Origin of the sequence: Variovorax sp. PAMC28562 (genome assembly GCF_014303735.1) — a bacterium.
Classification (GTDB): Bacteria; Pseudomonadota; Gammaproteobacteria; order Burkholderiales; family Burkholderiaceae_C; genus Variovorax.
On the sequence record NZ_CP060296.1, the window covers coordinates 791,628 to 1,251,319 of the forward strand.

The 459,692-nt window shown below is 64.2% G+C and carries 415 protein-coding genes and 5 pseudogenes (2 of these 420 cut by a window edge); 175 read left to right on the forward strand and 245 right to left on the reverse strand.

Translation table 11 applies throughout. The features are described 5' to 3' along the window. Window positions 1-753, forward strand: the 3' portion of a protein-coding gene (locus H7F36_RS03850; protein WP_187053431.1) for a polysaccharide deacetylase family protein. Its footprint begins 180 nt before the window's first position; only the last 753 of its 933 coding nucleotides appear in the window; the start codon falls outside the window, past its left edge; its stop codon occupies window positions 751-753. Here the strand turns inward: H7F36_RS03850 and H7F36_RS03855 are convergent. The 7 genes from H7F36_RS03855 to leuS all read right to left on the reverse strand — a co-directional run bounded on the left by H7F36_RS03855 (window position 732) and on the right by leuS (window position 11,938). After that, entirely contained in the window at window positions 732-2,678 is a 1,947-nt protein-coding gene (locus H7F36_RS03855) for a trypsin-like peptidase domain-containing protein (protein WP_187053432.1), read from the reverse strand. The two genes, H7F36_RS03850 and H7F36_RS03855, sit on opposite strands and share 22 nt — an antisense overlap. Before the next feature lie 191 nt (window positions 2,679-2,869). After that, window positions 2,870-4,741, reverse strand: a complete 1,872-nt coding sequence (locus H7F36_RS03860; RefSeq protein ID WP_187053433.1) for a potassium transporter Kup — start codon at window positions 4,739-4,741, stop codon at window positions 2,870-2,872. Between the two features lie 79 nt (window positions 4,742-4,820). After that, a complete protein-coding gene (gene gshA, locus H7F36_RS03865) occupies window positions 4,821-6,116 on the reverse strand; it encodes a glutamate--cysteine ligase (RefSeq protein WP_187053434.1) in 1,296 nt (431 codons plus the stop codon). 145 nt (window positions 6,117-6,261) lie between these two features. Next, window positions 6,262-7,554, reverse strand: coding sequence for a glutamate-5-semialdehyde dehydrogenase (locus H7F36_RS03870; RefSeq protein WP_187053435.1), 1,293 nt, complete (start codon window positions 7,552-7,554; stop codon window positions 6,262-6,264). 118 nt (window positions 7,555-7,672) lie between these two features. After that, window positions 7,673-8,722 (reverse strand): DNA polymerase III subunit delta, encoded by a 1,050-nt coding sequence (gene holA / locus H7F36_RS03875; RefSeq protein WP_187053436.1) that lies wholly within the window; start codon window positions 8,720-8,722, stop codon window positions 7,673-7,675. 27 nt (window positions 8,723-8,749) lie between these two features. Continuing rightward, on the reverse strand, window positions 8,750-9,289 hold the full coding sequence (gene lptE, locus H7F36_RS03880) for an LPS assembly lipoprotein LptE (protein ID WP_187053437.1): 540 nt from the start codon (window positions 9,287-9,289) through the stop codon (window positions 8,750-8,752). A gap of 18 nt (window positions 9,290-9,307) precedes the next feature. After that, on the reverse strand, window positions 9,308-11,938 hold the full coding sequence (gene leuS, locus H7F36_RS03885; RefSeq protein ID WP_187053438.1) for a leucine--tRNA ligase: 2,631 nt from the start codon (window positions 11,936-11,938) through the stop codon (window positions 9,308-9,310). Window positions 11,939-12,116: 178 nt separating this feature from the next. Here leuS and glgB point away from each other — a divergent pair, with 178 nt between their 5' ends. From glgB to H7F36_RS03910, 5 genes are all read left to right on the forward strand, one after another. Continuing rightward, window positions 12,117-14,291, forward strand: coding sequence for a 1,4-alpha-glucan branching protein GlgB (gene glgB / locus H7F36_RS03890; RefSeq protein ID WP_187053439.1), 2,175 nt, complete (start codon window positions 12,117-12,119; stop codon window positions 14,289-14,291). A 28-nt stretch (window positions 14,292-14,319) separates the two neighbouring features. Further along, window positions 14,320-16,374: a glycogen debranching protein GlgX gene (glgX, locus tag H7F36_RS03895; protein WP_187053440.1), complete on the forward strand. Its 2,055-nt coding sequence runs from the start codon at window positions 14,320-14,322 to the stop codon at window positions 16,372-16,374. A 98-nt stretch (window positions 16,375-16,472) separates the two neighbouring features. Next, window positions 16,473-17,765 carry a glucose-1-phosphate adenylyltransferase gene (gene glgC, locus H7F36_RS03900; protein ID WP_187053441.1) on the forward strand — a complete coding sequence of 431 codons (1,293 nt, stop codon included), beginning with the start codon at window positions 16,473-16,475 and terminating at the stop codon, window positions 17,763-17,765. A 6-nt stretch (window positions 17,766-17,771) separates the two neighbouring features. Beyond that, entirely contained in the window at window positions 17,772-19,232 is a 1,461-nt protein-coding gene (gene glgA, locus H7F36_RS03905; RefSeq protein WP_187053442.1) for a glycogen synthase GlgA, read from the forward strand. A gap of 38 nt (window positions 19,233-19,270) precedes the next feature. Then, window positions 19,271-21,781: a glycogen/starch/alpha-glucan phosphorylase gene (locus tag H7F36_RS03910; protein ID WP_187053443.1), complete on the forward strand. Its 2,511-nt coding sequence runs from the start codon at window positions 19,271-19,273 to the stop codon at window positions 21,779-21,781. 49 nt (window positions 21,782-21,830) lie between these two features. Here H7F36_RS03910 and H7F36_RS03915 read toward each other — a convergent pair whose 3' ends face one another. From H7F36_RS03915 to H7F36_RS03930, 4 genes are read right to left on the reverse strand one after another with little or no spacing between them, the layout of a single operon-like run. Beyond that, complete coding sequence (locus H7F36_RS03915; protein WP_187053444.1) at window positions 21,831-22,277, reverse strand: ExbD/TolR family protein; 447 nt, start codon at window positions 22,275-22,277, stop codon at window positions 21,831-21,833. 16 nt (window positions 22,278-22,293) lie between these two features. Further along, window positions 22,294-23,004 carry a MotA/TolQ/ExbB proton channel family protein gene (locus H7F36_RS03920; protein WP_187053445.1) on the reverse strand — a complete coding sequence of 237 codons (711 nt, stop codon included), beginning with the start codon at window positions 23,002-23,004 and terminating at the stop codon, window positions 22,294-22,296. A 10-nt stretch (window positions 23,005-23,014) separates the two neighbouring features. After that, on the reverse strand, window positions 23,015-23,815 hold the full coding sequence (dapB, locus tag H7F36_RS03925; protein WP_187053446.1) for a 4-hydroxy-tetrahydrodipicolinate reductase: 801 nt from the start codon (window positions 23,813-23,815) through the stop codon (window positions 23,015-23,017). Window position 23,816: 1 nt separating this feature from the next. After that, window positions 23,817-24,371 carry an outer membrane protein assembly factor BamE gene (locus H7F36_RS03930; RefSeq protein ID WP_187053447.1) on the reverse strand — a complete coding sequence of 185 codons (555 nt, stop codon included), beginning with the start codon at window positions 24,369-24,371 and terminating at the stop codon, window positions 23,817-23,819. A gap of 87 nt (window positions 24,372-24,458) precedes the next feature. On the opposite strand from H7F36_RS03930, the gene fur reads away from it, so the two are divergent. Beyond that, window positions 24,459-24,878 (forward strand): ferric iron uptake transcriptional regulator, encoded by a 420-nt coding sequence (gene fur, locus H7F36_RS03935; protein ID WP_187053448.1) that lies wholly within the window; start codon window positions 24,459-24,461, stop codon window positions 24,876-24,878. On the opposite strand, the gene hprK is transcribed toward fur, so the two are convergent. From hprK to H7F36_RS03955, 4 genes are all read right to left on the reverse strand, one after another. Further along, a complete protein-coding gene (gene hprK, locus H7F36_RS03940) occupies window positions 24,875-25,831 on the reverse strand; it encodes an HPr(Ser) kinase/phosphatase (protein WP_187053449.1) in 957 nt (318 codons plus the stop codon). The genes fur and hprK overlap by 4 nt on opposite strands. Window positions 25,832-25,859: 28 nt before the next feature. Continuing rightward, a complete protein-coding gene (locus tag H7F36_RS03945) occupies window positions 25,860-26,327 on the reverse strand; it encodes a PTS sugar transporter subunit IIA (protein ID WP_187053450.1) in 468 nt (155 codons plus the stop codon). 102 nt (window positions 26,328-26,429) lie between these two features. After that, window positions 26,430-26,759, reverse strand: a complete 330-nt coding sequence (gene hpf, locus H7F36_RS03950) for a ribosome hibernation-promoting factor, HPF/YfiA family (RefSeq protein ID WP_187053451.1) — start codon at window positions 26,757-26,759, stop codon at window positions 26,430-26,432. A 331-nt stretch (window positions 26,760-27,090) separates the two neighbouring features. Further along, window positions 27,091-29,238, reverse strand: coding sequence for an ATP-dependent helicase (locus tag H7F36_RS03955; RefSeq protein ID WP_187053452.1), 2,148 nt, complete (start codon window positions 29,236-29,238; stop codon window positions 27,091-27,093). 213 nt (window positions 29,239-29,451) lie between these two features. Here H7F36_RS03955 and corA point away from each other — a divergent pair, with 213 nt between their 5' ends. After that, complete coding sequence (corA, locus tag H7F36_RS03960) at window positions 29,452-30,444, forward strand: magnesium/cobalt transporter CorA (protein WP_187053453.1); 993 nt, start codon at window positions 29,452-29,454, stop codon at window positions 30,442-30,444. A 115-nt stretch (window positions 30,445-30,559) separates the two neighbouring features. On the opposite strand, the gene H7F36_RS03965 is transcribed toward corA, so the two are convergent. From H7F36_RS03965 to H7F36_RS04010, 10 genes are all read right to left on the reverse strand, one after another. After that, a complete protein-coding gene (locus H7F36_RS03965) occupies window positions 30,560-31,303 on the reverse strand; it encodes a 5'-methylthioadenosine/adenosylhomocysteine nucleosidase (protein WP_187053454.1) in 744 nt (247 codons plus the stop codon). 46 nt (window positions 31,304-31,349) lie between these two features. Beyond that, window positions 31,350-32,948 carry an ABC transporter substrate-binding protein gene (locus H7F36_RS03970; protein ID WP_187053455.1) on the reverse strand — a complete coding sequence of 533 codons (1,599 nt, stop codon included), beginning with the start codon at window positions 32,946-32,948 and terminating at the stop codon, window positions 31,350-31,352. A gap of 66 nt (window positions 32,949-33,014) precedes the next feature. Continuing rightward, window positions 33,015-34,067, reverse strand: coding sequence for a dipeptide ABC transporter ATP-binding protein (locus H7F36_RS03975; protein ID WP_222620431.1), 1,053 nt, complete (start codon window positions 34,065-34,067; stop codon window positions 33,015-33,017). Beyond that, a complete protein-coding gene (locus H7F36_RS03980) occupies window positions 34,064-35,083 on the reverse strand; it encodes an ABC transporter ATP-binding protein (RefSeq protein WP_187053456.1) in 1,020 nt (339 codons plus the stop codon). The genes H7F36_RS03975 and H7F36_RS03980 overlap by 4 nt, the downstream gene beginning before the upstream one ends. Continuing rightward, window positions 35,080-35,985: an ABC transporter permease subunit gene (locus tag H7F36_RS03985; RefSeq protein ID WP_187053457.1), complete on the reverse strand. Its 906-nt coding sequence runs from the start codon at window positions 35,983-35,985 to the stop codon at window positions 35,080-35,082. Before H7F36_RS03985 ends, H7F36_RS03980 begins: the two co-directional genes overlap by 4 nt. 1 nt (window position 35,986) lies before the next feature. Then, window positions 35,987-36,997 carry an ABC transporter permease subunit gene (locus tag H7F36_RS03990; RefSeq protein WP_187053458.1) on the reverse strand — a complete coding sequence of 337 codons (1,011 nt, stop codon included), beginning with the start codon at window positions 36,995-36,997 and terminating at the stop codon, window positions 35,987-35,989. Window positions 36,998-37,066: 69 nt separating this feature from the next. Further along, window positions 37,067-38,761 (reverse strand): long-chain-fatty-acid--CoA ligase, encoded by a 1,695-nt coding sequence (locus H7F36_RS03995; RefSeq protein WP_187053459.1) that lies wholly within the window; start codon window positions 38,759-38,761, stop codon window positions 37,067-37,069. A 57-nt stretch (window positions 38,762-38,818) separates the two neighbouring features. Next, window positions 38,819-40,318, reverse strand: coding sequence for an NAD(P)(+) transhydrogenase (Re/Si-specific) subunit beta (locus H7F36_RS04000; protein WP_187053460.1), 1,500 nt, complete (start codon window positions 40,316-40,318; stop codon window positions 38,819-38,821). Next, complete coding sequence (locus H7F36_RS04005; protein ID WP_187053461.1) at window positions 40,315-40,638, reverse strand: NAD(P) transhydrogenase subunit alpha; 324 nt, start codon at window positions 40,636-40,638, stop codon at window positions 40,315-40,317. The genes H7F36_RS04000 and H7F36_RS04005 overlap by 4 nt, the downstream gene beginning before the upstream one ends. A 12-nt stretch (window positions 40,639-40,650) precedes the next feature. Then, the gene (locus H7F36_RS04010) at window positions 40,651-41,793 is read right to left on the reverse strand and encodes a Re/Si-specific NAD(P)(+) transhydrogenase subunit alpha (protein ID WP_187053462.1); all 1,143 of its coding nucleotides are present in this window, start codon (window positions 41,791-41,793) and stop codon (window positions 40,651-40,653) included. A 405-nt stretch (window positions 41,794-42,198) separates the two neighbouring features. Between H7F36_RS04010 and H7F36_RS04015 the strand changes: the two genes are divergently transcribed. The 6 genes from H7F36_RS04015 (at window position 42,199) to mnmA (ending at window position 50,624) form a co-directional block, all read left to right on the forward strand. Then, the gene (locus H7F36_RS04015; RefSeq protein WP_187053463.1) at window positions 42,199-42,927 is read left to right on the forward strand and encodes a response regulator transcription factor; all 729 of its coding nucleotides are present in this window, start codon (window positions 42,199-42,201) and stop codon (window positions 42,925-42,927) included. Further along, the gene (locus H7F36_RS04020) at window positions 42,924-44,678 is read left to right on the forward strand and encodes a FecR domain-containing protein (protein ID WP_187053464.1); all 1,755 of its coding nucleotides are present in this window, start codon (window positions 42,924-42,926) and stop codon (window positions 44,676-44,678) included. Before H7F36_RS04015 ends, H7F36_RS04020 begins: the two co-directional genes overlap by 4 nt. Before the next feature lie 21 nt (window positions 44,679-44,699). Continuing rightward, window positions 44,700-47,132 carry a CHASE2 domain-containing protein gene (locus H7F36_RS04025; RefSeq protein WP_187053465.1) on the forward strand — a complete coding sequence of 811 codons (2,433 nt, stop codon included), beginning with the start codon at window positions 44,700-44,702 and terminating at the stop codon, window positions 47,130-47,132. A 10-nt stretch (window positions 47,133-47,142) separates the two neighbouring features. Beyond that, the gene (locus H7F36_RS04030; protein ID WP_187054790.1) at window positions 47,143-47,631 is read left to right on the forward strand and encodes an NUDIX hydrolase; all 489 of its coding nucleotides are present in this window, start codon (window positions 47,143-47,145) and stop codon (window positions 47,629-47,631) included. Between the two features lie 112 nt (window positions 47,632-47,743). Then, a complete protein-coding gene (locus tag H7F36_RS04035) occupies window positions 47,744-49,465 on the forward strand; it encodes a long-chain-fatty-acid--CoA ligase (RefSeq protein WP_187053466.1) in 1,722 nt (573 codons plus the stop codon). A gap of 55 nt (window positions 49,466-49,520) precedes the next feature. Further along, a complete protein-coding gene (gene mnmA, locus H7F36_RS04040) occupies window positions 49,521-50,624 on the forward strand; it encodes a tRNA 2-thiouridine(34) synthase MnmA (RefSeq protein ID WP_187053467.1) in 1,104 nt (367 codons plus the stop codon). 17 nt (window positions 50,625-50,641) lie between these two features. Here the strand turns inward: mnmA and H7F36_RS04045 are convergent, their stop codons facing one another. Continuing rightward, complete coding sequence (locus H7F36_RS04045) at window positions 50,642-51,646, reverse strand: LLM class flavin-dependent oxidoreductase (protein ID WP_187053468.1); 1,005 nt, start codon at window positions 51,644-51,646, stop codon at window positions 50,642-50,644. A gap of 238 nt (window positions 51,647-51,884) precedes the next feature. Here H7F36_RS04045 and H7F36_RS04050 point away from each other — a divergent pair, with 238 nt between their 5' ends. Beyond that, a complete protein-coding gene (locus tag H7F36_RS04050; protein ID WP_261802490.1) occupies window positions 51,885-52,277 on the forward strand; it encodes a BLUF domain-containing protein in 393 nt (130 codons plus the stop codon). 33 nt (window positions 52,278-52,310) lie between these two features. Here H7F36_RS04050 and ssb read toward each other — a convergent pair whose 3' ends face one another. Continuing rightward, complete coding sequence (ssb, locus tag H7F36_RS04055; protein WP_187053469.1) at window positions 52,311-52,832, reverse strand: single-stranded DNA-binding protein; 522 nt, start codon at window positions 52,830-52,832, stop codon at window positions 52,311-52,313. Between the two features lie 138 nt (window positions 52,833-52,970). On the opposite strand from ssb, the gene uvrA reads away from it, so the two are divergent. The 10 genes and pseudogenes from uvrA to H7F36_RS04105 all read left to right on the forward strand — a co-directional run bounded on the left by uvrA (window position 52,971) and on the right by H7F36_RS04105 (window position 64,402). Beyond that, window positions 52,971-56,039, forward strand: a complete 3,069-nt coding sequence (uvrA, locus tag H7F36_RS04060; protein ID WP_187053470.1) for an excinuclease ABC subunit UvrA — start codon at window positions 52,971-52,973, stop codon at window positions 56,037-56,039. A gap of 144 nt (window positions 56,040-56,183) precedes the next feature. Continuing rightward, a pseudogene (locus tag H7F36_RS22125) lies at window positions 56,184-56,321 on the forward strand (taurine ABC transporter permease); the annotation flags it as partial. Between the two features lie 139 nt (window positions 56,322-56,460). Next, window positions 56,461-58,038, forward strand: coding sequence for an ABC transporter substrate-binding protein (locus H7F36_RS04070; RefSeq protein ID WP_187053472.1), 1,578 nt, complete (start codon window positions 56,461-56,463; stop codon window positions 58,036-58,038). 13 nt (window positions 58,039-58,051) lie between these two features. Next, complete coding sequence (locus H7F36_RS04075; protein ID WP_187053473.1) at window positions 58,052-59,041, forward strand: ABC transporter permease; 990 nt, start codon at window positions 58,052-58,054, stop codon at window positions 59,039-59,041. Next, window positions 59,038-59,955, forward strand: coding sequence for an ABC transporter permease (locus H7F36_RS04080; protein ID WP_261802491.1), 918 nt, complete (start codon window positions 59,038-59,040; stop codon window positions 59,953-59,955). Before H7F36_RS04075 ends, H7F36_RS04080 begins: the two co-directional genes overlap by 4 nt. Beyond that, complete coding sequence (locus H7F36_RS04085) at window positions 59,952-60,953, forward strand: ABC transporter ATP-binding protein (protein WP_187053474.1); 1,002 nt, start codon at window positions 59,952-59,954, stop codon at window positions 60,951-60,953. The genes H7F36_RS04080 and H7F36_RS04085 overlap by 4 nt, the downstream gene beginning before the upstream one ends. Then, window positions 60,950-61,960: an ABC transporter ATP-binding protein gene (locus H7F36_RS04090; RefSeq protein ID WP_187053475.1), complete on the forward strand. Its 1,011-nt coding sequence runs from the start codon at window positions 60,950-60,952 to the stop codon at window positions 61,958-61,960. The genes H7F36_RS04085 and H7F36_RS04090 overlap by 4 nt, the downstream gene beginning before the upstream one ends. Then, window positions 61,957-62,394: a nuclear transport factor 2 family protein gene (locus H7F36_RS04095; protein ID WP_187053476.1), complete on the forward strand. Its 438-nt coding sequence runs from the start codon at window positions 61,957-61,959 to the stop codon at window positions 62,392-62,394. The genes H7F36_RS04090 and H7F36_RS04095 overlap by 4 nt, the downstream gene beginning before the upstream one ends. Beyond that, a complete protein-coding gene (locus H7F36_RS04100) occupies window positions 62,391-63,470 on the forward strand; it encodes a LacI family DNA-binding transcriptional regulator (RefSeq protein WP_187053477.1) in 1,080 nt (359 codons plus the stop codon). Before H7F36_RS04095 ends, H7F36_RS04100 begins: the two co-directional genes overlap by 4 nt. Further along, window positions 63,467-64,402, forward strand: a complete 936-nt coding sequence (locus H7F36_RS04105) for an alpha/beta hydrolase (protein ID WP_187053478.1) — start codon at window positions 63,467-63,469, stop codon at window positions 64,400-64,402. Before H7F36_RS04100 ends, H7F36_RS04105 begins: the two co-directional genes overlap by 4 nt. Here H7F36_RS04105 and H7F36_RS04110 read toward each other — a convergent pair. After that, a complete protein-coding gene (locus H7F36_RS04110; RefSeq protein WP_261802492.1) occupies window positions 64,308-65,957 on the reverse strand; it encodes a PLP-dependent aminotransferase family protein in 1,650 nt (549 codons plus the stop codon). The genes H7F36_RS04105 and H7F36_RS04110 overlap by 95 nt on opposite strands. A 219-nt stretch (window positions 65,958-66,176) precedes the next feature. On the opposite strand from H7F36_RS04110, the gene H7F36_RS04115 reads away from it, so the two are divergent. The 16 genes from H7F36_RS04115 (at window position 66,177) to H7F36_RS04190 (ending at window position 82,453) form a co-directional block, all read left to right on the forward strand. After that, on the forward strand, window positions 66,177-66,545 hold the full coding sequence (locus H7F36_RS04115) for a nuclear transport factor 2 family protein (RefSeq protein ID WP_187054794.1): 369 nt from the start codon (window positions 66,177-66,179) through the stop codon (window positions 66,543-66,545). Continuing rightward, window positions 66,542-67,942 (forward strand): NAD(P)/FAD-dependent oxidoreductase, encoded by a 1,401-nt coding sequence (locus tag H7F36_RS04120; protein ID WP_187053479.1) that lies wholly within the window; start codon window positions 66,542-66,544, stop codon window positions 67,940-67,942. Before H7F36_RS04115 ends, H7F36_RS04120 begins: the two co-directional genes overlap by 4 nt. Window positions 67,943-68,055: 113 nt before the next feature. Beyond that, complete coding sequence (locus H7F36_RS04125) at window positions 68,056-69,648, forward strand: ABC transporter substrate-binding protein (protein WP_187053480.1); 1,593 nt, start codon at window positions 68,056-68,058, stop codon at window positions 69,646-69,648. Between the two features lie 27 nt (window positions 69,649-69,675). Continuing rightward, the gene (locus tag H7F36_RS04130) at window positions 69,676-70,653 is read left to right on the forward strand and encodes an ABC transporter permease (RefSeq protein ID WP_187053481.1); all 978 of its coding nucleotides are present in this window, start codon (window positions 69,676-69,678) and stop codon (window positions 70,651-70,653) included. A gap of 13 nt (window positions 70,654-70,666) precedes the next feature. Further along, window positions 70,667-71,551, forward strand: coding sequence for an ABC transporter permease (locus tag H7F36_RS04135; protein ID WP_187053482.1), 885 nt, complete (start codon window positions 70,667-70,669; stop codon window positions 71,549-71,551). Window position 71,552: 1 nt separating this feature from the next. After that, entirely contained in the window at window positions 71,553-72,596 is a 1,044-nt protein-coding gene (locus H7F36_RS04140) for an ABC transporter ATP-binding protein (RefSeq protein ID WP_187053483.1), read from the forward strand. Then, complete coding sequence (locus tag H7F36_RS04145; RefSeq protein WP_187053484.1) at window positions 72,593-73,684, forward strand: ABC transporter ATP-binding protein; 1,092 nt, start codon at window positions 72,593-72,595, stop codon at window positions 73,682-73,684. Before H7F36_RS04140 ends, H7F36_RS04145 begins: the two co-directional genes overlap by 4 nt. Before the next feature lie 34 nt (window positions 73,685-73,718). Next, complete coding sequence (locus H7F36_RS04150) at window positions 73,719-75,395, forward strand: amidohydrolase (RefSeq protein ID WP_187053485.1); 1,677 nt, start codon at window positions 73,719-73,721, stop codon at window positions 75,393-75,395. After that, window positions 75,392-76,411 (forward strand): CobW family GTP-binding protein, encoded by a 1,020-nt coding sequence (locus H7F36_RS04155; RefSeq protein WP_187053486.1) that lies wholly within the window; start codon window positions 75,392-75,394, stop codon window positions 76,409-76,411. Before H7F36_RS04150 ends, H7F36_RS04155 begins: the two co-directional genes overlap by 4 nt. A gap of 29 nt (window positions 76,412-76,440) precedes the next feature. Beyond that, on the forward strand, window positions 76,441-77,355 hold the full coding sequence (locus tag H7F36_RS04160) for an EamA family transporter (protein ID WP_187053487.1): 915 nt from the start codon (window positions 76,441-76,443) through the stop codon (window positions 77,353-77,355). Between the two features lie 143 nt (window positions 77,356-77,498). Then, window positions 77,499-78,419, forward strand: a complete 921-nt coding sequence (locus H7F36_RS04165; RefSeq protein ID WP_187053488.1) for a branched-chain amino acid ABC transporter permease — start codon at window positions 77,499-77,501, stop codon at window positions 78,417-78,419. Further along, window positions 78,416-79,405: a branched-chain amino acid ABC transporter permease gene (locus H7F36_RS04170; RefSeq protein ID WP_187053489.1), complete on the forward strand. Its 990-nt coding sequence runs from the start codon at window positions 78,416-78,418 to the stop codon at window positions 79,403-79,405. Before H7F36_RS04165 ends, H7F36_RS04170 begins: the two co-directional genes overlap by 4 nt. After that, complete coding sequence (locus H7F36_RS04175; RefSeq protein WP_187053490.1) at window positions 79,402-80,157, forward strand: ABC transporter ATP-binding protein; 756 nt, start codon at window positions 79,402-79,404, stop codon at window positions 80,155-80,157. Before H7F36_RS04170 ends, H7F36_RS04175 begins: the two co-directional genes overlap by 4 nt. After that, entirely contained in the window at window positions 80,154-80,900 is a 747-nt protein-coding gene (locus H7F36_RS04180) for an ABC transporter ATP-binding protein (RefSeq protein WP_187053491.1), read from the forward strand. Before H7F36_RS04175 ends, H7F36_RS04180 begins: the two co-directional genes overlap by 4 nt. 10 nt (window positions 80,901-80,910) lie before the next feature. Beyond that, entirely contained in the window at window positions 80,911-81,561 is a 651-nt protein-coding gene (locus H7F36_RS04185; protein WP_187053492.1) for an aspartate/glutamate racemase family protein, read from the forward strand. Window positions 81,562-81,622: 61 nt separating this feature from the next. Beyond that, window positions 81,623-82,453 (forward strand): YoaK family protein, encoded by an 831-nt coding sequence (locus H7F36_RS04190; protein WP_187053493.1) that lies wholly within the window; start codon window positions 81,623-81,625, stop codon window positions 82,451-82,453. Window positions 82,454-82,547: 94 nt separating this feature from the next. Here the strand turns inward: H7F36_RS04190 and tesB are convergent, their stop codons facing one another. Together tesB and H7F36_RS04200 are read right to left on the reverse strand one after the other, a co-directional pair. Further along, on the reverse strand, window positions 82,548-83,486 hold the full coding sequence (gene tesB, locus H7F36_RS04195) for an acyl-CoA thioesterase II (RefSeq protein ID WP_187053494.1): 939 nt from the start codon (window positions 83,484-83,486) through the stop codon (window positions 82,548-82,550). A gap of 39 nt (window positions 83,487-83,525) precedes the next feature. Then, on the reverse strand, window positions 83,526-84,890 hold the full coding sequence (locus tag H7F36_RS04200) for a cytochrome-c peroxidase (protein WP_410003066.1): 1,365 nt from the start codon (window positions 84,888-84,890) through the stop codon (window positions 83,526-83,528). A gap of 276 nt (window positions 84,891-85,166) precedes the next feature. On the opposite strand from H7F36_RS04200, the gene acpA reads away from it, so the two are divergent. The 3 genes from acpA to H7F36_RS04215 are packed head-to-tail and all read left to right on the forward strand — an operon-like array spanning window position 85,167 to window position 89,001. Next, complete coding sequence (gene acpA / locus H7F36_RS04205; protein WP_261802604.1) at window positions 85,167-87,323, forward strand: acid phosphatase; 2,157 nt, start codon at window positions 85,167-85,169, stop codon at window positions 87,321-87,323. An 11-nt stretch (window positions 87,324-87,334) separates the two neighbouring features. Further along, a complete protein-coding gene (locus H7F36_RS04210) occupies window positions 87,335-88,777 on the forward strand; it encodes a glycerophosphodiester phosphodiesterase family protein (protein ID WP_187053496.1) in 1,443 nt (480 codons plus the stop codon). Between the two features lie 23 nt (window positions 88,778-88,800). Next, window positions 88,801-89,001 (forward strand): hypothetical protein, encoded by a 201-nt coding sequence (locus tag H7F36_RS04215; protein WP_187053497.1) that lies wholly within the window; start codon window positions 88,801-88,803, stop codon window positions 88,999-89,001. Window positions 89,002-89,096: 95 nt separating this feature from the next. Here the strand turns inward: H7F36_RS04215 and H7F36_RS04220 are convergent, their stop codons facing one another. After that, on the reverse strand, window positions 89,097-91,307 hold the full coding sequence (locus H7F36_RS04220; RefSeq protein WP_187053498.1) for a phosphocholine-specific phospholipase C: 2,211 nt from the start codon (window positions 91,305-91,307) through the stop codon (window positions 89,097-89,099). 67 nt (window positions 91,308-91,374) lie between these two features. After that, entirely contained in the window at window positions 91,375-91,599 is a 225-nt protein-coding gene (locus H7F36_RS04225; protein ID WP_187053499.1) for a hypothetical protein, read from the reverse strand. A 199-nt stretch (window positions 91,600-91,798) separates the two neighbouring features. Here H7F36_RS04225 and H7F36_RS04230 point away from each other — a divergent pair, with 199 nt between their 5' ends. Continuing rightward, the gene (locus H7F36_RS04230) at window positions 91,799-93,592 is read left to right on the forward strand and encodes an EAL domain-containing protein (RefSeq protein WP_187053500.1); all 1,794 of its coding nucleotides are present in this window, start codon (window positions 91,799-91,801) and stop codon (window positions 93,590-93,592) included. A 25-nt stretch (window positions 93,593-93,617) separates the two neighbouring features. Here the strand turns inward: H7F36_RS04230 and phnE are convergent, their stop codons facing one another. The 10 genes from phnE to phnG form a co-directional block, all read right to left on the reverse strand. Next, complete coding sequence (gene phnE / locus H7F36_RS04235) at window positions 93,618-94,424, reverse strand: phosphonate ABC transporter, permease protein PhnE (RefSeq protein ID WP_187053501.1); 807 nt, start codon at window positions 94,422-94,424, stop codon at window positions 93,618-93,620. A gap of 24 nt (window positions 94,425-94,448) precedes the next feature. Further along, window positions 94,449-95,393, reverse strand: coding sequence for a phosphonate ABC transporter substrate-binding protein (gene phnD, locus H7F36_RS04240; RefSeq protein WP_187053502.1), 945 nt, complete (start codon window positions 95,391-95,393; stop codon window positions 94,449-94,451). Between the two features lie 57 nt (window positions 95,394-95,450). Next, window positions 95,451-96,356, reverse strand: a complete 906-nt coding sequence (phnC, locus tag H7F36_RS04245; RefSeq protein WP_187053503.1) for a phosphonate ABC transporter ATP-binding protein — start codon at window positions 96,354-96,356, stop codon at window positions 95,451-95,453. 92 nt (window positions 96,357-96,448) lie between these two features. Further along, a complete protein-coding gene (locus H7F36_RS04250) occupies window positions 96,449-97,603 on the reverse strand; it encodes an alpha-D-ribose 1-methylphosphonate 5-triphosphate diphosphatase (RefSeq protein ID WP_187053504.1) in 1,155 nt (384 codons plus the stop codon). Further along, window positions 97,600-98,316 carry a phosphonate C-P lyase system protein PhnL gene (gene phnL / locus H7F36_RS04255; RefSeq protein WP_187053505.1) on the reverse strand — a complete coding sequence of 239 codons (717 nt, stop codon included), beginning with the start codon at window positions 98,314-98,316 and terminating at the stop codon, window positions 97,600-97,602. Before phnL ends, H7F36_RS04250 begins: the two co-directional genes overlap by 4 nt. Beyond that, window positions 98,313-99,110: a phosphonate C-P lyase system protein PhnK gene (gene phnK, locus H7F36_RS04260; RefSeq protein WP_187053506.1), complete on the reverse strand. Its 798-nt coding sequence runs from the start codon at window positions 99,108-99,110 to the stop codon at window positions 98,313-98,315. Before phnK ends, phnL begins: the two co-directional genes overlap by 4 nt. Further along, window positions 99,107-100,060: an alpha-D-ribose 1-methylphosphonate 5-phosphate C-P-lyase PhnJ gene (locus H7F36_RS04265; protein ID WP_187053507.1), complete on the reverse strand. Its 954-nt coding sequence runs from the start codon at window positions 100,058-100,060 to the stop codon at window positions 99,107-99,109. Before H7F36_RS04265 ends, phnK begins: the two co-directional genes overlap by 4 nt. Continuing rightward, the gene (locus H7F36_RS04270; protein ID WP_187053508.1) at window positions 100,057-101,172 is read right to left on the reverse strand and encodes a carbon-phosphorus lyase complex subunit PhnI; all 1,116 of its coding nucleotides are present in this window, start codon (window positions 101,170-101,172) and stop codon (window positions 100,057-100,059) included. Before H7F36_RS04270 ends, H7F36_RS04265 begins: the two co-directional genes overlap by 4 nt. A gap of 2 nt (window positions 101,173-101,174) precedes the next feature. Next, window positions 101,175-101,813: a phosphonate C-P lyase system protein PhnH gene (phnH, locus tag H7F36_RS04275; RefSeq protein WP_187053509.1), complete on the reverse strand. Its 639-nt coding sequence runs from the start codon at window positions 101,811-101,813 to the stop codon at window positions 101,175-101,177. After that, window positions 101,810-102,322, reverse strand: coding sequence for a phosphonate C-P lyase system protein PhnG (gene phnG / locus H7F36_RS04280; protein WP_187053510.1), 513 nt, complete (start codon window positions 102,320-102,322; stop codon window positions 101,810-101,812). The genes phnH and phnG overlap by 4 nt, the downstream gene beginning before the upstream one ends. 77 nt (window positions 102,323-102,399) lie before the next feature. On the opposite strand from phnG, the gene phnF reads away from it, so the two are divergent. The 3 genes from phnF to phnN are packed head-to-tail and all read left to right on the forward strand — an operon-like array spanning window position 102,400 to window position 104,427. Beyond that, window positions 102,400-103,167, forward strand: a complete 768-nt coding sequence (gene phnF, locus H7F36_RS04285; protein WP_187053511.1) for a phosphonate metabolism transcriptional regulator PhnF — start codon at window positions 102,400-102,402, stop codon at window positions 103,165-103,167. Further along, complete coding sequence (locus tag H7F36_RS04290) at window positions 103,160-103,888, forward strand: DUF1045 domain-containing protein (protein ID WP_187053512.1); 729 nt, start codon at window positions 103,160-103,162, stop codon at window positions 103,886-103,888. The genes phnF and H7F36_RS04290 overlap by 8 nt, the downstream gene beginning before the upstream one ends. Continuing rightward, window positions 103,885-104,427: a phosphonate metabolism protein/1,5-bisphosphokinase (PRPP-forming) PhnN gene (phnN, locus tag H7F36_RS04295; RefSeq protein WP_187053513.1), complete on the forward strand. Its 543-nt coding sequence runs from the start codon at window positions 103,885-103,887 to the stop codon at window positions 104,425-104,427. The genes H7F36_RS04290 and phnN overlap by 4 nt, the downstream gene beginning before the upstream one ends. A gap of 36 nt (window positions 104,428-104,463) precedes the next feature. Here phnN and H7F36_RS04300 read toward each other — a convergent pair whose 3' ends face one another. From H7F36_RS04300 to H7F36_RS04310, 3 genes are read right to left on the reverse strand one after another with little or no spacing between them, the layout of a single operon-like run. Next, window positions 104,464-105,615, reverse strand: coding sequence for an ABC transporter substrate-binding protein (locus H7F36_RS04300; RefSeq protein ID WP_187053514.1), 1,152 nt, complete (start codon window positions 105,613-105,615; stop codon window positions 104,464-104,466). 55 nt (window positions 105,616-105,670) lie between these two features. Continuing rightward, window positions 105,671-105,856, reverse strand: a complete 186-nt coding sequence (locus H7F36_RS04305; RefSeq protein WP_187053515.1) for a hypothetical protein — start codon at window positions 105,854-105,856, stop codon at window positions 105,671-105,673. A gap of 60 nt (window positions 105,857-105,916) precedes the next feature. Then, the gene (locus tag H7F36_RS04310; RefSeq protein WP_261802493.1) at window positions 105,917-106,417 is read right to left on the reverse strand and encodes a low molecular weight phosphatase family protein; all 501 of its coding nucleotides are present in this window, start codon (window positions 106,415-106,417) and stop codon (window positions 105,917-105,919) included. A gap of 199 nt (window positions 106,418-106,616) precedes the next feature. Between H7F36_RS04310 and H7F36_RS04315 the strand changes: the two genes are divergently transcribed. Then, window positions 106,617-106,838 (forward strand): hypothetical protein, encoded by a 222-nt coding sequence (locus tag H7F36_RS04315; RefSeq protein ID WP_187053516.1) that lies wholly within the window; start codon window positions 106,617-106,619, stop codon window positions 106,836-106,838. A gap of 153 nt (window positions 106,839-106,991) precedes the next feature. Here the strand turns inward: H7F36_RS04315 and H7F36_RS04320 are convergent, their stop codons facing one another. Both H7F36_RS04320 and H7F36_RS04325 read right to left on the reverse strand, forming a co-directional pair. Next, a complete protein-coding gene (locus tag H7F36_RS04320; protein ID WP_187053517.1) occupies window positions 106,992-108,011 on the reverse strand; it encodes a DUF3616 domain-containing protein in 1,020 nt (339 codons plus the stop codon). 67 nt (window positions 108,012-108,078) lie between these two features. Beyond that, window positions 108,079-108,714, reverse strand: coding sequence for a hypothetical protein (locus H7F36_RS04325; protein WP_187053518.1), 636 nt, complete (start codon window positions 108,712-108,714; stop codon window positions 108,079-108,081). 25 nt (window positions 108,715-108,739) lie between these two features. Here H7F36_RS04325 and H7F36_RS22130 point away from each other — a divergent pair, with 25 nt between their 5' ends. The 3 genes from H7F36_RS22130 to H7F36_RS04340 all read left to right on the forward strand — a co-directional run bounded on the left by H7F36_RS22130 (window position 108,740) and on the right by H7F36_RS04340 (window position 110,317). Beyond that, a complete protein-coding gene (locus H7F36_RS22130) occupies window positions 108,740-108,952 on the forward strand; it encodes a hypothetical protein (RefSeq protein WP_187053519.1) in 213 nt (70 codons plus the stop codon). 118 nt (window positions 108,953-109,070) lie between these two features. Next, complete coding sequence (locus H7F36_RS04335) at window positions 109,071-109,520, forward strand: hypothetical protein (RefSeq protein ID WP_187053520.1); 450 nt, start codon at window positions 109,071-109,073, stop codon at window positions 109,518-109,520. A 38-nt stretch (window positions 109,521-109,558) separates the two neighbouring features. Next, window positions 109,559-110,317: a hypothetical protein gene (locus H7F36_RS04340; RefSeq protein ID WP_261802494.1), complete on the forward strand. Its 759-nt coding sequence runs from the start codon at window positions 109,559-109,561 to the stop codon at window positions 110,315-110,317. 36 nt (window positions 110,318-110,353) lie between these two features. On the opposite strand, the gene H7F36_RS04345 is transcribed toward H7F36_RS04340, so the two are convergent. Then, window positions 110,354-111,712, reverse strand: a complete 1,359-nt coding sequence (locus H7F36_RS04345; RefSeq protein WP_187053521.1) for an FAD-dependent oxidoreductase — start codon at window positions 111,710-111,712, stop codon at window positions 110,354-110,356. A gap of 7 nt (window positions 111,713-111,719) precedes the next feature. After that, window positions 111,720-112,724 carry a Bug family tripartite tricarboxylate transporter substrate binding protein gene (locus H7F36_RS04350; protein ID WP_187053522.1) on the reverse strand — a complete coding sequence of 335 codons (1,005 nt, stop codon included), beginning with the start codon at window positions 112,722-112,724 and terminating at the stop codon, window positions 111,720-111,722. Window positions 112,725-112,828: 104 nt separating this feature from the next. On the opposite strand from H7F36_RS04350, the gene H7F36_RS04355 reads away from it, so the two are divergent. The 4 genes from H7F36_RS04355 to H7F36_RS04370 are packed head-to-tail and all read left to right on the forward strand — an operon-like array spanning window position 112,829 to window position 115,363. Then, entirely contained in the window at window positions 112,829-113,281 is a 453-nt protein-coding gene (locus H7F36_RS04355; RefSeq protein ID WP_187053523.1) for an acyl-CoA thioesterase, read from the forward strand. Between the two features lie 47 nt (window positions 113,282-113,328). Continuing rightward, window positions 113,329-114,630: a DUF6402 family protein gene (locus H7F36_RS04360; RefSeq protein WP_187053524.1), complete on the forward strand. Its 1,302-nt coding sequence runs from the start codon at window positions 113,329-113,331 to the stop codon at window positions 114,628-114,630. Further along, window positions 114,627-114,980 carry a hypothetical protein gene (locus H7F36_RS04365; RefSeq protein ID WP_187053525.1) on the forward strand — a complete coding sequence of 118 codons (354 nt, stop codon included), beginning with the start codon at window positions 114,627-114,629 and terminating at the stop codon, window positions 114,978-114,980. Before H7F36_RS04360 ends, H7F36_RS04365 begins: the two co-directional genes overlap by 4 nt. Next, window positions 114,977-115,363 carry a hypothetical protein gene (locus tag H7F36_RS04370; RefSeq protein WP_187053526.1) on the forward strand — a complete coding sequence of 129 codons (387 nt, stop codon included), beginning with the start codon at window positions 114,977-114,979 and terminating at the stop codon, window positions 115,361-115,363. The genes H7F36_RS04365 and H7F36_RS04370 overlap by 4 nt, the downstream gene beginning before the upstream one ends. Window positions 115,364-115,388: 25 nt before the next feature. Here H7F36_RS04370 and fahA read toward each other — a convergent pair whose 3' ends face one another. Genes fahA through H7F36_RS04395 form a run of 5 tightly spaced genes read right to left on the reverse strand, consistent with a single transcriptional unit; the run spans window position 115,389 to window position 120,913 of the window. Then, window positions 115,389-116,657: a fumarylacetoacetase gene (gene fahA / locus H7F36_RS04375; protein WP_187053527.1), complete on the reverse strand. Its 1,269-nt coding sequence runs from the start codon at window positions 116,655-116,657 to the stop codon at window positions 115,389-115,391. After that, the gene (gene hmgA, locus H7F36_RS04380; protein WP_187053528.1) at window positions 116,654-117,979 is read right to left on the reverse strand and encodes a homogentisate 1,2-dioxygenase; all 1,326 of its coding nucleotides are present in this window, start codon (window positions 117,977-117,979) and stop codon (window positions 116,654-116,656) included. Before hmgA ends, fahA begins: the two co-directional genes overlap by 4 nt. A gap of 39 nt (window positions 117,980-118,018) precedes the next feature. Further along, the gene (locus H7F36_RS04385) at window positions 118,019-118,234 is read right to left on the reverse strand and encodes a DUF2783 domain-containing protein (RefSeq protein ID WP_187053529.1); all 216 of its coding nucleotides are present in this window, start codon (window positions 118,232-118,234) and stop codon (window positions 118,019-118,021) included. Between the two features lie 13 nt (window positions 118,235-118,247). Beyond that, window positions 118,248-119,948, reverse strand: a complete 1,701-nt coding sequence (locus H7F36_RS04390; RefSeq protein WP_261802495.1) for an FAD-dependent oxidoreductase — start codon at window positions 119,946-119,948, stop codon at window positions 118,248-118,250. Further along, window positions 119,927-120,913, reverse strand: coding sequence for an MBL fold metallo-hydrolase (locus H7F36_RS04395; RefSeq protein ID WP_187053530.1), 987 nt, complete (start codon window positions 120,911-120,913; stop codon window positions 119,927-119,929). Before H7F36_RS04395 ends, H7F36_RS04390 begins: the two co-directional genes overlap by 22 nt. Before the next feature lie 156 nt (window positions 120,914-121,069). Here H7F36_RS04395 and H7F36_RS04400 point away from each other — a divergent pair, with 156 nt between their 5' ends. Next, window positions 121,070-121,897, forward strand: coding sequence for an IclR family transcriptional regulator (locus H7F36_RS04400; RefSeq protein WP_187053531.1), 828 nt, complete (start codon window positions 121,070-121,072; stop codon window positions 121,895-121,897). Window position 121,898: 1 nt separating this feature from the next. Here the strand turns inward: H7F36_RS04400 and H7F36_RS04405 are convergent, their stop codons facing one another. The 22 genes from H7F36_RS04405 to H7F36_RS04510 form a co-directional block, all read right to left on the reverse strand. After that, window positions 121,899-122,663 carry an SDR family oxidoreductase gene (locus H7F36_RS04405; protein WP_187053532.1) on the reverse strand — a complete coding sequence of 255 codons (765 nt, stop codon included), beginning with the start codon at window positions 122,661-122,663 and terminating at the stop codon, window positions 121,899-121,901. Next, window positions 122,650-123,651 carry an NAD(P)H-quinone oxidoreductase gene (locus H7F36_RS04410; RefSeq protein WP_187053533.1) on the reverse strand — a complete coding sequence of 334 codons (1,002 nt, stop codon included), beginning with the start codon at window positions 123,649-123,651 and terminating at the stop codon, window positions 122,650-122,652. The genes H7F36_RS04405 and H7F36_RS04410 overlap by 14 nt, the downstream gene beginning before the upstream one ends. Then, a complete protein-coding gene (locus tag H7F36_RS04415) occupies window positions 123,648-124,703 on the reverse strand; it encodes a LacI family DNA-binding transcriptional regulator (protein ID WP_187053534.1) in 1,056 nt (351 codons plus the stop codon). The genes H7F36_RS04410 and H7F36_RS04415 overlap by 4 nt, the downstream gene beginning before the upstream one ends. Window positions 124,704-124,713: 10 nt before the next feature. After that, a complete protein-coding gene (locus H7F36_RS04420; protein WP_187053535.1) occupies window positions 124,714-126,309 on the reverse strand; it encodes a GMC family oxidoreductase in 1,596 nt (531 codons plus the stop codon). Between the two features lie 14 nt (window positions 126,310-126,323). Then, window positions 126,324-127,172, reverse strand: coding sequence for a shikimate dehydrogenase (locus tag H7F36_RS04425; RefSeq protein WP_315971443.1), 849 nt, complete (start codon window positions 127,170-127,172; stop codon window positions 126,324-126,326). After that, window positions 127,169-127,873, reverse strand: coding sequence for an ABC transporter ATP-binding protein (locus H7F36_RS04430; RefSeq protein WP_187053536.1), 705 nt, complete (start codon window positions 127,871-127,873; stop codon window positions 127,169-127,171). Before H7F36_RS04430 ends, H7F36_RS04425 begins: the two co-directional genes overlap by 4 nt. After that, window positions 127,857-129,647 carry an ABC transporter permease subunit gene (locus tag H7F36_RS04435; RefSeq protein ID WP_187053537.1) on the reverse strand — a complete coding sequence of 597 codons (1,791 nt, stop codon included), beginning with the start codon at window positions 129,645-129,647 and terminating at the stop codon, window positions 127,857-127,859. Before H7F36_RS04435 ends, H7F36_RS04430 begins: the two co-directional genes overlap by 17 nt. A 13-nt stretch (window positions 129,648-129,660) precedes the next feature. Further along, complete coding sequence (locus H7F36_RS04440) at window positions 129,661-130,533, reverse strand: branched-chain amino acid ABC transporter permease (protein ID WP_187053538.1); 873 nt, start codon at window positions 130,531-130,533, stop codon at window positions 129,661-129,663. Window positions 130,534-130,594: 61 nt separating this feature from the next. Next, window positions 130,595-131,803 carry an ABC transporter substrate-binding protein gene (locus tag H7F36_RS04445; RefSeq protein ID WP_187053539.1) on the reverse strand — a complete coding sequence of 403 codons (1,209 nt, stop codon included), beginning with the start codon at window positions 131,801-131,803 and terminating at the stop codon, window positions 130,595-130,597. A gap of 160 nt (window positions 131,804-131,963) precedes the next feature. Beyond that, the gene (locus H7F36_RS04450; protein ID WP_187053540.1) at window positions 131,964-132,275 is read right to left on the reverse strand and encodes an EthD family reductase; all 312 of its coding nucleotides are present in this window, start codon (window positions 132,273-132,275) and stop codon (window positions 131,964-131,966) included. A 5-nt stretch (window positions 132,276-132,280) separates the two neighbouring features. Further along, on the reverse strand, window positions 132,281-133,051 hold the full coding sequence (locus H7F36_RS04455) for an ABC transporter ATP-binding protein (protein WP_187053541.1): 771 nt from the start codon (window positions 133,049-133,051) through the stop codon (window positions 132,281-132,283). Continuing rightward, on the reverse strand, window positions 133,048-134,916 hold the full coding sequence (locus H7F36_RS04460) for an ABC transporter permease subunit (protein WP_187053542.1): 1,869 nt from the start codon (window positions 134,914-134,916) through the stop codon (window positions 133,048-133,050). The genes H7F36_RS04455 and H7F36_RS04460 overlap by 4 nt, the downstream gene beginning before the upstream one ends. Further along, window positions 134,913-135,941 (reverse strand): branched-chain amino acid ABC transporter permease, encoded by a 1,029-nt coding sequence (locus tag H7F36_RS04465; RefSeq protein ID WP_187053543.1) that lies wholly within the window; start codon window positions 135,939-135,941, stop codon window positions 134,913-134,915. The genes H7F36_RS04460 and H7F36_RS04465 overlap by 4 nt, the downstream gene beginning before the upstream one ends. Before the next feature lie 33 nt (window positions 135,942-135,974). Further along, the gene (locus H7F36_RS04470; RefSeq protein ID WP_187053544.1) at window positions 135,975-137,120 is read right to left on the reverse strand and encodes an ABC transporter substrate-binding protein; all 1,146 of its coding nucleotides are present in this window, start codon (window positions 137,118-137,120) and stop codon (window positions 135,975-135,977) included. A gap of 139 nt (window positions 137,121-137,259) precedes the next feature. Further along, window positions 137,260-138,345 (reverse strand): 1,2-phenylacetyl-CoA epoxidase subunit PaaE, encoded by a 1,086-nt coding sequence (gene paaE / locus H7F36_RS04475; RefSeq protein WP_187053545.1) that lies wholly within the window; start codon window positions 138,343-138,345, stop codon window positions 137,260-137,262. Continuing rightward, window positions 138,342-138,884, reverse strand: a complete 543-nt coding sequence (gene paaD, locus H7F36_RS04480; protein ID WP_410003067.1) for a 1,2-phenylacetyl-CoA epoxidase subunit PaaD — start codon at window positions 138,882-138,884, stop codon at window positions 138,342-138,344. The genes paaE and paaD overlap by 4 nt, the downstream gene beginning before the upstream one ends. Beyond that, window positions 138,878-139,651, reverse strand: a complete 774-nt coding sequence (gene paaC, locus H7F36_RS04485; RefSeq protein WP_187053547.1) for a 1,2-phenylacetyl-CoA epoxidase subunit PaaC — start codon at window positions 139,649-139,651, stop codon at window positions 138,878-138,880. The genes paaD and paaC overlap by 7 nt, the downstream gene beginning before the upstream one ends. A 130-nt stretch (window positions 139,652-139,781) precedes the next feature. Beyond that, a complete protein-coding gene (paaB, locus tag H7F36_RS04490) occupies window positions 139,782-140,099 on the reverse strand; it encodes a 1,2-phenylacetyl-CoA epoxidase subunit PaaB (protein WP_187053548.1) in 318 nt (105 codons plus the stop codon). Further along, a complete protein-coding gene (gene paaA / locus H7F36_RS04495) occupies window positions 140,096-141,112 on the reverse strand; it encodes a 1,2-phenylacetyl-CoA epoxidase subunit PaaA (protein WP_187053549.1) in 1,017 nt (338 codons plus the stop codon). Before paaA ends, paaB begins: the two co-directional genes overlap by 4 nt. Window positions 141,113-141,126: 14 nt before the next feature. Further along, window positions 141,127-142,443, reverse strand: coding sequence for a phenylacetate--CoA ligase PaaK (gene paaK, locus H7F36_RS04500; protein ID WP_187053550.1), 1,317 nt, complete (start codon window positions 142,441-142,443; stop codon window positions 141,127-141,129). Continuing rightward, window positions 142,440-142,934 carry a hydroxyphenylacetyl-CoA thioesterase PaaI gene (gene paaI, locus H7F36_RS04505; protein ID WP_187053551.1) on the reverse strand — a complete coding sequence of 165 codons (495 nt, stop codon included), beginning with the start codon at window positions 142,932-142,934 and terminating at the stop codon, window positions 142,440-142,442. The genes paaK and paaI overlap by 4 nt, the downstream gene beginning before the upstream one ends. A gap of 3 nt (window positions 142,935-142,937) precedes the next feature. Then, window positions 142,938-143,720: an enoyl-CoA hydratase-related protein gene (locus H7F36_RS04510; RefSeq protein WP_187053552.1), complete on the reverse strand. Its 783-nt coding sequence runs from the start codon at window positions 143,718-143,720 to the stop codon at window positions 142,938-142,940. A 131-nt stretch (window positions 143,721-143,851) separates the two neighbouring features. Between H7F36_RS04510 and H7F36_RS04515 the strand changes: the two genes are divergently transcribed. Continuing rightward, complete coding sequence (locus H7F36_RS04515; RefSeq protein WP_187053553.1) at window positions 143,852-144,466, forward strand: phenylacetic acid degradation protein PaaY; 615 nt, start codon at window positions 143,852-143,854, stop codon at window positions 144,464-144,466. Window positions 144,467-144,470: 4 nt separating this feature from the next. Beyond that, entirely contained in the window at window positions 144,471-145,100 is a 630-nt protein-coding gene (locus H7F36_RS04520; RefSeq protein ID WP_187053554.1) for a TetR/AcrR family transcriptional regulator, read from the forward strand. Here the strand turns inward: H7F36_RS04520 and H7F36_RS04525 are convergent. The 6 genes from H7F36_RS04525 to tsaB form a co-directional block, all read right to left on the reverse strand. Then, window positions 145,084-146,574, reverse strand: coding sequence for a DUF1501 domain-containing protein (locus H7F36_RS04525; protein WP_187053555.1), 1,491 nt, complete (start codon window positions 146,572-146,574; stop codon window positions 145,084-145,086). The genes H7F36_RS04520 and H7F36_RS04525 overlap by 17 nt on opposite strands. 7 nt (window positions 146,575-146,581) lie before the next feature. Beyond that, window positions 146,582-148,456: a DUF1800 family protein gene (locus tag H7F36_RS04530; protein WP_187053556.1), complete on the reverse strand. Its 1,875-nt coding sequence runs from the start codon at window positions 148,454-148,456 to the stop codon at window positions 146,582-146,584. Window positions 148,457-148,631: 175 nt separating this feature from the next. After that, window positions 148,632-149,456 carry an orotidine-5'-phosphate decarboxylase gene (gene pyrF / locus H7F36_RS04535; RefSeq protein ID WP_187053557.1) on the reverse strand — a complete coding sequence of 275 codons (825 nt, stop codon included), beginning with the start codon at window positions 149,454-149,456 and terminating at the stop codon, window positions 148,632-148,634. Between the two features lie 9 nt (window positions 149,457-149,465). Further along, a complete protein-coding gene (locus H7F36_RS04540; RefSeq protein ID WP_187053558.1) occupies window positions 149,466-150,242 on the reverse strand; it encodes a uracil-DNA glycosylase family protein in 777 nt (258 codons plus the stop codon). Beyond that, entirely contained in the window at window positions 150,239-150,739 is a 501-nt protein-coding gene (gene rimI, locus H7F36_RS04545; RefSeq protein WP_187053559.1) for a ribosomal protein S18-alanine N-acetyltransferase, read from the reverse strand. The genes H7F36_RS04540 and rimI overlap by 4 nt, the downstream gene beginning before the upstream one ends. Then, a complete protein-coding gene (tsaB, locus tag H7F36_RS04550; protein ID WP_187053560.1) occupies window positions 150,736-151,452 on the reverse strand; it encodes a tRNA (adenosine(37)-N6)-threonylcarbamoyltransferase complex dimerization subunit type 1 TsaB in 717 nt (238 codons plus the stop codon). The genes rimI and tsaB overlap by 4 nt, the downstream gene beginning before the upstream one ends. 42 nt (window positions 151,453-151,494) lie before the next feature. Here tsaB and dacB point away from each other — a divergent pair, with 42 nt between their 5' ends. Beyond that, a complete protein-coding gene (gene dacB, locus H7F36_RS04555; RefSeq protein WP_187053561.1) occupies window positions 151,495-152,916 on the forward strand; it encodes a D-alanyl-D-alanine carboxypeptidase/D-alanyl-D-alanine-endopeptidase in 1,422 nt (473 codons plus the stop codon). Window positions 152,917-152,931: 15 nt separating this feature from the next. On the opposite strand, the gene H7F36_RS04560 is transcribed toward dacB, so the two are convergent. Genes H7F36_RS04560 through purE form a run of 3 tightly spaced genes read right to left on the reverse strand, consistent with a single transcriptional unit; the run spans window position 152,932 to window position 155,712 of the window. Further along, a complete protein-coding gene (locus H7F36_RS04560) occupies window positions 152,932-153,930 on the reverse strand; it encodes an L-threonylcarbamoyladenylate synthase (RefSeq protein WP_187053562.1) in 999 nt (332 codons plus the stop codon). 34 nt (window positions 153,931-153,964) lie between these two features. Then, on the reverse strand, window positions 153,965-155,137 hold the full coding sequence (locus H7F36_RS04565; RefSeq protein WP_187054800.1) for a 5-(carboxyamino)imidazole ribonucleotide synthase: 1,173 nt from the start codon (window positions 155,135-155,137) through the stop codon (window positions 153,965-153,967). Between the two features lie 17 nt (window positions 155,138-155,154). Continuing rightward, on the reverse strand, window positions 155,155-155,712 hold the full coding sequence (gene purE / locus H7F36_RS04570) for a 5-(carboxyamino)imidazole ribonucleotide mutase (RefSeq protein ID WP_187053563.1): 558 nt from the start codon (window positions 155,710-155,712) through the stop codon (window positions 155,155-155,157). A 36-nt stretch (window positions 155,713-155,748) separates the two neighbouring features. Here purE and H7F36_RS04575 point away from each other — a divergent pair, with 36 nt between their 5' ends. Then, complete coding sequence (locus H7F36_RS04575; RefSeq protein WP_187053564.1) at window positions 155,749-156,669, forward strand: tetratricopeptide repeat protein; 921 nt, start codon at window positions 155,749-155,751, stop codon at window positions 156,667-156,669. Window positions 156,670-156,713: 44 nt separating this feature from the next. Next, a complete protein-coding gene (locus tag H7F36_RS04580) occupies window positions 156,714-157,157 on the forward strand; it encodes an META domain-containing protein (RefSeq protein WP_261802496.1) in 444 nt (147 codons plus the stop codon). 42 nt (window positions 157,158-157,199) lie between these two features. Here H7F36_RS04580 and H7F36_RS04585 read toward each other — a convergent pair whose 3' ends face one another. From H7F36_RS04585 to def, 10 genes are all read right to left on the reverse strand, one after another. Further along, window positions 157,200-158,105: a phosphoribosylaminoimidazolesuccinocarboxamide synthase gene (locus tag H7F36_RS04585; RefSeq protein ID WP_187053566.1), complete on the reverse strand. Its 906-nt coding sequence runs from the start codon at window positions 158,103-158,105 to the stop codon at window positions 157,200-157,202. 146 nt (window positions 158,106-158,251) lie between these two features. Then, a complete protein-coding gene (locus H7F36_RS04590; protein ID WP_187053567.1) occupies window positions 158,252-159,139 on the reverse strand; it encodes a fructose bisphosphate aldolase in 888 nt (295 codons plus the stop codon). A 117-nt stretch (window positions 159,140-159,256) separates the two neighbouring features. Next, window positions 159,257-160,207, reverse strand: coding sequence for an alpha/beta hydrolase (locus H7F36_RS04595; protein ID WP_187053568.1), 951 nt, complete (start codon window positions 160,205-160,207; stop codon window positions 159,257-159,259). Window positions 160,208-160,397: 190 nt separating this feature from the next. After that, window positions 160,398-161,852, reverse strand: coding sequence for a pyruvate kinase (pyk, locus tag H7F36_RS04600; protein WP_187053569.1), 1,455 nt, complete (start codon window positions 161,850-161,852; stop codon window positions 160,398-160,400). Between the two features lie 48 nt (window positions 161,853-161,900). Continuing rightward, on the reverse strand, window positions 161,901-163,094 hold the full coding sequence (locus tag H7F36_RS04605) for a phosphoglycerate kinase (protein WP_187053570.1): 1,194 nt from the start codon (window positions 163,092-163,094) through the stop codon (window positions 161,901-161,903). Window positions 163,095-163,138: 44 nt separating this feature from the next. Continuing rightward, on the reverse strand, window positions 163,139-163,489 hold the full coding sequence (locus tag H7F36_RS04610) for an AzlD domain-containing protein (RefSeq protein WP_187053571.1): 351 nt from the start codon (window positions 163,487-163,489) through the stop codon (window positions 163,139-163,141). Then, window positions 163,489-164,229, reverse strand: a complete 741-nt coding sequence (locus H7F36_RS04615) for an AzlC family ABC transporter permease (protein WP_187053572.1) — start codon at window positions 164,227-164,229, stop codon at window positions 163,489-163,491. The genes H7F36_RS04610 and H7F36_RS04615 overlap by 1 nt, the downstream gene beginning before the upstream one ends. Beyond that, window positions 164,229-165,212, reverse strand: coding sequence for a methionyl-tRNA formyltransferase (gene fmt / locus H7F36_RS04620; protein WP_187053573.1), 984 nt, complete (start codon window positions 165,210-165,212; stop codon window positions 164,229-164,231). Before fmt ends, H7F36_RS04615 begins: the two co-directional genes overlap by 1 nt. Further along, window positions 165,209-165,688: a hypothetical protein gene (locus H7F36_RS04625; RefSeq protein WP_187053574.1), complete on the reverse strand. Its 480-nt coding sequence runs from the start codon at window positions 165,686-165,688 to the stop codon at window positions 165,209-165,211. Before H7F36_RS04625 ends, fmt begins: the two co-directional genes overlap by 4 nt. A 38-nt stretch (window positions 165,689-165,726) precedes the next feature. Then, a complete protein-coding gene (gene def / locus H7F36_RS04630) occupies window positions 165,727-166,248 on the reverse strand; it encodes a peptide deformylase (protein ID WP_187053575.1) in 522 nt (173 codons plus the stop codon). A 162-nt stretch (window positions 166,249-166,410) separates the two neighbouring features. Between def and H7F36_RS04635 the strand changes: the two genes are divergently transcribed. From H7F36_RS04635 to H7F36_RS04645, 3 genes are all read left to right on the forward strand, one after another. Continuing rightward, the gene (locus tag H7F36_RS04635; protein ID WP_187053576.1) at window positions 166,411-167,631 is read left to right on the forward strand and encodes a LysM peptidoglycan-binding domain-containing protein; all 1,221 of its coding nucleotides are present in this window, start codon (window positions 166,411-166,413) and stop codon (window positions 167,629-167,631) included. A gap of 9 nt (window positions 167,632-167,640) precedes the next feature. Continuing rightward, window positions 167,641-168,807, forward strand: a complete 1,167-nt coding sequence (gene dprA / locus H7F36_RS04640) for a DNA-processing protein DprA (protein ID WP_187053577.1) — start codon at window positions 167,641-167,643, stop codon at window positions 168,805-168,807. 76 nt (window positions 168,808-168,883) lie between these two features. Then, complete coding sequence (locus H7F36_RS04645) at window positions 168,884-169,399, forward strand: DUF494 family protein (RefSeq protein WP_187053578.1); 516 nt, start codon at window positions 168,884-168,886, stop codon at window positions 169,397-169,399. A 21-nt stretch (window positions 169,400-169,420) separates the two neighbouring features. Here H7F36_RS04645 and H7F36_RS04650 read toward each other — a convergent pair whose 3' ends face one another. The 5 genes from H7F36_RS04650 to H7F36_RS04670 form a co-directional block, all read right to left on the reverse strand. Continuing rightward, complete coding sequence (locus H7F36_RS04650) at window positions 169,421-171,844, reverse strand: DUF1631 family protein (protein ID WP_187053579.1); 2,424 nt, start codon at window positions 171,842-171,844, stop codon at window positions 169,421-169,423. 95 nt (window positions 171,845-171,939) lie between these two features. Further along, entirely contained in the window at window positions 171,940-172,893 is a 954-nt protein-coding gene (secF, locus tag H7F36_RS04655; RefSeq protein ID WP_187053580.1) for a protein translocase subunit SecF, read from the reverse strand. Between the two features lie 15 nt (window positions 172,894-172,908). Then, window positions 172,909-174,801, reverse strand: coding sequence for a protein translocase subunit SecD (gene secD, locus H7F36_RS04660; RefSeq protein ID WP_187053581.1), 1,893 nt, complete (start codon window positions 174,799-174,801; stop codon window positions 172,909-172,911). Between the two features lie 53 nt (window positions 174,802-174,854). Continuing rightward, window positions 174,855-175,187, reverse strand: coding sequence for a preprotein translocase subunit YajC (yajC, locus tag H7F36_RS04665; protein ID WP_187053582.1), 333 nt, complete (start codon window positions 175,185-175,187; stop codon window positions 174,855-174,857). A 224-nt stretch (window positions 175,188-175,411) separates the two neighbouring features. Further along, window positions 175,412-179,020 carry an indolepyruvate ferredoxin oxidoreductase family protein gene (locus H7F36_RS04670; protein WP_187053583.1) on the reverse strand — a complete coding sequence of 1,203 codons (3,609 nt, stop codon included), beginning with the start codon at window positions 179,018-179,020 and terminating at the stop codon, window positions 175,412-175,414. Between the two features lie 174 nt (window positions 179,021-179,194). Here H7F36_RS04670 and H7F36_RS04675 point away from each other — a divergent pair, with 174 nt between their 5' ends. Then, window positions 179,195-179,692: an Lrp/AsnC family transcriptional regulator gene (locus H7F36_RS04675; protein WP_187053584.1), complete on the forward strand. Its 498-nt coding sequence runs from the start codon at window positions 179,195-179,197 to the stop codon at window positions 179,690-179,692. 17 nt (window positions 179,693-179,709) lie between these two features. Here the strand turns inward: H7F36_RS04675 and H7F36_RS04680 are convergent, their stop codons facing one another. The 4 genes from H7F36_RS04680 to H7F36_RS04695 form a co-directional block, all read right to left on the reverse strand. Next, a complete protein-coding gene (locus tag H7F36_RS04680) occupies window positions 179,710-181,170 on the reverse strand; it encodes a class I SAM-dependent DNA methyltransferase (protein ID WP_187053585.1) in 1,461 nt (486 codons plus the stop codon). Window positions 181,171-181,312: 142 nt separating this feature from the next. Beyond that, window positions 181,313-182,968: an ATP-binding protein gene (locus H7F36_RS04685; protein WP_187053586.1), complete on the reverse strand. Its 1,656-nt coding sequence runs from the start codon at window positions 182,966-182,968 to the stop codon at window positions 181,313-181,315. Further along, entirely contained in the window at window positions 182,965-184,488 is a 1,524-nt protein-coding gene (locus tag H7F36_RS04690; protein ID WP_187053587.1) for a restriction endonuclease subunit S, read from the reverse strand. The genes H7F36_RS04685 and H7F36_RS04690 overlap by 4 nt, the downstream gene beginning before the upstream one ends. Further along, window positions 184,485-187,271 (reverse strand): DEAD/DEAH box helicase family protein, encoded by a 2,787-nt coding sequence (locus H7F36_RS04695; protein ID WP_187053588.1) that lies wholly within the window; start codon window positions 187,269-187,271, stop codon window positions 184,485-184,487. Before H7F36_RS04695 ends, H7F36_RS04690 begins: the two co-directional genes overlap by 4 nt. Window positions 187,272-187,311: 40 nt before the next feature. Between H7F36_RS04695 and H7F36_RS04700 the strand changes: the two genes are divergently transcribed. Then, window positions 187,312-188,961 (forward strand): MFS transporter, encoded by a 1,650-nt coding sequence (locus H7F36_RS04700; RefSeq protein ID WP_187053589.1) that lies wholly within the window; start codon window positions 187,312-187,314, stop codon window positions 188,959-188,961. Window positions 188,962-188,971: 10 nt separating this feature from the next. Here the strand turns inward: H7F36_RS04700 and ltnD are convergent, their stop codons facing one another. Beyond that, window positions 188,972-189,883, reverse strand: a complete 912-nt coding sequence (gene ltnD / locus H7F36_RS04705) for an L-threonate dehydrogenase (RefSeq protein ID WP_261802497.1) — start codon at window positions 189,881-189,883, stop codon at window positions 188,972-188,974. Window positions 189,884-189,908: 25 nt separating this feature from the next. Beyond that, on the reverse strand, window positions 189,909-192,113 hold the full coding sequence (locus H7F36_RS04710; protein WP_187053591.1) for a PAS domain-containing hybrid sensor histidine kinase/response regulator: 2,205 nt from the start codon (window positions 192,111-192,113) through the stop codon (window positions 189,909-189,911). 112 nt (window positions 192,114-192,225) lie between these two features. Here H7F36_RS04710 and H7F36_RS04715 point away from each other — a divergent pair, with 112 nt between their 5' ends. From H7F36_RS04715 to H7F36_RS04740, 6 genes are all read left to right on the forward strand, one after another. Beyond that, the gene (locus H7F36_RS04715; RefSeq protein ID WP_187053592.1) at window positions 192,226-193,236 is read left to right on the forward strand and encodes a diguanylate cyclase; all 1,011 of its coding nucleotides are present in this window, start codon (window positions 192,226-192,228) and stop codon (window positions 193,234-193,236) included. Between the two features lie 233 nt (window positions 193,237-193,469). Further along, complete coding sequence (gene bcsR / locus H7F36_RS04720; protein ID WP_187053593.1) at window positions 193,470-193,700, forward strand: BcsR/BcsP family cellulose biosynthesis protein; 231 nt, start codon at window positions 193,470-193,472, stop codon at window positions 193,698-193,700. Continuing rightward, window positions 193,682-195,883, forward strand: a complete 2,202-nt coding sequence (gene bcsA, locus H7F36_RS04725) for a UDP-forming cellulose synthase catalytic subunit (RefSeq protein WP_187053594.1) — start codon at window positions 193,682-193,684, stop codon at window positions 195,881-195,883. Before bcsR ends, bcsA begins: the two co-directional genes overlap by 19 nt. Next, the gene (bcsB, locus tag H7F36_RS04730; protein WP_187053595.1) at window positions 195,883-198,201 is read left to right on the forward strand and encodes a cellulose biosynthesis cyclic di-GMP-binding regulatory protein BcsB; all 2,319 of its coding nucleotides are present in this window, start codon (window positions 195,883-195,885) and stop codon (window positions 198,199-198,201) included. The genes bcsA and bcsB overlap by 1 nt, the downstream gene beginning before the upstream one ends. Further along, entirely contained in the window at window positions 198,198-199,376 is a 1,179-nt protein-coding gene (bcsZ, locus tag H7F36_RS04735) for a cellulose synthase complex periplasmic endoglucanase BcsZ (protein WP_187053596.1), read from the forward strand. The genes bcsB and bcsZ overlap by 4 nt, the downstream gene beginning before the upstream one ends. Then, on the forward strand, window positions 199,373-202,249 hold the full coding sequence (locus H7F36_RS04740; RefSeq protein WP_261802498.1) for a cellulose biosynthesis protein BcsC: 2,877 nt from the start codon (window positions 199,373-199,375) through the stop codon (window positions 202,247-202,249). Before bcsZ ends, H7F36_RS04740 begins: the two co-directional genes overlap by 4 nt. Before the next feature lie 22 nt (window positions 202,250-202,271). Here the strand turns inward: H7F36_RS04740 and H7F36_RS04745 are convergent, their stop codons facing one another. From H7F36_RS04745 to mdeB, 3 genes are all read right to left on the reverse strand, one after another. After that, window positions 202,272-203,978 carry a putative bifunctional diguanylate cyclase/phosphodiesterase gene (locus tag H7F36_RS04745; RefSeq protein WP_261802499.1) on the reverse strand — a complete coding sequence of 569 codons (1,707 nt, stop codon included), beginning with the start codon at window positions 203,976-203,978 and terminating at the stop codon, window positions 202,272-202,274. A gap of 65 nt (window positions 203,979-204,043) precedes the next feature. Next, a complete protein-coding gene (locus H7F36_RS04750; protein ID WP_187053598.1) occupies window positions 204,044-206,662 on the reverse strand; it encodes an autotransporter outer membrane beta-barrel domain-containing protein in 2,619 nt (872 codons plus the stop codon). 21 nt (window positions 206,663-206,683) lie between these two features. Further along, on the reverse strand, window positions 206,684-209,389 hold the full coding sequence (mdeB, locus tag H7F36_RS04755; protein ID WP_187053599.1) for an alpha-ketoglutarate dehydrogenase: 2,706 nt from the start codon (window positions 209,387-209,389) through the stop codon (window positions 206,684-206,686). 122 nt (window positions 209,390-209,511) lie between these two features. Here mdeB and H7F36_RS04760 point away from each other — a divergent pair, with 122 nt between their 5' ends. Then, a complete protein-coding gene (locus tag H7F36_RS04760) occupies window positions 209,512-211,932 on the forward strand; it encodes a PhoX family protein (RefSeq protein ID WP_187053600.1) in 2,421 nt (806 codons plus the stop codon). On the opposite strand, the gene H7F36_RS04765 is transcribed toward H7F36_RS04760, so the two are convergent. From H7F36_RS04765 to H7F36_RS04795, 7 genes are all read right to left on the reverse strand, one after another. Beyond that, the gene (locus H7F36_RS04765) at window positions 211,848-212,237 is read right to left on the reverse strand and encodes a hemagglutinin repeat-containing protein (RefSeq protein ID WP_261802500.1); all 390 of its coding nucleotides are present in this window, start codon (window positions 212,235-212,237) and stop codon (window positions 211,848-211,850) included. The genes H7F36_RS04760 and H7F36_RS04765 overlap by 85 nt on opposite strands. 60 nt (window positions 212,238-212,297) lie before the next feature. Then, entirely contained in the window at window positions 212,298-212,723 is a 426-nt protein-coding gene (locus H7F36_RS04770; protein WP_187053601.1) for a hypothetical protein, read from the reverse strand. 279 nt (window positions 212,724-213,002) lie between these two features. Next, window positions 213,003-213,401, reverse strand: coding sequence for a hypothetical protein (locus H7F36_RS04775; RefSeq protein WP_187053602.1), 399 nt, complete (start codon window positions 213,399-213,401; stop codon window positions 213,003-213,005). A gap of 476 nt (window positions 213,402-213,877) precedes the next feature. After that, window positions 213,878-214,180 carry a hypothetical protein gene (locus tag H7F36_RS04780; RefSeq protein ID WP_187053603.1) on the reverse strand — a complete coding sequence of 101 codons (303 nt, stop codon included), beginning with the start codon at window positions 214,178-214,180 and terminating at the stop codon, window positions 213,878-213,880. Window positions 214,181-214,189: 9 nt separating this feature from the next. Continuing rightward, window positions 214,190-224,629: a hemagglutinin repeat-containing protein gene (locus tag H7F36_RS04785; RefSeq protein ID WP_187053604.1), complete on the reverse strand. Its 10,440-nt coding sequence runs from the start codon at window positions 224,627-224,629 to the stop codon at window positions 214,190-214,192. Window positions 224,630-224,655: 26 nt separating this feature from the next. Continuing rightward, window positions 224,656-226,347: a ShlB/FhaC/HecB family hemolysin secretion/activation protein gene (locus H7F36_RS04790; RefSeq protein WP_187054802.1), complete on the reverse strand. Its 1,692-nt coding sequence runs from the start codon at window positions 226,345-226,347 to the stop codon at window positions 224,656-224,658. A gap of 272 nt (window positions 226,348-226,619) precedes the next feature. Further along, a complete protein-coding gene (locus tag H7F36_RS04795) occupies window positions 226,620-227,765 on the reverse strand; it encodes a murein transglycosylase A (protein ID WP_187053605.1) in 1,146 nt (381 codons plus the stop codon). Here H7F36_RS04795 and H7F36_RS04800 point away from each other — a divergent pair. Both H7F36_RS04800 and H7F36_RS04805 read left to right on the forward strand, forming a co-directional pair. Next, complete coding sequence (locus H7F36_RS04800; protein ID WP_187053606.1) at window positions 227,764-227,925, forward strand: hypothetical protein; 162 nt, start codon at window positions 227,764-227,766, stop codon at window positions 227,923-227,925. The genes H7F36_RS04795 and H7F36_RS04800 overlap by 2 nt on opposite strands. A 60-nt stretch (window positions 227,926-227,985) precedes the next feature. Continuing rightward, a complete protein-coding gene (locus tag H7F36_RS04805) occupies window positions 227,986-228,639 on the forward strand; it encodes an OmpA family protein (protein WP_187053607.1) in 654 nt (217 codons plus the stop codon). 17 nt (window positions 228,640-228,656) lie between these two features. Here H7F36_RS04805 and H7F36_RS04810 read toward each other — a convergent pair whose 3' ends face one another. The 3 genes from H7F36_RS04810 to H7F36_RS04820 all read right to left on the reverse strand — a co-directional run bounded on the left by H7F36_RS04810 (window position 228,657) and on the right by H7F36_RS04820 (window position 235,618). Continuing rightward, on the reverse strand, window positions 228,657-229,283 hold the full coding sequence (locus tag H7F36_RS04810) for a response regulator transcription factor (RefSeq protein ID WP_187053608.1): 627 nt from the start codon (window positions 229,281-229,283) through the stop codon (window positions 228,657-228,659). Window positions 229,284-229,297: 14 nt separating this feature from the next. Further along, complete coding sequence (locus H7F36_RS04815; protein WP_261802608.1) at window positions 229,298-231,340, reverse strand: ATP-binding protein; 2,043 nt, start codon at window positions 231,338-231,340, stop codon at window positions 229,298-229,300. Between the two features lie 153 nt (window positions 231,341-231,493). Beyond that, window positions 231,494-235,618 (reverse strand): YhdP family protein, encoded by a 4,125-nt coding sequence (locus tag H7F36_RS04820; RefSeq protein ID WP_187053610.1) that lies wholly within the window; start codon window positions 235,616-235,618, stop codon window positions 231,494-231,496. Window positions 235,619-235,643: 25 nt separating this feature from the next. On the opposite strand from H7F36_RS04820, the gene glnE reads away from it, so the two are divergent. Continuing rightward, window positions 235,644-238,451 carry a bifunctional [glutamate--ammonia ligase]-adenylyl-L-tyrosine phosphorylase/[glutamate--ammonia-ligase] adenylyltransferase gene (glnE, locus tag H7F36_RS04825; protein ID WP_187053611.1) on the forward strand — a complete coding sequence of 936 codons (2,808 nt, stop codon included), beginning with the start codon at window positions 235,644-235,646 and terminating at the stop codon, window positions 238,449-238,451. Window positions 238,452-238,455: 4 nt separating this feature from the next. After that, the gene (locus tag H7F36_RS04830; protein WP_187053612.1) at window positions 238,456-239,412 is read left to right on the forward strand and encodes a septal ring lytic transglycosylase RlpA family protein; all 957 of its coding nucleotides are present in this window, start codon (window positions 238,456-238,458) and stop codon (window positions 239,410-239,412) included. 15 nt (window positions 239,413-239,427) lie between these two features. Here H7F36_RS04830 and H7F36_RS04835 read toward each other — a convergent pair whose 3' ends face one another. Continuing rightward, window positions 239,428-240,285: a ferritin-like domain-containing protein gene (locus H7F36_RS04835; RefSeq protein WP_187053613.1), complete on the reverse strand. Its 858-nt coding sequence runs from the start codon at window positions 240,283-240,285 to the stop codon at window positions 239,428-239,430. A 127-nt stretch (window positions 240,286-240,412) separates the two neighbouring features. On the opposite strand from H7F36_RS04835, the gene H7F36_RS04840 reads away from it, so the two are divergent. Further along, complete coding sequence (locus H7F36_RS04840) at window positions 240,413-241,054, forward strand: glutathione peroxidase (protein WP_261802501.1); 642 nt, start codon at window positions 240,413-240,415, stop codon at window positions 241,052-241,054. A 288-nt stretch (window positions 241,055-241,342) separates the two neighbouring features. Here H7F36_RS04840 and H7F36_RS04845 read toward each other — a convergent pair whose 3' ends face one another. Then, window positions 241,343-241,954, reverse strand: coding sequence for a glutathione S-transferase N-terminal domain-containing protein (locus H7F36_RS04845; RefSeq protein WP_187053614.1), 612 nt, complete (start codon window positions 241,952-241,954; stop codon window positions 241,343-241,345). Window positions 241,955-242,051: 97 nt separating this feature from the next. Here H7F36_RS04845 and H7F36_RS04850 point away from each other — a divergent pair, with 97 nt between their 5' ends. Genes H7F36_RS04850 through H7F36_RS04865 form a run of 4 tightly spaced genes read left to right on the forward strand, consistent with a single transcriptional unit; the run spans window position 242,052 to window position 246,325 of the window. Next, the gene (locus H7F36_RS04850; protein ID WP_187053615.1) at window positions 242,052-243,239 is read left to right on the forward strand and encodes a YjgN family protein; all 1,188 of its coding nucleotides are present in this window, start codon (window positions 242,052-242,054) and stop codon (window positions 243,237-243,239) included. A gap of 7 nt (window positions 243,240-243,246) precedes the next feature. Then, on the forward strand, window positions 243,247-244,335 hold the full coding sequence (locus H7F36_RS04855) for a M48 family metallopeptidase (RefSeq protein ID WP_187053616.1): 1,089 nt from the start codon (window positions 243,247-243,249) through the stop codon (window positions 244,333-244,335). Between the two features lie 50 nt (window positions 244,336-244,385). Further along, entirely contained in the window at window positions 244,386-245,765 is a 1,380-nt protein-coding gene (gene purB, locus H7F36_RS04860) for an adenylosuccinate lyase (protein WP_187053617.1), read from the forward strand. Beyond that, window positions 245,765-246,325 carry a YaeQ family protein gene (locus tag H7F36_RS04865; RefSeq protein WP_187053618.1) on the forward strand — a complete coding sequence of 187 codons (561 nt, stop codon included), beginning with the start codon at window positions 245,765-245,767 and terminating at the stop codon, window positions 246,323-246,325. The genes purB and H7F36_RS04865 overlap by 1 nt, the downstream gene beginning before the upstream one ends. Window positions 246,326-246,352: 27 nt before the next feature. Here the strand turns inward: H7F36_RS04865 and H7F36_RS04870 are convergent, their stop codons facing one another. Both H7F36_RS04870 and H7F36_RS04875 read right to left on the reverse strand, forming a co-directional pair. Then, window positions 246,353-246,655 carry a putative signal transducing protein gene (locus H7F36_RS04870; protein ID WP_187053619.1) on the reverse strand — a complete coding sequence of 101 codons (303 nt, stop codon included), beginning with the start codon at window positions 246,653-246,655 and terminating at the stop codon, window positions 246,353-246,355. Between the two features lie 2 nt (window positions 246,656-246,657). Then, window positions 246,658-247,110, reverse strand: coding sequence for a DUF3717 domain-containing protein (locus H7F36_RS04875; RefSeq protein WP_187053620.1), 453 nt, complete (start codon window positions 247,108-247,110; stop codon window positions 246,658-246,660). A 472-nt stretch (window positions 247,111-247,582) separates the two neighbouring features. Between H7F36_RS04875 and H7F36_RS04880 the strand changes: the two genes are divergently transcribed. From H7F36_RS04880 to H7F36_RS04890, 3 genes are read left to right on the forward strand one after another with little or no spacing between them, the layout of a single operon-like run. Beyond that, window positions 247,583-248,335 carry a TerC family protein gene (locus H7F36_RS04880; RefSeq protein ID WP_187053621.1) on the forward strand — a complete coding sequence of 251 codons (753 nt, stop codon included), beginning with the start codon at window positions 247,583-247,585 and terminating at the stop codon, window positions 248,333-248,335. A 46-nt stretch (window positions 248,336-248,381) separates the two neighbouring features. Beyond that, window positions 248,382-248,909, forward strand: coding sequence for a hypothetical protein (locus H7F36_RS04885; RefSeq protein ID WP_187053622.1), 528 nt, complete (start codon window positions 248,382-248,384; stop codon window positions 248,907-248,909). Window positions 248,910-248,953: 44 nt separating this feature from the next. Continuing rightward, entirely contained in the window at window positions 248,954-249,307 is a 354-nt protein-coding gene (locus H7F36_RS04890; protein ID WP_187053623.1) for a phage holin family protein, read from the forward strand. Window positions 249,308-249,326: 19 nt separating this feature from the next. On the opposite strand, the gene H7F36_RS04895 is transcribed toward H7F36_RS04890, so the two are convergent. Continuing rightward, window positions 249,327-250,859: a M48 family metalloprotease gene (locus tag H7F36_RS04895; protein ID WP_410003081.1), complete on the reverse strand. Its 1,533-nt coding sequence runs from the start codon at window positions 250,857-250,859 to the stop codon at window positions 249,327-249,329. Between the two features lie 139 nt (window positions 250,860-250,998). Here H7F36_RS04895 and moaC point away from each other — a divergent pair, with 139 nt between their 5' ends. From moaC to H7F36_RS04930, 7 genes are all read left to right on the forward strand, one after another. Next, on the forward strand, window positions 250,999-251,478 hold the full coding sequence (gene moaC, locus H7F36_RS04900) for a cyclic pyranopterin monophosphate synthase MoaC (protein ID WP_187053625.1): 480 nt from the start codon (window positions 250,999-251,001) through the stop codon (window positions 251,476-251,478). A 274-nt stretch (window positions 251,479-251,752) separates the two neighbouring features. Further along, the gene (locus H7F36_RS04905; protein ID WP_261802502.1) at window positions 251,753-252,265 is read left to right on the forward strand and encodes a GspH/FimT family pseudopilin; all 513 of its coding nucleotides are present in this window, start codon (window positions 251,753-251,755) and stop codon (window positions 252,263-252,265) included. Beyond that, complete coding sequence (gene pilV, locus H7F36_RS04910; RefSeq protein ID WP_187053627.1) at window positions 252,262-252,828, forward strand: type IV pilus modification protein PilV; 567 nt, start codon at window positions 252,262-252,264, stop codon at window positions 252,826-252,828. The genes H7F36_RS04905 and pilV overlap by 4 nt, the downstream gene beginning before the upstream one ends. Before the next feature lie 35 nt (window positions 252,829-252,863). Then, the gene (locus H7F36_RS04915) at window positions 252,864-253,610 is read left to right on the forward strand and encodes a prepilin-type N-terminal cleavage/methylation domain-containing protein (RefSeq protein ID WP_187054804.1); all 747 of its coding nucleotides are present in this window, start codon (window positions 252,864-252,866) and stop codon (window positions 253,608-253,610) included. Continuing rightward, complete coding sequence (locus H7F36_RS04920; protein ID WP_187053628.1) at window positions 253,607-254,197, forward strand: PilX N-terminal domain-containing pilus assembly protein; 591 nt, start codon at window positions 253,607-253,609, stop codon at window positions 254,195-254,197. Before H7F36_RS04915 ends, H7F36_RS04920 begins: the two co-directional genes overlap by 4 nt. Before the next feature lie 15 nt (window positions 254,198-254,212). Beyond that, on the forward strand, window positions 254,213-257,566 hold the full coding sequence (locus H7F36_RS04925) for a pilus assembly protein (protein ID WP_187053629.1): 3,354 nt from the start codon (window positions 254,213-254,215) through the stop codon (window positions 257,564-257,566). Continuing rightward, on the forward strand, window positions 257,548-258,084 hold the full coding sequence (locus H7F36_RS04930) for a type IV pilin protein (protein WP_315971444.1): 537 nt from the start codon (window positions 257,548-257,550) through the stop codon (window positions 258,082-258,084). The genes H7F36_RS04925 and H7F36_RS04930 overlap by 19 nt, the downstream gene beginning before the upstream one ends. A 155-nt stretch (window positions 258,085-258,239) precedes the next feature. Here H7F36_RS04930 and H7F36_RS04935 read toward each other — a convergent pair. From H7F36_RS04935 to sucC, 17 genes and pseudogenes are all read right to left on the reverse strand, one after another. Further along, a pseudogene (locus tag H7F36_RS04935) lies at window positions 258,240-258,932 on the reverse strand (transposase); the annotation flags it as partial. Between the two features lie 133 nt (window positions 258,933-259,065). After that, complete coding sequence (locus H7F36_RS04940; RefSeq protein ID WP_187053630.1) at window positions 259,066-260,172, reverse strand: glycosyltransferase family 4 protein; 1,107 nt, start codon at window positions 260,170-260,172, stop codon at window positions 259,066-259,068. Continuing rightward, window positions 260,169-261,068, reverse strand: coding sequence for an FkbM family methyltransferase (locus H7F36_RS04945; protein WP_187053631.1), 900 nt, complete (start codon window positions 261,066-261,068; stop codon window positions 260,169-260,171). The genes H7F36_RS04940 and H7F36_RS04945 overlap by 4 nt, the downstream gene beginning before the upstream one ends. Next, complete coding sequence (locus H7F36_RS04950; RefSeq protein ID WP_187053632.1) at window positions 261,065-262,465, reverse strand: lipopolysaccharide biosynthesis protein; 1,401 nt, start codon at window positions 262,463-262,465, stop codon at window positions 261,065-261,067. The genes H7F36_RS04945 and H7F36_RS04950 overlap by 4 nt, the downstream gene beginning before the upstream one ends. Before the next feature lie 3 nt (window positions 262,466-262,468). Further along, window positions 262,469-263,173 (reverse strand): glycosyltransferase, encoded by a 705-nt coding sequence (locus H7F36_RS04955; RefSeq protein WP_187053633.1) that lies wholly within the window; start codon window positions 263,171-263,173, stop codon window positions 262,469-262,471. 8 nt (window positions 263,174-263,181) lie between these two features. After that, window positions 263,182-263,925: an FkbM family methyltransferase gene (locus H7F36_RS04960; protein ID WP_222620434.1), complete on the reverse strand. Its 744-nt coding sequence runs from the start codon at window positions 263,923-263,925 to the stop codon at window positions 263,182-263,184. Between the two features lie 43 nt (window positions 263,926-263,968). Further along, window positions 263,969-264,985 (reverse strand): glycosyltransferase, encoded by a 1,017-nt coding sequence (locus H7F36_RS04965; RefSeq protein ID WP_187053634.1) that lies wholly within the window; start codon window positions 264,983-264,985, stop codon window positions 263,969-263,971. Then, window positions 264,975-266,222 (reverse strand): glycosyltransferase family 2 protein, encoded by a 1,248-nt coding sequence (locus H7F36_RS04970; RefSeq protein WP_222620435.1) that lies wholly within the window; start codon window positions 266,220-266,222, stop codon window positions 264,975-264,977. Before H7F36_RS04970 ends, H7F36_RS04965 begins: the two co-directional genes overlap by 11 nt. After that, window positions 266,200-268,281: a hypothetical protein gene (locus H7F36_RS04975; RefSeq protein WP_187053635.1), complete on the reverse strand. Its 2,082-nt coding sequence runs from the start codon at window positions 268,279-268,281 to the stop codon at window positions 266,200-266,202. Before H7F36_RS04975 ends, H7F36_RS04970 begins: the two co-directional genes overlap by 23 nt. Before the next feature lie 55 nt (window positions 268,282-268,336). Continuing rightward, window positions 268,337-268,780: a pilin gene (locus tag H7F36_RS04980; RefSeq protein ID WP_187053636.1), complete on the reverse strand. Its 444-nt coding sequence runs from the start codon at window positions 268,778-268,780 to the stop codon at window positions 268,337-268,339. 207 nt (window positions 268,781-268,987) lie between these two features. Then, window positions 268,988-269,794 (reverse strand): MBL fold metallo-hydrolase, encoded by an 807-nt coding sequence (locus tag H7F36_RS04985; protein WP_187053637.1) that lies wholly within the window; start codon window positions 269,792-269,794, stop codon window positions 268,988-268,990. Between the two features lie 27 nt (window positions 269,795-269,821). Then, a complete protein-coding gene (locus H7F36_RS04990; RefSeq protein ID WP_261802503.1) occupies window positions 269,822-272,089 on the reverse strand; it encodes a CHASE2 domain-containing protein in 2,268 nt (755 codons plus the stop codon). An 18-nt stretch (window positions 272,090-272,107) separates the two neighbouring features. Next, on the reverse strand, window positions 272,108-272,764 hold the full coding sequence (locus H7F36_RS04995; RefSeq protein WP_187053638.1) for an FHA domain-containing protein: 657 nt from the start codon (window positions 272,762-272,764) through the stop codon (window positions 272,108-272,110). 42 nt (window positions 272,765-272,806) lie between these two features. Beyond that, a complete protein-coding gene (locus H7F36_RS05000) occupies window positions 272,807-273,616 on the reverse strand; it encodes a Stp1/IreP family PP2C-type Ser/Thr phosphatase (protein ID WP_187053639.1) in 810 nt (269 codons plus the stop codon). 22 nt (window positions 273,617-273,638) lie between these two features. After that, on the reverse strand, window positions 273,639-274,322 hold the full coding sequence (locus H7F36_RS05005) for a TerC family protein (protein WP_187053640.1): 684 nt from the start codon (window positions 274,320-274,322) through the stop codon (window positions 273,639-273,641). 93 nt (window positions 274,323-274,415) lie between these two features. Further along, the gene (gene sucD / locus H7F36_RS05010; protein WP_187053641.1) at window positions 274,416-275,309 is read right to left on the reverse strand and encodes a succinate--CoA ligase subunit alpha; all 894 of its coding nucleotides are present in this window, start codon (window positions 275,307-275,309) and stop codon (window positions 274,416-274,418) included. Between the two features lie 9 nt (window positions 275,310-275,318). Then, a complete protein-coding gene (gene sucC, locus H7F36_RS05015) occupies window positions 275,319-276,485 on the reverse strand; it encodes an ADP-forming succinate--CoA ligase subunit beta (RefSeq protein ID WP_187053642.1) in 1,167 nt (388 codons plus the stop codon). A 181-nt stretch (window positions 276,486-276,666) separates the two neighbouring features. Here sucC and argC point away from each other — a divergent pair, with 181 nt between their 5' ends. Beyond that, window positions 276,667-277,590 (forward strand): N-acetyl-gamma-glutamyl-phosphate reductase, encoded by a 924-nt coding sequence (argC, locus tag H7F36_RS05020; RefSeq protein ID WP_187053643.1) that lies wholly within the window; start codon window positions 276,667-276,669, stop codon window positions 277,588-277,590. A 26-nt stretch (window positions 277,591-277,616) separates the two neighbouring features. Here argC and H7F36_RS05025 read toward each other — a convergent pair whose 3' ends face one another. The 3 genes from H7F36_RS05025 to recA are packed head-to-tail and all read right to left on the reverse strand — an operon-like array spanning window position 277,617 to window position 279,983. Continuing rightward, window positions 277,617-278,339: a hypothetical protein gene (locus tag H7F36_RS05025; protein ID WP_187053644.1), complete on the reverse strand. Its 723-nt coding sequence runs from the start codon at window positions 278,337-278,339 to the stop codon at window positions 277,617-277,619. 46 nt (window positions 278,340-278,385) lie between these two features. Continuing rightward, the gene (gene recX / locus H7F36_RS05030) at window positions 278,386-278,835 is read right to left on the reverse strand and encodes a recombination regulator RecX (RefSeq protein WP_187053645.1); all 450 of its coding nucleotides are present in this window, start codon (window positions 278,833-278,835) and stop codon (window positions 278,386-278,388) included. 29 nt (window positions 278,836-278,864) lie between these two features. Further along, window positions 278,865-279,983 (reverse strand): recombinase RecA, encoded by a 1,119-nt coding sequence (gene recA, locus H7F36_RS05035; RefSeq protein WP_187053646.1) that lies wholly within the window; start codon window positions 279,981-279,983, stop codon window positions 278,865-278,867. A gap of 145 nt (window positions 279,984-280,128) precedes the next feature. On the opposite strand from recA, the gene H7F36_RS05040 reads away from it, so the two are divergent. The 3 genes from H7F36_RS05040 to H7F36_RS05050 are packed head-to-tail and all read left to right on the forward strand — an operon-like array spanning window position 280,129 to window position 282,740. After that, window positions 280,129-280,602, forward strand: coding sequence for a MarR family winged helix-turn-helix transcriptional regulator (locus H7F36_RS05040; protein WP_187053647.1), 474 nt, complete (start codon window positions 280,129-280,131; stop codon window positions 280,600-280,602). A 27-nt stretch (window positions 280,603-280,629) separates the two neighbouring features. Then, complete coding sequence (locus tag H7F36_RS05045; RefSeq protein WP_187053648.1) at window positions 280,630-281,304, forward strand: response regulator transcription factor; 675 nt, start codon at window positions 280,630-280,632, stop codon at window positions 281,302-281,304. Next, window positions 281,301-282,740, forward strand: coding sequence for a sensor histidine kinase (locus H7F36_RS05050; protein WP_187053649.1), 1,440 nt, complete (start codon window positions 281,301-281,303; stop codon window positions 282,738-282,740). Before H7F36_RS05045 ends, H7F36_RS05050 begins: the two co-directional genes overlap by 4 nt. 5 nt (window positions 282,741-282,745) lie before the next feature. Here the strand turns inward: H7F36_RS05050 and H7F36_RS05055 are convergent, their stop codons facing one another. Genes H7F36_RS05055 through H7F36_RS05065 form a run of 3 tightly spaced genes read right to left on the reverse strand, consistent with a single transcriptional unit; the run spans window position 282,746 to window position 284,368 of the window. Further along, the gene (locus H7F36_RS05055) at window positions 282,746-282,952 is read right to left on the reverse strand and encodes a sporulation protein (protein WP_187053650.1); all 207 of its coding nucleotides are present in this window, start codon (window positions 282,950-282,952) and stop codon (window positions 282,746-282,748) included. A gap of 5 nt (window positions 282,953-282,957) precedes the next feature. Further along, a complete protein-coding gene (locus H7F36_RS05060) occupies window positions 282,958-283,770 on the reverse strand; it encodes a biotin--[acetyl-CoA-carboxylase] ligase (RefSeq protein ID WP_187053651.1) in 813 nt (270 codons plus the stop codon). A gap of 4 nt (window positions 283,771-283,774) precedes the next feature. Further along, complete coding sequence (locus tag H7F36_RS05065) at window positions 283,775-284,368, reverse strand: SET domain-containing protein (RefSeq protein ID WP_187053652.1); 594 nt, start codon at window positions 284,366-284,368, stop codon at window positions 283,775-283,777. 82 nt (window positions 284,369-284,450) lie between these two features. Here H7F36_RS05065 and H7F36_RS05070 point away from each other — a divergent pair, with 82 nt between their 5' ends. Together H7F36_RS05070 and H7F36_RS05075 are read left to right on the forward strand one after the other, a co-directional pair. Next, window positions 284,451-287,426: a DNA topoisomerase III gene (locus H7F36_RS05070; protein WP_187053653.1), complete on the forward strand. Its 2,976-nt coding sequence runs from the start codon at window positions 284,451-284,453 to the stop codon at window positions 287,424-287,426. 23 nt (window positions 287,427-287,449) lie between these two features. Continuing rightward, window positions 287,450-287,638, forward strand: coding sequence for a hypothetical protein (locus H7F36_RS05075; protein ID WP_187053654.1), 189 nt, complete (start codon window positions 287,450-287,452; stop codon window positions 287,636-287,638). A 20-nt stretch (window positions 287,639-287,658) separates the two neighbouring features. Here the strand turns inward: H7F36_RS05075 and H7F36_RS05080 are convergent, their stop codons facing one another. Further along, window positions 287,659-288,546 carry a gamma-glutamyl-gamma-aminobutyrate hydrolase family protein gene (locus H7F36_RS05080; protein WP_187053655.1) on the reverse strand — a complete coding sequence of 296 codons (888 nt, stop codon included), beginning with the start codon at window positions 288,544-288,546 and terminating at the stop codon, window positions 287,659-287,661. Window positions 288,547-288,661: 115 nt separating this feature from the next. On the opposite strand from H7F36_RS05080, the gene xylB reads away from it, so the two are divergent. Further along, window positions 288,662-290,161, forward strand: coding sequence for a xylulokinase (gene xylB, locus H7F36_RS05085; RefSeq protein ID WP_187053656.1), 1,500 nt, complete (start codon window positions 288,662-288,664; stop codon window positions 290,159-290,161). 16 nt (window positions 290,162-290,177) lie between these two features. Here xylB and H7F36_RS05090 read toward each other — a convergent pair whose 3' ends face one another. Further along, window positions 290,178-291,302, reverse strand: coding sequence for a catalase family protein (locus tag H7F36_RS05090; RefSeq protein ID WP_187053657.1), 1,125 nt, complete (start codon window positions 291,300-291,302; stop codon window positions 290,178-290,180). 453 nt (window positions 291,303-291,755) lie between these two features. Between H7F36_RS05090 and H7F36_RS05095 the strand changes: the two genes are divergently transcribed. From H7F36_RS05095 to H7F36_RS05110, 4 genes are all read left to right on the forward strand, one after another. Continuing rightward, the gene (locus H7F36_RS05095; protein ID WP_187054809.1) at window positions 291,756-292,025 is read left to right on the forward strand and encodes a hypothetical protein; all 270 of its coding nucleotides are present in this window, start codon (window positions 291,756-291,758) and stop codon (window positions 292,023-292,025) included. Window positions 292,026-292,088: 63 nt separating this feature from the next. After that, window positions 292,089-292,352, forward strand: a complete 264-nt coding sequence (gene infA / locus H7F36_RS05100; protein ID WP_187053658.1) for a translation initiation factor IF-1 — start codon at window positions 292,089-292,091, stop codon at window positions 292,350-292,352. 62 nt (window positions 292,353-292,414) lie between these two features. Beyond that, window positions 292,415-293,758, forward strand: coding sequence for an ATP-dependent RNA helicase DbpA (dbpA, locus tag H7F36_RS05105; protein ID WP_261802609.1), 1,344 nt, complete (start codon window positions 292,415-292,417; stop codon window positions 293,756-293,758). Window positions 293,759-293,832: 74 nt separating this feature from the next. After that, window positions 293,833-294,003 carry a hypothetical protein gene (locus H7F36_RS05110; protein ID WP_187053660.1) on the forward strand — a complete coding sequence of 57 codons (171 nt, stop codon included), beginning with the start codon at window positions 293,833-293,835 and terminating at the stop codon, window positions 294,001-294,003. A 58-nt stretch (window positions 294,004-294,061) separates the two neighbouring features. Here the strand turns inward: H7F36_RS05110 and H7F36_RS05115 are convergent, their stop codons facing one another. Then, entirely contained in the window at window positions 294,062-294,313 is a 252-nt protein-coding gene (locus tag H7F36_RS05115) for a hypothetical protein (RefSeq protein ID WP_187053661.1), read from the reverse strand. Between the two features lie 117 nt (window positions 294,314-294,430). Here H7F36_RS05115 and H7F36_RS05120 point away from each other — a divergent pair, with 117 nt between their 5' ends. The 4 genes from H7F36_RS05120 to H7F36_RS05135 all read left to right on the forward strand — a co-directional run bounded on the left by H7F36_RS05120 (window position 294,431) and on the right by H7F36_RS05135 (window position 296,810). Then, window positions 294,431-294,748: a hypothetical protein gene (locus H7F36_RS05120; RefSeq protein WP_187053662.1), complete on the forward strand. Its 318-nt coding sequence runs from the start codon at window positions 294,431-294,433 to the stop codon at window positions 294,746-294,748. Window positions 294,749-294,826: 78 nt separating this feature from the next. Next, window positions 294,827-295,684: a transglutaminase-like domain-containing protein gene (locus H7F36_RS05125; protein ID WP_187053663.1), complete on the forward strand. Its 858-nt coding sequence runs from the start codon at window positions 294,827-294,829 to the stop codon at window positions 295,682-295,684. 166 nt (window positions 295,685-295,850) lie between these two features. Further along, entirely contained in the window at window positions 295,851-296,465 is a 615-nt protein-coding gene (locus H7F36_RS05130; RefSeq protein WP_187053664.1) for a Dps family protein, read from the forward strand. Window positions 296,466-296,513: 48 nt separating this feature from the next. Beyond that, the gene (locus H7F36_RS05135; protein ID WP_187053665.1) at window positions 296,514-296,810 is read left to right on the forward strand and encodes a cupin domain-containing protein; all 297 of its coding nucleotides are present in this window, start codon (window positions 296,514-296,516) and stop codon (window positions 296,808-296,810) included. A gap of 53 nt (window positions 296,811-296,863) precedes the next feature. Here H7F36_RS05135 and H7F36_RS05140 read toward each other — a convergent pair whose 3' ends face one another. The 9 genes and pseudogenes from H7F36_RS05140 to H7F36_RS05180 all read right to left on the reverse strand — a co-directional run bounded on the left by H7F36_RS05140 (window position 296,864) and on the right by H7F36_RS05180 (window position 304,561). Continuing rightward, complete coding sequence (locus H7F36_RS05140) at window positions 296,864-298,276, reverse strand: amidase family protein (protein ID WP_187053666.1); 1,413 nt, start codon at window positions 298,274-298,276, stop codon at window positions 296,864-296,866. A 4-nt stretch (window positions 298,277-298,280) separates the two neighbouring features. Beyond that, window positions 298,281-298,997, reverse strand: a complete 717-nt coding sequence (locus H7F36_RS05145) for a GntR family transcriptional regulator (RefSeq protein ID WP_187053667.1) — start codon at window positions 298,995-298,997, stop codon at window positions 298,281-298,283. A 33-nt stretch (window positions 298,998-299,030) separates the two neighbouring features. Continuing rightward, window positions 299,031-299,948: a DMT family transporter gene (locus tag H7F36_RS05150; protein WP_187053668.1), complete on the reverse strand. Its 918-nt coding sequence runs from the start codon at window positions 299,946-299,948 to the stop codon at window positions 299,031-299,033. Continuing rightward, a complete protein-coding gene (locus H7F36_RS05155) occupies window positions 299,945-301,003 on the reverse strand; it encodes a histone deacetylase family protein (protein ID WP_187053669.1) in 1,059 nt (352 codons plus the stop codon). Before H7F36_RS05155 ends, H7F36_RS05150 begins: the two co-directional genes overlap by 4 nt. After that, window positions 301,000-302,385 carry an aspartate aminotransferase family protein gene (locus H7F36_RS05160; RefSeq protein WP_187053670.1) on the reverse strand — a complete coding sequence of 462 codons (1,386 nt, stop codon included), beginning with the start codon at window positions 302,383-302,385 and terminating at the stop codon, window positions 301,000-301,002. Before H7F36_RS05160 ends, H7F36_RS05155 begins: the two co-directional genes overlap by 4 nt. 9 nt (window positions 302,386-302,394) lie before the next feature. Beyond that, window positions 302,395-303,333 (reverse strand): 2-hydroxyacid dehydrogenase, encoded by a 939-nt coding sequence (locus H7F36_RS05165; RefSeq protein ID WP_187053671.1) that lies wholly within the window; start codon window positions 303,331-303,333, stop codon window positions 302,395-302,397. Continuing rightward, a complete protein-coding gene (locus H7F36_RS05170) occupies window positions 303,333-303,515 on the reverse strand; it encodes a hypothetical protein (protein ID WP_187055163.1) in 183 nt (60 codons plus the stop codon). The genes H7F36_RS05165 and H7F36_RS05170 overlap by 1 nt, the downstream gene beginning before the upstream one ends. A 56-nt stretch (window positions 303,516-303,571) precedes the next feature. After that, window positions 303,572-303,706: pseudogene (locus tag H7F36_RS22440) on the reverse strand (ABC transporter substrate-binding protein); the annotation flags it as partial. Window positions 303,707-303,790: 84 nt separating this feature from the next. After that, entirely contained in the window at window positions 303,791-304,561 is a 771-nt protein-coding gene (locus tag H7F36_RS05180) for a class II aldolase/adducin family protein (RefSeq protein WP_187053672.1), read from the reverse strand. Window positions 304,562-304,717: 156 nt separating this feature from the next. Between H7F36_RS05180 and H7F36_RS05185 the strand changes: the two genes are divergently transcribed. Further along, entirely contained in the window at window positions 304,718-305,983 is a 1,266-nt protein-coding gene (locus H7F36_RS05185; RefSeq protein WP_261802504.1) for an MFS transporter, read from the forward strand. Between the two features lie 2 nt (window positions 305,984-305,985). On the opposite strand, the gene H7F36_RS05190 is transcribed toward H7F36_RS05185, so the two are convergent. The 3 genes from H7F36_RS05190 to H7F36_RS05200 are packed head-to-tail and all read right to left on the reverse strand — an operon-like array spanning window position 305,986 to window position 307,593. Further along, window positions 305,986-306,573, reverse strand: coding sequence for a DNA-3-methyladenine glycosylase (locus H7F36_RS05190; RefSeq protein ID WP_187053673.1), 588 nt, complete (start codon window positions 306,571-306,573; stop codon window positions 305,986-305,988). 19 nt (window positions 306,574-306,592) lie between these two features. Then, window positions 306,593-306,979 carry a hypothetical protein gene (locus H7F36_RS05195; RefSeq protein WP_187053674.1) on the reverse strand — a complete coding sequence of 129 codons (387 nt, stop codon included), beginning with the start codon at window positions 306,977-306,979 and terminating at the stop codon, window positions 306,593-306,595. An 11-nt stretch (window positions 306,980-306,990) separates the two neighbouring features. Continuing rightward, complete coding sequence (locus tag H7F36_RS05200) at window positions 306,991-307,593, reverse strand: GAF domain-containing protein (RefSeq protein ID WP_187053675.1); 603 nt, start codon at window positions 307,591-307,593, stop codon at window positions 306,991-306,993. Window positions 307,594-307,864: 271 nt separating this feature from the next. On the opposite strand from H7F36_RS05200, the gene H7F36_RS05205 reads away from it, so the two are divergent. Together H7F36_RS05205 and H7F36_RS05210 are read left to right on the forward strand one after the other, a co-directional pair. After that, window positions 307,865-309,706, forward strand: a complete 1,842-nt coding sequence (locus tag H7F36_RS05205) for a DEAD/DEAH box helicase (protein ID WP_187053676.1) — start codon at window positions 307,865-307,867, stop codon at window positions 309,704-309,706. Between the two features lie 36 nt (window positions 309,707-309,742). Further along, complete coding sequence (locus H7F36_RS05210; RefSeq protein WP_187053677.1) at window positions 309,743-310,219, forward strand: peptidylprolyl isomerase; 477 nt, start codon at window positions 309,743-309,745, stop codon at window positions 310,217-310,219. A gap of 51 nt (window positions 310,220-310,270) precedes the next feature. On the opposite strand, the gene H7F36_RS05215 is transcribed toward H7F36_RS05210, so the two are convergent. From H7F36_RS05215 to H7F36_RS05235, 5 genes are read right to left on the reverse strand one after another with little or no spacing between them, the layout of a single operon-like run. After that, window positions 310,271-311,401: a DMT family transporter gene (locus tag H7F36_RS05215; RefSeq protein WP_187053678.1), complete on the reverse strand. Its 1,131-nt coding sequence runs from the start codon at window positions 311,399-311,401 to the stop codon at window positions 310,271-310,273. Further along, entirely contained in the window at window positions 311,398-311,727 is a 330-nt protein-coding gene (locus tag H7F36_RS05220) for a YnfA family protein (protein WP_187053679.1), read from the reverse strand. The genes H7F36_RS05215 and H7F36_RS05220 overlap by 4 nt, the downstream gene beginning before the upstream one ends. A gap of 49 nt (window positions 311,728-311,776) precedes the next feature. Continuing rightward, window positions 311,777-312,502 (reverse strand): glycine zipper 2TM domain-containing protein, encoded by a 726-nt coding sequence (locus H7F36_RS05225; protein ID WP_187053680.1) that lies wholly within the window; start codon window positions 312,500-312,502, stop codon window positions 311,777-311,779. Then, window positions 312,499-313,290: a trypsin-like peptidase domain-containing protein gene (locus H7F36_RS05230; protein ID WP_187053681.1), complete on the reverse strand. Its 792-nt coding sequence runs from the start codon at window positions 313,288-313,290 to the stop codon at window positions 312,499-312,501. Before H7F36_RS05230 ends, H7F36_RS05225 begins: the two co-directional genes overlap by 4 nt. Window positions 313,291-313,323: 33 nt before the next feature. Next, window positions 313,324-314,511: a YihY/virulence factor BrkB family protein gene (locus tag H7F36_RS05235; protein ID WP_187053682.1), complete on the reverse strand. Its 1,188-nt coding sequence runs from the start codon at window positions 314,509-314,511 to the stop codon at window positions 313,324-313,326. Between the two features lie 208 nt (window positions 314,512-314,719). On the opposite strand from H7F36_RS05235, the gene H7F36_RS05240 reads away from it, so the two are divergent. From H7F36_RS05240 to H7F36_RS05250, 3 genes are read left to right on the forward strand one after another with little or no spacing between them, the layout of a single operon-like run. Then, window positions 314,720-315,796, forward strand: a complete 1,077-nt coding sequence (locus H7F36_RS05240) for a pirin family protein (protein ID WP_261802505.1) — start codon at window positions 314,720-314,722, stop codon at window positions 315,794-315,796. 4 nt (window positions 315,797-315,800) lie between these two features. Then, complete coding sequence (locus tag H7F36_RS05245) at window positions 315,801-316,016, forward strand: SlyX family protein (protein WP_187053684.1); 216 nt, start codon at window positions 315,801-315,803, stop codon at window positions 316,014-316,016. Between the two features lie 26 nt (window positions 316,017-316,042). Continuing rightward, window positions 316,043-316,558, forward strand: coding sequence for a GAF domain-containing protein (locus tag H7F36_RS05250; protein ID WP_187053685.1), 516 nt, complete (start codon window positions 316,043-316,045; stop codon window positions 316,556-316,558). 12 nt (window positions 316,559-316,570) lie between these two features. On the opposite strand, the gene H7F36_RS05255 is transcribed toward H7F36_RS05250, so the two are convergent. Beyond that, window positions 316,571-317,887 carry an Nramp family divalent metal transporter gene (locus tag H7F36_RS05255; protein WP_187053686.1) on the reverse strand — a complete coding sequence of 439 codons (1,317 nt, stop codon included), beginning with the start codon at window positions 317,885-317,887 and terminating at the stop codon, window positions 316,571-316,573. A gap of 55 nt (window positions 317,888-317,942) precedes the next feature. Further along, entirely contained in the window at window positions 317,943-318,176 is a 234-nt protein-coding gene (locus H7F36_RS05260; protein ID WP_187053687.1) for a general secretion pathway protein GspL, read from the reverse strand. 216 nt (window positions 318,177-318,392) lie between these two features. On the opposite strand from H7F36_RS05260, the gene H7F36_RS05265 reads away from it, so the two are divergent. The 12 genes from H7F36_RS05265 (at window position 318,393) to H7F36_RS05320 (ending at window position 330,028) form a co-directional block, all read left to right on the forward strand. Then, window positions 318,393-318,701, forward strand: coding sequence for a putative quinol monooxygenase (locus H7F36_RS05265; protein ID WP_187053688.1), 309 nt, complete (start codon window positions 318,393-318,395; stop codon window positions 318,699-318,701). 108 nt (window positions 318,702-318,809) lie between these two features. Beyond that, complete coding sequence (locus tag H7F36_RS05270) at window positions 318,810-319,583, forward strand: PAS domain-containing transcriptional regulator (RefSeq protein ID WP_187053689.1); 774 nt, start codon at window positions 318,810-318,812, stop codon at window positions 319,581-319,583. Between the two features lie 154 nt (window positions 319,584-319,737). Continuing rightward, a complete protein-coding gene (locus H7F36_RS05275; RefSeq protein ID WP_187053690.1) occupies window positions 319,738-320,601 on the forward strand; it encodes an FAD binding domain-containing protein in 864 nt (287 codons plus the stop codon). Between the two features lie 26 nt (window positions 320,602-320,627). Then, window positions 320,628-321,119, forward strand: a complete 492-nt coding sequence (locus H7F36_RS05280) for a (2Fe-2S)-binding protein (protein ID WP_187053691.1) — start codon at window positions 320,628-320,630, stop codon at window positions 321,117-321,119. Beyond that, window positions 321,116-323,530, forward strand: a complete 2,415-nt coding sequence (locus tag H7F36_RS05285; protein WP_187053692.1) for an aerobic carbon-monoxide dehydrogenase large subunit — start codon at window positions 321,116-321,118, stop codon at window positions 323,528-323,530. Before H7F36_RS05280 ends, H7F36_RS05285 begins: the two co-directional genes overlap by 4 nt. 27 nt (window positions 323,531-323,557) lie before the next feature. After that, window positions 323,558-324,229, forward strand: coding sequence for an SRPBCC family protein (locus H7F36_RS05290; RefSeq protein ID WP_187053693.1), 672 nt, complete (start codon window positions 323,558-323,560; stop codon window positions 324,227-324,229). A gap of 4 nt (window positions 324,230-324,233) precedes the next feature. Next, on the forward strand, window positions 324,234-325,187 hold the full coding sequence (locus tag H7F36_RS05295) for an AAA family ATPase (RefSeq protein ID WP_187053694.1): 954 nt from the start codon (window positions 324,234-324,236) through the stop codon (window positions 325,185-325,187). Between the two features lie 7 nt (window positions 325,188-325,194). Beyond that, window positions 325,195-326,361, forward strand: coding sequence for a VWA domain-containing protein (locus H7F36_RS05300; RefSeq protein ID WP_187053695.1), 1,167 nt, complete (start codon window positions 325,195-325,197; stop codon window positions 326,359-326,361). A 31-nt stretch (window positions 326,362-326,392) separates the two neighbouring features. Continuing rightward, on the forward strand, window positions 326,393-327,286 hold the full coding sequence (locus H7F36_RS05305; RefSeq protein ID WP_187053696.1) for an XdhC family protein: 894 nt from the start codon (window positions 326,393-326,395) through the stop codon (window positions 327,284-327,286). A gap of 1 nt (window position 327,287) precedes the next feature. Continuing rightward, window positions 327,288-327,965, forward strand: coding sequence for an NTP transferase domain-containing protein (locus H7F36_RS05310; protein ID WP_187053697.1), 678 nt, complete (start codon window positions 327,288-327,290; stop codon window positions 327,963-327,965). A gap of 42 nt (window positions 327,966-328,007) precedes the next feature. Further along, entirely contained in the window at window positions 328,008-329,369 is a 1,362-nt protein-coding gene (locus H7F36_RS05315) for a hypothetical protein (RefSeq protein WP_187053698.1), read from the forward strand. Window positions 329,370-329,464: 95 nt separating this feature from the next. Beyond that, window positions 329,465-330,028: a hypothetical protein gene (locus H7F36_RS05320; RefSeq protein ID WP_187053699.1), complete on the forward strand. Its 564-nt coding sequence runs from the start codon at window positions 329,465-329,467 to the stop codon at window positions 330,026-330,028. Between the two features lie 140 nt (window positions 330,029-330,168). Here the strand turns inward: H7F36_RS05320 and gap are convergent, their stop codons facing one another. After that, window positions 330,169-331,170, reverse strand: a complete 1,002-nt coding sequence (gap, locus tag H7F36_RS05325; protein ID WP_187053700.1) for a type I glyceraldehyde-3-phosphate dehydrogenase — start codon at window positions 331,168-331,170, stop codon at window positions 330,169-330,171. 62 nt (window positions 331,171-331,232) lie between these two features. After that, a complete protein-coding gene (locus H7F36_RS05330; RefSeq protein WP_187053701.1) occupies window positions 331,233-333,368 on the reverse strand; it encodes a transketolase family protein in 2,136 nt (711 codons plus the stop codon). Between the two features lie 109 nt (window positions 333,369-333,477). Here H7F36_RS05330 and speD point away from each other — a divergent pair, with 109 nt between their 5' ends. Genes speD through H7F36_RS05345 form a run of 3 tightly spaced genes read left to right on the forward strand, consistent with a single transcriptional unit; the run spans window position 333,478 to window position 336,075 of the window. Next, entirely contained in the window at window positions 333,478-333,867 is a 390-nt protein-coding gene (gene speD / locus H7F36_RS05335; RefSeq protein ID WP_187053702.1) for an adenosylmethionine decarboxylase, read from the forward strand. A 50-nt stretch (window positions 333,868-333,917) separates the two neighbouring features. Then, the gene (locus tag H7F36_RS05340) at window positions 333,918-334,631 is read left to right on the forward strand and encodes a nucleotidyltransferase family protein (RefSeq protein WP_187054811.1); all 714 of its coding nucleotides are present in this window, start codon (window positions 333,918-333,920) and stop codon (window positions 334,629-334,631) included. Between the two features lie 55 nt (window positions 334,632-334,686). After that, complete coding sequence (locus tag H7F36_RS05345) at window positions 334,687-336,075, forward strand: aminopeptidase P N-terminal domain-containing protein (protein WP_187053703.1); 1,389 nt, start codon at window positions 334,687-334,689, stop codon at window positions 336,073-336,075. 1 nt (window position 336,076) lies between these two features. Here H7F36_RS05345 and H7F36_RS05350 read toward each other — a convergent pair whose 3' ends face one another. Continuing rightward, window positions 336,077-337,150 (reverse strand): LacI family DNA-binding transcriptional regulator, encoded by a 1,074-nt coding sequence (locus H7F36_RS05350; RefSeq protein WP_187053704.1) that lies wholly within the window; start codon window positions 337,148-337,150, stop codon window positions 336,077-336,079. A gap of 234 nt (window positions 337,151-337,384) precedes the next feature. On the opposite strand from H7F36_RS05350, the gene H7F36_RS05355 reads away from it, so the two are divergent. The 7 genes from H7F36_RS05355 to H7F36_RS05385 are packed head-to-tail and all read left to right on the forward strand — an operon-like array spanning window position 337,385 to window position 343,955. Further along, the gene (locus tag H7F36_RS05355; protein ID WP_261802506.1) at window positions 337,385-338,419 is read left to right on the forward strand and encodes an ABC transporter permease; all 1,035 of its coding nucleotides are present in this window, start codon (window positions 337,385-337,387) and stop codon (window positions 338,417-338,419) included. Between the two features lie 23 nt (window positions 338,420-338,442). Further along, window positions 338,443-339,441 (forward strand): substrate-binding domain-containing protein, encoded by a 999-nt coding sequence (locus H7F36_RS05360; protein ID WP_187053705.1) that lies wholly within the window; start codon window positions 338,443-338,445, stop codon window positions 339,439-339,441. Between the two features lie 27 nt (window positions 339,442-339,468). Next, entirely contained in the window at window positions 339,469-341,031 is a 1,563-nt protein-coding gene (locus H7F36_RS05365; RefSeq protein ID WP_187053706.1) for a sugar ABC transporter ATP-binding protein, read from the forward strand. Then, entirely contained in the window at window positions 341,028-342,059 is a 1,032-nt protein-coding gene (locus H7F36_RS05370; protein ID WP_187053707.1) for an ABC transporter permease, read from the forward strand. Before H7F36_RS05365 ends, H7F36_RS05370 begins: the two co-directional genes overlap by 4 nt. A gap of 40 nt (window positions 342,060-342,099) precedes the next feature. Next, window positions 342,100-343,107, forward strand: coding sequence for a dihydroxyacetone kinase subunit DhaK (locus tag H7F36_RS05375; protein ID WP_187053708.1), 1,008 nt, complete (start codon window positions 342,100-342,102; stop codon window positions 343,105-343,107). 7 nt (window positions 343,108-343,114) lie between these two features. After that, window positions 343,115-343,768, forward strand: a complete 654-nt coding sequence (locus H7F36_RS05380) for a dihydroxyacetone kinase subunit L (protein WP_222620436.1) — start codon at window positions 343,115-343,117, stop codon at window positions 343,766-343,768. 10 nt (window positions 343,769-343,778) lie between these two features. Further along, window positions 343,779-343,955, forward strand: coding sequence for a hypothetical protein (locus tag H7F36_RS05385; protein WP_187053709.1), 177 nt, complete (start codon window positions 343,779-343,781; stop codon window positions 343,953-343,955). Between the two features lie 27 nt (window positions 343,956-343,982). On the opposite strand, the gene H7F36_RS05390 is transcribed toward H7F36_RS05385, so the two are convergent. Genes H7F36_RS05390 through H7F36_RS05410 form a run of 5 tightly spaced genes read right to left on the reverse strand, consistent with a single transcriptional unit; the run spans window position 343,983 to window position 349,945 of the window. Next, entirely contained in the window at window positions 343,983-345,569 is a 1,587-nt protein-coding gene (locus H7F36_RS05390; protein WP_187053710.1) for an FAD-dependent oxidoreductase, read from the reverse strand. Beyond that, a complete protein-coding gene (locus tag H7F36_RS05395; protein WP_187053711.1) occupies window positions 345,566-347,116 on the reverse strand; it encodes a polyamine aminopropyltransferase in 1,551 nt (516 codons plus the stop codon). Before H7F36_RS05395 ends, H7F36_RS05390 begins: the two co-directional genes overlap by 4 nt. Further along, complete coding sequence (locus H7F36_RS05400; RefSeq protein WP_187053712.1) at window positions 347,113-347,331, reverse strand: DUF350 domain-containing protein; 219 nt, start codon at window positions 347,329-347,331, stop codon at window positions 347,113-347,115. The genes H7F36_RS05395 and H7F36_RS05400 overlap by 4 nt, the downstream gene beginning before the upstream one ends. A gap of 27 nt (window positions 347,332-347,358) precedes the next feature. Continuing rightward, window positions 347,359-348,843, reverse strand: coding sequence for a DUF4178 domain-containing protein (locus H7F36_RS05405; RefSeq protein ID WP_187053713.1), 1,485 nt, complete (start codon window positions 348,841-348,843; stop codon window positions 347,359-347,361). Window positions 348,844-348,886: 43 nt separating this feature from the next. Continuing rightward, window positions 348,887-349,945, reverse strand: a complete 1,059-nt coding sequence (locus H7F36_RS05410) for an SPFH domain-containing protein (RefSeq protein ID WP_187053714.1) — start codon at window positions 349,943-349,945, stop codon at window positions 348,887-348,889. A 190-nt stretch (window positions 349,946-350,135) separates the two neighbouring features. On the opposite strand from H7F36_RS05410, the gene H7F36_RS05415 reads away from it, so the two are divergent. From H7F36_RS05415 to H7F36_RS22135, 4 genes are all read left to right on the forward strand, one after another. After that, complete coding sequence (locus tag H7F36_RS05415) at window positions 350,136-352,484, forward strand: NADP-dependent malic enzyme (RefSeq protein WP_187053715.1); 2,349 nt, start codon at window positions 350,136-350,138, stop codon at window positions 352,482-352,484. 203 nt (window positions 352,485-352,687) lie between these two features. Further along, window positions 352,688-353,101 (forward strand): ribonuclease domain-containing protein, encoded by a 414-nt coding sequence (locus H7F36_RS05420; RefSeq protein WP_187053716.1) that lies wholly within the window; start codon window positions 352,688-352,690, stop codon window positions 353,099-353,101. A 64-nt stretch (window positions 353,102-353,165) separates the two neighbouring features. Continuing rightward, complete coding sequence (locus H7F36_RS05425) at window positions 353,166-353,600, forward strand: barstar family protein (protein ID WP_261802611.1); 435 nt, start codon at window positions 353,166-353,168, stop codon at window positions 353,598-353,600. A gap of 59 nt (window positions 353,601-353,659) precedes the next feature. Beyond that, a complete protein-coding gene (locus tag H7F36_RS22135) occupies window positions 353,660-353,794 on the forward strand; it encodes a hypothetical protein (protein ID WP_261802507.1) in 135 nt (44 codons plus the stop codon). A 56-nt stretch (window positions 353,795-353,850) separates the two neighbouring features. Here the strand turns inward: H7F36_RS22135 and rsmA are convergent, their stop codons facing one another. The 3 genes from rsmA to H7F36_RS05440 are packed head-to-tail and all read right to left on the reverse strand — an operon-like array spanning window position 353,851 to window position 358,490. Continuing rightward, window positions 353,851-354,648 carry a 16S rRNA (adenine(1518)-N(6)/adenine(1519)-N(6))-dimethyltransferase RsmA gene (gene rsmA / locus H7F36_RS05430; RefSeq protein WP_187053718.1) on the reverse strand — a complete coding sequence of 266 codons (798 nt, stop codon included), beginning with the start codon at window positions 354,646-354,648 and terminating at the stop codon, window positions 353,851-353,853. 1 nt (window position 354,649) lies between these two features. Next, complete coding sequence (locus H7F36_RS05435; RefSeq protein WP_187053719.1) at window positions 354,650-356,065, reverse strand: peptidylprolyl isomerase; 1,416 nt, start codon at window positions 356,063-356,065, stop codon at window positions 354,650-354,652. A gap of 22 nt (window positions 356,066-356,087) precedes the next feature. Then, window positions 356,088-358,490: an LPS-assembly protein LptD gene (locus tag H7F36_RS05440; protein ID WP_187053720.1), complete on the reverse strand. Its 2,403-nt coding sequence runs from the start codon at window positions 358,488-358,490 to the stop codon at window positions 356,088-356,090. 111 nt (window positions 358,491-358,601) lie between these two features. On the opposite strand from H7F36_RS05440, the gene H7F36_RS05445 reads away from it, so the two are divergent. The 4 genes from H7F36_RS05445 (at window position 358,602) to H7F36_RS05460 (ending at window position 362,524) form a co-directional block, all read left to right on the forward strand. Continuing rightward, window positions 358,602-359,765, forward strand: coding sequence for an aminoglycoside phosphotransferase family protein (locus H7F36_RS05445; protein ID WP_187053721.1), 1,164 nt, complete (start codon window positions 358,602-358,604; stop codon window positions 359,763-359,765). Window position 359,766: 1 nt separating this feature from the next. Continuing rightward, window positions 359,767-360,516: a 16S rRNA (uracil(1498)-N(3))-methyltransferase gene (locus H7F36_RS05450; protein WP_187053722.1), complete on the forward strand. Its 750-nt coding sequence runs from the start codon at window positions 359,767-359,769 to the stop codon at window positions 360,514-360,516. A 31-nt stretch (window positions 360,517-360,547) separates the two neighbouring features. Next, window positions 360,548-361,933 carry a M20/M25/M40 family metallo-hydrolase gene (locus tag H7F36_RS05455; RefSeq protein WP_187053723.1) on the forward strand — a complete coding sequence of 462 codons (1,386 nt, stop codon included), beginning with the start codon at window positions 360,548-360,550 and terminating at the stop codon, window positions 361,931-361,933. A gap of 102 nt (window positions 361,934-362,035) precedes the next feature. Next, complete coding sequence (locus H7F36_RS05460; RefSeq protein ID WP_187053724.1) at window positions 362,036-362,524, forward strand: YidB family protein; 489 nt, start codon at window positions 362,036-362,038, stop codon at window positions 362,522-362,524. Between the two features lie 68 nt (window positions 362,525-362,592). Here the strand turns inward: H7F36_RS05460 and H7F36_RS05465 are convergent, their stop codons facing one another. Then, a complete protein-coding gene (locus H7F36_RS05465; protein WP_187053725.1) occupies window positions 362,593-364,107 on the reverse strand; it encodes a M20 family metallopeptidase in 1,515 nt (504 codons plus the stop codon). Window positions 364,108-364,204: 97 nt separating this feature from the next. On the opposite strand from H7F36_RS05465, the gene H7F36_RS05470 reads away from it, so the two are divergent. After that, window positions 364,205-364,993 carry a DUF72 domain-containing protein gene (locus tag H7F36_RS05470; protein WP_187053726.1) on the forward strand — a complete coding sequence of 263 codons (789 nt, stop codon included), beginning with the start codon at window positions 364,205-364,207 and terminating at the stop codon, window positions 364,991-364,993. A gap of 24 nt (window positions 364,994-365,017) precedes the next feature. Here the strand turns inward: H7F36_RS05470 and H7F36_RS05475 are convergent, their stop codons facing one another. From H7F36_RS05475 to H7F36_RS05490, 4 genes are all read right to left on the reverse strand, one after another. Continuing rightward, window positions 365,018-365,557, reverse strand: coding sequence for a polymer-forming cytoskeletal protein (locus tag H7F36_RS05475; RefSeq protein WP_187053727.1), 540 nt, complete (start codon window positions 365,555-365,557; stop codon window positions 365,018-365,020). A 368-nt stretch (window positions 365,558-365,925) separates the two neighbouring features. Then, window positions 365,926-366,729: a 2-oxo-tetronate isomerase gene (gene otnI, locus H7F36_RS05480; RefSeq protein ID WP_187053728.1), complete on the reverse strand. Its 804-nt coding sequence runs from the start codon at window positions 366,727-366,729 to the stop codon at window positions 365,926-365,928. Between the two features lie 55 nt (window positions 366,730-366,784). Beyond that, entirely contained in the window at window positions 366,785-367,369 is a 585-nt protein-coding gene (metW, locus tag H7F36_RS05485; RefSeq protein ID WP_187053729.1) for a methionine biosynthesis protein MetW, read from the reverse strand. Continuing rightward, window positions 367,366-368,601 carry a homoserine O-acetyltransferase gene (locus H7F36_RS05490; protein WP_187053730.1) on the reverse strand — a complete coding sequence of 412 codons (1,236 nt, stop codon included), beginning with the start codon at window positions 368,599-368,601 and terminating at the stop codon, window positions 367,366-367,368. The genes metW and H7F36_RS05490 overlap by 4 nt, the downstream gene beginning before the upstream one ends. A 381-nt stretch (window positions 368,602-368,982) precedes the next feature. Here H7F36_RS05490 and H7F36_RS05495 point away from each other — a divergent pair, with 381 nt between their 5' ends. Continuing rightward, complete coding sequence (locus tag H7F36_RS05495) at window positions 368,983-369,483, forward strand: RNA recognition motif domain-containing protein (protein WP_187053731.1); 501 nt, start codon at window positions 368,983-368,985, stop codon at window positions 369,481-369,483. A 51-nt stretch (window positions 369,484-369,534) separates the two neighbouring features. Here H7F36_RS05495 and H7F36_RS05500 read toward each other — a convergent pair whose 3' ends face one another. From H7F36_RS05500 to H7F36_RS05515, 4 genes are read right to left on the reverse strand one after another with little or no spacing between them, the layout of a single operon-like run. Then, window positions 369,535-370,311 carry an SDR family oxidoreductase gene (locus H7F36_RS05500; RefSeq protein WP_187053732.1) on the reverse strand — a complete coding sequence of 259 codons (777 nt, stop codon included), beginning with the start codon at window positions 370,309-370,311 and terminating at the stop codon, window positions 369,535-369,537. Window positions 370,312-370,339: 28 nt separating this feature from the next. Continuing rightward, window positions 370,340-370,990, reverse strand: a complete 651-nt coding sequence (gene lptC, locus H7F36_RS05505; RefSeq protein WP_187053733.1) for an LPS export ABC transporter periplasmic protein LptC — start codon at window positions 370,988-370,990, stop codon at window positions 370,340-370,342. Next, window positions 370,987-371,535 carry a KdsC family phosphatase gene (locus tag H7F36_RS05510; protein ID WP_187053734.1) on the reverse strand — a complete coding sequence of 183 codons (549 nt, stop codon included), beginning with the start codon at window positions 371,533-371,535 and terminating at the stop codon, window positions 370,987-370,989. Before H7F36_RS05510 ends, lptC begins: the two co-directional genes overlap by 4 nt. After that, window positions 371,535-372,536: an SIS domain-containing protein gene (locus tag H7F36_RS05515; RefSeq protein WP_187053735.1), complete on the reverse strand. Its 1,002-nt coding sequence runs from the start codon at window positions 372,534-372,536 to the stop codon at window positions 371,535-371,537. Before H7F36_RS05515 ends, H7F36_RS05510 begins: the two co-directional genes overlap by 1 nt. Before the next feature lie 48 nt (window positions 372,537-372,584). On the opposite strand from H7F36_RS05515, the gene H7F36_RS05520 reads away from it, so the two are divergent. Continuing rightward, window positions 372,585-374,570, forward strand: coding sequence for a monovalent cation:proton antiporter family protein (locus tag H7F36_RS05520; RefSeq protein ID WP_187053736.1), 1,986 nt, complete (start codon window positions 372,585-372,587; stop codon window positions 374,568-374,570). A 16-nt stretch (window positions 374,571-374,586) separates the two neighbouring features. On the opposite strand, the gene H7F36_RS05525 is transcribed toward H7F36_RS05520, so the two are convergent. From H7F36_RS05525 to rpmH, 9 genes and pseudogenes are all read right to left on the reverse strand, one after another. Further along, window positions 374,587-375,234: a hypothetical protein gene (locus tag H7F36_RS05525; RefSeq protein ID WP_187053737.1), complete on the reverse strand. Its 648-nt coding sequence runs from the start codon at window positions 375,232-375,234 to the stop codon at window positions 374,587-374,589. Window positions 375,235-375,505: 271 nt separating this feature from the next. Beyond that, window positions 375,506-376,237: a hypothetical protein gene (locus H7F36_RS05530; protein ID WP_187053738.1), complete on the reverse strand. Its 732-nt coding sequence runs from the start codon at window positions 376,235-376,237 to the stop codon at window positions 375,506-375,508. Window positions 376,238-376,504: 267 nt separating this feature from the next. After that, window positions 376,505-376,549, reverse strand: a pseudogene (locus tag H7F36_RS22445) (hypothetical protein); the annotation flags it as partial. A 119-nt stretch (window positions 376,550-376,668) separates the two neighbouring features. Next, complete coding sequence (locus H7F36_RS05535; protein ID WP_187053739.1) at window positions 376,669-377,136, reverse strand: Crp/Fnr family transcriptional regulator; 468 nt, start codon at window positions 377,134-377,136, stop codon at window positions 376,669-376,671. Between the two features lie 86 nt (window positions 377,137-377,222). After that, window positions 377,223-378,629 (reverse strand): tRNA uridine-5-carboxymethylaminomethyl(34) synthesis GTPase MnmE, encoded by a 1,407-nt coding sequence (mnmE, locus tag H7F36_RS05540; RefSeq protein ID WP_187053740.1) that lies wholly within the window; start codon window positions 378,627-378,629, stop codon window positions 377,223-377,225. A gap of 93 nt (window positions 378,630-378,722) precedes the next feature. Further along, window positions 378,723-380,414 carry a membrane protein insertase YidC gene (yidC, locus tag H7F36_RS05545; protein ID WP_187054814.1) on the reverse strand — a complete coding sequence of 564 codons (1,692 nt, stop codon included), beginning with the start codon at window positions 380,412-380,414 and terminating at the stop codon, window positions 378,723-378,725. A 2-nt stretch (window positions 380,415-380,416) separates the two neighbouring features. Continuing rightward, complete coding sequence (gene yidD, locus H7F36_RS05550) at window positions 380,417-380,704, reverse strand: membrane protein insertion efficiency factor YidD (RefSeq protein ID WP_187053741.1); 288 nt, start codon at window positions 380,702-380,704, stop codon at window positions 380,417-380,419. After that, window positions 380,701-381,090 (reverse strand): ribonuclease P protein component, encoded by a 390-nt coding sequence (locus H7F36_RS05555; protein ID WP_187053742.1) that lies wholly within the window; start codon window positions 381,088-381,090, stop codon window positions 380,701-380,703. The genes yidD and H7F36_RS05555 overlap by 4 nt, the downstream gene beginning before the upstream one ends. A gap of 80 nt (window positions 381,091-381,170) precedes the next feature. Further along, a complete protein-coding gene (gene rpmH / locus H7F36_RS05560; RefSeq protein ID WP_007834827.1) occupies window positions 381,171-381,305 on the reverse strand; it encodes a 50S ribosomal protein L34 in 135 nt (44 codons plus the stop codon). Window positions 381,306-381,627: 322 nt separating this feature from the next. Here rpmH and dnaA point away from each other — a divergent pair, with 322 nt between their 5' ends. From dnaA to H7F36_RS05595, 7 genes are all read left to right on the forward strand, one after another. Further along, on the forward strand, window positions 381,628-383,007 hold the full coding sequence (gene dnaA, locus H7F36_RS05565) for a chromosomal replication initiator protein DnaA (protein WP_187053743.1): 1,380 nt from the start codon (window positions 381,628-381,630) through the stop codon (window positions 383,005-383,007). 286 nt (window positions 383,008-383,293) lie between these two features. Next, entirely contained in the window at window positions 383,294-384,400 is a 1,107-nt protein-coding gene (gene dnaN / locus H7F36_RS05570) for a DNA polymerase III subunit beta (RefSeq protein WP_187053744.1), read from the forward strand. Between the two features lie 61 nt (window positions 384,401-384,461). After that, a complete protein-coding gene (gyrB, locus tag H7F36_RS05575) occupies window positions 384,462-387,095 on the forward strand; it encodes a DNA topoisomerase (ATP-hydrolyzing) subunit B (protein ID WP_187053745.1) in 2,634 nt (877 codons plus the stop codon). A 1,423-nt stretch (window positions 387,096-388,518) separates the two neighbouring features. Next, window positions 388,519-389,088 carry a hypothetical protein gene (locus H7F36_RS05580; RefSeq protein WP_187053746.1) on the forward strand — a complete coding sequence of 190 codons (570 nt, stop codon included), beginning with the start codon at window positions 388,519-388,521 and terminating at the stop codon, window positions 389,086-389,088. 118 nt (window positions 389,089-389,206) lie between these two features. Further along, on the forward strand, window positions 389,207-390,190 hold the full coding sequence (locus H7F36_RS05585; protein WP_187053747.1) for a magnesium and cobalt transport protein CorA: 984 nt from the start codon (window positions 389,207-389,209) through the stop codon (window positions 390,188-390,190). A 97-nt stretch (window positions 390,191-390,287) separates the two neighbouring features. Then, window positions 390,288-390,779, forward strand: coding sequence for a hypothetical protein (locus tag H7F36_RS05590; RefSeq protein WP_187053748.1), 492 nt, complete (start codon window positions 390,288-390,290; stop codon window positions 390,777-390,779). 27 nt (window positions 390,780-390,806) lie between these two features. Beyond that, window positions 390,807-392,063, forward strand: a complete 1,257-nt coding sequence (locus H7F36_RS05595; protein WP_187053749.1) for a metallophosphoesterase — start codon at window positions 390,807-390,809, stop codon at window positions 392,061-392,063. Here the strand turns inward: H7F36_RS05595 and H7F36_RS05600 are convergent. The 6 genes from H7F36_RS05600 to H7F36_RS05625 form a co-directional block, all read right to left on the reverse strand. Continuing rightward, window positions 392,029-392,562 carry a polyhydroxyalkanoate granule-associated phasin gene (locus H7F36_RS05600; protein ID WP_187053750.1) on the reverse strand — a complete coding sequence of 178 codons (534 nt, stop codon included), beginning with the start codon at window positions 392,560-392,562 and terminating at the stop codon, window positions 392,029-392,031. The genes H7F36_RS05595 and H7F36_RS05600 overlap by 35 nt on opposite strands. A 212-nt stretch (window positions 392,563-392,774) precedes the next feature. Next, window positions 392,775-394,328, reverse strand: a complete 1,554-nt coding sequence (locus H7F36_RS05605; protein WP_187053751.1) for a UdgX family uracil-DNA binding protein — start codon at window positions 394,326-394,328, stop codon at window positions 392,775-392,777. A gap of 83 nt (window positions 394,329-394,411) precedes the next feature. Continuing rightward, window positions 394,412-395,689, reverse strand: coding sequence for a putative DNA modification/repair radical SAM protein (locus tag H7F36_RS05610; protein ID WP_187053752.1), 1,278 nt, complete (start codon window positions 395,687-395,689; stop codon window positions 394,412-394,414). Between the two features lie 59 nt (window positions 395,690-395,748). After that, a complete protein-coding gene (locus H7F36_RS05615) occupies window positions 395,749-396,726 on the reverse strand; it encodes a YbhN family protein (protein WP_187053753.1) in 978 nt (325 codons plus the stop codon). A gap of 35 nt (window positions 396,727-396,761) precedes the next feature. Further along, complete coding sequence (gene clsB, locus H7F36_RS05620; RefSeq protein WP_187053754.1) at window positions 396,762-398,018, reverse strand: cardiolipin synthase ClsB; 1,257 nt, start codon at window positions 398,016-398,018, stop codon at window positions 396,762-396,764. 17 nt (window positions 398,019-398,035) lie between these two features. Then, window positions 398,036-398,764, reverse strand: a complete 729-nt coding sequence (locus H7F36_RS05625) for an endonuclease/exonuclease/phosphatase family protein (protein WP_187053755.1) — start codon at window positions 398,762-398,764, stop codon at window positions 398,036-398,038. A gap of 269 nt (window positions 398,765-399,033) precedes the next feature. On the opposite strand from H7F36_RS05625, the gene H7F36_RS05630 reads away from it, so the two are divergent. Next, window positions 399,034-399,459 (forward strand): serine/threonine protein kinase, encoded by a 426-nt coding sequence (locus H7F36_RS05630; RefSeq protein ID WP_187053756.1) that lies wholly within the window; start codon window positions 399,034-399,036, stop codon window positions 399,457-399,459. A 103-nt stretch (window positions 399,460-399,562) separates the two neighbouring features. Here the strand turns inward: H7F36_RS05630 and H7F36_RS05635 are convergent, their stop codons facing one another. Together H7F36_RS05635 and H7F36_RS05640 are read right to left on the reverse strand one after the other, a co-directional pair. After that, the gene (locus H7F36_RS05635) at window positions 399,563-400,150 is read right to left on the reverse strand and encodes a Spy/CpxP family protein refolding chaperone (RefSeq protein WP_187053757.1); all 588 of its coding nucleotides are present in this window, start codon (window positions 400,148-400,150) and stop codon (window positions 399,563-399,565) included. 145 nt (window positions 400,151-400,295) lie between these two features. Continuing rightward, the gene (locus tag H7F36_RS05640) at window positions 400,296-401,642 is read right to left on the reverse strand and encodes a carotenoid oxygenase family protein (protein WP_187053758.1); all 1,347 of its coding nucleotides are present in this window, start codon (window positions 401,640-401,642) and stop codon (window positions 400,296-400,298) included. 200 nt (window positions 401,643-401,842) lie between these two features. Between H7F36_RS05640 and H7F36_RS05645 the strand changes: the two genes are divergently transcribed. Then, window positions 401,843-402,664 carry a ferritin-like domain-containing protein gene (locus H7F36_RS05645; protein ID WP_187053759.1) on the forward strand — a complete coding sequence of 274 codons (822 nt, stop codon included), beginning with the start codon at window positions 401,843-401,845 and terminating at the stop codon, window positions 402,662-402,664. A 33-nt stretch (window positions 402,665-402,697) separates the two neighbouring features. Here H7F36_RS05645 and H7F36_RS05650 read toward each other — a convergent pair whose 3' ends face one another. The 9 genes from H7F36_RS05650 to H7F36_RS05690 form a co-directional block, all read right to left on the reverse strand. Continuing rightward, a complete protein-coding gene (locus H7F36_RS05650; RefSeq protein WP_187053760.1) occupies window positions 402,698-403,432 on the reverse strand; it encodes an aspartate/glutamate racemase family protein in 735 nt (244 codons plus the stop codon). Between the two features lie 37 nt (window positions 403,433-403,469). Further along, window positions 403,470-404,360 (reverse strand): ABC transporter permease, encoded by an 891-nt coding sequence (locus H7F36_RS05655; protein ID WP_187053761.1) that lies wholly within the window; start codon window positions 404,358-404,360, stop codon window positions 403,470-403,472. Between the two features lie 4 nt (window positions 404,361-404,364). Continuing rightward, a complete protein-coding gene (locus H7F36_RS05660; RefSeq protein ID WP_187053762.1) occupies window positions 404,365-405,282 on the reverse strand; it encodes an ABC transporter permease in 918 nt (305 codons plus the stop codon). A gap of 45 nt (window positions 405,283-405,327) precedes the next feature. Beyond that, window positions 405,328-406,611, reverse strand: coding sequence for a PotD/PotF family extracellular solute-binding protein (locus H7F36_RS05665; protein WP_187053763.1), 1,284 nt, complete (start codon window positions 406,609-406,611; stop codon window positions 405,328-405,330). Between the two features lie 103 nt (window positions 406,612-406,714). Beyond that, window positions 406,715-407,851: an ABC transporter ATP-binding protein gene (locus H7F36_RS05670; RefSeq protein ID WP_187053764.1), complete on the reverse strand. Its 1,137-nt coding sequence runs from the start codon at window positions 407,849-407,851 to the stop codon at window positions 406,715-406,717. Between the two features lie 92 nt (window positions 407,852-407,943). Continuing rightward, window positions 407,944-409,209, reverse strand: coding sequence for a biosynthetic peptidoglycan transglycosylase (locus tag H7F36_RS05675; protein ID WP_187053765.1), 1,266 nt, complete (start codon window positions 409,207-409,209; stop codon window positions 407,944-407,946). Between the two features lie 31 nt (window positions 409,210-409,240). After that, window positions 409,241-409,855 carry a hypothetical protein gene (locus H7F36_RS05680; protein ID WP_187053766.1) on the reverse strand — a complete coding sequence of 205 codons (615 nt, stop codon included), beginning with the start codon at window positions 409,853-409,855 and terminating at the stop codon, window positions 409,241-409,243. After that, the gene (gene xrtQ, locus H7F36_RS05685; RefSeq protein WP_187053767.1) at window positions 409,836-410,747 is read right to left on the reverse strand and encodes an exosortase Q; all 912 of its coding nucleotides are present in this window, start codon (window positions 410,745-410,747) and stop codon (window positions 409,836-409,838) included. Before xrtQ ends, H7F36_RS05680 begins: the two co-directional genes overlap by 20 nt. 18 nt (window positions 410,748-410,765) lie before the next feature. Continuing rightward, window positions 410,766-412,898 (reverse strand): VIT and vWA domain-containing protein, encoded by a 2,133-nt coding sequence (locus H7F36_RS05690; RefSeq protein WP_187053768.1) that lies wholly within the window; start codon window positions 412,896-412,898, stop codon window positions 410,766-410,768. A 207-nt stretch (window positions 412,899-413,105) separates the two neighbouring features. Here H7F36_RS05690 and creD point away from each other — a divergent pair, with 207 nt between their 5' ends. Both creD and H7F36_RS05700 read left to right on the forward strand, forming a co-directional pair. Beyond that, the gene (gene creD, locus H7F36_RS05695) at window positions 413,106-414,503 is read left to right on the forward strand and encodes a cell envelope integrity protein CreD (protein WP_187053769.1); all 1,398 of its coding nucleotides are present in this window, start codon (window positions 413,106-413,108) and stop codon (window positions 414,501-414,503) included. Window positions 414,504-414,546: 43 nt separating this feature from the next. Further along, entirely contained in the window at window positions 414,547-416,886 is a 2,340-nt protein-coding gene (locus tag H7F36_RS05700) for a penicillin-binding protein 1A (RefSeq protein ID WP_187053770.1), read from the forward strand. Here the strand turns inward: H7F36_RS05700 and creC are convergent. From creC to H7F36_RS05720, 4 genes are all read right to left on the reverse strand, one after another. Then, window positions 416,879-418,354 (reverse strand): two-component system sensor histidine kinase CreC, encoded by a 1,476-nt coding sequence (gene creC, locus H7F36_RS05705; RefSeq protein ID WP_187053771.1) that lies wholly within the window; start codon window positions 418,352-418,354, stop codon window positions 416,879-416,881. The genes H7F36_RS05700 and creC overlap by 8 nt on opposite strands. A gap of 4 nt (window positions 418,355-418,358) precedes the next feature. Then, window positions 418,359-419,204 (reverse strand): two-component system response regulator CreB, encoded by an 846-nt coding sequence (gene creB / locus H7F36_RS05710; RefSeq protein WP_187054815.1) that lies wholly within the window; start codon window positions 419,202-419,204, stop codon window positions 418,359-418,361. An 85-nt stretch (window positions 419,205-419,289) separates the two neighbouring features. Further along, window positions 419,290-419,637 (reverse strand): Cu(I)-responsive transcriptional regulator, encoded by a 348-nt coding sequence (cueR, locus tag H7F36_RS05715; RefSeq protein ID WP_261802613.1) that lies wholly within the window; start codon window positions 419,635-419,637, stop codon window positions 419,290-419,292. Window positions 419,638-419,712: 75 nt separating this feature from the next. Next, the gene (locus H7F36_RS05720; RefSeq protein ID WP_187053772.1) at window positions 419,713-419,907 is read right to left on the reverse strand and encodes a heavy-metal-associated domain-containing protein; all 195 of its coding nucleotides are present in this window, start codon (window positions 419,905-419,907) and stop codon (window positions 419,713-419,715) included. A 129-nt stretch (window positions 419,908-420,036) separates the two neighbouring features. Here H7F36_RS05720 and H7F36_RS05725 point away from each other — a divergent pair, with 129 nt between their 5' ends. Then, the gene (locus tag H7F36_RS05725) at window positions 420,037-422,325 is read left to right on the forward strand and encodes a heavy metal translocating P-type ATPase (protein ID WP_187053773.1); all 2,289 of its coding nucleotides are present in this window, start codon (window positions 420,037-420,039) and stop codon (window positions 422,323-422,325) included. Between the two features lie 14 nt (window positions 422,326-422,339). Here H7F36_RS05725 and H7F36_RS05730 read toward each other — a convergent pair whose 3' ends face one another. Beyond that, window positions 422,340-423,194: a PA4780 family RIO1-like protein kinase gene (locus H7F36_RS05730; RefSeq protein ID WP_187053774.1), complete on the reverse strand. Its 855-nt coding sequence runs from the start codon at window positions 423,192-423,194 to the stop codon at window positions 422,340-422,342. 74 nt (window positions 423,195-423,268) lie between these two features. Here H7F36_RS05730 and H7F36_RS05735 point away from each other — a divergent pair, with 74 nt between their 5' ends. Beyond that, a complete protein-coding gene (locus H7F36_RS05735) occupies window positions 423,269-424,318 on the forward strand; it encodes an aldo/keto reductase (RefSeq protein ID WP_187053775.1) in 1,050 nt (349 codons plus the stop codon). Between the two features lie 23 nt (window positions 424,319-424,341). Here the strand turns inward: H7F36_RS05735 and H7F36_RS05740 are convergent, their stop codons facing one another. The 4 genes from H7F36_RS05740 to H7F36_RS05755 are packed head-to-tail and all read right to left on the reverse strand — an operon-like array spanning window position 424,342 to window position 427,884. Further along, the gene (locus H7F36_RS05740) at window positions 424,342-425,481 is read right to left on the reverse strand and encodes a sterol desaturase family protein (protein ID WP_187053776.1); all 1,140 of its coding nucleotides are present in this window, start codon (window positions 425,479-425,481) and stop codon (window positions 424,342-424,344) included. 12 nt (window positions 425,482-425,493) lie between these two features. After that, window positions 425,494-426,735: a beta-ketoacyl-[acyl-carrier-protein] synthase family protein gene (locus H7F36_RS05745; RefSeq protein WP_187053777.1), complete on the reverse strand. Its 1,242-nt coding sequence runs from the start codon at window positions 426,733-426,735 to the stop codon at window positions 425,494-425,496. After that, window positions 426,732-427,073: a phosphopantetheine-binding protein gene (locus H7F36_RS05750; protein ID WP_187053778.1), complete on the reverse strand. Its 342-nt coding sequence runs from the start codon at window positions 427,071-427,073 to the stop codon at window positions 426,732-426,734. The genes H7F36_RS05745 and H7F36_RS05750 overlap by 4 nt, the downstream gene beginning before the upstream one ends. Before the next feature lie 37 nt (window positions 427,074-427,110). Then, window positions 427,111-427,884, reverse strand: a complete 774-nt coding sequence (locus H7F36_RS05755) for an alpha/beta hydrolase (protein WP_261802509.1) — start codon at window positions 427,882-427,884, stop codon at window positions 427,111-427,113. A gap of 235 nt (window positions 427,885-428,119) precedes the next feature. Here H7F36_RS05755 and H7F36_RS05760 point away from each other — a divergent pair, with 235 nt between their 5' ends. Together H7F36_RS05760 and H7F36_RS05765 are read left to right on the forward strand one after the other, a co-directional pair. After that, window positions 428,120-428,809 (forward strand): response regulator transcription factor, encoded by a 690-nt coding sequence (locus H7F36_RS05760; RefSeq protein WP_187053779.1) that lies wholly within the window; start codon window positions 428,120-428,122, stop codon window positions 428,807-428,809. Then, the gene (locus H7F36_RS05765; RefSeq protein WP_261802510.1) at window positions 428,806-430,152 is read left to right on the forward strand and encodes a sensor histidine kinase; all 1,347 of its coding nucleotides are present in this window, start codon (window positions 428,806-428,808) and stop codon (window positions 430,150-430,152) included. Before H7F36_RS05760 ends, H7F36_RS05765 begins: the two co-directional genes overlap by 4 nt. Before the next feature lie 52 nt (window positions 430,153-430,204). On the opposite strand, the gene H7F36_RS05770 is transcribed toward H7F36_RS05765, so the two are convergent. Then, complete coding sequence (locus H7F36_RS05770) at window positions 430,205-431,308, reverse strand: alkene reductase (RefSeq protein WP_187053780.1); 1,104 nt, start codon at window positions 431,306-431,308, stop codon at window positions 430,205-430,207. Window positions 431,309-431,443: 135 nt separating this feature from the next. Between H7F36_RS05770 and H7F36_RS05775 the strand changes: the two genes are divergently transcribed. Next, complete coding sequence (locus tag H7F36_RS05775; RefSeq protein WP_187053781.1) at window positions 431,444-432,718, forward strand: YbfB/YjiJ family MFS transporter; 1,275 nt, start codon at window positions 431,444-431,446, stop codon at window positions 432,716-432,718. A 29-nt stretch (window positions 432,719-432,747) separates the two neighbouring features. Here the strand turns inward: H7F36_RS05775 and gstA are convergent, their stop codons facing one another. Beyond that, window positions 432,748-433,356: a glutathione transferase GstA gene (gene gstA, locus H7F36_RS05780; protein WP_187053782.1), complete on the reverse strand. Its 609-nt coding sequence runs from the start codon at window positions 433,354-433,356 to the stop codon at window positions 432,748-432,750. A gap of 204 nt (window positions 433,357-433,560) precedes the next feature. Here gstA and H7F36_RS05785 point away from each other — a divergent pair, with 204 nt between their 5' ends. The 7 genes from H7F36_RS05785 to H7F36_RS05815 all read left to right on the forward strand — a co-directional run bounded on the left by H7F36_RS05785 (window position 433,561) and on the right by H7F36_RS05815 (window position 439,852). Next, window positions 433,561-433,746: a DUF1328 family protein gene (locus tag H7F36_RS05785; protein WP_187053783.1), complete on the forward strand. Its 186-nt coding sequence runs from the start codon at window positions 433,561-433,563 to the stop codon at window positions 433,744-433,746. 253 nt (window positions 433,747-433,999) lie between these two features. Beyond that, window positions 434,000-435,964, forward strand: a complete 1,965-nt coding sequence (gene mnmG, locus H7F36_RS05790) for a tRNA uridine-5-carboxymethylaminomethyl(34) synthesis enzyme MnmG (protein WP_187053784.1) — start codon at window positions 434,000-434,002, stop codon at window positions 435,962-435,964. After that, on the forward strand, window positions 435,961-436,614 hold the full coding sequence (gene rsmG, locus H7F36_RS05795; RefSeq protein ID WP_187053785.1) for a 16S rRNA (guanine(527)-N(7))-methyltransferase RsmG: 654 nt from the start codon (window positions 435,961-435,963) through the stop codon (window positions 436,612-436,614). Before mnmG ends, rsmG begins: the two co-directional genes overlap by 4 nt. A 177-nt stretch (window positions 436,615-436,791) precedes the next feature. Further along, a complete protein-coding gene (locus H7F36_RS05800; RefSeq protein WP_187053786.1) occupies window positions 436,792-437,406 on the forward strand; it encodes a LysE family transporter in 615 nt (204 codons plus the stop codon). A 16-nt stretch (window positions 437,407-437,422) separates the two neighbouring features. Then, complete coding sequence (locus H7F36_RS05805) at window positions 437,423-438,337, forward strand: ParA family protein (RefSeq protein WP_261802511.1); 915 nt, start codon at window positions 437,423-437,425, stop codon at window positions 438,335-438,337. Next, a complete protein-coding gene (locus H7F36_RS05810; protein ID WP_187053787.1) occupies window positions 438,327-438,899 on the forward strand; it encodes an RBBP9/YdeN family alpha/beta hydrolase in 573 nt (190 codons plus the stop codon). The genes H7F36_RS05805 and H7F36_RS05810 overlap by 11 nt, the downstream gene beginning before the upstream one ends. A 5-nt stretch (window positions 438,900-438,904) precedes the next feature. Beyond that, on the forward strand, window positions 438,905-439,852 hold the full coding sequence (locus tag H7F36_RS05815; RefSeq protein ID WP_187053788.1) for a ParB/RepB/Spo0J family partition protein: 948 nt from the start codon (window positions 438,905-438,907) through the stop codon (window positions 439,850-439,852). A 73-nt stretch (window positions 439,853-439,925) separates the two neighbouring features. Here H7F36_RS05815 and H7F36_RS05820 read toward each other — a convergent pair whose 3' ends face one another. After that, the gene (locus H7F36_RS05820) at window positions 439,926-441,347 is read right to left on the reverse strand and encodes an FAD-binding oxidoreductase (protein WP_187053789.1); all 1,422 of its coding nucleotides are present in this window, start codon (window positions 441,345-441,347) and stop codon (window positions 439,926-439,928) included. A 69-nt stretch (window positions 441,348-441,416) separates the two neighbouring features. On the opposite strand from H7F36_RS05820, the gene H7F36_RS05825 reads away from it, so the two are divergent. Next, complete coding sequence (locus tag H7F36_RS05825) at window positions 441,417-442,013, forward strand: cob(I)yrinic acid a,c-diamide adenosyltransferase (RefSeq protein ID WP_187053790.1); 597 nt, start codon at window positions 441,417-441,419, stop codon at window positions 442,011-442,013. 23 nt (window positions 442,014-442,036) lie between these two features. Here the strand turns inward: H7F36_RS05825 and H7F36_RS05830 are convergent, their stop codons facing one another. Next, window positions 442,037-442,660, reverse strand: a complete 624-nt coding sequence (locus H7F36_RS05830) for a hypothetical protein (RefSeq protein ID WP_410003068.1) — start codon at window positions 442,658-442,660, stop codon at window positions 442,037-442,039. 80 nt (window positions 442,661-442,740) lie between these two features. On the opposite strand from H7F36_RS05830, the gene H7F36_RS05835 reads away from it, so the two are divergent. Next, the gene (locus tag H7F36_RS05835) at window positions 442,741-443,637 is read left to right on the forward strand and encodes a transporter substrate-binding domain-containing protein (RefSeq protein ID WP_187053791.1); all 897 of its coding nucleotides are present in this window, start codon (window positions 442,741-442,743) and stop codon (window positions 443,635-443,637) included. 290 nt (window positions 443,638-443,927) lie between these two features. Here H7F36_RS05835 and H7F36_RS05840 read toward each other — a convergent pair whose 3' ends face one another. The 7 genes from H7F36_RS05840 to H7F36_RS05870 form a co-directional block, all read right to left on the reverse strand. Beyond that, on the reverse strand, window positions 443,928-444,182 hold the full coding sequence (locus tag H7F36_RS05840; RefSeq protein ID WP_187053792.1) for a hypothetical protein: 255 nt from the start codon (window positions 444,180-444,182) through the stop codon (window positions 443,928-443,930). A gap of 148 nt (window positions 444,183-444,330) precedes the next feature. Beyond that, complete coding sequence (locus H7F36_RS05845) at window positions 444,331-445,284, reverse strand: ABC transporter permease (RefSeq protein WP_187053793.1); 954 nt, start codon at window positions 445,282-445,284, stop codon at window positions 444,331-444,333. Beyond that, window positions 445,281-446,393 carry an ABC transporter permease gene (locus H7F36_RS05850; protein WP_187053794.1) on the reverse strand — a complete coding sequence of 371 codons (1,113 nt, stop codon included), beginning with the start codon at window positions 446,391-446,393 and terminating at the stop codon, window positions 445,281-445,283. The genes H7F36_RS05845 and H7F36_RS05850 overlap by 4 nt, the downstream gene beginning before the upstream one ends. Then, complete coding sequence (locus tag H7F36_RS05855) at window positions 446,386-447,918, reverse strand: ABC transporter ATP-binding protein (protein WP_187053795.1); 1,533 nt, start codon at window positions 447,916-447,918, stop codon at window positions 446,386-446,388. Before H7F36_RS05855 ends, H7F36_RS05850 begins: the two co-directional genes overlap by 8 nt. Before the next feature lie 19 nt (window positions 447,919-447,937). Next, entirely contained in the window at window positions 447,938-449,026 is a 1,089-nt protein-coding gene (locus H7F36_RS05860) for a BMP family ABC transporter substrate-binding protein (RefSeq protein WP_187054819.1), read from the reverse strand. Between the two features lie 69 nt (window positions 449,027-449,095). Further along, entirely contained in the window at window positions 449,096-449,482 is a 387-nt protein-coding gene (locus H7F36_RS05865) for a VOC family protein (RefSeq protein ID WP_187053796.1), read from the reverse strand. Between the two features lie 13 nt (window positions 449,483-449,495). After that, complete coding sequence (locus tag H7F36_RS05870) at window positions 449,496-450,497, reverse strand: isopenicillin N synthase family dioxygenase (protein WP_187053797.1); 1,002 nt, start codon at window positions 450,495-450,497, stop codon at window positions 449,496-449,498. Window positions 450,498-450,647: 150 nt separating this feature from the next. On the opposite strand from H7F36_RS05870, the gene rutR reads away from it, so the two are divergent. Continuing rightward, window positions 450,648-451,433, forward strand: a complete 786-nt coding sequence (rutR, locus tag H7F36_RS05875; protein ID WP_261802512.1) for an HTH-type transcriptional regulator RutR — start codon at window positions 450,648-450,650, stop codon at window positions 451,431-451,433. Window positions 451,434-451,474: 41 nt separating this feature from the next. Here the strand turns inward: rutR and rutF are convergent, their stop codons facing one another. The 9 genes and pseudogenes from rutF to minC form a co-directional block, all read right to left on the reverse strand. Further along, the gene (rutF, locus tag H7F36_RS05880) at window positions 451,475-451,936 is read right to left on the reverse strand and encodes an NADH-dependent FMN reductase RutF (RefSeq protein ID WP_261802616.1); all 462 of its coding nucleotides are present in this window, start codon (window positions 451,934-451,936) and stop codon (window positions 451,475-451,477) included. A gap of 103 nt (window positions 451,937-452,039) precedes the next feature. After that, window positions 452,040-452,630 carry a malonic semialdehyde reductase gene (locus H7F36_RS05885; protein ID WP_187053799.1) on the reverse strand — a complete coding sequence of 197 codons (591 nt, stop codon included), beginning with the start codon at window positions 452,628-452,630 and terminating at the stop codon, window positions 452,040-452,042. Next, window positions 452,627-453,472: a pyrimidine utilization protein D gene (gene rutD / locus H7F36_RS05890; RefSeq protein WP_222620439.1), complete on the reverse strand. Its 846-nt coding sequence runs from the start codon at window positions 453,470-453,472 to the stop codon at window positions 452,627-452,629. Before rutD ends, H7F36_RS05885 begins: the two co-directional genes overlap by 4 nt. A 37-nt stretch (window positions 453,473-453,509) precedes the next feature. Continuing rightward, window positions 453,510-453,899: a pyrimidine utilization protein C gene (gene rutC, locus H7F36_RS05895; RefSeq protein WP_187053800.1), complete on the reverse strand. Its 390-nt coding sequence runs from the start codon at window positions 453,897-453,899 to the stop codon at window positions 453,510-453,512. Between the two features lie 36 nt (window positions 453,900-453,935). After that, complete coding sequence (gene rutB / locus H7F36_RS05900; protein ID WP_187053801.1) at window positions 453,936-454,688, reverse strand: pyrimidine utilization protein B; 753 nt, start codon at window positions 454,686-454,688, stop codon at window positions 453,936-453,938. Between the two features lie 48 nt (window positions 454,689-454,736). Further along, window positions 454,737-455,849 (reverse strand): pyrimidine utilization protein A, encoded by a 1,113-nt coding sequence (rutA, locus tag H7F36_RS05905; protein WP_187053802.1) that lies wholly within the window; start codon window positions 455,847-455,849, stop codon window positions 454,737-454,739. A gap of 279 nt (window positions 455,850-456,128) precedes the next feature. Next, window positions 456,129-456,380 (reverse strand): annotated as a pseudogene (gene minE, locus H7F36_RS05910) (cell division topological specificity factor MinE); the annotation flags it as partial. Between the two features lie 2 nt (window positions 456,381-456,382). Next, a complete protein-coding gene (gene minD, locus H7F36_RS05915) occupies window positions 456,383-457,198 on the reverse strand; it encodes a septum site-determining protein MinD (RefSeq protein ID WP_187053804.1) in 816 nt (271 codons plus the stop codon). A gap of 25 nt (window positions 457,199-457,223) precedes the next feature. After that, complete coding sequence (gene minC / locus H7F36_RS05920; RefSeq protein ID WP_187053805.1) at window positions 457,224-457,982, reverse strand: septum site-determining protein MinC; 759 nt, start codon at window positions 457,980-457,982, stop codon at window positions 457,224-457,226. Window positions 457,983-458,207: 225 nt separating this feature from the next. Between minC and H7F36_RS05925 the strand changes: the two genes are divergently transcribed. Further along, complete coding sequence (locus H7F36_RS05925; RefSeq protein WP_187053806.1) at window positions 458,208-458,597, forward strand: hypothetical protein; 390 nt, start codon at window positions 458,208-458,210, stop codon at window positions 458,595-458,597. An 18-nt stretch (window positions 458,598-458,615) separates the two neighbouring features. Here the strand turns inward: H7F36_RS05925 and H7F36_RS05930 are convergent, their stop codons facing one another. Next, a complete protein-coding gene (locus H7F36_RS05930; protein ID WP_187053807.1) occupies window positions 458,616-459,071 on the reverse strand; it encodes a hotdog fold thioesterase in 456 nt (151 codons plus the stop codon). 84 nt (window positions 459,072-459,155) lie between these two features. On the opposite strand from H7F36_RS05930, the gene H7F36_RS05935 reads away from it, so the two are divergent. Continuing rightward, window positions 459,156-459,692 carry the 5' portion of an AsmA-like C-terminal region-containing protein gene (locus H7F36_RS05935; protein WP_187053808.1) on the forward strand. 783 nt of this gene lie beyond the right edge of the window, so the window shows 537 of its 1,320 coding nt (coding positions 1-537); its start codon is at window positions 459,156-459,158; its stop codon lies off the right edge, out of view.

Below are 459,692 nucleotides of genomic sequence, written 5' to 3' on the forward strand. Positions count from 1 at the left end.
GAGCCCGATGTGCTCAACCACGGATGGCGCGAATACGGCAACCGCGTCGGTGCGTGGCGCTGCCTCGAACTCTTCGACTCGCTCGGCCTGCCCACCGGCGCCTTGATCAACACCGCGCTGTACGACCACTGCCCCGAACTGTTGCGCGCGGTGCAGCTGCGCGGCGACGAGCTCATCGGCCACGGCCACAGCAACGCGGAGCGACAAGGCGATTACAGCGAAGCCGGTGAGCGCACATTGCTCGAACGCTGTCGCGACCGCATCACCGGCGAGAGCGGCATCACGCCCGCGGGCTGGCTGTCGCCCTGGATATCGGAGAGCGCGGTGACGCCGGACTTGCTCGTCGAGACCGGCTACACCTACACGCTCAACTGGTGCCACGACGACCAACCGACACGCATGCGCACGCGCAGCGGCAAGTCGTTGTGGGCCGTGCCATACCCGCAAGAACTCAACGACATCCCGATGATCATCGCGCGCCAGATGGACGCGAAAGACTTCGCGACGATGGTGATCGACAACTTCGACGAGATGCGCGAACAGGCACGCACGCAGCCGCTGGTGATGGGTGTGGCGCTGCACCCTTACATCGTCGGGCAGCCGTATCGGCTGCGGCATTTGCGGCGCGCGCTGGAGGTACTGGCTGCCGCTCGGGACCGGGGTGATATCTGGTTCACGACGCCTGGGGCCATCGTCGCGCATGTGGATTCGCTGGAAAGCCAGACGCGTGCTCAGGGTCCAGTCCAAGCGTAGTAGGCAATGCCGTCATAGTTGAAAGTCGCCGACGACGTGCGCAAGATCGCATCACGTTCGGCCGAATTGATCGTGTAGAAATGCGTTTCTGTCAGACGGTTGTAGAAACGGTACATCGCCGTTGCCCCGGCAGTCGCCCCGGTGTTGGCGTACCAGCTCTTGCCCTCGTCCGAATAGGTCGGATTGTTCGTCCTCACGCTAGCCGCTTCGTCAGCATTGATTGTGTAGAAATGGGCGCCCGTCTTGCTGTTGAAGAAGCGCTCCAGCCCAGTGGCGCCGGTACTCGCATCGGTATAAGCGTAGAAGGCAATGCCTTCGTAGTTGTATTGCAGCATCGTGCTGCGCACTCGATCGCGCTCGGCAGCACTCCCCGTATAAAAATGCGTCAAATTCGCGGTATTGAAGAAACGATATATCGGAATTCGTCCGTTTGCCGGCGCGTTGAGCCATTGCGACATGCCCGCGTTATAGGCGACATCGAATCGACCGTAGACAGCGATAGCGTTCGTGCACGACGCAGCCCCACCGAACAGTTGCCCGACCAAAACGGTAGTTCCGTTTGATGTGGCAAAAACGCCCGAGCCGCTGCTTCCGGGCTGAACGGGGCCCTGTCCCCACAGTACTTCCATGAAATGCGCCGTGCTCGTTGATACGCTGGCGAACGTGCAGTTCCCGTCCGTGTTGTGGGCAATGCATTCGAAGTAGTCGATGACCTTGCCGGTGCTGTACTTTTGCAAGTCTGCATAAGGATGATGTAGCCCAAAAACATCGCTTCCGACCGCGGGCGGTGTGGCGCTCCACGCCGCATAGACGGCGCCGGGTGGCGGCATTCCGTTGAGCACCATGAATGCAGTGTCCGTGTCGGCATTCGCCAGCAGCAGTGTGGCGCCGCCAGCGAGCGTACGGACGGCATCGCTCAAAATTACACTGCCGCATTGGGATGAGCGATAGAACCAGTCTGTCGTGATGCTCGACGCAGCAGCCTGAGTCGAGATGCAGTGATAGGCACTCAGAAAATACGGTGTCCCCGAGGACGCTTTGTCGTTAACCAACGTCCCGGTGCAGGCATACCCGTCGCCGTCCTTCACGAAAGTCATGCGGGCTACCGATTTGCTTTCGGTGTCGTAAGCGTGCGTGCAACTCACGTCGAGTGTGCAGACCGACGCGCTGCCCAGGGACTTGACGATGGTTGCCGTGTCCAACCTGTCAAATACATGCGTCAGCCGTGGAACTGCAATTTGAATTTGGTCGATGGGTGTGCCCGCCGGCACTTCTATTTCCAAGGTGACTTCTTCGCCGCCCAAGTCTGGCGACCAGTAGGTGTGCGCCGCGTCGCCCGATTCGCCGGCGTCAAGGTTGCGTTGGATCGATGCCAGCACTTGCTGCCCGGAGACTTCGAAAAGTGTCGGACTGCCCGCGGCATAAAAGCGGAGCGTGGTACCCAATGGGAGGCTACTTACGCGAACACCGAGTCGCACACCTTTGGCGTCAGGCGTCGAGAAATGTATGGCGGCCACGCGGCCGTTGGCGATCGAATCGTTCCACAACAGAAGTTGCGCAGTGGCGGCATCGTTGACCGTTGCATCGATATCGCGACCCACGCCGACCAGCGTCGGCACTGCTGCAGATGCCGCCGGGGGCCACGTGACCTTACCTTTTTGCTCGATCAAAGCCTTCTTTTGCGCTGTCAGCGGATCCAGTTGCACCTGCGCAGATTGCACAGCAGATGCAGATGCAGACGCACGCATCCGCAGCTGCGACACGTCTTGAGGCAGCTCGGCGCTGCGTGTCAGAGATGCGATCGGCCCGTCGGCTTTTACTGGTTGTACAACGATTTTGGCAGCGACCGGCGCTTGAGCGGCGAGACCGCCAACTTCAATATTGCTGCTGCTGGACCCGCCGCCACCACAAGCGGCCAACGTCACGAAACCCAGTCCCAAAGTGCTCCAGCCAAGCCGACGCAACACCAACCACGCAGAACGGGAGTCCAAAGTCGCCTCACCCCTAGGCCGACGCTGAACTAAAAACTAAAAGGTCGGCAGAGACACTCTAGTGCATAAATACACAATACTTACAAAGTGCTACACACATGGTGCGTAGGGTTTCAACCGCGCTTTCAAATCTCGATCTTCGACCCGAGCTCCACCACCGCATTGTTCGGCAGACCCAGAAAATCGGCTGCCCCACTCGCGTTGTGGTGCATCTGCGCAAACAGCTTTTCGCGCCACGGCGACATGCCGCCGCCGAGGGTGGGAATGACCACGTCGCGCGATAGAAAGTAGCTCGTCGCCATCGGCTCCAGCTGGCATCCGCGCATGCGCGCCTGCTGGAGCGCACGCGGCAGGTCGACGTCGTTCTTGAAGCCGTAGTGCACGATGACTTGCCAGCAGTGATGCCCTAGTGCCTCCATCTCGATGCGCTTGTCCATCGGTATCCATGGCACCTCGTGGTTGCGCACCGTGACGAACAGGTTCTGCTCGTGCAACACCTTGTTGTGCTTCAGGTTGTGCAGGAGCGCGTTGGGCACGACTCCCGGGTCTGCAGTGAGAAACACCGCGGTCCCCTCGACCCGCGTCGGCCGGTTCAAAAACACCGAAGCCAGAAAGGATTTGAGCTCGAGGGCATCTTTGCGCTGCGCTACGCCCATGAGGCGCCGGCCTTCTTTCCACGTGGTCAGTACGACGCACAGGACGGCCGCCATCACCAGTGGAAACCAACCGCCCTGCATGATCTTGAGCGAATTCGAGGCAACGAAGACGAGGTCGACCGCGAAGAAGAAGCCTGTGGTCAGGACGCACAACCACAGGGGGTAGCCCCAGCCGTATCGGATCACGAAGAAGGTCAGTGCAGTCGTGATCACCATCACGAGGCTGACTGAAATACCGTAGGCCGCAGCGAGCGCAGACGACGAGCCGAACAGGCTCACAGCCAACACCACGCCGGCATACAGCGCCCAGTTGACGGCCGGAATATAAATCTGGCCGGTTTCCCGTACGGAGGTGTGCAGGATGGTGAGTCGGGGCAGGAAGCCGAGCTGGATCGTCTGCTTGGTGGCCGAAAATGCGCCCGATATCAGTGCCTGCGAAGCGATGACCGTGGCCGCAGTCGCCAAGACGACCATGGGAACCAGCGCCCACTCAGGCGTCATCAGGAAAAACGGATTCTCAGCCGCCTTGGGGTCCAGCATCACGAGCGCGCCTTGCCCGAAATAGTTGATCACCAATGCCGGCATCACGAGCGCGAACCAGGCCAGCCGGATCGGGAATTTCCCAAAGTGCCCCATGTCGGCATAGAGCGCCTCGGCCCCGGTGACGCACAAAAATACTGCGCCGAGCGTGATGAACGCCATAGAGTGATTTGCCAAAGCGAAGCGAACACCATGACCGGGCCAGATCGCTGCGAGCACAGCCGGCTCACGAATGATTTGCGCTGCGCCAGTGGCCGCAATGGCGAGAAACCACAAGATCGTAATGGGTCCGAAAAAGCGCCCGAGGTCGCTGGTTCCATGTCTCTGCGCCATGAACAGCACCGTAAGCACCACCAGCGAAATGGGCACGACATACGGTTTGGCCGCGGGCGTGATGATCTCCAGCCCTTCGACCGCCGACAGCACCGAGATCGCCGGAGTGATCACGCCATCGCCGAAAAAAAGCGCGACACCGAACACCCCGATCAAGAGCAACGTCCCACGCAGCCGTTCCCTGTCTTTCACCGATTGCGACGCCAGCGCGAGCAACGCCATCAGCCCGCCCTCGCCGTGGTTGTCGGCACGCATGATGAGCGCCACGTACTTGATGGACACCACCACCATCAATGTCCAAAAAAACATCGACAGCACGCCCAGAACGTTGTCACGCGTTAGCGGAACATGGCCGTGTGCAAATACTTCCTTGAATGCGTAAAGAACAGAGGTGCCGATGTCGCCGTAGACGACACCGATGGCGCCGAGCGTGAGCGCGGCAACCGAAGACTTGACATTGCTGCGCATGCGTCACTGCGACGTGGCCGCCCTCCCGGACGGTCGTCGCTCAATTGGTAGGAACCGGATTGTGCTCCCCCGCCCGCCCTTATTCGTAGACTTCGGCGTCAGGGTTGGTCGCTTCCAGTTCGTAGCTGGCCGCCACCATCGCCAATCGACCGATCACGCCGTACATGTAGAAGCGGTTGGGCGCGCTGGCACCCGGCTTGGCGCCGGGCTGGGGCATGTGGGCGCTCTCGGAGAACGCCAGTGGCACAAAGCTCGAACCCGGCGAGTTGAGGCTTTCGTCGGAACTGCGTTCGGCGTGCACCCGGTAGAAGCCGCCGACCACGTAGCGGTCCATCATGTAGACGACCGGCTCGGCCACGCCGTTGTGTACCCGCTCGTTGGTCAGGACGCCCTCCTGCACGATCACTTCGTTGACCTCCAGCCCGCTGCGGGTGCTGCTCATCTTGCCCCGAGTCTTCTTGTCGAGAGCTTCGAGCTCCTTCACATCGCGCACCGTCATCACGCCCATGCCGTGGTTGCCGTTGTCGGCCTTGACGATGACGAACGGCTTCTCGTTAATGCCGTATTCCTTGTACTTGCGGCGCACCTTGGTGAGCATGGCGTCGACGTGGCTCGTGAGCACATCGGTACCCATGCCCTCCGCAAAATTGACGCCATCGGCCTTTGATGTCATCGGATTGATCAGCCAGGGGTCGATGCCGAGCAGTTTGCCGAAGCGCTTGGTGAGCTCTTCGTAGCTGTGCGCATGGTTGCTCTTGCGGCGCACCGACCAACCGGCATGCAATGGCGGCAACAGGTATTGCTCGTGCAGGTCTTCCAGGATGCCCGGCGTTCCTGCAGAGAGGTCGTTGTTCAGCAGGATGGTGCAGGGATCGAAGTTTTTGAGACCCAGCCGGCGCTTGGTGCGCACCACCGGCTCCAGGCAAATGCTCTCGCCATTGGGTAGTTCGATCTTCTTGGGCGACTTGATCGCCGGATCGATCGAGCCGACCCGCACATTGAGCCCGGCCATCTTGAAGATGTGCACAAGCTGGAGCACGTTGGCAAGGTAGAACGTGTTGCGCGAGTGATTTTCCGGAATGACGAGCAGGTTGCGCGCTTCGGGACAGATCTTTTCGATGGCTGCCTGTGCGGCCTGCACTGCCAGCGGCAACATCTCTTTGGTGAGGTTGTTCCAGCCCCCCGGAAACAGGTTGGTGTCGACCGGCGCCAGCTTGAAGCCGGCGTTGCGAACATCGACCGAGGTATAGAACGGCGGCGTGTGCTCCATCCATTCGAGCCGAAACCAGCGCTCGATGGCAGACATCGAGTCGAGCACGCGTTGCTCAAGTTCGTTGATCGGGCCGTTCAGGGCGGTGACGAGATGCGGGACCATGCGGCGGCCTTGTTGTTGTTGGCGCTTTGTGCAAGAAAGCAGGATCGGGATTGTAGGATTTGGGGCCTGACCGCTAGATGACAACCCGCCGTGCGCAAATCGGCACGCCCGGCGTTGCCGTCGACCGCTCTCGCACGCACGCCGATCAGCTTCTGGTTTCGCCTTGGCCCAGCACAACGTATTTCAACGACGTCAGACCCTCGATCCCCACCGGGCCGCGTGCGTGAAACTTGTCGGTGCTGATGCCGATTTCGGCACCGAGGCCGAACTCGAAGCCATCTGCAAAGCGCGTGCTGGCATTGACGATCACGCTGGCCGAATCGACCTCGCGCAAAAATCGCTGCGCATTGACGTGGTCGCGCGTGACGATGGCATCGGTATGGTGGCTCGAATAGTGATTGATGTGTGCGATCGCTTCGTCGACATCCTTCACTACCTTGATGCTGATGACGGCTGCCAGATATTCCTCGGACCAGTCGGACTCGACGGCATCGACCACCAGCGAACCTGCTTCGACCGCGCCCTCGCCCCGCAGGATGTGCGCAGCCTTGGGATCGCAGCGCATCTCGACACCCTTGGCCACAAACACGGCCCCGATCATCGGCAAGAAGGTCGCTGCCACGCTCTCGGCCACCAGCAGCCCCTCCGCCGCGTTACACGGGCTGTACTTCTGCGTCTTGGCGTTGTCGACGATGGCCAGCGCCATCGGCAGTTCGGCGGTGCTGTCGATGTACACATGGCAATTGCCGTCGAGGTGTTTGATGACGGGCACCTTGGCGTCGCGGCTGATGCGCTCGATCAGCCCCTTGCCGCCACGCGGAATGATCACATCGACAAACTGGGGCATCGCGATCAACTGGCCGACAGCTTCACGGTCGGTGGTTTGCACCAGCTGCACCGCTTCGCGCGGCAGGCCGGCCTCGGCCAGCGCGTCGCTCACCAGTTGTGCCAGCGCCTTGTTCGATTCGATCGCCTCGGAGCCACCACGCAGGATCGCCGCATTGCCGCTCTTGATGGCGAGGCTGGCCGCCTCGATCGTCACGTTGGGCCGACTCTCGTAGATCATGCCGAACACGCCGAGCGGCACGCGCATCTGACCAACGCGGATGCCGCTGGGCTGCTGCTTCATGCCGATGATTTCGCCGATGACATCGGGCATCGCGGCAAGTTGCTCACAGCCCTCGGCGACGGTGGCGATCACCTTGGGCGTGAGCTTGAGCCGGTCGATCATCGGTTCCGACAGACCGGCAGCCGTGGCGCGCTCCAGGTCTTGCCGGTTGGCGATCTCCAACGCCGGACCGGCCTCGCGCAAGCGCCGGGCCAGCGCCTTCAAAGCTTTTATCTTGGTGACGGCATCGGCGCGAGCCATGACGGCCGACGCTGTTTTTGCCTGCAAACCGAGGGCTTGCATGTGCTCGTGGACATTGAACGCGTTCATCGCCCTATTTTGCCGCGCCTCGGAACCCAGTCGCTTGCCCACTCTCTGTAACGCCTTGCGACGCTGGACCGATCTGATTTGATCGGTCAGATCAGAAGGCCGCGATCCAGACCGCGAATCATGTAGCGCAGCTGCGGCACAGCATGAACGCCAGCCGCTGCAAAGCCTGCCAGCCACTGGCCGGCCAATCCGGCTGCTTCAGCCCTTTGACGATGCCGTCGACGATGTGCGCAGCGCGCAGCATGCGGGCCAGCGCGCGATCGTCGATGCGCGGCAGCACGCGCTCGAACGCCCGCTCGCGCGCGCCCCAGATGCGGTTTTCGCGCAGCGCCATCGGTAGCGGCCGCCCCGCAGCCATCGCGTCTTTGACGCGCTTTAGCGCGCGGATGTCTTCGGCCAGCGCGTAGTGCACCAGCACCTCGGCCTCGCCTTCGGCCCTGAGGCCGTCGAGCATGCGCGCCACGCGCTGCGGATGGCCCGCCAGCACCGCCTCGGACAACTTGAACACGTCGTAGCGCGCAACGTTGTTGACTGCGCCTTCGACCTGCTCCCAACTCAGCTCGCCGGCCGGGTACAGCAACGCCAATTTCTGGATTTCCTGGTGGGCGGCGAGCAGGTTGCCCTCGACCCGATCGGCAAAAAACTGCAGCGTGCGCTGGCCTTCTTCGCCTGCCTTCACGCGCTGACTCTGTGTCGCCAGACGCTGCGCGATCCACTGCGGCAGTGCACCGCGCTCGACCGGATCGACCTGCAAACTCACGCCATGGTTTTCCAGCGCCGAGAACCAGGCACCGGTGCGCGTCGCCTTGTCGAGCTTGGGCAGCAGCACCAGCGTCAGCGTGCTGTCGTTGCCACGCGCCGCCTCGGCGATCTGCTGCAGCGCGGCGCTGCCGTCTTTGCCCGGCTTGCCCGACGGCACGCGGATCTCGACGATCTGCTTGTCGGCGAACAGGCTTAAAGAACCGCCCGCCGCGAGCACGGCACTCCAGTCGAAGTGCGCGCCGGAGGCGGTGTACGAGCTACGCTCGGTGTAGCCCTGCTCACGGGCGGTGGCGCGGATGGCATCGGCGGCCTCCTGTGCGAGCAACGGCTCGTCGCCGTGCACTGTGTAAAGCGGCCGCAGCGCCTGCTTCAGGTGCCCGGCGAGTTGTGCCGCGGAGAGCTGCATGGGGACGTGACTTTCAGAGCTGCTCTATCAGAGCTGCTTGACCGCGCCGAGCCGGCGCACGGTCTGCTGGGCGATGTCGTTCTGCATGTCGCGGTACAGCAAGTCGGCCTCGCTCTCCTTGGCGATGGCATTCGTCTCGTTGTAGGTCAGGTCGCGCCGTTGCTCGATAGTGGTGGTCGGCAACAGTTCCTTGCCAGCCGGCGTGGAGAGCTTGAACTTGAAGTTCAGTACCAGATCGAGTTCGCGCACTTCACCGGCGGCATTGGTCGACAGCACGACACGTGTGCGGTCTTCGCTGACCACTTCGAGGATGGCATCGGCCACCACCGGCTCACCGGCCTTGCCGATCTCGACCACAGTGAGCGTGCCGGTCGCGCGCAAGTTACGGCGCAGCAGATTCACGGTTGCGGAAGTGCCTCGCACCGCGATGGTCTTGAAAGCGAACACCGGCGGCTTGCGCAGCTCGAAGCCGCAACCGGCCAGCCCGGAGATTGCGATGGTGCCGCCGAGCGTCATCGCCGACATGGCAAGCACGCCACGGCGCGACATTGAAGAAGAGGATTTCATGCGTTTCATTCCACCACGTCAGAGCACGACGTTGACCAGCCGACCCGGCACCACGATGACGCGCTTCGGCACCGCGCCCTGCGCGTGGGTTGCGAAGGCTTCGCTGGCCAGCACGATCTTCTCGATCTCCTGCTTCGACGCACCCGTGGGTACGCTCACCGCGCCACGCAGCTTGCCGTTGATCTGCAACATCAATTCGACCTCGTCTTGCGCCAGTGCCGCCACGTCGACGGCCGGCCAGGGCGCATCGAGCAAGTCGCCGAATTGCTGGTCGTAACCGAGCGCCAGCCAGAGCTGGTGCGTGATGTGCGGCGTTGCCGGATACAGGCAGCGCAGCAGGATGCCGAAGCCTTCACGCACCGCCGCGGAGTCACCGGCGCTGCCGTCGGGCTTGAAGGCGTCCAGTGCGTTCAGGAGCTTCATCGCGCCCGAAACCACCGTGTTGTACTGCATGCGCTGGTAGTCGTAGTCGACCTGACGCAACACGCTGTGCACCTCGCGACGCAGCAACTGCGCGCTCTTGCCGAAGGTGGGGGCAGCGCCCTTGCCTGCAGCCGATGCAGCCAGCGCGACGCCGAAATTCCACACGCGCCGCAAGAAGCGCGAACTGCCTTCGACCGCCGCGTCGTTCCACTCCAGCGTCGCCTCGGGCGGCGCGGTGAACATCGTGTACAGCCGTGCCGTGTCGGCGCCGTACTTCTCGATCAGGTCTTGCGGGTCGACGCCGTTGCGCTCGCTTTTGCCCATCTTGCCCACGCCGCCGTACTCGACCTTGCGACCACCGGCCACCGTGCCGCCGACGATGCGGCCCGCGGCATCGAGCGTCGGCGTCACTTCGAGCGGCGGGTGGTAGTGCTTGCCGCCCTTGTCGTCGCGGTGGTAGTAGATGTGGTTGAGCACCATGCCCTGCGTCAGCAGCTTGGCGAAGGGCTCGTCGATGGTCACCAGGCCCAGGTCGCGCATGACCTTGGTCCAGAAGCGGGCGTAGAGCAAATGCAGGATGGCGTGTTCGATGCCGCCGATGTACTGGTCCATCGGCATCCAGTACTGCGCGCCTTCGCCAACCATCGCCTGGTCGTTCTTGGGGTCGCAATAGCGCATGAAGTACCAGGATGAATCCACAAAGGTGTCCATCGTGTCGGTCTCGCGCCGAGCAGGCTTGCCGCACACGGGGCAGACGACGCCGGCGTGGAAACCTTCGTGCTTGATCAGCGGGTTGCCGGAGCCGTCGGGCACGCAGTCGGTCGGCAAAATGACGGGCAGATCCTTCTCGGGCACCGGCACCGCGCCGTGCTCGTCGCAGTGGATGATGGGGATCGGCGTGCCCCAATAGCGCTGGCGGCTCACGCCCCAGTCACGCAGCCGCCAGGTCGTCTGCAGTTCGCCCAGGCCTTTGTGCTGCAGCGCATGCGCCACCGCAGCCACCGCCTCCTTGAACGGCATGCCGCTGAAGTTGTCGGAGTTGATGGTCACGCCGCGCTGCTTGTCGGCGTACCAGTCCTGCCACTTGTGATAGTCGAAGTGCGGCTCGTCGTCGACCAGCACCACCTGGATGATCTCGATGCCGTATTTGTTGGCAAAGGCGAAATCGCGCTCGTCGTGTGCCGGCACGCCCATCACCGCGCCATCGCCGTAACCGATCAGCACGTAGTTGCCGACCCACACCGGGATCGGCTCGTCGGTGATCGGGTGCATCACGACCATGCCGGTGTCGACGCCCTTCTTCTCCTGCGTCGCGAGTTCAGCCTCGGTGGTGCCACCGCCCTTGACTTCCTCGATGAAGGCGGCGACTTTAGGATTCGTCTTCGCGGCGTGCAGCGCCAGCGGATGCTCCGGCGCGACGGCGCAGAAGGTCACGCCCATGATGGTGTCGGCGCGCGTCGTGAAGACGTACATGCGGCCGTCCTGGATCAATTGGCCGCCGGCATCCTCGATGTCGTGAGGGAAGGCGAAGCGCACGCCTTCGCTCTTGCCGATCCAGTTCTCCTGCATCGTCTTGACGCGCTCGGGCCAGCCCGGCAGCTTGTGCTGGGTGTGCTCGAGCAGCTCAGGCGCGTAAGCGCTGATCTTCAGGTAGTAGCCGGGGATCTCACGCTTTTCGACGGTCGCACCGGTGCGCCAGCCCTTGCCGTCGATCACCTGTTCATTGGCCAGCACGGTCTGGTCGACCGGGTCCCAGTTGACGACCTGGGTCTTGCGGTAAGCGATGCCTTTTTCGAGCATCTTCAGGAAGAGCCACTGGTTCCACTTGTAGTAGCTCGGGTCGCAGGTGGCGATCTCGCGGCTCCAGTCGATCGCCAGCCCCATCGCCTGCAGCTGGCTGCGCATGTAGTCGATGTTTTCGTGGGTCCACCTGGCTGGCGGCACACCGTTCTTGATGGCGGCGTTTTCCGCGGGCAGGCCGAAAGCGTCCCAGCCCATCGGCATCAACACGTTGTAGCCGCACATGCGCAGGTAGCGCACCAGCATGTCGTTGATGGTGTAGTTGCGCACATGGCCCATGTGCAGCTTGCCGCTCGGGTAGGGCAGCATCGAGCAGGCGTAGTATTTCTTCCGCTTAGCGTCTTCGATGACGCGGTAGGCGTCGGCAGCGGTCCACTGGGCCTGGGCAGCCGACTCGACGTCGCTGGGTTTGTAGCTGGGGTTCATGGCAATTCGGCAGGAGCCCGGCACCGGGCGGCCGGGGGAAGGCGGATTATCGCGGGTGGCAGCACGTTGGCGCCTCCGCCATGCGGCCAGCCCCGTTTTCGCGTGCCACAATGATTTCGACCCCGCGCAAAACGCGACCCGCGCGCTGTCCGGTGTCTTTTGGGAAGCCCGCTGACCGATGGCCCTGCTGCCCGATTCAGAAATCAACGCGCTGATGCGCGCCGAACACGGCGACCCGTTCGCGGTGCTCGGCCCGCACGAAACCAGCGCCGGCCTCACGATCCGGGCACTGCTGCCCGGCGCCCGCTCGGTGACCGCCGTGCACGCGCGCTCGGGCGACCCGCTCGCGGTGCTGGCCCGGCATGGCGATACCGATCTTTTTTCGGCGCTGGTGCCCGCTGCGCCGGCCCGACTCGGCTACCTCTTTCAGGTCGACTGGGGTGGTCACACATCGGAGCTCGACGACCCCTACCGTTTTGGCTCCGTGCTGGGCGAGACCGATGTCTGGCTGCTGGCTGAAGGCACGCATCTGCGGCCTTACGAGCAGCTCGGTGCGCACTTGCGGGAGGTCGACGGCGTGCGCGGCGTTGCCTTTGCGGTGTGGGCGCCGCACGCGCGCCGCGTATCGGTGGTGGGCGACTTCAACCAATGGGATGCACGCCGTCACATGATGCGGCTCAGACGCGAGTGCGGTGTCTGGGAAATGTTCGCGCCGCACCTGATGGCGGGCGACAGCTACCAGTTCGAGCTGCTCTTCGCCGATGGCACGGTGCAGCGCAAGGCCGATCCGTTCGCGTTCTCTGCGCAGTTGCGCCCGCATACGGCCTGCGTGGTGCGGCCGCTGCCTGCTGCAGTGCCGATGCCAAAAGGCCGCGCCGAGGCCAACCAGCGCGACGCGCCCATCAGCACCTATGAGGTGCATCTGGGCTCATGGCGTCGCAACCACGGTGAGTGGCTCAACTACCGCGAACTGGCCGAAACGCTGGTGCCGTATGCACGCGACCTGGGTTTCACGCACCTTGAATTGCTGCCCGTCAGCGAGCATCCGTTCGATGGCTCGTGGGGCTATCAGCCGGTCGGCCTGTATGCGCCGACGTCGCGCTTCGGCACGCCGGAGGACTTTCGCTTTCTGGTGGCAGCCGCGCACGAAGCGGGGCTCGGCGTCATCCTCGACTGGGTGCCAGCGCACTTTCCGACGGACGCGCACGGCCTTGGCAATTTCGACGGCACGCCGCTGTACGAGTACGCCGACCCACGAGAGGGCTTCCACAACGACTGGAAGACGCTGATCTTCAACTACGCGCGACCTGAGGTTCGCAACTACCTGGTCGGCAACGCGCTTTACTGGCTGGAGCGCTACGGTGTCGATGGTCTGCGCGTCGATGCGGTGGCGTCGATGCTGTATCGCGACTACAGCCGCGAGCCGGGTCAGTGGGTGCCGAACGCACACGGCGGTCGCGAGAACCTTGAAGCCATCGAGTTCCTGCGCCGCATGAACCGCGTGGTCGGTGTCGAGCGGCCGGGCGCAGTGACGATCGCCGAAGAGTCGACGAGCTTTCCCGGTGTGACACGTCCGCCCTCCGAAGACGGCCACAGCGGCGGGCTCGGCTTCCACTACAAATGGAACATGGGCTGGATGAACGACACGCTGGCCTATGCCGGCACCGACTCGCTGCACCGAAAGCACCACCATCAGAAGATCACGTTCGGCCTGATGTACGCGCACTCCGAGAATTTCGTGCTGCCGCTGTCGCACGACGAAGTGGTGCACGGCAAGGGCTCGATGATCGGCCGCATGCCGGGCGACGAATGGCAAAAGTTCGCTGGCCTGCGCAACCTCTACGGCTACCTCTGGGCGTACCCCGGCAAGAAGCTGCTCTTCATGGGCAGCGAATTTGCACAGATCGCCGAGTGGAACGCCGACCAGAGCCTCGACTGGCACCTGCTCGACCGCGCGCCGCATCAAGGGGTGCAGTGCCTGGTGCGCGATCTCAACAACGTGTACCGGCACTTTCCCGCACTGCACGAACTCGACAACGACGGACCTGGCTTCGAATGGATCGTGCACGACGACGCCGACCAGTCGGTCTTCGCCTTCATCCGCCGCGCCCGCGATGGCGCCTTCGTCATCGTGGTGTGCAACTTCACGCCGGTGGTGCGACGTGGCTATCGCCTCGGCGTGCCCGTCGCCGGCGCCTATCGCGAGATCCTGAACACCGACAGCACGGCGTACGGCGGCAGCGGTGTCGGCAACGGCACGGTCTGGAGCGACACGGTGCGGTGGCATGGCAAGGAGCATTCGGTCGCCGTGGATGTGCCGCCGCTGGGGACGTTGATGTGGGTGCTGGTTTGAACCGACACGACAAGATGAAGACAGCACGATGAACACAGGCCACCCCTACCCCCTGGGCGCCACGCCAAGCCCGCAAGGCGTCAACTTCGCCCTCGTCGCGCCTAACGCGACCAAGGTCGAGTTGTGCCTGTTCGACAGCTCCGGCAAGCACGAGCAACAGCGTCTCGCGCTGCCCGCCTGCACCGATGGCGTATGGCACGGGCAGCTCCCGAGCGGCCGGGCGGGCTTGATCTACGGCTACCGGGTGCACGGTCCGTGGTCGCCCGGAGACGGGCACCGCTTCAATCCGGCCAAGGTGTTGCTCGACCCCTACGCGCGCGCCATCAACGGTCGCTACGGTGGTGAAGAAATCTTCGCCGGCCACGATGCCAGAGACGCGACGCAGCCTGATCGCCGCGACAACGCGTCGGTGGCACTCAAAGCCTGCGTGGCAGCGCCGCTGCCTACCGCGCCAGCCGGTCGCGCCCGCATCGCGGCCGGCGAACGCGTGCTTTACGAAGCGCACGTGCGCGGCCATACGCGGCTGCACCCCTCCGTGCCCGAAGCGCTGCGCGGCAGCTACGCGGGACTGGCGCAGCCGGCGGTGCTCGATCACCTGCAGCGACTCGGCGTCACCACGCTGAGCCTGATGCCGGTGCAGCACCGTGCCGACGAGCAGCGGCTGCTCGGCATGGGGCTCAGCAACTACTGGGGCTACAACACCATCGGCTGGTTCGCCCCGGAGCTGCGCTACTGGAGCGGCCAGGTCGGCACCACGCCGGCGAGCGAGTTCCGCGCGATGGCCGACGCGGTGCATGCGCGCGGCATGGAACTGGTGATCGACGTGGTCTACAACCACAGCGCCGAAACCGATGAACTCGGCCCGACACTGTCGATGCGCGGCATCGACAACGCGCTGTACTACCACCTGCGCCCGGACGATCGCGCGCTCTACGAGAACTGGACCGGCTGCGGCAACTGCCTGAAGCTCGACGAACCCCGCGTCGTGCAGCTCGTGATGGACAGCCTGCGCTACTGGGTCACCGAGTTCGGCGTCGATGGCTTTCGGTTCGATCTGGCGCCGGTGCTCGGCCGCGATGCGGTGACCGGTTTCGACCGGCGCGCGCCCTTTTTCGCCGCGGTAGCGCAAGACCCTGTCTTGTCGCGTGTGCTGCTGATCGCCGAGCCCTGGGACATCGGACCCGGTGGCTACCAGCTCGGCGCCTTTCCTTCCGGCTGGCTCGAATGGAACGACCGTTACCGCGACACCCAGCGCGGCTTCTGGGTACGACAGGGTCGCGACGGCAGCGCGGGCCTCGGTGATTTCGCGCACCGTTTCACCGCATCGAGCGAGCAGTTTCGCCATGACGCGCGGGCACCGACCGCGAGCGTGAACTTCGTGACGGCGCACGACGGCTTCACGCTGCGCGACGTGGTCAGCTACGACGAGCGCCACAACCTCGCCAATGGCGAGAGCAACCGCGACGGCACGAGCCACAACATGAGCCGCAACTGCGGTGTCGAAGGGCCGAGCGACGACCCGGCAGTGCAGGCCGAACGCATGCGCCTGCAACGGGTATTGCTGGCAACACTGCTGCTCTCGCAAGGCACGCCCATGCTGCTGGCCGGGGACGACCTCGGCCATACGCAGCACGGCAACAACAACGCCTACTGCCAGGACAGCGCGCTGACCTGGCTCGACTGGGCCGCAGCCGATGCGTCGCTTGCGCCCTTCATCGCGCGGCTCACGGCCTTGCGGCGCGAATCGCCGGCGCTGCGCAACGCGCATTGGTGGCTCGCCGGCAACGCCGCTTCTGCGGGTGTCCATTGGTTGCGCCCGGATGCCCAACCAATGACAGCTGCAGACTGGCAAGGCACGGCCCTTGCAATCCGGTTCGATCCACTCCCGGGTGCCGCCGCCGGCGAAGGGATGCGGCTCGTGCTGGTGAATTCAGGCGCGGCGCCCGTCGACTTCCGGTTGCCCGAGGGCACCTGGCGCGGCTGCCTCGCTACCGACCCGGCGCAAGACGAATCCGTCGCATCGCAGCCGTTGCCGGCAAGCGTCCGTGTGGCACCTGCGAGTCTGTGGATTGCAAGAACGTAGGAGCCATGCGCGCGTGCCGGTGCTAGGCTGGAATCGAGGCAAGGATCTGGACAAGAACTGCAGACGAACGAACCAACAAAGACAGACGGAGACACACCATGGACCAACCCACGCCAGTCACTCTCGAGGCGCACCAGCTCGTGCGCCGCACCATCGCCCTCGTGCTTGCCGGCGGCCGCGGCTCGCGGCTGAAGCAGCTCACCGACCGGCGCGCCAAGCCGGCCGTGTACTTCGGCGGCAAGTTCCGAATCATCGATTTCGCGCTGTCGAATTGCCTTAACTCCGGTATCCGGCGCATGGCGGTGGTCACGCAATACAAGTCGCATTCGCTGATGCGTCACTTGCAACGCGGCTGGAGCTTTTTGCGGGCCGAACTCAACGAGATGGTCGATGTGCTGCCTGCGCAGCAGCGCGTGGGTGACGAGCACTGGTATCGCGGCACGGCCGACGCGGTGTTCCAGAACCTCGACATCCTCCAGACCCGGTCGACGAAGCACGACTACGTGGTGGTCCTGGCCGGTGATCACATCTACAAGATGGATTATTCGATCATGGTCAAGGACCATGCCGAGCGCGGCCTGGGCTGCACCGTCGGCTGCATCGAAGTACCGCGCATGGAGGCCACGGCTTTCGGCGTGATGGCGATCAATGAAGACCGCACCATCACCGCATTCCTCGAAAAGCCTGCGGACCCGCCCGCGATGCCCGGCAACCCGGATGTCGCGCTGGCCAGCATGGGCATCTACGTGTTCGACTCGCAGTACCTCTACCAACTGCTCGAAGAAGACAACCTCGATCCGGATTCGGATCACGACTTCGGCAAGGACATCATTCCCCGGGCGGTGGCCGAAGGGCGCGCACTCGCGCATCCGTTCGGCATGTCGTGCGTAACGCGCGGGCCACGCGGACCCGGCGCCAAGGCTTACTGGCGTGACGTGGGCACGATTGATGCATTCTGGGCGGCCAACCTCGATCTGGCCTCCATCACTCCCGAGCTCGACATCTATGACACCGACTGGCCCATCTGGACCTACCAGAGGCAACTGCCGCCGGCCAAGTTCGTTCTTGACCGCGACGGCAAGAACGGCATGACCTTCAACACCATCGTGTCGGGCGGCTGCATCGTTTCGGGCTCCTCCGTCAGCAATTCGGTGCTGTTCTCGGGCGTGCGTATTCATTCGTTCTGCGACATCACCGAGGCCGTGCTGCTGCCCGACGTAGAGATCGGACGCGGGGCGCGCCTTAAAAAAGTGGTGATCGACCGCGGCTGCACGATCCCCGACGACATGGTCATCGGCGAAGACCCGGCCGCCGACGCGGCACGCTTCGAGCGCACCGAGGCCGGCGTGACGCTGGTCACCCGCGAGATGCTCAGGCGTCTCGAAATCTGAGCGCAGATGCGAATTCTCCAGGTCAGCGCCGAACTTTTCCCCCTCCTCAAGACCGGTGGCCTGGCCGACGTGGCGGGTGCGCTGCCGATCGCGCTCGCAGCCGCCGGGCAGGAGGTGCGCGTGTTGCTGCCTGGCTTTCCGGCCATCCTTGCAGGCGTTGTCGACCTGGCGCCCGTTGCCGAACTGCGGGCGCCGTGGGGCGACACCAGCCGCTTGCTGCTCGGCCGCATTCAAACAACCGGCGCACCCGATGTTCCCGCCTACGTGATCGATGCGCCGGCGCTGTACGACCGGCCGGGCAACCCTTACGAAAACGCCGATCGCCAGCCCTACGACGACAACCACCGCCGTTTCGCGCTGCTCGGCTGGGCCGGCGCGCAATTGGCCCAAGGGCTCGATACGGACTGGCAGCCGCAGGTGGTGCACGCCCATGACTGGCACGCCGGCCTGGTACCCGCGTACCTGGCCTTTGCCCAGCGGCCAGCCGGACCGCGCGTCGGCAGTGTCTTCACCGTGCACAACCTGGCCTACCAGGGCGTTTTCGCACCGTGGCATTTCGCCGACCTCGGCCTGCCAGGTCCGGCATTCCAGGTGAACGGGCTCGAGTATCACGGCCAGTTGTCTTTCATGAAAGGCGGGCTGTACTACGCCGACCGCCTCACCACCGTCAGCCCGACCTACGCCCGCGAGATCCAGACGTCCGAGCAGGGCTTCGGCCTCGATGGCTTGCTGCGCGCGCGCAATGGCGTGCTCACCGGCATCCTCAACGCGGTCGACGACCAGGTCTGGAACCCGGCCAACGACACACTGCTGGCCGACCGCTTTGAAGCCCGGCGCATGGCCGGAAAGGCGCTCAGCAAAGCAGCGCTGCAGCGCCAGCTCGGCCTTTCCGAATTGCCCGATGCCCCGCTCTTCATCGTGGTCAGCCGACTGACAGAACAGAAAGGACTGCACCTCGTGCTGAGCGGTCTCGATGCGCTGCTCGACCAGGGCGGCCAGCTGGCGCTCCTCGGCGGCGGTGACGCCTGGCTCGAAGATGCGTTTCGCCATCGCGCTGTCGCCATGCCGCAGTCGGTGAGCGTGACCATCGGGTACAACGAGTCGCTGGCACACCAGCTCTTCGGCGCCGGCGACGTGACGCTGGTGCCCTCGCTTTTCGAACCCTGCGGCCTCACGCAGATGTACGGACTCAAGTATGGTTGCCTGCCGCTTGTGCGCCGCGTTGGCGGATTGGCCGATACAGTGGTCGACACCACACTCGAGGACATGGCGGACGGCGAGGCCACCGGCTTTGTCTTCGACCGCTTCGAGCCCGGCGACTACGCGCGCGCCATGCGTCGTGCCTTCGCCCTGTACCGGCGTCCGACGGATTGGAAACGCGTTCGCGCCACCGCCATGCGCAGCCCTGTCGACTGGGCAACCGCCGCCGCGCAATACATCGCGGTCTATCAACAGGCCATCGCCTGACGGCTTCCAAGCCCCCTCACAACCTCTGCGAACACTTTATGACCACAACGACGCCCACGACCGCAGCGACACCTATCAAAACTTTCGAATACGACCATCCCGATCGTGACGTGGCCGCTTTCAAACGCGCTGTTGCGAACAAACTGATCTACGCGGTCGGCAAAGACCCAGTCGCGGCCAGCCAGGACGACTGGCTCAACGCCACCGCATTGGCCGTGCGAGACCAACTGGTCGAACGCTGGATGACCACCACCCGTGCGCAGTACCAGCAAGACGTGAAGCGCGTGTACTACCTCTCGATGGAGTTCCTGATCGGGCGCACATTCACAAATGCGCTGCTGGCGGTCGACCTCTACGACACCGTGCGCGAGGCGCTGGCCGACTTCGGCGTCGACATGTCGGCGCTGGCCGAACGCGAGCCCGATGCGGCGCTCGGCAACGGTGGCCTCGGCCGCCTTGCCGCGTGTTTTCTCGACTCGATGGCGACGCTCGGCGTTCCCGGCATGGGCTACGGCATTCGCTACGAATACGGCATGTTCCGCCAGCGCATCGTCGACGGCCAGCAAGTGGAGACGCCCGACTACTGGCTCACACGCGGCAACCCGTGGGAGTTCCAACGGCCCGAGGTCAACTACCGCGTGCGCTTCGGCGGCCATGTGCAAAAGCGTGAGGGCAACAACGCGCCCTACGGCGCTGCCGACTGGGTCGACACGCACGACGTGCTGGCCGTGGCCTACGACACCATCATTCCCGGCTACGGCACGCAAGCGACCAACACGCTGCGCCTGTGGTCGGCCCGTGCCACCGAAGAGATCGACCTGTCTGCCTTCAACAAGGGCAACTACATGGTCGCGGTCGAGAGCAAGAACCAGTCGGAAAACGTTTCTCGCGTGCTGTACCCCGACGACTCGACAACGTCGGGGCGCGAGCTGCGGCTGCATCAGGAGTACTTTTTCTGCAGCGCCAGCGTGCAGGACTTGTTGCGCCGCTATCTGCGCAACCACACCACCTTCGACCAGCTGGGCGACAAAGTCAGCATCCACCTGAACGACACGCACCCGGTGCTCGCGGTGCCCGAGATGATGCGGTTGCTGCTCGACGAGCACAACCTCGACTGGGATACGGCCTGGGCCGCCACGCAAAAGGTCTTCAGCTACACCAACCACACGCTGATGCACGAGGCGCTGGAAACGTGGCCGGTCGAGATGATGGGTCGCATCCTGCCGCGACATCTGCAGATCATCTATGACATGAACGCGAAGTTTCTCGCGACCGTGACGCAGAAGGTCGGCAACGATGTCGAGCTGCTTCGCCGCTTGTCGCTGGTCGACGAGTCGGGCGAGCGGCGCGTGCGCATGGCGTACGTCGCGGTGCTGGCGAGCCACTCGATCAACGGCGTGTCGGGCCTGCATTCGGAGCTGATGAAGCAATCGATTTTTGCCGACTTCAACCGTATCTTTCCGGAACGCTTCAACAACAAGACAAATGGCGTGACGCCGCGGCGCTGGCTGGCGCAGGCGAATCCGTCGCTCGCCGCACTGCTCGACCAGCGCATCGGCAAGGGCTGGCGCCGCGACCTGATGCAGCTCGAAGCATTGAAGCCGATGGCGGCACAACCCGCCTTCGCACGTGCGTTCCGGCATGCAAAGCGCGAGAACAAGTTGCGCCTGGCCAACTGGATCGAGCAGCACATGGGCGTGGTGATCGACACCGACGCAATGTTCGACGTACAGGTCAAGCGCATCCACGAATACAAGCGCCAGTTGCTCAACGTGCTGCACGTCATCACGCGCTACCAGCGCATCCTCGACGCGCACGCGGCGGGCGGACCGATCGACATCGTGCCGCGCGTGGTGGTGTTCGCGGGCAAGGCGGCGTCGGCCTATGTCGTCGCCAAGATGGTGATTCGGCTCATCAACGACGTGGCAGCAGTCATCAACAACGACCCACGCGTCGGCAAGTTGCTGAAGGTCGTTTTCTTGCCGAACTACAGCGTGAGCCTGGCCGAGATCATCATGCCGGCGGCCGATTTGTCAGAGCAGATTTCAACCGCCGGCACCGAGGCTTCGGGCACCGGCAACATGAAGTTCGCGCTCAACGGCGCACTGACCATCGGCACGCTCGACGGCGCCAATGTCGAGATGCGCGACAACGTCGGCGCAGAGAACATCTTCATCTTCGGCAACACCACGCCGGAGGTTGCGGACATCCGCTTGCATGGCTACCAGCCCCGCGACATCTACGGCGCCAACCCCGAGTTGCAGCGCGTGCTGGACGCGGTGCGCGACGGTGCGTTCTCTCCCGGCGAGCCTTCGCGCTACCAGGGCATCTACGACTCGCTGGTGAACTGGGGCGACCACTATCTGCTCTTGGCCGACTACGCCAGCTACATCGAGGCGCAAGGCAAGGTCGATGCGCTGTACCGCGATGCGGATGCGTGGACGCGGATGGCGATCCTCAACGTAGCGGGCATGGGTGCGTTTTCGTCGGACCGGACCATCGCCGAATACGCGCACGACATCTGGCACACGAAGCCGGTTTTGCTTTGAACGTCTGAGCCTCCGCGTGCCATCGGCCCTTGAGGCCGCTGGCTTCGCGTCAGCGCGCGGGCTGCGTTGGCGCTTCGGTCACGAAGCCGATGCGGCTCAAGCCCGCCTTGTTCGCGATGCCCATGAGCTCGACGATCTTGCCGTACGGCACGGTGTGGTCGGCGCGCAGTTGCACCTCGGTGTCGCGGCTGTCGGTGGCTGCTTTCTGCAACCGGCTCGCCAATTCCTCGTCGCTCACGGCCTGATCGTTCAAGAACACTTTGCCGGCCGCGTCGACCGACAGGCTCACGAACTTGGGCGTGTCGTTCGGTTGGCCGGCATCGGTTTGCGGCAGATCGAGCTTGATCGAACTGGCCATCAGCGGCGCGGTGATGATGAAGATCACCAACAGCACGAGCATGACATCGACCAGCGGCGTCACGTTGATGTCGGAGAGCGGACGTTGCCCGCCAGTGCCACCGTGGCTGCTTCCGAGCGAAATGCGACCGAAGGCCATTTGCGTATTCCGCGGGTCAGGCGACAGGCATCGGACGCGCCGGCGGCAACGTTTCTTCGCGCCGGGCTACCACGCCGCCAAAGGTGCCGAGCAGGTCGTGCGCAAAGCCTTCGAGCTCGGCCTCGATTCGGCCGATCACACGACCGAACACGTTGTAGGCCAGCACGGCCGGGATCGCCACCGCGAGGCCGAAAGCCGTCATCACCAGCGCCTCGCCAACCGGGCCTGCCACCTTGTCGATCGTGAAGCCACCGGTCTGCCCGGCAATGCCCGACAGCGCCCGGTAGATGCCCCAAACGGTGCCGAGCAGGCCGACAAAGGGAGCCGTGGCGCCAACGGTCGCCAGCAGAATCTGGCCTGACCGCAGTCGGCGCAGCGAGCCATGCAGTGCGTCGCGCAGCACACGCGTAAGCCGCTGCGATCGGTCACCGGCAGCGCCGAGCGTCGTGCTGCTCGTTGCAGTCGCAACAGCCAGGTTTTTGACAGCCGTTACCGCAGGCAACACGAGCGCCGTGCGATCGAAAGACTTGAGGTTCTGCTCTGCCTCGGCCAGCGTGGTGGCCTGCCAGAACGCGGCGATGCTACGCAACACGCTGCGGGTGCCGCTGCGCAACAACCAGGCTTTCAGCAGGATCACGACCCAGCTCGACACCGACATCGCGAGCAACAGCGCCGCCACCGCGCGGCTGACACCATCGCCTTGGGTCAGCAGCTCGAGAACGCTCACCCGATGCCTTCTAGCGCAGGCCGAGCACGTCGAACATGTCGAACAATCCGGCCTTTTGCTGCGCGAGGAACTGCACAGCGCGGAAGCTGCCTTGCACGTAAGTGGCGCGGCTGGCCGACTTGTGCGTGATCTCGATGCGCTCGCCAGTGCCGGCGAAGAGCACGGTGTGGTCGCCGACGATGTCGCCGCCGCGGATGCTGGCAAATCCGATGGTGGACGGGTCGCGCTCACCGGTGAGGCCTTCGCGGCTGTAGACGGCGCATTCCTTCAAGTCGCGACCCAGCGCGTCGGCGATCACTTCGCCCATCTTCAGCGCGGTGCCGGACGGCGCATCGACCTTGTGACGATGGTGCGCCTCGATGATCTCGATGTCGTAGCCGGTCGAAAGTGCCTTCGCCGCCATTTCGAGCAGCTTCAAGGTGACGTTGACGCCGACGCTCATGTTGGGCGCCATGACGATCGCGATGTTCTCGGCGATCTTGGCGATCTCCGCTTTTTGCGCGTCGGTGAAACCTGTCGTGCCGATGACCGCTTGCACACCGAGTTCGCGGCAGACCGCGAGGTGCGCCAAGGTGCCTTCAGGCCGCGTGAAGTCGATCAGCACCTGGGCATCTTTGAGCCCATTGCGCAGATCAGAGACGATCGGCACGCCGCTCGCAAAACCAAGGAACGCGCCGGCGTCGGTGCCGAGCGCTTCGGAGCCCGGCACATCCAGCGCGCCGGCCAGTTCGAGGTCAGGCGCGTTGCGCACGCCCTCGATGAGCATGCGGCCCATGCGACCAGAGGCGCCAGCTATCGCGATACGCCGCATGTCAGCGGGTGGTGGTGGATTCGAGCGGCGGGTAGCTCGGCGGCAGCGGAGCCAGCGAAGCGGCAGATGCGTCAGGCTTGATGCTCTTGTCCGGCACGAACTTGCTGAGTTGGTCTTCACTGGCTTCGAGCACGGGCACCTTGCCGCTACGCTTGCGGGCATCGACAGCCGCCACGAATTCTTCTTCGCTCGGCATGGTGTCGCCGTCGAAGCGGTCGAGTACCTCGCCCTTGAAGTAAACAGTCAGGTGGCGCTGCTGAGCGTCGACGCCTTGCCGACGAATGGTGAAGACGTAGTCCCAACGATCGACATGGAACACGTCGGTCAGCAGCGAGGTGCCGAGTACTTCGCGCACTTGCTGTCGCGACATGCCAGGCTTCAGTTGCTCGACCTGCTCTTTGGAGACGAAGTTGCCCTGGACCACCTCGACCTTGTAGGGCGTGACAGCGCTCAACGCATCGCGCGTTCGGGTGCCGAGGTTGGTGCAAGCGCCCAGACAGAGGCTCGCGGCGACGCCGGCGATAAGCCAGACGCGGCTTTTTGAATTGGCAAGCATGGGGGAAAAGGGTGACGATATGATCGGCGCATTGTAGCGGCTGGCCCCCGGCGGACCCCGTTCCGTACGGCCCACGCAGGAACGACCATGGCCAACATCGACGAACTCAAGAACACCGGCCTGAAGGCCACCTTGCCGCGCCTGAAGATTCTCGAGATCTTCCAGACCGGCGGCCTGCGGCACATGACGGCCGAAGACGTCTTTCGCATTTTGCTCAACGAGCACTCCGACATCGGCCTGGCCACGGTTTACCGCGTGCTGACCCAGTTCGAACAAGCCGGAATCCTGGAGCGCAGCCACTTCGAAAGCGGCAAAGCCGTTTACGAGCTAAACGAAGGCAAGCACCACGACCATCTGATCTGCACATCGTGCGGCAAGGTCGAGGAGTTCTACGACGCCGAGATCGAGCGGCGCCAGCAAATGATCTCTCTCGACAAAGGCTGGATTCTGCAAGACCACGCCATGTCGCTGTACGGCCTTTGCGCCGACTGCGCCAGCCGACGCTAGTCCTGCCGGCCGGACTCCATCGCCCTGTGGTGCCGCTCCACGAATTCGGCATAGGTGTCGATGCCGCGCAGCTGCAAAATTGAATTGCGCACCGCCGCCTCGACCAGCACCGCAATGTTGCGCCCTGCCACCACCTGGATGATGACCTTGCGCACCGCGATGCCCAGCACATCTTGCGTCAGCGGGGCCGAGGGCATGCGCTCGTAGTCGCGCTCGAAGCTGTCGCGGCGCACCAGATGCACGATGAGCTTGAGCCGCATCTTCCGGCGCACAGCCGTCTCACCGAAGATCGCGCGAATGTCCAACAGGCCGATGCCGCGCACTTCAAGCAGGTTCTGCAGCAAGTCGGGGCAGCGGCCTTCGAGCGTGTTCTGGTTGATCCGGTAGAGATCGACGGCGTCGTCGGCCACCAGACCATTGCCACGGGAAATCAACTCCAGACCCAGCTCGCTTTTGCCGAGGCCCGACTCGCCGGTGATCATCACGCCGAGCCCCAGGATGTCCATGAAAACGCCGTGCATCGACGTGCGCTCTGCAAAATGCTTGGACAGGTAGGCGCGCAGCAGATCGATGACGAAGGCCGAGGATTCGCGCGTGGCAAAGAGCGGCAACTGGGCGCGCTCGCAGATCGACAGGAGTTCGTCCGGCGCGCTCTGGGCATCGGCCAGCACCAGCATCGGCGGCTCCAGTGTCACGATGCGGCCGATCCGGCGGGCGCAGTCTTCGGGCGTTCCGCGCGTCAGGTAGGCGACCTCGCGGGCGCCGAGGATCTGCACACGGTAAGGATGGATGTAGTTGAGGTAGCCGACCAGGTCTGCCGCTGACTGCGCGCGGCTGATGACCTCGATGTCGAACTGGCGCTCCGAGGCTCCCAGTCCCGCCAGCCACTCCCAGCGAAGCGAGCCGCGAAACTCCTCGAACATCGCATCGGCGCTGATGACGGTCGGCTTCATGCGCGCGACCGTCCTGCTGCCGATGCGTTCAAGCCACCTGCGCCGACTGCCATCCTGCGATGAGTGCGTGCAAGACGGATGCGTCGGTGCTCGACTTGATCTTCTCGCGCAAAGCGGCATCGCTCAACAGCTCGGCAATTTCGGAGAGGATCTCGAGGTGTTTCTGCGTCGCCGCTTCGGGCACCAGCAAAAAGATGAGAAGCACGACCGGCTGTTCGTCCGGTGCGTCGAAGCCGATCGCATTGGCCAACTGGAACACCGCCGCCATCGGCGACTTCAGTCCCTTGATGCGGCCATGCGGAATCGCGACCCCGTGACCCAAGCCGGTTGAACCAAGCCGTTCACGGGCAAAGAGGCTGTCGGTGATGAGGGCTCGGCCCAACCCGTGAAGGTTTTCGAACAGCAAGCCGGCTTCTTCGAAAGCACGTTTTTTGCTGGTGGCGTCGACGCTCACGAGCACTTGGGCGGGTGGCAGGATGGACGCGAGGCGATTCATGGTGGGGAAGGGCGGGGGCGATTATGCACTGGCCCCGAAAAAAGCAAAGGGCCGCTAGCTTGGCGGCCCTCGATCATGCAAGAGGATTTACCCAAAGGAGAACTACATCACACGTTTAGGCGCTTCGTGATGATGATCTTGCAGACGGTCTTTGTGGCGCACCACCTGACGGTCGAGCTTGTCGACCAGTTCATCGACGGCGGCGTACAGATCAGCGTTACTGCACTCGGCAAACAAGTCACTGCCCTTGACGTGAATGTTGCACTCCGCCTTTTGCCGGCGTTCCTTTTCCTTTTGCTTTTCCACCGTGAGGATCACCTTCACATCGACCACTTGGTCGAAGTGCCGGGTGATCCGGTCCAGCTTGCTCGTGACATAGCTTCGCAATGCGGGCGTGACGTCGAGGTGATGGCCGCTGATCGTCAGATTCATGAATGACCTCCTGGGAAACGTTGCAGAAATGGCCAGCATTCCGGGATGGAAAGTGGCCGGCGGAAACGGAATGGCACCGGAACAGAAACGGAAGGATTGTTGGGAGTGGGGTGGAGCGCCAAGCAGAAAGAGGGTGGGTTCGATTCACTATGCCCACGTTGCCGAGGCATTGCAATCCCTCTCTTTCCCCAACATTTGGGGTGACTTTGGGGACACATTTGTCCGCTACCTAATTCATAGCAGTTCGTGTGCGCCCGCATTGGTCGGCAATTCGATTCAGCCGCAAATCAAAGCCCGGTCGTCGTTACATCGCCACGCCGCCGGCAGGGGATCAACGCCAGCTCGCTCGCATCCGGCTCAGCAAATCGATGGTCGCGGCGGGTGGCGGCACCGCGGGCGCCCTCGCAGGCGGTGCGGGCCATGTCACCTGCTCGAACCGTGCCGTGTCGGCCGCGGTAATGAAGCGAGTGCGCCCGGCATAAAGGTGCCGGTCACCGCGCACGGCCTGCTGCGTGACATAAAAGCGCTGCGGCACCAGCAGGTGCAAGTGGTCGCGCGCCCGCGTCATGGCAACGTAAAGCAACCGCCGCTCTTCCTCGAGCTCCTCGGCGCCCTGAGCAACGTCGGCCGGCATGCAGCCGTCGACCACATTGAGCACGTGAACCGAGTTCCATTCCTGGCCTTTGGCCGAGTGGATGGTCGACAGGATCAGATAGTCCTCGTCGAGCAGCGGTGGCCCAGAGCGATCGCTCGTGGCCTCAGGCGGATCGAGCGTGAGCTCGGTCAAAAATCGCTCGCGCGAGGCATAACCGGAGGCGAGCCGCGCCAGCTGTTCGACGTCGCCACGTCGCACGCCCGAGGTGTCGTCGTGCAGCCGTTCGAGGTGCGGGATGTACCAGCGCAACGCGAGTTCCATATCGGCTGGCCAGCTGAGCGACGACTCACGCAAGGCAGCGTACGTTTCGGCAAAGCGTTGCCATTCGACCTGCGCTGCAGCGGGCGGCATGAATGCCTTTACCGCGGCGCCGGGGTCGGCGGCCACGTCCATGGCATCCAGCAGGCGTGTTGCTGTCGCCGGCCCGATGCCCGGAATCATCTGCGTCACGCGAAAGCCTGCCATCCGGCCGCGCGGGTTCTCGGCAAAGCGCAGCACCGCGAGGAGGTCTTTGACGTGCGCGGCTTCGAGAAACTTGAGGCCGCCGTATTTAACGAACGGGATGTTGCGCCGCGCCAGTTCGAGCTCCAGCGCCGCACTGTGCGTCGAGGTGCGAAAGAGCACCGCCTGCGACTTGAGCGCGAGCCCGCCCTCACGGTGCGCGAGCACGCGGTCGGCCACCCAGCGCGCTTGCTGCGCTTCGTCGGGCACCAGCACGAGTTGAGGCCGGCCGGCCGAAGCCTTGTCGGTCCACAGCGTCTTGGCATGCCGTTCGGCCGCCTGTGCGATGACGGCGTTCGACACGTCGAGGATCGGCTGCGTAGAGCGGTAGTTGCGTTCCAGCGTGACGATGCGCGCCTGGCGCGTGAACTGCATCGGAAAGTCGAGGATGTTGCGCACCGTGGCGCCCCGAAACGAATAGATCGATTGCGCGTCGTCGCCGACCACTGTCACGCCACGGCCATCGGGCTTGAGCGCCATCAGGATCGAGGCCTGCAAGCGGTTCGTGTCCTGGTATTCGTCGACCAGCACGTGGTCGAAACGCGCGCCGACCTGTGCAGCCAACGTGGGCTCGGCGACCATGCCCGCCCAGTACAACAGCAGGTCGTCGTAGTCGAGCACGTTCTGCTGCTGCTTGGCCTCGACATAAGCGCCGAACAAGCGCTTGAGTTCTACCTCCCATTCGGCACACCACGGAAACGCCTGCTTCAGCACGTCGCCCAGCGGCGCACAGGTGTTGACGGTGCGGGAGTAGATCGACAGGCAGGTGCCCTTGTGCGGAAAGCGTCGGGTGCTGCTCGACAACCCGCGTTCATGCCGGACCCAACCCATCAGGTCTTCCGCATCGCCGCGATCGTGGATGGTGAAGTTGTCGTTCAGTCCGATGTGCGCCGCGTATTCGCGCAACAGTCGCGCGCCGATGCCGTGAAAGGTGCCGGCCCAAGGCAACGCCGGCGGCACCTCCGACTTGAGTGCGAACACCCGTGCCACGACCTGGCCGGCGCGGCGCTCCATCTCTTGCGCGGCGCGACGCGAAAACGTCAGCAGCAGGATGCGCTGCGGATCGGTGCCTTGCGCGATGAGCCGCGCCACGCGGTGCGCGAGCGTGCTGGTCTTGCCGGAGCCGGCACCGGCGATCACCAGCAGCGGTCGGTCGTCGCAAGCAGGTTCGCCAAATGCCGCATAGACACCGTGCTCGACCGCTGCCCGCTGTTCATCGTTGAGGTCGGCCAGCGCCGCAGCGAGCCGCTCTGCCTGCGTGGTCGGTGCCGCGCCATGCGCTGAAAGATGCGGAGGGAGAAGGGTCGGCGCCACGGTCTGCATTGGCGCAACTTTACTGGATGCCCATCCAGATGCGTGACCGTTACATGACGGGCCCGGTGACATAATTCGCGCCTTGCTGTAACCGGAGACTCCGCCTTGGAAACCTACCCGTCTTGGCAGCTTTCGGTTCCCGTTTGACGCGCGTGTCGATCGAGGGATTCGGAAGCGCCCCGCCCTCGTTCAACCGCACAGTCCATTCACGGGAGTGAGCCCATGCTCAATATCTTTACGCTCGCCAACGGGCGCCTCGTCCAGGAAGAAATCGAGTCGCTCGAAGAGCTGTCGAAATTCCAGCCGATCTGGGTCGACCTCGAGTCGCCATCGGTCGACGAAAAGCGCTGGATCAAACAGTATTACGGCCTCTCCATCCCCGAAGACGCGATGGACGAGGACATCGAAGAGTCGGCCCGCTTCTACGAAGAAGACAACGGCGAACTGCATATTCGCAGCGACTTTTTGATCGACGACGACGACGACCCACGCTCGGTGCGCGTCGCCTTCATCTTGAACCAGCACAACAGCGAGTTGCGCAGCCGCGGCGTGCTGTTCTCCATCCACGACGAAGACGTGCCGGTGTTCCGCTTGCTGCGCATGCGCGCGCGCCGCGCACCGGGGCTGATCGAAGACGCCAAGGAAGTGCTGCTGAAACTGTTCGACGCCGACGCCGAATACTCCGCCGACACGCTGGAAAACATCTACGACGAACTGAAGAAAGTCAGCGAACAGGTGCTGGCCGGAAAGATGACCGACGACCTGGCCAGCGAAGTGCTTGGCGAGATCGCACGCCACGAAGACCTGAACAGCCGCATTCGGCGCAACGTGATGGACACGCGCCGCGCGGTCAGCTTCATGATGCGCAGCAAGATGCTGAACGCCGAGCAATTCGAAGAAGCGCGGCAGATCCTGCGCGACATCGAGTCGCTCGACAACCACACCGCGTTCCTGTTCGACAAGATCAACTTCCTGATGGATGCGACCGTCGGTTTCATCAACATCAACCAGAACAAGATCATCAAGATTTTTTCCGTGGCGAGCGTGGCGCTGCTGCCGCCGACGCTGGTGGCCAGCATCTACGGCATGAACATGAAGTTCCCGGAGCTGGAATGGCTCGGGCCAACGCTCAGCTACCCCTATGTCGTGGCTTTCATGATCGCCAGTGCCCTGGGGCCGATGTGGTACTTCGGGCGCAAGGGCTGGTTGAGTTGAGCTCGCCCCCAGGTCGCTGCGCACTTCGTGTCGCCGCTCCCACCCCCTGACCGGGGGCAACACCAGCGGCCGGGCGGAGCCCGTGCTGCGGTGTTCCTGAACTGATACCGGGACGTTAGTCGAGCAGGGGGAGAAGGGCGCCGATCAGGGCTCTGGCTTGCTTGCCTGCGACTTGGGAGAGGTACGCGGGGAAGTCGACGTGGGCCGTGTCGTCGGCACGGTCGGAGATGTTTCTTACTGCGGCGAAGGGGATGGCGTAGTCGTGGCAGACCTGGGCTACCGCTGCGCCCTCCATGTCTACGGCGAGGGCTTCGGGGAGGTCGCGCTGCAGGGTCAGCGCTTCATGCGCGGCTGAAACGAAGCGGTCGCCGCTGACCAGCAATCCTTTGTGGATGCGCATGCCGCCGAGGCTGAAGCGGGCGCGTGTCGCGGCGTCGAACACGCCGGTCGAGACGGCGCCTGCGGCCATCGCGAGCAGGTCGACCAACTCTTCGTCGGCGGCGAAGCGCGAGCGGCCGTAGAGCGGCACCTCGTGACGCGGGAACAGTGGCGATGCATCCATGTCGTGCTGCAGAAACGCTGTGCCGATGACGGTGTCGCCGACCCGCACGTCTGGGTGCAAACCGCCGGCCACACCGGTGAACACGATACGTCGAACACCGAAGCGTTCGATCAGCGCCGTCGCCGTGGTTGCCGCGGCGACCTTGCCGATGCGCGACAGCGCCAGCACCACCGGCTTGCCGTGCCAGCGGCCGGTGTGGAAATCGCGGCCCGCATGCCGGACATGCATCGCTTCTTCGAGCTGCTCGCGCAGGCCGTGCTGCTCTTCGGGCAGCGCACTCAGGATGGCCGTCGGCATCAGAGCACCCCGACGTTCGCGGTCGCTTCCGCCATGGCTTGCGCAATCACTTCATGTCGACGCCATAGAAGGTGTGACGGCCGAAGGGGCTCAGCTTGAAGTCGACGACTTCCTTGCGCACCGGCTTCAACTGCACGGCGTGGGCGATGGTGAACCAAGGTGCTTGTTCCTTGAAAATGACCTGTGCCTTCTTATAGAGCGCGTCGCGATCGACCTGCTTGGGCGTCGACTTGGCCTTGACCACCAGATCGTCATATGGCTGGTAGCAAAACTTGGCGACGTTGCCGCCGTTGTTCTTGGCAGCATCGCAGCCCAACAGGGTGTGCAAGAAGTTGTCCGGATCGCCGTTGTCGCCGGTCCAGCCGAACATGCCCATCTGGTGCTCGCCGGCCTGCAGGCGCTTCCTGTACTCACCCCACTCGAATGTCTTGATCTCGGCCTTGACGCCGATCTTGGCTAGATCGGCCTGCATCAGCTCGGCGATGCGCTTGGCGTTCGGGTTGTAGGGGCGCTGCACCGGCATGGCCCACAGGTCGGTCGTGAAGCCGTTGGCGAGACCGGCTTCGGCCAGCAGCTTCTTGGCAGCAACGGGATCGTAGGGATCGTCCTTGACCGCATCGTTGTAAGACCACATGGTCGGCGGAATCGGGTTCTTGGCGGCGACGCCGGTCGTCAGGTAGACGCCATCGATGATCGCCTTCTTGTCGATCGCCATGTTGATGGCCTTGCGCACGCGCACGTCGTCGAACGGCTTCTTCGTCGTGTTGTACGCGAGGTAGCCGACATTGAGGCCGGCCTGCTCGAGCACCTGCACGTTCGGGTCTTTGCGGATGGCGTCGAGGTCCGCCGGGTTGGGGTACGGCATCACATGGCACTCGCCTTTCTGCAGCTTCGCCCAGCGCACCGATGCATCGGGCGTGATCGAGAAAATCAGGTCGTCGATCTTCGCCTTGCCGCCCCAGTATTGCGGGAACGCCTTGAAGCGGACGATGGCGTCCTTCTGGTACTGCACCAGATAGAACGGGCCGGTGCCGATTGGGTCCTGGTCGATCTTTTCAGGCGTGCCGGCCTTCAGCATCGCGATCGCGTATTCCTTCGATTGCACGCCGGCGTACGGCATCGCGAGGTTGGCAAGGAACGGTGCCTCGGGCTTGTTGAGGACGATCTTCACGGTGTAGTCGTCGATGCGATCCACCGTCTTCAAAAGCTTGGGCATACCCATGTCGTTGAAGTACGAGTGGTTCTGGCTCGTGACCTTGAAGTACGGGTCGTTCTCTTTCCACTGTCGCTCGATCGAAAAGATGAAGTCGTCGGCGTTGAAGTCGCGCGTCGGCTTGAAGTTCTTGCTGGTGGTGTGCCACTTCACGCCCTTGCGCAGCTTGAAGGTGTACTCGGTGCCGTCGGGTGAGATGGTCCAGCTCTCGGCCAGACTGGGCTCCACCTTGGTGCCGCCGCGTTCGAACTGGACGACGTTGTCGTAGACCTGCGTGGTCACGTCGAACGAGGTGCCCGTCGTATTGACGGCCGGATAGAAATTCTCGGGACTTCCTTCCGAACAGAAGACCAATGTCTTGGCCGCCGCAGCGCCGCAAGTGAGGGCAAAGGCCATCGGCAGCAGCACCGATGCGAGACGAACATTCTTCATGGGATCTCCTTCTCAAAAAACTGAACGACAAAACGGGTCACGAAGTGACGTGGTGACTCAGCGAATTCAGAACGCCATCGGCGAGCGCGCGATCTGCACCGCGACCGGCCCATCGATGAACTTCTCGGCATAGTGGCACGCCACCATGCGCTCGTCGAGTGCGCGCAGCAGCGGGCGCTCGATGTGGCAGCGTTCGGTAGCGTGCCCACAGCGCGTGCTGAACACGCAACCGGCCGGAGGATCGAGCGGCGACGGCAACTCACCCTGCAACACGATGCGCGCGGTCGCGAGCCCCGGCGTGGATGCCAGCAGCGCTTGCGTGTAGGGATGCAGCGGACGCGCAAAGATGCGCGCGTTAGGCCCCTGCTCCACAGCGTGGCCGAGGTACATGACCAGCACATCGTGCGCGATGTGCCGCACCACGCCCAGGTCGTGCGAAATGAAAAGGTATGCGAGCCCGAGCTCGGCCTGCAGGTCCGCCAGCAGATTCAACACCTGCGCCTGGATCGACACGTCGAGCGCCGACACCGGCTCGTCTGCCACCAGCAGCCGCGGCTCCAGCATGAGTGCCCGCGCGATGGCGATACGCTGCCGCTGGCCGCCGGAGAACATGTGCGGATATCGGTTGGCATGTTCGGGCCGCAGGCCGACACGCGCCAACATGTCGCACGCCTTGGCGGCACGGTCGGCCTTGCTCAACGCCGTGTTGATGGCGAGCGGGTCTTCTAGTACGGCTGCGATCTTCTTGCGTGGGTTGAGCGAGCCGAATGGGTTCTGGAACACCAACTGCACGGCCTGGCGCAGCTCACGCTTGCGGTCGAGCGGCGGGTCGACCGCGTCGACGCCGATCAAAGTGAGGCGGCCCGATGTCGGCTTTTCTATCAACGACACCATGCGTGCCAACGTCGACTTGCCGCACCCCGATTCACCGACCACCGCGAGCGTGCGGCCGCGCGCCAGCCTGAACGAAACGCCGCCGACGGCCTGCAATTTCGCAGGCGCACGGAACAACCCGCGCCGCACCTCGTAGACGCGCTTCAGGTCGACCGCCTCGACCACGGTTTCGCTCGACGAGGGTTCTGTCGTCATCGATTTCAAATCGGGCTCGGCGGCGCTCATGACAGCGCCTCGACTGCGCGCGAACGGTCATCCATGATGGCAATCGACCGATCCGCGTCGCCCAACGGAAAGTGGCAACGCACCTGTGCGTCCTGAAACGCTTGCAACGCCGGCCGCACCGCGCAAGCGTTGGCCGTCGCGTCGACGCAGCGCGGCGAAAAAAGACAGCCCGCAGGACGGTCGTGCACGCCGGGCACCATGCCAGCGATCGTGGCGAGCCGACCTTCCGGCGCAGCGCGTTCCGGCAACGCCGCCAGCAATGCCTCGGTGTACGGATGTTGCGGGGTGCTGAAGAGTCGGTCGACGCGCTGCTCTTCCATCACCTGGCCCGCATACATGACCGCCACGCGCTGCGCCATGTCGGCCACCACGCCCATGTTGTGAGTGATGAGCACCAGCGCCATGCCGCGCTCTTTTTGCAGGTTGCGCAGCAGGTCGAGGATCTGCGCCTGGATGGTCACGTCGAGCGCGGTGGTCGGCTCGTCGGCGATCAGCAAGCGAGGGTTGCAGGCGATCGCCATCGCGATCATCACGCGCTGGTTCATGCCACCCGAGAGCTGATGCGGATAGCTGCCGATGCGCGTCGCCGCCGCCGGAATGCCGACCTGTTCGAGCAGCTCGATGGCGCGTGTCTTGGCTGCACGCTTGTCGAGCTTCAGATGCAGCCGCAAGGTTTCCATCAGCTGGAAGCCGACCGTGAAGCAGGGGTTGAGGCTGGTCGTCGGGTCCTGAAAGATCATCGCGACATCCTTGCCGACCAGGTTGCGGCGCGCCTTGTCGGAGATGCCGAGCAGGTCGTTGCCGGCAAAGCGCATGTGCGCCGCCTGCACGCGGCCGGGGTAGGCGATGAGGCCCATCAGCGCCATCATCGTGACGCTCTTGCCCGAGCCCGATTCGCCGACGATGCCGAGTACCTCGCCTTCGTCGACCGTCAGGCTCACGCCGTCGACGGCGTGCAGCACGCCGCCCTGCGTGGGGAAGTCGACGTGCAACTCCTTGATGTCGAGCAGGCTCATCGTTTCAACTTCGGGTCGAGCGCATCGCGCAGCCCGTCGCCCAGCAGGTTGAAGGCGAGCACAGCGATCAGGATCGCCAGCCCCGGAAACGTCACGACCCACCACGCGCGCAACACGAACTCACGCGCGTCGGCCAGCATCGTTCCCCACTCGGGCGATGGCGGCTGCGCACCGAGGCCGAGAAAGCCGAGCGCCGCCGCATCGAGGATGGCCGTCGAGACGCCGAGCGACGCCTGCACGATCAGCGGCGCCGCGCAGTTGGGCAGCACCTCGCTGAACATGAGCCGCAAGGTACTGGCACCGCTGACGCGTGCCGCCGTCACGTAGTCGCGCGAAACTTCGGTGATGACCGCCGCCCGCGTGATGCGCACGTAATGCGGCAGCACGACGATCGCCACCGCGAGCATCGCGTTGACGAGCCCCGGCCCAAGAATCGCCACCACCACGATGGCCAGCAGCAGGCTCGGCAAGGTCAGCACGATGTCCATCGCCCGCATGATCGCGATCTCGACGACGCCACGAAAGAAGCCTGCGATGAGGCCGAGTGAGACGCCCACGATCACCGACATCGCCACCACCGCGATGCCGATCGACAACGACAGGCGCGCGCCGAACATGAGGCGCGACAGGATGTCGCGGCCGATGGCGTCGGTGCCGAGGAAGTAAGTGATCGAGCCGCCCTGCTGCCAGAACGGTGGCCGCAAGAATGCGGCGCTGTTCGTGAGGTTGGGCGCGTGCGGTGCGATCAGCGGAGCCGCCAACGCAACGAACAACAGTACGACGATGACGACGAGCCCCATCACAGCGCCCCGGTTCGCCGAGAACGCGGCCCAGAACTCGCGCCATGGCCCGGGCGGTGCGGTCATCACGAGGATGGGCGAAGAAGAGGTGGACAAGGCCATGTCAGCGCGACTGCCTGATACGCGGATTAATGACGCCGTAGGCCACGTCGACGAGCAGATTCACGATCATCACGATAACGCCCAGCAGCAGCATGCCACCCTGCAACACCGGATAGTCGCGCCGGCCAATCGCCTCGATCAACCACTTGCCGACACCGGGCCACGAGAAGATCGTCTCGGTCAGGATGGCGCCCGTGAAGAGCACGCCGACCTGAAGCCCGATGACCGTCACTACCGGAATCAGCGCGTTGCGCAACGCGTGCAGCGCGACCACGCGAAAACGCGACAAGCCCTTGGCGCGCGCAGTGCGGATGTAGTCCTCGCCCAGCACTTCGAGCATGGCCGAGCGCGTCATGCGCGCGATGACCGCGAGCGGCACCGTGCCGAGCACGATGGTCGGTAGGATGAGGTGATGCAGTGCCGACCAGAAAGCGTCGACGTCGCCGGCCCGCAGCGAATCGATGAGCAGAAAGCCGCTGCTCGGCTCGATGAAATACTGGACGGCGATGCGTCCCGACACCGGCGTCCATCCCAGTTGCACCGAAAAGAACAGGATGAGCAGCAGGCCCCACCAGAAGATCGGCATCGAATAGCCAGTGAGCGACACCGCCATCACGCCGTGGTCGAAGATGGAATTTCGTCGTACCGCCGCCAGGATCCCGGCTGGAATTCCGAGCACCAGGGCAAAGACGATGGCACACAGCGCAAGCTCTACCGTGGCAGGAAAGAGCGACAAGAACTCGCTCATGACCGGCTCCTGCGTGATGACCGATTTGCCCAGGTCGCCGTGCAGCACCCGCGCGATGTAGATGCCGTATTGCGCGATCAGAGGCTTGTCGAAGCCATAGGCCTTCAGCAGTTCTGCATGGCGCGCCGGGTCGATACCGCGCTCACCGGCCAGCGTTTCGATCGGGTCACCGGGCACCAGACGAATCAAAAAGAACGCGAGCAGCGTCATGCCGATGAAGGTCGGCACCAAAAGGCTCAGGCGCGTGAGAATGAAACGGAACATCGATCGTCTTGATGCAAGACCAGTGCCGGCCGACCGACGCGCGTTTCCGTTCCTGTTACCGGAGGGCGGTCAGACGGCCGCAGCCGGCTTCTTGGCGTCGCGCAGTTCGCGTCTCAGGATCTTGCCGACCGGCGTTTTTGGCAGGTCGGTACGGAATTCGATCACGCGCGGCTGTTTGTAGCCGGTGAGGTTGGCACGGCAGAACTCCTTGACCTGGTCTTCCGTCAGCGTCGGGTCTTTGCGAACGATCACCAGCTTGACCGCTTCGCCGGTCTTCTCGTCCGGCACGCCGACCACCGCGCATTCGAGCACGCCGGCCAGCGTGGCCACCACGTCTTCGACCTCGTTAGGGTAGACGTTGAAGCCGCTCACCAGCACCATGTCTTTCTTGCGGTCGACGATCTTGAAGAAGCCCTGCGCATCGACGGTGCCGATGTCGCCGGTCTTGAGATAGCCATCGGGCGTCATGACCTTGGCTGTTTCATCGGGTCGCTGCCAGTAGCCCGCCATCACCTGCGGGCCCTTGATGGCGATTTCGCCCCGCTCGCCGGCCGGCACTTCGATGCCGTCGTCGTCGAGCAGCTTGAGCCAGGTGCTCGGCAGCGGAAGCCCGATGGTGCCGGTGTAGGACGTGCTGGTGGTCGGGTTGCAAGTGGCCGACGGCGAGGTTTCCGACAGGCCGTAACCTTCGCAAATCGGGCAGCCGGTTTTCTCGAGCCAGAGCTTGGCGACAGCGCCCTGCACGGCCATGCCGCCACCGACCGACACCTTCAGATTCTTCCAGTTGACGGTATTGAAGTCCGCATGATTGGCCAGTCCGTTGAAGAGCGTGTTGACCGCAGGGAAGCTGTGGAAGGTGTGCTTGGACAACTCCTTCAGCGTGGCGGCCATGTCGCGCGGATTGGGGATCAGGATCACTTTGCCGCCGGTGCGCAGTCCCAGCATCATGTTCACCGTGAACGCGAAGATGTGATAGAGCGGCAACGCGCACACGCTGGTCGGCTGCTCGCCATTGGGCACGCGATGCATGACAGGGTCGTTCCAGGCTTCTGACTGGAGCACGTTAGCGATCACGTTGCGATGCAGCAGCACCGCGCCCTTCGATACGCCGGTGGTGCCGCCGGTGTACTGAAGCACCGCGACATCGTCCGGCCCGATGGTCACGGGCTGGAATGTCCGGGCCGCGCCCTGGTCGAGCGCATCGTTGAAGCGCACCGCAGTCGGCAGATTGAAGTCGGGCACGAGCTTCTTGACGTTGCGCACCACATAGTTGACGAGCGCACCCTTCAAAAAGCCGAGCCGGTCGCCCATCGACGCGAGCACGATGTGCTTGATCGGCGTTGACGCGATGCAGTGCTGCAGCGTGACGCCGAAGTTCTCCATGATCACGATCGCCTTGGCACCGGAGTCCTTCAATTGGTGCTCGAGCTCGCGCGGCGTGTAGAGCGGATTCACATTCACCAGAATCAGCCCCGCCCGCAGGATGGCGGCGACGGCCATCGGGTACTGCGGGCAGTTGGGCATCATCGCGGCGACGCGGTCGCCCTTGACCAGGCCGAGACCTTGCAGGTACGCCGCCAACGCCTTGCTTTGCTTGTCGGTCTCGGCGTAGCTGACGTCCTTGCCCATGAAGCTGTAGGCCGTGCGATCGGCGTACTTGGTGAAGCTTTCTTCCATGAGCGTGACGAGCGACGCGTAGCGCGAGGCGTCGATGTCGGCGGGTACGCCTTGCGGGTAGCTGCTCAGCCAGGGGCGGTCTGTCATGTCTCTGTGTCTCTCTTTGTTCGGTGCTCGCGTTCGGGCTCGTGGCTCGCCGTCAGGCTACTCGATCGCCTTGCCCATGTCCTCGACTACTTTCTTCGCATCGCCGAAGACCATCATGGTCTTGTCCATGTAGAACAGTTCGTTGTCCAGGCCCGCATAGCCTGCCGCCATGCTTCGCTTGTTCACGATCACTGTCTTGGCTTTGTACGCCTCCAGGATGGGCATGCCGTAGATCGGGCTGCCCTTGGTGTGCGCTGCGGGGTTCACCACGTCGTTGGCACCGAGGATGATCGCCACGTCGACCTGGCCGAACTCGCCGTTGATGTCTTCCATCTCGAAGACCTGGTCGTATGGCACTTCCGCTTCGGCCAGCAGCACGTTCATGTGGCCCGGCATGCGGCCCGCCACCGGGTGGATCGCGTACTTGACCTTGATGCCCTTGTCAGTGAGCTTCTGCGCAAGCTCCTTCACCGCGTGCTGTGCGCGAGCGACAGCCAGGCCGTAGCCCGGCACGATGACCACCGTCTCGGCGTTGCCCAGCACGAAGGCCGCATCGTCCGCGCTGCCGGTCTTGACCGGGCGCTGCTCCTTGGCGCCGATGGCCGCGGTCGTGGCCTCGCCGCCGAAGCCGCCCAGGATCACGTTGAAGAACGAGCGGTTCATCGCCTTGCACATGATGTAGCTCAGGATCGCGCCCGACGAGCCCACCAGGGAGCCCGCGATGATCAGCATCGCGTTGTTCAGCGAGAAGCCGATGCCCGCCGCCGCCCAGCCCGAGTAGCTGTTGAGCATCGACACCACCACCGGCATGTCGGCGCCGCCGATAGGGATGATGATGAGTACGCCCATCACGAACGCCAGCGCCAGCATCGCGAAAAATGCAATCCAGCTTTCGGTGCCGACGAACACCAGCCCGAGCACCAGCATCAGCAACCCGAGCACCAGGTTGAGCATGTGCTGGCCCTTGAACTGGACCGAGGCACCTTGGAACAGGCGGAACTTGTACTTGCCCGACAGCTTGCCGAAGGCGATGACCGAGCCGCTGAAGGTGACCGCGCCGATGGCCGCGCCCAGGAACAGCTCGAGCCGGTTGCCGAACGGAATCGCGTAGCGCAGAAAGCCGTCGACCAGCACCGCGCCATCGGCCGTCGTGGCGGCCGCGACGGCAGCCACTGGCGGCGGCGTGATGCCGAAGGCCCACGGCTCTGCCACCGCAGCCACGCCGATGAACACCGCGGCCAGACCGATCATGCTGTGCATGAAGGCGACCAGCTCGGGCATCTTGGTCATCTCGACCTTGTTCGCCATGTAGGCGCCGACACCACCGCCGACCACCAGCGCGCCCAGCACCCACGCCAGGCCGCGGCCGAAGTCGACGTTGAGCGACTGCGCCTGGCCGTGCACCAGCGCGATGGTCGTCACCACGGCGATCGCCATGCCGCTCATGCCGAAGACGTTGCCGCGGATCGAGGTGGTCGGATGGCTCAGGCCTTTCAGGGCCTGGATGAAGAAGACGCTGGCGACGAGGTACAGCAGCGTGACCACATTCATGCTCATGTCTTGTCTCCTGCGGGTGCCACGGTCTTTTTCTCTTTCTTTTTGAACATCTCCAGCATCCGCCGGGTCACCAGGAAACCGCCGAAGACGTTGACCGCCGCCAGCGCCACCGCCAGCACGCCCATGGTCTTGCCCAGCGGCGTGACGGTGAGGGCAGCCGCCAGCATGGCGCCCACGATGACGATCGCCGAGATCGCATTGGTCACGGCCATCAGCGGCGTGTGCAGCGCCGGCGTGACGGTCCACACCACGTGGTAACCCACGTAGATGGCCAGCACGAAGATGATCAGGTTGATGACTGTGTGAGATACGGGGTCCATGGCTTCTCCTCGTTATTTTTTGGTGACCAGGCCGTCGTGCGACACACGGCAGGCGGCGACGATGTCGTCTTCCAGATCGATCTTGAGCGCGCCTTCCTTGGTGACGATCAGCTTCACGAAGTCGAGCACGTTGCGCGCATAGAGCGCCGAGGCATCGGCCGACAACAGTGCCGCCAGGTTGGTTTCGCCGACGATCGTCACACCATGCTTGACCACCGTCTTGTCGGGTTCGGAAATCGGACAATTTCCTCCGGTAAGGCCGCCCACGCCGTCCGGCCCCTTGCCGGCGGCGATGTCGACAATCACCGAGCCGGGCTTCATCGCCTTGACCATGTCTTCGGTGATGAGCGTCGGTGCGGCGCGGCCGGGGATGAGCGCGGTGCTGATCACGATGTCCGCGAGCGCCACGCGCTTGGCCACCTCGATCTGCTGGCGCGCCAGCCAGCTCGCAGGCATCGGCTTGGCGTAGCCTCCGACGCCTACTGCCGCTTCCTTCTCTTCGTCGGTGTCGTACGACACTTCGATGAACTTGCCGCCGAGCGACTCGATCTGTTCCTTGACGCTCGGGCGCACATCTGACGCCTCGATCACCGCGCCCAGGCGCTTGGCCGTCGCGATGGCCTGCAAGCCGGCTACGCCGACGCCGAGGATCACGACGCGGGCGGCTTTGACGGTGCCGGCGGCGGTCATCAGCATCGGGAAGAAGCGCTGGTATTTGTCGGCAGCGATCATCACTGCCTTGTAGCCGGCGATGTTGGCCTGCGAGCTGAGCACGTCCATGCTCTGGGCGCGCGTGGTGCGGGGGGCGGCTTCGAGCGCGAAGGCGGTCAGGCCCGCCGTGGCCATGCGCTGCAGGCCGGTGGCGTCGAAAGGGTTGAGCATGCCGATGAGGACGGTGCCGGGCTTCATCAGGGCGGCTTCGCTGTCGGACGGCGTGCGCACCTTCAGAACCATCTCCGCGGCGTAGGCACCCGCGGCATCGACGATCTCGGCGCCAGCCGCCTGATAGGCCGCGTCGGTCACGCTGGCTGCGACGCCGGCGCCCGACTGCACACGCAAGGTGTGGCCCAGTGCCGACAGTTTCTTGACCGTCTCGGGGGTGACGGCCACTCGGGTTTCACCCGCCGTCGTTTCGGCGGGTACGCCTATCAGCATAGAAGTCTCCTCAGGGCAGGGGTCGCGGAATGCGGGCAGAGCTTACCGCAAGACTCCGGCCCGGCGGCTAAGCGGTTACGCGGACGCCAGAGCACCAAACCGCCCGGCCAGCCTCCTCCTATTGCTATCTAAATGATAGCAACTGGACGTCTACCCCGGGCAGATTGCACGGGACGCGCGACTGACAGTGCCGCACATCATGGCGTTGCGCTTGCTGCCCTGGCTATGTTGGGAAACCAAGATAGCCAAAGCGCACTAGTTCTCGGCTGATGACATTTGTTATCCGCACGGTCATCTATCCGTGGAGTAGTTAACAGTTGTTCCAGGAGGCCCGTCGTTAACATGCGCGCAGCGGTTCAAGGCCGCGTTAGGTCAGTAGAAATCGGTTAGCAGGGAGCTCAAAAAATGAGAATTGCGGCGCTTGACGACGAAGCGGGTCAGCTCGAGCTGATTCAACACACGATGGATGGCATCGGCCACGAATGCCACGGCTATGCGGACGCGAGGACGCTGTTACGCGACCTCCGGACGCAGACCTTCGACTTGCTGGTTCTCGACTGGAGCCTGCCGGACGTCGAAGGCCCGACAGTCGTGCGCTGGATTCGCGAAGAGCTCGCGAGCCGGCTACCGATCCTGTTCGTGACCAACCGGCGCGAAGAGGCCGACATGGTGGAAGGCCTCGGCGCCGGTGCCGACGACTTCATGGTCAAACCGATCCGCGTCGGCGAGCTCAAGGCGCGCGTGCAGGCGCTGTTGCGCCGGGCCTATCCGGCGCATTTCGAGTCGGAACTGGTCTTTGGGCCATACCACTTCTTTCCACAATCGCGCAGCCTCGAAGTCAACAACAAGGCTGTCGAACTGAAGCACCGCGAGTACGAACTTGCGCTTTTCTTGTTCCAGAACATGGGCCGGCTGCTGTCACGCGAGCATTTGCGTGAAGCCGTTTGGGGACTCGGGCCGGAACCGGCTTCGCGCTCGCTCGACACTCACGTGTCACGCCTTCGCAGCAAGCTCGACCTGCGTCCGGCCAACGGCTTCTTGCTGTCGGCCATCTATGGTCTTGGCTATCGGCTCGAAGCGCTGGAGGCCGACAGCTTTTCAGACGTTCGCACCGCCCTCGGCACGCCTTCATGAGGCCAGTGCAATGGCGCGGCGCCGGCGCCGCGTCGCTGATGGCCGCAGCATTGGTCGCCCTGGCCGCGAGCCCGAGTTGGGCACGTGGGCCCGACGGGTTCACGACCCACCGGGTCGAAGAGGGCCAGACCCTGCCATCGATCGCAGCGACCTACCTGCGGTCGCCCAAGCAATGGCCGCTGCTGCAAAAGCTCAACCGCATTCAAGACCCGAACAAGATCGCCGTCGGCACGATGCTGCAGATTCCGGCGCGGCTGATGAAGCCCGCTGCCATCAACGCACGGGTCGAGTTCGTCAGGGGTTCGCCCACAGCGATCAACGCGGCAGCAGCTGCAGATCCGGCCGCGCCGCGCCGCGAACTGGCCAAAGGCGCGACCGGCGTGCCGGCACCTGCCAGCGCCATTGCAGAGCCGCTGGCGATCGGCAACACCCTCGTCGAAGGCGCAAAAATAAAGGTGCCTGAAGACGGCTACCTTCTGCTTCGACTGGCAGACGGTTCGATCGTGCGCATCCTGGCCGGTTCCGACGTCGAACTCAAACGTCTGCGCCGACGCGGCGCGGCCTCCGACAGCTTCGAATCGATCATCGACGTGCGCGGCGGTAAGGTCGAGTCCGAAGTCTCCAAACAACCCAAGGGCCGCGTCTTCGAAATTCATGCACCCGGCGCCGTGGCCAGCGTACGCGGCACGCACTTCGATGTCGCCGTCGGGCTCGATGGCCGCACCGGCACCTCGGTCAGCGAAGGCACGGTGGCGGTGCAGGCGCGCAAGCCCGCGCGCGGTGCTTCCCGAAACACCACCGTCACCGCAGGTCAGGGCGTGCTCGTCGACGGCAACGGCAAATTCGGAGAGCGCCGCGCCCTACCGGCCGCACCGGACCTCACCGCCTTGCCAGCCGAGTACCAGGACGCCGACCAGCTCGTCCTTGACCTGGGCGAAAGCGAGGCGTCCACACGCCACGAAGTCCGCATCGCCCGCGACAACACCTTTCGCGAAGTGCTGCGCGATGGCATGTTCGCCGGCCGCGCAGTGAAGTTCGTCGCGCTCGACGATGGCGACTACATGCTGGGGATTCGCTCGGTCGACACCGAAGGACTGGCCGGCGCGGAGGCCAGGCGCAGCATCCGCGTCCACGCGCACCCTGTACCACCGCTGTATCAAAGCCCCGCGCCCGACGCACGTGTGACCAGCGAAGCCGCGCAACTCGTGTGCTCTGAAGTGGCCGGCACCGAAGTCCATCTGCAGGTTTCGAGCCGCGCTGATTTTTCGCAGCCCGAGGTCGATCAACCGGGGCTGTCCCGTTGCCGACTCGGCCTGGCGACGCTGCCCCTCGGCGACTATTACTGGCGCGTCGCATCGGTGCAGACGCCCGGGCCGGGACACGGCCCGTTCGCGACGCCGCAGCGCTTCTCGCTCATCGCGACACCCAAGGTCGGCACGCTGGACGTGGCGGATGCCGGCGACGCACCGACGCTCAACTGGAGCGCAGTGGCCGGTCACAGCTTCCACGGCCAGATCGCCAAAGACGAGGCCTTCCGGCAAATCGTCCTCGAAGCTGATCTGAAGGCGCCGCGCTGGACCATCAACGGCGTCGAGCGTGGCGCCTACTACGTGCGACTCCGGGCACGCGACGCATCGGGTGCCGAAGGGCCGTATTCGCCGCCACGTTTGCTGCGCATCGGCGGCGTGGTGCGGACCTCGACCGGCGGCGGCGTGGTGAGCGGCGACGGCGAACCGCTCGCCCGGCCCTGAGCCGCGGGCCCGGTTTCCACCATGGCGACAACGCCTGCGCCCTTGCTGCCCGGCGACTCGGACCCCGCTCCGCAAACGCCGTTCCGCAAAGCGCTTCAACGCTACTGGCGTCGCCGCGGCGCCTGGCTGGTGCTCACTGTCGGCCTGCTCGCACTCGTGACCGAGCTCACGCTGACCCAGCCGCTGCCGCGCTTCGATCGTCTGCTACAAGAAAACACCGGCGCGCCGCTCGAACAGAAACCATCCGGCAACGTGGTCATCGTCGCGATCGACGAAAAGTCGCTCGCGGCCATCGGCCGCTGGCCCTGGCGACGCGCCCTGCATGCCGAAGCGCTGCGGCGCATTGCGGCGCAAAACCCCCGCTGCATCGGCTTTGACTTGCTGCTGCCGGAACAAGATTCGACTTACGCCGCCGACGATGCCGTGCTGGCGCAGGCCATGCAGGACAGCGGTTGTGTGGTGCTGCCGATGGCGCTGCAATCGGTCGGCCAGCAAACGCAGAAAGAACTACTGCCGACGCCCCTGCTGGCCCGTGCGGCCAATGCCATCGGCCATGCGCATCTGTCGCTCGATCAGGACGGCATCACCCGCAGCGTCTACATGCGCGAAGGTTTCGAGGGCCGCCCCTGGCCGCACTTCGTCGTCGCGCTGCACGACGCCGCGCTGGCGTACGAAAAAGGCCAGGCGCCGCCGCCGCGTCCGCCGTTGCCGGCCATTGAAAGCAATTCGCCATGGCTGCGCGAGCAGCATGAGCTGGTCGTGTTCGCGCGCGGCGAGCAGCCCTTTGGCACGGTGTCGTACGTCGATGTGCTGCAAGGTCGCGTCGCGCCCGATGTTTTCAGGGACAAATACGTGCTCGTCGGCGCCACCGCGGTCGGCATGGGCGATGCTTATGCCACGACGGCGCCGAGCGTCACAGGCCTCACCCCCGGCGTACAGATCTTTGCCGACGTGCTCGAGGGCGTGCTGAGCGGGCGGCGCGTGGTCGACGCGTCGATCTGGCAAGACCTTGCCTACAACCTCTTGCCGCTCGCCGTGGCGCTCTTCGGACTGCTCTGGCTGCGGCCCGTCGGCGTGATCGCGTTGATCGGCGCCATGCTCGCGCTGCGCCTCGGGCTGAACGCGACGCGGCCCTGGGTGGGCGTTCAGTTTGCGCCGGCGGCGGGCTTCGCGGGCTTGCTGCTGGTCTATCCGCTGTGGAGCTTTTTGCGCCTGTATGCCGCGCTGAGCTACCTGCGTTGGGAAACCGCGCAGCTGGCGCTCGATTTCAAGGGCGGCACGGTGCCGTTGCCGCCGCCGAGGCCGGGACGTGGCGACTTTCTGGATCGGCAAATGGCCGCCACATCGGCCGCCGCACAGCGCATGCGCGACCTGCATCGCTTCGTGCGCGATGGCATCGACCATCTGCCCGACGCGACGATGATTCTGAACGGCCGCGGCCGAGTGATGATCTCCAACATCGCTGCGCAGCGATATTGGCAAACCGATGCCACAGGCCTGTTCGGCCGAGATGCGCACCGGCTGCTCGCAGAGCTGCGCTGGCGCACGACGGGCGCCCCGATGATGCCGACCGGCGCCTTGTTGAACGGTGTGCAGCCGATCATGGGCGAAGGCGAAGACCCAAAGGGCCATTCGTTGCTGTTGCGCTGCGTGCCGTTCTTCGACGATGCCAACGCGCATGCCGGCTGGATGGTGGCGCTGGTCGATATCAGCAAGATGCGCCGCGCGCAGGGCCAGCGCGACGAAGCCTTGCGCTTTATCTCGCACGACATTCGCGAACCGAGCGCGTCGATACTGACCACCATCGAGTTGGCGCGCACGCGCCCCGAACTTTTCGAAGGTGACGCGCTGTTCCAGCGCATCGAGCGCCATGCGCGAACCGGGCTCGAACTGGCCGATGGCTTCGTCAACCTCGCCCGTGCCGAAGCCCAGCCGTTCCGCGCGGAAATACTCGATCTCGTGGCGCTGATGCAGATGGCCATCGATGACGCATGGATCGCGGCGCGACAGCGCAAAGTGCGGGTGCTTCTGACCACTGCGCTGGAAGACGCACCCTGCACCGCCGACCGGAGTTTGCTCACCCGGGCGCTGATCAACGTGCTGAGCAATGCGCTCAAGTACTCGCCACCGGGCGCCGATCTGCGCTGCAGCCTTGTCGAAGCCGAAGCTGACTCCGGCCCGACATGGCGCATTGGCGTTCAGGACCAGGGGCCCGGCATCCCGCCGGAGCTACAGTCGCAGTTGTTCCAGCCGTTCAACAGGCTCCACCGCGACAGTCACCCCGACGTGCACGGTGTCGGTTTGGGCTTGCTGCTGGTGCGCACCGCCGTGCATCGTCATGGCGGAACGATCGAGATCGACAGCGCGGCCAATGCCGGCTGCACCGTGACGCTGGTGCTGCCCAGGCCGACCGCTGCCGAACTGGAAGAATTGAGAAAAGACGTGCAGGAGTGACCCGATGACCATGGCCGAGCGCTGGAAACCCAACGTCACCGTGGCGGCCGTCATCGAACGCGACGGCCGGTTCCTGCTCGTCGAAGAACACACCGGCGACGGACTGAAGCTCAACACGCCCGCCGGCCACCTCGACCCAGGCGAATCGCCCGCCGAAGGATGCGTCCGCGAAACGCTCGAAGAAACGGCGCACCACTTCGCGCCGACGGCCTTGGTCGGCATCTACATGGCGCGCGCCTCGCGCAAGACGAACGGTGACGACGTGACCTACCTGCGCTTCGCATTTGCAGGCACGCTGGGCGCCTTCGAAGCCGACCGCACGCTCGACGACGGCATCGTGCGCACGCTGTGGATGACGGCGGAAGAACTCCGCGGGAACGTCGAGCGCCACCGCAGCCCGTTGCTGATGCAGTGCATCGACGACTACCTGGCCGGCCGGCGCTTTCCGCTGGACCTGGTGCATGTCGACGCGTCCGTCGCGTCGCTGAAAAAGCTGTAGAAGTTCGGGATTTGTCGGCTGCGCATACGGGAAAGCCCCGAGCCCAGCGGCGCTTGTCGACGCAGACGCGCTTCCACAATGGGGTCTTCAAGAAGTGACCTTTGGAGACGACATGACACAAGCCGCCACGCCCGGAAAAACCCCCTGGACGACGTCGTATCCGCCCGGCATGCGCTGGGACGCCGAGCTGGCCTTCAAGCCGGTCGCGCAGTTTCTCGAAGACGCCGCAGCACGCTGGCCCGACAACTCTTGCATCGAGTTCATGGGCCGAGTCATCAGCTACCGCGAACTCGACGCGCTAAGCGACAAGGCCGCCAAGGGCTTCCAGGCACTCGGCGTGAAGCCGGGCGTGCATGTGGGGCTCTTCCTGCCGAACACGCCGCACTATCCGATCGCGTTTTTCGGCGTGCTGAAAGCCGGCGGTGTGGTGGTCAACTATTCGCCGCTCGACGTCGAGCGCGTCTTGGCGCACAAGGTCGAGGACAGCCAGACCGACATCCTCGTCACGCTCGACCTGGCCGTGCTGTACCCGCAGATGGCGCGCATTCTCACGAGTTCGCGCCTGAAGAAGCTGGTGGTCGGCAGCCTCGCCGAATACAGCGGCGCACCCGACAAGGTCAACGCGATGCTGCAGGGTGCCGGGCTGCTGGCGCCGGTGCCGGTCGACGCCAAGCACATGTCGTTTGCGCAGTTGCTCGACAACGACGGCGCGGGTGTCGTGCGGCATCCGCTCGGCGACCTGAAGAAAGAAGTCGTCGTGCTGCAGTACACGGGCGGTACCACCGGCCTTCCCAAGGGCGCAATGCTGACCCACGCCAACCTGGGTGCGGCGAGCGCGCAATACCTCGAATCGACCAAAGGAAATCCGCCCATCCTGGACGAAGGCGTGGAGCGCTTTTTGATCGTGCTCCCGCTCTTTCACATCTACGCGCTGAGCGCGGCGATGCTGCTCGGCATGCGGCTCGGCGCCGCGCTGGTGCTGCACACCAAGTTCGACATCGACGCGGTGCTGCGCGAGATATCGGTAGGCAGGATCAGCGTATTTCCGGGCGTGCCGACCATGTACACGGCGATGCTGTCGCACCCCAAGGCCAAAGAGACCGACATGACGTCGCTCAAGTTCTGCGGCTCCGGCGGCGCACCGCTGCCGGTCGAGGTAGAGCAGCGCTTCTTCGAGATGACCGGCTGCCACCTGAACGAAGGCTGGGGCATGACCGAGACCTCGCCCTCGGGCACCTTCACGCCGGCACGCGGTGCACGCAAGGCGGGCTCGTGTGGCATGCCGCTGCCGGGCATCCTCATCAAGTTGCTGGCGCTCGACGGCTCAGGCGAAGAGGTCGCCACCGGGGAGCCGGGCGAGCTGTGCGTGAAGGGGCCGAACGTGATGCTCGGCTACTGGAACAACCCCGGCGCCACGGCCGACTCGATGACGCCCGACGGCTACTTCCGCAGTGGCGACGTCGCCAGGTTCGATGCCGACGGCTTTCTCTACATCGTCGACCGCACCAAGGACATGCTGCTGTGCGGCGGCTTCAACGTGTACCCGCGCGTGCTCGAAGAAGCCATCTACGAGCATCCGTCGGTCGCGGAGGTGTGCGTGATCGGCGTGCCCGACGAGTACCGCGGACAGTCGCCCAAAGCCTTCGTCGTGCTCAAGGCCGACGCGGAACCGCTCGAACTCGATGCGCTCAAGACCTTCCTGAAAGACCGCCTTGGCAAGCACGAAATGGTCGGATTCCTCGAAGTGCGCAAAGAGCTGCCGAAGACGGCCGTCGGCAAGCTGTCGAAGAAGGACCTGGTCGAAGAGGAAGCCCGCAAGCGCGCGATGGCCTGATCGCTAGACCGCACGGGGTACCCGTGCAATGCAACGCTGGGACAATGCTGTCCCTATGTCTAAAAAACAGCGCATCGTGGTGGGCCTGTCGGGCGGAGTCGATTCCGCAGTGACGGCGCACCTGCTCAAACAGCAGGGCCACGAGGTCGTCGGCATCTTCATGAAGAATTGGGAAGACGATGACGACAGCGAGTTCTGCTCCTCGAACATCGACTTCATCGACGCCGCCAGCGTGGCCGACGTGCTTGGCATCGAGATCGAACACGTCAACTTCGCGGCCGACTACAAAGACCGTGTCTTCGCCGAATTCCTGCGCGAGTACCAGGCCGGCCGCACACCGAATCCCGACGTGCTGTGCAATGCCGAGATCAAGTTCAAGGCCTTTCTCGATCACGCGATGCGGCTCGGTGCCGAAAAAATTGCGACCGGTCACTACGCGCGTGTTCGCTTCAACGAAGCCACGCAAAAGTATGAGCTGTTGAAGGGCCTCGACGGCTCCAAGGACCAGAGCTACTTTTTGCACCGCCTGAACCAGCAGCAGCTGTCGAAGACGCTGTTCCCGATCGGTGAGTTGCACAAGACCGAAGTGCGCCGCATCGCCGACGAGATCGGTCTGCCCAACGCGAAGAAGAAAGACTCGACCGGCATCTGCTTTATTGGCGAGCGGCCGTTTCGCGAATTCCTCAATCGCTACATCTCCAAGGCGCCGGGTCCGGTCAAGGACGAACGCGGCCGCACCATCGGCGAACATCAGGGCCTGAGTTTTTACACGCTCGGCCAGCGGCAAGGTCTGGGCATCGGCGGCATCAAGGCAAAGGGCGCACAACGCGGTGCGGGTGATCACGCGCCGTGGTTCGTGGCGCGCAAGGATGTCGAGCACAACACCTTGTGGGTCGTGCAGGGGCACGAGCATCCGTGGCTTCTGTCGAATCTGCTGGAAGCCGACGATGCGAGCTGGGTGGCGGGTGCTGCGCCCGCAACAGGCGACTATGCGGCGAAGTCGCGCTATCGGCAGGTCGACTCGGCATGCGAGCTTGACAAGGGCACCGACCAGGCGTTTCGCCTAGCGTTCGATGCGCCGCAGTGGGCAGTGACGCCGGGCCAGTCAGCCGTCGTGTACGACGGCGACGTGTGCCTTGGCGGCGGCGTGATTGTCTAGAAGATCACGCCACCTAGTCAGGCATCCACTGTCTCGCGCAACCCGGCCAGCAACTCGTAGGACCGCAGTCGCGCCGAGTGGTCGAACACCTGCGACGTGATCATCAATTCGTCCGCGCCAGTGCGCGCGATGAAGGCATCGACGCCGGCGCGCACCGTCTCGGGCGAACCGACCGCCGAACACGACAACACCGAATCGAGCAGAGCGTTTTCCGACGCGCCGACGCGTTGCCGATAGCCTTCGACCGGCGGCGGCAGGCGTCCCGGCCGTCCGCTGCGCAGATTCACGAAAGCTTGCTGCCATGAGCTGGCACGGAATTCAGCCTCGGCATCGGTGTCGGCCACGAACACATTGAAGCCGAGCATCACGTGCGGCTTTTGCAGCTGCGCCGATGGCTTGAAGGTCTCGCGATAGATGCGGATCGCCTGCATCATTTGCTGCGGCGCAAAGTGCGAAGCAAAGGCATAGGGCAGGCCAAGGTGCGCCGCCAACTGGGCGCCGAAGGTGCTCGATCCCAGAATCCAGACTGGCACTTCGAGCCCCTGACCGGGCACTGCGCGCACGGCTTGCCGCGGTTCCTTCGACATGAAGTCCATCAACTCGACCACGTCTTGCGGGAACTGGTCCGAATCCGATTCCAGATTGCGCCGCAGCGCCTGCGCGGTGCGCTGGTCGGAGCCCGGCGCGCGGCCCAGGCCAAGATCGATGCGGCCCGGATAGAGCGATTCGAGCGTGCCGAACTGCTCCGCGATCACCAACGGCGAATGGTTCGGCAACATGACGCCGCCGGCGCCGATGCGAATGGTCGAGGTGCCCGCGCCGATGTACGCCAAAAGCACCGCCGTCGCCGCGCTGGCGATCCCCGGCATGCCGTGGTGTTCGGCCAGCCAGTAGCGCCGGTAGCCCAGCTTTTCACCGAGCTGCGCAAGCGACAGCGAGTTGCGGAACGACTGCCCGGCGTCGCTGCCTTCAGTAATGGGGGAAAGATCGAGGATCGAAAGGGGGGTAGATGTCGGGGCCATGTCTGGTATTTTGGTCCGAACCGTCGATTTCCAACGGGTGCGAGAACTTTTCCTCCAGGCATCATGAGGTGCCCGCCGAGCCGATGACCCCGGTCGAACACGGCATCGAGCCAACCGCTACTCTGTAAATGGGCGCAAGAGCCCGAGATTTGAAGCCTCGCGCTGTCTCTTTCACCCCGGTTCACACACTACTAAGACGTCAAAAATCGTGCTCATACGTTTGATCTATGTAAGCAAGGTGGTCGATCTGCAATCAACCAGACTGACCGAGGCGATCTTGCGCACGGCGCACGCCTGGAACACGCAGAACGGTATTACAGGCGTGCTCTGCGAGGGCCAAGGGGTGTTCTTGCAGGTGCTCGAAGGCGAGCGTGGGCTGGTAACGCGCCTGTATTCACGCATCTTTGCGGACCCGCGCCACACCGACCTGGAGCTGATCCATTGCGAAAGCATTACCAAGCGCCACTACGGTGAGTGGTCCATGGCGCATGTGAACCTGTCCGACGTGGATCCGCAGACAAAAATCATCTGGCCGGACTTCGATCCCTACTCTCCCGGCGGGGCACTGGTCATGACGCGCATCGCCGACCTTATTGCCGAAGGCCGAACGGTCGACGCACCGGCGTCCTGAGACGCAGCGACGTCAAAAGAGCGGGGCCCGGCTTCAGAACGGAATGTCGTCGTCCATGTCGTCGAAGCCGGACGACGACTTGGCAGGTGCCTGGCGTGGCGCCGGTGCAGGAGCGCGAGGCGCAGCCGCCGGAGCGCGCGGTGCGTAGCCGCCGCCACCGCCCCCACCTTGCGAATAGCCGCCTTCGTCGTCGCCACCACCTTGCGGGCCGCCCATACCCTGCCGGCTACCGAGCATCTGCATCTGGTCGACACGAATCTCGGTCGCGAACTTTTCGACGCCTTCCTTGTCGGTGAACTTGCGGGTCCGAATCTGTCCTTCGACGTAGATCTGCGAGCCCTTGCGCAGGTACTGCGCGGCAATTTCAGCCAGCCTGCCGTTGAAAACGAGGCGGTGCCACTCGGTCGCCTCCTTCATCTCGCCACTGGACTTGTCTTTCCACTTGTCGGTGGTCGCGATGGTCACATTACAGACCTGATCGCCACTGGGAAAGGTGCGGCTTTCGGGATCGCGCCCGAGATTGCCGACGAGGATGACTTTATTGACCGATGCCATGTGCACTGCCCCTGATGAAGGATTGAAGGAGGAGGAAAAGCAGAATTGTGCCCCATGGGCCAAAGCGCTCCGAAGCCCCGGAACCGCGCTTGAGTCCCGCGCGACTTATCATGCTCGGTTGCCCAAAACGGACTGCCCGTGAACTCCCCCATTGACGATGCCTACCTCGGCGCCGTGCTCGCGCAACAGCGCATCAGCATTCGCGGCGCACGCACGCACAACCTGAAGAACGTCGACCTCGACATCCCGCGAAACAAGCTCGTGGTGATCACCGGGTTGTCGGGCTCGGGCAAGTCGAGTCTTGCGTTCGACACGCTGTATGCCGAAGGCCAGCGGCGCTACGTCGAAAGCCTGTCGGCGTACGCGCGCCAGTTTCTTCAGTTGATGGACAAGCCGGACGTCGATGTCATCGAGGGGCTGAGTCCCGCGATCAGTATCGAGCAGAAGGCGACCAGCCACAACCCGCGCTCCACCGTGGGAACCGTCACCGAGATCCATGACTACCTGCGCCTGCTGTACGCACGCGCCGGCACTCCCTATTGCCCCGATCACCACTTGCCGCTGCAAGCGCAGACGGTATCGCAAATGGTCGACGCGACCATCGCCCTGCCCGGCGAGCCGCGGCTGATGATCCTGGCGCCGGTGGCGCGCGAGAAAAAGGGCGAGTTCCTCGACCTGTTCGCAGAGATGCAGGCGGCCGGCTACGTGCGTTTCCGCGTCGATGGTGCGACCTACGAATACAACGACCTGCCCAAGCTCAAGAAGACCGAGAAGCACGACATCGACGTGGTGATCGACAGGCTGCGCGCGCGTCCCGACATGCAGCAGCGGCTGGCGGAGAGCTTCGAGGCCACGCTGAGACTGGCCGACGGCCGTGCCATCGCACTCGAAATGGAAACGCCCGAGGGCGAAGACAGCGCGACGAACATCACGCCCGCGAGCAACGCCGCCGCGCCCAAAGAGCACCTCTTCAACGCCAAGTTCGCCTGCCCGGTCTGCCACTACTCGCTGGCCGAACTCGAACCGCGCCTCTTCTCGTTCAACTCACCAGTCGGCGCCTGCCCGACTTGCGATGGCCTGGGTCATCGCGAATTCTTCGACCCGGCGCGCGTGGTCGCGTTCCCGTCGCTGTCGCTGGCGAGTGGCGCCATCAAAGGCTGGGACCGCCGCAACGGCTATTACTTCAGCATGCTGGAGAGCGTGGCCAAGCACTACAAGTTCGATATCGACGCACCCTTCGAATCGCTCGACGCCGCCGTCCAGAACGCCGTGCTGCAAGGTTCCGGCGAAGAAGAAATCAAGTTCAGCTACGCGATGGAAAGCGGCCAGCAGGCCGGCAAGAAGCTGTCGCGCAAGCATCCGTTCGAAGGCATCATCCCCAACATGGCGCGCCGTTTTCGGGAGACCGACTCGGTGCTGGTACGGGATGAACTCACGCGCTTTCGCAACATGCAGCCGTGCCCCGACTGCGGCGGCACCCGGCTGCGTCGCGAGGCGCGCAACGTGTTCCTGGTGAGCGCGCCGCCGGCCGACGGCAGCGAGCCGACGCGCACGCCCATCTTCGAGATCAGCCACGTCACGCTGCGCGAATGCCTGGCGTACTTCCAGACGCTGCAACTGCGCGGCTCCAAGGCCGAGATCGCCGACAAGATCGTGCGCGAAATCGGCCTGCGCCTGAAGTTTCTCAACGACGTCGGACTCAACTACCTGAGCCTGGACCGCAGCGCTGAAACATTGTCGGGCGGCGAGTCGCAGCGCATCCGGCTCGCATCGCAAATCGGCTCGGGCCTGACCGGCGTGATGTACGTGCTGGACGAGCCGAGCATCGGCCTGCACCAGCGCGACAACGACCGGCTCATCGGCACGCTCAAGCACCTGCGCAATATCGGCAACAGCGTGATCGTGGTCGAGCACGACGAAGACATGATCCGCGCCGCCGACCACGTGATCGACATGGGTCCGGGCGCCGGCGTGCACGGTGGCCGCGTGATGGCGCAAGGCACGTATGCGGAAGTGGCGGCCAACCCTGAGTCGCTCACGGGCCAGTACCTGTCGGGCGTCAGAGAAATCGCGGTGCCGAAACACCGCACGGCATGGCTTCCGGTGGTCGCCAAGGCGGCCTTCAACGACGGCAAGAAATCGCGCTTTGCGCCGAGCCCCGCGGCCGAGCGTCGTGCAGCGCGCGAGGCGGCGCACCTGGCTTCGCAAAGCGAGCTGCAGGAAATTCGCGTGATCGGCGCGACCGGCAACAACCTGAAGAATGTCAGCGTCGCTTTCCCGGTCGGCCTGCTCACCTGCGTGACGGGCGTGTCGGGCTCGGGCAAGTCGACGCTCGTCAACGACACGCTCTACAGCGCGGTCGCCCGCACGCTGTACCGCGCGCACGACGAGCCGGCAGCGCACGAGGCCATCGAAGGCATCGAGTACTTCGACAAGGTGATCAACGTCGACCAGAGCCCGATCGGCCGCACGCCGCGCAGCAATCCGGCCACCTACACCGGCCTCTTCACGCCGATTCGCGAACTCATGGCCGAGACCAACACGGCGCGCGAGCGCGGCTACGGCCCAGGGCGCTTCAGCTTCAACGTGGCGGGCGGACGTTGCGAGGCTTGCCAGGGCGACGGCGTGGTGAAGGTAGAGATGCACTTTCTGCCGGACGTGTACGTGCCTTGCGAGGTCTGCCACGGCCAGCGCTACAACCGCGAAACGCTCGAGGTGCAATACAAGGGCAAGAACATCGCGCAGATTCTCGACATGACGGTCGAGGTCGCGCACGAGTTTCTGAAAGCCGTGCCGACCATCTCGCGCAAGCTGCACACGCTGCTCGACGTGGGCCTGAGCTATATCAAGCTAGGCCAGTCGGCGACCACGCTGTCGGGCGGCGAAGCGCAGCGCGTGAAGCTTGCGCTGGAGCTCAGCAAGCGCGACACCGGCCGCACGCTCTACATCCTGGACGAGCCGACCACCGGCCTGCACTTCGCCGACATCGAGCTGCTGCTGAAGGTGCTGCATCAACTGCGCGACGCCGGCAACACCATCGTGGTGATCGAGCACAACCTGGACGTCATCAAGACCGCCGACTGGTTGATCGACATGGGGCCGGAAGGCGGCGCCGGCGGTGGTGAAGTGGTGGGTGAAGGCACGCCGGAGGACATCGCTGCCAACGAGGCGAGTCATACGGGGCGGTATTTGAAGCGGTTGCTTTAGCCCCGACCTTGTAACGATCAGGCGGCGACGGCGTCCGTCGCCTGCACACGCCGCCCGCGCCGGGTGTCATGCAAAACGATGCGCTGATGGATCAGTCGCTCCACCATGTTGAGCCGCTCCACAAGTTCCATTGCGGTCACGACGATCGCACGCGCATCGAACTTCCTGCGCACCGACATCGTCGTGATGGGGATCATCGTGATCGGGGTGGTGGCATATCTGTTCGATCTGTTGATGCGGTGGGTGGAGCGCGAGGTCGTGCCGTGGAAGGGCAGGATCTGATGGACAAAACCTGGGAAACCTGCAAAATTGGGATTGATTTCATTTTTCGGCGCAATCCCGAAATCCTGGACTTTCGCCTGGAACGCATCTTGCGTGACTGAATCGACTGGCGCTCTCAGCGCCTTTTTCTGGAGCATTTATGAAATTGATTTCATTCGTCGCGCAACGTGCGGTCTTGTTGCTCGCCGCGCTGGCTGCGTCCGCCGCCCTGGCTGCCGATCCCACCACGCTGGTGGTCGGCATGTACCGTCCGACGCTGTCGCTCAACCAGGCGCTGAACCCCGACTACACCAGCACGGTGACCGGCTCGCAGGTGTTCGCGAGCCTGCTGCGCTTCGACGCGCAAGGCAAGCCGCAGCCCTACCTCGCCAAGTCGTGGGCTTGGTCGGCCGACCAGCGCACGCTCACGCTCAAGCTGGTCGAGAACGGTCTTTTCCACGACGGCAAGCCGATCACTTCGAAGGATGTGAAGTTCTCGATCCTGACGGTCAAGGGCCTGGCCGGCCGCGTCTCCAAGTTCAATGCGATCACCGAGGTGCGCACGCCCGACGCCTACACAGTGGTGGTGCAACTCGACCGTCCGGCGCCCTCGATCGTGCTGGCGATGTCGAGCCCGTTCCTGCCGATCCTGCCGGAGCACGTCTATGGCCAGGGCAACATCCGCATGAATCCAGCCAACACCACGGGGGCCGTAGGCTCCGGCCCCTACAAGCTGGCCGAGTTCAAGGCCGGCCAGTACGTGACGCTGGAGCGCTTCGACAAGTTCTTCCTCGGCCAGCCCAAGCTGGAGCGCATCGTGTTCAAGGCCGGTTCCGACCTGCAGACGCTGGTGCTCGGTCTGGAGCGGGGCGAGATCGACATGATTCCCTACATGTACGACTGGCGCCTCATCAAGCGCCTGTCGACCGACAAGCGCTTCACGATGACATCGGAGGGTTACGGCGGTATCGGTCCGCTCAACAACCTGATGTTCAACCTGCGCCACAAGCCGCTCGACGACGTGCGGGTGCGCAAGGCCATCGCCTATGCAATCGATCGACCCTTTATCGCGAAGGCACTGCTCGGCGGCGTCACGACGGTGGCCTACAGCCCGCTGGCGCCGACCACGCCGTTCTATACAGATCAGGTCGAGACCTACCCCACCGATCTCAAGAAAGCAGCCGCGCTGCTGGACGAAGCCGGCCTCAAGGCGGGCGCGGACGGCATCCGCATCAAGCTCACCATGCACTACCCGCCGGGCAATGTGGACTATCACAAGAACGGCGCCGAATACATCCGCTCGCAGCTGCGCAAGGTGGGCATCGACGTCGACGTGCGGGCCTCCGACTTCGTCAGCTGGCTCAAAGCCACGGGCAGCGGCGATTTCGACATGACCATGGTGTCGCTGTTCAATTTTGGCGACCCGGCGTTCGGCGTCGCGCCGCAGTACTCGTCCGCCAACATCCAGCCGCTCCCGTACGCCAACAACGCGAACTATCGCAACCCGATCGTGGACGACCTGCTCGACGCCGGCTCGGTCGAGATCGATCCGCAGAAGCGCCAGCGCATCTATGCGCAGTTTCAGAAGATCGCGATGGACGACGTGCCCATCCTGCCGCTGACGGTGCTGCGGTACCAGACCGTGATGCGAAAAGGTTTGGTCGATCTGCCTGCCGGTTTCTGGGGCACGGCCGCGCCGTTCAACGACACACGCTGGGCGCCCGACGCGGCCAACTGATCGGGGCCAAGGCATGAACGCCATCAACTTCGTCGCCAGTCGCGTGGCCAATGCGCTGGGCCTCATCCTCGCGGTGCTGGTGTTCAGCTTTTTCCTGATGCAGCTGGCGCCGGGCGATCCAGCACTGGTGATCGCCGGAGAGTCGGCCGATGCCGCCACGCTGGCGCAGGTTCGGAGCTTGTACGGGTTCGACCAGCCGCTTCTCAAGCAGCTGTCGACGCACCTCTGGCGCATCGCGCACGGCGATCTCGGCCAGTCGTATTTCTTCAACGCACCCGTCGCGCAGTTGGTGATGGAGCGCGTGCCGGCCACGCTGTTGCTGGTCGGCTCGGCCATCACCATCGCCGTGCTGCTGGGCACCACGCTGGGCGTCGTCGCGGCATGCCGGCCGCGCGGCATCACCAACGCGGGCATCACGGTGCTGTCGGTGGTCGGCTTCGCCGCGCCGGTGTTCTGGACCGGCATCGTGCTGGTGCAGCTCTTCGCATCGCATTGGCCGGTGTTCCCGGTCAACGGCATGCGCGACGTGACGCAGCGGCCCGGCAGTGCGCTGGCCGGTGCGCTCGACGTTCTGCATCACCTGGTGCTGCCGACCGTGTCGCTGTCACTGTTCTATCTGGCGCAATACAGCCGACTGTCGCGCGCGACGATGCTCGAGGTGCTGAACGCCGACTACGTCCGCACCGCCCGGTCCAAAGGCTTGCCGGAACGCCTCGTCGTGTTCAGGCACGCGCTGCGCAACGCGATCCTGCCCGTGCTCACCGTGCTCGGATTGCAGGTCGGCCAGTTGTTCGCCGGCGCGGTGCTGGTCGAGGCCGTCTTCAACTGGCCCGGCCTCGGCACGCTGGCATTCGAGGCCATCCTGCGGCGCGACACGCCCGTTCTCATGGGCATCCTGCTGTTCTCGGCTGTGATCGTGGTGCTGACGAACATGGTGATCGACGGGCTCTACCGCCTGATCGACCCGCGCATCGGATCGGGCATGCAGGGAGCAGCCGGATGAACGCCAGCACGACCCTGGCCGACGAGGCGGCTGCGCCCGCGATGCCTGCAGGCCGATCCGCGACGACCGGCCGTGGGAAATTCCGCGAGGCCGCGCAGATTTTCTGCCGCAATATCCCCGCGCTGGTGGGACTGGTGCTGTGCGTACTCATCGTTGCTGCGGCGATCATCGGCCCGTCGATCTACCACGTCGAGCCGTTCGAAACCGTCGCGGCCCCGCTGCTCGCACCGGGCGAAGACGGTGCACCGCTGTTCGGCACCGACTACCTCGGACGCGACCTGCTCGCGGGCCTGATCCACGGCGCGCGCGCCACCTTGCTGGTCGGCGTTCTGGCCACCCTGCTCGCCATGCTGCTGGGCGTTGTCGTGGGCGCACTGGCCGGCTACTACGGCGGCCGCGTCGACCGAATGCTGATGCGGCTGACCGAATTCTTCCAGGTGATGCCGCCGGTGCTGCTGGCGATGGTGCTGATCGTGCTGCTGCAGCCGACTCTGCTGGTGCAGGCCGCAGCGATCGGCGCGGCCAGCTGGACCAGCGCGGCACGACTCACGCGAGGCGAGTTCATGCGCATCCGCCATCTCGACTATGTAGCCGCGGCACGCACCATGGGGGCCAGCGACAGTTACCTCATCTGGCGCGTGATCCTGCCGGCGGCCATGCCGCCGCTGGTGATCTCGGCCACGCTGACCATCGGCGCCGCCATCCTGTTCGAAAGCGGCCTGAGCTTTCTCGGCCTGTCGAACCAGAACGTGATGAGCTGGGGCCTGATGATCGGCGGCAACCGACCCTACATGCTCGACGCGTGGTGGGCCACCACGATGCCCGGTGCAGCCATCTTCACTTCGGTGCTGGCCATCAGCCTAGTGGGAGACGGCCTCAACGAAGTGCTCAACCCGAGATTGCGCGAACGATGAACCCGAGCGAACCCCTGTTGTCCGTGCGGGGCCTGAACCTCGTGCTGCACACACCCAGCGGCACTAAGCAAATCCTGTACGACCTCGATCTCGATGTCGCCGCCGGCGAAACGCTGTGCCTGGTCGGGGAATCCGGCAGCGGAAAAAGCATGACTGCTTTGGCGCTGCTCGGGCTCGCGCCGCGGGGCGCACGCACCACCGCACGAAGCATCCGCTTGGGCGGCGAGGAGATCGCCGGCTTCGACGGTCATCGCATGCGCGCCCTTCGCGGCCGCCGCATGGCGATGATCTTCCAGGAGCCGATGACCGCACTGAACCCGCTGCTCACCATCGGGCTGCAGATCACCGAATCGCTGCGCCAGCACTGCGTCGTACCGCGCAAAGAGGAGCGCGAGCGTGCCGAGGCACTGCTGCATTCGGTCGGCATCGCGGATCCGGCGCGGCGCCTCGATGCCTACCCGCACCAGCTTTCCGGCGGCATGCGCCAGCGCGCGATGATCGCCATTGCACTCGCCGCAGAGCCGCAACTGCTGATCGCCGACGAGCCGACCACCGCACTCGACGTGACCGTGCAAGCCCAGGTGCTCGACTTGCTGAAAGACCTGCAGCGGCGCCTCGGCACCGCCATGATCCTGATCACGCACGACATGGGCGTGGTGGCCGACGTGGCCGACCGGGTCAACGTGATGTATGCCGGCCGCAAGGTCGAAGACGGCCCCCTGCGCGACGTGCTCTCACCGCGCGCCCACCCGTACACGCGGGCGCTGGTGTCGTGCATGCCCAGGCAACAGCAAGCCCCTGTCGCAGGACGCCGTGTGCCGTTGCCCGAGATACCGGGCGTCGTACCTTCGACCACTTCGCTGCCGCCGGGCTGCGCCTTCGCACCGCGTTGCGCCTACGCCGGGCCGGCCTGCACGCGCAGCATTCCGCCGCTCGTGCAGCTGCGGCCCGACCACGCCACCGCCTGCTTGCGGCAACTCGAAGGCGCTTTGCCATGACGACGCAGAGCGACGACACCTTGCTCGAGGTCGATGACCTCGCCGTCCACTTTGCGCTGCCGCGTGCACGGCCCTTCGCCCCGGTCGACACAGTGCGCGCAGTCGATGGCGTGAGCTTTCGCATTCGACGTGGCCGCACCTTCGGCATCGTGGGCGAAAGCGGTTCCGGCAAGACCACCACCGCACAGGCCGTTATGGGGCTGGTTCGCAAGACCCGCGGCACCGTGGTGTTCGATGGCGCAGTGCGCGAGCGCCTCTCGCCGGCCGAGCAGCGTCGGCACCGGCGCGGCTACCAGATGATCTTCCAGGACCCGTTTTCCTCGCTCAATCCGCGCCTGCGCGTGGACCAGCTGGTGCGCGAGCCGCTCGACCTGATGGGCATCGGTGTGCCGGCCGAACGAACAGAACGCGTAGCCGAAATACTGAATGCCGTAGGCCTGCGCGCCGACCAGCACCAGCTCTTTCCGCACCAGTTTTCGGGTGGGCAGCGCCAGCGCATCAGCATCGCGCGCGCACTGGCCTCGAACCCCAAGCTGGTGGTGTGCGACGAACCGGTGTCGGCCCTCGACGTGGCGATCCAGGCGCAGATCCTGAACCTGCTGGCCCGGCTGCAGGACGAGTTGCAGCTGACCTACCTCTTCATCTCGCACGACCTGCATGTGGTGCGCTACCTGTGCGACGACATCGCCGTGATGTACCTCGGACGGATCGTCGAGCAGACGCGCGCAGAGGCCATCTTCGACGCGCCACTGCACCCCTACACATGGTCGCTGGTGTCGGCCATCCCGGGCAACGCGCATCTGACCGGTGGCCGCGCGCCCGCGGTGCTGCGCGGTGATCCGCCGAGCCCGACGCGGTTGCCACCGGGCTGCCGCTTCGCCGGCCGCTGCCCCTTCGCCGAGCCGCTATGCCATGTGTCGGAACCGCAGTTGCGCGCCATGCCGGGCGACCGGCTGGTGGCCTGCCATCGCGTCGACGACGATGGCGTCGGGCCGCAACACGCATGAACCTTTTTGCCCTGGAGCCATTCCCTTTGCCGACCGAAGACCTGATTCTGAAAAAGCTGGAGGGCCTCGCTGCGGCCTTCAACCACCACGATGTCGACGCCGTGCTGTCGTTCTTTGCCGAGAACTGTTCGATGGAACTGCCGCAGGGACCAGAGCCGTGCGGTCGGCGCTTCGAAGGCAAAGTGGCGGTGCGCAGCGGCGTCGCATCGCGCTTCGCCGGCTTGCCGGACGTGCACTACAGCAACGTGTCGCACCGCGTGATCGGCCAGCTCGGCATCTCGCGCTGGACGGTGTCCGGCACCACGTCGGGCGGTGAGCGCATCGTCGCGAACGGCTGCGACTTCTATTCCTTCGACGCCGAAGCGCGGGTCACGAAGAAAGATTCGTACTGGAAAATCGTGCAGAACCAGACCCTGGAAATGAACCCGGAATGAAAGAGATCGCGCCCGCGTCGGTGCCGCGAAACGCAAGCCGGCGGCCCGCTGCCGTGGCTTCGGTGCAGGAGGTCGCCCGTCGCGCGGGCGTATCGCCGGCCACGGTGTCGCGCGCATTCAACTCGCCGCACCAGTTGAATCCGGACACGCTCAAGCGGGTGACCGAGGTGGCACAGGCGCTGCGCTACCAGCCCAACGGCGTGGCGCGTTCGCTACGCCGCAACCGCAGCATGGCCATCGGCGCGGTGATTCCGTCGTTTCGCCACGGCTACTTCGGCAGCACGGTCGAAGGCCTGCAGGCGGGTTGCCGCAAGGCCGGCTACTCGCTGCTGATCGCCACCTCGGACTACGACGAAAAGCAGGAGCTCGATGCCGTGCACGCGATGATCCGCCAGGGCGTCGACGGTCTGGTGCTGGTGGGCCTGCAACGCGACCCGGAGTTGGAGGCCTTGCTGGAGCAGGGCGGCATTCCGTACATCGTCACCTGGTCGTACAGCCAGGACGTACCGTGCATCGGCTTCGATCACCAGAAAGCGATGGAGCGTGTCACGCGCCACCTGCTCGACCTCGGGCACGAGCGCTTTGCCGTGATCATGGCTTTTTTGCGCGTGAGCGATCGCGAACGCGACCGACTGGCCGGGATAGCGGGCGCGTTGGCCGCCCGGGGCGTGCCGTTGCCGGGTGACCGCATCCTGTTTGCCGGCGGCAGCGGCCTGCAGGACGGACGCAACGCATTGCGCGCTGTGCTGCAACAGCACCCGGACACGACCGCCGTGATCTGCGCCAACGATCTGCTGGCCGCAGGCGCCATCATGGAATGTCGCTCCCGCGGCATCGCCGTCCCCGAGCGCCTGTCGATCACCGGCTACAGCGACCTCGAACTCGCCTCCGCCATGGAGCCGGGCATCACCACCATCCGCACCCCGGCCGAAAAGCTGGGCCACATGGCGGCCGAATGGCTGGCACACAAGCTGGCCGGCGAACCCGTGATGGCAAGTTGCGAACTCGAAACCGAACTCATCATCCGCGGCAGCACCGGCCCTGCTGCGCGCACCACTGGAACAGGCACGTCATGAACTCCATCGACACCGAAGACTTCATCGCCAAACGTTACGAGGTGCTGGTCGAACGCGACGTCCGTTACGGCGAGGCCATGGTCGACCACGGCACCACGCCCCGCATGCGGCCGCTGCTGCTCGACATCTACCGCCCGCAGGCGGCGCCGGTCATGGCCCGGCCGGCGCTCGTGCTCGCATTTGGCGGGGCCTTCCACCGTGGCTCGCGCCAGAGCGACACGGTGATCGAGGACGGGCACGAGAACACGCCGGTGTCGGCCTATTGCCACGAGTTCGCGCGGCGCGGCTATGTCTGCTTCTCCATCGACTACCGGCTCACGCCCGAAGACCCGCACCCAGGCAGCACGCCGTTGCTGCTCAACCCGATGAACGTCAACCGCGACCGCATCGATTTCGTGCGCGGCATCATGGGACTGCCGCCGTCGACGCCGGTCATGATCGCCAACGCGATGGAAGCGGCGATCGACGACATGGGCACCGCGATCGACTGGGTGCACGCGCAGGCCGGTACGCTGGGCGTGAACCCGCAGCAGATCGCCGCTGGAGGCTTCTCGGCGGGCGCGATGATGGCGCTGGCCGCCACCTATGGCCAGCAGAGTCCGGCCGCCGCCGTGGTGGCGCTTTCGGGTGCGATGGGCCTGGCCGAAATGCATCGCTATATCCGCAGCGCGGACGCACCGCCCGCGCTCCTGTTCCGCGGCGAGAACGATCTGCCGGGCATCGGCCCGATCAGCCACGAATTGCACCTGCACATGCAATCCGTCGGGGTCGATCACGAGAGCTATGTCGTCGCAGACGGCACACACTTCTATCCACGCACCGCCACGGCCATGCCCGTCATGGGCGACAGCACGTCGACGCTCGAAGACGCGATGGCGGCATTCCTTTGCACGCGCATGGTGGCATCAAATCGACGCCCTGCACTGGCCTGACGCGGACCGGCCTTTCAGTGCCGATCGCGACCGAGCGACCGAGCGACCGCACGGCCGCCTGCAGCGCGAGGATGCCCGGCTCGATCTGCCCCACATCGATCGATGACAGCCGGAGCCTGAAGTACGGACAAGGCCGCGGCGGTTGCGCGAAGAACACATCGCCGGGTTCGATCAGCACGCCATAGTCGCGGGCCCGCAGCGACAGTGCGCCGCCATCCATGCCGTCGGGCGTCTTGACCCATATCGACGCACCGCCCTGCGCCGGCGTGCAGGTGAATTCCGGGAGCTGCGCGGCGAGCGCCCGGGCCGCCACCTGCATGCGTTGCTGCAGCACCTGGTTCACGCGGCGCGCATGCGAGTCGTGATGGCCTAGCGACAAGAAGAGCGCGTAGGCGTGCTGCAAGAAAGCGCTGGGATGTCGCACCATCGCATGCCGCAACACGCGCAACTCGCTCACCAGTTCTTTTTGCGCCACGATGTAGCCGAGCCGCAATGCGGGCGACAGGCTCTTGGACAGTGACCCGATGTAGATCACGCGGCCGGTCTTGTCGAGGCTCTTCAGGGCCGGCGTGGGGTCGCCGACATACAGGTTCTCGGCTTCGTAGTCGTCCTCGATGACGACGAAGTCCTGCAGCGCCGCCTTGCGCAACAGCCACTGGCGGCGCTCCAGGCTCAGCGTTGCCGTGGTCGGGCTCTGGTGCGACGGCGTGACGAACACGTAGTCGAGATCAGGCAACGCATCGACGACCAACCCTTGTTCATCGACCGGAATGCCGACGAGCTGCGAGGTCCGCAAAGAGAAGGTGTTGCGCGCATGCGGGTAGCCGGGCTCTTCGAAGCCGACGCGGGTGCGTTGGTCGAACAGCGCTTCGGCGATCAAATAGAAGGCGTGCTGCGCGCCGACTGTCACCAAAATCTCTTCAGGCCGCGCGAACACACCGCGCTTGGGCAGGAGCCGCGTGCGGATCTGCTCGACCAGGTCGGGCATGTCGTCGGTCTCGAAGTCGGGCGTCCAGTTGGGCAACTGCGAGCGCGCCAGGCTGCGCACGCAGCACTCCCGAAAATCTTCCGTCGGAAAAAGCTGCGCATCGTGCGTGCCATAGACGAAGGGGTAAGCGAAGTCCCGCCAGTGCGCCGGCTTGGACAGCGTGGGCATGTCGCGCAACGAGCGCAGCACGCGCTGCGACCATGCGGGCGGCGGGCCGGCCGATGCACCGATCGCACTGAAGGGATCGACGATGCGGTCGGTCGCGGCGCCGATCGAAGCCGGCTTTGCGCCGGCCTTCACGAACACGCCGGAGCGCGGCCGCGATTCGAGATAACCCTCGTCCACCATCTGCTGGTACACGGCGGTCACCGTGTTGCGACTCAAGCCGAGTGCCAGTGCGAGGTCACGCGAAGAGGGCAACGCCGCGCCTTCGGCCAGGCTCCCGTCGAGGATCACCTGCACCACGCGCAAGCGAAGCCGCGACTGCAGCGGCAAGCCCACATGACCGTCGAGCGCGAACAGCTGCGCCCACAGCGGGGCTGTCGACGGGGACTTGATGGGCGTCATCGCATGCTCCTGGATGGTGCATGCGCGTCGCGTCTGGCTTTCACGATTGCGAGGGCCTGGCTCTATGGGGTAGTAGAGCCCGAGCTTAACCTCGTGATACCTAGCGAAAGCCCTGCATTGAAGGGGCCTTTCGCTGCCCCGACACCTTGCCAGGACGCCGCCTTGACCGCATTCGCTTCACCCCCCCTGCCCGCCACCGCACAACCCGTGACGGCGGCCATGCTCGAACAGTTTTCCGACGCGTGGAACCGTCACGACCTGCCGGTCCTGATGTCTTTCATGCACGCCGATTGCGTGTTCGAAACCGCCGCCGGCAGCGAAGCCTGGGGCGCGCGTCATCAGGGTCACGCAGCAGTCGCGGCGGCCTTCGAGTCGGCCTGGAAGAACTTCCCCGACGCGCAATGGCGCAACGGCAAACACGTCGTCATGGGCGACCGCGGCATGTCGGAGTGGACCTTTACCGGCACCGCCGCGGACGGCGCGCGCAGCGAGTCGGGCGGCGTCGATGTGTTTACGTTCAAGGACGGCAAGATCCTCGTCAAGAACGTGTTCCGCAAGGCCCGTCCCATGCTGCCCGCCTTGTCATGAGCATCGCAACGCCAAAGGAAATCTTCGCGCCCTACGACCCGGCGTACGACCCGCTGGTGTCCGACGGCCCCGGCCACAACCGCGACTACGCTCCGACCTATTGGGCCGCCACCGCAGGCCCGGCACCCGATGACGACGGCCCGGTGTCCGGCGACATCGATGCCGATGTGGTCATCATCGGCTCGGGCTTTACCGGGCTGGCGACCGCGCTGTTCCTCGCCAAGGAGCACGGCATCAAGGCAGTGGTGCTCGAAGCCAATCGCGTGGCCTGGGGCTGCACCAGCCGCAACGGCGGCCAGGGCCAGAACGCGAGCGGTCGCCTGTACCGCTCGCAGTGGATCGAGCGCTGGGGACTGGAGACGGCACGCCGGCTCGACGCCGAGATCCGCTACGGCTTCGAGACCTTCAAGGACCTCGTGGCCGATGCCGATTGCGAGCCGCAACCCGGCGGACATCTCTACATCGCGCACCGCGACAAGAAGATGGCGTTTTTGAAGAACGAGGCGCGCGTCATGCGCGACAAGTTCGGCTACGACACGCGCTTGCTGACCGCCAGCGAAGTGCGCGCCGAGTATTGCAACGATCACGAAGCGCACGGCGCCATGCATGAAGCCGAAGGCATCTGCGTGCACCCGCTCAAGCTGGCCTACAGCTACATGAAGCGCGCGCGCGCCGTCGGCGGCAAAGTGCATCCGTCGAGCCCGGTCATCGGCTGGCAAACCATCAAGGGCGTGCATCACCTGAAGACGCCGGGCGGCACGGTGCGCGCGCGCGCGGTCGGTATCGCGACCGGCGCGTACACCGCGCCCGGCCTGCACCCGACGCTCACCAACCGCTACTTCCCAGTGCTGTCGAACTCGCTGGTGACGCGTCCGCTGACGCCGTCGGAGCTGGCCGAGACCAACTTCCTCACGCGCGAAGCCATCACCGACACGCGCACGCTGCGCTTCTATTACCGGCTGCTGCCCGACAACCGCGTGCAGATCGGCAGCCGCAGCGCCATCACCGGTGCCGATGCCAGCGCGCCCGAACATTACGCGTTGCTGATCGACGGGCTGGCCCGCAAGTTCCCGCCGCTCAAGGGCATCCAGATCGACTATTCGTGGTGGGGCTGGGTCGACGTGGCGCACGACATGATGCCGCGCGTGGTGCAGCCCGACCCCAAGCAAAGCGTGTTCTACGCACTGGGCTACGGCGGCAACGGCGTGTCGTTCTCGGCGCATGCCGGTCGCCGCATGGCACAGCGCATGGCGGGCGAGCCCGACCCGGTGTTCGACCTGCCGATCTACGACAGCCCGCTGCAGTTTCCGGCGCAGGGCGAGTGGGCGGCGCGCTTCCGGCGCTTTGGGCAAAGCATGTTGTACCGCTGGTACTACCTGCACGACGAAGTGCTCTAGCCGACCGACCCGCCCGGCCGCTGGCCCCAACGATTCACTGCCACTGGCTCCATCGTGCCCCTTACGATGGAACGCAACTTGCGCAGCCGCTTTCAGACTTCAGAGGAACTGTCATGACCCCCCGAAACTTCACCCGCCGCGTGCTCCTGTCTGCCGCTTCGCTCGCTATGACTTTCAGCGCGCTGTCGCTGGCGCAGGCCCAGGACATCAAGAAGGGCGGCACGCTCGTGATTGGCACCACGCAGGCGCCACGCCACCTCAACGGCGCCGTGCAGTCGGGCCTGGCGACCGCGTTGCCATCGACCCAGCTCTTCGCCAGCCCGCTGCGCTTCGACGACAAGTGGAATCCGCAGCCGTACCTGGCGGAGTCGTGGAAGCTCGCCGACGACGGCAAATCGCTCACGCTGCACTTGCGCCACGACGCGGTGTTCCACGACGGCAAGCCGATCACCTCCGAAGACGTGGCCTTCTCGATCATGGCGATCAAGGCGAACCATCCCTTCACCACCATGATGGCGCCGGTCGAAAGGGTCGAAACGCCCGACCCCTACACCGCCATCATCCGCATGAGCACGCCGCACCCGGCCATCATCCTCGCCATGTCGCCAGCGCTGTGCCCGATCCTGCCCAAGCACATCTACGGCGACGGCAAGGACCTGAAGACCAACGCGCGCAATTCGGAGAACGTGGTCGGTTCGGGCCCGTTCAAGCTGGTCGAATTCAAGGCCGGCCAGCGCATCGTGATGGAGAAGTTCGACAAGTTCTTCCTGCCCGGCAAGCCGTATCTCGACAAGCTGATCTTCACCATCAGCACCGACGAGCAGAGCCTGCTGCTGGGTCTCGAGCGTGGCGACATCCAGATGCTGCCCTACGCGGCCGGCTCGGTGAACCTGCGCCGCCTCAAGGTCAACCCCAACATCAATCTGACCGACAAGGGCTACGAAGGAATCGGCTCGATCAACTGGTTGGCCTTCAACCTCGAACGCAAGCCGCTGTCGGACGTGCAGGTGCGCAAGGCCATCGCCACCGCCATCGACAAGAACTTCATCACCAAGGCGTTGATGGGCGGCTTCGCGATGCCGGTCGACGGCCCCATCGTGCCGAGCAGCCCGTTCGCCGTGACCGACCTGGTCAAGTATCCGTTCGACCTTAAAAAAGCCAACGAGATGCTCGACGCGGCCGGCTACAAGCCAGGCGTCGACGGCTCGCGCTTCAAGCTGACCATCGACTACATCCCCGGTGGCGACGAGCAGCAGAAGAACGTGGCGGAGTACCTGCGCTCGCAGTTGAAGAAGGTCGGCATCGCCGTCGACGTGCGGGCTTCGGCCGACTTCCCGACCTGGGCCAAGCGCATCGCTTCGCACGACTTCGACATGACGATGGACACGGTCTTCAACTGGGGCGACCCGGTCATCGGCGTCGCCCGTACCTACTTGTCCACCAACATCAAGCCGATCATCTGGACCAACACCCAGTCGTACAACAACCCGAAGGTCGACGAGTTGCTGAATCAGGCCGGCCAGTTGCTGGACCCGGTCAAGCGCCGCGCCTATTACGCGACCTTCGAAAAGATCGTGACCGACGACGTGCCGATCGTCTTCATCAACGGCGCGCCCTATCAAACGGCCACGACCAAGAAGGTGGGCAACGTGCCGGTGACGATCTGGGGCCCGGCCTCTCCGCTCGACGAGGTCTACCTGAAGTAAATCCGCAAGCGGGATCAGTCGCTCCACATGAACGTGCTTCGCTTCATCGCCGGCCGCCTGCTGCAGGCCTTCTTGCTCATCGCCGCCGTGGTGGTGCTCAACTTCGCGCTGGTGCATGCCGCGCCCGGCGACCCGGTCGAAACCATCGCCGGCGCCAGCGGCGGCATGACCGAGGAGCTGAAGGCCGAGCTGCGGCAAAGCTACGGGCTGGACCAGCCGCTGGCCGTACAGCTCGGCGTGTACCTGGGGCGAGTGGCACGGCTCGACCTGGGCTACTCGTACTACTTCAACCTGCCGGTGTCCGGCCTGATCGCCGAGCGTGTTCCAGCCACCTTGCTGCTGGTGCTGTGCTCGGTGCTCTGGGCCTTCCTGGCCGGCACCGCGCTGGGCGTGCTGTCGGCGCGCAAGCCGAACGGCTGGCTGTCTCAGACCATCACCGTGCTGTCGATGGTCGGCTTCGCGGCACCGGTGTTCTGGAGCGGAATGATGCTGGTGATCCTGTTCGCTTCGGTGTTCCCGATCTTCCCGGTTTCCGACATGCGCGCAGTCGATTCGAGCGGCGGTGGCGGCTGGCGCGACGTGATCGACGTGGCGCACCACCTGGTGCTGCCCTCCATCACGCTCGGCCTCGTGTACCTCGCGCAATACAGCCGGCTGGCGCGCGCCAGCATGCTCGAGGTGCTGAGCTCCGACTTCATCCGCACCGCGCGTGCCAAGGGCCTGGCCGAGCGCGTGGTGCTCTACAAGCACGCACTGCGCAACGCGGTGCTGCCGGTCATCACCGTGCTCGGGCTGCAGTTCGGCAACGTGATGGCGGGCGCCATTCTGGTCGAGACGGTGTTCAACTGGCCGGGCCTCCGTCGGCTCGCTTTCGAGGCCGTGCTGCGACGCGACTACCCGACCGTGCTCGGCGTACTGCTGTTCGCATCGGTCGTCGTGCTCGTGATGAACCAGCTCACCGACCTGGCCTATCGCCTGGTCGATCCGCGCATCAAGGCACGCTGACGAAGCCACCGACATGTCCGCCATCCTTCCTCCCGCCATGCCATTGCCCGTCAAGGCGCCGTCGCCCTTCACCGAGGCGCTGCGCATGTTCCTGCGCAATCCATCGGCGATCGTCGGTCTCGTGCTGCTGCTGGCCATCGTGCTGCTCTCGGTGTTCGGCCCGATGCTGTACGTGGCCGACCCGTTCGAAATTCGCGCGGCGCCGCTCACGCCACCGTTCGACCCTGACGCCTGGTTCGGCACCGACTACCTCGGCCGCGACGTCATGACATCGTTGCTCTACGGCGGCCGGGCCACGTTGCTGGTGGGAGCCATCGCGGCGCTGCTGTCGGTCGTTATCGGCACCGCCATCGGCGCCTTCGCCGGCTACTACGGCGGCCGCATCGACGGCGTGCTTATGCGCATCACCGAGTTCTTCCAGGTGCTGCCCGCACTGCTGTTCGCGATGGTGGTGGTGACCTTGTTCGCGCCATCGCTGCTCACCGTCACGCTGTCGATCGGCCTGGTGAGCTGGCCCGGCACGGCACGCCTGGCACGCGGTGAATTCATGCGCTATCGCGACCTCGAATTCGTGCGGGCCGAGCGCTCCATCGGCGCCGGTAACGCACGCATCATCTGGAAGGTCATCCTGCCCAACGCCTTCGCGCCGCTGATCGTATCGGCCACGCTGGCCATCGGCGCGGCGATCCTGTTCGAGGCCGGTCTCTCGTTCCTCGGCCTGGGCGACCCGAACCAGATGAGCTGGGGAATGATGATCGGATCGAGCCGGCAGTACGTGCTGTCGTGCTGGTGGGCGGTGGCGTTTCCGGGTGCGGCCATCTTCGTGACGGTGCTGGCGGTGAGCCTGATCGGCGACGGGCTCAACGACGCGCTCAACCCCAAGCTACGGGAGCGCTGAGATGACCGCCACCACGCCTTTGCTTCAGGTGCAGAACCTGCAGGTCGAATTCAAGACGCGACGCGGCCAGGCGCTGGTGCTGAACGGCGTCGACTTCGAATTGAATGCCGGCGAAACGCTCTGCATCGTCGGCGAATCCGGTTGCGGCAAGAGCATGACGGCACTCGCGTTGCTCGGCCTCATTCCGATGCCGCCGGGCCAGGTGAAAGAAGGCCGCATCCTGTTCCAGGGCGAAGACCTTTTGCAGGCTGGTGAAGACCGCCTGCGGCAAGTTCGCGGCAACCGCATCTCGATGATTTTCCAGGAGCCGATGACCTCGCTGAACCCGGTGTTCAGCGTCGGCGACCAGATCGGCGAATCGCTGCGGCTGCACCGCGGACTTGCCGCGAAGCAGGCCCGCGAGCGCGCCATCGACATGCTGCGTCAGGTCGGCATTCCGGCCCCCGAGCGCCGCATCGACGAGTACCCGCATCAACTCTCCGGCGGCATGCGGCAGCGCGTGATGATCGCCATCGCGCTGGCCTGCCAGCCCGACATCCTGATTGCGGACGAGCCGACCACCGCACTCGACGTGACGGTGCAGGCGCAGATCTTCGACCTGCTGCGCGAACTGCAACGCGACAAGGGCACCGCCATCATCCTCATCACGCACGACATGGGCGCCGTGTCCGAAATGGCCGACCGTGTGATCGTGATGTACGCCGGCCGCGTGATCGAGCAGGGCACCACCGCCGAGGTCATCGGCGACCCGCAGCATCCCTACACGCAAGGCCTGATCGCGTGCCTGCCCGAACTCGGCAGCAGCCAGCACGAAGGCCGCCCGGAGCTGGTTGAGATCAACGGCGTAGTGCCGTCGATCTGGGAGCTGGGCCGCGGTTGCGCATTCCGCGAGCGCTGCCCGCAGGCGCACGCGCGCTGCCTGGAAATGCCGCCGCTGCTGGCCGCCACGGACCGTGCGACGGCGAATGCATCGACCATGCCGCACGCGGCCGCCTGCTGGCTGCTCGACGAAGCGCCCGTCACCATGGAGACGATCGCCGCATGAACGCGCCCGACAAAACCGGGGCGCCGGTGCTGCTGTCCGTGACCGATCTCAAGGTGCACTTTCCGCGGCCGTCCGGCCTGTTCAGGGCGCCCGAAGTCGTGAAGGCAGTGGATGGCGTGTCGTTCGACGTGCGGCGCGGCACCACACTCGCCATCGTCGGCGAGTCGGGCTCTGGCAAGACGACGACCGCGCTGGCGGTGATGCGGCTGGCCCCGATCACCAGTGGCAGCGTGCGGTTGGGCAGCACCGACCTCAGCCTGCTCGGAGACGACGCGATGCGCGAAGCGAGGCGCCGGTTGCAGATCATTTTTCAGGACCCGTACTCGTCGCTCAACCCGCGCCAGCGCGTCGGCGATGCGGTGCGCGCGCCGCTCGACTTGATGAAGATCGGGACGAAAGAAGACCGTACGAAACGCGTCGACGAACTCTTCACTGCCGTCGGCCTGCGGCCCGAGCAGAAGAACCTGTTCCCGCACCAGTTCTCCGGCGGCCAGCGCCAGCGCATCAATATTGCGCGGGCACTCGCCACCAACCCCGAACTGGTGGTGTGCGACGAGCCGGTGTCGGCGCTCGACATCGCGATCCGCGCGCAGATCCTCAACCTGCTGGTGAAGCTGCAGCGCGACCTCGGATTGACCTACCTCTTTATCTCGCACGACATGGCGGTGGTCGAGCACATCTGCGACGAGATCGCGGTGATGTACCTGGGGCAGATCGTCGAACGGGCGCCGCGCAAGGCCTTCTTCGGGCGGCCGCTGCACCCGTACAGCGTGGCGCTGATGTCGGCCGTGCCCGACGTCAAGGGCGGCCGCGCGCGTGCGGCGCAACGCATCAAGCTGACAGGCGATCCACCGAGCCCGATCTCGCCGCCGCCGGGTTGCCGCTTCGCCGGGCGTTGCCCGGTGGCCGAGCCGGAGTGCAGCGCGGCGCTGCCACCACTGGTGCAGGTCGAGCCCGACCACTGGGTGCGCTGCCGTCGCGTCGAAGTGGTGGATGGCCGCGCCGTGGCCCCACTGGCTTTGCCGACACTGAGCTTGCCTGCATCGATACCGTCGCCGGTGCCGGTCGCCCTGGCGCTCGCTGCCTGACCGCCGGTCGGTGTCTATTTTTTAATCGCATTCAATGACCGACATCACCGTTTTCCAGGCGCGCAAGATCATCACCATGAACCCGATGCAGCCCGAGGCCACGCACGTCGCGGTGCGCGACGGCCGGGTGCTGGCGGTCGGCGACCTGGCACGCATGCAGGCTTGGGGCGAGTTCACGCTCGACGCGCGTTTTGCCGATGACGTGCTGATGCCCGGCCTGGTCGAAGGCCACTCGCACTTGATGGCCGGCGGTCTCTGGAAATTCCCGTTCGTCGGTTTTCATGCGCGAACCGCGCCGGACGGAAAGATCTGGAGCGGCTGCATCGACTTCGACGCGGTGATCGAGCGCCTGTGCACCATCGAAGCCGCCATGACCGACCCGGCCGCACCGCTGCTGGCCTGGGGCTTCGATCCGATCTTCTTCGGCATCGAGCGCATGACGGTGCATCACCTCGACCGCGTCTCGACCACGCGCGCCGTCGTCATCCTGCACGCCAGCCAGCACCTGATGAACGTCAACACGGCGGCGCTGGTGCAGGCCGAAATCACGCGCGACACCGAAATCGAAGGCATCGCGCGCTTCGACAGCGGCGAGCACATCGGCGAGGCGACGGGCGAACTGCAGGAGTTCGCGGCGATGTTCCCCATCACGCGGCTGACCGGCAACATCTTTCGGGTGGCGGGTGAGACCGAAGACAGCCTGCGCATGTTCGGCCAGATGGCGCAGCATGCCGGCGTGACGACCGCGACCGACCTGGTCAACGACCTCTCCGACTTCAATCACGAGTCGCTCGCCAAGGTGACGTCGGAGCCGGACTTTCCGGTGCGGCTGGTGCCGGCCTACCTGAGCATGGTCGAGGCGGTGAGCATCGATGCGGGCATCGTGCGCATCCGCGAACGCCAGGCCATGAACAACGACAAGCTGCACTACGGCTTGGTCAAGATCGTGGTCGACGGATCGATCCAGGGTTTCACCGCGCGCGTGCGCTGGCCGGGCTATTTCAACGGCGCGCCGAACGGCATCTGGATCCTGCCGCCGACGCAGTTGAAAGCGGCCATCGCGCAGTTCCACGCGGCCGGCTTCCAGTTGCACATCCACACCAACGGCGACGAAGCGACCGAGCTCGCCATCGACGCCATCGAGGCCGCGCTGCAGACGCATCCACGCGCCGACCATCGCCACACGCTGCAGCATTGCCAGATGGCCGACGCCGCTCAGTTCATGCGGATGGCGCGGCTGGGCATCTGCGTGAACCTGTTCGCCAACCACCTCTACTACTGGGGCGATGCGCACCACGAACTGACGATGGGCCCGGACCGCGCGATGCGCATGGACGCCTGCGGTACCGCGCTCGCAGCCGGTGTGCCGCTGGCCATTCATTCCGACGCGCCGATCACGCCGCTCGGCCCGCTCTTCACCGCGTGGTGCGCCGTCAATCGGCTGACATCGAGCGGCAAGAAGCTCGGAGATGCCGAATGCATTTCCGTCGCCGATGCGCTCTACGCGATCACGATGGGAGCCGCCTTCACGCTGTCGATGGACCACTTGATCGGCTCCATCGATATCGGCAAGTACGCCGACTTCTGCGTGCTGGGCGACGACCCAACCGCCGTGCCGCCCGAGGCGCTGAAGGATGTGCCGGTGCTCGGCACCGTGATCGGTGGGCGCGTGCTGGCCTTGCCGAAGATCGAATCCTCCAAGGCCGCATGAGCAACGAAACGACTCGCACCCAGGCCGGCCGCATTCCGCTCACCGTCATCGGCGGCTTTCTGGGCAGTGGCAAGACCACGCTGCTCAACCATCTGCTCAAGCACAACGACGGTCGCCGGCTCGCCGTGCTGGTCAACGACTTCGGCGCCATCAATGTCGACGCCGCGCTGGTCGTCTCGCGTGGCGCCGACACCATCAGCCTGCAGAACGGCTGCGTGTGCTGCCAGATCGGCGGCGACCTGACCGACGCACTGATCCGCGTCATCGGCAGCACACCGCCACCCGATGCCATCGTCATCGAAGCGAGCGGCGTGTCAGACCCCTGGCGCATCGCGCAGGTCGGGCTGTCGGACCCCGCACTGGCGCTCGACGGCGTGATCGTCATGGTGGATGCGACGTCGGTGCTCGCGCAGGCCGACGACCCGTTGCTTGGCGACACGGTGTTGCGCCAGCTGCGCGCCGCAGACCTCCTCGTGCTGAACAAATGCGACCGTGCCGACGAACTCGCCATGCAGCGCCTGCACGACTGGCTCGATGCCAACGCGCCCGACATCCCGCACTTCGAGACCCACTTCGCGCAAGTGCCGCTCGCCCTGCTCGGCGCACCGGGCTGGCCGCGGGACATGGAGGCGCCTGCGCAGGACGATGCCGGCCTGGCGCTGCACGGCGATCTCTTCGCGAGCTGGTCGAATTCGGCCGACGTCACCTACCACGCGGCCGCACTGCGCGAACTGCTGCGCGCCATGCCCGAGGGCGTGCTCCGGCTCAAAGGGGTGATCAGGACCGACCTGCACGGCTGGGCCGTGCTGCAATTTTCGGGTCGGCACGGATCGCTCCGGGCCTGGCCACCAAGACACCCGTTGCCGATCGACGGCGCGGCCAGCGCCATCGTGGCCATCGGGCTGCGCGACCGACTCCCCACAGCAGCGCTCGCTCTCGCCTTGCACAAGGCAGTGAAGGCGCGGACCGAAGACGCGCCCACTGCAGCGTCGCCTCTCCCTGAAAGCACCGACTGAACACCACCGCTACCGCACCCGCCCCGCTGATGGGCCGCGACCTGCTCGCTGCGCTCGGCGTGGTTGTCATCTGGGGCCTCAACTTCGTAGCGATGAAATATTCGTTGCGCGACTTCACCCCATTCCAGCTCGGCACCTTGCGCTACGTGTTCGCGGTGCTCCCGCTGATGCTCTTCGTCAAACGGCCGACGCTCTCGTGGCGCTGGCTGGTGCCCGCCGGGCTCGCGCAGTTCGGCCAGTTCGGCCTGCTGTTCGTGGCCTTGCAGATCGGCATGACGGCGGCGCTGGCGTCGGTGCTGATGCAGACGCAAGTGTTCTTCACGACCCTGCTCGGCGTCGTGCTGCTGCACGAGCGCCTGAGTGGCCCGCTGCGGGCCGGCCTGGCGTTGGCGGCGATCGGGCTCGGGTGCTTCGCGGCCAATTTCGTCGGCGGCGGCGCGACGGGTGGCATCACGCTGGCGAGCCTGGTGCTCAACCTCTTTGCTGCTGCGATGTGGGCGGCCTCCAACATCGTCGCGCGCCGGGCACAGCGCGCCAGTCCGGGCTACGACCCGCTGCAGTTCGTCGTGTGGATGTCGCTGGTACCGATCCTGCCGTTTGCCGTGATGGCATGGCTGTTCGATCCGCCTGCGTTGCGCTGGCAATGGACGCACGCAAGCCTGGGCGCATGGGCCGGTGTCGCGTACCTGGGCTGGTTCGCGACCGTGGTGGCCTATGCGCTGTGGACCTCGCTGCTCAAGCGGCATCCGGCCAATCGCGTCGCGCCCTTCAGCCTCGGCGTGCCGATCATCGGACTCGCAGCCGGCATGCTCACGCTCGGCGAACGGGTGTCGGCATGGCAGTGGGCCGGCAGCGGCTGCGTGGTGGCGGCGCTGGCGGTCGTGATGTTCGGGGGGCGCATGGCGGCGCGCTGGTTTGGGAGCGCCATTCCGTCCAGGGGTTGAAGCGACCTGGCACCAATCCTGCAAGCGCATTGACAGTAGATTGTTTATGGTTAAAGTATTTACCTATAAACGGTTTTTTCCAATCCATCTTGTCGGAGCGTTCATGTCCCTGTTCACCGTGACCCCGTGACTCCGACTACGCAGTGACCGGCATCCTCCTCCTCGAACAGCTGCTGAACGGCCTCGGCTACGGCCTGATGCTGTTCCTCCTCGCAGCCGGGCTCACGCTGGTGTTCGGCATCATGGACGTGCTGAACCTGGCGCACGGCTCGCTCTTCATGGCTGGCGCCTACGTGGCCGCCGAGGCGCACACGCGCACCGGCTCGTTCGCAGCGGCGATCGTCATCGCGGTGCTGGTCACCGTCATCGTCGCGCTGTTGCTCGAAGTGCTGTTGATGCGTCGCCTCTACCAGCGCGACCATCTGGCGCAGGTGCTCGCGACCTTCGGCGTGATCCTGGTGGCCGACGACATCGTCACGATGATCTGGGGCCCGTCGCCGGTGATGGCGCCGACACCCGCTGCGCTGTCGGGGCCCATCGAAATCATTGCGGGGCTGCCCTATCCGTCTTACCGCCTCGTCATCCTGGCCGGCGGCATGCTCGTCGCGCTGGCGCTGTGGCTGCTGGTCAACCACACGCGCATCGGCATGCGGGTGCGCGCGGGCGCATCCGACCGGCCGATGGCCGAGCTGATGGGCGTGCGCGTCGGCCGTATCTTCAACGGCATCTTCCTGCTCGGTGCCGCACTGGCCGCACTGGCCGGTGCGCTGATGGGGCCGATCGTCGCGGTGCAGGTCGGCATGGGCGAGCAGATTTTGATTCCAGCGCTGGTCGTGCTGGTGATCGGCGGCATCGGCTCCGTGCGTGGCGCGTTCGTCGCGGCGCTGCTGGTCGGTCTGGTCGACACCATCGGCCGGGCGTTCGTGCCGATGTTGCTGCGCGCCACCTTGCCGCCCTCTACCGCGGCCGACCTCGGCCCGCTGTTCGCCGAAGTGGCGATGTACGCGCTGATGGTGATCGTGTTGATCTTCCGGCCCTCGGGCCTGTTCTCGGCCAGAGCATGAAGCAGCGCGACGCCACTTCCACCGTCGTCCTCGCGATCGTATTCGTGCTGCTGGCGGCGTTTCCGCTGGTCGCGCCATTGCTCGGGCTGGAGTTCTACATCGGCTTCGTGCGGCGCGTGCTGGTCGTCGCGCTGGCCGCCGCGAGCCTGAATTTCATCCTCGGCTTCGGCGGCATGGTGGCGCTCGGTCATGCCGGCTTCATTGGCATCGGCGCATACACGGTCGTGGCGCTGAGCGATGTGGGCGTGATGTCGGCGTGGCTTCTGTGGCCGGCCGCTGCGCTGGTCGCTGGCGCAGTGGCGGCGCTCGTCGGCACCGTCGCGCTGCGCACGCGCGGCGTGTACTTCATCATGACCACGCTGGCCTTCGCGCAGATGCTGTACTTCGTCGTCGTCTCGCTGCGCCGCTATGGCGGTGACGACGGCTACACGCTGCCGGCGCGGCCGACCCTGTTGCCGGGCCTCGACCTGGCCGACGACTCGACCTTCTATTGGGTCGTGCTGGTGCTGGTCTCGCTCACGCTGCTGTGGCTGCACCGCGCCACGCGCTCACGCTTCGGCTATGCGCTGATGGGCATCAGAGACAACGAGACGCGCATGCGTGCGCTGGGTTATCCGGTGTTCCGGCTGCAGCTCGTCGCCTTCGCCATCGCGGGTGCCATCGCTGGCCTTGCCGGTGCGCTGCTGGCTGGCGGCAACGGCTTCGTCAGCCCGGCGACCATGCACTGGACGCAGTCGGCCACGCTGTTGGTGATGGTCGTCATCGGCGGGCTCGGGCGCAGCTGGGGCGGGCCGGTGGGTGCGGTCGTGTGGCTGCTGCTCGAGGAAGTGTTGAAGCAGTCCACGGACCATTGGCATCTGCCGCTGGGGTTGCTGTTGATCGCGGTGGCACTGTGGGCGCCCAAGGGGTTGGCGGCGTTGTACAGGCGCAGAAACTCCCTTACCCCAACCCTCTCCCCCGAGGGGAGAGGGGGTAGTCGGATATGAGTCTTTTCAGGATCGAAGGACTGGTCAAGCGCTTCGGCGGGCTGGTCGCGACCGACCATGTCAACCTGACGGTCGAGCGCGGTGAAGTGCATGCGCTGATCGGGCCGAACGGCGCCGGCAAGACCACGCTGGTCAACCTCATCACCGGCCTGTTGAAGTCCGATGGCGGGCGCATCCTGCTCGACGAAAAAGACATCACCCGGCTCACCGACCATCAGCGCGTGTCGGCCGGCATGTCGCGCTGCTTCCAGGTGACACGGGTGTTCGCCAAAGAGACGGTGCACGACAACTTGATGCTCGCAGCGCAGGCGCACGCCGGCAGCAGCCTGCGCTTCATGGCGCCACGTGCCAACGAAACCGCGCTGACGCAACGCGCCATCGCGCTGGCCGATCGCGTGGGGCTCGGTGCCGAGCGCGACCGCATCGCCGGCACCTTGCCGCACGGCGCGCAACGCGCGCTCGACGTGGCACTGGCGCTCGCCGCCGACCCCAAGCTGCTGCTGCTCGACGAGCCGATGGCCGGCATGGGTCCGGACGAATCCGCGCGCATGGTCAAGCTCATCGACTCGCTGCGCGCCGACATGGCGATCCTGCTGATCGAGCACGACATGGACGCCGTGTTCCGCCTGGCCGACCGGCTCACGGTGCTGGTGCAGGGCAAGGTGCTGATGACCGGCACGGCCGAAGAAGTGCGCGGTCATCCGGACGTGCAGGCGGTCTATCTCGGCACCGAAGCGGAAGGCCATTCATGAACGCCTCCCTTTCTGGCGCGACCCTCCTTGAAGGCAGCGCCATCGAAGCCGGCTACGGCGCGAGCCAGGTGCTGTTCGGCATCGATGTGACCGTGCGCGCCGGCGAGGTGCTGGCGCTGTTGGGCCGCAACGGCATGGGCAAGAGCACGCTGCTCAAGGTGCTCACCGGCACGCTCGCACCGATGCGCGGCAGCGTGCGTTTCGACGGCGCCGAGATCGGCGGCACACGGCCCGACGCCATCGCGCGGCGTGGCATCGCGATCGTGCCGGAAGGGCGGCACGTGTTCCCCAACCTGAGCGTCGACGAGCACCTGCGCGCCTTCGCGCGGCCGCGTGCGACCGCATCGGGCCAGCAGGCGGGCGCGCCCCGCTGGACCATCGAGGCGCTCTACGGACTATTCCCTCGCCTGGCCGAACGCAAGGGCAACGCCGGCAACCAGTTGTCGGGCGGCGAGCAGCAGATGCTGGCCATCGCGCGGGCGCTGTCGACCCATCCGCGGTTGTTGATCCTCGACGAAGCGACCGAAGGGCTGGCGCCCGTCATCCGCGAGGAGATCTGGCGCTGCCTGGCGACGCTCAAGGCAGAAGGCGAGGCGATCCTCGTCGTCGACAAATACGTGCAGCGCCTGCTGCCGCTGGCCGACCGGCACATCATCCTGGAGCGCGGGCGCGCAGTGTGGCGGGGCGATTCGGCAGCGCTCGATGCCGATCGTTCGCTGTGGGCGCGCTACCTGGGCGTGTAACGTCCGCCTCATGCCCCGCATCGCACTCATCCACGCACTCACCCATTCGGTCGCCCCGATCAACGACGCTTTCGTGCGCGACTGGCCCGAAGCGATCCGCATGAATCTGATGGACGACAGTCTCTCGGCCGACCTCGCGCGCAGTGCAAGCAGGCTGGACGATGCGATGCACCGGCGCTTCATGGCGCTCGGTGACTACGCCGTGTCGAGCGGCGCCGACGGCATCCTGTTCACCTGCTCGGCGTTCGGGCCCTGCATCGAAGCGGTCGCGGCACGGCATCCGGGCATCCCCGTTTTGAAACCGAACGAGGCGATGGTCGCCAAAGCCCGGGCCGGCATCGGCAAGCTTGGGCTGATCGCCACCTTCGCCGCGACGCTGGTGTCGATGCCGCCCGAGTTCGGCCCCGATATCGCGCTCGATACGGCGCTGGCCGAAGGCGCACTCGATGCGCTCGACGCCGGTGACGGAGCCCGCCACGACGCGCTCATCGCCGAGCAGGCGGCATGGCTGCGCGACAAGGGCTGCACCCGCATCGCGCTGGCGCAGTTCAGCATGGCACGTGCCCGCGCGGCCTGCGAAGACGCGTCGGGCCTCCCGGTGCTCACGACGGTCGACAGCGCCGTCGCCGCGCTGCGTGCGCGACTCTCCAACGCCCACTGAGAAGCCAAGCGCCGCCCGGTTCTGACGTACAGCGGGGCGTATAAGCGTGGGTACAGACCCCATGCGCCGACTGCGTTTTCTCACCGACCGCCACCGCTCGCCCGCCAGCAACAGGGCGCTCGGGTTGCTGCTCGCCTTCAACGCCGGCGCCATCAACGCAGGCGGCTTCCTGGTGCTGCACATGTACACCTCGCACATGACCGGCTTCGCGTCGCAGTTGGCCGACGGGCTGGTGCTCGGCAACACCGAGTTGTTTCTCAACGCGCTCGGCGCCGTGCTGGCATTCATGAGCGGCGCCGCCGTCTGCGCCATCCTGGTGAACTGGGGCCGGCAGCACCGGCTGCACAGCGTCTATGCGCTGCCGTTGCTGCTCGAAGCCGCGCTGCTGTTCCCCTTCGGACTGATGGGCGCCATCACACTGACCTGGTCGACCCCTTTCGCGGTGCCGCTCACCGTGCTGCTGCTGGCTTTCATGATGGGCTTGCAGAACGCGGTGGCTTCCAAGACATCGGGCGGCAGCATCCGCACCACGCACATGACCGGCAACATCACCGACCTGGGCATGGAGCTGGGCAAGATGCTGTACTGGAACCGGCGCAGCCACCATGCCGCTTCTGCCGTGCACTACGACCGGCCCCGCATGGTCACGGCGGGTGGACTGATCGGTATGTTCGTGCTGGGTGGAACGGTCGGCGCATTGGGCTTCAAGTACGTCGGCTTCGTCTGCGTGGTTCCGCTGGCGGTGATGCTGCTGGCGTTGTCGATGCCGCCGCTCATTCGCGATGTGCCGCGGTCGCCGGTGCTGTCACGCTTGCTGGGGCGTGTGGGCCGGCGTCCGCCGGTGCGCACGACACGCAAGCCGCACACCGATTCCGATTCCCGCGGGCCCTGAGCCTTGTGGCCACCTTTTGAGGCGGCCGTTTCAAGCCGCTGTTTCAAGCCGCTGTTTCAACCCGCGACTGGCACCCTTCCGGCTTCAAGACAGGTCAGCCGACCGGTGTGCCGGCATCGACCACGCGCAACATGCCTTCTTGCGCGACTGACGCCACCAGCCGGCCGTCGCGCGAAAAGATCTCGCCGCGGCACAGGCCGCGGGCCCCGCCGCCGCTCGGCGAATCGATGGCGTAGAGCAACCAGTCGTCGAGCCGGAAATCGCGATGGAACCACATCGCATGGTCGAGGCTGGCCGGGCGAAGGCGACCCTGCATGAAGCTCAGGCCGTGCGGCAGAAGCGCGGCGCGCAGCAGGCCATGGTCGGACGCATAGGCCAGCAACGCGCAGTGCAGGGCCGGGTCGTCGGGCAGCTCTGTGAGGGCACGCATCCAGACCAGCGCTTCGGCCGGTCGCAGCTCGGGCGTCAGCAGGTCCGGTGGATCGACGGTACGGAACTCGATCGGCCGCTCCAGCAAGAACTTGTCGTTCATGCCGGCCGGTGCGCGGTTGCCGAGGGCGCGCCGCAGCTCGGCATCGCTCACCAGCGTTTCAGGGGCCGGTGCTTCAGGCATCGTCAGTTGGTGCGAAAAGGCGCCGGGCTCGACGGTCTGGAACGACGCCATCATGGTGAAGATGGTGCGGCCCTTCTGCTGCGCGACGACCCGCCGGGTGGTGAAGCTGCGCCCGTCGCGCACGCGGTCGACCAGATAGTCGATCGATTCGTTTTTGTCGCCCGGCAGCAGAAAGTACGCGTGCAGCGAGTGCACCGGTCGATCGGCGCCGACGGTGCGGCAGGCCGCCATCAGCGACTGGCCGAGCACCTGGCCACCGAAGACACGCGGCGTGCCGATGTCTTCGCTCTGGCCGATGAAGCGGTCGGCATCGATCTGCTCGAGCCGCAGCAGCGTGACGAGGTCGGCGACCAGGCGGGCGGGGTCGGTCGGGGGAGCGAGGGCGGAGGCGGAGTCAGGAGCGGGGTCGGGGACGGTCATCGGTGCTGCAGGTAAAAAGCCAGCGCCGATATTAAGGCGTCAGTTCCTCGACGACTGCGGCGGTCGCAGAGTGGAAGCGGCCCGACCGGCAGCGGCGGCATCGGCGTCCGTCAGTGTCCCGAGGAAGGCCACGACGTCGCGAATCTCGGCCTCGGTCAATGCCGGCTTCGCACCCGGCCGCTGGCCGAAGGGCGCCTCGACGTTGACGTTGTGGTGGTACTTCGAGGGCAGGTCGTCGTAGGGCTGAACCTTGCCGTCGGCACCGTGGCCGTACCAGCGCGCGGGTGCCGTATCGCGCTGTGCATAGAAGCGCACCGCTTCTTCGAGCGAGTGGAAGACGCCGTTGTGGAAGAACGCCTGTTTGACCGCCACGTTGCGCAGCGTGGGCGTGCGGAACAGGCCGCAGTATTCCGGCCGGTCGGCCAGGTCGGTGCGCACCGGGCCGCACAGGCCGAGGTCGTGAAACGCGGGGTCGGCATTGGCGGCCAGTGCGCGATTGCGCGGCACGCCGATGGCGATCATTCCAAAGTCGGTGAACAGCGGAAAGGCACCGTCGGGCATGCGCTCGCTCAGGTGGCAGGCCGCGCAGTTGCCTTTGTCGGCTGCGTTGAACAGCTTCAGCCCACGCGACTCCGCGGCATCGAGCTTTTGCTGGCCGCGCAGCACGGCGTCGTACTTGCTGGTGAACGGATAGAAATCGGTCGGCGATTCCTGGAAGACCTCGAGCGCCAGGCCGGCCGCCTTGAAGGCCGCAGCAGGATCCTTGAATACGTCCTCGCCGAATGCCTGCCGCATGTCGTTCGCGTAGCCGGCCGTCTCCAGCTTGCCGGCGACGAGCGCCACCGACGCGTTGCCCATCTCCGCGGACGAGAGCAGCGGCAGCCCTGCCTGTTCATGTGCAGAGCCGGCGCGGCCATCCCACATGTGGCCGCCGGTCGGGCCGGCGTCGATGCTGTCGTCGCCGTCGTTGTCGTGGTGGTGCTCTGAAAACGCGGTCAGCGTTTGCAGGTAGCGCAACGACGGCGCGGCGCGCGGGCCAGGCGTGCGGCCATCGACACCGCCGAGCTGCACCGACAAGGCGTTCGATGGCCCGTAGGCATGTGCGGGATCGTGGCAGCTCGCGCAGGATTGCATGCCAGATGCCGACATCGAGGTGTCGAAGAAGATTCGCCGTCCGATCGCGCTCAACTGCGCGGCGCTGGGCTGCGGCTTGCCGGGTGTGGGTGCGTAGGTGGCGCCGACGTAGGCCGGTGCGGCAGGCGAGGCCGCTGCATCCGGCCCAGCCGCTGCCGTGCGTGCGCCTGGCCGGCCGTCGCATGCCGACAGGGCCACGACCCCGAGCAGCAGCCAGCCGGAGCGGCGAAGAAAGTTGAAGACGCTGAAGAAGGCGAAGCGAAACGTCACGGTGGAGATCGGGCGAAAAGCCTCGGTTGGCGGCGACTGTGCTGCCGCAGCGTGTCAGCGCGATGACACGCCACTGCCACGCGGTTGTCACGGAGCCGCACGACCATCGATGCGCCCGGCGTCAGTCGGGACCATTCCAACACCAAGAGTACCCAGATGACCGCCCAACCCTTGTCTCCCTCTTCGCGCGATTCCGCGCCCAGAACATCCCGCCGAAACGGCCAGCCGCTGGCACTCGCCTTGTGGCCGACCGCCATCGTCGCGTCGGCCGTGGTGATGGCCTGCGGCGGCGGCGGAAGCAGTAACGGCTTCAGCGGCCTCGTGCCGACCACGACCGGCAGCACTTCCCCCGCAGCACCCGCGACGACGAGCGGCGTGGTCACCGGCAGCTACTTTCGCAACGCGAAGGTATGCATCGACAGCAACAACAACGGTCGCTGCGATGCGTCGGAAACCAGCACCACGACGGACGCCAACGGCGCCTTCACGCTCACCGGCAAGGGCGCTGTGGTGGCCGAGATCGGCACGTCGAGCAAGCGCTACGACCCGGTCACGAGCATTGAATCGGCGGTGACCCAGCCGCTGGTGTTCCGCGCACCTGCCGAAGCCAACGGCGTCGTCAGCTCCATCAGCACCGAAATGGTCGCACTCATGGACGCCAATGGCGGCGACCTTGCTGCGGCGCGCACCGCCTTCGCCAAGCGCCTCGGCGTTTCGGAAACGCAATTGCTGGCCGACCACAACAAGATCACCGACGTCGCCATCCGCGGCGTGCTGCAGACCGAGATCGACCAGAGCATCGAGCGCATTGCCGAAGCCGTGGCCGAGGCTGGCACCGCAGGCGACCTGACCGGCGCCCTGCGCAACCGTTTCGCGCTCGACCAGATCAACAACGTGGTCGTGATCTACGCGGAAAACCGCGGCTTCGACAATCTCTACGGCCTGTACCCCGGCGCTAACGGCGTGCCCGGCGTGAACCCGACATCGACCCCGGCTTCGAGCGCGGTCGCGCCGCAAAAAGACTTCGACGGTTCGACCCTGCCCGTGCTGCCCCCAGTGTGGGGTGGCGTGACTGCCGCTGGCCAGACCACCACCATCACGCAGGCGCAAACGGCCGGCATGCCCAACAAGATGTTCCGCATCGACGACGCGGCCGGCTTCTTCAACACCGGCACCGTCATTGGCCAATCGACCATCACGCGCGACCTGGTGCACCGCTTCTATAACAACCAGATGCAGATCGACGGCGGCAAGAACGACAAGTTCGCGGCCTACTCCGACGCGGGCGGCCTGAGCATGGGTTACTTCGACGGCAGCAAGATGCAGCTGTGGAATCTCGCGCAGCAATACACGCTGGCGGACAACTTCTTCATGGGCGCTTTCGGCGGTTCGTTCCTGAACCACCAGTACCTCGTGTGCGCCTGCGCACCGATCTACCCGAACGCCGATGCCGACACATCGCCGGCAAAGGCTTCGATCTCTGCCATCGACACCGATGCCGACGGCAACTTCGTCAAGCTCACCGCTGCAGTCACGTCGCCGGCTTCGGTGCTGAACGGCGCGCCGATCTACAAGAACGACAGCACGCTCACGCCCAAGGACGCGAGCGGCACCTTCTACGCCGTCAACACGATGCAGCCGCCCTACCAGCCGAGCAACAACGCGCCGGCCGCGAGCGACAGCGCCAAGCTGTATGCAGACACCACCAAGGCCAACACGCTGCCGCCGCAAACGCAGACCACCATCGGCGATGTGCTCACGGCCAAGGGCTTGAGCTGGGCCTGGTACGGCGGCGCCTGGAACAGCACCAGCGCCACCGCGAAGAGCGACCGCGTGTTCCCGGCCGCCGTGCCGCCAGCTGCGCAAGCGCCCAACTTCCAGTTCCACCACCAGCCTTTCAACTACTACGCTGCCTTCGACCCGGCCACGCATGCCGACGCACGCGCCGCGCATCTGAAGGACTTCGATGCCGACTTCCTTACGCAAGCGGCAGCCGGTACGTTGCCCGCGGTCGCCTTCTATAAACCGCAAGGCAACCTGAATCAGCACAACGGCTACGCCAACATCACCGACGGTGACGCACACATCGCCGACCTGGTCGCCAAGCTGAAGGCCAGCCCGCAGTGGAAGAACATGCTGATCGTCATCACGTACGACGAGAACGGTGGCTTCTACGACCACGCCGCCGTGCCCAAGGCCGACCGCTTCGGTCCCGGCACGCGCATCCCGGCGATCATCATTTCGCCGTTCTCCAAGAAGGGCTTCGTCGACAAGACGCAGTACGACACCGCATCGACGCTGCGCTTCATGACGCACCGCTGGTCGCTGCCGCCGCTCGCCGGCCTGGTGGTGCGCGACAACGCGCTGATGAAGAACGGCGCCAAGCCGATGGGCGACCTGACCGGTGCACTCGACTTCGGCGGTAAATCATGAAGCGCCCCGCCATGAAAAACATTGCCCGCTGCACCGGCATCGCGCTCGCTGGTTCGCTGATGATCGCCGCGTGCGGCGGTGGTGGCAGCGGATCGAACGGGTTTCTTCCGATCGCCGCTGCACCCGCGCCCGCACCGGCGCCCACTCCCGCGCCTGCGCCTGCTCCGGCACCCGTGCCGAGCGCGCTGCTGACGCTCGATGGGAAGGCCCCGTTGATCATCGGCCACCGCGGCTTGCCCGGGCTCTTTCCGGAGGAAACGCAGGCCGCCTACGAGGCCGCCGCCGACGCAGGCGCCGACTCACTGGAGACCGACCTGCACCTCACGAAGGATTGCGTGTTGGTGGCCCGGCACAACCCCTGGCTCAGCGACAACACCAACGTCACTGCCGTGGCTGCGACCAACACCACGGTCGCTGCGCGCAAGCGGACAGTGCCGGGCGTGCTGGTCGACGTGACCTATCCACCCATCCCCGCCAACGGCCCGGCAAAGTACCTGAGCGATCTGACCAATCCCAACGATCCCAAGTCGGTACTGAAATCGCTCGTGGTCGACGGCGAGGACCACACCGGCGACTGGTCGATCACCGACTTCACGATGGCCGAGCTCAAGCAGTGGATCGCCGGCACGACCTACGATGCCCGCGCCCAGCGACCGACCGATCTCAACGGCAAGCTGCCGATCCTGAGCTTCCAGGAAATCATCGACATCGCAAAGGCGAAGAGCGCGAGCACCGGTCGCACGATCAGCGTGTATCCGGAAAGCAAGAACCCGATCTGGAACAACGCACAAGCCATCGCGAACGGTTGCGGTCCTGTCGGCAGCCATCCGCTGGAAGACGCGATGCTGAAGATTCTTAACTTCAACGACCTGAATCGAAAGGATGCACCGGTCTTCGTGCAGAGCTTCGATCCGGCCAGCCTGAAGTACCTGCGATCGGCCGGGTTGAAGAGCAAGGCAGTGCAGTTGGTGGACGGCAACGACATCAACTACAAGACCGGCGAGATGGGCTACGTCACCACCGACGAATACACCTTCGTCGATGGTCGCCCCTACAGCTGGACGCTCGCCGGCGACCCACGATTTTTCGGCAGCATGCTGACACCCGCGGGCCTCGCGGAGGTGAAGACCTACGCCGACGGCATCGGGCCGTGGAAACCGCAGGTCATGTCGCTGACAGTGGTGCCGTTCAAAGACCCGCCGTATGCCGGCTCGCTGGCCGACGTCAACACGGTCAAGCCGACAAGCCTGATCGCCGATGCGCACAAGGCCGGCTTGTTCGTACACACCTACACCTTCCGAAACGAGCCGCAGTACCTGGCGGGTTTCTACAAGGGTGACCCGATGGCGGAGTACCTGGTGTTTTTCAGGGCAGGCATCGACGGCGTGTTCACCGATTTTTCAAATACCGGCTTCGCAGCGCGCAAAACCTACCTGACCGAGACGGGGCGCTGAATTCGGACCTGATCGGAACTTGAATGGACCCTGACTTCGATGGTTCCGATGGGCCCGATCGCTGGCGAGGCAAGACGCAGACCGAGACGGCCGAGCTGAAGCGTCAGGACGAAGACAGACCCCGGCCGCGGCCGGGGCGTCTGTCGCGCGCTGCGTTGTGGTGCTCGCTGGTGGCAGGCGCCTTGCTGGCACTGCTGGTCGTTTCCTGGTTCTTGCTGCGATAACGGATCGGCCAATTGGATCGGCCAAACGGATCGGCCACATCCGATAGACAGCAAGCAACAAGGCCGACTCCTCGTCGGCGCAGCGGAGTCCCGCGTCAGTTGCCGGCCGTTCCCATCGCCGGATCGCTGACCGAGTGGCGACCCGTTTCGACACGGCCTGCGAAGCGGCGCGACCATGTCGGGTCCGAGTCGCACACAACCTCGAAGTCGTACCACTGGCCGCTGTCGTCGAGCTCCCATCGCTTCTCGGCGTCTTCACCACCCTTGACCTTGACCCGCCAGGTGCGATCGTCGCGGCCCTGCAGATAGGCCTTCGCGGTGACCGTGAACCAGCAGGCGCGCTCCCCATCGTTGCGCACCTTCAGATGAAGATTGCCGCGGCGTACTTCGTAGCCGACGCGTATCTCCGGCTCGGGCGCGCCGCGTGACTTCAGGGTGTTCAGGTCACCCTTGAAGTGGCGATGAAAGCCGTTGGGGCCCAGCACCCAGAGGTCGTACTTTCCGGCGTTGTCGGTCGTTGCAGCCCACTCGTCGTCGAGCCGCTCGTTGCGCTCGACCATGTAGCGGCGCGGCAGTCGATCGAGGTTGAAGCGGTCGTACACGTGGAACACCGCCGCGGCATCGCCCGTGTTGGCGAAGATCAGCTTGACGCGACCGCGCAGTCCGTCGCATCGCGCGCTGACATGCAGCTCGTACGGCAGCGCACGCGACGGGCGCGTGCCGGTCGCCTGCACCGGCAACAGCGGATTCACGGGCGGCGCGATCTGCGCCAACAACTCTTGCGCAGCGCGCAGCGCATCGGCCTGCGCCCGGGTCTTGCGGCCGGCGAGTCGGGGCAGGCGCTCGTCGTTCGGCCGCTCGAAGTTGAAGGCGCTGGTCAGGTCACCGCACACGGCGCGGCGGAACGGACTGATGTTCGGCTCCTTCACACCGAAGCGCTTTTCGATGAAGCGAATGACCGAGGTGTGATCGAACGCCTGGGAGTTGACCCAGCCACCGCGGCTCCAGGGCGAGACCACATACATCGGCACGCGGATGCCGGGCCCGAAGACACGGCCGTCCGGCAGCGGCTGGCTCGTGGTGCCCGGCGACGCGGGATAGTTGAAGCGCTCGAACGCGATCGCCGCGTCGCTCAACGTTGTCTTGCCGGCCGGTGTGCCGTCTGCATTGATCGACGGCGCGGCGGGCGACGGGTAGTGATCGAAGTAGCCGTCGTTCTCGTCGAAGTTGATGAAGAGCACGGTCTTGCTCCAGACATCGGGCACGGCCGTCAATGCATCGAGCGTTTCCTGGATGTACCAGGCGCCCTGCACCGGACTCGACGGGCCGGGGTGCTCGGAGTACGTCGCCGGCGCCACGATCCACGAGACCTGCGGCAGCTTGCCGTTCTTGATGTCTTGCCGAAAGCGCTCGAAGTAACTGTCCGCGTTGCCGTACTCGCCGGGCATGGTGTTGGCGATCCCCTTGTAGAGCGGATTGCCGGCGTCGTCGCTCGCCGGATCGTAGGCCGGAGACAGCGCCTCGTTGCTCACCGGCTTGCCTGAAGCCTCGTTGGCCTTGCGGTATTGCCTGAAGCCGGCGAGTGGGTTGTCGCCGAAGTTGTCCGGCATGTTCTGGTAGACGATCCAGCTCACCTTGGCCTCTTGCAGCCGCTCGGGATACGTCTTCCATTGGTAGCCGAATGCCGAAGAATCGATCGAGTCCCACTCGTTGTTGACCGACGCCACACCGGCCCCCGTCGGGCCGTTGGTGCCGGTCCACAGGAACATGCGATTGGAGTTGGTGCCGGTGTGCATCGAGCAGTGATAACCGTCGCACAACGTAAAGGCATTGGCCAGCGCGAACTGGAACGGCAACTCCGCTTCCTTGAAGTAGCTCATGGCGTTGGCGCCCTTGTACTTCGGCCATTGGTAGGTGCGGCCACCGTCCCACGCGTTTTCACCATCGACCCAGCTGTGCGGCGTGCCACTCACGCGCTGTGCGTTGCCTTTGCTCTGGTCCAGGTAATACGGCAAGACCGGTTGCCCGTTGGCATCGGTTTGCTGCCAGACACTGCGGCCGTCGGGCAACGGAATGGTGAAGCGGTCACCGAAGCCGCGCACACCCCGCAGGGTGCCGAAATACTGATCGAAAGAGCGGTTCTCCTGCATCAGGATGACGATGTGCTCGACGTCCTTGATGGTGCCTGTCGCGTTGTGCGCGGGGATTGCCAGCGCACGTCGAATGCTCGGCGGGAATGCGCTCAGCGTGGCGGCGGCGGCGGTGCCGGTTGCGGCGTCCTTCAAAAATTTTCGGCGTGGATTCATGACCTTCTCCTCGTGTAAGTTCGTCGTGGGTTTGTGCTGTTGCGTGCTTGCGTGGTCGCGCATGCGCTCAGGGCGCGTAGCGCACTTCCGGCGATTGCGTAGCGGCGTCGGCGGCGCCCGGCGTAGCGGCGGCAGTGCCATCCTTGGTGCTGCTGTCCGGCACAGTGCCTTTGCTCAGCCCGGCGGCCGAGACGCTGCCGGCCCCGCTGCTTCCGCCCCCGCCGCACGCGGCAAGGGTAATGATCAAAACCAGCGCCGTCGCGAGACGCCAGAAGTCGAGAACTGCATGCATGGCCGCTCCTGTTGTGAGTTGCTCATTAGAGGCAGGCCGCATGACGTCTTCGTGAAGAAATGGCGACGCAGTCGGAACCGGCGTGTTGCCGGATTCATCACACCGTCACGGGCGCAGTATCTGATCGGCGCCGAGATCAGCACATACGCCGATCGAGCGCCGATCGAGCGTCGGTCGATGCCCGAATGAACCTGAATACATGCGTCCCTCTCTGCCTGCCAGCCCCGGCCCCAGCCTCACTCTCAAGCTTGGAGCGCTGCAACGGTTGATGGACGAAGGCGGCCTCTCCGCGGTCTTCCAGCCTCTCGTAGACCTTCGAAACGGCACCGTGTACGGACATGAGGCGCTGATACGCGGACCCGTCGGCGGGCCGCTGCACATGCCCGGCGTGCTCTTCGAATGCGCGTCGATCGAATCGATCCTGATGGAGTTCGAACTCAAGTGTGTCGATGTCATCCTGACGCAATGGTTCGAGGCGGGGCAGTCGGGCACCTTGTTCGTCAACCTTAGCGCCGATGCACTGGTTCGGGTAGCCGCCACCGTGCTGCCTCGCATGCTCGCCAGCTCGGGAGTCGATCCGCGCAAGCTCGTGATCGAGCTGACCGAGCATGACCGCCCAACCGACCCGCAGGCGCTGGTGCGCACGGTCAAGGCGTTGAGCGCAACCGGCGTGCGACTGGCGCTGGACGATTTCGGAGACGGTCATTCGAACCTGCGCCGTTGGGCGGAGCTCAAGCCGCAGTTCGTCAAGCTCGACAAGTTCTTCACACGCGATCTCGCCGGCAACATGGAGAGCTTCGAAATGGTCCGTGCCGTCGTCGCCATGAGCGAAGCATTCGGGACCGCATTGGTCGCAGAGGGCATCGAGTCCGGTGACGACTTGCGAACGCTTCGCGATCTCGGCGTCGCGTTCGGTCAGGGCTATTTTCTGGGTCGACCGGCGACGCCAGCGGTTGCCGTGCCGCTGGCCGATGCAGTCGATGTATTGAAGGACCGACGAACTGTCGCCGTCCCGGTCTTGAGTCAGCTCGCCCGGCCAAGCATCCTGCGCAATCTCACGCTCCTCAAAGCCCCGGCAATTGCACCCGGCACCACCAACGAAGAAGTGGCTGCCATCTTCCAGGAGCAGCCCGAGCTGCATGCACTGGCCGTGGTCGATCACGGTCGCCCGGTGGCACTCGTCAATCGCCGCGAGTTCACAGACCACTATGCGCGGCTGTACTTTCGCGAAGTACACGGGCGCAAGCCCTGTATCGGCCACGCCAACCGCACGCCCAGGGTGATCGAGCTCGATGGCGATGTCAGCGAGCTGATGGGCATCCTGACGTCCGAAGACCAGCGCTATCTGAGCGAAGGATTCGTGGTCGCCGAACACGGCGTCTACCTCGGTCTCGGCACCGGCGAGCAACTGGTTCGCGCCGTCACCGAAACCCGGATCGAAGCAGCGCGCCACGCCAATCCGCTGACCTTCTTGCCGGGCAACATTCCGATCAGCGTCCATATCGAGCGGCTGCTGGCCAGCGGCATCGGCTTTGTCGCCGGCTATGCCGACCTCAACGACTTCAAGCCATTCAACGACCACTACGGTTACTGGCGCGGCGATGAAGTCATTCGCACGGTCGCACGATTGCTGGTCGCCCACTGCAACGTGCGCGTGGATTTTGTCGGACATGTTGGCGGCGACGACTTCATCGTGCTGTTTCAGGGTAACGACTGGGAAGTGAAATGTCGCAGCGTGATCGATGAGTTCGCCAGGCAGGCCGTCGACCTGTATGACGAGGCCGACCGCCTGGCCGGTGGCATCCATGCCGAAGACCGCCATGGGGCCATGCGCTTCTTCCCCTGCACGACCCTGTGCATCGGCGCTGTTCAGATTGCACCCGGCACATGCCGAACGGTAGAGGACGTCGCGACCGAAGCGGCGCGGGCCAAGCACGGCGCCAAGGCCGCCGCCACTGGCCTTGCGACGTATCAGGCGAGCGCTTATCGCTGAAATCGCGGCAGGTACAGCGACCGGCTTAAACGAAGAGCTTGCGAACTTGCGCTGAAATCACATCGAGCAGACTCACGCTGACCACGATGATGATCATCACTGCGCAGGTCTCTGCGTACTGGAAACCCCGAATGATCTCCCAGAGCACTACGCCGATGCCTCCGGCGCCCACCATGCCGACGACCGAGGCAGAGCGCACGTTCGACTCGAACCGATAGAGCGCGTAGGAGATCCAGAGCGGCATCACCTGGGGAATGACGCCATAAATAATCTCGTGCAGTGCGCTCGCCCCGGTCGAGCGGATGCCCTCGACCGGCTGTGGATCGATCGCTTCGACAGCTTCGGCAAACAGCTTGGCCAGCACCCCGGTGGTGTGCACCCACAGCGCCAGCACGCCGGCGAACGGACCGAGCCCGACAGCCACCACGAACAGCATGGCGAACACCATCTCGTTGATGGCACGGCAACTGTCCATCAGGCGACGCATCGGCTGATAGATCCACCAGGGCGCGATGTTGGCAGAGGCCAGGAGTCCGAGCGGGACGGCAGTCAGCACCGCCAGCGCCGTACCCCACAGCGCGATCTGCAGCGTGACCACCATCTCTTCCACATACGTGCGCCACTGCGCAAAGTTCGGCGGAAAGAAGTCCGCGGCGTATGTGGCCATGTTGCCCGAGTCGCGCCACAGGTCGAGCGGGCGCATGTCGGCGCCTTTCCAGGATGCCGCCAACAACGCCAGCAGGATCGCCCAGCCGAAGGGCCGGATCCAGTTGCGCCGCGGCGCAGGCAGCACCGGCAACGGCGCGCGCGGAGTCAAAACAGTCGGCTGCATGAGGTGGCGTGCGGGGTAACCGAATCAGTTGAAAGCGGAGAGCTTCTTGTCGATGTCGGCCAGGCGGGTCTTCTTGTCGCCCTCGCTCAAAACCGTATCGGCTTCTACTTTGTTGCGTTGCGCGAACAGGTCGAGCTGACGGATAGGCAGCAGCTGCTGGTCGTTCGACTCCTTGAAGCCCGACAGCTTGGAAATCTTCATCACGATTTCCTTTTCGCGTGCGTCGGTCTTGGCGTAGTTGTAGAAGAAGTTGCGAATCTTGGCCTTGGTCGCTTCGGGCATGTCCTTGCGCATTACCAGCGGATCGAGCGCAATCAGCGGAGAGGTCCAGACGATCTTGATGTCCTTGAACTTCTCGGGGAAGCGCTCCTTGATCTTCTCGAGGTTCTCGCTGTTGTTGGTTGCGATATCGACCTGCTTGTTGGCGACGGCGAGTGCGTTGGCTTCATGGTTGGCGCTGCGCGTTACCTTGAAGAGCGACTTGGCATCGACGTGGTTCTTGGCGAACACGTAGTAGCCCGGCACCAGGAAGCCGGAGGTGGAGTTCGGGTCGCCGTTGCCGAAGCTCAGGTTCTTGCCGTTCTTCAGCATGTCGTCCACGTTGTTGATGGGACTGTCGCGGTTGACGATCAGGTGCGAGTAGTAGCCCTGCGTGCCATCGGCGTTGACCATCTGCGCGAAGACCTCTCCGCTGGCACGGTCCACCGCCTCCATTGCCGACTTGTTCCCGAACCAGCCGATCTGCACCTTGTTGAAGCGCATGCCCTCGATGATGCCGGCGTAGTCGGACGCAAAGAAGGCCGTGACCTTCAATCCGGTCTGGCGGCTCATGTCATCGATGAGCGGTTGCCAATCCTGTTTCAGGTTCGCCGATGCCTCGGTCGAAATGAAGCCGAAATTGATGTCCTGTGCAAGAGCACAGGTCATGCTGAGCCCGAGGGCCAGCGTTGCACACAGTTTTTTGATCATGGATTTCTCCGGATTGGGTTGGAATGCAAAGCGCTCGAAAGCGAGGGAAAGGTGGTGTCAGGCGGCAGCACGGGCACCGCGCACCGGCCACGGCGCCAGCGTGGTCGCCTGAGGCAGCAGGTGAACCGTGCCACCCTCCATCACCGGGGTCGAAGATGAAGCGGGAGGCGATAGCGATACCGGGGTGGGCAGGAACTCATCTGCCTGCACGCCATAGAGTTCGCGCAACAGTGCGGGCGTGAGATCCTTGGCGGGACCATCGAACACGACCTGCCCCTGGTTCAGTGCAACCACGCGCGCGCAGTACTTCATCGCGATCTCGACCTGATGCAAAGAGACGATCACGGTGCAGTTGTCTTCGCGATTGATGCGCGCCAGGATCTCCATCACCTTGCGCGAAGATTCCGGATCGAGCGAGGCAATCGGCTCGTCGGCCAGCACGACCTTCGCGCCTTGCACCAGCGCGCGTGCGATGGCAGCGCGTTGCTGCTGACCACCCGACAACGTGGACGCGCGCTGCGCATGGCAGTCGGCGATGCCGACGCGTGCCAGTGCCTCGAGCGCGCGTGCCCGCTCCTCGGCAGTGAACACGCGCAACCAGCTGCGCCACCACGGCGTGCGATGCAGCGAGCCCACCAGCACGTTCACCACCACGGGCAGCCGCGCCACCAGATTGAACTGCTGGAAGACGAAACCCACTTGCGCTCGCAGCTTGCGAATGTCGCGGTGCACGCGGCCGCCTTGCTGCACGCAACGACCGTCGATCTCTATGAGCGAGTCGCTGTCGCCATCGGCTGCCACCAGGCCCGCGGCGTGCCGCAGCAGCGTCGACTTGCCCGAACCTGATGCGCCGATAAGCGCCACCATCTCGCCGCGGTAGACATCAAGGTTGACGTCCCGCAGCGCGTGTCGGCCGTTGGCAAAGTGTTTGTTGAGCTGGCGAATGCGCAGGATGGGTTCCATCGGGCTTCCAAAGTCGTCTAGACAACCGGAGTGTGAGGAATGGGTATGACGAGGCATTGACACTTCGACGACGCGCGTGTGTCAGCCGCAAGTCAAAGGACGCGGCGGCCTTCTCGCCAGACGCTGCGCACCACGGCGTGCTGCGTGCCGTCCGCCATGTCGGTCATGTGGACCTGCACCAGGTCGGCGCGCATCCCCTGCGCGATCGAGCCACGATCGTTCAAGCGTGTCGCCTTTGCCGGCGCACTGGTGACGGTCGCCACGGCACGCGGCAGCGTGAACACATCGTCGGCCACCAGGCGCATGGCGGCACCCAGCAGGCTGCTGGGCACATAGTCGGACGAGAGGATGTCCAGCAGCCCATTGCGCGCCAACTCCACCGCAGCCACGTTGCCCGAATGCGAGCCGCCGCGCACGACGTTGGGCCCCCCCATGACGGTAGACAGTCCGCGGTCGCGTGCGGCACGTGCAGCCACCAGCGTGGTCGGAAACTCCGACAGGCTGGCGCCTTCCGCATGCGCCTGTTCGACGTGCGCGACCGTGGTGTCGTCGTGGCTCGCCAGTGCGATGCCGTGCGTACGACAGTAGTCGACGAAGTGCTTGCGGTGGGGTGCGGCATAGCGTTCCTGCAATGCGCCGGCCTCGGCCACCCGATGCTCGAACTTCTCGCGGCTCCAGCCCTTCTTGCCCGTGTAATAGATGCGCGCCAAGTCGATGTTTTCCCACTGGCGCTGACCCGGCGTGTGGTCCATCAGGGAAATCAGCGACAACCGCGGGTGGCCGCAGAACGGCTCGAACAGCTCGACCGTGTTGGGTGCCGGCAACTCGCATCGCACGTGCAGATGATGGTCCGCGCGCAACAGGTCCCGCGTGGCGCAGTCGTCGATCGTCGCCAGCACCTTGTGCCACGTACTGCCGCGCAGGCTCTCGGTGTCGGCCTCGCCGACGCCGAGCGCATCGAACACGGTGGTGATGCCGGCGGATGCCACTTCGGCATCGTGCGCGAGCAAGGCCGGCATTTCTGCCCAATGCACCTTGGGCCGTGGCATCAGGTGCCGCTCGAAATTGTCGGTATGCACTTCCACCAGGCCGGGCAGCAGGTAGTCGCCCTCCAGGTCCAGCGTTCCTTCAGCGGTGTCGCCACCCTGGAAGCTGGCGATGCGGCCGTCGACGGCGTTGAGTGTGCCGCGCACCACCTCGTTGGCCAGCACCATGCGGGCGTTTCGGAAAACCATGCTGCCGCTCATGACAGGCTCCTGAAATCAGCGACGTTGACGTGGCGCGTCGCGACCGCGGCGCCCACCTCCGCGTCATGGAAGATGCCGACGATTGCAGCGCCGCGCGCTGCAGCCTCGCGGATGAGTTCGATGACGGTGCGCGTATTGGCGGCATCGAGCGAAGCGGTCGGCTCGTCGAGAAGCAGCAACGGCTTGGGCTTGATCATGTTGCGGGCGATGTTGATGCGTTGCTGCTCACCGCCGGAAAAGGTCGCTGGCGGCAGATGCCAGAGGCGTTCCGGGATGCGCAGCCGGGCGAGCCATGCGCGCGCCTGCTCTCGTGCCGACTCGATTGCGTCGGCATCGTCACCGGCGTCTTCGGCCAAGGGCTCGGCGACGACGTCCAGCGCTGCCACGCGCGGAATCACGCGGAGGAACTGGCTCACGTAGCCGATGGTGTCGCGGCGCAGGCGGACCAGTTCACGCGGGGAGGCCGCGGTCACTTCGACCGCAGCGCCCTGCGCCGGTTGCACATGGATGCTGCCCGCGCTGGCCCGGTAATTGGCATAGATGAGCTTGAGCAGCGTGCTCTTTCCCAAGCCGGAGGCGCCATCGAGCACCACGCATTCGCCTGCACTCACACTGAGGTCGACGTGGTCGAAAACAGACAGCTCCAGCGCGTTCTGGTGATGCAGGGTGAAGCGCTTGGCCAACCCCTCGATCTGTAGCAAGGGACGGTTCATGGCTGAAGCACCGAGGACACGAGAAGCTGGGTGTAAGGATGCTGCGGATCGTCGAGCAGCTGATCGGTGAGCCCGGACTCGACCACGTGGCCACGCTGCATGACCAGCATGCGATGCGCAAGCAGGCGCGCGACGGCGAGGTCGTGCGTCACGATGATCGCGGCGAGCTGCATTTGGCGCGTCAGCTGGCGCAGCAGGTCCAACAGCCTCGCCTGCACCGACACGTCGAGGCCCGACGTCGGTTCATCCATGAACATCAACCGGGGCCGGGTGACAAGGTTGCGTGCAATCTGCAGCCGCTGCCGCATGCCACCGGAGAAAGTGCGCGGCGGATCGTCGATACGGCGCGGATCGATTTCGACGCGCTCGAGCCATTCCGTGGCCGTGGCACGCAAGCGGCCATAGTGCCGCTCGCCGAGACCCATCAGGCGCTCGCCCACATTGGCGCCGGCAGAGACGTCCATGCGCAGCCCGTCCGCTGCGTTCTGGTGGACGAAGCCCCAATCGGTACGTGCCAGCAGGCGTTGTTCTGCCTCGCTCATGTCGAACACTTCTGCGAGCTGACCGGCACGTGTCAGGAATTGCACGCTCCCGGCATCGGGGAGACAGCGCGCCGCGACCGCGTTGAGAAGGGTCGACTTGCCGGAGCCCGATTCGCCGACGACAGCCAGCACCTCGCCTGGCCAGAGGTCGAACGATGCGTCTTGCAGCGCCACGCGATCGCCATAGCGTTTTCCGATGCCGCGCACGCGCAGCAGCGGCGGCACGGTCGATATTTCACCGGTGATGGTCATGCGTCCTCCGTCGCGTCGATTGCTTCGCGTTGATCCTTCGCCGGGACGCGCGACGGCTGCTCGCTGTCTTGCCTGCGCGTCTGGCAGTAGTCGGAATCCGAACACACATGCATGCGTGAACCGCGGTCGTCGGTGATGACTTCGTCGAGAAAGCTGTCTGTGGCGCCGCACAGCGCGCACGGCACGTTCCACCGCTGCACTTCGAACGGATGGTCTTCGAAGCCCAGGCTTTCGACCGGTGTGTACGGAGGCACGGCGTAGATGCGCTTCTCGCGCCCTGCGCCGAACAGCTGCAATGCAGGGTTCATGTGCATCTTCGGGTTGTCGAACTTGGGGATCGGCGAGGGCGACATTACGTAGCGGTGATTGACCAGCACCGGATAGTCGTAGGTGGTGGCGATGTGACCGTAGCGTGCGATGTCTTCGTACAGCTTCACGTGCATCAGCCCGTATTCGGCCAATGCATGCAGCGTGCGCGTGGTGTTCTCGCGCGGCTCCAGTCGTTGCATCGGCTCGGGTACCGGCACTTGGTAGACCAGCACCTGGCCTTCCGCCAGCGGGGCCTCCGGAATGCGATGCCGCGTCTGGATCAGGGTGGCGAGATGCGTGCGAGTCGTGGTCTCGACGCCTGCGGTGCGCTCGAAGAAGCGCCGGATGTTCACCGCATTGACCGTGTCGTCCGAGCCCTGGTCGATGACCTTGAGCACGTCCATTGGGCCGATGACCGCCGCCGTGACCTGGATGCCGCCGGTGCCCCAGCCATAGGGCAGCGGCATTTCGCGCGAGCCGAACGGCACCTGGTATCCGGGGATGGCCACGGCCTTGAGGATGGCGCGGCGAATCATCCGCTTGGTGCGCTCATCGAGGTAGGCGAAGTTGAAGTTCTGCGCGACGCTGTCGACGGCTTCGGCAGCCGTCGCTTCATCTTTCGGTACGAGCGACGGGTTCATCGGGCTTCCTCTTCTTTCGATACGCTGGTCACCGAGTCGGCGGCAGCGGCGCGCATTTTGCGAACCAGTGACAGTTCGGACTGGAAGTCCACGTAGTGCGGCAGCTTCAAGTGCTGCACGAAGCCCGAGGCTTCCAGGCTGTCACTGTGCGACAGCACGAACTCCTGCATCTGGGCCGGCGACTCCACCGCTTCGCCCAGTTCCTCCGCCCGCAGCGCGCGATCGACCAGGCTCATGGCCATCGCCTTGCGTTCGCTGTGGCCGAAAGCCAGGCCATAGCCGCGCGTGAACTGGGGCGGTTGGCTCATGCTGCCAGCGAACTGGTTGACCATTTCGCATTCCGTGATCTCAAGGTCGCCGATGGAGATCGCGAAGCCAAGTTCCTCCGGCTCGACTTCGAGTGCAATGCCGCCGAAACGGATCTCGCCGACGAAGGGGTGGCTGTGCGAATAACCGCGCTGGGTGGAATAGGCCATTGCAAGCAGAAATCCTTCGTCGCCGCGCGCCAGATTTTGCAGACGGCTGGCGCGATCGGCGGGGAACCGCAGGGGCTCGCGCGTAATGTCGAAAGGCGCCGGATCGCCCGGCGGCATCGACCGTGTTTCCATGAGGCCTTCGTGTTGCAGCAGGTCGACGACGCGCGGTGTCGAGGCAGGCGCTTCGATCCCATTTTTTTGCACTTCGATGCGTACCGATTCGTGTCCCTGTGCAAGCAGCGAGAAGTCCAGCAACCGCTGCGTGTAGTCGTAGGTCGGGCCAAGAACCTGGCCGCCAGGAAGATCCTTGAACGTCGCAGAGATGCGTCGGTCCAGATCCATGCGGGCCGTGTCCAGCGGCACGCTGGTGCCAAGACGCGGCAGCGTCGCGCGATAAGCCCGCAACAGAAAGATGGCTTCGATCAGATCGCCCGACGCCTGCTTGATGGCCAACGCGGCGAGTTCGGGGTCGTATACCGACCCTTCGGTCATCACGCGGTCGACTGCCAGCTTGAGCTGTTCGCGAATCTGCGCGACCGAAAGCTCGGGAGCAGCCGTGTCCCCGCGCCGCCGCTCGGCCAGCAGCCGATAGCTGTTGAGAATGGCTGCTTCGCCACCTTTGACTGCAACGTACATGTTCAGGCCTCCAATGCGATGCGGGTGGAGCGCGGCAGGCCGACGATCTGGCGTGGCGTCGCGAGGAACAGGTCTACGCCGCGCGGGAAAGCGGCGTGGTTGAGGGCGCGCTCGGCCAGCAGGGCCGCAGCAGTCGATGGCGCCAGGCCTTGAACTGTCAGGCCCACCTGATCGCGGATTCCCGGACCTTGCAGGCGCCAACTTGTCGCATCCGGCTCGGCCATAGGGGCGGCAATGGCGGAAACCTCCAGCACGCAGGTTGTCGACTGATCAGGGTAGGCCTCGCTGCCTTGTGCGAAGGAAGCGAGCGGCGGCGCTTCGTCGCCGGCCGCGACCCAGGCGAACTGCGCCTCGGCCGGTTCGTCCACCAGCACGCAACCGCAATGAAAACGCAGCCACGCCGCGGCATCGCTGCCAGCGAGCGACGGTGACAACCAGAGCCTGCAGTCCGGATCGAGCAGCGCCAGCAACAACGCTGCAGCGGCCGCATGCCCATGGGTCGGCACCTCTGCATCGTGTGCCACGTCGACCGGGCGCCCGGGGTGCGAGAGCGCGTGCAACGCAGCGCGAAAGACCGCCTGACTGCCGAACGAGAGATCCGAAAAACCGGCGCCGACGGCTTTGAGATCGACTGAGTTCATACGCCATCCTCCTCGTCTTCGCTGGTGGTTCCGCTTTGACGCGCCACTGTGAAGAACTCGACCTTGCTGCTCTGCGCACGGGCGTAACGCGTCGCCCGCTCGCGAAGCAGGTGCGCTCGCACGGGCGCCAGCAGGACGGCCTCGAGCGAGCCCTGTTGTGTCGGGTCCTGCAACAGCGCATCGGCCACTGCGGCCAATTGCGCATGGCGGTGCGAACGACCGAGCACATACGCAACGCCAACCGCCGCCTGGTGCCGCTGCTCCGGCAGCCGCAGTGCGCAGCGTGTCACCGTGACCTCGCCGAGATTGAAGCGCTCGCCGGTCCCGCCCGCCCTGCCTTGGACCATCATTAGTCCGGTCTCCGGCGGACGAAGCCAGCGCGGCACGCCATGCGCGTACTCTCCGAGCGCCGGCTCCAGCAGCGTCATCGGCGCACGCGCGAGCAACGCCATCCACTGCGCCCGGTCGCCGGGATGAGTGGCTGGATGACTGTCAAAGGCATGAAACATGAGGGTGCTACTCTTTGAAAGTTGTATAGACAAATCGATCAACTGCCGCGAGCTTAGAGCCCGGGCATGTACCTTTCATGACAGCCACCTCCGCACTCACACCCCTTTCTTCCGCGACGCTCTCCACACCCGCGGCGCGCGACAGCTTCTGGACTCGCATCGCGGCAGAGTTGGCCGAAGCGATCGCCCGCGGCGTCTATCCACCAGGGCAACGCCTGCCGTCGGAGCACGCACTGGCCGAGCAGTTCGGCGTGAATCGCCACACGATCCGCCGGTCGCTTGCGAGCTTGAGCAGTCAAGGGTTGCTGCGAGCCGCGCAAGGCAGTGGCACCTATGTCGAAGAGTTCGCGGTCGACCTCGTGCTGGCCAAGCGCACGCGGCACCACCAGAACATGGTGCACGCGGGTTTGCGCGGCGCACTGCGCGTGCTCGACGCGAAGAACGTGCGCGCGACCGCTGCGCAAGCGCGTGCGTTGCGCGTGCCCGCCCGAAGCTCGTTGCTGTGCCTGCGCGTGCTCGCCGAGGCCGAGGGCCAGCCACTGAACTTCAGCGAACGCTACTTTCCGCTGCCCCGTTTCACCAGCCTGGAAGCGGTGGTGCGCGAAACGGGGTCGATCACCGCCGGCTTCGCCGCGCATCAGGTCAAGGACTACACGCGGCTCGAAAGCCGCATCACCGCGCAGATGCCCGATGCCATCGTGGCAGCGCACCTTCGACAAACGGCGAGCCGACCGGTGCTGCGGGTCGAGAGCGTCAACGTCGACCCGCTGGGTGTGCCCATTGAATATGCGCTGGCTTGGTTTGCCGGTGACCGCGTCACCCTCACAGTGGCTCACGATGAGTGATACAGCGTCACACGGAACGGCGCATCGCTATGCCGTGTACTTCGCGCCGGCCGAGAGCAGCGTTTGGTGGGAAGTCGGTAGTCGATGGATCGGTCGCTGCGCAGCGCAAGGGAGATCGCTGCCGCAGCCTGTCGTACCGGGCGTCAGCAGCCTGGTGCAACAGCGCCTGACCCAGGCGCCGCGTCGCTACGGATGGCACGCAACGCTCAAGGCGCCTTTCGCGCTCGCGCCGGGCGTGGAGTTCGAGGTGCTTCGCGACCGCCTGCATGAGCTGTGCGGCCGGTTCGAAGCCTTTACGTTGCCGCCGCTGAATGTGCAACAGCTCGACGATTTTCTCGCCCTTGTGCCGGAAGGCGACTCCGGCCAACTCGACGGAATCAACGCGGTCGCAGCGGCTTGCGTGACGGGACTTCATGCGTTGGCTGCAACGCTGTCACCGGTTGAGCTGCAGCGTCGGCGGGCAGCACGGTTGACTCCGCAAGAAGACGCTTTGCTACTGCGCTGGGGCTACCCCTTCGTGCTGGACGCTTTTCGTTTTCACATGTCGCTCACCGGCGCCTTGGGTGACACGCCGTCGCAGGTCGTCGATGCGATCAAAGCCGCAGCCACCCAGTGCTTCGGCGCATTGCCCGCCTGTCGCTTCGACTCGGTCGCGCTCTTTGCCGAGCCGCATCCCGGCGCCGACTTCGAACTCGTCGAGCACATGAGGTTGGGCCGATGAAGGGGCAGCTGATCTATGTCATGGGCCCTTCCGGCGCCGGCAAGGACAGCCTCCTCGCGTGGCTTCGAAACCACCTTCCCGCGGAGGCGTCTGTCCATTGGGCACGCCGCACGATCACCCGCCCAGTGCAGTCGGGCGATGAGCAGCACGATAGCGTCGATGCACAAGCTTTTCAGGGGCTGTGCGAGGCGCAGGCATTTGCCTTTGACTGGCAAGCCAACGGCTTGCGCTACGGCGTTCGACATGTCGAATTGGCGCCGCTCGACGCGGGCCGTCGGGTGATCGTCAACGGGTCGCGTGCCTACCTGTCTCAAGCTCTGGTCAGATTTCCGGAGCTCAAGGTAATTCATGTCACCGCGAGCGTCGACACGTTGCGGGCGCGTCTGCTGGCGCGCGGCCGTGAAACACCGGCCGCCGTCGAAGCGCGCATAGAGCGCGCTCTCGCATTTCAAGTGCCAGCGCGCGCGATCGAGGTGTACAACGACGGCTCGTTGGAAGACGCGGGGCTGCAGTTTTTGAGAGCCTTCCATCGAGGCTGACGCAGCACCATATCTTCCGACCGCTCTTGTCGTGCGTCAGCCGACAAGGCGGCCGTTGCTGTTCAGCAAGGTCTGACTCACGTAGCTGCTGGCCCGTCCATCAGCAGCGAAATCGAAGCGCCAACCGTCGATGTTGGTCGCAACACGCCGTTTGAATTCCGACAGAACGCGGGCGCGCCCCGGAGTCGAACCTGCGGAGGCAACGACTGAAGCGGCGTAGCGGCCGCCGAGGTAGCCGGCCAGGCTCGTGGGTGAAGGGTCTTCGTCGAAATAGCGCTGAAGTGCGCTTTTGTAGGCCCGCACCACCGCCACCTTGCCGTCACGCGGGTCCGGCACGACGCGAGTGAAGACGATCGGCACGGCCGTGCCCGGTGCGAGTTGCAAGAAGGTGTTGGCGTCGACGTCGGACAAGCAGACCACATAGCGCTGCATTCCCCGCTTGCTGAGCCCGCGCGTGAACAAAGACAGTTCGATCGCGCTGCCCATGAAAAGCAGAAAGTACGGCACCTTTGCATCGAGGTGTCTGCCGAAGGATTCGAGATCGCTCTCTTGGCTTGCAGTGAGCACTCGTGCCCTGAGCTTCAACCGCTCGAGGATCTGCGCTGTCCCCGGCTGCAATGCAGCCTCGTGCGCTGCGTTCGGATACACGATGCCCAACTCCGACACGCCCATGGTGGCGAAGCCCTTGAGCACGTACCGAATCTGATCTTCCCTCGAAGCGAAAAGTGCGAACAGATTGACTTGGCCGTCGAAGCGCGAGTCGGCAAGCCACGGCGCGACATGGGCAATCTCGAGTCCGTTCTTCTCCGCCTGCTTCAGACTCGCCAGCGCCAGGCCTTCGCCCACCGTACCGATCAGGGCCACCTGGCTGCTGTCAGCCTTGACCTTTTTGATGGCCTCTTGCAATGCGGCATCCGATCCATCGACCTCGATGGATTTGAGCTCGATGCGCGGTCCCGCCTTGGCAGTCGATTCAGCGAAGGCGAGCCGGAATCCTGTCGCGTAGTCGCGCGACAACGCTTGCTGGCTCGGCGACATGTCCATGATTTGCGTCATCTGAACCGCAGGTGCATCCGGAGGTCGAACGAGTGGTGCAAGCGCAGTGGCGTCTGTCGAAAACAGCGTTTGCGCTGCGGCGCCGAGGGTGCCACCGAGCAAGCGGCGGCGAGAGGGGCAGGGCAAGTTCATCGGCCCATGCTAGATACCATTTGTGACATTTAACGTCTCGGCTGATGGCGTGCGGCTAATCGCCCTTTGTCTGCTCCAGCACCTTGGCGCCCGCGGCCAACGCATCACCAGGTGTCGCGTATTCCTTCAGAGACGAAGCAAGCTCCGTCTCTTCTATCAACGGACCAACTTCAGTGATCACCCATACGAAATTGCCGTGCTCAACGCGATCGACGCGCAATCTAAACATAGGTGAGGTCATGGTCGAGCTGCTGATGTCTGGTTAAACATGATTCGGTGCGGCATAAAGCATCGACGAGCGCTAGCCCATCCTGCCCATGTCTCTGATATCGTCTCGAATCGATGCGCGCTCGCCTTTCGCCATCGGCAGGTTGACGAACAGTTCGATTCGGCGCCGGAGCGCATAGATGATCTGAATGGCGCCATAGGCCGCTGCTTCCGGATCATCCTGTCCAGCAGCGTCCGGCATCTCCCACAGCGCCGAATCCGGCTGACCCGGCCACGATGGCTCGTGCCCGTGTGTCTCTGCGTCCAGCGTGATGATGAATGAGGCTTTGGCGAGATCGCGCGACCGGAGCTGGGTCCACGCGGCCGGAACCATTGCGGGCGGCTGCATGCTCGCACCGGCAAGCGCGCCCAGCGCTGCGGGATGCACTTCCTCTGCGACGTATCCGGGTCTTCCACAAGACAGCGCCACAAACCGGCTTTGGCCCAGATGCTCCAGGCAGGCCTGCGCCAGAACACTGCGAAGCGAATTGCGCCTGGAGACAAAAACCACCGTCATTTGATCCGCTATTGCCATATTGTTTTGAGGTTAGCGACCTGACGTGACAGTTTCCAGCGGCTGTCGCTGCAGCAGTGGCAGCAGCGGACTCGCTCGCTGCGTTGCGCCTCGAAACAAAAACCATCGGCAGACGATCCGCCGCTGCCCTATAACGAAGAGGTTGGCGACTGGCGTGCAAGCTTCAATTGCCAGCTGCTTTTTCTGACAGGAGCTTCAAATGAGCAAAGAGAACGCACGCTTGAGCCATCTGCTCGAGAAAATGTCCGCCAGATATGGGGATCAGGACGCCGAGGTGCTCCGGCTGCATGAAGCAGTCCGGCATCTGGCGCTAGCCGATGCGCACATCCAGGCGCCACTGCGATATGTCGGTGCTCCGCTGTTTGCCGACCGCGCCACACGGCTCGCCAAATTCACGCCCACTGTGGAGCAATGGGGATAGCAACAGCCGCAAACATCGGGATGCCTCATCGCTGAGGTGCTTGCGCGTTCCCTACCAGCGCCCGCGGCTGTCACTTCTTTATGCTGCCACGATCATCTGACGGTTTTGTGACATGGAGCGCGCACGCATCGACGTGCAGTGTCGATGCGCTTTCTATCTTTGAAGCGGGATGCGCAGTGCCCTGAAGCGCTGCTTCGCCTTGTCCAGTTGATCGCAGCGTGTGCCCTCGACGCGCAGGGCGCCGTCATCGCTCAGCAGCATCGCCTGACCCGTGCCGGGCAGAGCGAACAGCGCCTCGGCACTGAACTGCGCCGGCAGCGGCACCGGCGCGGGCGTGGCCGGATGCATCGGCACACCATCCCATGCGTACAGCGCGAAGCTGCCGACATCGCCGGTCGGTCCGGCAACGATCCAGTAGACGGCGCCGATGCGTTCCATGCTGCGGATGCCTCGGCCTCCCAGGTCGAGCAACGCGGGTGGCCCGAACGCTGGCCTTGCTCCGTTGCCGACCACCAGCGCAGCAGGATTGGTGATGGGGACCAGCAGCGCCTTGCCGTCTTTCAGCGGATTGCGAAAGCCCACGAGCAAATGTCCGTCGGCCGTGTCGGCCAGGCCTTCGATGTTCAGACCACCCGGTTGCTCGGGCGCAATGTCGGCCGCTTTGCCGAGACCGAGTCCTTTAAGTTCGGGTGCCGAAGCAAGGTCTTCGATCAGGTCGACATAGGGCTTGCCAACGGGGCGAACGGTGGGCGGTGATACGCCGAGATCGACCTGCGTGGCGAACAGCCGGCGCCGCCAAGGTCTGGCCTTGCCCGATGAGGTCCGGCTGTGCGACGAGATCCAGTAGATGGTGTCGCCGATGCGGGTTGCGCCTTCGATGTCGGACGCCTTGTCTCCTGTGGCGAGGAACGCTGCCAAGTCGACGGCCGGCCGCGCAGGCGCACTCTGCCCGATGCGGTAGACGTTGAGTGCGTTGCTCTCGTCGTCGCCGACGACGAAGTGCTGCGAGTCGAGCGCCACTGCTGCAGAGGCTTCGCACATACCGTCGTAGCGCTCCATGGCGGCGGACGCACTCGATGTGCTTGCCTGCACGAAGGAACCCCACGTTGCCAAACAGAGCACCAGCAGAGTCGCGACGGTCGCCGCGATCGAACGAACATTGAATCGAATCATTTGAGTGAAGCTTAAGTGTTGTAGATCAGACTAATCCGATAATTATGGTATAAATGATTTACACCATTTAAGAAAAATCAATGACAAATCCCATTGCGACCGCATCGCCTTCCCCTGACGCAACCGCCGATATCGCAACTTCCAGCGCACGGCCGACTTCTACTCCGCCGAAGACGTCGAATGCATCAGCGACCGCCGTAGTGGCACCCGTCGCCGCTGCGACCACAGCGCCCGACGCCGCCGCGACGCCAAAGAAGCCTGCAGCCCAGAAGGCTGTAGCTCCCCCGCGCAAAGCGGCGCCGAAGAAGGCGGTCGCACCCGCGCGCAAGGCTGCAGCAAAGCTGCCCGCGAAGCCGGTGCCGAAGTCAAACCCAAAAGCAACGCCGAAAGCATCGGTCAAGGTATCGGTCAAGGCATCGGTCAAGGCATCGGCAAAACCTGTCACGAAGACCGTGGCAAAACCGGTCGCAAAGACGGCCATCAAACCGGTCGCCAAGCCCATCCCAAAGCTGAAGACCGCGCCATTGCCAGCCGCGAAGAAAGCTTCTTCACTCATCAACAAGCCTGCGCCAAAAAAGGTCAGCCCGATCGTCCCGGTGAAGCCAGCGCCCGCAAAGCAAATTGAGGTTGCGCCGAAGTCGTCCGCAAAATCGAACGCCAAGTCCTCGGTCAAGTCATCTACCAAAGCCATCGACACCCGCAAGACATCCGAGCAAAAAGACAAGCTGGTGCGTGACAGCTTCACGATGCCGCAAGACGACTACGCGTTGATCGCCAGGCTCAAAGACCGCGCGGTAATGTTCAAGCGTCCGGCCAAGAAGAGTGAGTTGCTGCGTGCGGGCCTGCACGCGTTGCAAGCCATGTCGGCGCCCGCCTTGCGCGCCGCGCTCGATGCGCTGACACCGCTGAAGTCGGGTCGGCCGAAGAAGCAAGTCGACTAAGTCGACTGCCGTCAGAAAAGCACGCGCCGCGAGATGCAGCGCGTGTCATCCGCCTGCCTTGTGAGAGGCCTAACCTTGGCCTCGGGTTAACACCTACCACTCAAGACAAGGACCGATCATGAAACAGCTCTACACGAACATCGCTACCGCGGCCATCGCCGTGCTGGCCGTGACCGCCGCCCAAGCCCAACCCGCCACCGGCCGCACCCGCGCCCAGGTCGAAGCCGAAGCCATTGCCGCAGCCCGCGCGCCCGACCAGAACGTGACGCGCGGCTCACGCGGTGCCGAGAAGTTCACGCCCACGGCGGACCCGGCAAAGATGCAGCAGCAAGCCATCGATGCGGCGCACGCCGTCAACCAGAACGTGACACGCGGCTCGCGCGGCGCCGATCCTTTCGTCTCCACGATGGACCCTGCCGCTGTCGGTGCGCAAGCCCGTGCGACGGCTGCCGCACCGGATCAAAACGTAGTTGGCGGATCGCGGGTCAACAGCCGCGTCATCTCGACGATGACGAATCCGGCCAGCCCCAACGTTCAAGCCCAACAGACTCCGGATCCGGCGAAGTAGTCAGCTAGATGACATAGAGGGCGCCGTACATTCGCGGCATGCGCTGCCCTCTTCGTTTCTGTTTCTGCTTCTCTCTCCCCACCGTTTGCCTTGCGGCGCTCCTCACGCTGGGGCTCTGCCAACAGGCTGCGGCGCAAGACGCGCCGACACCCTACAAGCTCACCGTCGGCTACTACGGCGTATCGGGAGGGGGCATGCCACCCGGGCCGGGGCTCGACGTCAACCTGCGCTACAACTATGGCGACGGCAATGTCTGGCTCGGCTGGTTTCGCTCGCCGGTGCTCGACTTTTCGCAGTTGCGTGGCGGCTGGGACCGCACCTTCACACTCGGACCGGTGCGCGTGCTGCCGTCGCTGCAGGCGGCATCGGGCGGCTTCGTCGGCGGCAGCATTGCGGTCGAAACGGGCGACAGCTGGTTCGTCGGTGCGGGGCTCGGCCGCACCAACCTTCGCAACTACGCCAACCTCAACTTCGACCCGAACGATTCGTACACCGCGTACGGCGGCTATCGATGGTCCGACGCAACGTCGCTGCAAGTGCAACTGGTGCGCGACAACCGCCTGAATCCCGACCAGCAACACGTGCACCTGATATGGCGCCAGAGCGTGGGCAACGGCGAGCGGCTGACTGTCGACTTGCTGGCCAAGCAGGGCACGGTCGACGGCCAGTTCATTCGTCGCGTCGGCCTGTCGGTCGGCTATGACTGGCCGCGCTGGTTCGTGCGCGCCGCCTGGGACCCGAAGGTCAACTTCACGCCGCAGAACATGGCGCGGCTGTCGACGGGCGTGCGCTTCTAGGCGAGCTTCAGCGCGGCGCGGCCGACTTCACCCGAGTCACCCCCACATCGCGCCGTCGGCTCGCAGCTGTTTTTGCAGCGCGGCCACATCGACGTCGCGTACCGTGCCGCGACCCGTGCCAACGCTCGCCGCTGCAGTCCCTGCAGCCTGCCCCATGACGAAGCAACCGCCGCTGGCACGCGCGGCAGACTGACCCTCGTGCGTCATCGATGCGCAACGTCCCGCGACCAGCAAGTTATCCACCTTCTGCGGCACCAGCATGCGCCACGGCAAGTCGTTGTTGGCGTTGCCGGCATCGCGCGGAAAACCCCAGTCGATGCGACCGTCGCCGTGCAGTTCCATCGGCCAGGCGTTGAGCCCGATCACGTCGTCGAAGCGCGCGGACGAGAGGATGTCTTCGCCACTCAGCGCGTAGTCGCCGCCGATGCGCCGCGTCTCGCGAATGCCGACCTGCGGCGCGATGTCGACGATCTGCGAGTGTTCGAAGCCCGGCACTTTCTCGCGCATGAAGCGAAAGTATTCGACGATCTGGCGCCGGCCTTCGGTTTCGCCCGCGCTCAGCTCGCGCGCATCGACACCACTCATCGCGCGGCCTTGTTCGTTGCGAATTTGGGTGACGTTGGCGCGCCATTCGGTCGGGTTGATCTGCGGCCGCACGATGGCACCCTCGCGCGGAAACTTGTAGCGACCGGGCTCGTCGCGCAGCGCAGCGTCCATCAAATCGTTGATGGCCTTGAACTCGCCGATGGCAGCCAGCGCGCGCTCCGACTCGACGTGGCCGATGCGGAACATCGTCGTCGGGAACAGGCTGTTGCCATGACCGTCGCCAACTTCGAACGGCACGCCGGCAAAGGCAGCCACGTCGGCGTCGCCCGAGCAGTCGATGAACACGTTGGCGCGAATGGCTTGCCGACCCGACTTGGTTTCGACAATGAGCGCCTCGATGCGCGCATCGTCCCTGATGACCGCGGCAGCCCACGCATGAAACAGCACGTCGACACCGGCCGACAGCAGCATCTGGTCGGCCGCGCACTTGTATGCCGACACGTCGTACGAGCGCACGCGGATGCGGCCCTGCATGCCGTCCTGCGGTTTGTTGAGTCCACCGAGCGCGTCGATGCGTTGCATTAGGTCGTCGACCACGCCATGCACCAGTTGCTGCATCTCGCCATCCTTGCGGCCGTAGAGCCCGGCGAAATTAGTGACGCCACCCGCCGTACCCATGCCGCCGAGAAAGCCGTAACGCTCGACCAGCAAAGTGCGCGCACCGTGCGTTGCCGCACTCACCGCAGCGGCCAGCCCAGCGGGCCCGCCACCGATGACAACGACGTCGTACTCGCCGAAGACCGGAAGCGCGCGGCCGGGTTCGTCCAGCGTGGTGGTGCGTGCCGTCATGCGCCGGTCATTCGATCTTGATGCCGCGCGCGGCGATGATCTTCGCCATGGTCGCGCTCTCTTCCTTGATGCGCGTCTTCAGGCCTTCGGCCGAGGTGCCGACCGCTTGCCAGCCCTGGTTGAAAAGCTGACGCCGGACATCGGGGTTCTGCATGATCTTCGGCATCTCGAGCGCCAATCGATCCTGCGCCGCCTTCGACAGACTGGCCGGTCCGATGAGCGCGGTCCACACCTCGAGCTGGAAGTCCTTGACGCCGGCATCGGCCAGCGAAGGCGCCTCCGGCATCAGCACGCTGCGACCACTGGTGGTCAGGCCGATCACCTTCAGCTTGCCGCCCTTGGCTTGTGGCTGCGCGATGCCCGGTGGCACCAGCGCCATCTGGATCTGCCCGCCCATCATCGCGGTCACGACCTGCGGATTGCCCTGATACGGAATGTGCTGCGGCATCAGTCCAGGCATCTTCGCCTTCATCAGTTCCATGCCCAGATGACCGACCGAGCCGGTGCCGACCGAGCCGTAGTTCCAGGTGTCGCCGGCCTTGCGAGCGGCATCGAAGAAGGCGGCGCCATCGGGTGCCGACATGGGCGCTATCAACACCAACGGTGCAGTCGCCAGCAGGCTGATGTAGCTGAAGTCCTTGGCCGGGTCGTACGGCAGGCGCGGGTACAGCATCTTGGCGGAGGTGAGGTTGCCGTTGATGACCACGCCGAGCGTGTGACCGTCGGTCGCCTTGGCCACCTGGTCGGTCGCGATGTTGCCGGATGCGCCGGGCTTGTTCTCGACGATCACCGGCTGGCCGAGCGCACGGCCCAACGGCTCGGCGATGGCGCGCGCGGCCATGTCGGGCGTCGAGCCGCCCGGGAAGCCGACGAGGATGCGGATCGGCTTGGTCGGCCACGCTGGCGTGCCCTGCGCCGCGGCGCCCGCCACCACCGTGCAAAGACCGACTGCCAAGGCCGCGAGTTGGAAGCGCCGCGAAAAGCGCGGCAGGACTTTTTGTTTTGAATGCATGTCGAGGATGAGGAAAGAAGAGACCGGCGTGTGACCGCTCTCGGGAATAATGCCAACGATTATCCAGCGCCATCGCCCTTGGCGCACACCCCACAGGCGGCCCCATGTCATGCATAACCCTGCGTTTTCTTGCCGAACCCAACACCGTCAACTTCGGCGGCAAGGTGCACGGCGGCACCGTCATGAAGTGGATCGACGAAGCCGGCTATGCGTGCGCCACCAGCTGGGCCAAGCGCTACTGCGTGACCGCCTTCATCGGCAGCATCCGCTTTCAACACCCCGTCAAGATCGGCGACCTCGTCGAGGTCGAAGCCCGCCTCGTCTACACCGGCACGACCAGCATGAACATCTCGGTCGAAGTGCGCAGCGGCGACATGAAGACCGGCGAGATGACCAAGACCACTGAATGCCTGGTGGTGTTCGTATCGGTCGATTCGCATGGGCGGCCGACGCCTGTCGAAGCCTTCACACCGAGCACGCCGGGCGAGGCGGCGCTGGCCGAGCGCGCCAGGTCGTATCTCGAAGCGGCTCGGGCTGCGGCGAGTCCGAAGATTTAGCTGTAGGCAATGCGCTTGGCGGAAAACGCTCCGCCTGCCACCAGCCTTTGGCCCCGGCACGACTGAGCCACCCCCTTTGCAACGCCGCTCGTATAGTGTCGGCAAACAAAATTCAGGGAGAACTCATGATCGTTCAAGACGAGGAAGAGCCGTTTCTTCAATCGGCCAACTTTTTGCGCACCTGGTCGAAGTGCATGGGCCAAAGGTGCGAGATCGAGGGCGTTGCGCTGTCGCTCGACAGAGCGCCGCCGCCGCTGGCATCGCTGCCTTCACAGTCGTCTGTCACACCAGCAGCGCCGCAGCCGGCAACCAAGACAGTCCCGAAGAAAGTCGCTGGCGACCCTTACGTCAACACGGTGCTGGCGATCGCCAAGGTGGCGTCGTCCATCGGCAGCGCAGTTCACGCCATCCAGAACCCGCCGCCCGCGCCGTCAAAGGCACCCGCCGTCGCGCCAACGCCGCCCGCACCGAAGCGGCCCGTGGTGCCGCCCTTCGACATCCAGGACATTCCGGGCGCCATGCGCAAGCTTGGCATGCCGATGTCTGCGACGTTGATGGAGCGATGGTTTAGCGGGCAGCTCAATTACTCGCTGAGCGATGCCGACGAGAGAGCCGAGATCAACCAAAGCGGATTCCCGTACCCACCGAATATGGTCGACACCGCAACCATCATGATGGCGTGGGTACTCGGATTTCGGAGGGCGAAGAATGCCTTCGATACATTGACCGAGTCGCTAATGCTCGAGACCCCTCGTGCGCGCGGTATCTTGGTGAACAAATTGACGCCTTACAAAACGCGCCAATCGATTCAACCTTGGCTGGAATGCAAAGGCGATCTTCAGCGCTTCCACGAGGAGTTTCAGTTTCAGCTGATCGATGTGAACGCAAGTTGGTCGGAGCGCATCGCGGTTCAGATGTACGAAGAGATGTCCAACAACGGCGTGCCGGATGACCTGACCGGTGCACTGGGCGCTTTCAACTTCTACGCGACGATCGCCGAGGCCACCTTCAATCAGCAGGCCGGCACCGCCACCGTCACGCGCGTAGCCATCTATGTCAAAGATCACTACACCTTCTCGCCCACGCCGGGCAATGTATCTCAGTACCTTGGGCACTGGAACAAGAGCCATGTCGCCATTCAGCACCTGCATGCTGCTGCTATGGCCGTCAACGCGCAGTTGTCAGACGCACCGGTCAGGATCGGCAAGGGCGCCGACAACATTTTCTACCCTGTGCGCAATAGCGACTTCCGCGCATGGCAGCAGAAGCACGGCCGCGGTGGCGACTTCATCATCTACTCGGATCGCATATGGGTCACCCTCCGTCGACCCATCACGATCAACCTATGAAGAAGTTCAAATGGGTTCTCTTAGTCATTTGTTTGTTGCTCGTCGGGTGGAATGTCAACGCATACAAGCTGGGGATCGAGGGCCGTGCATCCATTAAAAAATGGACATATGAAGAGTCGCCGGACGGGCAATACACGCTTGCATATGGCGATGGACCGGGCTACTGGGTCTGGGTGCGGCTCCGCAAAAAAGGCGGGGACGAAGTGCTTGCCGACAGATGGTTCGAAAGCAAGGAGCCGTACAAATCCGCATGGCTTGGCGACCGCGTCTACTACTCGCACTACGATGCAGACGGACCAATCTACCTTCCGCCCGTTTGGTTGGAGAAGTGGCTCGCGAGATTGCCTTGACGGTCTTTGCTACTAATCACGGTGAAGCTATGAAAAGGCTCAAGTGGGTCGCTTTGGGTATCTGCCTGCTGATAGCTGCGTGGAATATTAATGCTTACAGGCTAGGCGTTGAAGGCCGTGCATCAGTTCAAAGATGGACGTACAAGAACTCTCCGGACGGTCGCTATACCTTGGCATACGGCACCGGCCTAGGTAACTGGATTTGGGTGCGGCTACGCCGAAGCGGCGAAACTGAAGTGCTGGCTGACCGATGGTTTGAAAGCACAGAGCCAAACTGGGTCTTTTGGGATGCCGATCATGTCTCTTACTCACGCTACGACGCAACGGGGCCGATCCATCTTCCGCCCAACTGGTTGGACAATTGGCTGGCGAAGCTGCCTTGATGGCGCTTCGAGGAGCCGCCCCTTCTCACACAGCCAGCACTGTCCCGCTCACCTCACCCAACCCGATGCGCACCGCCCCGTCACGCTCGCACCAGCCGCGCAGCGTCAACGTGTCGCCGTCTTCCAGGAACGTTCGCTTCTCCCCATTGGGCAGCGTGATGGGTTGCTTGCCGCCCATCGTGAGTTCGAGCAGCGAACCGGCCTGATCGAGCTCGGGGCCCGACAGCGTGCCGGAGCCGAGCAGGTCGCCGGGCTGCAGGTTGCAGCCATTCACCGTATGGTGCGCGACCAGTTGCGCGGCGGTCCAGTAGGCGGCTTGCGTCGTGTTGCCGAGCGTGAGGCGCACGGGTGCTGTACCGGCCTCACGCATGGCTGCGGTCTGCAGCAATACCTCGAGCGTGATGTCGAGTGCGCCTGCATCGCGGTTGGCTCGCGAGTCGAGGTACGGCATCGGCTGCGGGTCGCCGGCCGGGCGCTCGAACCTTGCGCGGAACGGCGCGAGCGCGTCCATCGTCACCAGCCAAGGCGACACGGTGCTGGCGAAATTCTTTGCCAGGAACGGGCCGAGCGGCTGGTATTCCCAAGCCTGCAGATCGCGCGCTGACCAGTCGTTGAACAACGTCACGCCGAACAGATGTTGCTCAGCTTGGTCCATGCCGATCGGTTCGCCCAGCGCATTGCCCTGGCCGATGAAAAAGCCGAGCTCCAGTTCGTAGTCGAGCCGCTTGCTCGGGCCAAACGACGGCTCGGCCGCATCCGGCGCCTTGGTCTGCCCCTGCGGCCGTTTGAACTGCTGGCCGCTGACGCCGATCGACGAACTGCGACCGTGATAACCGATGGGCACCCACTTGTAGTTGGGCATCAGCGGTTGGTCGGGACGGAACAACTTGCCGACCGTCGTCGCGTGGTGGATGCCAGTGTAGAAGTCCGTGTAGTCACCGATGCGGCAAGGCACGTGCATCGTGACCTGCGCCGGATTGATCAATGCGTTTTCCCATTCGGACTGGCGGGCGCTGCCTTGGGTCAGGCCTTGCGAGATCAGCGAGCGCAACGCGGCACGCTTGGCCGGCGTCGCGGCCATCAACGTGTTCATGTCGTCAGTGTCGATCAGCTTGGCCATGCGCAGATCGAGGATCTTGTCGCCGATGGCCACACCGATGCGCCGCTCGTGTCGCGGTGCGCGGCTGAAGGTGCCGAAAGGCAGGTTCTGGATCGGAAAATCGCAGCCCGTGTCGTTGGCCGATTCGACCCAGCTGCGGCGCTTCGGGTCGTGCGTTTCATTGATCGTGGTCATGACTTGAATTGGTCCTTGAGGCCAGCCCAGCAATCGGCATAGGCGTGGTCTAGCACCGGGCTCTGCATGGCCCACTGCGTCGGGATGAATCGAAAGCGGCTCTCGAACATGAAGGCCAGCGTGTTGTCGAGCTTCTGCGGTTTGAGGTCGGCGTGGCTGGCCTTGTCGAAAGCTTCTTCATCCGGCCCGTGCGGCACCATCATGTTGTGCAGGCTGGCGCCACCGGGCTTGAAACCGCCCGGCTTGGCGTCGTACTCGCCGTAGACCAGCCCCATGAATTCGCTCATCAGGTTGCGGTGGTACCACGGCGGCCTGAAGGTGTTTTCCATCACCAGCCAGCGCGGCGGAAAGATCACGAAGTCGCAGTTGGCCGTGCCGGGCGTATCGCTCGGCGAGGTCAGCACGGTGAAGATCGATGGGTCGGGGTGGTCGAAGCTGATCGAGCCGATCGTCATGAAGTTGGCCGTGTCGTACTTGACGGGCGCGAGGTTGCCGTGCCACGCGACCACGTTGAAGGGCGACTGCTTCATGGGTGCGCGCCAGAAGCGGCCACCGAACTTCTTGACGATTTCGTAAGCGCCGCCGGCATCTTCGAAGGCTGCGACGGGCGCCTGGAAATCGCGCGCGTTCGCGAGGCCGTTCGAGCCGATCGGGCCCAGCTCGGGCAAGCGGAACTGCGCGCCGTAGTTCTCGCAGACGTAGCCGCGCGACGGCCCCGCGCCAGCCTCCGAATCCGGCAGCGCCACCTTGAACACGACGCCGCGCGGCAGCACCGCGATCTCGCCGGGCTTGACTTCCAGCACGCCGAGTTCGGACGTGATGACCAGTCGGCCCTGCTGCGGCACCAGAAGCATCTCGCCATCGGCGTTGACGAAGGCGCGACGGTCCATCGACCGGCCGGCCAGGTACACGTGCGCGGCGATGCCGCTCTGCGCCTCGGCATCGCCGTTGGCGGCCAGGGTGTGCATGCCGTCGACGAAGTCGGCCGTGCTTGCACCGCTCTCGGCGTCGAGAGGAATCGCGCCCCAGCGCATCGGTTCCGGCGGCAGCGCGATGCTGCGGTCGCCGCCTGTCGTCCACACCGCCTGCTCGTACGGTGCATAGCGGCCGGACACTACGGAGGGCTGGCGGCGATAGACCCAGGTACGACGGTTCTCGTGGCGCGGCGCGGTGAAGGCGGTGCCGGAAATCAGCTCCGGATAGAGATCGAACGGCGCGCGCTGCGGGCTGTTGCGATGCTGCGGCAGCGCGCCGGCAACGGCTTCGGTCGCGTACTCGTTGGCGAAGCCGGATTGATAGGAAAGGGGTGCAGTGCTTGTCATGAAATATCTCGACGAGGGGTCGATATGAACAGAATTTTCTCAGGCCTGCCGCGCCGTGGTCAGCGCCTGGCGCAGCACCGCCATCGATCCGATGTGGTTGGCGAGCACCAGCACCAGGCGGGCGTTGAGTGCGTGGCTTTGTTCGGTGTTGAAGCCTTGATGCGCTTCGATGAGCGCTTCGTAGAAATCATCGGGCGCTTCGAGATTGGGCGTGGTGACGAGAGGGGCTGAAGTTATGTTCGATGGGCTGGACATGACAGGTTCCTTTTCAGCCACGCGCAAGGGCACGGTCGAGCGCTATTCGGATCGCTCGCGCATCCGGTTGCCGCCATCGCGCGCAGACGTGCTGGTCGGGGCGCAGCAAATAGACAGTGCCGGCTTGTGCGTCGTAGCGCTGCATGGCGAGAGCATGCGCATCGTCGAGCGCCACGCGAACGACGGCGACCTGCACATCGGCCTCGAACGCGCTCTCCGCAACAGCGCGCGCGCTTCGGTCGGCGGCGGCGCCATCGCCGAACACCAGCGCTGCGAAGTTGCCGGTGCCGACGGCGCGCAGCAACCATCCGGGCTCGCCTGCCCTCACGCGTGACGCCAGTGGCGCATCAGCCGCCACGGCACCCGGCACCATGCGCCCTTCGAACCCATCGCCCTGCACGTCCGCGGTGTTGAGTGGAGACGCATGCAATGTCGCTGGCACCGACAAGCGCCCGCTGTTCACCAGCGTGCGCGCGAACGGTTGCGTCTTCGCGAGTTGCAGCACGGCATCGCGAAACAGCCGGCTCACTTCGCTTTTGGGCGTGATGAAGTCGGTGGCGCGGGTCGAGTTGAGGATGTTCTCGTCGGCAGCCGCTTCGCGCTCGTCGGCGTAACTGTCGAGCAGCGAATCGCTCGCGTGACCCCGCAGCACCGCAACCAGCTTCCAGGCCAGGTTCTCCGCGTCCTGCACGCCCGAGTTGGCACCTCGCGCACCGAAGGGCGAGACGCCATGCGCAGAGTCGCCGGCGAACAAAACGCGACCGTGCCGAAAGCGCGCCATGCGTAAACAAGAGAAGGTGTAGACGCTGGCCCATTCGAGCTCGAAGGGCGTGTCTTTCATGGCGGAGTTGGCGAGCAGCGCCTGCACGCGCGGAATGATGTTCTCCGGCTTCTTCTCTTCTTCAGGATCGGCGTCCCAGCCAAGCTGGAAATCGATGCGCCAGACGTTGTCGGGCTGCATGTGCAACAGCACGCTCTGATTCGGATGGAACGCCGGGTCGAACCAGAACCAGCGCTCGGCCGGCCGGTCGAGCTTCATCTTGACGTCGGCGATGAGGAAGCGGTCTTTGAAAGTTCGGCCTTGCGCCTCTTGCCCGACGAGTTGCCGCAGCGTCGAGCGCGATCCGTCGCAGGCCGCGACATGATCGGCCGCGATGCGGTATTCGCCCTCGGGTGTCTCGATGGTCAGCACCGCATGGTCGTCGAATTGCGCGATGCCTTTGACCTTGCTGCGCCAGCGGATGTCGATGAGCGGCAGCGCCGCAGCGCGCTCCGCCAGAAAGCCTTCGACGTAGTACTGCTGCAGGTTGATGAAGGCCGGGCGCTCGTGGCCGGGTTCCGGCTGCAGGTCGAATTCGTAGACCTGCTCGTCCTTGAAGAAGACACGACCCAGTTTCCACGACACGCCCTTGTCGATCATGCGGTCGCCGCAACCGAGCCGATCGAAGATCTCCAGCGTGCGCTTGGCAAAGCAGATGGCGCGCGAACCGGTCGACAGGCGATCGTCGTTGTCGAGCAGTACGACCGGAATACGCTGTTGCGCCAAATCGATCGCCAGTGCGAGCCCGACCGGACCGGCACCGACGACGACGACCGGATGACGCGCCGGCGAAGCTGCGTCCCTAGCGGCGTCTTGATCCGGATGTCGAACGTAGTCGAATACTTGCCGTTGATAGTCGACCGGCGCCACGCTCACCCCTCCAACGTATTCCACATCTCCACATCCCGCTCCGCCGTCCAGATGCGAGGATGGTCGTAGCCGGTGGCTTCGTCGTAGGCGCGCGTCACGTCGAACGGCATGCAGTGATCGAAGATGACCCAGTGACCGTACGTCGGGCGCAGGGCGGCCATCGTCTCCTTGTAGATCGTGTTCAGGTTCTTGCCGGCGGCCACGCCGTTGTTGACCATCGTGTAGACGTCGGAGATGAAGGCGCGGGTCGAGGCAATGGCCTTCTTGACGTCGCCGGCGTTCTCCAGCGCGGCACCGCGGCCGGGCACGAGCTTCTCGAAGCCGTAGGCCGACAAGCGGTCGAGCGTGGTGGGCCAGTCGCGGAAGTAGCAGTCGCCTGCGTAGGCGGTGCTCTGGTACTCGACCAGGTCGCCGGCAAAGCAGATCTTCTGGTCTTCCAGGTAGGCGATGGTGTCGCCCTTGGTGTGGCCGCGGCCGATCTGGGCGATCTTGACTTCGAGCTTCTTGCCGAGCCAGACGCTCATGGTGCCGTCGAAGGTCATGGTCGGCCAGGTGAGGCCGGGCGGCACGGATTCGACGTTGCGAAACAGGCGCGGGAAGCGGCCGATTTCGCTAGCTTTGTCTTGTTCGCCGCGCTCGACGATGAGGTCGTAGGTGTCGCGGCTGGCGATGATCTGCTCGGCGCCTTCTTTGAAGTAGGCCGAGGCACCGAGCACGCGCACCGCGTGGTAGTGGCTCAGGAGCACGTACTTGATGGGCAGCGGGGTGATCTCGCGGATGCGGCGGATGACGTCTTGCGCCATGCCGGGGGTGGCTTGCGTGTCGACGACCATGACGGCTTCGTCGCCGATGAAGATGCCGGTGTTGGGGTCGCCTTCGGCGGTGTAGGCGTAGGCGTTCTCGGAGAGGCGGGTGAAGCTGACGGTTTTCTCGGCGAGGTCGGCCTGGCTGGCGAAGACTTTGGGGGGGGTGTTCGTGGGTTGGGTCATGGTGCGTGTCTCCGGTTTGTCGCGGGCACATGCCGCGGCGGTTCTATTTTCAATTCGTCTAAAAAGAATACGTTTGCTCTGTGCGAATCGTCGAGTCTAGGATGCCGATCAGTTAATGTCTAACTCTTTTCACATGAACGAACTCGCCACGCGCCCATGACCATCGACATCGACCGCACGCAACGCGGCATCCAGAGCATCGAAGTCGGCGGCCAGTTGCTGCGCGCGCTGGTGCACAACGGCCGGCCGATGGCGCTCAAAGACCTCGCCCGCGAAGCCGACATGAGCGCCGCCAAGGCGCATCCGTACATGGTCAGCTTCGGGCGGCTCGGGCTCATCGAGCAAGACGCCATCAGCGGTCACTATCTGCTCGGTCCGCTCGCTTTGCAACTGGGGTTGATCGGGTTGCAGCAGGCCAATCCGGTGCAGATCGCGACGCCGCTGATCGATGCATTGGCACAGCGCATCGGCCAGACGGTCGCGATCGCGGTGTGGGGCGATCGCGGCGCGACCATCGTGCGCATTGCGGAGTCGCCCGCGGCGGTGCACGTCGCCATGCGGCACGGCACGGTGTTCTCGCTGACCGACACGGCGTCTGGCCGGCTCTTCGGCGCCTACCTGGATGCGGCCATCGTGAAGCAGCAGCTCGAGGCCGCCCGCGCGCGTCGCAAGCTGCGCGACCGCGAAGGGTCGGCCAAGGTCGTCGGCATGCCGCCACAGCCGCCTGTGCCGGCATGGAAAGACTTTGAAGTGCAGCTCGACGAAGTTCGTCGCCACGGCATCAGCCGCTCGGAGGGCGAGATCGTTCCGGGCGTCAATGCGATGTCGGCGCCGGTGTTCGACCACACGGGTGCGATCAAGTTGGCCATCACCGCGATCGGTGCGGCCGGCATCTTCGACAGCCGCTGGAACGGCGAATTGGCGAAGGCGCTCAAGGCGTGCGCCGATGCGGTGTCGCAGCGGCTGGGTGCGCCGCGACGCTGAATCACGTCATCAGCCAGCCACCGGCGACATCGATGACCTGGCCCGTAACGAACGCGGCGTCCGGGGACGTGAGATAGCAACACACGTCGGCGACCTCGGACGGCTCGCCCAGGCGCCCCAGCGGTGTCACATCGACCACGGCGTTGTTGGCGGCGTCAGAGACTGTGCGAACGAGTGGTGTCGCGATGCGCCCCGGCGCCAGGGCGTTGACAGTGATCCCGTGAGGCCCGAGTTCGCCGGCGAGGTGCCGGGTGAAACCGATCAGCGCCGATTTCGTAGCACTGTAGTGGCAGGCCACGATATCGCCCAGGTAAGCCTTGCCGGCAACCGAAGACATCGACACGATCCGCCCGTAGCGCCGATCGATCATGCCGCCGGTCACCAGTCGCGAGAAGTTGAAGGCGCCGTTCAAGTTGACGGCGACCACGCGCTGCCACTCGGCCGGGTCCATGCGATGGACAGGCGACGGCTTGCCGTCGTGTTTGGGCGAGATGCCTGCGTTGTTGATCAAGATGTCGATCGGGCCGAGCACCGATTCGATCTTGCGCTGGGCCTGCTCGCAGCTGGCGTAGTCGGCCACGTCGGCCGCCGCGAAGTGTGCGCGGCACCCGCGGCTGCGCAGCTCGGCTGCTTGACGCTCTCCCGCCTCGCCGTTCAAGTCGACGATGCCCACGGCGGCACCTTCGGCGAGATAACGCTCGACGAGCGCAGCCCCGATGCCGCCGCTCCCGCCTGTGACGAGCACGACGCGATCAGCGTGCCGCATCGGCGCCCTCTTTCACCACCAGCATGATCTTCCCGATATGCCGGCTGCTTTCCATCAGCAGGTGCGCATCGGCGGCGCGCTCGAGCGGAAACACCGCGTGAATGACGGGCAGGCACCGTCCCTGCTCGAGCACCGGCCAGACCTTCTCGCGCAGCCTCGACACAATGGCCGCCTTCTGCTCGGCCGTGCGCGCACGAAGCGTGGAGCCGGTCAGCGTCAGTCGCCTGAGCATCACCGGCGTCGCGTCGAAGTCGAAGCGGCTGCCTTCGAGGAACGCGAGTTGCACAAGGCACCCTTCGAGTGCGAGGCTCGCAATGTTGCGCACGATGTAAGGCGCACCCACCATGTCGATGATGATGTCGACGCCGCGCCCGTCGGTCTCCTGCGCAACCACGGCGGCGAAGTCTTCCTCGCGATAGTTGATGGCACGCAGAGCACCGGCGGCCACGCAAGCCTGCGCTTTCTCTGCGTTACCGACAGTCGTGTAGACGGTTGCGCCGAACTCTCGCGCCAGCTGAATCGCAGTGAGGCCGATGCCGCTCGACCCACCATGCACGAGAACCGATTGGCCCGACTCGAGCCGCGCGCGATCGAAGAGGTTCGCCCAGACTGTCAGGTACGTCTCCGGCAACGCAGCGGCCTGCAGCAAGCTGAGGCCGCCTGGCACCGGCATGCAGTGCCGCGCATCCGTGAGGCAATAGTCCGCGTAGCCGCCGCCAGGTGTCAGAGCGCAGACGCGATCGCCCACGCGCCATGCATCGACGCCGGCCCCTGTCGCCACGATCACCCCCGCGACTTCGAGCCCGAGGTGAGGCGATGCGCCTTTCGGCGGCGGATAGTTGCCTGAGCGTTGCAGCACATCCGGCCGGTTGACACCGGCTACATGCACCTCGATCAACACCTCGCCAGGGCCGGGAGTGGGACGCTCGTCGTCGACCAGTTTCATCACGTCGGCATTGCCGCCTGCACCATGCACTATGCGTTTCATGTCTGTTTCTCCTTGCTGGTTCTCAATGAATTCGGTTCGGCCCGACTGATGTCTTTCAGGCTTTCGCGCATCGTCAGTGTTGTCGGCAATGCGAGCGTCTCGCCCAGTGCACGACCTTCAATGAGGCTGACGATGCGTTGGGCCGACAAGCGGCCGATTTCCGACGTCGGCACGTGCACGGTCGTCAGTCTCGGCTCGACGAGGCTCGCGAGTTCGATGTCGTCCGAGCCGGTGATCGAGAGTTCGTCCGGCACGCGGATGCCACGGTCGCGGCACTCGCCGATGGCGCCCACTGCCTGAATGTCGGTTCCGCAGATCAATACTGTCGGCCGGTCGGTGGTTCCGAAGAGTTGTGCTACGGCACTCCGACCGCCTTCGAAAGTGAAGGGGCGCTCGACGATCCAGTCTTCACGCAGCACGAGACCGTGCGCCTTCAGCGCGGCGCGCGTTCCCTCGATGCGTGCGCGCACGCGTTCGTTGCCATCGGCGATGCCCGGGCACAGCGCAATTCGTCTGTGGCCGCGCTCGACCACGAGACCTGCCATGCGCTGTGCGGCGTCGAGGTACGAAAAGCCCACGCATTGCCCTGGCCTCGTCTCATCGACGGCCCAGCTCAACACATAAGGCAGACCGTACTGGCGCTGCAGGTCATACACGCCGTCAGCGTGATCGGTGCCGACGAGCACGATGCCGTCGACACCACGCTCGACGATCGCGCGAAGCAGATCGACCTCGCGGGCAGGCTCATAGTCGTGGCTCGCGACGAGAACCTGATAACCGAGGCCCCAAAGCGTTTGCTGCAGCGACTGGATCGAGACCGCAAAGATGGGGTTGTCGAGTGTCGGGTAAATGGCAGCAATCGTCTTCGTGCGGCGCGAAGCGAGCGCCTGTGCTGCGCCGTTGCGCACGTAGCCCAACTGCGCTACCGCACGCTGAACACGCTCGAGAGTCTCGGGGCGCACCTCGCGCGGCACCGAGAGCGAGCGCGAAGCGCTGCCAAGCGACACGCCTGCGAGGCGCGCGACATCTGCGAGCGTGGCGCGGCTCATCATGGGGATCTATTCATCGCGGCCTGTCCGCCAAGATCATGTCGGCACCCTTCTCGGCAACCATCATCACGGCCGCCTGGATATTGCCCGACACGATCCTCGGAATCACCGATGCATCGACCACCCGCAGTCCCTGCAGACCGCTGACGCGCAGCCGCGAATCGACGACCGCATCGGCATCGCTGCCCATGCGGCAGGTACCAACCGGGTGATAGATCGTCTGCCCGTTTCGGCGCGCGAACTCGAGCCACGCTGCGTCGTCTTGAGTGGCATCGCCCGGACCCGTCTCGCGCGCGATGTAGTGCTTCATCGCAGGCTGACCGACGATACGGCGCGCCATCTTCATCGCCTCGACGATGCATTCCCGGTCGACGCTGCTGTCGAGAAAATTCGGCCGGATAGCCGGCTGCGTTTCCGGATCGGGCGTCGTTGCGTGCACGCTGCCGACCGATTCAGGGCGTAGCTGGCTCACGCCGATCGTCATGCCCGGTTCGCGATCGAGAATCCGCTCTGCCGCATTCGCGTAGCTCGCATGCATGAAGAAATACTGTGCATCGGGCCGATCCATTTCAGGCCGCGTCTTCACGAATCCGTGCACGAGCCCGGTGCCGAGCGTGAGGATGCCGCGCCGCTGGGCGTAGTAGCGCGCAACTTCGCGCACGAGGCGCCAGCCACGCGACATCTCGTTGAGCGTCACCGTGTTCCGCACGCGCCAATTCATGCGCGTGGCGTAGTGATCGATGTAGTTCTCGCCGACACCTGGCGACTCCAAGCGCATCGCGATTCCAAGCGGGCCAAGCACGTCTCTGCGACCGATGCCCGAGAGTTCGAGCAACTGAGGCGATTGAAAAGCGCCGGCAGCGATGATGACTTCGAGCTGCGCGTCGGCGGAGATTTGCTGCCCGGCCCGGCGATAGACGACGCCCACGCATCGAGTGCCTTCGAACCGCAAACGCTGCACGTGCGCATCCGTCACGACGACAAGGTTCGAGCGATGCCGTGCCGGCTGGAGGTATGCGTCGTACGCACTCCAGCGCCTTCCTCTGCGTTGATTGACCTGGTAGTAGCCGAAGCCTTCCTGGTCGTCGCCGTTGTAGTCGGCGTTCATCGGCTGGCCATCTTCCGCGGCTGCGGCAAGGAAGCTGTCAGCGATCGGGAAACGCTCGCTCACCTGCTCGAGTCGCACCGGACCCTCCTTGCCTCGCACGGTGCCACCCGTGGCGTAGTTCTCCAGCTTGCGGAAGTAAGGTTCGACGTCTTTGTAGCGCCAGCCGGCAGCACCTGCGCGCGCCCAGTTGTCGTAGTCCTCGGGCTGGCCGCGCACGTAGATCATCCCGTTGATCAGCGTCGAGCCGCCGAGGCCGCGGCCGCGCGGCACCGAGATCCGGCGATCGTGCGTGTTGGGTTCGGGCTCGGTCTGGAAGAGCCAGTTGTAGCGCTTGTCGATCAGCAACTTGCTGAAGCCAGCGGGGATGGCGATCCAGCGGCTCGCCGGTTCGCCGCCTGCCTCCAGCATCAGCACGCGCTGCTTGCCGTCTGCGCTCAGCCGATTGGCGAGCACGCAGCCCGCTGCGCCGCCGCCGACGATCACGTAGTCGAAGGGTTCCACTGCTGTACTCCGGTTCAGGCCGCCACGGTCGGGATCGGCCGGTCGAGCATGAAGGCCGCCATGTGACGAATCTGGCTCGCGAGCATCGGTGCGCCTTCGTGCACGCGGCATCCGCGTTCGCGAGCCGCCTTCAGCAATGCGGTCTCTGCCGGGTCCATGATGATTTCAGCGACGATCTGGGCGGCATCGAGCCTGGTGACGTCGAGCGGCAGCGCATCGCCCGGGCGCAACCCGAGCGACGTCGCATTGACGACGATCTCGTGGCCCGACGGATCGCGGGTGCCGACCGATACGGAGATGGCAGGGTACTTTTCGCGAAGGCGTCCGATGAGGCTCTCGGCCTTGTCGGAGCTGCGATTCGCCACCGTGATGCGAGCCACGCTGGCCTGCACCAGCGCGAACGCAATAGCGCTCGCGGCGCCCCCGGCACCCGCGAGATAGACGCTCCGGCCTGCCGGATCGATGCCTGCGCCTCGCAGCCCATCGACAAAACCAATACCGTCGAGCATGGCGCCATGCAGTCGCCCATCGGGCGCGCGATGCACGACGTTGACGGCGCCGATCTGCCGCGCCTCTTCGCTCACCTCGTCGCACAGCAGGAGCGCGCTCGTCTTATGCGGCACCGTCACCACACAACCGAAAAAATTCTGCATGCAGCGCAAGGCATTCATCACGACGGGAAAATCAGCCGCGCTGATGTGCAGCGGCACCATCACCGCATCGATACCGTGCGCGCGCACCAGTTCATTGATGCGCTGCGGCGTCTTCACATGGTGGATCGGGTCGGCCACGATCGCCAGAAAGCGCGTATGGCCTGTGATCTCGAAGGGGCTCGAAAGCATCGTGTTGGGGATTTCGTTCAATGCCCGAGATAGGCTTTGCGGATATGCGGGTTCACCAGCAACTCCTTGCCGGTGCCTGACAACACCACCTCGCCGTTCTCGAGCACATAACCACGGTCCGCCAACTGCAGCGTATGAAACACGTTCTGCTCCACCAGCAGCACCGTGGTTCCCTGGTCGGCGACCTTTCGAACGATCTCGAACATCTGCTCCACGAGCAAAGGCGAAAGGCCAAGCGAGGGCTCGTCGAAGATCAGCAAGCGTGGCCCGGCCATCATGCCGCGCGCGATAGCGACCATCTGCTGCTCACCGCCCGAGAGCGAGACGGCGAGTTGCTTCAGCCGTTCCTTGACCTTCGGGAACAACATCAATACGTCGTCGAGCCGCTGCGCGTGGGAATCGCGCGCGGACTTCTTGAACGACCCCATACGCAAGTTCTCCTCCACGGTGAGGAATGGAAACAACTGGCGACCTTCGGGGATCATCGTCACGCCGAGTTCGACGATCTCGTGAGGCTGGCGCTCGGCGAGCGGCGCACCGTCGAAGTCGATGCTTCCGGCAGTCGCACGCACGATGCCGCAGAGCGTTCGCAGCGTCGTCGTCTTGCCGGCACCGTTGGCGCCGACGATGGTGACGATCTCTCCGCGCTTCACATCGAACGAGATGCCGCGCAGCACTTCGCTCTTGCCGTAGCCGGCGTGCAGATCACGAACCTGAAGCATGGGTGTAGCCCTTTCCGAGATAGGCCTGGATGACGTCCACGTCGTTCGCGACATCCGCGGGCAGGCCTTCCTTGAGCACCTTGCCGAGATGGATGACGACGATGCGGTCGGAGAGTGCCATCGTGGCCTGCATCAGGTGCTCGATCATCAGCACCGATACACCCGACTCGCGGATGCGCCGGATCATCACGATGGCGCGCGCAACGTCGGAGGGGTTCAAGCCGGCAAGCACTTCGTCCAGCAGCAAGACGCGAGGCGACGTGGCCAGCGCACGTGCGATCTCGAGTCGCTTCATGCCGCCGACGGTGAGGCTGCGTGCTTCGGTGTCGAGCAACGGCGTCAACTCCGTGACCTCGGCGACGGAGCGGGCGAGGGCTTCGGCCTGGTCGCGGCCCTTGGTGCGCATGAAGGCGCCGAGGAGCAGGTTCTCCAGCACGGTCAAGCCGGCGAACGGCTGAACGATCTGGAACGTGCGCCCGACACCTGCGCGCGCAAAACCCTCGGGGCTTCGAGGGGCCGTCCAGTTGCCCGCGGCATCGCGGATCGTCACGGTGCCGCCGTCAGGACGAAGGAATCCGGAGAGCTGGTTGAACACGGTCGTCTTGCCCGCACCGTTCGGGCCGATGACGCCGAGGATTTCGCCCTCGTGCAGCGTGAGAGTCACCTTGTCGGTCGCCTTCAAACCACCGAAGCGCTTCTCGATGTTGTCTGCCTTCAGGATCGGCTGGCCGACGCTCGAGACATCGCGCAAGGTCGCGGGCAACGGTGCAACGGCAACGCGCCGGGCACGCCCAAAATCAGGCAGCTTGTCGATCAAGCGAGTCACATGTCCCCCGAGCTGGCCGACCAGCCCGCGCGGGAAGAAGAGCACCACCGCCACGAGCACCACGCCGTAGACGAACCCGTGCGTGCCATTGCCGAATGCACTCAGCCAACCGCGCGCCAGCTCTGCAATCGGCAACACGACAACCGCACCGAGTACCGGCCCGGCGACGGTGCCGAGCCCGCCGATCAGCGCGAACATCGCGACCTGGATCGAGAGCTCCAGAGAGAACGCCGAAGACGGCTCGATGAACGTCAGATACATGCCGTGGAAGCTGCCGATCAGGCTGGTGAGACATGCCGATATCACGGCCGCCGCGATCTTCACCCGCACCGGGTTGATGCCGATCGCGCGCGCCGCATCTTCGCGTTCGCGCACTGCGATGAGGTAGTACCCGAAGCGCGAGTGACGAATCGCATGGCAGATCCCGAGCACCACCATCAGGAAGCAGAACGCGACCAGAAGATAGGCCCACTTCTCGCGAAAGATCATCCATTTCAGGCCGATCTGCAGCGGCACGTTCAGCCCGCCTGCGCCGTGCGTCCAGGCTTCTTCATGATTGACGAGTAGCCGCGCGACTTCGAGAAACGCGATCGACGCGAGTGAGAAGAACGGCCCGCGCAGGCGCAGCGTCGGATAGGCGATCACCAGCGCGACGAGTGCCGATACGCCGACGCCCGCGATCATCCCCACCCACGGCGAGATACCGAAGTGCAGCACCAGGAGTCCGGCGGCGTAGCTGCCGATGCCGTAGTACACGGCGTGGCCGAGCGACAGCTGCCCGGCGAAGCCACCGACGATGTTCCACGCCGAGGCCAATGCGGCAAACACGCACACCTGGATTGCGAGGTGAATGACGAACGGCGACTGCGTTGCCAGAGGCAAGACGAGCAACGCTGCGAGTGCGAGATACGCGATATATCCGCGCGGATTCAGTGGGTTGGGAATCATGTTTTTTATCCCCTCACTCGGAGCCACGGCCCAGGCCGAACAAACCCGTCGGTCGCACGATCAGGATCACGAGGAAGATCACGAAGTAGACGACCTCCTTGAGGTCGGGGCCGACGTAGAAGCCGGCGAGGCTGTCGATCAGGCCGATGAACATCGAGCCGATCACCGCGCCAGGCAGGCTGCCCATGCCGCCGAGCACGACGATCACGAACGCGGTCAGGACGAAGTACGAGCCGACCGTCGGAAAAACCGGGTACTGCAACGCGAGCAGGCACGCAGCGATGCCGACGAGGGCGGCGCCGATGCCGAATGCGAGCACATAGGTCCGGTTGACATCGACACCCATCAGCGCGGCGGCGGTCCGGTTCTGCGCAAGCGCGCGAAACGCGCGGCCCGTGTAGGTTCGCGTCAGATAGAAATGCATGGCGAAGGCCACTGCGAGGGCAACGACGAAGGTGAATATCTGGCCGCTGACGAAAGTGAGCGGGCCAAGGCTCAGGTTCTGATTTCCGAAAGAGAATTCGACCTTGCGGATGTCGGCACCGAACAGCAGCAACGCCAGGTTCAGCAACGCCGTCGAGACCCCGACGGTCGCGAACACCTGAATGTGCGCATCGGCAGAGAGCAATGGCTGGATCACGTAGCGCTGCATGAGCGCACCGATCACGAAGAGAAAGACCACGACGATCGGGACCGCGAGGTAAGGGTGCAGACCCAGGCGGCTTGCACAAAGCCAGGCTACGTACATGCCCACCATCAGGAATTCGCCGTGCGCGAAGTTGACCACGCGCACGACCCCGAAGATGAGCGTCAGACCGATGCTGATGATCGCGTAGGCGCCACCGAGCAGCAAGCCGTTCGCTACCAGTTGGAGCAGCAATGACATGAGAAATCCTGAGTGCGGGGCGAGCCCCGCACGTTGGTTTGCCGGTGGCCTGGAAGGCTGATCAGTTCGTGGCGATGGGTTTCGCGTTTGCCACCCCATCAGGGAACACCGTCGCGAGCTTGCCCTGCTGCCACTGCATCAGGTTGAGCGTCGCGGCCGTGTTCTGGCCGGTCTCGTTGAACTGGATGCCCCAGCCCGCGGCCGTGCTGCCAACCGGCGCGCGGTAGGCGAGCGCCGCCTCGCGGATCTTGTCCTTGTCGGTCGACTTAGCCCGTGCCAGCACCTCGAGCATCGCCTTGGCGCCGACGTAGTTGGCGAGGCTGTGGCCCGAGCGTGGCGCCGCAGAAAACTTCTTCTGGTAGGCCGCGACGAAGTCTCCCAGACCGGGCGCACCGGTCGCGTTCATGGTGATCTGCGGGAAGTCGACGTCGTATACGCCTTCGATCGGCGCGCCGACCGCCTGTGCGGTGTCGGTCAGCGAATGACCACCGCCGCCGCCGATCACAGCCTTCGGTTTGTAGCCGGCCGCGGCAGCCTGGCGGAAGAAGAGCACCGCGTCGTTCTGGTAGGCGGTGTGCAGGACCACGTCGGCACCGGCGCCCTTGAGACGCAGGATCACCGACGACAAGTCGACCGTCTTTGCAGAGTAGGCCTGCACCTCGACGACCGTGATGCCGAGCTTCGCGGCGCCTTCTTTCTGCGCCGCGGCGACCAGCGAGCCGTACGGGCCGTCTTCATGAATGATCGCGAGCTTCAACGTCTTGGGATCGACCTTGAGCGTGGGTGCGACCACCTTGACGAGCCCCTCGAGCGTCCGATCGCCGATGTTCTTGGCAGTGGGGTTGACGCGGAACAGGTACTTGAAACCGCGCCCAGTGATCGTGTCGGCGGTAGCGCCGAGCTCGAAGTACGGCACGCCGGCAAGCTCGGTGACCTGCGTGGCCGCCTGCGAGATACCCGACGCATAGCTGCCGAAAACTGCGACGACGTTCTCCACCGAGGTCAAACGCCGCGCTTCGCCGACCGCTTGGCTGGCGTCGACTGCATCGGCCTTCACGAGCAAGATCTGCCGACCGTTGATTCCGCCAGCGGCGTTGCGTTCGTCGACTGCGAGCTGCACACCGCGATAGCTTTCGTCGCCCAGCAAGGCAAGGCCGCCGCTGAACGGGTACAGCGCCCCGAGTTTGAGTTCCTGAGCGTGTGCAGGCGCGCTGGCTAGCGCGAACGCAATACCGACGCCTGCCGTGACCCGGCGCAGAGCATTGAACATGGCTTGTCTCCTGGTGGTTTTAGTGCGGATGAAGCGCTTCAGACCTACCAGATCGAACCGTCCAGCTTTCAGGTCTTCGCCGGAAACAAATTTAACTTGAAGCGCTTCATCTCTCTATTCGGGTTCTCCCGCGATGGTCGCAATGCGCCACCACGGCCACCTATGCGCGCACTGTAGAGATCTGCGTCACCGGCTTCAGGTTGGTGTAGTTCGCGACGTCGTTGCGGATGTCCTTGGCATGTGGCGAGAAGGCGGCGTAGAAGGCGTCGGTCGAGTCGAAGTACATGTGAACCGCGGCGACGAAAGCCGGCCGGCTGCCGGGCGCCGGCCCAGACACCCCCTCGTCGATCTCGAACTTCTTCATCGCATCGCCCAGCAGCTTCTGGATCATCGGCACGTGCTTGTCGGCGTAGTAGTTCATGTCGAAGGTGCTGCCTTCGTCGTTGGGATAGAGAACGCTCACTTTGATCATCTGGATTACCTCTTCGGTTGGGGGGAACTGGTCGGCGCATCGGTCGTGGCACGTTGGGCTCCGATGCCCAGATACGTGTCGATGATGCGTCGGTCGTGCAGCAGATCGCGGGCTGCACCGGTGAGCGCGACAACGCCCATTTCGAGCACGTAGCCGCGGTCAGCCACCTGCAGCGCGGCACGCGCGTTCTGCTCGACCAGCAGCACCGACACGCCGTGTTGCCGCAACGACGACACCACCTGCAACACCTCGCGCACGATGAGTGGCGCCAAGCCGAGCGATGGTTCGTCGAGCATCAACAGGCGCGGCCGCGCCATCAGCGCGCGGCCAATGGCGAGCATCTGTCGTTCGCCACCCGACAGCGTCGAGGCCATCTGGCCACGTCGCTCACGCAGCCTTGGAAAGATCAAGAAGACCTCGTCCATGCGCGCTTTTTGGTCGCGCCGGCCGGTACGCCAACGGTAGAAGCCGCCGAGCAGCAAGTTGTCTTCGACCGACATCTCGGCGAACAGCTCGCGCCGCTCGGGCACCAGCGACACGCCGCGCGCGACCATCGCCTCGACGCTCGGTCGCGCGATGCGCTCACCGCCCAGCGACAGCGCGCCCTTTGCCGGCAGCAAGCCCATCGCAGCGCAAAGCAAGGTGGTCTTGCCGGCGCCGTTGGGGCCGATCACGGTGACGATCTCGCCTTCGTTCACATCGAGTGCGACGTCGTGCACGGCCTCGACTGCGCCGTAAGACACGCTGAAGTTTTCGAGCTTGAGCAACGGGGTCATGCGTTGCGCCTCACTGCTTCGAGCGCTGCGACAGGTTCATCGTCGGCCACGCCCAGATAGGCTTCGAGCACCTTGGGATCGGCCTGCACTTGGGCCGGTGTGCCCTCGGAAATGACGGTGCCGAACTCGAACACGGTGATGCGGTCGGCCAGGTTCATGACGAACTCCATATCGTGCTCGACCACCAGGATGCCGAGCCCTTCGGCGCGCAGTTGAGACAGCAGATCGGCCAGCGCGCGCTTCTCCAGATGGCGCAGGCCGGCGGCCGGTTCGTCGAGCAACAGCACCGCCGGCTGGCTGGCCAGCGCGCGTGCGATCTCGACCACGCGCTGCTGTCCCAGTGCGAGCGACGCCGCTGGCGCATCGGCATGCGCGCCGAGCCCGCAACGCTCGATCTGCACGCGTGCTTCGGCCAGCAACGCGGCCTCTTCTGCGCGGTCGAGGCGCAGCATCGAAGCGACCCAGCCACGCCGCGCGCGACGGTGCGCACCGAGCGCCACGTTCTCGATCACGCTGCGCTGGCCGAGCAGCCGCACGTGTTGAAAGGTGCGACTCAGGCCCAGTGCGGCAAAGGCGCGTGAAGGTTGCGCCTGCATGGTGCGGCCCATGAGCCGGACCTCGCCTTCGGTCGGATCGTCGACGCCCGAGATCATGTTGAAGAAGGTGCTCTTGCCTGCGCCGTTGGGACCGATCAGCGCGTGGATCTCGCCCGCCTTGCAGTTCATCGTGACCGCGTTGTTGGCAACGAGGCCGCCGAAGCGCTTGGTGACCGCCGTAGCCTGCAGCAGCACCTCGCCGCGCGCCGGCAGCACGCGTTGCAGCAGGGTCGCGAGCTCATGCGGCGCTCGTACTTTTTCAGGCCGAAGATAGCGCCGGCCCAGACGTCCGAACGTCGGCCAGAGCCCATCGGCAAACCGCTGCAACACCAGCACCATCAAGAGGCCGAACACGATCACCTCGAAGTTGCCGCTGGTGCCCAGCAGGCTCGGCAACACGTCCTGAAGTTTCTCCTTGAGCAGCGTGATCACGGCCGCACCCAGCACCGCGCCCCAGAGATGCCCCGAGCCGCCGACCACCGCCATGAAGAGGTACTCGATGCCGATGTTCAGGTTGAAGGGCGTCGGGTTGACGAAGCGCTGCATGTGCGCATAGAGCCAGCCCGAAATCGCCGCCATCAGCGCAGCCAGCACGAAAAGCTTGACGCGGTAGCGTGCGGTATCGACACCCATCGATTCGGCCATCAGCCGACCGCCTTTCAGCGCGCGAATAGCGCGGCCTTCGCGCGAGTCGAGCAGGTTGTGCAACAGCCACAAGCCGGCCAGCAGCGCTGCCCACACCACGATGCCGAGGGCCCGCGGCGACGCCAGCGAATAACCGGCGATGACCAGCGGCGGCACGCCGGTGATGCCGGTCTGCCCACCGAGGAAATCCATGTTGCCGAACAGGTAGTAGAGGCTCAGGCCCCAGGCGATGGTGCACAGCGGCAGGTAGTGGCCGGACAACTTGACCGTGAAGGCGCCGAGGCCCCACGCCAAGGCGAACGTCAGCACCAGCCCGAGCGCCAGCCCGACCCACGGCAGGCCCGCCGCACCGACGACGACGCCGAGCGCGGCAGCCGCCATCGGCGAGGTGCAGACCCACGCCGTCGCATAGGCGCCGACACCGACGAACGCCGCCTGCCCGAACGAGGTCATGCCGCCGACACCAGTCAGCAAGACCAGCCCGACGGCCACCAGCGAATAGAGCCCGATGTAGCTCATCACCACCACGGTGAACTCGGGCAGGAAGCCCCATGCCACTGCGAGCGCCACGATGGCCGCCGCGGTGAGATGGCGGCGCGTGAGCCAACGCTTGTCGGCCTTCATTCCTCGTCCTCCACGTGACGACTCTTGAGCGACCGCCACCACAGCACCGGAATGATCAGCGTGAACACCAGAACCTCCTTGAAGGCACTGGCCCAGAACGACGAGAACGCTTCGAGCTGACCCACGAGCAGTGCGCCGGCCAATGCCATCGGATAGCTGCCCAGGCCACCGACGATGGCAGCGACGAAGCCCTTGAGGCCGATCAGAAAACCGGTGTCGTAGTAGACGGTCGTGAGCGGTGCGATGAGCAAGCCGGACACGGCCGCGATCAACGCCGACAGCGCAAAGCTGACGTCACCCGACAGCTCGGTCGGGATGCCCATCAGCCGCGCGCCGACGCGGTTCATCGCCGTGGCGCGCAACGCCTTGCCGACCATCGAGCGGCCGAAGAAAAGAAAGAGCAAAACGACCAGCGTGAAGGTGACGCCGACCACCACCAGCGACTGTCCGCTGATTTGCAGACCGCCGACTTCGAAGCGAGCGTCCGAGAAGGCCGGCGTGCGAGATCCTTCGGCGCCGAAGAAGAGCAAGCCGAGCCCGGTGAGGACGCCGTGCAACGCGACCGACACGATCAGCAGCATCAGCACCGTCGCATTTGCCAACGGGCGGAATGCCAGCCGATAGATCAGCGGCCCCAGCGGCGTGATGATGACCAGGGTGTTGGCCGCCTGTGCCCACAACGAAGCGGGCCGCCAACCGAGCACCAGCACACAGGCCAGCACCGGCAACGCCACGCACCAGACCAGCGCCGAACTCCAGTCGACCGTGGCGCCGCGCTTCCAGCGCCACGCCTCGACCACCAGCACCACGGCCGCCAATCCCAGCAACAGCCACAAGGTCGGCGGGATGCGGCCAGCCTGCATGGCGGCCATCGACAACGCGCCGAACGCGACCAGCTCGCCCTGCGGAATAAAGATGACGCGGGTTACCGAAAAAACCAGCACGAGGGCCACCGCCATCAGCCCGTACACCGCGCCGTTGACCAGGCCGTCCTGCACCAGGAGCAGGGCGATCTGAAAATCCATTACTTACTTTCCGAAGTCACGCCTCAAGGCTGATCAGGGTTGGTATTTCCACGCGCCGTTTTCGATCTTGACCATCACGCGCGCGCGCTGGTCGAGGCCAAGGTGGTCGGTAGGCGACAGCGTGAAGATGCCGTGCGCGCCGGGCATTTCCTTGGTCTGCTCGAGCGCGTCGCGCAGCGCGGCGCGGAACTCGGGCGTGCCGGGTTGAGCCTTCTTGAGCGCGATCGGCACGGCGGCGGTCATGAGCAGGCCGGCATCCCACGCGTGCGCGCCGAAGGTCGACACCGTCCCCTTGCCATAGGCCGCTTCATACGCCGCGACATAGGCCTGCGCGCTCTTGCGCACCGGGTTCGACGCCGGCAACTGCTCGGCCACCAGCACCGGGCCTGCCGGCAGGAACGTGCCTTCGACATCCTTGCCGCCGACTCGCAGAAAGTCGGCGTTGGCGACGCCGTGGGTCTGGTACATCTTGCCGGTGTAGCCACGCTCCTTGAGCGCTTTTTGCGGCAATGCGGCCGGCGTACCGGAGCCGGCGACCAGCACTGCGTCGGGCTTGGCGGCCATCAGCTTGAGGGTCTGGCCGGTGACCGACGTATCGGACCTTGCGAAGCGCTCGTTGGCGACGACCGTGAGGCCCTTGAGGCCCGCAGCCTTGGCGAACTCCTGCGACCAGCCTTCGCCGTAGGCATCCGAGAAGCCGATGAAGCCGACGGTCTTGATGCCGCTCTTTTGCATGTGCTCGGCGATGGCGAGCGACATCATGATGTCGTTCTGTGGCGTCTTGAAAACCCACTTGCGCTTGGCATCCATCGGCTCGACGATGCGCGCCGAAGCAGCCATCGAGATCATCGGAGTCTGGGCCTCAGCAGCGACGTCGATCATCGCCAGCGAAGCCGGCGTGATGGTCGATCCAAGGATGATGTCGACCTTGTTTTCGGCCAGCACCTTGCGCGTGTTGGTGACGGCCGCCGTAGTGTCCGACGCGTCGTCCAGCACGATGTAGTTGATCTTTTGCCCGCCGATGGTCTTGGGCATCAGCGCGATGGTGTTCTTTTCAGGGATGCCGAGCGATGCGGCAGGGCCGGTGGCCGACAGCGTGACACCGACGTTGATGTCGGCATGCGCGGACAGTGCCGCAGCCAGCAAGCCGGCCAGCAAGAGAGGGTTCAGAAGCTTCATTCTTGTCTCCAGGAAATTGAACGCAAAACAGAAAAGTCGGAACGACGGGCGCAGCGCGCCAGAAGGTCGGGGAGAGGCGTAGTAGAGAGTCTCGCGGGCGTTGCCGCCATCGGGATTGACCCCGGCTCGCGTGAAGATTTCAACGTTCGTCGAATGAAAGCACGACGCGATCGGTGAGCGGATGCGCCTGGCACGTGAGCACGAAACCGGCGGCGACTTCCTGCTTGTCGAGCGCGAAGTTGCGCTCCATGCGCACCTCGCCTTCGACCAGCTTGGCGCGGCAGGTGCCGCATACCCCGGAGGTGCAAGAGAAAGGTACTTCGAGCCCGGCGGCAGAGGCGGCGTCGAGGATGCTCGGCTGGCCCTTGCGAAACGAGATCTCGCGCTGCAGTCCATCGCGCACGATGACGATGCGCGCCTGTTCGGCATCGCCTGGCAGCGCCTCGTGCAGCACCGCGCCCACGGCATTGCCGGCGGGCAACGCGACCCCGAAACGTTCGATGTGAATGCGCTCTTCAGGCACGCCCGCCGCCAGCAACGCAGCCTCGGCTTCGTCGTTCATCTGGAACGGTCCGCACACGAACACCTGGTCGATCTGCCCGGCCGGCACCACGCTTTTCAGGAACTCGCCGATCTTGTCGCGGTTCATCACGCCGTGATTCAACGGCGCGTCGGTCTGTTCGTCGGAGAACACATGCTGGAGCACCAGCCGCGTCATGTAGCGGTTCTTCAGGTCTTCGATCTCTTCCTTGAACATCGTCGACTGCAGTTGCCGGTTGCCGTAGATGAGCGTGAAGCGGCTGAGCGGTTCGCGTGCCAGCACCGTCTTCATGATCGACAGGATCGGCGTGATGCCGCTGCCGCCCGCGATACCGACGTGATGCCGCTTCGCAGCCGAATCGAGCGGCACGAAGAAGCGGCCTTGCGGCGCCATCACCGCGACCGTGTCGCCGGGTCGCAGGTGCGCGTTGATCCAGTTCGAGAAGACACCGCCGCGCACCTTGCGCACGCCCACGCGCAGTTCGCCATCGTCGACACCGGCGCAGATCGAATACGACCGCCGCAAGTCCTGGCCGTCGATGTCGGTGCGCAGCGTGAGGTACTGCCCTTGCGTGAAGCCGAACACTTCGCGCAGCTCGGCCGGCACATCGAACGACACAACAACCGCCTCCTGCGTGTCGGGCTCGACCGCGCGGACGCGCAGCGGATGAAAGATGACGCTCATAGCGGCTTGAAGTATTCGAAGGGTTCCTTGCACGCGAGGCAGCGGTAGAGCGCCTTGCATGCGGTGGAACCGAAGGCCGACAGCCGCTCGGTGTGGCGACTGCGGCAGCGCGGGCATTCGAGTCGTTGCGCATCGGCACCGCGGCCGAAGAAGCGGATCGGCACCGCCTCGCCTGCAGCGACATTGGCCACGACATGCGGCGGCGCGATGCCGTACTCGGCCAGCTTGCGGCGACCTTCGGCGCTGATCCAGTCGGTCGTCCAGGCGGGTGCGCGGCGCAAGGTCACGCGGGCCGGACCGAGGCCTGCCGCATCGAGTGCCGCGAGAACGTCTTGCTCGATGACTTCGGTGGCGGGGCAGCCGGAATAGGTGGGCGTCAGCACGATCTCCAGGCCATCGTCATGCGCGATCACGTCGCGCACGATGCCCAGGTCGCGCACCGAGACGGCCGGCACTTCGGGGTCCAGCACCGTCGCGAGCACGTCCCATGCGGCCGCGACGTGGCCGGCATTCGGCGCGAGTACGGCGGCAGTCACCACACACCTCCAGGAAACGCACGTTGCAGGTACTGCATGTCGGCCAGGATGAAGCCCATGTGCTCGCTGTGCCGGCCCCGCTTGCCGTCGCTGCGAAAAGCGGAATCTTTCGGGATCGTCAAGCCGGCTTCGTCGAGGATGAGCTTCATGTCGGCCATCCACTGCCCCTGCAGGTCGGCCCAGCGGGGACCGATGCCGGAGGCGCTCGCTGCATCGTCGATCGCATCGGTGTCGAACAGTTCGGGCACGTAACGCCACAAGTCGACCAGTGCCGCATCCATTCGGCGGTGGGATTCGGCAGTGCCGTCGCCCAGTCGCACGACCCAATCGCCCGAGTGCTGCTGGTGGTAGCGCGCCTCCTTCACCGCCTTGCCGGCAATGGCCGCAAGCTCCGCATCGCTTGACGTCGCGAGCCGTTCCCACAGCAGCCTGAGCCAGGTCGCGATCATCGCGTTACGCAGCACGCTGAACGCGAAGTCACCGCGCGGCAACTCGACCATCGTGAGGTTGAGGTAGTCGCGCTCCTTGCGCAAAAACGCGAGCTGGTCTTCGTCGTGCGGCACGTCTTCCAACTCACCGGCACGGGTCAACACCGCACGCGCCTGGCCGAGCAGATCGAGCGCGATGTTGGCCATTGCGATGTCTTCTTCGAGCACCGGCGCATGACCACACCACTCACCCAAACGCTGGGCGAGGATGAGGCAGGTATCGCCGATGCGCAGCAGGTATTGCGTGGCGGGCTTGCGATCGAGTTCGATGGAGGATTGCATTGTTAGTAGCTCCCGTTGTGCTGCGGGTTGCCTTGTTCCTGGCGGTGATCAGAGCGCTTTGCACAAGGATCACGTCGATGGCGTGCTCTCCGCAGCGAAATAAAGGAGGAGCCCGAAGGGCGGGGGACGCTCACATGTGATCGACGGCTTTGGGCAACGCATAGAACGTCGGATGGCGGTACACCTTGTCTTCCGCCGGATCGAAATACGCGGCCTTGTCCCCCGGGTCGTTGGCGACGATCTGGTCGGAGCGCACGACCCAGATGCTGCTGCCCTCTTGCCGCCGCGTGTACACGTCGCGCGCCATCTGGATCGCCATCTTCGGGTCGGCCGCGTGCAGGCTGCCGCAGTGCTTGTGATCGAGCCCCGCCTTGCTGCGCACGAAGACTTCCCACAGCGGCCACTCCGGTTGAGCAGCCACGTTGGCAGTCGCAACTTCGTTCGTCATGCGGCCTCCTTCATCGGTTGCTTCTGGGCATGCGCCATCGCTGCATCGCGCACCCACGCGCCGTCGTCCCATGCTTTCACCCGCGTCGCCAACCGCTCGCGGTTGCACGGCCCATCGCCACCAACGACACGCCAGAACTCGCTCCAGTCGATGGTGCCGTGGTCGTGTGCCTGGCGCTCTTCGTTCCACTTCAGGTCCGGGTCGGGCAAGGTCACGCCAAGGATGCGCGCCTGCTCGACGGCGGCGTCGATGAACTTCTGCCGCAGGTCGTCGTTCGAGAAACGCTTGATGCCCCAGCGCATCGATTGCGCCGAGTTGGGGGACTGATCGTCGGGCGGGCCGAACATCATGATCGAAGGCCACCACCAGCGATTTACCGCGTCTTGCACCATCGCTTTTTGCGCGTCTGTGCCTTGCGTCATCATGGTCAGCAGCGCTTCATAGCCCTGGCGCTGATGGAAGCTTTCTTCGCGGCAGATGCGGATCATCGCGCGGGCATACGGGGCGTACGAGCAGCGGCAGATCGGCACCTGGTTCATGATCGCCGCGCCGTCGACCAGCCAGCCGATGGTGCCCATGTCGGCCCACGTCAGCGTCGGGTAGTTGAAGATCGAGCTGTACTTGGCTTTGCCCGTGTGCAGCGCAGCGAACATCTGGTCGCGCGAGGTGCCGAGCGTCTCTGCCGCAGCGTACAGATAGAGACCGTGACCGCCTTCGTCCTGCACCTTCGCCAGCAAGATCGCCTTTCGCTTCAAGGTCGGCGCGCGCGAGATCCAGTTGCCTTCGGGCAGCATGCCGACGATCTCCGAATGCGCGTGCTGGCTGATCTGCCGCACCAGCGTCTTGCGGTAATGGTCGGGCATCCAGTCCTTGGCTTCGATGAAATCGCCGGCATCGATGTGGGCATCGAAGCGCTCTTCGAGGCGCATCTCTTCGGCGGAGCGAATGGCCTTCTTCTTGCCATCGGCATCACTACCGTCCTTGCCCATCGTGTCCATCGCTTGCGTGTACATGGTGTCTCCTGTGTTCAATGTGGGCGCGTATCGACCACGCGCCGCGCCTTGCCGGTTTGAGTGCGCTCGATGCTGTTCGGATCGAACACGCGCACCTGCGTCGAAATGCCGATCAGCGTCTTCACGCGGTGCTGCACCCACTGCGCGATCGCGCTGCGGTCGCCTTCGGTGATCGCGCTTCCGGTGGGCTGCAGCTCGCAGTGCACTTCGACTTGGTCGAGCAAGCCGTCGCGGCTCACGTGCACTTGATAGAGGCCCGACAGCCGCTCGTGCGCGAGCACGATTTCTTCGACCTGCGTCGGGAATACGTTGACGCCGCGAATGATCATCATGTCGTCGCTCCGCCCGACGATCTTGCCCATGCGGCGGAAGGATCGCGAGGTCGGCGGCAGCAGCCGGGTGAGGTCACGCGTGCGGTAGCGGATGACGGGCATCGCCTCTTTGGTGAGCGAGGTGAAGACCAGCTCGCCCTCTTCGCCATCGGGCAACAACTCGCCGGTGTCGGGGTCGATGATCTCAGGGTAGAAGTGGTCTTCCCACACCACCGGACCATCCTTGCTTTCGATGCACTCGCTTGCGACACCGGGGCCCATCACTTCTGACAGACCATAGATATCGACAGCGTCGATGCCGGCCTTGTTCTCGATGTCGTGACGCATCGCTTCGGTCCACGGCTCGGCGCCGAAGATCCCGATCTTGAGGCCGCTGCTGCGCGGATCGACGCCCTGGCGTACGAACTCTTCCATGATCACCTGCATGTAGCTGGGCGTCACCATGATGATGTCGGGCTTGAAGTCGCGGATGAGCTGCACCTGTTTTTCAGTCTGCCCGCCCGACATCGGGATGACGGTGCAACCGGCCCGCTCGGCCCCGTAGTGCGCACCCAGGCCGCCGGTGAAAAGGCCGTATCCGTAGGCGACATGGATCATGTCGCCGGCCCGGCCACCGGCCGCACGAATCGAGCGCGCGACCAGGTCGGCCCAGATGTCGATGTCGTTCTTCGTGTAGCCGACCACCGTCGGTTTGCCGGTCGTGCCCGAGGACGCATGGATGCGCGCGACCTGTGCGCGCGGCACCGCGAACATGCCGAACGGGTAGTTGTCGCGCAGGTCGCCCTTCACCGTGAACGGGAACTTCGCAAGGTCGCTCAGTTGCTTCAGGTCGCCGGGCTTCACGCCCTCGGCGTCGAAGGCTTTGCGGTAGTGCGGCACATGGTCGTAGGCGCGTTGCAGCGTCGCCTGCATGCGCTGCAACTGCAGCGCGACGATCTCGTCGCGGCTGGCGGTTTCGATGGGCGACAGGTCGCCGGGTTCGGGGCGCTTCGCGGTCATGGGGCGTCTCCCGCAGCGGCCACGGTTTCGGGCGCGGTCGCTGTTGCGATCGGCTTTACCGCTGGCCTGCCTTTCAGGGTGTGCGAGCGGCCGCGGAACACCGCGATGCGCTCACCGCGCTGGTTGGTCACTTCGGTGTCGTAGACGCCGGTACGGCCGCTCTTGGAAATCTCGATGCAGCTTGCCGTGAGCTGGTCGCCTTGCCGCGCCGGCGCGATGAAGTCGATGCCGAACGACGATGCCACCGTGAGCTCGTCGTACGAGTTGCAAGCGAAGGCGAAAGCCGAATCAGCGAGCGTTGCGATAAAGCCACCGTGGCAGGTGTCGTGGCCATTGAGCATGTCTTCGCGCACACGCATCGCCAGCGTGGCCGCGCCGGGCGCAATGGCGAGCACGGCCATGCCCAATGTGCGGGTCGCGCGGTCGCGGCGCAACATGCCCTCGGCCACGCGCTCGGCGGTTTGCTGCGGTGTCGGCTGCAACGTTGGCATGCTTCAGCGATCGGTGAAGCGCGGCGCGCGCTTGTTGCGGAAAGCGTCGACGCCTTCGAGGTAATCGTGCGCGGCGCCGAAGCGGCTTTGCAGCTGCGCTTCGTTGGCGAGCGCACCGGCCAGATTCATGTCTTGCGCTGCCGACAGCGCTTGTCGCGTCGCGACCAACGCCTGCGTCGGCATGCCGGCGAGGCGCGTCGCCAAGGCGGTGACGGTGTCGACGAGCGCAGCGTCTTCGACGCATTGCCAGATCATTCCCATCGTGGCGGCTTCGGCAGCCGGCACCTTGTCGCCGAGCATCGCAAGTCCGAGCGCACGCGCATGGCCTACCAAGCGCGGCAGCAGCCACGTGCCGCCGGTGTCGGGCACGAGGCCGATCTTCGAGAACGCCTGGATGAAGCTGGCCGAGCGCGCCGCGATCACGAAGTCGCAGCAAAGCGCGAGGTTGGCGCCGGCACCCGCCGCGACGCCGTTGACGGCTGCGATCACCGGCACAGGCATGGCGCGGATACGTTCGACCAGTGGCGCGTAAGTGCCGGTGATCAGCTGGCCGAGGTCTTTGCCGGGCGCAGCCATCGGATCGCTCAGATCCTGCCCGGCGCAGAAGCCGCGTCCAGCGCCGGTGATGACGACGCAACGCACATCGGCATCGTCGGCCGCAGCGTTCAGCGCAGCAATCAGCTCGGCGTGCATGGTGGTGGTGAAGCTGTTCATCGCGGCCGGACGGCTGAGCGTCAGCGTGGCGATCGCGCCGCTTCGGGCTGCAAGTATCGAAGGCTCCGTCATCGTGGTGTGTCTCCATCGCTCGGCAAAACACTATTGACCGACCGTTCGGTAGATTTTAAGATTCGTCGATCGGGTGGCGCAAGCCCTCGCCATCGCATTGACGTCGGTGCAAACCCTGAGGAGACAAAAACATGCCCTGCTATGCCATCGAAGGCGTCGTGCCCGTGGTCGATGCGACCGCCTACGTGCACCCGACCGCCGTGCTCATCGGCGACGTGATCGTGGGCCCGGGGTGCTACGTCGGGCCGCTGGCCAGCTTGCGCGGCGACTTCGGCCGCATCGTGATGAAGACCGGCTCCAACGTGCAGGACACCTGCGTGGTGCACGGCTTTCCGCTGCAGGACACGGTGATCGAAGAGAACGGCCACATCGGCCACGGCGCGGTGTTGCACAGCTGCATCGTGCGGCGCGATGCGCTGGTCGGCATGAACGCGGTGGTGATGGACGAGGCCGAAGTCGGTGAAGCATCCTTCGTCGCGGCCTGCGCTTTCGTCCCTGCCGGCATGAAGATTCCGCCGCGCAGCCTGGTCGCCGGCATGCCGGCCAAGGTCAAGCGCGAACTGAGCGACGCCGAGATCGCCTGGAAACTCGAAGGCACCCTGACCTATCAGGCGCTCGCGCGCCGCTGCCTCGCCAGCCTGGTCGAAGTACAGCCGCTCACCGTCGTCGAACCCAACCGGCCGACCGTTCAGCGCTCATCCGTTCGCTCGCTGGTCGACACCAAGCGCAGCGCAAAAGCGGACTGACCCGATGGCACGCGGAAGAGCCGCCAACTACGACGACCAGCGCGACATGATCCTGGCGCGCGCGGCCGGCTTGTTCGCGCAGCGCGGCTATCCGTCGACGTCGATGAACCAGGTGGCCGAGGCCTGTGGGCTGTCGAAGGCGACGCTGTATCACTACTACCGCGACAAATACACGCTGCTCGTCAGCATTGCGGACGACCACGTGTCGCGACTGGCGGCACTGGTGGAAGACGAAGCCAGCCTGGCGCTGCAGGGCGAAGCGCGCTTGCGGCACTTCATCCAGCGCATCGTCGCGGAATATGCCGATGCGCAGGACGCGCACCGCGTGCTGACCGAAGACGTCAAGTTCCTGGAGCCGACCGACCGCGAGCGCGTGCTCGGCAAGGAGCGCAAGGTGGTCGCAGGCTTTGCCAAGGCGGTAGCCGAAATGCGCGCCGACAAACCCGGTGCGCCGCTTTCGAAGCCGCTCACCATGCTGCTCTTCGGCATGATCAACTGGATGTTCACCTGGATGAAGCCGGGCGGCGACCTCGACCATGCGGCGATGGGGCCGATCGTGGCGGATCTGTTCATCGGCGGCCTCGGTGCGGTCGCTGCGCCGGGGTCGCCGGTGAACGTCAGGCCGGCTTCATGAAGCCGACATCGCGCGGGTAGGTGTAGGTCGTGCCGTTCACCACCAGCGTATTGCCGTTGAAGTTCTTCAAGTTGGGGAGGATGTCGAGCAGTTGCGCATCGTTCAGGCCGAACCACTTGCCCATGGTCGCGCCGTACTGATCGACCGAGGTGGTCGGGATCAAGCGGCCCTGGCCGACGTGGCCTTCGTAGCCGTCGAGCGTGGAGGTGTTGTTGATGCTCACTGGTGGCGGCGCACCGTAGATCATGTTGCCTTTGACCGCGCCGCCGACCACGAAGTGGTGGTTGCCCCAACCATGGTCGGCGCCGTCGCCGTTCGATGCGAGCGTGCGGCCGAAATCGGATGCTGTGAAGGCAGTGACCTTGTCGCCGAGGTTTTCGGCAACCATCGCCGCATGAAAGCTGGCCATGGCGTCGCTCACTTGCTTCAACAACGGCGCCTGGTTGTTGATCAGGTTGTCGTGCAGGTCGAAGCCGCCCGTCGACACCATGAACACCTGGCGCTTGGCACCCGTCGTAGCGCGTCCGCGAATCAGGCGCGCCACCATGGCGAGTTGGTTGCCGAGGTTGGTGGGCGGCACCGGAAACGTCCCGGCGGCATAGGGCAGTGCGATGGCGGTCGTCACCGTGCCTTCAGCCTCCACCGCGCGCTTGGTGACTTTGTTGTATTCGTTCTCGAGCTTGTGCGTGCGGGTTTGTTGGGTCAGCGCCTGCATCGCAGACTTGACCGTAGCCGAGCCGTACAAAGTGGTGCCAGAGGCCGGACTCACACTGTTGATGCGCACGGCACCGCCGCTGCTCACCTGGTATTGCAGCGCACTGTCGCCCGACAAAAACACCGCATTGCCTGAGACCGAAATGCAGGTGAAGAGCGAGTTGCTGTTCCGCCCGAGCACCAGGTCGCCGATGTTGCCGCCCCAGCCGACCGTCGAGCCTTCGGGCGACGACGATTGCCATGTCGACTGCTGGTCATTGTGCGAGAAGAGCTTGGGCGGTTGCGGGTACACCTTCTTGTTGCTGTTGTTGAAGGTGGCGCGGCTGAGCGGCACGACCAGCGGTCCGACGTTGAGTTGAACCGCCGCGTTGCCGGCATCGAACAAGCCTTTCATCGCCGTCATCGATGGGTGCAATGCGTATTGGCGGCCATTCGTCAGCGCCTGCGTCGGGCTGAGCGCCGTCGCAGCGAGATCGGCCTTGGCGATCGCGATGCCACCGGCCGACTGAACGCCGCCACGGATGGTGCTGTACTTGCCGTAGCTGTCGTCGTCGTAGGTGACGACGGTGTTGGCGTAGTCGCAGCCGCCGTACAAAAACACGCAGACAAGCGCCTTGTAGTCGGTGGCCGTCTGCGCAGCGGCCTCACCCATTGTGGCCAGGCTGAGCGCGAACGGCATGGCGGTGCCGGCCAACGCCAGGGAACTGGAACGCTTCAGAAATGCGCGGCGCGAATGGCCCTTGGGGTCGATGTAGTGCATGGGGCGCCTATTTCTGGATCAGGTATTCGGGGGAGGCCAGCACCATCAAAATCGCCGCGTAGATGCGGTTGTTCTTCAGGGTGTCGTTGGTGCTGCCGGCCGGGATGGGCGGCGTCGCGAGTGCATTGGTGATCAACGCCACCGTGGCTGCTGAAAGCTGGTTGGCGCACATCACGAGGTTGAGCCGGCGCACGAGTGCGGCTGCATCGAACACCAGCGATTTTTCGACCGTGTAGCTCGCACTCACATCCTTGGTGTCGTAACCGTTCTGCAGGATGTTCTGCATGTAGTTGAGGTACCCGCCGACGCTGGTCTCGTTGACCAACTGGAACTCCGGCGCGACCTTGCCTTCACTGGCCAGCACCGTCGACGGCGGCACATAACCGGGCCTGAAAAAATTGAACACCGAAGGCGAGCGCAGCGGGCTCTGGCCGAGCCGATTGGCCGCATCCGTGGTGTTGTCGACTTTCCAGGTGTCCTTGACCGAGGTCACGCCGAAGCTGCGTGCCCATTGCACGAGGCGCAGCATCGGTTCGCGCAGGCGGCCGAAGTTGGGGTCGGTCAGACCGGCCGGGCTGCGTGCTTCGTTATCGAGCAACACGGCAGCGAAGACGCTCTTCATGTCGCCACGAACACCGGCACCGTTGTCGGCGAACACGGCCGCGACGCGTGCGATGTAGGCCGCGCTCGGGTTGCTGGTAATGAGCCGCTCGATCAGCTGCTTGCAGATGAAGGGCGCGGTGTTCGGATGATTGGTCAGCGTGTCGAGCGCCGTCTTCAGTGAAGCGGCACCCTTGGTACCGGCCGCGATCGTGGTGCCGAGAAAGTTCGACGCCATCGTCGAATGGTTGTTTTCGGTCAACACCATGGGCCGTTGGGTCCACTGGTTGCTTTCGATCGTGTAGGTCTGGCCCGGTGGCGCGAAGGCGCCTTTTTCGGCCGTCTTGATGTCGAGGTCGTAGCCGGTGAAGACCCGCGCGATGTTGGTCACGTCGTCTTGCGTGTAAGTGTCGAGCGGCGTGCCGTCGGCCGCGCGCTTGATGCTGCCGTCGGCATTGAGCTGATACAGCCCCAGCGTCATCAACTGCATGACTTCGCGGCCAAAGTTTTCATCGGGCTGGCGACCGGACGAATTCTCTTTCATGTTGCCGCGCGTGTTGAGGTAGAAGCCCATCGCCGGATTCAGCGTGATGTCTTCGAGCAGCTTGCGGAAATTGGTGGTCACGCTTGCGACCATCGTGTCCCAGTACTGCGCCATCATCGTGTCGGGCCAGCTCGATCCGATGTCATTGGCCGACACCACGAAGATCTCGGAGAAGACCATCGCCATGCGCTTGCGGAACCCGTCCGGTGACGACATGAGCTGGTTCCAGATCATGTTGTCGGTGTAGGCCGTGTTGTAAGGCTTGCTGGCGAGCCATTGCCAGCCGGTTTGCGATGGCGCGAGGTCGGCCTGCTCGCCGATCCAGGTCAGGTAGCCCTTCGCGCGGACCGCCGCGATGTCGGTTTCCGTCGCCGAGAACTGCGCCTGCAACAAGAAGCGCGCAGCCTCGTCGTCGGTCTTGGCGGTGGTGTAGATGTAGGTGCCGGCGGTCGGCGTGTTTTGCAATGCGGTGAGAGACCCGGCCGCGACCTGGGTGCTTCCGGTCGAGGTGGCTCCGTTGGTGCCACCGGCGGCCAGAAAGGCAGCGCCACTGCTGCCTCCACCGCCGCCACCGCCGCATGCGGCGAGAGCCGCCGCGGCCGCCAGTGCCGCCGTCAGCGAGAGCCGGCTGCCGTGTCCGGCTTCGCTGGGTGTGCTGCCAGAACTTTCGTTTGACGAAAGGGCGCGCGTTGTCTCTTCGGTCGCGATTTCGCGACCGGTCTGCAAGTCTTCGACCATGGGTTTCCTCGTCCTCGACGCTGTTGCGTCACTCCGCTCAAGGCAAATGCCGTGCCCGACCATGGGTGGGCCACCGGAACTCTAAAGGACGTCTGTAGGACAAGGACTGTAAGAAAATGTGACTTTTTTCGTCACATCGATACAACTCGACATTGCGCGTGCCGAAAAATGTCGGTCAGTTTTTGGCCGCTTCGAGCGCGTTTCGGGTCTGCAGGGCGACAGCCCTTGCCGCCGCCGCAAAGTCGTCTTTGTCAGAGGCGTAACAGATTGCGCGCGACGAATTGACGACGATCGGCGCATCGCTTCGCCAACCTGCGCGGACAGTTGCAACGGCGTCACCGCCTTGGGCTCCTACGCCCGGGATAAGTAACGGAACCGTCGGCGCTAAAGCACGCACGCGTTCTATTTCTGCCGGGTACGTCGCGCCGACGACAAGGCCGAGTTGTCCGTTCAAATTCCATGGACCTTGCGCGAGCCGTGCAACGTGTTCATACAAAAAAGGTTCTCCTTTTATGCCGGCGAGCCGCTGGCCCTGCAGATCGGCACCGCCCGGGTTGCTCGTTCGGCACAGCAAAAAGGCGCCTTTGCCGTCGTGCCGGAGATACGGCTCGACCGAATCGAATCCCATAAAAGGCGACAACGTGACCGCATCCGCGCCGTAACGCTCGAAAGCCTCACGCGCATATTGCTCAGCGGTCGAGCCGATGTCGCCACGCTTGGCGTCGAGGATGACCGGGACATGCGGCACGTTGCGGCGCAAGTGCTCCATCAACTGCTCGAGCTGGCCTTCGGCGCGGTGCGAGGCAAAGTAGGCGATCTGCGGCTTGAAGGCGATCGCCAAGTCGGCAGTGGCATCGACGATGCGGGCGCAAAAGTCGTAGATTTTGCTGGCGTCGCCTTTGAGGCCTGCCGGAAAGCGGGCCGGCTCCGGATCGAGACCAACGCACAGGAGCGAGCCGTTCTGGCGCTCGGCGGCGCGCAACTTGTCGAGAAATGTCATGGGCCGATTCTAGGAAGCGACGCGCTCGAACTCGGCGGCCGCCAGACAGAGGTCGGCCCAAGCCTTGGCCTTGTCGGCCGGATTGCGCAAGAGATAGATCGGGGGATAGCTGGCGACCAGCGGGGTTTCCGCCCCGCCTCGATCGACTCGTACTTGTGCAACGCGGCCGCGCAACTTGCCGAGCGGCTCGTCGCTTTGCATCAGACCCTGGGTCGAAAGCGGCCCCAGCGCCAGCACGAGCCGGGGTGCCAGCGAGGCAGCCTGCGCGGCGAAGCCGGTGCGGAGCGGCGCTACGTCGCCTGGCGGCGCACCGGTGGCGCTGCGGTGAACGCGCGCCAGATGCACCGGCGCCGTCCCGCGATCGAGTTGCAGCGCCCGCAGCATGTTCTGCAGCAGACGCCCAGCCTCGCCGGCAAAGGGCTCGTCGTCGTGGCGGCCGTCTGCCGAGGGGGGCGTGTCGACCACCAGCAGCCAGCCGTTTTCAGGTGGGCCGCTACCGTCGTAGAGACGGATCGCGGGTTCGATCAGGACTGCAGCAGCCTGCGCCGCACCGGGCGCGCGCCGGGCCGCAGGCGTTGGGGCGGCTGCGGTGGCGGTGGCAGTGACAGTGGCGGGAGGCAAAGACTCTGCCGGAGCCGCTGCGCGCGAGCGACTCGCCACGGGCTCTACCACCTCAGGCGCCGCAGTTGCCGTCATCCGCTCCGCCGTCGGCCACCAGACCTTGACGCCCATTTCTTCGAGCATGGCCCGCTGGCGCGCATCGAGCTGCATCGTCGCTTCGGTCATTGCAAGGCGCCCCAGGCGCTGCCGGTTTCGTCGAGCCGCAAGCTCATCACCACGGCGTCTTCGCGACGATTGCCGAGGTCGGGGTAGTAGGCCTTGCGCACGCCGACACGGCGAAAGCCCTGGCGCGTATAGATGTCGAGGGCGCGCTGGTTGCTCTGCCGCACTTCGAGCCAAAGCCATTGCGCCGCCTGGACGCGCGACCAGCCGCAAAGGGCTTCGAGCATCAACGGCGCCCAGCCCTGCCGCTGAAACGCCGGTGCCACGGTGAAATTGAGCAGATGGACCTCATCGACGCCCTTCATGGCAACGAAGTAGCCGATGAGCGTGTCGCCGCCCATCAGCAACTGGCAGTGATAGCCGGCCGTCATCGAGTCGGAGAAGTTGGTCGGTGTCCAGGGGTGGCTGTACGCAGTGCGCTCGACCGCGCAGACCATGTCGATCCAATCGGTGGTCAGGGGTTCGAGCCGGGCTTCGAGGGGCTGGAGAACAGCGCTCATTTCAATGAAGTAGCAACAACGGCGCCAGCTTTGATGGCGGCGCGTTCTTCGGTGGTTTGGGCGACTTTATCGCGGACGTACAGCGGTGCGGCATCGGCCGGGGCGACGGCGCGGCCCGCAGCGAGCAGGGCGGGTGCGAGGCGGAGCATGGCAGCGGCGGTGGGCAACACCACGTGACGCGCAGTCGCTGCGGCCAGCCGGTCGCCATAGGCAGCGAATGCATTGCCTGCGAGGGCGAAGCCCGGCGGGACGATGAGTGCTTCCGGCGCCAACAATTGTGCTCGGCCGAGGTCGTCGGGATCGGCGCCAATGCCACGACCATCCAGCACGTAGCTCGCCGCGTACACCTGGTCCATCCGCGCATCGAGCACCGACACCACCCGCGTCGTGCCGAAACGATGGCGCGCTTCTTCGGCCATCGCATGCAGCGTGTCGACCGGCAGCAGCGGCACATCGGCGCCGAAACCCAGCCCCTGCGCCACCGCACACGCGGTGCGCAACCCGGTGAACGATCCGGGCCCGCGACCGAAGGCGATCGCGTCGAGCTCGCGCAGCGTGAGCCCGGCCTGGGCAAGCAGTTGCAGGACCAGCGGCAGGAGCGTGGTCGACGACTGCGCCCCGCCGGCACCGCTGTGCTCGAAGAGCAAGTCGCCGTTCTGCACCGCGACCGACAACTGGTCGGTGCTGGTGTCGAAGGCGAGCAATTTGGGCATGCAGCGATTATCGAGGCGCAGGCCGACCGGGATAATCCGGCGATGCCTTTCGCCTTTCCCAAGCCCTGGCGCCAAGCCGTCGTTTTCGCCTGCGCCCTGGCCGCCATTGCGCACGCCACCGCGCAAGCGCTCCCATCTGAAGTCGATGCCGCCCTGGCGCGCGCCAAAGTGCCGCGCGACGCAGTCGTCATGCTGGTCGCCGATGCCGATGGTGTACGGCCGCCGCGCCTCGCCTGGCGCACCCAAGTGCAAGTCAACCCGGCGTCGATCATGAAGCTGGTCACGACCTATGCCGCGCTCGACCTGCTCGGCCCGGCCTTCACCTGGACCACGCCCGTCTACGTCGATGGGCCCATCGTCAACGGCGTGCTCAACGGCAACCTGTACATCAAGGGCCAGGGCGACCCCAAGCTGGTGATCGAGCGCATGTGGCTGCTGCTGCGGCGCATTCAGGGGCTGGGCATCAACAGCATCGCGGGCGACATCGTGCTCGACCGCACCGCATTCGAAACCGTGGAGGCCGATCCGGCCGCCTTCGACGGCGAAGGCTTGCGCCCCTACAACGTGGCGCCCGACGCGCTGCTGCTCAACTACAAGTCGGTCGTGATGACCTTCGTGCCGAACCGCGCCGCGCAAACGGCCCAGGTCAACTTCGAGCCGTCACTGACCGGCGTGACGATGCAGCGCACGGTGCCGCTGTCGGCCGGCGACTGCGGCGATTACCGCGTCACGCTCGCCGCCGACTACGCCGATGGTGCACGCATCGGCTTTGCCGGCAGCTACCCCGCAAGTTGCGGTGAAAAAGTCTGGGCCGTTGCGTACGCCGACCCGCGCAGCTACGCGGTGCGTGCCATCGGCGGGCTGTGGAGCGAAATGGGCAGCCAGCTCAAGGGCCAGGTGCGCGAAGGCCGGGTGCCGGCCGGGCTCAAGCCGGCATTCGAAGTCGCCTCGCCGCCGCTCGCGGAGGTGATTCGCGACATCAACAAGTACAGCAACAACGTGATGGCGCAGCAGCTTTTTTTGACGCTCGGGCTTCAGCAGAAAAACCGCGGCACGCTCGACGGCGCACGCGACACGGTCAGGCAGTGGTGGAACGATCGCATCGGCACCGGCGAAGGTCAGCCGGTGTTCGACAACGGCTCGGGTCTGTCGCGCAACGAGCGCATCAGCGCCGCGGCGCTGGCCAAGATGCTGCAGGTGGCCTGGCGCTCGCCGGCCATGTCGGAGCTGATGTCTTCGCTGCCGGCCTCCGGCGTCGACGGCACGCTGCGCAAGCGCGCACTGCGCTCGGGCGGCGCGGCGCACCTGAAGACCGGCACGCTGCGTGACGCGGCGGGCGTGGCGGGCTTTGTCGATGGCGCCAGCGGCCGGCGCTACATCGTGATCGCCATCGCCAACCACGCCAATGCGGGTGCGGCACGGCCAGCGTTCGATGCACTGGTCGACTGGGCGACCCAGGACTGAAGCTGACTGGCTGATTCAGGCTGCGGCGCGCTGCAGCCTGTCGCGCACGCCTTCCCACTCGGCGTCGGCCGGTGGCGTTTCGACCCATATCAGCCTCACGCCCTGTGCATCGAAGGCCCGCAGCACGGCGAACAACTGGTGCGCGCTGGCGACCGCGTCGTCGGGCATGCGCCGTTGCACGATGTGCGGCGACGGGCTCCTGAGCACGCTGCGCGACCACACCGCGATGTGGCGCGCATTGGCGCCGAGCACGTCGAGCGCGGTCTGCATGGCGCGTGCGTCCATCATGCGCAGCTTGGCGGCCGGAGCGTAGTGCGATTCGAGCGTGCCCGATGCGCGCGGGTCGGGCGACGCCAGCTCTTCCTTGCTGCGCAGCGGCTGGCCGCAGGCCGCTTCGATTTGCGCACGCGTGATGACGCCGGGCCGCAGCAGCACCGGCGCGCCGCGGCTGCAATCGACGATGGTCGATTCGATACCGACCTCGCACGCGCCGCCGTCGAGCACCAGCAACGCGTCGCCGAACTCCTCGTGCACGTGCTGCGCGGTGGTGGGGCTGACCCGGCCGAACCGATTGGCGCTCGGGCCGGCCAGGCCGGGAACGCCCAACTCGGCGCAGGCGACCAGCAGGGCCTGCGCGACCGGGTGCGCAGGACAGCGCAGACCGATGGTGTCTTGTCCGCCGGCGGCGGCGGCGCCAACGCCGGGCTGCCGCGTGACGACCAGCGTCAGCGGGCCAGGCCAGAAAGCATCGGCGAGTGCTTTGGCGAACGGCGGTAGCGGCTGCGCAAAGCGCGACAGCGATTCTTCGCCCTTGATGCCGGCCGCGATGTGGACGATCAGCGGATGGTCGCTCGGCCGGCCCTTGGCCTTGAAGATACCGGCCACCGCCGCATCGCTGCTCGCGTCGGCGCCCAGCCCGTACACCGTCTCGGTCGGAAAGCCGACCAGCCCGCCGGCTCGCAGCACGAGCGCGGCGTCGTGCAGGGCGTCAGGCGTTTCGCCATCTCGAATCATTGGCAGCCTCTTAGGCAAAGCGAGGGGTGCACGATCACTCCGACAACGGAATCGGCAGGCCCAGCAATGCGGCTGCGAAATCCGCCGTGCCGCGCACTTCGTCGATGTCCGCACCAGTGATGTTCAGGTGCCCCATCTTGCGACCGCGCCGCGCCTCCGTCTTGCCGTAAAGATGCAAATGCACCCCTGACAGCGCCAGCACGTCCGCCCATTCAGGCTCCATCGGCTCGTCGGCCGATGGGCTGCTGCTCTCGTTCCTGAACCACAGATCGCCAAGCAGATTGAGCATGACGGTCGGGCTGTGCTGGCGCGGCTGCGTCAAGGGCAGACCGGCGAGGGTGCGCACCTGCAACTCGAACTGCGACACGTCGCACGCGTCCATCGTGTAGTGACCGCTGTTGTGCGGGCGCGGTGCCATCTCATTGACGACCAGCGCGCCGTCGGCCTGCACGAAAAATTCGACACACAGCACGCCGACGTAGTCGAGCCCGGTGGCGATCGACTTGGTCGCCGCGATGGCACGCGCCGCCAGATCGGCCGGCATGTTGCCTTCATGCACTTCCGTGACGGCAAGGATGCCGTCGCGATGCAGGTTGCGCTGCGCCGGAAAGTTGACGACCTGGCCGTCGTGCCCGCGTGCCACGAGGACCGAGCATTCGAATTCCAGTGGCAATCGTTTTTCGAGAACGCAGGCGACGCTGCCGGTGTCGGCCCAGGCATCGGCGAGCTCGGCGCGAGTCGTCACATGGCGCTGGCCCTTGCCGTCGTAGCCGAGGCGCGCTGTTTTCAGGATGCCGGGCAGCAGATCGTCGGCCACGGCGTCGAGCTGGGCTGCCGACTCGATCACTGCATACGGTGCGCACGGCACGCCGCAGCGGGCGAAGTGCGCCTTCTCGGCGATGCGGTCTTGCGCGATGGCGACAGATGCCGCAGCGGGTGCGACGGGCCTGGCGGCCGCCAGGTGGTCGAGCGACGGTGCGGGCACGTTCTCGAACTCGGTCGTGATGGCGTCGGCAAGACCGGCGAGCCGCGCAAGTCCATCGACATCGATGTAGTCGGTCTGGATGAAGTGGTGGCTGACGCGGCCGGCCGGGCTGGCGGTGTCGGGGTCGAGCACTGCGGTGAAGTAGCCCATGCGCTGCGCCGCGTGCACGAACATTCGGGCCAGCTGGCCACCGCCCAGCACACCCAGCGTGGTGCCGGGCATCAGCGGCAGACCGCGAATCACAGCGCGCTCCCGCCCTGCGGGCCTTGCGTCGCCAGCGCGGTCACGCCAGCGCTTTCGGATCCAGCCGGCGGCAGCGTCATCGCGCTGGCCGCTTCGGTCTGCCGGGCGCGGAAGGCGTCGAGCTTTGCGCGCATCGGCGCATCGTTGACCGCCAGCATCGCCACCGCGAAGAGCGCCGCGTTGGCCGCGCCTGCGTTACCGATGGCGAAGGTCGCGACCGGCACGCCCCTGGGCATCTGCACGATGCTGTAGAGCGAATCCACACCTTGCAGATGCTTACTGGCGACCGGCACGCCGAGGACAGGCACGGTGGTCTTGGCTGCCAGCATGCCGGGCAAATGGGCCGCGCCGCCTGCGCCGGCGATGATCGCAGCGAGCCCCCGGCCGGCAGCGGATTCGGCATACGCGAACAGTTCGTCCGGCATCCGGTGGGCCGACACCACGCGCGCTTCGTAACGGATGCCGAATTGCACGAGAATCTCGACCGCGTTGTGCATCGTCTCCCAATCGGAGCTCGAGCCCATCACCACACCGACCTGAATGGATTCGTTCATGGTTTCAATTTTACGTTTCACCCTTACGTATTCCCGATGATCGACATCACCCTCGAAAACTTTCAGTCCGAACTCGTCGAAGGCTCGACGCCGATCCCGGTGCTGCTCGACATCTGGGCCGAATGGTGCGGCCCGTGCAAGCAGCTCGGCCCGGTGCTCGAAAAGCTCGAAGTCGAATACGCCGGCCGCTTCAGGCTGGCCAAGCTCGATGCCGACGCGGTGCCGCAGATTTCGACGCAGCTGAGCCAGATGTTCGGCGTGCGCAGTATTCCGTTCTGCGTGATGTTTAAGGACGGCCAGCCGGTCGACGGCTTCGTCGGCGCCCTGCCAGCCGAAAAAATCCGCGAGTTTCTCGACAAGCATGTGCCGGCCGCGGCCGAACTCGAAGCCGCCGAAGAAGAAGACGCAGCCTTGCAAGCGATGGCCGAGGGCGATATCGAAGGCGCGCTCGAAAAGCTGGAACACGCGGTCGCGACCGATCCGGCCAACGACGATGCCCGCTTCGACTTCGTCAAGCTTTTGCTGCAGGAGGGCCGCACCGATGAGGCCAAGGTCGCCTTCGCACCCGTTATCGCCAAAACCGCGGCGGTGCGCCGCTTCGACGCGCTGCAGCGCTGGATGTCGGCCATCGATTTCGCGGCGCCACCGGTCGGTGAGCTGCGTCAGGCGGCCGAGTTCGATTCGAAGATCGCCGCCAACAAGCGCGACTTCGAAGCCCGCTTCGGCCGCGCCCAGGTGCTCATGGCCGAGCAGCGCTGGACCGAAGCGATGGACGAGCTGCTCGACATCCTGATGCGTGACAAGACCTGGAGCGAAGAACTCGCCCGCAAGACCTACATCGCCATCCTCGAACTGATCGAGCCGCCGAAGGTGAAGGTTGCCGACGGACAGATTCCACCCGTCGATCCGACGGTGGCGACCTATCGGCGCCGCCTGAGCAGCGTCATCCTGAGCTGACTGCCTGACACCCTGAGCGCGGAACCACTGCCATGCACCTATCGATGATTCGTCTCGCACGCCTTTCCATCGGCACGTTGATGCTTGCAGCCGTTACCGCTTGCGGCAGCGGCATCAGTCTCGACGAGCCGATCGAGGGGCCGTCGTGGCTGCTGGTGCAACTCGGCGATCAACCCGTCGGGGCCGGCGGCGATCCGCGGCGCGATGCACAAATCGAGTTCGACCGAAGCAGCGGCCGGGTGACCGGTTCGGGCGGTTGCAACCGCTTTTCGGGTGGCTTCACACGGACCGGCAGCCATCTGCAGATTTCGCAGTTGGTCGCGACCAAGATGGCATGTCTGGACGGTGCGCGCACTGCCAACGAGATGCAGTTTTTGCAGGTGCTGCAGACAACAGCGAGCTATCGGCTGGTGGGCCCGGGGCGGATGTTGCTGATCGACGCGAGCGGGCAGACGCTCGCGACCTTGGCCGGCGCCTCGGCGCGTTAAGCCGCCAGAGAACCGACACGCAGCGCGCTCGGCGCCGACAGGTCAGCCCGTCAGCCGCTGCAACGCTTCGCGATATTTCGCCGCCGTCTTTTCGATCACTTCGGCCGGCAGGCGCGGTGCCGGCGGCGTCTTGTCCCAGGGCCTGCCGTTGATGCGCGTGGCTTCGAGCCAGTCACGGACGAATTGCTTGTCGTAGCTTGGCGGATTGGTGCCAGCAGCGAACGCGGCCTCGTAGCCTTCGATGGGCCAGTAGCGCGAGCTGTCGGGCGTCAGCACTTCGTCCATCAAGACCAGCGTGCCTGCTTCGTCCAGGCCGAACTCGAACTTGGTGTCTGCAATGATCATTCCCTTGCCGAGTGCGATCGCAGCCGCGGCTTCGTAGATGGCGATGCTGGTTTCGCGAATCTGCTGCGCCATCAACGGGCCGACCACCTCGACCACGCGGTCGTAGCTGATGTTCTCGTCATGCTCGCCGGCAGCAGCCTTGGCGGCCGGCGTGAAGATCGGCCGCGGCAGCTTGCTCGCATTGCGCAAGCCCGATGGCAGGGGCACGCCGCACACCGCCTGGTTCTCCTGGTATTCCTTCCAGCCGCTGCCGGCGAGATAGCCGCGAACAACCGCCTCCACCGGTATCGGCTTCAGCCGCTTGACCAGCATCGAGCGGTCTTTGACCTGTGCCACCTCGTCGGCGGTGACCACGCTTTCGGGCGCCTCGCCGGTCAGGTGGTTCGGGCACAGATGGCCGAGCCGGTCGAACCACCACAGCGCCATCTGCGTGAGGATCACGCCCTTGCCCGGAATCGGCTCGCCCATGATCACGTCGAAGGCCGAAAGCCGGTCGCTCGCCACCATCAGGATGCGGTCGTTGCCCACCGCATAGTTGTCGCGCACCTTGCCGCGCGCGAGCAAAGGCAGGCTCTGGATGGAGGAAGTGTGGACGGTGGTCATGGGCAAATGCGGTGCAAAAACGGGACAGGCGACGCGCCGAAAAATCTGAAGGGAACTGAATTGTGCGCGCAGAAAAAAGCCACCGCGAACGGTGGCTTGCATGCCGGCAGCGCCGAAGCACTGTCGGTCTTGAATCAGCTAACTGCTCAGCTGATGGAGGCGCGGTAAATCGACTCTATCGCAACGTCCAGCGCAGCATTGAAATCAGCATCCGACTGCTGCGCGCTCAGGCCTTCGGTCAGCGCGCGGCTGAAGCTGGCGATGATGCCGGGGTTGCGCATGAGGCGCGCATTGGCTTCGTCACGCTCGTAACCGCCCGACAGCGCCACCACGCGGACCACCTGCGGGTGCGCGACGAGTTCCCTGTAGAAACCGTCGACCGTCGGGATGGTCAACTTGAGCATCACCTTCGTGGCCGAGGGCAATGCATTCAGGCGCTCGATGAAACCCTTCTTGAGCAAAGCTTCAGCCTGTTCCTTGTCGGCCGCGCCGATTGAAACTTCGGGCTCCAGAATCGGCATCAGCCCGGCATTCAGGATCTGCTGGCCGACTGCGAACTGCTGGTCGAGCACGGCGGCGATGCCCTTTTCATTCGCACCATTCACCACCGAACGCATCTTGGTACCGAAGACGCCTTTGCCGGCCGCGCGGGCAAGCAGTGCGTCGAGTTCAGGCATCGGCTTCATGAGCTGCACGCCGTCGGCTTCGTTCGCCAGGCCCTTGTCGACCTTCAAAAACGGCACGACCTGCTTGTGCTTCCAGAGGTACTCGGCCGAGTCGACGCCGTCGATCTGACGGTCCATCGTGGCTTCGAACAGGATGGCGCCGAGCACGCGGCGGCCGTCGAAGGACGGACTGGTGACGATGCGGGTGCGCATCGCATGCACCAGGTCGTACATCTCGGCGTCGCCCTTGTAGGCGCTCTCTTCGATGCCGTACAGCTTCAATGCCTTTGGCGTGCTGCCACCGCTTTGATCGAGTGCGGCGATGAAGCCCTTGCCTTGGCTGACTTTGTCGAGTTGTTCCTGATTCACTGCGTCACTCTCTTGTTCATGCCGTGGCACGGCGGTATTTGGATGGTGAAAGATTGTATCGATGGCCCGTTCCGCGCCTGTCGGCGATGAAGCCGCAACCGCGTGCGGCGAACAAACTCAGTTGCCGCTCGCCGGGCGCGCACCGGCCTTTGCCGAGGCTGCAGAAACCGTCGGCGCTGCCGGCAACCCCACGAACTCCATGATCGGCGGCAACACCGGACCGCCCAGCCATTGCAGCGGCTTGGCCACCGCACCGATCAGCGTGATATGGCTCAGGTCGTTGAACTCCCGCAACTGCACGGGTACGCCGGCGGCACGCAGACGGCTCGCCATTTGCTCTGTGTTCTGCACATAGTCGACCAGCTTGTCTTTGGTCGTGGCGATGAGGAGCGTACGCGGTGCAGCGGCCGAGACGTGCGCCATGGGTTGCGAATCCGGCGGCGTGCCCGGCCAGTTGAAGGCGGCTTTCACCTGTGGGTCGATGGGCGGGAGAAAGTCGAACGGCCCGGCCAGTGCGATCCATCCGGCCAACTGCTTCGGGCTGGCGCCGACATCGGCCAACCAACGGTCATCGAGCGCGACCATCGCCGCGTTGTAACCGCCCGAACTGTGGCCCATCACGTAGACCTGCTTCGGATCAGCTCCCAGCCGATCCGCGTTGTCGAGCGCCCACTTGGTCGCCAGCGCGCTGTCCTGCACAAACACCGGGTATCGAAAGTCCGGCGAAAGGCCATAGTCCGGAATCACCGCCGTCACGCCCCGCGCGGCGAGCGCCTCGCCGACGAACTTGTACATCGCGCGATCACCGCTGCTCCAGGTGCCGCCATAGAAGAAGATTACCAGCGGCCGCGCGGCGTTGGCTGCCATCGCTGAAGCCAGTGGTTTGTAGATATCAAGACGCTGCCGTGCCGCGCCGCCGTAAGCCACGTCTCCTTCGAACCGGTACGTGCTCGTAGGCACCAACCCGTTGACGATCTTGACCGGAGAACATGCCGCCAGCAGGGCGGTGAGCAGGGCAGCGAGCGCGACGCAAGCCAGCGAGCGCAAAGGCAAAAGAGTGAAGTTCATCGGCCTTGTACGCAGAAGAACGCGCACTGGTTTCGGAAGGTACGCGAGCGTGCACATTTCTGCGGCCCAGTCCGGTAGGACGCCCTTCCAGAGACACCGCGGAACTGGCTCCGCCAGGCCGCTGGTGTCGCCCCCGGTCAGGGGGTGGGCGCTGTGACACGCAGTGCACAGCAACCTGGGGGCGAGCAACTCAGCTAGCGATGCAGATTTTCAGCATGTTGGTCCCGCCCGGCGCCCCCATCGGCTCGCCACAGGTGATCGCATACACATCCCCGCTTTGCACGATCCCGCGCTGCTTCAGATGCGCTTCGGCCTGCTCCAGCGCGGTGTCGCGATCGGTCTGCGAATCCATCAGAAGCGGCCGCACGTTGCGGTACAGCGCCAGCTTGCGCTGCGTCGCCAGCCGCGAGGTCAAAGCGTACATCGGGATGTGCGCACGATGGCGACTCATCCAGAGCAAGGTCGAGCCCGACTCGGTCAACGCCACGATGGCCTTGGCGCCCAGGTGATGCGCGGTGAACAGCGCACCCATCGCGATCGACTGGTCGATGCGCGTGTAGTTCTTGCCGCTGAAGTCGGCGTCGAGCTGCAGGTCTTCGGCGGCCTCGGCGGCCTCGCAAATGCGGCTCATCTCCTGCACGGTTTCCAGCGGGTAGCGGCCCGATGCGGTTTCGGCCGACAGCATGACTGCGTCGGTGCCGTCGAGCACCGCGTTGGCCACATCGCTCACCTCGGCGCGCGTCGGCACGGGGTTGGTGATCATCGACTCCATCATCTGCGTGGCGGTGATGACGACCTTGTCCATCTCGCGCGCCATGCGGATCATCTTTTTCTGCAGCGCTGGCACCGCCGCGTTGCCCACCTCGACCGCCAGGTCGCCGCGCGCCACCATGATGCCGTCACTGGCGCGGATGATTTCTTCCAGCTTGGGAATCGCCTCGGCGCGCTCGATCTTGGCGATCATCCCGGGGCGATGGCCGTACTCGGAACCCGCCACGTTGCACAACTGGCGCGCCATTTCCATGTCGGTGGCGTTCTTTGGAAAGCTCACCGCCACGTAGTCGGCCTGGAAGCTCATCGCGGTCTTGATGTCTTCCATGTCCTTGGCCGTCAGCGCGGGTGCGGTCAGCCCGCCGCCCTGTTTGTTGATGCCCTTGTTGTTGGACAGCTCACCGCCCAGCTTGACTGTGGTCATGACCAGTTCGCCCTTGACCGCATCGACCACGAGCACGATCAGCCCATCGTTCAGCAGCAGCCTGTCGCCCGGCTTGACGTCGCGCGGCAGGTCTTTGTAGTCGAGGCCGACGCCGTTGATGTCGCCTGGCTCCGTGCGCGCCGCATCGAGGATGAACTTGGCGCCCGGCTCCAAGAAGACCTTGCCTTCGGCGAACTTGCCGACGCGGATCTTCGGGCCCTGCAGGTCGGCCATGATCGCCACCTCGCGCCCGGTCTTGCGTGCCGCCTCGCGCACCATCGCTGCGCGATTGATGTGGTCCTGCGCCGTGCCATGGCTGAAGTTCAGCCGCACCACGCTGACCTTGTTCAGGATCATTTGCTCCAGTATCTCGGGCGTATTGGACGCCGGGCCGAGCGTGGCGACGATCTTGGTGGCGTGACGGGGAACGCGGGGTGCGGGGGTGTTCATGGGCTTATCTCGTGTTGTCGTTGTTCGTTGTTCGTTGTGCTTCGACGGTCAGCCCGCAGCGCGCTTGGACAGGATCTCGAAAGCCGGCAGCGTCTTGCCCTCCAGCACTTCGAGAAAGGCGCCACCGCCTGTCGAGATGTAGCCGATCTTGTCCTCGATGCCGTACTTTGCGATGGCTGCCAGCGTGTCGCCGCCGCCAGCGATCGAGAACGCTGCGCTCTCGGCGATGGCATGTGCCACCGTCTTCGTGCCATTGGCGAACGCGTCGAACTCGAACACGCCGAGCGGGCCGTTCCAGACGATGGTGCCGGCTTCGCGCAACTGGGCGGCGAGCATCTCGGCTGTCTTCGGCCCGATGTCGAGGATCAGGTCGTCGTCGGCCACGTCGTTCGCAGCCTTGACCGTGGCGGGCGCATCGGCCGCGAAGGTCTTCGCGGTGACCACGTCGACCGGGATCGGCACATCGGCACCGCGCGCGCGCATGGACTCGATCACCGCTTTGGCCTGATCGAGCAGGTCGGGTTCGGCCAGCGACTTGCCGATCTTCAGACCCGACGCCAGCATGAACGTGTTGGCGATGCCGCCGCCCACGATGAGCTGGTCGACGTTGGCCGACAGGCTCTTCAATATGGTGAGTTTGGTGCTGACCTTGGAGCCGGCGACGATCGCGACCAGCGGGCGCTTGGGCTGCGCGAGCGCCTTGGTGATGGCGTCCATCTCGGCCGCCAGCAGCGGGCCGGCCGACGCGACCCTGGCGTATTGCGCAATGCCATAGGTCGTGGCCTCGGCGCGGTGCGCGGTGCCGAAGGCGTCGTTCACGTAGATGTCGCACAGCGCGGCGAGCTTCTTCGCCAGCGCCGGATCGTTCTTCTTCTCGCCCTTGTTGACGCGGCAGTTCTCCAGCAGCACGACCTGGCCCGGCTTGACGTCGACACCGTCGACCCAGTTCGCCACCAGCGGCACTTCGCGGCCGAGCAATTCGGCGAGGCGTTTGGCGACCGGCGCCAGCGAGTCGGCGGGCTTGAACTCGCCTTCGGTCGGCCGGCCCAGATGCGAGGTCACCATGACGGCGGCGCCTGAATCGAGCGCCAGCTGGATGCAGGGCACCGAAGCGCGCACGCGCGTGTCTTCGGTGATGTCGCCGGCATCGTTCTGCGGCACGTTGAGGTCCGCGCGAATGAACACGCGTTGGCCGGCGACCTTGCCGTCGGCACACAAATCGGTAAAGCGGATGACGTTCATGGACCGATTCTAGGAGTCGCCCCTGACGATGTCGGAATTGAGAGTTACCAGCCAAGCCACAGATGCAGCGGCAAATACACCGCCATGCCGACCAGCATGGTGCCGAGCACGCCGTGCTTCCAGAAATAGTAAGCGCCGCCAGCGATCGCGGCGTAGATGCGCGCATCGTGTAGCGTGGTTACGAGGTGCCCTTGCGACATGACGATCTCGGGCGCGATCACCGCCGCCAGCGCAGCGACGGGCGCGTAGTGCAGCGCGCGATGCGCCCAGTCGGGCAGGCCCCACGGCCGGTCGAGAATGAAGAAGAAGCAGCGCGTGACGACCGTGACGCACGCGAGGCCGACGATGATGCCCATCGTGCCGATGTCGGTGCCCAGAAACGAGAAGCCGGCCATCAGGTGTCATCCTCCGCGCTCGGGTCGAGCCCCAACTGCTTCTCCAGCCAGAAGCACAGCAGCACCGCGACGCCGATGCCCACCACGATGTTGAGCTTCAGCGGCAGCGCATAGGCCGCGACGGCGGTGGCGCCAGCAATCAGCGCAGCCAGCACGCGCAGCCGGGTCGTCGCCATCGAACACAGGATGCCGACCAGACTCAGCACGCCGGCGAAGGCCAGGCCCCACGACTGCGGGATCAGTTTGGCGAGAAAGACCCCGATCAGGCTCATGCCCATCCACGATGACCAGGTCATGAAGTAGCCGCCTGCGAGGTACGCCTCCTGGCCGATCTCTTCGGCCGGCGTGGTCGGCGGTGTCGGGTACTTGCGGGTGAACATCACGTAGCTCAGGTCGGCCGTGAGATAGCCGTGCGTCATGCGGCGCCAGCGCGGCAGGTGCATCAGGTAAGGGCGCAGATGCAGGCTGAACACCACGAAGCGCAGGTTGACGCAAAAGCCTGTCGCCAGAATCACCCACGCCGGCGCGCCGGCAGCCAGCAACGGAATGGCCGCGAGTTGCGAACTCCCGGCATAGACCAACAGGGTCATCGCGACCGATTCGATCAGGCTCATGTCGGACTTGACCATGGCCACACCGGTCATCAGGCCCCAGGCGCCGATGCCGAGCGCGAGCGGCGCCATGTTGCGGGCAGCTTCGCGAAACTCTGGCTGCCGACGGATCGATCGCAGAAAGAACATCAGCCGCCGAAAACCCGGCCGGGCTCGATGTCGAAGCCGCGCAGGAAGTCCGCCGCCGGCAGGCGTTTGCCGCCAGCGCGTTGCAGTTCGGTCAGCAATACCGTGCCGTCCGCGGCTGCTACGGCAATGTCGGTGGGTGTTACGGCAATGACGGTGCCGGGCACTGCGCTGACTGTGGCGGTCACTTCATTGGCGTGCGGCGGCTGCACTTGTGCCGCCCATAGCTTGATCGACTCGCCGCCCATCACAGTCGTGGCGCCCGGAAACGGATCGAAGGCACGGATGCGGCGCACGATGGTCGCGGCGGGTTGCGTCCAATCGACCGCAGCCTCGTGCTTTTCGACCTTGTGCGCATAGGTCGTGCCCTCGTCCGGCTGCGGCATCGGGGTCAGCGTACCGGCCTCGGCGCTGCGCAGCACGTCGACGATCAGCCGCCCGCCGAGTTCGGCGAGCCGGTCGTGCAATCGTGCGGTGCTGTCGCCGCCGATGTCGATCGCCTCGACTTGCAGCATGGCGCCGGTGTCGAGGCCGACGTCCATCTGCATGATGGTGATGCCGGTCTGCATGTCGCCTGCTTCGACGGCGCGGTGAATCGGAGCCGCGCCGCGCCAGCGCGGCAGCAAGCTCGCATGAATGTTGAGGCAGCCGAGGCGCGGCACATCGAGCACCCATTGCGGCAGGATCAGCCCGTAGGCGGCGACCACCATTACGTCGGCTTGCGCGGCTTCAAGGGTGGCGCGTGCAGCGAGGGCATCGTCAGGATATTTGCCATCGAGCCGCAAGCTGCGCGGTTGCGCGACGGGCCAGCCGTTCTGTACGGCCAGTTGCTTCACGGCAGACGCCTGCAGCTTCATGCCGCGACCGGCCGGGCGATCGGGCTGCGTCAGCACCAGCGCGATGTCAAACCCCGCCGAAGCGATGGCGTCGAGCGCAATGCGCGCGAACTCGGGCGTGCCCGCGAAGACGATGCGCGGGCTGTTCACCGGGGAAGCCGCTCGAACTCGAGGTCGTCGCCCGTGTGATAACGCGCCACGGCGCCCTGAGGGTCGATGTAGATATAGAGCAGGCGGCGCGTGTTCATCGACTTGTAGTGCCAGCTCCAGACCACGCCATCGAACGACGACACGCGGGTGACTTCGAGCGGCCGTCCGTAGGTACGCAACACATCGGCCTCCCGCCAGACGCCAATGCCCGGTTGAATGTCGCGATCGAACGCGCGGTCATCGAGCACCTGGCGAATCGCGACGACGCGGCCTGCGGCGTCCAGGTCGACATCGTTGACTTCGAAGCCTGCCGGAGCGCGCGAATATTGAAGGCGTTCACCGCCGCCGGGCAGAGGGTAGACAGCAGTGGGCTGGCCGAGGCGTTGCAATGCTTCGCCTCGCGACGTGCCCAGCGGAAGTTGGGTCGGCTCGCTGGCGCAGCTGGCCAGCACCGCGAGCACTGCGCCGAACGACAAAGCCTTCGCCGAAAACCTGTTCCGGAGCAAAAACACTCTCAAGCCTGGGTTTCGCGCAACTCTTCGCGCTGGGCCTTGAGCATCTTGCTCTTGATGCGGTTGCGCTTAAGCGGCGACAGGTATTCGACGAACACCTTGCCAAGCAGATGGTCCAGCTCGTGCTGCACGCAGACCGCCAGCAGGCCTTCGGCTTCGATGGTTCGGAGCTGACCTTCGGCATCGAGCGCCGTAACCTTGACCAAAGTCGAGCGCATCACACCGTCGTAGATGCCAGGGACCGACAGACAGCCCTCTTCATTCAGCACCTTCTCGTCGCTGGCCCAGACGATCTCCGGGTTGATCAGCACGATCGGCTCGTTGCGATGTTCGGAAATGTCGATGACGACCACGCGCTCGTGCACGTCGATTTGCGTCGCCGCCAGGCCGATGCCCTCCGCGTCGTACATCGTCTCCAGCATGTCGGCAACCAGCGCCTTGACGCGTGCATCGACGCCCTGCACCGGTTTTGCAACGGTGTGCAGGCGTTTGTCGGGGAAGCTCAGGATCGTTCTTTTGGCCATGAAAGCGAGAAAAAGTTGTCGCTATTTTCGCCATTTCCGCGACGCGAAGACAGCTTGCGAACTGATAAACGTTGCCCAATCAAGGGCTTCAGCGCAAAATTCATTGCAAATTGTGAGGAAACGTTTGTCCGGCGCGGCACTGTGCGTGTACATCATCAAACCATGAAAAAACTCCGAACCAACGCCCGTTTGCGGCCAACCCTGCTGACGACACTCGTGGCCTCCGCGCTCCTCAGCGCCGGTCTCGGCATTGGAACGGCGGCTTCAGCACAGAATTATCCGATCACGCCCGAGCAACGCGCCGTGGCGCAGCAAACCGCTCAGGCGGGCATTCCGGTCAGCGAACTCGCGCCCAATGCACCGGACGAATACACCATCAAGCCGGGCGACACGCTGTGGGCTATTTCTCGTATGTACCTCAAGAGCCCGTGGCGTTGGCCCGAGCTCTGGGGCATGAACATCACCGAGATCAAGAACCCGCACCGCATCTACCCAGGACAGGTGCTCTATCTCGACAAGACCGGCGGCCGCGCACGCCTCAGCACGCGCCGCGGTTCCGGCATGCCGGACGGCACCATCAAGCTGTCGCCGCGCACCCGCTATGAATCGCTTTCGGGCATGGCGTTGACGACACTCAGCCCGGCGCTGATCGATCCCTTCCTCAGCGAAGCGATCATCATCGACGAGAACACCTTGATCACCGCGCCGCGCATCGTCGCCGGCAACGACGACCGGGTGCTGCTGGCGCGCGGTGACCGCGCCTATGCCCGTGGCGAAATCAACTCGCCGCTGGTCGAGACAAGCGGCCCCATCAAGCAGTTCCGGATTTACCGGAACGCCACGCCGCTGAAAGATCCGGCCACTGGCGAGATCCTCGGCTACGAGGCCGCCTACCTCGGCCGCGCCCGCATGGAGCGCGGCGAATCGACGATCACCCAATTCGAAGAGGGCAAGGAAGTGACCAGCGTGGTGCCGGCCACCATCGACATCGTGGCGGCGCGCGAAGAAATGCGTGCCGGCGACCGGCTGCTGCCCGAACCGACACGCGAAGTACAGAGCTACGTGCCGCGCGCTCCAACGCAAGAAGTCAACGGCCGCATCGTCTCGGTCTACGGCGACGCAGTCACCTTCGCGGCGACCAACCAGATCGTCGCCATCAACAAGGGACTGCGCGACGGCATGGAGAGCGGTCAGGTGCTGGCCATCCTCAAGAACGGCCAGACCATCGTCGACAAGACCAATGGCGCCAAAGAAACGCTCAAGTTGCCTAACGAACGCATCGGCTTGCTGATGGTGTTCCGCGTTTTCAACAAGGCCTCTTACGCGCTCATCCTCGGTTCCAGCGACACGCCCAAGGCCGGCGACATCCTCGTCAATCCGTAAGTCGTAAGTTTGGAACGTGACGAACTCGCCGGCTGGCTGCGGCTTACGCTGACGCCAAGCATCGGCGACACCACAGCTCGCAAGCTGCTGGCCGCCTTCGGCTTGCCACCGCAGGTCTTTGCGCAATCCGAAGCCGCGCTGCAGCAGGTCGTATCGCCAGCACAGGCGGCGGCTCTTCGGCTGACGCCTGCGGCCCTGTCGGCGCTGGTCGACGAAACCTGGGACTGGCTGCAGACGGTCGAGTCGTCAGGTGCCACGCGACGCCTCTTGACGCTGGCCGACCCGGCTTATCCGGCCTCGCTGCTCGACATGGTCGATCCGCCGCAGATGCTCTACGTGATCGGCGCGCCGCAATTCGATCTGACCGCACTCGACCGGGCGCTCGCGATTGTCGGCAGCCGCAATCCAACGCCGCAGGGCGTATTGAATGCGCGCGACTTCGGTCGCGCCTTGGGGGAAGCGGATATCACCGTAGTTTCTGGCTTGGCACTGGGTGTCGACGGCGCTGCGCACGAAGGCGCCTTGGATGCTGCAAAAGGCACCGATCGGTTCGCGACCATTGCGGTGGTCGGCACCGGGCTCGACAGGGTGTACCCCGCGCGCCACCGTGATCTGGCGCATCGCATCACGGCACAAGGATTGATCGTCAGCGAATTCCCGCTCGGCACCCCGCCCCTGAACCAAAACTTTCCGAAGCGCAACCGCATCATCGCGGGCCTGACGCGCGGCACGCTGGTGGTCGAGGCCGCGCTGCGTTCCGGCTCTCTGATCACGGCGCGGTTGGCCGTCGAGCAAGGCAAGGAAGTCTTCGCCATTCCGGGATCGATCCACTCGCCCCAGTCGCGCGGAGGCCATTCGTTGATACGGCAAGGCGCCAAGCTGGTGGAGTCAGTGCAGGACATTCTTGAGGAATTGCGCTTCGATGGCGGTGCGACGTCCGCAGCGTCTTCAGCTTCAGGCGCTACAGCCGGCGGGGATAGCACCGACGACGACGAAACCGAACCGTCCTCTGGACTGTTGCACGACCTCGGCTTCGATCCGGTGAGCCTCGACGCGCTCTGTGCTCGCACCGGCTACAGCGCCGCCGAGTTGCAAGGACGGCTGCTCGAACTGGAACTCGACGGACACGTCGCGCGTCTGCCCGGCGGCCTGTTTCAGCGCATCGCCGTCGGCTGACTTCGATGTGGACTTCGACGTCGCATCGGCACAACGAGTCAGGGTCGATTCGAGCAGGTGGGCTATATTGAGCGCCATGTTCGAAGTGCTTGTATTCGTCTACGAAAACTACTGGCGCGGCGACGCGTGCCCCGAGCCGGAGCAGCTGGGCCGCAAGCTCACTGCACACGGCTTCGAGCCCGACGAAATCCGCGACGCGTTGCAATGGCTCGATGGCCTCACCGTTGCCACGCAGGGCATCCAGCTCACCAGGCATGTCGACGAGACGACCGCCACCGTTGGGTTGCGCGGCACCGGCGAAGCGGCACTGCCGCAGGCGACCGACTCCATGCGTGTTTATTCGGCGACCGAGCAAGACCATCTCGGTGCCGATTGTCTGGGCTTCATCAGCTTCCTTGAAACAGCCAACGTGTTGTCACCGGGCTTGCGCGAGATCGTCGTCGAGCGCGCCATGGCGGCACCGGGCGATCCGGTGGCGCTCGACGAGCTGAAAATCATCGTGTTGATGGTGCACTGGAGCACCGGCATCGAGCCCGATGCGCTGGTGCTCGACGAGCTTTGCGACGGCCGCGAAGACAGGGTCGCGCACTAGCGACCGCGGTCGCCCCGCCCGCTAGTTAAGCAGGCGTTCGGGGTTGGCGTCCAGCTTGGCCAGCGCTTCGCGCGTGGCACGGACGGTCAGGGTTTCTTCTTCTGCCGGCACCAGCAAACCCGCCTGCAAATAAGACGCCAGGCGGCCGGCCTGAATCAGAAAGCTGCGGCCATCGCTCGACGCGAACAGGTGCAGTTGCTTCCGATCGCTGCGCCAGACGAACTGGACCTGGCTCGGGCGGCTGTTGTGGTCCAGCATGAACCAGTTGCCAACCTGCAGTTCGTGCGCCCATGCCAGCATCTCTTCGCCGACCTTCTGGCCGGTATCGGGCACCACTTCGATCGAAGCGGCGTCGACGCCCAACAGCAGCTCGATGCTGGCAGCGTCGATTGGAAACTCTGCCGTGCCTTCGTCGCTGACGAAATCCTCGATGTTGGCCAGCCGCTGGGCCATCGCCTCGATCTTGGCCGGCGCAATGGCCTCGGTCTTGGACATGAAGGCGTCTGACAAGGTCGCACCGATGATCTTGATCTGCGCTTCCTGCGGGTCGCCGATGATGCCGAGCAAGGTCATGCCTTGCCGCAGGCGCTGCAGCAGCTTGGGCAGGTCCTGAATGACGCGGGTGCGGTCGTTGCGGTTGGGCTTGGCGCTGGCCGCCCACACGAGGTCGGATGCCGCGCGCTTCAGCGTCACGGTTTGCTCGTCTTGCGCACCGTACCGCAGCGCGGCGATGGCCAGAACTTCGGCCCAGACCTTGAACAGGAACTCGCGGATCTCGTCGCGCACCGGCATATCGTTGAGCATCTTCCGGAGCTCGATGGTGTACTGGATCGCCATCGTCTCCTTCTGCTCGACCTGCTGCGCAACGCTCATCACGCGCTGCGTCGCATCGCTCTGCGTCAGGTATTTGCCCAGGAAAGCGACGAACTCGTCGAACACCAGCTTGAAGACGCGTTGGCCGGTTTCCGGATACTGCTCGATGACCTGCACCACGCGGCGGATTTCGCCCTCCAGCGCGCTGCCCGAAATGGCGGCGGCATCGAAACCCATCACACACGAACCCATACGGTCGATAAGCATCCGCGCAGGATGCTGCAGGGTGCCGAAGAACTCCGGCTCGGCGATGGCGACGCGCAGCACCGGCATCTGCAGGCGCGCGAACCATACCCGCGCCGAGAACGGGATGCGCTCTTCGGCCAGGATGGCCTGGAACATCAGAGCGACGATTTCCACTGTCGCCTTGTCGGCGGTGGTCGGCGCTTTCTTCTTGAGTTCTGTCGTGCGTCGGCGCAGATCCGCAGCCGTCTGCTGCAGCGCGGTTGCCTCTTCGCCCACCACGTACTGCGACGAGGCCAGTTGGTAGGCGGCCTCGGCATCGGCAATGGCCGCGACGAAGGCCGGCGAAGCCCCGCCCGCGCCACGCGCCATGACGCCGTTCGCGTAGCCACCGCCGGGCGCCCCCGATCCGGCGACATGCTGGATTCCGCTGCTGCTTTCAGGTCCGAGCCGTGCAGAGACGAACCGCTTGAGGTTGAGCAACACGCCCTGAGCGCGCTGACGCGCCATCAACAGCGGCGAGCCGCCCGTTGCAACGACACCTTCGTTGCCGCCGCCTTGCGAATTTCCGGCACCACCGCCCCAGCCCATGCCGACCCCGATGGCAGCGGGCGCAAAGCTGCCGGGCGGGGCGATACCCTGCATTCCCCTCGACGCGCCGCCACCGCCGTACTGCCCGGGACCGGACGACTGCGCGCCGCCGTAGCCGTTCCCCAGCGGCATCGTCCCCGAAGCGGCGTTGCCAGTGCGCTTGACGAAGCTCTTGAGATCGATCTCGGGCATCACGCCCTTGCCGATCAGGAAAGCGTTGGCGTCCTTGTAGGCTTTCACCACCGCCTCAACCAACTTCACCTGGATCGAATCCTGGACCTTGGTCCACATCGCCCGGGTCAGCCCGGCCGCCAGCCACTGCTCGACCAGCAGCTTGGCGAGCGTTTCAGGTTTGAAAACGTCCTTGGCATCGAGTTCGCTGGTGCCCTCGAGATGCTGGATGCGCAGCCGCAGGTCGTTCAGTTCGAAGCTGGCCTTGTCGGCGATGAGTTGGGCGAGTCGCGACGAGAGGATGTTGTTTTCCACCACCTCGTCGCCGATCAGTTCAAGGCGCGACAGCGAATTTTGCGTGGTGCCGCCCGTGCTGGTCCCGAGAACCTTGCGCCAGCTGGCTTGCGACATCGCAACCCAATTCGACGCCTGACCCTGGAACGACAGAAAGTCGTCGCGGTTCTCCTGCATCGCCCGTGCGTTACCGGTTTGCGCAGCCAGTGACGAAAGGCGTTCACGTATGGCGAGCGCCGCGGGGGCAATCACCGTTTCGGTTGCGGCGACGAAACGCTCACGCGTCTCGCGGGCGAGCTGCAGGGAGATAGCGGGAGGTCGCGACGTACTCATGAAAGGTCAGGGCGGCAAAAAAGCAGTTCCACAGTAGCGAGCTTGCATCGGGAAACAATTGCGCACAAGAGTATCCGTTACTCCAATCACTTGCACTACACCGCCGCGCCGGCGTTCGGGTCGTCCGGATCGCCTTCGCGCTTGGTCGGGCCCTTGATCAAGTCCTCGCGCTTGACGCCGAGCCACATTGCGATGGCCGCCGCCACGAAGGCCGATGAGTAGATGCCGAACAGGATGCCGATGGTCAGCGCCAGCGCAAAGTAGTGCAGCGTCGGGCCGCCGAAGAAGAACATCGACAGCACCACGAGCTGCGTCGAACCGTGGGTAATGATGGTTCGGCTGATGGTCGAGGTGATCGCGTTGTCGATGATCTCGACCGTCGACAGCTTGCGGTAGCGCCGGAAGTTCTCGCGAATCCGGTCGAAGATCACCACCGACTCGTTCACTGAATAGCCGAGCACCGCCAGCACTGCCGCCAGCACCGCCAGCGAAAACTCCCACTGAAAGAACGCGAAGAAGCCCAGGATGATGACGACGTCGTGCAGATTGGCGAGCACCGTGGCCAGCGCGAACTTCCACTCGAAGCGAAACGCCAGGTAGATCATGATGCCGACCACCACCATGCCGAGCGCTTTCAGCCCGTTGGTGGTGAGCTCCTCGCCGACCTGCGGGCCGACGAACTCGGTGCCGCGCAGCGTGGCGGTTGCATCGCCCGCCTTCAGCGCGTCGATGACCAAGGCGCTTTGCTGCGTCGCGTTCATGCCCTTTTGTGCCGGCAGCCGGATCTGCACGTCGCGCGACGAGCCGAAAGCCTGAACCTGCACGTCGGGGTAGCCGAGCTTGGCGACGGTTTCGCGCACCTTGCCAATGTCCGCCGACTGTTGGTACGCCACCTCCATCACGGTGCCGCCAGTGAACTCGACGGACAGATGCAGCCCGCGGTGGAGCAGGAAGAACACCGCCAGCGCGAAGGTGACGAAAGAAATGATGTTCAGCACCAGCGCGTGGCGCATGAACGGGATGGTCTTGTGGATGCGGAAGAATTCCATGGCCTGTTCTTCCTTTTATTTGCCCGGGGCCACGGCGGTACCGACATCGGCGTCGGTCTTGGGTCGCCATACGGTGCCGATCGACACCGTCTTGAGCTTCTTCTTGCCGCCGTACCAGAAGTTGACCAGCCCGCGCGAGAAGAAGACAGCCGAGAACATCGAGGTGACGATGCCGATGCAGTGCACCACCGCGAAGCCGCGAATCGGCCCCGAGCCGAAGGCCAGCAACGCGATGCCTGCTATCAGCGTGGTGACGTTCGAATCGAGGATGGTGCCCCAGGCGCGGTCGTAGCCTGCGTGGATGGCGGCTTGCGGCGAGGCACCGTTACGCAGTTCTTCGCGCACCCGTTCGTTGATGAGCACGTTGGAGTCGATGGCGACGCCGATGGCCAGCGCCATGGCAGCGATGCCAGGCAATGTCAGCGTGGCCTGCAGCATCGACAAAATCGCCACCAGCAGCAGCAGATTGACCGCCAGCGCAATCGACGAAAACGCGCCGAACAACGCGTAGTAGATGCACATGAACGCCATGATGGCGATGAAGCCATACATCACGCTGTCGAAACCCTTCTTGATGTTGTCGGCGCCCAGGCTCGGGCCGATGGTCCGCTCCTGAATGATTTCCATCGGCGCAGCGAGCGAGCCGGCGCGCAGCAACAGCGCCAGATCATTGGCTTCGACCACGTTCATCGAGCCCGAAATCTGGAATCGGTTGCCGAGTTCGCCGTTGATCGACGGTGCGGTCAGCACTTCGCCCTTGCCCTTCTCGAAGATCAGCATCGCCATGCGCTTCTTGAAATTTTCGCGGCTGACGTCGCGCATGATCCGGCCGCCCTTGGCGTCCATGGTCAGGTCGACCTTCGGCTGGTTGCTCTGCTGGTCGAAGCCCGGTTGCGCGTCGGTCAGGTTCTCGCCCGTGACGAGCACCTGCTTCTTGACGATGACCGCCCGACCGGTGCGGTCCAGGAATTTCTCGGAACCGAACGGCACCGGGCCGCTGCCGGTTTCGGCAGCGCGCCCTTCGGCGCTCTCGTCGACCAGGCGCATTTCGAGCGTGGCGGTGCGGCCGAGAATGTCCTTGGCCTTGGCCGTGTCCTGCACGCCGGGCAACTGAACCACGATGCGATCGATGCCCTGCTGCTGGATCACCGGTTCGGCCACGCCGAGTTCGTTGATCCGGTTGTGCAGCGTGGTGATGTTCTGCTTGAGCGCGGCGTCCTGCAGCCGGCGCGCGGCCTCGGGCTTGATGACGGCGGTCAGCTTGAAGTTGTCGCCGTCTTGCGTCGCGGTGCCGGTGAGATCGGCGAACTGGTCCTGCACCAGACCGCGTGCCGCTTCGAGACTCGCTGCATCGCGGAAAGTGACTTCGATGGCCTGGCCGTTGCGCGTGACCGCGCTGCCGCGGATGTTCTTGTCGCGCAGCGCGCTTCGAACGTCACTGGCAAAAGTTTCAGCGCGCTTGTCGAGGGCGCCCTTCAGATCGACCTGCAGCATGAAGTCGACGCCGCCACGCAGGTCGAGGCCGAGGTACATCGGATAGGCATGCAGCGCAGCAAGCCACGCCGGCGAACGCGGCACGAGATTGAGCGCCACCGTGTAAGACGGGTCGTTCGCGTCGGGCACCAGCGCGTGCTGAATGACGTCGCGTGCCTTCAACTGGTCGTCCGGCGTCAGGAAACGCACGCGCAACGACGTCGCGTCGAGCGTTTGCATGTCCGGCACGAGATTCGCAGCCTTCAGCGCCTCATCGATGCGCGCCTGCGTGGCGCCGTCGACCTTGGCGGTCGACTTGGCAGCCGACACCTGCACCGCGGGCGCTTCGCCGAAGAAATTGGGCAGGGCGTAAATCAGCCCCACGAGCAGCACGATCACGATGATCGCGTACTTCCAGACCGGATAACGGTTCATCGATTCAACCTTCAAGACGCGTAGCGCGAAGCACCCGCGTTGTCACCGACTTATTACTTGATTGCGCCCTTGGGCAGAACCTGGACGACGGCGCTGCGCTGCACCTGAACTTCGACGCCGGCGGCAATCTCGACGCTCAGGTACGTGTCGCCGATCTTGGTGATCTTGCCGAGGAGACCACCCGTGGTAGCGACTTCATCGCCCTTGGCAAGCGCTTCGATCATGGCGCGAGCTTCTTTCTGGCGCTTCATTTGCGGGCGGATCATGACGAAATACAGCACCACGAACATGAGCACCAGCGGCAGCATGCTGCCCAGCGACGAAAACATGTCGCCGACCCCTGCAGCAGCGGGTGCGGTCTGGGCGAAAGCAGAAGAAATGAACAAGGGGAAGTCTCCAACTGATTAGAACAAGACGGACAGAACGGGAATGCGAGCCGGAATGAAGCTACCGGTCGCTGGCAGGCGGCCAACAGGACCGCATGACACAGCCCGGGGCTGCGCGCAGCACCGAGCATTGTATTCGGCGAGGCCGGCCTCACCCGAAGGCTTACCCGGCGCGCCGAACGGGGCTTTCGACGCCGCGGATCAGGCAGCAATCTCGTTGCAGATCAGGCCGTCGCGCGCGCCTTTTGCGGATTGCGCCACTGGTCGAGCAGCGCCGCCCATCGGGTGCGCGCCGCCGCCAGGTTGCGGTCCTTCACATGGCCGTAGCCGCGAATTTGCTCCGGCAGGGCCGCGATTTCCAGCGCGGTCGCGTGGTTGCCCGCATTCAGCCCGGTCAGCACTTCATCGATAGCGGCGCGGTACTCGCCAATCAGCGCGCGCTCGGTCTTGCGCTCTTCGGTGCGGCCGAAGATGTCGAGCGCCGTGCCGCGCAGGCCCTTCAGCTTCGCGAGGAAGCGGAAGCCGGTCAGCATCGCCGGACCGAACTTCTGCTTTTGCGGTTCACCCTTGGCGTTCTTCTTCCCAATGATCGGGGGCGCCAAGTGGTAGTTGAGCTTGAAGTCACCCTCGAACATTCCGTTGACGCGATCCAGGAACGAGCGGTCGGTGTGCAGCCGAGCGACTTCGTACTCGTCCTTGTATGCCATCAGCTTGAACAGGTAGCGCGCCACGGCTTCGGTCAGGCTGGTCTTGCCGACGAGCGACGACTCCGACTGCTGCACCTTGGCGACGAAACCTTTGTACTGCTCCGCATACGCCGCGTTTTGATAAGCGGTCAAAAACTCGACGCGGCGCTTCACCAGGCTTTCGACCGTCTCGCGCTTCTTGAACTCGATGACGTGCCCCGGCGCCACCAGCTTCTGCACGGCCGCCAGGTCGTGCGCCGCGCGACGGCCCCATTCGAACGCCGTCTTGTTGTTCTCGATCGCGACGTTGTTGAGGTCGATCGCGCGCATCAGCGACTCGTATTCGAGCGGCAGCCAGCCGCGCTGCCACGCAAAACCCAACAGCATCGGGTTGGCATACAGGCTGTCGCCCATCAAGGCGACCGCGAAAGCATCGGCGTCGAAAGTGCCGAGGTTGTCGACACCGACGGCGCGTGCAATTTCATTGGCGCAATCATCTTGCGGATTCACCCAGTTGGCGTTGCGCACGAAAGCCGCCGTCGGCGTGCTGTGCGTGTTGAGCGCAACGTGCGTGCGCCCTTCACGCATGCGCGCCAGCGTCTCGGCGTTGACCGCCACCAGCGGATCGGCCGCCAGGATCAGGTCGGCCGCCGCGGTGCCGACGCGCGTGGTGCGAATCGCGTCTTGCGATTCGCCGATGAGCGCATGGCTCCAGGTCGCGCCACCCTTTTGCGCCAGGCCCGCCGCGTCCTGCGTGACGATGCCCTTGCCTTCGATGTGCGCGGCCATGCCGAGCAGCTGGCCGATGGTGATGACCCCGGTGCCGCCGACACCCGCGACGACCACGCCCCAGACCTGGTCGCGCGCCAGTTGCGGCACGCGCGGCTCAGGCATCGCGCCCATCTCGAAAGGCGAACTGGCTTTGCTCTTCGACTTCTTCTTGAGTGCGCCGCCTTCGACGGTCACGAAGCTCGGGCAGAAGCCCTTGAGGCAGCTCATGTCCTTGTTGCAGGTGCTCTGGTTGATGGCGCGCTTGCGACCGAACTCGGTCTCCAGCGGCTCGACCGACAGGCAATTGCTCTGCACGCTGCAGTCGCCGCAGCCTTCGCACACCAGTTCGTTGATCACCACGCGCTTGGCCGGGTCGACCGCCGTGCCGCGCTTGCGGCGGCGCCGCTTTTCGGTCGCGCAGGTCTGGTCGTAAATGATCGTGGTCGTGCCCTTGATCTCGCGAAACTCGCGCTGGATTTCGTCGAGATCGTCGCGATGGCGAATGGCGACGCCCTTGCCGGCGTAGCTGCCCGGCACCGTGACGCCTTCGTACTTCTCGGGTTCGTCGGTGACGATGACGACCTTCATGGCGCCTTCGGCATGCAGGCTTTCCGCGATCTGAAGGACCGAATGGCCTTCGGGCCGCTCGCCGATCGCCTGACCGCCGGTCATGGCGACCGCGTCGTTGTAGAGGATCTTGTAGGTGATGTTCACGCCCGCCGCGATCGACTGGCGAATGGCGAGCAGGCCGCTGTGAAAGTAGGTGCCGTCGCCCAGGTTCGCGAAGATGTGCTGGTCGGTGGTGAAGGGTTGTTGCCCGACCCACGGCACGCCCTCGCCGCCCATCTGGGTGAAGCCGATGGTGCTGCGGTCCATCCAGGTCGCCATGAAGTGACAGCCGATGCCGCCCATCGCGCGCGAGCCTTCGGGCACCACGGTGCTGGTGTTGTGCGGGCAGCCCGAGCAGAACCAGGGCTGGCGCCCCTCGGTCACGCCACCGGCCTGCATGATTTCCATCGAGCGCTCCTTGGCGTCGAGGATGGCGATCTGCGCCTGCACGCGCGCTCGCATGTCGGCGCCAGCATGGTCGAGGATGCCGAGCTTCTTCAGGCGCTGCGCGATGGCCTTGGCGATGAGAGCCGGATTCAGGTCGGCGTTGGCGCGCAGCAGCGTGTTCGCGGTCGGGTTCGACATCGACCATTCGCCGCCCGAAAAGTCGCCATCGTCGAGTTCGTTGAATTTGCCCACGACGCGCGGCCGCACGTCGGCACGCCAGTTGTAGAGCTCCTCTTTCAATTGGTATTCGATGACCTGGCGCTTTTCTTCGACCACCAGGATCTCTTGCAGCCCGGTCGCGAATTCGCGGGTGAGCTGCGCCTCGAGCGGCCACACCACGCCGACCTTGTGCAGACGAATGCCGAGCTGTCGACAAGTCGCGTCGTCGAGGCCAAGGTCCAGCAAGGCCTGGCGCGTGTCGTTGTAGGCCTTGCCGCTGGCCATGATGCCGAAGCGATCATGGTCGCCTTCGATCACGTTGTAGTTGAGGCGGTTGGCACGGATGTACGCCAGCGCGGCGTACCACTTGTAATGCATCAGGCGCGCCTCCTGCTCCAGCGCATGGTCGGGCCAGCGGATATGCAGGCCGCCGGGCGGCACCTGGAAGTCGGTCGGGATCACGATGTCGACACGCTCCGGGTCGATCATGGCCGTCGCGCTCGACTCGACGATTTCCTGGATCGTCTTCATGCCCGACCAGATGCCCGAGAACCGGCTCATCGCGAAGGCGTGAATGCCGAGGTCGAGAATTTCCTGCACGTTGGCCGGAAAGAACACCGGCGTGCCGCAGGCCTTGAAGATGTGGTCGCTCTGGTGCGCCGCAGTGCTGCTCTTGCTGATGTGGTCGTCGCCCGCCACCGCGATCACGCCGCCGAACTCGGTGGTGCCAGCCATGTTGGCGTGCTTGAAGACGTCGGAGCAACGGTCCACGCCCGGCCCCTTGCCGTACCAGATACCGAAGACGCCGTCGAACTTGTTGGTGCCCGGCGGCGAGAAGCCCAGTTGCTGCGTGCCCCAGAGCGCGGTGGCCGCCAGCTCTTCGTTGACGCCCGGCTGGAACACGATGTTCTGCGCCTTCAGGTACTTGCTGGCCTTCCACAGCGCCTGGTCGTAGCCGCCGAGCGGCGAGCCGCGGTAGCCGCTGATGAAGCCCGCCGTGTTCTTGCCGTTTTGCTGGTCGCGCAGGCGTTGCAGCATCGGCAGCTTGACCAGCGCCTGCACCCCGCTCATGAAGGCGCGACCGTAGTCGAGCGAATATTTGTCGTCGAGGGTGACGGTCTCTAGCGCCTTGCGAATGTGCTCGGGCAGGGGTGCATTCATCGTCTCTGTCTCCTGATATGGCGTGGCCTTGTGGGCGTGGCTGATGGGTCTGTGCCCGGTAGGGCGCGTGCCCACGTTGTACGCAAAGTGTATGCCTGGGTCACGGACAGGTGTTTGCGTTCTTTGCCTTCAAAACGCCGCTTCCAGAATGAATCTTTCTTAAAATGGCGCCTTATGGAAAGCATCGACAAGTTCGACCTCGCGATCCTGCAAGAACTGCAGACCGACGGCCGCCTCACCAATGCCGAACTTGCGCAACGCGTGGGCCTCTCCGCCGCGCCCTGCTGGCGCCGCGTGCGTGCGCTCGAAGAGGCCGGCTTCATCAAGGGCTATCACGCAGAAATCGACCGCCACAAGATCGGACTCGGCGTGCTGGCTTTCGTGCGGGTCGACACCGAGCGCGTCCAGGGCGACGCCACCCGCAAGCTCGAGGACGCGATCCGCAAGCTGCCCGAGGTGGTGGCCTGCCACTACATCAGCGGCACCGGCACCTTCGAGCTGCAGGTGGTGGCGCAAGACCTCGACAGCTTTTCGACCTTCGCTCGCCAGCACCTGATGAACCTGCCCAACGTGAAAGACCTGCACACCAGTTTTTCGCTGGGCGAAGTCAAAGCGAACAGCGCGTTGCCTCTGGGGCACTTGGCCGCCGCGAAGAATGCGAAAGGCCGATAGGTGCGGCGCTGTCGCACTCAGCGCACCAATCCCGCCGCGACATCCCTGAACGAAGCCAGCGCTGCTTCGAGGTGCTCGATGATTTCTTGCTGCAGCACGTCGGGCGGCGGCAGATCGTCGAGGTTGTCCAGGCTGTCGTCCTTGAGCCAGAAGATGTCGAGGCTCGCCTTGTCGCGCGCCACCAGATCGGCGTAGCCGAAATACTTGAAGCGCTCGGACTCCACTCTTTCATGCCGATTGGCCGGGTGGTAGCAGTCGATGAAATCGCACAAGTCGGGCGCTGCCAGCGGCCGGGTCTTCAGAGTGAAATGTTTGTTGGTGCGCAGGTCATAGATCCACACGCCCTTGGTGTGCACCTTGCCGTCGGCCGGCTTCTTGTCGAAGAACAGCACGTTGGCCTTCACGCCCTGTGCGTAGAAGATGCCCGTCGGTAAGCGCAACAGCGTGTGCACGTCGCAGGTCTCCAGCAACTTGCGCCGAATCTTTTCGCCTGCACCGCCCTCGAACAGCACGTTGTCTGGCAACACCACCGCGGCCTGCCCGGTCGTCTTCAGAATGGTGACGATGTGCTGCAGAAAGTTGAGCTGCTTGTTCGACGTGGTCTGCCAGAAATCCTGCCGCTCGTAAGTCAACGCATCGCGGTCTTCCTCGCCTTCCGCGTTGGTGATCGTCATGCTGCTTTTCTTGCCGAAGGGCGGATTCGCGAGCACGTAATCGAAGCGCCGCTCGGGCGCCGAGATCAGCGCATCGGCACGGTCCACCGCCGGCTCTCCATCGAGCTCGCCGACGTTGTGCAGGAACAGGTTCATCAGACAAAGCCGCCGCGTCGCCGCGACGATCTCGTTGCCGAAGAACGTCTCGTGGTGCAAAAACTCCTGCTGCCGAATGTTGAGTTTGCGCCCGCTCTTGTGGGACAGCCAGTCGTAGGCGCCGAGAAAGAAGCCGCCCGTGCCGCAGGCCGGGTCGGAAATTGTCTTCATCGGTTGCGGCTGCACGCAGGCGACCATTGCCTCGATCAGCACGCGCGGCGTGAAGTACTGGCCGGCGCCGCTCTTGGTGTCTTCGGCGTTCTTTTGCAGCAGGCCTTCGTACAGATCGCCCTTGGTGTCGGCGTCCAGGCTGATCCAGTTCTCGGCGTCGATCAGTTGCACCAACCGCGACAGCTTGGCCGGGTCCTGAATCTTGTTCTGCGCCTTGAAAAAGATCGCGCCCAGCATGCCCGGCTCCTGCGCCAGCTTGTGCAGCAACGCGAGGTAATGCGCTTCGAGCGGTTCGCCGGTCTTGCCCTTGAGGCTGGGCCAATCAAAACCCTTCGGAATATTGGCCGGCCGGTCGTACGGCGGCTGCGCGTACTCGTGCGCCAGCTTCAGGAACAGCAGATAGGTCAGCTGCTCCAGGTAGTCGCCGTAACCCACGCCGTCGTCGCGCAGCGTGTGGCAGAAGTTCCAGATTTTCTGGACGAGGGAAGAAGCATTCATAGCGTGAGACCGGAGCCGGTTCTATTCATCGGTCTATCTGCCACGCGACCCCTGCTCATGGCCATTGGCAGATAGCCAAGTTGTTGATTCGCAAAGGAATTTGCGATTTCTATTGGACATGTCAACGACAACATCGGCCGATTCATCCGATTTGTCCGTTATCGATCAACCGATACCGGCGCCAGCGCTTTTCGCCCTGGTGCTCGACCTGACCCGTCGCGACCAATTGGTCCAGCGCGCGTTTGACCGTTCGCGGCGCCAGCTCAGGAGCGGTGCGCCGATGCACTTCAGTGGCCGACGAGCCAGGGTAGCCCGACAGGTCTTCCACGATCAACGCTCGCAGCCGATGGGGCACCATGCGAGTCAGCGTTGTCTTGCTCTGCACGCCGCCCAACTTGAGTGCTTGCGGCGACACAAAGTAGCGCGTCCCTTGGGTTTTCCCGATGCTCATCACCAGTCCGAGGTCCAGCAGCCGTCCCAGCCACACGGCGGCGCCCTCGTCGGTGTCGGCTATTTCCAGTTGTCGCGCCAATTCACGCGCCGTCAACCCGTCACTCATCGCCAGGATGCCCAGCGTGATGCGCTCCCTCTGGCGCAATTGATACGTCGCGTCGGCGTCGGCCAGTAAGCGGATGACTTCCGGCCGCACGATGCGCCGTCGAACCGACACCTTGACCGAGTCGTCGCCTTCTTCAACGACCGGCGCCAGCCGCCCTTGCGAAAGCTGCACCTCGTACATCAAGTCGAAGCCGGAGCCTTCTTTTTCCATGAGCTTCAGGTCATGAAAAAGCGTGGCGAGGCGCTCGTTCCGCCGCCGGCTGGCGTGCAGGATGTTGTGCACGGTCACTCCCAAAGGCAACAGCCCCGGATTGCAGACCTCCAACCTGTCGGGATGCAGATTCAGGAAGATGTCGCCGCGTTGCGCGTAAGGGCGATGCACCAGCGCGTTGACGATCAGTTCGCGTACTACCCGTTTGTCATAAGCAGGCACCTTCTGGCGATAGAGCCCGTCAGGCAATTCATAGGTCTCGCGAAAGTCCGACACCTCCTCCCAAATGGCGTCGATCAACTGCACCGGCGACAGCGTGTAGTCGTCCCATGTCCACTTGAAGACCTTGGCGCCGCGCTCGTCGTACTTGATGGCTTGCACCACCGGTGCACTGCCCAGCCGTGCGCGCGCACGTGGCGAGCCGATCAACAGCACGCCCAGATGTGTGAGCAACGGCCCGTCAGTCAGCCCATAGTGTTCGAGTAACTCCACATTCGACTTTTCCTTGACCCCGGCTTTCACGCGGTCCGACGCGCGCAACCCGGCCAGCAGGGCCTCGACCTGAACATCGTCGGCGCCGGTCAACGGCGCGTCCTGCGCCGTAAGGCTCTCCCATGGCATGCCGGGGCGATCGTTGAGAAGACGCAGCACCTCATCGCCCAACACCGGACGGCAGGCGTCGGACACCCGCAAGAAATAGCGCCCGTCAGTGGTGGAGGCAACACCCCATGAACGGGCTACCGTCAACGCGACGTACTCGCCGCCATTGGCAGCCTCGCGCCGCTCGGGCGCAACCTGCACGTTGACAGTGAGTTCGCCGACCCGCTTGCGAATGCGCTCCAGCAACTGCGCGTCGATGCGCTGCGCCTGGGGCGGCAAGGCTTCACCGTCCTCGATGCCGATGCGGATCTGCCCGCCAGCGGCGTTTGCGAAACACACGCAAGTGGCCGCCAAAGCCGCAAAGTCTGCGCTGCCGCCTTCCACCAGGCGCAGCGACTTGGACTCGGTGTTTTGATCTTCGAGGCTCACTCGGAAGCCACTCGACGTTGGCGGCGGCCGGCACCACCCGCTTGCGATTGCGCGCCCCGCTCGGCGCGGATGCGCGCCAGCAACACGCTGGCCGGCTCGTCATTCGGGTCTTGCGGGACGAGTTGGCCGGAGAAGGCGGACTGGAGGATGTTTTTGCGTTGGGCAGCGGATTGGCGCAGGGCGTACGCTACGTTGACGCTCTGCTCTGCGGCAAGCATTTGCTGCTCCGAAAGAACTCGCGCAATTTCAACCTGCTCTTCAAACGGCGGGAGGGGCATCGTTAAAGCAGCGAGCTTGGTGCCGTTGACATTGGCCTGACCGACCTGCTGAGTCACTACTGACTTGACCCATTGGCGTCCAAACCCTGAATTGATGTACCCCGCCACAAGTTCAGGTATGACCGATGGTGAAAACCGAACGGCGATGAGATACGACGCATACGAGCATGGACTGATTTGAGACCTGTATACGGCCGACTTTCCAACCAGTTCCGGACTATTTGTACGGTTGAACAGCATGTCCCCATCGACCAGAAACAAAGCCGGAAACTCATCGTGAGCGGTAGGCAAGTACTTCAACTTATTCAAGTCCAGATCGCCATCTTGAATGTTGCCCATACGAATTACAGGAACGCCAGAATCAGTTTCGGCGGTCTTTGCGGAGCTGCCATATTTTTGTTCGACCGAGAGTTGATCAACAGTGGCCCATGTCCACCCCATCGGGATTGCGTACTGCCCAGTAATACTCGGCGCAGCGGGCTCCTCGTATTTGTCTTGCCAGCCCTTGGGCGGCGCCTTGCCTTGCGCCTTGAATTTGGTCAACTGTTTGGCCTCCCAACGCGCGCGGCGCTCGCGCAGAATGCGGGCCAGCAGTTGCGCGCCGCTTTCTTCGCTGTCTGTTTCGGGGCCGTGCTGCGCGCGCCAGGCTTCGGTGAGTCGGCCTTCCACCGCCGCCTTGAGCAGCGACTGGCGGTACTGCGCGAGCTTCTTTTGCGCCGCCTTGAGTTCGGCCACGCCGGCATCGAGGTCGGACAGCAGTTCTTCGAGTTTGTCGACGATGCGGGTTTGTTCAGCAAGCGAAGGAGCCCGAATGACAAAAGCATTGATATCGCTTGGACGCACTGCCGGGTAAAGCGCACCCTGAACGACCGCACACATCGCATCGACGAATTGTTGCGATTGAACAAGGAAATACAGGTACTGCGGCACCATGTACTTCGACCGCAGGACATGAAATCCCGTCGATCCGATCGCGCCATCCAAGCTCGCAGGAACGATGGCAACGGCATTCAGATTGGGCCGCGTCATCGATACCAGCACATCGCCCGATCTAAGCCGCTGCTTTGCGCGGCTGGGCGCAGCGTCAACGGATACGGCCTGTGCGGTCGCTATCGTCTTCCGTTCGCGATCAATGCTGCCGATGTCGACATAGGCGAAGTCGGCTTTGGTTGCCGGGCCAGTCTGTGCAACGGACTCGTCGGCAACTTCACCGAGACTCGCGAAATCGCTTTCGTGTGTCACGCCACCAACTCCAAATTCATCTCTTCCATCAACGGGTCCAGTTGCGCATCGAACACGCGCCATGCTTTCTGTAAGCCGCCTTGCGCAGCGAAATCGCCCAGGCTGAAATGGGCGCGGCGGATCACGCAACTGGCGGCGATGTGGTCCTTCATCATCCTCAGCCAATCCATCTGCTCCGGCGTGAAAGCGGTCGCGCGCTGGGCGTTGTGCCGAAACACCCAGTCGGCAAAGCGCTTGTCGACCTCATCGGCAAAAGGCCGCAGCTCGGCCGTTGCGCCGTCCATGACCGAGGCAAAGCGCACCAGCGAAATCAGGTCGGTCAGTTGGCGCTGGCGGTCCGTGCCCTTGACCTGATTCGTCTGCACCCGCGCATAGGCGCTCCACAGCCGCTCGGTCGTGAGCATCAACGGCGGGCGGCTCAGTTGCTCGTGCAGTTCTTCGATCATCTCGAAAGTCAACGCGCGGCGCTGGTACGGCTGTTCATAGAAAAAGCCGAGCGCACCGATCTCGTCGCGGTGCGTGGCCAGGTAGTCGGTGAAGGTCTGGATCACCTTGCGCGCCGCGTCTTCGGCCTGCGCGCTGTAGCCGGCAAAGGTCACCTGGTCGAGGTTGATGTGGTCGATCAGTTGCTCGCGCTCGCGCCGGGCGCTTTCGATCTGGTCGCGCAGTTCGGGTTTATCGAAGGGCGCGCAGGCAGCGGCCACGCGCTGGCTGCGCGCTTCGCGCAATTCATCGGCCGTGAGCGTGGCTTCGTCGCGCGTGATGCCGCGCGCTTCGGCCGTGGCGAGGGCGGTGGCGGCGATGCGGTCCGGGTCGAGCGCGACGATCAGCGCCTTGCCGAGTTCGCCGACCGGCACGCCGCCGGCAGCCTTTTCAATCCGTGCCTTGGCCTTGTCGTCGAGCTGCTTGGCCAGCCGCACCAAGCGGTTGGCCAGGCTCAGCACGGTGTCGTCGTCGCGATGGCCCATCGCCACGCCTTGCAGCAAGTCCTTCAGCGGCATGCCGGGCTTCTTCTCCAGCGGACGGCTTTCGGTTTTGAGCGACTTCTCGACGCCGACCGCATCGATCAGCACGAAGCGGGTCTTGGCGCTGTCGGCGCTGTTGCTGACACGTTGCAAGTCGTCGAAACCGAGCGAGCGCACGCCGCGCCCTTTCATCTGCTCGTAGTAGCCCTTGCTGCGCACGTCGCGCATGAAGAGCAGCACTTCCAAAGGCTTGACGTCGGTGCCGGTGGCGATCATGTCGACCGTGACGGCGATGCGCGGGTGGTAGTCGTTGCGGAAGTTGCTGAGGATGGTGTCGGGGTCTTCTTCCGACTTGTAGGTCACCTTTTTGCAGAAGGCGTTGCCCTGGCCGTAGACCTCACGCACCATCTGGATGATGTCGTCCGCGTGGCTGTCGGTCTTGGCGAAGATCAGCGTCTTGGGCACTTCCTTGCGCGTGGGAAATATCTTGGTCTCGACGGCCGTTTTCATGGCCTGGATTACCTGCCTGATTTGGCTCGGGTTGACGACCGAGCGGTCGAGTTCCCTGCCAGCGTAGGCGCTGTCTTCTTCGGTTTCGGCCCAGCGGCGTTTGCGGGTCTGGCGGTCGCGGTGGTCAACCCATTCTTTGGCGGTGAGCAGCGCGCCCTTCTTGGTGATCTCGGTTTCTATCTCGAACACGTCGTAGCCCACGTTGACGCCATCGGCCACCGATTGCTCGTAGGTGTACTCGGCAACGATGTTCTCTTTGAAAAAGCCGAAGGTGCGTTTGTCGGGCGTTGCCGTGAGACCGATCAGGTAGGCATCGAAATAATCGAGCACCTGCATCCACAAGTTGTAGATGGAGCGGTGGCATTCGTCGATGACGATGAAGTCGAAGTCCTCGATCGGTACGGCGGCGTTGTAGCGCACCACCTTGGCTTGTTTGGGCAACTGCTGGACTTCGTTGAGCGACACGTCCTCAGTCGACTCGTCGATCGCCTCGCCCGACAGCACCGAGTACATGCGCTGGATGGTGCTGATGACGACTTGCGCATGCGGGTCGATATGGCTCGAAGCGAGACGCTGCACGTTGTACAGCTCGGTGAACTTGCGGCCGTCGTCGGGCGGCGTGTAGGCCATGAACTCCTGATGCGCCTGTTTGCCGAGGTTGCGTGTGTCGACCAGAAACAGAACGCGCTTGGCGCCACCGAATTTGAGCAAACGGTAGACCGAGGTGATGGCGGTGAAGGTCTTGCCCGCGCCGGTCGCCATGTGCACCAGCGCACGCGGCTTGTTCAGCGCCAGCGATTTCTCCAGGCCGGTCACGGCGCTGACCTGGCAGTCGCGCAGGTTGCGCTCCGGCAGCGCCGGCATCTTCTCGGCGAGGCGGCGTCGCAAGGTATCGGGCTGAGAAACCAGCACGGCCAGATGCTCAGGACGGAAGAAGTGGAACAACTCGCGTGAGCGCGGCGCCGGGTCGCGGCCGTCGGTGAAGTGGATGACCTGGCCGGTGCTCTCGAACAAAAACGGCAACGCAGGCAGCCCCGGCAGGCGCCACTTAAGCGCGCTGCCTGCATAGCGGGCGGTTTGCTCTTCGACAAAAGTGAGGATGGTGGCGTCTGGCTTGGCCTCGATCACGCCCACCGCCTGGCGGTCGATGAACAGCACGTAGTCCGCCGGGCCGGTGCCGGTCGGATGCTCCCGCACCGCGACACCCAGACTGGCGCCGAGGTTGAGGTGCCTCATGTCCTGCACCACCCAACCGGCTGCGACAAGCTTTTTGTCGATGTGTTGGCGGGCTTTGGCTTCGGGTGTCATGCAGCGTGCATTGTGTGCGAGCCGCGACAATCGACACCAGATGCCACCGATCTTCCCCGACTCGACCGCGGACGCAGAAAATCCACCTGAGCCCGCCATCGAAAGGCGCGCTCCTCGCGTCGGCGCGTTCGACCCGCTGAGCCTGCCGGTGTTCCGCATGCTGTGGAGCACCTGGCTCATCGCCAATGTCTGCATGTGGATGAACGACGTGGCGGCGGCGTGGATGATGACCACGCTCACCACGACGCCGATCTGGGTCGCGCTGGTGCAATCGGCCTCGACCTTGCCGATGTTCCTGCTCGGGCTGCCGAGCGGTGCATTGGCGGACATCCTGGATCGGCGGCGCTGGCTGATCGCCACGCAGTTCTGGCTGGCCGGCGCCGCCGTCGTGCTGTGCGCAGCGAGCGTGCTCGACCTCATCACCGCGCCGCTGCTGCTGGCGCTCACCTTCGCCAACGGCATCGGCCTGGCGATGCGCTGGCCGGTGTTCGCAGCCATCGTGCCGGAGCTGGTGCCGCGCACCCAATTGCCGGCAGCGCTCGGCCTCAACGGCATCGCGATGAACGCATCGCGCATCATCGGCCCGCTGCTGGCCGGCGCGATCATCGCCAGTGCGGGCAGCGTATGGGTGTTCGGACTCAACGCGGTGCTGTCGGTGGCCTGCGGCTTTGTCGTGATGCGCTGGCGGCGCGAGCACGTACCCAATCCGCTCGGCCGTGAAAAGCTCATCGGCGCGATGCGCGTCGGCGTGCAGTTCGTGCGGCAATCGCAGCGCATGCGCGCGGTGCTCGTGCGCATCTCGATCTTCTTCCTGCATTCCACCGCGCTGCTCGCCCTGCTGCCTTTGCTGGCGCGCGGCCTGCACGGCGGCGATGCCGGCACCTTCACGCTGTTGCTCGCTTCGATGGGTGCAGGTGCGATCGTCGTGGTGCTGTTCCTGCCGCGGTTGCGCCAGGCTTTCGACCGCGATCAACTCGTGCTGCGGGGCACGCTCATCCAGTCGGCCGCCACGGCTGTGATGGCCTACGCGCCCAACACCTGGGTCGCGGTGCCCGCCATGTTCTTCGCCGGTGCGGCCTGGATCACTGTGGCCAACTCACTGTCGGTATCGGCCCAACTTGCATTGCCGGACTGGGTGCGAGCCCGCGGCATGTCGATGTACCAGATGGCGATCATGGGCGCGACCGCTTTCGGTGCTGCCGTGTGGGGCCAGATCGCCACGGTCGGCACGCTGCAGACCGCCTTGCTGATCGGTGCCGTGAGCGGCGTTCTGATGATGGGCGTGGCGTTGCGCTACGTGGTGGATGGCGGCGGCAGCGACGAAGACAACGACCTGAGCCCCGCGCGTGAAGGCTGGGCGCAGGCGCCTGCGCATCCGGCACCGAGCGAGGGCCGCGTCGTCATCACGGTCCAATACATCATCGATCCGGCACGGGCCGCGGCCTTTCATCTGGTGATGCAGCAGACGCGCCGCACGCGGCTGGCCGAAGGCGCGATCGGCTGGGAACTGCTCAACGACATTCGCGAGCCGGAACGCTATGTCGAGCAGATCGTCGATGCGTCGTGGACCGAGCATCTGCGGCGCTTCAACCGTGCGACCGCCGCCGATCTGGCGCTGCGTGAACGCCGCCTCGCGTTCCATCTGGGCGAGGGCCCGCCGGTCGTTACGCGCTATATCGTGAAGCGTTGAACTCGCCCTGTCAGGACTTCTTCGTGGGCAATTCGATGCCAGGGAAGATCTTGATCACCGCGCTGTCGTCTTCCTTCGCAAAGCCGGCGGTCGAGGCTTGCATGAACATCTGGTGCGCGGTGCTCGACAATGGCAAGGGAAACTTCGTCGCGCGCGCCATGTCGAGCACGATGCCGAGGTCTTTCACGAAGATGTCGACGGCCGACAACGGTGTGTAGTCGGCGGCGAGCACGTGGGCCATCCGGTTTTCGAACATCCAGCTGTTGCCGGCGCTGTGCGTGATGACTTCGTACAGCGCGGCCGGGTCGACGCCTTCACGCAGGCCGAGTGCCATCGCCTCTGCCGCCGCGGCAATGTGCACGCCGGCCAGCAACTGGTTGATGACCTTGACCTTGCTGCCCGCGCCGGCCTTGTCACCCAGGCGGTAGACCTTGCCGGCCATGGCATCGAGCACGTCGCCGACCTTGGCATAGGCCTCGGGCGTGGCGGCCGTCATCATCGTCATCTCGCCGCTGGCGGCCCGCGCGGCACCACCGGAAATTGGCGCGTCGATGTACAGCAGGCCCATGGCCGCCAGGCGGGACTCGAAGGCGATCGACACGGTCGGGTCGACGGTGGAACACATCACGAACACACTGCCGGGCTTCATCGTGGCCGCGACGCCGTTTGCGAATTTGTCACCAACACTGCCGAACAGCACGCTCTCGGTCTGCGCCGCGTTCACGACCACCGAGACCACCACGTCGCACTGCGCGCCCAACTCGGCCAGCGACGCACAGGCGGCGCCGCCGTCTTTAGCGAACGCATCGGCAACTTCTTTGCGCACATCGAACACGCGCAGGTCGAAGCCTTTGCGGCGCAACGATTGCGCCATGCCACTGCCCATGGCACCGAGGCCGATCAGACCAATCTTCAACGTCATCTTGTCGTCTCCTTTTGTTGTGTAGTCAAGCCAGTAGTTTTTCCAGATCGACATCGACTCGCGTCGCTTCGCGGTCGAGCAGGTTCACGCAATACAGCACCTCGATCCATTGCTCTGCGCGCACCGCTGTTTCCAGCTGACGCGAAGCCTGTGCCGCGCCGAGCGCGAAGATGGCCGAGAAGGCGCCTTTGAGCGCGTGAACGTGCTGCAGGAGCACCGGCGCGTCACGCGCGATCGAGGCCTTGCGAATGACTCGGCGCCGCAGCGCGATGTCTTCCCGCATCACGCCGGCGAGTTCACGCACAGAGGCCATGTCGTTGCCCATGGTCTCCATGAGCCGCGCAAGGTCCAGTGCCGATGCGCCCTTGCGCTCCGGAGCGGGCACAGAGGCGATAGGCGCCGGCGCTGTCACCACGGCGGTGATCGTCTTGCGCACCGACGGTGCTGAAAGTGAAACGGGCGCCACTGGCGCCGGCCTGTTCGGAAAGGCGCTTAGGTCGAAATCGAATTCAGGCACGAGCACTTCAGGCACCTCGCTCGATGCGCGCATCGCCGACAGCATGGCCTCGGCCAGCCGCGCGGGCGACACGGGCTTGGAGACATAGCCGTCCATGCCCTCGGCAAGGCAACGCTCGCGATCTCCGGCCATCGCATGGGCGGTGAGCGCGACGATGGGCGTGCGCGGCCGGCCGGGCATCGCCGCTTCGCGCGCGCGAATCTGCGCGGTCGCATCGAAGCCGCTCATGACCGGCATCTGCACGTCCATCAGCACCAGATCGAAGCGCTGCCGTTGCCACGCGCTCACGGCCTCCTCGCCGTTGCGCACGACAGTGAAGGTGCACCCCATGTCGCCCAGCAGCCTGCGCATCAGCAACTCGTTGACGGCATGGTCTTCCGCCAGCAGCACGTTCAGGCCGTGCACCGTGAGCATGTCGAGCGGGGCCGGCTCCGACAGCACGCCGAAGTCGTCGTTGGCCTCGTCGAACACGGCGGTGAAGCTGAAGGTGCTGCCCTGCTGCGGTCGACTCTCGACCCGGACCTCGCCCTCCATCATGTTCACCAGCCGCGCGCAAATCGCCAGGCCCAGGCCGGTGCCGCCGTGTCGCCGCGTGGTCGATGCATCGGCCTGCGTGAAGGCCTCGAAAATCTGCCGCTGCTTGTCCTCCGGGATGCCGATGCCGGTGTCGCGCACCGAGAACAGCAGCCGCTGCCGACGCGGCGGAAGATCGCCCTGGTCGTCGTCGACAGCCAGCGTGACATGGATGCTGCCGCGTTCGGTGAACTTGATGGCGTTCGACATCAGGTTCGACATCACCTGGCGCAACCGTCCGGGGTCACCCACGACCACCGGCGGCACATCGGGTGCGATGTCGATATCGACACTCACGCCTTTCTTCTCCGCAGCCGGGACATGCAGCGCGACCACGTCGTTGATCCAGCGCTCGACGTCGAAGCGGATCTGCTCGAAGACCAGCTTGCCGGCTTCGATCTTGGACAGGTCGAGCACGTCGTTCAGCAAGCCCAGCAAGGCGGTGGCCGAGCTGTCGACCAGTTGCAGGTAGCGCCGCTGCTCGGCATCGAGCTTCGACTTGTGAAGGAGCCGAGTGAGTCCGAGGATCGCGTTGAGCGGCGTGCGCACTTCGTGGCTCATGTTGGCCAGGAACTCGCCCTTGGCGCGGCTGCTTTCCTCCGCCTCGGCGCGCGCCTTGTCGATCTCGGCCAGCATCTCGCGGCGCGCCGTGATGTCGCGGTTGTAGCCGGTGAGCTTCAGCGGGGCACCGGCGGTATCGCGCTCGGTGATCATGCCGATGCTCTCGATCCAGATCCACCCGGTGGCTGCCGCCACGCGGTGCTCGACCGAATAGCGATCGCTGTTGCCATTGAGGGCAGCCTCGAATGCGGCGCGCACCGCCAGCACATCCTCGGGATGCACCCGCGACAGCAGTCCGCGCAGATCCCAAAGACTGTCGGGCGCGGCATCACCGATCATCTCGTCCCAGCGCAGGCTGAGAAAAATGCGGCCGCTCGGCACGTCGCACTCCCACTGCGCAACGCGCGCTGCCTCGGCGACCAGCATGTGGCGCCGCGCCGACACCAGCGTCTTGCGCGAGGCTTCGATTTCTTCGGCCTGGCGCAGCGTCAACGCCTCGAGCGCATCGCGCTCTTCGGACAGCCGCTCTATGCGGCCCAGCGCACCTTGCAAGGCGTCGTCGTGCTCAGCATGTGTCATTTCGGATGCGGGTTGAAATTTCAAGGCGTATTAATAAAAACGGTTTAATGCTCGATAAAAATCATTCGCCGAACAGATCCACTGCGCCTTTTGGCGCCAAGCCAAAACGAGTATGCACGCGAACGTTGGACTTAAAAACGATGAGGATGATGCCGAGGCAGAGAGCGTCACGGTGCTGCTGGTCGACGACCAGCCGGTCATCGGCCTGATCGTTCGCAAGATGCTGTCGAGCGACGCAGCCATCGGATTCCACGAGTGCAACGACGCCACCGCAGCGATCGACACGGCGCGCGCTTGCCGTCCCACCGTCATCCTGCAAGACCTCGACATGCCGGGCGCCAACGGTCTCGATCTGGTCATGGCTTACCGCTCGATCCCCGAGCTGCGCAACATCCCGATCATCGTGTTGTCTTCCAACGACGAGCCATCGATGAAGAAGGCGGCCTTCGCCATCGGCGCCAACGACTACCTGGTCAAGCTGCCGGAGCCGATCGAGCTGATGGCGCGCGTGCGCTACCACTCACGCTCCTACATGGCTCTGCTTCAGCGCGACAACGCCTACCGCGCACTGCACGAGAGCCAGACGAAGCTGCGGCAAAGCAACATGGAGTTGCAGCGCCTGACCAACTCGGATGGACTGACCGGCCTCGCAAACCGTCGCTACTTCAACACGTACATCGAGCAGGCGTGGGCCACATCCCAAAAAGACGCCTCCGTACTGTCGCTGTTGATGATCGATGTCGACTACTTCAAGCTCTTCAACGATACGTTCGGCCACCTTGCAGGAGACGACGCGCTGCAGCGGGTCGCGCAAGCGGTGCAGGGCGCGATAGTCGAACCGATGAGTCTTGCCGCACGATTCGGTGGTGAAGAGTTTGCCGTGATCCTCCCCTGCAAGGGCGCCGAAGCGGCCTGTGAAATGGGCGAACGCGTGCGCCGTGTTGTCGAGGCATTGGACATTCCCCATCCTTCGGTCGCAGGCGCCAGTGTCACCGTGAGCATCGGGGTAGCGACGATGACGGCCAGTGTCGCGACACGCTCGACCGACCTGATCGCCGCGGCAGATGCCCGGCTCTATTGCGCCAAGTACGACGGACGTAATCGAGTGGTCGGCGCGGCTTAGCGGTCGCGGCGATTGCGCTTGTCCGCAATCGCACATATGCAACAGCAGGGCTGTCGTACACGCCATGTTGGTTGGCAACGAGGAGGTCGTCCGCGAAAATGAAATCTCTCAGATTCGCTCATGATTTCCCACAAAACCCTCTTGAAGTACCACGAACGTTCTACTTGCTCGGTTCAGTGGCCCGAATTCGGTCGGGCATTCGCTGCCGAGTCGAGTGACGGCCTTGAATTTCCATGACGACCGAAGGCGATCAGCCGGAGGACATCGCTTGCCTGTTCCGTAAGTTCGGCGGCGACCCGACGACATACAAGGAGTTCGCGCCACGCGACGAGCCCGCTGCCGATGTGGGCGTACGACCACTGATTTCGCCTTTCCCCGCTACTGCACCGGCGCCCGAGCCTGTGCCGCCCTCCGCCGCGACGGCACGGCGTGGCTTGCTGTCCCGATGGCGCAGACCCAGCTGACCAACGTCGTCACGCTGCCGCCCGAGTCGCCACCGGCCGAGTCGCTGCTGCTCGACCATCCAGTGCTGCGCGTCGTCGCTTGGGTCGCCACCTTCGCGCTACTGCCCGCCGTCGTCATCACGCCGTTGACGCTGCACCAGCAGCTCACGCTGTCGGTTGTCATTTTGATCACCGGTCTCGTGGTCAACCGCTTTGCCGGACGCTTCGCCAGCCTGGTGCTGATCTTTCTTTCCGTGGTGGCATCGTCGCGCTACATGTACTGGCGCGTGACCGAGACGATGACCATGGACAGCGCGCTCCAGGTCGTGCTCGGCGCGGGTCTGTTGATGGCGGAGGTCTACGCCTTCATCGTGCTGCTGCTCGGCTATGTCCAGACCGCTTGGCCGCTCGGCCGCAAGCCCGTACCCATGCCGGCCGACCCGGCAGTCTGGCCGACCATCGACGTCTTCATTCCGACCTACAACGAGCCACTGTCGGTGGTGCGCCCGACGGTGCTTGCCGCGCAGGCCATCGACTGGCCGCGCGACAAGATCAACATCTTCGTGCTGGACGACGGGCGGCGCGAAGAGTTCCGCGTGTTCTGCGAGGCGGTCGGTGTCGCGCACGTCACCCGCACCGACAACAAGCACGCCAAGGCCGGCAACATCAACGCCGCGCTGAAGAACACCAGCGGTGAGTTCGTCGCCATCTTCGACTGCGACCACATCCCGACGCGGTCGTTCATGCAGATCGCATTGGGCTGGTTCGACCGCGAGCCCAAGCTCGGCATGGTGCAGTTGCCGCACTACTTCTTCTCGCCCGATCCTTTCGAGAAGAACCTCGATACCTTCGGCACAGTGCCGAACGAAGGCGAGTTGTTCTACGGCCTCATCCAGGACGGCAACGACCTCTGGAACGCGACCTTCTTTTGCGGCTCGTGCGCCGTGCTGCGGCGGACCATCTGCGAAGAGGTCGGCGGTATCGCCACCGAGACGGTGACCGAAGACGCGCACACCGCGCTCAAGATCCATCGGCTCGGCTACAGCACCGCGTACCTCGCGCTGCCGCAAGCGGCCGGCCTGGCGACCGAAAGCCTGTCGGGCCATGTCGGGCAACGCATTCGCTGGGCGCGCGGCATGACCCAGATCTTTCGCATCGACAACCCGTTGTTCGGCAAGGGCCTGAGCTGGGCGCAGCGCCTTTGCTACCTCAACGCGATGCTGCACTTCCTGTACGGCCTGCCGCGCATCATTTACCTGACGGCGCCACTGGCTTACCTGTTCTTCGGCGCGAGCGTGATCCACGCGTCGGCCTCGATGATCTTCGCCTACGCGCTGCCGCACGTGTTCCACGCCAACTTCACCAACAGCCGGGTGCAGGGGCGGTTCAGGTACCTGTTCTGGAACGAGGTGTACGAGGCGGTACTGGCCTGGTACATCTTCAGGCCGACGCTGGTCGCGCTCATCAATCCCAAGCTCGGCAGCTTCAACGTGACGGCCAAGGGCGGCCTGATCCAGAAGCAATATTTCGACACCGAGATCGCGCGCGCGAGCATGTTGCTGATGGCGATCAACTTCGTCGGCGTCGTCGTCGGCTTGTGGCGCCTCACCTTCGTGGATGCCGACAACATCGCGACGGTGTGGCTCAACCTGGCGTGGACCGTCTACAACCTGATGATTCTTGGCGCCTGCGTGGCGGCCGCCAACGAGTCGCGCCAGGTGCGCAGCGCGCATCGCGTCGCGCTCGAAGTGCCGGCCACGCTGCACTTTGCCGACGGCCGTTCGATGCGCTGCACCACCTCCGATTTTTCGACCGGTGGCCTCGCCCTCGACCTGCCGACCGAGGTGCTGGCCGAGGATGCGACGCCGGTCGAAGTCGCGCTCTATCGCGGCAACACCGAGTACCGCTTTCCGGCCACCGTTCGCTTCAACAGCGGCAAGCGGATGGGCCTGCGCTTCGACCCCATGAGCTTCGCGCAGGAGCGGGCGCTGGTGCAATGCACCACCGCCCGCGCCGACATCTGGGTCGCGCGCTGGGGCAACCATCCGCGCATGGCGGCTCACCGCGTCATGGCACGTATCGCGCACATCAGCGCCATCGGATTCAAAGACATGTTCGCTCACTATCTGCGTACCGCCGCCGGCAAGTTCCACGCGCCGGCGCCCGCCACGGCCGCCCTGCGCGACGCCAAGGACCCGATCTGATGCGCGCCGCTCTCGTTGCCCGTTCCGGTGTCATGTTCGGCATCGTCGCGCTGCTCGGTCTGGCGACTGCACCGGCCGATGTCGCATGGGCGCAAGCCCGGCCTGCGGCGAGCGCCGTGCCGGCATTGCCCGCGGCTGCTCCAGCTGCCAGCGGCGACCCCCGCACGCTCAACCTCACACAGCTCGGGCTCAACTACGCCATCAAGCTGCGTGGCGTCAGCGGGACTGTCGGCATTCCGTTCAGCGTGCGTGCCGACGAGCTCGTCACCGCTGCTTCTCTGCGGCTCAACTACGCGTTCTCGCCGTCGCTCATTCCTGCGCTGTCGCACCTCAAGGTGAGCGTGAACGATGTCGAGGTAACGACCTTGCCGTATGGCGCGGCCGAGGCAGGCAAGCCGCAGACCGTCGACATCCCGATCGACCGCCGGCTCATCGCGGACTTCAACCGCATCAACATCGAGCTGGTCGCGCACTACACGAACGAATGCGAAGACCCCGACCACAGCAGCCTGTGGGCCACCGTCGACGCGTCGAGCGCGCTGACGCTCAACGTGACGCCGCTCAAGGTCACGAGCGACCTCGCGACGCTGCCGCAGCCCTTCTTCGACCGGCGCGATGTGCGGCGCGCGAGCATTCCGTTCGTCTTCGCTGGTGCATCGGCCTCTGCAGCGTCGACCACCGCCGCGCTGGGTGCGGCCGGCATCGTGTCGTCGTGGCTCGGCGGGCTTGCCGGCTATCGCGGCGCGACCTTTCCGGTGACGACCGGAGAGTTGCCCACTGCGGCGCACGCAGTCGTCTTCGCCACGCCCGAGAGCAGCATCGCAGGCCTCACCCTGCCAGCCATCGAAGGACCGACGCTGACCGTGGTCGACCATCCACGCGACCCGGCCTTCAAGCTGTTGCTGGTGATGGGCCGCAACGCCGCGGAGCTGACCACCGCTGCATCGGCGCTGGCACTCAACAGCCGCGCGTTCACCGGCGCGACATCGACCATCGCCGACCTGCAGTTGCCCGCGCCGCGCAAGCCGCACGATGCGCCGCGATGGATTTCGAGTGACCGCGCCGTCATGCTCGGCGAGCTGGCACCGGGGCCCGTTTTCTCGGTGTCGGGCTACACGCCGGAAGTGGTCAAGGTCGATCTGCTGACCCCGCCCGACCTCTTCACCTGGCGCAGCCGCGGCATCCCGCTCGACCTGCACTACCGCTACACGCCGCGCGTGCGGCCCGACCAGTCGACGCTGAACCTGAGCGTCAACGACACCTTCATCGGATCGTTGCCGCTGCGTGCGGCCAACATGGCGAGCGATGCCTGGTGGAACGTGTTCGCGCTGAAGCTGCTGCCCGATGGCTCGGCCCTGCACAGCACCCAGCTGCATCTGCCGCCGCTCGCCATGGGCTCGCGCAGCCAGCTCCGGATGCACTACTACTTCGAGCAGCCGAGGACCACCTGCACACCCGTACTGGACAACGTGCGCGGCGGCATCGACCCGACCTCGACCATCGACGTATCGAGCTTTCCGCACTACATCGCGATGCCCGAACTGGCCGCTTATGCAAATGGCGGCTTCCCGTTTTCGCGGATGGCCGACCTGGCCGAAACCGCGGTGGTGATGCCCGATCGCGCGGAGCGGGGCGACATCGAAACCTACCTCGCGCTGATGGGCCATATCGGCGACGTGACCGGCTACCCCGCCCTGCGCGTCACGGTCGGCTCGGCTTCCAACGTCGATCAGTGGGCCGACAAGGATCTGCTGGTGCTCGGCAACCTGAAGAACCAGCCGCTCTTCACACGATGGGCCGCACAGATGCCGTTGCGGCGCGACCCTGCCGCAGCTGCAGGCCCGGGCGCCGAGCAGTTCCACATCGGTACCTGGTTCGAAGACACGCTGAACCTGATCCAGGGCTCGCGTCAACGCGAAGACCTGCCCACCGGCACCACGCAGATGTCGGTGTTCGAAGAGCGCACCGATGCCGTGCTGGCGGGCTTCCAGTCGCCGCTTCGGGCCGGTCGCAGCGTGGTCGCGGTGATGGCCAACGAAGCCTCGCAACCAGCGCTCGTCAACGCGCTGCTGACGCCCGAGCTGCTGCAACGCATCCAGGGCAGCATGTCGATCGTCCGGGCCGCACAGGTGAGCAGCCTGTTGAGCGGCGAGACCTACTACGTGGGCACGCTGCCGCCGTTCACCTGGCTGCAATGGAACCTGTCGCGCAGCCCGTTGCTGCTGGCAGGGCTGGTCGTGCTCGTCGCGCTGCTGGGTGCCGGCGTGTCCTTCTCCAGTCTGCAATTGCTGGCCCGCAAACGCTTGCGTCGCCAATGAATCCATTCGATTCCTTCGCCGCAGACCGGCGGCGCTGGCTCGCCGGATTCGCGTTGTCGCCGCTTGCCGCGAGCCTTGCCGCATTGCCTCTCTGGACGCGCGCTGCCACCAGCGGCTGTGTCGCATCGTCCGACTGGTCGAGCTTTGCCAAACGCCACATCCAGGCCGATGGCCGCGTGATCGACTTCGACACAGCGCAGCAGCAGTCGACCTCCGAGAGCCAGTCCTATGGCCTGTTCTTTGCGCTGGTGCACAACGACCGCGACACCTTCGCCCGCGTGCTGGCCTGGACCGACGCCAACCTGGCGGGCGGCAGTCTTGCCACTCGCTTGCCGGCCTGGCAGTGGGGCCGCATGTCCGACGGCAAGACATGGGGCGTGCTCGACAGCAATCCGGCTTCCGACGCTGACCTGTGGATCGCCTATTCCCTGCTCGAAGCAGGTCGCCTGTGGAACCTGCCACGCTATCGCTCGCTCGGCCGGGCCGTGCTGCAAATGGTCGCGCGCGACGAGGTCACGACGCTCGACGGACTCGGCCGCATGCTCTTGCCGTGGCCGCAGTCAGTGGCCAAGGGACCGACCTGGCGCCTCAATCCGAGCTACATGCCGCTGCAGTTGCTGCGCTACTTTCAGCAAGAGTCCCCGCGAGGGCCGTGGGGCGAGATTGCCGACAACACGCTGAGCATGATCAGCGCCGTCACACCGCAAGGCTTCGCGCCCGACTGGTGTGCCTGGTCGAGCGACGACAAGGCTTTCGTCGCCGACCCGGACAAGGGGCCGGTCGGCAGCTACGACGCGATTCGCGTGTACTTGTGGGCCGGCATGCTGGATGCTGAGGACCCGGCCCGCACGATGCTGCTCAAGAGCTTCTACGGCCCGCGCCGCGCCATTCAGCAGGGCAAGCCGATGCCCGAGTACGTCGACACGTCGACCGGTGTCGGCCGGGGCATCGGCCCGACCGGCTACACCGCGGCGCTGTTGCCGTACCTCAAGGCACAAGGCGCCGCCGTACCGTTTTTGCCGCCACCGTCCTCGACGCACAAGCCGCTCCCCTACTACGAACGCATGCTGATCCTCTTCGGCCAGGGCTGGCTCGAGGGCCGCTTCGCCTTCGGCAAGACCGGCGAGCTGCAAACCCATTGGAAGTCTCCATGTCCTTCCGCACGACCGACATGAAAACCCCCCTCCATGCGCCCTTCGCTTTGTCGCCGACCTCGGTGCGGCAACGCGCTCCGGCCCGGCAATGGATCGTCCGGCTCGGCTTGCTCGGTACCTTGTGCGCAGGGGCCGGCGCCGGTGGTCCGGCTTTCGCGCAGAGCGACGCGCGTTCGGCCCTGATCGAGCAGGGCAACTACTGGCAGAGCCTCGGTCGCGCCGAGCTCGCGGAAGAGAGCTGGACGAAGCTGCTGCGCGTCGATCCGAAGTCGGCCGATGCGATGTACGGCATGGCGCAGGTCGAGCTCACGCGCGGCAATGCCGAAGCCGCGCGCAGCTGGATCACACAACTGCAAACCGCACACCCGACCGATGCGCGTGTGGCGCGTCTGCAGCAGCAGGCTCGCCAGCCCGGTGCGCCCGCCGGCGACCTGCAGCGTGCCCGCGCCGCCGCGCAGGCCGGACGCGCAGCCGAAGCAGTGCAGCTCTATCGCGCGCTGTTCGGCAACCGGCCACCGCCGACACCACTGGCACTGGAGTTCTACGGGGTGCTTGGCGGCACGCCGCAAGGCTACGACGAAGCACGCAAGGGCGTCGCGCAGCTGATCGAAAGCCAGCAGGGCAACCTCAACGCCAGGCTCGCATTGGCGCAGCTCGACACCTACCGCGAGCCGAACCGGCGCGACGGCATCAAGCAACTGGCAGACCTGTCCAAGCAACCCAGCGTGGCGGCCCGCGCCAGGGCAAGCTGGCGGCAGGCGTTGCTCTGGCTCGACGCCCGTGCGGCCGACGCCCCGCTCTATCGGGACTACCTCGCGGATCAGCCCGACCCGGCGGTGTCGGCGCGGCTCGGCACGCTGGCGGAAGCACGCACGGCATCGACCGCTTCGCCGGCCGCAAAGGCGCTCAGCGAAGGCTTCAAGGCACTCGACCGCGGCGACAACGCCCTCGCGCAGCAGCGCTTTCGGCAGGCGTTGCGTGCGCAGCCGGGTGCTCTCGACGCACTCGGCGGGCTCGGCTTGGTCCGCCTCAAGCAGGAGCGATTTGCCGAAGCCGAGCAGTTGCTGCGGCAGGCATCGAAGGCACCGAACGGCGGCAAGTGGGCATCTGCCTTGCGCAGCGCCAGCTACTGGACATTGATCCGCCAGGCCACCGCGACGCGCGACAGGAACGACACGACCGCCGCGCGCTCGCTGCTGGAGCGCGCTGTGAAGCTCGATGCACGCGAGCCGGTCGGGCAGAACGCGCTGGCCGATCTGCGCCTTGCCGCGGGCCCGTTCAGCGACGCCGGGCAAGGCACCCGCGTGCGCGTCGAACAGGCGCGCGCGCAAGCCCGCGCCCAAGTCGAAGCGGGCGACAATGCCGGTGCGCAACGCACGCTCGAAGACGCGATGCTCATCGCGCCCGACAGCCCGTGGGTGCGGTTCGACCTCGCCAGCATCTATCGGCGCAACGGCCTCATGGCACAGGCTCGCGACCTGATGGACGGCCTCTTGCTGTCACAGCCCGACAAGCCGGACGCGTTGTATGCCAGCGCCTTGTTCGCATCCGATGCTGGTGACCCGGCGTCCGGCCTGCAGTACCTCGATCGCATCCCCGCCAACGCCCGCACGCGCGACATGTCGGCGCTGCAGAACCGCCTGTGGGCGCAAGGCCAGGCCGATGCGCTACGCGATGCCGGCAACCTCGAAGCCGAGCGCAGCGCGACCCTGAGCGTCGGCACCAGCTTTCGCACACGCGCCGGCGAGGCCGGCATGAGCAGGCTGTCGGACCGGGAGATCCCGATCGAGGCCCGCATCCCGGTCGGCAACGGCAAGATCGTGCTCGGTGCGACGCCGACGTTTCTCGATGCCGGCACGCTGTCGCCGGCGTTCGGCGCGGCCGGTCGCTTCGGCGCCGGGCCGGCCGCCGCGCTCGCGCAACTGCAGGGCACCGCACCGGCCGTCGGCTCGCAGACCGCCAGCGGCGTCGGACTGAGCTTGGGCTATGAAGGCAAGAACCTGAGCGCCAGCATCGGCACCACGCCGCTCGGCTTTTCTGAGACCAATGTCATCGGCAACGTGAGCTACGCCGGCCAGCTCAGCGACAACGTGTCGCTGAAAGGCGAGCTGTCGCGCCGCGCGGTGACCGACAGCCTGCTGTCTTTCGCAGGCGCCAAAGACGCACGCACCGGAGAGAAGTTCGGCGGCGTGGTCGCGACCGGTGGCCGGCTCGACCTGACGCGCGACAACGGCACCTACGGCTTCTACGGCTACGGCTCGTACCACGCGCTGACCGGCACCAACGTGCAGAACAACGATCGCGCCGAGCTGGGCGGCGGCATCTACGTGCACCTGATGAAGAGCGCCACGTCGAGCCTCACCGCGGGCATGAACATCGACCTGCTGCACTACGGCAAGAACCTGAGCTACTACACCTTTGGGCAGGGCGGCTACTTCAGTCCGCAGCGCTACATGAGCGTCGCGTTTCCAATCGACTGGACCGGCCAGTACGACCGTCTGTCGTGGCGGCTCAACGCATCGTTGGGCGTGCAGTCGTTCACCCAGAACGATTCGCCGTACTTCCCGACCGACCCCACACGCCAGTCGGACGCTGCACGCGCGACCGCGGTCGCCACGGCGCTTGGCGTCAACAGCGCGCCGTTCACCGGCTCGTACCTGGAATCGAGCAAGACCGGCCTCGCCTACAACCTGGCCGGCCTGCTCGAATACCAGTTGGCCCCGCAGGTCTACCTCGGTGGTTTGCTGAGCTTCAACAATGCGCAGAACTACCGCCAGGTGACGGGCGGCGTCTACCTGCGCTACGTGTTCGGCGGTTCGTCGGAGGCAGGCCGGTCGCGCAACGGCGGCGCCACGCTGCGTCCGCTCAGCTCCCCTTACACGCCGCTGCTTTGAAGCGTTGCTTTGAGGCGTCGCCTTAAGCCGTAGGCGCCGCGTGTCCCCACGGCGGCGCGCGCTCGAACTCCGCGATCCACTCCGGAATCTGCGGCGCGAACATCGGCCGGGCGATGCCGTAGCCCTGGCCGAACGTGCAGCCGAGCGCCATCAGCGCATCGCCGTGCGCGACGGACTCGACACCCTCGGCGATGGCCTTGCGCCCGAGCCCGTGCGCCATTACCAGGATGCCTTCGACGATGGCCCGGTCTTCTGCGTCCTCGACCATGCCGCGCACGAAAGACTGGTCGAGCTTGAGCGCCGCCACCGGCAACTGGCGCAGGTAGGTGAGCGATGAATAGCCGGTGCCGAAGTCGTCCAGCGTGACCGGCACACCGAGCATCTTGCAGGCCAGGATGAAGTCGGCCACAGCACCGAAGTCCTTGATGGCGGTGGTTTCCAGGATCTCCAGTTCGAGCACGCCGGGCTGCAGTTGCGGATAGCGCGCCAGGTGCCGCGTCAGCCGCTCGATGAAGTCGGGCCGCAGCAAATGGCGCGGGCTGATGTTGACGCTGATCGACGTGCGCAAACCACCGTCGAGCCACGCTGCCGCCTGCCGCATCGACTCGCCGATGACCCAGTCGCCGAGCAGCTCGACCAGTTCGTGGTCTTCGATGAGCGGCACGAAAGCGACTGGCTGCAGCAGCCCGTATTGCGGATGTTGCCAGCGCACCAGCGCCTCCATGCCGATGACCTTGCCGTGCGCCATGTCGACCTTGGGCTGGTACGCGAGCACGAACTCGCTCTGCTCCAGGCCGTTTCGGATGCGCTGGCGAATCTGCTGCTCCTGGTGCTGCTCGAGCGCGCGCGACGCATCGAAATACTGCACCTGACTGCCACCACCGCGCTTGGCAAAAAAGAGCGCATAGCGCGCGTGCTGCAGCAGCACTTCGGTCGGCTCCTCGCCATAGCGCATCAACGCCACGCCGACGCTGACGCGAATGCGCGTGGTGCGCTCCTGCAGCCGGAACGGGTGGGCCAGTCGGGCCAGCACCTGCTCGATCAAATCGTCGCATTGCGCCTGGCTGGTGAAAGACATCACCAGCGCGAACTCGTCGCCGCCGACGCGGGCCACGGTGGCATCGTGCGGCACCGCCGCCTTGAGCCGGCGCGCAACTTCGCGCAACACGGCGTCGCCGCCGACCGGGCCAAAGCCGTCGTTGACGTTGCGGAACTGGTCGAGGTCGAGATAGCAGATCGCCAGCAGCCGCTCGGGGTCGCCGTCGTGCATGTGCGGCGCGCGCTGCAGTTCTTCGAGCGTCGGAATGCGGTTGGGCAGCCGGGTGAGTGCGTCGTGCCGCGACAGCATGTCGAGCCGCTCGGCGCGCACGCGGCTCATCTTCAGGCAGAAGCTCCACAGGATGGATTGGTCGTCCATGCGCTCCGCACGCATGTCGACCAGCAGGCCCTCGCCGTGCAGCCCGCGCAGGACGACGTTGTCGCGCTCGACCACGCCCAGCGCCGGCACCGCGACGTCGCTCAGGGCTTCGGTGTTGAATGCGGTTTTTGCGCCGAGCGTGGGGCCACCCCCGACTCCCGCTTCAACGGCCACCGGTTCGAGCACCTCGGCAAACGGCAGATCAGCCAGCGAGCCCGGCGCGTAGCCCAGCAGGTGGTGCGCGTCCACGTCGGCCCAGAGGATCTGCCCATCGCGAATCTTGAGGTGGCCGACGAGCGTGCGGGTGAACATGACAGCGATTGTTCACCAAAGTAGGCCCGCCCGGGTCGCCGCAATGGGCTCCGGCGCCCAAACAGCTACCAGCGCACCCGCATGCCGAGTTGTCCCTGCACACCCTTTTGCTCGGTGATGCCGATCGCGCCGATGTACGACAGCCCCGCATACACAGCCACCGGCTTGTTCAGGGCGCCGGTCACGCCGACGCCGACTTCCAGCGCGCTGGCATTGCGTCGCGTGCCCACGCTGGTGGCGGTCCCCAGCAACACGTCGCCGGTGCCGCCGAAGGTATGCCAGAGATTTGCCTTGAGGTAAGGCCTCCATTGGGCCGCCTCCGCGCCGAATCGCCCTTCGAGCCGGGCACCGAGGCGTGCGGTGATCGCGTGGTCTCGGGTGAAGCGGATCGCCGACACGCCGTCGTAGAAATCGTCGATCGTGCTGCGCTGCCAGATCAGCTGCGCCTGAGGCTCGAGCGTCGCGTGCTCGCCGAGCGCGATCGGGTAGCCGCTTTCGAGCGACGCGCTCACCGTGCTGCCATGCGGTCGGCCGCCGCGGGCCAGCGTCGACAGCGCGTCGACCTTGAACCGCGTGCCCATGAGCACAGCATCGCTGTACCAGCCGGACGCTGCGATGTGCGTCCAATAGGCGCCGACGCTGTAGCCCTCCACGCTCAAGCGGCCGACCGCCGCATCGGCGTATCCGCTCGACATGCCGCTGACATCGCCGCTGCCGCGCGTGTAGCCGGCCAGCAGACCGGCGCGGTCGCGTGCGCCGCTGTCGGTGGTGCGGGCGATGAAGTCGTGCCCCAGTTGCAGCCCGCTCACGGTACCGTCGAATTGCGGGTCGGCATCGCCGCGCAGGCGCTGCCGCGTGTTCTGGCCAAAGGCGCGGCCCCACGAGGCCTGCGATCCGTTGTCCCGGGTCAGCAAAGTCGTATCGCCCTGGCGGTCGTTGAAGGTGCTGAGCTGCGCCAGCCCGATACTGCGCACCACCATCGGCACGGCGCTATAGAGCGCGACCTCGGGGCGATACAGCGTGACCGGTTCCGACGCTGCCGCGGTGGCCGAGGCGATCGCCACTTCCGCCGGCGTGCCCGAGCCACCCGTGGTCGATAGGACCAGTGCCGTCGCCTCCGCGATCGACCCGACCACCGTACCGCCGACCGAGTAGCCCGACGAGCGCAGGTACCAGCTCTCTGGGTTGCCGCCGGTCGCGCCACCGCGAAACAGGCGATAGCCATAGGCACCGACTTCGAGCGGCTGCGTCAGCGAGAACGCGCCCGCCGCGGTCGTGCCGCCGTTGACCGTCTGCACCACCTGGATTCCATCGGCCCGCGTCGCCGCACCGAGACCGCCCCGGTTGACGACCTGGATGCCGGTGGACCCTGACGCACGGCCACCGTCGATGACCAGTTTGTCGGCTGGCGAGTTGTCGCTGCCGAGCACGGTGTTGAGCTGCATCAACGCACCGACGCCGGTGTAGTTGCCGCGCACCGTGAACACGCCGAAGCCGTTGCCGGCGCCCGGCCCCGGCAGCAAGGTGCCGCTGTTGGTCACGTTCCCGACGAACGTGCCGGTGCCCGCGACCGTGGTGCCGGGGAGCACCTGGATCACCGGGCTGGTGAGCGCGGCAGTGAGGTCGAAGCGGCCGCTCTCCACGCGGATGCTGTCGGTGAAAGTGGCGTCGGTCTTCCACGACCATTGCGTGCCGCGCATCGTCAGGTTGCGGAAGTTGCGAAACACGTTGTCGACCGTGCCCGTACCTTCGAGGAAACCGCTGCTGGTTGCGCCCCCCCCGTCGGCCGCGCCGCGAATGACCGAGCCGGTCTGCAGGATCAGCGTGCCGGTGCCCAGCGGTCCCATGAACACGGCGCCGTCGTTGGAGGTGCCGCCGTGGCCCTCGAGCGTGCCCGCGTTGACCAGCACGTCCTGGCCGTTCTGTCCGCGGTAGGCATACGAGCTGGCACTGAACATCGCGCCTCCCGCGCGGTTCTCGACACGCGAAAAGAAGGTGCTGGCACCCACCGTGTTGGCATGAACCGCATCGGCAAAGCCCGAGGTCGGTGATGTGTTGGCGCCCAGCGCGGTGATGGTGCCGGTGTTGATGAGCACGTTGGCTACGCCGTTGCCGCCCTGCATATAGACGCCCTTGGCCGCTGTGCCGTTGGTCGTGATGCTGCCGCTGTTGACGACCGTGTTACCCGGCCCGAAAGTGAAGACGCCGTGCGAGGCACCGCCTGTCGTCACGATGCTGCCAGCGTTGGTGATGAGAGTGCGCGTGCTGCTGCCCGACGGTGTCGAGATGCCGGCCGTGCCGCCGCTGGTGGTGCGGATCGCGCCGTTGTTCGTCAGCGTGTTGTCGTTGCCGGTCGCACCCATCGCCGCGCGCGCCGCACCCGAGCCGCCCGACACTGTGATCTGCCCGTTGTTGGTGATGCTGCTGGCGTCGCGCACCAGCAGTGCCTGCGTAGCGCTGGTGGCGAGCGAGGCACCCGGGCTCACGCTGATGTCGACGTTGGTACTGCCGGGATCGGCGATCACGCTGGTGGAACCAGTGATCACGCCGCTGCACACCACCGTGCCGCCTGTGGTCGGCGTCGTCGTGGGTAGGCAGGCCGCGTGGCCTGCGGTGCAAAACAGTCCGGCGCTCAGGGCGCTCACGACATTCACCGAACCCAAGGAGTATCGAAGCTTCAACATGCCCCGATATTTAGCATAGGGCTACGCCGTCGACCAGTCAGCTTTTAGATTGACATGGCGCACCGCCCGCACGATGCTGGCCGCATCGACACCGAAGAAATCTCGCAGTGCGGCGCGCGTGTCGCTGCGCCCGAAGCCATCGGTACCGAGCGTGAGGTATCGGCGGCCTTCGGGCAGGTAGGCGCGAACGCTCTCGGGCACGGCGCGAACGTAGTCGGTGGCGGCGACGATCGGACCTGCACCCTGGCCGAGCTGCTGCGCGATGAAGGGCGTCGATACGGCATCGCCACGCAACGCCGCCTGCTCGCACGCGGTACCGTCACGCGCCAGCTCGCTCCAGCTGGTAACGCTGAACACATCGACAGTTGCGCCTTCGCTCGCCAGTAGCTGCGCAGCCTTGACGACTTCGGTGAGGATGGCGCCGGAGCCCAACAGCGTGACGTGTGCGGCTTCCGTCTTACCCTTGGCTTCTCCATACCGCCCGAACCGATAGCACCCGCGCAACACATCCGCATGCACTTGCGCCGGCAGGCTCGGCTGCGCGTAGTTCTCGTTCATCAACGTCACGTAGTAGAAAACGTCCTTCTGCTCGACCAGCATCTCGCGCATGCCCGCATCGATGATCACCGCCATTTCGCCGGCGAAGGCCGGGTCGTAAGCCTTGCAATTGGGGATGGTCGCGGCGATCAAATGGCTGGTGCCATCCTGGTGCTGCAGCCCTTCGCCGCCGAGAGTGGTGCGGCCCGATGTGGCGCCCAGCAGGAAGCCGCGCGAGCGCTGGTCGGCAGCGGCCCAGATCTGGTCGCCGACGCGCTGGAAGCCGAACATCGAGTAGTAGATGTAGAACGGCAGCATCGCGAGGCCGTGCACGCTGTAGCTCGTCGCTGCCGCTGTCCAGCTGGCGATGGCACCGGCCTCGCTGATGCCTTCTTCCAGGATCTGCCCGTCGGTGGCTTCGCGGTAGCTCAGGATGGTGTCGATGTCTTCCGGCGCATAGCGCTGGCCCACGCTCGAATAGATGCCGACCTGCTTGAACAGGTTCGCCATGCCGAAGGTGCGCGCCTCGTCGGCCACGATGGGCACCACGCGCGGGCCCAATGCCTTGTCTTTCATCAGCGCGCCGAGCATGCGGACGAACGCCATGGTGGTGCTCATGTCCTTGCCGTCGGCCTCGAGCGCGAACTTGGCGTAGGCATCGATGGCTGGCACGGGCACCACGTCGCAGGTTGTCTCGCGCCGCGGCATCGCGCCACCGAGTGCTTCGCGATGCGCCTTCAGGTAGCGCATCTCGGCGCTGTCGTCGGCCGGCTTGTAGAAAGACAGCGAGGTCGCCTGCTCGTCCGAGAGCGGCAGGTTGAAGCGATTACGAAAGCCGATGAGGTCGGCACTCTCGAACTTCTTGTGCGAGTGCGTGGTCATCTTGCCTTGCCCCGCACCCATGCCGTAGCCCTTCTTGGTGTGGGCCAGGATGACGGTCGGCTGCCCGACGTGTGCAGCCGCTGCGGCGTAGGCGGCGTGGATCTTCACGAAGTCGTGGCCACCGCGCTTCAGGCGATCGATCTGTTCGTCGGTCATGCCTTGCGCCAGGCGCTTCAACTCTTCGTTCTGGCCAAAGAAGGTGTCGCGGTTGAAGCGGCCGTCCTTTGCGGCGAAGGTCTGCATCTGACCGTCGACCGTGTTGGCGAAGGCGCGGGCCAGCGCGCCGGTGGTGTCGCGCGCGAAGAGGCCGTCCCAGTCACTGCCCCAGATCAGCTTGACGACGTTCCATCCTGCCCCGGCGAAGAGCTTTTCGAGCTCGTCGATGATGCGGCCGTTGCCGCGCACCGGGCCGTCCAGGCGCTGCAGGTTGCAGTTGACGACCCACACCAGGTTGTCGAGCTTCTCGCGCGCGGCCAGGGTCAGTGCGCTCATGGATTCGGGCTCGTCCATCTCGCCGTCGCCGAACACGCCCCACACGCGTCGCTCTGCGACGTGTTTTCCGTTTTCATTGCGGGCGCTGCAGTCGAGCAGCTGCCGATCGGTGAGGTAGCGCATGAAGCGCGCGTGGTAGATCGAGCTGATCGGGCCGATGCCCATCGAGCCGGTCGGAAACTGCCAGAAGTCGGGCATCAGGTAGGGATGCGGGTAGCTGCTCAGGCCGCGTGCGCCCTTGCCCTGGGTGAAGGCGGGAGCGGTCAGCTCCTGGCGGTAGTGCAGCAGGTCGTCTTCGCTCAGGCGGCCTTCGAGAAATGCGCGTGCGTAGACACCCGGTGCGCTGTGCGGCTGGAAGAACACCAGATCACCACGATGGCCCTCGTTCTTGGCATGAAAGAAGTGGTTGAAGCCCATCTCGAACAGATCGGCCGCGCTGGCGTAGCTGGCGATGTGGCCGCCGAGTTCGCCGTAGGAATGGTTGGCGCGCACCACCATCGCCAGCGCGTTCCAGCGCATGAGGGAGGCCAGGCGTTCTTCGATCGCGAGGTCGCCGGGGAAGGCCGGTTGCGCATCGACGGCGATGGTGTTGACGTACGGCGTGCACAACTCGGGCTGCCAGCCGATGCGTTGAGCGCGGGCCTGCTCGGCAAGAGCGTCGAGGATCTGCTTTGCGCGCTCCGGGCCGTTGGCTTCGACCAGCGCGGCGAAGGCGTCGCGCCACTCGGCTGTTTCCTGCGGGTCAGGATCCCCTGTAGACGCTCCCGTGGGCGCGCCAGCGAGGACACTGAGTTGAAGCGTGGACAAGGCGTTCATTCGTTGGTTCCGATTCGGTGTGCTTCGACAGTATCGCCACTGCCGCGCATTGCCACGAAACCGTCATATCGCGTGGATATGGTCAGGCTCCCGTCAGCCAGCAACAAAAGCCATAGCCCGCCATGAACGATAGAACGCTTCCGACTTCTCTTGTCAATCCGTACGCCGACCCGGACGACTTCGACAACAACCCGAGCGCCAACACAGCGCTCGGTGACGTCATCGCCACACGCATGCATCGGCGGCATTTGCTGCGCGGCGGCGTCGGCGCACTCGCTGCCGCGACGCTCGGCCCGCTGGCACTGAGTGCCTGCGGCGGTGGCGGCAGCAGCGGCGGCTTCCCGATCATTCCGCCGGCGCCCGCTCCCGCACCGGTGCCCGCACCGCCGCCCCCTGCACCGGCACCCGCGCCAGCCGCTGGTCCAGCGCTGGGCTTCACGGCAGTGAGCAAGAGTCTGGCCGACAGCATCGTCGTGCCGCTCGGCTACACCGCGACGGTGATCTACGCGACCGGCGACTCGATCGATCCGGCCGTCAGCGACTACAAGAACGACGGCACCGACGACAACTTCGGCCGACGCAGCGGCGACCAGCACGACGGCATGCACTTCTTCGGCCTGACCGGCGACGGCAAGCCGACGCTGACCAACAGCGACCGCGGCCTGATGTGCATCAACCACGAAGCCATCAACGGCACGGTGGCCTTCATGCACCCGAACGGCCAGACCAATGCCGGCGCTACTGCCGGTGCACGGCCCGAAGCCGAAGCGCTGAAAGAAGTCGAGGCGCACGGCGCATCGGTGGTCGAACTCGCCCGCAGCGGCGGCAAGCTGGCAACCGTCAAGACATCGACCTTCAACCGCCGCATCACGCCGCGCACGCCGATGACATTCGGCGGTCCGGCCAAAGGCTCGGCCTTGCTGAAGACGCTGTACTCACCCGCCGGCACGACCACGCGCGGGATGATCGGCAACTGCGCCAGCGGGTACACGCCGTGGGGCACGTACCTCACTTGCGAAGAGAACTTCGCCGGCTTCTTCACCCGTGGCGCGGCCGACGATGCGCAACGCACGCCCAAGGAACTCACGGCCTTCCTGCGCATCGGGCTGAAGCAGAACGTGACGGGCGGCCAGCGCTGGTCGACCGTGGTTGCGGCCGACCCGGCAAGCACCGAATACCAACGCTGGAACGCCAGCAAAACCGGCGCATCGACCGATGGCACGGACGACTTCCGCAACACGCACAACACCTTTGGCTGGGTCGTCGAAATCGATCCGTACGACCTGTCGTCCACACCCGTCAAGCACACCGGCCTCGGCCGCTTCGCGCACGAAGGTGCATGGCCGAGCAACCCGGTTGTCGGCAAGCCGCTGGCCTTCTACATGGGCGACGATTCGCGCAGCGAGTACGTCTACAAGTACGTCTCGAAAGCCACCTGGATCGCGGCCGATGCGAACCCGAGCGACCGCCTCGCGACCGGCGCCAAGTACCTGGACGACGGCACGCTCTACGCAGCCAAGTTCAACGCCGACGGCAGCGGCACCTGGCTCAAGCTCGACCTGACCAACGCGGCGATTTCGGGCAACACGGCCTACGCTTTCACCGACCTGGCGGACGTGCTGGTCAACGCGCGTCTGGCTGCCGATGCGGCCGGCGCCACCAAGTGCGATCGCCCCGAGTGGACGGCGGTGAACCCGCTCAATGGAGAGATCTACATCACCATGACGGAGAACCCGGACCGCGGCAACGTCGGCTCCACCAGCAACAACAACGTGCCCAACCCCGACGTGGATCCGGCCTTTCCGCGCTACTGGCTCGACAACAAGGCCATCACCACGCAAAACGCTGCGGTGCAGGCCAACAAGGGCGACGTCAACGGCCAGGTCATGCGCATTCGCGAGACCGGCAACGACGCATCGGCCACCACCTTCAACTGGGACATCTACCTGTTCGGCAGCCAAGCCAAGGCCGATGCAGGGCTGGACGATGTCAACTACCAGAAGAACGTGAACCTGTCGGGCCTCTCCGACTTCAATGACCTCTCCAAGCCCGACGGCTGCTGGTTCTCCCGTGCCAGCGGCATCCTGTGGATCGAGACCGACGACAACGCCTACTACGACGTCACCAACTGCATGCTGCTGGCTGCCATTCCGGGCACGTACGGCGACGGCGGAAAGATCGACGTGGTGAACCAGGCCAACGGCAAGCCGGGCACGGCCGGCACCGCACCGGTGACCGTCACGACCTATGCCGGCAAGAAGATGACCGACACGATTTTCAAGCGCTTCTTGACGGCGCCGAAGGGATCGGAAGTGACTGGCCTGGCCGAGTCGCCGGACGGCAAGGCGCTGTTCATCAACATCCAGCATCCGGGCGAGAACACCGCCGCCGCGAACATCGGTGACCCGACCAAGTACGAGAGCCATTGGCCAGGCACCGGCGCCGGCATCGCGCTGCCTTATGGTCCCGGTGGGGCCGTAGCGCGACCGCGTTCGGCAACGGTGATGATCACCAAGAACGACGGCGGGGTCATCGGGTTGTAGACGTTGAGAGTGCCGCCGACATCGGCTTTGACCGTGTCGGCGGTGAGCGCGAGCACAGCACGCGACTGGCTCGCCCCCACATCGTGGGCGAAGCCGTTCTGCTCGCCCACGCTGTAGCTGGCGCCCAGGGTCTGCTTGCTGCCGCTGGAACTGCCGGTCTGGGTGGTGGTGTTCTGTGCGGCTTGGAGCGTGACGGCGTTGTCGGCGTCGAGCGTGACGTTGCTGCCGCTGAGGGTGGCACCGGTGGCGGTGGCGGTGGCGGTGAGGTTGCTGTCGGCACCGCCGCCGGTGGCCGTGATTTTCACGTTGGCGGCCGCCCAGACGGTCGAGCCGACCGCCGTGCTGCTGGTTTCGGTTCTGGCGAATTAAGCCTGACTTTGGTTATGAAACAGTTCGACGCCTAAACCAATATTTCGAGTTTGAAAGAAACTCATCGTCTCTAAGCTCAGGACACCACCAACATTGGAAACATCGAAGATGTCAATCCATAGATTGGTTAGCGTTTTCAATTCCTTAAGCATTTTGAAATTTGCACCGTTGGCCTCCAGTTTTTCAAACAGTTCAACGGCACTTCGGAACGGATCTTTTTGGGTCATTAATTCTTCACTCCGACCCCATAAGCTGTCGGCGTAAAACCCTGCCAACCTCTCCCCTGTAGGCGCGCGTCGCATCAAGCCCACGCTGTGGCCAATTTCAGGCTCATGTGCTACCGCCAGCGTGATGTCTTCTAATGTGAGCGTTGGGTGCCTTACGACAAGTCGGAGCACGATGTTCGAAAGTTGTTTTTGCATGTTTTCCTAGCGCCTTCTATCGCGATCTCGGCCCGTCCTTCCACTTGGTCGCCCCGATCCCGTAAAGGTGGATGCAGGTCCGTTGTCGGTCCAAGTACCGTCGGGATTTTGACTCCAGACATCGCTATTGGGCGAAATACGGATCGTCGCAAACCCATGGCGCGTTGCATGATCACCTTGCGACAGCTCTGTTGCCGCGGGTGTCGGATTGCTCAGCAAGGCGCCTGCAGAGTGCTGAGTCAGCGTCGTCGTAGTTTGACGATATTGCTGCTCGTCAGACTAAAGGTTCTGAGCAAAGTATCTGTCAACAAGCGCAATATCGGCCTGTGTCCACTTTAAGGCTTTAATACAGACTGCCTTACGCAACCTCTCATGAAAATTAGCTCTCACCGCTGAAGATCGCAGATGACGCATTTCCATAAGAACAGAATATTTTGCCGCCGAATGAATTGATGAAAATATCGCAGTATGCAAATTTCTCATAATTATTTCTTCAGGATCTTCAATATAAGAGTCAGCAATATTGTCAACCTGTAGCGCAAGCCCTAAAACACTGTAATTTTCTGCGTCAGCTCTTTCCAACCGACGCATTTCTATTATGGGCGGCCAATCCTGCAATGCCCTCTCAAAGAGTATTGGAAAATAAAGACCTGAGGCATCCAATTTATTTAAGGTCATTTTCGAATTCTTCCATCTGACCACACACTGTTGGGTTTATCTCCACGCTCCCAAGCATCCTTACTTGGCCAACGTTTCCGCTGTTCGCCGCCGTGGCCTGAAATATCACGCTCCCAGACCGACCCATCGTTGGTGTCCAATTTACCCCGTGTGCCTCGGATATTTTCAAAGTCACCTGGCATGTTGCCTGGATTGTTCGGATGGGAAACTGAGCTGCTGGCTGGATCCTCCCTTGCCTGGTGCAGTATTCGAGGCCGCCTGCAAGACAAGATTTGCGAAATCAGCGTACTTGCCCCAGATGACATCGAGGATAGAGCTTGGTTTGATCAGGTCGTCCAGATTGAGGTTGGGCAACGGCGGCGGCCCAACCCATTGCTCAATGGAGGGATCGTAGCGTCCTTGGCAATTGCAACTCGAGCCCCCGTTTCTCTGCCCCTATGGCGCCAAGTTCGCCTTTTGTGACTAACTCTCGTTCATCAGGAAGAAAAGACTTTCTCGTACCAATAGTTTTTTTTATCAGTAAACCACTGGTCAGGATGATTTATTGTCAACGGTCTTAGACACTTTAAATCCAACGAGTACCGCGAAAGCAGACCAACAAGATCATAGAAGCTTCCGCGATCCATAGGAGTAGGAATCGTTAGGTTTAACCCAGATTGAGTTCCAACATACTTGGAAATTCCATCAATGCCTGAAAGCCATGTGAAGAAATTGCGTTCATCTGCCTCGCAATAAAACTGCGCAGGCTCAGGAACAACAACGGAAGTCAAATTATTCATGTCAATCCTTTAACGGAGTGGTGGTCGAACATTTTTGTAGCCACCACCGGGCGATTGAACGTCCCAGTGAGCACCTCCGTGAGCACGGCCGCCTTGGCCCGAGGGTACCCACACATTTCCATTTGCATCCAACCAACCATAGCTACCACCGCCGCGTCCCGGATTTGGGTTCGGGACCCATTGATCACCTCCACTAGGCTCTTCAAATCCAACATCTTCGCGGGGTTTGCCTGGCGCCTTAGGGCCTGACGGATCGTACGCATTTTGTGGAGGCTTGGCATAAACTGCTTGACCGTTTAGATCCTGCGATGAAATCGTCATCGCCTGCAAAACCAAATTCGCGAAATCAGCGTACTTGCCCCAAATGACATCGAGGATAGAGCCTGGTTTGATCAGGCCGTCCAGATTGAGGTTGGGCAACGGCGGCGGTCCAACCCATTGCTCAGTCGATGGATCGTAGTGGCCTTGGCAGTTGCAGTTCGCGCCACCATTTATTGCCCACGCGGCGCCCAGTTCGCCTGCTGTGGCCGCAGCGGCTGCCGCAGCAATCGGAAAAACAACCTGCGTCGCTGGACTGACCGTCTCATTGTTTCCGACAACGCGGTCCCCGTTTCCACTGCCCCCTGGCAGGTATCTCGCGAGAGCGTCATAAAAGCTCTGTAGCCTCGCGATATCCAGGCGCTGTGCATCCGTCAAGCCGGGATCGCTGCCCAAAGCAGCCAGTTGGTCACCAGCAGCCTGAATCACTTCAGGGGTGATTTGCACGTTCGTGCTTCCTGCCTCACTGCTCAACGCCGTTTGAAATCCCGCGACCAGCATGTCACCGATCGTTTTCACAACATCGGGGCCGATCGAAACAATGACTCCTGTGGCAGCCGAAGTGATCTGCACCTGCGTCTGCACCTCGCTCAGCAACGCGCCGGCATCGGCGTACTGCTGCGTCAGCCCGTTCGACGAGTCGCCCGTCCGCACGGCCGTGTTGCCCCCGATCCCGGAGATTCCTGCTGTCGTCACGCTGGTCTGACTGCCGCCTGCGCTGCCGAAGCCGTAGCCACCCCCGATGCCGCTGCTGGTGGTGGGAGTGCCGTCCTGGCTCAAGCCGTTCGACTGCGAGCCGCTGTAGCTGGCGTTCAGGCTGTAGCCGCGCCCGCTGCCGATGTCGTAGTTGACGATGTTGCTGGTCGTCAGGCTGCCGGTCGCGAACGTGTTCACTCCGGCGTCCACCGCCCCCTGCGTGCTGGCAATGACCCCGCCCACCAGATTCGTGCTGCTTCCTACATTGACCTGGAAGCCGCCGTCCCCGGCCTGGATGCCGGTTGATTCGTTGACGCTGGCGTAGCTGCCGTTGCCCTTGGCCGTGTTGCCGCTCACGCTGCCCGTCACCGGGGTGCCTGCACACCAGATCACGCACAGGCTCACATCGAAGCCACCACCGCTTTGTTTGGAAGTGGAGGTGCTGGTGTCCTGCAGGCTGGTGATGTTGAGATTGCCCCCGACATCGGCCTTCACGGTGTCAGCGGTGACCACGGCGCCCGACAGGGTGGTGTTGCCGCCGCTGCGGATGATGACGGTATTGTCCGCATCCACATAGGTGTTGACCTGGGTCACGTCGCGGCCGTTGCCGCTGCCCTTGGACTGGCTGACACCGACATCGATGGTGAAGCCGTTCTGCTCGCCCACGCTGTAGCTGGCGCCCAGGGTCTGCTTGCTGCCGCTGGAACTGCCGGTCTGGATGGTGGTGTTCTGTGCGGCTTGAAGCGTGACGGCGTTGTCGGCGTCGAGCGTGACGTTGCTGCCGCTGAGCGTGGCACCGGTGGCGGTGAGGTTGCTGGCGGCACCGCCGCCGGTCGCCGCGATCTTCAGGTTGCCCGCCGCCCACACGGTCGAACCGACCGCGGTGCTGCTGGTTTCGGTGCTGGTGGTGGCGGTGTGGCTGTTGGTCAGGTCGGCGCCGACCTTGTAGCCGAGCGCGCCACCGGCCGCCACCGACGAGGCCGCCTGGTAAGCCTGGTATCCCTGATAGTCCACGGTGGCCGCGCCCAGCGCCTGCATGCGGCCGTCGCTGGTGCGGGTGGTCGCCTGTGCGGTGTCGAAGGCGCTGCGTGCCGCATTCACGATCGGCACGCTGAGCGTGCCGCCCACGGTCAACTGGCTGCCCTGCGTGGTCAGCGTGCGCGAAGTGGTGTCGTACGCCGCGTTGATGACGACGGTCTTCGCGCTGATGTCGATGTTGCCGGCCTTGCCCTCGGCGCCGGTGTCCAGCGCAAGCACGTCGCTGGCGGTCTGCGTGTAGATGCCCCCTGCGGTCAGTTTGACGTTGCCGTTCAGGCTGGCGATGCGACTGCCCACCTGCGTGGTGTCCGATTCCTTGCCCGTCCCGCTGCTCTGCGCCGTTCCGACCGCCGGCTTCCAGACGGTGCCTGCGTTGCCCGTGGTGTGGCGGGTCGAGTCGGTGTCGGTGCTGCTGCTGGCTTCGGCGTTCTGGATCGTCAGGTTGCGAACAGCGTTGACCGTGATGTCGTTGTCCGCGACCAGCGTGGCGCCGGTAACGGTGGTGTCGCGTCCGCTGTGGATGTCTATGCTGCCGGCGGACAACGCGCTGCCCACGACCTGGGTGCCGGTCTGGGTGTTGTCGTCGGTGCCCTGCTTGCGGGTGAGCAGGTTGACTGCGGCCGGGTCCGGAATGCCGGTGGCCAGTGTCTCGACCACGCCGGGACCGGCCAGGAACTTGCCCAGCCCGGTCGACGAACGCTGCTGCGCCACGCTGACAGATGCCGAGCTCGTGTTCCGGTCCGACAGGACGTTCACATCGCGCGTCGCCGAAATGGACAGCTTGTCCTGCGCCGCAATGTAGCCACCGACCACGGTGAAATCGTTGCCCGCGCTGAAAGTAGCGTCCTTGCCGGCGGTGAAGCTGCTGCCGATGGCCGTGTCGCTGCTGCCCGAAGCTTTGACCTGGTTGTCGGTTTTCTTGAGCAGGCCCTTGTCGGTCCAGTTGGCCGCATAGGTCATGTCGGTCGCCGAGCGACCGGAGTCGATCGTGATGTCGTTGCCCGCCTTGACCTCCAAATCGCCTACGGCACTCACGTTGGCCTGCCGTGCGGTCAGGTCGTTGCCCGCCGCCAGCGTCACGTTGCCGCCACCGGATACCGACGAGCCCACCTCGGCGGTGGCCTTCACCGTCGTTCTCGACCCTGTCGACAATCCCACCATCGACGTCGCCACCGTCACAGTTCCAAGGTTGAGATTGTTTCCCGCGTTGACCACGGTCTCGCCCGTGCCGGCGTTGCGCAGGATCGCGCCGACGACGTTCACGTCGTGTCCCGCGCTGGCGATCAGGATGCCGCCGGGGTTCGTTACGTACAGGCCCGCCACGCGGTCCACGTTCGTCGAGACACCGCCAATGCCCGCGTTTCTCTGCGTGGTGGTCCGGACGTTCAGGTCGCCCCCTGCCTTGAGGGTCAGCGCATCGCGCGCATCCACCGTGCCGCCGATGATGTTCAGGTTGCCGGTGGTGGTCAGCGCCACGTTGCCGCCCGAGATGCGTCCGCCGAGCACGTCGATGCTGCTCGCATCGATCTTCACCGCCGTTCGCCCGGCGATGGTCCCGGAGTTCACCACGCCGCCCTGGCTCTGGATGTTCACCGTGTTGCCGCTGAGCAGCGCACCGCTGCCGTCGATGTCGCCCGGCCGAACGCGCACATAGACCTGCGGCACCAGCACCTGCTGGGTGCTGCCGTCCGGCAACGTCACTGTCTGTTCGACCAGCCAGACGATGTCGCTGGTCAGTTGCGCCATCTGCGCTGCGGTCAGTGCGACACCAACGCTCAAGCCGTATTGCTTCGCAAAAGCGACGCCGGCATTCATCAGCGCCGTGTACTCGGTCTCGTCGCTGCTGAAGCCGTCGACATAGCGATAGCCGGTGAGCTGCGCGACCTGCTGCTCGATCAGGCGCTGCTCGTACTGGCCGTCACCCAGGCGTTTGAGCGTGGTGTTGGGGTCCAGGCCCAGGTTGTTCAGCAGGTAGTCGCTGCTGAGCCATTGGCGGTAGCTGGCGAAGGCCGGATCGGTCTCGATGAGGAAGTGGCTGTTGGCGCCGGGGAGCACCTTGAACAGGCTGGCCGTGGGCACTGTGAGATTGGGCGTGCTGGTGCGCACCACCATCGGCGTGTTCGCCGAAGCGCTTGTTGTGCCGCCGGTCGTCCCGGTACCGGGTGCCGCTGCACCGCTGCCGCTGACCGTTGCGGCGCCAGTGGCTCTGACGGCGACGAGCAAGGCACCCGACTGGAAGGTCGCGTCGCCGCTGCTGGCGGTGGACGGACCGTTGACCGCCGAAGCGACTTCGACGATGACGCCGGCGTGGCCAGGGCCGGCCGCGCCGCCGGTACGGCCAGCGGTAGCGCCAGAGCCGGCGCTGGAAGCCGCGTCGACGTTGTAGCCACCGCCCGGTGCCTGGTGGTCGACGTACTCGAAGCCGCCCACCGAGATGGTGTTGGTGGTCGTCATCGACGAGAAGACCAGCAGCACAGGAAGCTGGCCCTGTGTCGTGGCCGTGTAACCCCATGCGATCGGGTTGGTCGTGCTGGTGGTCGTGCCTTGGGTGGCCTGGTTGTCCACATCGTTGGCGGTCAGGGCGCCGCCCGCAATGATCTTGCTGTCGCGGTTCAGGACGTGGCCATTGAGGGCCATGTCACCACCCGACGTGATACGCGCCGGATCGCTGTTGACAGCGGTGTCGGTCTGGGTGGTCGTGGTGAGATGCCAATCGGCATAGCCGAAGCCGACCAAGCTCACGGTGCCGTCCGCTGCCCGGTGATAGACCGCCCGCGTGGCGGGATCGCCCCAAGTGTCGTCGTAGCTCCAGATCTTGCTGTCCGATTGCGTCGACAGGTAGGTGACCTCGGTCGGGCCCGTGGTCAACCGCTGCACCGTCAGATGCGTGTCCAGGTTGTTGATGGCGCCCATCGCGATGTCCATGCCGCCGAGCGATTCAATGGCCGCGCTCAGATTGTTGAGCGTGGCGCCGGAACCGACCGCCACGCGGTTGGCATCTAGCGCGCCGCCGATCGCCATGCTGCCGCCGCTGAAGAGCAGCGCGTGCTCGCGGTTGTTGACCGTCCCCGCACCGATGTTCAGGCTGCGCCGTGCCGCGACGGTGCCCGCCGAAACGACGCCGCCGACCGTCTCGGCGTCGTTGTTCAGCGTCCCGGTGCCGATGGAGACCGCGTCACCGTAAATGCGCCCGGTGCCCAGGTTGTTCACGACGCCGGCGTCGATCCGAGTCGCCCCGTCGCTGTTGATGAAGCCCCGGTTGGTCAGCGTGCCGCTTGCCACCACCGTGGTGTCCGACCCGCTCATTTCGCCGGTGGCGGTGTTGGTCACGTCCCTGCCGCGGGCCGTCAGCGTGCCGCCGGCGATCAACCGCCCGTTGTTCGTCAGGGTGCCGGTGGTGGCGTACGTCAGGTTGCCATTGGCGCTGACGACAGCGTTGTTGACGATGTCCTGCGTCAGTGCGATGGACAGGTCCCGGCCGGAGGTGAGTGTGCCGTCGGCGCTGAAGCGCGCCGCGTCGATCACCAGGCTGTTGTTGGCGACCAGCACTCCGCCGGTGTTGATGACCTCCAGAGTCTTGGCGGCCGGGTTCGATGCGTTCGGGTCGACGATGGCCAGTGTGTCGACTGCGGAGATCAGGCCGTTCACGTTCGACACCGTGCCCGCGCTGGTAACCGTGACGTTGCGGTCGGCCCGGATCGCGCCTGCGTCGTTGAAGAGCGTGCCGGCCGTGATGGCGACATCCAGACCTTCCATGCCTTGGTTGGTACCCGAGGTGTGGCTGTTGTCGACGGTTGCGGCGCTGACGGTGGTGATGCCGCCCGAGCGGACCAGGCCGCCGCTGTTCAAGGCGCTGCCGGCGTTGACGGTGAGATCGCCAACGGCCAGGGTCTGGCCGCCGGTGTTGTCGTAGGCTGCGCCCTGCGTGTTCACAGCAACGGACGACTGGCCGAGCATGAGGCCGACATTGACGTTGGAGACAGTGCCCGTGGTGGCCGTGAGGACGCCAGCGGCGCCGATGAAGCCGGCCGCGTTGTCGAGGGCGCCGGTGTTCAGCGCCAGGGTGCCGGCACTGACGATGCCGCCCTGCCCGTTGGCGTAGCCCGCTGCGTTCGTGTTGCTCAACGCTTGGCCGTTGGTGTTGACGGTCATCGCACCGCCGCTCTGCAGCAGGCCAGCGTCGTTGGTCAAGGCACCCGACGCGATGTCCAGCGTGGTGACGGCACCGATAGTACCGAGCGCATTGCGCAAAGCACCGCCATGCGTGTCGATCGACACGGCGTTGCCGGTGATCTGGCCGGCGTCGTCGACCAGGCGCGCGTTCGAGAGCGTGGTGTTGCCGCCCGCCAGCAGGCTGCCCGCCGTGTTGACAGTGGTGCCGCTGGTGGTGACCGCAAGCTCGCCGTTCGCGGCGATCACCTTGCCGCCGGTATTGTCGAGGCTGGTGGCCGTGAGCGTGGTGCTGCCGTTCGATGCCAGTGTGCCGGCCACGTTCGTGGCGACACCGCTCGAGTTTGCGGTGAGGTTGCCGACCGCCGTCACGCTGCCCGCGTTGTTGTACAGGCTGCCGACGCTCAGCACGACATTGCTGCCCGCCGACATCGTGCCCGCTGCACTGTTGTCGAGGAGGCCGGTGGTGGTGACGTTCAGGTCCGCCGTGCCCGCCGCGCGGATCGACCCGCCCTGGTTGGTGAGACTGCCCGACGCGATGGATGTGCCGCCATTGCTGGCGATGACACCGGCGTTGCCGTTGTCGATCGCACCCACCACCGTGATGGCGGTCGCGCCCGTTCCGGTCTGCACGATCTGGCCGCCCCGGTTGGAAAGCGATCCGGCGCTGAGCGTGATCTGCCCGGCCGCCATGCTGCCGCCGTCCTGCGACCAAGCGCCGGTGGCGTTGGCGACGAGCGCACCGTTGGTCACGACGCTGCCGCCCGCACCGCTGAAACTGCCCGTCGTGATGTCCAGCGTTCCGGTGCCGGCCTGCTGGATCTGGCCGCCAGCGTTCGACAGCGTGCCGGCAGTGACGTTCAGGTCCGTGCCGTTGCTGCCGATGCGCCCACCGTCGTTGGTGAGCGTGCCGGTGGCGGCAATGTGCGTCGTCCCGGTGCCGGTCTGCGTGATGGCGGCGCCGTTCTCATTCCCGAGGTTCAACGTGTCGAGCGTGATTTGCTGCGCGGTGGTCGCGCCGCCGTCCTGCCGGTAGTCGCCGGCACGGACCACCAGGGCGCCGTTGCTGCCGACCTGGCCGTTGCGGGCGCTGTAGCTTTGCGCCTGCAGTGCCAGCGTCCCGGCGCCGGCATGCTCGATCGTGCCGTCCGTGTTCAGCAGGGTGGCGCTGGCCGAACCCAGCTTCAGGTCCACGCCGTTGGTGGCGATGCGTCCGTCCGTATTGTTCAGCGTGCCGGCGACCGCGATGTCGGTGCCCCCGGTACCGCTCTGCACGATGATGCCGCGCTGGTTGCTCAGGTCGGTGGCCCTGAGCGTGATCCGTTGCGCAGCGAGCTTGCCGTCGTCCTGGCTGAAGCGACCCGCCTGCACGAGCAGCGCGCCGTTGCTCACCAAGCTGCCACCGGCGCCATCGAAGGTGCCCGCCGTCAGCGCCAGCGTGCCCGTGCCGGCGTGCGCGATTTGGCCTTGCGTGTTGAGGACTGTCCCGCCTGAGAGCGTGAGGTTCACGCCGTTGGTCGATACCGTACCGGCGGTGTTGTCCAGGGTCCCGGGGGTTGCGATGCGCGTGGCGCTCGTGCCGGTCTGCACGATCTGCCCGCTCCGGTTGGACAGCGATCCAGCGTTGAGCGTGATCTGCTGCGCCGACAGGCTGCCGCCGTCCTGCACGAAGGCACCGGTGACCTGGCCTGTGAAGGCACCGTTGGTGACGATGCTGCCGGCAGCACCATTGAGGCTGCCGGCCGCAATGCCGAGCGTGCCGCTGCCGGCATGCTGGATCTGGCCGCCGGTGTTGACGATGGAAGCCGCCGAGAGCGACAGATCCTGGGCGTTGCTGGAAATCGTGCTGCCGGTGTTGTCCAGGGTGCCGGACACGGCGACCGTGCTGGCCGCGGTGCCGGTCTGCACGATCTGGCCTCCCCCGGTGTTGGCGATGTTGGCCAGATGCAGATCGAGCAGGTTCGCACTGACCACGCCATCGTTGTTCACCAGCGTCTGGCCAGGCTGCGCGCTGGCGACGATCGACAGTGTGCCGGGGGTCGTTATCGTTGCCCGGCTGGTGGTGACGTTGCCCTGCGTCGCGGTGATGCCTATGGTGGACGCGCTCGTGCTGCTGGCCGAGAGATCCACGCTCGCTCCCTGCAACGATGCATTGCCGGCCGCGAGGTTGATGCCGCCAGCAGCGAGACCGTTGACCGTGGTGACCTTGAGGTCGCCAACAGTTGCAAGGCTGCCGTCTGCCTTGATGCCGGCACCGAGCACACCTGTCGTGCCGCTCAGGCTGTCGGCGGTGAGGGTCGTGTTGCGTTGGGCCGTGATGCTGCCGTTGTTGACCGCCGCACCGGTCACGGCGACGTTCGCATCGTTGCCGGCCCGCAGCGAACCACCTGCACCGTTCACGAGCGAGCCCGCCTGCACCGACAGGTCGGTGGCCGCAGCGATGCGGCCCGTGCTGGTCAGCGCGTTGGCAATGTTCACGGAGGTCCCGGCCGCTGCCGAACTCACCGAACCCAGGGTGTTGTCAAGCGACGCCGCATGGATGGAGACAGCCTGGTTGGCGAGCAAAGAGCCCGACGAATTCAAGATCGCACCGGTCACCGCTGCGCTCAGGGCACCCGCACCCGAAATGCTGCCGCGTGTGTTGTCGAGCTTGCCGCCGACGGTCAGGTTCGCATCGTTGTCGCTGGTGAGCGTGCCGTCGACATTGAGCAGGTCGCCTGTGGTGTGAATGTCCAGGCTGCCCGCGTGCAATGTTCCCGTCGAATTGTTGAAGGTGTCGAGGTTGGCCGTGAAGGCGCCGCTGACGTTCAACGTGCCACCCTGGTTGGAGAAGCCCGGCTGGTTAAGCGCCATGCTGGCCACGGAGAGCGTGCCGCCGCTGTTGACCAGGTTGGCGCTCTGCAGCGTGATGGGGCCACCGGCGAAGATCTTGCCGCCGTCGTTCAGGATCGAGCCGCCGGCGCTGATCGTGCCCGGTGTAGGAGCAACATAGGCCGGCGCTGCAGTCGGGGTGCCAGTGGCCGCGGCGGCCGTCGTAGTCCCTGTCGTGTTGGCCGTCGCGGTGCCCGCAGCAGGGCTGGCGACCGGTGCGGCGGTCGTACTCGACACGACCGGCACCTGCTCGGCGCCGATCCAGCCGCCTGCGGTGTTGCTTACTGTCGGGGCGGTCAGCGTCAGCGAAGCTCCGCTGGTCTGGCGAATCGTGCCGCCGCGGTTGACGATGTCGCTGGTGCTCGCAAGCTGCACACTGGGGCCTTCGAGCGTGCCGGTGTTCTCCAGCCGGCCGGCAGCAGTGACGACCAGACTGCCGGCGCTGGCGCCGATGCTGCCGGCATTGCGCACACCGAGGCCCGCTTCGGTTCCGATCAGAATGATCTTGCCGCTGTACATCCCACCCAATCGCGCCACGTCGAGCGCGAAGGTCGGTGCCGCGCCGGTGCCTGTGGTCGGCGTGATCTGGCTGTGGTCGGCACTGACCTGGTTGGCGCCAGTGACCACCTTGAGGTCGGTCGCATAAATGGCAGCATTCACGTTCACCGCCCGCGCCAGGATGGCGGCGTAGTCGGTGGTGCTGGCGTCCAGTCCGGCACCGTCGATGGTCACCGTGCCCCCGCGCACCAGGAAGCTGTCCAGCCCGCCCAGGGCATTGAGCTGCGGTGTGCCGGTGGTGAGCGTCAGGCGGCTCGCATTGATGGTGCCGCCACCGTCCACGCTGATGCCAGCCGGGTTGGCGATGATGATCTCGGCGCGCTGGCCGGCCACTTCCAGGTAGCCGCGCAACTGCGTGGCGCTGCCGCCGTTGACCTCGGTCAGGATGATGCGTGCCGGCCCGGTCGCGAGGAACGAGTTGCCCTGCACATAGCCGCCGAGCTGTGTCTGCACGGCAGTGCGGCTGTTGTTCAGGATGACGCCGTTGGCACCGACGTTGAACTGGCTGTAAGTGTTGTGGCTAACGCCGGCCGCCGAGGGGGTGGCGATGTTGACCAGGGGCACGCCGTTGGGTGCGACCAGCACGGCGGCGCGCTGGCTGGTGGGTGCCATCGGACTGGCCGCGATCTGCGCGTAAGCAACAGAGGCCGGTGATGCCGCCAGCAAGGAAACCAGCGCGGTTGCGACGACGGCCGAGGTGGCGCCCGTCGCCTTGCCGGCGCTCCTGGCCGTTTCCTGCACGACCATGCGAATGCCGCGGGAGGCGTTGAAGATGATGCGGTGAAGATGCTTGTTCATGTTGTTGTATCCCTGGCGCTCGCGGCTCAGAAGCTGAAATTCAGATTGAAGCCACCCGTCACCTTGGCGGTGCGGTAGCCCTCGGGCTTTCTGATCGGCGCCCCCACGAAGAGGTCGTAGTTCAGGCCCTTCGGAGCACCCGGCAACGCGCCTGGCAACGCACCGCGCACGCCGACCACGCCGCCGGCCAGGTGGTTGCCCAGCCCTTGTGCCGTCGAGCGGCCGCCCACATGGCCGTAGTCCAGCCCGAGGTAGAGCTCCGCACCGGTCTGCCCCAGCGCCCAGCCCAGGTCATTGCGCAGCAGCCAGCCGCGGTCGCCCAGCAGGTTGCTCTCGCCGTCGAAGCCACGCACCGTGTAGCGCCCGCCGATGGCGAAGCGGTCCTGCGGCGTGAGCTGGGTGCCGTTCCACTGCGCCCGCCACAGGCCGCCGTAGCGCAGCTTCTGTCCGCCCAGGGTGAAGGGCACGTTGGCGTTGACCTCGGCGGTCGTCAGATGGAAGTAGGAAGTGCCTTCGCCGAAGGCGTCTTCGGGTGCCGCAAGCGCACCGAAGGCATGGGTGCCGCGTCGGTAGGCGAGCGTGCCTTCCAGAGTCGCTGCGCCGATGAACTCCTTGTGGTTGAGGCTGGCTTCCCAGCCGCCCACCACGCGACGCTGCACGTCGATCTCGGTGTCGTCCACACTGTTGCTGGAGGCGCGGCGAAACGCACGAACACTTGCCGTCGTCTTGCGCGATGCATCGCGGTACAACAGGCGCGACAGCCGCACTTCGGCATTGCTGGTCTCCCCGGCGTAGACATAGGTCTGATTCAGGCCCTGCACCGACTGGTGGTACTTGCCCTGGGACGCGGTGGCACCGAGCAGCCAGTACCCGTAAGGCACGGAGTAGTGAACGGTCTGGCCGCTGGTACCCGAACCGTGGTGGTTGAAGGCATCGTGGTTCAGGCTGACGTAGAACAGATCGTTCAGGCCGAGCGGGTTGTCCCAGGCGACGGTGGCGCCGGTCTGCCACTGGCCGGTGGCGTTGGTGCCGCTGTCGTCCAGGCCGAGGGTCATGCGCAGGGGCATCTTCTGCGTGTACTGGATGACCAGATCACTGTCGCCCGGCTTCGCGTTGGCCGCCTTCGAGGGTTCGATCTGGATGTCGGCGTCGGCGGTGGGCAGGCGCTTGAAGTTCTCCAGGCCCTGTTCGATGTCGCGCAGGTTGAGGAGGTCACCGGCGCGGGCAGGGATGGCGGTGAGCAGGCTGGTTCGCGCTGTGGAGCCATCCGAAAATCTCAACGCAGCGATGCGGCCGGGCACGAGGGTCAGCGTCAAGGTGCCTTGCGCCAGGTCCTGCGGTGCGGCCAGTACGCGGGTGGTGACCCAGCCGCGGCCGATCAGCGCTTGCTGCAGGCGAGCCAGGACGGTGTTGACGCCAGCCGTGCCGATGCAGCGGCCGATCGGGCTGTCGTCGTGCGAGGGTCCGGACGCGGAATCGAGGATCCACTGGAACTGCTCAGACGCTTCGCCGGCAAGGACAACGCGACCGATCCTGAAGCAGGGTGACTCGTGCGTCGGGAGTTGCCGGTCTTCGGTCTTGGCCTGCGCGGGCAGGCGCTCGTCGACCGTGCGTTCCTGCTGTTCGCGCAGGGCGCGTTCACGCTCCTGCTGGCGCTGCTCTTCGACGAATGGGCGGGGCGCGGTGGGGCTGACCTGGGCCTGCACGCCGATGGACATCGAGAGCAGAAGGCATGCGAGCGCGATGGCTTGCAACGGGCAAGCCGGGACTGGATTGGAACGAAACACGAGACTCCCTGAACGCGGTCTGGTGCCGCGCGCCGGGATTGTCTGGAGGGGGTGCCGTGACGTGTGCCAACGCAATGTGAACTGGAAAACTTGACGGGCTGGCGTCAGATATTGCACGGGCCGTGTGGCGGGGTGCACACAGCCGGCTCGGGCCGTCGAATGCTTTTGGCTTTACCCGAGCCCGCGTGGCGCGCGGCATCTGCTCAAGGCGTCGCAGCTGCTTTCGGCCACAGCGCCCACAGCCGCAACGGCTGGTTCACCTTGGCGGCGAGCCGCCCCGCATCGATGCCGGTGCCGGCAAAGTAATCGGCGCGCACCGCGCCCAGGATGGCGCTGCCGGTGTCTTGCGCCACCACCAGCTTGGCGAGTTGCAGGGTCTGGCCGTTCGACGCGAGCCAGACGGGCGTGCCGTAAGGAATGCTGTCGCGGTCGACCGCTATGGAGCGTCCGGCAGTGAGCGGCACGCCCTGCGCGCCGCGCGGGCCAGCGTCCACATCGGTCAACGCTTCTTCACGGAAAAACACGTAGCGCGGGTTGCTCCACAGCAGTTGCGGCACGCGTTGCGGATTTTGGGCGGCCCAGGCCTTGGTGTCATCGGGCCATTTGGTGACACGCGTGGCGCCTTGACCCACGAGCCATGACTGGATGCTCTTGTAAGGCTGGTCGTTCGTGCCGGCGAAAGCCACGCGCACCGTTCGCTGCGAGCCATCGGCTTCGGTGATGCGCAGCCTGCCTGAGCCCTGGATGTGCAGCATCATCATGTCGATCGGGTCAGCCAGCCAGGCGATCTCGCGGCCGCGCAATGCGGCCTGTGCTTCGGGCACCGTGTCGATCTCTTGCCGGGTGAACCAGGGCCGTCGCGCACCGATGCTGGCAGGCGGTTGATAGAGCGGGACGCTGAACGCAGCGGTGGGCCGACGCGAGGCTTCGAACACCGGTTCGTAGTAACTGGTGAGCTGACCATCGCTCTGGCCGGCAAGCGACTCGATGCGGTACGGTTGCAGCCGGTCGATCATCCACTGGCGCTGTTCGTCGGGGCTGCCGATCGACAGCCGCCGCACGTCGCCGCACAGTGGCTTGAATACCGCGTTGGGCCGAGCGCAGTTCGACAGCAATGCGATCCAGCCTTCATGCAGCGGGTCTTCGACGAAGCCGGGAAGCTCGGTCCACGCGACCGGCACCCAGCGGCTTTTGGGATGCGTGAGCGAACCAGTGAGCGGGCCGAGATCGGGCGGGGGCGTGGCGGCCGAAGGCGCAGTGGCATCGGGCAGACGCGGGCCGAAGGAGCACCCCGCCAGCATTGCCACTACCATCGCCACCCCAAGCCGCCACCGGAGTCCTTGTTTCATGGGTCTGATTTTGCTCGAAGCCTTCGCAGCCGGCGCGGTGCTTGTCCTCATCGTCTGGTGGACCATGTTCTCGGGCCGCAAGCGCGGTGAAATCGATGACACACCCGCACACAAGGACGGGGATGCGGCCGACGCTGACGACAAGCTGCCGCCAACATAATCGCGGCTCTTTAGATAATCAGTCGTTAACCAGTTCAGTCACCGAGTCAAAGGGATCACCATGAAAAAACTCATTCTTGCAACCGCCACCGCTGCCGTTGTTTTGTCGGGCTGCGCCGGCATGACCGATACGCAACGCACCACCGGTGCGGGCGCCGGCATCGGCGCGTTGGCCGGTGCCGCCATCGGCTCCGCCACGGGCGGCAACCGCGGTGCGATCGGCACCGGTGCAGCGGTCGGCGCACTGGCCGGCGCAGCAGGCGGCTACTTCTGGTCGCAACGCATGGAAGCGCAAAAGCGCCAGATGGAACAGGCCACGCAAGGCACCGGCATCGCGGTCACGCAAACGGCCAACAACGAGCTCAAGCTGGCGATTCCGAGCGACGCGTCGTTCGATCTCGGCCGCGCCAACATCAAGCCGACTCTGGCCCCGGTGCTGGACCAGTTCGCGACCGGCCTGCGCAACAACGCGAACGCCGACGTGCGCATCATCGGCCACACGGACAACGCGGGCTCCGACGCGATCAACAACCCGTTGTCGGTCGAACGCGCTGCCAGCGCGCGCGACTATCTGATCTCGCGCGGCGTGCGTTCCTCGGCAATCAACATCGATGGCCGCGGTTCGCGCGAGCCGGTGGCCAACAACGCGACCGACAGTGGCCGCGCACAAAACCGCCGCATCGAAATCTACGTGGGCGAGCGTTCGCAGGGCTAACGCAAACAGACGGCCGTTCAGGCCGGCCGCAGCAGGTTGGCCAGCTCCACGGCCGACCTGACCTCCATCTTTTCGAACAGTCGCGCGCGGTGAACTTCCACCGTGCGCACGCTGATCGAGAGCTGGTCGGCAATCAGCTTGTTGGGCAGGCCTTCGACGACGAGCCTCATCACCTCGCGCTCGCGCTCAGTGAGTTCTGCGATGCGATCGGTAAGCCGGCGCTGCGCCTGCTTGCGGTCCAGCGATCGCAGCGATGCGCCCAGCGCGTGCTCGATGCGATCGACCAGCGCGTTGTCTGAAAACGGCTTCTCGCAGAAGTCGAACGCACCGCGCTTGACCAGGTCCACCGCGGTCGGCACATCGGCATGGCCGGTCAAGAAAATCACCGGCATGGCATCGAGCAAACCTCGCTCTGCCAACCGATCGAACAACACGAGCCCGCTGGTGCCGGGCATGCGCACGTCGAGCAGCAGGCAATGCGGCCGCTCGGTCACCGGCATGTCGAGCAGCCGCTCTTCGAACGCCTCGGCGGCCGCGAAGTGTTCGCTCTCCAGCCGACGCGAGCGCAGCAGCCACGCCAATGCTTCGCGCACGCTGGCGTCGTCGTCGACGATAAAGATGAGGGCATCGTTCAGCGGTTGCACGGACGTATGTTCTTTCAGGCGGCGGGCAAGGTAAAGCGGAACACGGTGCCGCGCGGCCGATGCGGTGCAAAGACCAGCGCACCGCCATGTTGTTCGACGACCGTGCGACACAGGCTCAGGCCGAGCCCCATGCCGTCGGCCCGCGTGGTGAAGAAGGGCGTGAAGAGCCGCTCTTCGACATCCTCGCTGATGCCACTGCCGATGTCGGCCACCGAGAACTCGACCCAACGACGGCCTTCTGCGGCGCGTGCGTTGCCATTGCTGTTCCCGTTTCTGTTGTCGGTGCCGCCAGCCAGCAGCACGCGCAGTTGCAGCACGCGGTCGACGAACTCCGGCAGGTCCATTGCCTGCATTCCGTTGCGTGACAGATTGAGCAGCACCTGCTCGACCAGCGTGCGGTCGCACAGCACGGCCGGCAACGGGTCTTCGAGCACCATGTCGATGCGCACTGAGAGCTTGCGCGCCTGCAATTGCACCAGCGGCAGCACGGCATCGATGAGCGCACGTGGCGCCACCGCCTCGCGCGTACGGTCGCGCCGCCGCACGAAGTCATGCACGCTGCGAATCACCTGCCCGGCGCGGTCGGCCTGCTCGGCGATGCGGCGCACGGCCATCGCGACTTCGACATTGGTGTCGATCACCGCGCCACGGTCCGCGTCATCCCGATCGGCTCCACCTTCGAGCAGGTTGAGCGAGCCGCTCGCATAGCTGGCAATCGCCGCGAGCGGCTGCGCGAGTTCGTGGCTCAGCAGCGAGGCCATCTCGCCGACGGTCGCGAGTCTGGCGCTGGCCTGCAGCCGCTCCTGGCTGGCGCGCGACAGTTCTTCGATGCGACGCTGCTCGCTGACATCGATGAAGGCGCTCATCCAGCCGGTTTGCACGCGCTGTGCGTTGAGCAGCGGCGCCTCGAAGATCAGCACCGGAAAGCGCGAGCCGTCCTTGCGCATGAAGACCGATTCGAAGCCTTCGCGCGGTGGCACGCCGCCGGCCAGACGATGCGCTTGTCGCTGCTGATATTCGTGCGCCAGTTCGGTCGGCCAATAGGGCGCCTCGGGCATGCCGGGGGCGTCGCGATGACCCGTCTCCGATCCAGCCGTCTCCCCGTGCCCGGCCATCAATTCTTCTGCGCTGAAACCGACCATCTCGCAGAAGGCCGGGTTGACATAGGTGAGCCGGCCGCGGAGGTCGCGCGCGCGCAGGCCGGTGATCACCGAGTCTTCCATCGCCTTGCGGAACGCGAGCGTCTCGGCAAGTTCAAACTCCGCCTTGAGGCGCCTTCGCGTGTCGCGTGCCAGCAGCACCAGCACCGACACCAGCGCGATCGAGATGGCGGTGACCAGCGCGGTCAGCAGGTTGGGGAAGATATCGGGCGCAGCGCGCCAGCCGTCGACGCGCAGCATGAGCGTGACGCCCGGCAAGTCGACCAGCTGCTGCGAAGTGAAGATGCGCGTGCCGGCGCGACGGCGCACGCCGATGATGGCGAGCCGCGTGCCATCGGGCTCCGCAAAGGCGACCTCCTGGCCGCGTGCGAGCGTCGGGCCGAGCAGCTCGGTCAGCATGTCGCGCAAGCCATAGGTCGCAACCAGATAACCGCCCTCGATCGGCACGCACAGCTCCATCAGTTCGATGCCACCGCCTTCGGGCATCGGCACATAGTGGCTCGGCGAATAGGCCGGTGCCACCAGCTTGCGCGCCGTGGTGCAGGCCAGCGCCACATCGTTTTGCTCGCTGCCCCGCGTGACCTTGTCGAAGATGCGCATGCGATAGGGTGTTTCGAGCACGGCCAAAGGCGTCAGACCCGCATCGCGCCGCTCCAGCCGGACCATCTCGCGGTGCTCGCGCAGCAGCGCTGCTGCCTCGGGTGGCCACGCTGCATCGCCTGGCGCGTTTTGCGCGGGCAACCGCAACGCACGCAGGCCTTGAATGTTGCGCTGGAGACTGCCGCGCAAATCAGCTACTGCGTCGGTGGTGTCGCGATCGAGCGCGGCCTGGGCTTGCTCGACCTCATGGCGCCCCGCCAGCCAGACCACGGTGCCCAGCAATGCAAGCACGAGCATGGCGAGCAACAGCCACAGATACCAGCGCTGCCAGGCGTTGCGCTCGAAGCCAGGGACGCTCACCACACGCTCATGCTTCGAGCGGCAAGGCATGCGTGCGCGCCAGATTGACCCCGCGCGAAACGGCGGAAACCATCTGGATCGCAGCGACTTTCATTGCTTGATCTCCGTGTTGGACGGTAGGCCAGGCGCCGTCGACGATCCCGCCAGTGGCGTTCGGCGCGCCACTTTGGTGATCTTCGGGTCGGTCCACGAGCCTTCGATCTGGAACTCCTGCGTGGCGGCTGCGGACAACGGCTTGCTCAGCAACCACTGCGCCAGGAAGGTGCCCAGCCCGATGGCCGGATTGATGGCAGTAGCGACCAGCGCAGCCGTGCCGGCCGTGATCTCGGGCACCACCACCACGCGCAAATTTTGCGTCTCGCGCGCAATGTCGGCCGAGCCCTCCAGTAACGCCGCTGCGTTCACGCCCTTCATCTGCAGGTTGTTGGTGGTGGCCGTGCCATCGACGATGCGGGCATCGCCGCGCACGAAATCGAAGGAGAAGCCCTGGCTGAACACATCGCGGAAATCGAGCGTGAGCCGGCGCGGCAACGCCTGCAGGTTGAGTACGCCGAGCAGCTTGGCCAAGCCCGGGTCGGCCTTCAAAAACTGGCCTGATTCGACATCGACCTGCAGTTGTCCGTTGAGGCTCGGATAGTCGAGCGAGAACGGTGATCCTTGCCAGTCCACATCACCGCCCAGCTTGCCTTTGCCGCGACGCAGAACGTCCTTCATGCCGAAGCGATTGAGCAGAGCCCCGGCATCGGCGATGTCGAGCTTGAAGTTCATCGAAGTGCGACGTGGTGCCGCACGGCTGCGCGGCGCGGCGCCCGGCACTGCCGCCCACGAACCCTGCGCGGTGAAGGTGGCTTCGGGCATCGTAAGGCTGAGCTTGTTGAGCTTCCATTCGCGCGTTGCGCCGCCGAGGTTGACGGCATCGATTTCGGCACGGCCGAGCCGCTTGCCGAGCAGCTCGAAATCATCGACCACCACATCGAGCGCGGGCAGCGTGTCGGGTTGCTCGTCGAGCAGCGATTCGACCGCGTGCGCCTCGCTCGGCGCGATCTTCAAGCGCGCCAGTCGTGCGTGCAATCGACCTGCCTGCGTGTGCCGATATTCGGCATAGCCACTCAGTTCGACGGCGTCGATGTTGGCCCGCCACAGCGTGCCGTCGCGCGTGCCGCCCAGCACCACGTCGTGCAGCGTGCGGCCCGACACCGCGAGCTCCTTGGCACGCACGGCGATCATGGTCGGCAGATACGAGAGCGCATCGTCGGCGCTGGTGGCGTTGGCCACGGCCTCGGGCGCACTGCCGGTGGTCTCGGTAAAGAGCGCCTGCCAGGCCGCGAGGTCGAGCCGTGCAAGGTTGATGTTGGCCTGCACGCCACTGGGTGGCGGCGCAGCGGCTTCGCCCGCGTTCAGCCCGACTGCGATGAAGCCGCGCGACACCTTGGCATCGTCGCCCGACACATCGCGGACGTACTGCGCCGATGCGACCTTGCCGAGTTCGACCGACAACTGGTCTTGCACCAGCGGCGTGCGGCCGGCGCGGGCCTCGCGCGACAACACTTTCTTCTCGACCTTGAGCGGCATCGCTTCGTCGGCTGGCTTGGCAAGTGGCGCCGGCAAATTCAGCCCGAGGCCGACGAGGCTGCTGGTCAGCAGGAACTCGGGCGTGCCATCGCGCACCGACAGCGAGGCGGCATAGCCAGCGCTGCCGGTCGCCTTGGTCGCCAGCCGCGCAAGCCAGTCGACCTCACGCGCGGCACGCAAGCCTTCAGCGGTCACGGTGCCCGTCGCCTTGAAGCTCAGGTCTTGCGGCGTGGCGCCCGCCCCCACGGCTGATCCACCAAAACGTCCCTTGCCTTCGATGCGCGTTTCGCCGCCCATCAAGCGCGCCTGCACGCCGGCCAGCGAGAAACCGCCTTCGGTGAAGTTCAGGGTGCCGCGCGCCTGCGTCAGCGCGGGTGCTTCGGGCACGAGTTGCAGGTCGTTGTCGGTCAGCGCAATGCTGGCCTGTACCTTTGCCTTGTCGACGGCCGCGAGCGGCAGGTCGAGCTTGAGCCGGTAGTCCGCATTGCCGGTAGCGCGCACCTTGCCCATCGGCTCGCCGAGCGGGCCAGCCAGCGCCGCGCCGGCATGCAGCAGCTCGGCCAGCGGCCCGCGCGCCTGTGCATCGACCTTCAGCAGCGCGGCCGGGTGCGCCATATCGGCGATCTGCGCTTCGGCCTTATCGATCTCGATGCCGGGCGCGCCGACGATGCGGCCACGCGCGTTGCGCACCAGCATGCCGGCGCGCTCGAACACCAGTTCGCCGGAAAGGCGATCGAGCGCCGGCCAGACGACCGCGGGTGACACACCCCGCGCCATGGCGCCGGTCGATTTGGCGAGCTGCGGCGGCACGTAGGCGTAGGTCACATCGGCCACCTTGGCCGCGATGCGAAAGTCGCCATCGCGCGGGTCCATGAAGGGCATGTCGTGCAGGTCGCCCTTGACGCGAAACTCCACGATGCTGGCGCTTCCCTTGTTGACGGCATCGCGCACGTAGTCGCGCGTCGGCTTGGGGATGTCGAGCGGCAGGTAGCGAAACACGCGCGTGCCGTCGGCGCGGGTCAGCTTGCCCTGCAGGTCGAGCACGCCCGGGTGGCGGCTCTTGCCATGCGACACGGCCGGATCGCTGGTGCGCCAGGTGGCTTCGGCCTCGCCCTCGGCATCGGCGTTGGCAAAGCGCGCTTTCGACACCTGTACCTGCGCCTTGTCGCCGTCGAGCTTCCATTGCAGTTGCGACGACAGCTGGTCGATCGGCACCACCGGCTCTTCGAACACGCCAGGCAAATCGAGCGCGCCCTTGGCGATCGACAAGCTCGCGGTGCCACCGGCCTGGCTGGCATCGAACTCGGCGGTGGCACCGCGCAAGCCCGGCGTGCCGATGCGCACACCTTCCGGTGGCGCTTGCGAAGCCAGGCTGAAGCCGCTGACACGCCCTTTGGCCTGGTAGGTCTCAAGCGCATCGAACGGGCCTTGCCAACGCGTGTCGATGCGCTCGACCAGGCCGCGCGGCGCGAACGATTCGATGGCCTTGTGCGTGGCTTCGCCCAACGGCAGACGATCGGCGATGAGCGCGAGCGCGCCCAGGTCGAGACGATCGGCCTTGAATGCGCCGTGCTCCGCCGTCTTGCCGCGCGCCGGCGTGTGCTGAAACCACAGGTTGCCACCGGGCCAGCGCGAGCCGTCGGCGGTGTCGAACTGCAGGTCGCGGGTCGAAAATTCGAGCGTCTGGTCCTTCAACTGGCCGGCCAGCCGTCCGGTCACCGCGCGCAGCACCAGCGGCTGCAGCTTGTCGCCGAGCGAGGCATCGATTCGCGCCAGCCCGAGATCGGCCGCGCCGCCGACGAGCTTGCCGCCGTCCACATCGGCCCAGACCCGCAACGCGCCGTTGCCTTCGCGAATGCGCGCGTCGAGCGCCACGTAGCGACCGAGCCGCGTGGCGTCGATGTTGGGCAGGTCGGCGTAGATCTGCCCGTTCCAGCTTTGCCACTTGCCGCTGTGCACCGACAGCAGTGGCTGGCGGAACTGGCCCCGCAACGTGAAGCGGTCCCCCCAACCTGCGGGCGGCGTGGCGTCGAGCCGCAACGCATGGCGCCGCGCGCTGTTGCGCGAGACGAACTCCACATTGGTCAGTAGCACCGGTTCGGCGTGGCGGCGCTCGTCGGTCCAGCGCACCGTGCCGCCCTGAATGATGAATTCGCGCTGGCCGAAGAACCAATCGGCCGCGCGCGTTTCTCCGGTGGTGTCGGTCGACACATCGAGACCAGCGACATGCAGCTTGCCTGCGGCATCGAGTCGCACTTCGAGCTGCGGGCTTTCGATATAGAGCTGCTCGAAGTTGGTCTTCCAGAGCGACCGCGGCGACACGCTCGCCACCACGCGCGACAGGCGCAACGCGTCGCGCTGTTGGGCGTCTTGCAGCACCACGTCGCGCAGCTCGAAAGTGGGGAACAAACCGTTCGATTGCGCGGTGATGGAACCGATGCGAACAGGTACCCCGATGACCCTGCTGGCTTGTGCCTCGAGCGCACCGCGGTATTCGCCGATTCGCGGCACAATCCATCCGTGTAGGACAAGCACTGACAGCGCGAAAACCAGCCACGCGCCCATCAGCAAACCCAACAGCCAGCGCGCCGTGACAGCGGTGACTTTGAGCAGACGTGAAGGGGAAGACACCGTGTCGTTCATTGAGAGTCGCGCTGTATCAGGAATTATGACTGCCAGCCTCCAGACGGGTTCCACCGAAGACGGTGATACGACAGCCGGTGCCGCGTTGGCGCCGCTGGCTTCACCGTTGTCGTCGCACTCGCGCTTCGTGCAGCGACTGCGACGCCGATACGCGGCTGAATTGACCCTGCTGCCGAAGGGCACACCGACGCGCGCAACGATGCAAATCGCCTTCGATGCGTTGCAGGCACGCGGCGACAAAGTGAGTGGTGTCAACGTTGCCGATGCGCTGCGCACCGTGCGCCAGTTGGTGATGGAGCGCCTGGCCGTGCTCGACTGCGACGAAGGCGCACCGCTCGCCGATGTCGTTCGCGCCGTGACCGAGCTGGCCGAGTTCGCACTCGATGTCGCCTGCCGCACCGCGTTGTCGGAACTCGAAGCCATCCACGGCGCGCCGCTTGGTGAAGAAGAAAAGGTTGGCCAAGTCGCGCAATTGTGGGTCGTCGGGATGGGCAAGCTCGGCGCGCGCGAACTCAATGTGTCGAGCGATATCGACCTCATCTACCTGTACGACCACGACGGCGAAACGGCGGGCAACGCCGAAGGCCGCGGCAAGCTGTCGAACCAGGAATATTTCGCGCGGGCGGTCAAGCGCATCTATGCGCTGGTCGGAGACACGACGGAGCACGGCTTCGTCTTTCGCATCGACCTGGCATTGCGTCCCAACGGCAACTCCGGGCCAACGGTGGTGTCGCTCGACGCGCTCGAGGAATACTTGCAGGTGCAGGGCCGCGAGTGGGAACGCTTTGCGTGGCTCAAGAGCCGCGTGGTGGCGCCTTCGTCGGCAGTGGCCGATGGCTCGGCACAGGCGCTGCGCGGCGTGGTGCTGCCGTTCGTCTTTCGTCGCTACCTCGACTACAGCGTGTTCGATTCGCTGCGCATCCTGCATCGGCAGATCCGCGAACAGTCGGCGCGCCGCAGCGCCGGGCGGCCGGAGCGGGCCAACGACGTCAAGCTGTCGCGTGGAGGCATCCGCGAGATCGAGTTCACCGTGCAATTGCTGCAGGTGGTGCGCGGCGGGCAGTTCCCGGAGCTGCGCACGCGGCCCACGCTCGACGCCTTGCAGCGGCTGGCACGCGCTGGCCTGATGCCGCAGGAAACCGCGGATGCGATGGCCGCTGCCTATGAATTTTTGCGCCGTGTCGAACACCGCATCCAGTACCTCGACGACCAGCAGACGCACATGCTGCCGGTCAGCGACGACGACCTGCGCTGGATCGCTGCGACTCTGGGTTTCAACGGCGTCTGCCCGTTTTTGGAACAGCTCGATACGCACCGCGAGTTCGTCGCGGAGGAGTTCGACAAGCTGCTCGGCGGCGAAAAGAACTGCAGCAAATGCAAAGGTGGCAAGAGCAGCGGCACCTCGGGCGAACTGGCCGATTTGATCGACAGCCTGCCGCCGGCTTTCGGTGAGCGCATCAAGGCCTGGTGCGAGCATCCGCGCATCCTGGCGTTGCGCGACGACACGCGGGCACGGCTGCGGCAGTTGGTGCAGCGCACCGCCCAATGGCTGCGCGAGCCCGACAGCGATGGCCCCGGCCAGATATCTCGCCACACCGATGCGGCGCTGCGCTGGGCCGACTGGATCGAGCCCTTGCTGCGCCGGGAAAGCTACCTCGCGCTGCTGGTCGAACGGCCGGCCGTGCAGGAGCGCTTGCTGCGCTTGCTGGGCTCGGCCAAATGGCCAGCGCGCTACCTCACGCAAAACCCGGGCGTCATCGATGAACTGGCCAGCGACGAAATGCTCCTGGGCCGTTTCGACGCCGCGGATTTCGAGCGTGAGCTGGAAGCGCGGCATGCATCGCTGCGCGGCACCGGCGAGGCCGACGAAGAGCGCCTGCTCAACCTGCTGCGCCATGCACATCACGCCGAGCTGTTTCGCACACTGGCACGCGACGTCGATGGCCGCATCACGGTGGAACAGGTGGCAGACGACCTGAGCGCGCTGGCCGACGTGGTGCTGCGTGTGACCGCGCGCTGGTGCTGGAAGCAAGTGCGCAACCCGCATCGTGAAGAGCCGCAGTGCGCCATCATCGGCTACGGCAAGCTGGGCGGCAAAGAGCTCGGCTACGGCAGCGATCTCGACATCGTTTTCGTCTACGAAGACGACGACGAACGCGCCGGCGACGTTTACGCGACCTATGTGCGCAAGTTGATCAACTGGCTCACCGTGAAAACGCGTGAGGGCGACCTCTTCGACATCGACACGGCCCTGCGGCCCAACGGCAACTCGGGCTTGCTTGCCAGCAGCTTCGCGGCCTACGAAAGGTACCAACTGGGCCGCGGCAGCAACACCGCGTGGACGTGGGAGCACCAGGCCATGACGCGTGCCCGCTTCGTGCTCGGTGATGCCGCGCTCGGCGCGCGTTTCGACGCCGTACGCAAGGCCGTCATCGTGGCGCCTAGGGACCGCGACGCGCTCAAGGCCGAGATCATCGCGATGCGCGACAAGGTGCGCGCCGCGCGACCGGTGAAGGCCGGCAAATTCGACGTCAAGCACAGCCGCGGCGGCATGGTCGATGCCGAATTCGCGGTGCAATTCCTCGTGCTCTGCGCGGCCAAGGCGCACCCGGAACTGATCGACAACGTCGGCAACATCGCACTGCTGCTGCGGGCCGAAGCCGCCGGCTTGCTGCCTGAAGGCGTCGGGCGCGGTGCTGCTTCGGCGTACCGCGAATTGCGCCGTGTGCAGCATCGGGCGCGTCTTAACGAAGAGCCGACGCAGGTCGACCTGCCAGGCCTGGCGGTCGAGCGCGAAGCGATGCTGGCGCTGTGGAAGGCCGTGTTTGGTTGAGGCGATGGCGCGGTCGTCGACCGTCTCGGCGGTTGCTGTGGCGATGGCCGCGGCCGTGCTGCTCGCCGGCTGCGCCAGCGGACCGCGCGGTGGTCGCGATGGCGCGCCGTCGAATCCTCCTTCAGGACTGTCGCGCACGCCCGACGCCGAACCCCGCGTCGAAACCATCCGTGGCACCAATGGCACCAATGGCACCAGCAAGCCCTACACGGTGCTCGGCCGTTCGTATGTGCCGATTGCCGACGACCGACCTTTCAAGGAAACAGGACTGGCCTCGTGGTACGGCAGCAAGTTCCACAGCCAGTCGACCGCCAGCGGCGAACCCTACGACATGTACGCCATGACGGCCGCGCACAAGACGCTGCCGCTGCCGAGCTACGTGCGCGTGCGCAACCCGGCCAACGGACGCGAGGCGATCGTGCGGGTGAACGACCGCGGCCCGTTCCACGACGACCGGGTGATCGACCTCAGCTATGCGGCGGCGGCCAAGCTGGACTTGCTGCGCGGCGTGGCGCCGGTCGAGATCGAGCGAATCACGAACCAGGAGATTCAGGCGGGAACATGGCGGAGCGTCGACGTGCCCGCGGTTTTCACGTCGCCGGTGGTTTCTTCGCCCCGGGCTGAAGTCGCAGAGCTGCCGATGATGCAACCGCTGGCGCCGTTAGCTTCAAGTGCACCGACCGGGCCGATCGCTCAGACCGCCGACGCGCCACCCGGCATGTCGACCGCGGGCTTCTGGGTGCAGCTCGGTGCCTTCAGCCAGCGCGATGGCGCTATCGCTTTTCAGCAGAGGATGACGACGGCGATGCCGCAACTCGCGGCCAACCTCAATGTGTTCAGCGAGGGCAACACCCATCGCGTTCAGGCGGGGCCCTACGCCTCGCGGGACATCGCTCGCAGCACGGCGGAGCAAGTGCGAAACGGCCTGCAACTGGCGCCGATCGTCGTCGAGCGGCGCTGAACCAGGCGCCCTGTTTCAAGCGCCTTGGTAAACCGTCTTCGGAGCGATCGTCGCCGCCAGCTCCTTGCGGTAGCGGTTCAGCTCCTGCACGGTCTTGAAGCTGCGGTTCATCAGCAGGCTCAGGTTGTGCAGGATGCGCTCGCCGACCTTGCTCTCCCACACCGCATCGAACTTGATCTGGTTGTCGAGCCAATGCTCGAGCCAGTCCGGATCGGGCATGCGGCTCTGGATGGTGTCGCGCGGAAAGTGCGCCTTGCTCACGTGCAGGTTGGTAGGGTGCAGCGCCTGGGCCGTGCGGCGCGCGCTGGCCATCAACACGCCGACCTTGGTGAAAGCGGCACGCGCTTCGTCGCCGAACTTTTCCATCGCACGCTTCATGTAGCGCAGGTAGGCGCCGCCGTGGCGCGCTTCGTCCTGGCTCAACGTGGTGTAGATGTGCTTGATGACCGGCTCGGTATGCCATTCGGCGGCGCGGCGATACCAATGGTTGAGGCGAATCTCGCCGCAGAAATGCAGCATGAGGGTTTCGAGCGGCGGCGCCGGATCGAAATCGAAGCGCACGTCGTGCAGCTCCTGCTCGGTCGGCGCGTGCTGGGGGCTGAAGCGCTTGAGGTATTCCATCAGCACCAATGAATGCTTTTGCTCCTCGAAAAACCAGATCGACATGAATGCCGAAAAATCACTGTCGTGCCGGTTGTCGCGCAAAAACATTTCAGTGGCCGGCAGCGCCGCCCACTCGGTAATGGCATTCATCTTGATCGTCTGAGCCTGCTCTTCGGTGAGCTTGGTCGCGTCGAATGACTGCCACGGAATATCCCGCTCCATGTCCCAACGGACGGATTCGAGTTGTCTGAAAAGTTCCGGGTAGAGCATTCAAATCTTTCTAAGGCGGGCAGATTTTAATAGGCACGTTCAGCACGCCTGTGACAACCGCGCGATGATGTGTATACGCGCATCTTTCTCGAACAGATGCGCCCCTTCTATTTGCAGGAGATTCCCCATGCGAATTACCGTCTTGAAATCTGCTTTTCGTTCTGCGCCAACGCTCGCGTTCGCCCTCACCTGTGTAGTGTCTCTCGCCCTGTTTGCGCAGATGGCACGCGCTCAGAGTGCTCCGTCTACGGCCCCTGGGGCTGGCGCCGCACCATCCGGCGCCGGCACATGCCCCGCCATACTGAACTACACGTTCCCCCGGCTGCAAGACGAAAAACCCCAGTCGCTGTGCCAGTACAGCGGCAAGGTCGTGCTGATCGTCAACACGGCGAGCTTCTGCGGATTCACGCCGCAGTACAAGGGCCTCGAAGCGCTCGATACCAAGTACCGGTCGCGCGGGTTGGTGGTGTTGGGCTTCCCATCGAATGACTTCTCGCAGGAATCGGGCTCGAACAAAGAGATCGCCGACTTTTGCGAAAGTACCTTCGGAGTGAAATTTCCGATGTTCTCGAAAAGCTCGGTTCGCGGCAGTGAGGCCAACCCGCTTTTCAAACAACTTGCCAAAATTTCGGGCACCACGCCGAAATGGAACTTCTATAAATACCTGATCGGCAGAGACGGCAAAGTGGTCGACGCGTACTCGAGCATGACCGCGCCGGAAGACCGCAGCTTCGTTCGCGAACTCGAGAAGCAGCTCGGCGCAGATTAGGCCGACCTGAGCTTGGCGCGCCGCATTTCGACTTCACAAATGTTTACGAAGACACCGGGAACTGGCTGGCGCGCAAGGCTCTCATAACTGGCTCGGGCGCCAGAGAAAGTCCGTCAGTTTTCATGTTGCGAGGTCTTCCGAATGCTTGTCGTTCGGTTGAAATCCCGAGGCGATTCTTCTCCTCCTCCCTCCCTCCCTTCTTCGCGTCGGGGCACCTCGCAACATTTTTGTACGAAAGAAAAACGGCACCCTCGGGTGCCGTTTTCATTGGTGCAGTGCGATGTGCCTTCAGGGCTGGGTGTCGGCAAAACTCGGACGCAACATCAACTTGTCGTGGAGCTTCGCGAGGTTCCCATGATTGGCGCGCCAATCGATCTCCGGAAAGCGATAGGTGAGCCAGCCCAGCGCGCAACCGACCGCGATGTCCGACAGGCTCAGGTGAATGCCGCTGCAAAAAGGCTTGTCGCCCAAGCCCTTGGCCATGGCGGCAATGCCGTTCTCGATCTTGACGCTCTGGCGGTCCATCCACGCCTGACTGCGCTCGGTGTCGGCACGGTTCGCCCAGGTGGCTTCGAGCCGCCACGCGATGCCGGCGTCCATGACGCCGTCGGCCAGCGCTTCCCAGGTTTTGACTTCGGCCCGTTCGCGGCTTTGCGCCGGAATGAGCTTGCCGACCGGCGACAGCGTGTCGAGATACTCGACGATCACGCGCGAATCGAACATGGCCTCGCTGCCATCCATGATCAGGCAAGGCACTTTGCCGAGCGGGTTGGACGTCGAGATGGTGCTGTCGGCCGCCCAGACGTCTTCGATCACGAATTGGTATTCGAGTCGCTTTTCAGCCAGCACCACGCGCACCTTGCGCACATAGGGGCTGGCAGCAGATCCGATCAATTTCATGTGGACTCTCTCCCTCGGGTGACGTGTAGTTTCGACCTCATTCTAGGGGACGGTGCAGGGCAAAATGTCGGGCACTAACAACGCAGGGAGAAGGATCATGGGCACAGACATGCAGATCGACGCGCGGCCGGAAAGCGGGCCACCGCACCGCCATCCGATCGAATTCACGGCGAGCGGCAGCGAGTATTTCCGCATCTGGATCGTCAACCTGCTGTTGATCGTCGTGACGCTCGGGCTCTACCTGCCATGGGCCAAAGTGCGCAAGCTCAAATATTTCTACAGCAACACCTGGGTCGGCGGCGACGCGCTCGACTTTCATGGCCAGCCGGTCAAGATGCTGCGCGGCACGCTCATTGCCGCCGCCTTCCTGATCGTCTACTCGGTCGGCAGCAATTTCTCTGGCTGGGCGGCGTTGTTCGCGGCGCTGGCGTTCGTCTTGCTGTGGCCGGCGCTGTTCCGCGCATCGATGCGCTTCCGGCTCGCCAACACCAGTTGGCGCGGGCTGCGCTTTCACTTTGCCGGCAGCACGCGCGGCGCCTATGCGGCGATGCTGCCGCCACTTGCGCTCGCACTGTTGCCCGTGGCGCTGGCGGGTGCATTGGCTGGCCCGACCGACAGCATCAAGCCGGGCACCTTGCCCGTGTTGGCGACATCGCTGGTGGGCATCGGTATGACGATCTTCTTTCTCGGCCTGCCTTACTTTCTCTGGCGCCTGAAGCGCTACCAGCACAACCACTACGCAATCGGCGGCCTGCAAACGCGCCTCAGCGCCGACGTGGGCGTGCTCTACGGCATCTTCATCAAGTTGATGGGCCTGGGGTTCGTCGCGGTGGTTGCACTGCTCGGCGTCGTGGCCATCTTCGCGTTCACCGGCTATGCGAGCCGCAAGAGCGGCGGCGGCCTGGGCGCGACCTTCATCATCCTGTCGTTCGTGCTCGGCATCGGCGGCGTCTTCTTGCTCAACGTGCTGCCCAAGTCGTACCTGCAAGTGCGCCTGCAGAACCTGCTGTGGTCGACCACCGGCAACGACCTCATGCGCTTCGACAGCCAATTGAAGCTCAAGCGCTATCTGCCATTGCAGTTCAAGAACTATCTGCTGATCTTTTTGACGCTGGGCCTGTACTGGCCGTTCGCGGTGATCGGCACGCGGCGCGCGCAACTGGAAGCCGTGGTGCTTGAAACGCGCATTGCGCTCGACGACATCACGCAGACCGCGGCGCGTGAAAACCCGACGGCGGCGGGTGACATGGCTGCGGATCTCTTCGGCATGGACATCGGGTTGTGAGCCTTCGGTGAGCGAGGCTCCACACGACGCGCTGTCGGCGCGCTTCTTCGACGGCGTCCACAGCCGGCCGCACGCCGCGCTGCTGCAAACGCGCGAACGCATGCTTCTCATCACGCCCACCGAAGAGGGCGCGTTCGCGCCGCTGTCCGTGCCCCTCAGCGCGGTCCGCTGGCCCGAGCGCACCCGCCATGGGGGACGCCTCGCGCAGCTGCCCGACGGCGCGAGCCTGCAAGCGCTCGACGTGGGTGCCTGGGACGACTGGGTCGGCCGCCACCATCGAAGCGACAGCTGGGTGGTGCGCGCGCAGCAAACCTGGCGCAGCGTCGCAGTCGCGCTGGTGCTGCTCTTCGGCGCCGTCGCCGCGATGTACCAATGGGGCTTGCCCTGGGTGGCCGCGGGCGTGACGGCGACCGTGCCGCGCAGTGTCGACGCGCTGGTCGGGCAGCAGGTGCTGGCTTCGCTCGACGACAGCTTGCTGAAGCCGACGACCTTGGCGCCCGACGCCCAGCAGCGCATCCGCGACGGCTTCGCGCGGATGGTCCAACGCACCCATCCCGATGGCGCGCCCGAGGTGCGGCTCGAGTTCCGCAGCGCCCGCGATCCGCGCTTCGGGCCCAACGCACTGGCGCTGCCGGGCGGCACCATCGTGCTGACCGACGCGCTGGTCGAGCTCATGCCGGACGACGACGATGCCGTGCTCGGCGTGCTTGGACACGAGTTTGGCCATGTGCTGCGGCGCCACGCGATGCGGCAACTGGTGCAGGCGTCGGCGGTGGGCTTCGCGGTGTCGATCGCTTTCGGCGACTACGGCACGCTGATCGGCAGCGCGCCCGTGTTGCTGGCCACGCTCGGCTATTCGCGCGACCTGGAGCGCGAAGCCGATGCAGAATCCGTGCGGCTGATGCGCGCCAGCGGCATCTCGCCGCGCGCCATGGCGACTTTCTTCGAGGCGCTCGAACGTTGGCGCGCAGATCGAAACGGCAAGAAGGGCGAAAGCGGCAGCACGGCCGGTGACGATGCGATCGGGCTGGCGTTCTCGTCGCATCCAGCGACCGCACAGCGCATCGAGTTCTTCAAAAACGCCGCGCAGAAGTAAGAGCCGCTGCGGCCGTTTCGGCCCCGGTCTCCGCCGCCTAAAATTGACCCATGGCCTTCTCTACCGTTTCCGCTCTTTCCCCCCTCGATGGCCGCTACGCGTCGCGACTCTCGGCGCTCCGCCCGTTGATGAGCGAGCAGGGCTACATGCACCGTCGCGTGCAAGTCGAGGTGGCATGGTTCATCGCGCTCTCGGACTGCGGCTTCGTCGAGTTCAAGCCGCTCACCGGCGGCGCACGCAAGTATTTGCTCGGCCTCGTCTCGCATTTCAGCGAAGCCGATGCGCTCGCGATCAAGGAGATCGAAAAGGTCACCAACCACGACGTGAAAGCCGTCGAGTACTGGATCAAGTCCAAGTTCGAGGCGCGGCCGGAGCTGCTCGCCGCCGCGGAGTTCGTGCACTTCGCCTGCACCAGCGAAGACATCAACAACACCAGCCATGCGCTGCAGATTCAGGCCGCGCGCGACGTCGTCGTGCTGCCCGCCATCGACGGGCTCATCGCCAAGCTGCGCGACATGGCCCACCAGTTCGCAGACGTCTCCATGCTGGCGCGCACGCACGGCCAGACGGCGAGCCCGACCACCGTCGGCAAGGAGATCGCCAACGTCGCGGTGCGCCTGGCCAAGGCCCGCGAGCAGATCGCCAAGGTCGACCTGCTCGGCAAGATGAACGGCGCTGTCGGAAACTACAACGCGCACATGGCGGCGTGGCCCGATTTCGATTGGGAGGCGTTCAGCCGCAAGGTCGTCGAGACGCCGGCACCCCTCGGCCTGGGCCTGACGTTTCAGCCCTACAGCATCCAGATCGAACCGCACGACTACATGGCCGAGTTGTTCGACGCCGTGGCGCGTGCCGACACCATCCTCATCGACTTTTCGCGTGACATCTGGGGCTACGTGAGCCTCGGCTATTTCAAACAGCGGCTGAAGAAGGGCGAGATCGGCTCATCCACCATGCCGCACAAGGTCAACCCGATCGACTTCGAAAACGCGGAAGGCAATCTCGGCCTCGCCAACGCCCTGTTGCGCCACATGAGCGAGAAGCTGCCGATCAGCCGCTGGCAACGCGACCTCACCGACAGCACCGTGCTGCGCAACGTCGGCGTGGCTTTCGGCTATGCGGTGCTTGCGTACTCGAGCCTGTCGACCGGCCTGGGCAAACTGGAGCTGAACGAAGAAGCGCTCGCCGACGACCTGGACGCATCATGGGAAGTGCTGGCCGAACCGATCCAGACGGTGATGCGCCGCTTCGGCGTGCAGGGCGCTTACGAACAGTTGAAAGAAGTGACGCGCGGCAAGACGGTGACGTCTGAAGCGCTGCACGGATTGATCCGCTCGCTGGAGATTCCCGAGACGGAAAAAGAGCGGCTGCTGGCGATGACGCCTGCGAGCTACATCGGCAAGGCAGCAGAGCTGGCGAAGCGCGCCTGATGGCACTCAAATCCACCATCTTCAAAGCGAACCTCGCGGTCGCCGACATCGACCACAGCTACTACGCGGACCATCAACTCACGCTGGCGCGGCATCCGAGCGAGAACGACGAGCGGATGATGATTCGGCTCATCGCGCTGGCGCTCAACGCCTACAAGCTGCAGAGCGTGTGCGATGGCGATGGCGTGCTGGCCTTTGGCGCGGGGCTGTCGAACCCGGACGATCCGGATGTGTCGCTGCGCGATTTCACCGGGCGCACGCGCGTGTGGATCGAGGTCGGTCAGCCTGAAGAAAAGCCGCTCATCAAGGCTTGCGGCAAGGCAGACGAGGTGCTGTTGTATTGCTTCAGCCATGCGGCCGGCATCTGGTGGAAGGGCATCGAAACCAAGCTGACGCGCCCGCAGAATTTGCAGGTGTGGCGCGTGCCGAGCGAGACGTCGCAGGCTGTCGCTGCACTGGCGCAGCGCAGCATGCAATTGCAGGCGACGATTCAGGAAGGCACGTTGATGCTGGGCGATGGCGTGAAGAGCATCGACATCGAGCTGATTCGGCTCAAGTAGAGCCAGCCGCAGCGCCGCAGCAAGAGTTCAGGCCGGCATCATCCGGCCGCAGTGCCAGCATTGCTCGAAGCCGCCTTCGACCAGCTCACCGCACTCGCACACCCATCGGCGTTGCGGCCGGTTCTTCAACTCGTGCAGCAAGCGCTCGGCAGTTTCGAGCTGCGTCGCGTCGTCGATCCATATTTCAGGCAGGCACTGGTCGGGCGGCAACTGGCCAGCGGCCGCACCGAGGTACTCGCGCTGCACCGTCGCGCCAATGCCGTCTTCGCGAAGCGCGTGCGCCCAGAGCGTCGCGATCGCGAGGTTGGGTGCTTGCGCGAGTCGGCGCATGGTCAGCCCGGTGGCTTGGTGTCGGTGACGTCATCGGGCCACACTTGCTCCGCTTCACGCGCCCGCTCGGCGTACTTGTTGAAGCGCCAGGCCGTGTCTTCCATCGTGATGCGGCGCCAGGTCTCGCGCTTGCCAGCCGGTGTCATCGCGGGCCAGTGTTGCACCTCGCCGAAGGTGCGACCACAGCCCTTGCACTCATCGTCTCCCTGACTCGTGGAGCAGATCGCGATGCATGGCGTGTCGGGCGTCGTCTCGTACCAAGCAAGCCATGCTGCCCACGCATCTTTCGGGAAGCCGACCTCGTCGACATAGTCTTCATGGTGATAGACCATGAGCGCGTAGACCTCTGCCAGGTCGCGAATTTCAGGCGCCAGTGTGATGCCGTCGGGGGAAGGCTTTTTCTCGCGCCAGAAGTTGATGGCGGCCTCGATGTCGGTGATGTGAATGGCGGCCATACGAAAAACAAACGGGAAGAAAACAGCGAGCTGAAGAGTGAAACTCATCATAGACGGGCAATGTCCCAAGTGTTGTCATGGGTTTGTTTGCTCTTAAATTGATAGCGCTGATGCCAGTGGCAGCGCGGCTTCTGCCATCGATTCTTTTAAGCGCAATGATTTTTGGGGTTGTCAGCCGTCGAAGGCCGATGTTCTAATCTGCCCACGAAGGGGAGTAGCTCCCGCCCGTTGCATCTACTGCAGCGGATATCGACAGGTCGTCAATACGGAGCCTCATGCTTCCGGCCTGTCGGGCAACGCGCAGTGCATCAGAGCAGTGCGCGATGTCGAGCAAGACCTTCGATTGAACCTGTTGTCAGGTTGGTCGAAGCGTCGTTTGCAAGCCCCCGGCACACCCGGTCTTTCATTCAAACGTTCCGGCCCACGCGGCACCGGACCAGTAGAACGAAAAACAGATCGGAGTGCCTCGCACATGGAGTTTCTTTCAGCCCCTTGGTGGTCAGCCCTGCTGGCGATCATCGTCATCGACCTGGTGCTCGCCGGCGACAACGCGATCGTCATCGCGCTGGCGGCACGCCGGTTGCCACCCAAGTTGCAGAAGAAGGCCATCGTCTGGGGGACCGTCGGCGCCATCGTGCTGCGCTCGGCCATGACCATCGGCGTGGTGTGGCTGCTGAAGGTGCCGGGGTTGATGCTGGTCGGCGGTGTCGGCCTGCTGTGGATCGCCTACAAGCTCATTGCCGACTCAAGCGGCGAACAGGAACACGGGGCTGGCGCGTCCACCTTCTGGGGCGCGATGAAGACCATCGTGGTGGCCGATGCGCTGATGGGCATCGACAACGTGCTCGGCGTGGCCGGCGCGGCGCACGGCGAGTTCGGCCTGGTCGTCATCGGCCTGGTGATCAGCATTCCGATCGTGGTGTTCGGCAGCACTTTGGTGCTGAAACTGGTCGAGCGCTATCCGTCGATCACGTACATCGGCGCGGCAGTGCTCGCGTACACCGCCGCCAAGATGATCGTTGCGGAACCGTTCCTCGCCGACGTCTTCGGCACGCGTGAGGCGCCCGCCACCGCATTGCGCTACGCAGTCGAAGCCGCCTGCGTCGCCCTGGTGCTCGGCGCGGCCTGGCTCGCGACGCGCAAGCCTTCTGCGAAACGTTCCACCAAAGGCGAGGCGCCCGAACAACAACCACAAGACAAGACGCCGCACCCAGAGCGTCCTTGAACATTTGAAGTCGCATTCGTCAGCTTTTCAACGAAGGAGCAACACCATGGAAACGATCATCCTGTACGTGGACGACGCGGTTTATGCCCGCGAGCACCTTGCCAAATTGGCACCCGGTGTGCCGGTGGCGCTGGACGATGAGAGCGCATCGTCCGTGCCGGGCACCTTGGGCGTCGACGCTCGCGCGGCTTTCGAACCCAGGCACTGGATCGTGATCGCCTGCGCACCGCGCATGACGCACCGCATCAGCAAATGGGTGAGCCACAGTGCGCGTGAAAACTGGCGCGGCAAATGGTTCGCCAAGGTGCAGGCGCAACTGGTGCCGTTGCTCGAAGCGGCCGGCGACCAGGTCACGCCGATGCTGGCCGGCGGCTCGCTGACCGAGATGACGCAGCATCTTCGGCGGACCCACGGCATGGCCACGGTAGTGGACGCACGCCGGCCCAAGATCGGGGTCGATCTGGAGCCCGTCGCGCCCGGCCAGAAGCCGCCTGCAGCACCGGGCTGGGCGCTGCCCGGCGCGGTAGTGGGCATGGGCGCGCTGCTGGTCATCGCTGGCGAATTGAGCGATTGATTTCAAGCGAGTGACAACCCCGGTCGCTGCGGTATCCTGACCGCATGCGACTCATCCTGAAATGGCTGCTCAGCGCGATCGCGCTGCTGGCAGTGGCTTATCTCTACAACGGCGTGCAGGTGACGAGCTTCGGCTCGGCGCTCATTGCGGCGGCTGTCATCGGCCTGCTCAACATGGTGGTGCGGCCGGTGCTGGTGGTGCTCACGCTGCCGGTGACGATCGTCACGCTCGGCCTCTTTCTGTTCGTCATCAACGCGTTGATGTTCTGGGCCGCGTCCGGGTTGTTCGGCGGCTTTCACGTCAACGGCTTTGGCGCCGCGCTGCTCGGCTCGCTGATCTACTCGTTGCTCGGGCTGGTGATCGAAGCGGCGCTCGGCGGACTCTTCTCCAAGCGCTGAACCGGGCCCACCGGGCCGCCTACTTCAGCGGAGGCTCTTCTGCCTGATGCTTGACCAGCGCATCGACGGCGCGTGCGCGCGTGTCCATGATCGACGCCTCGTAGTGGTCCACCGCGTTGGGTGCGCCGCGCGCCGACAGGTTGCGCGACAACTCCTGCGCAGCCTTGTAGCGGTCGCGAGCGCCGGCGTAGTCGAGGTTGGCGACGTTGGCTTCGGCATCGGCGCGGATCGCCCGAACCGGGTCGTCCTGTGCGTTGTAGAGGCTCGACAGCGCACGCCAGGCCGTGGCATCACGCGGTTGCAGTGCGGTGTAGTCGCGCAGCACAGGCACCATCGGCGCCGGGTTGCGCGTGGCGACGGCGGCCTGTACGGCGAGCAGCATCTCAGGTCGGTCTTTGGCCTTGGCGTTGAGCAGAGAAGCGGCCTTGGCGGGGTTGCCGGCGTCGAGTTCGATTTCAATAGCGAGCAAGCGGGCGAGACGTGATGCCGATGCATCGCCGGCCGTGCGCGTAACCAGACGATCGCTCAATGCGCGTGACGCCTTGAAGTCCTTCAACTCATTGGCCGAAAACGCCGCGGCATAGAGCAGGCCGGCTTGTTGCGCCGGCGTGCTCTTGGTGAAGTCGCTGCCGGAACCGGCTTCGACCCATTGGCGCAACACGTCGACGCCTGGCCGCGTCAACACGCGAGCGCGGGCCGAGATCATTGCGTGGTCCATGACGAGCGGCAAGCCCGGCGTCATCGGCACGGACGCCGCGCGCGTCGACATCGCGCCGGTCGAAGCGGTCGCGGCATTCATGTCGCGAAACTGAAAGCGACCCTGCATGTCGGCGATGCGCTCGGTGTCCATCGGATGACTGCGCAGATACGGGTACGAGGCGTTGTCGTTCAGTCGGGCGGCGAACTGCAGTTTTTCGAACATCGCCTCGGCGCCGCGCGGGTCGTAGCCGGCTTGCGTCATCACACCGAAGCCGACACGGTCGGCCTCGCGCTCCATTTCTCGAGAAAAGGCGAGCTGGCTTTGCATCGCATACGCCTGGCTGCCCATCAGCATCGCGTTGCCGGCGTCACCATTGCGGGCCTTCATGGCGGCGAGCATGCCGATCACCATGGCCGCGATCATGAGCGGCATCTGCTTGGCATCGCGCGACATGATGCGTGCGATGTGGCGCTGCGTGACGTGCGACAGCTCGTGGCCGAGCACGGTCGCAAGCTCGTCCCGGCTGCCGATGATGGCGACCAGACCGAGGTTGAGCCCGAGATATCCACCGGGCAACGCAAAGGCATTGATGGTGCTGTCGCGGCCCAGAAAGATCTGCCAGGCAAAGCGCTCGTCGAGCTCGGGCGTGAGCTCGCCACGCACCCGCGCTGCGGCCAGCAAACGCTGCCAGATGTCCTGCACGTATTCGACGATGACCGGGTCGTCGATGTAGTCGGTGTCGCGGTAGATCTCGCGCGCGATCTGGTCGCCGAGTCGGCGCTCGGCACTGGCTGTCATCTCGCCGCCATCTCCCATGCCGGGCAACAACTGCGCGCGCGCAACAGGCGGCATCAAGGCTTGCGCCGCTATCAAAACGGCAGCGCACAGCGCATGAAGTACAGGCTTCGATCTCGAATTTGCAGTCAGGCTTGGCATCGGTCTTTCCTGGGCCGGGCTCGTATGATGCGGCCTTCTGCCGATCGTTCACCCCATGAGTTCACTCACCCATTTTGACGCCCAGGGCCATGCCCACATGGTCGATGTCGCGGCCAAACCCGCCACGCATCGCATAGCCGTCGCGAGTGGCCGCATCGTGATGCAGGCCGCCACGCTGGCGCTCATCGAATCCGGCACCGCCAAGAAGGGCGACGTGCTCGGCGTGGCGCGCATCGCCGGCATCCAGGCCGCCAAGAAAACCAGCGACCTCATTCCGCTTTGCCACCCACTGGCGCTGACGCATGTGTCGATTGCCTTTGCCATCGTCAAAGGTGGGGTGCCGCAGGTAGCGTGCAAGGCGACCGTCGAGACAGTCGGGCCGACGGGTGTCGAGATGGAAGCGCTGACCGCTGTTCAGGTCGCACTGCTGACCATCTACGACATGGTGAAGGCGGTCGACCGCGGAATGACGATTACCGATGTGCATGTGCTGGAGAAGCACGGGGGGAAGTCGGGGAGTTTTGTGGCGGGGTAGCGCCAGAGAAAGAGCGGATATCACGGAGAGAGAGCAGCAGAGACGGCAGTGCGGCTCCGGGCACAACAAGACGAGTGGCAGTTTTGGCCGGGCGAACGGTTTTGCTTGTTTTAACGTTTACTGACATTCTGTAACCGTTATGCACTTAACTGTCTCTAATTTGCAAAGCCCGTCTCTTAGAGGGTTTGCCCTTGTAAAACCCCTCATGGTGGCGCTTGGACGCGCCCGGACGTGTCTGCGTTCGAGCGCGCCAATACAGCGGGCTGAAAAGGGAATGACCGCCATCGAGTTGCTCGTGGTTCTTGCCGTGATCGCCATCTTGGCGGTGGTCGCAGTGCCCTCTTTCGTCGACCTGACTCAACGAAATCGCGTGTCCGGGGAAGTCAATGGCTTCGTCGGCGATTTGCAGTTCGCCCGTTCGGAGGCGATCAAGGAAGGGCAGACCGTCACGATCTGCGCGTCGTCGGACGGATCGACCTGTGCATCCGGCGGCAACTGGAAGACTGGATGGCTTGTGTTTGCAGACGCGAACGGTAACCAGGTCCACGACTCGACCGAGACCATTCTCAGGAAACAACCCGCTTTGGCCGGAACAGACACGTTCACTGCAAGCGGCAACACCTCGGCCATTTCGTACAGCCGCGACGGATTCGCAATGTCTTTCACCGGCACGGTGACCTTGACAGTGCACACCACTCCGCTGAACGCGGCCGCGACTCGCTGCATCGCAGTCAATTTGGTGGGGCGGCAGCAAGTCCAATCGGCCAACGGAGGCACATGTCAATGAATCGAAGCCAAACGCTTTATCGTCGACAGCAAGGCTTCACACTTATCGAAGTGATGATTGCCGTCCTCGTGGTGACAGTCGGCCTGCTGGGCTTCGCCAAGATGCAGGCACTGGCAATCTCAAGCACGCAAGTTGCCAGCAGTCGTTCGATGATTGCACTCCAGAGCGCGAGCCTCGCTGCGGCGATGCATGGAAACAGGACCTACTGGGCGGGCGGAGTCGCCCCGGCCGCGTTCAGCACATCAGGATCCACGGTCACCGACGCCACCGGCGTACTGAGCGCGACACCTCCAGTTTGCCTTGCCGCTACCTTGCCTTCGGCCCCGCTCTGCACCCCCGCACAACTCGCAGCCTACGACCTGCAGTTGTGGGCCACCAGCATGGCAAGCCTTTTCCCCACCTACACGTCGGCAGGGACTTGCACGATATCGGCAAGCACACCCATCAGTTGCACAGTCACTGTTTCCTGGACCGAGAAGTACGTGTCGTCCAACCAGAACACCGCGTCCAGCAGTGCCTCCACCGCGGGCACCCGAACCTACACGCTCCACGTCGAACCATGAACTCTGTTGCTTCAACACCGTCTGGAGGCCGTCGCATGCGCCAGGCAGGCTTCACGTTGATCGAGCTGATGATCTCGCTGACGATTGCGCTTTTCATGCTGGCGGCCATCGTCGCGATCTACGTCAACATGAAGGCCACCTTCGTGGCGCAAGACGAATTGGCGCAGCTCCAGGACAGCGAGCGCCTCGCGTTGACCATGCTGACCACGACGATTCAATCGGCCGGATATTTCTCCGACCCGGTCAGCAGCACCGCCATCACTTCACTGCCAGCGGCCAGCGTTACCTGGCCCAGCGGCACCGTCGCAGCGCTGGCAGCAGGCCAAGGCGTGGTTGGTGCTGGCAACACTTTAGGCACAGGCACGGGCAGCGACACCATTGCTGTGCAATACCAGACAGCCAGTGGCGACGGTTTGATGAACTGCCAGGGTCAGACCAACCCCGCGACATCCGGGGTGAAGCAGGTGTGGATCAACAGCTTTTCCATCAATGCGAGCAACGAACTCACTTGCACCGTCGGCACGGGAACGCCGGTCGCTCTTGCCAGCAACGTCGGAAAAATGAGCATCGTCTATGGGGTCGACACCGACGGCGACGCCAATAACAGCACCGACACCTACATGCCCGGCTCGGGCGTTGCTGCTGCCGGCCTGTGGGCACGGGTACATACCGCACAGATCACGCTCAGATTTCTGAACACGCTCACCTCCACGCCGAGCGCGCCCGTGCTCCTGACCGGCCCCGGCATCGTCCAGAGCATCAATTTCAAGAACAACCCGTGACACGCCAACCTCAACACCGGCCTCGTTTGCAACGAGGTATCGCGCTCATCACCTCACTGTTGATTCTGGTGATCGTTGCTCTGTTGGCGGTAAGCATGTATCGCAGTTTTGGTCTGCAAGAAAAAATTGCCGGCAACACGCTCGAAAAGCAGCGCTCGCTCCAAGCGGCCGAAAGCGCACTCCAATACGGCGAATGGTGGATTGCCCGCGGCAGTGGCGGTGGCGGGCTGGCCTGCAGCGGCGTGTTCAGCGCCAACGATCAGACCGCCATGAAAATCTGCAACGTGCCGATGAGCATCGTCACGTCCAGCACGCTGCCCTGGGCCGTACGAGGCAACTACCAGCCGCCGAGCATGACGGTGCAGAGCGGCGGCGGCCTCAATACCGGTAGCACCGGGATTGCCAACGACATCAATTACGCCACCATGCCAAGCGTCTATGTGTCCTACCTCGGCCTTGCTCCGGACGGCAAGACCATGCTTTACCAAGTGACCGGCGCCGGCTACGGCGGCACCACCGCGACGGCCAGTGTCGTTCAAAGTACCTATGCAATGAAGTTCAGCGTGACTGACATCGGTCAGCCGTAGTTCAAGGAGCCCACGATGACCTCAAAACAATTCCGCCTCGTTCTGGCCCTGTCTGCATTGAACGCACTGTCGTTCAGTGCCCAGGCGCAACTCGTGATCAGCGACACGCTCACAGGAACATCGTCGTCCTATAACTGGAAGAGCCTGAACGGCGCTTGCCTGACGGCAGGAAACAATTCGTTTACGCCACCTGCGACTGTTCCGGCTATTCCTGCGTGCAATGGGTTGGCTTACTACAACGGCAGGACGCAAGTTGGCGGCGTAAGCGGAAGAATGCCGGATCTGGCCGGGAGCGGCGCCTTGCGCTTGACCAACGGTGACGTCCAAAACGGAGGTGGGAATGGCGACAACCAGACTGGTGCCGTCGTGTCCAACTTCACCTTTCCCACCACGCAGGGACTTCAGGTCACCTTCACCACCGCTACTTACGGCGGCGACGGCGGCACCGGTGCGGATGGCATCAGTTTCTTTCTCTCTGACGGCAGCCAGGCGCCCTCGGTCGGCGGCCTGGGCGGTAGCTTGGGCTACAGCTGCTCCAACGTGAACGGTGCGTACAACGGCGTCGTCGGGGCCTATATCGGTTTAGGCATCGACGAATACGGCAACTTTTCAAATTCATACGACAACACGAGCAGCGGACCCGGCTTCCAGGCGGGCCGAATCAGTCTGCGCGGCGCCGGCTCAACAGCGTTCGCATCGCTGTCCACGATGCCGGCTACCAGCGCCTATTACCCCACCACCCTCAACGCAAGCGACCAGCAGTCTGCGGTGCAAAACACCTGTAGGACGGGAACGATCTGGAACTACAGCGGCAACAAGATCGGCAACGTCAACAACAAGAGCGACACGACGATCAAGCTCGCATACAACTACCCGTTCTTGCTTGGCTCCAATTTGCCCGCGGGGTTCAGCCTGTCCAATCAGCAGGGAATGAACATGCCCCTTCGAGGCAACGCGACCCCCATCACGTACGGGCTGAAGCTTACGCAAGACGGGCTGCTCAGTCTCTCTTACAGCGTCAACGGTGGCATTGCGCAGAACGTAATGACAAACCAGTCCATCACCGCTTCGAACGGCCCGCTACCCTCGTCTTTTAGATTCGGGTTCTCTGCAGGCACGGGCGGCTCCAACAACGTGCATGAAATCATGTGCTTCAAGGCAGCGCAGATCAACGCGGCTGCGAGCTCGGCGGGCATCAATATCCAGCAATCGGCCAAGGTGCAAGTCGGCACGCAGGTCTACCTTGCCTATTACCACCCGGTGAACTGGTGGGGCCAACTGACTGCGCAAAATCTTGTCGAAGACGCAACGACGTCGACGGTGTCGATCAACCCCGTCGCGAATTGGGACGCGAGTTGCGTGCTCACCGGCGGCGCCTGCAGTGCCACGGGTGCTGCCAGCACCCCGGTGCAGGGATCCTCGTCACGCAACGTTCTGACCTGGAACGGCAGCGCAGGCATTCCGCTGCTGTGGCTCGGTCTCTCCGCCGCGCAGAAAAGTGCACTGGACCCGACGGCTGGAACAACTGCCACCAGCTCGACGCGCCTTGACTATCTTCGAGGCGATCGAACCCAAGAAGTAGGTGGCACGCCCGGGGGTCCTTTCCGCGCGCGAAACAGCGTGCTTGGCGACATCGTCAGTAGCAGCCCGACATGGGTCGGAGCACCCAACCTGCCCTACAAAGGCATCTGGAAAGACGCGCTCCGCCCGACCACGAGCATGCCAGAGGGATCGAGCTACGGCGCCTACGCGACGAGCAATGCGACGCGGACCAACGTGGTGTACGCAGGCGCCAACGACGGCCTGCTGCACGGGTTCCGAGCCGGTGCCTACGACTCGAGCGGTAACTTCAACACAGCCGCGGCCAACGATGGCAATGAGCTACTGGCATACATGCCGGCGCAGGTCCTCAACACCATCCACGCCACCCCACCCACAGCCGCCTCGCTCGACTACTCCTCGCCCCAGTACAGCCACAACGCCTTCGTGGATGCCACGCCCGGCACGGGCGATCTCTACTATCAGGGAGGCTGGCACACCTGGCTCGCAGGTGGCCTGGGCGACGGCGGCAATGCCGGTGGCGTCATTGGCGATAACACCACGGTGGCAACCGGCGGCCTTTACGTCCTCGACGTCACCAACCCGACAAATTTCAGCGAGGCGAATGCCGCCAGCCTGGTCATCGGCGACTGGACTTCCACCTCTGCGAGCCTGACCTGCCCGACCGACACCGCCAGCACCTTTTGCCGCGACAACCTCGGAAGTACTTTCGGAACCCCCATCATCCGCCGTCTGCACGACGGCAATTGGGCTGTTATTTTTGGCAACGGCCTCAACAGCAAGAGCGGCAAGGCGGGCGTGTTTGTAATGACGGTCGACCAGACCACCGGTGCGAAGAGCTTTCGCTACCTCGACACCGGTGTGGGCACCGCTACCGCGCGCAACGGCATCGCCTACGTCGCCTCCGCCGACCTCGATGGCGACCACATCACGGACTATCTGTACGCCGGCGACGTGCTCGGCAATATGTGGCGCTTCGATGTGACCGGCGCAACCGGGGGCAGCTGGTCAGCGCGATCGACGCCGATCTTCAACACTGGTGGACTTCCCATCACCACGCGCGCGACGGTCAATACCGCAGCCACGTCTTCAGGCACGGCACGGGTCATCGTAGGTTTTGGGACCGGCCAGATCTTTCCGCAAACACAGACTGCGGCTGCGACTCCCGTCAGCGGCACCCAATACATATTCGGCATCTGGGACTGGGACATGGCCAGCTGGAATTCGCTCAGCGGTGTTCAATACAGCAGCCTGACTGCGCCGCAAACTGTCAACGCCGGCGTATTGCAAACACAGACTACTGCGACCCTCGCCTACACCTCCGGTGGCATCTCGGGCGTCCGGACCGTGACGCAATATCCAATCTGCTGGAAAGGCGCCACCACCTGTGCGGGCGGCAATACCCAGTTCGGCTGGAAGCTCGCGCTGCCCGGTACCAATGAGCAAGTCGTCTACAACCCGGTTCTTTCGGACGGGATGTTCGTAGTCAACACCGCCATCCCCGGCGCCACGCAGGCGCTGACCTGTGGTTCGCAGCCAGCTTCCGGCTACACCATGGCGATTACTGCAGACACTGGCGCGGCTGCGACATCGTCTTACTTCGCAGACGCCAGCAACAATTACGTCACCACCAACGGATTGGTATTGAGTGGTGTGGGATTAAGCGCAGTGGGTTCGCCATCGTTCGTGACAACTGCGACCAAGAAATATCTCGTCAATCAGACGGTCAGCGGCGTCGGATCGGTCACTCAAGTCAATCCCGGCGCCAATAGCAAAGGCGGACGGGTGACGTGGATCAAGCTGCGCTGATCATGACTTCCGAGAAAGTGTCAAAAGGAATACAGATGAATCTGATGCGTAACTTCAGTCACCGCCGCAACTGCGCCTTGAAAGGCGCAAGCGGCTTTACGCTCATCGAATTAATGATCGTCGTGGCTGTTGTCGGAATACTTGCAGGTATTGCATATCCCTCATACAACCAGTACGTTTTGAAATCGCGTCGCGCCGACGCTAGGAATGCAGTGCTGGATCTTGCAAGTCGGCAGGAGAGGTATTTCAGCGTTAACAATGCCTACACAAATCTTCCTACCGCACTTGGTTACGGTGGTAGTTCCGCATTTCCCATCAGTGTGAACGTCAGTGGACAGAGCTACTACACCTTGAGCGCGACATTTTCTGCGACGCCGGCAGGTTTTGTAGCCACAGCTACTCCGACTTCGTCCCAGGTGGCAGACACAAAATGTTATTCATTCCAAGTCGACCAGTCAGGCGCTCAGACCAACCTTGACAGCGGCGGCAGTCCACTGACGAGTAGCGGCTGTTGGTAAGGTGCGGCCCAACGGCGCACTCAACTGAAAGTCAAATCTAGGAACACCATGAACTATGCGCATCGCAATGCGATGCGCACTCAAGATTGCCCGATGTAACGACTTTGAGCATGCACAGGCAAGGTTTTGACCACTTTCGGGGCCGCTTCCGCCATTCAAGACGCACCTCGGGCGTGGGAATCCAACAGTGCCCTTTTGGCGATGACCAGATTGGCCAGGCCAAACAGGCCAAACAGGCTCAACGGCTGTGCCGGGTTCTCGGCCATCGCCTTGTAGCGAGCCTTCCTGTGACGAAACAGGTTCTTGACCACATGGAACGGATGCTCGACCTTCGCGCGGATGCTCGCCTTCATTTTCTCCGCACGCTCGGCCAGGAACTGGGGCTCCATGAATTCATTGAGTTTGCGCCGCTTGCCCCGAAGCATAGCCACGTGCCAGGTAAGGCCCTTCGCTTCGGCTCGCTTGTGCGCCCAGGTAGCCAGCGTCCCCGAAGGCCGCATGCTCATCTGATGCATTTCCGGGTCGCGTTTGTCTTCGGCGTTCTTGGTCGAGCTCGGTGCCGCAACGATGGTGGCGTCCACGATGGTGCCCGCGCGCATCAGAAGTCCCTGTCCGGCCAGATGTGCGTTGATCTCCGCGAACAGCGCCTTGGTGAGGTCGTTGTCCAGCAGCAGGCGTCTGAACTTGAGCAGCGTGGTGGCGTCCGGCACCGATTCGCGCAACAGGTCGATCCCCACGAAGTCGCGCAGTGACAGGCTGTCGTACAGGGCATCTTCCAGTGCCTCGTCGGTCAGGCCGTACCACTGCTGCAAGCAGTACATGCGCAGCATCCGGGGCACGCCGATCGGCTGACTTCGACCGGAAAGCGCTGCGCAGCGTGCGTTCCAATACAACGCCCGCGTCGCGGGACACGATGATCACGGAAATGAAGGTGTCGCGCATCGCGCGCGCAGCATCGGAAGCGCTTACTGGTCGAGATGATTACCGAAGGGCCAGCGCGAAATCGTAAGCAGCTGACGTTTCCCGTGCGCACTTGTCCCAGGAGAAAAACTGCAGCCGCCGCAGTCCAAATTGGACAAGTTGGCGTCGCCGATCCTGGTCTGACAAGACGGTGTCAACCGCGTGCGCAATCGAGTCCGTGTCGTTCGGATCGAAGAATTCAGCAGCATCACCGATGACTTCGGGTAGTGAACCAGTGTTGCTGGAGACGACAGGGCACTCGCATGACATCGCCTCCAAGGGGGGAAGACCGAAACCTTCGTAAAGTGAGGGATACACGAAGGCTGCCGCAGAACGGTAGCAAGCTGCCAGCACCGCGTCGTCGCCGCCCAGATGGTGCAGACCATCCACGCGCACGCCCGCGTTGACGGCTGCACTCCTTTCCTCTCGACCGAGAGGTCGGCCGCCGAAGGCCAGGATGTCATACGCTGACCGCAGTGCTGGACGAGAGCCGACAGCGCGCAGTAGGGCTCCAAAATTCTTGTAGCCATGGCGCTGCCCCACATACAACAGGAACGGCCGGCCCGTCTCCGTCGCGACGGTGCGATTCGGGTACGGGAGTGGGTCGAAGCCATGGTGAACGACGCTCACCTTGTCCGGCGACACGTCGAACAGGTCGCATAGATCATTTTTCGCTGACTTCGAAACCGCGATCAGGTGATCGGCCCTGCGGGTCGAACTTTTCTTACGTCGTGTGGTCCCGTCCTGCAGACGGAAGCACTCGGGCATTCGTTCGTGGATCATGTCGTGCACGGTGACCACCACCTTGGTGCCGCCCAAGTTCACGGGGCGATCTGTGTAGTAGGTTTCGTGCACGACGTCGGGTCGCCAAGTTTGGCGGTTTCGCAGTTTGAGTATTGTCCTATTGGTCGCAAGCAGCAACGGGGCTGCCTCAGGCGGGAAAAACGGTACGCGGATGCTGCCGCGCTGGGCAGAAAAATCATCTAGAAACTGGTTGATGTGCAATGGGGCAAAAATCCTCGCGTCGTGGCCGTGTCGTCCAAGATACTCCGCCAGACGAACGGCATACCGGGAAACGCCTCCGAACGACTGAATACTGAAGATCTGATGATCAAATGCGATCTTCATGACGCCCTGATCCCCTCACGTTCATACTGGACCAGAGCCTGGAAAATGTCCGCATCTGCGATCGAGAAGCAGCAGAAGTCGAAGTAGACGGCTCCGCCGCCTGCGCGGTGGCGCTGCATCACATTGGCGACCAAGTCTTGCGCCAGGGCGCGAGTGAGGTCGCTACCCATCAGATAGTTGCCATAGTTGTCATACACGACGACCGAGCGATAACCTATACCACCCAAGCCTTCGACTGCTGCGACGGCGTCCGAGGGGTTCGAATTCCCGATGAGCGGGTCAAATTCGAAGAACAGGATCGGCATGTCCAAGGCCAAGCTGTCCAGCGCCCCGAGCAAGATGGCAAAGTCGAAACCGTCCGTGTCTGTCTTGAGGAGCTTGACGGGCCCAAGATCGGCATTCTTTTCCAATATTTCCTGCACCGTGGTCATGCGACTGGTGCGATGTTCACGCATAGCCATCCGCCTCGGCATCAGATGCGCCGTACCTCCAGTGGTTAGTACTTCGAAATCCACGTCGTCGGCCCCCGACGGACGGATAAAAGTTGGAATCACTCGGTTAATGCCGGGCAACGGTAAAAGGTTGGCATGCAGATATGGCAAGAACGCCGAATTGCCTTCCACGCACAGGATGGGGCCGCTTACGGTCGATCGGATTGCGACGGCTGAATCGCCAATGTTGGCGCCGATGTCCAATGTCACCATGCCTGAATACTTGCTGTCGACCAGTCTGGCAATGACGGGCAATTTTCGATCGTAGTTGAGAAATGCCTGCTGGTATTCGTCCAGCCTGTGCCCAGGTGGCAGCGTGATACGGTGCGTCCCAACGAGATAGTGGCGATGTTGCCGCTTTGCGAGCCAGCGCTTGGCGAATTTCAGAAGAATCCAGATGTTCATTGGCGGTCGCTTTTCGAGAAGGTGAGTCCTAACTGCCTCTCGATCTGAGAACGATACAAGACGCCATACAGTGTGCCAAGTGTGACGACAAAGAATGCAGTGAAGACATAGACCATGGCTTCGATGCCCGCCGTTCGAACCACAAGAAATTTCAAGGGAACGCCGACAGCAACGATGATTAGAACTGCAACGGCCTGTGGCCGGAGTATGCCCATGCCATTCATAAACATCGCCAGGCAACTAGCCATCGCCGCCGCAATGGTCCACGTACCAAGGGCATAAACTAGGTTGGCCGACGGGACAACCTGACCGTCCGTCCAATACCGCAGCAAGGGAGCGCTCACGAAGGCCAAGACTCCCACCGACGTGGCGGAATATGCGAGCGTCAACTGGGCTGCCGACCCAAGCGTCTTGCGGATAAACGCCCGGTCATTTCGTGCATTGGCATCTGCGTATGCGGGCCACAGTGGGCTATTCAAGATGAGTATTGGCTGGGTAGCGAACAGGTACATGTGCTGAACCAGCGTGAAGGCGGCAACGGCGGACGCACCCAGCGTGCTGGATATGATCAAGCTGTCCATTCCCCACCCAAACGCAGTGCCGATCTGCAGGACGAAGAAAAGCAGACTGACGCGCAACAGCTTCGCTTTCTCAATTTTGGTTGAATGCATCCAGCCGGCAATGCGAAACAATCCTTTGCGGCCCAGTTGAATCCACAGCCAGATTCCCGGCAACATGCCCCCCACCATGCTGCATAGGAGGAGCACTGGCATGCCAGCGTGATAGCGCGTCGCGATGTACAGCAGCAGCAGCCCGACAAAGGTGCAGGGCACGCAGGTGGCGAAGACCTCAAAGCCTCGCTGCAGACCATGGTAGACCCGCAGCACGCCATTGGTGAAGATGGATGCAGCAAACAAACCTGCAAACATCAACACACTGATGCGGATTTCATCGACCAGTGCGTCCGAGGTAGTCTTGATCAACACCTGCCACGGCAGCAGCCATGCAGCGAAGCTCAGCAGCAGCAGCAGCGCGAAGGAGAGGATAGCCAGCACTCCGAGTCCGCCGCTGACGGCCTGCGAAAGTTTATTGGCACCAGGCTCGGACGCAGCACGCGCGATGCGGTTGGTCAGGCCATTACCGACCCCCAGGTCGAGGAAGCTCAACACTGCGGCCAAGCTGGCAATGGTCATCCATGCGCCAAAACGCTCTGCGCCGAGATAGGGGACTGTCCAACTAACGGATAGCACCATGACGAGCATGCTGGCGGCACTGCTCGCTGCGTGCGCCAACATGGTCCACGAGACTCGCCGATAGCGCTCAGCCGCTCGGCCTTCCTCAGTATCGGCAGGGAAAGGCTGTATGCGCAGATGGCGCGCGAGGACGACAAGATTCACGGATTAATCGCTCCTGTGCCATCGAAGTCGGAACCATTTGAATGGTTGCCAAAGTGCTGCTGCGATCGGCCCCAGGTACCGCCCAATGATTGCTGGCTGCGCCCGGACAAAATTAACGTCGAAGGTACGGGATGACAACCCCGTGGCGGCGTACCAAGCAATTGGAACCGCTAGATATCGAACACGCCGTCGCAGATTCGGATCCCACAACAGACGAATGTTCAGTAGATGGTCGGCATGTGTGCGAAAGCGACGCATGAAGGGACCGTGCGTGGTGATTGCCTCGCGCGAATAAACAATTCCCTGATGGCAGACGTTGAAGACCAGGATCTGGAAGCGGCTGGGTCGAGCCCGATGGCGCCCCTTCGAACCCCAATAAACATCGGAGAACACGGCCGAAGGTGACTCGGCCGCCAACAAACTTAAAACTCGATGCACCGCGGGCAGAAGGATGTCGTCCTTGCCCAGAAAGTAGAGGTAGCGTCCCGTACTGGCAGCTACTCCGTCGTTCATGGCCGAGTACACACTCGGCCGCGACTCGGCGACAACGCGAGCATCTGGAAACCGCTCGGCCGCGTCGGCCGCTTTGCTGCTGGGCAGCACGAGCACGATCTCGCGCATTTCTGAGTCGGGAATCGCCAGACACACCGAGTCCACGCAGCGACGCAATTCGACGTCTACATCGAGTGTCGGGATGATGATGCTCAACAGCGGCATCACGACTGCGCTGCTGACTCACGGCGGAAAATGCCGTCGATCTGCAGCAGCTGCCCCGTCTCGGCATTGCCAAAATTATTCTCGACTCCGACCAGCATGTACCCCTTGCGACGAAGGTCGGCATACAGGTCATCGAACAGCACCTGACCCGCATACAGCGGCGCCAACGACATCTCCACTTGTATCGTATCGATTCGCTCCAGGCTGCGAACCGCACCTCGAAGGACCTGAGCCTCGTAGCCTTGCGTATCAACCTTGAGGTAAATATTGCGCGCATTGCCACAGGTCTTATCGAACATGGTATCGAGCGTTTCGACCCGAATAGTTTCCTCGCCGGTGTAGCGAGAATGCGGTGCGGCCTCTTCATGCAGCTGCAGCATCTCCAGAATCGAACTACTCTCGGAGTTGCCCGCCACGTGAATGGTTTGAGTGCCCTGAGCATCGCCCAATGCCATTTGCAATACCTGCCAGTCGACGTCTCCAAGTGCTGCCCGCTGCAACTTGGCGTATGCGGCACTGAGCGGCTCAAACGACACGATGCGGCCTCGATATCCGAATTGTCGACGTAGCTCCAATCCGAACTGTCCGATATTCGCTCCGACATCCAGCACTGTGTCTATTCGATGGTGTTCGATAAGACGCCGCCTGCGGGCGATAGGATGCGATCCTGGCTTGTAGGGAATGAAATCAACGCCAAAGCGACGGGCAAATAGCTGAGCCGATCTCAGAATTTCCATCAGCATCGATGATCCCTTTGCACTCTGCGTGCTGGCCGATATTTCAAAGTCACAGCGCGCTCCATGATGAATGGTGAGGACGGATTTTGCGTAGCGCGAGCAAGCATCTCACGACCACGTCGTCAATCAAAGACTGGTGCCGCCGATGAAGGCTGAAAACCCCAGCCCAGCGAGGCACGGCCACATTTTTATAGTTGGCGAAATGCTGCGTGATCAAACTTCTGTCATGGGAGGAAAGCAGCTCCCCGTAGTGGCCGAAGAACGCATGAATCTGGCTTAGAAGACTGCCAACCCAATCGTCGCGCACGATCACTTTCCAGGCTCGTTGCAGACGCTTTACTCGCCCGGGGTGTCTCCCAATAACATTAGCTCCGTGTTGACGATACAAAAGCGCGGGCTCTTCGTCATACACAACGACACCAAAAGCGCTCACGACCAGATAGATCCACCAATCGTGAAAGCGAACGGCGCTCGGTACGCCGGCTCGCTGCAACAGCTGCAGCGCAGCACGATTGAGCGCCGCAGTGCAGCCAACGATGATGTTCTCGGTCAATGCGTTCGCGAACGAGGGGCCGCGAGGCAGAAGCGGCGTCCGACCTAGCGGGTGCAGATCCTGGTCCACGAAGGTCTGCGCACTTCCGTACAGGCCAGGCTTGCTGTCAAGCGGGCTGAGTTGCTCCCAAGCGCGCTGAAGCTTGCCAGGAAGCCAGACGTCGTCCTGGTCGGCGAGCATGACCATGTCTACGTCTTTTGGAACGAGTGTCAGCAATGTGAGAAAGCTTGGCCCAAAACCCAAATTTCGGCCGGTGGTAATGGTGATCCGCGGATCGGCCAGCGCCACGATCTCGTCCACTGTTCTGTCGGTAGATCCATCGTCTCGTACGAGCACGGTGCCTCGCGCGGGGAGCTGCGACAACACGGACAGCATTTGCTCCCGCACATAGCGCTCGCCTTGGTAGGTCGACATGATCACGACCACATACGGCGCGTTTGCAGCGGTTCCCAGGCTTTTCGTTGCTGGCGTCGCATCGGGTAGATCCTGACCCGCACTCACATCAGCTTCCACTTGTTTGTCCTGTTGCCGCCGGTCGGCGCGAGTCGAATGCACTGCGTAGCGCGGCAAAGAAGATAGATGCGAGCACCGATTGCGTTCCCATCAGCAGCAACGCCACGCCGGGAATGATCTGACGCATTGCCGCTTCTGGGTCCAATGCGCCAAATCCGCTGCTTCCCCATTGCCAGGTCAGGCTTGCACACAGCGCCAAACCTGCCAAGGTTGCGATCCCGCCGCCGGCAGGCAGCAACGACCCGCTAGCCACGTAAAGCGCCCATCGATCGCGAGGGTGAATGGTGTTCAGGTGAGCGCAGTGACGTGCAAGTACTGCGCCCATGGCGAAGAGCATCGTCTGGTAGCCCAGCACCATTCCGGCCGAGGCCAGCAACTGCGTATGGATGCCGACCGGCCACCGACCCCAACCATCGGCGTGAAAATGCGCGAGCACCAACTGGGCTAAGCCCAATAGAGCGAGCGCGGCGCCCGGATAGAGAAACAGCCATCGAGGCGTGAACAGCAGCAAAAAACGCAGATGGCGCCAACCATCTCGCCATGTACGCAAATGCGGCGGCCGATCGCGCCCGTCGGGAGACAAAGTGGTTGGAACCTCGGCAATGCGAAGGTGGCTCAAGGATGCCTTGACGACCATTTCGCTGGCGAACTCCATGCCTTCGCAACACAGCCCCAGTTGCAGGATGGCCTGACGCTCGAAGCCGCGCAAGCCGCAGTGAAAGTCACCGATCGGCGACTTGAAGAAAAGTCGGCCCACAAAGCTCAGCACGGGGTTGCCCAAGTAGCGATGAAGCGGAGGCATGGCACCAGGCAGGATTGCGCCGCGAAAGCGGTTGCCCATCACCAATTGGCTGCCAAGCCGCAGTTCAGCCACAAAGGATTCCAGGGCACCGAAATCGTAGCTCTCGTCGGCATCGCCCATTACGACGTAGCGCCCCTTGGCTGCCGCGATGCCTGCGATTAACGCCGCGCCGTAGCCGCGCACCGGCACGGACACCACGCGCGCTCCGCACGCCGCGGCCAGCGTTTGCGAGCCGTCGCTCGAGCCGTTGTCCGCTACAAGGACTTCACCTCGAATGCCGCTGCTGTTGAGGAAACCATGGGCCTTGGCGATGCAAGCCGGCAGAGTACGTGCCTCGTTGAGGCAGGGCATCAGGATGGTCAGTTCGATGTCCGGGCCTGTCTTTCTCAGAGCCTCGACCTGAACCTTGTTTTCAGAAATCACTTCGTTCCACATGAAGTCGCCCTCCTCGTCGCCAGCACTTCAGCGCTCGCGGTGATTCGATCCATTCCTTCACAGTGCCCAAACCAGAGATGTCGCCACCTCCCCTAAACAGGTCTGCAAACCGCACAAATCCGTCGTCGTTGACCCAAGTGGCGAAGTCAGGGTAACCGCGCCGCCAGATGGAGCCGTTGCGGACGCTGGTCGTGTGCCGCGAGCGAAACAGTTCGGGACAGGCGTCTTCGACCTGATCCAGCACCTGATCCGCCCTACGCTTGCCGGCCACCTCGGCCTCGCTAAGTGCACCCCCGGGTATCAGGCGGCAGGTATAGATATGGACCTGATCGCGCGAACCAGATTTGGGGCCTGCGCGCTCTAGCACGTCTGAGTTTCCCCTGAAGTGGATGTACTCGCAGTCACCAACGTCGACGCGCAAACCGAGACGCCGCAATGCGTAGTCGAACGTGGCAGCGGCCGGGGCGATCGGCCGACCGTCTGATTCGATGGCCCGCACGGGGGCGAGCATCCGAAGTTGCGGCGAGTGGGCTTTGATCAGTGCGAGGACGCGCCGGCCGTCGCGACTATCAGGATCGATGTCGACGCCCATGCCGACGAAGGCCGAGCCCGTCGCCAAATAAGGCAACAGGAAGGACTGCGACTGAGCGTCCATCGACAGATACAAAAACGGCTCCGTCTGAAGCTTCTTCGAAACTGTAGTCTGGATCCAGACACCATCCCAAGGTTGTGCACTCCATCGGAATTCGGCAGCTTGGGAGAGCATGACCACTTGCACAGCCAGCAACATCCCCACGACGCCGACCTGGGCGCGAGGCATACCGGCCAGAGCGCGGTACACGCCGGCCACAAGGACAACCGCAGCAACACATGCCATGGGAAGAAAATACCTGCTGTTGCCGCTGATGAGCAGCCACAGCACCCACGCAACCACAAAGGAAACGGCCAGGCTGGCCCACGCACGCTGGCTTGCTCTGTTGCCGACAACGGTAGCCGGCCCAGAACGTCTCCATATTGCGGCAACCATCCATAGCGCGGGCAAGCACAGCAACGCTGCATAGCGGGCGTCCGCGGCCAAGGTCTCTGTGTGTATCCTGCGCTGCGCGGCCAGGATGTCGAAGGGGCGCATCAGGGCCTCGACCAATGAAGAGGGAAGGAAGCGCGGGTCGCGCATGACATCCATGGCGCCCAGTAATTTGGCAAGTGGTGACGCTGATGCTGTTGCGCTAGCGACCGCGCCGCCGACTGGTGCGGCCGGGTTGAACAGACCGTCCAGCATCGGAAACAGCGGGTTGCCGAAAGCTTGCCAAAGCGAATACGCCCACGGGCCACCAACCAGGATAAGCGCGCCACCGGCGCACCCTGCAAATAGCAATATGCCCTGCCAGCGCATGCGCCAACTCAGCGCGGAACCCATCACCAGCGGTAGCGCGGGCAGCAAGGCAAAGACGGCGTTCGACATCTTGAGCGCAGCAGCAGTGCCAAGCAGAACGCCTGCAAGGGCCACCCGGTGAAGCCGCTGAATACCATGGAAGTTGTTGACCAAGGCCACATATCCGCCTAAGGCAAACGCGCCGGTCGTGATGTCAGTGAACGATGAGCCCAGGGCCTGCAACAGCACCGGGTTGGCCAAGGCCAGTGCTACTGCGCCCCAGGTCACCAGCGCCGGACTGCGGCCGTCTGCACATTGGCTGACTGCACGTGCCAATTCCCACGTAAGCCACAACGCAGTGGCATGCATACACGCGAGCGTTATGCCGATTGCCTGCGCGGGCCAGCCGGCTTGCACCATCAGGGACAGCGGGGCGTGTGCGTAGGGAACGAAATAGGTCTGGGGGCCGGCCGGGAAGTAATCAATTGCCACGCGGTCGTGAAAAACGCTATACCCGGCGTAGAGGTGGTAGTGCAGCGCGTCCCAAGGAACATCCTTACCGGCAAATAAGGTCCATGCAATCGCAACAACAGCGCACAACACGTACACGCCAAAGCGTTCAGCCCATATCGAACTTCCCGCAGCGGGTAGCAGGTTGGAAGCGTTGAGAGTACGTTGTGTCAACATATTGACCGGCGAACAAAAAACCGCCCGAAGGCGGTTTTTTACAGAGGTCGTCAGCTTAGCTGCGGCATTCCGAAGGCAGGAACTTCCCAGCAATACCAGATGCGCAGGTCCACTTCAGTTGACCAGTGTTGGTGCCCACCGTGGCAGGGGTCAACGTGACGGTACCGGTGGCGTTAGGAACAGTGGAGGTAATCGTGACAACGCCGGTCGCGTCGGTGATCGCGACACCTGAAACATACTTGGTCGCGCCGGGGAAGCTGTAACCGCTATTAGCCGCGGTGACTGAAGCCAGCGAGCCTATCGACGAAGTCGTCTCAGCGACAGCAAGTTTCGCGGGTGCACCCATTAACAGGACTTCCGTCATTTTTGACCGGGTTGTGTAATCCTGATAAGCCGGCAAAGCCACAGCAGCCAAGATACCAATGATGGCCACGACGATCATCAATTCAATAAGGGTGAAGCCTGCTTGTGCGCGGCGAGCAATATTGCGACGGTTCATTTGAGAAACTCCAGGTTGGTTGATAAGGCCCGGGAACCTCCCCGGTGCGCTTATCTATCCGCAGCATCTGTGCCACCCTGTCAGGCCCATCCCACAGCCAAAATCTGAGTACTTGTTCACGCTCGCGTTACAACGTGTGACAGAACTTGTTGCTTTTGCCTTACGGTCGCATGACAAATTTTGTCACCGTGACCAGATCTGTCGGCCTCAAAGCGTCAGAAGCGCCGCCGCCTCCAGCCACCGAATATCCCGCTGCTCCAACCCATGCATTTCCCAGCCCTCGGCAAAGGCGCCAATCTGGCTCATTATTTCTTCGGTCTCGGCGGGCTTGGTGTGGGTGATGTAGATCGGGTAGCTCTTGCCTCTGGCGATCTGCGCCAGTTCGTCGGCCAGCGTGGCGGGCGACAAGTGCAGGCTGCGTTGGGCCAATGCCTGCTCGCGGTTGCTGAAGGCGGTTTCGATGACCAGCATGGCGACGTCGAGTTCGTTCACGCGCTTCCAGAACTGGGCGTTTCGTTCTGTGTCGCCGCTGAATACCCAGTGCTTGCTGCCTTCGACGCAGCGAATGGCGTAGCCGCAGGCCGGTACGGTGTGCACGGCCGGCAAGACTTCGATGTGTTTAAGTCGCCGCGTGCCCAGCGCCAAGGTCTGGCCGACATTGAGATCGTGAAAGGTGACGAAGGGCGACTCGGTGCTCGGTATGTTGGCAAAGTCGGGCCAGATCACGTTGTTGAACATGTGGGCGCGCAGGGCCTCGATGGTGGCGCGCAGCGCATGCACGCGCAGGGGCTGGCTTCTGCGGCTGGCAACGGCATCGATCATCAACGGGAGTGCCGCGACGTGGTCGAGGTGCGAATGGGTCAGCACGACGTCGTCGATGGCTGCCATTTCTTCGAGGGTGAGATCGCCCACGCCAGTGCCGGCATCGACGAGCAGGTCGTCGTCGATCAAAAACGAGGTCGTGCGGCAGCCTTTAGCGATAGCGCCTGAGCAGCCCAACACACGCACTTGCATTTTTTGAGGCCCTCTAGGTTTTTGCCGTCATTTGGATTCGAACCGGGTTGCGCCGTCCCAGTCGGGATCTTTGGGGCGCAGCGCCATCGAGGCTAAACGCTCGGCGTACAGCTGGTAAAGAACTTTTTTGACCCCGGGCGCCAGCAGTGGCGTCAAAAGCGAGCGGCCCGCGGCCCAGTCTTGCGCGCGGTAGGCCGTCAATACCTGCTGCCAGACGTCGAGCCCGGCGCGGCTCGTTTTGGCTGCCGCAGTGGCCCGGCCCAGGGGCTCGAAGATGGCCACGCTTTGGGCCTTGCCCTTGACGCGCACGCGGTCGAGCTCTTGCCAGACGTAGGCGGGGGCGGCCTGACGCGTCGCATCGCTCACCACCACTTCGGCACCGTAGATGCCGCTCAGGCTCTCGAGCCGCGACGCGAGGTTGACGGCATCGCCGACCACCGTGTAGCTGCGGCGCACGGCCGAGCCCATGTCGCCGACGCTCATCACGCCGGTGTTGATGCCGATGCCCACGCTGATGGCCGGCTGGCCGGTGGCGCGGTGCGCATCGTTGATGGCGTGCACGGCAGCCGCCATTTCGAGCGCGGCGGCCACGGCCAGGTCGGCATGGTCGGGCGTGTCGACCGGCGCTCCCCAAAAGGCCATGACGCAATCGCCCATGTACTTGTCGACGGTACCGCGGTGTGCGCTGATGATTTCTGTGAGCCGGCTGAAGACGCCGTTCAGGAATTGCTGCAGCTCGGTCGGGGCCATGCGCTCCGACATTTCAGTGAAGCCGCGCATGTCGCAGAACAGCACCGTGAGTTCCTTGCTGACGGCTCGCATGCTGTAGCTGCCGGGCGAGGCCAGCATCTCCTGCACGAGCTGCGGGGGCACGTAGGTGCCGAATAGTTGCGCCAGGTTGCGCCGCTCCCGTGCTTCGACGAAGTAGCCCCAGCTCAGGTTGAGCACGAAAGCGACCGCGCACATGACCAGCGTTGCCGCGAGGGGCAGCACGAGCCCGGCATCGACGTAAAGCCAGGTGTTGAGCCCGACCACGACCGCTACCGTGGCGGCGGCGATGAACACCGCCCGCGCGGCCGAGACGATCGACAACCCCAGCGCGAGGATGAGACCGGTGATTGCGATCAACAGCACGTCGTAGCCGGTGGCGTAGTCCGGCTTTTCCGGCAATCGGCGATCGAGCAATCCGGAGATGATGTTGGCATGCACTTCCACGCCAGGGAAGGCAGCGCCTACCGGTGTCGAACGGAGATCTTGCAGGCCGGGCGCGGTAGCGCCGATCAGCACGATCTTTCCCTTGAGTTCGCCCGTGGCGAGTTTGCCGCTGAGCACGTCGGCTGCCGGTACGTATCTGAACGATCCGCCGTGCGCGCCGCCCGGTCCGCGGTAGGGCACCTGCAAGCTGCCCCTGGCATCGACCGGGAGGCGCAAGACCGACTTGCCATTCGGCCCTTTCGAAGCATTCGCAAGGACCAGCACGCCATCCTTGACCACGAGCGCGGGCATGCCGTTGGCCCGGCGATACACGGCAAGCCCCAGCGATTCGTAGTAACCCGCTCTGGCGGCGGTGCCTTGGTACTGCGCAAGAACCGGGGCGGCGCGCACGATGCCGTCTGCATCGGTTTCGATCAGCACGTTGAGAAAGCCGGCGTGAGCCGTCGCGTCTGCGAGCAGCGCGATGCTGCCGCCAAAGCCGTTCCAGGATGTCGCGCGCTGCGCGCCGGGGGGGAAGGCATCGAGCGCAAAGACCGGACTGGGCAACCAGCCCATGCCGCGCGGCTGGGTGGTCTGCGTGAAGTAGTAACCGAGCGCGACGGGCCTGCCTTTGAGCACGTTGGCAAAAATCGCGTCGTGGTCCAGCTCGGGCGCGAGTTGGTCGACTTGCTCTTTCAACCCCGGAACGTCGCGCAAGGGACCGGCTGCGATCTGCCGCAGTGCAGCCAGTCCGGAGCTGCCGTCGGGCTCGGCGAACATCACGTCGAACCCGAGAACAGAAGCTTGCTGACGATCGATCAGTTCTGTCGTCAGCGCGGCGAGCTTGTCGCGGCTCCAGGGCCACTGGCCGTATTCCTGCAGGCTGGGGTCGTCGATGTCGACGATGACGACGCGCGGGTCGAGCGTGCGCGGCAGCGTCGCGCGGAGCCGAACGTCATAGATCGACAGATCCAGCCGCTCGACAAAGGAAAACTTGTAGACGCCGGTGGCGTGAATCAGCGCCAACAAAACAGGCAACAGCGTGATGGCAACGCGCGGCCAGTGTTGCCCTACCGCTGCGACCGCGCTTTTGGCGGTCACCGCGAGGCCTGATGAAAGTCAGGCGTTGACGAACTGCATCTTGGTGCCGCCGAGCTCGAGCACGTCGCCGTCTTGCAATGCGACGGCTTCGGTGCCGAGGGGTTCGCCATTGAGCGTGGTGCCGCCATCGATCGGAGCCACCACGTAGCCCTGAATGCGGCGCGTGACAGCGGCGACAGCAACGCCAGGTTTGCCGATGGTGGTGACGACCTTTGCCAGAGAAAGTTCGCGGCCGGCACCGGTGCCAGACAGCACGCGGATGACTGCAGAGCTGACCGCACCACCACCGAGTGGCGCTGAAACCGTCGGCGCGGAGCTGAGCGGAATCGGGGCAGACGGGTGAGCAATGGACGCTGGCTTGGTCGGCGCAACGGCTTCAGCGGCGCCGGCAGCCGACAGGTAGCGGATCTTGTACTTGCCGACTTCGACGACGTCGTTGTGCTCCAGCGCCTGCTTTTTGATGGCACGCGCGTTGACGTAGGTTCCGTTGGTGCTGTTGAGGTCTTCAAGATAGACATCAGCGCCGATCATGTGGAGCACGGCGTGCTCACCGCTGATCGCCAGATTGTCGATGACGATGTCGTTGTACGGTCGCCGACCCAGGGTAGTGCGGTCTTTGGCGAGCGTCACTTCCTTGATTACGACACCATCGATCGAAACGATCACTTTCGGCATGGCCGACTCCTGAATGAAGGACGCTGAACTCTTGGGGAACCGTCAATCCGCAGCTTCTGGCGCCGCAGCGCCGTTTGCACGGGCCAGAACAACTGAAATGTTATCCCGTCCGCCATTGTCGTTTGCAGTTGCAACCAAAAGTGTTGCTTTCTCCGACAGTCCGATATCTCGTGACAGAAGCGTGAAAATCTGCGCGTCGGAAACCATCTCGCTGAGACCATCGGAACACAGCAGGAACAGGTCGCCGGGAAGGGCGTCGTGCTCGTGCATTTCAAGTTCCACGTGCCGCTCGATGCCGAGCGCGCGGGTCACCAGATTGCGGTGCGGCGACTGCGCTGCCTGCTCTGGCGTGATGGCTCCGGCGTCGAGTTGTTCCTGCAGCAAAGAGTGGTCGCGTGTGAGCAGATGGAGTTGCTCTTCGCGGAGCCGATAACAGCGTGAATCGCCGATGTGGCCAACGATGGCGCGGCTGGGTCCGAACACCGCAACGACCAAAGTCGTGCCCATCCCTTGCAGTTGCACATTAGCAACACCTGCCTCCAGAATGGCCTGGTTTGCCTCGTCGACGCCCGCTTGCATCGCCCGGCGCATAGCGCGCGGATGTGCTGAGGGGCCGGAATGCGCCAACCAGCGCCCGAAGCTGGCTTGCAGCAGCGCAATCGACATGCCGCTGGCGACTTCGCCGCCGTTGTAGCCGCCCATACCGTCCGCGAGGATCGTGAGGCCCAGGGCCGCGTCGAATGCGATGGCGTCTTCGTTGTTGGCGCGCACACGACCGGAATCGGTCAGCGAGGCGTAGTCCCAGGTCAGCGTGCTGGCGGCGGTGGAAGAAGTGGCAGCAATGGTCACCATAAACAGGATTCAGGCTCCGAAATCAGTGGGCGGCGACGTGCGTCCGCTTTTGCAAAAATCGTCCGGCAAGGACCACGAAAGCCGCCCCCAAAGCAGCGCCGACGTAGTGCAACCAGGGCGTCGCGGCCAGCGTGTCGCGCAACGTGACGTCACTGACGATGGTTTCGCCGCCGACCCAGCCGATGAGGGCGGCGCCGAGCATGACAATGATCGGGAAGCGTTCCATCAGTTTGATCATGAGCGTACTGCCGAATATGACGAGAGGAATGCTGATGGCCAGGCCCAAGATCAGCAGCGTGGTGTCGCCTTGTGCAGCGGCGGCCACCGCGATCACATTGTCCAAGCTCATGACCAGATCGGCGATGAGGATGGTGCGAACGGCAGCGATCATCGTGCCATATTCCTTACCTTCTCCCTCTTCTTCGTCACCTTCGCTTAACAATTGGACGCCAATGTAGAGCAGCAGCAGCCCGCCGACGATCTGCAGATACGGCAATGCGAGCAGCTTTGCAGCGACCACGGTGAGTGCGATGCGCAACACGACTGCGGCGCCCGAGCCGAACAACACGGCCTTCTTTTGCTGCGCCGGCGGCAACGAGCGGGCAGCCATGGCGATGACCACGGCGTTGTCGCCTGACAAGATGATGTTGATCCACACGATCTTGAGCAAGCCGATCCAGAAATCAGCGCTTTGAAGCAATTCCATGTGTTGTCTCGTCTTTTATGAATCGAAAAAAGCGCTCGCAACCTGAATTGCGAGCGCTTAGTTCGTCGGGTCGCTGCAAAAAGCAGAGGCTTTTTACAGGCGAGCCTTCAGAAGCTTGGCCAGTTCGGAGAAATTGCGCGTCACGGTAAAACCGCACTCTTCCATGATGGCGAGCTTGGCGTCTGCCGTGTCGGCACCGCCGGAGATCAGCGCGCCGGCGTGGCCCATGCGCTTGCCCGGAGGCGCGGTGACACCGGCGATGAAACCGACGATCGGCTTCTTCATGTTGTCCTTGCACCAGCGGGCCGCGTCGGCCTCGTCCGGACCGCCGATTTCGCCAATCATGATGACCGCGTCGGTGTCGGGATCGTCGTTGAAGGCCTTCATCACATCGATGTGCTTCAGGCCGTTGATCGGGTCGCCGCCGATGCCGACTGCCGACGATTGGCCCAAGCCGATTTCGGTCAGTTGCGCCACGGCTTCATAGGTCAGCGTGCCCGAACGGGATACCACGCCGATGCGTCCCTTGCGGTGGATGTGACCCGGCATGATGCCGATCTTAATTTCGTCTGGCGTGATGAGGCCGGGGCAGTTGGGGCCGAGCAGCAGCGTCTTCTTGCCGCCGGCGGCTTCCTTGGCGCGCATCTTGTTGCGCACTTCGAGCATGTCGCGGACAGGAATACCTTCGGTGATGCAGATCGCCATGTCGAGGTCGGCTTCGACAGCTTCCCAGATCGCGGCGGCGGCGCCCGGTGGCGGCACGTAGATCACAGACACGGTGGCGCCGGTTTGCGATGCGGCTTCCTTCACCGAGCCGAAAATCGGGATGCCGAAGATCGACTCGCCGGCCTTCTTCGGGTTCACGCCGGCGACGAAGCAGTTCTTGCCGTTGGCATATTCCTGGCACTTTTCAGTGTGGAACTGACCAGTCTTGCCGGTAATGCCTTGGGTGATGACTTTGGTGTCTTTGTTGATGTAGATCGACATGACGTTTCCTTAGACTTTCTTGACTGCTGCCACGACCTTCTGGGCCGCGTCCGCCATGGTGTCGGCGCTGATGATGGGCAGGCCCGAGTCGGCCAGCAGTTTCTTGCCTTCGACTTCGTTGGTGCCCTTCATGCGCACGACGAGCGGAACGCTCAAGTTCACTGCCTTGCAGGCTGCAATCACGCCGGTGGCGATGGTGTCGCACTTCATGATGCCGCCGAAGATGTTGACCAAGATGCCCTTGACGTTCTTGTTCTTCAACATGATCTTGAAGGCTTCGGTCACCTTCTCGGGGGTGGCACCGCCGCCCACGTCCAGGAAGTTGGCCGGCTCGCCGCCGAACAGCTTGATGGTGTCCATGGTGGCCATCGCCAGACCGGCACCGTTGACCAGGCAGCCGATGTTGCCGTCGAGGCTGATGTAGGCCAGGTCGAACTTGCTGGCTTCGACTTCGGCCGGGTCTTCTTCGTCGAGGTCGCGCAGGGCGACCAGTTCAGGGTGACGGAACAACGCGTTCGGGTCGAAGTTGAACTTGGCGTCGAGCGCCTTGATGTTGCCGTTGCCTTCGAGGATCAACGGGTTGATCTCGACGAGCGATGCGTCGGTCTCCATGTAGATCTTGTAGAGCTTCTGCATCACGTCGACCGCTTGGGCCTGCGATGCTTCCGGCACGCCGATGCTGGCAGCCAGCTTGGTGCCTTGCTCGACGGTCAGGCCGAGGGCCGGATCGACGAAGTCGGTGTGGATTTTTTCAGGCGTGTCGTGTGCGACGCCTTCGATGTCCATGCCGCCTTCGCTGGACACGATGAAAGCGACCCGCTGGGTGGAGCGGTCGGTCACGGCCGAGACGTAATACTCTTTCTTGATGTCGGCGCCGTCTTCGATGAGGAGGCGGCGGACCTTCTGGCCTTCAGGGCCGGTCTGATGCGTGATGAGCTGCATGCCGAGGATTTCGCCGGCGAGCTTTTTCACTTCATCGATCGAGCGGGCCAGCTTGACGCCGCCACCCTTGCCGCGGCCGCCGGCGTGAATCTGTGCCTTGACGACCCAAACCGGGCCGCCCAATTTTTGAGCGGCTTCCACCGCTTCCTGGACCGTGTAGGCCGGAATGCCGCGGGGGACCGGCACGCCGAACTTGGCAAGAATTTCCTTGCCCTGGTACTCGTGAATCTTCATGAGGGTGTTTCTCGGAAGGAGGTTGCGAACGGGGAGATCTGGAGACTGAATCGGCTGTTGTCCGCAGGCGACGGCAACCTGACGGTTGGGGGCGGCGAACAACCGCGGACTGTATCATGGTGCGCCGCACCAACGCGCACTTTGCGCTGCGGTCAATACGTACTTTCTCCTGACAAAAGCTATGGCCAAAGTCTTTATCGACGGTGAAGCCGGTACCACCGGTTTGCAGATTCGCGAGCGGCTCCAGAAGATGCCGCAAATCGAGGTCGTGAGCATCGCGCCGGAGCTCCGAAAAGACGTGAACGCCAAGCGTGACCTGATGGGCGGCGTCGATCTGGTGGTGCTATGCCTGCACGACGATGCGGCCATCGAATCGGTCGCGCTGATCGACCAGTTGCCGGGCAAGAAGCCGAAGATCATCGATGCCTCGACCGCGCACCGGACGAATCCGGCGTGGGCATTCGGCTTTCCGGAATTGGTGGCGGGGCATTGGCAGGTCGTGGCCAAGGCCGACCGCGTGGCCAACCCGGGCTGCTATGCGACCGGCGCCATTTCGATCGTGCGTCCGCTGGTCGATGCGGGCATCTTGCCGGCTGACTTCGCGATCGCGCTGCCATCGGTGAGCGGCTACTCGGGTGGTGGCCGGACCATGATCGAAGCGTATGAAACAGGCGACGCGCCGCCCTACGAGATCTACGCGCTGGGCCTGAAGCACAAGCACATCCCGGAAATCATGAAGTACACGGGGCTCACGCGTCGGCCGGTGTTCATTCCGTCGGTCGGCAACTTCAAGCAGGGCATGCTGGTGCAGCTGCCGTTGCATCTGGACGACCTGCCGGGCAAACCGAAAGCGGGTGATCTACACGACGCGCTCGCCACGCACTACGCGGCGAGCAACACGCCCGAGAAGTTCGTGAAGGTGCTGCCGCCGACCGCCGACGGCAAGCTGGAGCCGACCGCGCTCAACGACACCAACGCGCTGGAGATTCGGGTGTTTCCGAACGAGGACCATCGGCATGCGGTGGTCATTGCGCGGCTCGACAACCTTGGCAAGGGTGCCAGTGGTGCGGCGGTGCAAAACCTGAAGTTGATGTTGGGGCTTTGAGCCGGGCGCTCGGCTTTGCCGAGCAATTAGCGGGTGAGCCAGAGCCCGACGCCGAACAGCATCGCGTGCGCGCCGAGCGCAATCCACAGCAGCGTGTGCGAAGGCATGGCCATGTCGCGCAACGCATCGCCGACCTGCTGATGCAGCATCGCGCGCAAAGCCGGATCTTCTCTGCCGGCTTCTGCAGGTACGCTCGTTTCTCTCTGCGCCCGCCACTGCCGCAGCAAGTCAGACAGCGGTAGACGCTTGACCACGAAGGCGATGATGCGGCGCACCGCGCGACTGGTGCCGAGCGCCGGTGCGAGCTGGTCAGCCAACGCGTTGGCTGACAGCGCCTCGCCCGCGCGCTCAAGCGCACCATGGGCGCGAGGCATGGCCTCGATGCGGCCAGCGATGGCTGCCGACAGCCGCTCGCTCAAGCTGTCGCCATGCGCCGCGACGACATGCCTGAGCGCCCTGCGGCGCCCCTGCGCCACGCCGAGCATCACGTACAGCGGCACAAAAGCGACGAGCAGCACCGCCACCAGCACGGCCGGAGAGGTGAGCAGCGCGAGCAGGGCACCGGCGCCGCCAGCCCGAGCCCCCGCCATGCCGGGCCCGTTGAGCCGGCCGACATACACGAAGAACAAACCGCCGCCCAGCAGCAATGCCAGCGCCACGCCGATGGCAACGGACCCGGCAAATGCCGCACCTGCTTTAAAGCCCGTTCGGGCGATGGATTGGGAGAAGGGTGTTTTTGTTTTCGACATGAGCTGCATTCCGATGTGTGACGACGCGGATCATGCCCGGAGGAACTCACTCATCGACGGTCCCTTTCAGGACCTTGGCCACGACGCCCCCGGCAAAGCCACGCGCCATCAAAAAACGCATCTGCTTGCCGCGCTCTTTGGCGTCGAGCGGTATGGCATCGAAGCGGCGCCCCCAAACGTCGCGGGCGCGGGCCAGCTCGGTGTCTTGCAGCCCAGCGACGGCCTGCGTGATTGCTTCTGAAGCGATGCCCTTTTTCTGCAGCTCCTGGCGCAAGCGCATCGCGCCCATGCGCGGCGCTCGCTGGTTCAAGACCGACTGAACCACGCGCGGCTCGCTGATGAAGTCCTTGGCCTGAAGCTCGTCGAGCGCCGTCGCCAGCATGCCGGGCTCTTCTTCGTACTTCTTCAGCTTGCGTTCGAGTTCCGGGCGTGAATGCTCGCGCTGGCTCAGCAAACGCAGGGCGCGGCCTTTAAGAGACGGGGCAGCAAAGGCCATGCGAAACCTGCGTCGCGCCGCTCTGCTTCTTACTTGTCGGCTTGCTCGGATTTTTCGGCCTTCTCGGCCTTTTCAGCCTTGGGCGCCTTCACCGGCTTGGCTTCTACCAGCTCGGCCAGGACAGGGATGCCCAGCGATTCGCGCACCTTGTTCTCGATCTCGCGTGACAGCGTCGGGTTCTCGCGCAGGAACTCGCGTGCGTTGTCGCGGCCCTGACCAATTTTTTCGCCGTTGTAGGCGTACCAGGCGCCCGACTTGTCGACGATCTTGGCGGTCACGCCCATGTCGATGATTTCGCCTTCGCGGCTGATGCCCTCGCCGAACAGGATGTCGAACTCCGCCGTCTTGAAAGGCGGGCTGACCTTGTTCTTGACGACCTTGACCTTGGTCTCGTTGCCGATCGCTTCTTCGCCCTTCTTGATGGTGCCGATGCGACGAATGTCGAGCCGGACCGACGCGTAGAACTTGAGCGCGTTGCCGCCGGTGGTGGTTTCGGGCGAGCCGAACATCACGCCGATCTTCATGCGGATCTGGTTGATGAAGATGACCATGCAGTTGGTCTTCTTGATGCTGGCGGTCAGCTTGCGCAGCGCCTGGCTCATCAGGCGGGCCTGGAGACCGGGCAACGAGTCGCCCATGTCGCCTTCGATTTCGGCACGCGGGGTGAGCGCGGCGACCGAGTCGATCACGATCAAATCGACGGCACCTGAACGCACCAGTGAATCGACGATTTCGAGCGCCTGCTCGCCGGTGTCGGGCTGGCTGATCAGCAGGTCGGACAGGTTCACGCCCAGCTTTTGCGCGTACTGCACGTCGAGCGCGTGTTCGGCGTCGACGAAGGCGCAGGTGCCTGACTGCTTTTGCATTTCGGCGATGACCTGAAGCGTGAGCGTGGTCTTGCCCGAGGATTCCGGTCCGTAAATTTCGATGACCCGGCCGCGCGGCAAGCCGCCGACGCCCAACGCGATGTCAAGGCCGAGCGAGCCGGTCGACACAACCTGGACGTCTTCCAGCGCCTCGCCTTCACCGAGCCGCATGATCGTGCCCTTGCCGAACTGCTTCTCGATTTGAGCGAGAGCAGCCTGCAGTGCCTTGGCCTTTTCGCTGCCTGCAACCGAAATGCTGGTGCCTTTGACGAGTGCGTCCATTTGAGAATCTCCTTGAATATCAACGGGTTGGAATGACTTCGATCCATCTGCTTTTAACTACAGGCTGGATGCTTGAACAGTAGTGTAGAGGCTCATTGATTTAAGTAAACCCGTTTTTTAGTCAGTTTGATTTACCATTAAAGCCATGACTCCGGACCCCGAAAACGCATGGCGCCAAACCCATTTGGGCCGACTGCTCGGCCATGCGATGCGCCGCTTCGACGAACGCGTGCTCGCACTCATGGCGCACGACGTCGACGTGCCGCTGGCGCTCTCGAATCTGGCTGCGCGCTCGCAGATCAGCGCGGCGCACATCCACATCACGCGTCACTTGGCACGCGATGGCGCCCGGCTCACGGCGCTGGCCGCGAGCGCTGGCATGACGAAGCAGGCCATGGGCACGCTGGTCGATCAATGCGAAGCCTGGGGCCTGGTCACCCGCGGCCCCGACCCGCTCGACGCGCGCGCACGCCGCGTGCAGTTCACCGCCGACGGGCTCGCCTGGCTCGAAGCTTTTCGCAAAGCCGTCGCGCAAGCAGAGGACGAGTTTCGTGCCAGCGTCGGAAACGACATCGCCACCGTGGTAACCATCGGCCTCGAAGCCTATGCCGCAGCCTAGAATTTGCGCAACAAGCCGGAGGTGGCGATGCGGATTCTGATTGCAGAAGATGACCAGGTGCTGGCCGATGCCCTGCTGCGCAGCCTGCGCACCTCGGGTGCGGCAGTCGACCACGTCGCCACCGGCTCGCAAGCCGATGCGGCGTTGATGACCAACAGCGAATTCGACCTGCTGATCCTCGACCTCGGCCTGCCCAACATGCACGGCCTTGAAATCCTGAAGCGCCTGCGCGCCCGTGGCTCACAGCTCCCGGTGCTGGTGCTCACCGCGGCCGACAGCGTCGAAGAGCGCGTCAAGGGCCTCGATTACGGGGCCGACGATTACATGGCCAAGCCGTTCTCGTTGCAGGAGCTCGAAGCCCGCGTGCGCGCCCTCACGCGGCGCGGAATGGGCGCCACCAGCAACGCCATCAAGCACGGCCCGCTGGTGTACGACCAGGCAGGTCGCGTGGCGACCATCGACGGCAAGATGGTCGAACTCTCGGCGCGCGAGCTTGGCCTGCTCGAAGTGCTACTGCAGCGGGCGGGACGGCTGGTGAGCAAAGACCAACTGGTCGAACGGCTGTGCGAATGGGGCGAAGAAGTGAGCCTCAACGCCATCGAGGTCTACATCCATCGCCTGCGCAAGAAGATCGAGAAAGGCCCGGTGCGCATCGCGACCGTTCGCGGCCTCGGTTATTGCCTGGAGAAGATTCCGGCGTGAAGCTCTTCCAGCGCGGTCAGCGCTCCCTGTTCGGGGAAATCCTCGACTGGATGCTGACCCCGCTGCTGCTGCTGGTGCCGGTCAGCATCGGCCTCACATGGCTGGTGGCACAAGGCATCGCCAACGCGCCCTTCGATCGCGCGCTGGAGTACAACGTGCAGACGCTGGCCAAGCTGGTCACGGTGCAGGGCGACCACGTGCTGTTCAACCTGCCGCAGCCGGCACGCGAGATCCTGCGAGCCGACGACACCGACCACGTCTACTACCAGGTGCTGACGTCGAGTGGCGAATCGCTCGGTGGCGACCACGACATACCACCCCCACCCGAAGACGAATCCGCCACCATCGGTTCGGTGCACATGCGAGATGCCGAGATGCGGGGCGCGACGGTGCGCGTGGCCTACACCTGGGTCCAGCCGCCGCTTGAAACGGCACCGTTGGTGCTCGTGCAGGTGGCAGAGACCCGCGAAAAGCAGCAGGTGCTGGCGACTGAAATCATCAAGGGCGTGCTGCTGCCGCAGTTCGCCATCCTGCCGCTCGCCATCCTCTTGATCTGGCTCGCACTCGTGCGCGCCATCAAGCCGCTTTCGGAACTGGAAGAGCGAATCCGCGAGCGCAAGCCCGATGACCTGAGCCCGCTCGACGATCGGCTGGTGCCGTACGAAGTCGCGCCTTTGGTCGCTTCGGTGAACGGATTGCTGACGAAGCTCAAGGAATCGATCGCCACGCAAAAGCGCTTTCTGGCCGACGCCGCGCACCAGCTCAAGACGCCGCTCGCAGGACTGCGCATGCAGGCCGATCTGGCGCAGCGCGAAGGCGCCAATGCCGACGAACTGAAACAGTCGCTAAAGCAGATCGGCCGCTCGAGCATTCGCGCGACGCACACGGTGAACCAGCTGCTCGCGTTGGCCCGCGCCGAAGGCGGCGCCGGTGCGCTGGCGTGGCAACCGTGCGACCTGGCGCGACTCACCGTCGAGGTCGTGCGCGAGGCAGTCCCGCGCGCGATCGAAAAGCGCATCGACCTCGGCTACGACGGCGTCGAGCCGGGTGCGCCAGGTGTCATGCTCGAAGGCAATGCGACGCTGCTGAAAGAGCTGGTGCGCAACCTGGTCGACAACGCGATCGCGTACACGCCGTCGTCTCCCGACCGGCCCGGCGTGATCACCGCGCGGGTGCTGGCCGATCCGTTCGGGCACATCGTGCTGCTGCAGGTGGAGGACTCGGGCCCGGGTATCGCCGAGTCCGCGCGCGAGCTGGTGTTCGAGCCCTTTTATCGCGTGCTGGGCAACGAGGCCGACGGCTCGGGGCTGGGCTTGCCGATCGTGCGGGAAATCGCGCGGCAGCATCTGGCCACTGTCACGCTGGAGGACGCGCATCCGGGCGTGCAGTCGCCGGGTGCGCTCTTCAGCGTTCGCTTCGACACCGCCAAGCCCTGAGGGGCTCAGCGCGCGACGTTGCTGTCAGTCGTCGACGCAGGGGTCGATGGCGCCGCCGTATCACCCTTGCGAATCTGCAGTATTTCGGGTCGCACTTGCTGGCTGAGCCGCTGCGGCTCGCGTTCGGTTCCGGCAGACGGCCCACCGTCGCCAGACCATACGAAATAGCCGAGGTTGATGGCGACCAACGCGAAGAAGACCCAGCGCAACATGGGCTTCAGACCACCGGCCCACGCGGGCGCACGCTGACTTCGGAACTGGAGATGGATTGCATGCCGTTCTCAGTATGCACGCGCAGTTCGCCACCCCAGCCGACACCTTCGCAGCGGCCGACGGTGCCATCGCTGAGTTGCACTTCGCGACCCTGCAACGCATCGCGCACCGCGAAGCGTTCGGCGAAGAGCGCAAAACCCTGCGCCTCGAAAGCCAGCACGTCGCGCAACAACGGCGCGACCAGCGTTTGCAATACGGTGGGCGGTGTGGCGTCGGGCAGCCATTGCTGCGCCCAGGCCGGCGCTGTGCTGAGACCGGTCGCGTCTCTGGGGCCGACGTTCAGGCCGATGCCGATCACCAGCCAGCGCGAGGCCGCATCACCGATCGTGGCCTGCGGCAACGCGGTCTCGATCAGGATGCCACCGAGCTTGCGGTCATCGATCCAGAGGTCGTTGGGCCACTTGAGGGCGAGCCGTGCAGCGCGCTGCGGATCGAGGCTTTCCGCCACGCTGACCCCGACCGCCAACGACAGGCCCGACCAGTCGCGCGGTGCCAACGGCAAGCCGATAGAGAAGGTCAGCGACGCGGGTTCTTCAGCCATCTGCGCGCTTTGCCAAGGGCGTCCGAGGCGTCCGCGGCCGGCGGTCTGGCGTTCGGCGACGAGCAGCACGGGCGCCAGTTGACCGGCGCGGCCACGGCGCATCAACTCGGTGTTGCTCGAGTCGATCTGTTCGACCACCTCGATGGCCATGTCGGGCCGCAACGGCGCCGTGGCGGCCGCCAGCTGATCCGGATTCCACGCGTGGCTCAGCGCCATGTCATCAGTCCTTGGTGGACTTGTCCTTTTTGCCGGAGCCCTTCGCCTTCCTGACCTTTTTTTCTGCCTTGACCTTGTCAGCTTTGGCCTTCTTCTTCGCCTTCTTTTTCTTCTTCTTTTTCTCGTCTTCCTTTGGCGCGAGCAAGGTGCCACGGCACGCCTCGGCACCACACCAGCACGGGAATTCCGCCAGCAACTCGGCCGTGTACGGCTCGTCGATCATCAGCCCATAGTCGTAGTTGAGCTCTTCGCCCGCCGCGATGTTTTGCAACGCCTTGATGAAAACTCGGCCATCGGTTTCATCGGCCTCGCAGTTCGGCGCACACGAGTGGTTGATCCACTTGGATGCGTTGCCGTTGATCTTGCCGTCGATCACATGGCCGTCATCGATATGAAAGTAGAACGTGTGCTGCGGCTGGCTGGGGTCGTGAGGGTGGCGCCGGAGCGCTTCTTTCCAGCTGATGACTTCGCCCTTGTATTCGATCAGCGTCTCGCCCTCCGCGATGTCCTGCACGGCGAACACGCCGTTGCCATGAATGCCCGAGCGGCGCGTTTGTATGCGGCGGCCAGAGGTTGAAACGGGGGATTTGGTGGGCATCGCCGAAGTCTGATAGTTTGAATAGGCACACATGCGCATGCGTGCGTACGCACGCGAGGCGCCGAGTATAGAGAGCACTCATATGACAAAGACACTGGTTATTGCAGAAAAGCCTTCGGTGGCTCAGGACATCGTCCGCGCGCTCACGCCCGTGGCCGGCAAGTTCGACAAGCACGACGAGCACTTCGAGAACGACACCTACGTGGTGACCAGCGCGGTCGGCCATCTGGTCGAGATCCAGGCGCCGGAGGAGTTCGACGTGAAGCGCGGCAAATGGAGCTTTGCCAACCTGCCGGTGATTCCGCCGCACTTCGACCTGAAGCCGGTCGACAAGACCAAGACGCGTTTGAACGCGGTCGTGAAGCAGGCCAAGCGCAAAGACGTGACGCAGCTCATCAACGCCTGCGACGCGGGCCGCGAGGGCGAACTGATCTTCCGCTTGATCGAGCAGTACGCCGGCGGCAAGACGCCTTTGAACAAGCCGGTGCGCCGGCTGTGGCTGCAGTCCATGACGCCGCAAGCCATTCGCGATGGCTTCGACCACCTGCGAACTGAAAAGCAGATGCAGGGCCTGGCCGACGCCGCACGTTCGCGCTCCGAGGCCGACTGGCTCGTCGGCATCAACGGCACGCGGGCCATGACAGCGTTCAACTCGCGCGACGGCGGTTTCTTTCTGACAACCGTGGGCCGCGTGCAAACGCCCACGCTGTCGGTAGTGGTCGAGCGCGAAGAACAGATCCGCAAGTTCGTCTCGCGCGACTACTGGGAAGTGCACGCGAGCTTTGCGGCCGAGGCCGGCGACTACCCAGGCAAGTACTTCGACCCAGCGTGGAAGAAAGCGAACGCGCCGCTCCTGCCCAGCGGCGAGCCGGATGCAGAGCAGCGCGCCGATCGCGTGTGGAACGAGCGCGACGCGCTGGCCATCGCCCAGGCCGCGCGCGGCAAGCCCGCCACCGTCACCGAAGAAAGCAAGCCGAGCACGACCGCCAGCGGCATGTTGTTCGACCTGACCTCGTTGCAGCGGGAGGCCAACAGCCGCTTCGGCTTCAGCGCGAAGACCACGTTGTCGCTGGCGCAGTCGCTGTACGAGCGCCACAAGGCACTCACCTATCCGCGGACCGATTCGCGCGCCTTGCCCGAGGACTATCTGCCCGTCGTGAAGGACACGATGGCGATGCTCGCCAACAGCGGCATGAAGCACCTCGCGCCATTCGCCAAGCAGGCGATCGACGGCAACTATGTCAAGCCGAGCAAGCGCATCTTCGACAACGCCAAGGTGTCGGATCACTTCGCGATCATCCCGACGCTGCAGGCACCGAGCGGCCTGTCGGACGCCGAGCAGAAGCTGTACGACTTCGTGGTGCGGCGCTTTCTGTCGGTGTTCTTCCCGAGCGCTGAGTACCAGATCACGACGCGCATCAGCACCGTGAACGAGGCCGGCAAAAACTATGCCTTCCGCTCCGACGGCAAGGTGCTGGTGAAGCCCGGCTGGCTCGCCATCTACGGCAAGGAAGCCGCTCAGGACACAGACGAAAAAGACGGCAAGAACCTGGTGATCGTGAAGCCAGGCGAAGTCGTGCGAACCGAATCGTGCGACGCCAAGGCGCTCAAGACGCGGCCACCCGCGCGCTACTCGGAAGCCACCTTGCTGGGCGCCATGGAAGGCGCCGGCAAGACCATCGACGACGAGGAACTGCGCGAGGCGATGCAGGAGAAAGGGCTCGGCACGCCGGCCACGCGGGCTGCCACCATCGAAGGGCTGATCGCCGAGAAGTACATGCTGCGCGAAGGCCGTGAGCTGATCCCGACCGCCAAGGCGTTCCAGCTGATGACGCTGCTGCGCGGCCTCGGTGTCGAGGAGCTTTCGAAGGCGGCGCTGACCGGCGAGTGGGAATACAAGCTGGCCCAGATGGAAAAGGGCGCGCTGACGCGTGCCGCGTTCATGCTCGAGATCGCCGAGATGACGCAGCACATCGTCAAGAAGGCCAAGGAGTACGACCGCGACACCGTCCCAGGCGACTACGCGACACTCGCGACGCCCTGCCCCAACTGCGGCGGCGTGGTCAAAGAGAACTACCGGCGCTACACCTGCACCGGGCTGCCGGACAAGGAACCTTGCGGCTTCTCTTTCGGCAAATCGCCGGCGGGCCGCACTTTCGAAGTGGTCGAGGCCGAAGCACTGCTTCGCGACAAGCACATCGGACCACTGGAAGGCTTCCGGTCGAAAGCCGGCTGGCCGTTCACCGCGGAGATCGTCCTCAAGTTCGACGAAGAAGAAACGAAGAACTGGAAGCTGGAATTCGACTTCGGCGACGACAAGAATGCGGAGACCGGCGAGATCGTCGACTTCAGCGGCCAGGAGTCGCTCGGGCCGTGCCCGATCTGTGCGTCGCGAGTGTTCGAGTACGGCACCAATTACGTCTGCGAAAAGTCGGTGCCGACCGTCGAACAGCCGACACCGAGCTGCACTTTCAAGAGCGGCAAGATCATTCTGCAGCAACCGGTGGAACGCGCGCAGATCGAGAAGCTGCTCGCCACCGGCAAGACCGACTTGCTCGACAAGTTTGTCAGCATGCGCACGCGCCGCGCCTTCAAGGCTTTCCTGTCGTGGAACAAGGAAGAGGGCAAAGTGAGCTTCGAGTTCGAGCCCCGCACGTCGAAGTTTCCGCCGCGCAAGACTTTTGCCAAGGCGGCGCCGGCTGCGAAGAAAGCCACAGCAGGCGCTGCGGCCAAGGCAGCAAAGGCACCGGCGAAGAAGGCTGCAGGCACGACCGCTGCCGCAAAGAAGGCGGCGCTCAAGGCACCACGCAAGCCGGGCGCCGGCCTGAAGCCGAGCGATGCGCTGGCTGCCGTCATCGGCGCCGAGCCGGTCGCGCGCACCGAAGTCATCAAGAAGCTGTGGGATTACATCAAGGCCAACGGCCTGCAGGATGCAACCAACAAGCGCGCCATCAATGCCGACGCCAAGCTCAAGCCAGTATTCGGCAAAGACCAGGTGACGATGTTCGAACTGGCGGGTATCGTAGGCAAGCACCTGAGCGCCTTGGCGCCGCAATGAAACGAACCTCCAGGAACCGTCTCATGAAATACATCTTTTCCGCATTCGTCTCCATCGTCGCCCTGTGCGCTGCCGCGGGCTGCGCGTCAGGCAACACATCGCAGGGAAGCAGCGCCGCGACAAGTGCCAGCGGCGGCAGCGGCATCCAGGTGTTCGGCGTGATCGACGCCAGCGTCTCCCACACCACGACCAAGTCGATCCCAAGCCGCTAAGAACCGCAGAGGCTCGACGGTTAGCGCCTGAGCAGCGCCTGCCGCAACAGCCGCGCGGCGCGGTTGCGGATCTTGCCGGGGGCTGCACGCAAGGTCGATTTGGCCGTTACCTTGGTGGTGGCGCAAGCCCACAGAAAGTCGTGGAGGATGGCGCTGTCGTCCAACGTTTCCTTGCTGCCGAACTTGTGGAACTCCGGATGCCATTGCGTCGCCGCGATGTAGCTGCGGCCGCGGTCGGCGCGTCGGCGGATCGCTTCGGGCACGCGGTCGGGCAGGCTCCATGCCTCGATGTCGAAGCCCGGCGCCAGCGCCTTCACACCCTGATGGTGGATGCTGTTGACGCGCGCCGTGTCGACGCCCGGATAGAGCTTGGCGAGCCGTGTGCCGGGCACGATCTCGAGCGCATGAAAGTTCTGGTCATAGGCCACCGGGTCGCGATGGCGAACCGCCTCGGGATGGTCATGCTGCTCTTCAATGTCCTGGTACAGCGTGCCGCCGAACGCCACGTTGATGAGCTGCAGCCCCCGGCACACACCGAAGATCGGCTTGCCCGCCTGCTCGAAAGCCTCGACCAGCGCGAGGTCGTACAGGTCACGTACCCGGTCACCGAGCCAGGCGTCTTTCAGCGGCACCTCGCCATAGCTGCCGGGCCACATGTCGGCGCCGCCATGCATGACGACGCCATCGAGCCACTCCGCGTAATGCGATAGCTTGGTGTCGCCGCGCGCAGTTTCGCCTGTTGGGCAAGGCACCATCACGACCATCGCGCCGGCCGACATGAGCCAGTGCGCGATCGACTGCTCGACGTATTGCAGGGTCTTGTTACTGAACAGCGCGCGCGCCGGGTCGGCGTGCGAAAAGCAGGCTGACAGACCGATCTTGAGTCGGGCGGAAACAGGTTGGGCCATCGGAAATATTCTGCTGATGCGGCCTCTCGCCCGGGGTCGGACGACACGCCAAGTATCCTTTCAACGCGCGATCGTTCATCAGCGCGGACAACGTTTCGAATCACGGAGGCAAAGCATGGATATCGGCATCGACATCGGCACGTCGGACGTCAAGGTCGTTCTGGTCGACGACGCGCAGCGCGTGATCGGTCAGGCCAGCGCGGCAGTGGCTATTTCTCGGCCGCATCCGCTGTGGTCTGAGCAGGCGCCCGAAGACTGGTGGAGCGCCACGCAGGTCGCGCTGGGCAAGCTCAGGGAGCACCACCCGAAGGCGTACGCGGCCACGCGCGGAATCGGGTTGTCGGGTCACATGCATGGCGCCACGCTGCTCGACGCGCAAGACCGCGTGCTGCGTCCGGCCATCTTGTGGAACGACGGCCGCAGCCACGCGCAATGCGCCGAACTCGAACGCCGCGCGCCCGAGAGCCGTCGCATCACCGGCAACATCGCGATGCCGGGCTTCACCGCACCGAAGCTCATTTGGGTCGAGCAGAACGAGCCGGAGATATTTGCGCAGGTAGCCCGGGTGCTGCTGCCGAAAGACTTCGTTCGACTGAAGCTCACCGGTGAAGCGGTGTCCGACATGTCGGATTCGGCAGGCACGCTGTGGCTCGACGTGGCGGCACGCAACTGGTCCGACACCATGCTGGCCGCCACGCACCTCGATCGATCGCAGATGCCGCGCCTCGTCGAAGGCAGCGAGGCCAGTGGCACGTTGCTGCCCACCGTCGCCTCGCAGCTCGGTCTGCAGGCCGATGTCGTGGTGGCGGGCGGCGCGGGCGACAACGCGGCGAGCGCGGCCGGCCTGGGCGTGACGGCACCTGGCACTGCGTTCCTGTCTCTAGGCACCTCGGGGGTCTACTTCGTGGCGAACGCGGCTTACTCACCCAACCCCGAAAGTGCGGTGCATGCCTTCTGCCACGCGTTTCCGGGCACCTGGCATCAGATGAGCGTGATGCTGTCGGCAGCGAGTTGCCTCGGCTGGCTACGGCGCCTCACGCACGCGACCGACGAAGCGCAGCTTGTCAGCGAAGCCGAGGCGCTTCCGGATGGCGCCGCCACGCCACTGTTCCTGCCGTACCTGTCCGGCGAGCGCACACCGCACAACGATCCGTACGCGTCGGGTGTTTTCTTCGGTCTGACGCACGATCACACCCGCGGCCACCTCGCCTATGCCGTGCTGGAGGGCGTGGCCTTCTCGTTTCTCGATGGGCAACAGGCGCTGCTGGCCGGCGGCGCGCAGATCGACAGCGTGACGCTGGTCGGCGGCGGCTCGCGCAGCGCGGCGTGGGCACAACTGCTCGCCGATGTGCTGGGCCGCACGCTGGATCGACGCAGCGGCGGTGAAGTGGGTGCAGCGTTGGGTGCGGCACGACTCGCACGCCTGGCGAGAACGGGGGAGGCGGTTGCCGATATCTGTGTCGCACCGGCCTTGCAAGACAGCTTCGCGCCGAACCCGGCGCGCACCGCCGAACTGGCCGGGCGCCATGCGCAATATCAGCGGCTCTATCGGACTCTCAAGCCCGAGATGCAGCGTTTGTCGACCGCAGGGCAGCAGAAGTCTGAAGGAGACTGACCGCAGGCCCGGTCGATCAGGAAGCGCTCGAGGAATTCGGAATACGCGGCTCGTGCATCGGGCACCCGGTGCGCTCGCCACGAAATTGCGACGAGGCGGCATAAACCACCTTGCGTGCCCGCATGACGCCGCCGAGCGGCTGGTGCGCTGCCAACGCGTGCCACGGATTGAACGCCATGCCATCGTCGATCTCGCGGGACAGCGCGGCGCTCCATCCCTCTTGCGCATCGAGCGTCAGTCGTGCAACGGCAATGAAAGGGCTCAAGTCCTGCGGCCACTCGATTGACGCATCTTCGATCGGCATCTTCTCGAGATCGGTACACAACTGCACGCGCAACTCCCATTCGGCCGGCTCGCCCGTATGAACCCGCAAGAAATCGGCGACCGCTTCACGTGTGCCATCCGGCTTGCCGTCAAGGTCCATCGGTGCGTTTTCGAGCGCGCGCAGGTCCGGCGACACCGGCGCCAATTGCAGCTTGGCGATGTAGGCGCCATAGCGGATCGGCACCTGCGTGAAGAACGTCGCGCCGAGCGGGTGCGTTTCGGCATGGCCGCCCATCGAAATGAGCGTGCTGCTCTGGCCGCCGACCGCTTCGATCGCTTTCTCGACACCCTGCAATACGCTCGACAAAACTCGCTTGGCCGTCGGCGCCTTGTCGGTGGTGCCAGCAAGCAGCTTGAGGTTTTTAAGAAAGCCTTTGGCGTCCGGCGCGGCAAACACCGGGCCGTCGACGAACAGAAAGTCCTGGGTGCTGTCACCTTCAGACCCCGCGACGCGCTCGCCCTCGACGCCGATCACCTTGATCGCCATGCCGCGCGGCAGGGACACGCGGTCGTCCAGCACTTCAGCGGGGGGCGTCGAAATTCTGAGCACCACCGGGTAGCTCCGCGGCGCTGCAAACATGCCCTGAGCCAACTCGGGAGGCAGGCCTTCGACAACACGCAGTTCACCGCGGAGCAGGCCGTGGCTCTTGGCGTGCACGGCGCGCATCGCATGGCCCGTGCTGTCTGCCATGGTTTTCGACATGCCCAGCAAGGTGTCGACCAGGTCGGCTTGCGTTTTCGGCTCGTCCGATTTCGGCACCTCGACGGCAGGTGAAAAAAGAACCGGCTTGATAGACAAGGTGGAGAAATCGTTCATCGATGGCTTTTCGTTGGGTGTCGCTAAATGCCTATGCGCTGCCTATTCGACCGACCCCGTATTCGATGCGATGTAGGAGCGCCACACCAATGCCTGCCATCCGTCATGGAACCCGCCTCAATCCCCAAGTCCCGTAGCAAGTCAAGCAGCAATGTTGGCCATTCGCCTATAATGGTGAGTTCGTTTCGATACCACGACGAAGCACTTTCGTCATCTTGCTGGCTGGCCCCGCGCGTTCCCGGAGTTCATGGAATTGATCTCCGGACTCGCCAAGGCCCTCATCTCAAGCCGGCTCTACAGTGTGTTGGAGCGCCAGACCCGGCGCCCATGATTGTCACCACTGCCTTCGTTCTTGTTGAAGCGAATTGCGCGTCCGCCGCGTCATTTCCGGCCGGCCTACGCCTCGTTTTCAATTTTTTCGGCGCACGCGATGTTGCGCGTCGTCAAGGCTTCATGGACATCGTTCAACATAATATTGCAGTGGGCAAGTACCTCGTTTCACCGCTGATTCACTCTCAAGACGACGGGCGTTTCGCCGCGTCGGTTTCTATTCGTTCGGGCCGCGGAAGCGGTATGCATGACCGCGTCATGCGCTTCACGCCACGATTTGCCAGCCATGCCGCCGCCGTGCGCTATGCCGTCGACCAGGGCCTCGGCTGGGTCAGCGAGCGCCATCCGGCACGGCCAATTCATCAGCCTGCGCCGGGTCACTTCGCAAGCTGAGCCCGACCATCGCCCGACAACCGTTTTCCATCTCCAACAGACACCGTTTTTTGAGGTAAATCAATGGCCAAAGAAGAACTCATCGAAATGAACGGCGCAGTGACCGAAGTGCTGCCCGACTCGCGCTATCGCGTAACGCTGGACAACGGTCATCAATTGATCGCCTACAGCGGCGGCAAGATGCGCAAGCACCACATCCGCATTCTGGCGGGCGACAAGGTGTCGCTCGAGCTGTCGCCGTACGACCTGACCAAGGGCCGGATCACATTCCGCCACCTGGAACGTCGCGGCCCGCCACCCGTCAACAACGGCGCGCAGCGCCGCTAACCACCGTGACCCAAGTGACGAATCCGTCCACCGGGTTCGCCACCCTGCCGCTCACGCCGCAGATGCTGGCGAATCTCGACCAGCTCGGCTACAAGGAAATGACGCCGATCCAGGCGGCCAGCCTGCCTCCGGCGCTCCTCGGCAAAGACCTGATCGCTCAGGCCAAGACCGGCAGCGGCAAGACAGCCGCCTTTGCCCTCGCACTCCTCGCCAATCTCAATCCGCGACGCTTCGCCATCCAGGCGATGGTGCTGTGCCCGACGCGCGAACTCGCCGACCAGGTCACGACCGAAATCCGCCGCCTGGCGCGCGCCGAAGAAAACATCAAGGTGGTCACGCTCTGCGGCGGTGTCGCATTGCGCGGGCAGATCGCCAGCCTGGAGCACGGCGCGCACATCGTGGTCGGTACGCCGGGCCGGATCATGGACCATCTGGACCGTGGCAACCTGAGTCTCGACGCGCTGAACACGCTGGTGCTCGACGAGGCCGATCGCATGCTCGACATGGGCTTTTTCGAAGACATCGCCAAGGTCGTGCGGCAATGCCCGAAAGAGCGCCAGACGCTGCTCTTTTCAGCGACCTACCCTGAAGGCATCGCCAAGCTCAGCGCCCAGTTCATGAAGGCGCCGCTGCAGATCACGGTGCAAGCACAGCATGAAGGCACGCAAATCCGCCAGCGCTGGTACGAGGTCAAGGACAGCGACCGACTGCATGCGGTGAGCTTGCTGCTCGACCATTTCCGGCCGCAAAGCACGCTCGCTTTCTGCAACACCAAGCAGCAATGCCGCGATCTGGTTCAGGTGCTGCAGGCGCAAGGCTTCAGCGCGCTGGCCCTCTTCGGCGAGCTGGAGCAACGCGAGCGCGACCAGGTGTTGGTGCAGTTTTCGAACCGCAGCGCCTCGATACTCGTCGCGACCGATGTGGCCGCGCGCGGCCTCGACATCGCGCAACTCGAAGCGGTGATCAACGTCGACGTGACGCCCGATTCAGAGATCCATATCCATCGCGTCGGCCGCACTGGCCGCGCCGGCGCCGAGGGCTTGGCGCTCAATCTCGCCAGCATGAACGAGATGGGCAGCGTCGGAAAGATCGAGCAACTGCAGGGACGCGAGTCCGAATGGCATCCGCTGTCGGAACTCACGCCCGGCGTCGGTGCAGCGCTGCGGCCGCCCATGGCCACGCTGCAGATCGTTGGCGGCCGCAAGGAGAAGATCCGCGCCGGCGACGTGCTCGGCGCGCTGACGGGCGACTGCGGCTACGCCAAGGAGCAGATCGGCAAGATCAACGTCAACGAATTCTCGACTTACGTCGCGGTCGAGCGCGGCATCGCTCACGAGGCGGCGCAGAAGCTGTCGGGTGGCCGCGTCAAGGGCAAGAGCGTCAGGGTGCGGCTGCTGGAAGGCTGAGCCCACCCGGCCACAGGGTGCATTCCCCCAGTGTGGCCTAATCACGCCTCGAACACTTTTTACCTGAGCTTTTCATGCCCAAGATCATTCGCACCGAAGCCGACCGCGTCGCCACTCCCAAGCCGACCCCGGTGGCCGGCTCGACCTTGCCTAAAACCGGTGGCGGCCAAAAGGTCAGTCTCGAGCGCGGCAAGGCCACGCGCAGCAAAAAGAACCCGGGCAAGCGGGCCAAAAAGGGCGGCTAAACCGACCTTTTGCAGTCTTGCTGCAAACCCTTCGAAACGCGCCCACGGGCGCGTTTCGTCATTGGATCGTCGTCGGCCCGAAGTCGGTTCGCGATTCGTAGGATTCTCGGGCCGGGCGGCGACTGAAGAAGCCACGCCGGCGCTGCAGGGCGAACATGCCGGCCATCATGGCCAAGCCATAGCTGGGCAGCGGCGCCGAGGCGGTGTCGACGGCCGAGCCGTCGTCGATGTCCTGCTTTTGCAGGACCCAATAGAACCGTCCGGGGGCGGGCTCATTCACGACGAGTGCAATGCCGTTGGCGTCGACCATGTTCTTTTTACGTTTCGATAAGGAAGGTTGTATTTGTATTCCTGACCGGGTTTGCGCGATAGGACCTAGTTCACGGAAGGTCCGAGTACGACGTCGGAACGCAGCTATAACGGTTGGATGTCCGATGAGTACCAGATCGATGTTCCGCCCTCTTTCTTTGCGATTTACAGCGACGCGAGGCAGCGTCTGCGCGAGCCGATCGGCGTATTGCGGCAGCGCTACGAAATCTGCGAAGACCTGGCGAACCATCTCGTCGGGCATGCGCAAATCCAGCATCACACCGAAGTCCCCGACGAAGCCGACATCCTTCGGCGCATTCAAGCGGGGCTGGCCACGCCTGAATCGGGTGTGTCGGCCCCAGAGGCTGGCTGGATCGTCCATCGCCTCGCCGAGCTGCTTGGCTGGCGCGCGCCGGAAGCCTCCGGCGCCGGTTGACCGACTACTGCGCAGGCGCGGGCGCAGCCCGACGATAGTCATCGCTCCCCGAATCCCGCCGTCCAACGAAAGCGACCGATGAGGCTCCAAGCCATCTGCAAGATGACCGTGACTGCCACCGAAGCCGACTGCCCGGTGGTCGCCATGCTGCGGCCCCGCAGCGGCGATGCGCAATGGATGGTTAGCGAGCGCTACGACCTGCACCCGTGGGTGCCGACCACCGAGTACGTCGACAGCTACGGCAACCTCTGCCAGCGCATGAAGATCCCGCAGGGCGACATGCGCATCGAGGTCGAGATGGTGATGGAGGCCGAAGACCACATCGCGGTGGCGCCCGACGCGATGGCAACCCCCATCGAGGACCTTCCCTTCGACTCGCTGCAGTACCTGCTGCAAAGCCGCTATTGCCCGTCCGACAAGATGGAAGATCGTGCACGCCAGATCGTCGGTAACGCCGAGACCGGCTATGCGCAGGTCGAGGCGATTCGCTCTTGGATTCACACCAACCTCCAGTATCGCTACGGCGTGAGCAACGGCGCCACCGATGCGCTCGACACGCTCAACGACGGCGCCGGCGTGTGCCGGGATTTCTCGCATGTCGGCATCGGCCTGACGCGCAGCCTGCGCATCCCGGCGCGGCTGGTGGTCGGCTATCTTTACCGCCTCGATCCCATGGACATGCACGCCTGGTTCGAGGCCTTCGTCGGCGGTCGCTGGTACACCTTCGATGCAACGCAGGACGCACCGCGCGGTGGCCGCATCGTGGTGGCCTACGGACGCGATGCGGCCGACGTGGCGTTCATCTCCAACTACGGGCCGCTCGAGATGGGTGAGATGGTGGTCACTGTCGAACAGGTCGATCTGGGCGACGGAACGCAGCACCATCAACCACAACCACAACCACAACCGCAACCGCAAGATCAGCAAACGTATTGAGGGGCGGCCCCGACACGGTGGCAGTGGCAGCCGTGGCATGCGTGAAGCGCTGACGACGCGAGGCTTGCGTTTCATCGTGCGCGTGGTCGGCCCGCCGGCCTACGCCCGCCATCCAGGCGGCCGTCTAAAACCGAAAGTCGTTCCAAACCGCCCTTCGGAGATTTTCATGGCCAGCAAAAGTCCAACTTCCAAATCCCTGCCTCCTGCGCCCGCCAACGCGCGCGCGACCGCCGTGCAACCCAACCTGCACCAGGAATCGCACGAGACACAAAAGTACGGCGAGATCGTCAAGCTGCCCAACGGCTTGAGCGAAAAGGTTTGCAAGGAAAGCGTCGCGCTGCTGAACCAATGCCTGGCGGACACCATCACCTTGCGCGACATGTACAAGAAACATCACTGGCAAGTGGTCGGCCCGACCTTCAACCAGCTGCACCTGATGTACGACCAGCATTTCGAAGCACAGGTGCTGCTGGTCGACATCCTGGCCGAGCGCATCCAGCTGCTCGGCGGCATCGCGCTGGCCATGGCCGCCGACGTCGCCGAGAGCACCAAGATCGCGCGTCCGCCACGCGGTCGCGAGCCGGCTGCAGTGCAGATTCGCCGTCTGGCGGAAGCTCACGAGATGATCATCATCGGCGCACGTGACGCGGCCAAGAAGGTCGACGACGCGGGCGACGACGGCAGCAACGACGTGTTCGTGTCGAACGTGCTGCGCACCAATGAGTTGCAGGTCTGGTTCCTGACGGAGCATCTGGTCGCGGCTTCGCCCGTCACCGCGTAACGGGTGAGCTGCGCCTGGGAGGCATGAAGCTTGCAGCCGATCGACGACATGACTTCAACCTCTTCGCGACCCCAGGCGGTCCCCACGGTCCAACTCGAGAACGACCGCGTCAAGGTCACCGAATGGCGGTTTGCGCCCGGCGCTGAAACCGGTTGGCACCGCCACGGCATGGACTACGTGGTGGTGCCGATGACCACCGCGTCGCTGCTGCTCGAAACGCCTCAAGGAGAATTACGCAGCCCGCTGACGGCCGGCGTTTCTTACACGCGGCTCACCGGCGTCGAGCACAACGTGGTGAACCCGAACGAGCATGAGTTCGTCTTCATCGAGATCGAATTGAAGTAGCTGCAGGGTCGGGCCGAACGCTGCTCGGCGAACTCGGCCTGGCTCAGCTCAGCTTATTGCGGGTCGATCGGCATCGGTGGCACACCGCGTGCCTCGATTGCTTCGCCAGCCGCCAGACACAGGTCTTCGCGATAGCGCCCGGCCACGAGTTGCACGCCGACCGGCGCACGTCCGACCATGCCGGTCGACACCACCAGCGACGGCAGCCCGGTCAGCGGCAGGCCGATCATGGTCATCTGGGCTTCCCACACGCGGGCATACGCGTCCGGCCCCTGCAAATCCAGATCGTCGGCGAACGGCAGCTCCGCGCAGGCAGGCAGCAGCACGACCGGATAGCGCTCCAGGAATACTTGCCACTGCCGCGTGATGGCGGCCCGCCGCACCAGCGCGGTGGAGAACTTCTCTAGCGTCATCGATCGCGCGAGGGTCGCTTGCCCAGCGAGCGCAGCGATGGCGCCCGCATCGCCTTCGCGCTCCGCCGCAGCGACCATGCCCGCGTAGCCATCCCCCATCCACAAGGCGATCTGCACCTGCACCGCATCGCGGATCGGCGGCAGCGCATCGACTTCGTCCACGGTCCAGCCGGCGTCGCGCAAACGCTCGGCTGCATCGCGCAACGCGGCCACCACCTCGGGCTGCGTCGTCATGCCGTCGGGCGCTACGCACAACGCGACGCAGCGCGGAGCGGCCGGCCCGACAAGCGGTGCGGGCACCCACCACGGATCGCGCGGGTCGGGCGCCGACATGGCGGCGAGCGCGAGCCGCAGGTCGTCGACAGTCCGTGCGAGCGGGCCCGACACCGCAGTGATCTGTCCGCTGATGATTCGCTCCGGCGTCACCGCGTTGTAGGCCGCGACGCGACCGAGCGACGGCCGCAAGCCGTGGATGCCGCACGCGTACGCCGGGTAGCGGATCGAGCCGGCGATGTCGGTGCCGTGGGCGATGTGACCGATGCCGGCCGCGATCGACGATGCAGCGCCGCCGGACGACCCGCCCGGCGTCAACGCTGAGTCGCGCGGGTTGACGGTACGCCCATGCAAGCGGTTGTCGGTAAACCATCGGTAGCTGAACGCCGGCGCGTTGGTGCGCCCGACGATGACGGCGCCGGCCTTCAGCAGGTTGTCGACGACCGGGCTGTTGCTGGCGGCGATCCACTCTTTCTGCAGGTTCACGCCGTTGCTTGTCGCGAAGCCCTGCTGGTCGATGTTGATCTTGACGGTGACCGGCACGCCCGCGAGCGGACCGGGATCTTCACCACGCGCCAGGGCGGCATCGATGGCGCGCGCATGGGCCAGCACTTCGTCGGGCCGATGGTCGACCACCGCGTTGAGCTTGGGATTGACGGCATCGAGCCGGGCCAGTGCTGACTGCGCGGCTTCGAAGGCAGAGAGCTTGCGTTGCCGCACGAGCGTGGCGACGCGCGACGCGGAGAGGCGCCAGATTTCGGTTGGGTCAGTGTTGGACATGGGTTCAGGCAGTGGCGGGCGCCGGAAGGTCGCCGTGCTTTCGCACGAACAGCGCGCGCACGTGCGTCCACGCGTCTTCGAGGTGAACGCGCATCGCGGCTTTGGCGGCATCGGCATCGCGACGCAGCAGCGCATCGACGATGGGGTTGTGCGTGGCCGCGATGGTGGCCGGATCGTCGTAGACCGCATCGATCAGCGCCATCACCATGCGCATCTCGGTCTGCGTGTTCAGAAAGATGCGGTGCAGGTGCGCATTGCCGGACAGCTCGCAGATGAGCGTGTGCAGCTCGAAGTCGCTAGCGATGCGCTCGTGCTGCGGCTGCGTCGGCGCGTGCCGCACCATCGCGTCGACCAACGCCTTGACGCGGGCCAGCCCGGCATCGTCGGCCTTGCGGCAGGCCAGCTCGATCGCGCTGAGTTCCAGGCTCAGCCGCACTTCGTAGAGGTTGTCGATTTCCTGCACGCTGATGCTGCGCACCGCGAAGCCGTGGCGTGGTCGCGCGACCAGCACGCCCTGCCGCTCGAGCCGGCGCGCCGCCTCGCGCACCGGCGCGCGACTCACCCCCATGCGGCGCGCGATCTCGGCTTCGACGATGCGGCTGCCCGGCGCGAGCTTTCCTTCGACGATGGCACGCGTCAGTTGCGCTTCGACCAGGCCGACCAGGTCGGTGGCTTCGACCGACTCGAAGAACGCGGTGTCGGGGGAGGTAGAGAGGGCCATGTCTTGTCTTTTGTTCTAGGTGCTTCGTCCTGGCTACGCCGCAGGAGCGACCGCGACGGCCCGCGTGCGCGCGATGTAGATGCCCGCCGCCATGATCAGCGCGATGCCCACGGAGGCCAGACCGTCCGGCGGGCGGTGAAACCAGAAGGTGCTGAACGCCACCGCCAGCAGCAGCTGGAAGTAGTTGAGCGGAGCGAGTGTCGAGGCTTCGACGCGCTCGAAGGCCGCGAGCAGCAGCCATTGCGCCGCGCCGCTGCAGGCACCGCCGGCCAGCAACAACAGCACGTCGCCAAGCGGTGGCCACTGTGCCGGCAGGAAGAACGGGGCGGGGATCAGCGTCACGACGAAGCAGACCAGCGCGGTGTAGGCGTATTGCACCGGGCTCGGCACCAGGCCCGCAAGCCGCCGCGTCAGCAACTGGAAGATGGCGTAGCAAACGGCAGACACTGCCATCAGCACGGTGCCGAGCACCGGCAAATCGCCGCCCGGCCGCACGATGAGCAGCATGCCGCCGAAGCCGACGACGACTGCGATCCACTTGGCGCGGTGCACCTGCTCGCCGAGCAGCCAGGGCGACAGCGCGACCATCAGCAAAGGCGCGGTGAAATAGATGGCGGTCGCCTCGGCCAGCGGCATCCAGATCAGCGCCGTCATGAAGCAGGTCGCGACCGTTGCGAGCATGGCGCCGCGCAACAGCAGCAAGCCTTTGCGTGGCGCGCGCCACAGTCGCAGGTCGCCGTGGCGCAGCAGCATCACCAGCGCGATGCTCGACACGGCGACATAGCGCATGACGTTGACGAACGGCGCCGAATAAAACTGCAGCATGAACTTGCAGAACGCGTCGTAGGAGGCGAAGGCGACGAGCGCGCAGAGGAACAGGCCGATGCCCGCAGCCCTGCTGCCGCCCGTTGCTGGGGCACGACCTCGAGGAGGCAGCACCGAAGCCGTCATCGCGCCGACTCGAAGCCGCGGAGGAACATCTCCAGCGCCGGCCCGATGGCTTCGACCAGGTAGCCGCCCTCCTGCACGATCACCGTCGGCAGACGCAGCGCGCCGACTTTCTCGCCGATCAGGCGATAGCCTTCGAGGTCGAGCCTGAGCACGCTGATCGGATCGTCCTTGTAGCTGTCGAAGCCGAGCGCGAGTACCAGCGCTTCGGGCGCGAAGTCGCTCACCGCTTTCACGCCTTCGCTCACCGCCTGCATGAACACGTCGTTGCCAGTGCCGTGGGGCAGCGGCAGGTTCAGGTTGAAGCCTTCGCCCGCGCCGGCACCGCGCTCGTGCGCATAGCCGGTATAGAACGGGTAGTAGCCGGCCGGGTCGGCGTGGGTCGACACGGTCAGCACGTCGTTGCGTGCATAGAAGATGTTCTGCGTACCGTCGCCGTGGTGCGCATCGACGTCGAGCACCGCGACCCGGCCATGGCGCTCCCACAACCGGTGCGCTGCGGTCGCGCTGTTGTTGACATAGCAGAAGCCGCCGGCGCGATCGCGGTGCGCGTGATGTCCCGAGGGCCGACACAGCGCATAGGCCGCATCGCCGGTCGCGAGCACCGAATCGGTTGCAGCCACGGCGGTGTGCGCCGAACGCAGGATCGAGCGCCAGGTGTCAGGACCGATGGGGCACGACAGGTCGCTGATGTAGTAACCGGTGCGCGCCACGATCGACGGCGACGGGCACGGCGGCCGCGCCACGCCGGGTACGCCGCTGTAGAACGGCGACAGATTCGGCAGCACCTCGATGCCCGGCTCCACGCCCGGCATCTTCAACGCGCGCCACAGGCCGTAGGCGCTTTCCAGGTAGTCCAGATAGTCGACGCTGTGCACGCCTTCCAGCGGCGCTCGGCCGTAGTCGGCTGGCTCTTCGACAGTGACGCCGCGCGCCTGCAAGGCATCGCGCAAGGCATGCGCACGGCTCGGCAGATCGGAAGGCTTCATGATGCGGCCGAGCCGCATGAACTGCTGCGGATCGTGCAGCAGCTGGTCTTCGGTGAAGAAGGCCTTCATGCCTGCTCGGCTTCGAAGCGTGTCATCGCGCGGTCGAAGCGCTCGAACATCTCGTCGACCTGCACCGACGTCATGATGAGCGGCGGGCAGAACGCCACCGCGTCGGCCAGCGCGCGCACGATGAGTCCTTGCTCCAGCGCCAGCTGGGCCAGGCGGGCGCCCGCCTTCTTCGCGGGATCGAATGCCGTGCGCTTTGCCGGATCTGGCACCAGCTCGATAGCGCCGATGAACCCCACGCCTCGCACTTCGCCGACGAAAGGCCGTGCTGCAAAACGCTGCAAGCCTTGCTGGAACTGCGGCACCAACGACTGCACGTGCGCGAGGATCTTTTCGTCTTCGTAGACCTTCAGCGTTTCGAGTGCGATGGCGCACGCGACCGGATGTCCCGAGTAAGTGAACCCGTGGCCGAAGGTGCCGATCTTTCCGCTGTTGGCCGCCACCGCGGCATGCACCCTGTCGTTGACCAGCACGGCCGAGATCGGTACGTAGCCCGACGACAGCGCTTTGGCCGAAGTGAGTATGTCCGGCTTCATGCCGTAGGTGGTCGAGCCGAACATTTCACCGGTGCGGCAAAACCCGCAGATCACTTCGTCGGCGATCAGCAGCACGTCGTACTTCGCCAGTACCTTCTGGATTTTTTCGAAGTACGTCACCGGCGGCACGATGACGCCGCCCGCGCCCATCACCGGTTCGGCAATGAAGGCGCCGACCGTTTCAGGGCCTTCTTCGAGGATGCGTTTTTCGAGCGAATCGGCCAGTCGCGTCGCGAAGCCTTCTTCGCTTTCGCCGGCCTCGGCATAGCGCCAGTGGTGCGGGCAATCGACGTGCAGGATGCGATCGATCGGCAGGTCGAAGTCGCGATGGTTCGAGATCAAGCCGCTCAGGCTGGCGGCCGCGACGGTGACGCCGTGGTACGCGTTCTTGCGCGCGATGATCTTTTTCTTTGCCGGCTTTCCGATGGCATTGTGGTAGTACCAGACCAGCTTGACGGCAGTGTCGTTGGCCTCCGAACCGGAATTGGCGAAGAACACTTTCGACATCGGCACGGGGGCCATGGCCAGCAGCTTTTCGGCGAGCGCGATGGCGGCCGCATTGGAGCGGCCGTTGAACGTGTGGTAGTACGGCAAGGTGCGCAGCGCGTCGCTGCCAGCCTTGGCCAGGCGCTCGTTGCTGAAGCCGAGCGAGGCACACCATAGCGCCGACATGGCTTCGAGATAACGGTGACCCTGGTCGTCCTCGACATACACGCCATCGCCGCGCGCGATCATGAAAGGCCCGACCTGCGGATGCGTCGCCAGATTGGTAAAGGGGTGCAGCACCGAGGCGATGTCGTGCGCTGCGTTTTCAGCATGCGTTGGGGGGTTCAATGTGAATGCGTTCATGGTGTGTGCTTAGTAGCCGCGGTCGATATCGACCTGATTGACGGGACAAATCCCTTGTTCAAGCGCCGCCAGATTGGCCAGCGTCTGTTGCGCGATGACCAGGCGGTCGGTGCGTGTCGCGATGTGCGGCGTGACGAGAATGCGCGGGTCTTTCCAGAACGGATGCGACGCGGGCAACGGTTCCTGCGAGAACGCATCGAGCGTCGCCGCAGAGAGCTGTCCCCGCTCCAGGGCTCGCAACAGGTCGGCTTCGACCAGGTGGTCACCGCGCCCGACATTGATCAAGTGTGCGCCGTGCGGCAACTTCGAGAACAGGTCTGCGTTGAGAAAGCCGTGCGTCTCTGGGGTCAGCGGCAGCAGGCAGACCAGCGTGTCGCAACCCGACAGGAACGCGTCGAGCTGACCGGCGCCGTGGTAGCCGGTCACGCCCTCGGGCAAGTCAGCCTTGGCACTGCGACTCCAGCCGCGCACGGCGTAGCCGATGGTCGCGAGCGCCCCGGCGCAGGCCATGCCGAGCGTGCCCATGCCCGCGATGCCGACGCGGTGCTTGCGCGGTGACACCACCGGCTGCTCCTGCCAAAGCCCGGTTGCCGAGCTGGCGACGTACGCGCGCATGCCGCGATGCTGCTGCACGACAGCCCAACTCACGTACGCATTCATGCCCGCGGCCATGCCCGAATCGACGATGCGGCACAACGGCACGTCGCGTGGCAGTTGCGCGTCGGCCAGCATGTGGTCGACGCCAGCGGCAAGCGACTGCGCGAGCCGTAGCTTGGGAAGTTGCGCCAGCTGTCCGTGCGGCGGAAACCAGCAGACCGCGATGTCGATCTCGTCGAGCGCACCGAGGTCGGCACCCTGCCGCACATCGATGCCGGGGCTGACTTCGCGAAACGCGGTAGCGAGGTATTCCATGTCGAGCACTTCGCTCAACAACGCGACGCAAGTCATCAGATCGCCTCCATTGCACTGACGACCGCATCGATCAGCTTGCGCGTGTACGCGTGCTGCGGATCGCGCAACACCGTGTGCGTTTCGCCGTACTCGAGCACCACGCCGCGCTGCAGCACCGCGATGTGGCGGTGCTTTTCATCACGCACGACTTCGGCGAGATGTCGGAGATTACGGACCATGTTTTCGTGATGCAGCCCTACACGCAGAAATTGATCGCCGCCATTCCCGACAATGAAACGCGGCGTGGGTCGATCGCCTTGATGCTTTCGACCGACGCCAGGTTGGCCCGCAGCCGCGCATGGGTCTTGCGCAAAAACACGTCGGCCGAGAACACCACGTCGTCGGCGGTGAAGGACTTGCCGTCGTGCCACAGCGACGCCCATTTGAATAAGGTTGCGACGTTTCATGAAGACTCCTGAAGGCTCGGACAAGGGAAAGAGCGAAGGCGAGTGGATCAATCGCGGAACGACGATGGCGCGGCCGGCTCGATGCGCTGCAGCATCGCGCGCCATTCGCGGCCGTTGGGGTCGGGCTGGCCGGCCTCGCGCACGCTGTCGCCGCTTTCGTACTGCCGCGCCGTCTTCTCGCAGACCTCGAGCGACACCGGATGGATCGGCAAGCCGGTCGACTGGATCGCAACCTGAACGCGGCAGGCCCGCTCCAGGTTCAGCATCAGGATGAACGCCTCGGGCACGTTGCGTCCCAGCGTGACCAGACCGTGGTTACGCAGGATGAGCGCGCGCGACGTCGGCCCGAGGTCGGCGACCAGCCGACTGCACTCGTCCGGATCGAGCGCGATGCCCTCGAAGTCGTGATAGACCACGCGCTCGTGAAACTGCAGCGCCCACTGGTTGCAAGGCTGCAACCCACACGCCAGCGACGACACCGCCACGCCCGCCACCGTGTGCGTATGCAGCACGCATGCCGCGTCGTGCCGCGCCGAATGCACGGCGCTGTGGATGGTGAAGCCGGCCGGGTTCACGTCGAAAGGCGAGTCGTCGAGGATGCGGCCTTCGAGGTCGATCTTGACGAGCGACGAAGCCGTGATGTCCCTGAAAAGCATGCCGAACGGGTTGATCAGAAACTGGTCTTCGGTGCCCGGCACCCGCGCCGAGATGTGGGTGTAGATGCTGTCGTCCATGCCGTAGTACGCGACCAGGCGGTAGGCGGCGGCGAGGTCTTCGCGGACTTGGCGTTCTGCGGGGGAGACATCTTTCGATGACATGACTTTTGCTCCTTTGGGGTCGATGTTGCATCGCTGTCAAGTCGCTGCTGCGAACTGTCGACAGTCAACGTTGAACACGTTTTAGCAAACTATGGGCCAGCGTGCCGGTCGCATATCGGACCAATACGGTGCGTGTTTTCGTCTAAAACCGTCTGCATGACCTCCTCTGCGGCGCTTTCACACAACAAGACGACGTCGCCCTGGATCATGTTGATGGCGCTGACCACGGCCTTTGGCCTGAGCCAGTCGTTTCGGACGATCGCGGCGATCATGGCGCCGCCGCTGCAAAAGGAGTTTGGGCTGTCGGCGCAGGCGCTCGGCCTGTTCGCCGGCTCGTTTCATTTCGCCTTCGGCGCGCTGCAACTCTTCATGGGCATCGGCATCGACCTGTACGGCGTGCGGCGCACCGTACTCACCGCCTTTCCGCTGGCGATGGTCGGCGCGCTCGTCGCGGCGATGTCGCACAGCTTTTTGCCGCTGGTGCTGGGCCAGGTACTCATCGGCATCGGCTGCGCGCCGGCGTTTCTGGTGTGCACGGTGTTCATCGCGCGCCAGTTTGCGGGCGAGCGCTTCGCGTCGGTATCGGGCACGGCGCTCGGTATCGGCTCGACCGGCCTGCTGCTCACAGGCACGCCGCTGGCCTGGCTCATCGAGCAGCAGTCGTGGCGCGCCGGCTTTCTGGCATTGGGTGCGATGTCGGCATTGGCCTGGCTCGCGATCTTCTTTCTCGTGCATGAACCCAAGGCCTCCACATCGTCCGATGGTGCACCGCCGCCGCCGCGGCTGTCAGTGCTGGCCGCCTTGAGGAGCTACGGTGAATTGTTCAGGCTGCCGCACACGATCGGCATCGTGGCACTGGCGAGCGTCACCTATGCCTCCTTTCTTTCGTTGCGCGGGCTGTGGCTCGGGCCTTTGCTGATCGAGCGCCACGGGCTGTCGCTGGTGCAAAGCGGCAACGTCGCCCTGGCCCTGTCGGTGGTCGGCATGTTCGGCGCGCCGCTGTTCGGCCGCATCGACCCTGGCCCGGCAAAGCGACGGCGCTGGATCATCGGCTTCACCTTGCTGAGCGCGGCGATCTTCGCGGCCATGGCCTTCAACCTCGGCGCCACGTTCGACGTGTGTGCATCGGTGCTGGTCGGCGTGGTGTCGGGCTACATCGTGCTGGAGTACCCGGACGTGAAAGCCGCCTACCCGGCCAGCATGACGGGCCGCGCGATGGCCGTCTTCACGATGGCGATGTTCCTCGGCGTGGCGGTGATGCAATGGCTGACCGGCCTCGTCGCATCGGCGGCGACGGCGCACGGCACCGACCCATTTCTGGCGGTATTGCTGACCATCGCGATGATGCTGTTGCTGGGCGCCGCCGCCTTCAAGTGGTTGCCGCAGCCCGGATCAGTGGACAGCGCAGCCTTGACTCGCTGACCTCAGGGCTTTCGACCGAGCGGCTTGCTCAGAAAACGCGAACCCTTTTCGCCGAAACGCCACGGCGTGTCGATCGCCTTCGAGATGCCGATGCGCAGACCGGCATCGACCACTGCGTCGGGCTCGCCATCGGGCGGCGCGATCAGCAAGAACGGTGGTGCGTCGAGCGGCTTGCCGTTAAAGCCGTCGTCGATGCCCAATGCCTGCGCCAAGCGGCCCGGCCCGGCGCACAGCAGCCGCGCCTCGTCGAGCCCGCGTCGCTCACGCATTCGGTCGAGCCCCATGGTCGGTTCGATCGCGCGAATCAGCACCGCGGCGCCATGCCCTTTTTCGCGGCACACGAAGTTGAGGCACCAGTGAATGCCGTACGAGCGATACACGTAGGCTCGACCCGGTGAACCGAACATCGAGGCATTGCGCGAGGTCGGTCCGCTGAAGCTGTGCGAGGCCGGGTCGTCCCGGTCGTAGGCCTCGGTTTCGACGATGCGCCCGCCCACGCCGTCGACCAGCAAAGTGAGGCCGATGAGGTGCCGCGCGACCTCATCGGAGGATGCGTTGAAATCGATGACGGACGGTGATCGAGATGGCATGGCGGAACCTTGACTCAGGCTACACCAGCCCTTCGACCGTCGCCTGCAGCTGCTGCGAAAAACCTTTGAGCTTCGGCGTGTCCAACGCGTAGGCCAGCGTCGTGGCACCGACCAGCATCATCACCAGCGTCTTGCCGGGTTCGCCGGCAGCCACTGCCAACGCGGTGGCGTCTACCGGTCGCAAGCTCAGCGTGCCGTCGCTCTCGAAGTGCTGCGGCAATCGCTGGATGTGGCCGGCGGCCCAAGAGACCTTCGACAGCAGGTGAATCATCTTGCCGATGTCGGCGACCAAAGCCTCGATCGGCACGGGGCCTTCGAGCGTGTCGATGGTGAGATTGAACTTCAGCCCGTCATCGTGAAGCGATGCATTGCTGAAGCCGGCGAACGTGCGGTGATCCGTGACCATGGTCCTGGCGTTCAGTGCGCTCGGCGCGACGACACCAAGTTGTCGGTGGGCTCCAGCGACCAGTTGGCCATCGCCATGTCGGCCTCACGCGCTCGCACTTCGTCGATTCGGCGCGCAGTGAGCTGCGCCGACATCTCGAGCTTTTTCAGATCGCGCTGCGTCAACTCTTCGTTCACCGCAAAGCTGAAGCAGCACAGCGTGCCGTAGATGCGTCCGTCGCTCAGCACCACCGGCACGCTCATAAAACTTCCGAGCGGAAACGGCACCTTCGGCAAGTCTTTTGCGCCGGCGTAGTTGGGAAAGTCCTTGATCATGTTGGGCATCCGGCCGTCGACCACGCGCTGGCAGAAGGTCGACTCCAGCGGATGCGACTGACCTTCTTCGAACATGCGCTTGTCGGCATCGGCCTCGATGCGGCGGAACACACGCCGGCCATCGACGAACTCCGAGACGAACACGACGTCCATGTCGAGCTTCTCTCGCAGCAACTTGAGCACCTCCGACACGGCGCTGCTCACCAGCGGATCGCCACCTTCGGAGGTGGCAACGAGCAATTCGGAAACCCTCACCTCGAAGGCATCGGGCGCGTAGTCGGATGGATGGAGTGCGTACATAGGCTTGCGCTCGATGGTGCCGAACCTGAACGCATGCAATCGCTCGATGTGAGGCTGAATCGCATGTCGATTTCACAGATTCGCCCGAGTCGACTATCACGCTGTAAGCCTTTTTCATTCAGCGCTTGCACAAACGCCGAACTGCGTTGTCAAGTAAGTCACGGCAGCCCCGAACGCGGGGTCAGAGGCATGTTCAAGCGCCGCGGCGCTGGGCATGATGCTTTGCGAACAAATGTCATTTTTCCCCGGCGCCACCAGCAGACCTCACCTCATGTCCACCCTGATTCCTGCCCTGAACACCTGCGTGTCGCGCATGACGACAGGCGAGCGGCGTCTTGCTGAAAGGCTCGAGCAAAAGCTCGGCAGCAACTACCTCGTCTGGTACGACGTGCCGGTCGGCCCGAAGCGGCTGCACCCCGACTTCATCGTGCTGCATCCGCGCCGCGGCCTGCTGGTGCTGGAGGTCAAAGACTGGAAGCTCGACGACATCCGCCAGGCCGGCAAGCTGAGCTTCGAGGTGGCGCCCGAAGGCGTGCCGCGCAGCGTCATCAATCCGCTGGAGCAGGCGCGCCAGTACGCGCACCAGATGGTGGCGGCCCTCACGCAAGACCCGCAGCTGGTTCAGGACGAAGGCAAATGGCGGGGCATGCTGAGCTTTCCGTGGAGCTATGGCCTGGTGCTGACGCACATCACGCGGCGCCAGTTCGTCACGGCCGAGCTCGACTGCGTGATCGATTCGCAGCGCGTCATCTGCAGCGACGAAATGACCGAGACCGTCGACCCGCAAACACTCAAGAGCCGGTTGTGGAACATGTTCCCGGCGCTGATGCACGGCATGCTGTCGATCCCCAACATCGATCGCGTGCGCTGGATTCTTTTCCCTGAAGTGCGTGTGGACGCCGATGCCGACATGCAGGTCAGCCTGGACATCCCGCTCGACCTGCCCGACACGATGACCGTGCTCGACATTCAGCAGGAGCGGCTGTCCCGTAGCCTCGGCGACGGCCACCGTGTGATCCACGGCGTGGCGGGCTCCGGCAAAACGCTGATCCTCGCGCGCCGCGCCGTGCAACTGGCCAAGCGCGTCACCACCAAGCCGGTACTCGTGCTTTGCTACAACGAGCCATTGGCGGTGCAGCTCGCGTCGGTCATCGCGAGCAAGGGGCTCGCCGGCAAGGTGCATGTGCGCCACTTTCACAAGTGGTGCCGGGAGCAACTCGTCAGCTACGGGCAAGCGCTGCCGGTGTCGACGGAAACTGAAAAGCTGAGCACCGCCAAGCTGATGGAAGCCTTCGTGCAGCGGCTCGTTCGCGCGGTCGACAAGAAGCAGGTGCCGTCGGGGCAGTACATGGCAGTGCTCATCGACGAAGGCCATGACTTCAAGCACGAGTGGTTGAAGCTGGTGGTGCAAATGGTCGACCCCGACACCAACAGTTTGCTTTTGCTGTACGACGACGCGCAGAGCATCTACGAAAGGCACCGCACTCGCAAGTTCAGCTTCAGGAGCGTCGGCATCCATGCGCAAGGGCGCACATCGATGCTCAAAGTCAACTACCGCAACACGAAGCAGATTCTCGACACCGCGAGCCGCATCGCCGGCACGTTATTGATGGCAGACAAGTCAGACAACGGCAGCGGTGACGAAGACGACGGCATCCCGTTGCTGCATCCGGTGAGCAGTGGCCGCGTCGGCCAAGAGCCGACCGTCGTCCGCATGCCCAACCTGCAGGCCGAGGCCTTGAAGATTGCCGAGCTGTTGAGTGCCGCCCACTTCGAGGGCCACGCCTGGGGCGACATGGCCGTGATCTGCCGCCATCACACGGTGATGGACGAATGCGCCAAGGTGCTGGAAGAGCGGATGCTGCCGCACCAGGTGCGCAAAGGACTCGGCACCTTCGACCCGGAGGCAGACACGATCAAGGTGATGTCGATGCACGCGAGCAAGGGGCTTGAATTTGGCGTCGTGGCGTTGATGGGCGTGGAAGAAGTCGTCGGCAATGCGGTCGCCGACCCGGACGAGGCGCGACTCTTTTATGTAGCTGCGACGCGGGCGAGGAGCAAGCTGCTGATCACCGCGAGCAACTCGAAGCCGGCGCAACCGGTTGCGGCTTGAGCAGACGCAATCTCCAGTAATGGAGAAAATGGCGTCATGCAAATCCAAAAAGACACCGTCGTCACCCTCCTCTACAAAGTCTTCGACGCCAAGGGGAAGCTCATCGAAGAAAGCAAAGACCCGATGGTCTATCTGCATGGCGGCTACGACAACACGCTGCCCAAGATCGAAGAGGCGCTCGATGGCAAGGAGCCCGGCTACCAGGCCGTGCTGCAGCTGCAACCCGAAGACGCCTTCGGTATGCGCGATGAGACGCTGACACAAGCCATCCCCAAGAGCGAATTTCCGCCGGGCGTGAAAGTCGGCGGCAAGCTGTCGGGCCGCACAGAAGATGGCACCGAGCACGTCTTCACAGTCATGAAGGTCAAGGGCGACAAGGTGCTGCTCGACGGCAACCATCCGTTGGCGGGCATGGAAGTGCGGTTCAACCTGAAGGTGATGGAAGTGCGCGCGGCGTTGCCGGTCGAGATCGAGCACCGGCATGTGCATGGGGCGCACGGTCACCATCATTGAGGTTTCCTGGCGAGCCGCAGCAATCACGGCTTCCCAGCTTTTCGTTGGGTCCTAGTGCGGATGCGCATGGTGCGCGTCGGGCACATGCGAGTGCGCATGGCGCAACGGCGTGTGCCAATGCGGATGGCTGTGGGCGCCGGGCGGCACCGGGTCTTCAGCGCTATCGTGCGAGTGATCGTGATGCCCATCGTCGTGCGTGTGCGCATGCTCATGGTCGAGCACCGCATGGTCATGTGTGTGCGCATGCGATTCGGCCAAGTGCAACGCCACGCCAGCGAGCATCAACGCGCCTCCGATCGCCATACCCCAACTCAAAGACCGATCACCCAGCGCCATCGCGAGCAGCGCGCCGATGAAGGGCGCGAACGCGAACACCGAGCCCGTGCGTGCCGCCCCGAAAGCCCGCTGCGCCAGCAGATAGAGTCGCAAACTCAGACCATAGCCGCACGCGCCGATGACAAGCAAAGCGACCGCAGCCGCCCAGCCCGGCAGCGACTCGCCGGCCACCACCGCGAGCAGCGCCGTGGCCCCGACACCGAGCAGCGATTTGCCGAGTACGACCTGGCCCGGGTCACGCTCGGCGAGCGCGCGCGACAGCGTGTTGTCGATGCCCCAAGCAGCCGTCGCAGCCAGCACCGCGAGCAGACCGAGCAATTGCGTGCCGCCGCTCAAACCACGGTCGAGCACGAGCACGATGCCCCCGAGTAGCAGCAAGCCCATCGCGCTGGCGACACGGTGGTCCATCGACTCGCGGTAGAGCGCTCGCGCCAGCACTGCCGTGAACAACGCTTCGAGCGCGAGCATCAATGATGCGCTGGTGCCACTCGTGTGCTGCAGGCCCCATGCGAGCGCGACGGGGCCGATGGCGGCACCGAAGATCGCCATCCATGCGAGTCGCTTCAAGTCAGTACGACGCAGCGCAGCTTCTTGCGTGGGCGGCCGTCGCAACCAAGCGCCCATGAGCGCCGCACCGCCATACAAAAGCGCCGCTGTCGTGAAGGCTCCGGCATGCGCGCCGGCCCGCTGGACCAGCGGCGTGCTGATGCCGAACAACACGGCGGCAAGCAAGGCCAGCAAGCCGCCTTTGAATGCGGGATGTGCAGCGTGGACGTCATGTGCAGGCTGCACGTTCAAATGATCGTGTTGACCGTCGTGTTGACCGTCGTGTGGATCGTGGCTCATGGCGAGACCTGTGGCGGCTGAAAACTGATGATCGCCATGCCTGCCAACGCGACCGCGCTGCCAGCCCAGTCCCACGGCGTCGGCCGGATGCCGTCGACTGCCCAGAGCCACACGATGGCGACCCCGATGTACACACCACCATACGCCGCATACACGCGCCCGGCTGCCGCGCCATGCAACGTAAGCAACCATGCGAAGAGCGCCAGCGACAAGGCGGCAGGCACAAGCAGCCAGGCCGATTTATCTTGCTTCAACCAGAGCCAAGGCAGGTAGCAGCCGACGATTTCTGCCAGAGCGGTGGCGACGAAGAGCAAGAGGGTGCGCATGAACGCATTAAACCCGCGCCTGAGGTTTCAACGTCTCGACACCGGCACATCAGAGGTGTCGGTTGGCAGGCTGCAGCACCTGACCCTTCAACGTGACGTCTTTGCCAACGGGCGGCGCGCTGCGCGTCTCGACGGTGCGACGCGAGCCGTCGTCCATCCGCACGGTCACTTCGTAGCGCGTCAGCGTGTGCGTGCGGCGCTCGATGTGGTTGCCCAGAAATCCACCGCCGACCGCGCCCAGCACGGTGGCCGCAGTCCGCCCGCCGCCATGCCCGATCTGGTTGCCGACCACACCACCGACGACACCGCCCGCCACGGCGCCGACACCGCTGGTGGGCTGCTCGCTCTGCACGGTGCGGACCGATTCGACGTGCCCGCAGACGGTGCAGAGCGGGGGCGCGGGGGGCGCTGCGGCGAAGGCTACCGAAGGGGCGGCCTGCGGCGCCGCGCCCACCAACATCGGTACGCGCGAGGCTGACGGCGCGGACCCGGCGGGCCCGGGCGCCGCCGTCGCCGACGGGGGCGCAACTGGCAGCGGCGGCGGAATGCCATCGTCAGGTGCGGGCTGCAGGCTCGCGAGATTGGCAGTGGCGGTGGTGGCAGCTGGCGTCGCCATCCTGGCAGCGTCGCCGGTGCCTTGCTTCAGCAATACACCGCCCATCGCAATGACGGCGACCGCCAATATTGCGATGGCGGCCCACAGTACGCGTGGGCCGCCAGGCGAAGTCGGAGTCGATGCGGGATTCGAGGACTCAAGGTTTCGATCGGAGTTCATTTCCCCAATTTAGTGCTGCCCGCGGCTCCGTCAATAGGAGGCGACGCCGTCTGAAGTCCGGCAGGCACATCGGCCGTCAAGGTCAGCAGGATGTCGGCGTACCAGGCGCAGTTGAGCCCCAGCGATTCGTCGAGTACCAGATCGCGCGTGCCCATGTCCATGCGCGCCGAGTGCACGCCCAGCAACTTCCAGGGCAGCTTGGGATCACCGCCCGGCGCGCGCATGACGACCGGCGCACCGCTGGTGCCGCGGTGCGTGCGCGCATCGGTCAAGAAGAAGCCCTGGCCCTGGAAACGGATGCCGAACGACGATGCGATGACAGCGTGTCGTACCACCGGGAGGTGATAGACGACGTCGTGAAAGCCCAGCGGGTAGCCAACGACCAGCAGTGCGCTGCCGACCTCGACCTCGTCGAGCGTGCTTTGCAGGTGTTGGGTCGTGAAGCACTGGATCGCGACCGAGGGCGGCAGCAGCGCGCGGTCGATCTCGATCGCCGCCACGTCGATCTCACCGCCCGGGTCGCTGCCCTGGCGCCACACGCTCTTGCCGTCTTTGTAGAGCCAGAGCGTGAGCTGGGTCGACAGCGTGAGGTTGACCGCGTCGGTGTGCAGCTCGATGTCGATGCGGTTGGGAAAGTGCTTGGTCGGCGTGTCGATGACGACATGCCGGCTGGTCACGAAAAAGAGCTTGTCGTCGCGCTCGAAGAAGAAGCCGCTGGCCCCGGTCATCAACTTGTCTCCGTCATAGGTGGAGACGCGGGCGGTAGTGAGCAGGATGGGTTCGGCCATTCCGCTTTGTACAGGAACGAACTGTCGGCGTCGTTACGCTCGGGCGCCCCGCCCGCGCGCGTGCTCGCGCTGGCCCTTGCTTCGCAACTTGCGATCGCTTTTGAGCTGCCGCTTTTGCCAACGCCCGACCGCGGCGCTGACCGCCGTGGCCACCGCCAGCAGCACGACTTTGCGTGCCAGCGTGGCGACGGCGAGGTTGATGCGCTGGTCGACCTCCCGGTTTGCCTTGGCAGCGCGGGCCAGGTCGGCGGGCTCTGCAGCGGTGTCCATGTCCATATTCGACTTTGCCTTCGCACCCGGTGCGGCGTGAAGGTCCGTCCCTGCATCCGACGTGGCCGCCGCGACCTTGGTCGCCATCACCGCTTTGGCACCGGCGACCGAGCCATGCTCGTCGGCGTACACCTTGGTGAACTCCGCGCCCAGCAAAAAGATCTGCGCTGCGTAGTAGACCCACGCCAGAAGCACGACCAGCGACCCCGCCGCCGCGAAAGACTCGTTGACACCGCTCTTGCCCAAATAGATGCCGATGGCGATCTTGCCGATCTCGAAGAGCACCGCGGTAACGATGGCGCCAATCCACACGTCGTGCCAGCGGATCGGCACGGTCGGCATGAACTTGAAGATCATCGCGAACAGGACCGTCGTGATGCCGATCGACACCAGCACATTCACGCCCTGCAGCAGCAGCTCCCAGCCCGGCAGCAGGCCGGAAGTCCAGCTGCCGAAAGCCGCGACGCCGGCGCTCACGACCAACGACACCATGAGCAAAAACGCCAGCCCCAGGATGAGCCCGAACGACAGCACCCGCGCGCGCAGGATGCCCCAGACGCCGGTCGGTTTTTCTTTCTCGGGCACATGCCAGATGCGATCGAGCGCGCTCTGCAGTTCGGCGAAGACCGTGGTGGCGCCGATGATCAGCACCACGATGCTGATGCTGCCGGCGATGAGCCCGCGCGAAGGCGAACTCGCGCTCTTGATGAGCCCCTGGACAGCAGTCGCGCCGTCCTGCCCGATAAGCCCCGACAACTGCGCCGCGATTTGCCCCTGCACCGCCTCCTGCCCGAACAACGCGCCTGCAATGGCGATGACGATGACCAGCAACGGCGCCAGCGAAAACATCGTGTAGTACGAAATGGCCGCGCCCATGCTTGGCGCGAAGTCGTCCACCCAGGCCGTGACAGCCTTGCGGCAAAGGTCGAACAGGTGCTTTGGTTTAATCATGTTTTTCCCCTCCAGGAACCGCACGACTATGCGCACCTGCGTTGGAAGATTCATGCGCCAAAGCTGCGAAGCGAAGTAGGCGAAATTCGATACGCGCAACCACAGTGGCGCGCATCGTTCCATCGGTGAGCCGCTGCGTCTTGCCCCGGCGCCCTTTCATCGCAGGCGGATGGCCTCATATTCGAGTGACCAAATGAAGGAATCCGCCATGTCTGCGATGCCCGCCGCTCTCGCCCATCCCATCGTCTCGGTCCAGCCGCTCGGCTTCCCGTGGCAGACGATCGACCCGTTTTTGTTCTGCGTCTATCACGACGATGCGTACCCGCAGGCCAACGCCGCCATGGGCCCCGACGCGCCGCTCGAAGGCCGCGAGCTGGGCCACGACTTCAGCCGCAAGGACGGCTGGAGCATGTACCACGGCAACCCGGTGCCGGGTTTTCCGGGGCACCCGCACCGCGGCTTCGAGACGGTGACCATCGTGCGCAAGGGCCTGATCGACCACTCCGATTCGCTGGGCGCCACCGCGCGCTTCGGCGGCGGCGACGTGCAGTGGCTCACGGCCGGCAAGGGCATCGTGCATTCGGAGATGTTCCCGCTGCTCGACTCCACTGCGGCCAATCCGTTGGAGCTGTTCCAGATCTGGCTCAACCTGCCGGCGCGCAACAAGATGGTGGCGCCGCACTTCACCATGTTCTGGTCGGAAGACATTCCGCGCTTTACCGTGACCGATGCCGATGGCCGCAGCACAGAGGTGGCGAGCATCGCGGGCCGCATCGGCCCGGTCGAAGGCGCGCCTGGTGAAGGCGGGCCGCTGGCGCCGCCGCCGGATTCATGGGCCTCGCAACCCGACGCCGATCTGGCGATCTGGACGTTGAAGATGCAGCCCGGCGCCCGCTGGACGCTGCCAGCCGCGCGCGGCGATGGAACGCGCCGCATGCTGTATTTCTTCAAGGGTGCGTCGGTGTCGGTGGCCGGCCAGGCCGTGGACAACCACGCGGCGATCGAGCTGCGCGGCGATGCGTCGGTCGAGCTGGTCAACGCTGGTGATGACGTGGCCGAATTCCTCGTGATGCAGGGTCGCCCGATCGGCGAGGCGGTCGTTCAGTACGGCCCGTTCGTCATGAACACGCAGGCCGAGATTGCGCAGACGATGCAGGATTACCGCCGCACCCAGTTCGGCGGCTGGCCGTGGAAGGACGACGCGCCGGTGCACGGCCGCGACCCGGCGCGCTTTGCGAAGCACCCGGGCGGGCGCCAGGAACGGCCGGCGCCTCGTGTCCAATAGCGGCATGGACGCCACGCAAGACATCGACCGCCGCCTCGAGGCCCTGGAAATCAAAGTGAGCTACACCGAAGACCTGCTGGAGCAGCTGAACATAACGATCTACCGGCAGCAGCAGCGGATCGACGGCCTGCTGCATCAGCTGGCCGAATTGCGCCAGCAAACGCCCGAAGACGCGGCAGGCCATCGCAGCGCGCGCGACGAATTGCCGCCACACTACTGATCGATGCTTTTCACGGACCTTCCAGCATGACCGACAAAACGACCGCCCGCTCCGCCAACGAAGTCGCGCGCATTGCCGAGCTCAAACGGATGGCCATCCTGGACACCGACGAAGAGAAGGCTTACGACGACATCACGCGCATGGCAGCCAGCATGTGCGGTACGCCGATTGCCCTGATTTCGCTGACTGACAGACACCGTCAATGGTTCAAGTCCCGCGTGGGGGTGCAGATGACCGAGGCGCCCCGCGAATCCTCGTTCTGCGCGCATGCCCTCGAGACGCCGACCGAGCCGTTCGTGGTGCAGGACGCTTCAAAAGACCATCGCTTCAAAGCCAACCCGCTTGTCACCGGCGACCCGAATATTCGCTTTTACGCCGGCGCACCGCTGGTAACTTCGAGCGGCCAGGCATTGGGCGCCGTGTGCGTTCTGGACAGTGAGCCGCGCGACATCACGCCAGAGCAAATGGAACAGCTGCAATTTCTCGCCCAACAGGTGATTACGCTGATGGAAAGCCGCTTGTCCGGGCCGACGGCTGGCTGAGACAACGACGCGTCAGGTAAAAACCGACACGACCAGCCAGGCGTTGGCGACGCTGATGGTCCCAAAAAGCGCCCAAGCCGTCGTTTTGAGCACTGGCCCATTGGCGAATTTTCCCATCAGTGCATGGTCGCTGGTGAGGCGGATCAGCGGCCAGATCGCGAAGGGCAGCTGAAAGCTCAGCACCACCTGGCTCAACACCAGCATCTTGCCGACGCCGCTTTCGCCGAACCACCAGACGCCGATGAAGGCCGGCACCAGCGCCAGCCCGCGCGTAATAAGGCGGCGCTGCCAGCACGGGATCTTCAGGTCGAGGAAGCCTTCCATGATGATCTGGCCAGCGATGGTGCCGGTGAAGGTCGAGCTTTGCCCCGATGCCAGCAACGCCACGCCGAACAGCGTCGCGGCCAGTGCGCTGCCGACGACCGGTTCGAGCAGCCGGTAGGCGTCGCCGATGTCGCTCACGTCGCGATGGCCATTGCTGTTGAAGGCACTGGCCGCCAGCACCATGATGGCCGCGTTGACCAACAGCGCGAGCGACAACGACACTACCGCATCGATGGTGCAGAAGCGCACCGCCTCGCGACGACCGGCCTCGTCGCGTGCCGACAGCCGTGTCTGCACGATCGACGAATGAAGGTACAGGTTGTGCGGCATCACCGTGGCGCCGACGATGCCGATCGCCAGGTACAACGCACCCGGTTGCTGCAAGCGTTCGAAGCTCGGCACGAAACCCATCGCCACCCCGAACCAGTTGGGTTGCGACATCGCCAGCTCGACCGCAAAGCAACCCGCGATGGTCACGACCAGCCCGAGCACGATCGCTTCGACACGACGGAATCCTGCCCCCTGCAAACCGAGCACCAACAACGTATCGAAGGCCGTGATGGCGATGCCGACCGGGATCGACACGCCGAACAACAGGTGCAATGCCAGCGCACTGCCGAGCACTTCGGCCAGGTCGCAAGCGACGATGGCGAGCTCGGCGCCGAGCCACAGGAAGCGGTTGACGGCCGGTGAGTAGCGCTCGCGACAGGCACGCGCCAGGTCTATCTGCGCGACCACGCCCAGCCGAACGCACAGCGTCTGCAGCAACATGGCCGTGAGGCTTGCGAGCAGTACGACGAATAGCAGCCCGTAGCCGAACTTGGAGCCGGCCTCGATGTCGGTCGCCCAGTTGCCCGGGTCCATGTAGCCAACCGACACCAGCAGGCCCGGACCGGCGTAGCGCAGCAGTTTCTTGAAGAACGGCAGACCCGGATCGACGGCGACGCTGCCTTTGACTTCAGAAGGGCAAAACGGCGCGGTGGCGGTACGGGGAAGCGAAAACATGGCGGGATGATAGGGGCCGCACAAAAGCCGCGTTTCTGCCCGCGTTTCCGGTCGGTCAGCGTGCAGCGACCACGCGACAGGCGTCCCTGGTTCGGGGCGACGCCGTCTCCAGGCATCGTGCCTCGGCCACCCGGGCAGCAGCTTCGGCCACATTGCGTTCTTGCGCCGAATCGACCTGTGACTGGGCCAGCCAGCGCACCAGAAAGACCTGGACGACGAGCACGCCGAGCAGCGCGCCCACCAGCGTGGAGCGCCATTTCCCGGCACGGTGCGAATTTTTCTTGGTCATTTCTTGGCCCTCCCTTGCGCGACTCGACTCATAGAACAGCCGCACCTGCAGCCATCCGCCCGCAGTGCGCGTGACAGAGCGCTTTGTGGGGAGGTCGATTGTCAGTGCCGACAAATCGGGCCGAGCGGCATTGCTTCACGAATTTTTGGATTCGCGTTTAGATTCAGCCCCGACACAACACCTTCGACAACAACCATCCAACCGAGACCTTTCCTCATGATCAACGTCATCGCCATCATCGTCACCAAGCCCGGCCTGCGCGCCCAGGTGCTCGAACTTGCCGCCGCCAACCGACCTGCCGTGCTGGCCGAGGCCGGCTGCATCGAGTACGCCGCGGCCATCGACGCAGCCGGCTTGCCGACTTCGAAGGCCACCTTCGGACCCGACACCTTCGTGGTGATCGAGAAGTGGGAGAGCCTGGCCGCATTGCAGGCGCACGCCGTCGCGCCGCACATGGTCGCCTATGGTGCGAAGACCAAGGACATGCTGGCCAGCCGGATGATCCACGTACTCGATCCGGTTTGACGGACGCGGGCCGAGCCCGTTTCCCCCCAGCAGGCGCGGCAGCGAAATCAGTGCTTCAATCGCGCTCCAGGGCGAGGATCACTAAAAAAAAGCGCACCGGAGACACCCATGCAAAGCCGCAGCCCCTTGTACCTGCTCGAACGGTTCGATCCGGGCGTGGTACACCTCGATCGCGAGCTGCGCGTGGTGGCGATGAACAGCCTGGCGCGGCGCCTGCTGCCGGTCGAGGACAAGCAGCCGTTCGAAAAAATGGTGCTGTCGTTTCATCCCGAGCGCTCGGTCGCCAAGGTCAAGTTTCTGCTCGACCAGGCCGAGTGTCCGGTGAGCAATCCGCCGCCGATGACGATGATCATCAACATCCCCGAGCGGGTGCTGCTCATCAAGGTCACCAAGCTCGGCGACCTGCGCGGCGACACGGCGGGGTACACGCTGATCTTCTACGACATCACCGAACTGGTCAGTGGCGAGGCGCCGCCGGTCTCGACCGAACCGACGCTCAAGCCGCCGGCCAAGCGGCAGCTGAACAAGATCCCGACCGTCTCGCAAAACCGCATCGTGCTGGTCGATGTCGAGACGGTGACGTACATCCGCTCCGAAGGCCACTACACGTGGGTGAGCACCGCGCTGGGCTCCAGCTTCTGCAACCTGAACATCGGCGATCTGGCCGATCGGCTGGATGGCGCTTCGTTCTTTCGCATCCATCGCAGCTACCTCGCGAACCTCGATTTCGCCGAGCAGATCCTGCGTGACGATGGCAAGGTCAGCCTCAAGCTGCGCGGTGAAACGACTGCATTGCCGGTGGCGCGCACCAGCGTTGCCAAGCTGCTCGAACAGCTCGGTATCGGCGAAGCCGACGCACTCAAAGCCGACCTCCGCAACTGATTCGGGATAACCCGAAGCGGAGCTTCGGCACCCGCCGTTCATGCGCGCAGCGCCGCACTTCGTGCATGCGCAGCCGTCGTTCGTGCGTCGGATTCGTCCGGCGCAGGCAGCGCGTCTTACCGTCTCCCGGCACCCACGACTGGAGACAAAAAAGATGATCCCTTCCGGATTCGACTATCACGCGCCGCGCACCGTAGCCGACGCCATTGCGCTGCTAGGGCAGTACGGCGGCGACGCCAAACTGCTGGCCGGCGGCCACAGCCTGCTGCCGATGATGAAGCTGCGCTTCGCACAACCGGCGCACCTCATCGACCTCAACCGGATCGAGTCGATGCGCGGCATTCGTGAAGAGGGCGGCACGATCGTGATCGGTGCGATGACAGTCGAGCGCGACCTCATCTACTCGACCTTGCTGCAGCAAAAAGTGCCGCTGCTGCCGATGGCTGCACAGCACATCGCCGACCCGCAGGTGCGCAACCGCGGCACCATCGGCGGCGACATCGCGCACGGCGATCCGGGCAACGACCACCCTGCCCTGTCGATCGCACTCGATGCGGTGTTCGTGCTCGAAGGGCCGAACGGCACCCGACAAGTGAAGGCCGATGGCTTCTTCCAGGGCACCTACATGACCGACATGGCCGAAGACGAAGTGATGGTCGCGATCCGCGTGCCCGCCTTTGCGCCCGGCACCGGCTACGCCTACGAAAAGCTCAAACGCAAGACCGGCGACTGGGCCACCGCCGCCGCCGCGGTCGTGCTGCGCATGGACGGCGGCAACGTGAGCCACATTCGCATCGCGCTGACCAATCTGGCGCCGACCGCCTTGCGTGCGACAGATGCCGAAGCAGCGCTGCTCGGCAAGCCGCTGACCGACGCGGCCATTGCCGATGCAGGTGCCCGTGCCATGGCCATCTGCGATCCCGCGGAGGACCTTCGCGGCAACGTCGAATACAAGACCGCGATGGCCGGGCAGATGGTCCAGCGCGCCCTGCGCCTGGCGCTGGCCCGCTGCAAATAGCCGAACGAGAAGCAAGGAAACAACCCATGGGCAAGCAAATCATCAACGTCAGCGTGAACGGCAAACGGCTTGAAAAAGCGGTCGAGCCGCGCACGCTGCTCATTCACTTCCTGCGCGAAGAGTGCCATCTGACAGGCGCCCATATCGGCTGCGAAACCAGCCACTGCGGCGCTTGCACGGTCGACCTGGATGGCGAGTCGGTCAAGAGTTGCACGCACCTGGCCGTCCAGTGCGACGGCTCCGAGGTACTGACCGTCGAGGGGCTCGCCAAAGGTCCGCTGCTGCACGCCGTGCAGGAGGGCTTCTACAAGGAGCATGGCCTGCAATGCGGCTTCTGCACGCCCGGCATGCTGATGCGTTCCTACCGCTTCCTGCAGGAGAACCCGAACCCGAGCGAAGACGAAGTACGTGCCGGCATCGGCGGCAACCTGTGCCGCTGCACCGGCTACCAGAACATCGTGAAGGCCGTGTTGTACGCGGCGGCCAAGCTGCAACAAACCGAAAGGGCGGCCGCATGAACGCACCGATCGATCCCAAATTGCTGGAGCGTTCAGCCGCCTTGCAAGGGCTGGGCGACAGCCGTCTGCGCAAGGAAGACGCGCGCTTCATTCAAGGCAAGGGCAACTATGTGGACGACATCAAGATGCCCGGCATGCTGCACATGGCCATCGTGCGGTCGCCGGTCGCTCACGCGCGCATCAAGCGCATCGACAAGAGCGAAGCGCTGAAGATTCCCGGCGTGATCGCGGTCTTGACGGCTGAAGACCTGAAGCCGCTCAAGCTGCACTGGATGCCGACGCTGGCCGGCGACGTGCAAGCGGTGCTGGCAGACGAGAAGGTGCACTTCCAGATGCAGGAAGTGGCCGTTGTCGTCGCTGAAGATCGCTATGCGGCCGCCGACGGCGTCGAGGCGGTGATCGTCGAATACGACGAACTGCCGGTCGTCCTGGACCCCTTTGCCGCACTCGAGCCCGATGCGCCGGTGCTGCGCGAAGACCTGGCCGGCAAGACCGAAGGCGCGCACGGCAAGCGCGACCACCCCAACCACATCTTCACCTGGGAGGCCGGCGACAAGGCTGCGGCGGATGCAGCCTTCGACACCGCACCGGTGACCGTGAAAGAGCGCATCTTCTATCCGCGTGTGCATCCCTGCCCGCTGGAGACCTGCGGTTGCGTTGCCTCGTTCGATCCGATCCGCGGTGAGCTCACCACCTACATCACCTCGCAGGCGCCGCACGTGGTGCGCACCGTGGTGTCGCTGCTGTCGGGCATACCGGAATCGAAAGTCCGCATCGTGTCGCCCGACATCGGCGGCGGCTTCGGCAACAAGGTGGGGATCTACCCCGGGTATGTGTGCGCCATCGTCGCGAGCATCGTGCTGGGCAAACCGGTCAAGTGGATCGAAGACCGGATCGAGAACATCTCGAGCACGGCCTTTGCGCGGGACTACCACATGGACGGCGAGATCGCCGCCACCGCCGACGGCAAGATCCTCGGGCTGCGCGTGAACGTGATTGCCGACCACGGCGCCTTCGACGCCTGTGCCGACCCGACCAAGTACCCGGCCGGCATGTTCCACATCTGCTCGGGCTCGTACGACATTCCGGCCGCCTGGTGCAGCGTGAAGGGCGTCTACACCAACAAGGCGCCCGGCGGCGTGAGCTACCGCTGCTCGTTCCGCGTGACCGAGGCGGTGTACGTGATCGAGCGCATGGTCGACATCCTGGCTCAGAAGCTCGGCATCGACAAAGCCGAGATCCGTGCGAAGAACTTCATCCGAAAAGAGCAGTTTCCGTACACCTCGGCCTTCGGCTTCGAATACGACTCGGGCGACTACCAGCCCGCGCTCGACAAGGTGCTCGCCGCTGTCGACTACAAGGGCCTGCGGGTCGAACAAGCGGCCAAGCGCGCCGACCCGAACTGCCCGACCCTGATGGGCATCGGCCTGGTCGCCTTCACCGAAGTGGTGGGTGCAGGCCCGAGCAAGATGTGCGACATCCTGGGCGTCGGCATGTTCGACAGTTGCGAGATCCGCATCCATCCGACCGGCAGCGCCATCGCACGCATGGGCACCATCTCGCAGGGGCAAGGTCACCAGACCACGTATGCGCAGATCATCGCGACCGAATTGGGCATTCCGTCGGAAATTATCCAGATCGAAGAAGGCGACACCAGCACGGCGCCGTACGGTCTCGGCACCTACGGCTCGCGCTCGACACCGGTGGCCGGCGCGGCCATCGCACTGGCATCCCGAAAGATCCACGCCAAGGCGCGCAAGATCGCCGCGCACCTGCTCGAAGTCGGCGAGAACGATCTCGACTGGGAGATCGATCGCTTCAAGGTCAAGGGCGACGACACGCGCTTCAAGTCGATGAAAGACATCGCGTGGGCCGCCTACCACCAGGCACCACCGGGGCTCGAACCCGGACTGGAGGCGGTGCATTACTACGACCCACCCAACTTCACGTTTCCCTTCGGCGTCTACCTGTGCGTGGTCGACATCGACCGCGGCACCGGCGAGACGAAAGTGCGTCGCTTCTACGCGCTCGACGATTGCGGGACGCGCATCAACCCGATGATCATCGAGGGCCAGATCCACGGCGGCCTGACCGAGGGCTATGCGGTCGCGATGGGCCAGCAGATGCCGTTCGACGCGCAGGGCAATCTGTTGGGCAACACGTTGATGGATTACTTTTTGCCGACCGCCGTCGAGACGCCGAAGTGGGAAACCGACTTCACCGTGACGCCGTCGCCGCACCATCCGCTGGGTGCCAAGGGCGTCGCCGAATCGCCGCACGTGGGATCGATCCCGACGTTTACTTCTGCGGTCGTCGATGCTTTCGCGCATCTCGGCGTGAAGCACATGGTCATGCCGCACAGCGCCTACCGCGTCTGGCAACAACTCAAGGAAAGCGGTGTCGCGCTCTGACGGGCGCGTGCCGAATCGGACACCAAGATGGAAGTCAAACTCGACAAACGTTACCCGCTCGACGTCGATAGCGCGCGTGCCTGGAAGATCCTCAGCGACGTGCCGGCCACCGCGGGCTGTATGCCCGGTGCGGCCATCACCGACAAGCTCGACGATACGCACTACAAGGGCAGCGTGAAGGTGAAGGTCGGGCCGGCCGCCGCGGCCTTCGCGGGTGATATCGAGGTGCTGGCACTCGACGCATCGGCGATGACCTTGCAGCTGCTCGGAAAGGGCGCCGACCGTGGCGGTTCGTCCGCGTCGATGAACCTCACGGCGACCATCGAGCCCGGCGACACGCCCGCGACATCGGTGCTGGTGGGCCATGCCGAAGTGATCGTCAACGGCAAGTTCGCGCAGTTCGGCGGGCGTCTGATGGTGCAGGTGTCGGACATGCTGCTAGGGCAGTTCGTCGACAACTTTCGGGTAGCGGCGGCGGCGCTGCCCATGCAGGGTGTTGCGACAGCGGCAGAAGCAGCAACAGAGCCAGCGCAGACGGCAGCGACGACAGCCGTGGCCCCCGCAATTTCACCCACTCCGACCGCCACACCCTTCGTCCCTGCAGCGCCCGCCAAGGCCAACGAGATCAATGCGCTGGCGATCTTCTGGCATCTGGTCAAGGGCTGGTTCTCAGGCCTGTTCGGCGGCAAGCGCGCTTGAGCTTATGACCAGCGAAGCCGAACTGCGAGAGTCGCTCTACCGCGCCGGCTACATCGCCGACGAAGGCTTGGTAACGACGCTGTGGCTGGCCGGCGAGTTACAGCGACCCCTGCTCGTCGAGGGCGATGCCGGTGTCGGAAAAACCGCGCTGGCCAGCGCGTTGGCGAAGGCGCGCGGACACGCACTGGTGCGGCTGCAATGCCATGAAGGACTCGACCTCTCGCAGGCTGCGTACGAGTGGAATTACGGCCGCCAGCTGATGGCGATCCGGTTGAGCGAGTCACATCCGGCGGGCGCGCAAGGCTTGAAAGAAGCCGATCTTTTCGCACGCGACTACCTGCTGGAGCGCCCCTTGCTCCAGGCCATTTCCAGCGAGCAGCCATGCGTGCTGTTGATCGACGAGATCGATCGCGCCGATGAAGCCTTCGAGGCCTTCTTGCTCGAGGTACTGGCCGACTACCAGATCACCGTGCCCGAGCTCGGCACGCTGCATGCCAAACACATTCCGCAGGTGGTGTTGACCAGCAACGGCACGCGCGAGTTGTCCGATGCGTTGCGGCGCCGCTGCCTGTATCACTACCTCGACTACCCGACGCTGGCGCGCGAAATCGCCATCGTGCGTGCGACCTTGCCGCAGGCCGAAGGCGCGCTGATCGAACAGGCCGTGGCCTTCGTGCAGCGCCTGCGCCGCGAAGACCTGGGCAAGACGCCGGGTGTCGCCGAAACGCTCGACTGGGTGCGGGCGCTGCACCGGCTGTCGTTCAAGGCTTTGCCCGACGATCCGCACGCGCTCACCGGGACGTTGGCGTGTCTCATCAAGACACGCGAAGACCGCTTCCAGATGGGCGAGGACCGTGTGCGGCAACTCATAGAAGGACGACGCACGGTGGGCGTGGCCGAGAAGGCGCCACAGCCGACGGCCGATGTCGCCTCTTCTTCGACGCCGACATCGGCTTGACCTTCGCATGACCACGCTCGCGCGCCCCCTCGAAAGCATCGCCGGCTTTGCGGCCCTGCTGCGCGACCACGGCATGAAAGTCGGCATTGGCGAGCAGCAGGCTTTCGTACAGGCGGCGTTGCGACTGCCGGTCGAGCGCGCAGCCAGGCTCGATCCGGCATGGCGTGCCATCGCCTGTCACGACGCGCGCGACTGGAAGTGCTGGCCCGAGCTGTTCGAAAGCTACTGGTATCCACAACGTGTCAAAGGGCGCGCCAAGGTCGGCGGGCAAACGCGGCCGAGCCGCAATCTGCAGCAAGCGGTGCAGAGCCTGCACGACAGCATGGACGGCGGCGTGCCTTCGTCGCGCCCCCGCAGCGCAGACACCGCGCTCGATGCGCCGCCGGCCATCGACGATGACGGCGCGTTGCAACGTGCTCAGGGCGGCGCGACGCGCACCGACGCACTGCACGACCGCAGTCTGTCGCAGTGGCTGCCGCAAGACCTTGCGCTGCTGCAGTGCCTTGCCGAGCAGATCGCGCGACGGCTTCGCAAGCGCCTGACGCGCCGCTGGCACGACGACACGCACGGCCGCCGGCTCGACATGCGCCGCACCTTGCGTGCGAGCTTGCGCACCGGCGGCTTGCCGGTGCACCCGGTCTGGCGTGCGCCGCGCCGCGAATGGCCGCGCCTCTTCATCCTGGTCGACGTCAGCCGTTCGATGGAAACGCACGCGCAACTCTTTCTGCGCATCGCACGTGCCTTCGTCTCGACCCTGAACGCCCGCGTATTCGTGTTCCACACACGCCTTGCGGAGGTGACGCCGCTGTTGCGCAGCGACTCGGCCGCAGTACAGGAAAAGGTCAACGCCGTCACCGCAGGTTTCGGCGGCGGCACGCGTATCGCGACCAGCATCTCCGACTTCCACGCGGTGCATGCACGCGCGCAACTCACGCGCAACGCGCGGGTGTGGGTGCTGTCGGATGGCTTCGATGCCGATGCGCCCGAGCGGCTGGCCCAGGAGTTGGCACGAGTGCGCGCACGTGGCGCGCGAGTGCACTGGTTTCATCCGTCGGAGGCACTCCCCGCCTCGGCGGCGATGCAGCCCGTCGTCGCACAACACGGTTTGGTCGAGGGCTTTTCACGGCTCAACAGCCTGCGTGATCTGGCAGACCTTTCCAGCCATCTGCGCTGAGGCGCGAGCGAACAGAACAAAGGATTTCGACATGAGCAATGCAGACACCGTCTTCGAAGCGGCGCGCCGGATGCAGCAGGCCGGCACACCCTGCGCGCTGGTCAGCGTGGTCAAGGCCCTGGCGCCTGCTTCAGCGCACGTGGGGGACAAAGCCATCGTCACTGCCGATGGCGAGATGCACGGCTGGGTCGGCGGCGGCTGTGCGCAGCCGGCCGTCATACGAACCGTGCGGCAAGCCTTGCAGGACGGCCGCGCTCGGATGATCCGCATCGCGCCGGCCGAAGAAGGACACGAACGTGACCTCGGCGACGTGCTCGAGTTCGGCATGGCGTGCCACTCGGGCGGCACGCTGGAGCTCTTCATCGACCCGCTGTTGCCGCGCGCCGAAATGGTCGTCATCGGCAGCTCACCGGTCGCTGCCAGCCTGGTGCAACTGGCGCCACGCGTCGGCTTCGCGGTGACGCTGGTGGCCCAAGGCGCGAAGGTGGCCGACTATCCGGATGCATACCGCGTGATCGATCGCGACGACGCCGCCACGGTGGCACCGCAAGTCGGTGCGGATGCGTGGGTCGTGATCGCGACGCAGGGGCGGCGCGATTTGCAGGCGCTGGGCCTGGCGCTTTCGCTGAATGCACGTCAGGTGTCGTTTGTCGCGAGTGCGCGCAAGGCACAGGTGCTGAAAGACTCGCTGATCACCGCGGGAGCCGATGCCGAGGCGGTGGCCGCCATCGTCGCACCGGCCGGTTATCCGATATCGGCTTCCACGCCTGAAGAGATCGCGCTGTCGGTATTGGCCGCCGTGGTGTCGAACCGGCGGGGCGCCGCAAGAGCAGCGGTAGAAATGCTTTCCGCTGCAGTTCCGACGGTTGCGGCCGTTGCACCGGGCGAAGTGCCGGCCAAGGCCTCCTGCTGCGGAGGTGGCTGACATGGGCTGCATTCTCAAGGGCGGTGGCGGTCTCTATTCGCGCGTCGTGGTCGGCGCGGTGCTGCTGGCGGCGGGCTCGGGCAGCCGGCTCGGCGGGCGACCCAAGTCGTTGCTCGAACTGGGCGGCGTGCCGCTCATCCGGCGACAGCTGATCGCGCTGTCGGGCGCAGGGGTCGACGAGGTGGTGGTCGTGCTCGGTCACCATGCGGATGCGATCGAAGCCTCGGTGCGCGACTTCCCAGTGACGCTCGCGCGCAATCCTTCCCCCGACGATGGTCAGGCCTCGTCGGTACGCATCGGCCTGCAGGCGCTCGCCGGCAAACTCGATGCCGTCATCGTCGCGCTGGCGGACCAGCCGATGATCAATGCACAGGACATCACCGCGCTGATCGGCGCCTTCAAGAAACGCGGCGACGCGTCGATGGTGGTGCCGCGCGTGGCGGGCGAGCCCGGCAATCCGGTGATCTTCGAGGCCGAGCTGCGAGAACAATGGCTGGCCGGCGACGTCGATACCGCATGCCGTCGCTGGCGCGACGTCAACCCCGAGCGCGTGCTCTGGTTCGACACCGACAACCAGCGCTACCGCGTGGACATCGACACGCCGGAAGACATCGCGCGCTTCGTCGAGCGCACCGGGCACGGTCTGCGCTGGCCGGCAGCGCTGGCGACGACCGACTGACGCCTCGCTGGATTTGCGCCGGCACGCGCCATGCAACGCACGATGACGGCTCCCGCCTCCACTTTCGCGCGCGTCGATGGGGCGACAGCACGTCTGCACACGACCCGAGCACTCGCCTGGACCCTTTTGCTGACGGGCTGGATCGGCCTCGGAACCGTGGCGCAGACGCTGACGTCTGGGCCTCTACAGGCCTTCGCAGTGCTCGCGGTATGGCTGCTGTCGATCGGCTTGTTCACTGAAGCGCTGCGTCGATTTCCGCCGCGCCGATGGCTGGCCGTTGTGCTGCTGCTCGCCGCCGCGCTGTCCGCGGCGTCAGCGCTCCACGCCGCATTGCGGGGGGGCGGCATGGGCGTCGTCATCGCTGCAGCGATGAGCTGGGCCTTGCTCTTTGCATTGGCGTCGGCCACGGTCCGAGCCTGCCGCGGGCCGGGCAGGCCGCGGCGGGCGTCGCCCGTCGTGGCAGGCGCCGTGGGCGCGGCGCTGGCACTCTGGTGCATCGGTGATCCGACGGCTGTGAACGCCATGGGCGCCCGTCTGGCGAACGGCGCGCTGATCGCTGCGCTGCTCCTCGCCGCGCTCATGCCACGTGGCGCCGTCGCATCCAGCAAAGGCCGCTGCGCACTGCTCGATGGCTCCATACCGGCCTGGGCGCGCGCCGCCTCGGGCCCATCTTCGCGGTGGCCGAAGAAGGCGACGTCGCTCGTGATGTTGCCGATGATGTGCAGCTTGCCGCTGATGGTCGGCTGGTGTCGCGGCAACGGTGTCTCGCCCGAACTCGTGCTGGGTCTGCACCTTGCTGCCATGTTCGGTCCCGCCGTGCTTTTGAAGTTGGGTCACGTGACGGTTGCCGCCAGAGCACCCGCCTTCTGTGCCGTGCTGCTGGTGCTCGGCGGGACCGCGTGGGCACTTGCGCCGGGCGCGTCGGCGTGGTGGTGGCTGGCGCTGGCGCATGGCGGCGCATGGAGTGTGGCGTGGGTTGCCAGCCTCGAGGCAAGCGACGAGCGTCCCATGCGCCGCCCGGCATCGGGGTCACGCATGCTCGCAGCCGCGATGGTCGACGCTTTGGTCGTGCTGGGACTCGGCAGCGCCGTGTCGGTCGCGGGCTTCGATGCGCTGGCTGCAGCGCAAGTCGCACTGGCCGCTGTTGCCGCCATTGGTTTGGCAGCGCTCGGCAGTGGGTTAATGCCGAGTACTTTTGTAGCCAAGATCCGACGCAGCGTGGACTGCTTCCGAAGACAATCGGCCGGCGCACGGTGCGCAAGGCTAGGAATTTCCGGATGGCTGTGGTTTGCGAAACGTGTGGAACGTCCAATCGGGACGCGGCCCAGTACTGTCGCGGCTGCAGTGGCAAGCTGCCAGCGTTCTACGCAGTGCCCGGCCGCGCGACAGCGCCTGCGAGCTTGAGCGGTCGGCTGGCGCAGACCGGTGCCAACGGCTCGACTCGCGGGCATGTCTCACAACGACCGCCCGCCGAATCGGCGCTTTCGACCCATCGCAAATTGAAGATCCGTGTGACGCCGATCGGCCTTTCGCTGGCGAGTGGACTCATGCTGGCGCTGCTGCTCGCCATAGGGCTTATGTGGTATCTCGGGCAGTCGGCAGCGGCGCGCATTCGCGCCGGCGCATCGGTTGGTACGGCCCAGGCGGCCACGGCGAACGGTGTCGGTGTCGGTGTCGGTGTCGGTGCAAAGGAAACAGCAAAGCCGTCGGCCTCACCAGCCGCCGTGCCGAGCCAGCGCAGCGAACGCGACGCCGCAGCGCTTGCCGCAGCCGACGCCGCGATCGCGCTGTTGTCCAGACCGCCGAAGCGGGCAGCGCCGGACACGCCATGGGTGGCTTCGACACCGCCCGAGAAGACGACGGCTGCGCGCACTTCAGCGCCATCGCCGGCACGGGTTTCGGGGCGCGACCCGACAGCGCAGTGCGCGGAGCTGAACTTCTTCTCGCGTGCCATCTGCGTCAACAACGTGTGTGCCGATCCGGTCTTTGCCAGCCACCCGCAATGCCAGGTCGCGCGCCTGCAACGGCAGCATGACGAAGCGCGGCGCAACACACCCAACTGAGCTGAGCTGAGCTGAGCTGAGCTGAGCTGAGCTGAGCCGGAGCGGGCGAGCCGGGCGCAAAAAAAGCCAGCAGACCCCGAAGAGTGCGCTGGCTTGCGGGGAGCGGATTCGCTTTCGCCGTCGCCGGTCCGCGCGTGCTTTTACTTGGAGACGACCTTCACCATCTCCAAGCACTTGTTCGAATAGCCCCATTCGTTGTCGTACCAGCTCACCAGCTTGACGAAGGTGCTGTCGAGCGCCAGGCCGGCGTCGGCGTCGAAGATCGAGGTGCGCGGGTCGCCACGGAAGTCGGTCGCGACGACCTTGTCTTCGGTGTAGCCCAGCACGCCTTTCAGGGCGCCTTCGCTCTGCGCCTTCATCTCGGCGCAGATTTCCTTGTAGGTCGCTTCCTTGATCAGCTCGACCGTCAAGTCGACCACCGACACGTCGGAGGTCGGCACGCGAAAGCTCATGCCCGTCAGCTTCTTGTTGAGCTCGGGAATCACCACGCCCACCGCCTTGGCCGCGCCAGTGCTCGAAGGAATGATGTTCTCCAGAATGCCGCGGCCGCCGCGCCAATCCTTGTTGCTTGGGCCGTCGACCGTCTTCTGCGTCGCGGTGGTGGCGTGCACCGTGGTCATCAGGCCGCGCTTGATGCCCCACTTGTCGTTCAGCACCTTGGCCAGCGGGGCCAGTGCGTTGGTGGTGCAGCTGGCGTTGCTGATGATGGCTTCGCCGGCGTACTTCTTGTCGTTGACGCCATAGACGAACATCGGCGTGTCGTCCTTGCAGGGCGCCGACATGATGACCTTCTTGGCACCCGCGTCGATGTGCTTCTGACACGTTTCCTTGGTGAGGAACAGGCCAGTCGATTCGAGCACGATGTCGGCACCGACGTCGCTCCACCTCAGGTTGGCCGGGTCGCGCTCTTGCGTCAGGCGAATCTTCTTGCCGTTGACGATCAGCGTGTTGCCGTCGACCGCGATCTCGCCCTGGAACCGGCCGTGCACCGAGTCGTACTGCAGCATGTAGGCCAGATAGTCGGGCTCGAGCAAGTCGTTGATGGCAACGATCTCGATCTCGTTTCTGAAATTCTGCACCGCTGCGCGCAGCACGTTGCGACCGATTCGGCCGAAGCCGTTGATGCCGAGTTTGATTGCCATGTTGACTTGCTCCTGAAGGTTGAAAAAACGACTGTGTTCTTTGGTTCTCGACTGCGCCAGGCTCAGCGCTTGAGCACCGCTTCGACCGTGGCTGCAACGTTCTCCGCCGTGAAGCCGAAGTACTTGAACAGCTCGGGCGCGGGTGCCGATTCGCCGAAGGTGTCGATGCCGACCACGGCCGCGCAACCGTACTTCCACCAGCCGGCCGTCACGCCCATTTCGACGGCGATGCGCGGCAGCTTTTTCGGCAGCACGTCCTTCTTGTAAGCGACGTCCTGGCGGTCGAAGGTGGTGGTCGAAGGCATCGACACGACCCGCACTGCGATCTTCTTTGCAGCGAGCAGTTTCTGCGCGGCCAGCGCGAGTTGCACTTCGGAGCCGGTCGCGATGATGACCGCGGCGGTCTTCTTGTTCTTCATGCCGACCGCTTCCGGCTCGGACACCACGTAGGCACCGCGGCTGATGTCGCCGAGGTCGGTCTTGGGTGCGTAGGCGATGTTCTGGCGGCTCAGCAACAGGGCCGTCGGGCGCGTGGCGTTCTGCAGCGCAACGGCCCATGCGACCGCGGTTTCGGCCGTGTCGCCCGGACGCCAGACGTCGAGGTTGGGGATCAGGCGCAGCGACCATGCGTGTTCGATCGACTGGTGCGTCGGGCCGTCTTCGCCGAGACCAATGGAGTCATGCGTGAAGACGTGGATCACGCGGCGCTTCATCAGCGCGGCCATGCGAATAGCGTTGCGGCTGTAGTCGCTGAACGTGAGGAAGGTGCCGCCATAAGGGATGTAGCCGCCGTGCGCGGTGACGCCGTTCATGACTGCGGCCATGCCGAACTCGCGCACGCCGTAGTTGATGTGGCGACCGATGATGTTCAACGGCTCGGCGGACGCAACGGTGACGACGCTGTCTGCCGCGCTGGCGGGCTTGGCTTCGTCTTCGGCACCCTGCTTGGCAGGCTGCGCAATCGCGCCGAGCACGACGGCACCGGTCTTCGGGTCGAAGCGCAGCGGCGGTGTGCTCTTGGTGTTGGTGAGGTTGGAGCCGGTCAGGTCGGCGCTGCCGCCGAGCATTTCCGGCAGCGCCGCTGTGAACGATTCGAGCGCGAGCTGGCTGGCCTTGCGGCTGGCCACAGTCTCGGCCTTGGTGTGCGCAGCGACGACGGTGTCGAAGGCGGTCTGGTTGAAGTCCTTCGGCAGCTCGCCTCTCATGCGGCGGGTGAACTCCGATGCCAGTGCCGGGAACGCCGCGGCGTACGCGGCGAAGCGGCTGTTCCAGTCGGCTTCGACTTCGGCGCCAGCCGCCTTGTGGTTCCAATCGTCATAGACCTCTTTGGGAATCTCGAACGCTGGGTAGGGCCAGTGAAGGGCCTCGCGCGTGAGCTTGATCTCTTCGGCGCCGAGCGCCTCACCATGGGCCTTGGCCGTGCCCTGGCGGTGCGGGCTGCCCTTGCCGATGATCGTCTTGCAGATGATCAGCGTGGGCTTGTTGTCGTCAGCGCCGCTCTTCTTTGCCTTGGCAATGGCCTTGGACACGTCCTTCTCGTCGTTGCCGTCGAGTGGGCCGATGACGTTCCAGCCATGCGCCTCGAAACGCTCGCGCGTGTTGTCGATGAACCAGGGCTTGACCTGGCCGTCGATGCTGATGCCGTTGTCGTCGTACAGCGCGATCAGCTTGCCGAGCCGCCAGGCACCGGCGAGACCGGCGGCTTCGTGGCTGATGCCTTCCATCATGCAACCGTCGCCCAGGAAGGCGTAGGTGTGATGGTCGACGATGGTGTGGCCCTTGCGGTTGAACTCGGTCGCGAGCAGCTTTTCAGCCAGCGCCATGCCGACCGCGTTGGTAATGCCCTGGCCCAGCGGGCCGGTGGTGGTTTCAACGCCCGGCGTGACGTCGATTTCCGGATGACCGGGCGTCTTGCTGTGCAGCTGCCGGAAGTTCTTGATCTCCGACATCGGGAGGTCGTAGCCGGTCAGGTGCAGCACCGAATACAACATCATCGACGCGTGGCCGTTCGACAGCACGAAGCGATCGCGGTCGAACCAGTGCGGATTGGCCGGGTTGTAGCGCAGGTGCTCGCTCCACAACGCGACCGCCATGTCGGCCATGCCCATGGGCGCGCCCGGGTGCCCCGAGTTGGCTTGTTGGACGGCGTCCATTGCCAACGCGCGAATCGCGTTGGCCATCAGGGCTTTGTTGGCCATGTCGGGGGGCTTTCGGGGAGAGTTTTGGGGGAATGGATATTTTAGGTCGTCCGTCGCCTTGGCTTGGGCGGCAGTCGGCAACCCCGCAAGGCGCGCTACATTCAAGCCCATGCAGGGCTTGCACCTCACCGCCGACCTCCACGATTGCCAGTGCACCGCGCACTGGCTGCTCGACGCCGAAGCATTGGGGGCGGCATGCGTGGAGGCCGTCGAAGCGGCGGGGCTGCAATGCGTGGCCCGGCTGTTCCACACCTTTCCTGCCACCGCGCACGGACCGGGCGGCGTGACCGCCACACTGCTCCTGGCCGAATCGCACTTGTGCCTTCATACCTGGCCCGAGCAACGCGCCGTGACGCTCGACGTCTACGTCTGCAATTTCGGCGGCGATCATTCGACCAAGGCGCACGCGCTGCTGAACGCGCTGGTCACCTTGATGGCGCCGCGCCATGTCGAGCGCCACGCACTGCAGCGCGGCGAAGTAATGGCCCTTTCCTCGTGAAAGCGGAAACCGATATCCCGAAAGCGAACGCTGCGCGCAGAGCGGCAGCCGTGATCCTGGCTGCTGGCCGTGGTGAGCGCATGCGGCCCTTGACCGATCACACGCCCAAACCGCTGCTCGAGGTGCATGGCAAGCCGCTGATGCAATGGCCGATGGAAGCGCTGACGCGCGCGGGGTTCGGCGACATGGTGGTCAACACCGACTGGCTCGGTGAACAGATTGCACGCCGCTTCGGATCGCAGCCGTTGTTCGACGCTGTCGGCACGGCATCGATCGCGTACTCCGACGAGGGCCGCGACTTCGGCGGCGCGCTCGAAACGGCCGGCGGCATCGTTCGTGCGCTGCCGCTTCTCGGCGATGTCTTCTGGGTGACCGCAGGCGACGTCTTCGCGCCAGAGTTCGCGTTCACCCGGCAGGCCTTCGATCGGTTCGTCGCCAGCGGGAAGCTCGCGCATCTGTGGCTCGTGCCGAATCCCGCGCACAACCCGAAGGGCGACTTCGGCATCGCCCCCGACGGCCGAGCGTTGAATCGAGCCATCGCCCCGGACGCTGCGTACACCTTCTCGACCATCGCCCTTTATCGGGCCGCCCTCTTCGCACCTCCGTACTGCGGCATCCCCGCCGGGAATCCGGCCGGCATCAAAGCCCCGCTGGCCCCGATCCTGCGTGCCGCGATGGACAATGACCAGGTAAGCGCAGAGCTCTACACCGGACCCTGGACCGACGTAGGCACGCCCGAGCGACTCGCTGTTTTGAACCGCTGAATTGCACCGCCGGGTTGAACCGCTGACGACCACACGAGATGACGAAAGACACGCCATGACAGACACCTCGATCTACGCCGGCCGCCGCGCCCGCCTTGCCGCCCAACTCGGCCGCGACGGCATCGCCATCATCCCGACCGCACCTGAACGCCAGCGCAACCGCGACAGCGACTTTCTGTTTCGGCACGACAGCTACTTTTACTATTTGACCGGCTTCACCGAACCCAACGCCTGGCTGCTGCTGGCTGGCGACGGTCGTGCCACGCTGTTCAGCGCGCCCAAGGACCTGGAGCGCGAGATCTGGGACGGCTTTCGACTCGGCCCCGACGCCGCGCCGTCCGCGCTCGGCATCGATGAGGCTTTTTCGGTCACGGATCTCGACGCCAAGCTGCCCAGGCTGCTCGAAAACAAATCGACCGTCTGGTATCCGTTCGCGACGCACAAAGGACTCGAAACCCGAGTCGACGGCTGGCTGCAGTCGGTGCGCGCCCGTGTCCGATTCGGCGCGCTGTGCCCCGAAGAGCAACGCGATCTCTGCGGCCCGCTCGACGAAATGCGGCTGGTCAAGGATGCGCATGAGCAGGACGTGATGCGCCGCGCCGCGCAGATCAGCGCGCGTGCGCACATCCGCGCGATGCAGCTCAGTGCCCGCATGCTGCGCGAAGGCAAGGAGGTGCGCGAGTACCACCTCGATGCCGAGCTGTTGCACGAGTTCCGCCTCGGCGGTTCACAATACCCGGCGTACGGCTCGATCGTGGCCGCCGGCGCCAACGCCTGCGTGCTGCACTACCGCGCCGACGTGGCACCCGTGCATGCCGGCGACCTGGTCCTCATCGACGCCGGCTGCGAACTCGACAGCTATGCCAGCGACATCACCCGCACCTTTCCGGCCGACGGCAAATTCACCGGCCCGCAGCGCGCGCTGTACGACCTGGTACTGGCGAGCCAGGACGCGGCCGTGGCTGCAACCAAAGCCGGCAACCGCTTCAACGACCCGCACGAGGCGACAGTGAAGGTGCTCGCGCAAGGCATGCTCGATGTCGGCCTGCTCGACGCCAACAAGGTCGGCAGCGTCGACGACGTGATTGAAAAACGCGCCTACTTTCCGTTCTATATGCACCGCACCAGCCACTGGCTCGGCATGGACGTGCACGACAGCGGCAGCTACGTCGAACCGACGCAGGTCGGCGAAGTGAGCGAGCGCAAAGACCCGCTGTCGAACGAAATCATCAAGAACCGGCCGAGCCGCATCCTGCATCCCGGCATGGTGCTGACCATCGAGCCCGGCATCTACGTGCGGCCGGGCGAAGGCGTGCCCGAGCGCTTCCACAACATCGGCATCCGCATCGAGGACGATGCGATCGTCACCGCGACGGGCTGCGAATTGATCTCGCGCGGGGTGCCTGTGAACGGGGACGAGATCGAGGCGTTGATGCGGGCTTAGGTCAGGCCGCCAATGCGGCTTTCACCCGTGCTGCGACCGTTACGGGATCAACCGCCTTCAGCAGCACGCTCCCCCGGACGATCAGGTCGGCGCCGACCAGTATCTTGACGGCAGGATTGCTCATCTGAGACCGGGTTTGTTCGGCGAGCAGCGTGATGGCGAGATAGCCGATCTTTTGCTTGGACACGTCGATGGTCGTCAACGGCGGGTCCATGGTTGCGCTCATCGGCAGGTTGTCGAAGCCGATCAGGGAAAGATCCTGGGGAATCCGGATGTCGAACTCGCGCAATGCCTTGATGCATCCGTACGCAATGATGTCGTTGGTGCAGAAGTAACACTCCGGAACCGTCAGGCCGTCCTGCAGCTTTCGCAACATGTCTTGGTACGCGCCCTCGTAGGTCGAATCGACCGTGACGATATCGCGCGGACTGAACTTGAGGCCGAACGCTTTCATGCCCTCCACGAATGCTTCGCGGCGCAAATGAAAATTGATCGTCTTGACGTTGCTTGCAATGAAGCCGATTCGCCGGAACCCACGCTCCACGAAGTGCGACAGGATCTTGTAGACCGCGTCCTTGTTGTTCATGTTGACGAAATTGCACTCGAGCACGTCATAGAAGGTGTCGATGACGACGAGCGGAATCTCTGTGGCCTGAAATAGCTGAATATCCCCTTGCGTCAACTCCGTGCCCAACACCACGACGCCACTCAGGTTTGCACCCGCAAGCGAGGCCACGACGTCCTCGATCGACTGGCCCTCATGGCTCACAACCTCCAGCTTGAAGCCACGTTCGGTCGCGTGTTGGGACATGCCATCGATGTAGTCGGAGATAAAGGTGTTGTGGTCGCGGTTCACGGTGTGGCCGTGCTTGGCGATCTTTAAAAAACGCAAGGTGCCGACGTGACCCGCCTTCGCGGCTTTGGCCGGTTTCGGCATGTAGTTCAGCCCTGCCGCGGCCACCAAAACTTTCGCGCGGGTCTCGTCCGAGATTGCACCTTTGCCGTTCAGGACGAGCGATACGGTGGCCGGTGAAACCTGGGCAGACAGGGCAATGTCTTTGATGGTCGGCGTCATGCGATCGGTGCTTTCCGTGTTCGCGACTTCGCGCGAACACAATTTTATTTTAGTAAATAGTAGCTGAACGACCCCGTTATCAACCAACTGTTCTCACTAATTTTCCAATTGACTGTGTTTTCAGTCGACTGATAGTTTGAGCATCTCCATTGGTAATCCACAAGGGTTTTTACCGATTCTTGACGTAGCTCGACATCCTAGGATATTAACTAAACGTCAATAGGTTTTAGCAAAGTGAGTGCCAAGCGCGATCCGCAACTGCTGTTCCTTGTCGGCATCAACCTCGTTGTGTTGCTGGCCGGAGCCGTCATGTCGCGCGGGGCTTTCATCGACCCGTACAACCTTCAGTCGATGGCCGGCCAGTTGCCCGAGCTCGGCTTGCTCGCAATGGGCGTGATGTTGGCAATGAGCTCCGGCAACGGCGGCATCGATCTGTCGGGCATCTCGTTGGCCAATCTGGCCGGCGTCACTTCGGCGTTGTTGGTGTCGCCGCTTATCTCCGCCGATGACGCCCCGATACTCTTCACGGCAGCCTTCGCAGCGGTCGCCCTCGTCGTCGGATTGGTCGGCGGCATCGTCAACGGGCTTCTGATCGCACGAATCGGCCTGACTCCGATTCTGTGCACGCTGGGTACCCAACTCGTGTTCACCGGGCTGGCCGTGGTCTTGTCGGGCGGGCCGTCGGTCAGGGTCGGGAGTGCCGGGCCATTGATGGAAATCGGCAACGGCTTGGTTTTCGGGGTGCCAATTTCGTTTCTCATCTTCTGCGCCGTCATGGTGTCGGTCGGCGCGGTTCTGAAGTTCAGTCCCTTTGGCATCCGCTTGTTTCTCATGGGCACGAATCCCAAGGCGGCGCGGTACGCAGGGTTCGGACAGACCCGCCTGCTCGTCACGACCTACGGTCTTTGCGGCGTGCTTGCCGGGGTCGCCGGTGTGCTGATCGCTTCGAGAAACGTCAACGTGAAGTGGGACTACGGCCAGTCGTATCTGCTGATCGCGATTTTGATTACCGTCATGGCGGGCGTGAAGCCGGAAGGTGGCTATGGCCGGATGACTTGCCTCTTCCTGTCTGCGACGGCGCTGCAATTGCTGTCGAGCATGCTCAATTTTGCCGACGTTTCGAACTTCTTTCGCGACTGCGCCTGGGGTGCTCTGCTTCTGGCGTTTCTCGCCATCAGCCGCTACGACATCGGCAGCCTTTTCAGACGACCGATTCGATCTGTCACCTCCTCGCTGCAGACCCCTCCTGCATCGAAGACTCTGTCCTGAGGGTTTAGAAATTGGAGACTCGCATGAAACGCATTTCTTTCAAGGCTTCCGTCATCGGAGCGGCATTGGTTGCCACCGTCGGCGTGCTGAGCGCGCAAGACAAGCCCGTGATCGCGACCGTGGTCAAGATCAGCGGGATTCCATGGTTCAACCGGATGGACGTGGGTGTCAAGGAATTCGCCGCATCGAACCCAACGCTAGTGGCAAGCCAAAGCGGCCCCGCTACGGCCGACGCCGCACAGCAGCTGAAGATCATCGACGATCTGGTCGCCAGAAAGGTCAGCGCGCTGGCCGTGGTGCCGATGGACCCGGCGGTGATCGAAGGCGTGCTCAAGCGCGCCATGGACCGCGGCATCGTCGTGGTCACTCACGAAGCCGATAACCAGAAGAACACCAACGCCAACATCGAAGCGTTCGACAACGCCGCCTACGGCACCGCGTTGAACGAGAAGCTCGCCAACTGCATGGGCAAGCAGGGCAAGTGGACATCGTTTGTCGGATCGCTGGGAAGCCGCACCCATCTGCAGTGGGTCGATGCGGGGGCCGCGAATGCCAAGAGCTACCCGGGCATGACACTGGTCGACGCCAAGAACGAGTCATTCGACGACGCCAACAAGACCTATGAGAAAGCCAAGGAGATCCTTCGCAAGCACCCCGATATTCGCGGTTTCCAAAGCTCTGCGGGCAACGACGTGCTCGGCATCGGACGCGCCATTGAGGAGGCTGGTCTGCAAGGCAAGGTCTGCTTGGTCGGGACCGGTCTGCCCAACCCTTCTGCCAAATTGCTCGACTCTGGCGCCATCACGGCGATTGGCTTCTGGGATCCAAAAGATGCCGGCATCGCGATGAACACCGTTGCCAAGATGCTGCTTGAAAAGAAGGCTTTGACCGATGGCATCAACCTTGGCGTGAAAGGCTACGAAAAAGTCTCGGTCACCAAGGGACCCGGAACAGGATTGCTGCTCGTCGGTAACGCCATGGTCATTGCCGACAAGGTGACTTACAAGAACTACCTGTTCTGATCCGATAGAAGCAAAGCGGGCCAGACGATGGAACCACGGCAAAGCTCAGACGAGGTTGCGACTGCGCCCGCATTTCTTAAAGTACAAGGCATCCACAAACGGTTTGGGGGCGTGCATGCGCTGCGTGGCATCGACCTTCGCATTGAACGGGGTGAGATCTATCACCTGCTTGGTGAAAACGGCTGCGGCAAGAGCACGCTGATCAAGATCATCTCGGGCGCGCAGCCGCCCGATGAAGGCGTCATCTGGCTCGACGGCACCGCTTTCAGTTCACTGACGCCGATCGAGTCGCTGACGGCGGGCATCGAAACGGTATATCAGGACTTGTCGCTGATACCCAATATGACGGTCGCCGAAAATGTGGCCTTGTCGGAGCAATTGGTGCGCTACGGCGGCCGGCTGGCACGGCGTCTGGATCGCAATGCGATGCGATCGACAGCGCGCCGCGCCCTCGCCTCGGTCGACCTGGCGACGGACGACGTGTTTCTGGACACGATCGTCGCCGACTTGCCACTGGCCGTTCGGCAACTCCTGGCCATCGCGCGCGCCATTGCCACACGGGCCAAGCTGGTCATCATGGACGAGCCCACCACCTCGCTTACCCGAAAGGAAGTGGACAACCTGATCCGCGTGGTGGACGAACTTCGGCGAGAACGGGTGGCCGTTCTATTTGTGACCCACAAGCTCGACGAGTGCTATCGAATCGGTGGCAACGCAATCGTTTTTCGTGATGGGCAATGCGTGGCCCAAGGACCCGTCCACAGTTACTCGAAGTCCGAGCTCGGCCACCTGATGACCGGCAAGGTCATCGATGGAAGCCGATACCGGCGCGGCAGTCCGGATGGGCAGCTTTTGTTGCGTGTCGATAACCTGGGTTGTGGAGACTCTTTTCGGGGCGTGAGTTTTCAGGTCGAGCGCGGCGAAGTGCTTGGCATTACAGGGTTGATGGACTCCGGGCGAAACGAACTGGCATTGGCCATCGCCGGCGTACTCGGTGCAACTTCCGGCGTCATCAGCATGGACGGGACGCCTATCGCATTGACTCGACCGTCGGACGCGATCGAACACGGGATCGGTTACGTGCCGGAGGATCGACTGGCTGAAGGACTGTTCCTGGACAAGCCCATCCTGATCAACATGAGTGCACTGATCCTGGACCGCTTGAAAAACCGCCTGGGTTTGCTCGACAGGCCCAAGGCGCGATCGATTGCAGAAGGGCTGGTCGCCGAGCTGCGCGTCATGACACCGAGTGTCGATCTCCCGGTGCAATCGCTTTCCGGCGGCAACCAGCAACGCGTTCTGATCGGACGATGGCTCACCATCCAACCCAAACTGCTGCTGCTCCACGGTCCGACTGTCGGTGTCGACGTCGGCTCCAAAGACACGATCTACAAAGCCATCCAGGCGTTGGCCGAAAAAGGAATGGCGCTCATCGTCATCAGCGACGATCTCCCGGAACTGCTGCAAAACTGCGACCGCATTCTGGTGATGCGTCACGGCGAGGTCGCGCGGGAATTTGCGGCCAACGATGCCGACGAAGAAAGCCTGTACGACACCATGGTGGCTGCGCAACGAGAGACCGCTTCATGACATCGGCCAACATCGTGATCGTCGCTCCGCCGACACGCGTGCCGTGGCCGATCCGGCTGCGGATTCGCCTCGACCGCCGCCCCGAGCTTTTCACCTTGTTCCTGCTGGTGTGCCTGTGCGCATTCGTAGGGATTGCCAATCCGGACTTCTTCCAGGCCGCGACTCTTTTCGACCTCGCGCGCTCGAGCGTGGTCACCGGGCTGTTTGCGCTGGGCGTGTTCGTTATTTTGGCGGCGGGTGGCATCGATGTGTCCTTCACGGCAATCGCCGCACTCTCGATGTATTCGGTCACGCAACTGGTGGTGACGCACTTCCCGAGCGCGCCACTGATACTGGTGTTCGCCGCCGCAGCGCTGGGCGGCGGCGTGCTCGGCCTGATCAACGGCTTCCTGGTCCACGAACTCAAAGCGCCATCGCTCATCGTCACCATCGGCACTCAGTACTTGTTCAGAGGATTTCTTCTGACCTTCATCGGTACGGCATGGGTCGCTTCGTTACCCGATCAAATGGACCATTTCGGCAAACTCGCCTTGATCGAGTTCGTCTCCGTACGCGGCACCAAAGCCATGTTGCCGGCGTTCTTCCTGGCGTTGCCTGCAGTCGCCGGCCTCACTTGGTGGATCCTCAATCGGACCCTCATGGGGCGCGCCATCTTTGCCACTGGCGGCAGTCGCGATGTCGCAGAGCGCCTGGGCTACAACTTGCGCGCGGTGCACTTCTTCATCTTTGCCTACACCGGCGCTCTTGCCGGGGTGGCGGGAATGATCCACGTCTGCAGCAGCCGAATGGCCAACCCGTTCGACCTGGTCGGGATGGAGATCGACGTCATCGCCGCGGTCGTACTGGGCGGTGCGCGCATCACCGGCGGTACCGGGACCGTCACCGGCACTGTGCTGGGCGTGGTGCTGGTCGTGGTCATCAACAACGTGCTGATCATGGCGGGCGTGCCGAGTACCTGGCAGCGCCTGGTGGTCGGCGCCTTCATTCTGGTTGCAGGTGCGTTCTTTGTGGTGCGCCGCCGGCGTTGACCGTGCCAAGCGCAAGAACGAAAAACATAAGGAGAAGAATATGAAGAAGTTTTTAAATCAAGCTGAAGACTTCGTCGACGAAATGCTCGACGGCATCTACACCGCGCACCCAAAGCAGGTCGGCTTCGTAGCGCAGGATCGCCGATGCCTCGTGTCAACGCAGCCGCGTATCAAGGGCAAGGTCGGCCTTGCGACCGGCGGTGGCTCGGGGCACTTGCCGTTGTTCCTGGGCTTCGTGGGCGCGGGTCTGCTGGACGGCGCCGCTGTCGGCGGCGTCTTCCAATCGCCGAGCGCCGACCAGATGTACGAAGTTACCAAGGCCATCGATCAGGGTGCCGGTGTGCTCTATATCTACGGCAACTACACCGGCGATATCCTGAACTTCGACATGGCCACCGAAATGGCCGAAATGGAAAATATCCGGGTGTTGTCGGTGGTCGGCAACGACGACGTCGCTTCTTCGCCGCCAGGGCAGGAACACAAGCGGCGTGGCGTTGCAGGCACGTTCTTCGTCTTCAAGGCAGCTGGCGCCGCAGCGAGTGAAGGCATGGCCTTGGACGAAGTCAAGCGCGTTGCCGAAAAGGCCAAGGCCAATACGCGCACCATGGGCGTGGCACTGAGCAGCTGCATCGTGCCGGAGGTCGGCCACGCGACGTTTTCCATTGGTGAAGAGGAGATGGAAATCGGTATGGGAATTCACGGCGAGCCAGGCATTCGGCGCGGCCCGTTGTTGTCGGCCGACGCGGTGGTCGACGAGATGATGCGACCCATCCTGGCTGAACGTCCTCTGGGCAAAGGCGACGAAGTCGTCGTGCTGGTGAACGGTCTCGGCGCGACACCCAAGGAGGAGTTGTACATCCTCTTTCGGCGAGTCTCGGGGATTCTGAAAGAGCGCGGAGTTTCAATCTTTCACGCCTACGTAGGCGAGTTCGCCACCGCGATGGAAATGGCGGGTGCATCGATCTCTCTGCTCTATCTGGACGATGAACTCAAGCGACTGATTGCGGCGCCAGCGCAGTCTCCGTTCTTCATGCAGAACCCGTTGTGAGGCTTGCATGATGCAAAGCATCGGAAAGACTGATCTGGCCGGACTGTTCGAACGCCTGCGTGACGTTTTTGCCCAGCAACGCGCATTCCTGATCGAGCTCGATGGAAAGGTCGGCGACAGCGACTTGGGCATCACGATGAACAAGGCCTTCGCCGCTGCCTTCGTCTCGGTCCAGGCCAACACGGGCGACTCGATCGGCAAGACACTGCAGCTTGCCGGTATGGCGATCGCCAAGGCAGCGCCATCGACCATGGGCACGTTGACTGCGACCGGTTTCATGAGTGGCGGCAAGGCTCTGGGCGAATGCCTCACGCTTTCCACTGCCGAATGGAGTGTTTTCTGGCGGGCCTATCACGATGCCGTAGCGCAGCGCGGCAAGGCGCAGCCGGGCGACAAGACGGTGGTCGATGTGCTCGGTCCGATTGCAGCCTCGCTCGAATCGTCAGCAAAGACGCAATCGCCGCTGCCGGATGCGCTGACGCTGGCAACCGAGGTCGCGGCGCAAGCACTCGAAGCGACCCGCACGATGGTGGCTCAGCATGGCAAAGCCGCCTGCTTCCAGGAGCAGTCGCTGGGCCTGCAGGATGCGGGCGCGACGGTAGCGTTCCTGCTCATCGACACGCTGCGTGCTTTCGCCACGCAAGACGAAAGCACGAAATAAGTCGCTGGCCATGGCCAAGAAGTCCGGTCGCGACGGCCACGAACTGATCACGCTGTGGGGCGAATCGGACTTCCGCTCGCCGATGATCGACGGCGACTTCGCGGTGTCGTTTCACCTGCGGACGATGGTGAAGGACACGGAGTTGATCCGCAACCACTCAGAGAAATTCGGCGTACCGGTCATGTGATGCCGCCGCCCTGAAGAGCCGCTGTCTTCAAGACTCGAGTCCCGCGAAGTGGCCGCGCGTGAAGGCCTCTTCGAAGATCGAATAGCCCGACCAGTCGGCGTGCGCGAAGGCCAGTCGGCCGCTCACGATGCGTTCTCTTCTTTGCGCGGCACCCAATTGGGTCAGCAGCCCCGGCGTCGGCATTGCCATGGCATGCCCGTAGCGCGTGATGTCGATGCGCGTCGTGAGCGAAGGCAAGTCCGGATGCGGCACCGACAACTCGGCGAGCAGGTCGTCACGCCAGCCGCTCCATGGCCGGTCGAGCAACAGCTTTCGACCATCGCCCGTATCGCTCGCGCTCGGGCCTAACGGGCGGTACCAGCTCAGCACGGTCGGTGCGGGCGTCGGGTCGAGCGTCTGATGGCGCGCATCGACGTAGCCCAGGCCGGGCGTATCGTAGACGAGGTTATCCCAGCTCGGCGCAGCGCCGTGCCCGTTGTCGCCGAGCGGCGCGCGCAAATGCACGTTGGCGACGAGCCACGGTGCGTAGCGCACGTTGGCCGCTGCATTGCGAAGTACGGCGGGCGAGTTCTCGACCACACGTGCCGCGATGAAGACCGGCAGCGCGACGATGCAACGCTCGGCCTCCCAGCGCATCGTCGTATTCGTCGCGGCATCGAATGCATCGACCTCGACGCCGGATCGCGATTCGGCAATGCGCGTGACAGCATGTGCCACTTTGATCCGGTCGCCGAGTGGCCCGACCATACGACGCGCGAGCCACGCATTGCCTTCGGGCCATGTCAACACAGCGTCGCGTTCTCCGCTGTCGTCGCCCGGCGCATGGAAGCCGTGTCGGCTTGCAAAGTAATGGATGCCAGCCCAGGCCGAGACGTGTGCGAGGCCAGCGCCGTAGTCGTCGCGGCAGCAATAGTCGAGGTACCAGCGCAGATGCGTGTCACCGAGGCTTTCCTGGTCGAGCCATGCCGCGAAGCTGACCGCATCGAGCGCCAGCATCTCGGGCGTCGCTGCCATCTTTGCCATTGGGATGGCGAACCGCGTCTTGCGCTGCGACGCTTCGACGCGGGAAGCAAAGAGCCTGTACTGCGCGAGCGTCGACTCGGTCACGCCATGCACCGGCAGCAGGCCTTCTTGCCACTCGCCTTGAAAGAACAGCCGCTCCTGCGGGCTGTGGCACAAGTTGCGCTCGTCGTACTCCCAACGGCCACTCACGCGCTTGCGCAAGCCGAGTTCTTCGAGCAGGTCTTGCACTTCGCTCGCGTCATCGCCGGGCACCGGCAGGTAGTGGGCACCGAGTGGGCAGGCGATGCCTTCCAACATCCCACCGCGGCTGTTGCCGCCAGCGCTGTCTTCCAGTTCGAGCAGCACGAAGTCATCGATGCCGGAGAGTCGCAGTGCGCGCGCGGCGGCCAGGCCCGCCACGCCGCCGCCAGCGATCACGACACGTGTGCGGAACACTGTTGTCGGCGTCGATGCCTTCAGCGCACCGTCCCGCAGCGCATGGCCTCGTGCCACTTCGATGCCGGTGAAGCCGCCCTCGATCGACTGTGGGGCGTCGCAGCCGGCGAGCGCCAGGGCGCCTGCGGTCGCCGCGATGAAATCTCGCCGCTTCAATGCGCGACCACCTTGCCCCACTCGCTCTCGTAAGTGGTCACCAGGATCTGGTTCGACAGCCGGTTGACCTCAGTCGGCACGCGTGCCATGTCGAGTGGAAAGTCGAACATCAGCGGCAGCGTCGCCGCCGACAAAAAGCGCAGGCCGCCAGGCAGCGCGTCAGGTGCGCGCCATGGCCGGCGGCTCGCGATGATGAAGCCCCATTCGCCAAAGCTTGGCACATGCACGTGATACGGCGTGGCCGTGAGCCCCACCGATTCGATGGTCGTCGCGACGGTCCAGAAACTCTTGCGCGCAACCAGCGGGGACGTGGTCTGGATCACTGCATAGCCACTCGCAGAAAGCCGCTTTTCGAGCAGCGCGTAGAAGCTGTTCGTGTAGAGCTTGCCGATCGCGAAGTTGGTCGGGTCCGGGAAGTCGACGACGATGACATCGAACATGTCGCCGGGTTGCTGCAGCCATTGGAAGGCATCGGTGTTGACGATCTTCACCTTGGGCGATTTCAGAGAACCACCGTTAAGCGCAGCCAGCGTCTCATGGTCGGTAAAGAGCTTCGTCATGTTCGGGTCGAGCTCGACCAGCGTGACCTCTTCGACCGACGGGTATTTGAGGATTTCGCGCACGGCCATGCCATCGCCGCCGCCCAGCACCGCAACGCGCTTTGGCGCACCTTGCGCCGCCATGACCGGATGCACCAGCGCTTCGTGATAGCGGTACTCGTCACGCTCGGCGAATTGCAGATTGCCGTTCAAGAACAAGCGATGCCCGAGCAGGCCACGCGTGACGACGATGCGCTGGTACGGTGACGTGGTGCTGAACACGATGCGGTCTTGATAAAACTTGTCTTCGGCCAGCGTCGTGATGTGGTTAGCAAACACGAAGGCGGTGCCGATCGCGATCAGCGCCAATGCACAAGCCGTTGCATGCGCGCCGATGCCGCGCAGCTCATGCCGGAACAGCCAGAGCGTCCACACGGCCACCGCCGCATTCATGAATCCGAACAGCAGGCCGGTGCGGATCATGCCGAGCTGCGGCACCAGCACCAGCGGAAAAGCGATCGATACAGCCAGTGCGCCGAGGTAGTCGAAGGTCAGCACCTGCGACACCAGATCTTTCAGCAGCACGTTGCGCCGAAGGATGCGCATGACCAGCGGAATCTCCAGCCCTACCAGCGTGCCGACAATCATCACGAGCCCGTAGAGCAGCAGTCGAAACGAACCCGGCAGGTACGCGTTGGCGAGAAAGAGGATGGCCGGCAACGAGCCGCCGACAACAGCCACCAGCAGTTCGATGCGCAGAAAGTGCGCGGGCAACTGCCGATCGAAATAGCGCGAGAGCCACGAGCCCACGCCCATGGCAAACAGATAGGTGCCGATGATGGTGCTGAACTGCAGCACCGAGTCGCCGAGCAGGTAGGAACTCAGCGCTGCCGCGCTCAGTTCGTACACCAGCCCGCAGGCCGCGACGACGAAGACGCTCGCGAGCAGCGCAATTTCGACCGGCTGCGGGCCTGTCGAGCGAGGCCCGCTCAGCGCACTGTCGGTCAATGAATCGCAGCGGCAACGATGATGCAGATCCCGAGGCTCATGGCCGCGACCACCAACCCCAAGGCCACGTTGTGCTTCTCGACGATTTCGTGCCAGAGGTCGTAGGGCGTGAGCTTGTCGATGATCAAAAAGCACAGCCAGAAGATCAGCACGCCGATCAGCGCGAAGACCAGCGACGACAGGATCACGCCCGGCTTCAAATATTCAAATCCCATGATGAGGACCTCCGGAAAAAATGGATGTCATTTGTGGCCACCACCACTCGAAAAACCGCCGTATGAGCCGCCCGAGCTCCGTGAGCCGCCCGACGAGCTGCTGCAAGTGCTAAGGATGATCAACAGAACAATGATCACCACACCGATCAGGATGATGGTGCCGCAGCCCAGGCCAGATCCCAACGCCGCACTCACCGGCAGCACGTCGCCGCGCTTGAACATGTCCTTCTTCGCATCGAGCTTGAACGCGCTGGCCACTGTCGCGCTGTCGAGCTTGCCACCGGAAGACCATGTCAGCTCGTTCGCCGAACGCTCCATGGACAACAGTGTGGCGCCGGCCGCGAAGTCACGGTTGAAAGTCTTTTGCCCACGCTCAACTTTCCAGTAGAACTCCCCCGCCACATAGGTCGTCTCGGCGTTGTAGGCGTACTGCTGCTGAAAGCGCTTGCCCATGTACGTGGCAGCGGAACCGCTTTCGGCCATGGTGGGCGCGCCGGTGGTCGGCTGCACCATGCTCCAGCCGTCGGTCGCGTCGACCAGAAAGCTGAAGCCGCGCTTCTTGTTGTAGAGCAGGTATTCGTCCCAGCCGAACATCTCGTCGTCGCCGGGCTCCTGCCCCATTCGATGCTGAAACCCAACCACCTGCCACGACGCGCCTTGCAGCTGCCCGAGTGCACCGAGCGCGATGAGCGGGCGCACCGGCTCGGCTTGCTCGGCGTGCTTCAGTTCACCGCCGATCCCCTGCGTCAGGTCGATGATGCTGTTGCATGCGCGGCAGGTAATGGTCTTGCTGTCGGCGAAGTTGACCGTGACCGGCGCGCCGCAGTTCGGGCAATTGAAGCCGCGGCCTTTTTCTTCTTTGCCCGATTCGTCGCGCAAGCCGGCGAGCTGCAGGTCTTCGAGCAGCACCGATCGACCCAGGCTGGCCGCGGGCGGCATGCTGCCGTAATCCAGGCTCAGCACCAGGCCCTGGTCGTTACGCAGTTCGACCATCGCGAACGGTTTGCCGAGATCGGGCAGCTTCGGCAGCTCGCCTTGCGCCGACACCAGCGTCACTTGCTGGTTCGACGCGACGGTGTAGTTCTGGCCGTTGAACGCGGTGGTCGCGCCGACGACCAATGCTCCGGCCGACGGCGCCGGCTGCTTCAGCTCGTACGGCAGCGTGAAGACGTAGGCGCCGTTGTCTTCGCTGAGCGTGCCCGTGCGGTCGCCGTCGAGTCGCGCGATCCACTCGGTCCAGCGGCCGCCTTCGTAGGCGTACTGCAGACGACCGACCAGCGTGAAGGGCTTGTCCTGGATGCGACCGGCGGCAAAGAGCTGCAACGGGCTGAAGTCGTCGAACAGCTCGGCCATCTTGCCGATGCGCGCCAGCGTGTCGCCCTGTCGCACGACAGTGCTCTGGCAATAAGGGCAAATGGCGAACGTCGACTGCGCCGACCGGAATTCGACCGGCGCGCCGCAGCCGGGACACGGCGCGCGGTAGTAGCGCTGGCTGCCGGTGGCGTCAGCCACGGCACACGCGCCACGGGGGCGCTGTCAGGACCATGTCGCGCGTCTAGACAAGCTTCTTGAGCAGGTCGGCCTTCTTGGCGTCGAACTCTTCCTGCGTGAGGATGCCCTTGGTCTTGAGCTCGCCGAGCTTTTCGAGCGTGGTCATGACATCGGCGGGGCTGACGACCGCGACCGACGGTTGCGCCGCTGCGGCAGCGCTCGCGGCGGCTGCGGCGTTGTTGTTCGGATTCAGGCCCTGCGCCAGGTTCTGCGCCATCACCTGGCCGAGCGCCACACCGGCCCCCAGGCCCATTGCGTCGCCCGCGATGCCACCGCCGCTGGCCGAGCCCTCGGCAAACTTCGGAATCGCCTGCGCGGTCTGGTATTGCATGAACTTGCCCATGTCGTTGCCGACCATGCCCATGCCGATCTTCTGGTCGAGGATCTTCTGCAGCTCCTCGGGCAGCGACACGTTCTGGACCGTGATGTTCTCGAGCTTGATGCCGATCTTCGCGAACTCGGGCACGAGTTGCGCGGCCAACGCTTGCGCAAAGCTGATCTGGTTGGCCGCCAGGTCGAGAAACGGCACGCCGCTGGAGGCGATAGCGTTGCTGATGTTCTGCAGCACGATGCCGCGCAACTGGCCATCGAGATCGGTCACGCTGTAGATGTCGCGCGTGCCCGAAATCTCGTTATAAAACAGCTTGGGGTCGGCAATCCGATAGCTGTAGTTGCCAAAGGCTCGCACACGCACCGCGCCGAAGTCCTTGTCGCGGATCGTGATGGGCTGCGGCGTTCCCCACTTCTGGTCGATCTGCTGGCGCGTGCTGAAAAAGTAGACGTCGCTTTTGAATGGCGACTCGAAGAGCTTGTCCCAGTTCTTCAGGTACGTGAGCACCGGCAGCGTCTGCGTGGTGAGCTTGTACATGCCGGGCCCGAAGACGTCGGCGACCTTGCCCTCGTTCACGAACAGCGCGATCTGCGATTCGCGCACGGTAAGCGAGCCGCCGTTCTGGATTTCCATCTCCGCCATCGGGAAGCGCCAGGCCAGCGTGCCATCGCCGGTCTCGGTCCACTGGATGATGTCGATGAACTGTTTCTTGATGAAATCCATCAGCGCCATGGTCGCTCCTCGTCCGGAATGTGCCGGGGTGGTTTTTGAGCTGGGGATATTGCCACATTGCCCCGCACGGCCCCACGGATTTCGGGCGTGCTCGGCTCTGCCATGCGGCCTATGTCGGGCGGGGTCGAGGTCTACAATCGGCGCCCCCAGAAGAAGCGCGATTGCAGCGCAGCCCAAGGAGCCCAGGCCCATGTTCGAATCGACCCCCGCCACCCCGTCCGCGCCTTCTGCCGAGGACAAACGCGCCGAGCTGCGGCGCGCCGCGTTGGAGTATCACGAGTTCCCGGTGCCCGGCAAGATCGCCATCGCGGCGACCAAGCAAATGGTCAACCAGCGCGACCTGTCACTGGCTTATTCGCCAGGCGTCGCCGCCCCTTGCGAAGAGATCGTCAAAGACCCGCTCAACGCCTTCAAATACACCTCGCGCGGCAACCTGGTCGGCGTGATCACCAACGGCACCGCTGTGCTCGGGCTCGGCGACATCGGCGCTCTGGCTTCCAAGCCGGTGATGGAGGGCAAGGGCGTACTCTTCAAGAAGTTCGCAGGCGTCGACGTGTTCGACATCGAGATCGACGAGAAAGACCCTGCCAAGCTGGTCGAGATCATCGCGTCGCTGGAGCCGACCTTTGGCGCCATCAACCTCGAAGACATCAAGGCACCCGACTGCTTCTACGTCGAGCGCGAGCTGCGCAAACGGATGAAGATCCCGGTGTTCCACGACGACCAGCATGGCACCGCGATCACGGTTGCCGCCGCAATGCTCAACGGCCTCAAGGTCGCGGGCAAAGACATCGGGCAGGTCAAGCTCGTCACGTCAGGCGCCGGTGCCGCCGCGCTCGCCTGCTTGAACCTGCTGCTCAAGGTCGGCCTGAAGCGCGAGAACGTCTACGTGACCGACCTTGCGGGCGTCGTCTACGAAGGCCGCACCGAGCTGATGGACGACGACAAGCGCCAGTACATGCAGAACACCGAAGCGCGCTCGCTGTCGGACGTGATCGAAGGCGCGGACGTGTTTCTGGGCCTTTCTGCAGGCGGCGTGCTGAAGCCGGCGATGGTCGCCAAGATGGCGCCCCGCCCGGTGATCTTCGCGCTGGCCAATCCCAACCCCGAGATCGCACCGGAAGACGCGCATGCGGTGCGCGACGACCTGATCATGGCGACCGGCCGCACCGACTACCCGAACCAGGTCAACAACGTACTGTGCTTCCCGTACATCTTTCGCGGCGCGCTCGACTGCGGCGCGACGACGATCACCGACGAGATGGAAATTGCCGCAGTGCGCGCGATCGCTGAGCTGGCGCAAGCCGAGCAGAGCGAACGCGTGGCCGCAGCGTACGTCGGCGAGAAGCTCAGCTTCGGCCCCGAGTACCTGATCCCCAAGCCCTTCGATCCGCGGCTGATGATGAAGATCGCACCGGCCGTGGCGCAAGCTGCGGCCGACAGCGGCGTCGCGTCGCGCCCCATCAAGGACATGGACGCCTACCGCGACAAGCTGCAAAGCTTCGTCTACGCGTCGGGCACGACGATGAAGCCGATCTTCGACGCCGCCAAGCGCGCGTCGAAAAAGCGCGTGGCATTTTCGGAGGGTGAAGAGGAGCGCGTGTTGCGCGCCGTACAGATCGTGGTCGACGAAGGCTTGGCGCGGCCGACGCTCATCGGCCGGCCGTCGATCATTGCGCAACGGATCGAGAAGTTCGGGTTGCGACTGAAGGAAGAGCTCGACTACGACATCGTCAACGTCGAGCAAGACCACCGCTACCGCGACTTCTGGCAGACCTACCACCGCATGACCGAGCGCGAAGGCACGACCGTGCAAACCGCGAAGATCGAGATGCGCCGCCGCCTGACGTTGATCGGCGCGATGCTGCTGCACAAAGGCGAGGTCGATGGCCTGATCTGCGGCACTTGGGGCACGACGCACACGCATCTGCATTACATCGATCAGGTGATCGGCAAGCGACCTGGCGGATGCGAAAGTACACCGCAGGACGTGCCGGTCTATGCCTGCATGAACGGCCTGCTGCTGCCGGATCGCCAGGTGTTCCTCGTCGACACGCACGTCAACTACGACCCGAGCCCGGAAGAACTGGCCGAAATCACGACCATGGCGGCGGAGGAAATGCTGCGCTTCGGGCTCAAGCCCAAGGCCGCGCTGCTGTCGCATTCGAACTTCGGCACCAGCAACGAGCCCAGCGCCCTCAAGATGCGCAAAACACTCGCGCTGCTGCGCGTGCAGGCGCCCTGGCTTGAAGTCGACGGCGAAATGCATGGCGACGTGGCTCTGGACGGCAAGCAGCGCGACGCTGTCATGCCCCACAGCGCGTTGGCGGGAAATGCCAATCTGCTGGTGTTCCCCAACATCGACGCCGCCAACATTTCATACAACCTGCTTAAAACGGCAGCAGGCGGCAACATCGCCATCGGCCCGGTCCTGCTGGGTGCGGCCAAACCTGTGCATATTCTGACGGCGAGCGCGACTGTGCGTCGCATCGTCAACATGACGGCGCTGACAGTCGCCGACGCCAACGTCGAAAGATAAGGCGTCGCACCGAAAGCGGGCGCCAACTTAGCGGCGCACTGCAGTCTTTGCACCCTGCTCAATCTTTGAGCAGGGTACTTGCTATTTGTGCCGAGCTGGTGCACACTGGTGGGCTTGAATTTTCGGGTTAACCCCAAGGTTAATCCACCAATTCGACTCCCGCTCTTTTCCCTCTGGTGCCCCTGGCGGTCACTGTCCAGTCAATGGCCTCGATCACGTTTTTTGCCTCGAAGTTTGCGTTTACCGGCTTGTTGCTGGCGGCGCTGGCGACGGGAACATCCAGTGTCGAAGCCCGCGACTGGTTCGGTCGCCCAGCCGGTCAATCCACGAAGGAATCGATTGCACTGACCGAACTGCCGACGCAGGGTCAGCGAACTTACGAATCAATTTTGAACGGTGGCCCGTTTGCTCACGACAAAGACGGCATGGTTTTCGGCAACCGAGAACGCCAGTTACCCACAGTCCGTCGCGGAAACTACCGCGAATACACGGTCGAAACCCCGGGGTCGCGTGATCGCGGCGCCAGACGAATCGTCTGCGCAGGCGAGCGCAGGACGCCCGACACCTGCTGGTACACGGCAGACCACTATGCAAGTTTCCGGCGCATCGTCCCTTGAAGACCGCATGAACGATGAACTGTTGAGGGGGGCGACGCCTCGAAGCGTCATGACGAAAGAAGACATGTTGACGACAACTATGGAAAGACCAACGGAGATGACCTTATCCCTTCGTTCCGTGCGACCGAACATCGTGCAGTCGATTCGCGCATTCCGCGTCAACGATCTGCAGGAAGCAGCGCACGCGGCGGGCCAGCACTTTCTCTATGCGAATCTGGGCAACGCCCAGACCAAGCAAGACGTGCTCGACCTGATTGCCCAGCAGTTCACCTTCCCGGCGCATTTTGGGAAGAATTTCGACGCGCTGTACGACTGCATGACAGACCCGTTGCATAAATCAGGCCCGCAGCCCGGTTTCATCATCGTGCTCGAGCAGATTCCGGCCAACGCCAAGTTCGACAAGGAAGCACGCGAGCAACTGCTCGATATCTTCCGCGACGCCTCGGACTACTGGGGGGATCGAAAGATACCCTTCAGGTGCTTTTATTCTTTTCTGTAGCCCGTTCTGCACACACCAGCCAAGCAGAACGGGCGAAAGAGGCTTCGCAGGGCACCGACGTGCTCTCGGGCATCGACCTCACCGTCGACCCCACAGCGGAAAAGATGCCGACCGACAAACTCGTCGATGTGTCGCCACTGGCGCTGCGCATGAGCAGCCCATTCAACTCCAACTATTGGCTTTCAGCTGCCTGAAGTGCCCGAGGGCGGCCATAGAGGCCAAGAGGAAAAGCCCGCAATGCGGGCTTTTCTCATTGTGTGACTTTCGTCGCGCAGTCTGGGGGCACGGCTTGGGCTAAAGCCACGTATTCCGCGACGGGTACTTCTTCAGCGCGGCGCTGCGCATCGAACTCGCCTTCGAAGCCATGCGTCTCCAGCCATTTGCCCAATGTGTGGCGCATGATTTTCCGACGCTGGCTGAAGGCCACCTGGACGATCTCTCCGAGCCGCTTGACATCGACTGCCGGCGGAAGGGCCAGCGGCACCATGCGCACGATGGCGCTGTCGACGCGTGGCGGCGGATCGAAGCTCTCGGGCGGTACGAACAGCACGTTGGCCATTTCGTAGCGCCACTGCAGCATCACGCTCAGGCGGCTGTAGTCGGACGTTGCCGGCTTGGCGACCATGCGATCGATCACTTCCTTTTGCAGCATGAAGTGCTGGTCAACCACCCGATGCGCTGAATCGAGCAGGTGAAACAGGATCGGCGTCGAGATGTTGTACGGCAGGTTGCCGACCACGCGCAGCCCCGTTGCCGGCGGCACCGCCAGGCGATCGGCCAAAGCACCGAAATCGACCTTCAACACATCCGACTCGATGACGTCGAGCTGGCCATGACCGCGCAACCTCACTGCCAGATCGCGATCGAGTTCGATCACGGTAAGACGACCTAGACGCTCGACCAGCGGCTGCGTGAGTGCAGCGAGGCCTGGGCCGATCTCGACCATGGCGTCGCCCGGCTGAGGCCCGATCTCGTGCACGATCGCATCGATGATCCCGCCGTCGGTCAGAAAGTGCTGGCCGAAACGCTTGCGCGGGATGTGCTTCACATCAACTTTGCGGCGGTTCGCGGTACTCGACGTACGCGCGGGCACGGACTTCTTGCGCCCAGGTTTCGAATGCCTCGTCGGCCTTCTTCTCACGCAACTCGGCACGCGCCGTTTCGCGCTGCTCGGCCTGGCTGAGCTTGGATTCGCGGCGCCCCTCGACCTGGATAAGGTGCACCCCAAAACGCGAGACCAGCGGATCGCTGATCTGGCCGGGTGCCAACCGATCCATCGCTTCTTCGAACTCGGGCACGAATTGACCCGGTCGCGACCAGCCCAGCTCGCCGCCGTCCTTCGCACTGCCGTCTTGCGAATTGTCTTTCGCCATGGCGGCGAAATCAGCCGATCCGCTCTGGATGCGGCGCTTGAATTCGGCCAGTTTGGCCACTGCATCCGATGTCGGGAGCTTGGGGTCGCTGCGCAGCAGGATGTGGCGCACTTGCGTTTGCGTGACCACGCCTTCGGCGGACCCGGCCTCGCCCTTGGCAAGCACCTTGATCACATGAAAACCAGCGCCCGAACGAACCGGCCCGGCAATGCCGTTGACCGCGACCGATTGCGTCGCCTCGACGAACAACGGCGGGTATTTGTCGGCGCTGCGCAAGCCGATGGCGCCGCCATTTACGCGTTCCGGAGAATCCGACAGGTCGCGCGCCAGCTTGGCGAAGTCTTCGCCCGCCTTGGCACGCTGCGCAATGCCCAGTGCCTTTTGCTGTGCCTTGGCGACATCCGCCGCGCTGGCACCGTCCGGCACCGCGACCAGCACCTGAGCCAGATTGATATCGGGTGCATTCGCTTTCGGGCTCAGCTTTTGCTCGCGCAGGTACTGGTCGACATCCAGGTCGGTGATCTTCAGCTTGTTGTCGACTTCCCGGTCGCGCAGGCGCGTCAGCGTCAGCTGATTGCGCAGGTCGCTACGGAACTCGTCGAGCGTGATGCCATCGGCCTTGACGCGGGCGCGCAACTCGCTCAGGCTGAGCTGGTTCTGGCGCGCCACGGTCTGCTCGGCCTGCTCGATCGCGACATCGTCGACGTTGACTCGCGTCTCTTTCGCGAGCTGCAATTGCGCACGCTCCAGGACAAGCCGCTCCAGCACCAGGCGCGCAAGCTCAGCTCGCGGCACGCGCTCGGCCTCAGCGTTTTCTTTCATCACGCGAGACATCCGCGACTGCACTTCGGTGTTGGTGATCGGCTCCGAATTCACCAGCGCCACGATGTACTCCGCCGAGCGCTGCACGGCCGGGCCGGACGCCGCCGCTGCGGGTGCTGCCGCGCCCGGTGCGGGAGCCACACGCGGGCCGGTACGCATGATGTCGGTGATGCCGCGACCGCTTGGGCGAAAGCCTTGCGCCTGTGCGCTGGACGTAACGACCAATGTCGCAAAACAGGCCAGAGTAAGGGTGGATCGGATGTGGTTCATGGCAGATGTCCTGGCAGATGGCTCAGTCGTAATTGGTGAAGCGGCTCGCGCCGGGATAGGGCGCGCGCAATGGCTGATAACGCTGAATGTTTTGCGTCAGCGTGCGCAGCGGGCTGGTGCCCACACTGGCAAAACCGACGAACTCGAGCTGGAACATGAGCCGCGTCCCCGCTGAGACCTGGCCGGTGCTCAAACGTTCCAGCACCACGCGGCCGATCCAGCAGCAGCCGTCGTATTCGAAGCCGAGCACGCCATCGGTCAAGGTCTTGTCCTGGATGCTGTAGTTGAGGCGGCCGACCGCGTACCAGCGCCCACCACCCGCGCCGCGCCCCGGCCCCAGGTCTTTGCCCTTGTCGCCCCACAGGTCGTTCAGCGGCCACTGGAAGCCGACGTCGATCGACTTGTTGCCGTCGCTACCGCCGGCCGTCGTCGGCGCCTGGAAGCGGTATGACGCAGTGAGGTTGTGATACTGCTCCGGGCTATAACGTGCCGTGACCGCGGTGCGCACCGAACGGTGCGTGTCGGCGTTGTACTGGAACGTCGTGTCCAGGCTCCATTTCGACGTCCAGTTGATCTGGGCGCCCAGCAGCAGATCGCTCACCCCGGCCGGCGAGGCGACAGACGCAGCAGTCGATCCGGTGGCGGGCAGCGTCACGTCCTGGTCCCGGATGCGGTAGCGCTGCGCGATCCCGAAGCGCGCGGCCTCGGCACCGGTGTCGGCGTCGTACAGGCGCGTGGTCAGGCCGACCGTGAGCGCATTGGTGGCCGACACCCGGTCGTGTCCTGAAAACTCGTTCTCGGTGTAGACGGTCGCGAAATTGAAGTCGTTGGACGCACTGTCGTAGACCGGCAAATTACTCTGGTTGCGGTACGGCGTGTAGACGTAATAAGCGCGCGGTTCCAGCGTCTGGCGGAAGGCACGCCCGAAGAAATTGGCATCGCGCTCGAAGATCAAGCCGCTGTCGAGGCTGAAGGTCGGCACAGTACTTGACGCGCTGGTCGAGCCGTTGGCCAGCGCTGAGTCGAGCTGGTAGCTGGCGGTGTGCAGCTTGAGCTTGGGGATGATGAAACCGCCCGACGACAAGAGCGGCCGGCTGATCTCGCCCTCGGCGAACACGCGGTCGCCGTTGGGCTGCAGCTGCACCGACGGATCGGCCCTGAAGCGCGTGTAGTCGGTCGCCAGCTTGATGTCCAAGCCGTGCCAGTCGTACTTGGCATAGTTGGCGGTGATTTGCGGCAGTCGATCGTACGGGGGCGTGATGGTCGAGGCGTCGTACTGCAGCGTCTGGTACTTGGTCGCGCCGAAAGCGCCGCTCCAGTCGTCCTTGCTCCAGTTGAGCGCGCCATTGGTCGCCAGGAGCCGCGAGGTCAGCGACGGGGTCCGCGTGAAATCGCGCCAATAGTTGTCGTCGCTCACGCGGTTGATGTTGAACACCATGCCGAGCGAATCGAGCCCGAAAGGCTTGGGATCGAAGGTTTGCTCATGGTGCGTCCAAAGACCCCAGCGCTTGCGATCGCGCAGCTCGTCCGTCGGCATGTAGTCGAAGCGGATCTGGCCGGAGTACTTGTCCTCGAGGTATCGAAATTCGCTGCCCAGATTGACGCCGCGCTTGCTCATCAGGTCCGGATAGAAGGTCGCATCCCGGTTGGGCGCGATGTTCCAGTAATACGGCGCCGTGATGTCGACTCCGTTGACACTGCTGATGCCCACCGTCGGCGGCAGGAAGCCGGTCTTGCGATCGTTGTTGAGCGGGAAGCTCATGGACGGCAGCGCCGGCGTGCTGATGCCCATGAAGCTAAGGCGAGCATCGGTCGCCACGCCGACGTTTTCTTCGGAGTCGGTGGTGAGCGTCGCAGCGGTCAGGAGCCAGGCCGGCATCCAGCCGGGATAGTCCTCGCGCCGACACGTGGTGTATGTCGCCTGGCGAGCGACCGACACATTGCTGTCGACGAAATCGATTCGCTCGGCGTCGCCATGGGCACCCGTGGCGAGGAATCGATAACGCACGTTGTTGAAAAAACCCTCGAAGGTTTCGAGCTTCAACTCGAGCTCGGGGCCCTCGTAGACATTGCCCGCCTGATTCACGCGGACATTGCCCCGGGCCTTGGCCAGATCGTCCGGCTGGTAGTACTCGAGACGGTCGGCGTTGATGACGGTATCGCCCCGCCGCATCGATGCATGGCCTTCGACGATCGTTTCAAGATCGGGTCGGCCCGACAGCTTGTCGCCATCGACAAAGCTCGGGAGCTGACCCCGCTCGGCTGGCGGCAATGTTTCGGTGAGCTGCGGCGTGCGCTTGAGCATGAGCGGCGGATCGACGGCGGGCGCATCCTGCGCCAGCGCGCCGTGCGCATGCAGCAACGCAAGTGACAGCGCGGCCAGAGGCAGCGGCGCGCGGCGACGACGCCACATGGCTCGTTTCATTTCAGGCATCGGCACGGTGCAAGGGTTCGTCGGGAAACGGCGCAACTGGGCCGGTGGTTGCAAGGAGGTCGGCTGCGCGGCTGCGAGTCGGATTTGTAGAATCGATTATCCATGACAGCCTCCTCGTCTCCCGCCCCTGAAAACACGACCCCGGTACAACCGTCGCAGCCCTTCGAAGCTGTCGATGCGATCGTCTGGCCAGACACGGCCCGGTCCGCAGCCTTCGACGGCTGGCTGGCGAACCTGGTGACAACACAACGGTTGCGTCCGGACACCGTGCGCCTCGCGTCCGCCGATGCGAGCTTTCGCCGGTATTTCAGGGTCGACACTGCCGACGGCACGACACGCATCGTGATGGATGCACCACCCGACAAGGAAGACAGCGCCCCCTTCGTGAAGGTCGCTGCCCTGATGCGCGAGGCCGGCGTGACAGCGCCCGCGGTGCTCGACTGGGATCAAAGGTACGGCTTTCTGCTGCTCGACGATCTGGGCCACCGCACGATGCTCGACCTCGTCGACCCGGCGAATGCCAACGCCAGCCGGCCGCTATACGACGAGGCGATCGATGCGCTGATCCGCTGGCAGCTCGCATCGCGCCCGGACGTATTGCCGCCCTACGACCGCGCCTTGCTCGAACGCGAGCTCGCCCTTTTTCCGCAGTGGTACATCACGCAGCACCGCGGCATGGCGGTCACCGGCAAGTTGCAGGAGCGGCTGGAACGCAGCTTCAAGCTCATCGTAGAGAGCAACCTGGCCTCGCCCAACGTCTATGTGCACCGCGACTTCATGCCGCGCAACCTGATGGTTCGCGACGGTGCTGCAAGCGGCTTGCTTGGCGCTGCCAACGACATCCAGGGCGGTACGCGCCTTGGTGTCCTGGACTTTCAGGACGCGGTCTACGGCCCGATCACCTATGACATCGCCAGCTTGTTGCGCGATGCTTTCCTGAGCTGGGATGAAGCGTTCGTGCTCGATGTCACCGTGCGCTATTGGACCGCCGCCCGCAAGGCCAAGCTGCCGGTCGATGCCGACTTCGGCGCCTTCTATCGTGCGGTCGAGTGGATGGGTTTGCAACGCCACCTGAAGGTCGCTGGCATCTTCGCGCGCCTCACCTTGCGCGACGGCAAGCCGAAGTACCTGGCCGACACGCCCCGCTTCATCGCCTACATTCGCGCCACTGCGGCCCGGTACACGGAACTGACGCCACTGCTGCGCGTGATCGACGAAGTCGAAGGCAACACGGCTTTGTCCGGCTTCGCGTACGGCCGCGTCTGAAATGCCACGGTTTCATTGTTCGGTACCGTTGAGTGCCCGTGTATCACTGGACCTGCCAGCAGGCGCTGCGCGCCATGTGCAGGTGCTGCGCATGCAGCCTGGCGATGCGCTGACGCTGTTCGACGGCAGCGGCGGCGAGTACGACGCGACGGTCGAGCGCATGGGCCGCAGCGATGTTGCAGTCATGGTCGGCGACCATCGTTCGATTGAGCGCGAAGCGGCGCGTGCCGTGCACCTCGTCGTCGGCATGCCGGCGAACGAGCGCATGGACTGGCTGGTCGAAAAGGCAACCGAATTGGGCGTCGCGAGCATCCAGCCGCTGATGACGGCGCACGGCGTGTTGCGCCTGGCCGGTGAACGTGCCGACAAGAAGCGCGCGCATTGGGAAGCCATCGCCATCGCCTCGTGCGAGCAATGTGGACGCAACGTCGTGCCGGTGATCCATCCGGTCCGGTCGTTCGCTGCGTGGCTCGGTTCGATGCCTTCAGAAGTGGCGCCGGCGGATGCACCGGCACGCTTCGTCCTCAGCCTGGCGGACGGGACGCGTCCCTTGAACGCCGTGCTTCCGACGATCGGTGGCCGCGACGCACTGGTCTTGAGCGGGCCCGAAGGCGGCCTGAGCGGCAGCGAAGAGCAAGAGGCAATTGGGCACGGCTTCATGCCGGCCACGCTCGGTGCCCGCGTACTGCGCGCTGAAACCGCAGCGCTGGCGGCATTGATGTTGTTGTCCGACGCATCCGAAGCCCGCTAAGCCCCTGAACCCTGTTCCGCCCGTTCCTCCGATGCTTGCCCTCAAACTTCGTCGCCTCGCTTCTGTCACTTCCGCAATCGCGCTCCTTTGCTCGAGCGCGCTTCACGCCCAAGGCTTCAATGCCGTGGCGCCAACGCCGCTGCAGGTGCCACCCGCAGTCGACAAGGCGTTCGAACAACTGATGGCCTCACCGGTCATCAAGCAGTTGCTCGAAGCGGTGCAAGCCGACCACACCCGCTCGATCGAAGACCTGAAGATGCTGACCGAGATAGAAGCGCCGCCTTTCAAGGAGCAGAAGCGCGCCGAGGCTTATCTCGCACGCATGAAAGCACTCGGCCTCGCCGATGCACGCATCGACAGCGAAGGCAACGTCGTCGGCCTGCGCAAAGGCACCGGTAACGGTCCCAAGCTGTTGATCTCGGCGCACCTCGACACGGTGTTTCCGGCCGGCACCGACGTCAAGGTGAAAGAGCGCGACGGCAAGCTCTACGCGCCCGGTATTTCAGACGACGTACGCGGCCTGTCGGTGCTGCTGTCATGGCTCAAGGTACTCAACGACAACAAGGTGCAGACCGTCGGCGACCTGCTCTTCGTCGGCAATGTCGGCGAAGAAGAGCTGGGCAACCTGCACGGCATGAAGCACATTTTTGCCGAGCATCGCGACATCGACGGCATGGTCGGCCTCGAGCCGGCACCCGATGGTGCCGTGCTCGTGCTGGGCACCGGCAGCCATCGCTATGAAGTGACCTTCAAAGGTCCGGGTGGGCACAGCTACGGCGCCTTCGGCCAGGTGCCGAGTGCCATCCACGGCATGGGCCGCGCCATCGCCAAGATCGCCGACATCCAGACGCCGAGCGTGCCGCGGACGACCTTCACTGTTGGCACCGTGGGCGGCGGCACCTCGGTCAACACCATTGCGCCCGACGCGCGCATGGCGATCGACATCCGCTCCGATGCGATGGCGCCGCTGCTCGAAACCGAGAAGAAAATCCTCACCGCTGTGGACGAAGCCGTCGCCGCGGAGAACAAGCGCTGGAACGTCGACACGCTGACCGTATCGACCAAGCTCATCGGCGATCGCCCGGGTGGCCGCACGCCGGGCGATTCGGTCATCGTCGAAGCAGCAGTGCGATCGAACACCGCCTTCGGCCTCAAGACGCTGATGTCCGGTGCCAGCACCGACGCCAATGTGCCGATGTCTCTCGGCATCCCCGCCATCGTCATCGGCGGCGGCGGAAAGACCGGCAACTTTCATGCGCTGTCGGAATGGATCGACGTCACCGATGCGTGGAAGGGTGCGCAGAACTCGCTCTTCACCGTGCTCGGGCTGGTCGGCGTGCAAGGCGTGAGCGAACCACTGCTGGCAAAGCGCCCGCCTCGGACGGCTGTCGTCGGTCAGGCAACGGCGCCGAAGTAATTGCAGCAAGACGGCGCGCCCGGTAGGGAAAAGACAGTTTCCTTTATTCCGCGCGTCGACCGACAATGCCAGCAGTTCTGTCACACGCACGAGGGGAAACTCATGGGATTGTTCGATTCGATAGTCGGTCAGGTGTTGGGCGGGTTGCCTCAGTCGCAGTCGGCACCGCAGGGCGGTATGCCTGCCAGTGGCATGCCCATGGGTGGCGGCCTGGGCGGACTCGGTGACCTCGGCGGTTTGGCCGGCGCACTCGGCGGCCTGCTTGCCAACAACGGGTCGCAAGGCGGCCTCGGCGGCTTGGTCTCCAAGTTCGAGCAAGCCGGCCTCGGCGATGTCGTCGGCTCGTGGATCGGCAAAGGCGACAACGTGCCGATCTCTGGTGGTCAGCTCAATGACGTGCTCGGCAATGACACCGTGGCGAGCATCGCCAGCAAGTTGGGCATCAACGCGGCGACGCTGTTGCCTCTGCTGGCGACCATGCTGCCGCAGTTGATCGACCATCTGACGCCGCACGGACAAGTCCCTGCTCAGGGATTAGGCCAGCACGACGATTTGTTGTCGTCGTTGAGCGGATTGCTTCAAAAGGGCTAGCAACGAAGCCCGCAGGTTTCATCGCAAGTCGAGCGCTCGGGAGGGCGCTCTTTTTTTGTCTATTGCGATCAGGCGGTCGCAGCTGCACCTGCCGAATGCGCGGCATGCGCCACAGGCAATGCGGCGATGACTTCGGCCACGGCTGCCGTCAGCTTCTTCGCATACGGCACATGCAGGAACTCGTTGGGCCCGTGCGCGTTGCTCTTGGGGCCGAGCACGCCGCACACCATCATCTGCGCGGTCGGGAAGCCCGCACTCAGCATGTTCATGAGCGGGATGGTGCCGCCCTGCCCGATGTAGCCGCACGGCGCGCCGAAGTGCGCCTGGCTGGCCGCGTTGAGCGCCTGCTCGAACCACGGCGTGATGGCAGGTGCATTCCAACCAGTGGCACCGCCGCCGTGCTCGAAGGTCACCCTGGCCTTGTACGGCGCGTTGTCTTCGAGCAGCGCCTTCATTTCCGCCACCGCCGCACCCGCATCGACCAGTGGCGGCAGGCGCAGCGACAGCTTGAATGCGGTGTAGGGGCGCAGCACGTTGCCCGCATCTTTGAGGGCCGGAAAGCCTTCGGCCCCGGTCACGCTCAAGGTCGGCTTCCAGGTGCGATTGAGCAACGCCTCGAGCGGGTCGGTGGTGGTCGGCAGGGCGAAGGCGGTAGAGCCACCGCAGTCGTAATGCGCCCATGGAAAGCGCTTGTAGACCTCTTCGCCGAGGATCGCGGCTGTCGCCTTCGCCTGCGCCAGTCGGTCTGCAGGCACCTCGCAATGAAAGCTGGCCGGCAGCATGCGACCGGTGGCGCTGTCTTCGAGCCGGTCGAGTACCTGCCGCATGATCCGAAAGCTCGACGGCACCAGGCCCGACGCATCGCCGGAGTGGATGCCTTCGGTCAGCACTTCGACCTTGAGCGTGCCGCTCGCCATGCCGCGCAGCGACGTGGTCAGCCAAAGCTGGTCGTAGTTGCCGGCGCCGGAATCCAGGCAGATCACCAGCCCGACTTCACCGAGCCGATCTTTCAGCGCGGTGACGTAAGGCAGCAGGTCGTACGAGCCGCTCTCTTCGCAGGTTTCGATCAGGCCGACGATGCGTGGGTGCGCCGCGCCCTGCGCCTTCAGGGCCTGCAGCGCGGCGACGCTGGCATACACCGCGTAGCCATCGTCCGCACCACCGCGGCCATACAACAGCCCGTCCAGATACTTGGGCGTCCAGGGGCCGAGGTCGTTGCGCCAGCCGGTGAACTCGGGTTGCTTGTCGAGGTGGCCGTACATGAGCACGGTGTCGGTCATCGTGGTGCCGGTTGCGGGTACCTCGAAGAACAGCACGGGCGTGCGGCCTTCGAGTCGGACGATCTCGAGCTTGAGGCCTTCGACCTTCTGCGCTTCGACCCAGTTCGCTGCGTTGCGCAGCACCGTGTCGAGATAGCCATGCGCTGACCAGTCTTCGTCGAAACCAGGTGACTTGGCCGGGATCTCGATGTAGTCGGTCAGTTGCTTGACGATGTCGGTGTCCCATTTGACAGTGACATCGGACAAGGCGCGGCCGGCGTCGAGCAGGCCGGTGGGAATTTCGCGGTGCAGGGGTGCATTCATGTGGGGTCTCCGCTGAAGGTGAGCAGGGGCAAAACATTATTCTGCGCCGCTTGGAGAGGTTGACGAAAGCGAAAGGCCGAACGCACCATGCAACCCCATGGCAACTTCGAAACCAACCATCTCGAACATACGGGTCGGCATCGGCGGCTGGACCTTCGAACCCTGGCGCGACAACTTCTATCCCAAGGGCCTGTTGCATGCCAAAGAGCTCGGCTACGCCAGCCGGCACACGACCGCCATCGAGGTCAACGGCACCTACTACAGCACCATGAAGCCCGAAAGCTTCAGGAAGTGGCACGACGAGGCGCCGGACGACTTCGTCTTTTCGCTCAAGGCCACGCGCTACGCAACCAACCGCAAACTGCTTTCGACCGCGGGCGAATCGATCGAGCGATTCATCGGCAGCGGCCTCACCGAATTGGGTGAGAAGCTTGGACCCATCGTCTGGCAGTTCATGCCAACCAAGCAATTCGATCCGGAAGACTTCGAAGCCTTTCTCGCCCTTCTGCCGAAGAAGGAAGGCAGCCATGCGTTGCGCCACGTGATGGACGTACGGCATCCGAGCTTCATCGTGCCCGAGTACCAAAAGCTCGCGAAAAGATACAAGGTGACGACGGTCTTCACCGACTCCGACAAGTTCCCTTCGTTCGAACAACCCGAGGGCGAGTTCACCTATGCACGGCTCATGATGAGCGATGCGAAACTGAAGACCGGCTACGCGCCAAAAGCACTCGATGCATGGGCCGAGCGTGCGCAGAAATGGGCAGCGCCGTCAGCCAGAAAGAGGAGCGACGTGTTCGTCTATTTCATCAACGGCGCCAAAGAAAAAGCACCTGCCGCAGCAGGTGCTTTGTTGAAACGTCTGGGATGGAAGCCCGCCGCCTGAGAACGCTCGTGAAAGCGTTCCGGATCAGGCTGATTGCAGCGGCTTGTTGGTCTCGACGCTCTTGGCACCAGAGGCACCGAAGCTGATTTCGCCAGACAGCTGGCCGCCTTCTTCGATCACGATCTTGCTGTAGCGAACCTTGCCGGTGACCTTGCCAGTGGCGTGGATCACGAGCTTCTCACGCACCGTGAGGTTGCCGTCGAACAGGCCATGGATCTCGGCAATGTCGATCTCGGCTGAGCCCTTGAAGGCGCCCTGCTCGGCGATCTGCATCACACGCGAGTCCATCGTGGCTTCGACCAGGCCTTCGACGATCAGCGTATCGCAATCGGTGATCTCGACGCCCTTGAGCTTGATGTTGGGGCCGACGGTGAGCTTGCTGCCGCCTTCCTTCATCGGCGAACCGCCGGCTGCGGCATTGGCGGCTTGCGCGTTGACGAGGGACGAAGGATGTACGGGGCTGCCCGACAGATTGGTCGGCGTGCCGACCAATGGAGCAGGACGGGAAGTGAGCGAATCGGTGTCGCCGGTGCGTTTGCCGAAGAAGGGGGACTGTGTGGCCAAGGGTAGCTCCTCTAGAAAGATGCCTATCGTAAGAACGCAGTCGGGCGGTTCGGCGCTTCTTGGACAAATTTTGAGTAACTGAATAAAACGACTGGGCCTGCGTTGCATACTTTTGGCTGCGTGGGATTTCCATCGAATGCCTCGGCCGCCTGGCCCGCATGCTGCGGCCGGTGGGTAGTCCCCTGAACTCAATCCTCGACACGATCGATCCACCCGATACGACCTTGCGATCCGGCACGGGCTGCACGCATCCCACGAAGCGGCTCTTCCTGACGAACAGCTCGCTGTGGACCGGCGCTGCGCGCGGTAACGCCGTCATCAGTTCGACGAGAGAGAGACCTTCATGCGTATGCCTTCATCGATGCGGTTCACCGGACGACTTTCATCGCCGTCTTCCAGCCGAGCCCTTCGTGCGCCGTGGTGCGCGGCCGGTATTCGCAACCCAGCCAGCCGTCCCAGCCACCATTGGCCGACAACTCGTCGATGAGCGCGAACAGATAGGCGTAGTTGAGCTCGCCCTGATCAGGCTCGTTGCGCTCGGGCACGCTGGCGATCTGCAGATGCCCGACGCGCCCGGTCGGCAGGTACTTGCGCAACTTCATCGCGACGTCGCCCTCGACGATCTGGCAGTGGTACAGGTCCATCTGCACTTGCAGATTGAGCGCACCGACCGCATCGATGATCTCGTGCGCATGGTCTTGTCGGTTCAAGAAGAAACGCGGTATGTCGCGCGTGTTGATGGGTTCGATCAACAACCCAGTGCCCTGTTTCGCCGCCTCGACCGCGGCCCAATGCAGGTTCGCGATGTAGGTCGGCTGCAAGGTATCGCGCTCGATGCCTTCGGGTACCAGGCCGGCCATCACGTGGATGCGTGGGCACGACAGCGCCTTCGCATAGCCCAAGGCCTTGTGGATGCCAGCGCGAAAATCAGCCTCGCGCCCGGGCAAGCAGGCGATGCCGCGTTCGCCGCCATCCCAGTCGCCCGGCGGCGCATTGAAGAGCACTTGCTGCAGGTCGTTGTCGCGCAATCGAGCTGCCAGATCGGCCTCCGGCCACTCGTACGGGAAGAGGTACTCGACCGCTTTGAAGCCATCTTTCGCCGCTGCTTCGAAGCGATCGAGAAACGGAAGCTCGTTGTAGAGAAAACTCAGATTGGCCGCGAATTTCGGCATGGCAAAACTCCTGTCTCGTTGTTGTTTGGTGGCTGGTCTTCGCGCCGGCGTCGCCTCAGGCGCGCTCGAACTTGAACACCGCCGTGCTGGCGCGCGCATTGGGCATCCAGCGTACCTTACGGTCCTCCTGCACGCCAAAAGAGTCGAGCACGCGCAGCTGGTTCTTCCCGGCAAGCACCTCGAAATCCTTGAAGGTGCCAACGCGGATATTGGGCGTGTCGTACCACTGATACGGCAGGCGTCGCGTCACAGGCATGCGGCCACGCGCCACGCTCAAGCGATTCGGCCAATGCGCGAAATTTGGGAAGGCGACGATGCCGATACGCCCGACGCGCGCGGTCTCGCGCAGCATCACTTCGGCATTGCGCAGGTGTTGCAGCGTGTCGATCTGAAGCACCACATCGAAGGAGGCGTCGTCGAACATCGCCAGGCCTTCATCGAGGTTGAGCTGGATGACATCGACACCGCGGTGAATGCACTTGAGCACGTTGCCGTCGGCGATCTCGACGCCATAGCCGCTGCAACCGCGCTCGCGTTGCAACAGGTCGAGCAGGGCACCGTCGCCGCAGCCCAAGTCGAGCACGCGCGCGCCGTGAGGCACCAGACGGGCGATCAGTTGTTGGGTGTCGCTATCGCTCATGCCGGCAACCCCAGCTCGGTTGCGACGCGCTCGAAGTAGGAACGCACGACGCCGACGTAGCGCACATCGTCGAGCAAGAAGGCATCGTGGCCGTGCGGCGCATCGATCTCGGCGTAGCTTACGTTGCGACGGTTGTCGAGCAAGGCCTTCACCATTTCGCGGCTCCGGGCCGGGGAAAAGCGCCAGTCGGTCTTGAAGCTGACCAACAAGAACTTCGCCGTGGCCTGGGCGAAGGCAAGGCTCAAGTTGCCGCCGTGGTCACGTGCCGGATCGAAATAGTCCAGCGCGCGGGTGATGAGCAAATAGGTATTGGCGTCGAAGTACTCGCTGAACTTGTCGCCCTGGTAGCGCAAGTAACTTTCGATCTGGAATTCGACCTCTTGCGTCGAATAGCGATAAGTCGTCGGGTCGGCCTCGCCTTTGACGGCGCCGAGCGCCGCTGGGCCGCCCGGAGGCGCGAGCGCCCCCTCGGGGGGCAGCGAACCACGCGCAGCGGGTAGCGTGGGGGCCCGCGGCTGCAGCATTCGCCCGAACTTCTCGTTCATCACGTCGTCGCTGAGGTAGGTGATATGGCCGATCATTCGCGCGATCCGCAAACCGCGCTTCGGGATGACGCCGTGCTCATAGAAGTGGCCGCCATTGAAGTCCGGGTCGGTCACGATGGCGCGGCGAGCGACCTCGTTGAAGGCGATGTTCTCGGCCGTGAGGTTGGGCGCGCTGGCGATGACGACGGCATGACCAACGCGCTCCGGATATTGCAAGGTCCACGACAAGGCCTGCATGCCGCCCAGGCTGCCTCCCATAACGGCAGCGAGCCGCTGAATGCCAAGTCGGTCGAGCAACGCAGCTTGCGCATCGACCCAGTCTTCGACCGTCACCACCGGGAAGTCGGCGCCGTAGATGCGGCCGGTCGCCGGATCGGTGTGCATGGGACCGGTCGAGCCGAAGCACGAGCCCAGGTTGTTGACGCCGATGATGAAGAAGCGATCGGTGTCGAGCGGCTTGCCCGGGCCGATCATGTTGTCCCACCAGCCTTCCGACTTCTCCTGACCTTCGTACATGCCCGCGACGTGGTGCGAAGCATTGAGCGCATGGCACACGAGCACCGCGTTGCTCTTGTCGGCATTGAGCTTGCCGTAGCTTTCCCAGGCGAGCGAGTAATCGCTGATCGACGCACCGCTTCGCAGAGCAAGCGGCCCCGTAAACGACATCGACTGAGAAATAACGATCATGAAGGAACTCGGCCTCGCCAAAAACGAGCCGGGTCCGGCATCCGTCTTTAGCAGTATTTGTTAAGCGCCCGCAAGCTGGAAGCAAATCGGCGCGTCGGGAAAGTATAGCAACGCATTCGCTATCAGGGCGGCGGCACCATGCACCACGCCGAACGCCTATGTTGTAAGCGGGCGCTGACTTCACCAATCTTGCAGCGCAAGACACAAACACAAATTCCTCGTTGCATTTATAAGATTTCACTCATAATAAAAATGCTTCCCGCCAACTTCCGGGGCGGCGAATTCGGTGATCGGCCAGCTGCGCGCGACACAACGGTTCGTTGGGTCACGCCTTCAGGGCTCCATCGCTTTTGTGTTTGTGTTGATATCAGGAGTCCATCGATGGGCAACAAACTGTACGTCGGCAATCTGCCGTATTCGGTCCGCGACGGTGATCTGGAACAGGCGTTCGGTCAGTTCGGCGCGGTGACCAGCGCCAAGGTGATGATGGAACGGGATACCGGCCGTTCCAAGGGCTTCGGTTTTGTCGAAATGGGCAGTGACGCTGAAGCGCAAGCAGCCATCAACGGCATGAACGGCCAACCGCTCGGTGGCCGCAGCGTCGTCGTCAATGAAGCCCGGCCGATGGAAGCCCGTCCTCCGCGCAGCGGTGGCGGCTACGCCGGTGGTGGTGGATATGGCGGCGGCGGTGGAAGTGGTGGCGGAGGAGGCTACGGCGGTGGTGGCGGTGGCCGAAGCGGCGGCGGTGGTGGCGATGGTGGTTTCCGCAGCCCTTACGGTGCCGGCCCGCGCGGTGGCGGTGGTGGCCGCAGCGGTGGCGGTGGTAGCAGCGGCGGTGGCAGTGGTGGCGGCTACGGAGGCGGTGGCAACAGCGGCTACTGAGCAGCAGGTTGCTCAGAACGAAAAGGCTCCTCGGGAGCCTTTTTTGAATGGTTAGTGCTCCGTCTGCCGCTTTTTCCGCCCACGTCCTTGCACGAGCCGGTCGTACAGCGCGTTGGGCACCAAGCGCATGAGCTTGGCGATCATGCCCATCTGCCAGGGAATGACCCGGTAGCTGGTACCGGACTCGATCGTCTTGAAGGCCGCGTCCGCGAACTCGCTGGCCTGCATCAAAAAGGGCATGCCGTAGCGGTTGCCTTGCGTCAGTGGCGTGTCGATATAGCCGGGGCACAGCGTGACGACCTTGACGCCGCTCGGTCGCAATTCACCGCGCAAACTTTCGCAATACGCCACGACGCCGGACTTGCTGGCGCAGTAGGCGCCATGCCCCGGCAACCCACGGATTGACGCGACGCTGCCGATGCCAACCAGGCGCCCGCTGCCGCGCTTCGCCATGGCGGCGACGAACGGATGAAAGGTCGCTGCCAGACCGATGTTGTTCACTGCGAAAGTGCGGGCCAGCACGTCGATATCGCCCCGCTCCGCAGTGTCGATCCCGACACTGATGCCGGCATTGGCGATCACCACGTCGGGCAGGCCCTGGCAGGCGATGCAATCCGCGCCGGCCGCCACGATGCTGTCGATTTGCGCGACGTCCGCGCCATAGATCTGAAAGCGGTTGGCGGCCAGTTGCCGGGTTTGCGCCCACGATTCGATCTCCGAGGTGCGGCGGGCCACCAGCGCGAGGTCGTAGCCGGCGTCGTAGAAGCGCGCTGCCAGCGCCTGGCCGATGCCGCTCGATGCACCGGTGATGAAGACAAGGGGTGCCATGGCGGTTCCGGTGGTGGTCAAGAGACGGTCAATGTTTTTTGGCGGCAGCCGGCGCGGGGTTCGCGCCTGGCATCAGCACACCGCGCACTCGGCCGCGCAGCACGGCAACGCCGGTCATGTTGTCGTAGTCGAGGTTGTCGGCAGTGAACTTGTCGGCGCCGCGCGTGAGGGTCACGGGCTGGTTCGACGTCACGCGTTCGGTGTCGAGAAACGCGTAAAGGAACTCGCCGCGAAACTGCATTTCGGGCACCGGCTGACCACCGGCTGCGGTGCCCGGTTCACGGGTGACGATCGCGTCGCCGAAGAGCTGGACTTCGCTGCCGTCGGCGTTCGAGAGCCCGCGATTGGCAGTGGCACGCGTGGTAAAGCCGGTCGGAGAAATCGAGCGCAAGCGGACCTTGTCGACCTCGAGCGTGTCGGTGTCGGGGAAGTGCCGGCCTTCGGTGCCGAACAACTCGCTTCGCAAATCGCCGTTGGCAAGGTAGTTCTTGATGACGAAGCCGCGCATGAAGTAGTCGGGTTCGTGCACCGGCGCCACCTTGGCTGTGGGGGCGATCAAGCGCGGCGCGTTGCGCACCAGCCAGTAGGTGCCGAGTGCCAGCACCGCAGTCAGGATGATCGGCAGGTAGATCGTGACGCGATCGAAACCATCGCGCAGCAGCGCCCAGGTCGACTTCATGCGGCCGGTCCGCGCGCGGCGTCGAGCAAGCGGCGGTAGTGGCCGTTTGCAGTCAGCAGCAGATCGCAGAACTCACGCGCCGCGCCCTCTCCACCGCGTGCTTTGGTGACATAGAGCGCCACCTCGCGAACTTCGATGTGCGCGTTGGCCGGCGCGACAGGAAGAGCGACCCGACCTAGCACCGGCAGGTCGGGCCAGTCGTCGCCGATGGCCGCGGCCTGCGACCAAGTGAATCCGAGCGCCGCGAGCATTGCCTCAGCCGCGGGCAATTTGTCTTCGGTGCCGAAGCGCACGTGTTCGATACCGAGTGCCGCCAGCCGCACGCGCAACGGCTTGGAGTCGCGACCGGTGATCACCGCCGGCGTGATGCCGGCCATTCGCAACAGCTTGAGGCCATAGCCGTCGAGGATGTTGAAGCGCTTGAGCGTTTCTCCTTCTTCGGTGAAGTAAACGCCGCCGTCGGTGAGCACACCGTCGACGTCGAAGAAGGCGATGCGGATGTCCTGTGCGGCGAGCAGGGTTTCGGCCTTGAACAGGAACGGCATCAGATGACTTTCGCCCGCATCAGGTCGTTGATGCTGAGCGCGCCAGTCAGCAAGCCGTCGGCGTCCACGACCAGCACGCTGGTAATGCGGTGCTGTTCCATCAGTTCGGCAGCTTCGACGCCCAGCGCATCGGCGCGGATTGTGCGCGGTGTGTGGTGCATGACCTCGCTCGCCGTCAACGCACGCAGGTCGGCGCCGGTTTCGATCAGGCGGCGCAGATCGCCATCGGTGAAGACGCCGATGGCGTGGCCCTCTGCATCCACCACGGCGGCAGCGCCCAGGCCCTTGGAACTCATCTCGCGCATCAGCACGCTCATGCTCGCGTCGCGGGTTACGCGTGGCACGTTGTCGCCGCTGCGCATCAGGTCGGCCACATGCGTGAGCAGCTTGCGGCCGAGCGCGCCGCCCGGATGCGAGCGCGCGAAGTCTTCGGTACCGAAGCCGCGGGCGTCTAGCAGGGCCACCGCCAGGGCATCGCCCAGCGCCATTTGCGCAGTGGTGCTCGCGGTCGGTGCGAGGTTGAGCGGGCAGGCTTCTTTCTCGACACCGCTGTCCAGCAGGATGTCGGCGTGCCGGCCGAGCATGCTGTCGGCGCGGCCGGTCATGGCGATCAGCGGCACGCCTTGGCGCTTGACGACCGGCAAGATGGCGGCGAGCTCATCGCTTTCGCCGCTGTTCGAAATGGCGATCACCAGGTCGACAGACTTGATCATGCCGAGATCGCCATGACTGGCTTCGGCCGGGTGCACGAACATCGCCGGCGTGCCGGTCGATGCCAACGTGGCGGCGATCTTGCGGCCGACGTGGCCGCTCTTGCCCATGCCCATCACGACCACGCGGCCGCGCACGTTCAGGATCAGGTCGATCGCCTCGACGAAGCTCGGGCCGATTCGGCTCTTCAGGCCGAGCACGGCGGCGGCCTCGATGTCGAACGTGGTCCGGGCACGCGCGAGCATCTTGTCGGGATCGGTCGGGGCGACCAGGGGAGGGCGGGAACTCATCGACCGGATTTTATCGGTCGCGCGCATGGTGCTTGCTAGCATCCGCCCATGTCATCGTTCGAGCTTGCCCTGTTGTACTTGCTGGCCGCAGTGATCGGCGTGGTGGCCTGCCGAATGCTCAAGCTGCCGCCGATGCTCGGCTATCTGAGCGCAGGCGTGTTGATCGGGCCACACGCGTTCGCCTTTGCGCAAAACACCGAAGGCATCCAGCACCTGGGCGAGTTCGGAGTGGTCTTTCTGATGTTCGTCATCGGACTCGAGTTCAACCTGCCCAAGTTGCGGGCCATGCGGCAGCACGTCTTCGGGCTCGGGTTGCTGCAAGTGCTGTTGACGATGACGATCGCGACCGCCGGCACGCTGGTATTGAGCATGGTGGTGCCCGTCGGCTGGCGACTCGGCTGGCAAACGGCGCTGGCCTTGTCGGGCGCGCTCACGATGAGCAGCACCGCCATCGTCGTCAAGCTCATGGCCGAACGGCTGGAGCTGGAGAGCGAACACGGCAAGCGCGTGATGGGCGTTTTGCTGTTCCAGGATCTGGCCGTCGTGCCCTTGCTGGTGCTGATTCCTGCGTTGGGCGCGCCGCCCGAAGCGCTGGCCACCGCCCTTGGCATCGCGCTGGCGAAAGCGACCTTTTTGATTGGCGTGCTGCTCTACGGCGGACCCCGCGTGATGCGCTGGTGGCTGACGATCGTCGCGCGGCGGCGCAGCGAAGAACTGTTCATCCTCAACGTGTTGCTGATCACGCTAGGCCTCGCGTGGATCACTGAATTCGCCGGGCTGTCGCTGGCTTTGGGTGCCTTTATCGCGGGCATGCTCATCTCGGAAACCGAATACAAGCACCAGGTCGAAACCGACATCCGGCCGTTCCACGACGTACTGCTCGGGCTCTTCTTCATCACTATCGGTATGGCGCTCGACTGGCACATCGTGCTGGACAAATGGGCATTGGTCGCAGTGCTGCTCGTGCTGCCGCTGCTCTTCAAGCTCGGTCTGGTGATGCTGTTGGCGCGCTTGTTGGGCGCAACTGCCGGCGTGTCGCTGCGAACCGGTCTTTACCTCGCGCAGGCTGGTGAGTTCGGCTTTGTCCTGTTGACGCTGGCGCAGGGTCGTGGGCTGTTGCCGCCGCAGTTGGCCAGCCCGGTGCTGGCGTCGATGGTGCTGTCGATGCTGGCCACGCCGTTCATCATCATGTACAGCGATGCGATCGTGCGAAAGCTGGTGGCCAGCGACTGGCTGCAGCAGTCGTTGCAAATGACCTCGATCGCGCGCAAAACCATCAACACCGCCAAGCACGTGATCATCTGCGGCTACGGCCGTTGCGGCCAGAACCTGGCGCGCATCCTGGAACGAGAAGGCATCCCTTACATGGCGCTCGACCTCGATCCCGACCGCGTTCGGCAGGCCGCCGCGGCTGGCGATTCGGTGGTGTTCGGCGATGCGGCGCGGCTGCAGGCGCTGATGGCCGCGGGGCTGGCACGTGCAAGCGCTGTGGTGGTGACCTACCTGGACGTACCTGGGGCCCTCAAGGTGCTGGCCAACACACGAGCGCACGCGCCGCAGGTGCCGGTGATCGTTCGCACCCAAGACGACCACGATCTCGAAAAGCTGCAGGCGGCCGGCGCGACCGAGGTGGTGCCGGAAGCGATCGAAGGCTCGCTGATGCTGGCGAGCCATGCGCTGGCGCTGGTCGGCGTGCCGATGCGGCGCGTGATCCGCGTGGTGCAAGACCTGCGCGACGCGCGCTACAACCTGCTGCGCGGCTACTTCCACGGCGCCGACGACGACAACGCGGACGAACTCGACCACGAGCGGCTCAACAGCTTCACTTTGAATTCAGGCGCGCGCGCGGTCGGGCAGCCGCTGGCGCGGCTGGCGCTGCATGCGCTCGGTGTGCGAGTGGCGAGCATTCGGCGGCACGACGGTCGGGCGAGTGAACCGGGGGAAGACACCGTGCTGCTGGACGGCGATACGCTGGTGCTGTCGGGCAAACCGGGGAATCTGGCGATGGCCGTTGAACGGCTGCAGAAGGGTTGAACGGAAACCGACGCCTTTAAAGCGCCGCGCCCGCGCGCGCCGGCGGCAGATCCGCGATATCCCCCGGCACCCACTGCTCGTCGATGCGGACGAAGTTCTTGCGCTGCGTCAACTGCCATCCTTGCGCCGCCGGTTGCCAGCGCGCACTGCGCCAGGTCGGCAGCTCGCGTGCCAACGCCTCAGCGACGCCCGGGTTGTCGAGCCACGGTGCGGGTTGGTCGAGCACCCACCGAACGTCGGCTGGAACGCCGGTGTACGGCTTGCCACGCAGCCGCATGTCGTCGACACGACCGATGTTGGCCACGCTTTCCAGCTTGACTGCGCGCGCGATGCACAGGCGTCGCGCGCCGGCCCAGTCGGCCAGTGTGGGCAACGGCTGGTACACCAAGAGCGCCTGCGACACAGCACCGCCGGCGACGCCGTTGGCAGGCGCAGCATACAAGCCGGCCGCCACGAGGATGTTCATCCACGACACCGTGGCTGCGTTGTCGATCTCGACATTGACCGGCTCCTGGTCGTAGGCCAAGCCGTTGGCTACGCAAATCGGATCTCGACCCGGGCTGTCGCCGCGCGCGATGGCGATGCGCATGGCGGTCTGCAGCGCATCCGAAGAAACCTCGGGAGGTCTCGGCCACCACAGCACCGCGGCAAACAGGGCGAGCAAGGTCGTGGCAACTCCAAACGCTGCGTGCCGTCTCCATTCGGCAGTGCCACGCGGTGTGGATTGATTTGTAGACGAACCAAGAGACGCAGCGACCGTCCGGGCGCGCTGCGAGCGCGGGCCCAGCGCAGCACCGCATGCGTCGCAAAACGGCGCCTTGTCATCGACCTGCTTCGAGCATGCTGCGCACAACATCGACGTCGCTACCTTTCATATGCTCGCCACACGCCGGCTGCACCAGCGCGGTCGGTGTGGCAGGCGTTGTCGGCGCAGCTCAATTGGCCATGCTCGGGTTACGCTTTTCTTCGTCGATCCGCTGTTGCTTTCTTACTGCATCGCACTGCGGGTGCGATTTGAATTCGGCCTTGGCACATTGATTGACCATGCACTGCGCCATGGCGATGAAGTTGCGCCCGGCGCATTCCGCCTGCGGGGCGGCCGGCGGTGGCGGTGGTGGCTCAGGCGCCGGAACCGGCGTCGGCGCCGCCGTGGCCAGCGCGGCGGCGGCCACCACAGGCGCGGGTGCCTGAGCATTCTTCGCCTTTGCAGATGCGGTCGCTACAGCGGTGCGAGCGGGTGCCGCGCGGGTTTCGGAAGTCCCAAGCGCCGGCTGCGCCGTTGATGCGACTGACACAGGCGCCGAGGCTGCAGGGGATGCGACGGCCGTGGTTATTTCGGCAGGCGGCGCCGGTTCAACAGCGCCCGTAGCGGCCGGTGCGCCTGCCGCTGGCACCGCCGCCGACAAAACCTCTGTTGCTGGACCCCGGCCTGAAAACCAGTACCAGCCAGCGCCTGCAACGATGGCCGCCAACAGCACGATCACGCCGATTCCTGCGCCGCTGGAAGATTTCGGCTCAGGCAAAGTCAGCGGCGCCTCCGGATGACGGCGCGCGACGGCGTCGTCCGCTGCGACGAAAGTCGATCGAGGCGAGCCGGGCGGCACGAAAGGTACAGATGAAGAAAGCGATGAAGGCGCCGAGGTAGCGAACAGCGTCGATTCCGCCATGGATGGCTCCAGAAGAGTCACGTCCTCGGGCTGGTGCTTTGAGCGCGCAGCGGGGTTGACGATGACGGTTCTCTCGTCCTCGAATGGCACAGCGGGAGTAGTCGGTCGTATGGGCGCAGGACTGCCACGTTCCAGCGGACTGGCTGGCAATTTCCCTGTCTCCAACGGCGCGGGCTCGGTAGCAGGCCATTCGCTCACGTGCGCTGCTTCTGCACGCAGCGTGGAACCCGACGTCAGCCTGCCGCCGCAACCCTTACAAAATCTGGCGCCGTCTCGGTTTTCGGTGCCGCACGCGGGACATACCACAGCCATATCGCACCCCAAAGTATCTTTGTAACTATGTTAAACCGCGGTCTGTCGGCTGTCATCACCCGATTCAGGCTTGTTACTGCTGACGCGCGCCGGCTGCGCAAGACTCCGGCCTGATGAGCTCAGGTGACCGCGACTCGCTTCGGCTTGTTCACCATGCGCCTGGCGATCACTGCACCTAAAGCCAGCACCAGCTCCAGCGCCAGTCCCGGTTGTCGATTCGACATCTCGGAAAAGCGGATTGCCGTCAGTCTCCAGACGCGAGCCGGACCGGTCGCCACCACGTTGGCTGAGCGTGGCAGGCGCGAGAAAAATGAACCTTCTCCCACGACCGAGCCGGGGTTGAGGATGGCCAATTGCATCTGCCCTTTGTCGCCGATGAGGTGAACACTGAGTGCACCGCTCTCGATGAAGAACAGAGTTCGGTCGTGCGCGTTTTGGTCGATCAGGACCTGGCCTACGGCCAGGTCGGACACTTGCAAATAGCTGGCAAGCATTTCCCATTGCGGCGGCGTCAGCGCTGGCGCAAAGGCGTCGTAGCTCGTGTTTTGCGAGACGGCGCGGCACAAATCCTGGATGGTCGATGACATGGCTTCAACACCTGCGTTAGGTGGCGCAGTATGGCGGAGTGCCTGCCGGAACAGCGACAAATGTCACGTTTGCACACGGTTGGCTACTACTTTCCAATGCAAAAGCGTGAAAAAATCACACCCAATAAATCGTCAGCCCCGAACTCGCCAGTGATTTCGTTCAACGCATTTTGCGCAAGGCGCAGCTCTTCAGCCAACAGATCGAGTTGCTGCGCCCGCGCAAGCAGATGCTCGTTGGCGATGCCGAGGTGCCCACTCACACGCTCGAGCGCCTGCACGTGTCGGGCGCGTGCCAGATAGGTCCCCTCGGGCACCGCCTGCCAGCCGGCGACTTCAAGCAGTTTGTCGCGCAGTGCCTCGACGCCATGGCCGGTCTTGGCGGACAACATGATTCCGGCGCGAGGGTGCGTGTTCGCGACCGCATCGCGCTTGTTCCAGACATCGACCACGGGTACCGACGATGAAAGCTTGGCTTGCAGGCCCTGAAGAATTTGATGGTCCGCCGCTGCGTAGATGTCTGTAGCCGCGCGCGTCAAGTCGTGCAGAAAAAGCACCGCGTCGGCGCCTTCGATCTGACCCCAGGCACGCGCGACGCCGATCTGTTCGACCTCGTCGGTGCTGTCGCGCAGGCCCGCGGTGTCGGCAACGTGCACGGGCACGCCGTGGATCTGAATCGTTTGCGAGACGACGTCCCGCGTCGTGCCGGGCACTGCGCTCACGATGGCAAGCTCGGCGCCCGCCAGTGCATTCAACAACGAGCTTTTTCCTGCATTGGGCTGGCCGGCGATCACCACCTTAATCCCTTCGCGCAGCAACGCGCCCTGGCGTGCACGCCGTTGCACTGCGGTCACTTGTGCACGCAATGAATCGAGTTTCCCCGTGGCATCTGCCTTCTGCAAAAAGTCGATCTCTTCCTCCGGAAAATCCAGCGTGGCCTCCACCAGCATTCGCAGATTGACCAGCGCATCGCGCAACGTGTGGATCTCTCGCGAGAACTTGCCCGAAAGCGATCGCGACGCGCTGCGCACCGCCGCTTCAGTGCTGGCGTCGATCAAGTCCGCAATCGCTTCGGCCTGCGCCAGATCGATCTTGCCGTTCAAAAAGGCGCGCTGGCTGAACTCGCCAGGTTCTGCGATACGAAGATGGGGCAACCTCGGGAGACTCGTCGCCGTGTCGATCTCCATCGCAGCTTCGAGACAGCGCGCGACCAGCAGTTGCAGCACCACCGCACCACCATGCGCTTGTAGCTCCAGCACGTCTTCCCCGGTGAACGAGTGCGGCGCCGGAAAATGAATGACGAGGCCACGATCGATCGGCTCACCCCGCGCGTCCCGAAAAGGCAGGTAGGTCGCTTCACGCGGCTTGAGTGAGCGTCCGCACAGCGCGTTGATCAGTGGCGCCAGGCGCGCGCCCGATACGCGGACGATACCCACAGCGCCTCGCCCCGGCGCAGTGGCGACGGCGACGATCGGATCGTTCGTGCGAGACAGCATGGCGCGATTCTTTCAGTTCTTGGAGCACGCTCGGAGCGCTCACAAAAAAGGGCCGCTTTTGCGGCCCTTCAAGGTCGGGTATGTGCGCCGCGGCTACTTTTTCCCCAATACGCCGAGGCGCTTGTTGATGAACCACTGCTGTGTAATTGACAAGGTGTTGTTGGTAATCCAGTAAAGCACCAGGCCGGCCGGGAAGAATATGAACATCACGCTGAAGGCCAGCGGCATGATCCACATCAACTTGGCCTGCATCGGATCGGGCGGGGTCGGGTTGAGCCAGGTCTGAAACAACGAGGTGCCGGTCATCACGACTGGAAGGATGTACCAGGGGTCCGGCGCCGACAGGTCATGAATCCAGCCAATCCACGGCGCATGGCGCATTTCGACCGACGACAACAGCACCCAGTACAGCGCGATGAACACCGGGATCTGAATGACGATCGGCACGCAGCCACCCATCGGATTGACCTTTTCCTCGCGGTAGATGCGCATCATCTCTTGCTGCATCTCCTGCGGCTTGTCTTTCAGCCGCTCACGCATTTCAGTGACCTTCGGGCTTATGGACTTCATCTTGGCCATGCTGGCGTAGGCTTTGGCATTGAGCCAATAGAACGCTGCCTTCAGCAACACCACCAGTGCGACGATCGACCAACCCCAGTTGCCCAGCAGTACGTGGATCTCGTTGAGCAACCAGTAGAGCGGCTTGGAGATGATGGCGAAGATGCCATAGTCCTTGACCAGGTCCAAGCCAGGCGCAGTCGCTTCAAGCGTGCGTTCGATTTCAGGGCCAGCGAACAAGCTGCTGCTGATGACCTGCGTGGTCCCGGGAGCAATCTTTGGCAAGGCGGCCACCATGGCGATCGAGTACAGGTTGTCGCCCAGATCGCGAACACGAAATTCACGCTTCAACTGGTCGCTGCCTGCCCCCGTCAACAGCCAAGCCGACACGAAGTAGTGCTGGACCATCGCGACCCAACCATCATTTGCGGCTGGCGGTGGCTCGGCCTTCCCCTTGGCAATGTCCTTGAAGTCGAGCTTGTGGAACTTCTTTTCGTTCGTATAAGCAGCCGGGCCTGTGAACGTATTGGTGCCGAACATCGTGCCTGCGGCCACCGTGCCGTGGCGCACCAGTTGCAGATAGAGCTGCGCGTCACGTGGCTGATCGCTCACGTTGACGACCTCGTGGCGAACGCCGATCGCATAGCTTCCGCGGTTGAAGATGTAGGTCTTGATGTACTTCAGACCACCGACGGGCTGGCTCTCGAAGGTCACTTCAAGCGCGTTCTGACCATCGACCATCTCACGCGGGCCTGACTTGACGGCCATCGGCGTCAGATGGTTCGGAAACCTGTCGCCACTGTCGATGGGGTTGATCAGGCCGGTTTGGGCAACGTAACGCGTCGCTGGCGAGCCGTCTTCGAACAACACGACATGCTTGCTGCGATCGCCGTTGTCTTCGTACTTAAGCAGCTCGAGGTGATCGACGGTCGCGCCCTGGCTGTCGATGTCAGCCTTGAAGAGGTCGGTGGTAATGGCAATGCGTTCGCTCGCAGCAGGCGCTGCGGCTTGCGTCGGCACCGCGCCGGCCGCACCCGAAGTAGAAGACGAGGCTGTTGGCACACCATTGGTTGCGCCGGTGGTGGCAGGCGCATTTGCAGCCGCCGTCGGTTTGCCCGAGGGCAAAAACGTCGGCTTGTTGCCGTTGAAGACTTGCCATTGGTCCCACAACAACACCAGTGAAAAGCCAAATATCACCCAGAGGATGGTTCGGCGGATATCGAGCATGTTCATGGCGAAGACTTCTTGTCGGGAGACAGACCAGCGAACAGTGACCTGGTTGGGTCGCCTGGGCGCTTGCCTTTGGTGGGAACTGGGTCGTGTCCGCCGGCGCAAAAAGGCTGGCAGCGAACAAGACGCTTCAAAGTGAAATAGGTGCCCTGCGCTGCGCCGTGGACCTGGAGTGCTTCGATCGCATAGACGGAGCAAGTGGGCGTAAAGCGGCACGAGGCGCCGAGCCAGGGGCTCAACAGCAAACGGTAACCCTTGACCAGCCATATAAGCACGCCACGAATCATGCGCGTGCCCCTGCCGCCCGCTTCAAAAGCTGCTGCAGCTCTAGCCGCACAGCGGCCTTGAGCTTTTCGGAGGTCGCGCTGACGAATTCCTTGCGATCGAAGCCGGATCGCAAGCGAACGACGTGCGCCGCTATCGGCAGGGTAACTTCCGGCGCTGCACTCACGTTGTAGATCTGGCGTTTGATGGCGTTGCGGGTCACCGCGCGTTTCGCCCATCGTTTGGGGACCATGGCACCGAGCCAGACGTCTTGTACGTCGAACAGGGTCGCGACTTCACCGGCCGGCACATCGAGCGGGCAACGGTGCAATGCGAAGTGAGGAGTGCGCGCCACGGTGGAACCTGCGAGCACGGCTTGGAATTGCGCGCGGGTTTGGAGCCGCTGCATGGAAAGCAATCTCGACGCACCAGCAGCCGGGGCCGACGGATCGAAATCTCGACGGTCCGGCAGTGGCGCGCGGACCGGTTTCAGACAGCCAGGCGCTTGCGGCCCTTGGCGCGGCGCGCGTTGATGACGGCGCGGCCACCGCGTGTCTTCATGCGGACCAGAAAACCGTGGGTACGGGCGCGGCGGACTTTGGATGCTTGGTAAGTGCGTTTCATGATGGTTCTTCCTGATATGCCCGACAGGGTGCCGAGCCCCCCGAAACACACAAAGGGTTTTCAGGGAAACCCGCGATTATCGCAAACATTTGTGTAAGCAACAACGATCACTTGTTTTGGCGTTGCTCTCGATGCGCTACAACTGCCTGCTGTCCCTGCGCTCCATCGACATTCCTTACCACCTTCTGATGACCTTTCCAGGTGTCTTCAGGGGTGTGGATAAGGTTTTGACAAGTTAGAATGTCGGGCGGTTGCCGCAGAGAATATCCACAATACAAAGACAAGAGAATGCTCGAGGGATTCACCACCATTTACAGCACCCATGTCGACTGACGGCATCGGTGAAAGCCTGTGGCAGGCCTGCGTCGATCAGCTCGCTCAAGAGCTGTCGGAGCAACAATTCAATACCTGGATTAAACCGCTCACTGCACAGGTTGCGGACGATCTTTCGCGCATGACCGTGTTCGTCGCAAACCGCTTCAAGCTGGACTGGATACGTGCCCAGTACGCCGGCAAGATCGCGTCGATGGCAGAGAAAATGTACGGCCAACCTGTGGCTATTGAGTTAGCGCTCGCTCCGCGTGAAATGCCCGTGCGCTCTGCGCCAATGGCGGTGATGTCTGAAACCGATGTACCGCGCGACGTCGCTGGGCCAGGGGAAGATCCAGCCGCGGCGGCTTTCAAGAACCGGCTCAACTCCGGCCTTACTTTCGACACGCTGGTCGAAGGGACTGCCAATCGAATGGCGCGTGCCGCTGCCATGCACGTTGCCGGCATGCCGGGCCACTTGTACAACCCGCTTTTCATCTATGGCGGCGTTGGCTTGGGCAAGACCCATCTGATGCATGCTGTCGGCAACAAACTGCTCGCCGACCGGTCCGACGCCAAAGTTCTCTACATCCATGCCGAGCAGTTCGTGTCGGATGTGGTTAAGGCCTATCAACGCAAGACTTTCGACGAGTTCAAGGAGCGCTATCACTCGCTCGACTTGCTGCTCATCGACGACGTCCAGTTCTTCGCCAACAAGGACCGAACGCAAGAAGAGTTCTTCAATGCATTCGAGGCCTTGCTTGCCAAGAAGTCGCACATCGTGATGACCAGCGACACCTATCCGAAGGGCCTGGCCGACATTCACGAGCGCCTTGTTTCGCGATTCGATTCGGGTTTGACGGTCGCCATTGAGCCACCTGAACTGGAGATGCGCGTCGCCATCCTTATCAACAAGGCCCGTGCCGAGTCAGCTGAAATGCCGGAAGAGGTCGCATTCTTCGTCGCGAAGAACGTGCGCTCCAACGTTCGTGAACTTGAAGGCGCGCTGCGCAAGATCCTCGCCTACTCGCGCTTCAACCAGAAAGAGATCTCGATCGCACTGGCACGTGAAGCCCTGCGCGATTTGCTATCGATACAGAACCGGCAGATCTCTGTCGAGAACATCCAGAAGACGGTGGCCGACTATTACAAGATAAAGGTCGCCGACATGTACAGCAAGAAGCGCCCGGCCTCTATCGCGCGGCCACGGCAGATCGCGATGTACCTGGCCAAGGAACTGACCCAGAAGAGCCTTCCTGAGATCGGAGAACTCTTCGGTGGGCGTGACCATACGACGGTGCTGCACGCGGTGCGCAAGATCTCTGGAGAGCGCCAGCAACTGACCGAGCTCAATCAGCAACTGCATGTGCTCGAACAGACGCTCAAGGGTTGAAAAGCGAGCATCGAAACCATGATCTATTTGTCATCACAGATTCAAGCAAGGCTGTCAAAGGACAACTCTGGGGACAGTTCCGGCACAAGCAGGCAGTTGTCCACAGGCCAGACGCAAACCAAAAAGTTATGCGCTTTGGCACGACAGCAGAAAACACGGCTACACACAGCCAGAGGGACGAGGCAAGTGCCTGTCAGGAAAGAAGAAAATGCCTCTTTCCACAGGGCAGCGCTGCCCTTATCTACTACTACTAAATTAAATTAAAGAAATAAGGAAGAGGTAAGAAATGATCGTCCTGAAGGCAAACCAAGACAAAGTCCTCTCCGCGCTGCAGTCGGTGGCGGGCATCGTCGAACGCCGGCATACGCTGCCGATCCTGGCCAACGTGCTGCTCCGCAAGACAGGCGGACAGTTGCAACTCACGACCAGCGATCTTGAAATCCAGATCCGCACGACAGCAGAACTTGGTGGCGACGAAGGCAACTTCACGACGACCATTGGTGCGCGCAAGCTCATCGACATCTTGCGCACCATGCCGGCGGACCAGACCGTGAGCTTGGAGTCGAGTGCGAGCAAGCTGGTGCTGAAGGGCGGCAAAAGCCGCTTCACGTTGCAGTCGCTGCCGGCCGAAGACTTTCCGCTGGTGCAGGAAGCCGCCAACTTCGGGCCCATGTTCAGCGTCCCGCAAAAGACGCTTAAAGACCTTCTCAGCCAGGTCTCGTTTGCGATGGCAGTGCACGATATCCGGTACTACCTCAACGGCATCCTTTTCGTCGCCGAAGGCAAGCAATTGAGCCTGGTCGCGACCGATGGTCACCGCCTTGCTTTTGCATCCGCCACGCTCGACGTCGAAGTGCCACGGCAAGAAGTCATCCTGCCTCGCAAGACCGTGCTCGAGATGCAGCGCCTGCTCTCCGATGCTGAAGGCGCGATCGAAATGCAGTTCGCCAACAACCAGGCGAAGTTCAGTTTTGGCGGCATGGAGTTCGTCACCAAGCTGGTCGAGGGCAAATTCCCCGACTACAACCGCGTGATCCCCAAGAACCACAAGAACAGCGTGACGCTGGGTCGTGCACCATTGCTCGCCAGCTTGCAACGCACCGCCATCCTGACGAGCGAAAAGTTCAAGGGTGTGCGCCTCAATCTCGAGCCCGGCACTTTGCGCATTGCGTCGAGCAACGCCGAGCAGGAAGAAGCGCAAGACGAGCTCGATATCGACTACGGTGGGGACGCGATCGAGATCGGCTTCAATGTGACCTACCTGATCGATGCATTGGCCAACATGGGCCAGGAGATGGTTAAGTTGGACTTGGCCGATTCGAACAGCTCGGCCCTGTTCACCATTCCCGACAACGCGAGTTTCAAGTACGTCGTGATGCCAATGCGAATTTAAAAGAATGAGCCAGTCTGTTTGCCCGAGTTAGCGAGTCAGTGAGCGAGAGGAAAGAGTCCCAATGAGCGAAGAAAACAAGCCGAAAGTTCCGTCGGAAGCCCCGCATACCGAACCGGTCTACACCCCTGAAATCGAAAGTGCGATTCCGGTTGAGATCATTGCGCCCGACACTTCGTATGGCGAAGGCTCCATCACGATCCTCGAGGGCTTGGAGGCGGTGCGTAAGCGCCCCGGCATGTACATCGGGGACACGTCCGACGGCACCGGTTTGCACCATCTGGTGTTCGAGGTGGTCGACAACTCGATCGACGAAGCGCTGGCCGGCCACTGCGACGACATCGTCGTCACCATCCATTCCGACAACTCGATTTCGGTTACCGACAACGGGCGCGGCATCCCGACGGGCATCAAGATGGACGACAAGCACGAGCCCAAGCGCTCGGCCGCCGAAATCGCGCTGACCGAACTGCACGCCGGCGGCAAGTTCAACCAGAACAGCTACAAGGTCTCGGGCGGCCTGCACGGCGTGGGCGTGAGCTGCGTGAACGCGCTCAGCGTGAAGCTGCGCTTGGTGGTTCGTCGTGAAGGCAAGATCCACGAACTGGAGTTCAGTCGTGGCTTTGTGCAGAACCGTTTGCTCGAGATGGTGAACGGCGTTGAGGTGTCACCGATGAAGGTCATCGGCGAGACAGACAAGCGCGGCACCGAAGTTCATTTTTTGCCCGACACGACAATTTTTATCGAGAACTCGGACTTCCATTACGAGATCCTGAGCAAGCGTCTGCGTGAGCTGAGCTTCCTGAACAACGGCGTGCGCATTCGTTTGCTCGACGAACGCACAGGGAAGGAAGACGACTTCTCAGGCGCCGGCGGCGTGCGCGGCTTTGTCGAATTCATCAACAAAGGCAAGACCGTACTGCACCCCAATGTCTTCTACGCTGAAGGCAGGCGTCCGGCCGAAACCTATGGTGGCATCCCGGGCACGGAGATCGGCGTCGAAGTCGCGATGCAGTGGAACAGCGGCTACAACGAGCAAGTCCTCTGCTTCACCAACAACATTCCACAGCGTGACGGCGGCACCCACCTGACCGGCCTTAGAGCCGCGATGACGCGAGTCATCAACAAGTACATCGACGAGAACGATTTCGCCAAGAAGGCCAAGGTCGAAGTCACTGGCGATGACATGCGCGAAGGTCTGTGCTGCGTCATGAGCGTGAAGGTTCCCGAGCCTAAATTTTCCAGCCAAACCAAAGACAAGCTGGTTTCCAGCGAAGTGCGTGCACCGGTTGAAGACATCGTCGGCAAGTTGCTGGCCGACTATCTGCAAGAACGCCCGGCTGATGCCAAGATCATTTGCGGAAAGATTGTCGAAGCGGCCCGGGCACGCGAGGCCGCTCGCAAGGCGCGCGAAATGACGCGCCGCAAGGGCGTGCTCGACGGCATGGGCTTGCCCGGAAAGCTGGCCGACTGCCAGGAAAAAGATCCGGCACTTTGCGAGGTCTACCTGGTGGAGGGTGACTCAGCCGGCGGCTCTGCCAAGCAGGGGCGAGATCGCAAGTTCCAGGCTATTCTTCCACTGCGCGGCAAGATCCTTAACGTTGAAAAGGCACGCTACGAAAAGTTGCTGACCAGCAACGAAATCCTGGTGATGATCACTGCGCTTGGTACGGGTATCGGCCGCGCGGGTGGGAGCAGTGCAGGCGGCGGTGCGGACGACTTCAACGTCGCCAAGCTGCGCTACCACCGCATCATCATCATGACCGACGCCGACGTCGACGGTGCCCACATCCGCACATTGCTGCTCACCTTCTTCTATCGCCAAATGCCCGAGTTGGTCGAACGCGGCCACATCTACATTGCCCAGCCACCGCTCTACAAAGTGAAGGTCGGCAAGGAAGAGCAATACCTGAAAGACGGTCCGGCACTCGACGCTTTCCTGCTAAAAGTCGCATTAAAAGACGCGAGCATCGAAACCGGCGGAGCCAACTCGACCACGCTCTCTGGCGACACGTTGTCTGAGCTGGCACGCAAGCACCAAGTGGCCGAAGCAGTGATCGCACGGCTGCGTAACTTCATGGATGCCGAGGCACTGCGCGCCATTGCAGACGGCGTCGCACTCGACCTCGACAATCCGGGCAGTGCCGAGGCCTCGGCCGTCGCGTTGCAGATCAAGCTGCGAGAACTGAACACCACAGGCGTGCCTGCCGAAGTAGCCAGCGAGTTCGACGTGCGCACCGACAAACCGTTGCTGCGCATCAGCCGCCGGCATCACGGCAATATCAAGAGCAGCGTGATCACGCAAGACTTCGTTCATGGCGCTGACTACGCAGCCCTGGCCTTGGCAGCCAACACCTTCCGCGACCTGCTGAGTTCTGAGGGCGCCGTTGTCAAACGTGGTGAGGGCGAACGTGCAAAGGAAGAAAAAGTTGCCGACTTCCGTATCGCCATGAAATGGCTGATCAGCGAAGCAGAGCGCACTACTTCACGGCAGCGCTACAAGGGCCTGGGCGAAATGAACCCCGAGCAGCTGTGGGAAACCACGATGGACCCGACCGTGCGTCGCCTCTTGCGCGTGCAGATCGACGATGCCATCGAGGCCGATCGCGTGTTCACGATGCTGATGGGCGACGAGGTGGAACCGCGGCGGAATTTCATTGAACAGAATGCGCTGCGGGCCTCGAATATCGATGTTTGATCGCGACTAACGCGCCTTGGTTCAGACAAAGACGCTACCTTCGGGTGGCGTTTTACTTGGTCATTCCGACCGAAGAGGGCGTTCGGTTTGAGAGCCGAGCGAGTTGAACAATCTGGGAATAGGTCTTGTGCAGCTTGCCGAAATGCAGTTGGCAATAAAGGTTGAATGCGGCGATTAATTATTCGCCGGTCCATTCATGGCGCATAGCGGTTTAGGGCATTGAATATGTTGTCCGGCATCATTGCCGACACTGCAGCCGAAACTGTCGACCGCGCGCGTCTTTCCGGTCTCGGGTCAGTTGATCCTGCGTCCATGCGCTCTGCGGCTGGCGCGCCATTGCATCGATCGACTTTATCTGTGCATCGAGCGTTGTGCATTCGTTGGAAGCGTTCTCAACGCTCAGTGCGATACGTTGTTCTTGTCTATGTATCTGGGCCAAGACAGCACTGTTATTTCGTGTCGATGCTTCCCTATCTGCGGCACTCAGCCCATCTGAGAGATTCACATCAGGCTGCACCCAGACGATAGTTGGGCGGCTGCCTTCCGGGCATGGGCCATCGGAGTACGCCGTTGTGCCCAAAGCGGAAATGCACTTGGTGACCCCGTAGCTTTCAGACGTGCGTGGGTTTGGCTTCGCCACAGGTTGAACTGATGCAGATGGGGGTGTTGGTTCTGTGGCGACGGCCGTAGGGGCACTCGATGTCGTGGCGGCAGGGAGTGGAGTTCGCCGCTCGAGCAACCATTCGCCGCCTCTATATGCAAGGAATACGACGGCCGCTGCAAGCGCCAGCCAAAGCATCCAGTGGCTGTCCTGCTTTGGTCGCAGGCTACGTTCCCAAACTGTCATCGCCTCTCGGCGGTCTTTCAAAGGGTCGTGATCGTTTAATGCCATGCGGCGTAGTGTCTTCGCTCAAAACAGGCCCCGCCGCGCGCATTCGAAAAAATTGCCGCACCGCCCCCAAGCCCGACTAACGCGGTGGTTGCATCGCTGACTAGCTGCCGCATTAAAAGCGACCGGCTACGTCCTGCCGTCATGAGCTGCAACAGGCCGGCGGGTGTGGACTTCTTTGATTGCGTCGAGGGTGGATTGGGCGTTCGCCATGGGTGGAGGCTCTGTTTTGGGTGCGATTCGATCGATGTTGGTTCCTATCAAGACGGCTAGCGCACCGCTATAGATGTCGGCGAAATTCGCAGGCGGGAGATGGGCGGGCAAAAGGGGGGTCGATCGAGAGACAGAAGGGGTGACCAATCACCTGAAGCTGCTGCGAAGCGCTCCCGCGTTGGCGATGACGCTACAAAAAACATAGCGCACTGGTGTTAACGCTGTGGCTAGCCCGCTCCTTGCTAAGCAGAATCTCCTGCGGTAACGCTTGGCAATCCCCCAACACCCTCTCTAACCACACCAGCGGCAAGGACTTCGGCAGTGACCACACCTTCCAGGAATTCGCGACCTTCGTTCGATGCATCCAGCGCGCTGGCTTGCTTAGGACTCGCCTTTTTTGCCGCGCTGCCTGCGCATGCGCTATCGAGCAACCCGCCGATCCTCGTCGCGCAACAGGGCGTCGAGTACATGAGCGGTGGGGCGAACAAGGACGAGGCGGCCTTCATGGCCATGGTGTCGCCGCGCTGGGCGGCCACGTTCGAATTCGGCCTCAAGAACACCAGGCTGCCGGCGCCGGTCCGCGTGGTGGTGCACAACGCGTCGAATGGCGATCTGATCATGGACGCGCTGTCGTCAGGCCCCGTCATGCTGGCGCGGCTCGAGCCCGGCGCCTACGACGTCGACGTGACGGTGGGCGGGCTCACGCTTACGCAATCGGTCAGCGTTTCCATCGATGTGCCGGGGCACGCAGTTTTCAACTGGCCTTCGAATTTCGACATGGCAGCCGCGACCAAGGCAGCCGCACCTGTGACGGCGCAGACGTTGCCGACACCCGCGCCGCAAGTGACTGAGGCTTCACGGACTACGGCGATGTTGTCGGTGAGGCATTGACCGTCCTGCGCCGGGGTTCTGCACCGTCGCGGCGCGGGCCGCAAAACCGCGTGGCAGCAGCAGGCAAGCGGCCGCGCACCGACAATCGGGCTCCGACGTTTTCCAATGCGAGCTGCCGATGTTGATCAATTGCGTTGCCTACCAGCACGGCGCCAAGCTAGCCGATATCGATGTAGACAGCATCAGCGACTACATCGCGCGGCCCGACTGTTTCGTGTGGGTCGCACTGAGTGATCCGGAGCCTGAAGAGCTGGCGATGATGCAGTCGGAGTTCGGCCTGCACGAGCTGGCAGTCGAAGACGCGAGCCACGGCCATCAGCGGCCGAAGATCGAGGAGTACGGAGACTCGCTCTTCGTCGTGATGCATCTCGTTGAGCCGATCGCAGCGACCGCTGATAGCGAGGCGACCTTCAACGTCGGCGAGGTGGATGTGTTTGTGGGGCTGAACTACGTGCTGTCGGTGCGCAGCCGAAGCAGGTCGGGGTTTCTGGGCGTCCGCGAGCGTTGCGAACGCGAGCCCGAGCTGCTGCGCAATGGCTCCGGCTTCGTGCTGTACGCACTGATGGATGCGGTGGTCGACCGCTACTTTCCAGTGATCGACGCGCTGGAGGTCGAGCTCGAAGAAGTCGAGCAGCAGATCTTCAGTCAGGGTGAGCCGCGCGCGAGCATCAAGCGGCTCTATGAACTCAAGCAGCGCGCCATGGTGCTCAAGCACGCGGTCGCGCCGTTGCTCGAGGGCGCGGGCAAGTTGCATGGCGGACGCGTGCCGCAGATTTGCGCCGGCTCGCAGGAATACTTTCGCGACGTGGTGGACCACCTGAGTCGCATCAACGGCTCGATCGAGTCGATCCGCGACACCATCAGCACGGCGGTGCACGTCAATCTCTCGATGGTGACGATTTCGGATGGCGAAGTCACGAAGCGGCTGGCGGCCTGGGCCAGCATCTTCGCGGTGTGCACGGCCTTTGCAGGCATTTGGGGCATGAACTTCGAGGCGATGCCGGAGCTCAAGTGGCGCTATGGCTATCTCATGGCGCTTGGCCTGATTACTGCTACCTGCGGCGTGTTGTATTGGCGATTCCGCAAGGCCGGCTGGTTGTAACGCTGACCTGGACGCCCACTGAAGTCAGCCTCACCTAAGCCGCGCGCCGCACAGTGGCAAGTGGTGTGATTCGCGCCAGGAAGACCCAGGGACTTTCATGATGAAACCATTTTTCTCACCCGCTCGTTCCCTGCTCGTCGCGGCCGCTTGCGGTGTCGCGGTGCTGGGCGCGATATCGGCGCACGCAGCCAATCCGCCGATCTTCATGACGCATGGCGTCGAGTACATGAGCGGCGGCATCGGTGCCGACGAGGCCGAGCTGATGCAAGTCGTGTCACCGCGCTGGGCAGCGACCTTCGAGTTCGCGGTCAAGGACCATAAAGGTGCTGATTTAGCGGCCAACGTGCACGTGACCGTGCGCGACAAAAGCGGCACCGCGCTGCTCGACAACGTGGTGTCGGGTGGCCCGTACTTTGTCGCGCGACTCGAGCCCGGCGAATACGAGGTCGAAGCCCAGCTCGGCGGCCAGAGCCTCAAGCAGCCGCTGCAAGTCATGGCTGGCGCGCCCGCCAAGGCGACGTTCCTGTTCCCTGCGGGCGCCGGCGTGGCCTCTTCTGTGACAGCTGCGGCGCCGACAGCAAAGCCGTAGTGATAACCACCCGTGCCCGCGCCTTGAATGTGCGGCACGCGCCTTGCAGCTGTCTGTCCCCGGGCCGTGCCCGCTCCGACTGACCCGATGCCTTTCCGTTCCATGAGTGTTTTGACAGCGCTGTTGCATGTGCTGATCGCCTTGCGTCTTGTGCCCGCGCTCGCATCGTCGAGGCCATTGTGGCCGCTCGCTGCGCTCGCGATCGTCGCGCTGCTCGTTTCAGCCGCCACCATCCCGCTGCCTTTTCTGTCGCGCGGCATCGCCAAAAAGACTTCCGCCGTCGACGTGCTGAAGTGGATAGGGCTCATCAGCATGGGCTGGTTCTCTTCGCTGTTCGTGCTCACGATCCTTAGAGACGTCGGCATGTTGCTGACCTGGGCTGTCGGCGCGGCCAGTGGCATGGTGATCGACTGGCCGGCGTTGCGGCAATGGAGCGCTGTGGCAGTCCTGGGCGTGGCGACGGCGATCTCTCTGATCGGCTTCGTCAATGCGCGCCGCACGGCAGGCATCAAGCGCGTCGACGTGCCGATCACCGGGTTGCCGGCGGCACTGGATGGCTTCACGATCGCGCAGCTGAGCGACATCCACGTCGGCCCGACCATCAAGGGCGGCTACATCCGACGCATCGTCGAGGCGGTGAACGGGCTCGACGCCGACGTGGTCGCCATCACCGGTGACCTGGTCGACGGTACGGTCCCGGAGCTGCGTGACCACATCGCGCCGCTCGCCGGCTTGCGTGCGCGGCACGGCACCTTCGTGGTCACAGGCAACCACGAGTACTACGCTGGCGCGCACGCCTGGATCGTCGAGCTGCGCCGGCTCGGCCTTACGGTGCTGCTCAACGAGCATGTGGTGTTGCAGGGCCGACCGCCGCGAGGCGCACAAACCGACGAGGAGGTGAATGCCGATGCATTGGTGCTGGCGGGGGTCACCGACTTCACTGCTGGGCACTTCGACGCGGCACATGCCAGCGACCCACGCGCTTCATTGGTCGGCGCGCCGCTTGGGACGACGACCCGCGTGTTGTTGGCGCATCAGCCGCGCAGTGCCGCGGCGGCGGCCGATGCGGGCTTTCACCTGCAGTTGTCAGGTCACACGCACGGCGGCCAGTTTTTTCCGTGGAACCTCTTTGTGCCCCTGCAGCAACCCTTTACGGCGGGGTTGCACAAGCTGAGTGACATGTGGGTCTATGTGAGCCGCGGCACCGGCTATTGGGGTCCGCCCAAGCGCTTTGGCGCGCCGTCTGAAATTACGCTGCTGCGATTGGTGCCCGAGCGGCTTTGACCACCACGGGCGCCAGGCGCTTCGCGTTCGACGTCGCCTTGGCGTGAATCGGGTGCAGCCCGCGCTGTGCCGCCAGGGCGGAGGCGCTCGACAGCTGGCTCACCGTGGCGGCGGAACGCGTGGCGGCATCGATAAAAGCGGAATGGTGCGCCATCGCCTGGGCTGGCGTGGTGCTGCTTGCCAGCGCGAAGAGTGCGGTGACGCTGCCGATCCAGTGCTTGACGACGCTGTTCATGAGCATGAATTGCTTGTTGCCCAACTCGTCCGCCATGGCGGCGGTCGACTCGTTGGCAGCCTCGAACTTCTCCTTGCCCATCAATTGAAATTCGGCCATGTCGGCGGCGCTGGGCGCAAGCCCGGCGGAGGCCATGCGTTGCGTGCGGATCTGAATGACCGAGCCGGAGGACATCAGCATCTCCCCAGTCTTGAGCACGACGTCGGTCCACACCATCAGCGGGTTGACGAAGCGTGGCGAAGCAGAAGTAGAACGAGAGGACATGGGAAGTGTGACAGCGTTGATTTCGATTGATAACTATAGTCTCGGCGGACACCTTTTGCTGCGGTGCAGCATTCAACAAAGCTGCGATTGGTGAAAGCGTCCTACTTTGCATTTGGAAACGTTCTCGTTGCGGGTGAAGCACTTCTCCAACGCCGCATCCAGGAGCCGAATCCGGACGAAACCTTCTACAAGGTTCGGTACGCGTACCGTTTCTAGACGGCGTGCTTGAGCCAATCCGTGGCAAGCGCCAAATCGTCCAACCACGCCTTGTAGGCCTGCTCGTGCTCGGCAGGGTCGCCGCGAAGCAATGCGGAAGGATGCAACGTCACCAGCACCTTGCGTCCGCGCGGACAGTCATGCCACTGGCCGCGCTCGCGCGTGACGGCGACGGGCCGGCCCAGTAATGCCTTGGCCGCTGTGGCACCGAGCGCAATCAAGGCACGCGGCTGAACCTGTTCGATCTCGCTTTCGAGCCAATGCAGACAGGCGGCAGCCTCGCGTTGAGTCGGCGTTTTGTGAATGCGCCGCTTGCCGCGAAGCTCGAACTTGAAGTGCTTGACCGCGTTGGTCACATAGAGCTGCTCGCGCGGCCAACCGAGCTGCGCGATGGCTTGATCGAACAAGCGCCCGGCAGGCCCGACGAACGGGCGACCACGCAGATCCTCTTGGTCGCCGGGCTGCTCTCCGACCACCATCAATGCAGCGTGGACCGGGCCTTCACCGAACACCGATTGCGTCGCGTGTTCACCGATGGGGCATTCACGGCACCGGTCGGTCGCCTTCTTGAGGGCGGTCAGCGCCTGCGCGGGGTGGGTAGCAGCAGTCGGCTCCGTGAAGGCGCCGCGACCAACGTCTTCTGGCCCCGCAATGCCCTCGTGCGGTGCATTCGATACCCTCGGCGCCACCTCACTTGCCAGGGGCACGATGCGCCGCGCAGGCTGCGTGGGCGCGGCTTCGACCATGCGCCCGCTACGTGCCATTGCGTCGGCCGCCAAGCCGCTGATGAGTTCGGCCTCCGGCAGGTTGTGCCAGTACTTGACCGGCATCTCCTTTTTCATCATCGCCATCTTGAGGCGCGCTGGATTGAAGATGTTGGCGTAGTAGGTGAGCCACAGGGCTTCGCCCGCGTCGGGCGCGGGTGCATCACGACGCTCGCCGCCAGGGCCGAAGTGCAGGCGCTCGCCATCCCAGTGCACTGAACGCTCCGGCGTCAGGATGGCCCACTCCATCTGCGTAAAACGTCGCATGAAGAAAGGCGCCACGGCTTCGACGATGTGGTGATCGGGCTCGAACCACGCGACGTGCAACGGCGGCTTCCCCTCTCCGCGTTCAACGGTGCGAAAGCGCACGAAGGCTTTCATCTTGTGCATGTCGCGCCGCACCGATTGAGCCATGTGCTGCGCCTTGACACGGCCTGCATCGAGCGGGTCGTGACGCAGCGCTGGCTCATGAACAAGTCTCCAGAGCAGGCTGTACAGCAGGCCGAAGCGAGCAGGGTCGTTGTGCAGGATGACTGTTTCGCACAGCGTGACGAAAGACGACGGCACCACCAGGTTGATCGGACCATGCGCATGCGCTGCGACAAGTGGACTGGTCGGCGACACGTCGGAATCCGAGAACAAATCTGCGGCGCCGCTTGCAGGCGTGTGCCATGCGACTTCTGCAGGAGAGATCAGTTTCGCAAGCAGCGCGCGGGCTTCGTTGCGAAAGCCCGGCCAGTCCGTTTCGCCTGCGAGTGTGATGTTCGTGACCGTGGGACCTGCCATGAGCCAAGGCTATGACGCAGCGGTCGCGGTCGATGTAGGGATTGAGCGCGCGCCATGGGCAGCGGTCACGCAACCACAGGCTCTCATGCGTCGAACAGCGAACCTTGCACGTGCGCGGGGCGCAACTGCGCCGCAAGCCGGTGACTGGTGAGAGTGGGGTCGGGCCGATGATCGGCCGTCACGACGAAAGGCATCACTTTCTTGAGCGGCACATGCAGTCGCGAAAGATCGTCGCTGCGCAATTGCCGCACGCGCCGCGCGATGAGCAGCCGGTCGACCGCCTTCACGCCCAGGCCCGGCACGCGCAACAGCATGGCGCGCGGCGCCACATTGAGGTCCACCGGAAAGCGCTCGACATGCGCCAGCGCCCACGCCAGCTTGGGATCGACATCGAGCGCCAGCATGCCGCCTTGTGCTTTGGGCACGATCTCTTCGTGCGAAAACCCATAGAACCGCATCAACCAGTCGGCCTGATAGAGCCGGTGCTCACGCACCATCGGCGGCGACTTCAACGGCAGAGAAAACGAGGCATCCGGAATAGGGCTGAACGCCGAGTAGTACACCCGGCGCAAGCTGTAGGCGCCGTAGAGATTGGCGCTGGTCGACAGGATGGCGACGTCGTCGGCGGCGTCGGCACCGACGATCATTTGCGTGCTCTGGCCCGCGGGCGCGAAGCGGGGCGGCTTGGCGCGGCGGGGTGTGGCGTTTGGCATCGAGACGATCGAGGTGACACTGCTGTCGCGTGCCGCACCTTTGGCGTCGTCGATGTGGACGGCCAGCCGCGCCATCGATCTGCGGATCGCCGTGCCGTCTTTCTCCGGTGCCAGCAATGCCAGGCCCTGCAGCGTCGGCAGTTCGATGTTGATGCTGAGCCGATCGGCATAACGGCCCGCTCTTTGCAGCAGCTCTGGCGACGCGTCGGGAATGGTCTTCAGATGAATGTAGCCGCGAAAGTCGTGGTCTTCGCGCAGCACGCGCGCGACCTCGACGACCTGCTCCATCGTGTAGTCGGGGCTCTGGATGATGCCGCTGGAAAGGAACAGGCCTTCGATGCAATTGCGGCGATAGAAGTCGAGCGTCAAGGTCACCACTTCGTTTACCGAAAAGCGCGCGCGCTGCACGTTGCTCGTCACGCGATTGACGCAGTACAAACAGTCGTACGTGCAGAAGTTGGTGAGCAGAATCTTGAGCAGCGAGATGCATCGGCCGTCAGGTGCATAGCTGTGGCAAATGCCGGAACCTTCGGTCGAGCCGATGCCTTTGCCGCCGACCGAATTGCGCTTGCTGGTGCCGCTCGATGAACACGAGGCGTCGTACTTGGCGGCGTCGGCCAGCACAGCGAGTTTCTGTTGAATATCCACTGGATGAATCTACAGTGGTTATCGAATTCAATCCATACCGTTCGTCTCGTCCGCCTGCCTCAAGCGGCTTGTTTTGACGCGGCCAGCTTCTTCGCGTTGAGTTCCATCAGCAGATACAGCGCCCCGGCGATCGCAAGCGGCGCCCAGTAGTACATCGCCCGATAACAAAGCACTGCCGCGATCAATACGCTGTTGCCGAGCGGTGGCGAGAGCACGGCAATGAAGACCGCCTCGAGCACGCCGAGCCCGGCCGGTACACGCGACAGCAAGCCTGCCACGGCACCGATCAGCAACACGCCGAGCGCCATCGGAAAGCTCACCTTGCCGAGCAGCAGCACATACATGGTGGCGCCCATCACCGCCCAGTTGGCGCACGACATTGCCAGCTGCACCAGCGCGACGGGCAGCGCGGGCAATGCGATCTCGTGGTCGCGGATCGTCCACTCACGGCGTTTTGAAAACGCGCACAGCAGCAGGTACGCGAGCGCAATCAGCATCAGCACACCGCCGACCGCTCTCAACGCGGCCATCCCCAGATGCCATGTGTCCGGCAACTTGAGCGGCCAGAACAGAAAGGCCGTGCCCGCGAGCAGAAAGTAGCCGAGCCAGTTGGTCAGCATGCTGCTGCCGACGATGCGGGCGATGGTCGTCGGCTCGAGCCCTAGCCGCGAATACAAGCGAACGCGCATCCCCAGTGCACCGACCAGAGTTCCGAGGTTCAGGTTGAACGCATAACTTACGAAAGCGATGGCCATCACCGTTGCCGCCGGCAACTTGTGGCCGGTGTAGTGCCGGCCGACGAGATCGAAGGTGCTGTAGATCAGGTGACTCGACGCGGCCAGCGCGGCACCCAGCAGCAGCACGTGCAGCGGGTAGGCGCGCAGGGTCGTCATTACTTCCGACCAGTCGATGGACCGGGCCTGGACGACCAGCAGCGTGATGACGAAGGCCAGGAAGCCCAGCACCACGATGCGCTTGGCCCAAGGCCACCATGGCTTGCTCGTGATGTTGACGATCCATGATCGACGCGGAGGCATTGGCTGCGACCTGGTGGACCGGGCCGCGGCCGGGGTCATGCGGCTGTGTCCGTCTGCGTAGCGCCCGCCGTTGCGCTGCCGCTGCCTTGCGCACCGGACTCGACCCGTTGCAGGCGCGGCGCATGGCGCGGCAGCCAGCGAATCCACGCGGGATACCAGCGCAGCAGGTGAAAGATGAAGAAGCTGCGCACCAGCCGCCATCCGCTCCACTCGGTAAGTTCCGATGTCTTGATCTGCTTGCAGCTCAGTGCGATCAGCGTGTCGAGTCGGTCGGCCAACACGCCGTTGAACTCACGGTCACGCACGATCACGTTGGCTTCCAGGTTGAGCGACAGGCTCAGAGGATCGAGGTTGCTCGAGCCGACCGTGCTCCAGCGATCGTCCATCACGGCGACCTTGCCATGCAGCGGTCGCTCGCAGTATTCGTAGACCCGCACCCCGGCATTCAGCAGGTGGTGATACAGCATGCTGGCGGCGGTCTTGACGATTGGCATATCGGGCTCGCCCTGCAGGATGAGCTTTACATCGACACCGCGCCGAGCGGCGCGCCGCATCTCCTGGATCAGGAGGTAGCCGGGAAAGAAGTACGCGTTGGCAATCACGACACGCTGCCTGGCCGCGCGAATCGCGGTGCGGTAGTGGCGCTCGATGTCGTTGGTATGACGCCGGTTGTCCCGGCTGACGAAGAGCACATCGGCCGTACCTGATGGTTGCGCAATGGTGACGTCCACATGTTCTTTCGCGGCCCGAAGCCGCCGCCTGAACCAGCCCGCACCTTTGCCACCCACCGCGATGGCGTGCAGCACGAAGCGATGGATTTCCACGACGATCGGACCCGTCAGCTCGACCACATAGTCCTGCTTGGACTTGGGCCCGTGCGCGATCAGGTGATCGACCGCATAGTTGATGCCGCCGACGAAGGCGCGCGCCCTGTCGATGACGACGAGCTTTCTGTGCATGCGACGAAAGATGTTGAGTCGGTGCCCGAAGTACCGCTTGCCCGGATCGAAGACACGCACCCTGACGCCGACCGAGGTCAGCGACGCCATGTACTCCGGCGACAGATCGGGTGAGCCGAAGCCGTCGATCATCAGGTCGACCTTGACGCCTCGGCTGGCGGCCGACACCAGCGCGTCACGCAGCCCCAGGCCGACTTCATCTTCAAACAGGATGAAGGTCTCGATGATCACTTCTCGCTCGGCCTTGGCAATGAGCTCGAAGACGCGCGGAAAAAACTCCTCGCCGTTTTCCAGCAACGCGATAGTGTTGCCGGCGATCCAATGCGCGCTCATGGTTTGACCCCGATCGTTTACAGCGAGATGTCTGCGACCAGCGGCGCATGGTCGGACAAATGCGACCAGGGCTTGCGCGGCAACACGATGGGCGAATGCACGCCGGCATTGCGCACATAGATACGGTCCAGTTGCAACACGGGAAAGCGTGCCGGAAACGTGCGCGCGGCGCTGCCATTGGCCTGCACGAAGACTTCGTGCAGCGCAGCGCCTTGTTCGAGGATTTCGTGCGCGCGGCCGCGCCAGTCGTTGAAGTCACCGGCAACGATCAGCGCCGCATCGGATGGCACTTCGTCTCGCACGATATGGCACAGCAGTTCGAGTTGCTTCTGACGATGTGCCTCGGCCAGACCCAGATGCGCACAGATGACATGCACATCGACCGGGCGACCCGGAAGGCGCAGCACGCAATGCAACAGGCCGCGTTTTTCCGGCCCGGTGATGGATACATCGTGGTTCTTGAAGTGCACGATCGGGAATTTGGAAAGCACCGCGTTGCCGTGATGTCCCTTGGGATACACCGCATTGCGGCCATAGGCAAATTGCGGCCACATGGTGTCCGCAAGGAATTCGTAGTGCGGTGCCTCGGGCCAGTTGTCGACTTTGCGCGAGTGCCGCGAATGCGTGCCCAGCACCTCCTGCAAAAACACGACGTCCGCGCCGACAGTCCGGACGGCATCGCGCAGCTCCGGCAGGATGAATTTGCGGTTGAGCGCAGTGAACCCTTTGTGGGTGTTCACTGTCATGACCTTGAGGGAAGTGGGTGCGGCTGTCACAGATCTCAGTTGTAACGGTCACGCGCTCGATGGGCTGTAGGAACGCGCCACCTTCGCCCTCATTCCTTTCCGACCCTGACAAAGCTTGGCGAAACCTTTCGTGCTCGCCCTCCTCGCTCCTACAACTCTGGCTGCTGCGCCCCGACACGGTGCGCGCCAACAGGGGCTACGGTGGAGCCAGAGCTTTTCGAGCGGAAGGGCTCATCCATCCATTCTGAAATTCAGTAAAGGACATCGCCATGAAAAACCAACGTCTGTTATCCGTACTCACCGCCACCTTGTTGGGCGTCGGCAGCATCAGCGCAATGGCCCAGGACAAGCCTGCAGCACCGAATCCGTCCAAGGGCGGCGAAGGCAGCACGATCTCGCTCAAGAACGGTACGACCAACCCGCCTCAGCGACCTGACGGCACCGAACCGGTGTCGCGCGAAGCTGTGAAGGCAGAGACGCGCGCTGCTAACCGCGCGAAGACCATTCCAACCGGAGAAGCGAGCACGATGGGCTCGATGACCAAGCAGCCCAACGAAACGATGCAGGCGACCGGTGACATGTCCCGCAAGGAAGTCAGCATGGCGGGGCGCAAGACCAAGCCGGTGCGTGGTGACAAGGTCGAACGTCCAGACGTTCCCACCAATCCAGCCGCAGGTGGCGGTACGCCGAAGTAATTCAGTGCTCGCCTGAGGCAAAACAAAAGCCCGTAGCGCGATGAGCGCCACGGGCTTTTTATTGACGTCGAGGCTGAGCTTTTATGCACTCAGCGTCGATGGCTCATCCCTTGACAGGAGGCGGCGCGCGATGGGCATCCGGGCCGCCCTGACCGTGGTGACCGCGGTGACCGTCATGGCCCATGTGCGCAGTTTCCGCATCGAAGGTTTTTTGCTGTTCGGGATTCAGGCCCGCGTAGAAGGTCTTCGTTGCTTCCGCCCGCTTCGCGAACATGGCGGTGCGTTCGCTCTGACGGGCTTGCATGCGCTCGAGACGCTGCGGCGTTGTCAGCTTGGCAAACTCAGCGCGGTCGGTCCGCTGTGGTGGTGGGCCTGCAGGGGGCTGCGTCGATGCGGTGAAGTTGGTCCAGGCAGCTTCTTGCGTCGGGCTGAGCTTGAGCTTTTCTTTCAATGCCGCCATGCGTTTGGCCCGGTGCTCCTGCATGCGGGCAAATCGCTTGGCAGGATCTCCGTGGTCCATGCGGCGATGCTCGGCCGCTGGGTCGGCTTTGCCGACGGGAGCCTGAGCAGTGGGCGCAGTGGGCGCAGTCGTCGGCGCCGATGGCGCCGGTTGCGCGAAGGCTCCTGCAGTGACGAGCGTAGCGGTGGCCAGCATGCTGGCCCAGAGAACACGTTGGCGGAGTTTGATCATGACGTTGCTTCCTTTTGAAGCCTGCCACCGAAGGGCGGCAGGTGAGGGTAAGTGTGGAAGCCGCCCGTGTCGATTCCGTGAGCGCAGCGTGAGCTTGCGTAAAGTTCAATGAACTGTTCAGTGACTCATTTGGGCCGCGGCCGCCTCAATCGGACGTCAGGCGGGTCGGTCGTTCCAGAAACCAGTTGCCGTGAAAGCCTACCGGCACGCGATGCGGCAAGGAGGCGATGCACACCGGGCCCTTGGCGACGTCTCGCGCATCGAAGATGACGAGGTCGCTCGTGTCGCTGCGGCCGCGCCACACGGTGGCCAGGAGCCAGCCATCGCCTTCGTCGGCTTCGTCGGCGCGGGGCACGAAGATGGCTTCGGAAACCATGTCGGGCGCATCGAAGGTGAACATGTCGCGGGCGCCTGTCGCGTGATCGACATGGACGACGCTCGCGTACATGCGTACCTCGCCATCGTCTAGCGCGACGTGTCCGGCGAACCACCCGTGGCGATACGCGAACCCGGCGTAGCGCTCGTCCATTCGCGGGAATTCGCCGCGGGTTTCTTCCAGCACCGTTTGCGTGAACTCGTGGGCCGGGTTGTCGAGGTCGAAGGTCCAACGGGTGAGGCGTGAGGGCGTGCGGCTGTCGCCGGCGGGCGAGCCGTCCGGGTACGGAAAAAGCGGCGGCAGGTCGAACTGCATGACGTCGACGAACACGCTGTTGCCGGCTTCCCACGCGTTCATCACATGGAACACGTAGCAGGCCGGACCCGACCACCAGACCAGGTCTTTGGTGCTGCCGTTGCGCGGCATCATGCCGACGCGCGTGCCTTGCGCAGGTTCCCACGCGAAGGGTGGCCGGCCCGATTGGGCGCGCTCGAGGCTGGCGGTGAGCGGCATGATCGGGAACATCACGTGCTCGGCACTGACCGCGAAGTCGTGGACCATGCTCGCGTAGGGCGCCTCGAATTGTTCCCGACGCGTAACGCGCCCTTCGCGCGAGACGGCGCCGAAGCTCATGCCGCTGGAGAGCGACTCGGGCGTGCCGTAGCCGAAGAAGAGCAGCTCGCCGGTGCGCGGATCGGTCTTGGGATGGGCGGTGACGCGGTGCTGCAGGCCGCCGTCGAAGTCCGTTGGGCCCAGCGTGTCGAGGGTGGCCAGATCGATCACGACCGGCAGGTGTGCTTCTTCGAGCGCGAGCACTCGGCCTGCGTGGCCGATGACATTGGTGTTGGCGACGCCGTCCGACGGGCCCGTTTTGACCCAGCGGTTCCGGTAGTGCACTGCGCCGTCGGCGATGTGAAAGGCGTGGAGCATGCCGTCGCCCGAGAACCAATGGGCCTTGGCGTCCGGCACGCGCGGGTTCGGACCGTTGCGGACCAGCGTGCCGCGCAGACTTTCAGGCAATGTCCCGTGCAAGGGCAACGGGCCGACTTCGGTCTCGAAATCGATCGGCGCCAGGTTCGATGGCGCCGCGGTGTGGCGCGGGGTCGCTTCGTTCATGAGAAGGCTCCTGTTCTTTGCGGAAATCGCGGCGCTGGGCTTTCCGCGCCTGCGCGATGCCATCGTATCGACAGCCTGCTTTTTAGGGGCATGCCGTCCTAATTCATTCATAAGTTGAATTGGTCACGCGCCTACAGGGTGGATCGGGCAACGGGCGAAGAATGAAGCAAGGGTCGAATCAACAACGTCAGGGAACGCACATGCCAGCGCACGAAGCCGCCCTATGGGAAGCGGAGGATCTTGATTTCCGGCGCATCGTGCTCGGCGACGTTCACGAGGACGAGAACCTTTTTTATTTGATCAGTTGTGCCTCTTTCATCGAGAGTGGCTCCGATCTCTACACGCACAACCTGATCGACTTCTTCCGTGGCGATACCGAGGTGGCCGACTGGCTTCGCGATCGCTGGGAGCCGGAAGAGCTGAAGCACGGGCGTGCCTTGCGAGCCTATGTCCAGCACGTCTGGCCTGAGTTCGCGTGGCAGCCGGCCTTCGACGCGTTCCTCCATGAATACGCCACCTACTGCAAGGTCGAACTGCTGGCGCCGACCCGGGCGCTGGAGCTGGCGGCGCGCTGCGTCGTCGAGACCGGCACGGCGACTTACTACAGCGCACTCGCCCACAGCACGAACGAGCCGTTGTTGCACGAGCTGGCTGAGCGCATCGCTGCCGACGAGGTCAGTCACTACAAGAACTTCTATCGCTTCTTCAAGCGGTATCGCGCGCAGGAAGCGCCGGGTCGGGCACGCGTGTTGGCGACGGTCGGCCGGCGCACGCTGGAGCTGAAGAGCGAAGACGCGGACTGCGCGATCAGGCACGTGGCCAGGTCGCACGCGCCGGAGCGGGCCGGTGACTCCGCTTACCTTCAGCAGATCAGCGCGCGCATGAATGCGACCATCCGCCGCAATTTGCGACCGGGCACCACGCTCAAGATGTTGATGCGCCCGCTGGCGTTGCCGCCGACCTTGCAGGCCATCGTTCAGTGGCCGGTCGAGCAGTTCATGCAGCGCGTGTTCTTGCGCTAGCGCCGCGGCATCGGCCTCGGCCTCGCCCGCGCATCAAGGCAGGGCTTCGAGTTCCCACGATACGTTTTGCCACACGACGCCGAAACCGGCTGGCGAGACATTGCGTGCCCCTGGATTCCGCAGCGCTTCGAGTGCCCATTGGGCACCGGCAGTGACGCTGTCGACCAGCGGTACCGGCACTTGCGCTGCGATGTCGGCGGCCATGCCTGCGAGGCCCGCGCCGCCGAGGATCACAGCCTGTGCCTTGAACCGATCGGCCGCCTGGCAGCAGGCCTCGGCCAGCAGCTTGCGAGCGCCGACCGGATCGGCGGCGAGCTGCGCGCCGGTGGGCGCTACCGTGTGGATGCCAGCCAGCGTCTGGCCGTGGCCGAGCGCATTGGCCAGGCGCGAGAGCATCGGCCGCCAGCGGTCGCCGCCGGTCACGATGGCGAAGCGCCCGTGCCACGCGGCGGCCGTGAAAGACGCCTCGGCCAGGCCGCTCACCGGCACACCGGCGCCATCGCGCAACGCAAAAAGTCCGGGATCGCCGAAGCACCCGATCAGTACCGCGTCCGGCTTGAGTCTTTGCGCTTGCGCCACCGCCCAGCTGTCGAGCACTGCGTGGTTCGCGACCGCGTAGCTGGCTTCGTCCGAGATGTAGGGTGCGCCGAAACGCGCCGTCAACGTATGCACCGACAAGGCCGGGCCGGCGGCGGCTTGCACGTGGTGCTGCAGCAGCGCGGTGACGGACGCCGAGGTGTTCGGATTGATGACGAGCAGGCTGGGCATCGCGGCGTTGTTCCCGGGTCGCTCGGTGTCGTTCGGGTCAGCGGGACCGCGCGGCACGCCGACGCAGCAGCGCGGCCGAGCCGAGCGCGATCGCCATCACGCCGAACGACACGATGGTGGTCACGGTACCGAGCGCATAGATCGACGGCGTCGTCACCGTCGAGGTCAGTCCCTGCAGTTCGAGTGGCAGGGTATTGACGTCGCCGATGGCCTGCGAGGTGCGTGCGATCTCGTCCCAGCTGAGCGTGAAGCCGAACATGCCGATGCCGACGATCGAAGGGCCGATGAGCGGCAACACGACGAACCTGAAGGCTTGCCACGGCGTGGCGCCGAGGTCGCGCGCGGCTTCTTCGTAAGCCGGGTTGAAGCGGTTGAACACCGCGAACATGATGAGCAGGCCGAAGGGCAACGTCCACGTCAGGTGCGCGCCGAGCGCCGAAGTAAAGAGGCCGAGGGCTGTGCCATAACCCTCGAGCATGTCGGTAGCGCCGAGTGCCGTCAGTGCTTCCTTGATGCCGGTGTCTATGAGGCGGAACTGCAGTCCGATGCCGAGCGAAATAATGATCGACGGCATGATCAAACTTGCCACCGTGATGAAGAAGAGGGCGTTGCTGCCAGTGAGCTTCTTGCGGAATGCGAGACCTGCCAAAACCGACAGGACGACGGTGAAGGCCATGACGACGGCGCCGAGAGCGAGCGAGCGCCTGAACGCTGCGCCGATGTCTACCGTGCCGAGGCCTTCCGCGAGTTTGTAGAACCAGTGCAGGGAGACACCGCGCAGCGGGAACGTGAGGCCGCCTTCGGGGCCCTGGAAGCTGAGCACGAAGATCGTGATCATCGGGCCGTATAAAAAGACAACGAAAAGCGCGAAGACGATGGCCAGCGGCCAGAAGCCCGGGGAGCGTTGTTCGCCTATGCGGTTGCTCATGGCGTCAAAGCTCCTTCCGGATGTCGACGAGCCGGGTCAGCCCCCAGATGATCATGAGCACGACTGCCAGCAGGATCATCGCGTTGGCTGCGGCGAGCGGGAACTGCAGGTACGAGGTCTGTACCTGGATGATCTTGCCGATGGAGGCGATCTGCTGGCCGCCCATCACGCCGATGGTGACGAAGTCGCCCATCACGATGGTGATGACGAAGATCGAGCCGATGAGGATGCCGGTGCGCGACAGCGGAACGATGACGTTCCACAGCGTCTGCCAGCCGGACGCTCCGGCGTCGCTGGCTGCTTCGAGCAGACTGCGGTCGATGCGCATCATCGAATTGAAAATCGGCACGATCATGAACATCGTGTAGAGGTGCACGAAAGCGAGCACCACCGAGAAATCGGAGAACAGAAGCCACTCGATCGGGTCGTGGACCACGCCCAGGCTCATCAGTCCCTGGTTGACCAGGCCGTTGCGACCCAGCAGCGGAACCCACGAGATCATGCGGATGACATTGGAGGTCCAGAAAGGCACCGTGCACAGCACGAACAGCACCGTCTGCATGGTCGACGAGCGCACATGGAACGCGAGAAAGTACGCGACCGAAAAACCGATGAGCAACGTGATGCCCCAGACCAGCAGACAGAACTTGAGCGTGCTGATGTAGGTGCTGAGCGTGACGCAGTAATCACCGTTGTCGGTGAGGTGCGTGCAGCCTTCGAAGATGCTGATGTAGTTGCGAATCGAGATCGCAGGAATGAGCTCGTATTCGTTGAAGTTCCACAAGCTGACCATCGCGATCAGCGCCAGTGGAATCAAGAAGAAGAGCAGGAATACCAGCGCGAACGGCGCCGCCTGCCACCACGCCTTCACGGTGTGGCTGGGCAGGGATGCGGCGTGACCGGACGTTGCTGGTGCGCTCATGAATCAACGTTGGAAGAGGAGTGTTCCCGAGGCGAGCAACAGTGTTCAGGCTGCTACGAACTCGTTCCACTTCTTGACCATGTACTCGTTCTCGTCCATCACCGCGTTCCAGCAGGCGATGCCGCCCATGCGTTCTTCATAACTGCCGCCGTCGCGGATTGCGCCGGTCTTGGCCAGCACATCGCCGTTCGGGCTCTTGATGTCTTGCGAAGCGGGTTTGCCTTCCATCCAGTAGGCCCACTCGTAGCCTTCCATCTTGGCCTTGGCGGTGTCGAGCACGGCGCTGTAGTAGCCCTGGCGATTGAGGTACGCGCCGGCCCAGCCGTCGAGGAACCAGTTGATGAACTCGTAGGCGCCGTCGAGCTTCTTGCCGCTGAGGGTGGCCGGCAGACCGAAGCCGGCAGCCCAGGCGCGATAGCCTTCTTTCAGCGGTTGGAAGTTACAGGCGATGCCCTTGGTGCGCACGGCCGTGACGGCCGGCGACCACATCGACTGGATCACCACTTCGCCCGAGGCCATCAGGTTGACCGACTCGTTGAAGTCTTTCCAAAGTGCGCGGAACTGGCCGGCCTTCTTGGCTTCGATCAGCGTCTTGATCGTCAGGTCGATCTCGGCCTTGGTCATGTTGCCCTTGTCGGCGTACTTGTGGATGCCCTTGGCTTCCACCACCATGGCCGCGTCCATGATGCCGATCGACGGGATGTTCAGGATGGCTGCCTTGCCCTTGAACTCCGGGTTCAGCAGCTCGGCCCACGAGGTGATGGGGCGCTTGATGAGGTCCGGGCGAATCCCCAGCGTGTCGGCGTTGTAGACCGTGGGGATGAGCGACATGAACTGCGTCGGCATGGCCGAGAATTTCTTCGACTTTTCGCTTTCGAGGTAGATCACCTTCTTGGGTGCGGTGCCCTGGTCGCCGACCTTCTTGCCGGCCACTTCGCCCTTGGTGAAGAGCGCGGTGATCTTGTCGGCGTTCTTGATCTTCTTGACGTCGATGCCCTTCAGGTTGCCGGTCGGCACGATCTTCTTGAGCGAGAAGAATTCGGTGTCGATCAGGTCGAAGCTGTTGGGCGCGGTCACGGCGCGCTTGGTGACATCGTCGGTGGTCACGGCCACATACTGGATCTCGATGCCGGTGTCGGCCTTGAACTTCTCGCCGATGGCCTTGTCCTGGTTGACCGCCGTGCCGAGGTAGCGCAAGACGATTTTTTCCTGTGCGTGCACGAAGGGCGCGACGCCCGCAGCAAGGATGCCGGCCATGCCCGCGCCGCCTTGCAGCAGGACGCGGCGCTTGACGCCATTGGCAGAAGAGTTGTCGATAGGGTCGGACATGAGGAGGCCTCCAGGTTTGTGGTTTGAGAGAACGGGATCGCGGGAATCGGGAGCGGTATCGGAAGAGTCGAGGACGCGTGGTCGAAGCGTTGCCGACGTGCCGTCAGGCGGGAATGGCCGTCAGCACTGCAGTCGCATCGCGGACGGCCGGCACCGCGTTGGAAGACGGTGGCGCCCTGCGTTCACCGCGCTCCGAAGGCCGCTTGACGCCGGGGCCGAGCACGCGCGCATCGGCTTCGTGCCACGACAGCGTGACCTGCTCGCCCTGCACGTACGGCCGGGCCAGAAACGGCGCTTCGCCCAGCAACACCGACACGGTCTTGCGGCCCGGTGCGCCTTGCAGCAACTCGAGGCCGAGCAGCACATAGGTGCCCTGGTATTCGACGTCGGTGATCTGCGCGGCCACGGCGTTCGCGCCTTGGATGGGCTCGTTGGCCGGTGTGATCAGCATGTGGTCGTTGCGCACCGCGATCGGCCCGTTCGACGTGTCGATCACGTTGTGGCCTCCCATGAAGCGGGCGACGAATTCGCTGGCCGGATGGTTGTACACATCGTGCGGCGAGCCGACCTGTTCGATGAGCCCGTGGTTCATGACGACCATGGTGTCGGCCAGTGCCATCGCTTCTTCCTGGGAATGCGTGACGTGGATGAAGGTCAGGCCCAGTTCCTTTTGCCATCGGCGCAACTCGGCGCGCATCTGGATGCGCAGGAACGGGTCGAGTGCCGAGAGTGGCTCGTCGAGCAGCAGCACGCGCGGTTCGGTGATGAGGGCGCGCGCCAGCGCCACGCGCTGTTGCTGGCCACCGGAGAGTTCGGCCGGCTTGCGTTCGGCCAGGTGTCCCATGGCCACGCGTTCCAGCAGGTCACGCGCCTGCTTGTGGCGCTCGACCTTGCGGACGCCTTTCATCTTCAGGCTGAAGGCGACGTTGTCGAGCGCGGAGAGATGCGGAAAGAGCGCGAAGCTCTGGAACATCATGGCCGTGCCGCGGGCTGCGGCGGGCAAGTCGGTGATGTTGCGGTTGTCCAGCAGGATGTCGCCGCTCGACACCGACTCGTGGCCGGCGATCATGCGCAAGGTCGTGCTCTTGCCGCAGCCCGAAGGGCCGAGCAGACAGCAGTAGCTTCCGCTGGCGATGCGCAGGTCGATCTGGTCGACGGCCGCAGGCGTGCCAACAGCGTATTGCTTGGTCAGCGAGACGATTTCGACAGCCGCGGGCGGCAGGGCAGTGACAGCATCCATTTGATGCGGTTGTGCAAGACATGTGCCAGTTGTGCGAACGCTCTTGCGCACTTTAGTGGTGCGATGTCTGGAAGACCCGATCGGCACCCAAATCAGGGCGGTGCGAACTTGGCCGCGGCAACGTTTTTGAGCAGCGCATCGCGCTGAAAACGGGTCACGCCACGCACTCCTTCGGCGACCCACTTGGCGCGGGCGGCGTCGATGCTGCCATCGCGTTGCCATTTCTCGACGGCGACCTGCGGGTTGTTCAGCATGGCGGCCATCCAGACGGCCTGCGCCGGTTCGAGCTTGGCAGCGCTGCGCTTGAAGTAGCGCTTGGCGGCCGAGTCGGCACCGCACAGGTCGGTGCCCCAGGGTGCGTTGTCGAGGTACAGCTGGAGGATGCGCGCCTTGCCGAGGGTCTGCTCCATCTCGACGGCGTAGAGCAGCTCGCGCAGCTTGCGTTCTGCCGTGCGGTCGGCGCCGGTGACGAGCAGTCGGGCCAGCTGTTGGGTCAGGGTGCTCCCGCCGCGCTCCACGTGGCCGCTCTTCTGGTTGCTGTCGATGGAGGCGGTGAGTTCGGTCAGGTCGTAGCCTGTGTGGGTGAAGAAGCGCTGATCTTCGGCGGCGATGACGGCGCGTGCCAGCCAGCTGTCGTTGCTCAGTTTGGCGGGCGCGCCGCAACTGGTGCGGGCGCCGAGCATCGCTTCGGTGCCGAGCCCTTCGACGGTGAACTGCGCGATGCGCGGCTGCAGCGCGAAGGTGCCGGCGGGCAGGGTGAACTGGCCGCGCATCGCCACGCTGCCGCCAATGCGGGCACGTTGCAGCTCGGGCAACGCCGGCGCAAGCACCGCGTACCAGAGTGCGATGGGCGCATCGGGCAGGTCGACGTTGATGGGCAGTGACTTGGGTGTGAGGCGGCCATCCCAGTTACCGCGCAAAAGAGTGGCACCGGTGGCCCCGACATTGGCTGCAGGTGTTGCCTCGAGCGTGCCGGCCAGCGCGTTGCCATCGCGACGCACGGTGGCGGTCAGGCGGTCCAGCCGGATCGGTGCAGAGCCCAGTGCCGGCAGCAACGCACTGCACGGCGCACACCGCAGTTCGAGTGCGCCGACGCTGTCGTTCCAGGCGAAATGCACGGTGCCGAAACGCGTGTCGAGCGAGCGGCCGTCGAGCCACGGCGCGAACCACGGCGAAGTGGCCACGCGGATGGCCGAGGGCACGCTGACATCGAAATCGACCGGCCCGAACTTGATGCGCGTCTGCCACTCACCGGCCGCCGGTGCCAGAGTAAAGCGCGCGATCAACGCTGCCGCCACACAGGTGGTGATCACCAGGGCCAGCAGCCCGAACAGCACGAAACGCAGCGTCTTCTTCACGGTTTTTCCGCCCTCTCTTTATTCGATGACCTTACATCGGTCTTGTGACGCGGGCGACGGTCACGGCCTCCCACGGCCCGGTTGAGCGACCGCTGGCCGCCGCCCAGTACCAGGCTGAAGTGTCGGTGAAAGAAGTGCCCTTCGCATCGACGATGCGCTCGCAGACACGCAGGGTTTGTCCCTGTTGGCTTAGGTGGCTCGATGCAATGCGCGTGGCACCTCGCTGGGCGTTGAAGCAGCGCCACAGCCGTTCTTGCGCATCACGTTCCAGCCGCGCCTGCACGATGCGATAGCCCAGCGCACGGTAGCAATCGGCGGCGGGATGCAGCATGCGCGTCGGCGCCTCGACCTGCCGCAGCACGAACATCTGCTCGCCGTCGGTCATGCGCGCGATGGCGCCCGGAAAGCGGTCGGCGAAGCGGTGCTCGACCTCGCTCGAAGCCAGCGGGCGCAGCGGCACGCCGCCCCATTCGCGCGGCCATTCGTGGAAGGCTGCTACGGGCTTTTGGGCGTCGGGTGGGGCACGAAGGCCGGAGGCAGTGCTCCACACGAGACACAGCAGCATGGCCGCGCCGAACAGGCTCTTGTGCACTGCGCGGTGGATGAAGCGATTGGCGAACCAACGGTCAAAGAGGGGCATCGACATGGCGGCCTCCTGGGAATGAAATCAAGCCGGGGATGGCTTTGGTCGTCCGCCTCGCCATGGCCCAGGCGATGCCGCCGCAGACCAGCGCAAGCAGCAGCAAGCCGAACGCGTCGTGCGCCCAGGGCGCCAGCGCGTGTCCCGCACCTTCGAACGCGACCAGCACCGCATTGCGCACGATGTTGCCGATGAGCACCAGCAGTCCGGCCACGGGCAACCGCGCCGCGAACTGCCGGTCGGTGCGTCGCACCCACAGCCCGACTACGCAAGCGGTGAAGTAGCCGAGCCAGACCATCTGCACGCCAGAGCACGGCGCGTCGACGATGACCATGCGGCCATCGACCAGCAGCGTGCTGCCTTCACGCATCACCTCGAAGCCCGGCATCAGCAGCCATCGGCTGGCTTCGGCCGTGACCACGCGCAACGGGTAGCCCGCATAGAACTGCAGCGACGAAAGCAGTGGCAATGCCAGCACCGCCAGCCCTGCCACCGGCAACGCGGCGATGCGCTTCGGCAAAAAGGCGATGAGGCCGCAGGCCAGTGCCAGCACGGCCAGCAGACCGGCCGCGAGCGGCGGCAGAGCAGCCACGACGCCGAGGCCGGTGCGGGCCACGACGGCAACCAACGTACCGCCCGTTGCCAGCGCCAGCCACCCGAGCCGCGGCGCCGCGCGCAGCTCGTTTCGAAAATGCCAGACCAGCACGGCCAGCGAAGCGAGGGCCAGCGCGCCGAGCGGATCGTCCGAGCCGTCGCGCATGCGGATGACCATCCAGCACCAGGTCGGCGTGAGCGCAGCGAACTGCAGTGCGAGCCAGCCGGCGGCCGGCAGTCGATCGACTTGGATGCTCCAGTCCACGAAACGGGGATGGTGCTGTGCGAGGTGAGCGAGTGTCATGGTGTGCGATCGCCCGCTTCAAGCCGTAAAGCGGCGGTCGTCGAGCCGGCGCGCGCGGCGGCGCAACATCGCGAGCATCGACAGCACCACCGCGATGGCGCCGAGCGTCTCGGGCTCCGGTGTGCTCGGCACCTCGGCACCGAGCGTGGCGCCGCCGACAGCCAGCTCGCTCACGCCTTTGGGCAACGGCACCGGCTGGTCGACGCCCGCCGTGTTTTGCGGCGCGACATTGCGCACCACCTTGTCGACCGCGATGAAGCTGGTGTACTGCGTGAGCAGGCTGTATTGCAGGCCGAGATCGGTGATGCGCTGCTTGAAGCTGTCGCCGCCTTCCAGCGTTTCCTGGTCGTTCAGCGACGCGATGCGGTGGCGTGCCCACAGGCTGCGCAGTGCGGCGGTGTCTTGACGCACGGCGCCGTCGACCTTCAGTTCGTGCCGGTACGGGCCGTTGGCGCTGCGGCCTTCGATGACGATGCGGCCCTTGGGCGCTCCACCATCCGAGTTCGCGCGCCACTTGCCGAACACGATTACCGGGCGCTCGCCCATCACGTCGGGCAACGCAGTCGGCTCGACGTCGTACACATCGATGCCTTCGAACTTCGCCTTCACGCTGGCCAGCACCGGCGACTCGACCATGCGCCGAAAGCGCGCAGCCTGCTCGGTGGCCTGGATCGGGTCGGTGATGATGAAGGGCTCGCCCATGCCGGCCCGCGCAATGCCTTCCATCAGGCTGCGGTTGACCGACGAGCCGATGCCGAAGGCGAACACGTTGGCTTGCGACAGGTTCTTGCGTACCAGCTCGAAGGCCTCGCGCTCGACCGTCACGTAGCCGTCGGTGATGACCACCACGGTGCGCGACACGTCGGGCTGCTTGGGCTCGGCGTAGACGCGCTTCAGCGCGGGGATGAGCTCGGTGCTGCCGCTGCCGCTGTAGTTCTGGATGGTCGCGAGCGCCTGTTCGATGTTGGCACGCGTCGCCGGAACCGAGTGCGGCGACAGCATCTTGTTGCTGCCTGAAAACAGCAACACATTGAAGGTGTCGCTGGTGCGCAGCCCGCCGATCAGTTCACGGAGCACGACCTTGGCCGTGTCGAGCGGAAAGCCGTGCATCGAACCCGAGATGTCGACGACGAAGATGTAGTCGCGTGGCGTGATGGCGGTGGCCGCGACCGACTTGGGCGGCTCGACCATCGCGAGGAAGAAGTTCTCCGCGGCTTCACCGTTCGGACCTTGGCCCTGGCCTTTGTAGAGCATCAGGCCGGATTCGATCTTCTCGCCAGCCAAGCGGTAGTCGAGCACGAAATCGCGGTTGTCCGCCGGCTCTGCACTTTGCGTCAAGATGACGTCCGCGTGTTTGTCTGCATCGCCCTTCTTCACGTCGATGCCATGCGTGCGCGAACGCACTTCCTTGATGCCCATCGGCGTGTCGATCGCCACCTTCATGGCGAAGATCGTGCCCGGCGGCACGGCCGCACGCAACACCGGTTGCGCGACCCAGCTCGCGTTGGCCTGCGACGACTGCGGACTGTTGTAGCGCGGGCCGACCACCGTCGGAAAGACGAACTGGTAGTTACCGGCCTGCGGCACCAGCAACTCGGTGTAGCGCAGCTCGACCTGAATGTCGTCGCCCGGCAGGATGTTGGCGACGTTCATCTGGAACACGTTGGGCAGATGCTGTTCGAGCAGCGCGGCCGTCTTGCCTTCTTTCTTTGCGGTGTCGTACTCGATCTGCGCCTGAAGCTTCTCGCGGATCTGCGCGGTGATGAGGCGATCGGCCAGCCGCACGTTGAGACCGTTCACCGCCGCCTTGGTCGAGCCGGGGAACACATACTTGGCTTCGATGGCGCGCTGGCCTTCGTTGCGGTAGTGCTGCGTGACCGTGACGTCGGCGATGACGCCCGTTATGTGCACTTTGACCTCGGTGCCCTTCAGCGGCAGGCGGTCGACCGTCGGGTCGTCGCTCTTCACGAAGAAATACGGGCTCTCGGTTTTGAGGCGCGGGCCGGGTGCTTCCTGGGCATGCAATGGCCGCATGCCGAGGGCGACGAAGCCCAGCGTAGCGAGGCCCACAGTGATCGCCCAGAGCCAGCGGCCCGGACGGGTCGACGCGTCGTTGTTGTCGTTGTTGTTTAGGTTGTGGCAGGTGTCCATGACAGCTTCTTCTCCGGTGCGTGCAACGGTGCACGGAGTCGAATGTCGGAGCCCAAGGAGAAGCCGCAATGAAGCCTTCGCGCGGTGACTTCGAAGGCCGCACGCCTGGTGTGAAGTCTGTGTGAAGTGACGCTGTCGATGCACTTCACACGGACTTCGGATGGCGAGGCGAGCATCGGGTCGTTCCACATCCAGGGAGAGAAAAAAATGTTCAAGAACCTTCGCAATTCAGTGCTGTTCAAGATCGGTGTGCTCGTGCTGCTGACATTGTTGTTGTGCATCCCGCTGGCCGAGATCGGATCGCTGATCAACGAGCGCGGTGGCAGTCGACGGGAAGCAGCAGAAGAGCTCGGCCAGACCTACGCCGGTCCGCAGACGCTGGTCGCGCCGCTGCTCATCGTCCCGTACACCGAGCGCTGGTCCGAAGAACAGCGCAACAGCGCCGGCAACGTAACGGGCACTGTAGGGAAGACCAAATCGCTCACGCACATGGTGTTTCCAGAGACGCTTCGCATCGAAGGCACCATGGCGCCGCAGCAGCGCTATCGCGGCATCTTCAACGTGCTGTTCTATACCTTCAATGCCGGGATGGAAGGGCGCTTTGCCGTCTTCGATCCAGCGTCGATCCCGCGCAGCGAAACCGGGTCCACGATTGAAGCGGGCACGCCATACCTCGCTCTCGGCGTCAGCGATTTGCGTGGCCTCGATGGCTCACCGGCGCTGACGCTGGCTGGCGAAAGGCTGCGCTTCATGCAGCGCGTTCCGGGCCTTGGCAAAAAAGATGCATGGCTCGCTGGCGGTATTCATGCGCCGCTGGCCGGTGGCGCGTTGAAAGCGTGGAGCGCGAGAGAAGCGCTGCCGTTTACTTTGAAGCTTGGCTTGGTCGGGCAAGAGACGCTGTCCATCGCGCCGATCGCCGACGACACGACTGCGCATATCACCTCGCCATGGGCCGCGCCGAGCTTCGGTGGACGTTTTCTGGCATCGGAGCGCAGCGTGACGCCTCAGGGCTTCGACGCACACTGGCGCGTTTCTTCGCTGGTGAGCGCGGCGCGCGAGCAGGTGCGCTCTGGTGTGGGCGGGCCCCAGGGCAACGCGTTGGAAACTTTCGACGTGACGCTGGCAGAGCCGCTCAACGTGTACGCGATGTCGACACGCGCCGTAAAGTACGGAGGGCTTTTCGTCGGACTCGTGCTGATGGCCGGCTTCATGTTCGAACTTTTTCGCAAGTTGCGGCTCCATCCTGTGCAATACGGTCTGGTCGGCCTTTCGATCGCGCTGTTCTTCCTGCTGCTGCTGGCGCTGTCTGAAAAGCTCCTGTTCTGGCAGGCCTATTCTGTTGCTGCAACAGCGAGCGTGTCGCTGCTCGCCGTGTACTTCAGCTCGGTGCTCGGCGGCTGGCGGCGCGGCGCTTCTTTCGCTGCCTTCGTGGCGCTGTTGTATGGCGCGCTGTACGGGCTGCTCGCTTCCGAGAGCAATGCGTTATTGCTCGGCGCCTTGCTGGTGTTCGGCATGCTGGCGGTACTGATGCTGGCGACGCGCAAGGTCGACTGGTACGCGCTGTCGAACGCAACAACGGGCCAGCTAGACACCCGCACTCCGTGACGTCTGGCCGCGTCGACACATTTATTCAGATATTGAGGTTCGCATGGTTCCGATTCGCAAGCTTTTGAAATGGACTGCCGTTACTGTGGCGGCCGGCGCGGTGTCGCTGCTGCTCGTGGGCGGTGTCGCGCTGGCCGTGATCTATCCCAAGCTCCCGGACGTATCGTCGCTGTCCGACTACCGGCCGAAGCTGCCGCTGCGCATCTTCTCGGCCGAAGGCACGCTGATCGGCGAATTCGGCGAAGAGCGACGCACGCTGACGCCGATCGCGTCTATTCCCAAGTCGATGAAAGACGCGGTGCTCGCGGTGGAAGACGCGCGCTTCTACGAGCACGGCGGCGTCGATTCGCTCGGCCTGATGCGCGCGGTGCTAGCCAATCTACGAGGCGGCATGCGCCAAGGCGCTTCCACCATCACGCAGCAGGTGGCGCGCAACGTCTATCTGAGCTCCGAACGCACGCTGAGCCGCAAGGTCTATGAGGCGCTGCTCGCCTTCAAGCTGGAGAGTCGATTGAGCAAGGACCAGATCCTCGAGATCTACCTGAACCAGATCTACCTCGGTAACCGGGCCTATGGCTTCGCGGCCGCGTCGGAGGTCTACTTCGGCAAGCCCCTGCAGGACATCACGGTGGCCGAAGCCGCGATGCTGGCCGGCCTGCCGAAGTCGCCCGGCACCGCCAACCCGATCAACAGCCCGACGCGCGCGCGTGCGCGGCAGCTCCATGTGATCGACCGCATGAAGGACACCGGCTTCATCACCGCTGCACAAGCCGATGAGGCGAGGCAGGAGCCGCTGCATCTGCGCGATGCGTCGGACCCGAACCGGCCGCACGCCGAATACGTGGCCGAGACGGTGCGGCAACTCATGTACGCGCAGTACGGCGACAGCATCTACACGCGCGGCCTGTCGGTGCAGACCACGCTGGTGGCGGCCGATCAGCAGGCGGCGTATCGCTCGTTGCGCAAGGGCATCATGGACTACGAGCGACGCCAGACATACCGCGGCCCCGAGGCTTTCGTCGATTTGCCAGACGACCCCAAGGCGCTCGACGATGCGGTCGACGACGCATTGGCCGATCACCCGGACAACGACGACGTGATGTCCGCCGTGGTGCTCACCGCGGCACCGAAGTTGGTGACTGCGGTGCGCGGCAACGGCGACATCCTGCAGATCACGGGCGATGGCCTGCGGCTCGGCCAGCTCGGTCTTTCCGACAAGGCCGGCCCCAACATCAAGGTGCGCCGCGGCGCGGTGATCCGCGTCATGAAGGCGCCACGCAACACGTGGGAGATGGCGCAGCTGCCCGAGGTCGAAGGTGCGTTCGTCGCAGTCGATCCACGCGATGGCGCGATCAAGGCGATGGTCGGTGGCTTCGACTTCGGCAAGAGCAAGATGAACCGCGTGACGCAGGCGTGGCGCCAGCCAGGCTCGAGCTTCAAGCCCTTCATCTATTCAGCCGCACTCGAGAAAGGTTTTACGCCGGTGACCTTGGTCAACGATGCGCCGCTCTTCTTCGATGCGGCCACCATCGGCGGCCAGCCGTGGGAGCCGAAGAATTTCGAAGGCACCTACGACGGTCCCATGTCGTTGCGGCATGCGCTGCAGGAGTCGAAGAACCTGGTGACGATTCGCGTGCTGCAGTCGATCGGCACGGCGTACGCGCAAGACTGGATCACGCGCTTCGGCTTCGACAAGGACAAGCATCCGGCGTACCTGCCGATGGGTCTGGGTGCGGGCTCGGTGACGCCGATGCAGATGGCGACCGCCTACTCGGTGTTCGCCAACGGTGGCCACCGTGTCGATCCGCACCTGGTGGTGCGCGTGACCGATCGTGATGGCAAGGTGCTGAGCGAAGTGAAGCCACCGGTGCTCGACGAGAGCAACCGCGCCATTCCGGAGCGCAATGCCTATCTGATGGACAGCTTGCTGCAGAGCGTGATGAAAAGCGGCACCGGCGCCAAGGCCTATCAAGCACTGAAGCGCGACGACATCTACGGCAAGACGGGCACGACCAACGATTCGGTCGACACTTGGTTCGCGGCGTTCCAGCCGACGATGGTCGGCATCGCATGGGTCGGCTACGACACGCCGCGCAAGCTCGGTGTGCGCGGCGAGACCGGCGGCAGCCTGAGCTTGCCGATCTGGGTCGGCTACATGCAGGCCGCGCTCAAAGGTGTGAAGGTCGCTGAAGTTCCCGAGCCGCCGGGGCTGATGCACGCGGACGGCGAGGTGTTCTTCGACGACTACGGGCCGGGGCGCGGCGTGGCGAGCCTGGGTCTGGATGCGAACCCGACTGCACCAGCGGAAACCTTGGCGGGGGAGCAGGTCGCACCGGTTGCGCCCGTCGAGGAGCGCAACCGGATTCTCGACATGTTCAAGTGACGGTTCGATTCGTGTCCCTCGCCAGATAAGACAGCGGCAACGTCAACGTCGCAATCGCCCCGCCGCCCTTCGCATTCGTCAGCTCGATGCGGCCACCGTGCAACGCGGTGATCTCCTTGACGAAGGCCAGTCCGAGGCCGGTGCTCTTCTTCAGCGTGTGCGGACGCGCCAGCGAATAGAACTTCTCGAACACCTTGGATTGCGCGTAGTCGGGGATGCCCGCCCCGTGATCGCGTACGGTGACGACAACGTTGCGGCTCGCTACACGCAGTGCGAGCGTGACCCCTGCGCCGTCAGGCGAAAAATCGATCGCGTTCGCGAGCAGGTTGCTCACGGCCTGCTGCAAAAGGAACCGATCGCCGTCGCAATACAACTCACCGAGGTCTTCTCGCGGACCGTCGACCTGCACTGTGATGCCGCGCGCCGCAGCGCTGGTGCCGGCGCTGTCGGCCACCTCGCGCAGCAGCACGCCGAGCGCGACCGGCTCGGTACGGTCCAGCACGCGGCGTGTCTCCAGCGCGGTGAGCTCCATCATGCGGTCGACGATCTGCTGGATGCGCTCGGTCTCTTGCGCGATGTTGCCGAGGAAGCGCTCGCGTTCGGCCTCGGGCATGCTGCTTTCCTGCATCAGCTCGGCCGCACCGCGAATCGCCGAGAGCGGGCTCTTGATCTCGTGGGTGAAGGTCTGAACGTAGTCGGCGACATAGTTGCGGCCGGTGAGGGCGTCGCGCATTTCTCCGAACGCGCCGCGCACCATGACGATGGCGCGCCGCACCATGCGCACCGGATGAAAGCCGCGCTGCGTGCGCAGCCATGCAATGTAGTCGGCGGTGAGGCCGAAGGGTCGCACCAGCCACACCGAGAGGATGAGCGTGAAGAGCAGCAGCGCCGCGGCCGATCCGGCACCGACCCACAAGGTGCGCGCCCGCGCGTCCTCGATGAACTGGCCGAAGCTCTGCACCGGCTTGCCAAGGCTGACGACGCCGACGATCTCGTTGTTCCAGCGGATCGGCGCGCCGACGTACATCACCGAGGTGCGCGGATCGCTCTCGACGTCGCGTGAGGTGCGGGCGCCGTAGAGGCCGGCGAGCGACTTCGTCACGTCGTTCCATTGCGAGTAGTCGGCGCCCTGGTTGCGCCCGAGCGAATCGAACAGCACTCGGCCGTTGCGGTCGGTCACGTAGGCGCGCAACTCGACGCGGCTCTTGTGCAGGTTGTAGATCTGCGCGGAGAACTCGCGCGCGTAGACCGATTTGAAGATGGGGTCGAGCCGGGCCGGATTGATGGCACCGGCGATTACGTCCTGCTCCACCATGCTGGCCATGAGCTGCGTCGTGTCGACCAACGACTCTTCGGCCGACTCGCGGTAGCGCGGATTGATATCGAGCACCACACGATACAGCAGGAACGCGATGCCCGCGCTGTAGATCAGCAGGACGCCGATGAAGATACGGGTTCTCCGGCTCACGCGCTCAAACCGGTGTAGGCGGCAGGTCTTCGTTCAACGCATAGCCGGTGCCGCGCAGCGTGCGGATCGGCTCGACGTCGGGCGCGATCGCCTTGAGCTTGGCACGCAAGGTCTTGACGTGCGCATCGACCGTGCGGTCGAAGCTGTCGCTGGCGTCGTCCCACACGTGCTGCAGCAACTCGTCGCGCGTGAAGACGCGGCCGGGCCGCTGCACCAGCAGGCGCAGCAGGCCGTACTCGTAGCGCGAGAGTTCGAGCGGGCGGCCGTAGTAGCGGATTTGCATGCGCTCGGCGTCGAGGGCGAAAGGTGTCTTGCCGACGACGACAGGCGTAATCGCTGCGGGCGATGCGATGGTCGGTGCAATGGTCGGTGAAAGAGGAGCGGCTGCCGTTGTGGCCGTGGGCGCAACGCCCACATGCCGCACGCTGCGCCGCAACACGGTCCGCACCCGTGCCACCAGTTCTCGTGGCGAAAAAGGTTTGGCGATGTAGTCGTCGGCACCCAATTCGAGCCCGACCACGCGGTCGATTTCGTCGCTGCGCGCGGTCAGGAAAATCATCGGCACTTCGGGTGCGCCGGTGCTTTGCGTGATGGCCTGCAACCGCTTGAAGAGCTCGAAGCCGTTGAGGTCGGGCAGGCCGATGTCGAGGATTGCCAGGGCTGGCGGCTGCGCGGTGAATTGCGCGATGGCTTCTTGCGCCGTGGCACACCACACCGGCTCGAAGCCATCGGACTTGAGTACGTACTGCAGTGTGTCGGCAATGCCCGATTCGTCTTCCGCGATCAGGATGCGCAGTTTGGATGACGCCGATGGCGGCGTTGGAATCGATGGCGGATGCGGGGATGACATGCCCGGCATCGTAGCCGCGCCTTCGCGGCCTGCGCTCACCGGGTCGGGTAGCTGCGTCAGGCGCTCGTCTCCAATCCGAAAGTGTTCAGGCCGACCCAGCAAGGTCTTCAAGGATCGGGCAATCGGGCCGCGCATCGCCATGGCAGCAATGCACCAGATGCGCCAGCGTGCTGCGCATGGCCTGCATGTCGACGATGCGCTGTTCGAGTTCGTTCAGGTGCTGCTGTGCGATGCGCTTGACACTGGCACTGGCCCGACGGCGGTTGTGCCACAGACCGACCAGCTCGCCTATCTCGCCCATCGAAAAACCGAGATCACGCGCCCGCTTGATGAAGCGCAGGCTGTGCACATCGGCATCGCTGTATTGTCGGTAACCGCTGTCGGTGCGTGCGACTGAAGGCAGCAATCCGAGACCTTCGTAGTGCCGCACCATGCGTGCCGACACGCCGGAGCGCCGCGCTGCTTCTCCTATCGCGACATGGACCGGGCTGATGTCGGCGCTGCGCACCTATTGCACCCGGTAGCCGGCGTTTTCGATGGCGGCAACGATGTCCTGGCGCGGCTGCAGGCTCAGCACGTCGACATGGCCGGTCTCGAGATCGACGGTCACTTGCGCTTCAGGATCGACGGCCTGCACCGCGTTTTGCACCGTGCTCACGCAGTGTCCGCAGCTCATGCCGGTGACGTTGAATTTCTGACTCATCTTGATGCTCCTTTGGATTCGACGATTGAACAGAACTCCGAGTTTGAACCTTCTCACGATGTCAATGTCCAGCGCAGGGTCTCATTTGCAACTTGACCTTGCCATGGTGTGAGGCTTTAGTCTCCGGGCATGGATTCTTCGATGGCTACCCCGGCTCCCTCGCAAACCTTCGACATCGCCATCGGCGGCATGACCTGCGCGTCGTGCGTCGCGCGCGTCGAGAAAGCGCTCGATCGGGTGCCCGGCGTGCTCAGTGCCAGCGTCAATCTCGCGACGGAGTCGGCGAGGGTGGTCGCCTCGTCGTTGCCCTCGGGAGTCGGCGAGCTCGATGCATTGTTGCGACGGGCGGTGCGTTCTGCCGGCTACGAGCCGCGCTCGGCGAAAGCGGCCGCTGCGCTGTCCGACGCGGCGGCGGCATCGCCCTGGCAAGGCTTCGCGCCGATCGCGCTGGGCATGTTGTTGTCGGCGCCGTTGCTGGCACCCATGCTGTTCATGCCTTTCGGCATCGACCTCATGCTGCCGGCGTGGGCGCAGCTGTTGCTGGCTGCGCCGGTGCAGTTCTATCTGGGCGCTCGCTTCTATCGCGCAGGCTGGCATGCGGTGCTCGCGCGCTCCGGCAACATGGACTTGCTGGTCGCACTCGGCACCAGCGCGGCATTTGGACTGTCGCTGTGGTTGTGGTGGCGCGGCGTGCCGCATCTGTACTTCGAGGCATCGGCCGTGGTCATCACGCTGGTGCTGCTCGGCAAGTGGCTGGAGGCGCGTGCCAAGCGGCAGGCGACGTCTGCCATTCGTGCGCTGCAGCAGTTGCGGCCCGAGACAGCGCATCTGCTCGCGGAGCCCGGCACGCGCGGTGGCCGGATTGTCGAGAGCGACGTACCGCTCGCAGAGGTCATGAAGGGTGATTGTCTTGCGGTACGTTCCGGCGAGCGCGTTCCGGCCGATGCACGCGTGCTCGAAGGCGAGTCGGAGGTCGACGAAGCGATGCTCACCGGCGAGCCTCTGCCAGTGCCCAAGCGGCCCGGAGATTCGCTGACCGGCGGCTCGATCAACGGCGATGGTCGGCTGGTGATCGAAGTGCGCGCCGTCGGTGCCGAGAGCGTGCTGGCGCGAATCATTCGGCTGGTCGAGGACGCGCAGGCGGCCAAGGCGCCGATTCAGCGACTGGTCGATCGGATCGCCGCGGTCTTCGTGCCGGTGGTGTTGCTCATCGCGCTGGCAACGCTCGCAGGCTGGATGCTGCATGGAAGTGGCGTGGAGATCGCGATGATCCACGCGGTCGCGGTGCTGGTGATCGCCTGCCCGTGCGCGCTTGGCCTGGCGACGCCCGTCGCTGTGATGGCCGGCACCGGCATGGCGGCGAAGCGGGGCATCCTGGTGAAGGATGCGAGTGCGCTCGAGATGGCGCGCCGTGTCGACACGGTGGCGTTCGACAAGACCGGCACGTTGACGTTGGGGCGGCCCGTGCTGACTGCGCTGGCGTCGCTCGAAGCGGGCAAGGGCGCATCCACTGCAGACGGCATTGCACAAGACGAAGCAGCATGGCTGGCCATCGCTGCGGGCCTGCAAGGCGGCAACGCGCATCCGCTTGCGCGCGCCGTGACCGATGCCGCTTCGCGGCGCGGCATGACGGCGTATGCGCTCGATGGGCTCAGGTCATGGCCAGGTCGCGGTGTGCGTGGCGACGTCGCCGGTCAGAGTTGGGCCCTTGCCAGCCTGCGCTGGTGTGCGGAGCTCGGTGTGGCGGTCGATGCGACCGCGCTCGAGCGGTTGCACTCACACGGCGCCACCGTGTCGGCGCTGCTGCGCTTCGATGCCAGCGACGCGGCCCAGGCCGTCGCGTTGCTGGCCTTCACCGACGAGCCCAAGCCGCATGCTGCCGAGGCCATCGCCACGCTGCATGGGCGGGGCCTGCGTGTGGTCATGATTTCGGGTGACAACGCGCAGGCCGCGCATGCCATGGCAGCACGGCTGGGCATCGCAGCCGATGACGTCTTCGCCGACGTATTGCCGGCCGACAAGGCCGCGCAAGTCACCGCGCTGAAGCAAGGCGGCCATGTCGTTGCGATGGTCGGCGACGGCGTCAACGATGCGCCGGCGCTTGCCGCCGCGGATGTCGGTATCGCGATGGCAAACCCGGACGGCGGTACCGACGTCGCCATGGAAGCCGCCGGCATCACGCTGATGCGCGGCGATCTCGCCTTGGTGGCCGAGGCGCTCGACGTGTCGGCGCGCACCGTGGCCAAGATCCGGCAGAACCTGTTTTGGGCCTTCGCCTACAACGTGGCCGGCATCCCGCTCGCTGCCTTCGGCTTGCTGAGCCCGGTGGTGGCGGGGGCGGCGATGGCGGCTTCGAGCCTGAGCGTGATGGCGAATGCGCTGTTGCTCAAGCGCGAAGGTCGTCGCAGCGGTCGATAGCGCGCAGGTCGGTTTCAGCGCACCGGCTGCAACTGCATCCGCACGCGGCGCGCCGCTTCTTCAGCTTTCGCGTCGTCGACTTCGCGCAGCACGTTGCCCACATCGACCGGGCCGGTCTGGCGCGCGAAGCGTCCGGTGAGCGGCGTCTCGACCTGTAGGGCGCCGCTTTCGTACAGGGACCAGATCTCGTCGCCGAAATTCGTCTTCAGCAACTCCGGCGCGAACTGCCCGAAGAAATTGCGCAGATTGGCGACGTCTCGCAGCAGCATGCGGTTGGCGTGGTTGTTGCCGGCCGCGTCGATCGCCTGCGGCAAGTCGATGATGACCGGGCCGTCGGCTGCCAGCAGCACGTTGAACTCCGACAAGTCGCCGTGCACGACACCGGCGCACAGCATGCGCACGACTTCCTTCACGAGCGTCGCATGGTGTCCGCGCGCTTCGTCAGCGGTGAACACGCAGTCGTTGAGGCGCGGCGCGGCGTCGCCGTCGGCGTCAGTCACCAACTCCATCAGCAGCACGCCTTCGGCGAAGTTGTAGGGCGTGGGCACGCGCACGCCGGCCGCGGCCAGGCGGTAGAGCGCGTCGACCTCGGCGCTTTGCCAGGCGGCTTCGGTGGCTTGCCGGCCGAACTTGGTGCCCTTGGCCATGGCGCGGGCCTGGCGCGAGTTCTTGACCTTGCGGTTCTCGGTGTAGTCGACGGCCTGGCGAAAGCTGCGGTTCGTCGCTTCCTTGTAGATCTTGGCGCAGCGCGTCTCGTCGCCACTGCGTACGACGTAGACCATCGCCTCTTTGCCGCTCATCAACTGGCGCACGACCGTGTCGATGAGGCCTTCGTCGACCAAAACCTGAAGTCTGGGAGGTGCTTTCATCCGGCGTATTCTGCTCTGTACGCCAGCTCGGTTTCCCTTCTGGTTTCTTCTCAATCCTTCAACGGAGTCCTTTCATGCGACACAACCCTCTGGGCCGAACCGGCCTCTTCGTTTCTGAACTTTGCCTCGGCACGATGACCTTCGGTGGCAGCGACGGCATCTGGGGAAAGATCGGCGACCTGCAGCAGAGCGATGCCGAGCGGCTGGTCGGCCAGGCGATCGACGGCGGTATCAATTTCATCGACACGGCCGATGTGTACGCGGGCGGACTGTCGGAACAGATTACCGGTCAGGCGCTGAAGAACCTGAAGGTCCCGCGCGAGAACATCGTGGTCGCGACCAAGGTGTTCAGCGACGTGGGCAAGGGCCCCAATGCGCGTGGTGCGTCGCGTGGCCACATCATGGACGGCGTCAAGGCGAGCCTGAAGCGGATGCAGCTCGAGTACATCGACCTGTATCAAATTCATGGCTTCGATCCGGCTACGCCGATCGAGGAAACGGTGCGCGCGCTCGACCAGCTGGTGCGCCACGGCCATGTGCGCTATGTCGGCGTGTCGAATTGGGCCGCGTGGCAAATCGTCAAGGCGCTCGGCATCTCCGAGCGGCTCGGGCTGGCGCGCTTCGAGTCGCTGCAGGCGTACTACACAGTCGCCGGCCGCGATCTCGAACGCGAGATCGTGCCGATGCTGAAGAGCGAAGGCGTCGGCCTGATGGTGTGGAGCCCGCTGGCCGGCGGCCTGCTCAGCGGCAAGTTCGGCCGAGAGCAAAAAGGCGAAGCCGGCAGCCGCCGCGTCGAGTTCGACTTTCCGCCGGTGAACAAGGAGCGTGCCTGGGATTGCGTCGACGCGATGCGGCCGATCGCTGAAGCCAGAGGTGTGTCGGTGGCGCAGATCGCGCTGTCGTGGCTGCTGCATCAACCGCAAGTGACCAGCGTGATCCTCGGCGCCAAGCGACCCGATCAGCTGACCGACAACATGGCTGCAACGAAGGTGTCGTTGAGCGAGGACGAGCTGAAGAAGATCGGCGATGCCAGCGCACTGGCGCCTGAATATCCGGGGTGGATGTTCGAGCGGCAGGGGGAATTGCGGCGCGGGCAGATGGCGGAGCGGGCTGCGCCACGGTAAGCGTGGAGTTGGCGCTCTTCGCGTCAAGCCTTCGTTAGCAGCACGACCGATAGGGTCAGCAACACCGTTTGCACCGCCCAAGCCCGTCGCAAACCGACGGTTGCACCAAGCACTGCGCCGGTCACCCACAACCCCGCCGCCACGCAGCCGAGGAGCGCGGCATCCACACCGAACGACAGCGCGTCTGCCTGCCACAGGAAGGCAAGTATCGCGGCGACCCACAGCATGAAGTGCGCGGCGCCGGTCCACTGCTGAACACGCGAAAGCGAAGGATCGAAGCGACGCACTGCATCGAGCGCGAACGGTGGTTCGGGAAAGCGCGTCGCCACATCGGGCGGTCGCCACCCCGGCGCCTTGAACCACACGCGCAGCTTGTCGCGCCAGCGCCGTGCATGCCAGGCATCGCGCAGCAAAGGTACATACGGCCCGAACACCGCGCGCATGGGACTCCAGCTGTCCAGCGGCTTGCGCGTGCCGTACACGCAGGGCGTGCGTTCTTCGGCGAAGGTGCCGAACATCCGGTCCCACAGAACCAGCATGCCGCCGTAGTTGCGGTCGATGTATTCGTCGTTGACGGCATGGTGCACGCGATGATTCGACGGCGAAGAGAACACGCGATCGAACCAGCCGAGCTTGCCGATGTGCTCGGTATGAATCCAGAACTGGTAGACCAGCACGATGAGCCCCGCCACGCCGAACTGCTCGGGTGGCACGCCGAGCAAGGCCATCGGCAGGTAGAACGGCCAGCCCAACAACGCGACCGTGCTCTCTTGCCGCAACGCGGTCGAGAGGTTGAAGTCCTGGCTCTGGTGATGCACCGAGTGCGCTGCCCAGAACACGGCCGACTCGTGCCCCGCACGGTGCAGCCAATAGTCGCAAAAGTCGAACAGCACCACGGCCAGAACCCAGCCGATGGCGCTGTCCCAGAAAGTTTCGCCGGGCGGATGGATCCACCGCGTCGCCAGCGGAAACACCATCGCGTAGAGGCCGATTTGAAAGAGCTGCGTGCAGACCGCAGCGGCCTGGCTCAACAAGCCCTGGCTCAGGCTGCTGATGCTGTCGTTGAGCCGCCAGGTGTTGCGCCGCTTACGCCAACCCCAGGCGAACTCGAGCGCCATGAGCAACGCGAATACCGGCACCACCAACACCACCAGACGATGCACGAGATGCTTCGCTCAGTCGGTGAGACTGGCGCGACTCGCGACCAGTACGGCGTTGGTACCGCCGAACGCGAACGAGTTCGAAATGGCGTGCCGCAGCCGCGGTGCCGCGCGCGCGGCGCCGCGCACGAAGTCGAGCGCGAACGCCGCATCGGGCGTCTGCAGATTGGCCGTCGGCGGCACGCTGCGACGCTCCAATGCGCGCAGCGTGGCAACCAGCTCGACGGCACCGCCGCCGCCCAGCAGGTGGCCGTGAATCGCCTTGGTCGCACTGACCGGCACGGCATCGCCGAACACCTCGTTCACCGAGATTGCCTCTGCCGCATCGCCGGCGCCGGTGGCGGTGCCATGCGCGTTGATGTAGCCGATGTCGGCTGCATCGAGGCCGGCATCACGCAACGCGGCGCGCATGGCACGCACTTGGCCGCCCGCATCGGGGTTGGTCATGTGCACGCTGTCGCAGTTGGTGGCGTAGCCGCTCAGGAAGGTGGTGGGCTTCACGCCGCGCGCCAAGGCGTGCGCTTCCGATTCGATCACCAGCGCAGCAGCGCCTTCGCCGAGAGCGAAGCCGACGCGGTCGGCCGAGAACGGACGGCATGCAGTCGAAGGGTCGTCCGCCGGTGGCTGCGCGGTGACGCGCATCGAATGCCAGCCAGCCATCGTGCCGGACGTGAGCATGGCCTCGTGCCCGCCGACGATCGCGATATCGATCCAGCCGCCTCTTATCGCGCGCATCGCTTCGCCGATAGCGACAGCCGATGAGGCGCATGCGCAGGCATAGCTCAACGCCGCACCACGCGCACCGAACAGCAGGCCGAGCTCGGCCGCGGCGGCGTTTGGCATGGTCGTGAGCACCGCGGTCGGGCGGATGCGTCGCTTGTGGCGATACAGCGCGATCGCCGTTTCGTCGAAGCTCGCCGAGCCGGCCATGCCGCTGCCCCAATACACGCCGAGGCGTTCGCCGTCGGGTGGCGTTTCGGCCAGGCCCGCCATGGTGAATGCATCGCGTGCCGCAGCGATGGCCATGGCCGTGCCGCGGTCGAGCGGCAAGCGCGATGTGCTGCGTTCGGAGTCGTCGAAGTCGCAGGATGCGACGGCGAGCTGCATCGCATCGAGCCCTTCGATTTCAAGCGTGAGCGCGCGCACCGCAGAACGACCCGCGAACAGCGCGTCGTCGAATTGCGCAAGCGTGTGGCCGAGCGGCGTGACGAGGCCGATGCCGCTCACGCCGATGCGTGCGCCCTGGCCGTTGCTCATGCGCGTGCTGAGCTCAGCACCGGCTTCATCGCGTTCGCAAGCGGTGCCACGGGGGTCGCTGCGGGCGCGGGCAGATCGTCGATGACTTCGCACAGCCGTTGCAACGTGATGCCGGCCTCGCGGGGGTCGAGACGCTCTTCCGGAATGCGCAGGTGAAACGCATCTTCGACAGCGAAGACGAACTCCATCAACGCCAGCGAGTCGAGGCCGAGGTCGGTCAACGTCGTCGTCGGTTGAACGGCTGCGGCCTCGACCTTGAAGTCGCTCCGCAAAATGCCGGCGATGGTGTTGAATGTGGGCGATGTCGCGGACGTCGTCGAGGTTGTCGTTGCGGTCATGTGGATCTCCTGTGTGCCGATGGTGAGAGTCCGTGCGTCAGCCAGCGCTGTGCGCGATGGTCGAAGCGAACTCGAGGGCGTGCCGGACCACTTGATGGCGGTCGTTGTCGATGGTGATCATGTGATAGCTGTCACCCAGCACCACGGCACGAAAAGAAGCGGAGCGCAGTCCGCGCGCAAGCAGATCGAGGTTGCCCACGCTGGCCACTTCGTCCTGCCGCGCATGCAGCGCGAGCACGTGATCGCAGACCACGCGGCCAAGCTGGCTGCGCACGTGGCGCATCAGGCGATGGTGTTCGCGCATGTGTGCGATACCGATCACCGAAGAACCTGCACTGGAAATGCGACGCGTGCGCAGTTCGCGCTCGATCCATGCGCGCACACGCTCGTTCTTGACGCCATAAGGCGCGCGCTCACGGTACTTCCAGAAACGGCCGAGCGGCGTGTACAGCGCCAACGGCAGCAAGAACTGCCAGCGCGGAACGGCCCAGCCGTCGAAGCGCAAAGTAGTCGACATCAGCAGCAGTGCATCGACGCGGCGCTCGCAGCGGATGGCTGCGGCCAGCGCAAGCGATGCGCCGGCTGAAATACCGACCAGCATCACGCGCTCGTGTGACGTGCGCAGTGCGTCGATGCGACGTTCGATCGAATCTATCCACTGCTCGAACGGAGCTGCTTTTTGCTTCTCGACGCCTGGATTGAAAGAGTAGCCATCGATCGACATCGGGTGCACCGAGTAACCCACGCTGCGCAGCGCGCTTTGCACGCCCTGCAATTCATCGGGCGTGCTGCACAAGCCGTGCAGCAGCACGACCGCTGTGCGACTGGCCGTTGAATGATCTAAGCCGTGGTCGTGTCCAATGACAAATGCGGGCCGCGCGCTCAACGGTAGACCCCTGGCCTTTTGCTGATAACCCGCTCCCTGAAAATCACCTGCTGTCGTATGCTCATGCCCCGTTTATCGCGCCGAGCGGCTGACGTGCCGCTGACCCTCTGATTGCGTATAAACACGTACTTTCGACCACCGTTTTCTCCAGCTAAAACCGATGCGAATACTTCTTGTCGAAGACGACGCCGTACTGCGCGAAGTGATGCTGCGCAGCCTCGCGGATGCGGGGCATCGCGTCGATGTCGCATCGAATGTCGATGACGCCGATCACCTGTGGCGGGTGCAGCCGTTCGATGCGGTGCTGCTCGATCTCAACTTGCCGGTGACCGGTGCGATGGGCAGTGTAACTGGCAGCGGCCTGACCGCGTTGCGCCATGCGCGGGCTCGTGGCGACCGCACGCCGGTACTGGTACTGACCGCACGCGACCGCACCGAAGAGCGCATCGCCGGTCTCGATGCAGGCGCCGACGACTACCTCGGCAAGCCCTTCGATCTGGCCGAAGTCGAAGCGCGCTTGCGGGCCTTGGTGCGACGCGCCAAGGGCACCGAAGACATGGTCACGCTCGGCCAGCTCAAGCTCGATCGCAAGGCACGGCGCTTTGCGATGGGCAGCACGCCGCTCGACTTGCCGGCGCGCGAGTTCGAGGTGCTGTGGGAACTCATGAGCCCGCCGGGTCATGCGGTGAGCAAGCGCTCCTTGTCGGACAAGCTCTCGACCTTCGATGAGGCGCTCGGCGACAACGCGCTCGAAGCCTTCATCTCGCGCCTGCGCAAGAAGCTGCTGGGCAGCGGTGCAAGCATCCGTACATTGCGAGGCATCGGTTACCTGCTGGAAGCCGAACAGTGAACGCGCCTTCGCTGACGCAGCGTCTGCTGCGCAGCGTGCTGCTGCCCTTGGGCCTGACATGGCTCATCGGCACGGCGGTGGCGATCTTCATCGCCAACGTGTTGACCGAGCAGGCCTTCGATCACGCGATGCTCGACGATGCGTATTCGGTGTCGACCAACGTGCAGGTGAGCGATGGCGGCATCGAGCTTTTGCTGTCGCCGCGCGAAGTGACCACGGTGCTTTTCGATCAGGTCGAAACCGTGTACTTCGCGGTGCTGCGGCCCGATGGTTCGCTGCTTGCAGGCAACGCCGGGCTGGAAGCGCCGGCGCCTGGCGAAAACGCGCAGCTGCGCTTTTCGGACATCGTTTTTCAGGGCAATGCGTTGCGTGCCGTGGTGCTCAGGCATGACTCGCCAAATGCCTATCAAGTCATCATCGCGCAGACCACGCGAGCCCGTTCCACGCTGGTTGCGCGGCTGCTCAGCTATGCGCTCACACCGCAACTCATCCTGCTCGCCTTGTTGGCGCTGTGGATCTGGCGGCGTATCCGAAACGACCTGCGGCCGTTGGGTGAGCTGCAACGCGCACTCGACCGCCGCGATGCGCGCGACCTCGCGCCGGTGCCGGTGGCGCAGACGTCGCGTGAGTTGCAAAGGCTCGGCAATACCGTCAACTCGCTGTTCGAACGGCTCGGTTCAAGCGTCCGGGCGCAGCGGGAATTTGCCGGCAATGTGGCGCACGAGTTGCGGACGCCGCTGGCCGGCATTCGTGCGCTGGCCGAGTACGGACTCGCTCAGCCAAACCCCGTGGTGTGGCGTGAGCAACTGGAACGCATTGCGGCGAGCCAGGCACGCGCGAGCCGCCTCGTCGACCAGCTGCTCGGCCTCGCATTGGCCGATGAGGCGCACGCGGGATTGCAACGAGAGCCGGTTCGGCTCGATCGCCTCGCTGAAGAAGCCGTCATGCGGCACCTGACGCGCGCCGATGCGAGGGGCGTCGATCTCGGTGCGATCGGGCTTGAGAAGCCTGTCACGGTGGATGCCAACGCCGCATTGATCGAAGGCATCCTGGACAACCTCATCGACAACGCGATGCGCTATGGCGGGCGCACGATCACGATCGAACTCGCAGGCAGCACGCTCAGTGTGGTGGACGATGGCGCCGGAATTCCGGCCGATGCGCAACGTGAACTGGTGCAGCGCGGGTCGCAAGGTGCGGCGGGGCAGAAGCTGGGCCAGGGCGCCGGACTCGGACTGTCGATCGTGGCGCGCTACGCCAAGCTGCTTGGCGCCGAGCTCACGCTGGAAAACGACGCGGCCACCGGTGGCTTGCGCGTCAACGTCGCGTTCGCTGGCGCCTGAGACGCGCGCCACTTTCAAGGCGCGAATTCGGCTATGCCCAGGCTGCCGGGCGTTATGCGAGCGCCGGATAGTCGGTGTAGCCCTTTGTGCCGCCGCCGTACAACGTGGCCTTGTCGAGCTCGTTCCATGGCGCGCTTTCGCGGATGCGGCGTACCAGGTCCGGGTTGGCGATGAAGGGCCTTCCGAAGGCCACGAGATCGTCGCCTTCCTTGACCGCGATCTCGGCCATCGGCTTGTCGTAGCCGTTGTTCACCATCCAAGCGCCCTTGCCGCCGGCCTGGCGGTAAGCAGCCTTGAGCGCTTCGTAGTCGAACGGCCTGTCGTCCAGTTCACGCGGGCCACCGGTGGCGCCTTCGATGATGTGGATGTAGGCCAGCCCGAGCGTCGCCAAGTGCTTCACGACGTAGGTGAAGAGCGGTTGTGGATCGGCGTCTTCGACGCCGTTGGCTGGCGTCACCGGCGACAGGCGGATGCCGGTCTTGCCGCCGCCGACGGCATCGACTACGGCGCGCGTGACTTCGAGCGTGAAGCGGGCGCGGTTCTCGATGCTGCCGCCGTAGTCGTCGGTGCGCTGGTTGCTGTTGGTCTTCAGAAACTGGTCGAGCAGGTAGCCGTTGGCGCCGTGAATTTCGACACCGTCGAAGCCGGCCGTTTCAACTGCGTTGCGTGCCGCAGTGGCAAAGGAGTGAACGATGCCGGGGATCTCTCCAGCGTCGAGCGCGCGGGGTTCCGAGGTGTCGACGAAGCCTGCCACGCCGTCCTTGATGAGCACGGTCTTGGTCTTGGCGGTGATGGCCGAAGGTGCGACGGGTTTGCCGCCTTCGGGTTGCAAGTCGATGTGCGACACGCGGCCCACGTGCCAGAGTTGCACGACGATCTTGCCGCCGTCGGCATGCACCGCGTCGGTCACCTTCTTCCATGCGTCGAGCTGCTCGGTGCCGTAGAGGCCCGGTACGTCGGAGTAGCCCTGGCCCTGCTGGCTGATCGCGGTTGCTTCGGTGATGAGCAGTCCGGCGCTGGCACGCTGCGCGTAATAGGTCGAGGCGATGTCGGGCGGAACGGCGTTGGGCGAGCGATTGCGCGTCAGCGGCGCCATCACGATGCGGTTGGCGAGGTGCAGGTCGCCGGCTTGTACGGGGTCGAAAAGTGTGTGCATCGGGATCAGGTCTAAGTTGGACAAAAGGGGACGAGGGCGGCAAGGTTAGCGCCGCGCGCGCAAACGTGCTGTGACAGGGTTGTCGTGCGGTGTCGGCCGGGTGTCGCAAAATGATCTGCCGACCGCCACGAGCCCATGACCTTTTCGTCCAAGCCACCCGACACGCCAGCCCTGGCCGCGCTGTCATCGGCGGCGTCGCGCTCTGTTCGAAGCCCGCTTCGAATGGCCCTTGCGCTGTCGATGGGTGCAGCGGTGTCGCTCGGCATCACGCGCTTCGCCTATGGCCTGCTGTTGCCACCGATGCGCGCCGATCTGGGTTGGAGCTATGCGCTGGCCGGCGGCATGAACACCGCCAATGCCTTCGGCTACCTGATGGGCGCGCTGGTGATGCCGGCCTTGATGCGGCGCGTCGGCCCCAAGCGCTTGCTGGTGTGGGGCGCGGTGCTGGCGAGCATCTTCATGGCCGCGAGCGGCTTCGTCGAAGCGGCGCCTGCCCTGTTGTTGCAACGCTGGCTCGCCGGCGTGGCCAGCGCATGGGTCTTCGTGGCGGGTGGGCTGCTGGCTGCGCGGCTCGGCGCCGAGCACCCGACGCGCGCCGGCTTGTTGCTCGGCATCTATTACGGCGGGACTGGCTTCGGCATCTTGCTGTCGGCGTTGCTGGTGCCGCCGGTGCTGCATGCGGCGGCGGGCGTGCCGCACGGTTGGGCCTGGGCGTGGTGGATGCTGGCGGCGGTGAGTGCCGTGGCGACGATGGTGTTGGCGGTGACGGTGCGTGCGCTGGACCGCAATACAGCACGCCGAACGACCGTGCCCACGAACACGGCGGAGGTGCGAGTCGGTCCGCGGCCCGTGCCGGTGCGCCGCTTCGGCTGGGCACTCGGTGGCTACACCTTCTTCGGCGCAGGCTACATCGGCTACATGACTTTCGTCATCGCGCTGCTGCGGGAGCAGGGCGCCAGCGCCGGCGGCGTCACGTTGTTTTATTCGTTGCTCGGCGTGGCCTGCGTCGCGTCGTCGCGTCTTTGGGCTGGCCTGCTCGATCGCTATCGGGATGGTCGACCGCAGGCACTGCTGAACACCTTGCTGGGCATAGCGACCTTGCTGCCGGTGTTGAGCACGTCGTGGCCTGTGGCGGTGGCGTCCGGTGTACTTTTCGGCGCGGTGTTTCTGTCGGTGGTGGCATCGACCACGGCACTGGTCCGGCACAACCTGCCAGAAGCGCAGTGGGCCACCGGCATCAGCGCATTCACGATCGCTTTCGCGCTGGGGCAGATCGTCGGACCGACGGTGGCGGGCTGGATTTCCGATGGTTCAGGGGGCCTGGCGCGCGGGCTCGTCGTGTCGGCGATCACTTTGTGGATCGGCGCTGCGTTGGCGTCGAAGCAGAAGCCTTTGGCAATGCCGACATGACGACGGTCGGGCGCGCTCCCGTCATTGCGCTACTTCAGCGCGGCTTCAGCCTTCAAGGCTTCCTGAACAGCCGGTCGCGCACCAACGCGCGCATGCCAAGCCATGACCGCCGGGTACGGCGACAAGTCGATGCCCAGCGGCTTGGCCCAGTTGGTGATGGTGAACAGGTAGCCGTCGGCCACGTTGAAGTGCTCACCCATCAGGTACTCCTTGCCTGCGAGCTCGCTCTCCAGCCATGTATAGCGCGACGCGAGCCGTGCCTTGACCACGGCTTTGTACTCGTCCGGCGTGGCCGGATTGAAGAGTGGGCTGAAGCCCTTGTGCATCTCCGTGCCGATGAAGTTCAACCACTCTTGCAGGCGGTAGCGCGGCATCGTGCCCGCAGCGGGCGCAAGGTTTTTCAGCGGGACCAAGTCGGCGATGTATTGCAGGATGGCCGGGCCCTCGCGCAGGCGCGTGCCATCGTCTAGTTCGAGCATGGGCACGTAGCCGAGCGGATTGATGCCGTAGTAGTCGGTGCCGTCTTGCAGCTTGTGGCTCTTGGTGCTGGCGAGCACGGGCTCGAACGCGAGGCCGGCCTCATGCAGGGCGATGTGCGGCGACAGCGAGCAGGCGCCGGGGGAGAAATACAGCTTCATGGAGTGCTCCGTTGGTTTCATTTGTGTCGACAAGATGGCGAATGCTAACGGGTCCATGGACTCCGGGTGAGGGTGCGGAGGATCTAGCCAGTGACCGCGTTTTTGTCCTACGGTCCCTCGCGGGCGCCGACTATTCGCTGCCGCTCGCGCCAACATTTAATCTTTGTTTCCCTGCGGGCGGTGGCCTGCTGCAAAGGAGTTTCCATGTTGAAGTACGCAATTGTTTTTGCCGTGATTTCGCTTATCGCCGGTGCTCTCGGCTTTGGTGGTGTGGCTGCCGGCGCCGCCGGCATTGCGAAGGTGCTGTTCGGCTTGTTCCTGATCCTGGCAGTTGTGTTCCTGGTACTCGCCGCACTGGGTGTGGGAGCTGTCCGAAAAGCGCTCGACTAGTTTTTCATTTTGGAGCTGTGCCGGGCTCGTCGAAGATCAGCTACGAGGCGACGGTGCATCGGGCCCAGGTCATTGCGGTCGCAGACTGAGCAGCCCGTGCTACCAATAGGATAGCGTTAGAGGCAAATGGCATCAGGCTTTTGCGATGCCTTGATTCGAGAGGCCTATAGGCAAAGGATGGTGCGAATGTCCGAGGCGGCGATTAAAATCGACGCCCCACTTTGCTGCAGCGCGTCAGAGTCGCGCCCCATTCATGCTGTACCCCGAAGAATTCGATGTGATCGTCGTCGGTGGCGGTCACGCCGGCACTGAAGCCGCGCTGGCTTCGGCGCGCATGGGCGCGCGCACATTGCTCCTGTCGCACAACATCGAAACCCTGGGCCAGATGAGCTGCAACCCGTCGATCGGCGGGATTGGCAAGGGCCACTTGGTCAAAGAGGTCGATGCGTTGGGCGGTGCGATGGCGCTGGCGACCGACGAATCAGGCATTCAATTTCGCATTCTTAATTCCAGCAAGGGCCCCGCCGTGCGGGCCACGCGGGCGCAGGCCGACCGGGTTTTGTACAAGGCCGCGATTCGGCATCGGCTCGAAAACCAACCGAACCTCTGGCTTTTTCAACAGGCCGTCGATGACCTGATCATCGAAGGTGACCGTGTGGTGGGCGCTGTCACGCAAGTGGGCATTGGCTTCCGCGCGCGCGCGGTGGTGCTGACGGCCGGAACCTTTCTCGACGGTCGCATTCATGTCGGCCTCGACAACTATCAGGCTGGACGCGCCGGTGACCCGCCCGCGATCAGCCTGTCGGCGCGGCTGAAGGAGCTCAAGCTGCCGCAGGGCCGCTTGAAGACCGGCACGCCGCCTCGACTCGACGGTCGAACGATTGATTTTTCGAAATGCACCGCGCAGCCCGGCGACGGCATGGAAGGCGGCACGGGTCCAATGCCGGTGTTCAGTTTCATGGGGCGTGCGGGAATGCATCCAGCGCAGATGGCCTGCTGGATTACGCACACCAACGCGCGCACCCACGACATCATCAGATCCGGATTCGATCGCAGCCCAATGTTCACCGGCAAGATCGATGGCATCGGCCCCCGTTATTGCCCGAGCGTCGAAGACAAGATCAATCGCTTTGCAGACAAGGAAAGCCACCAGATCTTTCTGGAACCAGAAGGTTTGACGACGAACGAGTACTACCCGAACGGGATCTCGACGAGCTTGCCTTTCGACATCCAGTATCAGCTGGTGCGGTCGATGGCCGGTTTGGAAAACGCGCACATTCTTCGACCTGGCTACGCCATCGAATATGACTACTTCGACCCACGTGAGCTCAAGGGCAATTTCGAGACACGTGCGGTGCGGGGGTTGTTCTTTGCGGGGCAGATTAACGGCACGACGGGTTACGAAGAGGCGGCTGCGCAGGGTCTTTTTGCGGGCGTGAATGCCGCGCTGCAATGCCGGGGCGACGATGCCTGGCTGCCGCGTCGTGACGAGGCCTACCTTGGCGTGCTTGTCGACGACTTGATCAGTAAGGGCGTGACCGAGCCTTACCGAATGTTCACCAGCCGAGCGGAGTTCAGGCTCCAACTTCGCGAGGACAACGCCGACATGCGTCTGACAGAGACTGGTCGCAAGCTCGGGTTGGTCGACGATGCGCGATGGGATGCTTTCAGCCGAAAACGTGATGTTGTTTCACGTGAAACAGAGCGGTTGAAATCGATCTGGATCAATCCGCGCAATCTTCCGTCGGCCGAGTCGGAGCGCGTCCTCGGGAAGGCGATCGATCACGAATACAACCTGGCTGATTTGCTTCGACGCCCTGATGTCAGCTATGCCTCGTTGATGTCGTTGAATGGTGGCAAGTACGTTGCGGATTTGCCTCTTGGTGAGACCGAGATAGAGCAGATTGAAATCTCCGCCAAATACTCGGGTTACATCGAACGTCAGCACGATGAAGTCGAGCGCGCGTCCCACTTCGAGAATCTGAAGCTGCCGGACGCATTCGACTACACCCAAGTGCCGGCGCTGAGCTTTGAGGTTCGGCAGAAATTGACGAAGCATCGGCCGGAGACTTTGGGGCTGGCTTCGCGCATTTCTGGTGTGACTCCGGCAGCGATTTCGTTGCTGCTCGTGCATCTGCGTAAGGGCGGACATCGCGCCTTTGCAGTGGATGCGTCGGGGCTCGGGGCCAGGCAGCCAGAGCCGCAGGCTGCCGAATGACCACTGTGCTCTCGGACGCTGCGCTGCGACGCGGCGCGGAGGCATTGAATGTTGAACTGACGGGCGCCCAATTGGCGCAGTTGGGAAACTACGGCGCGCTCCTGATGAAGTGGAGCAAGGTCTACAACCTGACGGCGGTGCGCGACCCGGCAGGCATCTTGACGCACCACTTGCTTGACAGCATGGCTGTCGTTCCCGCTCTTCGTCGCGAGTTGAAAAAAAGAGGATGGGAGAAGATCCGTCTTCTGGATGTGGGATCGGGCGCCGGCCTGCCAGGTGCCGTGATCGCGATCCTTTGCCCGAATGTCGATGTGACTTGTCTCGATGCCGTCGCCAAGAAGATCGCATTCGTTCAGCAAGCTGCGGCTGAACTCGAGTTGCCCAATCTCACAGGCCTGCATGCCCGCATCGAGGCAATGACAGATCCTTACGAGGTCGTCAGTTCACGCGCATTTGCCTCGCTCGGAGACTTTGTCGGTGGCTCAGCAAACGCCCTGCGGTCCGATGGGATCTGGCTTGCGATGAAGGGTCGAACGCCGGATGAAGAGATTAAAAATCTGCCTGTCGGGACGGTAGTGTTTCACGTGGAACAACTGGTTGTTCCCGGCCTGGACGCCGAGCGTTGCATCGTCTGGCTTCGGAAGGATTAGACAAATCATGTCGGCGGCGTTCTTCGTGACGTCCGAGACAGAAGGGCGTGTCCATGTCGATCACCCGCTCTTTCACCACGTTCCCCGGGCCCGAACGGGCCGGCAGCCCGGCTGCCCGCAATTGGGAAATGTCGAAGCCATGCGTACACTCGGGGTTTTCCTACAGCCCCCAATTCCATGTTCGGCATCGCTGACTACGGTGCGTTTGTCGCCGCCATAATCCTGTTTTTGCTGATCCCCGGCCCGGGCAATCTGGCATTGATCACGTCGACTGGCAAGGGCGGGATTCGAGGTGGTTTGGCTGCCACGCTGGGTGTGATCGCTGGCGACCAGATATTGATGTGGGCCGCTGTCGCTGGCGTCGCTGCTTTGCTCTCCGCATATCCGATGGCCTTTCATGCCGTCCAATGGCTGGGCGCTGCTTATCTCGCGTGGCTCGGTTTGAAGATGTTGCTTGCCAAGCCCGGCGCCGCGCCGATTCTCAACATCCGGCCGCGGCAGTTCTTTCGGCAGGCGATGGCGATCACGCTGTTGAACCCCAAAGCCATCGTCTTCTACATGGCGTTCTTCCCGCTGTTTGTCGATCCGGCGCAGCACCAAGGACTCACGACTTTCGGCGTGATGGCTGCGACGATCGCCGCGTTGACGCTCGCTTATGGACTCATCGCCACCTTGTTGACTTACTTTCTCGCCGAAAGGCTCCGTGCCAATCCGCGCGTGTCGTCGACGCTGGAAAAATTGGCGGGCGCTTTTCTGATCGGCTTCGGCGTCAAGCTGGCGCTGTCCCGCTAGCCGACCGAACAAGCACATGGCTAAAATTTTCTGCATTGCCAATCAAAAGGGCGGCGTCGGCAAGACGACCACCACAGTCAACCTGGCCGCCGGCCTGGCCAAAGTTGGTCAGCGAGTGCTCATGATCGACCTCGATCCCCAGGGCAACGCGACCATGGGGTCCGGCATCGACAAGCGACAGCTCGAACTGTCGGTGTACGACGTACTGCTTGAGTCGGCGACCGTGGCCGAAGCTCGCGTCAAAGCCGAGAAGCTGGAGGCGGCAGGTTGCGGATATGACATCCTGGGCGCCAATCGCGAGCTGGCCGGCGCAGAGGTGGAGATGGTCGCGCTCGACCGCCGGGAAAAGCGCCTGCGTACCGCGCTGGCTTCCGTCGGCGCCGAGTACGACTTCATCCTGATCGATTGCCCTCCCTCCCTCAGCCTGCTCACGCTCAACGGCCTGTGTGCGGCCCACGGCGTCATCGTGCCGATGCAATGTGAGTACTTCGCGCTCGAAGGTCTGACCGACTTGGTCAACACCATCAAGCAGGTACACGCCAACCTCAACAAGAACCTGCAGATCATCGGCTTGCTGCGAGTGATGTTCGATCCGCGCATCACGCTGCAGCAGCAGGTGAGTGATCAACTGAAGGCGCACTTCGGCGATAAGGTTTTCGACACGGTGATCCCGCGCAACGTGCGCCTCGCGGAGGCGCCGAGCTACGGGCTGCCTGGCGTGGTGTTCGACCCGTCAGCCAAAGGCAGCGTGGCCTTCGTCGCCTTCGCTAAAGAGCTGGTGGAAAAGATGCCGCCGGCCAGCGCACTGCAATCTCCGTCGGCACCCCCCGATGACGGGCCGGTCGTTGGGGTGAGTACAGCCAGCGCCGCAGGTGTGGCAGATAAAGCCTCCGGCGTGCAACCAGCGGTGCAGAACCACAATGGCGGCTAGTCCTGCGGACGGTACGGTCCTGCTGCTGCCGGGTTGGCAGAACAGCGACGCTGGTCATTGGCAAAGCCGCTGGGAAACGCTCTACGGCGACCGCCGGGTCGAGCAACACGAGTGGATGCATCCGCGCCGCGGCGACTGGTCCGCGCGCCTCGAAGAAGAAGTGCTGGCCGCGCCGAGCCGGGTGATCCTCGTTGCGCACAGCCTAGGCTGCATCCTCGTCGCCGCCTGGGCTGCGCACTCACGCAACACGCAGAAGGTGCATGCGGCGCTGCTCGTTGCGCCGGGCGACGTCGAGCGCGATGACCTGAGGCAGATGATCCCTGGCTGGGCGCCGATCGTGCGGCGGACCTTGCCTTTCAAGGCTCTGATGATCGCTGCCGACAACGACCCGTATTGCACCATCGACCGCTCCCGACACATGGCCGCCGACTGGGGAGTCCGCTTTGTCGATTCAGTGGACGCTGGCATCGGCGGTGAAGGCGGACATCTCAACAGCGAATCTGGCCTGGGTGATTGGCCCCAAGGGCGCGCCCTGCTCAACGAAATTTCGAAAGAAGAATAACGATCATGGTCACCAAAAAACTCAAAGGCCTTGGCCGCGGACTCGAAGCCTTGCTCGGCCCGACCGCATCTTCAGCCAGCGGTAGCCTCGACGGAAACGGCATTGCGCACAACCCGACCGTGCTGAGGCTCGATCAAATGGTGCCCGGCGTCTACCAGCCACGCACGCGCATGGACGAGGGCGCTCTGTACGAATTGGCCGAGAGCATCAAGGTTCAAGGCATCATGCAGCCGATCCTGGTGCGTCGGCTAGACGCCGAATCGGCAGACGCGAAGAACGCGGAATTCGAAATCATCGCAGGTGAACGTCGCTACCGCGCAGCCAAACTGGCTGGTCTCGACAGCGTGCCGGTGCTGGTGCGCGACGTGCCCAACGAAGCCGCGGCGGCGATGTCGCTGATCGAGAACATTCAGCGTGAAGACCTCAACCCGCTGGAAGAGGCTCAAGGCCTGCAGAGGCTGGTGGCTGAGTTTGGGCTCACTCACGAAGCTGCGGCGCAGGCTGTAGGCCGTTCAAGAAGCGCGGCGAGCAACTTGCTTCGCTTGCTTAATCTGGCCGAGCCGGCGCAGGCCATGCTGATGGCGGGCGACATCGACATGGGTCACGCGCGAGCTTTGCTGTCGCTCGATCGTGGCACGCAGATCACCGCGGCCAACCAGATCGCCGCAAAGAAGATGTCGGTTCGGGAAGCCGAAGCCCTGGTCAAAAAGCTGGCGGCCGAGTTCAGCCTGTCGCCTTCGCCGCGCCACGGCAGCGCAGCGGGCGAGAAGTCCCGCGACTTGCAGCGCGTCGAAGAAGAGCTGGCCGACCTGCTCACAGCCGAAGTCGAAGTCCGGCTCAAGAAGCGCACCAAGCGCGGCGGGCAAGTGGAGCAGAGCGGTGAGCTTGCGATCCACTTCGGCACGCTTGAGGCGCTGAATGGGTTGATCGATCGCCTACGTCGAATGGCATAGGAAAGGAAGCCAGCGCGCTGCTGGCCCTCATCGACAACCGCTCCGGCAAGGAGAAGATGAGCGAGCGAAATCTCTAGCGGAAGATTTTTCCTGGATTCATGATGTTCTTCGGGTCCAGCGCCCGTTTGATCGTCCGCATCATGTCCACCGCTCCCGCGCCCGCCTCGGTCACGAGAAAGTCCATCTTGTGCAGCCCGATGCCGTGTTCGCCGGTGCAGGTGCCTTCCAGTTCGATCGCGCGCATCACCAGTGCATGGTTCAGCGCCTCGGCCTTGGTGCGTTCTTCGGCATCGTTGGGGTCGATCAGATAGCCGAAGTGGAAGTTGCCGTCGCCGACGTGACCGACCAGAAAGTAGGGGATGCCGCTGGCGTCGACCTCGGCCACCGACTCGAGCAGGCAGTCGGCCAGCCGGGAGATCGGCACGCAGGTATCGGTCGAAATCGCCCGACAGCCTGGCCGCGACTGAATCGCCGCGAAGTAGCTGTTGTGACGTGCTGCCCAGAGGCGCGTGCGCTCTTCGGGCGTGCTGGCCCACTCGAAGGCGTTGCCGCCATGGCCGCTGGCCAGCTCTTGAACGGTTTCGGCCTGTTCCTTGACGCCGGCCGGCGAGCCGTGGAATTCCATCAGCAGCAACGGCTCTTCGCGCAGCGTGAGTTTCGAGTACGCGTTGACCATGCGCACCGTGTTCACGTCGATCAGTTCGACCCGCGCGATCGGAACGCCCAGCTGGATGATCTCAATGGTCGTGCGCACAGCCGCCTCGATGCTCGGAAACGAGCAGATCGCCGCTGACACCGCCTCGGGCAACGGATAGATCCGCAGCGTGATTTCGGTGATGACCCCAAGGGTGCCTTCGCTGCCGACCATCAGGCGGGTGAGGTCGTAGCCTGCCGATGATTTCTTGGCGCGCGTGCCGGTGCGAATGACTTCGCCACCGGCCGTGACCACTTCGAGCGCCAGCACGTTCTCGCGCATCGTGCCGTAGCGGACCGCGTTGGTGCCGCTGGCGCGGGTGGCGGTCATGCCGCCGATCGATGCGTCGGCGCCCGGGTCGATGGGAAAGAAAAGGCCGGTGCTCTTGATCTCTTCGTTGAGCGCCTTGCGCGTGACGCCCGGCTGCACCGTCACCGTCAGGTCGTCGGCGTTGATCGAGAGCACCTTGTTCATGCGCGACACGTCGATGCTGATGCCACCCTGCACGGCGAGCAGATGGCCTTCGAGCGACGAGCCGACGCCGAACGGAATGACCGGCACGCTGTATTCGCTCGCGAGCGTGACTGCGTCGGCGACGTCCTGCGTCGATTCGGCGAACACCACGGCCGACGGCGGCGGCGCCTCGAACGACGACTCGTCGCGCCCATGCTGCGTGCGCACGGCCAGCGCCGTGGAACAGTTGGTGCCGAAGCGCGCCTTCAACGCGTCGATCAATGCGTCGGGTGTGTTGCGCAACGCCAATTCAGGCGTCAGATGGGCGAGGGCGGTGGGTGCGTTCATGGATGTCTCCGGAGGCGGTCTACCATTCTAAGAACCTACCGCCAAACTCCACAGCAGAAAGACACCACCATGGGCAACCGCCTGACGCAGATCGCGACCCGCACCGGCGACGACGGCACCACCGGCCTGGGCGATAACACGCGCGTGCCCAAAGACCACTTGCGCGTACACGCCATGGGCGACGTCGACGAGCTGAATTCGCAGATCGGCGTGCTGCTGTGCGAGCCGATGCCGGACAAAGTGCGCGAACTGCTGGTCGACATCCAGCACCAGCTCTTCAACCTGGGCGGCGAGCTTTCGATGCCGGGCTACACGCTGCTGAAGCCGGAGGCGCTGCTGCAGATCGACAACGCGCTGGCCGAGCACAACGCGGCGTTGCCACGATTGGCGGAGTTCATCTTGCCGGCGGGCACGCGCGCGGCCTCGCTTGCGCATGTGTGCCGCACAGTCGCGCGGCGCGCCGAGCGTGCGGTCGTTTCACTGGGTGCGGCAACCGAGATCAACGATGCGCTGCGGCAGTACCTGAATCGGCTCAGCGACCTGCTCTTCGTGCTGTCGCGGGTCTTGAACCGAATGGATGGCGGCGACGATGTCTACTGGAAGAGCGAGCGGATGGCGCGTGCGGCGGCGGATGGCGCAGCCGAAGATGGTGCGCCGACGGCCTAGCTTCTTGACGCAGCCGCAGGATCTCAGCCATGCCGGCCTCGCGCAGCCGTGAGCCGATGCATGCGAACACCGTCTTGCACGCGCTGTCGGTCACGCTCACCGTCGGCGCTGCTCCGGGCGAGTTGTCGACGTCGAGGGTAACGCTGTAGCCCTTCAGTGGGTACACCGGCAGGTAGGCGCCAAGCTGGCGCCCAAACCGCGCCGAGGCGCTTCCCAGGGCCATCACGAAGGCATCTGCCTGCACCGGGCCTCCGGCGGCTTGCACAGCCTGCACGCGGCCCCCGCGATTTGCCGGTGGCAGAGAAGTCGATGTCGGCCGGCAGCTCGGCGCGCACGCTGTCGAACACGGCGCGGCTCGCTGCGGCCATCGGGGCATTGCGGGCAGCCAGGGACGCGAGGCCCCAACGCCGCTGCTGCGAATCGAGTTTCGGCCGCAGCTTCAGCGGCGACGAAGGCGAGAACAACAAGTGCGGCAACTGTCGCCAGATCGACGGATCGGCCAGCGCCGCCACATACGAGTAGCTCAGCTGCGCGCCGTTGCCGGCACTTGCGCCTCCTTTGTTCTGGAAAATGCCGATGCGCTCGACCTCGCGAGCTTGGCTAATGATGAGCTGCGACGCAGTGCGGATCTGGCGTGTGCGGTGCATGGGACATGTTGGCACCCGCCTTGCGTACTGCCGAGCTCTTTCCAAGTTTCTTGTTCGTTCAGTTCTCCAAAGAGGTCTCCATGAAACTTTCTGCCCTCACGACCGCTGTGCTGGCCGTTGCCGCCGCACTTGCCGCTTGCACCGGCGCGCATGCTGCCGACACGCTTGCGAAGATTGCCGCAGCCAACAAGATGACTGTGGCCTACCGCGAATCGTCGGTGCCTTTCAGCTACCTCGACGGTCCTGAGAAACCCGTCGGTTTCTCGGTCGAGCTGACGAACGCCATCGTCGCAGCGGTCAAGCAAAAACTGGGCAAGCCGAATCTGGAAGTCGGACTGATGGCGGTGACGTCACAAAACCGTATCCCGCTCATCACCAACGGCACGCTCGATCTGGAGTGCGGCTCCACCACCAACAACTCGGCGCGCGCCAAGGACGTCGCCTTTGCCATCAACCATTTCTATACCGGCACGCGGCTGCTCGTGAAGAAGGGCGCAGGCATCAAGGACTACCCGGACCTCAAGGGCAAGAAGGTCGCCATCACGACCGGCACGACCAACGTTCAGGTCGTGCGCAAATACAGCACCGACAAGAACCTCGACATCGACATCGTGATGGGCAAGGACCATTCCGATTCGTTGCTGCTGTTGGAGAGCGATCGCGCCACGGCCTTCGCGATGGACGACATCCTGCTGTACGGGTTGAAGTCGAACTCCAAAACCCCGGCCGACCTCGAAGTCGTCGGCGAAGCGCTGCAGGTCGAGCCGTACGCCTGCATGCTGCCCAAGGACGATCCGCAGTACAAGGCGCTGGTCGACGGTGTCATCACCGGCTTGATGAAGTCGGGCCAGTTCGACAAGCTCTACGACAAGTGGTTCATGCAGCCCATCGCGCCGAAGAACCTGCCCATCGGGCTTCCGATGAGCAAGGAACTGAAGGACAACATCATGACGCCGAGCGACAAGCCGGCGACTTGACCGCGATCAGGGGTGATGGCGAGGTTGGACGGTTACGCGGCTGTACCTGACGCGCGTCTGATCCGGGTGCGGGCGACAAATGAGTCGAAGACACTGAATGCCCGTCGCTTAAACATGAAGGAGTTTCAAATGAACAAGCCCAGCACCGGCATTCTCGCCGGCGCTCTCGCGGCGCCGGCGGCGGTCACTTTGTGCTCGCCGCCATCGCGACCGGGCTGATCGCGCAGATCATCTCGAATCAGGAGTCGCAGCGGTGTGCGGGCAGTAGACCGTATCCACTTCAAGCTGCGCTAATCGGCGACAGCAGCCGGCGCCATCTGCGCGCAGACGTTCTTGCCGGTGATCGTCAGCCGGAGGCCGCCACCCTGCCACTCGAGCCAGTTGAGAGCGACGTAGGCTTCGATGTCGTCGACGTCGATCTGGTCGGCGTGCCGCTCACGGAGCATGGCGACAGTTGCCGGCAAAGCCAGCCTGAGACGGTCGCGCCGGATGGTTTCAGCAGAAACGAAATCCTTCGGGGCAACTAGAGGGCGGCGCAGTGGCATGACGATCCATTTCGGGAGCAGTACTGTGTACCAATGTACGCTTGCCTTAGCGGCTGCCGCGGACTTATTTGGCGCTGCACTGTCCGCAGCGCGGCACTGTGCCAATGGGCCCACAGATCCTGTGATTCCATGTGACCTCTCGCGGTGCTCATCGTCTTTCTTCCCGCAGGTAAGGCTCGCCCAATGCACCGGGTTCGCCATCGTTGGTCCCACCGCCCTCGTCACTCTTTTGTGCAACCGCGACCCAGATCATCACGGCGAGCGTGATGGCGTACGGCGTCATCGACACGAAGTACTGCGGCAGCTGCACGCCGGCCGCGGCGAGCTGCGGAATCAACGCCTCGATGCAGCCGAACAGCACCGCGCCAGCCAACGCTTTCCATGGCGACCAGCGCGCGAAGATCACGAGGCCGACTGCGATCCAGCCGCGCCCACCGGTCATGCCGGCGATCCAGAGCTTGGTGCTCACGACAGAGATGTAGGCGCCCGCTAACCCGACCAGCGCCGCCCCAGCGAGTACCGCAGCGAAGCGCCATGCCCCGACGCTGATGCCGGCCGCATCGGCCGCCTGCGGGTTCTCGCCGACCGCGCGCATGCGCAGTCCGGCGCTGGTGCGCGTTAGGTACCAGACCACCGCGATGAAGATCGGCAGCGTGAGGTACACGACGATGTTCTGCGTGAAGAGCCGGCCCACCAGCGGCAGCTCCGACAACGGCCACAACGGCAGCGCACTGAAGCTGGTCACCGCCACATTGGTCCAGCCGAACAGCGTGCCGACGAGACTGGTCAAGCCCTGGCAAAAGAAGACCAGTGCCAGCCCGGCGATGACCTGGTTCACGCGCAGCAGGATGGTCATGACGGCGAACAGGATCGACACCGCGCTCGCCGCCAGCATCGCAATGACGAGCGAAAGAGCGGGATGCCCGAAAGCGATCTGCGCGCCGATGCCGGCCAGCGCACCGACCAGCATCAAGCCTTCGGCGCCGAGCGACAGCACGCCCGATCGCTCGGTGAGAATGAGCCCGAGTGCGGCCAACGCATACGGCACTGCAAAGTCCGGCGCGTTGCCTAACCAATTGGTAGCGATCGCAAAAGCGCTCATCGAACGCGCCGTATCCGGTGCCGGATGAAGAAGTCCGACGAAGCCACGCAGATCACCACGATCGCCTGGATCAGCTGCACCATCGAGAACGGGATTTGATAGAACACCTGCAGGTTGCGCCCCGCCACGAAGAGCGCTGCGACCAGCACCGCAACCACCGTCGCAGCCAACGGATTGTTGCGCGCGAGGAAGGCGATCAGGATGCCGGAGAAGCCGTAGCCCGCGTAGAAGGCCTGCGTCAGCCGGCCCTCCTGTCCCGCCACCACCACGAACCCCGCGATGCCCGACAGCGCACCCGACACCAGCACCGCCGACAGGATCATCCGGCGCACCGGCACGCCCACCGCCTCGGCCATGCGCGGGTTGGCATAGACGAAGCGCAGGTACAGCCCCGCACGGCTGATGCCGACGAACCACCACGCCAGCACGGCAACGATCAGCGCGAGGCCGATCGCCGCGGTGCTCACATTCCCGAACCATTCGGGCAACCGCTCGAAGGCGCGGAACTGCGGCGAATACGGGAACGAATCCTTCGGGTCTTTCCATGCGCCGTAGACGAGGTGCAGCAGGAAGTAGCCGGCGATGTAGTTGAGCATCAGCGTCGAGATGATTTCGTTGACGCCGAGCTTCAGCTTGAGCAGCGCGGGTGCCACTGCCCACGAGAGCCCGAGCCCGATCGCCATGAGCAGCATCAGCGGCAGGCGCAGGGCCGGCGGCCCGAGGTCGAAGAACGAGATGGCCGTCGCACCGATGGCGCCCCAGATCATTTGCCCTTCGAGCCCGAGGTTCCAGAAGCGCGCACGAAACGACATTGAGGCCGCGATGCCGACGAGGATCATCGGCGCCGCCTGGAACAGCACCGCCATCAGACTTTGCTTGTCGAACAGCGTCTGCAGCACGAACTCGTTGAGCAGCTCGTTCGCGGGCACGCCCGCCGCGACCAGTATGGCCGCGGAGATGCCCATGCCGATGGCGAGCGATACGACGAGGATCGCGGCCTGCGGCAGCCATCCCATCTGCTGCCGGATCTCCAATGCGAAGCGCCGGCTTGCGAACGGCTGCCGTGCCACGGTCGTGGCGATCGATCCGTCCACCGTGAGCTCAGCCATGGTCGACCATCGCCTGTCCCACGGCTTGCCGATCGGCCGGCTGATCGAACTCCGCCACGATGCGCCCGCGCGTCATCACACCGACGCGATCGGCCAGCGCCAGCACTTCGTCCAGGTCTTCACTGATGAGCAGCACCGCTGCGCCGGCATCGCGCGCGGCCAGCAGCCGCGCATGCACCTCGGCACCGGCGCGCACGTCGAGCCCGCGGCTCGGGCTGTGCGCCAGCACGACGCGTGGCGTACGGCCGAACTCGCGCGCCAGCACCAGCTTCTGCGCGTTGCCACCCGAAAGCAATGCCGCCTTCTGGTCCAGGTTGCGCACGCCCTGCACGTCGAACTGTTCCACGGCGGCCTTCGCATCGGCTTGAAGCTGCGTGGTGTCGAGCCGCCACGGCGAGCCGTAGCGCCCGCCATGCACCTGGCCGATGCCGAAGTTCTCCGCCACCGACAAGGCGCCGGCCAATGCGAGCCCATAGCGATCGGCCGGGATGGCGGCGAACTGCAACGCGCGCCGTTGCGAGTTCGAGGCGGCCTTCAAGTCGCCGAAATCCTCCAGCGTGATGTCGCCATCGATCGTCGAGTCGAGTCCTATCAACGCGGCGGCGAGTTCGCTTTGACCGTTGCCGCCGACGCCGGCCAGACCGTAGATCTCGCCGGCGTGCAGCGTGAGGTCGACACCATCGAGGGCGGGCCGCGCATCACCGACGACCTTGGCCGCAGCCGTGCGCAAGCCGCGCACGGTAAGCCGCGCCGCACCGGCCTGCGAGCGCTGCGGTCGCAAGGTCGAGTGCGCGATCGAGTCGCCGACGGTGAGCTGCACCAGCTCGGCCACCGCGGTCTGCTTCGGGTCGACGGTCTTCACCGTGCGTCCACCGCGCATCACCGTCACGCGGTCGGCATAGCGCCTCACGTCGGCCATCTTGTGCGTCACCAGCACGACGGCAGAACCGCTGCGCGCCAGCGCCTGCACCGTCGACAGCAAGCGTTCGGCTTCGCGGTCGGTCAGCACCGCGGTCGGCTCGTCGAGGATCAGGATGCGGGCGCCCGCGAGCAGCACTTTCAGGATCTCGACGCGCTGCTGTTCGGCGATCGACAGCCGCTCCGTGCGTTGCCGCGGATCGATGGCGAATCCGAGCTCGTCGGCCTTGGCGCGGATCTGCGCTTCGAGCACGCCGAGCCGCTTGCGATGACTGCCTTCACCCGATGCGAGCGGATGCCCGAGCAGGATGTTCTCGGCCACGGTGAAAGGCTTCACCAGCTTGAAGTGCTGGTGCACCATGCCGATGTGATGCCGCGCTGCATCGCGTGGGCCGTCGAGCCGCACCGCGTTGTCGTCGACCAGCAGCTGGCCCGACTCCGGCGCATAGAGGCCGGCCGCGATGTTCATCAGCGACGACTTGCCCGCGCCGTTCTCGCCGAGCAGCGCATGCACCTCGCCCCAGCGCGCGCTGAAGTCCGCGTCGATCAGCGCCTTGAAACCGTCGAACGATTTGCAGATGCCAGTGAGCTGCAGCGCGGTCGCCATGACGCTGAATGTCCCGCGCTTACTTTTGCGTGACCACGCCCTTGACGTACCAGTCCATCTTCCACAGGTCGGCATCCGACAGCGTGCCGCCCGCAGCCACGCGCTCCTTGCCGTCGCGGTCTTTCAGCGGGCCGGCGTAGATCTGCTTGCCCTTGAGGATCGCGTCGCGCTCGGCGGTGATGATCGCGGCCTTGTCCTTGGGTACGCCGGCACCGAAGCCCGCGATGTCGGTGCCGCCGTCCTTCATCTCGATGAAGGCGCCGTATTGCGAAGGCGTCCAGTTGCCGGCCATGATCTTCTTCAGCTCGGACGTCAGGAACTTGTCCCAGACCCAGACCGACGAGCACAGCGTGGCCTTGGGCGCGAACTGGCGCAGATCACGATGGTGGCCGGTGCCGTACACGCCGCGCTCCTGCGCGACGATCTGCGGTGTCGGCGAATCGACGTGCTGGCCGATGACGTCGGCACCCTGGTCGATCAACGCCATGGCGGCCGCGCGCTCCTTCACCGGGTCGTTCCATGCGCCGGTGTAGATCACGTTGACGGTGGCGTTCGGGTTCATCTTTTGCGCACCGAGCGCAAAGGCGTTGACGGTCCAGTTCACCACGCCGAAGGGGTTGGCCGCCACGAAGCCGAGCTTGCCCGACTTGGATGCCGCGCCGGCCGCCATGCCGCACAGGTACTGGCTCTCGTAGGTGCGGCCGTAGAACGATTCGAGGTTGCTGCCGTTGGTGGTGCCCGAGCCGTTGAGGAACGCGACGTCCGGGTACTTGGCAGCCAGTTCCTTGAAGGTGTCGGAGTAGCCGAAGGCGGTGCCGATGATGATGTTCGCGCCGCGCGAAATGAAGCGCTCGGCCGCCGGCTTGATGGCCGACGCGTCTTCGGGCACGTTCTCGACGAACTGGATCTTCTTGCCGGTCGCAGCCTCGACCTTGATGCGCGCCTCGTCGAAAGCCTGCGTCCAGCCGCCGTCGTTCTTGGGGCCGAAATAGATCATCGCGATCTTCGGCTCGCCCTTGAGCGTGAAGCCGTCGGCCATGGCCGGCGCGACGAGAACGGTGCAGGCGGTCAGCGCCACGAGGGCGTACGGGGCGGTGTTGCGGAACATGGTCAGGCCTTTGGTGGTGAGCGTTGAAGACATCGAGAAGAGAAGAAGGGGACAGTCGCCGAGGCCGCGTCACATCATGAAGTTGATGCGGAAGACATTGCCTTCCGGGTCGAGCAGCACCGACTGGTACCAGTTGTAGTAAGTGACGTAAGGCGCCTTGATCAGCGTCGCGCCAGCGGCCACTGCGATCGGCACCATGCGGTCGACATCGGCCTGGCTGTCGACATCGATGTTGAGCAGGAACTTGACGCCGCGCGTGTCGGAGAACTCGGCTAGGTGCAGCAGCTCGTACGCTTCGAGCGCGTTGAAGCCGAGGCTCGATTTGCCGGTGTCGAGCCCACGAAAAATCGGCGAGCGAATCGCCTCGATTTCAGGGAAGCCGAAGACGCGTTGATAGAAGCCGCTGAGCGCGAGAACGTCTTTCGCAAAGACGTTGACGTAGGAAAGATGGGCCATCGAAACGTGCGCCTCAGGCCGCGACCTTGGTGCCGCCGAAGGTCGTCTGTTTCACGAACTTCGACATCAGGTGGTCGCCTGAAGAAATGGGCGCGTACGTCGGCTTGTCGCCGGGTGCCAGACAACTCGGCAGGCACTCGACCATCGCGTCGTAGTTGGGCTGGTGAAAGAACACCAGCGACTGGCGGCGGTTGGTGCTGGCTGCCTCGAAAGGCGGGTTGATCACGCGGTGCATGGTCGACACCCACTGGTCGTTGGTCCACTGCATCATCAAGTCGGCGATGTTGACGACGAGGCCACCTTCGACCTGGGGCACGTCGACCCACTGGCCGGCCTTGTTGAGCACCTGCAGTCCCTTGTCGTCGGGCAGCACCACTGTCAGGCTGCCGTAGTCGCTGTGCGCACCGGCACGCAACTGGCCCGGCAACGGGGCTTCTTTCTGTGGCGGGTAGCTCAGCACGCGGAACATGCTGATGTGTTCGTCGATCTTGTCGTCGAAAAAACGCTCCGGCAGCTTCAGGCCCAGCGCGAAGATACGCATCAGCGAGCGCGAGAGCTCGCTCATCGCCTCGAAGTATTCCTCGTAGGCCTCGCGAAAGCCCGGGATGTCGGGCCAGCTGTTGGGCTCGAAGTGCGGGCCGGCCGCCTTGCCGCGGTGGTACTCGTCGTCCGGCACGTTCGACGGACCGACCGAGAACGACTCCTTCAAGTCGCCGGGTGTCGTTTCTTCCAGGCTGTACGACAAACCTTCTTCGCCGACCGCGCTGTAGCCGCGCACCGCGTCTTCGCGCGGCCGGTCGACGCGGCGCTTGTCGGCCAGAGGCAACGCGAAAAACTGGCGCGACAGCTCGGACACGCGTGCGATCAATTCGGGCGAAATGCCGTGGTGCGTGATGACCAGAAAGCCGATGCTGCGCGAAGCCTCGTCGACCTTGCGCGCGACCTCGGCGCGGCCTTGTTCGGTGCCCTCGAAGTAGGGCGCGAGATCGATGATGGGTACGGTCAGCAGGGTCATGGGTCGAATCCTTTTGAACAGCGCGAACCGGTGCGCTGCAGCGGCAGTGACATGCAACGTTTGTGCCAGTTGGACCAAATGGACAAATGCGGCAGACTGGCCCGCGTCATGCAAGCAGCACGGCATGCAGAAACAAGAAAGCAACAGCCCATGCCGAAGACATCCGGAGGAGCGGTGAAGGCGGCCAATGCCAAGATGGCCAAGACGGCCAAGACGGCCAAGACGGCCAAGCTCGTCAAGTCGGCACCCGCCACCAAGCCGTCGCAGCGCGGGCAAGCGCTGCGCACACCCGGCGTGCGCAGCGTGGCCGCGGTGAATCGCCGGCTGCGCCAGATCGAAGACAAGCGCAGCGTGATCCTTGCTGCCGCATTGGGGTTGTTCTCGCGCTTTGGCCTGCATGGCACCAGCGTCGATCAGGTGGCAGCGCGGGCCGACGTCTCCAAGAGCAATCTGCTCTATTACTTCGCCAACAAGGAAGAGCTGTACGTGAGCGTGTTGCGCGAACTGCTCGCCGTATGGCTCGAACCCTTGCGCGGTTTCAGCGCCGAGCAAGACCCGCGTGAAGCCATCGGCCACTACATCCGACGCAAGCTGGTGATCTCGCGCGACCAGCCCGACGCATCGCGGCTGTTCTGCCTCGAGATGATTCAGGGCGCACCGTTATTGCGCGACGAACTGGGGCGTGAACTGCGCGATCTGGTCGACCGCAAATCGGAGGTCATCAGGGAATGGGTCGCGGCCGGCAAGCTGGCGCCTGTCGACCCGCATCACCTGATCTTCGCGCTGTGGGCGACCACGCAGCACTACGCCGATTTCGGCGTGCAGGTGCAGGCCATCACCGGTCGCACGCTCGAGGATCCGGCGTTCTTCGAAGATACGGTGGAGAGCGTGCAGCGCATCGTGCTGCAGGGCATCCTGTCGGCCGCGAAGAACTGAACGGACGCGAAATCGGACTCGGCCTTTTGTCCCGAGCCGGCTCAGTGCGCCGGTGGCGTCACGATGTCGTGATAGCGACGATCGAAGTAGATGAGCCCATGCGCCGCTTCGCCCATCGCCACTGCCACGACCTCGCAGAACAGCACGTCGTGCGTGCCGACGCTGGTGCTGCTGGTGACGCGGCAGTCGAAGGACACGGAGGCGCCTTCGAGCACCGGCGAACCGGTGGCGCCTCGCTCCCACTGCGAGCCGGCAAAACGTTCGTCCATCGGCGTCTTGCCACCAAAGACACTTGAGAGCGCGCGCTGTCCCGCGCCCAGCACGTTGACGCACAGCACGCCATTAGCCCGGAAGGCCGGGTACACCGAGGCGGTGCGATTGAGGCAGATGAGCAGGGTCGGCGGCTCGTCCGTCACGCTGCACACCGCCGATGCGGTGAACCCCGCGCGGCCTGCAGGGCCATCGGTGGTGATGATGTTCACCGCTGCGCCGAGCCGTGACATCGCATTGCGAAAGTCGCTGCGCTCGAGTGCCGCCTCGCGCTCGGACGGTGCTGGCAGCTCAGACAAGGGCACGGGCACGGGCATGGTCGTGCAAGGCATGACGTCAGGCCAGCACGCAGGCTTCGTCGAACGCCAGGCGCGGCAAGCGGCCGAACACCTTGCTCGCATCACCGTGACCGAGGTTGATCAGCAGGTTGACCGACCAGCTCGTGCCTTCGAAGAACGCGGCGTCGACCACGGCCTTGTCGAAGCCCGACATCGGACCGCAGTCGAGCCCGAGCGCACGCGCTGCCAACAAAAAGTAGCCGGCCTGCATCGAGGCATTGCGGAACGCGGTCTCGTGCGCGGCTTCGGCGCTGCCGGTGAACCAGGCGCGCGCATCGGCGTGCGGAAACAGGGCAGGGAGCTTGTCGTAGAAAAGCCTGTCCCACGCACAGATCACCGTGACCGGTGCGCTCATCGTCTTGTCATGGTTGGCTTTGGACAACGCCGGCGAGAGCTTTGCCTTGCCTTCGGGCGTGCGCACGAACACGAAGCGCGCTGGCGAGCAGTTGGCCGAAGTCGGCGCCATGCGGGTCAGGTCGTAGACGCTCCTCAGCAACTCGTCGGACACGGGTGCGTCGGTCCAGCCGTTGTGGCTGCGGGCGTCGGTGAAGAGGGTGGCCAGTGCGGCGGGGTCGAGGGTCTGTGTCATTTGCGTTGTCCGCTGAAAGTAGCGTCAGGTTGGTTATGCGTTGGCTGTTCTTGCTGCTGCGTTTGTTGCGCGAGGAACTTCAGCAGCACCGGATTGAAGGCGTCGGCTTCGGTCACGTTGTGCGCGTGGCCGCCATGTACGACGCGCTCCATCGTCGCGTTCGGCAAGCCATCGGCCAGCCGCTGCGAGCAGGTCCACGGCACGAGTACGTCGTCGGTAGCGGTCGCGACCAGGGTCGGTACGCCGATGTCACCCAGCCGCGCATCCACATCGAATGCGCGCAACGCGCCGATGCGCGCCAGCAGGTTGGCGTCGCCCGGAAAGTTGTCGTAAGCGTGATCGACTTCGGCGGCCACGTGCTCGGCATGCGCCGCGCTCCATGCGGCCGGGTACAAAAAGATCGGCTGCGCTTCGACATAGGCGCGTCGGCCCGAGCCGGCGAGCAAGGCGATGCGGGCATCGAAACAACGCGCTGAATGTGGGTTCGGCTTCGACCACGCATTGATGAGCACCAGACTGGCGACACGCCCTGGCGCATCGAGTGCCAGCTGCAAGCCGACAAGCCCGCCGAGCGCATGCCCGACGAGGTGACAGCGTGCCGTGCCGCTGGCATCCAGCACCTCGACCACGTCGCGTGCCATGTCGGCGATGGCGTAGTCGTTGGGCAGCACACCGGGGCTGCGGTGGGTGCCGCGCTGGTCGTACACCACCACCCGCCAGCCGGCGGCGACCAGGCCGGGCAACTGCGGACGCCAGAAGCCAGCCGAACCGCCGAGGCCGGACGACATCAACACGCTGGGTGCGCCCGAGTCGACGCCGTGGACTTGGAAGTGCAAAGTCATTTCAGGGGCATGGAAAATTATGTGAGCCGGACTGCAGTCAGGGCTTGCCGACGTGCGCGATGGACGCGATCTCGATCAGCGCCTCCGGCTTGACCAGGCCGCACTGGATGCAATAGCGCGCCGGCTTCACGCCCGGAAAGTACTCGGCGTAGACCGCATTGACCTTGGCGTAGTCGGCCCAGTCCTTGATCATGATCATGTTGAAGGTGACGTCGTCCATCGTGCCGCCGGCCGTCGTGATCACGCTCTTGATGGTCTCCAGCACATGGCGCGTTTGCAGCGTGGCGTCGCCCACGTGGACCACGTTGTTGTCCTTGTCGAAGGGCAGCGTGCCCGACACGTAGACGATGCCGTCGGCCATGGTGCCGGGCACGAAAGGCGCGATCGGCGTGGTGGTGCCGGGCGGGATGATGGCTTGCTTGGGCATGGATGCTCCTGGGAATAAGTCGGATCTAAGGCACTCTCAGGCGCTGACGGTCTTGCAGAAATCTTCGACGGTGGACACCCAGCCGAAGAAGGTCTCGACGTTGTAGACCGTCGCCTTCTGGATCGCCGCGCCGCCGAGTTCGTGCGTTGCGTCTTCCAGCATCACGCTGAAGTATTCGAGGTGGAAGGCGTCGCGCAAGGTCGACTCGACGCACACGTTGGTCGCGATGCCGGTAAACACCAGATTGCGAATGCCGCGAGCCCGCAGCGTGCTGTCGAGCGTGCTGTTGAAGAAGCCGCTGTAGCGTGTCTTGGGGATGACGATGTCGCCGGCCTGCGGCTTCATCGCGTCGATGAGCTCGTAGTCCCAGCCGCCTTTTGCAAGGAACTTGCCTTGCAGCTCTGGCCTCTTGCGCATGGTCTTGAGCGCGTTCGATTTGTACCAGTTGGGCGAGCCCGGACCCCCGGCTTCGACGTAGTCCGCATCCCAGCCGTTCTGCAAGAACACGACGAGGATGCCGGCCGCGCGTGCCGCCTCGAGGGTGCGTGCGATGTTGGCGATGGTGCCCTGCGCGCCCGAGATGTCGAAGCCCGCCGAGTCGACGTAGCCGCCGAGCGACGCATAGGCGTTCTGCATGTCGACCACGATGAGTGCCGAGTTGGCCGCGTGCAGCGCGACCGGTTCGGGCCGCGCGGGCAGCACCAGCGGTGCCGGTGCGCCGGGGAGGCTCGGCACGCCGACCGGCGTGGTCGACGTGATCGTGGTGTTCTTCGGGGCGGCGGTGGTCATGGCGATGTCCTTCGGATCCTGGGCGATGCAGTGGCGGCGCAATTCAATTCAAGCAGCGATCGCTTCACGCTGCACCGCGGAGGGAACCGGCGTATCGACGCCGATGCGGCTCTTCATCAGCGGCTGAATGCGCTGGCCGAAGGCCTCGATGCCTTCGACGAAATAGTCGAAGGTCAGCAGCACGCCTTCGGTGCCGGGCACTTCCGCCATCTCGTCGAGCATGCGCGCGACGGTGGCGTACGAGCCGACCAAAGTGCCCATGTTGAGATTTACCGCCGAGGTCGGATCGGCCATCTGGCGCACGTTGGTGTCGGCGCCCGATTTGGTGTCGGCGGCGCCCTGCACGCCGAGCCATTGGATCGCGCCCTGGTCGGCGCCGGCCTTGTAGTGTTCCCACTTGGCACGCGCCGCGTCGTCGGTTTCGTCCGCGATGATCATGATGAGCACATAGGTCGTCACGTTGCGGCCGGTCTTGGCGGCCGCGTCGATCAGTTTCTGCGCCGAAGGTGCGAACGCTTTGGGCGTGTTCACGCCTTTGCCGAAGCAGAAGTTGTAGTCGGCATGCGCGGCCGAGAATTCCATGCCGGCGTCGCTCTGGCCGGCGCAGATCACCTTCATGTCGGCTTGTGGCTGCGGGCTCAGGCGGCAGTCGTCCATCTTGAAGTGGTCGCCCTTGAAGTCGGACTGCCCGGTGGTCCACAGCTCGCGCAGCACCTGGATGTACTCGGACAGGTACTGGTAGCGCGTCGCGAAGAATTCGTCGCCCGGCCACATGCCCATCTGTGAATATTCCGGCTTCTGCCAGCCGGTGATCAGGTTCACGCCGAAGCGCCCGCCCGAGATCGAATCGATGGTCGACGCCATGCGCGCGACGATAGCGGGCGGCATCACCAGCGATGCGGCGGTGGCGAAAAGCTTGATCTTGGTGGTCACCGCGGCCAACCCGGCCATGAGTGTGAACGACTCCAGGTTGTGGTCCCAAAACTCGGTCTTGCCGCCGAAGCCGCGCAGCTTGATCATCGACAGCACGAAGTCCAGGCCGTAGTGTTCGGCCTTGAGGGTGACCTCTTTGTTGAGCGCGAAGCTCGGCTTGTACTGGGGTGCGTTCTCGGACAACAACCAGCCGTTGTTGCCGATGGGAATGAAGATGCCGACTTTCATTGGAATGGTCCTCGCCGCAGCAGGATGAACATGGGAAACGCATACATGCATGCAGCGTGCCAAGTCATAAAACCAATGAAATCAACGCCCTACGTCAAGCCGGCCTGGTCAATTTGTCCAAATGGTCCAAAGTGGATCGTTTGGCGCACGCCGGTTGTGCAGCCACGCACTGGCGCCGCCCGACCCCTTTTTGGATCAGCGAGCCTTGGGAGCCGGCGCAGCGACAGGTGCCGCTGTGACAGCAGGCGCGGCCGGCCGAGTGACCGCCTTCTTCACCGCATCGGGCAACTCGATCTTCACTTCGAGCACTTCGAGGTTGTCCTGCCTCTCGACATGCACCTTGAGGTCTTCGGGGCGGATCGACACGTACTTGGAGATCACTGCTAAAAGCTCGCGCTGCAGCTCGGGCAGATAGTCGGGTCGCTTGCTGTTGAGGCTGGATCGCTCGTGCGCCAGGATGATCTGCAGCCGCTCCTTGGCGACGTTGGCAGTCTTCTTTTTCTCTCCGAGGAGAAACGAGAAAAGCGACATGCTTACTTTCCTCCGAAGATGCGTTTGAAGAAGCTCGGTTTGTCAGCGTCGATGAAGCGCAGCGGACGGTCTTCGCCCAGAAAACGGGCGACCACGTCCTGGTAGGCCTCGGCCACGTCGGTGCCCTTGTCATGGATGGCGGGCACGCCCTGGTTGGACGCGTTGAGCACCGTCTCGGATTCGGGGATGACGCCGATCAGCTTGATGCGCAGGATGTCCTTGATGTCGTCGAGCGACAGCATCTGGCCGCCGGCTACGCGGTTCGGGTTGTAGCGCGTGATGAGCAGATGCTCCTTGATTGGGTCACCACCGTCGATCGCGCGCTTGGTCTTGCTGCCGAGCATGCCGAGGATGCGGTCGGAATCGCGCACCGAAGAGACTTCGGGATTGGTCACGATGAGCGCTTCGTCGGCGAAGTGCATGGCCATCATGGCGCCGGTCTCGATGCCGGCCGGCGAGTCGCACACGATGTAGTCGAAGTCCATGTTGGACAGGTCCTTGAGGACCTTCTCGACGCCCTCTTGCGTCAGCGCTTCCTTGTCGCGCGTTTGCGAGGCAGCCAGCACGAACAGGTTCTCGCACTGCTTGTCCTTGATCAATGCCTGGTTGAGGTTGGCCTCGCCCTGAATCACGTTGATGAGGTCGTACACCACGCGGCGTTCGCAACCCATGATGAGGTCGAGGTTGCGCAGGCCGACGTCGAAGTCGATCACAGCCGTCTTCTTGCCGGCCAGCGCCAGGCCGGATGCAAAGCTGGCGCTCGTCGTCGTCTTGCCGACGCCGCCCTTGCCCGAAGTCACCACCACAATTTTGGCCATGGCCATTCCTCTTTTATGTTTCTGTTCAGGCGATCGGATCGATCACCAATTTTTTGCCGTCCAGGCGGATGGTCGCCGGCTTGCCGAGCACATTGGCGGGCAGCGGAACCTCCGCGGTGCGGTAGATGCCCGCGATGGCCACCAGTTGCGCTTCGAGGCAGGTCGAAAAGATGCGCGCATCGATGTTGCCGCGAGCGCCCGCAATGGCTTTGCCACGCAACGGTGCGTACACATGGATGTTGCCATCGGCGATGACCTCGGCACCGAAGCTCACGACCGCGGTGACGATGACATCGCCGCCGCGTGCATAGACCTGCTGGCCCGAGCGCAGCGGCTTGTCGATGACGAGCGTGCCGTTGGCAGGCACGGGCACCTCACGCACGATTCGCGGTGCTTCCGGTGCAGCGGCAACCGCTTCTTGCGCTGGAGCCCGAGGCGCCGGGGACACCGGCATGGCCGCCAGCGACAGACCGGCCGCGCGTGCCGCGATGTTTTGCAGCTCGTTGCCACCTCGTACGGCAATGGGCTGCGTCTGGTGGCGCGCCAGCAGGCTGCGCAGCCGGGCGAAGTCGATGTCGGGCGCCGTACCGGTTTCTTGCAGCACAGACAGATCGATCACCACCGGCTCTTGCTCGAAGAAGTCGGGTGAGTCGGCGAGCTGCGCATCGAGCGCTTCAGCCAGTATCGCGAGGTCGGCGGTCTTGAGGATCACCGCGATCAGCGGGAGCGTGGCGCTCTTGAATTCGAAAACCGCCTTGGTGCGCGCGGCGGATGAATCGGCCATGGAAAACGTTCGTTCGAAAAGCTGGCGAGTCTACCGGGCTCGTTGCGACTGCCCGGCAAAAAGCAGGCCCGATGACCGGGACGACCTACACTTCTTGCATGCGGTTGCACTTTTTTAGCCGTCAGGCAAAGGCGACGCACTCCTACAGCGAAGCGTTTTGGCAGCGGCAGACTGCTTCACTTGGAAAAAAATACTTCTTCGACTACCGGCCCGTCAAGCATTGCCTTGCAGCCTATTCTGGATGTGCGGAAGGCACACCCCGGCGGCGTGCACTTCACTTACTCCGTGAGCGCCGTTGTGGTTCCGGAACAGGGCTCGCCCGGCGAGTTGTTCGACTCGGTCGAGCGCTGCCTTTACGACGCCGGGCTCGCGCTCCAGCACTACTTCGACGGCGTGCAAATTCGCTACGAGGGCATTGCACTCGGAACCTACGCCGTGTCGCGTTTGGTCAACGATCCGCTGGGCTTGTTCGATGATCTGCTGCAGCGCCTGATTGCAACTTTTCGCATGCGAACCCGAGGCTATGTCACGACCCCGCGTGTGTCGGGATTGGGCACCGTTTCCATGGCGGTTCCATCGGCCGTCATACCCGCGGTCGAACGAGTCGATTCGTAAGCCTCTTGGCGGTCGGCGTCAGCTCTTCGCCCCGTTCGCGTCTTTGGCGCCACCACGCGGCTGCAGCACCGCCATCGTGATGCGCGAGACGCAAGTCAATTCGCCGGCGTCGTTCTTCATGTCGATTTGCCACACCTGCGTGGTCCGACCACGGTGAACAGGGCGCGCCGTGGCCGTCACCCAGCCGCTGGTGGCAGAGCGCAGGTGGTTGGCGTTGATGTCCAGCCCCACCGCGCGGTCGCCTTCCGGGGCTGAATAGTGGGCACCGCAAGATCCCAGCGTTTCGGCCAGCACCACCGACACGCCGCCGTGCAGCAGGCCATACGGCTGGCGCGTGCGCACGTCGACCGGCACGCGACCGGTGATGAAGTCGTCGCCGACCTCGGTGAACTCCATGCCGAGGTGCTCGACCGCAGTGCCCACGTGGCTCTGGGTCAGTAGTTCTATCGAGATTTCTTTCTTCCAGATCCGCATGGGTGTTGCTCCAGTGAACGATTGCCGAAACTATAGCGACGGCGGCTGACAGGCCGCGGAGCCGCCGCACGCTAAGCTGAAACGATGACTCGCACCCAACGTTGGCTGACCGGAATCGCCGTGGCGTTGGGCGTGGTGGTGAGTGCGGTGGTCGTCACGGCCAGCGCGCTTTTACCGAGCGACGAAAAGATCGCAGCCGAGCTCAGCGCACGCTTCGAAGAGAACTTCGGCATCGGTCTCAAGATCGGCAGCGCGCACCGCACGCTGTGGCCCATGCCGACCTTGGTGCTGAACGAGCTGGCGACTGCGCAAGCGCAGCCCATCGTCGCCAGGCGCGTGATGCTCCGGCTGCGCGTCGCACCGCTGTGGCGCCGCGAGATCGCGTTCGACGCGGTCGATGTCGAAGGCGCCGTTTTTCCCAGTGCGTCGGTGCGGGCGTTTCGAGGGCGTGGCGGTGCCGGCAAACAAGACGACCTGGCGAAGAAACACCTGCCCAGCGAGTGGACGTTGGCATCGACACCGGTCGAGCAATTGCGCTGGCGCGACGTCCGCTGGATCGACCGGCGCGACATCTCACTCGCCTATGACGGCGAGGTCACCTTCGACGCCAGCTGGCGACCG

Coding starts and splice junctions, on each gene's coding strand:
- fur (WP_187053448.1), top strand. CDS start 24,459: ATGGCCAACATCGACGAACTCAAGAACACCGGCCTGAAGGCCACCTTG.
- H7F36_RS05095 (WP_187054809.1), top strand. CDS start 291,756: ATGGACATCGTTCAACATAATATTGCAGTGGGCAAGTACCTCGTTTCA.
- H7F36_RS05440 (WP_187053720.1), bottom strand. CDS start 358,490: ATGAAACGAGCCATGTGGCGTCGTCGCCGCGCGCCGCTGCCTCTGGCC.
- H7F36_RS04975 (WP_187053635.1), bottom strand. CDS start 268,281: ATGTTGACACAACGTACTCTCAACGCTTCCAACCTGCTACCCGCTGCG.
- H7F36_RS04405 (WP_187053532.1), bottom strand. CDS start 122,663: ATGCGGCACGCTGATCGCGTCGTGCTCGTCACAGGCGGGAGCGGCGGC.
- mdeB (WP_187053599.1), bottom strand. CDS start 209,389: ATGAACGCCTTGTCCACGCTTCAACTCAGTGTCCTCGCTGGCGCGCCC.
- H7F36_RS05650 (WP_187053760.1), bottom strand. CDS start 403,432: ATGCCCAGCCTGCTCGTCATCAATCCGAACACCTCGGCGTCCGTCACC.
- H7F36_RS04075 (WP_187053473.1), top strand. CDS start 58,052: ATGAACGCCATCAACTTCGTCGCCAGTCGCGTGGCCAATGCGCTGGGC.
- H7F36_RS04770 (WP_187053601.1), bottom strand. CDS start 212,723: ATGCAAAAACAACTTTCGAACATCGTGCTCCGACTTGTCGTAAGGCAC.
- holA (WP_187053436.1), bottom strand. CDS start 8,722: ATGCAGCTCTCCGCGGCACAACTCGCCGGGCACCTGAAGCAGGCGCTG.
- H7F36_RS04605 (WP_187053570.1), bottom strand. CDS start 163,094: ATGAACGTCATCCGCTTTACCGATTTGTGTGCCGACGGCAAGGTCGCC.
- H7F36_RS05125 (WP_187053663.1), top strand. CDS start 294,827: ATGAGGCTCCAAGCCATCTGCAAGATGACCGTGACTGCCACCGAAGCC.
- H7F36_RS04080 (WP_261802491.1), top strand. CDS start 59,038: ATGAACGCCAGCACGACCCTGGCCGACGAGGCGGCTGCGCCCGCGATG.
- rutD (WP_222620439.1), bottom strand. CDS start 453,472: ATGACTTTGCACTTCCAAGTCCACGGCGTCGACTCGGGCGCACCCAGC.
- H7F36_RS03970 (WP_187053455.1), bottom strand. CDS start 32,948: ATGAAGAATGTTCGTCTCGCATCGGTGCTGCTGCCGATGGCCTTTGCC.
- H7F36_RS04130 (WP_187053481.1), top strand. CDS start 69,676: ATGAACGTGCTTCGCTTCATCGCCGGCCGCCTGCTGCAGGCCTTCTTG.
- H7F36_RS05120 (WP_187053662.1), top strand. CDS start 294,431: ATGTCCGATGAGTACCAGATCGATGTTCCGCCCTCTTTCTTTGCGATT.
- H7F36_RS04775 (WP_187053602.1), bottom strand. CDS start 213,401: ATGACCTTAAATAAATTGGATGCCTCAGGTCTTTATTTTCCAATACTC.
- H7F36_RS05635 (WP_187053757.1), bottom strand. CDS start 400,150: ATGATCAAACTCCGCCAACGTGTTCTCTGGGCCAGCATGCTGGCCACC.
- rutR (WP_261802512.1), top strand. CDS start 450,648: ATGCCGAAGACATCCGGAGGAGCGGTGAAGGCGGCCAATGCCAAGATG.
- gstA (WP_187053782.1), bottom strand. CDS start 433,356: ATGAAGCTGTATTTCTCCCCCGGCGCCTGCTCGCTGTCGCCGCACATC.
- H7F36_RS04450 (WP_187053540.1), bottom strand. CDS start 132,275: ATGATCAAAGTGAGCGTTCTCTATCCCAACGACGAAGGCAGCACCTTC.
- H7F36_RS05640 (WP_187053758.1), bottom strand. CDS start 401,642: ATGAACGAAGCGACCCCGCGCCACACCGCGGCGCCATCGAACCTGGCG.
- infA (WP_187053658.1), top strand. CDS start 292,089: ATGGCCAAAGAAGAACTCATCGAAATGAACGGCGCAGTGACCGAAGTG.
- H7F36_RS04010 (WP_187053462.1), bottom strand. CDS start 41,793: ATGCTGATAGGCGTACCCGCCGAAACGACGGCGGGTGAAACCCGAGTG.
- H7F36_RS05300 (WP_187053695.1), top strand. CDS start 325,195: ATGACCACGCTCGCGCGCCCCCTCGAAAGCATCGCCGGCTTTGCGGCC.
- H7F36_RS05190 (WP_187053673.1), bottom strand. CDS start 306,573: ATGCCATCTCGATCACCGTCCGTCATCGATTTCAACGCATCCTCCGAT.
- H7F36_RS04845 (WP_187053614.1), bottom strand. CDS start 241,954: ATGAAATTGATCGGATCTGCTGCCAGCCCCTATGTGCGCAAGGTGCGC.
- H7F36_RS04585 (WP_187053566.1), bottom strand. CDS start 158,105: ATGACCACCGTCCACACTTCCTCCATCCAGAGCCTGCCTTTGCTCGCG.
- H7F36_RS05230 (WP_187053681.1), bottom strand. CDS start 313,290: ATGGCCGAACCCATCCTGCTCACTACCGCCCGCGTCTCCACCTATGAC.
- H7F36_RS05770 (WP_187053780.1), bottom strand. CDS start 431,308: ATGCACACACTTTTCGACCCCGTACAAGCCGGCGACCTGCACCTCGCC.
- H7F36_RS04680 (WP_187053585.1), bottom strand. CDS start 181,170: ATGAATGCTTCTTCCCTCGTCCAGAAAATCTGGAACTTCTGCCACACG.
- H7F36_RS04445 (WP_187053539.1), bottom strand. CDS start 131,803: ATGTTCAATGCTCTGCGCCGGGTCACGGCAGGCGTCGGTATTGCGTTC.
- glgX (WP_187053440.1), top strand. CDS start 14,320: ATGAACACAGGCCACCCCTACCCCCTGGGCGCCACGCCAAGCCCGCAA.
- H7F36_RS04125 (WP_187053480.1), top strand. CDS start 68,056: ATGACCCCCCGAAACTTCACCCGCCGCGTGCTCCTGTCTGCCGCTTCG.
- H7F36_RS04785 (WP_187053604.1), bottom strand. CDS start 224,629: ATGAACAAGCATCTTCACCGCATCATCTTCAACGCCTCCCGCGGCATT.
- H7F36_RS05435 (WP_187053719.1), bottom strand. CDS start 356,065: ATGAACCACATCCGATCCACCCTTACTCTGGCCTGTTTTGCGACATTG.
- H7F36_RS04095 (WP_187053476.1), top strand. CDS start 61,957: ATGAACCTTTTTGCCCTGGAGCCATTCCCTTTGCCGACCGAAGACCTG.
- H7F36_RS05595 (WP_187053749.1), top strand. CDS start 390,807: ATGTGCGGCACGCGCCTTGCAGCTGTCTGTCCCCGGGCCGTGCCCGCT.
- H7F36_RS04540 (WP_187053558.1), bottom strand. CDS start 150,242: ATGACCGAAGCGACGATGCAGCTCGATGCGCGCCAGCGGGCCATGCTC.
- H7F36_RS04210 (WP_187053496.1), top strand. CDS start 87,335: ATGAAAAACATTGCCCGCTGCACCGGCATCGCGCTCGCTGGTTCGCTG.
- H7F36_RS05150 (WP_187053668.1), bottom strand. CDS start 299,948: ATGACGGCTTCGGTGCTGCCTCCTCGAGGTCGTGCCCCAGCAACGGGC.
- acpA (WP_261802604.1), top strand. CDS start 85,167: ATGGCCTGCGGCGGCGGCGGAAGCAGTAACGGCTTCAGCGGCCTCGTG.
- H7F36_RS05605 (WP_187053751.1), bottom strand. CDS start 394,328: ATGGCAGGTCCCACGGTCACGAACATCACACTCGCAGGCGAAACGGAC.
- H7F36_RS04610 (WP_187053571.1), bottom strand. CDS start 163,489: ATGGCCGGCTTCTCGTTTCTGGGCACCGACATCGGCACGATGGGCATC.
- H7F36_RS05070 (WP_187053653.1), top strand. CDS start 284,451: ATGACAAAGACACTGGTTATTGCAGAAAAGCCTTCGGTGGCTCAGGAC.
- H7F36_RS04750 (WP_187053598.1), bottom strand. CDS start 206,662: ATGTTGAAGCTTCGATACTCCTTGGGTTCGGTGAATGTCGTGAGCGCC.
- dnaA (WP_187053743.1), top strand. CDS start 381,628: ATGTCGACTGACGGCATCGGTGAAAGCCTGTGGCAGGCCTGCGTCGAT.
- H7F36_RS05200 (WP_187053675.1), bottom strand. CDS start 307,593: ATGTACGCACTCCATCCATCCGACTACGCGCCCGATGCCTTCGAGGTG.
- H7F36_RS05400 (WP_187053712.1), bottom strand. CDS start 347,331: ATGGGATTTGAATATTTGAAGCCGGGCGTGATCCTGTCGTCGCTGGTC.
- H7F36_RS04645 (WP_187053578.1), top strand. CDS start 168,884: ATGTTCGAAGTGCTTGTATTCGTCTACGAAAACTACTGGCGCGGCGAC.
- H7F36_RS04020 (WP_187053464.1), top strand. CDS start 42,924: ATGAGGCCAGTGCAATGGCGCGGCGCCGGCGCCGCGTCGCTGATGGCC.
- H7F36_RS04180 (WP_187053491.1), top strand. CDS start 80,154: ATGAACGCCTCCCTTTCTGGCGCGACCCTCCTTGAAGGCAGCGCCATC.
- H7F36_RS04885 (WP_187053622.1), top strand. CDS start 248,382: ATGGAAACGATCATCCTGTACGTGGACGACGCGGTTTATGCCCGCGAG.
- glgB (WP_187053439.1), top strand. CDS start 12,117: ATGGCCCTGCTGCCCGATTCAGAAATCAACGCGCTGATGCGCGCCGAA.
- H7F36_RS05075 (WP_187053654.1), top strand. CDS start 287,450: ATGAAATACATCTTTTCCGCATTCGTCTCCATCGTCGCCCTGTGCGCT.
- H7F36_RS05745 (WP_187053777.1), bottom strand. CDS start 426,735: ATGAGCAACGGCCAGGGCGCACGCATCGGCGTGAGCGGCATCGGCCTC.
- H7F36_RS04830 (WP_187053612.1), top strand. CDS start 238,456: ATGGCGCGGTCGTCGACCGTCTCGGCGGTTGCTGTGGCGATGGCCGCG.
- H7F36_RS05360 (WP_187053705.1), top strand. CDS start 338,443: ATGAAACGCATTTCTTTCAAGGCTTCCGTCATCGGAGCGGCATTGGTT.
- minD (WP_187053804.1), bottom strand. CDS start 457,198: ATGGCCAAAATTGTGGTGGTGACTTCGGGCAAGGGCGGCGTCGGCAAG.
- H7F36_RS05465 (WP_187053725.1), bottom strand. CDS start 364,107: ATGAATGCACCCCTGCACCGCGAAATTCCCACCGGCCTGCTCGACGCC.
- H7F36_RS04700 (WP_187053589.1), top strand. CDS start 187,312: ATGCCACCGATCTTCCCCGACTCGACCGCGGACGCAGAAAATCCACCT.
- phnN (WP_187053513.1), top strand. CDS start 103,885: ATGAAGGGGCAGCTGATCTATGTCATGGGCCCTTCCGGCGCCGGCAAG.
- def (WP_187053575.1), bottom strand. CDS start 166,248: ATGGCCAAAAGAACGATCCTGAGCTTCCCCGACAAACGCCTGCACACC.
- H7F36_RS05365 (WP_187053706.1), top strand. CDS start 339,469: ATGGAACCACGGCAAAGCTCAGACGAGGTTGCGACTGCGCCCGCATTT.
- H7F36_RS05290 (WP_187053693.1), top strand. CDS start 323,558: ATGGAAGTCAAACTCGACAAACGTTACCCGCTCGACGTCGATAGCGCG.
- H7F36_RS05470 (WP_187053726.1), top strand. CDS start 364,205: ATGGCAACTTCGAAACCAACCATCTCGAACATACGGGTCGGCATCGGC.
- H7F36_RS05835 (WP_187053791.1), top strand. CDS start 442,741: ATGAAACTTTCTGCCCTCACGACCGCTGTGCTGGCCGTTGCCGCCGCA.
- H7F36_RS05220 (WP_187053679.1), bottom strand. CDS start 311,727: ATGCGCACCCTCTTGCTCTTCGTCGCCACCGCTCTGGCAGAAATCGTC.
- recX (WP_187053645.1), bottom strand. CDS start 278,835: ATGGCCTTTGCTGCCCCGTCTCTTAAAGGCCGCGCCCTGCGTTTGCTG.
- H7F36_RS04970 (WP_222620435.1), bottom strand. CDS start 266,222: ATGTGGAACGAAGTGATTTCTGAAAACAAGGTTCAGGTCGAGGCTCTG.
- H7F36_RS05750 (WP_187053778.1), bottom strand. CDS start 427,073: ATGACCGCAACGACAACCTCGACGACGTCCGCGACATCGCCCACATTC.
- H7F36_RS04875 (WP_187053620.1), bottom strand. CDS start 247,110: ATGGCCGCCATTCACATCACCGACATCGAGGCCGCCATCAACTTCTGG.
- bcsR (WP_187053593.1), top strand. CDS start 193,470: ATGACGACCGAAGGCGATCAGCCGGAGGACATCGCTTGCCTGTTCCGT.
- H7F36_RS05690 (WP_187053768.1), bottom strand. CDS start 412,898: ATGGACACCTGCCACAACCTAAACAACAACGACAACAACGACGCGTCG.
- H7F36_RS03975 (WP_222620431.1), bottom strand. CDS start 34,067: ATGAGCGCCGCCGAGCCCGATTTGAAATCGATGACGACAGAACCCTCG.
- H7F36_RS05385 (WP_187053709.1), top strand. CDS start 343,779: ATGGCCAAGAAGTCCGGTCGCGACGGCCACGAACTGATCACGCTGTGG.
- H7F36_RS04815 (WP_261802608.1), bottom strand. CDS start 231,340: ATGCTCGTGCTTGCATTGCTGGGCACCGTGGTCTGGCTGGCGGGGCGC.
- H7F36_RS03990 (WP_187053458.1), bottom strand. CDS start 36,997: ATGTTCCGTTTCATTCTCACGCGCCTGAGCCTTTTGGTGCCGACCTTC.
- H7F36_RS04365 (WP_187053525.1), top strand. CDS start 114,627: ATGAAGAAGTTCAAATGGGTTCTCTTAGTCATTTGTTTGTTGCTCGTC.
- H7F36_RS05585 (WP_187053747.1), top strand. CDS start 389,207: ATGTTGATCAATTGCGTTGCCTACCAGCACGGCGCCAAGCTAGCCGAT.
- H7F36_RS04250 (WP_187053504.1), bottom strand. CDS start 97,603: ATGAGCGGCAGCATGGTTTTCCGAAACGCCCGCATGGTGCTGGCCAAC.
- H7F36_RS03870 (WP_187053435.1), bottom strand. CDS start 7,554: ATGAACGCGTTCAATGTCCACGAGCACATGCAAGCCCTCGGTTTGCAG.
- H7F36_RS04400 (WP_187053531.1), top strand. CDS start 121,070: ATGACCATCGACATCGACCGCACGCAACGCGGCATCCAGAGCATCGAA.
- H7F36_RS04315 (WP_187053516.1), top strand. CDS start 106,617: ATGAGCAAAGAGAACGCACGCTTGAGCCATCTGCTCGAGAAAATGTCC.
- H7F36_RS04135 (WP_187053482.1), top strand. CDS start 70,667: ATGTCCGCCATCCTTCCTCCCGCCATGCCATTGCCCGTCAAGGCGCCG.
- H7F36_RS04100 (WP_187053477.1), top strand. CDS start 62,391: ATGAAAGAGATCGCGCCCGCGTCGGTGCCGCGAAACGCAAGCCGGCGG.
- H7F36_RS04985 (WP_187053637.1), bottom strand. CDS start 269,794: ATGCAAGTGCGTGTGTTGGGCTGCTCAGGCGCTATCGCTAAAGGCTGC.
- paaE (WP_187053545.1), bottom strand. CDS start 138,345: ATGAGCGTCATCTTTCATCCGCTGCGCGTCCGCGCGGTCGAGCCCGAC.
- secF (WP_187053580.1), bottom strand. CDS start 172,893: ATGGAATTCTTCCGCATCCACAAGACCATCCCGTTCATGCGCCACGCG.
- H7F36_RS05265 (WP_187053688.1), top strand. CDS start 318,393: ATGATCAACGTCATCGCCATCATCGTCACCAAGCCCGGCCTGCGCGCC.
- H7F36_RS05615 (WP_187053753.1), bottom strand. CDS start 396,726: ATGCCTCCGCGTCGATCATGGATCGTCAACATCACGAGCAAGCCATGG.
- H7F36_RS04710 (WP_187053591.1), bottom strand. CDS start 192,113: ATGACACATGCTGAGCACGACGACGCCTTGCAAGGTGCGCTGGGCCGC.
- H7F36_RS04820 (WP_187053610.1), bottom strand. CDS start 235,618: ATGAACGACACGGTGTCTTCCCCTTCACGTCTGCTCAAAGTCACCGCT.
- H7F36_RS05045 (WP_187053648.1), top strand. CDS start 280,630: ATGCGGATTCTGATTGCAGAAGATGACCAGGTGCTGGCCGATGCCCTG.
- H7F36_RS04670 (WP_187053583.1), bottom strand. CDS start 179,020: ATGAATGCACCCCTGCCCGAGCACATTCGCAAGGCGCTAGAGACCGTC.
- H7F36_RS03860 (WP_187053433.1), bottom strand. CDS start 4,741: ATGCGCAGCAATGTCAAGTCTTCGGTTGCCGCGCTCACGCTCGGCGCC.
- gyrB (WP_187053745.1), top strand. CDS start 384,462: ATGAGCGAAGAAAACAAGCCGAAAGTTCCGTCGGAAGCCCCGCATACC.
- H7F36_RS04140 (WP_187053483.1), top strand. CDS start 71,553: ATGACCGCCACCACGCCTTTGCTTCAGGTGCAGAACCTGCAGGTCGAA.
- H7F36_RS05270 (WP_187053689.1), top strand. CDS start 318,810: ATGCAAAGCCGCAGCCCCTTGTACCTGCTCGAACGGTTCGATCCGGGC.
- H7F36_RS03985 (WP_187053457.1), bottom strand. CDS start 35,985: ATGGCCTTGTCCACCTCTTCTTCGCCCATCCTCGTGATGACCGCACCG.
- phnK (WP_187053506.1), bottom strand. CDS start 99,110: ATGACCATCACCGGTGAAATATCGACCGTGCCGCCGCTGCTGCGCGTG.
- H7F36_RS04105 (WP_187053478.1), top strand. CDS start 63,467: ATGAACTCCATCGACACCGAAGACTTCATCGCCAAACGTTACGAGGTG.
- H7F36_RS04530 (WP_187053556.1), bottom strand. CDS start 148,456: ATGGTCGAAGACTTGCAGACCGGTCGCGAAATCGCGACCGAAGAGACA.
- H7F36_RS04880 (WP_187053621.1), top strand. CDS start 247,583: ATGGAGTTTCTTTCAGCCCCTTGGTGGTCAGCCCTGCTGGCGATCATC.
- H7F36_RS05455 (WP_187053723.1), top strand. CDS start 360,548: ATGCTTGCCCTCAAACTTCGTCGCCTCGCTTCTGTCACTTCCGCAATC.
- H7F36_RS05785 (WP_187053783.1), top strand. CDS start 433,561: ATGTTGAAGTACGCAATTGTTTTTGCCGTGATTTCGCTTATCGCCGGT.
- ltnD (WP_261802497.1), bottom strand. CDS start 189,883: ATGACGTTGAAGATTGGTCTGATCGGCCTCGGTGCCATGGGCAGTGGC.
- H7F36_RS05625 (WP_187053755.1), bottom strand. CDS start 398,764: ATGACAGTGAACACCCACAAAGGGTTCACTGCGCTCAACCGCAAATTC.
- xrtQ (WP_187053767.1), bottom strand. CDS start 410,747: ATGACACTCGCTCACCTCGCACAGCACCATCCCCGTTTCGTGGACTGG.
- dnaN (WP_187053744.1), top strand. CDS start 383,294: ATGATCGTCCTGAAGGCAAACCAAGACAAAGTCCTCTCCGCGCTGCAG.
- H7F36_RS05840 (WP_187053792.1), bottom strand. CDS start 444,182: ATGCCACTGCGCCGCCCTCTAGTTGCCCCGAAGGATTTCGTTTCTGCT.
- H7F36_RS05800 (WP_187053786.1), top strand. CDS start 436,792: ATGTTCGGCATCGCTGACTACGGTGCGTTTGTCGCCGCCATAATCCTG.
- H7F36_RS04455 (WP_187053541.1), bottom strand. CDS start 133,051: ATGACCCCGTTGCTCAAGCTCGAAAACTTCAGCGTGTCTTACGGCGCA.
- H7F36_RS05645 (WP_187053759.1), top strand. CDS start 401,843: ATGCCAGCGCACGAAGCCGCCCTATGGGAAGCGGAGGATCTTGATTTC.
- H7F36_RS05865 (WP_187053796.1), bottom strand. CDS start 449,482: ATGGCCCATCTTTCCTACGTCAACGTCTTTGCGAAAGACGTTCTCGCG.
- sucD (WP_187053641.1), bottom strand. CDS start 275,309: ATGTCGATCTACATCAACAAAGACACCAAAGTCATCACCCAAGGCATT.
- H7F36_RS05240 (WP_261802505.1), top strand. CDS start 314,720: ATGTCTGCGATGCCCGCCGCTCTCGCCCATCCCATCGTCTCGGTCCAG.
- H7F36_RS04790 (WP_187054802.1), bottom strand. CDS start 226,347: ATGTCCATCGGCGTGCAGGCCCAGGTCAGCCCCACCGCGCCCCGCCCA.
- H7F36_RS05165 (WP_187053671.1), bottom strand. CDS start 303,333: ATGACTTGCGTCGCGTTGTTGAGCGAAGTGCTCGACATGGAATACCTC.
- H7F36_RS04035 (WP_187053466.1), top strand. CDS start 47,744: ATGACACAAGCCGCCACGCCCGGAAAAACCCCCTGGACGACGTCGTAT.
- H7F36_RS05305 (WP_187053696.1), top strand. CDS start 326,393: ATGAGCAATGCAGACACCGTCTTCGAAGCGGCGCGCCGGATGCAGCAG.
- H7F36_RS04070 (WP_187053472.1), top strand. CDS start 56,461: ATGAAATTGATTTCATTCGTCGCGCAACGTGCGGTCTTGTTGCTCGCC.
- H7F36_RS04270 (WP_187053508.1), bottom strand. CDS start 101,172: ATGTACGTTGCAGTCAAAGGTGGCGAAGCAGCCATTCTCAACAGCTAT.
- purB (WP_187053617.1), top strand. CDS start 244,386: ATGGCCTTCTCTACCGTTTCCGCTCTTTCCCCCCTCGATGGCCGCTAC.
- H7F36_RS05600 (WP_187053750.1), bottom strand. CDS start 392,562: ATGTCCTCTCGTTCTACTTCTGCTTCGCCACGCTTCGTCAACCCGCTG.
- H7F36_RS04805 (WP_187053607.1), top strand. CDS start 227,986: ATGAAAAAACTCATTCTTGCAACCGCCACCGCTGCCGTTGTTTTGTCG.
- H7F36_RS04290 (WP_187053512.1), top strand. CDS start 103,160: ATGAGTGATACAGCGTCACACGGAACGGCGCATCGCTATGCCGTGTAC.
- creB (WP_187054815.1), bottom strand. CDS start 419,204: ATGTCATCCCCGCATCCGCCATCGATTCCAACGCCGCCATCGGCGTCA.
- paaC (WP_187053547.1), bottom strand. CDS start 139,651: ATGCAATCCTCCATCGAACTCGATCGCAAGCCCGCCACGCAATACCTG.
- H7F36_RS04175 (WP_187053490.1), top strand. CDS start 79,402: ATGAGTCTTTTCAGGATCGAAGGACTGGTCAAGCGCTTCGGCGGGCTG.
- pilV (WP_187053627.1), top strand. CDS start 252,262: ATGAATCGAAGCCAAACGCTTTATCGTCGACAGCAAGGCTTCACACTT.
- H7F36_RS04015 (WP_187053463.1), top strand. CDS start 42,199: ATGAGAATTGCGGCGCTTGACGACGAAGCGGGTCAGCTCGAGCTGATT.
- rutB (WP_187053801.1), bottom strand. CDS start 454,688: ATGACCACCGCCGCCCCGAAGAACACCACGATCACGTCGACCACGCCG.
- H7F36_RS03945 (WP_187053450.1), bottom strand. CDS start 26,327: ATGAATCGCCTCGCGTCCATCCTGCCACCCGCCCAAGTGCTCGTGAGC.
- H7F36_RS05760 (WP_187053779.1), top strand. CDS start 428,120: ATGCGAATACTTCTTGTCGAAGACGACGCCGTACTGCGCGAAGTGATG.
- H7F36_RS05245 (WP_187053684.1), top strand. CDS start 315,801: ATGGACGCCACGCAAGACATCGACCGCCGCCTCGAGGCCCTGGAAATC.
- H7F36_RS04230 (WP_187053500.1), top strand. CDS start 91,799: ATGCGTCCCTCTCTGCCTGCCAGCCCCGGCCCCAGCCTCACTCTCAAG.
- H7F36_RS05680 (WP_187053766.1), bottom strand. CDS start 409,855: ATGTCGATGCCCCTCTTTGACCGTTGGTTCGCCAATCGCTTCATCCAC.
- H7F36_RS05885 (WP_187053799.1), bottom strand. CDS start 452,630: ATGACACAGACCCTCGACCCCGCCGCACTGGCCACCCTCTTCACCGAC.
- yidD (WP_187053741.1), bottom strand. CDS start 380,704: ATGATTCGTGGCGTGCTTATATGGCTGGTCAAGGGTTACCGTTTGCTG.
- H7F36_RS05815 (WP_187053788.1), top strand. CDS start 438,905: ATGGTCACCAAAAAACTCAAAGGCCTTGGCCGCGGACTCGAAGCCTTG.
- H7F36_RS05520 (WP_187053736.1), top strand. CDS start 372,585: ATGTCATCGTTCGAGCTTGCCCTGTTGTACTTGCTGGCCGCAGTGATC.
- H7F36_RS05735 (WP_187053775.1), top strand. CDS start 423,269: ATGCGACACAACCCTCTGGGCCGAACCGGCCTCTTCGTTTCTGAACTT.
- moaC (WP_187053625.1), top strand. CDS start 250,999: ATGAGTTCACTCACCCATTTTGACGCCCAGGGCCATGCCCACATGGTC.
- hmgA (WP_187053528.1), bottom strand. CDS start 117,979: ATGACAAGCACTGCACCCCTTTCCTATCAATCCGGCTTCGCCAACGAG.
- tesB (WP_187053494.1), bottom strand. CDS start 83,486: ATGACCGTCCCCGACCCCGCTCCTGACTCCGCCTCCGCCCTCGCTCCC.
- H7F36_RS05280 (WP_187053691.1), top strand. CDS start 320,628: ATGGGCAAGCAAATCATCAACGTCAGCGTGAACGGCAAACGGCTTGAA.
- H7F36_RS04520 (WP_187053554.1), top strand. CDS start 144,471: ATGGCACGCGGAAGAGCCGCCAACTACGACGACCAGCGCGACATGATC.
- H7F36_RS04350 (WP_187053522.1), bottom strand. CDS start 112,724: ATGCATTCAAAACAAAAAGTCCTGCCGCGCTTTTCGCGGCGCTTCCAA.
- H7F36_RS05450 (WP_187053722.1), top strand. CDS start 359,767: ATGCCACGGTTTCATTGTTCGGTACCGTTGAGTGCCCGTGTATCACTG.
- H7F36_RS04395 (WP_187053530.1), bottom strand. CDS start 120,913: ATGACCCAACCCACGAACACCCCCCCCAAAGTCTTCGCCAGCCAGGCC.
- H7F36_RS05275 (WP_187053690.1), top strand. CDS start 319,738: ATGATCCCTTCCGGATTCGACTATCACGCGCCGCGCACCGTAGCCGAC.
- H7F36_RS05040 (WP_187053647.1), top strand. CDS start 280,129: ATGACTCCGGACCCCGAAAACGCATGGCGCCAAACCCATTTGGGCCGA.
- H7F36_RS04915 (WP_187054804.1), top strand. CDS start 252,864: ATGCGCCAGGCAGGCTTCACGTTGATCGAGCTGATGATCTCGCTGACG.
- H7F36_RS04960 (WP_222620434.1), bottom strand. CDS start 263,925: ATGCTGATGGAAATTCTGAGATCGGCTCAGCTATTTGCCCGTCGCTTT.
- paaB (WP_187053548.1), bottom strand. CDS start 140,099: ATGACGAACGAAGTTGCGACTGCCAACGTGGCTGCTCAACCGGAGTGG.
- H7F36_RS05080 (WP_187053655.1), bottom strand. CDS start 288,546: ATGGCCCAACCTGTTTCCGCCCGACTCAAGATCGGTCTGTCAGCCTGC.
- H7F36_RS04745 (WP_261802499.1), bottom strand. CDS start 203,978: ATGTTCACCCGCACGCTCGTCGGCCACCTCAAGATTCGCGATGGGCAG.
- H7F36_RS04795 (WP_187053605.1), bottom strand. CDS start 227,765: ATGAAACAAGGACTCCGGTGGCGGCTTGGGGTGGCGATGGTAGTGGCA.
- paaK (WP_187053550.1), bottom strand. CDS start 142,443: ATGACCGCGAAGCGCCCCGAACCCGGCGACCTGTCGCCCATCGAAACC.
- H7F36_RS04220 (WP_187053498.1), bottom strand. CDS start 91,307: ATGAATCCACGCCGAAAATTTTTGAAGGACGCCGCAACCGGCACCGCC.
- lptC (WP_187053733.1), bottom strand. CDS start 370,990: ATGAAGTCGACCTGGGCGCTGCTGCGCGATGGTTTCGATCGCGTCACG.
- fahA (WP_187053527.1), bottom strand. CDS start 116,657: ATGACCACGATCAATGAAACGCACGACCCGAAGCGCCGCAGCTGGGTC.
- H7F36_RS04850 (WP_187053615.1), top strand. CDS start 242,052: ATGGGCACAGACATGCAGATCGACGCGCGGCCGGAAAGCGGGCCACCG.
- paaA (WP_187053549.1), bottom strand. CDS start 141,112: ATGTACACGCAAGCGATGGACACGATGGGCAAGGACGGTAGTGATGCC.
- H7F36_RS05180 (WP_187053672.1), bottom strand. CDS start 304,561: ATGTCATCGAAAGATGTCTCCCCCGCAGAACGCCAAGTCCGCGAAGAC.
- H7F36_RS05725 (WP_187053773.1), top strand. CDS start 420,037: ATGGATTCTTCGATGGCTACCCCGGCTCCCTCGCAAACCTTCGACATC.
- glgA (WP_187053442.1), top strand. CDS start 17,772: ATGCGAATTCTCCAGGTCAGCGCCGAACTTTTCCCCCTCCTCAAGACC.
- dacB (WP_187053561.1), top strand. CDS start 151,495: ATGCCTTTCGCCTTTCCCAAGCCCTGGCGCCAAGCCGTCGTTTTCGCC.
- corA (WP_187053453.1), top strand. CDS start 29,452: ATGCTCAATATCTTTACGCTCGCCAACGGGCGCCTCGTCCAGGAAGAA.
- H7F36_RS05135 (WP_187053665.1), top strand. CDS start 296,514: ATGACTTCAACCTCTTCGCGACCCCAGGCGGTCCCCACGGTCCAACTC.
- H7F36_RS05855 (WP_187053795.1), bottom strand. CDS start 447,918: ATGGCGACCGCGCTGCAGCTCACTGGCATCTGCAAATCGTTCGACGGT.
- H7F36_RS05510 (WP_187053734.1), bottom strand. CDS start 371,535: ATGCCGTTCCTGTTCAAGGCCGAAACCCTGCTCGCCGCACAGGACATC.
- ssb (WP_187053469.1), bottom strand. CDS start 52,832: ATGGCATCGGTCAATAAAGTCATCCTCGTCGGCAATCTCGGGCGCGAT.
- H7F36_RS05845 (WP_187053793.1), bottom strand. CDS start 445,284: ATGAGCGCTTTTGCGATCGCTACCAATTGGTTAGGCAACGCGCCGGAC.
- pyk (WP_187053569.1), bottom strand. CDS start 161,852: ATGAACACCCCCGCACCCCGCGTTCCCCGTCACGCCACCAAGATCGTC.
- purE (WP_187053563.1), bottom strand. CDS start 155,712: ATGAACGAATCCATTCAGGTCGGTGTGGTGATGGGCTCGAGCTCCGAT.
- H7F36_RS05345 (WP_187053703.1), top strand. CDS start 334,687: ATGACAGACACCTCGATCTACGCCGGCCGCCGCGCCCGCCTTGCCGCC.
- H7F36_RS05850 (WP_187053794.1), bottom strand. CDS start 446,393: ATGGCTGAGCTCACGGTGGACGGATCGATCGCCACGACCGTGGCACGG.
- H7F36_RS04460 (WP_187053542.1), bottom strand. CDS start 134,916: ATGAAGGCCGACAAGCGTTGGCTCACGCGCCGCCATCTCACCGCGGCG.
- bcsB (WP_187053595.1), top strand. CDS start 195,883: ATGCGCGCCGCTCTCGTTGCCCGTTCCGGTGTCATGTTCGGCATCGTC.
- H7F36_RS04385 (WP_187053529.1), bottom strand. CDS start 118,234: ATGTCCAGCCCATCGAACATAACTTCAGCCCCTCTCGTCACCACGCCC.
- glgC (WP_187053441.1), top strand. CDS start 16,473: ATGGACCAACCCACGCCAGTCACTCTCGAGGCGCACCAGCTCGTGCGC.
- H7F36_RS04430 (WP_187053536.1), bottom strand. CDS start 127,873: ATGCTTCAGGTTCGTGATCTGCACGCCGGCTACGGCAAGAGCGAAGTG.
- H7F36_RS04595 (WP_187053568.1), bottom strand. CDS start 160,207: ATGAACTTCACTCTTTTGCCTTTGCGCTCGCTGGCTTGCGTCGCGCTC.
- H7F36_RS04980 (WP_187053636.1), bottom strand. CDS start 268,780: ATGAACCGTCGCAATATTGCTCGCCGCGCACAAGCAGGCTTCACCCTT.
- H7F36_RS05060 (WP_187053651.1), bottom strand. CDS start 283,770: ATGGCGCTGAGCCACGCGTGGAATCCGGATCAGCTGGCGGCCGCCACG.
- H7F36_RS04925 (WP_187053629.1), top strand. CDS start 254,213: ATGACCTCAAAACAATTCCGCCTCGTTCTGGCCCTGTCTGCATTGAAC.
- H7F36_RS04560 (WP_187053562.1), bottom strand. CDS start 153,930: ATGATTCGAGATGGCGAAACGCCTGACGCCCTGCACGACGCCGCGCTC.
- creD (WP_187053769.1), top strand. CDS start 413,106: ATGTTCAAGAACCTTCGCAATTCAGTGCTGTTCAAGATCGGTGTGCTC.
- mnmE (WP_187053740.1), bottom strand. CDS start 378,629: ATGCTGTCTCGCACGAACGATCCGATCGTCGCCGTCGCCACTGCGCCG.
- H7F36_RS04215 (WP_187053497.1), top strand. CDS start 88,801: ATGGACCCTGACTTCGATGGTTCCGATGGGCCCGATCGCTGGCGAGGC.
- H7F36_RS05665 (WP_187053763.1), bottom strand. CDS start 406,611: ATGTCCGACCCTATCGACAACTCTTCTGCCAATGGCGTCAAGCGCCGC.
- H7F36_RS05415 (WP_187053715.1), top strand. CDS start 350,136: ATGTTCGAATCGACCCCCGCCACCCCGTCCGCGCCTTCTGCCGAGGAC.
- mnmG (WP_187053784.1), top strand. CDS start 434,000: ATGCTGTACCCCGAAGAATTCGATGTGATCGTCGTCGGTGGCGGTCAC.
- H7F36_RS04615 (WP_187053572.1), bottom strand. CDS start 164,229: ATGTTCTTTCTGCGATCGATCCGTCGGCAGCCAGAGTTTCGCGAAGCT.
- H7F36_RS04510 (WP_187053552.1), bottom strand. CDS start 143,720: ATGACGGAGCCTTCGATACTTGCAGCCCGAAGCGGCGCGATCGCCACG.
- dapB (WP_187053446.1), bottom strand. CDS start 23,815: ATGCGGCGTATCGCGATAGCTGGCGCCTCTGGTCGCATGGGCCGCATG.
- H7F36_RS05145 (WP_187053667.1), bottom strand. CDS start 298,997: ATGGCCCTCTCTACCTCCCCCGACACCGCGTTCTTCGAGTCGGTCGAA.
- yidC (WP_187054814.1), bottom strand. CDS start 380,414: ATGCTCGATATCCGCCGAACCATCCTCTGGGTGATATTTGGCTTTTCA.
- H7F36_RS05065 (WP_187053652.1), bottom strand. CDS start 284,368: ATGCCCACCAAATCCCCCGTTTCAACCTCTGGCCGCCGCATACAAACG.
- H7F36_RS05445 (WP_187053721.1), top strand. CDS start 358,602: ATGACAGCCTCCTCGTCTCCCGCCCCTGAAAACACGACCCCGGTACAA.
- H7F36_RS05155 (WP_187053669.1), bottom strand. CDS start 301,003: ATGAAGGCCTTCTTCACCGAAGACCAGCTGCTGCACGATCCGCAGCAG.
- H7F36_RS05805 (WP_261802511.1), top strand. CDS start 437,423: ATGGCTAAAATTTTCTGCATTGCCAATCAAAAGGGCGGCGTCGGCAAG.
- H7F36_RS04865 (WP_187053618.1), top strand. CDS start 245,765: ATGGCACTCAAATCCACCATCTTCAAAGCGAACCTCGCGGTCGCCGAC.
- H7F36_RS04265 (WP_187053507.1), bottom strand. CDS start 100,060: ATGAACCCGTCGCTCGTACCGAAAGATGAAGCGACGGCTGCCGAAGCC.
- H7F36_RS05315 (WP_187053698.1), top strand. CDS start 328,008: ATGACGGCTCCCGCCTCCACTTTCGCGCGCGTCGATGGGGCGACAGCA.
- tsaB (WP_187053560.1), bottom strand. CDS start 151,452: ATGCCCAAATTGCTCGCCTTCGACACCAGCACCGACCAGTTGTCGGTC.
- H7F36_RS05140 (WP_187053666.1), bottom strand. CDS start 298,276: ATGTCCAACACTGACCCAACCGAAATCTGGCGCCTCTCCGCGTCGCGC.
- H7F36_RS05380 (WP_222620436.1), top strand. CDS start 343,115: ATGATGCAAAGCATCGGAAAGACTGATCTGGCCGGACTGTTCGAACGC.
- leuS (WP_187053438.1), bottom strand. CDS start 11,938: ATGAACCCCAGCTACAAACCCAGCGACGTCGAGTCGGCTGCCCAGGCC.
- H7F36_RS05830 (WP_410003068.1), bottom strand. CDS start 442,660: ATGCACCGCACACGCCAGATCCGCACTGCGTCGCAGCTCATCATTAGC.
- H7F36_RS04300 (WP_187053514.1), bottom strand. CDS start 105,615: ATGAACTTGCCCTGCCCCTCTCGCCGCCGCTTGCTCGGTGGCACCCTC.
- H7F36_RS05025 (WP_187053644.1), bottom strand. CDS start 278,339: ATGTCGAAAACAAAAACACCCTTCTCCCAATCCATCGCCCGAACGGGC.
- rutA (WP_187053802.1), bottom strand. CDS start 455,849: ATGAAAGTCGGCATCTTCATTCCCATCGGCAACAACGGCTGGTTGTTG.
- H7F36_RS03910 (WP_187053443.1), top strand. CDS start 19,271: ATGACCACAACGACGCCCACGACCGCAGCGACACCTATCAAAACTTTC.
- phnD (WP_187053502.1), bottom strand. CDS start 95,393: ATGATCAAAAAACTGTGTGCAACGCTGGCCCTCGGGCTCAGCATGACC.
- H7F36_RS05090 (WP_187053657.1), bottom strand. CDS start 291,302: ATGAACGATTTCTCCACCTTGTCTATCAAGCCGGTTCTTTTTTCACCT.
- H7F36_RS05720 (WP_187053772.1), bottom strand. CDS start 419,907: ATGAGTCAGAAATTCAACGTCACCGGCATGAGCTGCGGACACTGCGTG.
- xylB (WP_187053656.1), top strand. CDS start 288,662: ATGGATATCGGCATCGACATCGGCACGTCGGACGTCAAGGTCGTTCTG.
- H7F36_RS05260 (WP_187053687.1), bottom strand. CDS start 318,176: ATGACCAAGAAAAATTCGCACCGTGCCGGGAAATGGCGCTCCACGCTG.
- H7F36_RS05670 (WP_187053764.1), bottom strand. CDS start 407,851: ATGGATGCTGTCACTGCCCTGCCGCCCGCGGCTGTCGAAATCGTCTCG.
- H7F36_RS04835 (WP_187053613.1), bottom strand. CDS start 240,285: ATGCTCTACCCGGAACTTTTCAGACAACTCGAATCCGTCCGTTGGGAC.
- H7F36_RS03995 (WP_187053459.1), bottom strand. CDS start 38,761: ATGACAGACCGCCCCTGGCTGAGCAGCTACCCGCAAGGCGTACCCGCC.
- H7F36_RS04110 (WP_261802492.1), bottom strand. CDS start 65,957: ATGACGCCCATCAAGTCCCCGTCGACAGCCCCGCTGTGGGCGCAGCTG.
- rpmH (WP_007834827.1), bottom strand. CDS start 381,305: ATGAAACGCACTTACCAAGCATCCAAAGTCCGCCGCGCCCGTACCCAC.
- H7F36_RS04525 (WP_187053555.1), bottom strand. CDS start 146,574: ATGCACTACATCGACCCCAAGGGCCATTCGCGCCGCGCATTTCTGAAG.
- H7F36_RS04465 (WP_187053543.1), bottom strand. CDS start 135,941: ATGGATTTTCAGATCGCCCTGCTCCTGGTGCAGGACGGCCTGGTCAAC.
- pyrF (WP_187053557.1), bottom strand. CDS start 149,456: ATGACATTTCTCGACAAGTTGCGCGCCGCCGAGCGCCAGAACGGCTCG.
- H7F36_RS04155 (WP_187053486.1), top strand. CDS start 75,392: ATGAGCAACGAAACGACTCGCACCCAGGCCGGCCGCATTCCGCTCACC.
- H7F36_RS04045 (WP_187053468.1), bottom strand. CDS start 51,646: ATGGCCCCGACATCTACCCCCCTTTCGATCCTCGATCTTTCCCCCATT.
- H7F36_RS03915 (WP_187053444.1), bottom strand. CDS start 22,277: ATGGCCTTCGGTCGCATTTCGCTCGGAAGCAGCCACGGTGGCACTGGC.
- H7F36_RS04580 (WP_261802496.1), top strand. CDS start 156,714: ATGATTCGTCTCGCACGCCTTTCCATCGGCACGTTGATGCTTGCAGCC.
- H7F36_RS04905 (WP_261802502.1), top strand. CDS start 251,753: ATGACCGCCATCGAGTTGCTCGTGGTTCTTGCCGTGATCGCCATCTTG.
- H7F36_RS04695 (WP_187053588.1), bottom strand. CDS start 187,271: ATGACACCCGAAGCCAAAGCCCGCCAACACATCGACAAAAAGCTTGTC.
- bcsA (WP_187053594.1), top strand. CDS start 193,682: ATGGCGCAGACCCAGCTGACCAACGTCGTCACGCTGCCGCCCGAGTCG.
- H7F36_RS04895 (WP_410003081.1), bottom strand. CDS start 250,859: ATGCCGCCTGTTGCGCGCGCGCAGTTGTTGCCCGGCATGGGAGATGGC.
- clsB (WP_187053754.1), bottom strand. CDS start 398,018: ATGAGCGCGCATTGGATCGCCGGCAACACTATCGCGTTGCTGGAAAAC.
- phnC (WP_187053503.1), bottom strand. CDS start 96,356: ATGGAACCCATCCTGCGCATTCGCCAGCTCAACAAACACTTTGCCAAC.
- H7F36_RS05730 (WP_187053774.1), bottom strand. CDS start 423,194: ATGAAAGCACCTCCCAGACTTCAGGTTTTGGTCGACGAAGGCCTCATC.
- H7F36_RS04345 (WP_187053521.1), bottom strand. CDS start 111,712: ATGACGGCACGCACCACCACGCTGGACGAACCCGGCCGCGCGCTTCCG.
- H7F36_RS04355 (WP_187053523.1), top strand. CDS start 112,829: ATGTCATGCATAACCCTGCGTTTTCTTGCCGAACCCAACACCGTCAAC.
- H7F36_RS03955 (WP_187053452.1), bottom strand. CDS start 29,238: ATGCAGACCGTGGCGCCGACCCTTCTCCCTCCGCATCTTTCAGCGCAT.
- H7F36_RS04440 (WP_187053538.1), bottom strand. CDS start 130,533: ATGTCATTGCTGCTCCAACTGGTAGCGAACGGCTTGCTGCTCGGTGGC.
- H7F36_RS04025 (WP_187053465.1), top strand. CDS start 44,700: ATGGCGACAACGCCTGCGCCCTTGCTGCCCGGCGACTCGGACCCCGCT.
- rutF (WP_261802616.1), bottom strand. CDS start 451,936: ATGTCACGGCTCGGCGCAGCGGTGAACATCATCACCACCGATGGCCCT.
- dbpA (WP_261802609.1), top strand. CDS start 292,415: ATGCTGGCGAATCTCGACCAGCTCGGCTACAAGGAAATGACGCCGATC.
- rsmG (WP_187053785.1), top strand. CDS start 435,961: ATGACCACTGTGCTCTCGGACGCTGCGCTGCGACGCGGCGCGGAGGCA.
- phnH (WP_187053509.1), bottom strand. CDS start 101,813: ATGAACTCAGTCGATCTCAAAGCCGTCGGCGCCGGTTTTTCGGATCTC.
- H7F36_RS04310 (WP_261802493.1), bottom strand. CDS start 106,417: ATGGCAATAGCGGATCAAATGACGGTGGTTTTTGTCTCCAGGCGCAAT.
- H7F36_RS05350 (WP_187053704.1), bottom strand. CDS start 337,150: ATGACGCCGACCATCAAAGACATTGCCCTGTCTGCCCAGGTTTCACCG.
- H7F36_RS05205 (WP_187053676.1), top strand. CDS start 307,865: ATGTCCACCCTGATTCCTGCCCTGAACACCTGCGTGTCGCGCATGACG.
- H7F36_RS04995 (WP_187053638.1), bottom strand. CDS start 272,764: ATGCCGAAAGTGATCGTTTCGATCGATGGTGTCGTAATCAAGGAAGTG.
- H7F36_RS05370 (WP_187053707.1), top strand. CDS start 341,028: ATGACATCGGCCAACATCGTGATCGTCGCTCCGCCGACACGCGTGCCG.
- H7F36_RS05700 (WP_187053770.1), top strand. CDS start 414,547: ATGGTTCCGATTCGCAAGCTTTTGAAATGGACTGCCGTTACTGTGGCG.
- H7F36_RS05185 (WP_261802504.1), top strand. CDS start 304,718: ATGACCTCCTCTGCGGCGCTTTCACACAACAAGACGACGTCGCCCTGG.
- metW (WP_187053729.1), bottom strand. CDS start 367,369: ATGAGCGATAGCGACACCCAACAACTGATCGCCCGTCTGGTGCCTCAC.
- speD (WP_187053702.1), top strand. CDS start 333,478: ATGCAGGGCTTGCACCTCACCGCCGACCTCCACGATTGCCAGTGCACC.
- H7F36_RS05215 (WP_187053678.1), bottom strand. CDS start 311,401: ATGAGCCACGATCCACACGACGGTCAACACGACGGTCAACACGATCAT.
- secD (WP_187053581.1), bottom strand. CDS start 174,801: ATGAACCGTTATCCGGTCTGGAAGTACGCGATCATCGTGATCGTGCTG.
- H7F36_RS05420 (WP_187053716.1), top strand. CDS start 352,688: ATGGCCTCGATCACGTTTTTTGCCTCGAAGTTTGCGTTTACCGGCTTG.
- H7F36_RS05195 (WP_187053674.1), bottom strand. CDS start 306,979: ATGGTCACGGATCACCGCACGTTCGCCGGCTTCAGCAATGCATCGCTT.
- H7F36_RS04145 (WP_187053484.1), top strand. CDS start 72,593: ATGAACGCGCCCGACAAAACCGGGGCGCCGGTGCTGCTGTCCGTGACC.
- H7F36_RS05235 (WP_187053682.1), bottom strand. CDS start 314,511: ATGATTAAACCAAAGCACCTGTTCGACCTTTGCCGCAAGGCTGTCACG.
- H7F36_RS04160 (WP_187053487.1), top strand. CDS start 76,441: ATGGGCCGCGACCTGCTCGCTGCGCTCGGCGTGGTTGTCATCTGGGGC.
- H7F36_RS05590 (WP_187053748.1), top strand. CDS start 390,288: ATGATGAAACCATTTTTCTCACCCGCTCGTTCCCTGCTCGTCGCGGCC.
- H7F36_RS04410 (WP_187053533.1), bottom strand. CDS start 123,651: ATGAAACGCATAGTGCATGGTGCAGGCGGCAATGCCGACGTGATGAAA.
- H7F36_RS04435 (WP_187053537.1), bottom strand. CDS start 129,647: ATGATTCCCAACCCACTGAATCCGCGCGGATATATCGCGTATCTCGCA.
- H7F36_RS05250 (WP_187053685.1), top strand. CDS start 316,043: ATGACCGACAAAACGACCGCCCGCTCCGCCAACGAAGTCGCGCGCATT.
- H7F36_RS04190 (WP_187053493.1), top strand. CDS start 81,623: ATGCGCCGACTGCGTTTTCTCACCGACCGCCACCGCTCGCCCGCCAGC.
- H7F36_RS05330 (WP_187053701.1), bottom strand. CDS start 333,368: ATGGCCAACAAAGCCCTGATGGCCAACGCGATTCGCGCGTTGGCAATG.
- H7F36_RS05825 (WP_187053790.1), top strand. CDS start 441,417: ATGGGCAACCGCCTGACGCAGATCGCGACCCGCACCGGCGACGACGGC.
- H7F36_RS05005 (WP_187053640.1), bottom strand. CDS start 274,322: ATGGAATTGCTTCAAAGCGCTGATTTCTGGATCGGCTTGCTCAAGATC.
- H7F36_RS04780 (WP_187053603.1), bottom strand. CDS start 214,180: ATGAATAATTTGACTTCCGTTGTTGTTCCTGAGCCTGCGCAGTTTTAT.
- sucC (WP_187053642.1), bottom strand. CDS start 276,485: ATGAAGATTCACGAGTACCAGGGCAAGGAAATTCTTGCCAAGTTCGGC.
- H7F36_RS05860 (WP_187054819.1), bottom strand. CDS start 449,026: ATGTTCCGCAACACCGCCCCGTACGCCCTCGTGGCGCTGACCGCCTGC.
- H7F36_RS04335 (WP_187053520.1), top strand. CDS start 109,071: ATGAAACAGCTCTACACGAACATCGCTACCGCGGCCATCGCCGTGCTG.
- H7F36_RS05000 (WP_187053639.1), bottom strand. CDS start 273,616: ATGGTGACCATTGCTGCCACTTCTTCCACCGCCGCCAGCACGCTGACC.
- H7F36_RS05535 (WP_187053739.1), bottom strand. CDS start 377,136: ATGTCATCGACCATCCAGGATTTGTGCCGCGCCGTCTCGCAAAACACG.
- H7F36_RS04170 (WP_187053489.1), top strand. CDS start 78,416: ATGAAGCAGCGCGACGCCACTTCCACCGTCGTCCTCGCGATCGTATTC.
- H7F36_RS05460 (WP_187053724.1), top strand. CDS start 362,036: ATGGGATTGTTCGATTCGATAGTCGGTCAGGTGTTGGGCGGGTTGCCT.
- H7F36_RS05655 (WP_187053761.1), bottom strand. CDS start 404,360: ATGAGCAACCGCATAGGCGAACAACGCTCCCCGGGCTTCTGGCCGCTG.
- cueR (WP_261802613.1), bottom strand. CDS start 419,637: ATGGTGCGGCACTACGAAGGTCTCGGATTGCTGCCTTCAGTCGCACGC.
- H7F36_RS04945 (WP_187053631.1), bottom strand. CDS start 261,068: ATGAACATCTGGATTCTTCTGAAATTCGCCAAGCGCTGGCTCGCAAAG.
- H7F36_RS05820 (WP_187053789.1), bottom strand. CDS start 441,347: ATGAACGCACCCACCGCCCTCGCCCATCTGACGCCTGAATTGGCGTTG.
- lptE (WP_187053437.1), bottom strand. CDS start 9,289: ATGAAATCCTCTTCTTCAATGTCGCGCCGTGGCGTGCTTGCCATGTCG.
- H7F36_RS04635 (WP_187053576.1), top strand. CDS start 166,411: ATGAAAAAACTCCGAACCAACGCCCGTTTGCGGCCAACCCTGCTGACG.
- H7F36_RS04090 (WP_187053475.1), top strand. CDS start 60,950: ATGACGACGCAGAGCGACGACACCTTGCTCGAGGTCGATGACCTCGCC.
- H7F36_RS04565 (WP_187054800.1), bottom strand. CDS start 155,137: ATGCCCGGCACCACGCTGGGTGTGCTGGGCGGTGGCCAGCTGGCCCGA.
- H7F36_RS05130 (WP_187053664.1), top strand. CDS start 295,851: ATGGCCAGCAAAAGTCCAACTTCCAAATCCCTGCCTCCTGCGCCCGCC.
- H7F36_RS04320 (WP_187053517.1), bottom strand. CDS start 108,011: ATGATTCGATTCAATGTTCGTTCGATCGCGGCGACCGTCGCGACTCTG.
- H7F36_RS05225 (WP_187053680.1), bottom strand. CDS start 312,502: ATGAACTCCGATCGAAACCTTGAGTCCTCGAATCCCGCATCGACTCCG.
- H7F36_RS05160 (WP_187053670.1), bottom strand. CDS start 302,385: ATGAACGCATTCACATTGAACCCCCCAACGCATGCTGAAAACGCAGCG.
- argC (WP_187053643.1), top strand. CDS start 276,667: ATGGCCAAAGTCTTTATCGACGGTGAAGCCGGTACCACCGGTTTGCAG.
- H7F36_RS05630 (WP_187053756.1), top strand. CDS start 399,034: ATGAAAAACCAACGTCTGTTATCCGTACTCACCGCCACCTTGTTGGGC.
- H7F36_RS04650 (WP_187053579.1), bottom strand. CDS start 171,844: ATGAGTACGTCGCGACCTCCCGCTATCTCCCTGCAGCTCGCCCGCGAG.
- H7F36_RS04760 (WP_187053600.1), top strand. CDS start 209,512: ATGAACGATAGAACGCTTCCGACTTCTCTTGTCAATCCGTACGCCGAC.
- phnF (WP_187053511.1), top strand. CDS start 102,400: ATGACAGCCACCTCCGCACTCACACCCCTTTCTTCCGCGACGCTCTCC.
- H7F36_RS04340 (WP_261802494.1), top strand. CDS start 109,559: ATGCGCTGCCCTCTTCGTTTCTGTTTCTGCTTCTCTCTCCCCACCGTT.
- phnE (WP_187053501.1), bottom strand. CDS start 94,424: ATGCAGCCGACTGTTTTGACTCCGCGCGCGCCGTTGCCGGTGCTGCCT.
- H7F36_RS05255 (WP_187053686.1), bottom strand. CDS start 317,887: ATGTTTTCGCTTCCCCGTACCGCCACCGCGCCGTTTTGCCCTTCTGAA.
- H7F36_RS05425 (WP_261802611.1), top strand. CDS start 353,166: ATGTTGACGACAACTATGGAAAGACCAACGGAGATGACCTTATCCCTT.
- phnL (WP_187053505.1), bottom strand. CDS start 98,316: ATGAACCGTCCCTTGCTACAGATCGAGGGGTTGGCCAAGCGCTTCACC.
- H7F36_RS04085 (WP_187053474.1), top strand. CDS start 59,952: ATGAACCCGAGCGAACCCCTGTTGTCCGTGCGGGGCCTGAACCTCGTG.
- glnE (WP_187053611.1), top strand. CDS start 235,644: ATGACTGCCAGCCTCCAGACGGGTTCCACCGAAGACGGTGATACGACA.
- H7F36_RS04225 (WP_187053499.1), bottom strand. CDS start 91,599: ATGCATGCAGTTCTCGACTTCTGGCGTCTCGCGACGGCGCTGGTTTTG.
- phnG (WP_187053510.1), bottom strand. CDS start 102,322: ATGTTTCATGCCTTTGACAGTCATCCAGCCACTCATCCCGGCGACCGG.
- H7F36_RS04870 (WP_187053619.1), bottom strand. CDS start 246,655: ATGCGCCGACTCGCGCAAGCACCCAACCTCGCGATCGCGACGCTCTGG.
- H7F36_RS04150 (WP_187053485.1), top strand. CDS start 73,719: ATGACCGACATCACCGTTTTCCAGGCGCGCAAGATCATCACCATGAAC.
- H7F36_RS05810 (WP_187053787.1), top strand. CDS start 438,327: ATGGCGGCTAGTCCTGCGGACGGTACGGTCCTGCTGCTGCCGGGTTGG.
- H7F36_RS05410 (WP_187053714.1), bottom strand. CDS start 349,945: ATGGCGCTGATGGATTTCATCAAGAAACAGTTCATCGACATCATCCAG.
- H7F36_RS05490 (WP_187053730.1), bottom strand. CDS start 368,601: ATGATCGTTATTTCTCAGTCGATGTCGTTTACGGGGCCGCTTGCTCTG.
- paaI (WP_187053551.1), bottom strand. CDS start 142,934: ATGCCAACGTTGCAGCCGACACCGCAGCAAACCGCCGAGCGCGTGGCC.
- H7F36_RS05870 (WP_187053797.1), bottom strand. CDS start 450,497: ATGACCCTGCTGACCGTACCCATCATCGATCTCGCGCCCTACTTCGAG.
- gap (WP_187053700.1), bottom strand. CDS start 331,170: ATGGCAATCAAACTCGGCATCAACGGCTTCGGCCGAATCGGTCGCAAC.
- H7F36_RS04715 (WP_187053592.1), top strand. CDS start 192,226: ATGCACGCGAACGTTGGACTTAAAAACGATGAGGATGATGCCGAGGCA.
- H7F36_RS05110 (WP_187053660.1), top strand. CDS start 293,833: ATGCCCAAGATCATTCGCACCGAAGCCGACCGCGTCGCCACTCCCAAG.
- H7F36_RS05375 (WP_187053708.1), top strand. CDS start 342,100: ATGAAGAAGTTTTTAAATCAAGCTGAAGACTTCGTCGACGAAATGCTC.
- rimI (WP_187053559.1), bottom strand. CDS start 150,739: ATGAGCGCTGTTCTCCAGCCCCTCGAAGCCCGGCTCGAACCCCTGACC.
- H7F36_RS05210 (WP_187053677.1), top strand. CDS start 309,743: ATGCAAATCCAAAAAGACACCGTCGTCACCCTCCTCTACAAAGTCTTC.
- H7F36_RS05115 (WP_187053661.1), bottom strand. CDS start 294,313: ATGGTCGACGCCAACGGCATTGCACTCGTCGTGAATGAGCCCGCCCCC.
- hprK (WP_187053449.1), bottom strand. CDS start 25,831: ATGAAGCCGACCGTCATCAGCGCCGATGCGATGTTCGAGGAGTTTCGC.
- H7F36_RS04030 (WP_187054790.1), top strand. CDS start 47,143: ATGGCCGAGCGCTGGAAACCCAACGTCACCGTGGCGGCCGTCATCGAA.
- H7F36_RS03980 (WP_187053456.1), bottom strand. CDS start 35,083: ATGAGCCTGCTCGACATCAAGGAGTTGCACGTCGACTTCCCCACGCAG.
- H7F36_RS04185 (WP_187053492.1), top strand. CDS start 80,911: ATGCCCCGCATCGCACTCATCCACGCACTCACCCATTCGGTCGCCCCG.
- otnI (WP_187053728.1), bottom strand. CDS start 366,729: ATGCCGAAATTCGCGGCCAATCTGAGTTTTCTCTACAACGAGCTTCCG.
- H7F36_RS05055 (WP_187053650.1), bottom strand. CDS start 282,952: ATGTTGCGCTGGGTCTTCTTCGCGTTGGTCGCCATCAACCTCGGCTAT.
- minC (WP_187053805.1), bottom strand. CDS start 457,982: ATGGCCGATTCATCCGCCGCGCGCACCAAGGCGGTTTTCGAATTCAAG.
- H7F36_RS04005 (WP_187053461.1), bottom strand. CDS start 40,638: ATGGACCCCGTATCTCACACAGTCATCAACCTGATCATCTTCGTGCTG.
- rutC (WP_187053800.1), bottom strand. CDS start 453,899: ATGCCCAAGCAAGCCATCATCCCGCCCGGCACCACCACGCCGATCGCG.
- H7F36_RS04000 (WP_187053460.1), bottom strand. CDS start 40,318: ATGAGCATGAATGTGGTCACGCTGCTGTACCTCGTCGCCAGCGTCTTC.
- H7F36_RS05295 (WP_187053694.1), top strand. CDS start 324,234: ATGACCAGCGAAGCCGAACTGCGAGAGTCGCTCTACCGCGCCGGCTAC.
- hpf (WP_187053451.1), bottom strand. CDS start 26,759: ATGAATCTGACGATCAGCGGCCATCACCTCGACGTCACGCCCGCATTG.
- H7F36_RS05775 (WP_187053781.1), top strand. CDS start 431,444: ATGACCTTTTCGTCCAAGCCACCCGACACGCCAGCCCTGGCCGCGCTG.
- H7F36_RS05930 (WP_187053807.1), bottom strand. CDS start 459,071: ATGCGGATCTGGAAGAAAGAAATCTCGATAGAACTACTGACCCAGAGC.
- H7F36_RS05555 (WP_187053742.1), bottom strand. CDS start 381,090: ATGCAGCGGCTCCAAACCCGCGCGCAATTCCAAGCCGTGCTCGCAGGT.
- H7F36_RS05170 (WP_187055163.1), bottom strand. CDS start 303,515: ATGGTCCGTAATCTCCGACATCTCGCCGAAGTCGTGCGTGATGAAAAG.
- H7F36_RS04470 (WP_187053544.1), bottom strand. CDS start 137,120: ATGAAGCTTCTGAACCCTCTCTTGCTGGCCGGCTTGCTGGCTGCGGCA.
- H7F36_RS04575 (WP_187053564.1), top strand. CDS start 155,749: ATGATCGACATCACCCTCGAAAACTTTCAGTCCGAACTCGTCGAAGGC.
- H7F36_RS05285 (WP_187053692.1), top strand. CDS start 321,116: ATGAACGCACCGATCGATCCCAAATTGCTGGAGCGTTCAGCCGCCTTG.
- H7F36_RS05310 (WP_187053697.1), top strand. CDS start 327,288: ATGGGCTGCATTCTCAAGGGCGGTGGCGGTCTCTATTCGCGCGTCGTG.
- H7F36_RS04515 (WP_187053553.1), top strand. CDS start 143,852: ATGCCCTGCTATGCCATCGAAGGCGTCGTGCCCGTGGTCGATGCGACC.
- H7F36_RS04800 (WP_187053606.1), top strand. CDS start 227,764: ATGGGTCTGATTTTGCTCGAAGCCTTCGCAGCCGGCGCGGTGCTTGTC.
- H7F36_RS05530 (WP_187053738.1), bottom strand. CDS start 376,237: ATGGCGGAATCGACGCTGTTCGCTACCTCGGCGCCTTCATCGCTTTCT.
- H7F36_RS04415 (WP_187053534.1), bottom strand. CDS start 124,703: ATGATGAGCCGCGCCACGCTCGCAGATGTCGCGCGCCTCGCAGGCGTG.
- H7F36_RS05660 (WP_187053762.1), bottom strand. CDS start 405,282: ATGAGCGCACCAGCAACGTCCGGTCACGCCGCATCCCTGCCCAGCCAC.
- H7F36_RS03965 (WP_187053454.1), bottom strand. CDS start 31,303: ATGCCGACGGCCATCCTGAGTGCGCTGCCCGAAGAGCAGCACGGCCTG.
- mnmA (WP_187053467.1), top strand. CDS start 49,521: ATGTCTAAAAAACAGCGCATCGTGGTGGGCCTGTCGGGCGGAGTCGAT.
- H7F36_RS05500 (WP_187053732.1), bottom strand. CDS start 370,311: ATGGCACCCCTTGTCTTCATCACCGGTGCATCGAGCGGCATCGGCCAG.
- H7F36_RS05495 (WP_187053731.1), top strand. CDS start 368,983: ATGGGCAACAAACTGTACGTCGGCAATCTGCCGTATTCGGTCCGCGAC.
- H7F36_RS04120 (WP_187053479.1), top strand. CDS start 66,542: ATGAGCATCGCAACGCCAAAGGAAATCTTCGCGCCCTACGACCCGGCG.
- H7F36_RS03930 (WP_187053447.1), bottom strand. CDS start 24,371: ATGCTTGCCAATTCAAAAAGCCGCGTCTGGCTTATCGCCGGCGTCGCC.
- H7F36_RS04840 (WP_261802501.1), top strand. CDS start 240,413: ATGCGAATTACCGTCTTGAAATCTGCTTTTCGTTCTGCGCCAACGCTC.
- H7F36_RS04890 (WP_187053623.1), top strand. CDS start 248,954: ATGCGACTCATCCTGAAATGGCTGCTCAGCGCGATCGCGCTGCTGGCA.
- H7F36_RS04675 (WP_187053584.1), top strand. CDS start 179,195: ATGGAAAGCATCGACAAGTTCGACCTCGCGATCCTGCAAGAACTGCAG.
- H7F36_RS05515 (WP_187053735.1), bottom strand. CDS start 372,536: ATGAGTTCCCGCCCTCCCCTGGTCGCCCCGACCGATCCCGACAAGATG.
- H7F36_RS04115 (WP_187054794.1), top strand. CDS start 66,177: ATGCTCGAACAGTTTTCCGACGCGTGGAACCGTCACGACCTGCCGGTC.
- H7F36_RS04740 (WP_261802498.1), top strand. CDS start 199,373: ATGAAAACCCCCCTCCATGCGCCCTTCGCTTTGTCGCCGACCTCGGTG.
- H7F36_RS04305 (WP_187053515.1), bottom strand. CDS start 105,856: ATGACCTCACCTATGTTTAGATTGCGCGTCGATCGCGTTGAGCACGGC.
- recA (WP_187053646.1), bottom strand. CDS start 279,983: ATGGACGCACTCGTCAAAGGCACCAGCATTTCGGTTGCAGGCAGCGAA.
- gshA (WP_187053434.1), bottom strand. CDS start 6,116: ATGGTCCCGCATCTCGTCACCGCCCTGAACGGCCCGATCAACGAACTT.
- H7F36_RS04940 (WP_187053630.1), bottom strand. CDS start 260,172: ATGAAGATCGCATTTGATCATCAGATCTTCAGTATTCAGTCGTTCGGA.
- bcsZ (WP_187053596.1), top strand. CDS start 198,198: ATGAATCCATTCGATTCCTTCGCCGCAGACCGGCGGCGCTGGCTCGCC.